Here is a 413,361-nt window from a genome sequence, read left to right on the forward strand (position 1 = left end):
CGAATGGTGAATGCCTTCCATCGTGTCCGCAAGACTAACCATATTGACCAGATGTACGTCGATCGATGGAATGTAGCTCTGAATCGCCAAGTAGGACTGCCCATTAACCTCGAACTGTACCGTCTCGTGATCTGTATTACTCGTCAACTTCACACTTTCCATCAATTGCTCCGCGCTGTGCTGCTTGAACACAGGTGAAGTCTTCAAGCTGAATACCTGTCCGCTCCTTGCTACTACGATCAGCTGGGAGTTCGTGTCCTGCACACTGCTGAACGTTCGAGTGAAGAAATTCGACAGCTTCATCAATATCTCTAGAATCCCGTTATGTGTTATGTTGTCCGCAAATTTGAATTCCTGCAAGTACGTTATGACGGGCTCATTCAGCGATGGTTCGGATGGTGAATCGGTGAGAACTTTTTCGTCCTGTACAATCTCCCACCAGGGCAAACCGCTCTGTTTCATCACCTTATCATGCCAGGGTTTGTCCTGAATACGTGACTCCTGTAGGATGACTGGCCAAATCTCATTCACATAAGGGTTGGCCGTGAACAACCGGACATTCGCAATTCGTGGATTGTTGAACAGAAAATATTGAAAGCTGCTGACCACATCATTCTTAATATGAAGAACACCCGCTGCATCCTGTCGTTGTTGAATTTGCAGATAACCGTTCATTTCCCCGTTGGATAACGAAAGCTGGGCGGTCCATTTCATCAGCTCCACGTTATTCTCAATGTTCTTTTTCTCGGCCGCCAGCACATTATCGTTGTTCACCGTTATTTCTTTTATTGCATTGGCGGACTCTTCATTAAGCATATACCAGAAGAATAGAATAACCGGTATGAAGATAACGAACACAAATGACAGGATCAGTTTGACTTGAAACGAAAGTTTAAACACAATTGCACATATCCCCGATAACCAACGTTTTGCCGGGAATCCCATCTCCTGCTTCACCTACTGCTTCTTCTATAGAACTATTAATTGAGCGACGACTTCAGTTTTTGTACATTTCGTTCATAGGCTGCTTGGTTGGCGAACTTAATGCCCTATTATTGGGGATACCTACCATATAAAAGCAGACTTACATTGCTAGAAGGTTATTGCAAGTAAAAGAAAAGTTTATATTACAGGTAGGGGTTGCAAGGCTACTATATTTCAGGTTTCCTAAGCCGCTAATGTGAATAAGCGAGCAAGACAAGGAAATATTCCTTTGTCTTGCTTGCTTATTCACGTTAGCTATGATGTTCTATTACGTGATAGATCATGGCATTTGCTTCTGCTCTCGTGCTCAAGCCTTAGTTTGACATCCAACTGGGGGCGCTTTATTGAAAATAGTTCTCCCAGCTTCGAATAGAAATCACCCGCGAGCCGGCTTATAGGCTGAAGTTTATTAGGATCAATCCGTCCATCCTGATATAAAGATTCATGAATATGGAAGTGAACGATGCGCCCGATCAATAGATCGCACCCTGGCATTGCTGCACTCGGAACAGGAGTTAAGCCAGCCCATTCGACCTCGCTTTCGCGTGACGGCAAGCTGACCGCTGTAAGATTGATAGCCTCAATATTCGACTCATCCGAAATGTGAACGACGAACGCTCCCTTTTCTATCGCATTTCTTGCGGTGTCCTTCTGTTTGCCCTGCTGCCGTTGTACGGAAATCGACAGCATAGGCGGATTTGAAATCACGATCTTAAAATAGCTGAAAGGAGCGGCATTAAGTATGCCGTCTGTCGATAAAGTCGTCACAAACGCTATCGGCCGAGGAAGAATACTCCCGATTAGCAGCTTATAATTGTCCCGTTCCGTTTGATTGTTGGGATTGATCGATATCAAAGTTACCCTTCTTCCACTTTTAAAGTATGTGAACAAGGTTAGGAATCGAAATGCTTTTTGAACCAATGAGCTGCCGCATTAATTTCTTGATGCGTTAACTGATGACCTGCATGTTCCCAGTGTATTTCAACGGAAGAGCCTGCACCTTCCAATAGCGACTGCAGCTCTCTGGTTTCTTGTTGAGAAGAGATTGGATCATTCGTTCCGGCACCAATAAATATAGGGATATGAGCTAATTCGCGAAGTATTACACCACGACGAGGAACCATGGGATGGAATAGAATTGCACCTCTTAATGCATTCCTACAATGAAACAAGAGGCTTCCCGCAATGTTGGCACCGTTAGAATACCCAATAGCCACGACATTCCGGCGGTCGAATTCATATTGGTTCGCTGCTTGATCAATGAATCCGTTCAACTCTTCCGTTCGAAACAAAAGGTCTTCCTCGTCAAAAATACCCTCAGCCAATCTCCTGAAAAATCGAGCCATTCCATTCTCCTGAACCTCGCCTCGAACACTTAGAGCATTGGAGTCCGGAGCGATCCTCTGAGCAACCGGCAATAAATCGTATTCCGTCCCGCCCGTGCCATGTAATAAAAGAAGTGTCGGCAGTTTCGGATTTGAGCCTTTTTGAAAAATATGCTTCATGGCTTGAACGACTCCAATTCGCGTACTTGAATGGGCGGCAAGTTTTTTTCAATTTCAGCACGATTGCGTTGGAACCATTCTGGCAGCATTAATGCCTCACCTAAGCGATCTTGAGGCTCATCCTTTGCAAAACCCGGCGGATCCGTCGCAATTTCAAACAAGATGCCGCCTTCTTCCCGAAAATAGATGGCATGGAAATACTGCCGATCAATGATCGGTGTAGGGTGGAAGCCGTTGTTCTCAACATGGCTTCTCCATGCTGCGTGGTCTTCATAACCCTTGACTCGCCATGCGATATGATGAACGTTACCTGAACCCATGATCCCGCTCCCTTCCTCCCGCTCTAATTGCAAGCCGTCACGATCCGCAAATTTTACGGTACTCATCTTGTACGACACTCCTTCTTTTATATGAAAAAGATTTACTTGATTCCTATGATAGGGCAAAATGAATTAGCAAACCATTCCTTCATTTCTATACATTATATAGCTAAAATCTATATATCCAGCACGCTGGCATCTATCTCCTTGATCGATTTCTTACCACAGCCCCAATGCCAAAAGCCGAGTATTTCTCCCTGCTTAATTGGAACGCAATGTATTTCTGCATTTGATCCTCTCTCCTACATAAAGAATCGTCCCTTAGACTTTCGAGCAAAGATGTTGGTATAAGCTGCTCCAAGTCCATGACGAACCCCCAAGGGAGGATCTAATATAAGCAAGCTTCGTATTGTGATGGGAATCGAACCTGCATGAACGGGCTATGATCCGAGGTCATCGCCTCGCGGCGATGGCTTCCTTTGTGGGTGTGAAAAAGACCAGCTCAGCAGCTGATCTCAGACTGTGGACAAAGCCCTGTTTTTTTAGGGCTTTGTTTTTTTTATGCATGGTTTTGAATACCATGATTTCAAAAAAGCGAATTCTCGTATAAAATTAAGATGATCTGCCCTCATCCTGCTTTCTTGGCAAGGTGGTTGGCGATCTTTTTCGCGTTCTGACAGATGGCGGTCATGGAGGCCTGTTCCTGCACTTTATTCTTCCCGCGGAACCGGCAATAGCGAAGTCCGTGCAGCTCTTTGGCATCCGCGAAACTTCGCTTAATAGTTTGGTACCGTAATCGGTACAAGCCATCCACTAGGGAACGTATCCCCTTGACATTCTCGATTTAAACCTCATAATTTCCCTATTTGCAATGGCTGTAGTCTGCCAACTTTTTCGATTGTTCTAGAAAAGAATCGATACATTTTTGAACAGAAGGATTATTATAATGATACTTTTTAAAAATAAGCTTGATCTCACGAACAGGCGTTGGATCTATGAGACGAATCATTTTCAATTGCTGACCAAAGTTTCCAATTAAAGAAGCAGGTAAAATAGCTACCCCCATCTTTTGCAGTACCATAAAAAGAAGAATTGCCATGGAAGTTGACTCAAACTTTGATTGCAAGGATTTGGTGATCTTAGCGCTGAATGTATGAAGTTGCTCGATTAAACTTATATCACTAACAAATAAGGAAGATTCTAAATCTTCTAGCTCTTGAAAAGAAATAAAGGTTCGATCTGCCCATGGATGATCCGCATAAACGACCAATACTTGTTCTTCTTTATACAGGTGCATCATATGAATTTCTTTGTTTGGATCATGATTGTCGATAATGCCAATATCGATACTATTATTCAATAATTGCTGTGATATATTTTCTGCACTGGCAAATTTTAAAGTAGTATCAGGATACTGTTCATGGAATTTCAAAAAACGAGGTTTTAAACAAGAAAAGTCCATAGGTGAGATTCCTATCGAAAGTTTATTTGTTCGGGCATTGCGTAACTCGTGAGTTTCTTTCTTAGATTCTTCGATGAGCCTCATCACGGAAAGAGCTTTTTCGTAAAGTATTTTCCCGGCAGCTGTAATCTTTACCCCTCTACCAGCTCTCTCAAACAAAGGGGTTCCAACTTCTACCTCTAGAAAGCGGATCTGTTGACTTAAAGTAGGTTGAGAAATCATTAAAATGTCTGCAGCCTTAGTAAAGCTTCCTTCTTTGCAAATTTGAATGAAACATTCTAATTGCCTGAACATGAAAGATTCACCTCAACCTCACTCCTATTTTCCCAATAGAGTTGTAACTGTGTAATACCATCATCCCGCGTCTCCCATTCTTACATATGAATCTATCTCTTGAACGAATATGCGTGCAGTGGACCTCATACTAACGGAATTAAGATATACAAGAGATATATCCCAACAAGGAGCATGGCCTTCTAATTTTATAATACGCAAAGAATCGTCCCTTATACTTTCGAGCAAAGATGCTGGTATAAGAGCTGCTCCAAGTCTATGGCGAACCCAATGAATCAATACTGAAGTGGAGGACGTTTCTATGGTCGACTTCAAGGTAAACCCACACGAGAAACAATACCTTTCAATTAATGATTTGTTTTGTTCTAGAAACATGATCGAATTCATTTGCTTCAAGGATCGGAAAGGAATCGAAGATTTATCGGCCAAAGGATGTTCTGAGTGAATCAATAGCGCCATTTCTTGTCTATACAAATGAGTCGAAATGACCGAAGCATCAGAAATCGAATTTGCAGTTATTCCAAAGTCTACCACTTGCTCCAGAACTTTTTTCTCGGCATCCTCTGCATCGATAATTTTCAATAAAATATTCGGGTACTTTTGGTGAAATCTCATGAAATAAGGAGCAAGATATTCAAGTTCAGCAGGACAACACCCAATAGAAATTGTTTCTCTAGATATATTGTTTCGGCCATATATTTCATTTCGTGCATCTTCAAGAAGATTCATAATAGCGTTGCCCTTATTCAAGAGAATTTTCCCCGCTTCCGTTACTTCAACCCCCCTACCTACCCGATTGAACAATGGAATATTATACTCGTCTTCCAAAACCCGAATTTGCTGGCTTAGTGTAGGCTGAGTCACACCTAATTCTTCTTTAGCTTTGGTGAAACTTCCCGATTTGCATATTTGAATAAAATATTCAAGCTGGCGCAATTCCATAGTGTATCCCCCTTAGTTAGATGTACAGACCATCAATGGTAAAATCGAGGACGCTATAAGAATGTGAAAGAAAAATTTTAGTTCCGACCCAACTGATCCTTCGTATAATAGCTGATTGGTAGTGATGAGCGTGATCGGGGTGATCTCTGGATGACAATGACTTTGTAATCATTATAAGACGAACCTGTCATATAATATATCCGCTTGATTTCGGGTGAGGTTACTAGATTTTAGGGTTGGTCCGTGTAGTCTGAAAATATGAAGATCAGCCTGTTCAACATGGCCGATTACCTGAACCTGTCTCGCAACTATGTCACTTCCAACTCTCAGCGCAGGGGAGCGTTGTCGATTTTTCGTCTCTACTTTAAATAAAATGGACCTTCAGCATGTACTGAAGATCCATTTATTAAAATAGTAAACCATTTATTAATATTTGTTAACTACAGGTAACCCACTCACACAATTTGCCGAATGAATGCATCTTTCTGGGTGAAATAACTTCGATATCTTTCCCTACATATCGCTGGAATTCATCAGACACTTCCTTTCACACTCCTATATAAACTCAAGCCGATAACTTCGCATACACAATAAAAAATATCATGATTTCTCCAATAATTACAAAATTAGGTGCGATATAAACATTGTCCACCGCAAAAAAACAACCTAGCAGTCCTAATAATGTCGCCAAATGATAGGTTTTCAGCCTTAGATGTTTATGTCTGTATCGGTTAAAAACGAATGATGTAGAGATAAAATAAAGCAGAACTGATCCGAAAATAAAAGCCAACATAAATGGATAATGCAGTTGTTCCTGAAATATTAATTGGATCGAAGCAGCTATTAAGCCCATGGATACATATATGAATAAATGACCATAAATAATCGTTTGGCCAGCTGTTTGTATATCCTTCCTCACTTTCCTTTCAATACTATCAAAATATTGCCACCACATGGCAATCACTAATATAAAAGTAAATAAGGCGAACAACATAGTTGCCCAGTTCCAGTAACTAGACTGCAAGACCGAAAGGATACCAATGACCGACTCGCCAATAAGAATAAGTGTAAATAATGCAAAGCGTTCCAATAAGTGATGGGTATGTGTGGGTGTTATTATCAGATACCGCCGGCCGTATAACGGCTGCATGATATCTACAGCAATTCCAGTATACAGAATTGCATAACGGATCCATGAGTCACAGAAAAGTGAACAGCAAGAAATGAATATCCCAATCCAAAATCGCGTCCCCAAATATCGAGCGGTCATCCGCTGATGTGTGCCATTTGATTTGTGTACGGTAAGATATTGAATTGCTGTCAGCGCTCTCGAACCAATATAACCTACAAGGAAGGGAATATAGTATCGATCGAAATCTACGGATAGACTTGCTGTCATAATTAAAGCAAAGAATAATTGAAAGATCATGAATTTTCGATGAGTTCCTATATCTTGGCCAAAACGATTATTAAAGAGAGTTTGTCCCACCCATCCCCACCAAATTGGTATGAATATTAAAACAAATTTGGTTAAGTATTCAAAGGGAATGATCCCATGGTCTGCATGCAACAAGATGTGGTTCGATTTTGACACTGCCGCTACAAAAAGCAGATCATAAAAAAGTTCCAGCCATGTTACCTTTTTCTCGACCATACTAATACTCCCTTTTTATCTAACAATTTTACTTATTTACCAGATAAGCCGCGACTTCGGCTAATCGTGAAGCATAGCCCCACTCATTATCATACCATGCTGCGATTGAGAGAATTTCTCCTTGTACTTGGGTCAAAGGAAGGTCAATGATGGAGGAATGGGAATCGCCTACAATACGAGAAGACGCCCATTCCTCTTCCAAAACGTCCAAGACTCCCTTCAACTCGCCTTCCACAGCGGCTCTGCGGAACATATCGTTCACCTGTTGGACCGTGCACGGCTTTTCCGTCACCAGGTTTAATTCAGCAATACTGCCCGTACGAGTTGGAACTCGGTATGCCTTACCCGTAATCTGCAGATCGTTCCAAATGAACTTCAATGCTCTTGCAGCTCCGGATGAGGAAGGAATGATATTTTCCGCAGCGGCCCATGAATCCCGTCGATCCTTCATAGGCTGATCGGTTAGTGATTGTGTGTTCGTATAGGAGTGAACTGTTGAGAATAAACCGAATTTGATCCCGAAATTTTCCCTGACGACTTTGATGACCGCTGCCAATGCGTTGGTTGTACAGCTCGCCATACTTATGATCCTGTGCTTGACCGGATCAAACTGATCCAGATTTATTCCTTTCAGCAACACGGCATCGCAATCTTCAAAAGTTTTGCTTGGGCCGCTAACCAGCACTCTATTGGCACCACGTTCCAAATGGACCTCGGCAACGGAACGGGTAACGGCCCGGCCTGTGCAGTCGATAACCAAGTCCACATCCAATGCCTTCCAATCCGGGACTTCCTTCGACGAATTGATAAACTTTATTTCCCTGCCGCCGATAACGATACGGCCTTCATGCCCGGAAACATCTTCAGGCCAGCGTCTATAGTTGGTATCCACTTCGAATAGCGCCGCTAGCGTCGCCTCATCTTTGATGTCCGAAATGGAAACCGGAACAAAAAGCTCTTCCTGCAAAGCGACTCTTAGCAATTGCCTGCCAATGCGCCCGAATCCGAATATCGCTATTCCACCCATATTTTCCTTCATTTGATCATATATTGTATTTATAAATCGATGTTATGCGAAGATTCAGAGAGGTGTTACCATTATTTCACCGTAATCTTCGTTATCATCGTGCTGTGGCCGCTGCCACACATGAAAATGCAATTGATCGTGTACTCGCCGGGTTTGTCAGGCGTCCAGGTGACGTCTTTCGTTGCATTTTCGGCGACTTGCGCGATCTTCGAGTCAGTGCCGACGATGGCGAAACCGTGCATGCCCTGCTTCGAAGTGACGGTGAAATGGATCGGCGTTCCGGAGGTAAATTCGGTTTTATCCAGCTTCCACTCAAAATTGGACGCTTCGGCCTTCACTTCGACAGCAGCGGAAGCAGCCGGTTTGGCCGAGGCAGCGTTTTTGTCGACGGGCGCTGCATCTTTCGCCGCCGGAGCGGCAGTGTCTTTGCCGCAAGCGACAAGCTCTAAGGCGAAGAGGAGAATCAGCAAGGATATAATCGATAATTTCACAGTACGATTCATAATCACACCTCTATCCTAAATTTGTTGTATGTTCCCCAGCACTTTCGTGCCGCGTGGCTTCGTCACGAGCGCATCCGGCTCGGGCGTAATGCCGAAGCCGCCGATCTGGACGTCACATTCCCCCTTAGGGAAAGAACGGATGATGGAGGAAACGAGTTTGGAGTTTGGCCAGTGGCAATAAATCTTGCTCCGTTTCGCCTGTGAAAAAGGACAAGTGTAGGCACGTGTAAGCCGCTCCCTTTTCAAAGATATGTCTCATCTTTTGTCTCCATCTAGCGCCCTCACTTCAATTGGCAGCAAGTTAGCTTCAATTTTACCACGTACGGGTTCAAGCCATTCCGGGAGCATCAATTTTTCACCTAATGCATCAGGAGTTTCATCTCGTGCGAAACCTGGAGGATCGGTTGCAATTTCAAATAAGATGTGTCCATCTTCCTGGAAATAAAACGCATTGTAATATCGCTGGTCTACATTATGAGTAGGTACATAGCCGCCCTCACTAACTTTCTGGAACCATTGCTCATGCTCCTGAAAGTCTTTTGCACGCCAGGCAATGTGATGAACGGTACCTGCCCCACCATGTCTCCATTGCTTATTCTCAAGAGGAACATCGATCAGGTTCCCGATATGTCCGAATGATTGAAAACGAGCGTAACCGACGTCTTCACCTACTTTTTTCAATCCCAATACGTTTTCAAGCATATGCATCGTTTTCTCTGCTTTCATGCTGAAAAGAACAGCACCGCCAAATCCTTTTATCGCTCTGTCCGTAGGAATTCCGTCAAACGACCACTCGCTGTTCGATCCATCTTCGCGCTCAACAATTTCAAGATGAAGCCCTTCGTGATCCCTAAACTGAAGGTATGATTCTTGAAACCGGACTGACTTTTGTGGGGTTATGCCGAAGCTGTTGAGCCGCTTCTCCCAAAAGTCGAATGAGCCGGGCGGCACGACAAACGTAGTTATTCCTACTTGCCCCCCGCCTACTTCTCCAGGCCTAGAGTCGGGCCAGGGATAGAAGGCCATAATGGAACCGGGGCTTCCGGATTGATCGCCGAAATACAAGTGGTAAACTTCCGGCGTGTCGGCAAAGTCGATGGTTTTCTTTACGAGCCTAAGACCAAGTATGCCTGCATAAAAATTGACGTTCTCCTGCGGATTACGAGCCAATGCAGCAATGTGATGGATTCCTGCAGTTTCTAATGTCAAATATGATCACCCCTAACTTTAAGATCGGACTATTTAACCCGATAATGGTAGCTCTTCTTTGGAGCGGAAACATTTCCATCGAATAAGCCAAAACCGACGGTGGGAACATGGATGCCAAAATGCCGCCCTGTACCTACTTAGTATCATTCGGTATCGATTTATCCCCTCCAAGGTTGAGTTAAAAAGATCAATGGTGATTCTAATTCAACAGCTTTTGAATCCACGGGATAAGCCGTTGTCCGAGAAACATGCCGAAGAGCCCTATCAACCCTAACATTGGAGGAGCTGGAGACGGTATACGGAGAGATTGAAAAACAACCCCTATCACGATCCCAGCACCTAACGCTAATAATATAGACCACATAAAATCTGCCTCCTCTCTCGGGAAACTTGGACTAAAATATTCTTCCCCATAATTTTATTAGCATCATAAGGTGTCCATCAATATGGATATATCTATACAACATATAGGAAATGCCTATGTTTCTTAGACACTGTTACCGCCACGAAATGTTTAATGTTCCAGGTATTGGCCGCATCAGTAATATCCGTTTTATTTGATCGGGTAGTGCCTGCCATTGAGAAATTAAAACAGACGCTATTCGATAAATCAGAACAGTTCAAGGGCATAGTCAAAGTGGACGCACCCATTTGCAGGAATGCACCCGGTCCCGAAATGTCGTTAGAAGACATGTTTGGAGGATAGTAAAGAGTGGGTAAAACAGAACAAAGTAGAAGCAAGTCGGGTAAATATCTTTACAGTTTTCGTTACCAAGCGATTGAGCGAAACTTCGTGGATGCAAAAGAGCCCCCCGGGCTTCGCTATTGCTGTTTCCGCGTGGCTCCGTTATTGTTGTTCCAGAATTGATTAGAATTTTCTATGCACCGTGGCGAAATTGACGGTTTGTTGCAGAATTCGTTAGAAAAAATATTTTAGCCTTTCAACTGCACATGCATATATACATTTATTTCAAACGAATTTTAGTTTTACGTATTTTCCATTTTCATTGTTCTCGATCCCCATATAAAAAGCGTATTGAATGATGTTTTCACGGATAGCATCTATCATACCGTAAATTTCATGCATGTAAGCATGGGCTGAGTTTCATTTCTTTACCAGAGCGGATTTGTCGGTGTGGCACCCGCCCAATTTAACAAAACTGAGTACGCCAATTGCGCCGTCTGCGTGAACGTTTTCCCTACTTTACAACTTCTCATACTGAGCGTAAATCCTTCGATCACGGCGTCTTTGTCGACCTCAATTAATTATAGATTTCTCAACAATTTTGAGAATCTATCCTCACTAATTCTGAAAATTTTCTTGAAAAAATTGGTTAGACATAGAAAAAAAAGAGGGCAAACCCGGCTGACTGTTTTATGTAACGAACAAGGGCTATGGGATCATTGTCAACCATCCCAAAATGATTTCGTTTGAAGTCGGCTCGAAAAAGGTTTCCAAAGTCCCATGCAGTGTAGCCGGCGAGGAGCCGGCATATTTTGTTTGCGGGAATCCCAAAGCATATTGACGAGCCACTTGCGCCCATCATCGTCGTGAAACAAAGACGGATCGAATCCACTGCTATTCAGGTAAATAGGCTCCGACCAAGGCCCACTAATATCCGTAGCTGTTACCAAATAGTTGTGGGTATCCTTGAAAGCTCCAACTGCTTTTTACATCCGTGTAGATCAAATAAAAAACACCGTTCTGATATGATGAATTTGAACACCGGGAAACCATTCAAACGTAGACGTGGCAATATAGTAATTCTCATCAACCCTAAGAATAGAAGGATCTGGATTGAATCCTGGCAAAATCAGTTCGTAATATAGCTCATTTCATACTTCCCCTCCTAATTGTTTTGCACAGCCAAAGCTTTTTTCCCCGCTTCCAAGACAGCAAGAATCCGATCCACATCATAAACGCTCCCTGTCCAGGTTCCTCCGCTGACAGATTGTAATGCAGCCCATAAACGAGTATCGTCAGGAAGTCTTTCGTCTGCGGCGAGCTCCGGGTGAGGGACTCGGGCAGCAAGCACACGTGCTCCTTCTTCGGGGGTCAGCACTTCGTCACCATCGCCTAGAAAATGGATGCTGCCTTCCAAGCTGTTACGATCAACTACGATGTCAATCGTATCTCCATCCCGCAGCTTACCAATCGGTCCGCCAGCTAACGCTTCAGGTCCAACATGACCGATACAGGCACCTGTGGATACGCCCGAAAACCGAGCATCGGTAATTAGGGACACGTATTTGCCGAACGGCAAATGCTTTAGAGCTGAGGTTAATTGATAGGTCTCCTCCATCCCCGTACCCGATGGTCCGCGCCCCATCAACACCATAATATCACCGGCTTGAATACCGCCGATCTTGATTGCCGAGATAGCCGCTTTCTCTGAGGTAAACACCTTGGCTTTGCCCCGATGGCGGTAAACCCCATCCGCTCCAACGGTTGTCGGGTCAATCGCCGTCGATTTAATCACTGATCCTTCCGGAGCCAGATTCCCCATAGGAAACGTAACCGTCGAGGTCAATCCCCTTTCTTTGGCACGTTCTGGACTCATGATGACGTTGTCCGGATCTATGCCGTCCATTTCCATAAGCAGACTTCTCATCCGCCCTCGGCGCTCGCTCGTTTCCCACCAATCCAGTACAGTCCCCAGCGTTTCACCGGTTACTGTCAACGCATTTTCTTTTAGTACCCCCAGACGGCGGAGATGCAGCATCACTTCCGGCACCCCTCCGGCCAGAAACACTCGAACAGTCGGATGATATTCCGGACCATTCGGCAAAACGCTGACTAGTCTTGGTACGTCTTTATTGACACGAATCCAGTCTTGAACGGTCGGAACGGGCAGCCCTGCCACATGAGCGAAGGCAGGAATGTGCAGCAGCAAATTGGTCGATCCGCCAAAGGCCGCATGAACAACCATCGCATTATGGATGGACGCTTCGGTCAAAATATCCTTCATCCGGATTCCCTTTTCCTCGAGCGTCATCATAGCGCGGGCCGACTGCCTGGCCATCTCTTCCCATACGGGCTGTCCCGATGGTGCAAGCGCAGCGTGAGGCACCGTCATGCCCATAGCCTCTGCAATAACCTGCGAAGTAGCTGCCGTTCCAAGAAACTGGCAGCCTCCACCCGGTGTGGCACAAGCCCGGCAGCCGAGGTCGGCAGCGTCTTCCAGACTGATTTCACCATTAGCATACCTTGCACCTATGGTTTGGATTTTCCCAGCGTCCTCGCCCTCCGTGGGGGGTAATGACACTCCGCCGGGCACAATTACGCAAGGAAGTTCGTGCATCCCGGCCAGAGCAATCATCATGGCGGGCAATCCTTTGTCGCAGGTTGCTACACCGAGCACACCTTTGCGCGTCGGCAAGGAGCGGATGAGACGCCGGAAAACGATCGCTGCATCGTTGCGGTAAGGAAGAGAGTCAAACATGCCTTCCGTACCCTGGGACCTACCGTCGCAAGGGTCGCTCACATATCCGGCGAAAGGAACCCCACCGTTTTCCGTGATCACCTCTGCTGCAGCCTGCGTCAGCAGGCCAACTTCCCAGTGACCGGTATGATAGCCGAGTGCGACGGGACTGCCATCTTCCTTACGTATGCCTCCTTGAGTGCTTAACAAAAGATACTGTTTACCCTTCAGGCGGGAAGGTTTCCACCCCATTCCAACATTTTGGGTAAGACCGAACAATTCTCCGCTTGGAGCATGCAATAACATTTCTTTTGTTAATGGCAATGAGCCTTTTGGGCCTTGCGCGTGCGTACGGATCGTAAACAAATCGTTATTTTCATGAGCCATAATCGATTTTAATTGCTCTTTCATCAACCCTCACCCTTTCGAATTAGGTTTTATAGCAAAAGTGATACGCTTACGCTTTGAGAAATACCGTTTTTATCGAGGTATAAAATTCGATTGCCGCCTGACCTTGCTCGCGCGAATGAGAACTGGACTGCTTCATCCCGCCGAATGGGGCCTGCAGCTCCACCCCGGCTGTCTCGGAATTAATTCTTACCAAACCGGCGTCCATATCTTGAATAAACGAAAGAATATTGCTTATGCTTTGCGTGTAAATGGAAGCGCTCAGACCATAATCCGAATTGTTAGCCAGTTGAATGGCTTCTTCCATGGTTTCGACTTGAATTAGCGCGAGGACCGGGCCGAAAATCTCTTCCCGGGCAATCGCCATTTCTGGCGTTACTTTATCAAACACAGTGGGCTGAATATAGAAGCCTTCGGCGAGATCTGGATGATCCGGTGAAGCACCGCCGAACAACAGCTCAGCTCCTTCCTCTATTCCTTTTTGAATGTAGGACTGCACCGTTCTTAGCTGATTTTCGTTTGCGCAAGGGCCGAGCCATGTACCGGCATCTAATCCATAACCAACTGTTAAACCTTTTAATTTGCTCAGGAGCTTTTCTTTGAAAGTTTCATACACATCACGCATCACAATGACACGGCTTGTTGCCGTACATTTCTGTCCTGTCGACCGGATTCCGCCACTGATCGTCGCGTCAACCGCCAAATCCAAATCGGCATCCGCAGCGATAATGATCGGATTTTTCCCGCCCATCTCAAGCTGGTATTTCGCCCCTCTGGCTAGTGCCGCCTGACCGACCCGTTTGCCAACTTGATTGGAGCCGGTAAATGTGATTCCGTTTACATCCGGATGCTCTGCAAGTCCTTGCCCGATCACAGATCCGCTTCCGGTCACTAAATTGATAACTCCGGCAGGAAGTCCCGCTTCAGCGATGCATTCTACGACTTTGGCAGCCGTCACCGCCGTCTCCTGAGCAGGCTTCAGCACGACCGTATTACCATAAATTAAGGCTGGCGCCATTTTCCATATCGGAATCGCCACTGGAAAATTCCAAGGTGAAATAACTCCGACAACCCCAAGCGGTATACGGGTCGTAAACATCAGCGCTTCGCTGTCCGTGGAGGGTATCACTTCTCCGATCTTCCGCATCCCTTCACCGGCATAGTAGCGCAGGATGGCGATCCCTCGTGCCGTTTCGCCTTTTGCTTCCGGCAATGTTTTGCCCATTTCACGCGTCATCGTCTCGGCAATTTCATCGATGCGTCTTTCCAGCGCATTGGCTGCTTTAAACAAGTAGTCGCCTCTTGCCGAGCCCGATAACTTTCTCCAACCTTGCTGTGCCGCTTTGGCGGACGCAACCGCTTGGTTCACTTCCTCCAATGACGACGACTGCACATAGCCCACGACTTCACTTCTTTTGGCAGGATTTATACTGGGGACAGTTTGCCCAGTGCCGGCTGGACACCATTCACCGTTAATATAGTTTAAATAGGTTTGCCCTCCAACAAATACAGATGCCATATATATTCCTCCTTGAATGTATGTATTTTATAATCAAATGTATAATTACAGATTAGCTTCCTGCACCTACAACATGATTGACAAGTGTCCCAATACCGGTAATCTCAATTTCGATCCGGTCTCCGTGAGCGAGTGTAAATTCGTTAGGCGGTACAATGCAAGTTCCCGTCAGCAGCACGGTTCCGTCAAACAATTCATTATCCCGAATCAAATATTCGGTCAATTCCTCAAGCTTTCGTTTTAGCTGATTGGTATTAGCCGTTCCCTCGACGGCTTTTTCCCCGTTACGATATATTCGGCTTGTAATCTGCAAGTTGTAAGGGTCGTCTACCGTTTCGGCCAAACGGATCGCTGGTCCCAAGGAGCAGGAACGCTTCCATACTTTGGCCTGTGGCAGGTAGAGCGGATTCTCGCCTTCAATATCCCGGCAGCTCATATCATTGCCAATGGTGTACCCTACGATTTTCCCCTTAGCGTTCAGAACAAGCCCTAACTCCGGTTCAGGCACCTGCCACACGGAATCGCTTCGAAGTTGTACGTCGCCGCCCGGTCCTACCGTTCGGGCAGCCGTCGATTTGAAAAAAATCTCCGGACGCACAGCGTCATAAACTTTATCGTAAAAGGTCAAGGCATCCAGTTTGCCTTCGGTTGCCTCATAATTTCGCGCATCCCGGCTTCGCTCATACGTAACCCCAGCAGCCCAAACTTCGGGCGCTTCAATTGGAACCAGAAGCTGCAGCTGATCGACTTGACCTGATAGCACTTCCCTATTTTCGATCGTTTTGAAAACCAACTCGAGCGGTGAAATCTCCGTTTCGTCAGCTTCTTGGATCAAGGTTAAAAAATCGCATTGCGGCAGTGCGAAAATTTGTTCATTGTCATTAACTGCAGCTAGCTGTGAAAGCCCTTCATTTACAAAACGGATAATTCTCATAGATAGCTCACTCCTTGAATTTGTTTTACATTATAAAACAGAGTTCTCGAATTCTAGTGTAAAAAATGCCTGGACTCGACATGCTTTACAAAACTTGCCGAAACCCCAGGGTCTGTGAAATCGTCTCTGCTTCTTTCTTAAGTAGGGCAATATACTGCTTAAACAATAGGTCATCTACCGTTGAAATTAAAGTTGATATGCTGATCGCTGCTACAACCGAACCATTATGTTCGAAAATAGGAGCTGCAGCGCATCGTACGCCCGGTTCGTTCTCCTGATTGTCAATGGAGTACCCTTGCTCACTTACCTGATTCAATTCGCGAAGGAATGCCTCTCTGTCCGTAATCGTCGCTTCTGTAATCTTGGAGAAATGGTAATTCCGAAGGAGCATATCGATCTCATCCTTCGTTCTAAAGGCTGTCAGTACCTTTCCTACCGCGCTGCTATGAAGTGATATTCTGCGACCGATTCGGGAATAGCGAATCGCAGCTTTTTCCCCCTCAACTTTATCCAAATACACGCCTTCCTTCCCATCAAGAATAACGAGATGGGTTGTCTGACCTGTCTGCTCCGACAAAGCAGTCAAGTGCTTTCGGGCAACTGTACGGATGTCCAGGCCTTGCAGCATAAGCTGTCCCTTTTCCAGGAACTTTAACCCTAACTTGTACTTTCCTGTTTCCATATCCTGATTGATATAACCGTGTAACTGAAGCGTTTTCAATAAGGAGTGTATTGTACTCTTGTGAAGCTCCATTCTCGCGCTGATTTCTGTAATTTTCAGCTCTGTCGTATGCTCGTCGAATAAATCCAATATTTTCAATGCTCTGTCCAGCGCTTGAATAATAGGCATGGTATCACTCCTATCCACAAGTCCATAATAATCTTTTACAACCATGGAATCAAGATAAAGTTATTATTTATCACTAAATATACACTGCGGTGTTATTGAAAAATCTTGACAAGGTATTAGCTGGTTTAGTTATTCAACTATAGTTTCCCGTCCCTCAATACTAAGGATTTATCTCATGTATGCTCACTCATCCTCGGATTTCATCACATTGTACACGAACCTAGAAAACTGAGCCGTTCCTCCAATCTCCTTGGTAGAATATAGGAACAACCCGTAACGTGCCCCTACAAACTGATCCATTTTCCAGACCATATTATGGGTAATACCAAGCTTTTTCCAGTCTTCTCCGTCCATGTAATAAAACTCGCACTCGTCTGTATTGTTCACGAAATTGCCATAAGCCTTCAAAGTAACTTTGTCACTGTCCACTGGAATCCTTGCATATTCCACCCCAGTCTCTTTGTCTACTAGGTTTCCGAAGATCGTTTTATCGTCTGTGGTTCTTGCCAACATGACCAAGTAGTATTGTCCAGCTTCCTTGGTAAGTGCAATGAAGCCATAGGTGCTGATCAAGAAGCACAAGCCTGCATAATCGCCATCCTTTAGCTCGCTTCCATCCAAGGTAACGATAGCTTCGCATGCGGGCCCCATTGTACGCTGTGTCAATGTATTTACCGAAAATGTTAAATTGGGATTGATTTTTCCAGATTGAATACGATATGTACCCGGTTTATCCGTTACGGACCACAAAATATCTGTCGGGATATGATTCCACTGCCAGTAGTCTTTCAGATGAACCTTGCCGTTCTCATCCGGCTTGTAGAAGAAATCATCGCTTCCGACCAAAGGTTTGTATTCATATCCGGGTCTAGTACTCGGAATGTCGATATATGGGGGTGGCTTCCTATCGAATACCGGAACATCATTTTCCCAATGCAAAGGCACCAAGACAGGGATACGGCCAACGGCACCATGATCCTGAAACAAGAGGGCATACCATTTACCATCTGGCGTATCAACGATTCCGCCTTGTGCTATACCTGCATTAAAATACTCCATGTCATCATCAAACACCTCTCCGCCAACAAAGTCCCCCTCCAGGGAATCTGCTACAAAACAGGCTTGTGTTCTGCGACTATGTCTGGACTGTGTAATGTGTATAAAAAATGCGTAATATTTTCCATTAATCTTATAGATATGGGCACCTTCATAACCAAGATGATAAGGTCCTGTCTCCCTCACTATGATCCGGTTTAATCCACCAGGCTTGGGACCGGTCAAATCTTCCTTTAATTCTGTAAGATGAATCTCGGCATTTCCATATATAATATAAACTCTGCCATCATCATCAAACAAAAGTGAGCAATCATGATAGAATCCTTCGATATTCGGGTGCCTCATCCATGGTCCTGTGATTTCAAACGCAGAAAACAAATACGTTTGATGAGTATCGTTTGCTACGAAACATACATAATATTTACCTTGATGGTAACGCAAAGATGCCGCCCACATTCCCTTTCCATAGATCTGTCGGTCACCCTCCAGCCTCTGATCCGGTGTATCATCCAAAGCATCATATACATATGTTGCCACTTCCCAATGGATCAGGTCATACGACCTCAATATTACACACCCCGGCATAAAATGCATGGTCGTACTGACCATATAATAAGTATCCTCCACCCGGATCACATCGGGGTCCGGATAGTCAGCCCATATAATGGGATTCGGGTACATCTGCATTACCCCTTTCCTTCATTTAGTTCCTACAATAAACAGCCATGTTCAATAGTCGTGACGTCTTTCTCAACTCACTTCTTAGCTCGTAGGGCACCCCGATGCTCCAAGGGTGTCAAACCGGTCATTTTCTTGAAAAATCGGGTAAACGAGTGAGCCGCCTCGTACCCCACACGAAAACCGACCTCCGAAATTTTCAGCTCATCCTGCTTGAGCAGCTCTCTTGCTTTTCCAATCCTTGCTTTAAAGAACGTTGCCTGGAATGAGCAGAATCCTATGTTGGTTATTCCAATGTGAACGAAGCTAGACTCGCTCCTCCCGTACCCGTATACGTGAAATACAAGGCTTGTATGCCATCCGGTATAACGAGATCCGTAGAATATTCCTTCCATATATTTGTAAAGTCAACCGATATCTTCCCGAGAGCAGGACCGTCCCATGATGTTTTCACTTCAAAGGCACCACGGCAATATCCACGCACCCTGATTTTGACTTTCTTGATCCCATCGCACTGAAAATATTTAAATCCGGCTGTTGCGGAATCCCTCATATTGGCGATATATCCGATCTCCTCATCTCCATCTTTCCCATCTTGGGTAATCTTCGGAAACCGACAGTCCATCCATTCCCCGGGAGCTCCTGTATACAACGCCTCATCATTGCAAAACAGATTGCAAGCCAGGTACGAAGGATATTCCCCTCGACCGTCAAGCGGCCCTCCATTCGAACCGCAGGATGTCATTTCCACCTGCGGAATCGTACCATCCTCGCGGAATTCGATCTGTTCGATACAACCTTGCCGGCTGAAATTCGTTCCGTTGGTATGTCTATGATAAAAAATGTACCACTTTTCATTCATCTCAACAATGCTACCATGGTTATTGCCGCCATAATACATGGGTTTATTCGCCGGTTTGTATGAGCCGATATGAAGATCATTATTGCTGACAATGACTCCCTGATATACGAAATCCTTTGTTGGACATTTACTGGTCGCGTAGCACAGTTCATGCATGACGATGGATGAATAAATAAAATAATACGTATCGCCTTTCTTCCTTATAGAAGGAGCCTCAAAAAACTCATGCCCTTCGAATCCGCTGCCTTTGCTGTAAGGTTCACTTGGCGCGACAAATACCGGTTCCTCCAAAATCGTGAGCATATCGGGACCCAGGACCGTAGCCATGGCACCGCTTCTTGACTTGTCCCCAGCTGCACAGAAACCGGTATACAGGTACGTTCTTTCTCCTTCTGTCATCACTCCTGGATCAAATTGTGGCTCGTCGCCTTCTCTGTCTCCCAAACGTGTTCCATCGGCATATCGAACATAGCCATAAAATTCATATTTGCCGGCCGGGGTATCACAAACAGCGACCGAAACGATAGAAACCTTGTCAAGGGCATAGTACAAATAATAACGTCCATCCGGACCAACCGTGACATCTGGTGCATACAGACACATGCTTCCATCAGGATTAAGCGGATCATCTGTTTTTTTGTAAATCACGCCTTCATACCGCCAGTCTGCCGGGTCATCCTCAGGTGCCGACCAACAGACATAATCGTTCAAGCAAAACGCATGCCCATTGAAACGGTCATGAGAGCCATATACATAAACTCTGCCGTTAAAAACATACGGTTCTCCATCGGGAATATATTCCCATGATGGAAGATATGGATTTCTTGCTTGTTTTTTCATAATAATCTGTTCACTCCTTGCTAAATTCGATGTTTCTTTCATATACACTGAATATTCTTCTTCCTCGACTCTGAACAACGGTATGAATATCACCTGATTGCCCTGATCGTCATCCACAGCAAATTCCAGCCGGTCCTTTTCACGGTTAACGAGTTTATCATTGATATTCTGATTGGAAACTCCCTTCAGTTGCGAGTTTGACCCGATCTGAGCGAGTAAGATGCTGCCGAACATGACCGCCACCATACCATCTTCACCTTGAAACGGTACTAGATGCAGGAAAGCATCAATGTCAATTTCAATGTAGTCTTGGTCCTGAAACACACGATCTATGACAATATACCTTACCCTTTGAACTGCATGTTCCTTAAGACATCAGTTTAAAGGCCGTAAGTTCAGCAGCTTCAATCACGAGGGTTGACGTAAGTTTATCGGGGAATTCGGTAAACTGTGTGATCCTGACATTCTTTTCACTCCAAGCAATAGTAGATGATATAAAAGCATTTAGCAGTATACTTCCGTCGCTTTTAAACCAAATGTTCTTTTGGAGCTCACTCATCGCCTCGATCCCCGATACCGTGCAGCACCAGAAGGAGTCGTATAGGCCGCTGAATTTCTTAACAACGCCACTTCCCACAGGTTGATGGTATTGAGAAAGTCCTGTTTTATGGCTTGCACTATTAAGTACGGCGTTAAACTTGAGGGATTCCAAATGATTCTGATATTCGATAGACCCGGACCATTCTAGCAGCCGCTCCAAACTCATTCACCTGATTCACCTTCGTACAGCGGAGAATCCCATTCTAAGGAGTATTGGTTAGACGATAAAACCGAAATCTCAATTCGCGGGCTTGGATTCGGCCTTAGCAAGTACATGAACCGTAGTCCCTGCCTCCGCCTCAAACGAATAGGTTGATGCGTCGAGTTGCGTTGGCTCGTAAATCTCCCCTTCAATCCATAATTGGATGGGCAGATTGCAACGAATACGATACACCCCTTTATTATCTGGCTTCAGTACAGCATGCTGTAATTGACCGTCCTTCCATGCCATATCTACCGTTACCGCACCGCGGGCGCGAAGCCCCGTTACTTCACCATTGGACCAAGCATTAGGGAGAGCTGGTAACAAATGAATGGCGTCAGCATGGCTTTGCAGCAGCATTTCCGCGATACCCGCAGTCCCGCCGAAATTGCCGTCTATCTGAAACGGCGGATGATTATCGAGAAGGTTGGGCAATGTGGAGTGCGTCAAAAGGGCAGTTACATTTTCGTATGCTTCTTCCGCATCTCCCAGCCGAGCCCAAAAATTCACAATCCAGGCGCGACTCCAGCCTGTATGTCCGCCTCCGTTTGCAAGTCGTCTCTCAAGTGTCCGGCGAGCAGCAGCACTTAGGCTTGGTGTCTTCTCTGGAGTGATCTGTGTTCCCGGGTGCAAAGCGAACAAGTGTGAGATATGACGATGTCCTGGCTCCACTTCCTCATAATCTTCAATCCACTCCTGTATTTGCCCATGACGCCCAATCTGGGGCTGTGGCAGCTTATCCATTGTAAGTTTAAGCGTTGTCAAGAAGTCCATATCCGTCTCTAACTGTTCACCTGCCGCTAGACATGCGAGAAACAATTCGCGAGCAATCTGGCTATCCATGGATGGCCCATAGCAAAGCACGCCCGTTTCTCCATTCGGCAATCTATATGTGTTTTCAGGTGAGACAGAGGGGCAAGTGACAAGCACTCCACTAGGAAGTTCGACCATATAACCAACAAGAAAAGCAGCCGCTTCTTTCATCATCGGGTAAGCACGTTTCAGAAAGGCCTCATTCCGCTTGAATTGATAATGTTCCCAAAGATGCAAACATAACCATGCAAGACCAAGGGGCCAATATGTCGAGGGTAGATAAAGATCCTGCGGTGCGGTATCCGCCCAAATATCAGTATTATGATGGGCAGCACTGCCACCGCACCCATACATGACTTGAGCGGTTCGGCGACCGTTTGGAATCATCCGTTCGATCAATTCAAAGAGAGGCTCATGGCATTCGGGTAAATTGCAGATCTCAGCCGGCCAATAGTTCATTTGCGCATTAATGTTAATGGTAAATTTGCTGTCCCAGGCCGGCAACATATCCTTATTCCAAATACCTTGCAAATTCGCAGGTAAAGATCCTGGTCTGCTTGAAGCAATAAGCAGATAACGGCCATACTGAAAATATAAAGCTAGAAGTCCGGGGTCTTCATCTCCAGCTTTCATCCGTTCCAATCGTTTCGAGGTATCTTGTTCCACAGCATTGAATGCAGCATCAAGCCTTAACGACGTCCGCTCAAACAGTTTACAATAATCCTCAATGTGGGCCGTTAATAAATCGGTATACGTCCGTGAAGCAGCACGCTTGGCATTCGCAAACGCTGCGGATTCAGGATCGGACTCTCGAAAATCCGTGGCGGCGGAAATGACCAATGTGACGGCATCGGCATTGGTCACGACCAAGTGCTCCCCAATCGTACGCATTTGGCCTCCCTCTGGTTTGCACATCAACACACCGCAATAGTTAACACCTCCGCCACTATTGCCGCTCATCATGATCGAATTACCTTCTTCTGTGCGGATACGGTCTACGTATCGGAACCTTTCCCTTCCCATTCTTGCCGTAAAGGAAATTTGGCCCGGCGTATCAGCCGTCAATCGAATCACAATCGCGCCGTCCGGATAGCTCGCAAAGATCTTGCGACGATAATGAACCTTACCCGCCTTGAAGGAAATACTGACCACTGCTTCTGATAAATCGAGCTCCCGTTCATAATCGATGACTTGGTTATCGTCTAATGTTTGGAAATGAAGAAACAGATCGCCGAGCGGCACATAATGACGCTGGGTTTCAGGGATCGCAGTTAAGGCAAGCGAAGCGAGGGACTCGGCTTCTTTGAGCTTCCCTTCAAAAATGAGGCGGCGAATTTCCGGAAGATGTACCAAAGCATCCGGGTTATGCCGATCCCTCGGCCCTCCATACCATAAGGAATCTTCATTAAGCTGCAATCGTTCGGAGCATGGCCCTCCGAAAATCATAGCTCCCAGCCGTCCGTTGCCAATCGGAAATGCTTCGTCCCAATGCTTGGCTGGGGAGCGAAAAAATAGTCTTTCTTTGTACTCTAAACGTGCTTCACTCGTGATGATTGCCTCCTTCACTTTACAATCGGATTCTATTTCTAATCAGCAGGCTTGTATTCGAACCAATCAAATGCCGCAGGTACATTAGACTGCTTACCGTTTCCCGTTGCATACATACCAAAAAACACGCCTGTGAAACCACCTGCCACTTCGGTATAAAATGATGCCGTCTTCACCGAACAAGTGAAATGGCATTGATGGCGTCCCACGAAAGCTGGGCTGTCCGTATCGTTGAGCGTGACAGCCGAACCGTTTAATAGTCATGAACCTTGCACCTCAGAAAGAGACCAGTCAGATGCATTTTTGTTACTATAATATTCTCTTGCCCGCCTTAAACAGCGATCAGAACTTCATGCTGACTTCGTCCAGGGGATCACCGTTTCGGGATTCAATGGTTCATGCAACCACGTAGGACGTTTGGCGAAGAGTCTCCTGTTTTGTTGTGTAAGTTACGGTTTGGCGGCCTTCTCAACAGATGCGCCTTCCATCTGCTTGTGAAATTTTCTTGGTGTAAAGCCCGTAATCTGCTTGAATTGACGGCAGAAGTGCTCCACGTTGTTATACCCGCAGCGTAAAGCGACCTCCGCGATGGATAGAGAGCCGTGCAACAAATATTCCTTGGCTTGGCGGATGCGGCTTGTAATCACGTCATCCATACAAGAAATCCCGAAAGTCTTCTTGTAAATTGTCTGCAAATACCCAGGACTGATGCGGATAGAGTCGGCCATTCTCGGAACCGCCCAGTCCTGGCTAGGATTACTGTAAATGGCGGTTCGAAGCGTTAACAAGTTGTAGTATTTGGGCGTAATTACTTCTTGAAAGTAAGATTCCAGCAGCTTGTTAAACAGGGTTCTCAGTAAGCAGTCAATGGATGATTCTTTATAATATTTTTGAAATGAGTGTTCGCTGACGAGGAGTTGGAATATTTTGTGGCAGTATTCAGGGTCATTCAATGAAAATGGCACTCCGAATGGAAGCGATGTTTCCGTTACATACGATTCGTTGGATTCGAAACGAATCCAGTCGTTCTTATATTGTTCCGCGCAGGCCCGGTAATAAATTTTTTGATGGGGATGGTATAAAACTCCACTGTGTGCCGGGTACTCCTTCAATTCTTCATTGACCCAGAACAGGGCAGGTGTATGGGTCACGACGAGCAGCCAACAGTTATGGCCCTCAGGGATATCGAACACAAAATTGCTTGCGTGCGCGGCATCATACTCAACATAGAAAATGTTGGTCATCATGATCCTCCAGTATCAAAAAAATGACAATACATCAATTATTTATTAGCATATATTACTGTTTGAAAACAGTCAACGAAGCAAAGGAACGACGGCTCGTTCGGCACTCTTGCCTAGATCGAAAACTAGATGTTCATTGAAATGGTAATGGGGCAGCTGGTTATGGTGATAGCACTCGATCAAAAAGAACAGGCGCGGTTTGCATATTCCCTGCGCTTTAAGTGATATAGTTGCCGAATTCCAGTTTCATGGAACTTCCTCCCCTTGTCAATCTATACTTCCGCATACGAATTCAACGGATTTTCTCTTGAAATATTGTCTCACGAGAAGCTGCATCATATCACTGGGTTGTTCACTGGAAAACTCGGCTTGATCCACGAATCGCATGCCGTACGGTGCATTTGGCGTATAGGGCTCCCACCGCGGCAAGTCCTCTCCCGTAGAATCTTTGCCGTTCGGATCTCCACAACGAATGAAGTTCGCCCAGTAATTGCACATTTGGCGGGCAAGATCGTAATGTTTGCCGACGAACGGCCTCCAGCATTTGGCGAGGGTCTCGAAGAAGAACCAGAGATCCACCGAGTGGAACGTTCCAGGGTTATCCCAACCTGGGATTCCCGCATCGAAATTGTAATAGTACAGCGGGAGATTGGCGCCGGTATCCGCATTGGCCTGCCCGGCAATCCGTATCGCGTATTCGATGCCACTTACCGAAGCTTTTTTCAAGACCTCATCGAAGTTGCTTGATGGAAATCCGCAAATTTCAAGAAATTCATTGGCATCATCGCCGAATAAGTCGACGGCCAAGTTCTTGATTTCGTCCAGCGAACCGGCCTCCGGAGCGCTGAAAAACTCGGATGACGTATGGCCGAACATCACCGGTACCTGCAAGCGCTTGTTTTGAAGGAACAATTCGAACGCGTTGCCATCACTGAACTTATTGTCGACGACGGTGCCCCAGAACGCATTGTACTCCAGCATCTTGTCTCGGAGAGAAACCGCATCAAGCTTCCGCGCTTCCACAAGCGAGGAAATGCCGAGAAATTCGAAGAATTGAACACCTTCCTGTTCGGCTTCCCTTATATCGCGCAGAAACCTGGGCGTGCGGGCTCCCGGGTAGAGCTCCGTGAATACCCCGCTCTGCACGATCGCTCTCTGAAAGAGGCCGTTGTTCTGCGGTGAAGTAAGCTGGTTCATGACGCTTCCGCCGCCGGCAGATTGTCCGCCGATGGTGATGTTGTCCGGATCGCCGCCGAAAGCAGCGATATTGCGTTTGACCCATCTTGTAGCAGCTTGTTGGTCGAGGTGGCCGAAGTTCGCGGGAGCTTCCGGCGATTCCGCCGTGATTTCAGGGTGGCATAGAAATCCGAACACGTTCAGACGATAGTTGATCGTGACTACGACGATGCCTCTTCGGGCGATGCGTTCCCCGTCGAACTCCATCTCGGCCGTATGACCGACCTGCAGACCTCCTCCGAAATACCATACGTACACCGGCAGCTTTTCATCGGCACGGTTAGCCGGGGTCCACACGTTAAGGTAGAGGCAGTCCTCGTCCATGGCGATGTCCGGTTCCACGGCCCATTCCCGGGTATAAATATTGTTTTCGTCGATTTCTTGTCTGACCTGCATCGAGACCGGCGCGAATTCGTACGCTTTGAGCACGCCCCTCCAGTCTTTGGCGGGCTGCGGGGCACGCCAGCGGTTCTCTCCTACGGGCGGAGCGGCAAACGGGATCCCTTTGAAAATCGTGATCCGGGGGTCGGCTGCCGGCAGCCCTTGTACCAATCCGTTTTCAACGTTTACGACTCTAAGCATGTTTGATTTCTCCTTTCATTAAGCGAACTCTTTCCACGAAAGCGTCTTTGCAAGAATCTGCAAAAGATCATTGACGGACAGTGTATTAGTCTAGAATCAGAAAATGAATGAGGGATATATAAGATCAGATCATACATATCCCTCATTCATAAAAATTATAATTTTTACTTTTTAGCTAATGCATCGGCACGCATTTTAATAATCTTTTGCGCCTTTTCCGTATCCGAAGCAAATACATCATTCCAGCCGAGGCCTATCACATCTTTCTTCAACATTTCCCAAAGCTTGTCGAACTCTGCTTGATTCTTTGCGAATACCATTTTCCAGGATGTGTTCTTTACATAGTCAGAAATCTGGCTGCGTTTGTTTTTAATATCTGATGAATCGCTTCCTAAACTTGTATTGATATTGGGAACGATATCGATCATCTTATGTTTCAGGTAGTAATCTGTTGCGTTTTCTGCATTATAGGTGTTCTGCCAATCCGTCGTTAACGCTGTCTTGTTCGCTTCAATTGTTGAGCCCCAGTAATTGCTGTTATAAAACTCCCCTGTCTTTGGATCTTTGGCAAAATCGCTTATGATCATCGTGTTAAGCTTGCTTTGTCCGTCCTGGTATCCGCCGCCTCCGTACTCTTCCGGAACGGGTGTATTTTTCTGGAATGCGGTTTGACCCACTTCGGTCAGCTTAAATTTACCGTCTGCCGTCTTTTCGTAGTTGAAGCCTTCAAATCCATTCACATAGTAGCGCAGGCCTTCAGGAGAAGCAAGCCAATCCATGAATTCCATGATCCGATCGGGATCATTGGCTTTGGAACCGATAGCAAATACTCTACCATTGCCGTAATAAGCATCGCTTGCCTGAATGATGTGCATGTCAGCGATCGGAACAGCAACATTCCCGTCACCCTTTTTACCTCTTTCAATTGTATTGTAGAACCCTGTTTCCCATGAGTACCACAAGAGAAGCACCTGCTTGTTGGTCAGCTTTTCTGATACTTTGTTCCAATCCTGGGTTGGTGAGTCAGGATCAACCAAACCCATCTGATTTGCTTTAAAATAGAATTGCAGAATCTTCTTGTACATACTGTTGTCATCGATGAGCGGAACGATGTCGCCTTTTGCATTCAACTGGATGGTGGTGGTTCCTTCTGGCTGCTCATAACCGTACCAATTGCTCAACCAGCGTGCATTTTCCATAGTGCCTCTGCTGTCCCAATCCTTCCACAAGGTGATCGGAGCGATCGCTTTACCGTCCGGAGTCTTGGGAAATTTCTCATGCATTTGCTTCAGAACATTTAAAAGATCATCCAGATTGTTCAGCTTGGGAGCCCCAACTCCCTTGAAATAATCCCAAGGCATTATTGGGCTTGAGTAAGGGGTTTGTTCCGAGAATGTCGTTGGTGAAGTATCTGCCTCAAAAGTCGGCAAAGCATAAATCTTGCCATTCGGATTTACTTTTTGAAATGCTGCATTGAAAGGTTTGAAATGATTATCCACATATTTGGACAGGTTCTGCGTATTCTTGATCTTATCCGTGAGATCCATAATCAGACCGGCTGGAATTAATTCTTCCAACTGATTGTTATTGACGATCAGGAGATCGCCCAAATTTCCTGCTGCCGATCTTGTCTTGTATAGCTGATCGCCGGCAATCTGCGGAGCAAGAATGTTCAATGTGATATTGAACTTATCCTTAATAAGCTTTCCATACCACCCTTTCTGCTCACCTTGATAATTTGCTGCATTGTCAAAAACGGTAATGGTCAGCGGTTTACTGTGATCTAGTGCTGTACTAGCCTTGGATGTAGCTCCAGTACCGGAGTCTGGTGACTTACTTGGTTCCGTTGATGCAGCCTTATTGTTAGATTCGCCTCCACAGCCGGTCAATGCTATCGAAACCATTAAGAGGCTTGCAAACAATAACAACATCGATTTTTTTACTGCTTTACTAGGTTTACTCATACTCAACCCCCATATTGTTTCAATTTATTAAACCGGTGCAAGTTATCCTTTCACTGCACCGATCATAATCCCCTTTACAAAAAACCTTTGGAAAATCGGATAAACCAACATAATGGGCGCTACAACAATAATGGTCACCGTCATTCGAATTGAAGTAGTGGTTTGCTTTGTTGCCAGACTTGTTATCGCTGTCGAACCGGCATTCTGCAGGTTTACCATGCTGGATATGGAACTTGCCTGATTAATATAGTTATATAGAATAAACTGCAAGCTATATAGTTTGCTCTCCGTGACCAACAACAACGTGTCCTGGAAGGAGTTCCACTGATCCACTGCAGCGAATATGGCAACTGTAGCCAATATGGGCTTACAGATCGGCAACATGATTTTGAAAAAAAGGGTCATGGTCCCGGCCCCGTCGATACTTGCCGCATGTTGCAATTCCTTCGGCGTTGATTCCACGAAAGTCTTTACAAGAATGATGAAAAACGGAGCTACGATTGTCGGCAGAATATAGGCCAAAAAATTGTTTGTCAGATGCAAAGACCTCATTGTCAAATACCATGGAATAACCCCGGCATTAAAAAACATGGTTAAAACCGTATAGCGATACCATAATTTTCTCCTCCACATGTCCTCCTGGGTAAACATGAATCCCAGAAAGGCGGAAGCCCCTACCGTCAAAGTGGTTCCAATCACGGTCCTTCCTACAGATACAATGGCTGCATCCCACAACCCCGGTATTTTAAACGCATCCACGTAGTTATGAAATTGGATATTTATCGGGTAAAAGATAACATCACCTTTGGCACTGATATCGTTTGCACTTATCGTATTAATAATGATTGAGTAAAATGGATATACACAAATAAGCGCATACAGGGAAAACAGGAAATATATTAAAACAGTAATCATTTTGTCTGTTGGGCTGACCTGGACTTTAATTTTTCTAGTGAGATGGCTGCCATGCACTTTATCATTCGGCGCCAGCCCTACTGCTTTATCACTCATACAATACTCTCTCCTCTTAGTCTTTTTGATAGTCCGTTCACAGAAAAGAGAAGTACAACACTAATCAAGCTCTTTAGCATACTGATCGCGACGGACACGGAATAGCTGCCGCCTCCCATTGCTAGGTTGTAAACATATAAGTCTAAAACCTGTATGGAATCCTTGTTAAATGCATTTTGAAATACGAAATATTGCTCCAAGCCATTATTCAGAAAACTCGCAATTTGCAGCATCAACAAAACAAAATAGGTCGGCACCATACTCGGCAATACTACATGCCAGATCACCCGCATTCTTGTCGCGCCGTCTACATAGGCCGCTTCATATAGAGAATCATCAATACTCATAATCGCCGCTATATACAATATGGCTGACCAACCCAATGTTTTCCAAGTCGTCCAAATCCACATCATAATCCAAACATGGTCGGAGTTTTGAAGAAGTAATATCGGGGAATCGATAAATCCAAGTTGTTTCAAAAGGCCGTTGACTATACCTTCACTAGAGAACATTGAAAATGCCAGTGAATAGACCAATACCCAGCTGATGAAGTTCGGCAAGGTTGTTACCGTCTGTATAAACCTCCGGAAACGTACGGATTTGATCTCCGTCAGGAATATGGCAAAAATCATTGGAAGCCAGGAGAATAGCAGATTCAAGCCACTCATCCCAAACGTGTTCTTGAGTATTTGAAGCGTTTGATCGATCTTTACTTGGTTTTCGACCAAGGTATGAAACCACTTCAGACCAACAAACGGCGATTGGGACAGCGGAATCGGCGGCGTATAGTCAAAGAATGCATAAACCCAACCATATAGCGGGTAATATGCAAAGACACCAAGTAAAACCATAAAAGGCATAATAAAGAGGAATTTTATTGTTGAGATGCTTTTCTTGCTGTATTTTTCTATTCGTACCATGTCAGGCCCCCTATTTTATATTCAACGTATTATTGACAAATAACGATATCCAAAAAAAATATGAAGTGTCGAAATGGCAGTTTCACTCTACTCCAGCGCAAAAGGTCATCGATGAATTTGAGGACGTACCTTGTTTTGGTAGCGTTTTCATTCGGTTTCGTTAAAGCTATTATAAGATATCAATTTTTTCAAAACAATGACGTATTCTCATCGATTATTGATCTATTCTCATATAGCTCGGTGAATCACGATGATGGCATCTATGAACAGTGGAGAAAAGGTTGTGGTGCAAAGCTCTAATTCATGATAACGTAATTGATAATGAAGTCATCAGATGGAGTAACTTACTTTGGAAACCAAATTGGATTTTTTTAAATGGAAGCAATATTTCTCATCAATTCTGAAAATCCAGTCTCAATAATTCTGAAAATTTCCTCAAAAATTATGACTCCACACAAAAACAATGAAGAAAAAAATGTGATATTCCAGAAATAATTAGAAAACGGAGCCCGCAAACCCGCGTGGCTCCGTTTTAGTTGTTTCAGAATTCGTTAGAAACTACACTCGCCAGTGGCGAAGATGAAGTATTTGTTGCAGAATTCGTTAGAAAAAAATATTTAAAATAATTATACTTATACATAATTATACAAAGCTTTATTTGATCCTAATCATTCCTTCAATATTGTTACTAATTGGTTGTTATTACGACTGTCTTGTTTAAGGTATCCCATTTGACCTCAGCGCCTAATGCTTCACTGACGAGCCTTATTGGGATGGGACAAATATACTTCCGTTGATTATTTGAACTTCTGTATCTAGTTCCTACTTCGCCATTAATTTCCACTTCATTAGAACCTACCCGAAGTTTTAATGACAAATCTGATTTAGCTGCAGTAATCGAACGAGTATCATTCACCCATGTTACTTTTGCATGTAATGCCTCGAATATTTTCCTCATAGGAACGGATTATTAGCTAAATATATTACCCAAAGTTGACTTTGACTTTCTAAAATTGAAATATCCGATAAATCATTAATAATAAGAGATACCCTTCTCAGATCCGTTTGATTGTATTGGGGGTATTCAATATCAAGCCCGGGTTCATGTTCATACCCGGGCTTGTTTGGTGATAGGGAATGTTTGATGATCAATTTTACAGATTCCTACAGATTCTACTTGTTGTATATTCTGTAGATCAGAACAACTGCTTCCGCTCTTGTAGCGGTATCTAGAGGATTTATTTTTGCTCCATCACCAGTAACAATTCCGTTCTTGATTAGGGTTGATACGCTTTGTGCTGCATAGGGTGCAACACTTGCATGATCCTCGAATTGGGCAAGATCCGCATCCGAACCTGCGGCCAGTTCCTTCTTGGCGATTTTCATCGCGCGGTCAATCAGTATCATCAGGTCCTGCCTGGATATCTTCTCATCGGGATTGAACCTGTTGTCTCCGACGCCAGCTGCGATTCCAAGTTTTTTAGCCACTGCAAGAGCATCTGCATAATAAGCGTCCTGCCGTACACCAGTAAAATTGCTGTCTGTCTTTGCAGAAAGTCCGAGGGCTTTTACCAAGATGAACACGAAGTCTGCTCTCGTAATATCACGGTCCGGCGCAAAACGGTCTGCAGCCACTCCGTTGATTACCCCTTTGGAAGCCATGACCTCGATGGCCTTCTTCGCCCATGGGTAGTTGTTAATATCGCTAAAAGAGTCATTCACATACGTTACGGCATACCTGCTGAAATATGTGGTAATGAAGGTGATTTTGCCGGACTCCGGATCGTATTTGGCTGTCGGCACTGCAACAGCTTTCCCGTTTCCGTCAATATACCATACCGTAATATGTTCAGGATCTGCCAATTCAGCAGCGGTTGGAGTATAGGGTATTGTTACGGTAACAGGTGCATTTGGATTGCTCCATGACCTTGTTGTACCATCAACCTTAAGGTTAAGCTCAATGACAGGCCTTTCGCCGATGGCGGCTTTTGTCTCACTGTCGAGCTTTGAGGTATCCGCTTTTCCTATCGCAATGTCAACCTTATCTGCCCCAACTAATTCGGATGCCTCCAGCATATTGGTAGGAACCGCTAAATCAGCTGTTTCTGTTTTCAATTTTACTATCTTTGCAGCATCCGTGGATGCCAGAGCCGGAGCCGGCAATCTGATAACGAATGAATTTGCGCCTTCAGCCTTTGGTATTTCAACCAACGCAACGTTGGACTCTTGAAGTGCCTTATCCAAGGCAGCTGAATCGACAGTTGCCGTTGCCGTGCCTGTTGCTTGATCAACAACTGGCGGGGCCACCTCAACTTTGCCAGGAGTTCGTGTTGGTTCTGGTTGTGCTGGCGTTGAAGTAGGTGTTGACGTAGATGTTGGCGTAGGTGTTGGTGATGGTTTAGCAGTTATGGTAATATCACATTCTCCTACAACGCCTGAACCATCGTTCGCTGTAGCCTTAACTGTAACGGTTCCGGCGCCATTCGCTGTTAACAATCCGGTTATATCGATTGTTGCCTGACCGGTTCCATTTACAACACTCCATGTAACCGTCTTGTTCGCTGCATTCTCCGGTGTTACGGAAGCATTCATTTGAAGCGTTTTACCTGCTTCTACAGTCGTTCCGCCCGTTACGGTTATACCTGTTACGGGTACGGCTATTACAGGTTGGGTAATACCCTCCAGGGTTGGCGTTACAACTTTCATCAACCCATTTGCATTAAACTCCAGCTTATCGATGCTAGTCTCCCGATGGAAGCCGAATCCGCTGGTGTACTGTCCCAATGGCGTTACAAACCTATGGTAGGCGATATAATACTCGTCCTTGCCGGGCACCTTGACGATTGACTGGTGTCCTGTACCTAGGATATCTTTGCTTGTGTCCTTCGCCAACAACGTATACTTGAAATCAATTTGACCATGCAGGTTGCTTGACGTACCGTAATTGACATGATAGTTTTCACTGCCTGCATCATCGCACGTCCAAGTAAAGTGGTAAACTCCGTTTCTCTTTATGACTACCATGGATTCCCTAAAATCGGTTGCTCCGGTCAGGCTTCTCATCGTTCCCGGTTTTAAGCTTACCATATCATCATTGAGCTGAACGATGGCAGGAGATCCGTTACCAAAAGTCATATAGGAAGTACCATCGTCATCCGTGAAGATGGAGGGGTCGATGGTCTGCCACATGGTTGTAATACCGGCATTCTTCACGATCTCAGGAGTTATCAACGGTGTGCTTTGCGCTATAAATGGACCCGTCGGGCTGTCAGCTACAGCTACGCCGATTAAGGAAGCTCCATCTTGACGCTTCGCACAGAAGTAGAAATAATATTTTCCGTTCTTTTCTTCAATGGTTGGCGCCCATGCGCTTCCGATCGACCAAGGGACGTCTTTGCCTGCTCCCGCATCCAAAATAACTCCTTCATCTTTCCAAGCCGTCATATTATCGGACGAGAATACGTGGAATTGTGTTCCGTTCCAGCCTTCAAATCCGTCGGTTGTCGGGTAGATGTAGAATTTCCCGTTAAAAACGTCAACATCAGGATCTGCAAATTGACCGCCCAAAGCCGGATTGTTGGCAAATACGCCTTGCACGGTCCATACCTGCGTACTTTGATCCGGTAAATGGATGGTAACGGAAACAGGATTCGATAGATCCACAGTCTGACCGTTTGTTCCATCCATCGTGCACCCTTCGGACAGCACGTAGGTTAGCGGCACTTGTTTCAAATCTTTTTTCGTGCTGTTGCTGCGGCTGAAATATACCGTAGCCTTATGGTTCGCCGCATCGGCTTTCGTTGTAACAATACTGTAGCCGTCTGCTGACGCACCCTTAATCAGTGGAATATCCGTAATGTTGAATTCTTTGGCGATTTCTGTTTCCGTAAGCGCGCGGTTGTATACCTTGATATTATCAAAATAGCCTTTAAAGTACGGGTCATTATAGAATGATTTTCCTAAATAGGCCAGTAAGTCCTCGCCTAAATCGGAAATGGCTATATTTACATGATTGTTTTTACTGAGCAATCTTCCATCCTTATAAATGGCCATGCTTGTAGGTGTAACGACAAGCTTGATATTCATCCATTTGCCTGCTATAGGATCCGTAGTGGCTTTGACCTCCTGCTCAGAGCCCCATGAGCCTGTTGTAATGGCATTCCGCAGTTCAGTATTCCGTGTTCGGAAGAACATATACTTGTTGTTATCTTTACCGATCGCAAAGGTAAAGAAGTTTCCATCTACCATTACCGGCTTGATATCCATGGAAACCGTTACCGTATCCCTTCCATCAAAGAAGCCTTGGGGGAAAGCTGCATATGTGCTGTCCGAACCATCCAGGTACAGGACTTGTGAGTTCGTATCCGAATCGGTTACGTATGTTGCATTCCCGTTCAAGGTGCCTGTGCGGTTGTTGCCTGAGGTATCCCGGATTGCGTTTCCTGTTTTTGTTTCGTCGAATTTATATTCCAGCACAGGATTTGTTTGGGATGGTTCTGCAACTATAATCTTGACTTTAGCTTTCACAGATGACAGCACTTTTCCATCAGCAACAGGTGCTCCAAAGTTCGGTGTACCATCACTGTTCCAATACAATTTCTGAACTCTGGTATGCCTGCCTGCATCATATAACGGTTCATAACCATTGCCGATGTACTTTTCTTCCTCACGCGCATGGTAGACAAGAATATCATCCTTACCATCCTCGGACACTGTAAAGCTATTGTGTCCCGGTCCATATTGCCCGTTTGCAGCATCGGATTTAAATACCGGATTAGGTGACTTCTCCCACGAACTAGGGTTCAGCAAATCACTTGTATCGGAAGCCGTTAAAAGTCCAAGGCAGTAAAGGGCATCCGTAGCACTTGCGGAATAGGAAATGAATATTTTTCCGTTTTTCTTTAGGACACTTGGTCCCTCATTAACCTCATATCCATGTTTTTCCCAATCATATAGGGGGGATGATATTTTTACTGCATTCGTATCGATCGTTAATGGATCCTTCATTCTTGCTATATATAAATTTGAAACAGAATCAATCTGAGCCCATACAAGATATCTCGTTCCATTATGTTCAAAGGTTGTTGCGTCTAAAGAAAACCCATTAAAAGCCATGTCTGACGGATTGGTCTTCTGCATCTGCCCCATATACTGCCAATTTTCTTTTACCATAGGGTCCAGATTTCCTGGACACATGAGTACTTGTGGACGGATCTGCCAAATATCGGTATTGGATATTGTGGCCGCATAATAGATATACCAATTTCCATCCATATAATGGATTTCAGGTGCCCAAACATGGGGGCTTTGATTCCCGTTAATGGGGTCCTTTGTATAGATTACCTTCTCCTCAGCAGTGGCAAGTCCCTGTATCGTTGTTGCTCTTCTCAGTATGATTCGGTCATACTGGTACATGCCTACATTGTTGTGACCTTCTGAGCCGTCCGTATATGAAGCAGTAAAGTAGTAATAACCATCTGTATGCTTATAAATATATGGATCTGCTCGGTTCATTATAAGTGGATTCCCGTACTCATTATCATATAAAGATCCTTGTACGGTTACGGCTCCTGGGTTTGCATACTGATGCGGATCGATGGCATCCCATGTTACAGGAACGGTGCCTGTCGTGTTATTACTGTATCTCACATTTACATTTGAAGGCAATTGAGGTGCTTGGCCAACTGTTGTAGTCATTGTTACATCTTCTGCGCTTATTATTTTTACCGAATCATCCTTAATACCAAATTCACTTTCGATTTCCTGATCCGTAAGCGCGCGGTTGTATACCTTGATATTATCAAAATAGCCTTTAAAGTACGGGTCATGATAGAATGATTTTCCCAAATAGGCCAGTAAGTCCTCGCCTAAATCGGACATGGATATGTTTACATTTTTGTTTTTACTGAGCAATCTTCCATCCTTATAAATGGCCATGCTCGTAGGTGTAACGACAAGCTTAATATTCATCCATTTGCCTGCTATGGGATCCGTAGTTGCTTTGACCTCCTGCTCTGAGCCATATGAGCCTGTTGTAATGGCATTCCGCAGTTCAGTATTCCGTGTTCGGAAGAACATATACTTGTTGTTATCTTTACCGATCGCAAAGGTAAAGAAGTTTCCATTTACCGTTACCGGCTTGATATCCATGGAAACCGTTACCGTATCTCTCCCATCAAAGAAGCCTTGGGGGAAAGCTGCGTATGTGCCGTCTGAACCATCCAGATACAGGACTTGTGACTTCGTATCCGAATCCGTTACATATGTTGCATTCCCGTTCAAGGTGCCAGTGCGGTTATTGCCTGAGGTATCCTGGATTGCGTTGCCTGTTTTAGTTTCATCGAATTTATATTCCAGTACGGGGTTTTGCTGTGGAGCTTCCACAGGTTTCCATGCCCCCCATTTGGCCTTAACGGCATCGTATTCCGCCTTTGTAATCGGCATTACTGTGCCGTGACGCGGTCCTGGCGGCAACCTATACTCGGAAGGGGCAAGCTTCCTGAATACCCCTGATGCGATGTCAGTGGATACCATAGGAAAGTAACCTCCACCGCCATAGTTGTCCAACAGCAGGCACCATTTATTCTCACCGTTGAATTTGAAAATTGCCGGACCTTCCACACCCTGCTGCGCTCCAACGCTATCGGACGAAAGTACGTTGTAGGGCTTCCCCAACAATTGATCGGACGTATCAATAAGAATATTGGAATGTGTCTCATCTTTTGAGAATCTGTAATAGGTTCCATTGTACTTTGTTATATCTACGTCTATTACATCAACCGGTCTTTCAATCCATATCTCAGGTTTCGAAAAGGTATAGAAGTCCCTGGTCTTGGAAATGTAAATCCTTTGTTTCGCATAGTTATCCGATCCAACTCGTGATGCCCAGAACATCACATATTCTCCTGTTTTGTCATCATATACAACTTCAGGAGCCCATGTATTTCCCCCATCATCCGTGGCAACCCTGACCAATCGTTCACTGGACCAGTTCACCAAATCAGTGGATTCCCAGATGACCACCGACTTGCTTCCGGATGTTTGTGCCGAACCCCAATCCGTATCAGCGATCCGAAGATCCGTTGCAACCAGATAGAACTTGTCGCCCTCAGGCGAACGCATGATAAACTGATCCCGTACTCCTTTGGTTCCAACATGTGAAGTCAGTACCGGATCGTTACCATTCATTGCGTCCCAATGCAATCCATCCTGACTTAATCCGAAGTAAGTCTGTTCCGCATCAGGCCGATTGGCACCCGTAAAGTATGAAAATAAATATCCTGCATAATCGGATTCATGGATCGGTGCCGGTTTTGCCTTAACGGTAATGATGATATCCTTTGTTCCGGTTGCTGTTCCATGCGTCAAGTGTGCGGTTAATGATACCTGTGTATCTGCTGCCTGTCTTGTAACGACACCGGGAGGTGTATGATCATAATTTCCATTTACCTGTTCGTTAACATTCACAACATCAGATTTGTCAGTTGTCCAGGTGATATTCACGGTTTCCGTTCCAACCGTCATTGTGCTTGGCAATGTGATGTTGCCGCGTATATCGCCTGCATTGGGAATCACCAATTGCTTTTTTGCCAACTCTATCTCTGGATCTTGAAGCTCATCTGCACTAGCTGCTACGAACACAACGCAAGTTGCAGTTTTGCCTCCGTCGGCAGTTGAAACTGTGATGTCTGTATTGCCTGCTCCAACTGCTGTAACCAAACCTGCAGCGTTTACCGTAGCTACGGCAGGGTTATTACTGGTCCAGGTTACTACCTGATTTGTTGCATTTAAAGGTGATACTGCAGCTGTTAATTGTATCGTATCTCCAACTACAGCACTTGCTCCGATTTTATCCACCTTGACACCTGTCACTGCTACATTAGCCAGTGATGATGCAGCAAGTGCACTTATCTCATCTGAAGTAAGGGCTTTGTTGTAAATACGGAAGTCATCCACCCGTCCATCAAGAAGCGGATCATTAAATTGAGACTTTCCGATATAGTTTGAAGTGGTATTGCCCAAATCCGAGGGTTTGAGCGTCATGGAGCTGTTGCGTCCTACTTCAACACCGTCAAGGTAGAGAATTCCCGTCGCTCCATCTAATGTGACCGCAACATGATGCCATGAACTAGCCGGAACGGGCGATGTTCCATTGATGATTTGTTCATTAATAGCGGGTGTTCGTATGGCAAAACGGAGGTTTCCGGCTTCTGGCGTGACAAACATATAATTCGTTTGGGATGAGCCAAAATCAAAAATTCGGTTCCACCATTTCACCGTATCCAAATTAACTAAAGTTGAAATGGTGCAAGTTTGGAGAGTAGATACAATCCCATCAGGAAGATCGACATATTGATTGGATCCGTTAAGGTCTACGGCGTTTGCAATTTCTCCGCGAACCCAAGAAGCTCCACCAGTAAGAGTGGCTTGATGATTGTTTCCGGAGGAGTCCGCTGCCGTCGTTCCGCTTGCCTCATCAAACTTGTACCATGAAACCAAATCTTCAGTTACTGTAACAGATACTTGCCATGTTTGTCCGTTGTATGTTACGGTTATCGTCGCATTTCCCCTACTGATCCCCGTAACCACACCTAAGGCATCTACTGATGCTACCGTTGTGTCCGAGGATCTAAACGTTGCACTGCTGGTGACATTTGCCGTAGATAAATCATCATAGGTGACAGTTAACAGCGTTGCGTGGGTCGTATTTTTTTTCAGCGTGTATGAAGTGGAATCCAAGGAATATACGGTCCCGCTTTTCAATACATTCGCAGTGAAAATCTTTGTATCGATTGCACTGCCCCTGGTTATCGTAGCAGTCAGGTTTACCGTTGTATTTACACCTGACGGTCTAGTTACAGTACCGTCATTCTGGATAACGCTCTGGTTATCGGAAGTCCATGCGATGGAGGCGCCGGCATATGCGGCAGGCAAACTGACATTGCCTTTTACCGCAGAAAGATCCCCTAAGTCAAGAAGTCCTTTTACGGTTGTGACAGCATCCGTATCATTTAAAGACTCAATCCAGACATTTTTTACCTCACTGGAGGATAAAGCATGGTTGTATATGCGGAAATCCGATACTTTACCTTTGAGATACTTGTCTGCCGAGTACTCAGGTTTGCCGATATAGTTGTACAGATCGCCAATATTCTTAGGAGCATTCGTAACATTTGTCGTTTGGGCAATCACTACCCCATCTTCATACAGCGTTCCTGTTGTTCCTGACAAAGTAAAAGCAACGTTTTTCCATACCCCTTTGGTTAAAGGCGCTCTCTTTGCTGTGTTTTGTTCATTTTCCCACCGGTTTAATGAGATCGTGCTTCTAAGATTCCCGCCCCCGTCTTCCAATAGTGCGAAATACGTTGTACTCGGTGCACCAGCGTATTCAGAGGAGCCAAAAGTATATATCCAGGCCGGGTCAGCATTCGCTGCGTCAAGATAGACGCTGGTCGTTACGGTAATATCCGTTACCCCTGTTAGAATACCATTCGGCATTTGTACGAAACCACTGCTTCCGTCCAGTTCGACCGCTCCCGATCCATTCGCCGCGGTCCCCCAAGTGTAACCACCATTCAAGGTGCCATTGCGGTTGTTACCGGAGTAATCCGTAACTGTTGTTCCACTTCCCTCATTAAACTTGTACCACAGCATCAAACTGTTATCTGCCGCAACTGCCTTGACTGGTGGTGTAAATGGGATTAACCCTGTAAGCATTGTAACAATTAACAAGACTGCTAAAACCCTCATTTTCGCCATAATCTTCTCCCTTCCTACTTTTTCTGGTATTGGGCATGATGTATCTTGTGAATCCGCTTACAAAATATTTTATAGGATAAATAGAAAAATAATAATAGAATTACTTTCGGTAAAAGTTTGATTTTTTTTGCTCTTCGCCGCTAGCAATGCTACCTGCATAATCACGCTCGGGTCTAATCAATAAATATAATTCTTCATTGGTATTTCTCACTAGAATAAATAAAAAAAGGAGCGCTTAATCATTCTGCGCCCCCATAGATGATTTGAAACAATTTTCTCAATCAATTCAAATAACACTCACTAATACTGAAAAGTAGAAAACGGTGATATTCCATAATTTATTAGAAAACGGAGCCCGCAAACACGCGTGGCTCCGTTATTAGGAAACACCGGAGAAGGCAAAACTGTTCCTGGACAGTTGGTACTACTGGGCGACGCACAGCCAAATCCCTGATATGGTGAAGGCTGCGAAAACCATTCGTCAGCATGAAAAAGGAATCTTACGATGGTTTACATCGAAAGTGACAAACGGCATTATGGAGGCTATTAACGGCCTCATTCAAAGCGCTAAACGACGTGCGCGCGGCTACAGGCCGGTCAAAAACCTAAAAACGATGATTTATTTAATTGCAGGTGGACTGAAGTTCAAAACAGTCGAAATTTAAAACAAAAAAGAACCGCGATCAGTTTGGAGCCACAACCCGCTCATCTCACCGAACACGATTCCCTTGTCCAAGTTTTATAGATTTATATTACCCATGTGAAACTGCGAATAGCCAGTATTTCAATCGTCGAAGAAGCAATAAGTGCATCTTTGCTAGCATCCGTCATATTTCGTTTCATATCTTGAGGAGAAGGCAATCCTTCTTGTTGCTTTCTAAGCATCTCAAGTTAAACGTTTACTATTTTAATGGTATATGTAATAATTAGGATAAGACGGAAAGAGGGAGGAAGTGTATGAAGTTCTACTGAACTTGTATGGACTGAACTTTATAACAAGCTTTGCACCAGAATTAAAATACTATTTAGAAAAGAGGTTATTATGAAAAAGATCTCATTAATTTTGTTTGCGGTATTCATGCTTCAGCTCTCTATTGTCTCAGCAGCGTCTGCAAAGAGTACGCTCGTAGCTGGTGAAACACTTGAAAAAGGTCAAGTGTTAACTTCGAATAATGGTATATATTCCCTCATCTTTCAGAACGATAGAAATCTAGTACTTTATAAGAATTTCAATAATACCACAACGTCTCTCTGGGCTTCAGACACTGTTAATTTTCATGCTGATTATTATGATTCATCTGCTGGTTATTACAAATCATATTATCCCGAATATTTAGGTTTCGCCGCAAACCAACCTCCTTCTTCCCCACAAGCTCTTGGTTTACAAGAAAGGGTAAAAGGCTATACTATATGGAGATTTGCTCCCGAATTATGGGCTCCAGGCCATTACGGAAGAAATAATGTGCCAGCTGACCTTTCTGGCGACATTCTAGTTGTTCAAGATGACGGTAATGCAGTTGTTTATAACACAAAGCACGCTGATAAAGGCTGGTATCCCGTCTGGGCTACAAATACTGGCGGGCGTTAAGTTTATTATGAGAGCCGCAGTTTAATGTGGCTCTTTTTTTGTCAAGCCACGTGTCTCTCCCCCCAAATAATTTTATTTTGCTTTAAACTTTATCACTTTGGATCCTTGCGTTCAGATATAAATGGTAACGGGTCAAAGCCTGGAGTTTATCCAGAATTTGACCCGTTTTCTTGTATTATCTTAACTTCAACGTGAAAACCAGAGCAGCTCTGGAATTTCACACAGCTGAAAAAAAGCCAGGGGCATCGCCCTGGCTTTCTTTTATGAACATCTGCTGTAGCCGCAGTTGGCGCAGTTCTTGCAGCCTTCGCTGTTGATCAAGGATGCTGAGCCGCAAGATGGGCACAGGTCCTTCGACGCGGACGCGTCCTGAACAGGCGCGCTATGGCTGTGGCCTCCGTCGCTGTAGCTGCTGGCCGCAGCAGGTGCCGGGGCATCCGGCACTTCGCTGGTCGCGGTCACGAAACTCCGCGCATCGTCCGATTCGTTCATCACTTCGTCGTGCTGCTCGAGCGCTTTGGCGACCGCGTCCGCGATCGATTCGACGCGGTTGTTGCCGAAACCGATAGCGCCGGAGCCACCGATGCCTTTGAGATGCTTCACGAGCAGCTTCACTTTATCGCCGTGATCGCCGTACCGCAGGAACAACGAGCACACGCGGCCCAGCGCCTCGGACATGGCGAATACGTCGGAGCCTGCCTTGCCTACGTTCAGGAAGATTTCGCTTGGCGTGCCGTTCATATCGTTAATCGTAATATACGCCATGCCGAAAGGCGTGTTGACTTTATACGTGGCGCCGCGCAATACTTGCGGACGGCGTTTGTATTGTTTATCGAAAACCTGCTCCGTTTTCGCGTCTACATTGACGGCGAGCTGACTCGAAATGTCGGCGAATGTTTCGGCTTCCTGCTCTTTCGGCGATTTTTCCGCCGGCGCCGCAGCTTCTTCCTTCTTCTCAGCGCTGGTGCTGAGCACCTGCACGTCGCGGCTGCCGTCGCGATAGATGGTTACGCCTTTGCATCCGAGATCGAATGCCAATTCGTACAGCCTTTTCGTTTCTTCCACCGTAAAATCGGACGGGCAGTTGGCGGTTTTGGAGATCGAACTATCCACCCATTTTTGAATAGCGGCTTGGGCACGAATATGGTCTTCCGCGGTCAGCGACATCGCGGTGACGAAGTAATCCGGCAAGTCCTGATCTGGATGCTGATCTTTCCACTCCTGTGCGATCGGCACATACTGTTTATCGAAGCCAAGACGGCTTTGACGGTAATACTCGAAAGCGAAGTAAGGTTCGATTCCCGTGGAAGTGCCTACCATCGTTCCCGTACTGCCGGTAGGAGCCTGGGTAATGACCGTTACGTTGCGCATGCCTTTCTTTTGAATAGCGGCTCCGACTTCGGGATATACCTGAGTCATGTTTTTCATAAAGCCGCTTTGCAAAAACTTCTCAGCATGGAACTGTTTGAAGGAGCCTTTTTCGCCTGCAATTTCCGCTGACGCCAGATACGCTTCTTTGGCCATGAAGCCGTAGATCTTGTCCAGGAATTGCAGCGACTCCGGGCTGCCGTAACGGATTTTCAGCTTAATCATCAGCTCTGCCAGCCCCATGGTTCCTAAGCCCACGCGACGCTCGCCCTGCTGATTGAGCCGGTTTTCTTCGAAATGATACGGCGTTTTGTCAATAACGTTGTCAAGGAAGCGCGTCGAATAACGAACGACTGTAGCCAGGTCTTCCCAATCCACATCATGCTTGTCGGCATCGTAAAACTTGGAAAGATTAATGGCCGACAAGTTGCATACGCCCCACGCCGGCAGCCCCTGCTCGCCGCACGGATTCGTGCAGATGATCGGGTTGAAGTACCAACTGTTGGACATTTGGTTGTAATATTCCATGAACACAACGCCGGGCTCCGCCGATTTCCACGCCGATTCGATAATCGTATGCCATACGTCGCGGGCCCGCACGGTGCGGTAATGCTTAACTTCTTTGCCGAGCTTTTTCCAGGCGTCGAGATTGCCGTCCCACTTGTCGTTATATTCAGGATCAGTCGTATCCGGGAACACAAGTTCCCACTCCAGATCTTCTTTCACAGCTTTCATAAAACCGTTGCTGACGCAAACGGACAAGTTCGCGTTCGTAATCTGTCCCATCGTGGATTTCACGGTAATAAAATCCTCCAGGTCCGGGTGCCAGTCGTTGATCATCAGCATAAGCGCGCCGCGGCGGCTTCCGCCCTGTTCGATCAGCCCTGTCGTATAGCTGAACAATCCGCCCCACGAAACCGCGCCGCTGGAAGAACCGTTAACGCCTTTGACAACGGAACGCCGCGGGCGCAAGGAGGACAGATTGATGCCAACGCCGCCGCCGCGGGACATAATCTCGGTCATTTCGCTCAATGTGCTCATAATTCCGCCGCGGCTGTCTTGCGGGGAAGGGATGACGTAGCAGTTAAACAGCGTCAGCTCGTCGCTGGCATCGGCACCGGCCGCAATCCGGCCGCCCGGAACAAGCTTCCAATCGTCGAGAATGTACCGGAACTTCTCTGTCCATTCTTTCTTTTTCTCCGGGGTCGTCTCTACGGAAGCCATCGCTCCCGCCAGCCTGTCCCACATTTCTTCGGGAGTTTTTTCTATATTTAAAGTGAGCTTCTCCACCGCGGATTCGACGACTTCGCCGCTGCGTGTCCTCACCTTGACCGTTTTGCCGTCGCGGCTTATGATTTCGCCGACTTCTTTAGCTGGAAATTTGGGATCATCTTTCGTCAGAACAAGCACGGTATCGCCAACCTTGGCCAGGCTGGTATCCGCATTTTTAAGCGCGTACCGGTCCAAAAAGATTTTCTCGCTTAAACCATCCAACTTCTTCCTTGTTTGCATCATTTCCAACAACAACACCCTCCCAATAGGCCTCAAAATTATGCAACAACATAGGTCAAGCATATCTTGATAAAATATGTAGAAGCACAATATATTGTGTGCGAGTTCCATTATACAACACTATATTTTGTGCATCTAATAGGTTTTGGACTAAATTCGGCGATTAGTGCAAGCTTATATTCGTTTTTCGGATTTTTCCTTGCTATTGCTCTCTATCTCAGATTTATTTTATCGCTCAGGATATTAATCGCCGGTCAGTTTTTTGCCGTAAGCGACCTTCCAGGCAGGACGCGGCCCCCCGGCTGTAACCCGAATTTCGGTTCGTTTTTCATAGATCCAGTATACCACAAACCGACAAAAATTAGAACATAGGTTCGTAAGTTTTTCTTTTTTCGTTCGAGTTCTGCAAAGCTAAAGGATGCCCTCCATCGAAGATGAGCGACCGCGTTCAGAAGACAGATTGATTCGCCAATTTGCATGCTTGCTTTTCACGATTCGGCTATGAAAAAAAAGGATCGCCGCCCGGTCGCCTCAATCATTGGTTCGGAGAAAGACCCGGAATCGGAAAGTCGACTGCCCCACAAGGCCTCATATGGGGTTCGCATTCACAATAGGGCCATGCATGCCGGTACCCGTTGGGAAACCAACGGCACTGACAGACCGGAAAGCCCGCGAAAGTCAGATTGCCGAATGTGACGGGGCGAGGGAACTAGAGGGGGCGCGTCACCTGGCAGCATGAGCTGCAGTGCAGCAAAATGGGGCGGTGAGGCGTCTTGGCCGGAAGAAAGTCTGCAAAAGTGCAGGCTGCCCGAGCAAGTCGCGACACTCTACGAGGGCTAGGAGAACGAGTGCGGCTAATTTGGGGACAGCCGCCTTTTCTGGGCTTGCGCCTCTCCAGGTATAGGTCGTGGGACTGCACGACTGGACAAAATCAGCTTGCTAGGAAAAAAACTGCGAAAGTGCAGGCTTTTTCTCCGAAATTCGCTTGTTTTGGCGAAAAACCTGCAAAAGTGCAGGCTTTTTCGCTGAAAGTGAGCATGAGTCTATGTGTTCGGTGAAAAGCCTGCACTTTTGCAGGAATTGTTCGTGGACAGCGATCAAGGACGCAAATTCATGTATTTTTGCAGGTTTTTTCGTGCGGCCAGGCAGATTATGGCTATCTCCTCTAACGTGGGGGTTTTTCAACAGCTTGCGAAAGTGCAGATTTTTTCGCTGGGAGCGGCCCATTTCGGTGAAAAGCCTCCCACAATTGCAGGAATTGTTCGTTTGTCAGCGTATCTGCAGGCAAAAGACCTTTTTATCAGGCTTTCTGCGCGCAACCAGGCAAATTGTGCTGCCGGCTCCGGCGGTCGGGGTTTCCGGCAGAGCAGGTTCTCGCGCTCCCAACCCGCTCACGAACGGCCTGGCCTGTGCCGTCTTTGCATCTTGGGGCGGTTGCAGCGCAAGCAAACCATCCATCACCCTCGCGCTCTCCCCACCCCCATCCCGGCGCAGCAAAAAAAGCCCATTTGCAAACAAGCAAATGGGCTGAACTTTATTCACGCTTGAGCAATATGCTCCCTGACATCCTGCCAAAGCTTCAGCTTCAGCACCTCGGTTCCGGCCAGCATCATGATGCCGATACCATGGTTATCATTGAGGACGGTAAGCAAATCATCCTTGTAGTACTCCGCCGTAAACGAGTACCGCGAGCCGCTGCATACGCCGTGAACGTTGCCTTGGCTGTCGATCGCAAGCCGGCTCAGGCCTTCCCATGCCTTAAACGCGGCTTTCATATACGGCGCCGGGTCGCTGAGCCAGCCGAAACGGACGCCGCGCGCGAAAGCATAGGCAAACATGGCCGTGCACGAGGCCTCCTGATATGCTTCGGGATCGTTCAGCACTTGATGCCACAATCCGTTGTCTCCCTGCAGTTTCATGTAGCCTTCGCACAATTGATTGAAGAACTCGATCAGTGCGGGACGGTCGGGATGCGCTTGCGGCAGCGCCTCCAGCACTTCCGACAGGGAGAAAATCGTCCAGCCGTTTCCCCGTCCCCACGGAATTCCGGTCGCCCGGCCGTATTTAAAATCAAATACGTGAGACATGATTTTTTGCTCGGGCATGTACAAATAGCTTTTGAACAGCAGGAACTGTCTGGCGGCCTCGTCCAAAAACGCCGGGCTTCCCTTAATTGCGGCATATCTCCGCAAGAAAGGCGTGCTCATGTACAAATCGTCCGCCCACATCGTATTTTCCGCATACTCCCCCGGGCATTCCCGGAAAAAGACGCCGTCCTGCTTTCTTTCCAGGCGGTTGGCAATAAAATCGGCGATGACGTCAGCGATCGCAAGAAAGCGGGAATCCTCGCAGTCCGGATAAGCTTCCAGCATGGCCGAGCCGAAAGAACCGCAGTTGTCCAGCATGCGCATCAGCACCAACTGCTGGTTCAGCGCCGGAAATCCGTACTCCTGCCGATCCCAGAGCGAGTATTCGTACATGTCCGTACAAGCGCGAATATGCGAAACCGCATATTCGATGAGGTCCGGGCGATCCAACACCCGGCCCGTCTGCAGCAGTCCGTACATCGTCACGCCCAGCGGGTAATCCCATCGGCCGAAGTTCGTCGCTCCGCTCGTCGTCCATTTATTGCTGAGCATCGCATTCTCATAGAACGGGCGGGGCCGCGCACCGGGGGCGTCCAGCTGCCAATAGACCCGGCCCGCTCCGCCGTTCTCCGTGCCGGACGCTTCGTCCAGCAGCCGCGACATCGTCATAATGCCGGAAGGCTTTCCGGCATCGTTCGCGTCAACGACTCCGGCGTAGAGCCAGGGCTCCGCGTACCCTTGAATGGGGCACGGCTGCACGAAAGCGCATAAAGCGCCGCCCGCAAACAGGCGGAGCGAGAAGCCCCAGCGGTCCGCTCCGCATACGCTTTTGACCAGCACTTGGCGCTTGCCGGAAGGAAGCTCAAGGTCCGTTTGAAAATCTCCGGCCTGCTTGCATACCGCCACCTGCTCGCCGTCGATCCATACCGTCAGAGGCCCTTCGGCACGCCCCTCCAGCCGGCAGGTTTGCCGGCCGCCCGTTCCCGGCACGGCGGCCAAGGTCCAGCCGTAAGCCGCGCCGCCCGGGCGGATGCCGAACAGCCGCTCGCACGGCAGCTTGTCCTGCTCCTCCGGGCTCCAGCCCGTACGGGGCAGCCAGGTCACGCCGCTGCCAATCTCTGACGACAGCAGGTCGGGGAACGCCCCGCCTGCGAATAGGTCTTCATCGCAAGGCTCGGAGAATACCCAGCCTGCCTGGCCTTGGCGCTCCGCGAACGGAGCGAGCACGTTCAGGATGCGTACCTTTGCCTCCTCGGCGCCGATCCGGCAGCCGAAGCCTGCGGGCGTTTTGCGCAGCTGCAAGGCCAGCATGTTCCAGCCTTTGCGGAAATCAAGACTAAGCTTGACTTTCGCATCCGGCTTGATTTCGTCGATCACATTGGAGCGGTACGCCAATTGCCCGTTGAAGTAAAAACGCAGCGGCCCCAGACAGCTGATGCCGATTTCCAGATTCCGCTCGCTCTCGCTCCATACCAGCGCGCAGGCGTACGCATATTGGCCCACTCGGGCGTCAGGCAGCTTGTCGGCCAGATTGATGTCGTACATCCCGTCGGCCGTCTGCAAAATCCCTGTTTTGTAAAAAGCGCGGTACATAAAAGGGGCAGCCGGATTCGCCCCTTTGTAGCGGTCGGCCAGAAGCGTCAAAATAGCCTCGTCCTTGTCACTGAACCTGTAATGCGAGCTGTCCAATTGTTCAAAATATGCTGTCAATCCGCTCATCCTTTCCAAAGGCCTGTTTCGTTTCTCCTCGTGTTCCGGTACGCATGGTCCGATACGCATGTTCCCGCAAGTTCCGGCGTGCTCCGGCACGTTCCGGTACTTAGCCCCACTTCACATGTTCCATTAAAGCAAATGAATCGTAAAAGTTCTGTCAAACGGCGTCAGCAGGTTCACATGAACGTACTTGCAGCCGCCGGGGTGCTGATCCTCGCGCACACCCGGCAGCCAGTGCTCGTAGGCGCCTCCGGTTATTTGTATGGCGTTCCGGCCTGACTTGTACAGACAAGATCCGCTCTGCAGGAAAAACCGGCCGTCGCCCGAAGCGTGCAAACCGTCGCCTTCAAGCGTTCCTTCCTCGCCGAAAATGAAAGTAAGCTGCGTGTACACGTCCTCACGCTCATCCGACTTCACGCGGATCGACCACTCGGCGCCCCGCTGCGTCAGCTCCGCCTGAAGTTTGTGCGTTTGCACATGAGTCATTGGCCTGTGCTGGTGCGGGAGCAAATACCACGGGCTGACCCCTTCCGGCCTGTTCGCTGCCTGGAGATGCGCTGCAGGAATCGGCCCGTTGTAGCCCTTCTCTAGCGTCGCCGCCAGCCGGAACGCCGCCGCATCGCCGTCGCCGAGACGCTCGAATTCGTCGAATTTGACGATGCCCGGCGAAAATGAGGTGGACAGCTTCACGCCGAGCAGCCGGGCCTGGCCGTGCCGCAAAGAGAAGAAAGACGGCGTTCCGGCCATGACCGTTACGCTGTCCTCGCGCTCGCGGATGCGCACGACCGGGCTTCCGAAGGCGAAGTGCATGCTGCTGTGCTGAATTTTGGAATGGTGGCCGACTGCGTCCACCTGTTCCAGATGCTCTTTGAGCGGATGCCGACCGTTAATAATCTGAAAATAACGGTCAGGCAGCGGCGCTCTTTCCAAACCGTCCAGATGGATGTCGGGAAACAGCAAATACCCCAGCATCGCGTTATGATGAGCTGTGGATTCCCCGATAAAGCTTCCCGCATAGTCGGACATCGCCGCGAACAATGGGTCGCGGTCGAGCACCGCCATCAGGCGGTATATGAGAAAATATCCCGACATGTCGGAGGGCTGTCCGAAATCCTGACGGCCGGAATATTCGGTCACCACTTCCCCTGAAGGGTGGACCAGGTACACCATCATGCGCAAATTCCGCCGCACGGGCTCAAGCAGTTCAGGACGGTTCAGCAGTCTTGCCGCATGGTACAGGGCGATGTCGCTTACCGCGTTGTAAATGCCGTTGCTCCGCTCCGTCCACTCTCCGTCCAATGTAATATCCATGCCTTCGGCCAGCCATTCGTCAGCTCTTGCCACAAGCTCGGGCAGGGCAAATATTTCATGCAAAAAAGCGAGCGCCGCGGTTATGACCCAGCGGTGGTTCGGGGTATGACAGCCGCCCGTCAGCATGGCCGGAACCGTTCTTTCCAAAAACAGCTTCAGCTTGTCGGCGACAGGCTGCGTCCCCTCCTGCCGATGCTTTTGCAAAAGCTGATACACCGGAGCCGCGATGCCGACGACAAAAGCGGTATCCGGCGGGGAATTGAAATTGGTAGAACCAAGAGAGATCGTGCCGTCCGCGTGCTGGCGATTCAGCATAAACGCGGCTGCACGATCTATAGCTGTCAAAAGTCCGCTATCCTGGTAGTAAGCGGAATCCGGGTTCAGAAGCGCGGGAACCCATTGGGCCAATACGGCCGCGGTTCCTACGTGGCTTGGCCTGGCAACCCCGCTAACGGGGTCGGTAATGCCTCCGTAGAATCGGCTGTCCGGATCGGTGACCTGCCTTTCCAAACCGGCTGCAGTCCATTTATCGTTGATTTTTACTAAATCCGCATACATCCTATTCACCTCTCAAAATATTAGCTTCCGCTATGCGATTCGCGAATCTCGGCAAGTCTGGCTGCAATCCGCCCGGGAATTTCCTCCAGCAGCTCCGACCAGGGAACGAAAAGCTCCTTGTCCAACCGGTACTCGTTATACGTCAAGGACGGCTTAAACGCACAGGACCGCAAATAAGCTTCGACCAGCTTGTTCGTAGCCTCGTCCGTAGTAACCCGCCCCTCCAAAAAATAAGGGACCGTCAAGCCGTCCGCTCCCGCATCTTCATCCGCAGCCGTGAACAAATGAGGCACGAGCTCGAAAAACTCGGCGACCGGGCTGAACGCATGCTTGCCGGGCTGCGAGTACAGCCGCACGTGCGTCTCGTCCGCCAGATTGCTGCGATCCTTCAACAGCCCTTTCAAATATTTGCCGTGAAAGCTCGCTTCGCAATCGATCACTTCCCCCTCATGCCCGACATAGACCCATACATGCTCAAGCTCATACAAATGCTGGATATCGTAGTCCCAATATATCGCATACTCGATAACCCGCTTCAGACGCGGGTCGCGAAAAGGGAACGATCTTCGAAACGAAGGGGACGCCCCTTCGCGCTCCAGCACCGTCACCCCGACGCGAACCGGGAAGAAGGGCTCCCGGTCGTCAAAGTATATATACGGCGCATAAGTTTGGATCAGCTCGAGATCCATCAGTCGGCCACCTTCCCCTTGCCCGCGCCCCTGCCGCCGGCTATCCGGCTTGTGATTTGCGCATGGCTCTCGTGAATCTCGTCCGGCCGACAAGCGGCCTTCAGTTCGTACACTTTCAAAGGAGCCTGCTCGATCGCGGCCAGAAAATGATCGAAATACGTTTCCTTGCTGTGTACGTAAGGACACCAGTGATCGGACAGCTCCAGCGTTTCATGAATGTGCACGCCGTAAATATAAGGCAGCACCAGCTCCAGCTCGCGCAAATTGTCGTAGAGACCCATACGGTCCATCATCATGGCGTGGCCAATATCGTACCACAGCCTTACAGGGCTGCCCTGCAAATGGTCGCAAATCGCCTTCGCTTCCATAAGCGAAGGCATTTGATAGCAGCGCGAGCGCGTTTCAATGCCGATCTTGATGTCGTACCCTTTTTTCGCGGCATGCTCGCACACTTCTTCCAGACTGTCCTGAATCCGTCTCGTATACTTCGGACTGCCTGCCTCCCGCTGGTCCAACATTTCCCGCCACAGCTTCTGATAAGCCGGGGAATCTTTGCCCTGCTCGCGGTACAGCTTTTTCAGCTCTTCGTCGATGTTGTAGGCAAAAGGCACCTCGCCCGGATGCACGACGACCGCCTTCGCCCCGTACCTGTCGGCGTATTCGATCGATTGAATGAGCAGTTCGATAGAACGCCGCCGCTTGGCTTCATCATCAAATCCGAGCATGACCGAATCCGTATCGTAGTCTTTATCGGCGATATACGGGAACACGTTGTGCACGCTCGATATCGCGATTTCGCCTTTTTCGATCATCGGCTCGATCGTTTTCAGATGCTCCGCCTTAATGTTGTAGTTCAGCTCCACGAAGCGGAAGCCCAATTCCTTGATCTCTTCGATCAGTTCCCGCCCGCCGGACGGATGCTTCTTGATGTTCCAGCAGGTCGAAAATGAATACTCGCCTTTATCCGGCATATGAATCCTCCTAACCTTTGACAGACCCGAGCATAATGCCCGACACAAAATATTTTTGCAGCCACGGATACACGATCAGAATCGGCACCGTAGCGAACATGATGCTCGCCGCTTTCAAGCTCTCCGGCAGCACCTGCACCATCCGCGTGCCTTCCATTTGCAGCTGATCCGTGATCTGGCTGTTCATGATCATCTGGTACAGCTTGAGCTGGAGCGGATACAGCTCCGGGTCCGTGATGTAAAACAGCGTATCCATAAAACCGTTCCAGCGGTTGACCGCGTAGAACAGGCTGAGCGTCGCGATGATCGGCATCGAAAGCGGCAGCATGATGCGGATCAGCGTGCCGAAATGGCTGCTTCCGTCAAGCTCGGCGGATTCCTCCAGACTTTTCGGGATCGACTGGAAGAAAGTGATCAAAATAATCAAATAAAACGGATTGATCATGAGCGGCAAAATGAGCGACCAGGTGGAGTTGAGCAAATGCAGTTCCTTCACCAAAATATACTCCGGAATGATGCCTCCGCTGAAAAACATCGTAAATACGATCAAATACATGAAAAACTTGCGGCCTTTCAGCTCCATTTTGGTCAGCGGGTAGGCGGCTATAATCGTCATCGCCATGCAGATGACCGTAAACAGAACCGTCAAATAGATCGAATAACCGAGCGATTTGAGCATCATCGAGTCCATCAGCACCCGGGTATAAGCTTCAAAATTGATATCGACGGGAAAAATGCTGACTTTGCCGGTCAAAATCGGCGCATTAGAGCTCAGCGAGATGGAAATGATATGCAGGAAGGGCGCCAAGCTAAAGAACAAAAACAAAATCAAAAATGCGATGTTGATCATATCGAACGTACGGCTGGCCGCTTTGGCGTTCATAATTCCACTCCTTTCCGGGACAAGCGTCTACACAATGCCTTGGTCGGTCGTTTTTTTGGAAATATAGTTGGAAGCGAGAATGAAGACTAGGCCGACAACGGCCTGGAAAAATCCGACCGCCGTAGCGACGGAATATTCGCCCGCCTGCATCCCCATCTTATAGACGAAGGTACTGAGCACTTCGGAAAACTCGCGAACCTGGACATTGCCGATGACAAACGGGCGGTCGAAGCCGATCTGCACCATCTCGCCCAGCTTCAAAATGAGCAGCACGACAATGGTCGGCTTGAGGCCCGGCAGCGTAATGTGCCAAATTCGTTTGAGGCGTCCCGCCCCGTCGACTTCCGCCGCTTCGTACAGATCCTTGCTGATGCCTGTCAGCGCCGCCAAATAAATGATCGTGCCCCAGCCTGCGCTTTGCCAAACACCCGTAACCAAATAAGTAAGCAGCCAGTAATATTTATCCGATAAAAACGGAATCGGTCCGATGCCCAGATTGCCCAGCATCAAATTGAGAATGCCCGTATTCGTGCTGAATACTTGGTAGACGATTCCGCCGATAATGATCCAGGATATGAAATGCGGCAAATACAGTATCGTTTGCGAAATCTTTTTAAACCAGGCCGCTCTGAGCTCGTTCAGCATAATGGCAAGCAGAATCGGCGCCGGGAAGGAAACGACGAGATCGAGAAAATTGAGCATGAACGTATTTTTAAGCGCGATGTAAAAATCTTGCATTTTGAACACGGCCCGAAACGAATCGAGCCCGATCCACGGACTTTTCGAAATCCCTTGAAACAGGTTGAAATCTTTAAATGCGATCAAGACTCCGTACATAGGACCATATTTGAAAAGGATAAAAAAAGCGACCGGGAGCAGAAGCATGGCATACAGCTGCCAATATCTGATCATGTACACATTGAACCGTTTCAATCTTTGCACCCTCTTTCGCTCAAATCGGCAAATGTGCGGCTTCATGCATGAAAACCGGTTCAGTCTTCATGCATGAAGCCCGCATCCATCCGTTACTTCTTCATGTTTTTGTAGGCTTCCGTGCGTTCTTTTTGAATCGCTTCTCCGCCGTTGGTCATGTAATCCTTCAGCATGTCGTCATACGTTTTGTCAAAGTCGGCCGGCTTCGCCAGAATCGATTTGACCAGAAGCTGCTCGTATTTGTCGGCCAGCGCCTTGCCGTATTTCGACTCGGCCTCGATCGGATGGTCGAAGCGGAGCGGTGCGATTCCGTCGGCAAGCCCGTTCTTGGACGCTTGAGCCGCATCTTTGCGACGGTCTTCCGGTAACGCCAGCGCCAGCGCTTCGGTGTTTTTATCGGCACTGCCGAAGTCGGTTCCGTTCGTTACGAGGACGTAGTCGCCGAAGTTGTAGAAGTTCTTTTTCGTTTCCTCGTTGTCCAGCGGCACCGGCAAACCGTTAACAGTCGTGTAGTTTTTGCCTTCTACGCCGTAGCTCATCGCGTACATGACGTCTTTTTGCGCCATCCAATCCAGGTATTGCAACGCTTCGGCGGCGTTTTCGCTGGACTTCGGAATAATAACGTTAATACCCGCAGGGATATAAGAAGGCTTGGCATGCTTGCCGTCCGCGTTCGTATACGGATCGATCGGAGTCAGCTTGGCGCCTGGCACCGTTTTTTGCAGCACCGTGTACGTGTCAGGCGGCTGGATTTTGTAGGATTCGCCCGCATCTTCCCCATACATGCCGACTTTTCCGGTGGCAACGTCCTGATACAGTTTCTTTTTATCTTTATCCAATGCGAAATCGGTGCTCATCAAGCCTTCGTTATACAGCTTGTTCAGGAAGCGGACGCCGTCCTTATGTCCGGGCAGCAGAACCGGATAGTCTCCCGAACCGAGCTTTTGCGTCAAGGTGTAGCGCTCTTCGTCCGTCGTGTTTTTGATGAACGTCCAGAGGATCGGCTCATAGGACGAAACCGCCAACGAGAATCCGAGCGGAATCGTTTGGTCGCCTCCAGGCTTTTTCTCCTTGAACGCTTTCAGCGTCTGGTACACCTCGTCCGTCGTTTTCGGAGCCGGGAGTCCGAGCTTGTCGAGCCAATCCTGGCGAATTTCGGAGGAATATTTGCCCAGATAAACGCGCTTGGCCGGGATCGCATATTGCTTGCCGTCAAACGTTCCGTACGCCAGCGTATCTTTGCCGAGATAGCTTTTCAGGTTCGAACCGTATTGGTCGATCAAACTGCCGAGCTCGGTAAGCCCGCCCTGCTGCACATACTTGTACACGACGTTCGAATCGTAAGTGAACACGATATCAGGCGCGTCGCCGCTTGCCATCAGCACGTTCAGCTTCTCCACTTCCTGCGATCTTGGCACAGGCACGTATTCAACCTTAATGTTCGTTTTCTTGGTAAAATTGTCTTCCACGTACTTCGTAATATAGTTGTTTGTGACAGACATGCCTGCCGGGGAATTGCCGCGGTCGAACACCTCGACTTTAATCGTCACCGGTTTCTTTGCAGCGGTTGATGCGCCTGCCGTCTCTTTTGCTGTCTCTTTGGCAGTCGTTTGACCCTCCTTGCCGCTAGTGCATCCGCTCAGAACACTGACCGTCAGAATGGTGCTCAGGACGGTGAATACGGTCCCTTTAAGCGCTTTCTTTTTTACCATAGCCAATCCTCCTCAGTTCTTTCGCTCTTCATTCGCCTGTACCCGAACGGCCGGAGCCGCCGGGCTTGCGGTGAATGTATCTCAGTTATAACGGCACCATGGGCAAAGGGTCAATCAACATCATTCAGCCGGGTGAACAATATTCAGAAACGCCCGATAAACCGTTTTCCGTCAACATACTTTTTCGCTGTTTATCACGTATTCATGTATTTGCGGTAGTCTCCGGGCGTTACGCCGACGACTTTTTTAAACGTTCTGCCAAAAGAGATCGCATGCAGGTAGCCGACTTTGACGGCGATATCATTGATCGATTCATCGGTTTGCAAAAGCAGCGTCTTGGCATGCTCCATCCGCAGGTTCACGAGGAAATCGACGAATTTCATCCCGAACTCTTCCTTGAACAGCTGGCTGGCATATTTCCCGTTCACGCCGAACATGTCGCTGATGTGATTCAACGAAAGATCCGGGTTCGCATAGTTGTCCTCGATATAGGTGCGAATCGCGCTGATCATGCCGTAATGCGTATTCGATTCGCGGATCGCCGCATACTGCCCGTATAGCTCTTTGAGCAGGGCAACCATCTGCGGCCGAATCTGCTCCAACGTTTCTGAAGACTCCGTCAGCTGAAGCAAAGACGGCGATATTCTCTCCGACCACGCCCGCGAAGCCTCGAGCGGCAGCTCTTCCATTTCGCTGTTAAAAAGGCGGATTAAATAGTGCAGCACGTAACGGATTTCAACGTCCTGAAGCGTCTCTTCCTCCAGCTCGTCGAAAAATTGCTCAAGCTGCGTCTCCCACGACGCATGCATAAGGCGAAAATCGGGGACAAGCCGGTTGCCCATCTGCACGTATTTGTGCGTATCGTTCGATGCCGTGCCGATCAAATCGCTGTAACGGAGCACGCGGTTGGCGCCTTCGGACATTTTGTACTGCAGCGCCGTAATCGACGCTTTGAACAAGCTGTGGATCGAGCCGACATCGCCGGTTACGCCGCCGAGCCCGACCGTAACGGACTGCTTCAGGTTCACCATGATCCAGGTGCGGAATTTGTCCAGCAGCGTATGCCAGCTTTCGTCGATATCGGGCTCCGCCTGGCCGGAAATAAACAAAACCGCAACCCGCTGGCCCGAAATCCATTCCGCCCAAATGCTGTGCCCTTCTGTCGCGGCAAATTCGTTGAGGACGTTCATGATGCCGAACTTGAGCAGGCCCTGATCTCCCGGGCTGTATTTGCGCTGAAATTCCGCGTATTGGTCGATCTCTATGACGGCAAAAGCGAGATGGCGGAACTCGCTCGGCAAATGAAGCCGGTCCATGTGCGTCTGCCAATCCTGCAGCTGAATTCTGCGGTGTCCCTCGATCAGTTCCAGGAAAAACTGCTTCCTGCGGACGAGAAGATCTTCCTGATACTGCTTTTCGTACACTTGAGTCCGGTCGATCAAGGTATCCAGCACTTTGCCGATAAAAGCGAATTCGTCCTTGCCGCTGCCTTTCGATTCATGGCGGTTCTGGAAAGCGTTAAGCTGCTGCATGATCGCCTCGATCGGCTTATAATTGCGGCGGGTCATATAAATGATGTAAACAATGCTGATCAAAATTGTCGCAATCCCGATGCCGAGCCACATTCGGGAAATAAAAGAGACCCAGCCGTAAATTTGGCCGACTTTCAGACCACTTACAAAGTCCCACCCGATATAGTCGGAATGAATTTGCGACATCATCGTTCCTTGCAAAGCGGCGCTCTCTTTCGCATCATTAGCCGCGGCATACGAATAGTTCGGGTACACGCGCTCGTGGTTCCCGCTCCAAATGTCCATAAACGTAATGTCGCTGTTGATCATTTGATCGACAATCCGCAGCAGCACATCGACCCGCACGCTAACGACTACGACACCTTGATCGCCGAAAGGAAGCAGCGCTTTTTTGCTGAGCGTGATCACTTTTTGGCTTGAGTCCGACCCGTATTCCTTGTAATCCCGCACAGCCGACCACTGCATGGAAACCGGCTGGCGGTAAGCTTGCAGCGCGTAATCCTTGTCCGCAAAATTGTCGAGTTTTTCAATCAGGTTTTTGGAAATAATCGTTTGATCTTTGGCCCTGTATAAATAAATCGAATAAATCAAGGAATTGTCGTTGATCATTTTGCCGAGCTCTCTGGATGTGTCGTAATTGACAAGTCTTTGATCCGAATTGTTGTCTGGTTCAAAAAACGCTTTCAATTTATCGTTGTTGCCGATGCCGTCCAGCACCGTCTGTTCGATTCCGCGAAGCGAAGTTTCCATTGAATTAATGACATAATTGGAAAAGATTTGATTGGCTTTCTCGGTTTCCTTCACCGATATTTCGTTAATGACCGAAACGGCAATAAAAATAATCATCGTCGTCGTGATGACGAGAGCAGGAAAATAAGACAGCAATAACCGGTTGTACCATGTTTTCTTCATAGCAGCCCTGCCTTCACTCGAGTTGACAAGATGAGAAACCCGCTAACGCTCTTGTTCAAGAACGGAAACGGGCCATTTAAAAGTATGGATCCATACTATCTGGAACCGATCGCAGCCGTCGACTCCCGAATCGTGAGCTCCGGCCGCAGCACGGTCCGCTGCTTCACTTCCATGTTCCCCTGAAGCTCCTCAACGATCATATTCACGACCAGCTTGCCCATGTGCTCCATAGGCTGAGCGATTGTCGTGAGCGGAGGGTCCGTCACTGCTGCAAGTATCGTATTGTCGAAGCTGACGATGGAGAGCTCGGCGGGAACTTTGATTCCCGCCTCTTTAGCCGCCTGCAGCGCTCCGACAGCGAGCATATCGTTGCAGGCGAATATCGCCGTCGGCGGATCTGCCGAACCGAGCAGTTCCAAAGCTTTGGTCTTGCCGTCTTCCACCTTGTAGTCGCAATGCTTCAAGTTCTCCTGCCGGAAGACGGCGCCGTAGTCCTCCATCGTCTGCCGGAAGCCCCTGACCCGCTCCCGGCTGCTCCGCACTTTTTCCCGCTCGCCGATAATGCCGATGTTGCGGTGTCCCAGCTCAAGCAGATGGCTTGCCGCCAGACAGCCCCCTACGTAATCGTCGACCACGACCGTGTTCACCGCGACCAGCGGCATATCCCGGGCCAGCAGCACGACGGGGATGCTTTTGGACAGCAGTTGTTCCAAAATCTCCTTATTGTCGATGCCTGTTGCAATAATGATGCCGTCCACCCGTTTTTGCTGCAGCAGGGAAATATATCTTTCGACTTTCTCGTCTTTATTGTCCGTGCTGCACATCATCACGCTGTACCCGAGATGCTCCCCCTGATCTTCGATCGCTCTGGCGATTTCCGAGAAGAACGGGTTGGAGATGTCCGGAACGAGCAGGCCGAGCGTATACGTTTTTTTGCCTGTTAATGCGGATGCGATGACGCTCGGCTGGTAATCGAGGCGCTCCATAATGGCAAAGATCGATTCGCGCGTCTCCGCGCTGATCTTCCCTTTGCCGTTCAGCACTTTCGAGACGGTCGCGATCGAAACGCCCGCTTCCTTGGCGACATCGTAAATCGTTGCTTTCATGCCCTGTTCCTCATTTGCAGTTGATTGGATAAGTTCAATACCTTCATTATGAGGATGAACCGGATGAGTTGCAACTGGAAAGAACGGCTAACGCTGCGAAGGCGGCTGCATGATCCAGGCATGAGCCGGATCGTTGGCGAACTTCCAGGTGCGCGTCGGCCCCGCCATCACGTTCAAATAATATACCTCATAACCGGGAGGAGCCGACACCGGATGGTACCCCTTCGGCACGAGAACGGCCTCGCCGTTTTTGACAATGAGCGTTTCGTTCAGCGACTCATCGTCGGTGTAAACCCGCTGCACCGCAAATCCTTGTTCCGGCTCGACCCTGTAGTAGTACGTTTCCTCCAAAAAGGATTCCTCGGGCAGACTGTCCCTGTCGTGCTTGTGCGGCGGATAGCTCGACCAATGGCCGCTCGGCGTGAACACCTCCACGACCAGCAAGCTGTCGGCCGGCTCCTGCTCCGGCAAAATGTTATGAATTTGCCGCTCCAGATTGCCGTAACCGCGGGTCTCGACGCCCACCTGCTCCGGCGCGATCAGCCGCGCCTCGTAGGTTCCTTGCCCGGGCGCTTCGCATACGGCAATTGTCAGCGCAGTCAGCGCCTCGACTTCATAGCTGTCGTCCGATGGCACGTAGACGGAATAAGGCGGTATTTTCTCAAATACGCTCATCCGTTTACCCAAACGCTCGAAGCTCGCCTTATTCGTCTTCACGTGAGTTTGCCCCGTCAACAGGACGATGCAGACTTCCTTGCTCCCCGTCTGCTTGCGAAGCGTTTGGCCCGCTTCAAGCTCATACACGGAAAATCCCACGTACGTCCATCCCGCCGACTCGGGCGTGATGCTCAGCACATTGCCGTCCGCAAGCGGCTGCTTGCGCGCCGGCACGATCAAATCGCTCATATGCCCACCTCTTCCGCCAGCCGCATCGCTTCGTCAATCCGCACCGGCTTGCCGAGCCGGACGGACAGCTTGGCGGCAAGGGCGATCAATTCCGCCTGGAAGCCGTCATTGCCGTCGACAGGGACGTCGCTTCCGCTGCGCAGACTGTCGATAAACATGCGCGTCTCATCGATGTATGCTTCGTTGTAACGCTCCAGGAAAAAGTGCAAGGGCTTGTCGCGGTAAATGCCTTCCGACGTGCTCAGTTCCGCCGTGTTCGGGAAATCGTTGTCCGCGGATACGCTGCCTTTGGAGCCGAAAACTTCAATCCGCTGATCGTAGCCGTAGACGGCCTGGCGGCTGTTGTCGATAACCCCGATCGCGCCGTTCTTGAACGTGAGCGTCGTAATCGCCGTGTCCACATCGCCGTATTTGGCAAACACCGGATCGACGAGTACCGCGCCGCGGGCGTACACTTCCTCCACGTCGCTACCGGATAGGAAACGGGCCATGTCAAAATCGTGAATCGCCATATCCATGAACAGTCCGCCGGACTTTTCGATATAGTTCTCCTGCGGCGGATTCGGGTCTCTGGAAGTAATCTTTACGATGTGCGGATCGCCCAGCTTGCCTTCGGCCACCCACTCGCGCACGCGCTTGAAATTGTGGTCGAACCGGCGGTTAAAGCCGACCTGCAGCTTGACCCCTGCCGCCGTGACCGCGTCCAAGGCCTGCTTCGTCTGCCGAATATCCATGCTGATCGGCTTTTCGCAAAAAATATGTTTTCCGGCTTTCGCCGCCGCTTGAATAAGCGGAACGTGCGAATCCGTGAGCGAGCATATAAATATCGCATCGATGTCCGGATTGCCGATGACATCATCGCTATTTTTCGTCACCTGCGCGATGCCGCGGGCTGCCGCCCATTCCTGCAGCGCCTCGTCGGCGAACAAGTCCGCCACGACGGCGACCGCCACGTCCGGCAAACGAAGCAAATTGTCCGCGTGAATTTTGCCGATCCGGCCTGCGCCGATAATGCCGATTTGTAATTTCTTCATCTAGTCTCTCCACCCTCTCGCTTTGCCTGACGAACCGAACTGACGGATTTTGCTCTGTACCCCTTGCTGGACGGCATCGCGGGCCGGACCCAAATATTTTCTCGGGTCGTATTCCTTGTCGTTTGCTTGCAGCCGCTCCCTGACGACGGCCGTAAACACCGATTGGTTATCCGTATTCACATTGATTTTGGCCGTCCCCAGCGAAATCGCTTTTTGGATAATGTCATCCGGGAGACCGCTGCCTCCGTGCAGCACTAAAGGCAGTCCCGTGAGCCGCTGGATCTGCTCCATCCGCTCAAAGCCGATGCGCGGCTCCCCGCGGTAAGGCCCGTGCACGGAGCCGAGCGCCGGAGCCATCGCGTCGATGCCCGTTTCGCGGGCCATGCGCACGCATTCCTCGGGAATCGCGTACATCGCTTCCGCCTCGTCGACGTTGATGTCGTCCTCCCGGCCGACGATGCGGCCGAGCTCGGCTTCTACGGAAACGCCCCGCGCATGGGCCGCATGGGTGACTCTTCCCGTCACCTCGATGTTGGCCTCCAGCGGATGATGGGAAGCGTCGATCATGACCGACGTGAAGCCGGCCTCGATCGCTTTCATGCACACCTCGTAGCTTGAGCCGTGATCCAGATGCAGCGCCACCGGGACGGTGATGCCGTAGTGCCCGATCAGCCCTTTGACGATAGAGGCTACCGTCTGCAGTCCTCCCATGTAAGGGATGTAGGCTTCGCTCAGCCCGAGAATGACGGGCGCTTGCTCCGCCTCGGCAGCCTGCAAAATCGCCTGCGTAAATTCGAGGTTGTTCAAATTAAACTGGCCTACTGCATATTTATGTTGAACTGCGGTTTGCAGCATGTGTGTCATCGATACTAGCGGCACGGCGTTTCCTCCTTGCGTTGATGTCGAAGCCTGGGCCCGGCTACTCGGGCCCGCTTCATGCAACTGTTTTTACCAGCGTGCTGTGACCATTTTTTTGCGGGTATAAAACTCGACGCCATCCGTGCCGTTGGCATGCAGATCGCCGTAGAACGAGTTTTTCCAGCCGGAGAACGGGAAGAACGCCATCGGAGCAGGCACGCCGAGATTGATGCCGAGCATGCCGGCGTCGATCGTCTCGCGGAACTGGCGGACGTTGCTGCCGTCCTGCGTGAACAGGCAGGCGCCGTTGGCGAAATCGGAGCGGTTGGAAAGCTCGATCGCCTCTTCCAGTGTCGCCACGCGGACAATCGAAAGCACGGGGGCAAAAATTTCGTCCTGCCAAATTTTCATGCCGCCCTGCACATGATCGAAAATCGTAGGCCCGACGAAATAGCCTTTATCCGACACCGCCGAATCCCGGCGGCCGTCTCTGACGAGAATGGCGCCTTCCTGCTCGCCGATTTCAATGTATTTCAGCGTTCTCGCTTTTTGCGGCTCGCGGATGACCGGACCGAGGAACACCCCATCGTCCATGCCGTTGCCGATCTGGATCTGGTCACCGGCTTGAATCAGTTTCGCTACAAGCTCGTCGGCAATATCGCCGACGGCGACGACGACTGAGCAGGCCATGCAGCGCTCACCCGCCGAACCGAAAGCGGCGTTAATAATTTGCGTGACCGTGCCGTCAAGGTCGGCATCGGGCATGACGATGGAATGGTTCTTGGCGCCGGCCAAAGCCTGTACGCGCTTGCCGTGAGCGGTGCCTGTTTTGTATACGTACTCGGCGACCGGCTGAGAGCCGACGAAAGAGATCCCTTTGATCCGGGGATGCTCCAGCAGCCCGTTCACGACATCGTGAGCGCCGTGCACGAGATTCAGGACACCGGCCGGCAAGCCGGCTTCGGCGAACAGCTCGGCGAGCCGGTTCGCGAGCAGCGGCGTGCGCTCCGATGGCTTCAGGACGAACGTATTGCCGCAGGCGATAGCCAATGGGAACATCCAGCAAGGTACCATCATCGGGAAGTTGAAAGGCGTAATGCCGCCGACGACGCCGATCGGATAACGATACATGCCCGATTCCACATTCGTGGCGATGTCGGGAAGCTGCTTGCCCATCATCAGCGTAGGGGCGCCTGCCGCGAATTCGACGCACTCGATGCCGCGCAGCACTTCGCCGTGCGCTTCATGATAGCTTTTGCCGTTCTCCTTCGTGATCAGTTCGGCCAGCTCTTCCCAATGATCGACCAGCAGCTGCTGGTATTTGAACAAAAGCCGCGCTCTCCGCGGAACCGGCGTTTTGCTCCAGGAGGCGAACGCTTCCGAAGCGGCGGCCACCGCCTTGTCTACGTCCTCTTTGCTCGAAATCGGCACATGGGCGATAATTTCTTCCGTTGCCGGATTGTAGACCGGCTCCGAGGTTCCGGCAGAAGCCTCCACCCACTGGCCGCCAATAAAGTTTTTCAAACGCTGTGTCGTTGCCGATGTCGTCATATCGATAAATCCTCCTTATTTCGCTCGAAAATGTTTATGAAATTACGATTTCGCCTTTGTTGCATTTCTCCATATAATCCGCAACCTGCTCCGCCGTAGGCATCGCGTCGGAACAGCTGTGGCTGGACACGACGATCGCCGCGGCCCCGCTCCCGAACTCCATGCTTTTGTCGACCGCCCAGCCGTTCATCAGGCCGTACAAAAATCCTGCCGCATAAGAATCGCCGGCGCCGAACGTTTTGATCACTTTGGCCGGGAAGCTCGCGGCGGTATGGCTTCGGCCATCCTGCGTATAGGCGATCGAGCCCTGTTTGCCGTGTTTGATGACGACGATTTTCGCGCTGTACGAAAACCATTTGGACGCCGTCGTGCGGTCGTCGGGCTGCTGCCGCTTCTCGAACTGCTCCATCATATCGAACTCTTCCCGAGTGCCGATAATAACGTCGCATTTCTCCGCAGCCAGGTTATAATAAACCGCCGTTTCTTCGGGGGAAGTCCACGTATACGGGCGGTAATCCAGGTCGAATACGATCGTGGCTCCGTGCTTTTTGGCGTAATCCAGCGCCAGGAACACCGCTTCTCTGGACGGGCTTTGCGCCAGCGCCGTGCCGGAGATGAGCAGCACTTTCGTCCTGGCGATCATCTCTTCCTGCACTTCGCCCGTTTCCAGCAGCAGGTCGGCAACCCGTTCGCGGTACATCAAAATGCTGCAATCGGTCGGGCTTTTAATTTCCGTAAAAGCGAGCCCGGTCACCGCGCCGGTGCGATCCGTAACGACGTTCCCGGTCTCGATGCCGTTCTTCTCCAAATACCGGACGATGAAGCGGCCCATCTGATCGTCGGCCACTTTGCCAATAAATCCGGTCTTCATCCCCAGGCGCGACATGCCGATCGTAATGTTGGCCGGCGAACCGCCGACATATTTCGTAAATGTCATCGTATCTTCCATCGGACGGTTGATTTCATTGGCGTTCAAATCGATGCACAATCTCCCGATAGCGACGAAATCCAGCTCTTTTCCTTGCGGAAGCTGCAAATAACTCATTCTTACACCTCTTCTTTCCTAGCCGAAGCTATCGAATGGATATAGGTCAACGCTTTTTGAGCGTATTCGTATGCCGGATGAACCGCAGGGTCCTGCTCGCCTTCGAGCAGCGCCCAGCCGCTGTAGCCTCTCTGCGCAAGCTCGCCGATAATCGAGGCAAAATCGATGCAGCCGTCGCCCGGAACGGTAAACACGCCTTTGCGAATGCAGGTGACAAAATCGCAGCCCTCGCTTCTCGCTTCATCGAGCACTTGCTGACGGACATCCTTCAGATGGACGTAAGCGATCCGGTCATAATGTTTGCGGAGCAGGCTCAGAGGATCGTAACCGCCGTAGTAGGCATGGCCCGTATCGTACAGCAAATAGACGAGTCCCGGGTCCGTCAGCTGCATCAGGCGGTCGATCTCTTCCGGCTGCTCCACGGCCGTGCCTCCGTGATGGTGATAGGTCAGCTTCAGCCCGTGCTCCCGGGCGATGGCTCCCGCCTTGTTAAGCCCGTTAGCCAGATGCTCCCATTCGTTGTCGTTCAATCTGGCGACCTTCGTTTCGTGCGCCGAACGGCGCGGGTCCCAGTGCAGTGAGCCGCCGATTTCGCAGGTGCTGATGACTTTTGCGCCCATTTCCTTCAAAAAGAGGACATGCTCGCGGTAAGCGTCCAACTCCTGCTCAAGCCGCGAAGGCTCGGTGAAAAAAACGGATTTCCACTGCGAGACAAGCTGAATGTCTCTGGCAGCCAGCTCGCGCTTCAATGTCGGAATATCTTTGGGATATTTCCTTCCCATTTCCGTACCTTTCAGCCCGAGCGCCCGGATGTCGGCCATAATTTGCTCGAAGCTCGTATCCGCTCCGTGCTCCTGCACATCCTCGCCCACCCAATTGATGGGATGAATGCCGATTTGAAAAGGCAATGCTTTCGTCATCGCAACCGCTCCTTTTATATGTTTTTGAGCGCATTCACTTGCGCATTCATATCCCGGTACGCTTCCAGCACTTTCTCGCTGCCGGACACTTCCGGAACGCCGACGCGCCACCATGACTCGTAGCCGGATGTGCCCGTTCCCGGAAGCACCTTGATGTCGATCAAGGTGGAAATCTTCTCCGCCTTTGCCTTGGCGAGCGCTTCGCGCAGCTCCTCCATCGTCGTCGCGGAGTACGACGCAGCCCCAAAGCTGCGGGCATGCGCCGCAAAATCAACCGGCATGTACGCGCCGGTCAACCGCCCGGTTTCCGCAGAACGGTAGCGGAACTCGTTGCCGAAGCTGTCGCTGCCGTGGCCCCGCTGCAAATTGTGAATGCACTGGAAGCCGTGATTGTCGAGCAGCAGCACCGTAATTTTGCGGCCTTCCTGCAAGCTGGTCAGCAGCTCCGAATGCAGCATCAAATAGCTGCCGTCACCGACGATCGCGTACACTTCGCGGTCCGGTTCGGCCAGCGCCGCCCCGAAAGCTCCGCTGACTTCGTACCCCATGCAGGAGAAGCCGTACTCCATATGGTACGTCTTCGGCTCCTCGCATCTCCACAGCCGGTGCAGATCCCCCGGCAGGCTGCCGGCCGCACAGACGATGACGTCGCGCGGGCCTAGATACCGGTTGATCTCGCCGACGACAGCCGTCTGAACGAGCCCTTCCGGGCTGCTCAATCCGTACAGCCGGTCGGTTTCGTCGTCCCACGTCTGCTTGAGGCGGCTCAGGGCATCCCGGTCATAAGCGGCGCTGTAACCACCTTGTTCCAAAAGCGCCTGGCGCAAAGCCCGGAGCGCTTCCTTCGCGTCGGCGGTGACGCGCAGCCCGTTCATTTTGAAAGCATCGAAGGCGCGGACGTTAATATTTAAGAAAGCGACTTCCTCATGCCCGAAAGCCGATTTCGAAGAGGTCGTAAAATCGGAGTAGCGTGTGCCGACGCCGATGATCAGATCGGCTTCTTTGGCGGTCAGATTCGCCGCCAGCGTGCCTGTCACGCCGATGGCGCCGAGCTGCAGCGGATGCTGCCAGTTCACCGCGCTTTTCCCCGCTTGCGTCTCCGCCAGCGGAATGCCGAAGCTTTCCGCAAACTCCAGCAGTTCCTTATAGGCGCCGGAGTAATGCACCCCGCCCCCAACGACGATCAGCGGCTTCTTCTTGCTCCTGATCAGCTCCACCGCCCGCGCGATCGCTTCCGCTGCGGGGGGACGGCGCTCGATGACATGCACCCGTTTGGCAAAGAAAGACGCCGGGTAATCGTAGGCCTCGGCCTGCACATCCTGCGGCAGCGCCAGCGTAACCGCGCCCGTCTCGGCCGGATCGGTCAGCACCCGCATCGCGTTCATCGCCGCGCTCATCAGCTGCTCGGGCCGCTCGATGCGGTCCCAATACGCGCTGACCGGGCGGAACGGATCGGTCGCTGACACCGTGTAGTCGCTCGTCACTTCAAGCTGCTGAAGCACCGGGTCCGGCTGCCTGCAGGCAAAATTGTCGCCGGGCAGCAGCAGCACCGGAATCCGGTTGACGGTTGCCGTAGCGGCGGCGGTCACCATATTGAGCGCGCCGGGCCCAATGGAGCTCGTGCATGCAAAAATTTGCGTACGATTATGCTGCTTGGCAAAAGCGGCTGCGGCATGGACCATCCCCTGCTCGTTCTTCCCCTGGATGAACAGCAGCTCGCCGCTGTCATTTTCCAGAGCTTCTCCTATGCCGGTTACGTTGCCGTGCCCGAAAATTCCCATGACGCCTTTTACAAACTTGCTTTCCCGGCCGTCAACGGACACATACTGGTTATCCAGAAACCTCAGCAGCGCCTGCGCCATCGTTAAACGTATCAGCGACATCATCTACCTCCGAATGAATGTATTTTTGTAGAATAAGGTAAGCGCTTAACTCGTGAAAAAAAATAGAAAGCCTTTAAAAACCGTTCGAATCTCAGGAAAAAACATGCGCATTCACACGTTCTGTTTACGGATTGACGGCTTATGCTTCCAAGTATACCTGTTCTATCAAACGCTTTCAATACTTTTTTTCGCAAACTTCAGTTAAGCGCTAACCCTTGTTCGCGGGATGAAAAAAAGACCCGACTTCTCAGACCTTTTCCCCTATCCCGATTATTTTTATATTTGGAATTTGCCCGCCGCGCCGTGCAGCTCTTCCGCCACAGACGTTAGCTGGCCGGCCGACTCGGCGATTCCGTCAATCGACTCCAACTGCTGTCCTGTCGTATCTGCAATATGCTGGGCGTATGCGGAAGACGTTTTGGCCAGCGAGCTTGTCTCCGCCATAGATGCCGCGACCTCTTCGGAGCTTGCCGCCATTTGCTCGGCGGCGGCCGCGACTTCCTGAATGCGCAGCGTGACTTTCTCCGACGCCCGGAATATGCGCTGAAACGATTCTCCTGCGGTATGTACAACGGCAAGGCCGGCATCGACTTCCTGCAAACATTGCTGCATCGTGCTTACGGCCATCTGCGTTTGGCCGAAAATTTCCCGAATCAGCTCCGTAATTTGGGCGGAAAATTGCCCGGACTGCTCGGAAAGCTTTCTCACTTCTGAGGCGACGACGGAAAAGCCTTTCCCCGCTTCGCCCGCCCGCGCCGCTTCAATCGAGGCGTTCAAAGCGAGCAAATTCGTCTGCTTCGCGATGCCGCCGAGCATGCCTACCATGCCCTCGATTTTTTGCGAATGGACCTCCAGTTCCCGGATGACCTGATCGGCTTTCCTGACGATGCCGCTCATATCCTCCATGCAGCCGACGAGCGACTGCAAGTCCTGTTCACCCTGCTTCGCCTCGCGGAAAGCTTCCATCGATATTTCCGAAACTTCCGACGACGTTTCCGCAATGCGCTGCACGCCGACAGTCATTTCATTCATCGCCGTGTTCGCTTCCTCGAAGTTTTGCACTTGCTTCTCCGAACCTGCCGCGACTTTGCGCATCACTTCCGCCACTTGATGCGTCGCTTCCGACGTATGTCCGGAGCTGTCGAGCATCTGCTTGGACGAATCGGCAACCAGCGAAGAAGCCTGCTGAATGCGGCGCAAAATATCTCTGAGACTCGCCTTCATCCGGTTCAAAGAAGCGACCAGCTCGCCGATCTCGTCTTTATTCGCCACCTTCACGTCCGCCTCGGTCAATCTGCCCTGCGAAACGGCCTCCAGCGCTGCCGAGACAAGCCGGACCGGCCTGGAAATGTTGCGCGTTATGAAAAAAGCGAGCGCGAACCCGGATAAAGCGGCCGCAAGGAGGACGTACAGCGTGCTTTCTTGGCCGGCCTGAAAAATATCCAGACTTTCCTTGGAGGCCGCAAGCGCTCCGTCATGCTTGATACGAACCAAAGCGTCCAAATAATTGTTCAACCCGCTGAACGATTTCTCCGCTTCGCCGAGCAGAGCCTGCACCTCTTGCGTTTTTTTGCCGGAGCCGTTCGTCAGGTTCGCTTCTTTGCTGAGCTCGACGAATTTCTGATGGTTCGCTTTGTAGGAGTTCCATTTATTTGTAAATGCTTCAAAGGTGCGCTGCTCCTGTTCGACCGTCAGCGTCGGGGCGATTTCCTTCAGCTTGTCATCGACCATATTAATCGCCGCCAACGCTTGAGTCTCCGTCATCTGGCGCTGGTTCGGGTCCGTCATGACAAACATCAGCGCCTCCATCGCATGCACCCGTTCGGTCAAATAACTGATGTTATTGACGGCCTCGACTCCCGGAAGCCATTCATTGCTGATTTCGTCGCTTTTCGCCTGCATCTGTTTCATGTTCGCGATACTGTTCCAGCTGACCGCCCCCGACAGCAGCAATACAATGATAAATCCGGAAAAAAGCTTGCGTCCGACTGTCATTCGCGGCACCCTAATTCGCATCCGATCACCATACCTTAGTTCATAGTGTTTTTTCTAAATTATATAAAAATGTAACCCCAGAATTCGACATTTTTTATGTAATTTGTTTGTAAATACAAAGAGCCCGGGCCCCCGCACAGAACGTGCATTCCCAAGCTAAGAACGGGCGCCGCCCAATGGGCCAAAGATGGCGCTGCCTTCTGGCGAAGCGGCCCCGACGTCCGCAATGTCTGCAGCATGTGGTCGACCGACCGCCGTCATACAGCGCAACACCGCGCACTGGGAGCTGCGCGCGGTGCGAAAGCGGGCTTGCTGGACGCACGCAAAACCTGCGATTGCTGCAGGCTGCAGCCCGTTGGACGTCCGCAAAACCTGCGATTGCTGCAGGCTGCAGCCCGTTGGACGTCCGCAAAACCTGCGATTGCTGCAGGCTGCAGCCTGTTGGACGTCCGCAAAATCTGCGATTGCTGCAGTTTTTCGCTGGAAGCGGATCGGTTTTGGGAAAAGCCTGCGAAAGTGCAGGCTTTTTCGTCGGGAGCGGCCCGTTTTATGGAAAAGCCTGCAATTGTGCAGGAATTTCCTAAGAAAACGTGCCAGTGATCGTGTATCCGCTGGAAAAACTGCACTTTTGCAGCAATTTTCCGTTGCAAGCGATTCGTGGAGCAAAAAACTGTACTTTTGCAGGTTTTCTTCTTCTCGCCAAGCAGATGCGTGATCTCTCAGCAGACAAGTTTTTCAACGAGCTCAAAAGTGCTCTAAGCGAACAGTTCGTTAGAAGGAAGAAGCCTGCGATTGCGCGATGGTGCAGGATTTCCCTGCCATGCTAAGCCCGAATCCTACTTTGTAGCGAAATTACAGCAAATTCTCCACGCAGTAACCGGCCTAAACAGTATTTTCACTCTGAGAGGCAACGCCACATGACTTCACAGAGTTTTTCCACGTTTTCCGCGTATTGACCGCCATCATATGACGGTCTTTTTGGCAGCGTTCCAAGCTGCTGTGCGGCAGTGACCCAAAAAGAGGCTGCCTGTCCCCAGCGCTCCTGCCCATCAGCTGATTGCAAAATTGCACACGAGTGCTAACATATAGAGATGGATGTATGTTCATAAGAACTTTTTGAGGAGGCAGCACTCGTGTACTTTTACAAAGATCATTTTGTGGACAAAAAAGATATGGCCGTATCGCCGGACGATCGGGGTTACTATTTCGGAGACGGAATTTACGAAGTGTTTCGCATTTATAACGGGGAATTGTACGAGCAGGACGCCCATCTTCGGAGATTAGTCCGCAGCGCCGAAGACGTCCGGATCGAGCTGCCTTATTCGACGGAACAAATCAAAGATATTTTGGCCAAGTTGGTCCGGGAAAGCAGTGTCGTGGAAGGCACGCTGTACATGCAGATCACAAGAGGCGAAGCCCCGCGCGCGCATCCTTTTCCCGCTCAGGCCAAACCGGTTATGATGGCTTACTGTACGGAGGTAAAAAGGCCGGAAGCGACGATGAGCAGCGGCATTTCCGCCATTACGACGGACGACATCAGGTGGCTGAGATGCGACCTGAAGACGCTCAATCTGCTGCCTAACGTCATGGCGAAGCAAGCGGCTCTCGACCACGGCGTGCAGGAAGTCATTCTGCATCGTAACGGTACCGTAACCGAGTGCAGCGCCTCCAACGTAATGATGATCCGCAGCGGAGTGCTATATACGCATCCGGCCAACAACCTCATCCTTCACGGCATTACGCGGGCCGTCGTGCTGCGGCTTGCAGAGTCGCTGGATATGGATGTGAGAGAGGAACCGTTTACTCTGACGGATTTGGCGGAAGCCGACGAGGTGTTCATCACCGGAACAACGGTCGAAATTACGCCTCTTGTCCGCATCGACGGCCGGCCGGTCGGAACGGGCGAACCTGGGCCGCTGACGCGCAAGCTGCAGCAGCAATTCGAACGGACTTTTGCGAAGTAAGGAGCCGTCACGCCTTCTTTCCCTCCAACAGCCTGAAGTTTTTACAGGTTTTCCGTACGAGTTTGCAACAGTCTGAAGTTCCACAATCTTCCCGGCCATTTGCCGGTCAGCCGGCGATATCCGAGCCACCATCATGCCCGGATACCGCCAGGCAAGCGGCCGTCAGCACAAAGACGCCCCAGAGCTCTATTCGAGCCGCTGGGGCGTCTTCCTTCGCTTATCTGCGCAAATTCCACTCGTCCGTCCCGTACTTTTCCCGCACGAGCCGGTCCGCCAGCTCCGCTTCATAAGGCGTCAGCTCCGCTTCCTCCAGTTCGACGCCCAAGCCGTCGGCAATTTCCCTGCGGAACGCCGCCTCCACCTGCTGCAGCGTTACCGGCTCCTTGCCTTGGGCGCGCAGCAGCTCGTTGATGGCGACCGCTTTTTTCAGGAAGCTTTGCTTCATCCGTTCCGCCACCTTCTCATTCGAAAAACGCAGCAGACGGAACAACTGGTCCGTGTCCATATCGAGCAAAATCGAGCCGTGCTGCAGGACGACGTCCTTTTGCCGAACCTGGGCGCTGCCCGCCACTTTGCGACCTTCGACGACGAGCTCGTACCACGAAGGAGAGTCGAAGCAGGCGGCCGAGCCCGCAGACGCATATTTCTCCTTCTCTTCGTCGGTCGCCAGTTGAACCATCTCCGCGCCGAGGCCGAGCGCCCGGAAGCCTTGAAGCAGCCCGACGCTTAGCACGCGGTATGCTTCCGTTACATTTGCCGGAATGCCAGGGTACGTTTCCGATACGATGATGCTGTACGTCAGCTCCTTGTCATGCAAAACGGCTCTGCCGCCCGTCGGCCGCCTTACGAAGCCGATCCCTTCCGCAGCGGCCGCCTCACGGTCGACCTCCTGCGCTTTTTGAAAATAACCGATCGACAGCGTCGCCGGACTCCATCCGTAAAAGCGAACGGTCGGCGGCACCTTGCCTTCGCTGTGCGCTGTTAAAATCGCCTCGTCTATAGCCATATTTTCAGCAGGAGAACGGTCTCCTGTGTGTACGAACCGCCATGTTGCCATCGTTATGCACTCCATTCTTTCATTTATTGCTGCATCCTCTGCATTTCATCATACCACAACCGGGTGGAAAAGTTATGAAAGCCCCCTTTTTGGACATACTAACACGTATTCGCACGTATGTGCACGATCAGGAGGAGGCCTACCCATGCGCCATAACGAACAGCAGGAGAACATTCGCCCCATTCATGATCACCTTCATATGCATGTTGACCGGGAATGGTTTGCCGAACTGGACAGCCGTGTGCGCGGAGGCGGCCCCTGGGACGACTGGACGCTGTACCAGCTCGCCTACGAATCGGAAGAATCGGCCCTTATCCCCAGCTTCGATGAGCTGCAATGCCTCGTTCATTTGGGACAGCTCGAACCGATGCCCCATCAGCTTGAGACCGCCAGGCGGGTGCTGAACGAAATGCGCGGCAGGGCCATACTGGCCGACGAAGTCGGGCTCGGCAAAACGATCGAAGCCGGATTGATTCTCAAGGAGTACATGATCCGCGGCTTGGTCCGCAAAGCGCTGATCCTCGTCCCCGCCTCCCTTGTGCTGCAATGGGTACGGGAGCTGAACAGCAAGTTCGGCATCCACGCCGCCGCGCAAAAGAAAGCTTACATGTGGCAGCAGTGCGATGTCATCGTTGCCTCCATGGACACCGCCAAGCGCGACCCGCACCGCGAAATCGTCATGGGCCTGGAATACGACATGCTGATTGTCGATGAAGCGCACAAGCTCAAAAACAAAAAAACGACCAACTACACGTTCGTCAACGAACTGCGTAAAAAATATTGCCTGCTGCTGACCGCCACTCCGGTCCAGAACGATCTGAAGGAGCTTTACAATCTGATTACGCTGCTCAAACCCGGCCAGCTCGGCGGGCAAAGCAGCTTCAAAACGAATTTTGTCGTCGGCAAACGGATACCGAAAAACGAAGACATCCTCCAGCAGGAGCTGGCCAAGGTCATGATCCGCAACCGGCGCGGAGAAGGCGGGCTTCAATACACGAAACGTATCGTCAAAAACATCCCGCTTACGCTTTCGCCCGAAGAGCAGGCGCTTTACGACGGCGTGACCGATTTTGTGCGCACCCGCTACCAGGAAAGCGTCGGCGATCTGACCAGCATGCTGTCGCTGATTACGCTGCAGCGGGAAGTGTGCAGCTCGCGCGACGCAGTATTTATTACGCTCGTCAACCTGTTCAAAAAAACGGCCGAAGATTCGCCGGTGCGGGCCAAAATCTGGGATCTCGTCGAGCTGATCCGCAGTATCAAAGCCAATACGAAAGCCGAAAAAACGATGCAGCTCGTGCAGGAGATCGGCGAGAAAGTCATTATTTTCACGGAGTACCGCGCTTCTCAGGAATATTTGCTGAATTATCTCAAAGAACGCAAAATTAGCGCCGTTCCTTACCGCGGAGGCATGAACCGGGGGAAAAAGGATTGGATGATGGACTTGTTCCGGGGCCGGGCCCAAGTGCTGGTCGCAACCGAAGCCGGCGGCGAAGGGATCAATCTGCAATTTTGCCATAATATGATCAACTTCGATCTGCCGTGGAATCCGATGCGCGTGGAGCAGCGAATCGGGCGCGTGCATCGGCTCGGCCAGACGCATGACGTGAACATTTACAACTTATCCACAACGAATACGATCGAACAACATATCCTGTCCCTGCTGCACGAAAAAATCAACATGTTCGAAATGGTGATCGGCCGGCTGGACACGATTTTGGAGCGGATCGAAAAAAAAGGTTCACTCGAATCCTCCTTGTTCCGCATGGTGATGGAATCGGGCTCGCAGGACGACATCCGCAGAAAGCTCGATGAAATCGGCTCCGCCTTCTCCGACATTCAATCCGAGGTGGAGTCGGAGGAGCAGGCTGCCAGCCGCCTCCGCTCCCTGCTGAACGCTGCCGGCGGCACTGAGGTCGGACCATGAACAAACGAAACATTCATACGTTCGTCATGCGGTTTCTCGAAGCCTACGGCTGCACGATCATGGAAAAGACGCCGGCTTATGTGACGGCGAAGCTTTCGCCCGAAGCCGACAAAGAGTTGACGGGCCGCCCGTATTATTGGAGCTTTGTGGAACGCACAGGCGCACAGGCGGAGACGATGACCTACAAATTCATCTTCGACCCGGAGCAGATGAAAGCGGAAGCAAAGCCGAAGCAGCAGGCGGCGGGCGCACGGGGGCCGGCGGACCCGAACGGAGCTGCGGCGGGTTTCCCTGCTGCTGCTGCGACAAAGGACGGCGGTTCCGATAGCATTCTCGGCCGTTATTTCGGCTTTGTGCCGACCCAGGTGATGACCCGCGTGCCGCAGGACGAAGTGACGTTCGGCAGCCGGCGGCTTGAGCAAATGTTCGGCATCGTCAGACAGCGCGGACGGTTCGTCCATTTGTTCGAGGAGCCGTTCCCGCTGCAGGCCTCCGCCCGCAGCACACTGACGTACGACCGGTGGTTCTGCGTCAACTACAAAGTCGAGCTGGCGTGCGACCGCAAGCGAAGTGAGATCCACTCGCTGGCCATCCGGCTCGCCGGCGGCGAAATCCGCGAGCATTTTCACAAGCATCTGCTTACCAAAAGCTTGTCGCCGAAGCTGCCTGTCGGGAGCTACATGCTGCCTGACACGCTCTCTCTTCCGAAAGCGGTCAACGCTTTGGAGATGGTGTTGGAAAGCAAAATCCGCGCCATCGATCACAGCTGGGCGGACGAGGCCAATGAGCAGCACCGCAGTGAAATCAAGCGCGTCGAATCGTTCTACAACGGCCTCCTGCTCAGTGTCGAGCCGCAGCAGCGGCCCGAGGTGGAGATGCAGTGCCGCAACCGCTTGCAGGAAATCGATTGGCAGTATAAGCCGAGAATCGTCGTTTCTGTCGTCAATTGCGGACTGTTTCATTTAAACTCGGGGAGTGCGACCAGAAACTGACGCAAGTCGCTAAAACTTTTCAAATATGCCGCTACAGGTTCTAACATTCTTTTTAATACATAAGTTTTACAATAAGGACATACAAATATCGGTTGGACATATCCTTATAGACGGGTAGGTGAACGGTTGCCAATGAAATGGATCGCTTGGACTGCCGCTTGTCTGATTAACGCGGGCGCTCTCCTCTTTGCCCCGGTTCATACGTCTGCGACTGACGATTTGAGCCGGACAAGCCTTATCGTTGTTCAAAAGGAAACGAACCGGGCGCCTGTACCCGCCGCCGCTCCGCAGCAAGCAGTGCGAGGGGCCAAGCCGTCAAGCATAGATGAGGCGGTCGGCAGCTGGAAAGCGGCGCTGGCCAAGGAAAAAGGCTTCGAAAGCTGGCAAACGGCGACCTGGACCCGGTATCCGCTTGGGCCGGGAACGCACGGATGGGTCGTCATCGTCAGCAAAGACGGACAAGAAGTCGGCTACATGGTCGTAAGCTCAGCGGACGACGGCTCGTTCCAACTTACCGAATACGGAACCGGCGGCAAGCCGTTATTCAGCCTTGCAACGCTGTATCGAACTTTGATGCAGCAGGAACTTATTCCCGATACTTTATCGTATTCCGAATTTATCGATAGTACGGCGGTCACCAAAGAACGGCTGTATACGGACTCGTTCGCCGCAGTCTGGAAAATTGGCAGGGAAGGCCAAACTTATTACGTGGACGCAAAATCAGGGGAACTGCTGCCTATTAAGGCAGACCCGAAGCCGGCGAACGAGCCGCAGCCGAGAGCCGGCACGCAGCTTACGGGAACCGGCCAGGAGCTTCTGCTGCCCTCCTTCGATCCTTACGAGCGGCTTCAGTGGGTGGTCGGCAGGCCGGCGGCTATCGGCGGCCCGCAGGACCTGCAGGCCGAGCTTCAAGTGAGCAAAAACCTTACATATGTAGCCGAGCTGTTCGATCACCAGGTTACGCTGCCGCTCGCGGTCATCGGCTACCGCCAGTGGGATGTGAATGAGCCCTACCTCATTCTCGATCATGAAGGCCCGCGTTACGTTCTCTTTCGATCGGCTGTCAAGCAGGGCAGCATCTACCCGTAAACAGCCTTTTCAAACGGCAAAAGCCTTAGCACCGCAGTACAAACTGCGGCAGCCAAGGCTTTGTTCGTTTAGTTCCAGCGGAACCCGATGCCGCGCAAAAATGCGTTGGCCAGCAGCGTATGCCCCACATGGTTCGGGTGAACCCTGTCCCAGGCGACGTACGCCGGATAAAACGTTTTCAGAAGCGCTTCAAAAGCGGCTTGCGTATCGACAAAAACGGAATTTGTTTGTTCCGCTATGCGCTTCACTGCCGCGCCATACTGATCCATCATGCTGCGCATGGCATCCTGCGGATTCGGCTCGATGTAGAACGGCGTCATCAGCACGATGCCTTTTACATGCGGCAGGGTGGAAGTTACAAGCGTCCGCAGCGTCGCCTCGTACGTTTCGAGATCGACATGGCATTCCGGCTTTGTCGGGGAGTCGAACTGCCGCCACACATCGTTAATGCCGATCATGACGGACAACCAGTCCGGCTTTTGATCCAGCACATCCGTCTGCCATCTTTGCTGAAGATCGAGCACCGTATTCCCGCTTGTGCCTACATTGACTGTGCGAATTTCAAGCTCGGGGTACAAAGCGTTCAACTGCCCGTCGACCAACGCGACATATCCTTTGCCCAAAGCGCCGAACAGCCCTTCGCCAATCGGCCTCGCCCGCTCACAGTCCGTAACGGAGTCGCCGATCATGACCAGTTTGTCGTACATTTCCAACTTCATCTGATTACTCCCTTTCTGCTTGTTCATACCTAATCCTATTCCTAATTCGCTATGCAGCCCAAAAAACCTCCCGGCAAAAGGCAGGCAAAATGCGCTGCCGCTCGCCGGGAGGCTTTATGAGTTTGTCCCGATGAACTCCAATTGATATGTATGCAAAATAGCGTGCAGACGCTCAGCGAGATTTTCTTTTGCCCGCTCTGATTGTATCGAACAGCATCCGCGCGGCCAGCGGCAGCATGCCAAACCAGCGGGTTTGCCAATGTTCCCGCTGCTCCTTCGTGCTTGTTTTCGCCTGTTTGCGCACGTCTTTCGGCGTTTCTATGTATGTCACAACCTGCTCCGTGATGTATTTGACCAGATCGTCGTTCTTAGCCATTGAGCCACCTGCCCTTCCCTCCCTAGTGTTGCCATTGCCGCGCAAGCTTAACCGGGTCGGACAGGCGGGAAGGCGTTTAAGAGACTCTGCCGCCGCTCTCAAAAATGATCTTATCCGCAAACGATTTGATCGTGCTGCAGCCCACCAGTATCGGCTTGTTTACGCACTGCAGCAGCAGCGTCTGGCTGCCCACATCCCAAGCGTACTGAAATCCGACATTGAGGCCGGATACCGTAATCGCAAACCTTCCGGAGGGAGCGTTCGGGATGGAAAAGCCCTGTTTTCTGCCAATATTTTGCAATCCTTTGAAAACCGAAGACGAAATACCTCTATAAGTCCATGTGCTGCATGCCGCCATAGGTCATCTCCCCTTCACCATTGTGATCAATTAATTGTATGTGCCGGGGATGTGAAAAAGTGCTTGTACATAAACAAATCCAACGCCTAACCTGCTCGCCCGGCGCGCGGATTTGTTTCTTTGCAATCGTTTTTTCCTTTGGTGGCGCAGCGCAGTCCTTCTATAATGGGAATGAGCGAAAAAACACGGTCCGGTTGGTAGTCCGGATGCATAGATGACGCTATGCCGTATCCTTCCCCCTCGGGATGTCCATCGCTGTTTGTTGAATCAGGAGGGGAATATGCATGAAATTGACTGTTTTTTTTGAACAGCCCTTCTGGGTGGGCGTCATCGAAGAAGAGCGCGGGGGCAAGCTGCGCGCCGCCCGCTACGTTTTCGGCTCCGAACCTTGCGATGCGGAGGTTCTGGACTTCGTCCGTACCCCGATGATCGGCTGGCTTGAACGGGTACGGCAGTCCGCCGCCGTTCAGCCGGCCGCCGAACGGCGGATCAATCCCAAACGCGCCCAGCGCCTCGCCGCGCAAGACATGCAGCGGAAGGGCGTCTCTTCGGCCGCCCAGGAAGCCATGAAGCTTGAGCTTGAGCAGCGCAAGCAAGAACGTAAAACGCGCTCGCGTACGCAGCGCGAAGAGAGCAAGCAGTTGAAGCGCGAGATGAAGCGCATGAAGGCAAAAGCGAAGCATCGCGGCCGGTGACGCCGGTTTACAAGAATAGAAGCCGAAATTCGGCTTCTATTCTTTTTTTCCCCGCATATACTAGAACAACTAGAGAGAAAGAGGTGCGTTCCGGAATGTGGAAAAGCATGCTTCACACCGATCAATTGAAAATTTTGATTCATCCGGGAGACAAGCTGATGGAGCTTCATGTCTCCACGCAGGAGGAGACCGCGGTCCCGGGTGCCGTCCGGTTCAATCATGGCGAGCTCATCCAGTTGATTCATACTTTGCTGGAAATCAATCGGATTTTCCGCGGCGACATCCCTTTTTATGCGGCATCCTCGGCCGAGCGTTCATCGTAAGTAAGGCTGCCGTAAGCCGTGGAGCGGAAAACCTGTTGATGCCCGAGACAACACCGGCTATTCTGAGGCCCCTCGCAAAAGCGGGGCTTTCCCCGCCAACGAACCGGCAGCAGTGCGCGAAAACCTGCAAGCTTGCCCGCCGGAACTAACGTTCATCGGCAATTTCAGAAAACCTGCGAAAGTGCAGGCTTTTTCTGCAAAAATGGATCGTTTTGGTGAAAAGCCTGCGATTGTGCAGGAATTTTCGCTTAAAGTGGCACTGAGCCCATATTCGCGGCGAAAAGCCTGCACATTTGCAGGAATTCTTCGCAGCCAGCGGATCAACCGAGCAAAAACTGTACTTTTGCAGGTTTTCTTCGCGTGACCAGTCAGATTGTGCGACCGGCTCTGGCGTATCGGTTGCTGAGCAGCCTGCGACGCGGTCTTTTCGCCAAAATGAACTGTTCTTCCACAATAACCCATTAAAACCCGCACTTTCGAGCAATCTCGCGTGTTTTCTCCCCAGTCCGGCCTGTCAAGCCGCCTTATGACCGTCCGCCGTACCGCAATAGCCCACACCTTGTTAGCAACAACACCGAGCGCAATTGGAAAACCGGATTTAATTATTTCGGTTTTTTACTCCCCACTCACATAACCCTTCCAATATGGGTAATAGAGTTTCCGCTTTATCCGTGAGACTGTACTCGACTTTAGGGGGAACTTGAGGATACTCTTTCCGTTTCACAAGACCATCCGCTTCCAATTCTTTTAGTTGTGAACTCAATGTTTTAAAAGTAATAGTTCCTATTTGTCTTTTCAGATCATTAAAGCGAACCGGTTGGTTTTCTGCTAAAAGGTAAAAAATGACCATTTTCCATTTACCGCCAATAATCGACATTGTATAGCCAAAAGGTGTATCTTGAATATTTTTAACCTTACCTTTATATTCAGCCATACTCATATTTACACTATCCTTTCAGGTAGTACCTGTCAAAAAAGTGCGTACTACTTTTTAATTTGTGCTCAGTTTATACTAACCTTACTTTGAAGTAAAGGAGAGAAAAAAATGACTATTGCTCAAACCTACAATCACGGTGTTGCATGGGAAGAAGCTTTCGGCGTCACCCAAGGCTACAGCGTCAACGGCACCATCTACATCTCGGGACAATTTTCCCACGATATGCAGGGAACATTCGTTGGCGAGGGCGATATCGAGGCCCAGACCCGGCAGACGCTGAAGAACCTCGATAGAGTGCTGGCGGGATTTGGTGTCACGAGGTCGAACATCGCTGAGATGGAGGTCTTTCTGACAAATCCGCGGGAGCATTTCGAACAGTGCGTCGTTCTGTACAAGGAGTATGTAGGCGATCATCGGCCGGCCGTCACCCTCATCGGCGTGTCGGGTCTGGCGTTCCCTCATCAACTGATTGAAATCCGCGCCGTCGCACACATCGACTAACTCGGCCGCCGCGGTCTGGGCAGCGCCGAGCGGTCAGGCTTCGAAAGCGGCAAGGGACTATCGCGGATGCCCTTTCATGCCGCCGGGACGTCGACAAAACAAAAGCACCTCCGGCAGCCGTACGCCACGTACGGTCCGAAGGTGCTTGTTCTGCCGGCTTGATGCCGATCCGCCGATTAATTCCGGTTAATTCCGGCGATAGAGGCCAGAAATCTGAGGATGTACAAGAACAAATTGATGAAATCCAGATAAATGTTCAGCGCCGCTAACGGCACTTCCTCTGCGGCTACGCCGTCGCGGTACTGGGACACGTCGTAAAGCACCCATCCGCTGAAAATCAGAATGCCGATCATCGACCATACGAGATTCATGACCGAACCGAAGGACACAAACATAGAGATGAGACTCATGATAACGAGTCCGATTGTCGCAGCAAACAGGAAACCTCCAAGAAAGCTGAAATCTCTTTTGGAACGGTGCGCGTAGAAAGCCAAGCCGCCAAAAATCGCAGCTGTCGCAAAAAATGCGCCGGATACGACTTGCGCGCCGAGCAAGCCGCCGTATTTCATAATTACCGGATACAGCGTTACGCCGGAAATAGCGGTGAAGGCGTACAGGAATCCGTAGCCGATATTTTTGCCGCGCATCCGGATTACGATGGCCGCCACCAGCATGACAAGTTCCGCCACCACGAACAGCATAACTAATTCCGCAGGAACGACCAGGGCGCCGATCAACGTTCCGATAAAGGAAACCAGCAGCGATAACGCGAATGTCTGCAGCACGTGAGCAAAGCTGCCTGAGTGAGAAGCTGTAATTGTTCTTTCCACGAACGTTCATCCCCTTTGTAAAAAGTTGTACAATCTATACTATGTATTATATCCTTATTTCATGTAAGATGCCACATACAGGATGCTAAAACGCGTACGCGATTGGGAAACAAGCGGAAAACAAGTCAAAGATGAGGAACATAAAACCCGCGAAAAGCCTTGTAGAATCAAGGTTTTTCGCGGGTTTTTCCGTCTCTTTCAGACACCACAAGGCTTGAAGAAGTCCACGTAATGCGCTGTACGATTTTTATATGAAAAGCTTTAATTAAGTCCTCCATTTACATGCAAGGTTTGACCAGTAACCCACTGGGATTTATCGCTGACCAGAAACTCAATTACGTTTGCGATATCCTCCGGCATACCGATACGGCCAAATGGACTCATGCTTTTCATGAATTCGATTTCTTCCTCCGTTTTCCCCACTTTAAAATGTTCGGTGGAAACAGGACCTGGTGCTACTGCGTTAATGGTAATTTTTTTAGGACCGAATTCCATCGCGAGCTGACGAGTGAGTTGTTCAACCGCCCCTTTTGTACCCGTATATACACTCATTTCAGGAAATATTAGTTTTGTCCCAGCTGTGGAGATATTAACGATTCTTCCGTTCTCCCCCATGTGTTTCATTGCTTGTTGACAAGCAAAGAAGATACCTTTGACATTAACTGCGAATTGTTTATCATACTCAGCCTCTGTTACCTCGGCAAGGGGATTGGTTATCATCACTGCCGCATTATTGATTAGAATATCCACTCTGCCGAACTCGGCTAGTGTTTTTACGAACATTTCCTCGATCTCATTAACCTTACTGAGATCAGCACGAACCGCTATCGCATCGCCGCCTTTTTGAATAATGCCTTCTGCCACCGCTGCTGCTTCTTCCGGACTACTGGAATAATTTATGGTCACTTTAGCACCTAAATCAGATAGCTGCTCGGCTATGACACGTCCAATTCCTCTGGAAGATCCAGTAATAATCGCTACTTTTCCTTTTAAATTATTCATGTGTATTTTACCAACTTTCATATTTTCTCCCATCAAAGATAAGGGTATATAATAGCCCCTCTCTTCATTCGAACTTTAACACTTAGATGTCTAACTGTCAATAATCTAATTATATTCACACCTGTTGACAAGCCCATTAAATCCTTATATAGTTCCATTACTGACAATTAGAAGTATAACAGTTCAAGAGCAAGAGGGGAGAACCTTAATGGATACCAAGCAAGATACACCCTACCTGGATTTGCTGCAGCTCATCGGAATGAAGTTAAAGAAACGAGCTGATCAGAGCATAAAAGAACTGGGATTAAATGCTCAGCAAGGAAAGATGATTGACTATATTTTTAATCATCAAGAGAAGGGCTTAATTCAAAAGGACCTTTCCGATCATTTCCATGTACGCGGAGCGAGCATTACGAGCATGCTTCAAGGTCTTGAAAGAAAGGGATACATCGAACGTAAAATTCCAGCCCATAACGAGCGACAAAAAAATATTTATGTTCTGCCGAAAGGCGTTGCACTAATCGAAGCCTTCGAACAGTCCTTTCAACGGGTGGAGGATGTAATACTTCAATCCCTTTCCGATGATGAACAACAGACCCTCAAAGAATTGTTAACTAAAATCAATCAAAATTTGTAAACAACAAAAAGGTTCCTACTCTGCCAGAAAAAGCAGATCAGAAACCTGTTGCTGATGAAATGGTGCGGTCGGGAGGACTCGAACCTCCACGGAACACGCGTAAAGCCGCTGGCCGCCCGAGTTACGCTTTATATTATTTTGGGCGGCATAGACGGGGGCTCATTTTCATTACATGTATGACGATTACTTTATTCGCGGGTACGACTTAAAGATCGGCAGCGCAGTGATGATCTTCAGCGTATTCGGTCTGCTTTACGCCATAGCCGATCAGCTTTCCGGTTCACGGGTTACAAGCCGTAATAACATGTCGACCTGAGGCGTTCGATAGCCTCCCAGTTGCTGCATATCCAATATCATTAGTCCGCTAAGCACCGATAAATAACAGGAGATTTGCTCATCAGGATCGTCTGCCGCAATTTCTCCCGTACGCTGTCCCTCTATGAATAACGGACGAAGCTGTTCGACAAAAGCCTGCATAGAATACTTTTCGATGAGCTGTTTGACCTTCTCGGGAACGCCCTCGGACGTACGAGCCAGATGGATTAGCATGAAATATGGCGCTCCGCTTTCATCGAGTATTTTCTCAGTCAACATTCTTATTTTAACGATCGGCGTTCCCGGCAGACCATAGACGTTCTTCATTTCGGCCTCAGCTTCTATCATGGCCCCATGAACGAGCGTAGTGAAAAGCTCGTCTTTCGAATCGAAATAGTGGTAAAGCAATCCGTGACTGATTCCGGCTTCCGCAGCGATCATACTCATTTTCGTTCCGGCGATGCCCCGTCGTGCAAAGACTTTAACGGCTGCAGCTATAATTTGTTCTTTGCGTTCATCACGAATTTGATGCAGTTGATCTTCATTTAATGGCGCCAACGATCAATTACTCCTTTGCGCTGAAATATCGAACGATTGCGGGTGGGTTCGCTTATGAGTATACCATTTCAGATAGTCGAAAACTACGGCCTCATCGATTCAACAGGTATCCCGGAAAAGCTGGGTAAAATCTCATCCAATATTTGCTGGAGCGGCTGATCGTATTGCTGCGAAAGCTCGGCGAGCAGCTGCTGGCCTTCGGCAGATGCGGAAAGCACTGACGTAACAATGTGCGGATTCAACATTTCACGCGGCGAGACCGACAATGTATTTACTGCCCAATACAGCCCGTACAGCTCAAAATTGCGCTCCATTGTTGCATATTTGAGATGCAGATCCATGTACTTCATACCAAAAGAAATTCCTTTCAGAGGCTCGGAAGCCGCATATTCGACACCTTCCCATTGCAAGTCCGTAGCGCAATTCAACCACCAGGCAGGTTCGATGACATGTTGAAACTTTTGTAGCGTTCTCTGCTCGAAACCGGGCTTGGGATCGTTTTTCTGATCGGCCAGACTGGCTGCCAGCACCTCCGCTTCCATCGCGGCAACGGTCATTCCCTGCCCAAAAATCGGATCAAATATGCAGAACGCATCTCCCAGTACCAACAATCCGGACGGCCAACGATTCATTCTTTCATAGCGGTTGCGATATAATTCAGGCACACGGTAACTTTTGGGGGCAGTAATCGGGTCAAGCTCTTGCAATATTTCCGCAATGATCGGATTAGGGAGTTGGGCAACTGCCTGTTCGTACTCTTCAGCATCCGCAGGAGGAAAGTGTCCCCCTGGATGATAAAGCAGCAGCTCCGCTATATTGTTTTCAATAAAGGAAAAAATTCCTGCGGATGTGCCCTTGGCAGGCTGACCGGCGATATTGATGACATCCCATTTTTCCGTAATATGCGCTGCGCCGGAAGGGACCTTGTAACGGCGGGTACTGTAGCCGAGAGCGGTTTTCAGAATGTCCGGGTTCGGCACATCATACCCCGATTTTTCAAGCCAAGCCGCCAGTTTGGAGGAGCGCCCGCTGGCATCGACTACGAGATCGGCCGTCAGCGTTTTTTCTTGTATGAATTGCCCGCGTTCACGTACTTGGATGCCGGTGACAGTTGTGTGGTCGGACGACGTTAACAACCCTAGCACGTCATGTTTCGAAAGAAAACGAACATTGGGAATTTTCTCCACGCGTTGGCGAATGACCCACTCCAGCACCGCTCTGCTAAACTTGATATCATTCCGCGGGTATTGCATGACTATGCTTCCATACTGATTCATCTGGTAAACAGTCTTGTTCAGAGACGTCGGAGCTCCCAGAGCCAATAATTCATTCTCATATTCCGGAAAAAAGCGCTCTGTAATCGTTTTGCCGCGCCATGTGAAGCGATGGGGATGAAAGGCTTGCGGAGTGCCGAGACGATCCTCCGGTTTTTCGGGAAACTCGTCTTTATCCACGATCTGAACCTCTTCATAATAATCCGAAAGCACTCTTGCAGTCAGCAGCCCGGTAATACTGCCTCCGATCACCAAAGCTTTTCCCCATTTTTGTTCGTTATTCAAGTTCATCATTTATCCTCCTAATTTATGATTGACTAATTCAGTCAACGATTGAGCAAAAAAAATCACGCAATCAATGACGATTGGTTCAATGATTTCGACATCGCTGCAAATTGCGCATCTATGATCCGTCAATCCATTGTCCGGTGGTCATATTTCATGGCTCCTTTCGACGGGTCCGGTTTTTTGATTGATTTGTTCAGTCAATATTAGGCTACTGCAATTTTCAGCAGGTGTCAATAAGAAAAACAGCAAGATCGGCAATATACGCTCGCTGCCTTCAGTTTTTCTATTGGGTAAACCCTCCGGATCTTTCTTAAGGGCTTCGCTTGTTAAGGTCAAGAAAGACTCGAACTTCCACGTCTGCTACACTACTGGGAGTCTGGTGGCTGGAGTTGCAGACTACTAGAACCCTGAAATCTGCGGGTTTTCATTTTTGATGCGCCGGTTAGCCAGTCGTGCTAGAATAAATAAGATGCATGACTGATGCATCATCCAGCTTAAAATTATTGGAGGTAAGCTTAATTGGGACAACCTTACGATATGCCTTTGGAGCAATTGAAAACGTATAAGCCGGATCTGACCAGGCCGCATGATTTTGATGATTTTTGGGCTGGCGCGCAGGCCGAATTAAAGCTGGTGCCGCTTAAATACGATTTGGCGCCCTATGATTATCCAGTGAAGGGAGCGCGGGTCTACCGGATTCAATTTGCCGGCTTTGCCGGAGCTCACATTGACGGCTGGCTCGCCTTGCCGGAGGGAGAGGGGCCTCATCCCGGCCTCGTCATGTATCACGGCTACAACTGGGCGTTTGAAGGCAATCTGCACGATACGGTCAACGCGGCTCTGCACGGGTATGCCGCCCTGCAAATGTTCGTCAGGGGACAGCACGGCAACAGCCAGGACAACATCGTGTCCTCCAACGGCCATACAACGGGATGGATGACGAAAGGGATTTTGAATCCCAATGAATACTACTACCGCGCCGTATACATGGATGCCGTCAGAGCCGTCGAAGTGCTCGCTTCCATGGATCAAGTGGACGCCGCGCGGGTCGGTGTAGCCGGAGGAAGCCAGGGCGGAGCCCTGACGCTGGCGGCCGCAGCTCTTTCTCGCATACCTGTCGTCGCCTGTGCGGACTATCCGTATTTGTCGCACTTCGAAAGAGCGATCGACATCACGCCGGCAGGCCCGTACCACGAGCTGAACGAATATTTCCGCCGCAACGGCGACCCGGCCATCGAGCAAAAAGCGAAGCAAACCCTTGCCTACTTTGACATCATGAATCTCGCTCCGCGGATCACCTGCCATACATGGATAAGCATCGGCCTGATCGACGAGATTACGCCGCCTTCTACGGTTTTTGCCGTCTACAATCACTTGAATTGCTCGAAAGAAATATCGGTGCACCGCTACTTCGGGCATGAGGGAATCCCTGGGGCGGCCGAAAAAAAATTGCGCACTTTGCTGAATTATTTACATAAATAAGACAAAAGGTTGCGGCTGATAAAAACACCCCGCTCTGCCATGCCATGGCGAGCGGGGTGTTTTTGCGTTGAGCGGACCGCGCGCTGGGAGCTGGCGGTGTTACGCTGCTTGACGGCGGTCGGTCAACCACGCTATGCGAGCGCCGAGGGCAGCTTAACCCCTTGCATCACCCATCTTTTGCCGACAGCAGTCCGGAAAAAGACACGTTCCGCAATGGCAATCAGCGAGTTCGTCGTCCAGTACAATCCGACCGCCGATGGCGTCAGCCAGATGACCGTTGTCATGACGACGGTCATCATGAGCGGAAGCCCGACCCGGCTGAGCAGCGATCCCGCTGCGGCCGCTTCGCTCGTCAGCGGAATCAGCATGCTGGCGAAGGTAACCAGCGCATAGACGAGCGGAAGAATATGCAGCGGATCGTACACGCCGAGTGTGGACATCCACGGCAAAATCTGCGAAGTCATGGTCGCGCCATGCGCAGCGAACAGACGGTACAGGCTCAGGAAAACAGGAGCCTGAATGAGCGACATCGCGATCATTGAAACCGGTTTGACGCCGAAGCGGCGGTACACGTCCATCGTTTCCTGCGCCAGTTTGGCACTATCTCCGGCAAATTTGCCGCGCAGCTCGGCCAGCGCCGGCTGCATTTTCGCTTGGCTGATCTGCTGCCTTGCCATCCTTAGGCTAAACGGGAACAGCAGCAATCGGATCAGCAAAGTGAGCAGTACAATTGCGATTCCCCAGTCCAGCGTGAAGCTGTGAAGCGATGTTAGCGCTATATTCAACAATTCGACGATCGGTTGAAGCAGTATATTCATTTTTATTTCCTCCTCGATTCATGTGTACGTACTCGTCGTTCATGAATGAGTCGAAAGATGCGGCGTCCTCGTCCGCCCGTCCCCGCCCTTTCGCAGGCTTAACGGGAATTTTTCTGCGCACCCGCAGCAGCCTTGCGCCGGCAGCAAGTGTCGTGCTCTGCACGATGCGGGCAGCCATGCCGGCATCGCCGGCTTTCGGGTCAGGAAAGGGAGAGGGACGGACATCATAAAAATAACCGGCCACAAGCCCGCTTAAGCCGAGCAGCAATACGATTAGCGACACATCGATCGTCAGTTCCATCATTGTCCGTATCCTCCTTTCCGCGCCGGCGTTGGTGCTGATGTTGGTGTTGGCGTTGGCTGGTATCATCATTGCCTGCCGGATGCGCAGCATCTTACTTTAGATACGAAACCGGGGACAGTCAGGTTTCAAATGCCCATAATGCGCACCGCCGGCAGCACGTGCGCTTCGCGAAAAGCCTGCGAAAGTGCAGGTTTTTTGCGCAAAAATGGTTCGTTTTGGCGAAAAGCCTGCGATTGTGCAGGAATTTTTGATGAAAATGAATCTAAGCCCTTGTTCTCAGCAGAAAGCCTGTACAATTGCAGGAATTTGTCGTGGCCAGCGTATCCATCGGGCAAAAACTGCACTTTTGCAGGTTTTCTTCGTGCAACCAGGCAGATGGCGCGACTGGCTTTGGCGTGTGGGCTTCTGAGCAGATGATGCGACCGGCTCTAGCCTGAGGGCTGGGCGGATGGTATGACTGGCTCTGGTGGGTGGGCTTTTGGGCAGATGGTGCGACCAGCTCTAGCCTGTAGCGCTGCCGGCTTTTTAGCGATTTACGATTCCTATTGCGAAGCCGTCGTACCCTTTGGAGCCGACAGTCTGGATGGCGGTAGCGGTAATCCTCGGTTCTTCAGCCAGCAGATCGTAGAACTTTCTTACTCCGTTGACGCGCGGATCGGTGCTATGCTCATTAATAATCTCGCCTTCGCGAACGACATTATCTCCGATAATGACCGTGCCCGGACGCGAATACCGGAGCGCCCATTTCAGGTAGCCCGGATTGTTCGGCTTATCCGCATCGATAAAAATAAGATCGAAGGGCGCCGTATTCTCTTCCTCCATCTCGGCCAGCAAATCCATGGCATTCCCCTCCCGAATCTCGGCAGTCCCGTCCAATTGGGCCAGCGATATATTGGCGCGCGCTACTTTGGCATGACGCGGATCAAGTTCAAGCGAAATGATTTTTCCGTCCGCAGGTAATGCTCTTGCCAGCCAGATCGTGCTGTAGCCTCCCAAAGTGCCGATTTCCAAAATTCGTTGTGCCCCTTGCATTTGAGCAAATATATGCAGCAATTTCCCTTGGTTTGGCGTTACGTCGATCTCCGGAAGACGCTCCTGCCGATTGGCCGACAATACTTGCTCCAGCACGGAATCGTGTGGAATAAGGCGCTCCACAATGTACCGGTCCACTTGATCCCACAAATTCGTTTGACTCATAACGATCGCTCCTCTATATGAGATTTGACTTTCTGATTTCATTGTAGAGGAACATATGTTATAAATAAAATATATCTTTTCACCCGATTCATAATTAAAATATATGATTTAATGCGAGGATGATCTACCGTATGAATTTGCATGCACTGCGTTTATTTCACGTAATCGCCTCGACCGGAAGCGTAACGCGAGCTTCGGAACTATTGAATATAAGCCAGCCGGCCATTACGGCACAAGTCAAAAAATTCGAAAAAGAGCTCTCCCTGACGCTGTTAAAGCCGCAAGGAAGAGGAATTTCTTTAACGGACGCGGGTGAGAAAATCGCGGTGCTCGCCAAGCGGCTTTTTGCGGTTGAGCAGCAAATCGAACAATTCGCCCACGAATACCGCAGCGGCTCGAACGGGCATATTCGATTGGCCGCCACCTATTTGCCCGCCCATTTCCTGATACCTACCTGGATTGCAAAGTTCAAACAACAATATGAGCAGGTCGAAATGACGATTACGACGACCAATTCTAGCGACGCTCTCAGGCAGCTTTTGAATGTCGATGTCGATTTGGCCATTTATGGAGGTTTGCCGGAAGAATACCCGGACACCGTTCAGACCGAAGAATTGTTTCAGGATGAATTGTGGTTTGTCGTTGCGCCGAATCACCGGTTTGCGAACCGGCACGTTTCCTTGCTCGAAATGATGAAGGAACCTTTCGTCATGCGCGAGGAAGGAAGTTCGACACGGGAAAGATTGCTGGCTCTTTGCCGAACTTATAACACTCCGGCACCTAAAATCAATCTGCAATTTAACGGCTTGCATGAAGCTATTACAGCGGTCATTGCCGGATACGGCGCGAACTTCGTTTCTTCGCTGGTAGTGCGGGAACATGTGGAACGCGGACAATTGTGCCGGGTGTACGTCGAAGACATCCACCTGCAAAATACGATCGCCATCTGCACGCTTAATAACGAACCGCTGCCGCCCGCCGCAGCAAATCTCATCCAAATGATCCGGCAAAATCCGTATAAAAGCTAACAGGCGCCCGTCGACACCTGCTGCATCAAGATGAAATGATGGTTATCCTCGTGCAAAATCTCTTTCGTCAATAGGCGACCAGCAAAACACGCACCGAGCGCATTACCCAGCGCGTAGTGTTGCGCTGCATAGCAACGGTCGGTTACGAGCCAGCGGAACCGGAGGGGATGCGACGGGCTAGAAAAACCGAGGGGGATGCAGCCCCTCTTCTCCAACCCACGCCTCTCCTGTAAGGGTTGCGACGCTGAAGTGGGGATACGGCGGCTTTGACAGAGGAAAAACCTGCAAAAGTGCAGGTTTTTTGCGCAAAAATGGTTCGTTTTGGCGAAAAGCCTGCGATTGTGCAGGAATTTTTGATGAAAATGAATCTAAGCCCTTGTTCGCAGCAAAAAGCCTGCACAATTGCAGGAATTTGTCGTGGCCAGCGTTTCCATCGGGCAAAAACTGCACTTTTGCAGGTTTTCTTCGTGCAACCAGGCAGATGGCGCGACTGGCTCTGGTGTGGGGGGCTGGGCAGATAGTGCGACAGTTTCTGACATGTGGGCTTCTGAGCAGATGGTGTGACAGGTTTTGGTATGTGTGGTGCTGGATAGTTGGTGCGACCAGTTCTGGCGCACGGGCCTCTGGACAGCCCGACTTTCTTTCGCAGGCTTCTTCGCGTCACCAGCCAGTTGGGGCGACCGACCCTGACGAGTGGACTTCTGGGCAGCCTGACTTTCACAGGTCTTCCCCCCATCAGCGCAAACCGGGGTGTATTTTAACCAGCCTGTTGTTATAATGTATAGATACTAAACAATACAAGGGAGACTTCGCATGGAGCATGAACAACTGATTATATACAAATTTCGCGAAATCAAAAACGCGCTCACATCCTATCTCACTCAAGTTCTTCCAAGCTATCATATATCCCCCGTGATGATGTATACGCTGGAATTTTTGCGTAAACATCCGGACTGCATGGCCGTTGAAATTGCCGACGAATTTGGCCTGACCCGGGGCGCCGTTACACAACTGCTGGATAAACTGGAGAAGCAAGGCCTCATCGTCCGCAAGCCTCATCCCACCAGCCGCAGAAGCTTGTCGATTCAAGTGACCGATCAGGGCGGCGAATTAATAAATGAGATTTTAAAAGCATACAATAAAAAAATCGAAAACCTGTTTGCCAACTATTCGGCTGATGAACTAATTGCCTTGAAACGGCTTTTGGAGAAGTTGCCGCTGTAATTCCAACATTTGTTTGTTGGGATTTTTTTATTGCTTGAATTGTTTGTTTAACTGATATATTATTTAGTTTGTAAACAATTAAGAATATGAACAATGGGAGTGTTCGTACATGAATAAAATTATTGCCATCACAGGCGCCTCCTCAGGGATCGGATTAGCGACCGCTTTGCTTTTTGCGAGCAACGGTTGGACTGTCTACGCGGGTACGCGCCATGTCGAGCGCGATCGGGAGCTGCACGGCCACCAAGCCAATCTCCATTTTCTTGAAATGGAAGTGACGCAGCCGGAATCGCTGGAGCGGGCATTTGCCGTTATCGAGCAAAACCACGGGCATTTGGACGTCCTCTTTTGCAATGCGGGTTTCAGCATTTTGCGCACGTTAGGCCAGGCCTCTTTTGAAGAAATCCAAAACATCTTTAATACGAATGTCTACGGAGTTATGCATACGATTCGCGCGGGACTTCCCCTTCTCCGCAAAGCCGGGGCCGGGCACATTATCGCAACGTCCAGTGTCGGCGGGCTAGTCGGTCAGCCTTTGAATGAAATTTATTGCTCAAGCAAGTTTGCCGTGGAAGGTTTGTTGGAAAGCCTCGCTACCTACTATAAGCCGACTTTTAATATCGACGTCACTTTGCTCGAGCCCGGGGCGATTGCAACGAACTTCGTCAGTACCGCTTTAGCCCACGCAGACAAATCCGGCGGCCTCCGGGACGATGAATACAAGCCCGTTATGGACAGGTATATCGACATGTTCAGAAAACGCAACTCCGTACCGCAAACTTCGGAATCCGTCGCTGAAGTCATGCTGGAGCTCGTGAACATGGAAACAAAGCCGCTGCGGATTCGCACATCCGAGCACGCCGAGTCGTTCGTACGGTTTAAAGTCGGCCAAGATCCTACCGGATTGGACGGTATGTTGCATACGCGCAAACTGCAATTGGATTTGTAAGCACGCAAAAAAACGCTAAACCTTCGAGCATGACAGGCTTAGCGTTTTTTCATGTCTTCATGCGTCTGCAGACTTTCTCAGCGCTGCCGATTCGCAAGTAAATTTTACAGACTTTCTCTTGTGTACATACTCTGATCCTGCAATCGAATCAGCACCTTGCCGTAACGCCCGCCCTGCCGGATGACCACTTTGTCCGACGGATAAGTCCGCTCCAAATACTCGGCAACGATTGCCCGGTTCCGCTCATCCGCAGGCAGTTTATAAATTCTCAGCCACTCCATAACCTCCTGGAGCGCCATCTCTCTGGTTGTCTCCGTCGTTTTCATCTCGCGGGTTACCAGCGATTCGTAGGAATAGCCTTTGAGATACAGCAAATGGAGCAAATAAGCCATCTCCAAATGTTCGTTTTTCATGGGCTGATCGGTGACCAACGGCCAAATTTCACTCAGCAAGCTGTGCTCCCTGGAACCTGCGGTCATACTGATATAGCAAAATTGCCGCGCGCAGCTCAGCACCCTCTCCACACTCTCCCAATCGGCAATGACCGGGCACATGGATACAAATACGAAATCGAAGGCGTTCCTCCATCCTTTTGCCTGAATATCTATATCTTCAAATGGTTCAGTGACAACCTCGACCTTCCCGTTCGTCAGTCCCGTTATATTTTCCTCCAGCAGTTCGACCAAGGGAAGACAAGGCTCCACGGAAGTAACATGGGCCCCTCTCTCCGCAAACGGTACCGTAAATCCGCCCGAGGCGGCTCCAATGTCCAGAATGGAGGCATCTTTGAAAATCACGCCTTGTCCTTCCAGCCAATTCATAATCCGTCTTGCCCGCTGTCTTCCCTCAGCATTGAACGTCTGCTCGTTGAACGATTTTGCCTTATGGTCAAAAGCGCGCGCTGCATCAATTCCGGCATTTTTCATCTTGTTGACTCCCGTATGCGGGTCTTCCTTCCAAGCTTTCTCCCAAATCGATTCATTAAAAAAATCGTTTGTCATGATACGCATCCTCTTTTCATTATTTATATGCCTTACGATCAAAAAATAAAGATTTTAAAGACATTTTATATCTATGATTAAGCTAAAAAAATAGCCGCGGTTCACTGAACCACCGTTATTTTTTTGGCAAGATCGGACAATTTTTGCTTTCTCAAAAAATTCTCCATTCCCTCTTCCGCCGATACCATCACCTTTTGAATCAAACATTCCGGACCATGGTTCAAGCCGCAATCGAATAAGGAGGCTGTGCCTTCAATGGCATAAATAATATCAAGGAACGAAATTTCTTCCCAATTCCGCTTTAACCTATACCCGCCATTGGCCCCTGAAGCAGATTCAATCATTCCCGCTTTGACCAGCTTAGTCAATATTTTGGACAGATACGTAGGCGATACCTCCTGCCGCTCCGCCAACTGCTGCACGCCGACAGGTTTATTCGTGGTGGCTGCCGCAAGAAAAAGCATTGTGTGAAGGGCATAGTTCGTCGCTTTTGAATATTTCATGCGAAATCATCCACCTTGATCAAAGACTTTTCTTATCCAGAATAACTTTTATTATTCAACTGCGTCAAGCTTTTTTCGCCCTGCACTTATGACAACAGCTCGTTTTGCGCTTGAACCGAGTCCGATCCGCGTATCGGATGAGTTGCTTGCCGATCTCCACAATCGTTTAAAGTCCACCAGATGGCCCCTTGATGCCGGTAATGATGACTGGTTTTACGGCGTTAACCGGAACTATCTTGAGGGACTCGTCGACTACTGGGTGAACAAGTTCGACTGGCGCAAATCCGAAAATGCGATCAACGCCTACGAACACTATAAAGTAAATGTTAACGGAGTTCCTGTGCACTTTATGCGCAAACCTGGCGTGGGACCGAACCCGATACCATTGATCCTGTCCCATGGCTGGCCTTGGACATTTTGGCATTGGTCCAAGGTCATTGATCCGCTAGCGGACCCCGGCGCATTCGGGGGTGATCCGGCCGAAGCCTTCGACGTTATCGTGCCGTCCCTTCCCGGTTTCGGATTTTCGGCGCCGCTGCCAAACAACCCGGACATGAACTTTTGGAAAATCGCCGATCTTGGCATATACTCATGACTGATATTCTCGGCTATGATAAATACGCGGCAGGGGGATGCGATGTAGGCGCTCTCGTGACCGGCCAACTGGGGCACAAATATAGCGACGAGCTCTATGAAGTTTGACCGCCGTTTTGCGTCTCATCTCGCCGTGCACGTTCTTGATCCCGGCACACTCGCCTAAGGGCTAAACGACTCGCCGGTGGGAATGCTCGCATGGATCTTGGAACGATGGGCCAAATGGAGCGATAATAACGGCAGCGTCGAAAATGTCTTTTCGAAGGACGACATCCTTACACACGCAACTATATTCTGGGTCAACAACGCCATCGAAACCTCAATGCGCGTCTATGCAAACAATAACCGCTATCCATGGACACCCGCTCATGATCGCTGGCCTGTCATAGAGGCGCCAACCGGTATAACCTTCGTGGGCTACGAAAATCCGCCGGGTATCACGACCGAACATCGCGTGCGGAATTTTCTCGACAGTGATCGCGCTCCTTGGTATAACCATGTCAACATCGCAGCCCACGAACATGGCGGGCATTTCATCCCTTGGGAAGTTCCGGACAAGTGGGTTGAGGATTTGCGACGAACTTTCCGCGGTCGCCGATGAGTGCCCGGTAAAGCAAGAACGCCCGGCGCAAATGGCAGTGCATTCTTGTCGTTTTTGTATCAAAGTGCGCCAATGACCGGATGAGGAACATACGGCTCTTCCAGCGACACAATTTCTTCAGGTGTTAACTTAACCGAAAGAGCAGCTGCCGCATCTTCGAGATGAGAGATTTTCGTAGCACCAATAATGGGAGCTGTTACCGGTTCTTTCTGCAGCAGCCAGGCAAGTGCGATGTGAACGCGGGAAACGCCGCGTTGTTCTGCGATTGCAGCAACGCGCTCCACAATCAATCGATCCGTATTGGCTGTCGCGTCGTATTTAGATCTCTGTACTTGATCGGTCTCGGAACGATGTGTTGATTCCGACCAATCACGCGTCAATCTTCCTGACGCAAGCGGGCTGTACGGGACTACACCGATTTTTTCATCCCTGCAAAGCGGCAGCATCTCCCGCTCCTCTTCGCGGTAGATCAGGTTTAAATGATTTTGCATCGATACAAAGCGGGTCCACCCATTTTTCTCTGCCACATGTAACGCTTTCAAAAACTGCCACGCGTACATGGCAGAAGCACCGATGTATCTCGCCTTCCCGACCTTCACCACATCATGCAAAGCTTCCATCGTTTCTTCAATAGGCGTACTGTAATCCCAGCGATGGATTTGATAAAGGTCTACATAATCGGTCCCCAGCCTCTTAAGACTCTTATCAATTTCACTCATGATGGCCTTTCGGGAAAGACCGGCGCCGTTCGGACCTTGATGCATGCGAAAATGAACCTTAGTCGCGAGGACAATTTCATCGCGATTGGCATAGTCCTTGAGAGCCCGTCCAACGATTTCCTCGCTTGTTCCGTCTGCATACACATTCGCCGTATCAAAAAAATTGATACCAAGCTCCAGAGCTTTTTTTATAATAGGACGGCTGCGCTCTTCATCAATTACCCACGGATGAACCCATCTCTCTGCTACCCCAAAGCCCATACAGCCAAGACAAAAACGCGATACATCCAAGCCGGTATTTCCAAGTTTCACATATTCCATTTCGCAGTTCCTCACTTCCCGTTAGAAATTGTCTCATTCATAGGTAGTTTACTCTCTGGAGTTAACTCTAAGTCAAGAGATCGTCCTGCGCTATGCATTTTGACCAAGACAGTGAATAGCAGCAAGGACAACGCGACCGACACAGCGCTGACCATGAACACAACCTGGTAGCCGGTGTACTGGGAAACCCAGCCTAGCACGATCGCACCCAGCCCGATGCCGAGGTCGGTAGCCGTCAACAAAGAAGCATTGGCGACCCCTTTACGCTCCGGATTGGCAAGACGTATCGTTGCCGCTTGAAGAGCCGGCTGCGCGGAACCGAAACCGATACCGTACAGCACCGCCGAAACGAGCACCCCGAGCAATCCGGTCGAGAAGCTCAAGGCAAGCAATGCGGAAATCGTAATCGCAAGGGCCGGTATGATGACAAACGTCTGCCCGTACCGGTCGGAAAGTTTTCCCGAAATGGGACGGCTCAGGACAAGTGTAGCGGCATAGGCCAGAAAGAACGCGCCGGAATTGACTTTGATCGAATTCGCGAACAGCGGGACAAAGGCGGTAATGCCGCCATACGCGATATACATAAAAAAGACTGATGCTGTGACGGGCAAGACCGATTTTTCGAAAAGCTCGATCTTCTTTGCGCCTGCTTGCGGCCGGAAAGTGGTTTTTGCTCCAAACATCAGGAGCAGCGCTACGGTAGAAAGGAAGGTGGCAAATAGAAACAGAGCGTGGAATGACACGTTCTGTGTAATCCAGATGGCAAGCATCGGACCGATCGCCATAGCCATGGTCGAGGCCGTGCTAAACCACCCCATCCCTTCCCCGCGGCGGTCGGACGGGATGATATCCGTAATCGTCGTATAAACGGCGGTTGTGGAAAAAGCCCAGCTCATCCCGTGCAAAATTCTGAGCCCCAGCAAAACGATAATCCCGCCGATCCAGCTATACATATACATCACCAAAGTGAAGAGAAGCAGCCCCCAGATGATAAAAGGGCGCCTGCCGAACCGGTCCAGCAGCCCGCCGACGATCGGGCGAAAAATAACGGCAGACAGCATAAACGCCCCCGTCGATAGTCCGACCTGCGCTTCGCTGCCGCCCATTTGTTTGATAAACAGCGGCAGTGCCGGGAGCAGAAAATAAAATGCAGTGAATAGAGAAAAATTCCCTGCAGTCATAAAAATAAACGGCTTCGTCCATAGACGTTCCACACTGCATCCTCCTAAAGGTTCGTTATTTGCCCGCTCTATTTGCGTATTCCGAACCTGCCGGATAGCGATCTCCCGAAATCTTGATCTTCGAGAGCGCGTCGTTCAAATGAATGAGTTCCTCGGGAGTCAGCTCTACGTCCGCGGCGCCAAGATTTTCTTCCAGACGCTCCAATTTCCGCGTGCCGGGAATCGGCACAATCCAAGGCTTCTGAGCAAGCACCCATGCGAGTGCGATTTGAGCCGGCGTTGCGTTTTTCCCTTCGGCAATCTTCTTGATCAGCTCGACCAGAACTTGATTTGCTTCGAGATTGTCCGGTTGGAAGCGTGGAACGATGCTGCGGAAGTCGGTTTTATCAAATGTTGCATGTTTATCAATGGCTCCGGTAAGGAAGCCTTTGCCCAGCGGGGCGAACGGAACGAAGCCGATCCCGAGCTCCTCGAGCGCAGGCAGCAGTTCTTCTTCAGGACTTCTCCACATCATGGAGTACTCACTTTGAATCGCAGTGAGCGGCTGAACCGCGTGTGCGCGGAGAATCGTTCCCACTCCTGCTTCAGAAAGTCCCCAATACTTGACTTTGCCTTCCTTGATAAGGTCATGTACGACTCCGGCTACTTCCTCGACCGGCACATTGGGGTCAACACGATGCTGATAGTATAGGTCAATGGCGTCAATTTTAAGGCGTTTCAGCGAGCCTTCGACGGATTGCCTGATGTGCTCAGGCTTGCTGTCCATCACCTGCTTGCCATCCACCCTTTTAATACCGAATTTAGTGGCGATCACGACCTTTCCCTTGAATGGGGCAAGCGCTTCGCCTACCAGCTCCTCATTCGCATATGGACCATAAATTTCGGCGGTATCGAAGAACGTAACGCCGCGGTCAATCGCCGCATGGATCAGCGATATCATCTCTTGTTTGTCCGATGCCGGACCAAATCCGCTGCTCATTCCCATGCAACCGAGCCCGATAGCGGAAACCTCTAGGCTACTTTTCCCCAATTTTCGCTTTTGCATGATTGATCTTCCTTTCTTTCATTATTCATCACCCCGGCCTTGCCTTAACCGGTCAAAGGGCGTAACCTTATTATGCAGTAAATGAAAAAAAGACCGGTATCTCATTTATCTTAAATGATTGCCTAATCCTCTCAATGCACTAACACTGTAGACTGCATATGCTTTATAATTAAAACAGAACGCAAAACAAGGAGGATAATCGGAGGATGGATCTCATGTCTGAACGTATATATGAACAGCAGAATGAGCTGGCCAAACTGATTGAGCGTCATTCGGGTCAGGACGGAGTTAACGAGACCGCTATCCCGTCTTTATTTCTTATTCGCCGAGCTAATGTGACCGAGCCCGTCTTCAGAGTTTACAAGCCTTCCTTATGTTTCATAGCTCAAGGTTTGAAAGAAGTATTGCTGGCACAGGAACGTTTTGAGTATGGCCCTGCCGACTACCTGATTTCGTCCATGAACTTGCCGGTGATCGGCCAGGTCATTCAAGCTTCCCCCGACGCTCCGTTTTTAAGCTTTAAACTTGAATTTACGAAAAATCAAATTTTAGAGGTTTTAGAGGACTCTGACATTCAAATCACCTCTCAAGAACATGCAGAGCGAGCAATGATTGTAGGCCAGATGGAATTATCTTTACTGGATGCGATACTCAGATTATCGCGTTTGCTGGACAATCCCAAAGACATTCCGTTCCTTGCTCCTATTTACACAAAGGAAATTTTATACAGGCTTCTGCAAGGCCAGTATGGAGTTGCGCTGGCACAAATCGCCATGGAAGGAAGCAGCACCTATCGAATCAGGGAGGCTGTCGAACATATTATGAATAACTGCGAGAAGCCTTTACGAATTGAGGAGCTTGCTGACATAGCCAGTATGAGCATTTCTACGTTTCACAGACACTTCAAAGAGGTAACCGGCATGAGCCCGATACAGTTTCAGAAACAGCTGCGATTGCAGGAAGCACGGCGCCTTTTAGTGTCCGAGTCGGCGGATGCCGCTGATGTGGCATTCCGGGTAGGCTATGAAAGTGCTTCCCAATTCAGCCGTGAATATTCCCGCATGTTCGGTTCTCCGCCTAAAGAAGATGTCAAGCGCCTGAAGTTGAAATATGACCAAAGGATGCAGGCATAAATCCCCTGCTCCACGGAGGCAAAACACGCATGTAATGAGCGCATAATAAAACAAGGAGCTGCTGCCTTAGGCAAACCGCTCCTTGTTTCGTATCTGTTTGGATATCGCCCCAAAATAGTCTACAACGACCTCACGGAATTCATGAGCAGCCCGCGAAATGTACCGACTCCTGTGCCATAATAAAGCAATCTCCCGTACCAATCCGTGTTCCTCTACTTGGAGATATCGGATATGATCCCGTGAATTCCTTACCGTGCTTGGTATGAAAGCAATCCCGATTCCGGCTTCCACAAGATCGCTTAGCCTTGCAGGTTCATTTCCTTCATACACATATTTAGGTTCAAATCCAACCGTTTGGCATACATTGTCTATTAAATCGCGAGTACCGTGGCCTTTTCTGACACCGACAAACCATTCATCCTGTAGTTCCGTCAAAGATACGCTGCTGCGGTCTGCCAGCCGGTGCCCCATTGGAACAGCTATGAGGATGGGGTCGATGTGCACGATTTGACATTCGATGTCATCCCCTTGTAGGGGAGGTGAGGACAAGCAGAAATCGACTTCTCCTCGATGAAGAAGTGCTGCCATTTCCTGCGTGGTCATCATTTGCACATGAAATTGAATATGGGGCCGCTTTTTCCGAAATTCCCGAAGGATATTGGTCAGCGTGCCTGCGGTGGTCACCGCCAATTTGAGCGTGCCATGTTCCGGGCCGGACAAATCGCTAATCTCCTGCTTCCCCTGTTCCAACTCAAACAAAGCCCTTTCCGCACGGCGAAGGAACCTGCTTCCGAATTCATTCAACCGCAGCTTCCTCCCTGTTCGATCGAATAGAGGGACCCCTAGATCCTCCTCCAGGCGCTGAATCGTTTTGCTTAGCGACGATTGAGTAACGTGCAGACTTTGTGCAGCCTCGGTCACATGTTCCAATCGAGCTACCGCGATAAAATATTGCAGTTGAAGAAGTTCCATTACACACCCCGATTCATTCCCTCAAGTCAATGAAATTATAACATGAAATGCGTTGGAATAAATAATCAATTTCAATTAAGATGTCATCAATACACTTTAGGGGGAACTCAAAAATGAATGCTCGCAGCAGGTGGTTGATGATTTCCGTTGGGCTGGGGATACTGCTCAACCCATTGAATTCTTCGATGATTTCCGTCGCTATTCCAAGACTGCAAAATGTGTACCGCCTTGACTTTACAGTTGTTTCCTGGATTATTTTTTCTTTCTACATTGCAAGTGCTATCGCTCAACCTGTTATGGGAAAAGCCAGCGATTTGTTCGGCCGCAGGAAAATATTTCTTACCGGGCTTGTCGTAGCCTTCGCTGCATCATTATTAGCTCCATTTTCGCCAAACTTCGGGTGGCTCATCGTGTTCCGCATCGTGCAATCCATAGGTACAAGCATGATGGTTGCAGTTGGAATGGCCATTGTGCGAATTCATATTACGGAGAAACAAGGGACTGCGCTGTCCGTTTTGTCCATATTTCTATCCGGAGCGGCAGCAATCGGCCCCTTTATTGGCGGGGTCTTGATTCATTGGTGGGATTGGCATGCTATCTTTTTCGTCAATATTCCGTTCGTGGCAGCGAGTTTTCTATTCTCTTGGAGGATGATTCCTAAGGACGAAACGCCGGCATCCGCTGCTCAAGGCATGTCCTTTCGCAAATGGTTGGATTTGATTGATGCGCCGGGGATCCTGCTCTTCACAGTGGCTTTGATTGCTCTGCTTGTCGGATTGCTGTCGGCAAAATCATCCGGACATATCTCGTTAATAGATGTCATTGTCGGGCTGATTGGCCTCGTTGCGCTCGGGGTTTTCGTACGACATGAGTTAAAAACGGCGTCCCCCTTTATCCCTTTGCGAACGTTCGCCAAATATCCCGCGATGACTTGGGTCAATGTCGAATTCATACTCGTTAACGTACTTTTTTACACTCTCTTTTTCGGGGTACCGTCCTACTTGCAAATGGTGCGCCATGTCAGCGAGTTCCACACAGGGATTCTCATGCTAACCTTAGGCTTGTGCTCGCTCGTCGCTTCTCCGATAGCAGGACGATGGGTCGATAAATCAGGACCTCGGCCGGCACTTCTTATGTCTGGAATGCTGATGACATTCGGGTCAGTGTGGATCGTGACATTGAATCCGACTTCACCGTTTATCAGTGTGTGTTTGGCGTTAGCGGCATTCGGTATTAGCAACGGATTGAACAGTGTCGGTATGCAAGCGGCTTTGTTTAAAAGCTCTCCAAAAGAAATGGCCGGTGTATCATCCGGACTATTTAATACTTCTAGATACATGGGAACCATTTTATCTTCATTGTTGATAGGCATCGTAATGGGAGATAAGTTCAGCTTCGGGGGATTTCGATGGCTTGGGGTTATCCTCACGGTCATTGCATTGTCCTTGGTATTTATGAGTTGGCGGCGCCGGGAGTCAGGACAATTAGAGAAGTCGTAGGCTCTAAAAGCAACAAGACTCCTGTCATACCCAAAATATGTAAGTATTCCCCTGCGCGTTATTGATAACAATATACCTATGCAAAAATCAAACCATCGAAGGAGAAAAATGAAAATGGATAACAACAACAACAACAATGCCAATAATAACAGCAACAGCAATAGCGGTAATAACAATAATAACAATAACAACGATGACGGCGGCTGGTACGGAGGGGGATGTGAACCCCATCACCCTGTTGGCCATTACGGCCATCATCATGACGACAATAACAGTAATAACCCTAGTAACAATAATACTAATAATCCAAGTAACAATAGTAATAACCCGAGTAATAATAGTAATAACCCAAGTAACAATAACAGTAATCACCCCAAGTAACAAAAAGTTAAAGTGGGGGACAAGTCGGTTTGCAAGTCAAAAAACTGCGATTGTGCAGGCTTTTTAGGTGTCAGTGACCTATTTTGAAGAAAAGCCTGCGATTGTGCAGGAATTCCCGCCCCTGACGGGCTTAAGCTCGACTATTCGCGAAAAAGCCTGCACATTTGCAGGAATGTTTCGTTGCTAGCGTATCCGCGAGCAAAAAACTGCACTTTTGCAGGCTTTCTCTGCGTTGACAAGCACCTACCGGCCATCCCCGCAGAAAGACCGCCAATGCGATGTCGTCTAAAGTCGATCTCGCCATGTCCTCCCAAAAACTTCGCCCTAACCCCCTTCATTATCTTCTTTCCTTACCTTTCCAAGAAACCTGTGATTCAGGTATAAAAATGGGTACTGCGGCAAAAAATGTTACAGTCCGAGCCAGAAACGTTAAAAGAAGGGATGTCTATGTGGAATCGATTTAGTAAAACGAAGCCAAAGCCGAACCGGGCAAACATCGAAATCACCGCATTGGACACAGATTGCCTCCCTCTTGACCGGGATTTAAAAACAAACCTTGCTCTGCTTAATCAAAAAGCGGGGAATAGCCCGGATATCGTAATTCGCGAATTTGAGTTCGGTGGCAGCGTGAAGATTTCCGCTGCAGCAGTCTATACGGAAGGCTTGACTGACAAGCAGATGGTCAGCGATTTTGTGACGCGCTCTCTAATGATCGATCATGCCGAAGCGGTGCAACAAAGCGCAGTTCCGGAACAAGACATGTTTCATTTCATCAAGAATAACGCTTTGACCATTGAAAAAGTCAATGTGATCAAGGACTGGAACGGATTTATTTTATCGATTCTTTCCGGAGATACGGCGATACTGATTGACGGCTGGCCTGAAGCCATTATCGGCCATACGAGAGGCGGAGAATCGCGAGGGATTTCCGAGCCGACGACGCAAGTCGTCATTCGCGGTCCGAAGGACAGCTTCAGCGAAACGATAGGAACGAATATTTCCCTTGTCCGGCGGCGAATCAAGAGCCCGAATCTTTGGCTGGAGACGTTCCGGATCGGAGAGGTTACGCAAACGGACGTAGCTATCATGTATGTCAAAGGCATTGCACGCGATCGGCTCATTCAAGAAGTCAAACAGCGGCTGCAAACCATTACAATTGACGGAATCCTCGAATCCGGCTACATCGAGGAATTGATTCAGGATCAATCGTTTACCCCCTTTCCGACGATTTATAATACCGAACGTCCAGATGTCGTGGTGGGAAATTTATTGGAAGGCAGGGTAGCCATCTTGGTGGATGGAACGCCTTACGTACTGATTGCACCTACAAGTTTTTTTCAATTTTTTCAGTCCGCGGAAGATTACTATAACCGGTATGATATTTCGATCGCGATCCGGTTGTTACGATATATGGCTTTGATTATTTCCTTATTGGGACCTTCCGTTTATATCGCAGCCGTTACGTTTCATCAAGAAATGATTCCAACCCCGCTCATCATCAGTCTGGCGGCGCAGCGGGAAGGTATCCCCTTTCCTATGTTTGTCGAAGCTTTAATCATGGAAATCAGCTTTGAGCTGCTGCGGGAGGCCGGGATTCGCATGCCGCGGGCGGTCGGTCAAGCCGTATCGATCGTCGGCGCTCTTATACTGGGACAAGCAGCCGTGCAAGCCGGGATCGTGTCCGCCGCAATGGTCATCGTCGTAGCCACCACGGGTATCGCCAGCTTTGCGACAGCAAGCTATGGTCTGGCAACCGCTATACGCTTGCTCCGTTTTGCGAACATGATTTTCGCCGCCATGTTCGGCTTTTTCGGCATCGCGATCATCGGCATTATCATCATCGCCCATCTTTGCAGCTTGCGTTCATTCGGAACTCCGTATATGGCCCCTTTTGCTCCGTTTATCCCGGCTGATCAAAAGGATGCGGTGCTGCGCCTCCCCATCTGGGCACTTCTGACGCGCCCGAAGGTGCCCGGCTCCAAAGACTGGAAACGGGCGGAACGAAACCAACCTGCAGGTGATCCTGATGAAAGCTAGAATGCTTTTTCTAACTGTGACGATCGCAAGCGGCATGCTCTTATCAGGCTGCTGGAACAGTCGGGAACTCAAAGATCTTGGTCTTGTGATGGCCATGGGGATCGATCAGTCGCCGAAGTCAAAGGAATACCGGATTTCGCTGCAGTTGGTCAATCCCGCAGAAATTTCGGGGGGATCGATGGGAGGGGCCGGGGCAGGAAGGGCGCTGCCGGTGACGATTGTGACCGAAACGGGAAGCACGATCTTCGAAGCGATTCGGAAAGCATCGCAAAAAGAGTCGCGGCAAGCCTTTTTCGGACACATGCGTTTGATTGTGCTTGGGGAAACGCTAGCCAGAGACGGGGTTCGGGATATTTTTGATTTTTTCGAAAGAAATCATGAACCGCGCGACACGACAAACGTGCTCGTAGCCAGAGGAAATACGGCCGAACAGATTATTAGCATCATAACCCCGATCGAAAAAATTCCTGCAAACAGTAAAACGGGCAAGTTGACGCAATCGGAAAAATTATGGGCGGAGAGCATTAAAGTCGAGATCGACGACGCGATTAATATGCTAACCGGCGAAGGAAGCGAACTCCTCCTAAGCGGGGTGGAAATCAGCGGCAATCCCCAAGAGGGAAGAAACAAATCCAACAATGAACATACAAAGCCTCCGGCCGTCGGCCAAATTCATGGAATCGCTCTGTTCAAGGACGGGAAATTGAAAAGTTGGATGGATGATAAAGAAGCTCGCGGAGCGTTGCGGATTCAGAACAAGTTGAAGAGCAGCATCATCAACATCGATTGCGGCAATAAAAAAGATGCGATCGGCATCGAGGTCAAACGTTCAAAGACGGGAATAAAAGTGAACATCAGAGATGATAAACCAATAATCGAGATCAAAATTCGGGAGGAAGGAGATGTGGGGGAAATGAAGTGTCCTGTTGATGTAAGCGAACCGAAGGAAGTCGAGAAGCTAGAAGCTGCATGGTCCGAAGAGACGAGGAAGGAAGTTCTGGCTGCTGTCCAAGCGGCTCAACGCGAAAAATCCGATATTTTTGCTTTTGGGGAAGCTATCAATCGCCAGGAGAAGAAGGCTTGGAAAAAAATTAAAAAAGACTGGAGGAAGGAATTGTTTGCGGAAAGCCAAATTCATGTAAGCGTGAAATCCTTTATTCGACATACCGGCATGAGGACGAAGCCGTATTCGTTTGAGGAAAAAAAAGCGAAAAAATGACCTCAAGGGGGAGCGTTATGTCATGGAAAAAGAGAAAATCACTGCATGGCAATTGTTTTCCTTGGTTGTATTGTTCGAATTGGGCACTGCCATTGTGGTCAGCTTCGGGCTTGACGCCAAAAAAGATGCTTGGATCGCAAGCCTTCTTGGCTTGGGAATGGGGCTCTGCCTGTTTCCTGTCCATGTTTATATGTATAAAAATTTCCTAAATATCCCTTTAACAGGATATATAAGAGCAATCGTTGGGAAATACTTAGGCTGGCCTCTTGGTCTGCTGTATGTCGTTTATTTTATTTATGCCTCTGCAAGAGATTTAAGGGATGCAGGGGATTTGCTGCTCGCTTCCGTTTACGATCAAACACCGCTGTTCGCGATTGTTGCTTTGATGATGTGCGGAGTTTTTTACGTTCTTCATAAAGGTATCGAGGTGCTGGCCAGAACTTCAGAAATTTGTTTGCTCATCCTGATTGCTCTGGGAGTCTTAGGAAATTTCGCTGTTCTGGCTTCCGGCACCATCGATCTCAATCATTTGCTGCCCGTACTGGAGAACGGCTGGAAACCCATCATCACGACCGCTCTAACGCAGACATTTGTTTTTCCTTTCGGCGAAATGATTGCCTTTACCATGATTCTTCCCTATTTGGACCGACCGCAGCAAGCCGCAAAGAGCGGATCGTTAGCCATTGCGATCAGCGGCGTCCTTCTAAGCTATACGACCTTGCTGAACGTCGCTGTCCTTGGCGTCGATGTCGCCGGCCGTTCCACCTTTCCCTTGCTTACGATGATAGGCAAAGTAAACATTATCGAGTTTATCCAACGCTTGGACGCAATTGTTGTATTGACTTTGATTATTGCGGATTTTTTTAAAATATCGATCTTTATGTACGCCGCTGTTATCGGGACTATGGATCTGTTCAAAATCAGGGAGCATGGCCCGCTCGTATTTCCGATCGGAATTATCGTTATGTTTGCGTCCATGATGATGGCAAGCAATTATCTGGAACACATCGCCCAGGGGAGATTTTCCCTGAAAACGCTGCATGTTCTTTTTTCCGTAGCCATTCCTCTGTTTCTGCTCGCCGTACTCTCGATTCGCAAACGATTCGGTTCCCCGGGCAATAGCGTCGTATGACTATATAGCGGTCGACCTCCGGGCCAGCTTTTCTATACACGCCTCCTTTGTCTGTAAGAAATAACAGCGTAGACGGCCCAAGACAAAAACAAGAGCAGCGTAATGACAAATTCCTCCCATCCTTTAACCCAAAAGGGGTTAAAGAGATTGGTCAACGATCTGCGCAAAGGGAGGCCTATGAAAAAATCCATAGTCAGAATTAACGCGATTTCCAACCCGAATAACAGAAAAAAAACAGCCAAAATTTTCAACTGGACTCTCCCCTTTGGCAATGAATTTCCACCGGATCACGACGGATGCTCAATTCTTAATATAACTAATCCTGAACATATCATGCACGCCGGAAACAAACAGCTGGCGATAAACCCCATGCTGCATGATAAGCTCGTTATGATTGCCTCGTTCAATAATTTTGCCCGCTTCAAGCACCATAATCGCCTCGGAATTTCGGATTCCGGGTATCGATGGAACAGGTCGCCTCATCCAGGATCATAACAGGCGGATCGGCTATAGCCGCGCGGGCGTTAGCAATCAACTGACATTGGCCTTGTGAAAGACTGCTGCCGCTTGCTCCAAATAGAAGTGAAATCAATGCAAAAAACACAAGCACAAGACCGTATTTCCAAATCATGCTCATGCTGCCGCCCTCTATCCCTTTATCGATCAGTTCTGCCATGATAAGCGGAATCATAACTTCAAGCGCAACCTCACCGAGCAAATAAAGCGGTGTCAGTATGGTGTCTTTTTTATATTCTCGAACACTTTGCAGAAGTCTTTTATCATATTTTATCCCCTCATAATAATGTCTAGTTGATTGTTTCACCTGTGAATCCACGGTTTGAACGCTTAAGCGATAGTTGCTATTATAGAATGTATAGAAACTATACAGTCAATAGTTTTTTAAAATTATTTTGGAGGGTAAATAATCATGCATCATTCAGACCTGTTGTCGATTAGTTCATTTGCGCATGTTTCGGGTATTGCGCGTAAAACGCTGATTTTTTATGATCGCATAGGGTTGTTTAAACCTGCTGTCATTGCCGACAACGGTTATCGGTATTATCATCGGAATCAATTGGATATCATTGGCGTCATTCAGGCGCTCAAGGACCTTGGTATGCCGTTAGAGGAAATCAAGAAACATCTGGAGACACGTACACCTTCCCGAACGCTGGAGCTGCTGCGCAAACAGGAGCAGGTGATCAAGCAGGAAATTTTAAAGCTTAGGGGGGTGGAAAACATGATCTTCCAACGTGCTGCCAGTATTGAACTTGCGATGTCTATTGATACTGATACAAATCGAATACAAATTATCAAACAAGGTGCAATTCCGTTGATGTTGAGCAATCCAGTGTATTATCCGAAAAACTCGATCTCCGATGATTTGTGGATCCAATTCCAGTCACAATTGCTTGCCGAGAACATCCCCTTAGGGTATCCGAATGGTGTTGTTATTCCTTGCGATGATATGCGTAATCAAAACGGCGATATGATCTCGCATATGTTTGTACGTTTAAAGACCGTCCTCTACAAGCAAGACTATATGCCGGAAAGCTACTATCTGGTGTGTTATGCTCACGCTGACTATGGAGAAACAGAAAAAATATATCCTCAAATTTTTGACTACATTGACAAGCACAAGCTGACGGTTATCGGCAACGCTTACGAGGAATATCTACTGGATGAGGTCACCATTTGTAATCCGGAGGAATATCTCGTTCGAGTGATGGTGCAAATTCAGGAGCCTTAATTTCAGTCGGCATGCTCGTCTGGACTATAGCTCGAAAATTTCTTCAGACCAGGTGATGAGCGCCACATTGCATATTCGAGGTATGCAAAAAGCTCTTGAATTGTCCAAGGACAAATTCAAGAGCTTTTTCATTGCTAAGTTGATGCGGTCGAGAGGACTCGAACCTCCACGGGGGGTTAGCCCACACGGACCTGAACCGTGCGCGTCTGCCAATTCCGCCACGACCGCGTGTTACCGAAATGAATAAATCATTTAACAGCGACAAAAATTAATATACCATGCAACGCCTTCAAAGTCAACTGCATCCCTTAAAAAAACTTGTATGGCAATGGCTCGAAACATACACAATAAACACAAAAGGAGGTTTACATCCGATGAAACAAGAAGAAATCGATGCCCTTGAACCTAAATATACGGGCAACCAAAGGCAGCTCACGGAAGGCGAAGCCGAAGCAATCGTGAACGACCCCAATTATAAACAAGAAAACGCCGAAAGCGACCTCGGCAGCATTTCCGCCGCAGCCGCTTACGGTTTGTTCAGAAGAACTTAGCATAACGCTCATGCCCTGTCCCTGCGGTACTACTCTTCCTCAGGGACAGCAGGCTCCTTGGGAAGCGTATATTCAAGCGGCCTCGCTTCCGTAAAAGGTTGATACACGTAGCTGCGGGCCAGCTTTACGACTCTTCTGTTCTGCTTCCTTATAAGCACGCTCTCATCGTCCCACGCAACGACGATGCCTTTCACATCGTTGCCCGGATTGACGTCGCGAATGACACGCAGCACTGTGCTTTCCACTCTGAATGCATCGAGCTGATCGTCCGAGATCATTGCATTGCGACCCTCCTTTACAAATCCTTTCCTTCATTCTGTATTAGCATACACCAAAACCGCTGCGGATGAAAATGACGCGCCGCCGCGCCATCCGCGGCTTTTTCAAATTGCAAAAAAAAGCCCGAGGGCGCAAACCCCCGGGCCTCTTTCGTATATAAAACTGAATTCAGCTGACATGCTCCTTGGAATCGTTCGTCTCGAACCAGAAATCAAGGACTTTGCTTGACATGACCCGCTTCTGAATATACTCTACCTGGTGCTGGGAGAATTGCTGTTCCCACTCGATAGAAAGTTCTGTGCAAAGTTTAACGACAGTTAGCAGCTCCGACCATGCGACATAGCGTTTGTACCAAAAAAATTGCGGGTGTTCGATCATATAGGGATACAGATCATCGAATTCTGTATGCTTGCAATCGAGCGCACGTTCAAAATGATTTTTCGCTTCAGCCAACTTGGTCATAAAATAGTCAACAGATACATTTTCAATACCCATAGATGCCAGCCTCCTCTCATACCATGTAACCATTATAAAGGAAAAATCGTTTTCAGGAAAGATTGATCCGACAAAAATCAGTCAAACACGATTTGTCCGTTTGCAAGCGAAGCGATGCGGGCCAAAGATTCGACGCGGATGCCGCGCTCGCGAATCGACCGGCCGCCGGCCTGGAACAGCTTTTCCACGGCGATCCCAACCCCGACAAGTTCGGCTTCCGCCTTCTCGATAATGCGGATCAAACCGCGGGCGGCGTCGCCGTTAGCGATAAAATCGTCGATGAGAAGTACGCGCTCCCCTTTGTTCAATAAGTGAGATGATACCATAATGTCCGTCACGATGCCTTTGGTAAATGAAGGGACGCGCTCGCTGTACGTATCCTGATCCATCGTAAGCGTCTTTTTGCGGCGGGCGAATACCATAGGAACCCCGAGCTGAAGAGCGGTTGCAAAAGCGATGGGAATACCCGAAGATTCCACAGTGAGCACTTTATCCGGTCTCGTCTCCCCAAACAGTCTGGCAAACTCCTTCCCCATCTCCACGATCAGCACCGGATCCACCTGATGATTCAGAATGGCGTCCAGCTTTAATACTTGATCCGATACGACGACACCCACTTCCAAGATCCGCTGCTTCAACAATTCCATAAAAAACCCTCCATACCCTTGTATTATGAGTAAGGTACCATATTGATCAACTAGGTTTCAAGTCCCAATTTACCGGGTTAGGTCTTTTGGCGTGAAACTTTTTTGCACTTTCGGGTGTCTATAATGTTGTAAGGCTTTGAAAGGACTACCATTGCCGTGAAAGCACCGTTTTGAAAATGGAATTTGTCCGTTTTCATGGAATAGGAAGGTAATTTGCCTACTTTTGACTCTTGTGAGAGGAAGCCCAAAAGCATTATGATAAGTGATGTTGCCTTTACATATGATGTTAGCATGAAAGAAAGGAAAGATGACGATGAACAAACGTATACTACTAGCGGTAATTAGCTGCGTGCCTGTTGCGTTCTCCGCAATACTGTTATCCGGCTGCCAAAAGTCATCTGTTCCGATTGTTCAACCGCCTGCGGAGACGTCTGCTTACCGGCAGCCGATCACGGCAGTAAGTACGGCCCCCGTACCAAGCACGGCCTCGACGGAACCGACAGCAACGCCATCGGAAGAAACCAAACACGAAGCGCAGGTCGCCAACAGCGTCAAAAGCGCCGATCCTTCCGTCGGAATGCCCGTAAGCGCGACAGCCAAGCCTTCTCCCAAACCGAAGGTTAATGCCGAAGACACCTATCAGCAGGAAAAGCCGACCTTGATGGGTCTGAAGCTGGGCACGTCCAAAACTACGGTTCTGAACAAATTCGGCAAAGCCAAAAAACAGTTCGTCATGGATGACGATACGGATCCTGTCAACGTATACGATTACACCGACTTCTCGGTAGGCTTCAACAAAAAGGATGAGCTGGTATTTGTCGACGTCCATTCTGCGGATATCGATCCCGGCCTGGGCGGAGTGCGGCTCGGCCAAAAATCCGATGATGCCATAGCCACCCTCGGGAAGCCCGATTCCAATACGACGTTCGTGCTTTCGTACAAAGCGCAGGGCACTATTCTTAAGCTGGATATCGATCCGAAGGAAAGCACGATTCAATCGATCAAACTGTTCGCCGACCGCTAGGGCGCGCAAGCGGCATACTAAATAAAGACCATCGATTCTTGCCGAATCGAGGTCTTTTTTGCGTCGAAGCGCCGTCTACTGCACCGTTCTCCGTTTGCGGATGCGCAAGTATATATAAATCCCGATGAGGACGGCAGCCGCAACGATCAGCAAGCTCATCCCCATATACCGGTGAACCAGTCTCATCAGTTCATCCAAATTACTGCCGATAAAATGCCCGAGCGTCAAAAACGTCGTGCACCACAATAATGCGCCGGTTCCCGCAAAAAACAAATATTTGTAAAACTTGACCCCGCTTACCCCTGACAAATAACACGTAAAATGCCGGACACCCGGCACGAAATAGCCGAAGAACACGGCCCAGAGCCCGTACTTATGAAACCAGCCTTCCGCCCGTTCGATGCGGCTTGGAGTCAGCTTGAACCATTTGCCGTAGCGGTACAGGAACGGCTTGCCCACGCGATGCCCCAGCACGTAGCTGACCATCATGCCGGTCATCGTCCCCGCATAAATGACCAACAGCGTCATCGAAAACGCGAAGGGGCCCCCCGGCGCGGTCAAGGAGCCGACGAAAGTCATCAAGGTTTCGTCCGGCACCGGAACGCCGACTATGCCTGCAGAAAGCAGGATGTATAAAGCGATATACCCGTAATGATTAATAAAATCATAAAGTGCTTGCTGCACGTACGACACTCTCCCGAGCGATCAAAATCATAAAACATCCAATTTATACCATAAAACAGGGCTTGCCCCATTTTCCTGTCATGTGTTTGCAAACCATAACATACCTTGTACTATATCAAAGGACAGGGAGTGGAGCAACAGATGCGTACAGGACTTTCGATCCTGCAGGTCGCTTTTACCTATATCGGCACGATTGTCGGCGCAGGTTTCGCTTCCGGTCAGGAGATTTTGCAATTCTTTACCCGCTACGGCTGGATGGCCACCCTGACGATTGCGCTTTCCAGCCTCCTGTTCGTATGGCTCGGAATCAGGCTCATGCTGATGGCTCACGATCTGAAAGCCGCCTCCTACGAAGATTTGAACGCCTTGCTATTCGGCAAAAAAATAGGAAACTGGATCAGTTTGTTTACCATGATCGTCCTGTTCGGCATTACAACGGTTATGCTCGCCGGAGGCGGCACCGTCTTTCAAGAACAACTGCATCTGTCTTACCAGACGGGACTGTTGGTTACTTTATTTTTCGGCTATGTCGTCCTGTCGAAGGGTATCCGGGCGATTATGACCGTCAATTCCGTCGTCGTGCCGATCATGATGCTGTTCAGCCTGGGAATCGTCATCTATACGTGGCATTCACCAGGCTCCGGAAACTGGCTGGTGCTCACAACCGATTATCACCCTGGGAAAATATGGTTCGCGCCATTTCTTTATACGGCGTTCAACCTGGCCATGGCCCAAGCCGTGCTCGTCCCCGTTGGGGCGGCTGCCGACAATCGGTCCGTACTGTTCTGGGGCGGCTTGCTGGGCGGAGCGGGCATCGGGCTGCTGCTGCTTTCAGCGCATTACGCTTTGTCCGCGCAAATGCCCGGCATCGCACAATTCGAAATTCCGATGGGCAACATCATTAACCGGCTTGGCCCCGTCGCGCAGACCGCTTATTTGCTTGTCATTTACGGAGAAATTTTCACCACGTTTATCGCCGACGCCTACGGGTTGTCTCTTCAACTGCAGCAGCGCTCCAACATTCATCCCAAGGTGCTGATCATCTGCATTTTGATCCTCAGCTATTTGGTCAGCCTGATCGGCTTCAAAACGCTGCTGTCCGCGCTGTATCCGTTATTCGGATTGATCAGCGTCGTTTGGCTCGTTTTGATGATCTGGCGAAACCGCGCCCTGTAGCGCTCCCGCCTGCTTGATCTGAAGGACGACGAGCAGCCGGGTCACGAGCAGCAGCATCCCCATCGCGGAGATGACGATGCCTGACAATAAATAGGCAAAATGAAAATTTTCAATAGCGGTCTTATCGCGCATAACGGCAAATAACTCAGCCAGCAATAGCAAAAGCCCGATCGCAAACAGACCGACAGTCGAATAATCCAGAATAGTCCATTTCGACAAGTACACAGCCGCAATCTGCGCTTGACTGGACGGCTTCGGAGCTGCGGCCTGCTGCTTCCAAAGCTGATGAATCATCCACGCCGTATAGACGGCGGCCCCAGTCACAAACAGCCCCAGCACACCGCCGAAAATCGCCAAAACCAAATTCATGGGCAAATCCCCCCTAAAAAACGTTCGCTAAAAGACACTCCTCAGCCCCCAGATGAGGACTAGCGTCAAAACAAAGCAGGCGGCAGGCAGCGCATATAGCAGCGGGAGCGCGACGCCGGCCGGCCAAGCGGGAGCCGCTTTCCACAACCGGCCAAGCCGCTCGTCCCCGCTGCGGACAAGCTCTGCTGGCGGATCGGAAGCGGCGCCGGAAGCAGCGTCGCTCCACTCGATCCTGCCTTTTTTCCATCCGACCTGGTACGTAATTTCGCGGTGCTCTTTTTTCTTTTCCGTACCTGTTGCCATATGTATTACCTCCTGAAGGGGGACATGTATCCCGAAAAAAGTAGACACTTACAGCTCGATCAGCCGATGCCCGGGAATCAATCGTGCCGCCGCGTCGCGGACGTGGCTGTGGCAGGTGAACAACAGCACCTGATGGCGGCTGCTCAGCTCGCCGATCACTTGCAGGCAGCTTTCCATCCGCCGCTGGTCGAAGTTGACGAGAATGTCGTCCATCACTAACGGAAGCACCGCCTTCCCCGCGTACTCTTCCGCCAGCGCAAAACGCATGGACAAGTAAAGCTGCTCGGCCGTTCCCCGGCTGAGCAGGCCCGTGTCCACCGGCTGGTCGTTCGCCCTGACCGCAACGAGCTTTTGCTGGCCGAACGGCGCTTTGATCTGTTGAAATTTGCCGTCCGTCATCTTGGCAAAATAGACGGAAGCCCGCTGCAGAACGCCGGGCTGACGTTCCCGCTCGTATACGTCGCGGGCTTTTTTGATCAGCGTGGCGGCGAAGGACGCGACCGCGTACCGGTCCGCCAGCCTACTGATCTGCGACCGCAAAGCTTCCGCCTGCAGGAGCCGGTCGGCCTGCGCAGTCCCCTGCTCCAACTGCTCGATTTCGCCGGCCAGCTTGCCGAGCCGCTCGCGCAGCTCGCCTGCTTCCTCCGACGCTTGGGCGAGCTGCCGCTCCAGCTGCTGCATGCTGCGAGCCCATTCCTCTTCGCCCTGAGCATCCAGAAGCTGCTCCAGCTCCGCCAGCCAGCCGCTCCCGGCGAGAGCTTCCAAAGATGCCTCCAGCGCCTTTTGCTCGCTGTCCAGCTTGCTGCGCAGCTCCAGCTTCGTTTCGTTCAGCCGGAGCTGCGCTCCGTCCGCCGCCGAAGCTTCATTCAGCAGCTGCGCCAGCCGTTCCTCCGCCCGCTGCCGCTGCTCCTCAAGCCCATGCGCTTCTTCATCGCCTGCAGCCAACAACTGCTGCGTCTGCTGCCGCTCCGCCAAAAGCCGAAGCTGCTGCTGCTCGAGCTCCTTCCAGCGCTTAAGGGCAAGCAAAACATCTTGCCCTTGCACTCGCTCAAGCCGAAGAAGCTGCGCTGCGGCTGCTTCGAACTGCCGGGCTTGCTCGCCGAGCACGCGCCGCTTTTCTTTGAGCTTGCGCAGCTGCCGCAGCAGCTCGTGGCCTTGTTCGGCCGCCTGGATCGTCTCCAGCGCCGCATCCGGAGACAGCGCGCCGCTGAGCGAAAGCGCCCTGAGCCATTGCTGCCAATCGCTGCGCAGCTTGTCCGTTTGCAAAGAAAGCTGCTCCAGAACTGTCAGCAGCTGTTCCTCCTGCCGCGCCAGCGCCTGAGCCGCAGCGCGCGCGTCCTCCAGCTTCTCCAGCTTGCGGCTGTGCTCGCCTGCCTGCTGACGCTTCAGCTCGGCTTCGCGCATCCAAATTTCAATCTGCGGCTCCAGCTCTTGTAAATACTTGGAACCGTCAAACCGGCCCAAACCGGCTTCCCGCGATGCCGCAGCCTCTCCCGCCGCACCGAAGCTTTGCAGGCGTTCGATTTGCTCCTGCAAGCTCCGCTCCAATTGACGCTGCTGCTCGCCAAGCCGCCTCGCTTCCGGCGACTCGTCCCCGGAATCCGCGAGATCGGCAGCGAGCGTGCGTGCGGATCTTTTCGGGGAATCCGCACGGCTGCCCATCAGCAAATAGATCGACAATGCGGCCAAAAGAACGAAGGAACCGATGCCGGCGACCGGGCTCCCGTTCCTTAGAAACCAGAGGGCAAGCGCGACAGCCGCTAAAGCCGACACAGCGGACATGCGGCGCTGCAGCCGTTTGGCCGATTCTTTGCTTTGAGCGGCGGCTTCTGCTACCGCCTGCGCATACCGCTGCCGTTCCGCCTCGCGCTCCTTCAAATGTCCGGCATCCCGGACCAGGAGCTGCCAGCGCGAATAGTCTTTGGCCAGCCGCTGCAAAGCAGCCCGTTCCTCCGCTTCGTTCCATCCCGCGGCAGCGGCAGTACCGGCGGCCGCCGGTCCGCCATATTTCTTAAGCTCCTGCTCCAGAGCCTGGATATGATCCCGCTCTCTGCGCATTTGCAGCCGCAGGCTTTCCAGCTCGGTTTGCAGCCGCAATTCCTCCGTCCGGTCGTCCTGAAAATGTTCTTTAAACGCCCGCACCTGCTCCCTAAGCGATATCGACACCGGAAAAGCAGCCAGCGTAGCGATATCCCAGGCGGCATCGATTTGTCCGAGCAGCCTGCCGAGCCGTTCCCGCTGATGGTCCAGCTCGACATCCAGCTGCGTCAGCATGCGGCCGTTTTCCTCATATATGGAAGCTTGTTCCAGCAAAGCGTTCAATTCGATTTGATGGGCGAGCGCTTCCGGCTGAATGTCCAGCGCGCCCAGTTTGTCCTGCAGCCCGCGCTGCTTCAGCTCCAGCCGGGCGAGCTCCCCGCGGAGGCGCTCCAGCTCCGCCTCCAGCGCTTCCAGCCTCGCCGAGGCGTGTTCGGGGAAGCTTTCCAGCTGCGGCAGCGCCGCCAGCTCCCGGCCGATCTGCTTCAAGCGGATCCATCCGCTTCTCGCCTTCCCGGCCAGGCCAAGCTTGTGCAGCTCCGCGCGCAGCGCCTCCTGCTGCCGCTCGGCGGCGGCAATACGCCGCTCCGCGGAGCGGCGCTCCTCCTGCAGCCGGTCGTAGTCGGCTGCCTGGCCGCGGCTGCGGCGCAGCGCCTGCTCCAGCCCCTCCAGCTCCTTCAGGAGACCATTGATCTCCTGATTGCGCCCGCGGGGCTTGTACAGGCTCTCGGCCTGCGCCGTCAGCTTCCGTTCGGCCTCCATGATGGCCGAACCGCTCACGCCGAGACCGGCGCTGTACAAGTAGCCGCTGAGCTCTTCCGTCTGCAGGGTGCGCAGCTCCTGCAGCTCGGTAAGGCCAAAAGCGAACAAGCTGCGAAAAAGGTCGGCCGAAAGGCCGCCCAGCAGCGTGTTCAGCAGTTCCTCGCCGCCGGCGGAGCCGTCGCCGAGCGTGACCAGGACGCGCCCCGCCGAGGCGCGTTTGCCGCCTGCGGCGGGCGCGTCGTAGCGCTCGACGCGAATGCGCCGGCCCTGCTCGTCCAGCAGGGTCAGCGCTCCGCCGTGGACGCCACCGCCCGGCGGCTCGTAGCGTTCCGCCGCCCGACTCGACCGGGGCGGGAAGCCGAACAGCACCGCGCGGATGAAGCCCATCAGCGTGCTTTTGCCCGCTTCGTTGGGGCCGTAGAACAGCGTCAGCGGGCTGTCCGTGTCAAGTGTCCGCTCGCGGAGGACACCGAAGCCTTCGACATGGATGGAGGTGATTCTCATCCATCCCACCCCCCGTCCGCGGCCAGCAGGTCCGCGGCAAGTTCCTCCGCTGCGCGCAGCCATTCGCGCAGTTGTTCGGGCTCTGCGCCGGCCGCGTGCGGCAGACCGTGCAGCGCGGCGAGCGCCTCGTCCGCGAAGCCGGCAAGCGCGGCTCCGTCCTCGCGCAGCGCGCCGGAGAGGCGCAGCAGATCGCCGAGGAAGCTCTTCTGCCGGCGCAAAGCTTCAAGGTCGATCTCGCTGCCCGTGCGGTCCTCGATCGACTCGATCCAGACGAAGCGGCTCCGCTCCGCTTCGTCCTCGCGCAGCTCGGCGGCCAGCTCGTCCAGCGCCCGCCCTTTGCGCAGCAGGCCGTGCACGGCGCCGCGGCCTTCCAGCACGATGCGGACGACGGCGTCCCGCCCGTCCGCTTCCGCTCTCAGCCGGTCGAGCAGCTCTCCGAGCCGGTCTTTGAGCTCCTGCTCCGTCCGCATGCCGGAGACGGATACATGCTCCTGGAACCAGCGCACGCGGTCCAGAGCGTGAAACGCAAGCTCAGCCTTCGCGTCTTCGCGCACATCAACGATGTAGCAGCCGCGCGGGCCGGTCTCGCGCACGCTTCTCCCCTGCGGATTGCCTGGATATACGATAGCGGGCTGCTCATGAAGCACTTTGCGGGTATGTACGTGGCCGAGGGCCCAGTAATCGATGCCGCTTGCCAGCAGATCCGCTTTGGAGCACGGCGCATAATTGTCATGTCCCGGATCGCCGTCCACATTCGTGTGCAGCAGTCCGATCTGATACACCCCGCTGCCGTCTGCCTTGAACTTGACCGCCAAATTGTCCGTAACGGCGGAAGCGGCGTAAGACATGCCGTGAATGTGGGCAATGACGCCGAGGTCCGGTTTGGACACCTCGAACGTCTCCACCCGGTCGGACGCAAAAAAATGGGCGGCGTCCGGCCAAACCAGTTTAGCCGCGCCTCCATCGTCCGGGTCGTGGTTGCCATGAATGATATAAGCGGGAATGCCCTGCGACGAAAGCTGTTCCAGCGCTTTTTGGAAACGGATTTGCGCGCGCAGCGACCTGTCGGACAAGTCGTACACGTCCCCGCTGATAAGCACAAAATCGACCTGCTCCCGAACCGCGAGCAGGACCAATTCTTTTAGCGCTTCGAAGGTCGATTCCCTGACCCGCTCCCGAACCTGCTGAGGAAGCGCCGTCATTCCTTTGAACGGGCTGTCCAGGTGCAGGTCGGCCGCATGCAAGAACCGCAGTTTTTTCATTGGTTTAACGCCTTTCCTGTCAAAACTGTTTGATTACTAATAGACAGTTTACCATGGGAATGCCCGCTGTGGTGAAATGTTTATGTATTGACGTATAAAATAACGAATGTTGTATTATCCACAGTAATTTTATGTGAATTAAAATATTTATTCCATATATAATTTTTTCTTATCCACATGCAAACTGCCGATCAGTCGACTGAAGGACAGCGCAGCCTGCATATTCGTTGCGGGCTTCCCTTCCTCAGCCACTGGGTCAGCGCGCGTCTTGAGCCGATTACGCTGCTCTCCGCCCTCTCGACGGTTACGGAACGGATCGGTTTGGCGGTTACGGCAACGACGACGTACAACGAACCTTTTCATTATCGCGCGCATGTTTGCGTCGCTCGATCATCTTAGCGGCGGGCGTGCTGCGTGGAACGTCGTGACCTCCTCGACCGAAGCGGAAGCGCTGAATTTCGGCAAGGAAGAGCATCTGGAGCATTCGCTCCGTTACGAGCGCGCGCAAGAATTCGTGGAAGTTGCCCAAAAGCTTTGGGACAGCTGGAAGACGACGCTTTGCTGATCGACAAGGAATCCGGCTTTTTTGCCGACAGGGACAAGCTGCATCGCATCGACCATACCGGCAAGCATTTCTCGGTACGCGACCCGCTCAATTTATCGCGGCCTCCGCAGGGCTATCCCGTCATCATTCAAGCCGGATCGTCCGATTCAGGCAAAGCTTTCGCGGCCCAAACGGCTGAAGTCGTATTCACCGTCCAGCCGACGCTGGAGAGCGCGCAATCTTTTTATGCGGAAATCAAAAACAAAGCGGCCGCCCTCAGGCGATTGCCGGAGCATGTCGTTGTCATGCCGGGCGTATTCCCGATTGTCGGGGCAACAGAGCAGGAGGCCAGACATAAGTACGACGAGCTGCAGGAGCTGATTTTGCCTTCGTTCGGGCTCGCTCTGCTCTCGCGCAAGCTCGGTTTCGACGTCTCCGGTTACCCGCCGGACGGTCCGCTTCCGGACATTCCCGAAATGGCGAGAAAAGCCGGTCCAAGCTGCTCGTTGATATGGCGCGTCGGGAAAATATGACGATCCGGCAGCTTTATTTGCACATTGCCGGGGCGCGCGGTCACCGGATGATTTTCGGCACTCCCGGGCAAATTGCGGATCAGTTGGAAGATTGGTTCGTTCAAGGGGGAGCCGACGGCTTCAACATTATGCCGCCTGATCTGCCCGACGGCCTGGAGCAGTTTGTAAATTCGGTCGTTCCCGAGCTGCAGCGGAGAGGCTTATTCCGGACAGAATATGAAGGCAGTACGCTGCGGGAAAACCTGGGGCTGCCCCGCCCGCTCAACCGCTATGCCGGTCTCAAATCATTTTGCCGATAAGGAGGACGAAAAAATGAGTGAAATCGAAAATGAATATTTGGCGCTGCCTGCCACGGCCATTTCCGACGCTTTGCAAGGGTTGAACAATCTGGACCCCGCCATCAAACCGCTAAAGGACAGCTATAAAATCGCGGGACGCGCCGTTACCGTCAAAATTCCCGTAGGGGACAATCTTGCGGTGCTCCGCGCCATTCGGGAAGCAAGGCCCGGCGACATTGTGGTGATCGACGCCAAAGGGGACACCTATCGCGCAGTCGCCTGCGATTTCGTCATCGGCCTGGCGCAAACGCTCGGCATCCAGGGCTTCGTTGTGGACGGCGCAATCCGCGATGTGCAGGCCATTAAGGATTTGAACTTTCCCGTGTTTTGCAGGGGAACGACGGTGGCCGCCAGCGGCAAGGCAGGGTCAGGCGAGACGAACGTGCCGATTTCCTGCGGCGGAGTCAGCATCCAGCCCGGCGACATCATCGTAGGCGATGTAGACGGCGTTGTAGCGGTCCCGCAAACGATAGAGCGGGAAATTCTCCGCGCCGCGCTGAACAAGCTGGACAAGGATCTCCAGCGCGAGCGGCAAGTGGCGGGCAGCCGCGAAGCGGCGCTCCGGTATTTGGACGATATTTTGGCGAAATAATTCGTCATAACGGAAAACAGGCTGCCGAATGGCAGCCTTGAATGGCTCGACACGCTGTCATGGGCGTTTCAGAGACGACCTGTACCTGCACCTGCACCTGGCCGGCGCCCGGCAGAACCTGCAAAAGCGGCCCGTTCCGGCAAAAAGCCTGCGATTGTGCAGGCTTTTTCTGCGAAAGTGGCCCGTTTTGGAGAAAAGCCTGCAATTGTGCAGGAATTTCCGGCCATTGTGGCTCCGAGTGCGAGTTTCGGCGATAAAACCTGCAGTTTTGCAGGAATATTTCGAGGGAAGCGGTTATGCGGGCAAAAAGCTGCACTTTTGCAGGCTTTCTCCGCTCTTGCCAAACAGTTGAGCTGTCTCCTGGCGGGTGAGTTTCTTGGGCAGCATTAGGCTGCCCTTTGGCATTTAAGCGACCCGCGCTCTGAGCGGGACACCTTTCGCACCGCGCGCAGCTACCGACGCGCTGCGCTGCGCTGCAAGACATCCATCGCCCATAAGCTTCCGTTATTCCTTCGCCTGATATCTTTCGTATACGCCTTTCAACTGCTGAAGCACGCGGTTCAAGGAGTACGTCTTTTTCGCTTTTTCCCAGGCGGCGCGCGCCATATTGTATCTATAGGTCGGATCGATGATTACTTTTTCCAGCGCATGGCTTAGCGCATGAGAGTCGCCTACCGGCACGAGCAGGCCGTTATGGCCGTGCTCGATTTGCTCGGCGATGCCTCCCACATTCGTGCCGACGAGCGCAAGCCAGCACAAGGCCGCCTCGGCAAAAACCGAGCCGAAAGCTTCGGCGCGCGACGGCAGCACGAAAACGTCAAAAAACGGCATAAATTCCTCAGGATGCAGCATATATCCATAAAATATCGTATCTTCGTAGATGTTTTGCTCGATGGCCAGCTTTTCCAGTTCTTCCCGGTCTGGGCCGTCGCCGATAATGTGCAGCACAAACGGATGACCGCGCCGTTTCAGCTCGCCGCATGCGAGCAGGAGCGTCTCGAGCCCTTTGGCCGGCACGAGACGGCATACCGTAATAAATTGCGTCACTTTATTTTCGTGCGAGATGGGCCGGAAACGTTTTTCGTCAAAACCGTTGGGAATAACTCCGATCCGCTCGCTGTCCTGCACAAATTCCGCCAAATACTGCTTGAACGAGTTCGATACGGTAATCATCTGATCGACTTTCGCTTCCAACTCGCCGTAGATCAGGGTCAGAAACTGGTGCTCAATCCCGTGTTCCTGAATACGCCCGTTCAAAACCAGCTCCCGTTCAAAGCTGGAGTGGACGGTCATGATGACCGGCACGTCCGGATACAGCTGCTTCATGACGAGCCCGGCGATCGGATGGTGCGCATGAATCAAATCGTACCGCTTCTTCAGCCGCAGCTTTGTCCACCATACGTAATCTTTGTAAGTTTGAATGTATTTATCTACGATCGGGTTGCCGGCAAATTTCCGCCAATCGAAGGTCGTAAATTCCACCTCTTCCGTCCCTTTGCCGCGAATCCGCTTCGGCAGCGAAAATAAATCCATTTCCCAGCCCTTTCTATTGAAACGGTCCAAAATATAAGGAACCATGGATGACACACCGCCCGGCTGCTCCGGGGGAAAAAACAATGCTTGCAAGATGTTCATTGCATGAGCCCCTCTCTCAAATCCTTGAGCTTACTGTACTTATTGTAACTGGTGCGGACCGTTTAGAAAAGAGAACAGCGTCACGCCCGCCAAAACGATTCTATCCCTCCCCATCATTTTCCTTTATAATAGAGATGTCCAACTACGATCAGGCATTTGGAGGAAAGCTCTGCATGAAACTTTCGGAATTGCTTTACGACAACACGGCATCCATTTTATCCCATACGGCTACACTTGTCATTTTATCGATTATGTTTGTCGTTTCGCTGAGGCTTTTTTTGGACAGGCGAAAAAAAGGCTACTTGTCGATGACGATCTCGCTGCTCATCTTGGGCTCTCACGATATTTTGCAGCTCTATCTGGTCTTTACTTCCCTGGATACGAGTCTTCTGGCCTACTCGTCGCTCATGCTGAAAATCGTCTCTTTCGTGCTGGTCAACATGGGCATTTATCAGCTGTACAACCGGACGCACAGGAAGCAGTACGTATTTTTCTACGGGCTTATTATTATGGGATTTGTCGTGTCTATTTTACATTTTTATGTTCCGCAGTGGTACAACGGTGCGCCGCATCAGGTTCGTCTGCTTCAAGATATCGGTCTGGAGCTGTATATGTTCGTGCTTATTTTCCTCTGTTTCTATATGATTCCCCCGTACATCGGCCAGCAGGTCAAGTATCAGATGGGGTTGATGGTATTTTTTTTCATGCAGGCCGCACACGTCCTGAATTCGTATTTGTACGGGGAAGTAAAGCCGTGGCTGACGATTGCGACCTACGTCCTGCCTATCGTGTACTACTTTTTACTGTTCCTGCTGCTGTTTGAAAGAGTCGTCGAGCTGATGCAGGCCATTTATAATTCATCGATAACGGACGGGCTTACGCGTCTGTACAACCGCAAATTTTTTTACAACCGGGTCAGCCAATATGTGCAGCGCCACATTCCCGTGTACATTTTGTTCAGCGATATCGACAACTTCAAGAAATTGAACGATACGAAAGGCCATCAGATGGGCGACGACGTGCTCAAGCAAGTTGCGCAAATTTTGAAGGAAGAAGCGGAAGAATGCGGCATTGCCGGACGATACGGCGGCGAAGAAATGGTCGTCATGGTCACCGATCCGAAGGTGAAAATGGATGCTTTTGCCGAACGCGTCCGCAAGCGCATTGAGGAGGAAACGATCGTCACGGCCAGTCTCGGCTACAGCAAATATAAAAGCGGGCTGAGCGCCGAAGAGCTGATCAAACAGGCGGACGAAGCGATGTACAAAGCCAAAACGACCGGCAAAAACAAGGTGGTGAAATACGGTTAATGCACAAATACCGCGCAGCAGCGCTATGGTTGACATTCCCTTTTATCGGCCTATTGATTTCCGTCATTGTATACCCTCTTGCCATACATAACAGCAAGCTTCCACATGCCTACACTTACTACAAATTTAAAGCCGCCAATGGCGTAGTGCTGCATGCGCTCAAAACGACGCCCGACAATATCGCCCCCAAGGCGATCGACCGCAATGTGACGGAAACCGGCTTATACGGGATTAACGGCGGTTTCTTTTACAACGGCGATTTGCTCAGCATCGCGGTTACGGACGACGCCCCGGCCAAAGGCGAAGCCAACGACTACGGGACAGGCTGGTACAACACGGACGTGCCGCGCGGCACGCTGGTGTGGGACGGCGCCGCGCACAAGTTCGGCATCCAGAACGTCATGCATGCAGGCGAACTGCAGGTTACGGACCGCAAGCGCTATTGGGCGCAGGGCGGCGTAAGCATGAAGCTGGCCGATCCGGCCGGCTGGGAAGCGCAAATGATCGCGGAAGAAATGCCCGCTTATGAGGAAAACAGGCTGCGCTCCGGCGCCGCGTACGATACGCAAGGGAACGTCTGGCTGATCGTGACGCCGACTCCCTGCACCGTCGAGCAGTTCCGCAGCGCCATTTTGCAAAAAGTCGTACCGGGCAGGCTCATAGACGGCATTTTCCTCGACGGAGACGGTTCTTCCCAGTTAAACAGCCGCCCAACGAAGCTCAAAGGCGACGGGCGCGAAGTTTATCAAATGCTGCAAATTGTCAAATGAGCGACCATTCGTCCTGACTGTAGTACAATATAGGCAATCCCGGTTAAAGGAGATGGATCAAGCATGGACCAAGAGCTTAAAGTAATGCTTCAGACGATACTGGAGAGTCAGCAATCGCTGATCAACAATCAGGAAAAATTTCAGCAGGAACTTGAATCAATTAAAAGGAATCAAGAATCGTTCCAACATGACCTTGAACTTGTTCATCAAAATCAAGTAACGTTCCACGACGCAGTCCATGCAAGGTTCGACAAACTGGACAATGAAATATACGGCATACAAAAACAACTTGAAAGAATAGAATCCGACAGCAACCAAGATATTATAGCTATGCTTGAAGTCATAAACGGGCGGTTGGAGCATACGGCAACTAAGGAGGATATTGACTTTTTGGCCGGAAAACTGGGACAGCACGATCTGGAAATAGACAGGCTGAAGCGGATTAAATAACTGCAGGCCTGCAATTAGCAAGAAAGGTCAAGAATCGGGCTCGAATCCGGTTTACAATGGGGATAGCGCAAAAGGGGGCCGCACATAAGTGTGAAAGTGGACTACTTAAAGCAGATTCAAGCGACGATCGATTACGTGGAGGCACATTTGGCCGATGAGCTGTCATTGGCGCGACTGGCGCAAGTCGCGAAGCTTTCCGACTTTCATTTTCACCGGGTCTTCCAGTCCATGGCGGGAGAAACGGTAATGGAATACGTGCGCAAACGTCGTCTGGCTCGGTCGGCTTATCAGGTAGCTTACTCGGATTCGCGGCTGCTCGACATTGCGTTGGAGAACGGCTTTCAAAACCATGAGACGTTCACCCGCGCCTTTAAGCGCATGTTCGAGATGACGCCGGCCGATTACCGCAAAAAGGGAATCAAACCGCCGACATACTCGAAGCTGAATGTGCTGCAGCGCAAATACAATCCTTATTTGGGAGGCATTCGCATGGAATACCGTATCGTAACCAAACCCGCATTCAAAGTCATCGGCTATGAGCTTCAAACGTCGACGCATAATGGAGAAAACTTGCAGCAGATCCCAAGCTTTTGGCAAGATTATATTCAGAACGGCTGGTGCCGCCGCATTCCGAATCGTGTCCACCGCGATAGTCCGGTAGAACTCGGCATTTGCCACAGCTTTGACATGGACGCCGGAACGTTCACGTATTTGATCGGCATGGAAGCGGAGCATTTCGAAGACGTTCCCGACGATCTGGCATGCCGCGAATTCGCTTCGGCCGAATACGCCGTGTTCACAACGCCCAAAGTGCCGCAAGACCAGTTCTCGCCCTCGATTCAAAGCACCTGGAAATCGGTGTTCCAGGAATGGTTTCCGCATTCCGGTTACGAGCACGCCGGAACGCCGGAGTTCGAGCTTTACGACGAACGCTGCCATTCGGACAAACAGGAAGTGCAGATGGACATCTATGTTCCGATTAAACGTAAAAACGCCTAATATGCAGCAAAGGATGCAGCCTTATTGTAGGGGCTGCATCCTTTGCTTTGTACAGCTAGGAGCCAGGAGCCTGTCCCATGAACTTAGTATGCGAAATGACGGATGCTATGCAGGCGTTAGCGGCACAGAGGCAGTCATAGGTCGACCGACCGCCGTCAGGCAGCGCAAACACGCACACTGGGAGCTGAGCGCAAATGCAAATCCGCCCGCCAGACTCCTAGCTATGTCGGAGTCACACCGTAAGCCGCTCACGTTGTACAGGGCTGATTTTCGATGGCAGCCTCTTGCCATCGTTCTGGCCGGCGCTTCGAATTCTACGCTCCGCCGTATTGTTTTTGCTAGATTTGACTGATTTGCGAAACGGGTCTGTTCGATCGCTCTTTACAACTATTAGCGTTTTGGCCGATGCTCATGATCCTAAAAAAAGACTGGATAAACACCAGAGTATTGAGAAAGCCGCAACGCTCTGTCAGGTCAGGTTTTCGCACCGCGCACAGTTCCCAGCGCGCGGTGTTGCGCTGCATGACGGCGGTCGGTCGACCACATTAACCTGAGGAGGGCTAATTGGGGCTGCAGCCGTTCGTGAAGCGGCTTGGCAGCCCGTAAAGCCTGCGAAAGTGCAGGCTTTTTATGCGGATGAGGCCCGTTTTGAGAAAAAGCCTGCGATTGTGCAGGAATTCCTGATCAAAATGATCCTGAACCCATTTATTCGCGAAAAAAACTGCAGATTTGCAGGAATATTTCGCTGCTGGCATACCAACGAGGAAAAAGCTGCACTTTTGCAGGTTTTCCGCGCGCGTTCAAACAGACGGGCTTCCTCCTGCGTGCGAGTTTTTCAACAATCTGGTAAACACCCAGTATCATTAAAAAAGTTAATGCTTGCGGAAAAGCTGATATTCAGTTTTACTTAAACACCACTCTGTAATATAATAATTGTGTTCTCACAGCAGCTCAATTTGAAACAGCTCCTCCAGATCTTTGCCCAATACATCGCTCAATTTTTTGGCCGTCGCAGGTCCTACCGGTTTCATGGAACGTTCTAGTAAGCTGATATAAGCATGGCTTAAACCCGAATGCTTCGCCAGTTCTCTCTGGGTGTAGCCCTTAATAATTCGCGCTTTAATGAATGCATCGGACTTCGCCATAATTCTCATATCCCTGCAAATCCCCCGTTCTCTCTTTTGTTTACAACTGTTAATTCCATTGAACCGCTTTATTTCAGGTTAAGTGACTTTATATCCATTAGAAACCTTATTGCATCTCGGCAGCGTTGGCACTCAACCTCCGTTCTCATTTTGTTCCCCTGATTGACATTATACCATTATTTTCCGCTATTGCAATCAATTATGTTTACTTTTGTATATTTTTTTCTTGTCTGGCTTTGCTTTACTTTTGACAGCACAAAAAAGCCAAGTCCCGGCAGTACCGACTGCCAGGGCTAGGCTTATTATCGAGAAAGTTCCTGAAAATTTCTTGTGCAGCCGGCAGATCGATATGGAGACGGTACGGTTCTGTCCCCACGCAAGCTCGCCGCCGCCCAAAAGCGATAACATGACTTTTCGCGTACGCCAGAATGAGCGCAGCCGCCCATCTGCTGGAGTCGACCGACATGCCGATCAGCCAAATCGCGCAGCGGGTCGGCTATTCGATTCTTGAACGCTTGGCGACGCCTTCAAGTAATATAACGGCCCCCCGGCAAGTCTGTCCTCGTTTCGCACAAAGTATCGTCCGCTCAGCTTGCTCCCGAGCGTGAGTTCACCCCGAGCTGACAAAAGCGCCGTCGGTCTCGCGCCAGAAAGCCTGCAAAAGTGCAGCTTTTTGTTCGCAGATGCGCGTGCTTCGAAACATTCCTGCAAATATGCAGGCTTTTTAACAAATATGCGAGCTCAAACACATTATGAGCCGGAATTCCTGCACTTTCGCAGGCTTTTCCTCCAAACGAACCACTTGCACGGAAAAAACCTGCACTTTTGCATGCTTTGCGGACTGCCCGGCCGCTGAGCAGACTATTAACGCTGAACCGGGACTGTTGAGCGGCTGCGCGGACTACGACCCGCTTGGCGGAGCCCCGGAGCCCTGGCCCCCCGGCCTACCGGAGCTCGCGGCTTATTTTAGCTTGTCCAGCTTGTTCATCAGCAGCCGGATTTTGGCATCCGTATCGGACCCCTTCGACGGCGTGTACACGCTGCAGCGCAAGTCCGACCGCCCCTGCACCTGCATCGTCGTTAAATCGAACAGCATTTTTCCGACTTTGGCGTGGCGAAACTCGATGAATACTTCCGGTGCAGAGCTGACATCGTTGTGGTTCCAAAACGTCCGGAACTCCGGATTGCGCTCCCCGATTTTTCGAATAAATTCGCTGTACCAGTTGTCTCCCGCGTACTGCCCGTAGTAAGAGCGGAACATCCCCAAAAAGCCCCTCACAAAATCGCTCCAGTTCACCGCCAGCGCCTTCAGCTCTTTGCGCGTAAACAGCAGCCAGATCATGTTGCGTTCTTCCGCGGGAATCCGTTCAAAATCGAGAAATACCCCGGCCGCCGCCTGATTCCAGCCGACAATGTGGCACCTCCGGTCGAAAATAATCGCCGGGCACTCCCGAAGCTCAGTCAAAATCCGCTCCAGCGCCGGGCTGATCGTCGGCGTACTGTCGACAACGGCGGTTGGCGCCGGCTGCTCCAAAGCCAGCAAAAACATATATTGACGCTCATCTTCGCTGAGCTGCAGCGCAAAAGCAATCCGTTCCAGCACCTGGACGGACATTTTGATCTCTCTTCCTTGTTCCAGCCACGTGTACCAGGTTGTGCTGACGCCTGCGATCTGCGCGACTTCCTCTCTCCGCAGCCCGGGCGTGCGTCTGCGGCTGCCTGCCGGCAGGCCGGCGTCGCTCGGCAGCAGCTTGGCCCGGTGCGCCGTCAAAAATTCGGATAACGCTCGCAAACGTTCTTTCGAATCCATCAAAAATCCCCCCATCATGTAACTCATTATACCAGTATAAACCATAACTTGTAATAGGATAATTCTTATGCCAAACTATTAAAAAAGCTTAGGAGGGATCATCTGTATGAAACGAGTAGTCATTACGGGAATGGGTGTCATTAGTCCGATCGGGCAGGATGCGGAAACGTTCTGGAAGAATTTGGTCGAGGGACAGTCGGGTATTTCACATATTGACACGTTCGATACCTCGACCTACAAAACGAATGTTGCCGGGGTCGTCCGCGGCTTTGACCCGGAAGCCGCCATCGGCGGACGCGATGTGCGCAGAATGGACCGCTACTGCCAATTCGCGGTCGCGGCAACCAAGCAGGCGCTGGAGGATGCCGGCCTCAGCATCGATGAGACGAACGCCGAGAAGGTCGGCGTCTATATCGGTTCAGGCATCGGCGGCATCCAGACGATGCTGGACAATTACCGGACGCTGCTGGAGCGCGGTCCGGGACGGGTAAGCCCGACCGTTGTGCCGATGATGATCGCCAACATGGCCGCCGCGCAGGTGAGCATCCGCTATGGCATCAAAGGCCCCGTGCAGGCACCCGTCACCGCCTGCGCCACCGGCAATAACGCCATCGGCGAGGCGTTCAAGCTGATCCAGCGCGGGGGCGCTGAGGCCGTCATCGCCGGCGGAGCCGAGGCGACGGTCACCGACCTCGCTCTCGCCGGCTTCGGCAACGCGACGGCACTTGCGGGGCGTACGGACGCGCCGGAGAAGGCCAGCCGCCCGTTCGACGCGCAGCGCGAAGGCTTCGTCGCCGCCGAAGGCGCGGGCGTGCTCGTGCTGGAGTCGCTCGAATCGGCCGAGCGGCGGGGGGCCCGCATCCATGCCGAGATCGTCGGCTATGGCACGACTTCGGACGCCTACCACATCGTGGCGACCGATCCAGAAGGCGATGGCGCGTACCGGGCCATGCGCATCGCTCTTGACGACGCCGGGCTCGCCGTGGAGGAGATCGGCACGATCAACGCGCACGCGACAAGCACGCCGGCCGGCGACCTGTCGGAGACACTCGCCATCAAGCGGCTTCTCGGCCGCAGAGCTTACGAGGTGCCGATCAGCGCGAACAAATCGATGCTCGGCCATATGATGGGCGCCGCCGGCGGCGTAGAAGCCGTAGCGCTCATCAAAACGCTGCAGGAGCAAGTCATACCGCCGACGATCAATCTGGAGCATGCAGACCCGCAGTGCGATCTGGACTACGTTCCTTTGAAAGCAAGACCCGCTCAGCTTCAAATCGGCTTGTCCAATTCGTTTGGCTTTGGCGGCCACAACGCGGTTGTCATTTTCAAAAGATTTTCATAAACATTTTTCCGGCCTCATCCTCGCAATCCAGTTATTAGTATATGAATCCTCCCAAAGGGATTGTAATAACTAAAGTAAACTGTTAATATATTAATGTTAACTTATGTTTACTTATGGATCGTTCGTGAGGGTGATGAAACGTGTATTTTTACGATAAATTAAAAGATATGCGCAAGTTGAAAGGTTTTACGATCCGCGAGCTGGCCGACCGTTCGGGAGTTTCTGCGGCATACATTTCCCAATTGGAGAACGGTAATCGCGGCGTGCCGTCGCCGGAAGTTTTGATGAAGCTGTCCGAAGGACTGAACACTTCGTACTCGGAACTTATGGAAATTGCCGGATATTTGGAGTCCGCCCAGCCCGTTCAGGAATATCAAAGCGATCCCGTCAATCTGCGCCGGTTTATTCGCGAGAATGAGCTTATGTTCGACGGAATTGTGCTGACTCCTGTGGACAAAGAATGGGTCGAGCGCATGCTCACCGTGCTGTTCTGGAAGGAGCGCAAGGCACGCGACGCCGCAGAACAGCAGGAGAATAGCTGATGAACAGCAATCCCTTTGAAATGACACCCTAAGTCCGCTCCGCTGGAAATCGGGTCTTTCGAGGATTTTCGTTAAACCAAAAAAGGGATTCCACGGTCAGCCGCGGTATCCCTTTTTGATGTTTATTCCAAGCCGCCCTGCTCATTCAACTTGTAGACGATCAACCGGTCCGGAGCGGAATCTTCCTTCGAATCCGTTTGCGATAATAACCGCAATTCTCTGTCCTTCGTGATCGAATCCGTCGTGTAATTCCCGGAAAGCCGGTATCTCGTCGCCTTCCCCGAGCCGGTATCGATTGCGACAAGCTCCTCGTGATCCGTTGGCAGTTCGCTTCTGCCTCCGGGCCGAAGCGTAAAATACAGCTTCCCCCTGTCCGACAGCAGCTTGCCCATGTTGGCTTGAAGCTGCCAGAATAAGGTGCCGACCGTTCCTTTGTCCGGCTCAATGCGCAGCAGCCTGTAGCCTTGGATCAAGTAAAGCGCGCCAAGCTCTTTATCAAACGTATAGGAATTTTCGCCTGTCGGGGTAGCATCGTAAATCCCGTCCGGCTGCGACCGGGGGAACGAAATTTCCTTTTGCCAATTTCCGTGGCTGTCAAATACATGCATCCGGTCATCCAGCAGCAGGAGCACCTGATTGCGATACGGAATTAGCTTGGCGGACCCGCTCATGTTGGTCATTGCGCCAATATAATGCGTTATTATCGTATGTTTGCGGGTATCGTACAAGTACAGCCGGTCCATAAGGAAAACCCATAGCATATGGTTCGCAGCTTCGTATACAGCTTCCGGGGCGGCGCTGACGTCGACAAGAGGCAGTTGCCCTGTCTCTTCCGCACGGGACGGCTGGAGCGAAATCTGCTTCAGTTGCCGGTTCATAAGCAGAACGCCTTGCAGGCTTTGAACTTCAAGCTCTTTTTGAGCTGTTACGGTGAGCCGCGAGGGCACCGGAACGCTCGCTTCATCCACCAGCTTCCACTCTCCGCTCAGCTTTAAAACCCGGTTGCCCACCGTATCGGCCACATACCAGTACCCTTCTTCTTGCGCAAAATCAGCCGCTGTCGCGCACGTGACATAACTGCCTGCTGAGCAGCGGACTTTCACCGGCAATCGTCCGGCCGTTTTGAATCCAGCCGCAGTATCCCACGTTTCCATCGTATCGTTGGACAGCACGTACCAGACGCCTGCAATCTGCCGGATCGTGCGGCCTGCGCTGCTGTCCCCGCTTCCGCTGTTGTCCCGCCGCCGCAGCGCCTCCTGCAGTTCCGCGGGAATGGAAGACGCATCGCTGCCCGCATGAAGTTCCGGAAAAGAGAAAGTCAGCTCTTTTTGCGGATTGTGCTGTTTCTTTTCTTCGATCGTCTGCCCCTGGGGAAGATCCCTCATCCACAGCGCGCTAGTGTCTTCCTGCTGCCGTACGTTCATCAAATCGCTAAGCGACAAATAGTGCCGAATCCCGTCTTTCGTCGCAGCTACCAGCTTATTGTGCCGCACGATTTCGGAGAAACCCGCCAGCGATGCGGCAGCCGAATGCGCCTCCTCCTGAGAACGGGCCGGCGAGGCCGGCGGATAAGACAGCGTTTCTATTCGCTGTGCGCTTGTTTTTACAAAACTTTGCCCGTCAATCAACGTCCAGCCCTGCTCCAAAAGCTGGGGCGAAGGCGTGAACAAAACCGGGCTGTAGGATGGAAGCAGGACGCCCTTGGAAGTTTTGTCCCCAGCGCTTCTGACTAGAAGAAGGAAGGCGTCCTTACCGGAATAAACCGGCTGCAGCTTGAGAACCGGGTCCGTCGGAAACGGCACAATGTGCTGGAACTTATATCCCGACAAGCGAAAAATTTGTGGACCGCCCCCTCCCGCCTGATAGACGAGCAAACCCAGGTCATCTTCCATCATGTAGGCGCCGTCATGCTCTTGAACGTTATCAAATCCATCCTTGCCGGAAACAGGCTGACCTGACGCGGCAGACGCCTTTTGCAAATTCGGAGAGTAATCGTTCACATAAAACTGTTCCCTCGCCTGCCCGCCGATCCAGTATTCCTGGTACAATTCGTCTTTATTTTCGAGAAAAAGCGCGCCCGCCGGTTTTTTGGAAAATGTAACTCTTTTGACAGACTCAGGGGCGAGCTGGATGTCCCCCAGCCTTTTCAACGGATTGCCGGTCAATGCAGCGAGATTGATTTCATACCAATCCCCTTTGCCTTTTTGAACGGAAAGCCCGATATAGGCGGTCGTCCCGCTTCTCCATATGTAGCCTTTTCGCACCGCAGGGAAATTTAAAGGGATATTTTGATAATTGGCGCCGCCGATCCAATCGTAACGAATTTGATTGTTTTGGACGTAAACGACCTGCTTATCGTTGCGCAGCAAAATCAGGGGCTCTTGCGTATCCGTCGAAAAACCTTGCTCGGCCGTCTTCCAAGCGTTTATTTCCTGCAGCTTTCGTTCGATATCGGCGGAAGTGTGATCCGGCTTCGCCGCCAAAGGTTCCGGGGAAACGGACGGATCGGCTCCACGGAGAACATCCTTCAACCGCTCCTCCGGACGTCCGTATGCAAAATAGCTGACGATCAGAATTATTCCGACAAGCAGGCACGCGGCGCCACTCATCCAAATCTTTCTATTCAACCGGTCTCCTCCCTCCCGCCGGAATCTGCGAAGCTTGTCTATCAACTAGGCTAAGAGCGCTTACAGTCAAAACCTATTTTATTTTACCATAGTAAAAGAAAGAAAGAGTATACAAATCCAAAAAGTCATCGCAAAAAAAGATAAAACAAGCGGGACTTGGGGCCTGATCCCTGCGATCCCCGCTTGCGCAGTACAGCCAAAGAGAACCCTAGCGGCATCATCTGTATAGCGTTGCACCGCTAAAAATCGGCAATACCGCGGGGGATTTTTCCGTACCGCGAAATGTGCAGGCACCTCTGCCGAAACGATGTACTGCATCGTTCCTTGTGGGATAGCTAGGTGGCACTGCTCTTTAGCAGCCCAAAGGCCCGGCAGCCCAAAAACCTGCGAAAGTGCAGGCTTTTTTCACAAAAGTGGCTCATTTTGGCGAAAAGCCTGCAATTGTGCAGCAATTTTCGATAAAAATGAGTCGGAACCCATGCTCGCGGCGAAAAGCCTGCACAATTGCAGGAATATTTCGTAGCCAGCGCATCTATGAGCAAAAACCTGCACTTTTGCAGGTTTTCTTCACGTTACAAGGTAGATTGAGCAGGAATGTCCGACCAAGACAGGCCATAAACTATATTCTAGCGAAAAAACTGTATTTTCCCATAAAATGTTCGAAACAAGCGCACCAATGAGCAAAAACCCCCCACTTTATACAAAAATATAACGCAGTAGACCTGGTTAATTTCACACTGTGGGGGTGACGCCCACAACGTTATAGGAGTTTTTTCAAGTTTTCTTCGTGCAGCCAGGCAGATTGTGCGCCGGCTCAGGCGTGTGGGTTTCTAGCAGCCTGGCTTCTGAGGATGTTCGGCACTGCGCGCTGCCTGCGATATGCCCCCGGCCGGCCGCAGGTTTTTCGGGCGATCCCGCTAGCAAGCCGACATAGACGCGCAAAAAAACAGGCCGCCCCCTCCGGCAGAATTCAGCATTCATCTGCTTTGGGAACAGCCTGTTTATGTTATTTTGCGTTGGCGAGCAGGCGTTTCGCTGTGCCGTTCTCGGTTTCGATCAACTCGTAAATGTTAACCGATACCGGAGTGACGAACTGCTGGGAAGTGACGTTGCTCGCATCGATGATCTGGGTGCCGCTGATCAGCTTGTTCGCGCCTGTAAAGGTAGCGTCTTTGGAACCGAGCACGCGACCCGCACCATCGACAATTTCAAATCTCAGCTTGGAGAAGTTGTTGTCGACGACGACATTTTCCTTTTGCGTAATGTCCAGATCCAGATTGATTTTATAGGAATATTGCGACTGGGCATAAGTGAAAGCGACAAATGCGCTGTTCAGCTTCAAATCAAACGGATATAAAGAGTACGTATTGCCGGTTTCTTCGGTTTGAGCCTTCGTTTGCAGCGAAGCGACCGTTGTCGTGTAATGCGCCGCCGCCTGCGCGTCCAGCAGCTTCATGGAGAACGTGTCGCCTGTTTCCGACTCCGGCACATTGTAAGAGTAGCTGACAACGTAGCTGAGGCCCGGATTCATTGTAGTCGTTACCTTCGCTTGCCTGGAGCCGCGGTAAGTGACCCCTTTGCCGTTGGACAATTCCGTTTGGAATGCCGGAACGTCTGCCGGCACATCGCTTTTGTTCGTCAGCTTGAATTTGGCGACGACCGTTTTGAAGCCTTCGCCCGGATTCTCGTGAAGGTGCAGCTCCATCAGCGACACTTCGGTTTTGCTGTCCACCACTTTCGTCATAGGGTCGAAAGCGATCGGAGTGCCGATCGTGTAAGCCGTGCCAGCCGCATTTCCTTGTCCGGCAGCCGGCCAAGCGAAGCCAAGCTTGCCCGTGTTGATCGGCGTTGCCTGCGCGCCCGCTTTGGCGATGAACGAATCCGTGGTGACCAGCAGGAGGTCGGAAACCGTCGCACCGTTGTCAATCGGAATGGCGAAGTGAATGTATTTCTTTTCGCCTCCGTCCAAAGTTACGGCATCCTGCTCCGTTCGTTTGCCTTCGAACGTTTTTTGAGCGGTTTGGGCATCCAGACGGAAGGTCGGAACCGTTTCCCGGCCGCTTCCCGGATTTTCGGCAAGCAGTGTAACTACGACCGCCCGGCCGCCGCTCGTATTTTGTGCAGCCGCTGCAGACGACGTGTTTTGCGCAGCTGCTGCAACCGGCGTATTTTGCACAGTCGCTTCAACCGGCGTGTACACAAGCCCCGAGTTCAGCCCGGGAATCGTGAACGCCTGTCCCCAATTGAGCAAATCGAGCTTTTGCAGCGCCGCGTTGCCGGTTCCGTACCATACGGAGCTTGCCGGCATCGTCAGCAGCGTCGTTTCCTGCTTCGGATACGAATAGATGTCCACGTTGACGAAGGAGATCGAGTCGATTTTAGTCAATTCTTTACTGTCAACGACCGCCATGTAGGTCAGTTCGCCGATTTCTTTCGGCTGCAGAGCCGCCTTGTTGCTCACGCTCGGCTGAAGCGTATAGACGAGGCCTTCCGCCGTCCGCACGCGAAGCTCATGCTCCGGCAGGCGGTTTTGCGTCTCGCCTCCGTTGTATACTCTAACGGTTGCCGATATTTGCAGGCCGTTCGCCGTAGATTCGACGGCGATATTTTTAATCGCCGCGCGAATGTCACTCGTCAGCCCGTAATTGGACGACGGAGCGGCTGCGACAACTGCCGCAGCGTCCGCAGCGAACACCGGAAGCCCTCCTTGAATGATCATCGTACCGATGACTAACGCGGTAAAACCCGTTTTCCATGGTTTTTTCATGCTCGTGCACTCCTTGTTCTGAGATTTGCGTTTCTTATTTGGCTGCCGGAGTCGCCGATGGCGAAGGCTGGGCCGCTTCCGCTTTTTGCCCGTCCTTCAATGTGTTTTGCCCGGTTACGACAAGCTGTTCGCCGTCCTTCACACCTTCAAGCACCTCTTGAAACTCCCCGTTGATGCGTCCAAGCTTCACTTTGCGTTTTTGATACTGGCCGTCCTGCAAAATGTACACATAGGTGTCCGATTCCTCGCGGACGACGCTTAAAGTAGGCACGGAGACGACTTGTTCTTCTTTTTCCGTTGTCAGTTGGACCATGTAACGCGTGCCCGGCTGCAGCTGATGGTCGGGGTTCGGGACCTCAAGCTCCAACGTATACGTTTTGGTCGTTGCGCTCATGATCGGCGCCAAATAGCTGATTTTGGCGGTTCCCTTTTTATCGGGGGCGTCCGGATTGTAGTATACGAGCTCCTGCTTGCCTTTGACAAGCTGATAATTCGATTCGGACAGCTCCGTTTTGATTTTAATCGGGTCAACCTGCTGTACCTGGCCGACTTTTCCCGCCGCTGCGGAAACGCTCTGTCCGACGACGATCGTAAAGTCGGTCAAAATGCCGCTGCCCGGCGCTTTTACGCTGTAGTTCTCCAGCGAGCGCGTTGCGTCATCCAGGGCAAGGGCCGATGATTCGGCTTGCGTTTGTATCGACGATATCGAATCGCTTGAATCGAAAGCCGACAGCTTGTTTTGAACGGATTCGAGATTCATCTGCGCCGTGTCGAGCGCCTGCTTCGTTTGATCGACCTGATGCTGGGTTACGAGGCCCGCGTCGAAGTCATTGCGGATCTTGTTGTAATCCTGCTTGGCATTTTGCAAAGCAGTCTGCGATTTTGTCACGTTATCCGCCAAATCTTTGCGGTTGTTGACTTTGTCTTTTTGGGCTTGAGACAGCGATTCCTGGGCGCTGCGCAGGGCGAGCTCGCTCTTCTGTTTGGCCGACACCGCATCTTTGCTGTCGATCACGAACAAAACATCGCCCTTCTCCACGTACTCGCCGCGCTTTTTCAAAACTTCCGTGACCTCGCCGTTCGCTTTGGGAATGACGTCCAAAGTCGTGCCGGCCGCTAAGTCGGCCACCTGTTCAATAGGACTGCTGATCGAATGCTTCGCGATCGCATCGGTTTTTACCGGTCTCGGCGTTATTTGCGTGGTTGCCGCACCGCTCCCGCCCGGAGCCGAGCAGCCGGCGGCCAGAAGCGCAGCCGCAGTCAAGAGAGCGAACACTCCTATAGTTTTACGTTTGTATTTTTTATTTTCCGTGCTAACCTTTTTCATCTATGTGCCTCCCTTAATTAAACCTCGACTGTGCCCGGCGATGCGTTCTCGCTGTTTTTGCCGCCTCTTTTGAACAGACGGGAAACTCTGCTTTTAAAGCTTTCGATCAATTCGTAGACGATCGGCACAACAACCAGAGTCAAGATGGTCGATGTGGTCAAACCGCCGATAACGACGACCCCAAGCCCTTTGCCGATCAGGCCGCCTTCTCCGGAAATGCCCAGAGCAAGAGGGATAAGCGCCATAATCGTCGCGCCGGCTGTCATAATGATCGGACGCAGACGAACTTTTCCCGCTTCAATCAGCGCATGCCGTACTGTATAGCCTTCTTCGCGCAGCTGTTGAGCACGGTCCACCAACACGATCGCATTCGTAACGACGATCCCGATCAGCATCAAAAACCCGATCATGGAAGTTACGGTAAGCGGCTCTCTCGCTATGACGAGTCCGAGCAGGCCGCCGATGACGGCGAGCGGAAGTGAGAACAGGATGGCGAACGGCGCGCCGGCGTTGCCGAAAGCGAGCACCATGATCAAATAAACGACGAATACGGCAGCCGCCATGGCGACGAACAATTGCGAGAAGCTGCTGTTAATATCGTCCGATACCCCGCCGGCTTTCGTCGATACGCCATCAGGCAGCGTCACTTCGGCCAGCGCCTGCGACAGTTTCTGGCTGACGCCGTTTTTATTACTGGAATTGATTTTGGCCGTCACTTTCACAAGCTGTTGGCGGCCTTCCCGGCCAAGCGAAGCGGCGCCTTTGATTACATTGATTTTGGCGACTTCCTTCAGCAGAACCGTGGAGCCCGTGGAAGTAGTGAACGGAATATTGCCCAGCTTTTCCAAGGTGTCTTTATCTGTTTTATCCAGCGACACCGTTGTGGTGTATACGATATTGTCGAACTTCATATCGCCAAGAGCCTGTTTCTGGATCCAGGCGCGCGCGGTATCCCGGACTGTCGCAGCGTTCAGACCGTAAGCTCTCGCTTTTTTCTGGTCGACGGCGATTTCGACTTCCGTCTTCGCGTCGCTCAGGTTATCTTTGACTTCGCTGAGCTCAGGGAACGTGTTCAGCTTCGCTTTTACCAGACCGGCGGCTTTTTCCAGCTGAATCTGGTCTTCCCCTTTCAACGTGTATTCGAAGTCGGTTGAGGAGACTCCCATGTCGCCTTCCATCGATTTGGGCTCGACTTCAGAACCGGCCGGAAGCTCGGAAAGAATGTAATTTTTGACCTGATCCTTGACTCTATCCGGCGCTACGCTGTCGTTGACGCTCACAAATATTTGCGAAGCGTAAGGCGTACGCTCATCGTTATTGCCCGCATACCCGACGAGCCCCTCCACATACGTAAATACCGGCTGGCCTTTAGAATCTTTCGAGTTCATCAGCTCAGTTTCAATTTCTTTCGTTTTGGCGTCCGTTGCATCGTAGGAAGTCTCATAAGGCATCTTCAATTGGAAGTACATCGTTTTGGACGGCTTAGAGCTTGGCAAGAACGAAACGGATAAGAACGGCATCGTAGCGACAATTGTAATGACAAAAATCAAACCTGCAATAAGCAACGACTTGATGCGGTTTTTCAAGCTCCACTGCAGCACTTTTTCATAGAACAAAGTGATTTTGCCGTGCTGCGACTCGTCGTGATGCGCTTTACCCGGCTTGCCTCGCAGCACGAGCAATTTGGCCAGCATCGGAATAACCGTGAGTGCGACGATCAGGGAAGATATGAGCGCGCACGCGATCGTTAAGGCAAACGGTCTGAAAAATCCGCCGATGATGCCGGTTACCAACGCCAACGGCGCAAATACCCCTACCGTCGCTAGTGTGGATGACGTAATCGCCATCGCCACCTGGCTCGTTGCCAGAGCGATAACCGATTCTTTGCGTTCCTGCGCTTTTTCCAGCGAGGCGTAAATATTTTCGATAACGACGATGGAATCGTCGACGACACGGCCGACCGCGATAAAAATACCGCCGAGCGTCATCGTGTTCAGCGTCAATCCCAGCTGCCCCATCAGCAATAAAGTAATGAGGATGGACAACGGAATCGATACGAGCACGATCAGCGTCATCCGGACGTTGCGCAAGAAAATCAGAATCATCAACGAGGCCAAAACGGCGCCTACGACCCCTTCGCGAATCAGACCCGTGATGGATTCCTTGATCTGGTCTGCGCTGTCGTACGTATTTTTGAACGTTACGTTCGGCATCGACGATTTCCAGCCGTGAATCATCTTCTCGATGCCTCCCGAGAATTCGACGGCGTTGGCGCTGCCCGATTTGTACATCACCATCGCGATAGCCGGTTTGCCGTCCAACCGCCCGATAAATTTGGACTCCGTGACGGATTTGACTTTGGCCACCTGGGAGAGCTTGACGATATCTCCCTTGGGCGTCGTAATTTCAAGCTGTTCAAGCTCGTACAAGCTTGTAATGTTGCCCGTTACGCGGGCCATCTTGTCGTTGCCGCTGATCTCGACGCTGCCAATCGGACTTTTCGCGACGGCGGCATTGATGGCGGCACTCAGCGACGATGGCGACAAGCCGTATACTTCCATGGCGCTTGCGTCCAGTTCGATATCAAGCGACGTATCGCGCGCGCCGACGATATCCATATGGTCGATGCCATTGATGCCCTCAAGCCCCGGCTTGATTTTGTCTTTGAACAAAGCGTCCAGCTCGGTTTGGCTCATGCCGTTTTCGGCGTAGGCAACTAAATAGTTCGTCGGGATGGATGCCGCGCCGAATGTGGATGCTTTTGGCGTTCCTGCGGCAGCCGGCAATTTCACCTCGGCAAGCAAATCCTGAACGTCCTGCTTCTTTTGTTTCGCCTCCACATTTTCTTTGAACTTCAAAATGATCGTCGAGAAATTATCGCTCGAGGTTGAGCTCATGGTATCCAGATCTTCCATGTTAGCCAATTTCTCCTCGATCGGATCCGTAACTTCATCCATAACATCCTTGGGCGCTCCCGCATAGGTTGTTGTTACAACAACATACGGAAAGGATACGTTCGGCATGTTCTCGACCTTCAACTGCGTAGACGTATAGAGCCCGCCCACAAAAAGCATGATCATGATGATGAACAGCGCCGACACGTTTTTCATGGAAAACTGTGTAATTCGATTCATTCCTGCACTCCCCTCGTAACAATCGTGTTGCACATTTGGATCAAAATCAAATGTTCGTATGCTCAAGATACCCGGTGAATATGAACCCAATATGAACTAAAAGAAAAACCTTGGAAAATATTTCTCCAAGGCTTCGCTTCACAGATTAATTTTTCGGATGGTGCATTACAATCGGCAGCGTGACCACGAATAACGTGCCTTCCCCCGGTTCGCTTCGCAAATCGATCGTTCCCTGATGCATCTCGACGATTTTTCTGACGATAGCCAGCCCGAGCCCGTTTCCTCCCTTATCGCGCTGTCTGGCCTGATCAGCTTTGTAAAACCGGTCGAAAATCCGCTCCTGATCTTCTTTGCGGATGCCGATGCCGCTGTCCTTGACCAGAACCCGTATCCGGTCCATCCGGGTCACAAGCTTCAAACGTATTTTCCCGTGCGGCGGGGTAAATTTGATAGCATTGCCGAGTAAATTGATCCAAACCTGATTCAACTGATCGGCATCCGCCGTAATTTTAACTCTGGGCAGCTCCAGTTCCATTTCCAGATGCTTCTCAGACCATTGAGGCTCGTAAAAAACGACGACTCTGCGCAGCTGTTCATCGAGGTCAAAGGTTGCAGGATGGAAAGGATGATGCTCGGATTCGAGGGAAGCCAGCTTTAACAAATTTTCGCTTAGCCTCGACAGCCTCTCGCTTTCCCGTTCGATAATTTCCAAATAACGGTGGCGGTCCTCCTCCGTAATTTCCGGTTGTCTGAGCGCCTTGGAAAAACCGCGGATCGATGTGAGCGGCGACTGAATCTCGTGGGATACGTTCGAGACAAAATCCTGTCTCATTTGCTCCAGCTGCTTTAATTCCCCGGCCATATGGTTAAAGCCTTCCGCAAGCAGTCCGATCTCGTCCTTCCGCTTGATCTTTACATTGACGTTGAAATTGCCCCGGGCAAGACGATTCGTCGCCAGGGTCAGCTTTTTGATCGGATTGACAATATACCGGGAAGCGAACAAAATAAGGATGCTTCCGATAATCAGGACGACCGCAAGTCCGGTCAAAACCGCAGCCCTCGTCTGCCCTTTGCCTTCCTCGGATATTTTGGGAGCGACAAATAAAGCGTACGTCCTTCCGTCCTTGACAAGAGGAATACCGACCTTGATCGTGGCAAGATCGCTCAGATTGTCGGTGTACCGCACGCTGTTTTTGTAAACTTCGCCTTGCAGCACCTGCTGCACCTCTTCGGGCTGAATAACGGGGAAGTACTTCTTGTCTTGAATGCCGTAAGTTTGAAAATTTCCGCTGTCTTTGAACAATGTTAAAGAAAATCCGTCGTTTAGTTTGGTGCTTGATTTCAATATATCTTCCAAAGGGACGGATGGAAACGTTTCGCTCATTTCGATAACCCGATTGCCTGCAGTAAGCAGCCCGGCCTGAATCTGCACGGAGATCTGGCTGGTAAAAAATATCATGGTCACCGGAAAGGCAAGCAGCACGCTGACAATGACGACGGCGGAATAGGTCAGCACAACGCGCAAATAAAGCGTTTTGATCATGACTTGACCTCAAGCCGATAGCCCAAACCGCGGATCGTCACGATCTGGAATTGGTCCGTTTCGTTCTCGAAGCGTTCCCGGATCCGTTTGATGTGCACGTCAACCGTCCGCTCGTCGCCCTCATAGTCGATTCCCCATATTTGCTCGATTAACTGCGCGCGTGTAAAAATTTGCGCCGGATAGCTGGCCAGCTTGTAAAGAATTTCGAATTCTTTAAGCGGCAGCACGACCCGTTGATCCTTTACGCGCACCTCATACTGCATGCGGTCAATGACAATGTCCCCGATTTGCACCGTCTGGGAGGAGGCGATCCGGTACCGCTTCAACAGCGCCCTCACGCGCATCACCAGTTCCACGGGATCGAACGGCTTGACGACATAATCGTCCGTCCCGAGCTTGAAGCCCTTCACTTTGTCGGCGGACTCGCCCTTCGCCGTAACCATGAGCAGCGGAAGATCGCTGTACTGGGCCCGCAGCTCGCGGCACAGCTCCCAGCCGTCCATAAGCGGCATCATCACATCGAGAACGACCAGATCGATCTGCATCGTTTCAACGATGGCGAGCGCATCCTGTCCATTGCCCGCCTCGATCACATCAAGGCCCTCTCCGGCCAAATAAACCCGGATCAGCTCGCGGATATCCAGATCGTCGTCCACAACCAGCACTTTGGCCATGTTATCCCCCCATATAGGCAATCGGGTCTGTCGAGCCCGCTTCCTCGAACCCTTTCAAGCGCAGCCGGCAGCTGTCGCATTCGCCGCAAGCTTCGGCCTTCCCGTTGTAGCAGGAAGTCGTCAGCTCGTACGGTACGCCGAGCCTCAGCCCTTCCTCAATAATTTGCGCTTTCGTCCACTCGATCAGCGGCGTTTCAATCGTTATTCCTTTGCCTTCGACGCCGACTTTGGTCGCCAAGGCGATGACTTCCTCGACTTTGCCGATAAACGCCGGACGGCAGTCCGGGTAGCCGCTGTAATCGAGCGCGTTGACGCCGATGTAAATCGCCTCGGAGCCGGTAACTTCGGCATACGAAGTCGCAATCGATAAAAAGAGCAGGTTGCGCCCCGGCACATAAGTGACGGGAATTTCCGGCTGCTCCTGAGCGGAATGCGCCGATTCGCCGGCCGCCGCATGCGGAACGTCAATGGAATCGTCCGTCAAAGCGCTGCCCCCGAAATCTTTCAAAAAATCCAGCTTGATGATTTTGTGCCTCTCGCTGACGCCGTAATGTTCGGCAACCTGCCTCGCATTTTCAAGCTCGATACGGTGTCTTTGCCCGTAATCGAACGTGAGCGGGTAAATCTCGTACCCTTTCGCTTCGGCAATGCCCATGCACGTCGTACTGTCCAGGCCTCCGCTTAAAATGACCACAGCTTTCTTTACCGGCTCGTTCATGCTATCCACTCCGTTTATTTATTTAAATTAAACCCCGCGCATCGCAGGGTCCCAAATGATTTTGTGCAGCTGCATGTTCAGCTTGACGTGCGCGAGCCCGCTTGCGAGCATCAGCTCGACCAGCTTGCGCGGCGGCATCGTCTCCCACACCGGGCTGAACATGGGCAGCGCCGCCGTCGGATGCTTGTCCAGCACCTCTACCGCGGTGCGGAAGTCAAGCTCGCTGCCGATGACGAACTTCAGCTCGTCCTGCTTGCGCAGCAGCCCGAGATTGCCGGCCAGCATCCGGTCCATTTCCCCGGAATCCGGCAGCTTGAAGTCCATGATGTACCGCACCTTCGGCGACTCGATCCGCTCGATGAACATCCCAAGATCGACCGCACCGTTCGTCTCGATGTGCAGGTCGTCGACCTGCTCAAGCGCGGCGAGCGCTTCAACCAGGGCGAGCGACTTCTCGCCGTACAGCAGCGGCTCTCCGCCGGTCAGGCAAATATGCCGCGAGCGGTACGTCCGTACCCGGTCGACGATTTCACCGATCGTCATGACGAACTCGGCCTCCGCGGGCGGATAGCTGTACTTCGTATCGCACCACGTACAGCGCAGATTGCAACCAAAAAGACGGACGAAGACCGTCGGAAACCCGGCGCGGGTTCCTTCGCCTTCAACCGTCTCGAAAATTTCCACCATCGGAATACGCGTCTCGCGCATCAGTCTTCCTCCTCCATCATCCCGCGCGTCACCGCCGCGTAGCTGGTCGGAGTTTCCCACAGCCGGATCTCCTCCAGCCGGATGGCCGGATACAGCAGCTCCTCAAGCAGCGCTCCATGGATTTGCTCGTACATCCAGACGACCATGTTTTCGGCGGTTGTATTCATCGGCGGCAGCACGTCGTTCAAATACCGGTGATCCAGGCGATCGACAATGCGTTCCTTGGCAATGCGCTTGATATCTCCAAAATCTATGGCGATTCCCCGGCTGTCCACTTTGCCGCTCATGATAACTTGCAGCTTGTACGTGTGGCCGTGCAGATTTTTACATTTTCCCTCATAACAATGCAAATGATGCGCGCTGTCAAACGTAAATTCCTTGGACACCAGTACGGTTTTGCGATGATATTTCAATTGATGCTCTTCGATGTCGCGCCCCAATACCTGTACGTCCTTCGGTATTTCATAGCTCATAGCTTTCACCTCGTGTATGAAAAAACAAGTACTCCCCATTATATCACGGCAAACGTTCTTCTCACAATCGGATCAAAAAGGTATAATAGGGCAATGCTCATCTTATCCGCTTCAACCGACAATCGTAAAAAAGGAGCTTGAACCCGTGGTGCAACTGCCTGCCGCTTATATAGAACAGATGAAACGCATGCTTGGCAAAGAAGCCGGACTGTTTTTACAAACGTATGAACAACCGCGAACCCAGGGATTGCGCTTGAACCCGTTGAAGCTTTCGCCGGACAGCGCGGCGGCCGAACGGGTTGCCCGCTTGTTTGAATTGGAGCCGGTGCCCTGGTGCGGCACGGGTTATTACTACGACGAACGGTTCCGTCCCGGAAGGCATCCGTGGCATGCGGCCGGACTTTACTATATCCAGGAGCCGTCGGCCATGTCGGCCGTTGAGCTGCTGGCGCCGGAGCCGGGCGATACCGTTCTCGATCTTGCCGCCGCGCCAGGGGGCAAATCGACGCAAATCGCCGGCAAAATGCGCGGCAAAGGGCTGCTCATTGCCAATGAAATCCATCCGGCCAGGGCGAAAATTTTGTCCGAAAACATCGAGCGCATGGGCATCGCAAACGCGGTTGCAACGAATGCCCCGCCGGATCGGCTGGCGCAGCGGTTCCCGGCTTTTTTCGATAAAATTATGCTGGACGCTCCTTGCTCGGGCGAGGGCATGTTCCGCAAAGATCATGACGCGATCGCCGAATGGTCCCCCGATCATGTCGCGATGTGCGCGGCAAGGCAGATGGACATTTTGCCCGATGCCGTCGCGATGCTCAAACCGGGAGGCCTCTTGGCCTATTCGACCTGTACCTTCAATAAGGTAGAAAACGAGCAGACCGTCGAAGCGCTACTGCGCGAATTCCCGATGCTGGAGCTGATCCGGACGGAACGGATATGGCCGCACAAGCACAAGGGCGAGGGCCACTTTGTCGCGCTGCTGCGCAAAGACGGCGGCAGCCGCAAAGAAGCACAGGACACGGGACGGCGGCCAAAAAGCAGCGGCAGACCGGACAAAAACGCCGCCGAAGCCATCCGGCAGTTCGCCGGCTTTTGCAAGGATGCGCTGCCGGACTTCCGGCTGGAAGAGGGCGAGCCGCTGCTGTTCGGAGACCAGCTCTACATGCTGCCTTCTGCAGCCGGCTCGGATTTCGGCAGCCGCAATCTGGACGGCCTCAAAGTGCTCAGGCCGGGATTGCATTTGGGCGAGCTGAAAAAGAACCGCTTCGAACCGTCCCACGCGCTCGCCCTAGCGCTCGATGCCGCGGCTATCGCCACAGCCAAGACGTATACCGCGTCTGCGGATTCCGAAGAAGCCGCAGCTTACTTGCGCGGCGAAGCGCTAACGACCGGCCGGGACGTCAACGGCTGGGTGCTCATGACCGCAGACGGGTTTCCGCTCGGTTGGGGCAAAGAAAGCGGCGGCCAGCTTAAAAACCATTACCCCAAAGGGTTGCGCCGGGGTTGAGGCCAGTCCAGATGGCCGCGTATTTCCTGGATGCGCTCGTTCTCATCGCGCAGGTCGGATTCGATCAGGGCAGTCAGCCGCCCGATCTGATCCACTACCGAATCGGGAAGATCAACCTCTTCCACCGATTTTACTATATAAAGCAAACATTGCAGAGTCTCGTGCATGAGGCTCTTTTTCTTGCCCGTCAGCACAACTTCCGTTAAAAAAACAAGATGGCTCAGTTCCTCCTGGGTCATTTTCATCAGGGACATCCCCTTCCTTGCTCCCATTATCCAACATTTTTTGACAGTCCGAAAGAGCCATTGACATCGGCGGAGATAAAATTTAGAATTACAGTAAAATGTTACTTTCATACTTGCAGTTAAAAGCATGGAAATATGCCAATTTTTCCATGCGAACGCGACTGTATGCTTTACCGAAGCAGACAGCAAACTAAAAAAAAATTTGTGGAGGGATTCTCAAATGAGTCAACAATCCGTACAATCCGAAGTTTTAAAAGTTTTGGCAGAGCGCCACTCGGTTAAGGAATATCAAGCCGGGCACAAAATGCCTAAAGAACATCTGGAGCAGCTGCTGCTGTCCACTTCCCAGGCTCCTTCCTCATGGAACTTGCAGCACTGGAAACTGATCGTAATTGAAGACCAAGCCTACAAAGAAAAGCTGCTTCCGATCGCATACGGCCAAAAGCAAATCGTTGAAAGCTCCGTTGTCATCGCAGTTCTCGGCGATCTGGAAGCGAACAAAAACGTAGAGCCCGTATTCGGTCCGCTCGTAGCTGCCGGCCATATGCCCAAAGAGCTGAAAGATACGCTTGCCGGACAAATCGAAGGCGCGTACCAATCCGCCCAGGTTGCCCGCGACGAAGCGATCCGCAACGCTTCCCTCGCCGCCATGCAGCTGATGATCGCCGCCAAAGCGCTCGGCTACGAAACTTGCCCGATGGGCGGCTACGATCCTGTTCGTTTCGTCAAAGAATTCAACGTGCCTGAGCGTTATGTGCCGGTCATGCTGATCAGCGTAGGCTTGCCTGCGAATCCGGCCAGACCGTCCACAAGACTTCCTTTGGAGCAAATTACCGTATCCAACACGTTTTAATATACCGGACTCGTCCACACAAAAAGGCATGCAACTCCCGGCTGCGGGGGTTCCATGCCTTTGTTCGTTTTAATGCACCTGATCGGACTCAAACAAAATCTCGTCGATCAGCTTGTTTTTGTGCAGCATCGATAAATTGACGGTTTCGTAGTCTTTTTCCTTATCCAGTTCTTCCAGCAGCAAAGTCGCAATCAGCTCCCGGTCGTCGGAATTGCCGGGCTCGCGCAAATCGACGAAGCCTGTCAGTTGACGCTGGCTAATATCTACAGTCGCCGTACCGATGGGGTGATTTCCATAGGACGGCTGATAAATCTCGTAAGTAAGCGTATCTCCGTCGTCTCTGACGAGTACGACCTGATAGTCGTCACGCCCGGGCTGCAGAAAGTCACTGTCTGCGTCCTCTTCCTCATCCAGCAAATCGACATGCGCCAGCTCGATCGTATCGATGGGTTCTCCCTTGTAGTTCATATGAATTACGAACGTATCGGTCAAATCTTCATCAAAATCTTTCACGATCAACTCGGCAGCGCAATCCATTTCCACTTCAAAAGGCTCGAATTGCCACTCGACGGCCCCTACGACATCGGAACCGTAGATATGCACGGAAGCCTCTGCGACAATTTCCGCTTCCTGATCATAAATATGGTAATCCACCCGGTTCCTTCTTTCGCCGACAATCACAAGCTCATACTCCGGGAGCTCGTTCCGGTCCGCCGTCATGCCGACCTCATCGGCGCCTTCCGGATCGATATCGTCAAAACGCGATTCGTCCCTGATCCACTCATAGTCCGCTTCGTCGTCACCGTACGATGACGCATCCGGTTCCCGGTCCGGGTAGGCCGACTGCGCCGCGCGGTCGGTAGCGATCACGAAATCGAAATCGCTGTATGTGACGAGCACCTCGCATTGCTTGATCCCCAAAGCGTCAATCAAATACTGCATATGAGATTGCATAAACGCGTAAATCTCCTGCTTGTCCGCTTCCGGCAAGGAATGCCGCTCAAGCTGTATGGAGCCGGACAACCGGTCCGCTTCCCTGTACACCAGCGTTAACGTGCCGACAAACTCCCTGTTACACATAATATCGCAAACTTCGCCGCCTGCCGTTTTGAGATCGGGTCTTAACAAGATATCGGCCATGGGTTCGCCCAGCCTCCTCTACGAATCGTTGTTCATTCATTCGTAGAATGTCCCGCATTTGCCTAAAATATGAATGGTCGGGCGGCGCCCGATGCAATAGGATAAGGCCCCTTTTGAACCCCCAAATACGACAAAAACCCTCAAAAATTGAGGGTTCAACCGTCTGTTCGACCGTCTATAAGGCATATTTTAAAATAGCTTCATGCACGCCGTCCTCGTTATTGGACGCTGTAATCGCGTCGGCGGCGGCTTTGACGTCTTCCGGCGAATTGTCAACCGCAATGCCAAGTCCGGCGTACGCCATCATTTCCAAATCGTTATAATAATTGCCGATCGCCATAATTTCGCCGGAATCGATGGCAAGCGACTCGGCCAGCGCGCGCAGGGCGTTGCCTTTGTTCGCCTCGGCGCTCATCACATCGATAAACAGGTCGCCGCTGCGTATCATCCGCAGATCGCCGTACAGCTTCTGCTCATCCCACTCCCGCTGCACCCGGTCGAGCACTTCCGGCTGACCGAACAGCGTAAATTTCACGATCGGCAGACCGAGCTCCGCCACATCGGTTACGAGTTTGGGGTTGATCAGAAATTTTTTGTACATCTGCTTCTCGTATTCGCCGATCCGTTCGATGTACATGTTAAAAGGCGTACACACGTCAAAGTGAATGCCTTCCCTTCGGGCGTAATCGAGCATCGGATGTATGGCATCAAGCGAAAACGAGAATTCATGAACCAGCGTCTGGCCCCGCTCGTCCGCATGAACGGTCGCAGCACCGTTGTGCGTAATCATCGTTCCTTCCAGCCCGAGCTCCTGCAAAATCGGCAGCGTGCTGGCAGGCGCCCTTCCTGTGCAGAGTACAATCTCGCTGCCCGCTTCGTGAATTTCCCTTATCGTTTGCTTCGTTTGTTCGGTCAAAACATACTGATCATTGAGTAAAGTGCCGTCGACGTCCAACGCGATTAATTTGTATTTCACTGTACAACCGCTCTCCTGTTCTCCTCATTTTCGTCATATTGTACCATACGAAATCATGGCCCGGGACCGCTTTACAAGAAAAACAATTCGAAAACTCCCGCCTGCGGCGATTCGGCCGGCTTGACGCGCGGCATGTCTAGGTGTCTCGCGTACCGCTTTCCTGCTCGTGCGCGGAGCGTAAAGCAAGCAGTTCTTCTTCGGTCAGCTCCCTGGACTGGCCCGGCTTCAAAGTCTCGTCGAGCCGAAGCGGCCCCATAGACAAACGTTTCAAATACACGACCATTTTGCCCACAGACTGGAACATTCGTTTCACTTGATGAAACTTACCTTCCATAATCGTCAGCTCAATCTGCGATGGCCGTCCGTCCTGGCGGCTTCCGGCGTCCACAATGTTCAGCACTCCCGGAAGCGTTTCGTAGCCGTCGTCAAGGGTAACGCCTTGCGCGAATGCGTCGATGTCCGCCTGCCCCACGTCCCACTCCACTTTGGCAAAGTACGTTTTGGGCACATGCTTGCGCGGAGACAGCAGGTTATGGGCCAGCTTGCCGTCGTTGGTCAGCAGCAAGAGCCCTTCCGTATCTTTGTCCAGCCGGCCGACGGGGAACACCTCGAAGGAAGCGTACGCATCGTCCAGCAGATCGACCACCGTGCGGTCGCGATTGTCCTCCGTGGCGGAGACGACGCCCGGCGGCTTGTTCATCATAACGTATACGAATTGTTTATACATGACCGGCTCGCCGTTTACCGTGACGACATCTTTGTCCGGATGGATCTGCATGCCGCTGTCTTTCACCTTGGCGCCGTTAACGAACACCGCCCCGCTCTTGACAAGGCGTTTCAGTTCGGAACGCGTGCCGATGCCCATATGGGCGAGTATTTTATCGAGCCTTTGCGTTTGTTTCATACGCGATTAAGTCCACCTCCAACCGGGCGGGTATTCGTTTTTGAGCATTCCGTCGTGCCATTTGCCCCAGCCGACGGGAAAGCCGTCTATGCAAACCAGGCAGTAGCCCTTGGCTGCAGGAGTGTCCCCGGGGTCGCGGACGATCTCGTCTTCCGCGACCTCCAGCGTCTCGCCCTTCAAGTACCGAAGGGCGCGCGCATCGTCCGAAGCGAGGCTGACCGCCCGCTTCGCTTCGCTCATGCGCAGTCCCATGGCAAGCGCATGGGACGGTTCGAACCGGCCGCGGTGCAGTGCGCCGATGTACCAGCCCGGCCGCACGACTTTCAGTCCGTGCAGCTCGGGCAGGCCCGCCGGCGGCGCGTACGCGTGCTCGCCGTAGCAGACGAGCCGCCCGGCGGCGAAGGGCTCGCTGCGCAGCAGCTCGCGCGCGAACGCCTGCAGCGGCTCCAGGCTCACGGCCGCGCGCGGCGGTTCTGCGCGGCCCTTGCCCTGGCGCAGCGCCTCACGGCCGCTGCGCTTTGCAGCCGGTGCCGGCTCTGCGCCGGCACCGATCGCGGCATCCGCCGCCGCAGGCCCGGCGGATGCGCCTTCGCGCCGCAGCACCGCGGCGAAGTGGCCCTCGCCCTGCAGGCGATGGGGCCACAGCCGCGCCGTTGCGGCGACGGCTTCGCGGGCGCGCGGCGAGAACGCGCCCGGGTCGGCCCACGGCGCCCGCAGCCAGTCCGGGCGCCCCCGGTCGAACGCTGCGGCGTCGACCACAGCGAAATCCTCTCGCCGGTCGAGAAACGCGGCGATTTGCGCCTCGTTCTCCTCCGGCGAGAACGTGCACGTCGAATAGACCATCGTACCCCCGGGAGCGAGCATCTGCGCGGCCTGGTCGAGCAGCTCCCGCTGCATGAGGGAGCATTCCGTTACGGAATGTCGCTCCCACTGCGCCGTCATGTCCTCTTCCTTGCGGAACATCCCCTCGCCGGAACACGGGGCATCGATCAAAATTTTATCGAAATAGCCGCGAAAAACGGAAATCATCCGCTCCGGCTTCTCGTTCAGCACAACCGCGCCTCTGACGCCGGACAGCTCCAAATTTTTCACTAGCGCTTTAACCCGATCCGAATGGATGTCATTGACGACCAGCACCCCTTCGCCCTGCAGCTTGGCCGCGATTTGAGTCGACTTGCCGCCCGGTGCCGCGCACAGATCCAGCACCCGCTCCCCGGGCTTGACATCCAGCAGTTCAACCGGCGCCATCGCGCTCGGCTCCTGAATATAGTACAGCCCCGCATGATAATAAGGATGCTTGCCGGGCCGGGCGCCTTCTTCGTAATAAAATCCTTCGGCCGCCCAGGGCACAGGGCTAATCGCAAAAGGGGACTTGCCCTCGAAATCTTGGGCCGCGATCTTGACCGCATTCACGCGGAGGCCGTACGTTCTCGGCCGTTCATAGGAATCCAGAAATGACTCAAATTCATCCCTGCCCAGCAAATCGCTCATCTTGTGTAAAAAACCGGCAGGAAGCTTGCTGCTCATGCTCGTATCGATCCCTTTCCGCAATCATTGTCCTGTAATATATCGGTATTATAGCCGACTTGTCACGAAACAGCCAATTATTTTCTTGAATTGAAGAGGAATTACTATTCTTTTTATAGAAGATGTTAGGAAGTAAATTATTAAAAGAGGTGCATAATGAAAAAGCTGTTCATCTATCTCGGTATCGTCGTTATTTTATTTGGAGGTCTTTACTGGGTCAACCAACAATCCAACAAATCGGCGGATAAAGACTATCCGTACAATCCATACGGAGTTTCAGTCAGCAAACTGCATCCGGAAACCGTCAAACAGCTGAACGATCCGAACTATCAAAACATCATTTTGCCGAAAGACCTGGATCAAAGACTTAAAAACAAGGAAACGTTTTTCCAGTACTATTTCGCCTCGACCTGCCCGCACTGTAAAGTGACGACGCCTGTCCTTGTGCCGATGGAAAAAGAGCTCGGCATCGATGTCAAGCAATTTAATCTGGAAGAGTTTAAAGACGGCTGGCAAAAATACAACATCCAGTCCACTCCTACACTCGTGTATTACAAAAACGGCGTAGAAGTGGCGCGTATGGAAGGCGGCATTCCCGAAGGCGATCCGAATGTCGGGAACAAGCCGGAACAATTCAAAGCATTTTTCGAAAAATACAAAAGCTGATTGACGCAGCAACCCCCTGGCTCCGGTTTCCCGGAATAAAAGCCAGGGGGTTTGTTTCATCCGCCGTTTCGCGCACACTTCCATTGTGTTCGCCCACCGGACTCCTATGATAGTTCCTTTATTTTCTAGATCACTCCAAAGAAAGTCGCGACGCTTTGTTAAGGTCAGAGGAACCGGAATAATTTAGGGGACAGCCGCTTTTTCCCAACTTGTGCCTCTCCCGGCTTAGGTCGTAGAACTGTGCAACTGGGCAGAAAGCAGCTCGATAGAAAAAATGCCTGCGAAAGTGCATGTTTTTTCTGCAAAATCGGCTTATTTTGGCAAAAAACCTGCAAAAGTGCAGGAATTTTCGGCGAAAGTGAATCTGAGTCCATGTGTTCGGTGAAAAGCCTGCACTTTTGCAGGAATTCATCGCAGCCAGCGGTAAAGGACGCAAATTCATGTATTTTTGCAGGTTTTCTTCGTATAGTCAGGCACATTGAGGCTATTTTGTTCATGCCTTCTACTCAGTTCACCCACCGAACCCTAGAGTCTGGCGGGTGGAGTTGCTTTTATGCATACCTAACTGCTTGCGCTAGTGTAGCGCCTGAGTGCAAACATCCAGAACCATCTGGCCAGCCCGAAGAACACAGCCGCTATCCCCAAGCTCAAGCCGGCTTGCAGCCATGTCAGCTTGCCGATTATGGCCGCTGCAGGGTACGTAGTGATGAAGGCGATCGGAAAAATATAGGTGAGCGCGAGCCGCAGCAAACCTTTGTACACCGTAACCGGAAACCGCGCCGTTTCGAACACCGAGCTGAACAGGAACGACAAATTGTCTACTTTCACCGCCCAGAACGAAAATATCATCATGCCCATCCAAAGGGAATAGACGACGACGAGCGACGCAGCGAACACGACCACAAAAATGGCCGTCTGCCCGGCTGTAGGCACGGCGCCCATCCGCCACAGCGCAAACGCGACCAAGCCAAGGCCGAGCACCACATCGGCCAGACGCCAAAACACCAAATGCCTGAAGCTGATATAAAATTGGCTGTCCACAGGCTTGGTCAGGACGAAGTCCAGCGTCCCTTTGCGGATATGGCTCACAAGGCGGGACATATTCGGCTGCAGAAAAAATTCGATAAACCCGTGTATGGCGTTGAAAATGCCCAGCAGCACGAGCACCTCGTAAAATCCCCAGCCGCCGACCTGCTGCGTCCGGTAAAAATAAAGCTGAACCGTCAGCACGGCCATCCCGAGCCAAAAGACGGTACCGAGCAAATTCGCGGCAAAATTGGCCCTGTACTCAAACTCTTCGACGAGGCAGGCCCGTAAAAATTCGCGAAACAGCCGCACATATTTCATCGCTGTCCTCTGACCTCCTTCGATGCGCCTATTTGTAACCGTCCGACTATCCGCCTACGGCTCCGTACTTCCGCAATCCGCGCTTCCATTCCCAGCGGTAGACGGCAGCGAGCACAACGAGCCACGCAAGTTGAATCGCAAATTGCTGGAATACGGCGGCGGAGCCTGCTTCCAGCTTGCCTGTCAACAGTTCGACGGGAAAACCGACCGTTCCGTAAAAAGGCAGCCATGAAGCGGCTTCTTCGATCCAGGACGGGAACATGGTAAGCGGGGCAAGCCGTCCCGCCAGAAACAAGTGGATGCCCTCAAACAGCGCGTAAATCGCCGTCGCCCGATTCGTCCAGAACGCGAGCAGCCCGAATTCAAACCCGATCAGGAAGCGCAGCGCCGAGGAAAGCAGGATCGCCAGCGCCGTGAGCAGGTAAGTTGCCGGAGTGCCGTCCGGCCTGAGCACAGGAAACAGCCAAGCCAAAACAATCCAGGCGGGGATGAGGAAAACGGCAAAAAACAGCTTATACACGAGATTTTGCGCAATGCTCCAATGAATCGGATGAAACGGCCGAACGAGTTTGGAAGACAAGGAGCCGTCCTGTATACTCGCATCCAGCTCCCATACGTCCCATGTGCTGGTCAACCGGTCAACGAGCAGCACGCCGAGAAAATACACGATATAATCGTGGGCGTCGTAGCCGGCGACAGACCCGCTGCCGCTGATGGAGAGCCAAACCGCTAGACTGACCAGCGGCTGAACGAACGCTCCGACCATCCAGATGACGCTTTCGCTCCGGTAGGCGAACATGACCGCCCATTCCATCTTCAGCAGCACTTTGTATTTGCTCCAAAACAGCCGTACAGCGTTCATCGCGCCCCACCGTCTTCTTCCGCTTCCGGCTCCGCTCCCGCTTCGAAAGCTTGCGAAATGACCGATTCCATCGACGGGTCCTCAATCGTCAGGTCAAGCACCTCAAAGTGCGTCAACAGATGTGCGGACAGCTCCGACACCTGCTCGCGGGGCACCTCCAATTCGGCTTTCGGAAAATCGTATGTAACGAGCCTGCCGCCCGAACGCTGCGCGGCATCGTCGATGTCCGGCCGCTGAACATGCCGGGCGAACTGCAATTGTATGCGCTTGTTCGGCGCATATTTGTCGATCAATCGGGCGATAGCTCCGTCGTAAAGCAGCCTGCCCCGGCCAATGACGAGCACGCGTTCGCAAAGCGCAGTCACGTCGGCCATGTAGTGGCTGGTCAGCAAAATCGTCGCTTTGTACTTGCTGTTGTAATCCTGGATGAAGCGGCGCATCACTTCCTGCATATTGACGTCGAGCCCGATCGTCGGCTCATCCAAAAAAACGATGCGCGGGCGATGCAGCAGAGCCGCAGCCAGCTCACATTTCATCCGCTCGCCGAGCGACAGCTGTCTCACCGGCTTGCGGATCACATCCTGGAGCTCAAGCAGCTGCACCAGGTCATCCAGCGTTTCCCGATATTCCTGCTCGGGAATTTCGTAGATCACTTTGTTGACCAAAAACGTTTCCGCTGCCGGAACGTCCCAAATCAGCTGGCTCTTTTGCCCCATGACCAGGCTGATCTGCTTTTTGAATTCCTTTTTGTGTTCAAAAGGAACGAAGCCGCCCACCTTCACGTCGCCGCCGGAAGGGTGGAGCAAGCCTGCCAGCACCTTCATCGTCGTCGTTTTCCCCGCCCCGTTCGGCCCCAGGAATGCTACGATCTCTCCTTCCGGAATGTGGAACGATACGTCGTCAACCGCCTTGACCGTCCGGAATTTGCGGTTAAATAAGCTTTTGAGGGACGCCGCAAAACCCGGCTCCCGCTCATGCACCTGATAATGCTTGCTCAGCCGGTGCACCTCAATCATCAAATCATCCCTCCTCGCCCGGAATAGGCGGATTTCGTTTCAGTTCCTCCAGCAGCTCCTGAAGACGCTCATCGACGATGCGAATGTCCAGATCATAAGGCTCGAAAGGCTCCTCCCGAATATGCAGCAGCTTGACCAGATACGTATGGCTGTCGCTTCTCAACCGCTGCAGATCGATGCCCAGGCTGTGAGCCGGGTAAGTTTCCAACTTATCCAGCCCGGCGGTGAACAGCTTGATGGAACCGCTTACGTTTCCGTTCGCATGATGATAGAGGCCTACCGCAATTTGCAGCAGACCTTGATAAAGAGGATTTCGGCCTTCTTCTAGCCAAAGCTCCTCCATAACCTCATGGCATTCGAAATAGTCCCGGGCTTCGTTAAAGTAGTACAAATATTGTACATATAAACGGTCGTAATGATTCATCGGATCAGGAATACTCCCCTTTTTTGGCTCTTGCGATGGCTGCCTCAAGTTCCGCCGACAGATCGCTTAAACGCCATACGTCCTCGTTTTCCCAAATTTCGTTGAAACGCAGCTGGAATTGCGCGGCTTCGCGGACCCGGTGATAAAAGTAAAGCTCCTGGATATGATTCAACACTTTGTTGACCAAGTTGGAATTATCCTCGAACATCAGCTGGGCTTCCACGATTTCATCGCGAATCAGGGACATTTCCCGATCCAGCAGGTATGCCGCCTCGGCGGCTTTGCTCAGACGGTTTCTGACATCCTCCGGCAGCGTTTCTTTATATTTATAATTGAGCGAATGCTCGATAGTCGCCCAAAAGTTCATCGCCAATGTGCGAATTTGCACCTCGGCGAGCACTCTCTTCATCCCCAACGCCGTTTGCACCGGATATTCGATAATAATATGAAAGCTTCTGTAGCCGCTTGGCTTTTTGTTCGTTATATAGTCTTTCTCGTACACGACAGACATATCCTGCCGGGCCCGAATCAAATCCGCCAACCGTTCGATGTCCTCCACGAATTGGCACATAATCCGAATGCCTGCGATATCTTCAATCCCGGATTCCAGCTGATCCATGGACACATTCAGCCGTTTGGCTTTCTCCAAAATGCTCGATATTTTTTTGACGCGCCCGGTCACGAATTCGATGGGAGAATATTCTTCTCTGCTTTTGAGCTCGCCACGGAGCGTCTTGAATTTAACTTTCAACTCTTCCACCGATTGTTCGTAGGGGATTAGAAATTTTTTCCAGTCTCGTCCATCCATCATACACTGCCCTCCATTCGTGATGAAGTCACTTATGATCCGCGCCTATTGCCTGGGAAATATGTGTGAATCCGTCCTTCTTAAGAAGTGCCTGCAGCCCTGTATTCAGACGGCTCAACAAGCCCGGACCTTCATATATCATCGCGGTGTACACTTCCACGAGGCTCGCTCCGGCCCGTATTTTGTCATATGCATCCTGTGCGGAAAAAATTCCCCCGGAGCCGATGATCGGCAGCTGGCCCTCCGTCAGCCGGTATACGCGGCGCACCACCTCGGTCGAGCGTTCGGTTAACGGCTTGCCGCTCAAGCCGCCGGACTCCAAACGTTTCGGATGGTTCGTCCCCGCTCTGCTCAGCGTCGTATTCGTCGCGATAATTCCGGATACTCCGCTGTCCCGGATCGTTTTTACTGTAAGCTCCAGTTCGTCGTCCGAAAGATCCGGAGCAATTTTGACCAATACAGGTTTGCCCGGATGGCGGTGCTTTTCCTGCTGCATCTGCATCTCATCGGTAACCGCATCCAGCAGCCTGCATAAATCGTTCCCATGCTGTAAATTACGCAAATCCGGCGTGTTTGGTGAGCTGATGTTCACCACAAAAAAATCGCCGTAAGGATACAGCGCCCGGATGCACGCCCGATAATCGTCCTCGGCATGCTCGTTGGGCGTTGTTTTGTTTTTGCCGATATTAATCGCTACCGGAATATCCCTTTTTCCCGCTTTCTGCAAGTTGCGGGCCATTTCTTCCACGCCGACATTGTTGAAGCCCATCCGGTTGATCAGCGCGTAATCCGCCGGCAGACGGAACAAACGCGGCTGCTCGTTGCCCGGCTGCGGCTTCGGCGTAATTGTGCCTACTTCCATAAAGCCGAAGCCAAGCTGGGAAAATCCTTTTACAGCCTTGGCATTTTTATCCAGACCTGCAGCCAGCCCGACGGGATTCGGAAAGTCGATCCCCCACAAATTTTGCGCCATCTGCGGCGCATAGCCGACGCCCCATACGGCCTTCAGCATCTGCTTGCCGCCGGGAAAAGCGCCTACCCCGCTTAAACCGTTAATGATCAGGTGATGCGCACTTTCCGGGTCCATCCGGAACAAAATCGGTTTGCCTAACGCTCGATACAACATGTCCATACACTCCGTTCTCCAATGACTCTAACAGTCAGTTTATCCGACAATGTCCATTTATGCAATCAACAGAACGGTTACAAAACCGTTTCTCGGGCCAATTTATGTTCACAAACAAAAATTCCCCGCAGCCGCACAATCTGCAAGGAACCTCATTTTACTCAAACTATAGCGCTAAGCTAAAACTTTCATATTCAAAGAATCGGGATTTTTGTGATAAAATAGGCATACGCTCAAAATCCAGAAGAAACGGGTGATCGCATGTCAAAAAGAAAAACCGCTTATGCCGGACGGAAAGCCAAAGACGAAGTGAACAAAAAGGCCATCATTTGGACAGGCTCTATCCTGCTCGCTGTTATTATAGCAATGACGGTGCTGCTTATTGTAAACAAATAGGCCGTTCGTTCGCTTATATCGATCCATTGATGCCTCACTTTTTGCAATCGCTTACTCAAACTCTGCGACAGAAGGTCCCTCTTTCGGAACTTCTGTCTGTTTGATTTGCCGGCAAGCCGATTAATCCAGCCATTTGTACTTTTTATTCGGATTGGAGTCATTCGTCTGCAGCGGGACACCGAACGCTTTGCCGGGGTTCCCTCTTCCCGCTCCGCCACCTGAGCCATCGTTCACGGAGCCGGGGGTATCGTCCGGGAGCAGCCCTTTTCCGATCGTTACTTTGGTTTGCTGCGGCGCCATATCGTACAATTCCTCCACATCCGCCTGCAGCATTCTCACGCAGCCGTGCGATTCGTCCTTCCCGACGCTGGACGGCTTGTTCGTGCCGTGAATCGCATACAGCGTATCGGAGAGGGTCATTCCTCTGCTGCCGAATTCTCCGTTCGATCTCCCGTTGGGATTGCGCACTTTTTCACTAATGACGAACTCGCCTTCCGGCGTTTTGTCGCCACCGAGCCCTACCGGGTAGCTGCGGAGTATATAATTCCCGCTAACCAGCGCCAGGCGGTGTTTGTCCGTGTCGATCACGATGCTCACCGGCTCTTGAAGCGGCGAAGTGGACGCTTGCTCAAGCGGCGTGCCGGCCGGACTTTGAGACGGAGCGGCGGTTGGAGTCGCGGCAGGCTCCACGGGCACCTGCTTCTCAGGCTTGCTCCCGGAGGGCTTCGCGCCGGCGCCGGCCCCGGCCAGTTCGCTTACGGTTTTCGGAAACATGGACTGCATCTCAGGCGTAATTCCCGGCAGCAAATTATCCGGATACGGTTGGGCAAGCTGTTCCGCCTTTACCGGCAAAGAGCCGGTCTTTTTTTGATACGCCAGGATCGCGCTTTTCAGGACGATGGCCTGCTCGCTCGATTGCACCCAGCCGTCGATCACCGGAGCCAGACGGGTGCCGTCGGATAATTGGCAGGAGCAAACTTGCGAGCTGTAATATCTCATGACGGCGCCGTAATCGCCGCTTCCCGAATTTTCGACGCCAACTACAGGCTGCAGCGGTTTATTCCACTGGATCCATTTGCCGTCCGGACTTTTGCCCGCTTGTACGATGAAGGACTCCGCCGCTCCTGCTCTTGAAGCGGACAGCATCTGTTTCATTTTCCCGCCCCAGTCTCCGTCGGAAAAATAAATTTTCATGTTCAGCGACGGCGTCTCGCCGGCAGCGGGATCCGTCTTCTCCCCTCCGGCTTGAGCCGGGATCGGGACCGGAGCTGGGGCTGGGGACGCTTGAACGGCGGCCGGAGACTGAACGACGATCTTGTTCTTGGCCGCATCGAAAGACTCCGTCACTACGATGAACGCCAGCAGCACCAACAGAGCGGCCCATCGCTTCTTGAACTTCATCGTACCGGCTTCGCCGGCTTTTTTATCGGCCTGCGCGGCTGCAGAATCGCCCACAGTCGGAAGGGGCCCTTCCAGGACGATTTTCTGGCGCTCGAAAGCTTCGTAAATTTCCCCGGACTGGGCGAAACAGTATGCGGCTTTACCCGCTTGCCCCTTCGCGGCATACTCTCTACCCAATAAATACCAAGCCATTTTATGATCGGGATGCTCTTTTACGTATTTTTTCAAGTACAGAGGATCTTCGAATGGATTATGCTGGAAAAATCGTTCGACTTGATCATTCCGATGATTCCCTTTCAAAGAGTTTTCCTCCTTTTTCTTCAAATAACTTTTTTCGAAACCGTTGAGAAAAATCGTCCGCTGGAGCAGTCTATCGCGATTTACGCGCTGAAAACCTGCGATTGTACGGAAATTCCGATAAAAATAGGGCCGAACTTTTGGAGCAGCCAAAAAATACATTTTTCAGGCTGCCCTAAACTACATAAGCGGGAGCCGGTCGCGCCTTCTGCCTGATTTAGCGAAGAAAACCTGCAAAAGTCTGGAGCTCGCACGTTAGAGGCAGCAACTGTTTGGCAAAGCAGTGTATGCCTGCAAAAGTGCAGCTTTTTTAGCGTTGATGCGCCGGCCACGACATATTCCTGCAATTGTGCAGGCTTTTCGCCGCGAATATGGGCTCAGGTTCATTTTCATCAAACATTCCTGCACAATTGCAGGTTTTTCACGAAAATGAACCATTTTCAAGGAAAAAACCTGCACTTTCGCAGGTTTTCTCCCTGTCAAGCCGCCTAGCCCCCCTCTACTTCAACTCAACAACCCGCGCAGGAGGGGGTGGCCTTCTTCTGCTCCGCAACCCGTGCAGGAGGGGCGTGGCCTTCTTCTACTCCGCAACCCGCGCAGGAGGGGCATTAGTCGGGAAAGAGCGGCTGTGTCCCTTAACGCGAGAGTTCCCGTATGCCCTGGACAGTGGCCAGGGCTTTCTCAACAACTTCTTCTTCCTGATTTATCGGCATCGGCCCCCGTAAAGTGAAGAAAAAAATGGGTATTGGCAATTTGTCTATTCAACAGGGTTGTTATTTGCTACTATTAAGCAATATTATTGCAGCTAAACTCGGACCAGAGGTGAAATCAAAATGTTTAAGGCTCCATTGTTTGAAAACGATGTACCAGCAGCACCTTTTCGCCCTTAGTGGAGTTAAGGTGACTGCATCTCTCCGTTAGGGGCTTCTTGACCTTAATTAAAAACGGAGGGTACAAAACATGAAAAATACCTTATTCGGTTCTATTTATTTAGCTTTAGCCGCCAGTATTTGGGGTGGCATGTACGTTGTTGTGAAAATTGTAGTATCAGTCATACCGCCACTGGAACTGGTTTGGATGCGCTATTTAGTGGCTATTGTCGCACTGCTCGCGGTCGGCTTGATTACACACCAGAAATGGCGGATCTACAAACGTGATTTCTTAATCATCATGGCTATCGGGGTTGTTGGTAACACGATTTCGATTGTTGCTCAGGAAATAGGTACAATGTTATCCTCAGCACAAATGGGAGCCATTATCACTTCGTCAACACCGGCATTTATGGTTATTTTTGCCCGCTTACTCCTTAAAGAACGGTTGAGTTTAAAAAAGGTGCTTTCTGTTTGTCTAGCTACAATGGGGGTTTTCCTCATTGTTGGATTCGGTCATTTGGAGTCGCCCAGTAAACTTGGCGGTATTTCTCTTCTTATAGCCGCTTTAACATGGGCACTCATGTCCGTACTTATAAAGCGTGTGCCGAGTAATTATTCGCAAATTGCGGTAACTTTCTATTCCATCTTGGTATCCCTAATTGTGCTTACTCCTTTTGTTTTGCCACGGTTACACGCATTGAATATCTCTCAACTGACTCACCCTGCTATTTGGGGAGGAGTCTTGTATTTGGGCGTTGTCTCAACCGCAGGTGGATTTTTACTGTGGAATCGTGGATTACAAATGCTTAACGCCTCAAGCGGGGGGCTATTTTTCTTCTTCCAACCCGTGGTTGGAATATTACTTGGATGGTTTATTCTAGGGGAGAACATAGATGTAACGTTTTGGATCGGCTCGATCTTAATTCTCATTGGAGTTTTATTCGTTATCAAAGAGAAAAAATAATATTTAAAAACCCCTTCAATTACGGTTGAAGGGGTTTTGCTTATGACGGGAATTGCCCTTTGACAGCACCGCTATTCGCTGTAAGACTTCGTACGCAAAATGACCGTTTGATTGGCCTGATCCCACTGCACGTCGAGACCGATTTGTTCGGCAAAGAACCGAACGGGAACATAAGTGCGCCCCTGCTTCATATATGGCGCCGCATCCGTCGCCTGGCTGACAGCCGGTTCATTTTTGACGATGCGCCTGACTCCCGTTTGTCCGAGCGCAAGCTCTACGGTTACATCGCCCTTGACCAACTGGACCGTCGATTGGCCGTTTTGCTCCGCATATTTGACCTCATAACCGAAAGCTTCGCCGATCGCTCTGACCGGAACCATCGTCCGGCCGTCCGCAAATTCAGGCTGAGCGTCAAAATCGATCCGTTTGTCCCCGTTTACGACTTTGATAGCCTCAGTGCCGTGAAGCCCTTGCGGAAGGCGGTACGCCGCCAGTTTACGGATTTTGTTGTTGTAAGCGTCCGCGATAACGACATTGCCCTGGGCAGTGACGAACACACCTGTCGGATTGTAAAAGGCAGCCGCGCTCTCCGTGCCGTCCGTTTCGCCCGTCTTCGCCGTTCCCGCGAGCGTCGTCACTTCGCCGCTGCGCAAATACCGGATCGCCTGATTCAAACTGTCCGCGATCAGCAAACCGCCGTCAGGCGTTACGGCCAAGCCTTTAGGAAAATTAAACTTCGCTTTCAGCGCCTGTCCGTCCGCGTAGTCCCCCGCTGCATACAGCGCATCCTTCTCATACAAGGCACTTTCGCTCGCAGGTGTGGAAGTTCCCGCAACCGTCGTGACGGTGCCGGCGCTCAGATCGATATATCGGATGCGCTGATTGCCCATATCGCTCACGTACAGGTTGCCTTTAGCGTCCAGGGCAAGACCCGACGGCTCGTTAAACTTGGCGGCGGACAGGCTTCCGTCCTGATAATCACCCGCAAAGGAAGCTTCGCCCGGCCTGATCTGAAGCGTGCGCGCCGAGGCCGCATTCAGCGTTGTCACCGTGCCGTCCGGCGCGATTTTGCGGATCGCATGATTCAACGTGTCCGCCACGTAGACAGTGCCGTCCGCAGCAGCAGCGATTCCGCCCGGCCGATTGAACTGCGCCTCTGCGCCTTTGCCGTCCTTGCTGCCGAGCGCCCCGCTGCCGGCCAAAGTCGTTACCTGGCCGTTCGTATCGATTTTACGAACGGCATTATTGCCGGCATCCGCTATGTACACATTCCCTTTCGCATCCACGGCTAAAGCCGCAGGTTCGCGAAAAAACGACTCGGATGCCTTGCCGTTCACGAACCCGCCTGTCGGAAAGCCTTGTCCGTCTTTCGTGACGACAAGCTCCGGCCCGGCGAACGTCGTGACTTGCCCGTCTTTAATTTGACGGATCAAATGGTTGCGCGTATCCGCCACAAGAATGCTTCCGTCCGGGAGCTGCGCCACTCCGCCGGGCGAACGGAATGCGGCCACAGCCGCTTTGCCGTTATGATCCGCAAAATCGCCGATGCCCGCAAGGGTCGTCACGTCGGCCATGATGCGCCCGTTGTCGGCAGCGATAGCATCGGCGGGCCAGCCGTCCGCCCAAGCCGTGGTGCCCGTCAGAAGAGCGGCGACGGTTATGGATGTAATCATAATCTGTTTTAGGGGTTTCATAGGCTTCTCCTTATCCGTTCGAATAGTGAATCGTTATCTCGGAAACTCGTAGTCTCTGCCGGTACCGATATGAATGTACAAAGGCTGAATGCTGATGTCCGTTACGGCATCCGTAGCATCTTTTTTAACCACTTTAATGTATCCTACCGCAATTTTCGCCAGTTCATCATTAGCTCCGAGCGGTTCGCTTCCGTAATTGATCCCGCGGAAAGGTATGCTGACTAATGTTTTCGTGCCGTCGACCGAAATGTTGCCGGAACCGGTGCCGAAGTTGGTCACGGCATACACCAATTCTTTCGTATACGTATTCGTCGCCGAATCGAACTGAACATATTCTTTGGCCGATTCCGCGCTTGTCGCCGAATTGAAGATGCTGGTGCCAGCGGGATGTTCGACTGGCGAATTGCCGGATGGAATATAATGGATTCCGCTGTAGTCCTCCGATCCGGACGTGCTGACGGATTTGCTCTTATAGAGCAAATGCAGCTCTACCGCATAAATCGAATTCGTCCCGGTAAAATTGCTCATATCGACATTAACATTGAACAAACTAGGCACATTCGGATTGCTGACTTTCGTCAAAGTTACGGCAGGAGGGCTCGCGACAGGCGGCTTGACTTCTTTGGTTACCGGAGCGCTCGTATTGCCGGCTGCATCCGCTGCTGTCACAGAAACGATGTCCCCGGCGCTGAGCGTAAAGCCGGATAGCAGATACGCGTAGAAGTAACCGTTACTAGCCGCCGTGCCCTCGGCGATTTTAGTGCCGTCCCGTTTTACCGTAATCGTAGCGTTCGCCTCGGTTTTGCCGGAAATATAGGTCAGATTTGCATATACGTCATCGATCGATTCGATAACCGGCGGGGTCGTATCCGGGGTTTGCCCGCCTCCGCTGCTTCCGCCACTGCTTCCACCGCTGCCACTGCTTCCGGAGCTGTTCGATGGGCCGGACGAACCGTTCTTCGCATCGTCATACCGCTTGATTTCTTCGGTAGTTTTGTCTTTTTTCCATGCTGCCTCCGCGGCCGCCTTTTGCTCCGCCAAAGCTTTCTCATTCGCTTCTTTAATTGATTTGTTGGTCGCCTCGACCGTTTTCAAAATATCTTGCAGCTTCTGTAAAAGCTCTTTCATCCTTTCCGCTTCCTGCTGTTCTTTCAATTTCTGATTTTCCTCGGCCTGCTGCAAAGCAATCAGCTTTTTCTTCTCCAGCTCAGGATCGGTCCCGGCCGATTTATCGAGGTCTTTCACTTTCTCCAGATCGAGCTTGCGGATTTCCGTCGGAATTTTTTTGTTCGCCTCTTCGATGATTCCGTTCATCTCGCTCTTGGAAACTTTGTTATCCTGCACCGCTTTTTTCGCGAAGTTTCCTATTAGATTATCGAGGTTTTGAATCACCCTGGACAGTTCGTCGGCATTTTTGATGACGAAGCTTCCATCGTTTTCCACCGGCTTGCCCTGCTCAATCTCCTGCTTTTTCTTCGCTATGAATTCATCGTTCTCTTTGTCGATGCTTGCCTTGTCTTTAATGATAGCGGCAATGACGTTGTTCGAAGCCTGGGCGACGATGCTGTCGAGATTGACAAAATCGACTTTCACCGACAAATCGTCCACCTCGTCGCGCGAATCGAGCGAGATTTGCTGGGTCGGGTATAAGTAGGTCAGCTTTTTCGTTTGCGTGTTATCCTCATTCGTCGTTACGGTCGTAGCGGCGATTTTGCCCGCGGCTACCGCCATTGTCGTCTTGCCTGTTAGGGAATCCACATTGACAAAAAAATGAGTTCCGCGGACGCCCATGACGGCGGTCGGCGTTTCGACTTCGAATTCGTCATCGACGCCGGCGAGCGATTTGACTTTGACCCACATCGAGCCTGCCCATACCCGTAGTTTCGATTTCTTTTCGCCACTGGAGCCGCTCAAATCGGAAATATTCACTTCGGCGTTGCCGCCGATCGTGACTTCGCCGTCACCGCCACTCAGGTTTAAAGTTGCCGATGAATCGCTCCCCGTATACAGGGTGTCCCCTTCATTCAAGCTCATGTCCTGGTAGGCGTCGTACGTACTGGAGCCTCCGCCTTTCTTAACGGTTACATCGCCGCTAATGGACGTCACCACCGCAATGCGAACCGTTTTGGCCGCAGCGGGAATGGCCAGCGCCGATGAAACGAGCGCAAACACCATGCAAAAACTTACAAATAAAGCCATGAATGATTTCTTGTTCAACCGATTGCCCCGCATGTTCAACTCCACACTGATTTCCTCCTCAGTTCTCTAAATGACCCAGCACTTCATGCACCATTACAGGCTTTTCTTTGCCTTTCACTTTAATCTCGCCGACAGGCTCGATATGAAACAGGCTCTTGACTCTTTCATAAGTGTTCTCGCTGATCAAAATTTGACCGGGCTTGGCGTTCGACTCCAGCCGGGCGGACAAGTTCACGGTATCGCCGATAGCCGTGTAATCCAGCCGCAAATCTTCGGAACCGATGTTGCCGACGACGGCCGGGCCGCTGTTAATACCCAGTCCGAACTTGACGCCGATGCCGTACTTCTCGATCAGCTTCCGCTCGAGAATGTCCGCCTGCCCTTTCATCTCGATGGCTGCGCGGACGGCCATTTCCGGATGATTCCCGTATTCGATCGGTGCGCCGAACATAGCCATAACGCCGTCGCCTATGAACTTGTCAAGCGTCCCGTTGAATTTGAAAATCGCTTTGGTACATACGTCCAAATACTCGTTGAGCACCTGAATGACCTGCTCCGGCTCGAGCCGTTCCGACATCGGGGTAAACCCGCGTATGTCCACAAATATGAGCGTTATGTCTTTGCGGCTGCCGCCGAGCTTCACATCTTCGCCGGACTGCAGCAGCTCGTCCACGACGGATTTGGAGACGAAGCGCCCGAAAATCCCGGTGACCCTGTTCCGCTCTTTGCGCTCAGCCAAATAGTGGCTCACTATCGAACCTATGTAAATAGTAACCAGAGCAAAAATCGGATAAATCATCGGCGCAAAAATCGAACCGATCGTATAGAGAGCAAACCACACTAAAATATACAAAATAAAGAGGCCGATAAAAATAAACAGCGCCGACTTCCCTCTGAATCTTTCAAATAAAACAATTGCCAGAATCGCCATGACGATAATGATAGCAATACCCGCAGACTTGCCGGTTTCCTTGTAAAACTTGCTCTCCAGCAAAGTCTGGATCATGTTGGCATGAATTTCGATTCCGAACATTTTGACGGAACTGACCGGGGTCGGGTACTCGTCCTGCATCGCGGTGACGTAAGGTCCGATCAGCACGATGGAGCCTTTCGGCAGCGGAATGCCGTTTTTGCTGTTCAGCAAGTCGATGAACGAAATCGTTTCGTATCCGGTATCCGTATCGATCGCCTGCCGCGGCTTCGAGTAATATTCCGTTGTCACCTGATTCCTTTCATTCGTCGGAATCACCTTATCGCCGCGCTTCCATTGCCCGGAAACGGCGTCTCTCTTGATTTTCTCGTTATCCGCAAGCACCAGATTGGCGAGCGCTGCGCTAAAAGCAGGTATGTATTGATTGTTCTCGTCAGGCAAGCCGACAGGCAGCATGCGCGCTTTTCCGTCTTTGTCCACGAAAACGTTAATATGTGCCATTTGAGTTTTGTTGGTGGATAAGGTGGCCGAGGGGTAATCGATCTTTTCCGGCACCAAATCTCCGGCGGATTGCTGTTTAGCGGGGTAATTAATTTGAATGGGCAGGATGACGTTATCGTATTTGGCGAGAACGTCGGCCAACGCTTTATCGTCAGCGGGGTTTTTGGAAGGTTCGGCCATGACGACGTCGACTCCGATTGCTGCTGCGCCGGACTGTTCCAGCTTCTCGATGGCCTGGGCGTAAACGGAACGGTCCCACGGGAATTTCCCGATCGTTTTCAGCGATTTTTCATCGATTTTGACGATTTTGATCCGGTCGTCCGGTTCGCGTTCGTCCGTCGACTTCGTTTTTCGCAAGAAATCTTGCAAAGGCTCCTCAATGAATGCCAGCTTCCCGCCAGAACCGGCAGTATACAAATATGTCGATAATAGTATCAACACAAGACCCGCGGCCAGAGGCTGTATCCAATTCTTCTTGCGCATAAGTTCCTCCTGTAAGCGTACTAGCTTTATTGTAAGTTGCAGCCTCCGAATTGGCAATCAATTGTTAACGGCTTCTACAAAACGTATCATTAAAAAAACCCGATCCCATAACTGGAATCGAGTTTTTTTCGACATTTTATAAATTAGTTGAATGGAGAGTCGGCAACTTTAATGGAGTCCGTTGGGCATCCATCCTGTGCATCCTGCAGATCGTCGAACAGATCTTCCGGAATTTCCGTTACGCCTTTGTTGCCGTCGCCTTCAAAGATAACTTCAGCCAGACCTTCATCGTCGTAATCGTAGATGTCCGGTGCAGTTGCCCCGCAAGCGCCGCAAGCGATGCAGGTCTCTTTATCAACCCAAGTATACTTTCCCATATTTGAACTCCTCCTCAAAATATCCTCACAGTAAAATATAATATAAAACCTTCTAAAGTTCAAACCTTAATATTGCTCGTCTGAAAGTGGGCTACGATAAAATCCGTCACTTCTGCTGCGTCGTTCAGGTTCAATAGCGGTAAACCCGTTTGGATATCCGGCAAGTCCGTTGCTGCGGCAATAGGCTCAGGGTCCAGCTTCCCGACGATCCGGCTCTGCTCGGCCGTGCGGAAAACAGCGATCTTCCGATGCTTCTCCGTTTTGAATCCTTCTATTAAAATGTAGTCCACATCGGGCAAAGCCCCTATGATATCGCGCAATCGGGGCTCCCGCTTCTTTTCGTACGTGTGCACCGCATCCGGCGATACGGTCACGACGGCATCGGCGCCCGCCCGGATAAAACGGCCCGAATCGGAACCTTCCGCTTCTTTATAATGTCCATGCGCGTCGTGTTTCAATACGGCCGCCGTATATCCGCGGCGCTGCAGCTCGCTCACCACTTTGGCGATCAAGGTCGTTTTCCCGCTGTTCGAATATCCGGCGAACCCGATAATATTGGCCATATGCCTAATCGCCCTCCTCCCGGTGAAGCGGATTGTTTTTCAAATGATCCATTTGCAGGGAAGTCCCGCGCCTCTTATGATTTCTGATTAGAGCGGAAGGATTGTCCCCGAGCATTCCCGCCGTCAAAATGGCGTCTTCGCCGTACTTGTCGCGCAGCTCGTCCATAATCCGGTTCAACTGGTCGCGGCGCGGCTGCTTCTCGTAATCGAACAAATCGAGCTGTATGGCCGTTTCTTCCTTGGCGGACAGACTTTGCAAAGTAATGCCGAGCAGACGGATCGGCCTGCCTTCCTCCCAATGGTGATCGAAAAGCTTGCACGCCGTCCGGTAAATATCGTCCATATGCTCGGTAGGCGTCTCCAACGTAACGGAACGCGTAATCGTCCTCATATCCGGATCGCGGATCGTAATCTGTATTGTGGATGAGACCAGCTTCTGCCTCCGCATCCGCCGCGCCACCTGGTCGGCAATGTTGAGAAATACGCGGTGCACCTCTTTGGGATCGGTAAAATCGCGCGGCAGCGTCGTCGTATGGCCGATCGACTTGCTCTGCTCCTGCTCCGGATTGACCGGGGAACGGTCTATCCCGCACGCCGCCTGCTTCAAATGCGGCCCCAAAATGCCGAAATGCTTGCTAAGCAGCTTCTCGTCCGCGCGCGCGAGCTGCCCGAGAGTGAGAATCCCCAGCTTCGTCAGCTTGTCCGCTGTCTTCCTCCCGATGCCGAACAAATAGTTGCACGGCTTGTCCCAGAGCACTTCGGGAACGTCACGCAGCCTGATAACCGAAATCGCGTTCGGCTTTTTCAAGTCCGAGCCCATTTTGGCCAAAAGTTTGTTCGGAGCGACGCCGATCGAACACGGAAGCTGGAGCTCTTCCATAATGCGCCCCTGGATGCTCCGCGCTATCTCCATAGGAGTGCCGAACTGCTTGGAACCTGTTATATCTACAAAACACTCGTCGATCGACATCGACTCGACTAAGGGCGAATAGCTGTAGGCAATTTGCATAAACCGCCGCGAGAAGGCCCGGTACAAATCGAAGTCCGGCCGAATGAGCAGCAAATCCGGGCACAGCTTCAGCGCCTGTCCCACCAGCATGCCCGTTCTAACCCCTTGGGCCCGCGCCGCGTAAGAAGACGTCACAACGATGCCTTTGCGCAGCTCGACGCTGCCTGCCACGGCGATCGGCTTGCCTTTGTACAGCTCCGGCTCGACCGCTTCGTGAACCGAGCAGTAAAAAGCGTTCATATCGATATGCAGAATGACTCTGCCATTCTTGGGATAATGCTGATGAGGAGGAATACCGCTCATAATCGCCCAATCGCTCCCTCTTCCGCAAAATGGGGCATTTCCATTTTCTGCATTACAAAAAAAACAAATTTCGAAGCAAACGTAATTTTGTCAGGTTGTGTCCTAACTATAGGAATTATGCTATAATTGTACTATATATATTTAGCGCTTTAAAGCACATTCATTTGCTTGTAAAGCATCGTCAGCCAGCTTTCAGCTGTTTAAGGAGGAACCCATGTCAACTTCAGTTAAAATCTTCGATACCACGCTGCGGGACGGAACCCAAGGCGAGGGAGTCAGCCTGTCCGTCGAGGATAAAATCAAAATCGCCCGCAAACTTGACGAGCTGGGTGTTCACTATATTGAAGGCGGATGGCCGGGCAGCAACAGCAAAGACATCGAATTTTTCGACCGCGTGCGCAGCATGACGTTCACCAACGCCAAAATCACCGCTTTCGGCAGCACAAGACGCAAAGACTCCAGAGCCGAGGACGACGTCAACCTGAACAGGCTCGTGGAATCCGGCGTCTCCGTCGCGACGATTTTCGGCAAATCGTGGGATTTCCATGTGCATACGGCGATTCAAACGTCTCTTGAAGAAAACCTGGCGATGATTTTCGACTCCGTTCGTTTTTTGAAAAGCAAAGGCCTTGAAGTCATATATGACGCCGAGCACTTTTTTGACGGATACAAAAACAATCCGGATTACGCGCTGCAAACGATCCGCAAGGCGCAGGATGCCGGAGCCGACTGGATCGTGCTGTGCGATACGAACGGCGGCTCGCTGCCGGGCGAGATCACTGCGATCGTGACGGCGGTGCAGCAGGACATTACGGCGCCTGTCGGCATCCACGCCCACAACGACTGCGAGCTTGCCGTAGCCAACAGTCTCGCCGCCGTACAAGCCGGGGCCAGACAGGTGCAGGGCACGATCAACGGTTACGGCGAACGCTGCGGCAACGCCAACCTGAGCTCGGTCATCCCCAATCTTCAGCTGAAGCTGGGATACGAAGTCATTTCCGGCGATCAATTGAAATCGCTGACGCAAGTATCGCGTTACGTAAGCGAAATCGCCAACATGCATATGCCGGTCAACCAGCCGTTCGTCGGCAATGCGGCATTTGCTCACAAAGGCGGCATTCACGTTTCGGCGATTTTGAAGGCTGCCAGCACCTACGAGCACATTACGCCGGAGCTGGTAGGCAACAAACAGCGCGTGCTGGTATCCGAGCTTGCCGGACAAAGCAACGTGCTTGTGAAAGCCCAGGAGCTTAACCTCGATTTCAATAAAGAGAATCAAAAAACGAAAGAAGTCATCGAAAAGATTAAAGATCTTGAGCATCAAGGCTATCAATTCGAAGGCGCGGACGCTTCGCTTGAGCTGCTGCTGCGGGAAGCTTTCGAAGGGCTTGAGGAAATATTCACCCTCGAATCGTTCAAGATGCTCGTGGAAAAAACGGCCAACCAGGCCGTCGTCGCCGAGGCGATCGTCAAAGTGAAAGTGCACGGCGAAACGATCTACACCGCGGCGGAAGGCAACGGTCCCGTCAACGCCCTGGACAACGCGCTGCGCAAAGCGCTCGTGCAGTATTACCCGGACATCGAGCAAATTCATCTGTCCGACTACAAAGTGCGCGTCCTCGACGAAAAAGACGCGACAGCGGCCAAAGTTCGCGTGTTGATGGAATCCACCGACTTCAATTCGACCTGGAATACGCTCGGCGTTTCCAGCAATATTATTGAAGCAAGCTGGTACGCTTTGGTCGACAGCTTGCGCTACGCGCTGCTGGGCCGAACAAGGGTCGAGCCGGTGAACAAAGAGCACCAGGAAAGACTCGGACTGGTCAATCACTAAAACAAGAAAGCTGCAAACAGCCTGATGATTCAGCGCTTTTTGCAGCTTTTTCTTTAGTTTTTGATCAGGCCCGCGATCTTTTTGTCCAGCTCTTTGGGCGATACGACATGGATCACCTCGCGAATAACGCCCTGCTTGTCGATCAAAAAGCTGGTCGGGATCGCAATAACCCCGTATGTATCCGCATTCGTCCCCTGCTTGTCGAGCAGCACCGGGAACGGAAATTTGTACTCCTCCACAAACTTCTTAATATTGTCCATCTTATCTCCGGGCGTTACGTTAACCGCATAAAGGTCGAACTGCCCCTTATATTTGTTGTACACGTTCACCAAATCCGGCGCTTCTTCCTTGCAAGGCCCGCACCAGGATGCCCAAAAATTGACCAGCATCGGCTTGTCCCGTTGACCGCCGACCGTATATTCTTTGCCGTCAAGCCCGTTCAATGCGAACGGCGGTGCCAGAAAATTCGGTTTGGCCGCCTGTTCCGTAGGCAAAACCGTTTCCTGATTCGCATGATCTACGTTTTGATATACGGCAAATCCCGTCAGAAACACAACAATCGCCAGTATGAGCGCATTCCTTTTCAATGTTTGCACCTCCACTGTCTATATTATCTCCAATTGCGCCGAAATTCCAACATCTGAAAACGAAAAAAAAGAATGACATTGCCTGGACAAGGAGACAGTAAGATTACATTGTTGTACGGGAAGGAGTCGCACCATGGAAAAAACAAAAACAAGAAGGCTCAATATCGCATTCGAAAGCGAAGTTCCTGACCAACCGGTTCAGCGCACCAAGCAGGACAGCGGAGGCGGCAAGCAAGGGCAGCAAATGAAAGGCATGATCTGGCAGTTCATCGCCATCGCGACGATCCCTTTAGTGCTCGTGCTCGGCAATTCCATGCTCGTCCCGATACTGCCGGAGCTGCAAAATCAGCTCGGTATCTCGCGCTTTCAAAGCAGTCTCGTCATTTCCCTGTTTTCCGTAACCGCCGGACTCATTATTCCGATTTCCGGTTATTTCTCGGATCGGTTCTCGCGCAAAGCCGTGATTATACCTTCGTTGATCATATACGGGGCTGCAGGCGTCCTGGCCGGCTTCGGAGCAATTTGGAAGTCATATACCGTACTTATTATCGCCAGGGCCATTCAAGGCCTGGGAGCCGCAGGAACAGCTCCTATCGCGATGGCTTTGGTCGGGGATCTATACAAAGGAGCAACCGAAAGCAAAGCCCTCGGCCTAACGGAAGCGTCGAACGGCGCCGGAAAAGTGTTAAGCCCGATTGCGGGATCGCTGCTCGCCTTGATCGTCTGGTACGCGCCTTTTTTCGCGTTTCCGGCGTTTTGCGCGTTATCTTTGCTTGCTGTCATTTTCATCATCAAAGAACCGAAAAAAACGAAAGAACCGCAAAAGCTAAAACCCTACATCGGGCAAATCGGCAGCATCCTCAAGCAAAAGGGCAGATGGCTCATCACTTCCTTTTTCGCCGGTTCATTAGCGTTGTTTATTTTGTTCGGCGTCCTGTTCTATTTATCCGACATCTTGGAAGGCGCGCCATACAACATTGACGGTGTGAAAAAAGGCCTTGTCCTCGCCATCCCGCTGCTGGGCATGGTCGTCACCTCGTACACAACCGGGGCGCTGATCAAAAAAAACGGCACCTTAATGCGCTGGCTGATGAACATCGGGCTTTTGTTGATGACCGTATCGCTCGGCCTAACCATATTCTTTTTCTCCAACCTGTATGTATTTATCGGTTTATTGACCTTAAGCGCCGTAGGCACAGGCTTGCTGCTGCCCTGCCTGAACACGATGATTACCGGCTCGGTCGAAAAGGAGCAGCGCGGCATGATCACATCCATCTACAACAGCCTGCGGTTTATTGGTGTCGCTTTCGGGCCGCCGATTTTCGAATGGCTGATGAAAATATCGAATCAGACCGTTTTCATCACCGTTTCTTCGCTCTCGCTGATCACGCTGGGCCTCGTCTTCTTCCTGATCAAACCGCAGGGCAAAATCAGCTAGGAGTATGCACAAAAGTAACTCCGTCGGACAGACTCCCAGTCAGGCTCCCCGCTCCCCCGGGAGTCTGTTTTTTTTGATGCCAACCTTGTATAATGCGTTGTATCATGAAGGAGGGAGAGCCGATGCACGTCCGCATCCAAAAAAGCTTATACGAACATCTGATCGCCACCTGCAAAAAAGCGCTTCCAAACGAAGCGTGCGGTTTCCTGACAGGCATTCGCTTGGCGCACGGCTTCGAAATTTCCTCCATCATTCCCGTCAGCAATCAAGCCCTGCAGCCTGAGCGCCGTTTTGAGATGAGTCCCGCGGAAATTATCCCCCTGCTGCTAAAACCGGATGCAAATGTTGTCGGCATCTATCACTCCCACCCCGCAGCTCCGGCCGCGCCTTCGCAAGAAGATCTGTCCACGCTATGGCATACCCTGCCTACGTATTGGATTATATCGCTGCAGGACGAACGCAAGCCCGAAATCGGCGTGTTTCAAATAAAAAAAGCCGCCCCGATCTCCTTTCACAAACTTGCGTTTGCGATCGATCAGTGATGGCTTAACAAAGCGTACAAATCTCCGAGCGTGTCGACATCTCTGGAGCGGATTTCTTCCATAAACCTGGACCACAGCTTCGCCGTCATCAAAGAATCCTCAAGCGCATGATGGCGCTGGGTAACCGGAATTTCGTACGCATCGAGCAGAGCGTCGAGGCTCAAATCTTTCCGCTTCGGCATCAGCCATTTGGCGATCATCATCGTATCCAGCACCCGGTGGGAAAGGCTGACTTTGGATGTTCTCCATAATGCCGCATTCAAAAAGTTTTTATCATGGCCGGTCGCATGGGCGACAAGCACTTTTTGCCCGACAAACTCTAGAAAATCCCGCAAAACCTGGATCAAATCCGGCGCATCCGCGGCCATTTCATTCGTAATTCCGGTAAGCCGTATGATGTCATCCGGTATTTTTCTTTTGGGATTGACCACACTGTAAAAAGTTTGATCCTCCATAATTTGACCGCCGACTACGGATACCGCGCCAAAAGAAATAATTTCGTCCCCGTTATAGGGTGCAAAACCGGTCGTCTCCAAATCAAACACAACGAGCTCCATCGAATGAAGCGGCATATCAAAAAGAGAATTTTTCCGCTGCTCCTTGAGCATCGAGCGAATAAACGCCATCTGCTGCGCGCTTTGCACATCAAACATGGAAGTAATGGCAGGCGTCAGGCCTCCCATTTTATACAAATGCCACATACGACCCGCAGGGCGCATGTCCTTCATCGCAATTCACTCCTTTCTGCCTTATCCGATCCGTATATCTAACCCTTTTCTCTCTCTATTTGCGTTTCAACCGACTTTTTCACATATTTTTGCAATTCCATTCCGACCCGCAAGCACTGCTTCAGCTCCTGCTTACGCTCTTTGGTAAGCTGCTCCGCGCCCAGCTTGCTCCTTGTCGTATACAATCCGTTGTCGATTTGGAACGGCGTCAAATCCCGAAGCTTCAAAGCAATCGCAAAAGCTTCGCGCCATCCCTTGGCCGCTTCCTCCGTTACGACGCCCGCTTCCGTCAGCCGATCTATCCTCTCCAGCGTAGATGAGGGATGAACAGCGAATTGTATCGCTAACAAACGAATCCCGTTCACAATCGGAATATAGGCCCCGTATTTAATATCGAACCCGCCTGCATCTTCGCCGTAGCGCTCCGTAATTAAATGACCGAACACGCCTAACGAAATTTTGTGATGCAGCGTATTGGACAGCAAAAACCGAAGTATGGGCGGATGCGCCCCCACATAATCCAAAAACTCCGCCTTAAGCTTGTTCACCAGCGCCTCCGAGCCGTAAATGCAGCGCATATCCGCAACAATGAGCAAATACCGGACATGCTCCCAGGTCGGCTCTCCGAACCACCCGTTCAGCATGTTCACGTACTGGGACAGTGGCTTCCGCCACTGCTTGTTGCTTGACACGACATTTCCTTGACAAGGCGGATAGCCTAGCACATGCAAGCCTTGAAGGATGCAATCCACCAGTTGAGAAAAATACAGCTCCAGCTCTTCCTCGGAATGTTCGGGACTATCCTCGTAAATAAACCCGTTGTCCTGGTCGCTCCACAGCGTTTGCTCGCTTCTGCCGCCGCTGCCGAACAGCATAAACGCATAAGGTACCGGAGGACGGCCCAACCCTTGATCTTCCAAAATTTGTTCAGCCAATTGAACGGTTCTGCAGATCAGGGCATCATGAACCCTGTTGATATCCATCCCCAACTGAGAGGAATAGGAGAAAAAGAGATGCTCCCGAAACATCTCATGTACCTGATCCCTGGTAATCCGCATCTCATCGAACTGTTCGGATTGATGAATGCGTTCCATGATCTGTTCCATTGAGAGATGTTTCATGTTGCATCCCCTTTGCCTAGTAAGTAATCGTTCTTTTTATACGGAAACACCGCTTTGGTTCGCTTTTTTCATTTGCTCCGGATAGCCGTAGGAACCGTGTTCCGACAAGTCCAGACCGATGATTTCTTCTTCTTCCGTTACGCGGAGGCCTACAGTGGCTTTCACGATACCCAGAATAATGAAGGAAAGTACGAGAACGAATATGAATGCGCCGAACACGCCGAGCGCTTGAACTCCCAATTGGTGGAATCCGCCGCCATAGAACAATCCGGGTCCGCCGACCGCAGCTTTAGCAGCCAGTTCCGGCGTAGCGAACAAGCCTGTGGACAGCGTTCCCCAAATACCTGCGATACCGTGTACGGAGAATGCGAAGATCGGATCGTCGATGCCTAATTTTTCAAACCATTGAGACGTGAAGAAAGTAATAATACCGGACAAGGCGCCAATTACGATAGCTGCCCAAGTATCAACGTAGGCACAAGCAGCCGTAATCGCTACAAGCGCTGCAAGAACACCGTTCAACATGCTTGGAATGTCGGCTTTTCCGAAGTACATCCAGGAGATAACCAAGGCTGCGACACCGCCTGCCGCGGCAGCCATATTCGTAGTCAGCGCTACATAGCCGAAAAAGCCGTCGCCCATTGCGCTTACAGTACTTCCTGCATTGAATCCAAACCAGCCGATCCAGAGAATAATAACGCCGAGTACGGACAAAACTTGGTTATGGCCTGGAATCAAATTGACCGTTTTATCTTTATTATATTTACCAATACGAGGTTTCAGCAAGATCGTGGCGACAAGAGCGGCAGTCGCGCCTTGAAGATGGACGACCGTCGAACCTGCAAAATCCTGCATGCCAAGTTGGGCCAACCAGCCGCCGCCCCATACCCAGTGAGCGACAATCGGATAAATGACGATCGTAAACAGGATACTAAAGATGAAGTAAACGGAAAGCTTCGCTCTTTCGGCAAAACCGCCCCAAGCGATCGCCAAAGATACGCCTGCAAAAGCTAATTGAAACAGGAACTTAATCGATACCGGAACATCGACAGCTGCCAGCGAGCCGAACGCCGCTTTCGCTTGATCTTCCAACCCGGAAACGAAAAATCCCGTTTCTCCGAAGAAGGCGTTGCCGTCGCCAAAGGCAAGACCGAACCCTACGGCCCAGAAGGCGATCGCGCAAATGCCGAAGGTCAAAATCGTTTTGCCGGCGACATGCCCCGCATTCTTCATTCGAGTCGAACCTGCTTCAAGAAGCGCAAAGCCCGCTTGCATGAAGATAACCAGAATAGCTGCCAGCATAACCCAAACTGCGTTCACCGCACTTTGCAGTTGAGGAGTAGTCGGATCTTCCGCAAATGCCAGAGTAGGGAACAACAATGCCATGATGCCAAAAGCTAACAAAAACTTCTTAACCACACGACCACTTCCTTTAATGTTAGATTAAATAACATATAATGAAATTCTTAATGTCATTATATACAGGAAGATACGGTTTGACAATAGGATTTTCTTTAAAAAAACAAAAAAAACGAAAAATAACCTCACATCTGACATTCATAATTCGTGTTTTACCATAATATATAAAAATCAATGTTAGGGAATGTATCGAACAAGCTGTGCAGTTTTGTATATTTGATGAACTGAAGCATTACGTTTGACTGTATGGTTTGCAATCAGGTATCATATTTCTATATGGTAATTTCGAAGAAAACGTGGAGCAGAGGTGATTGATAGTGGGAAATAAGCTCTATAAAATCGGAGAATTAGCAAGACTGGCCAATGTCAGTCCCCGGACCATCGATTACTACACCAAGCTGGGATTGATCGAACCTGAAACAAGATCGGATACGAATTATCGACTATACAGCGATGAAACTTTGAACTTGCTCAAACGTATTGAAAAGATGAAGAGCGAGAAGTACAGCCTTGAGGAAATCAAAGCGAGCTTGCAGCAATTGAATAAAGTGTCTCAGGACGATACGGTGAGAGATAAGCTTACATCGATGCAACTTCATTTGGAGCAAGTCGCCAAGGAAGCCAAAGAACTCGGACCGATCATTCAGCAGCTCAAACCGAATCAGCTGAAAAAACTTTATAAAATCTTAACGCAGCCAACTGCTGCCTGCATTGAAGCGCTTGTGATCCTGCTGGGCAAAAATCCATTCTCATAATTGAATATGGAGGAATGCGTATGTTTTTTCACCCGATGGATTTTCTCATTATAATTGCATTCGGACTTTCCTTGTGGGCTTCGTTTCGCGTAAGGGGGACGTTCAACAAGTGGTCGGAAGTTCCCGTATATTCCGGAATGACCGGCGCTCAAGCCGCCAGAAGGATGCTCGATGCCAACGGACTCTACGACGTGCCCGTAGAAGCGGTTCAGGGAACGCTCACCGACCATTACGACCCGATCGCCAGAGTAGTTCGGCTGTCGGAGCCCGTTTACTACGAAAGCTCGATCTCGGCCGTTTCCGTCGCCTGCCATGAAGTCGGCCATGCGATTCAGCACAAAGTCCACTACCCGATGCTCGTCATGAGACATCAGATGTTCCCTGTCGTCAACTTCGCTTCCGGAGTTGCGCCAATCCTGATCCTCGCCGGATTCTTCTTCCAGCAGATTCCTTGGCTTCTGGGAATCGGCATTTTGTTCTTCGCGGCAGCCGTAGCCTTCCAGTTGGTTACTTTGCCCGTCGAGTTCAATGCAAGCTCGCGAGCCCGCGAACTGATGGTTGCCGAAGGATTCATCTCCAACGAGGAAGAACGCGGCGTAGCCAAAGTACTGAACGCCGCGGCGCTCACCTACGTAGCCGCAGCCCTGATCTCCGTGCTGGAGCTGCTCAAGTACATATGATATTCAACAGCCGCAGCAATGACGATTAACAAAAAAGGACGAAGCAAAAGTTACAGCTGCTTCGTCCTTTTTTTGTGACTCCGCCGCTGGAGCTGAGCCCACCAGTTTGGCAGCACACGAAGAAATCCTGTAAGACTCCCCATGACGTCTAAGCACCACCCCGACAGTAGGCAAATAAACAGGTCTACTACGTTCCATTTTCGTATAAAGAGCGCCCGTAGCGAAACATTTTTGCACATGTGAGACTGCCCAGCCCCCCCACGTCAGAGCCGGTCGTACATTCCACCTGTTTGCACGAAAAAACCTGCAAAAGTACAGTTTTTGCTCGATGGATACGCTACCCACGACATATTCCTGCAAATGTGCAGGCTTTTCGCGGCGAACATGGGCTCAGATCCATTTTCATTGAAAATTCCTGCACAATCGCAGGCTTTTCGCCCGAATGAACCATTTTCACGAAAAAACCTGCACTTTCGCAGTTTTTTCCTTACCAAGCCGCCCTATCCCCCCACTTCAGCTCCCGCAACCCATGCAGCAGGAAAGGTGGGTCGGAGAACAGCGGCTGCGCCTCTTCCGATTCCTCTACCCCGTCACTTTAGTAATCTCATTCTTGCGGGTGTTCTACGCGTTAATAGAGATGTGCCTCTCCAGCGTTGCGTTTTCTCAACAGCCTGGACTACGCAGGTTTTTCCGCTAATACATAGACTCAGCCCCATTCCAATTGGGGAATGCTACACCTTTATACGAAAATAAACACAGCAGGCCTGATTATTTTCATTTATGCGGGGTGACGTCCACGGCGTCTTGAGAGTTTTCGCAGGTTTTCTGTCGCAGCACAGTCATATTTTGTCGCCAAAAAAAGACGCCTCCCCACAAATACGGTGGTTACGGAGACGCCTTTGGGGGCATGCTAGCGCTCTCAATAGGGTAGCGCTTTATTATTTCTTGATCTGAAAATACTCGTTCAGAAACCGGCTGAACACATCGGCGACAAGCGGCAGCTTTTCCCCGCTGCGCTTTATTAAACCGACCGTCCGGGTGACCTGCGGGTCCGTAACGCGGATTTTCGCCGGCTGGAGCGCTCCGCCTTCGACCAGCGCCATGGCCGGCAGCAAGCTGACGCCCATGCCTGCAGCGACAAGACCGCGAATCGTGTCCGTCTCTTCCCCTTCAAAATCGATTTTCGGCGTAAAACCGGCTTTCAGGCACGCTTCCATTACAATCGACCTTAGCGTGTACTCTTCCTTGAACATGACGAACGATTCGTCCTTCAACTGCTCCAGCCGAATCGAGTTATATTCCGACAAAATATGGTTGGCCGGCAAAATGGCGTAAAGCTCCTCCGTCAGCAAAATTTCACCTGTTACCAGCTCGTGCGTTTCCGGGAAAGGTGAAATAAAAGCAAGATCCAGCTCGCCCTTCGTCACATCGCGAATCAGGCTGTTATAAGTGCCCTGGCGCAGCCTGAACTTCACGTTCGGATGATCCTTTTTAAAAGCCGCGATGACCGACGGCAGCAAATTGATAACCAGGCTGTGCGGAAAGCCGATGCGGATTTCCCCCGCTTCAGGATCGAGAAATTCGTGAATTTCCCCGACAGCGCGCTCCAAATCGGTCAAAATGCCTTCAACTCTGCTCAGAAACAACTGACCTACGGAAGTCAGATGCAGATTGCGGCCTTTTTGTACGAACAAACTTACACCCAGTTCCTGCTCAAGCAAATGAATTTGCCGGCTGACGGCAGACTGCGCCACGTGCAACTCCTCAGCGGCCTGGGTAACGTGCTGTTTTCTGGCAACTTTCACAAAATATTGCAGTTGTCTTAGCTCCACGATTTTGCTTCCCCCAAATGTAATGGCAGCATTCACTGCACGTTCCGTTCGCATACTCGGCTTTAATTATAGCCTTATAAAACCGATTGGACAACCTAACTTCAAAAAGCTTATAATGAAATAGTTGATACTTGGCATGGAAAATAAAGGAGGAAACAGTAATCATGGCACAAGAACGTACAGGTGTGGCTACCTTTAAAAGCAATCCGATTACATTGATCGGACCGGAAGTCAAAGCAGGCGACAAAGCGCCTGACTTCATAGTCAACAAAGATCTGATGACACAAGTTTCCCTCGCGGATTATGCCGGCAAAGTGAAACTGATCAGCGTTGTTCCATCATTGGATACAGGCGTTTGCGACGCGCAAACCCGCCGTTTCAACGAAGAAGCAGCGAACCTTGGCGACAATGTTATCATTCTTACAGTCAGCGTTGACCTGCCATTTGCCCAATCCCGCTGGTGCGGAGCGGCAGGTGTAGATAAAGTAGTAACCCTGTCCGACTACAAATCCAAATCGTTCGGCGAAGCTTACGGCGTACTGATCAAGGAATTGCAGCTTGATATGCGTTCCATTTTCGTCATCGACGCTAACGACACGGTTCAATATGTAGAATACTTGAGCGAAATGACAGCTCACCCTAACTATGAAGCAGCTATCGACGCTGTGAAAAAACTTCTCTAATTTCAACATACGAAATAAATAAAAACAGCAAGGAGGCCAAGCTTCCCTGCTGTTTTTATTAACCGTCAATTTTATATGAAGCGAGCTTCCGGTCCAATTGTTTGTAAATATCAAGTATCGTACGATAGTTCGAACCGAGATCTCCCATAGAGCCGCGGGAGGCGGAATAAATATCAACAGCGGTTTTAACCGGGTTAATGGCAAACAGGGTCAGCGTAACATCCTGCGTCCTGCCGAGCATCGTTCTTCGTTCAGCGACGATCTCACCGACATTTTTCACTTCATGCAGCAGCTTGTATCCTGGCGTTTTCTTGAGCATTGCGGTAATTTCATCCCAAACCTGATCTTTGGGCAGCTTGTAATACCTTGTTTTGAGCAATGGATCTCTGGCTCTCTCTCCGGTCGTTTCGTGGCTGCGAACCAACCCAATTAAAGTTCTCTTTAGCAAAAGCCTGCTCCCCCTTCAATGAAGTGTATAGACCGCTTGCCATTTCTACACTAACCACTATCTTACCACTGATTAAGCCCAAGCAAAAGAGGAAAAATGAAAAGCAAATGAAAAAAGCAAGGATGCAAACACCCTTGCCCGATTTCTATAATATGCGATTATCCGAAAAAAGTTCTGTAAAGCAGATAAGCATTTAGCCCTGCTATCACAATGGCTACGAACCAACTGAGCACGCGCATCCACACCGGAATGACGAGTTCGCCCATTTTCTTGAGGTCGGAAGTAAATTTGACAAGCGGGATGACGGCAAACGACAGCTGCAAAGAAAGAATAACCTGGCTAAGAACGAGCAAATCGGTAGCGCCTTTTTCGCCGGAAATGGCGATCACAATAACGGCGGGTACGATCGCGATCATGCGCGTAATCAAGCGGCGCAGCCATGGGGTTAGCCGAATATTCAGGAAGCCTTCCATCACAATTTGTCCGGCTAGCGTACCGGTCAAGGTAGAGTTTTGCCCTGAAGCGAGCAGCGCGACTCCGAACAAAATGCTGGCGGCGCCTGTTCCAAGCATCGGGCCCAACAGCTTATAAGCGTCTTGAATTTCCGCTACTTCTTGGCCGGCCGAATGAAACGCCGCGGCGGACAAAATGAGTATAGCGGCATTCACGAACAAAGCGAGCATGAGAGCAACCGTCGAATCAATCGTTGCAAAACGAATGGCCGAGCGCTTTCCTTCCACAGTCCGTTCGTAGTCACGGGTTTGGACAATGGAGGAGTGCAGGTACAAATTATGCGGCATCACGGTTGCGCCAAGAATGCCGAGCGCGATGTACAGCATCGCAGGATTCGTCACGATCTCGGTTGTCGGGATAAAACCTGCGGCGACGGCTTGAAACTCGGGTTTTGAGAAAATCATTTCAAATACAAAGCAGATCGTGATGACAGCCATCAGACTGATGACCATCGCTTCAATATAACGGAAGCCCTTTTTCTGGAGCATAAGTACGATCAAAACATCAACGGCAGTAATAATTACGCCGTATACGAGCGGGATGCCGAACAATAAGTTCAGGGCGATCGCCGCGCCGATCACTTCGGCCAAATCGCAGGCTGCAATAGCCAATTCGCATAAAATCCAAAGAACGAATGAAACAGGTTTGCTATAATGATCCCGGCATGCTTGCGCCAAATCCCTGCCCGTTACAATGCCCAGACGGCTGGATAAAGCCTGCAGCAAAATCGCCATCAAGTTCGATATTAAAATGACCGAAAGCAGCGTGTAGCCGAACTGCGATCCGCCGGCCAAATCGGTTGCCCAGTTGCCGGGGTCCATGTATCCGACGGCCACAAGATAGCCCGGTCCTATGAAAGCAAGCAGCTTACGAAAGAAGCCGGCCTTTTTCGGCACTGCCAAGCTTTGGTGCACTTCAGGCAAACTCGGCATAGGTGAATGTCGTTTCCATCCGCTTGACTCCTGTTTTTCAGTTTTGTAAGCCACTTCCATGTTGAATCCCTTCTTTCTCTCGACCAATAATGTTGTCCCCGGGAAACTTTCTATGGTCATTATACTACACATTTTCAATTTATGCTACAGGCAAAAACTTATGTGAATGCGAAAAAAAGTTTCCCTATGGAAACATTATTGATCTCGACAAAGGCGATCTCAGCAATGAAGCTCAATACGATCATATGAAAGGAACTGTGTTGATGTGCGAGCGGCAATTTCCTTCTTTCAAAAAGAAGGATTTCTGATGAAAAGTGCGAATATACTATACCAGTTATCTTTGTATATTCACTAAACAAACAAAGGTCGTGCAATTGAACATGACTGCACGCTTTTCCAGGAGGTATTGGCTATGCCGTATTTTTTAGGGTTGGATTTGGGAACTTCCGCGGTTAAATGCATTCTTGTCGATGACTCCGGCCGGGTTATCGCGAGCCACAGCGTCGAATATCCGCTGCAGCAGCCTCATCCGGGATGGGCCGAGCAGCATCCGGAAGATTGGTGGAACGGCACGGTGCAGGGCATCCGTGCCTTGCTGGACAAGACCGGCATCCCCGGCAGCGAGGTGGCCGGAATCGGCTTCTCCGGCCAGATGCACGGGTCGGTGTTCCTTGACGAAGCGCAGCAGGTCATCCGGCCTGCGCTGCTGTGGTGCGACCAGCGCACGGCGGAGCAGTGCGCTTATATCGAAGAGGCGGTCGGCAAAGACGAGCTTGGCCGCCTCACCGGGAACCGGGCGCTGACCGGCTTTACAGCGCCCAAAGTCATTTGGCTCCGGCAGCATGAGCCGGAGCATTACGCGCGCGTGCGGCACCTGCTGCTGCCGAAGGACTACGTCCGGCTGCGCCTGACGGGCGAGTACGGCATGGACGTCGCCGACGCCAGCGGCACGCTGCTGCTGGACGTGGCCGGCCGCCGCTGGTCGCAGACCGTGGCCGAGCCGCTCGCCATTCCGCTGGAATGGCTGCCGCCGCTCTTTGAGTCCGGCGACGTAGCCGGCCGGCTGCTGCCGGAGGCAGCCAGCCTGACCGGGCTGGCCGCTGGCACGCCGATCGTCGCCGGCGGCGGCGATCAGGCCTGCGGCGCCGTCGGCGTCGGCGTCGTGCGCCAAGGCATCGCGTCCGTGGCGCTCGGCACTTCCGGTGTCGTCTTCGTACACGACGACACCTATCAAGCCGATGAAGCGTACCGGCTTCATTCGTTCTGCCACGGCGTGCCGGGCAAATGGCACCGCATGGGCGTTATGCTCGCCGCCGGGGGCTCGTTCCAGTGGTGGCGCAATCATTTTGCGCACGAGGAACTCGAACGGGCGCAGCAGGAAGGCAAGGACGTCTATGAAATTTTGACGTCCGAGGCAGCGACCGCTCCCCTTGGGAGCGAAGGGCTGATTTTCCTGCCCTACTTGTCCGGGGAGCGCACACCGCATCCCGATCCGAAAGCGCGCGGCGGCTTTATCGGTCTCAACATGCGGCACGGCAAAGCCCACCTGACCCGCGCCCTTCTCGAAGGCATTACCTTCGGGCTGTTGGATTCCATGCAGCTTATTAAGGAGTCCGGTATTGAAGTGACCGAGCTTCGCGTGAACGGCGGAGGCGCAAGAAGCCCTTTCTGGCGCCAAATGATCGCCGACATCTTCGGCATCCCCGTCGTCACCGTTAATTCGACCGACGGACCGGCTTACGGCGCCGCCATCATGGCCGCATCCGGCGTGCTCAACGAAGACATCACATCCCTTTGCGACAAATGGATCCAAATCGTCGACCGCGTCGAACCAAACGCCGAAAACCACCGGCAATACGAAACTTACTACCAAATATACCGCAGCTTATACGGAACTTTGAAAAGCACTTTCCATCAATTAAGTGACTTGGTTCAGCAATAAGAATATCACAGCCCTTGCCTAATTTGAGCAAGGGCTTTTTTTACTAAATCTTCTTTTACAATTGTCTTGTTTCATGTACTATTAATAGATACACTCGTAAAATTAAGGAGAACTAGATGGTACAGGACGGAAAAAGAAATTACCTTATTATTTTAATTGTTTACATATGCGCAACCGTACCTACCTACTTCACTTTAAACAAGTTTATGGTCGTATATGTTCCGTTGTTGACGCTTACATTAACTATGTACCTTTTGCGTAATGAATATGTAAATCTGAGCATTAAAGAAGTTTTTTCGAAAAATTCCTTAGGCAAGTGGATACAAATAGGCATTTTAATCCCACTGACATTAGAAATTGCATTTAATTTGTTTATAACAAGCACACAAATATCTGTCCCCCATCAACTTATGCTTCAATACCCGATAATGTCTGTACATATGCTGCTAAATGCGCCAATTGTCGAGGAAGTTGTTTTTCGAAAAATTATATTTGGCCAACTCTCCAAAAGAACGAATTTCTACATTGGTTCTTCTGTCAGTTCATTACTTTTTGGCATGCTTCATAATGATTGGCAAGGTTTTATGCTTTATTTCATGATCGGCGTCATTTTCTGCCATATATACAAAAAAACAAATTCTATCATACCTTCACTGTTAGGCCATTTCGTACTGAATTTAATTTTCATATTGAACATATCTTCGCGTATGTAAACAATATGGTATTAAAATTAGTCGATTTTTGTCGTAATTTGTAGTATATTAGTACTATATTACTAATTCGTATATTAAGGCACACGTTTAGCAAAGAAAAATAGTTATTTGAAGCATCGAAACTTAATAAAACAAAATCAAATATTGAAATGACGGTGGGTGCCATTATGAATTTTGCGATAAATATCTTGTTTTCCTTTATCGAATTTTTGGCGGGTCTATCGTTCGCAGATGTTTTATTTAGATTGCCGATTGAAAAGAATAAAAGATTGAAGCATGTCATTATTTCACTTTTTCTTGCTGTAGAATCTGCTTATTTCTCTACATATTGGCACAATGCACTAATCACATTCATGTTCACGCTATTTTTATGGGTCATATCATTGGTTGTATTTTTTCAAATATCAATATGGTTCAGCATGCTGATCGGTATTATTTCAGGTCTTTTGGGCGTTGGCCTAGAGCTAGTCGGATTTATGATCGGTAATTTGATTACAACCGTAAATTTACATGAAATAACCGAGCTCACCAGAAATGTAGTTCTTTTCTCTGCCGCAGCTGCGCTTTACTCAGCTTCATTTTTTCTTAGCCGTAAAAAGTTCGGATTTCTGATTCCGAACATATACAGCAATCCGCCTCTGAACAAATTATTTTTTATTGTTTCTTCTTGTATGCTAGCGTCACTAATGGTAGCTGTGTTTACTACATATTTGTATACTATAGATATAGGAATCTTCCATTTTATCATTGCAATTTGCCTGTTGATATGTATATTTTTTATTGTCTTCTATTCTTACAAATTCAATAAAAAATTGTTAAAAGACAAATACAACAGAAACGGAAATACTACATGGATATAGTGAACAAATGGATTTATCAAATTGCCGATTATTCTGTAAAAAACAATCCTCAGTCGCCTTCCAGAGAAGTAATTGTTTTTGTTTTTCAGGTGCTGGCTAACATTATTGTCAGCTTTATGGTGACTTTAATTGTTTGTAGTTTTACGGGTCATTTCAAGCAAGCACTTATTGTTATTGCTTCTACAATAATCATCAAGATGTTTATTGGAAGCTTGCACTTTAAATCTGTTGTTTTATGCATGATTTATTCGTCTGTTGTCATGATATCCTTATCACATATAGAAATTTCCAGTTTCACTTTGAAATGTGCACTATCTTTGATCGCTCTAATTTCAGTATATCTATATGCTCCCAAAAATGTTGTCGTATTTTTCAAATTTTCTCAAGAAAAAATTAAACATTTAAAGTGGATTGCAATAGTTCTCATTTTATTAAGCATATTTTTTCCAACTCCTCTTGTTAATGCTACTTTTATTTATCATGCTATTTCTATCACTCCTTTATTTGATAAGTTATTTAAACTCGTGGAAAGGAGGACAAATATATGAAAAAACTCGCGTTAGGCGCAATCTCTCTCGTAGTCGCAGCTGTAGCTATGATCGTACCTTTGGCTGGCCCTTTGAGTTGGACAGCAAACTCCCCAGAAATTCCACAAGAACTAAAAGACAAATGGACCAAATGAAAAGAAAAAGGACTATCTCCGGAAACAAGCTGGAGATGGTCCTTTTTACGTTCTCGTTTAAAATTCTTTCTGGTTCGCTTTTGCCCAGTCTGCCGTGAACTTCTCGATTCCTGCATCTGTCAGCGGATGCTTCATCATGCTCTCGATGATTTTGTAAGGCACTGTCGCGATGTCCGCTGCGAGCAGTGCTGCTTCAATGACGTGTGCGGAGTGGCGGACGCTTGCAGAAATGATTTGGGATTCGATTTTATGTACCTGGAAAATTTGGCTGATTTCTTGAATCAGATTCATTCCGATCTGGTTGATATCATCAAGCCGGCCGATAAACGGCGAAACGTAGGTGGCGCCTGCACGTGCAGCCAGCAATGCTTGCGTAGAGGAGAAAATGAGTGTCACGTTTGTCTTGATTCCCAGGCTTGTGAAGATCTTGGTTGCTTTCAGGCCTTCCGCTGTCATCGGAACTTTAATGACGATGCCTTCGCCTAATGCAGCAAGCTTTTTCCCCTGCTCGACCATCTCAGGCGCTTCAAGCGATACGACTTCCGCGCTGATCGGGATATTGCCTACAATTCCGATGATTTCTTTGAGCGTTTCAAAGAAATCTCTTCCTTCTTTTGCTACGAGCGATGGGTTTGTCGTAATCCCTGAAATGACGCCAAGTTCAAAGGCTTGTCTGATTTCACTTACGTTTGCTGTGTCGATAAACAATTTCACTGTTCTCCACCACCATTTTTCATAATATATAGGCACAAAAAAAACCCGCATATGCCGTCCGGTTTTGGCGTTTCAAACCCGCTCTCGCAGGTGGGTGACCGCAGAATCGTTTTTGAAGTCCCTTTTCGAGGGCATGACAGCCGCGCTTCTATATAGGTCTCCCTAGAAACAGTCATTGGTTCAAAACAACTTAAAACCGAGACGTACATCGCAGGATTCTTTTGTAGTTCTTATTATAGTCCCGTACCCGCGGTTTTTCAACTGGTAGGTTTACTATTTAGTCTTCTCATTTTTGTCAGGATTATGCATTTCTTCCGCTGCCGTATTTGAAAGGGCTTCCGGTCCCTCTTCATTCTCAATCTGCTCCTGATTTTGCTGCTCTTTTTCCTCCAGCTCCTGCTGCTTCATTTGCAGCTTCGTAAAGCTGCGGTTAAACTGCCAAAAAGAGAAGGTCGCCATAACGCTGCCCATAAAAAATACGACAAGGAAAAAGTTCATCTTCGTTAAGCAAATATACAAGATAGCTCCGTTGCACAGGATCAGCACAATGGAATTGATCGGGCTGCCGATCGAAATCAGAATGGAGTTCTTCACGATTTGCAGCACTTTCATGTGAAGATGCACCATAATTGAAAAGAAATTGAAAATCGCGATGGCGATCACTACCGAGAAGGCAATGAACAGAACGGACAGCAGCCGAAGCGAACTGCCTTGTGTGATGTAAAAGCGGTAGTTCACGATAATGATCGCGATAACGATAATAAAAATAATTCCGCCAACCATGCTTTGCACATAGTTTTCTTTATAGCCGCGGAAAAATGTTTTTAGTAGAGGTACATCCTCTTCCCCGGTAACCCATTTCCGGGCCACAGTGAACATTGCAGCCGTAGCAGGAAATAAAGTAAACGGTGCCAAAATAGCTATTATGGGAAGAGTGGAAAACAATGCATCCGGAGATTGACTGATCAACCCCATAAATCCAAAAAAGAAAACCGGCACAGAGCACAAAATCCAGAGTATGTTGATCACCGATAGCCGCATGATCCATTCTGTTATTCTGTACAAACCACCCATAACTCCTCTAAACTCCAAAACTGCGCCCTCCTTAGCGGTTGTAATGATACCATTATAGCCTATTTTCGTGTGCATAGGTAGCCGTTTAGTCCCACTAGGCTTTATGACATATTATAGTATTGTCAAAGATATTTGCTCTAATCACCAGGCAAACTCAATTTTCCTTCAATTATGTAAAAGGCGAGGATCTATGAATGATCTTCGCCTTCCTTTGTTATCGTATTAAAAATTAGTTGTTAACGAGAGTTTCCTCGTTTTTGCGCGGAGTTTTGGAACGATCGCGGTTTCCGCTGTTGTTGTAGTCGCGTCCGCGGCCCGAAGAACTGCGTCCTTCACCGTTGTCGCGATAATCGCGTCCGCCGTCTCTGGAGCCGTAATCCCGGCCGCCGTCTTTACGCGGATAACGCGAGTTGGAACCGTAGCCGCCGCCTTGACGGTCGTTTCTGCGGTCGCCGGAACCATATCCGCCGCCGCCAACGCGTCTGCCCGAGCTGCGCACGTCGAATTTTTTCTTTCTTGCGCGAATCGGTTCTTCCGGCGTAAGCTCGATATCCACTTCTTTCTTCTCGCCTGTCAGAAGCTTCATGGCTGCGGCAAGCAGATTGACGGAGTCGTATTGCTCCAGCATTTGAATTGCCAAACCTTTGAATTCGGAATGACCTTCATTTTGCATAATGTCAAGAATGCGCTCGGCCGTCATTTTTTGCTTGCCTTCGATTGCGTCAGCCAAGCTTGGAAGCGGCTTTTTGCTAATTTTATGACGAGTTACTTTCTCGATAAAATGAAGATGGTCGATTTCTCTAGGTGTTACGAAAGTCCATGCAGTACCTTCTTTACCTGCCCGTCCGGTACGGCCGATACGGTGAACGTAGCTTTCCGGATCTTGCGGAAGGTCAAAGTTAACGACATGCGTAACTCCGGATACGTCCAGGCCCCGTGCTGCCACGTCCGTAGCAACGAGGACATCGATGCTGCCGTCGCGGAATTTTCTCATGACGTTGTCGCGTTGGTTTTGGGACAAGTCGCCGTGCAAACCTTCTGCCGCGTAGCCTCTTTTTTGCAGCGCTTCGGCGAGTTCGTCGACTCTGCGTTTGGTTCTTCCGAAAATAATCGCCAGCTCCGGCGCTTCCATATCGAGCAAACGGCTAAGCGCTTCGAATTTTTGCTTTTCGTGCAATTCGATGTAGGCTTGATCGATAAGCGGCGCGCTGACTTGTTTTGGAATCACGGATACATGCTCAGGGTTGTTCAGGAACTGCTGCGCAAGCTTCTGAATGTTAGCAGGCATCGTTGCGGAGAACAGCATGGTATGACGCTCATCCGGCACCAGGCTCAAAATGGATTGGATATCTTCCATAAAGCCCATGTCGAGCATTTCATCCGCTTCGTCCAGAATGACCGTTCTCACGTCGTCAAGCTTGATCGTTTTGCGGTTGATATGATCGAGCAGGCGTCCAGGCGTTCCGATAATAATTTGCGGTTTTTTCTTCAGCGCCCGGATTTGCTTGACGATATCCTGTCCGCCGTAAATCGGCAAAGATCGGATTCCTTTGAATCTTCCCAGCTTTTCGATCTCTTCGGCAACCTGGATCGCAAGCTCCCTTGTAGGGCACATGATCAATGCGGAAATGCGCTCTTCCGTGATGTTGATTTTGTTGACAAGCGGAATGCCGAAAGCGGCCGTTTTGCCCGTTCCGGTCTGTGCTTGACCGATTAAATCGCGGCCTTCCATTGCGAGTGGAATCGTTTTTTCCTGAATCGGGGTGGACTCTTCAAAGCCCATTTCGGTAATTGCGCGCAAAATTTTTGGCTCTAATCCAAATTCTTGAAATGTTTTCAATACATTCAATCTCCTTTTGTACAGGGCAGGCGAATGCCTTGTTTCTTTTTTACCCTTAAGTACGACTTCCTATCCGTGTCTATAGTTTTAAGTGGAATACACTTTCGATTCACATCATCCATGATCCAACCGGCCGCCCTTAAGAATATCTCGAATATTATATCACAGATTGCAAGAATATTTCCAGAGGATCTTTGCTGATGTTAACGAAACCTAACGCATACCCTAAACGTATAACATATAAGAACCTATACGATTAAGAGGAGCGTTTTCTTATGTCCATATTTAAACGAGTGAGCAACATTTTACGAAGCCAAAAACAAGAACCGGCGCCTGCCGCGTCAGCGAATCCCCTCGAAGACGCGCGCGTCGGCGATATTGTTAATGTAGATCTCGAAGAGTACGTAATTTCTGGAAAAGTTGTTTACTTTGACCGTGGATTTGCGCCTCACCGCTACGCATACTATTTGCAAAGCGGCAAAAACATTCAATGCCTGATCGTGGAAAAAGGCCGCACTTACGATTGCTTTATTTGCAGCTTTATCGAGGGCGCGCTCGACGATCCGAACGATGTGCCTTCCCGTCTGGAACTTGACGGAGATGCCGTCTTTGAGCTTGAACATTACCGCGGCGATGTGTCCCGGACGGAAGGAAGCACCGATTTCCGGAGCGGCGACGACGTCATGTTCTGGCGCTATTTCGGACCTGACAACCGCTTTTTCTTCCTGCAGTGGCAGGACGGCAAATTCGTCGCCATGGAAGGCGAACGCACTCCGGGCAATCAGATCAAGTTCTTAAAATCGACGCCTTGATATTGCCGAGGCGCGGTTTAACTATTCGGAAGGGAGGGATACCGGTATGAAAAAGTGGACGGCATGGGTCGCATTTGTGCTTATCATATCTCTTCTGACTGCCTGTGGAGACGCAGGAAAATACGTGAAAGACCAATATCCTCTTGTAAGTGCGGACGGTAAGGGAAGCAATCTGCAGAAGGTTTACTCGGTGGAAGGCAAGAACGTTCCCGCAGTCGCAGCCGAACTGGCCGCTCAAGAGACCCCGAAAGAAAAGAGCAAGGAATCCGAAGATCAGATGTTCCTGCTCTATAACGATAAAGTGATTAACGTGCAAAAAGACCCGAAGGACAGCAACAACACGCTGGTTGAAGTCGACTCGGTTCAATACGCCAAGGAGCATTATGACTCCTCGTTTCTTCAGGGCTTTTTGACGGCGGCGCTGCTGCAGTCGGTAATGGGCGGCGGCTGGTTTAACAGCCACCGCGATTACGATTACCGCGGGTATACCCGGACCCCGACGTACAGCTCGGGAGGCGGCACGACGGCGAATCCGCCGACAACGGATAATTCGAAAGCGAAGCAGCCGACGACGTCAGACCGGACCGGGAGCTTCAAAACGGGTACGGGTTCTTCGGGAAGCACGTCCGGAGTGAACCCGGGCGGGGAGAACAGCGGCAGCAGCTCTACGTCGCGCAAGAACGACGGCTCGACTCAAAACAAGGTAACGAAGCCTTCCGGCAGCAAGCCGAGCACAAGCACGCGTTCAGGCTCTTTCAAAAGGCGTTGATTCATGTACCAAAGCTGCGTCTCTATTCTGAGACGCGGCTTTTTTTGCGCAATGAATGATACTTGCTTGATGCCGCATACTATCGTAGAGGTGGTTGTTTTGAAAAAAGCGTTCGACGCTATCGTCATCCTGCTCAGCGCGCTGCTGATCGCCGCGGGCTTTAACCTGTTTCTCATCCCTCACCAACTGCTGAGCGGCGGCGTATCCGGGGTAGCGATGCTGGTCGGATATGTGACGCACTGGAATATCGGGATGTTATACCTGCTGTTTAATATGCCACTTATCATTTGGGGGCTGCTCGCGATCGGCAAAAGATTCATTGCAATCAGCGTCATCTCCGTCATTATGACGACCTTAATGATGCAGGCCGTGCCGACGAGCTCAATGGTGCAAGCGCCGATTCTCGGCGCTGTGTTCGGAGGCGTGCTGATCGGAATCGGCAGCGGCATCACGATGAGAACCGGCGGATCCACCGGCGGCTTCGATATTATCGGCTCTATTTTGACCCGCAGATTTGATTTTCCGCTCGGTGCGGTCATCTCCTGCCTGAACGGTCTTGTCATCGTTGTGCTCGGTTATTTGAAGCAGGACTGGGATCTTGCGCTGTATTCGATGCTCGCCATTTATATCAGCGGCAAAGTCGTCGATACCATACATATCCGGTACGTTAAAGTAACTGCCTTTATCGTCACGATGCGAAAGGAAGAGCTTCTCAAACGGCTGCTGCTGCTGGCGCGGGGCGTTACACTGATTAAAACCGAAGGCGCTTATACCCATAAGCAGCACGACATGCTGATGACGGTCACGACGCGCTACGAGCTGGTTGAACTGAAACGGATCGTCAAGGAAACCGATCCGAAAGCTTTTGTCAACATCGTTGAAACGGTCGGCGTTCTTGGAGAATTCCGCAAACCCGGGTAGTTTTTTGAAACCATTGTGAAAGCAGCCTCTATCTACAAACGCAATTTTCGTGCTATAATATGAATTGTAATTTCATATAGTTCTGGTTTGATCACAACGATTCAGGCGTAAGTCATTTTCTAATCTTCTGATTGGAAGGGTGATGCTTGTGGAGACTGTCAAGTTGTCCAGGATTGTGATGAAATTAACGCCCGAGTTGTACCCCTTTCTCACCAGCAATGAGCTGGAATCCGAGATCGTACTGCGGTACGGATTAGAGGCGCTCGACGCGGAAGATGTGATGGAAATTATTCAATTCAGCATTACGGAACACCACAAAGACGCCTTTTACCACTAAGGGGCGTCTTTTTTTGCGCAATGTGCTGCGGATGTTCGAAGAAAATTTGATTTTTGCAATAAATAAAGTGTATAGTTTCCGGCAAGATCGTGGTATGATAGGATCAGACGAAATTTGGAGGTGTTATCATGGGTGCTTTTTCTCCATGGCACGTCATATTGATTGCAATTGTAGCACTGCTTCTGTTCGGGCCTAACAAGCTGCCTGAGCTCGGTCGCGGTTTCGGTAAAATGTTTCGGGAGTTCAAAGACGCAACGAGCGGAAATAACGGCAACTCTTCAGAAGAGCAGCCGCCTCGCAAAGAGATCAACCCCGCTGAAGTATCGCATTCGCAATCGCAACCCGAATCGGGACAAGTTCAAAAGTAAAGACAAACACCCGGCTTTTCTGCTATCCGGGTGTTTTTGTTTTTTTAGCGCATGTTTCTCCAAAGCTCTACAAATTTCCTCTGTGCGGAAAATCTTGCTTGCATTATAATAGTAACTAGATTGATAGATGGGAGAGGACTTATTCTTCATGGAAATTTTACTCGCTTCGCTAGTGATGCTCTGGGGCAATGTAGCAACCGCAAACCCGAATGCCGACTTTGAACAACTGGTTCAGGCTTCTCTTGATGCCAAGAACGCTGTCGTTCAAACCGCGCCGCAGCAAGGAACCGATCCCTTAATTCCCGTCAACAAGCAAGATCCGCAAAAAAACGCGCCGAAAGTAAAAGGCATTTACGCTACCGCTCACAGCGCCGGAGGCAGCCGCCTGAATACGCTCGTCAAATTGTTGGATGACACCGAACTAAATTCTCTCGTCATTGATCTGAAAGATGATTGGGGCTACATAACCTGGGAAACCGGCAATCCCGATCTGGATGCCATGGGCACAACGCAAAAGATTATTCCCGATATGCCGAAGCTGATGGGCACCCTGAACGAACATAACATTTATCCGATCGGACGCATCGTCGTCTTCAAAGACACCTTGCTGGCCAAGAAAAAACCGGAGCTTTCTTTCGTCAATCCTGACGGAACGCTATGGGGCAACGGCAAAAATCCGCCGGACAGCTTTGTCAATCCTTACATGAAAGAAGTATGGGATTACAATATTGCCGTTGCAAAGGAAGCCGTGAAAGCCGGATTTAAAGAAATTCAATTCGATTACGTGCGCTTCCCGGAAGGTTTTGAGAAAAGAGCTGATACTCTCAAGTACACGAAAGATGACCGGCAGCGCATCGAAGCTGTCGCATCCTTTGTCAAGTATGCCAAAGAACAGCTGCAGCCGTTAGGCGTCAGAGTTTCCGTAGACATATTCGGCTATGCGGCTTCCGTTCCCGCAGCGGAAGGCATCGGCCAGGATTTCGAGAAAATTTCGCAAAATGTCGATGTCATCAGCCCGATGATTTATCCAAGCCATTACAGCACCGGCTGGTTCGGAAGCAAGGTTCCGGACGCGGCGCCTTACGCCACCATCAACGGCGCTTCCATCGATACGAACAAGAAGCTGGAAGCTATCGACAAGCTCGGCCTGAAGCCGATCATCCGGCCATGGATTCAGGATTTTACCGCTTCATGGGTTCCGGGCCATATCAAATACGGCAAAAAAGAGGTGGAAGAACAGATTCGCGCCCTTAAAGATAACGGCGTCGATGAATTCCTCCTGTGGAACGCCAATAACAACTACACGCCTGACGTTAATTACTAAACGTCCAATATCAAACACCCTGAACGGCTCGCTAAAGCTTTCAGGGTGTTTTTTGCGCATTATTTCATATTGCCGGGATTCGCGATGCGACGGACGCCTCTCATATAAGGCCTAAGCGCCTCGGGCACATGCAGCGAGCCATCGGCCTGCTGATGATTCTCGATAAGCGGGATCAGAATGCGGGGCGAAGCCACCGCCGTATTGTTGAGCGTATAGGCGTACTGCAACGCGCCGTCGCGATCCCTGTAACGGATGCCACTCCGTCTTGCCTGATAGTCAAACAAGCTGGAGGCCGAATGTGTTTCTCCGTAATGTTGGCGGCTCGGCATCCACGTCTCGATATCGAATTGCTTATAATTTTTTGCCGCCAAATCCCCTGCGCATACGGCCACGATGCGGTAAGGGAGCTCCAGCAGCCGCAGAATTTCTTCCGCGTGCCCGACCAATTGCGCCAACATTTCTTCGGCGGCGTCCAAATCATGTTCGCAGAACACCACCTGCTCCACTTTGGCGAATTGATGAACCCGGTATAAACCGCGGACATCTTTGCCCGCCGAGCCGGCTTCCTTTCGAAAGCAATTGGAAACTGCTGCCAGGCGAATCGGTCCACCGGACAAGTCGATCACTTCCCCCGCAAAATAGGAAATGAGCGGAGCTTCCGAAGTTCCTGCGAGCCATTTATTTTCATCCTTCAGCTCGTACGTCTGATCTTTGCCCGCCGGGAAAAAGCCGGTGCCCACCAGCATCTCCTCGCGAACCATCAACGGAACGTCCATAACCGTGTACCCGCGGTCCACCAAATAATCCAGCGCCAGCTGCTGAACGGCTCTGTGCAAATACAGTCCCATCCCCTTCAAATAATAATTGCGCGTACCGGCCGTCTTTACACCGCGGGGAATATCGAACAGATCCAGTTCCTCACCAAGCCGGACATGATCTTTCGGTTCAAAATCAAAAGCCGGGAGACTGCCGACAACTTTGACGACCGTATTATCCGCATCGGATGCCCCATCCGGCGTATCTGCGGATATGACGTTCGGCGCCGTAAGCAGCCGATCCCGCAGCTCTTGCTCCAGGCTGCCCATTCTCGCCTCATAACCGGCTAAAATTATGTTCAGCTCCTTGACCTGCGCCTTGGCGAGCTCAGCTGGCCCGGTTTGCTTCCCGGCGAGCAAGCCCGCTATGTCGGCCGACAGCTTGTTGCGCCTGGCGCGAAGCTCCTCCACATGGACGAGCAGCTCTCTCCGCTCGTCATCCAGGGCAAGCAAAGGCTTGATCGGGAAGTCCATTCCCCTGCGCTTCGCAGAAGCCGACAATTCCTCCCGATGTTTGCGAATCCATTTCATGTCCGTCATGTACACCGCTCCTTTTCTAAAAAAGACAAAGAACGCTCCTCTCCGATTGGGACGAGGAGCGTTCTGCTCGCGGTGCCACCCAACTTGATGAACAGAATCGCGTTCTGTCATCCGCTTGGTTTCCGCGATAACGGGCGGTACCGGCTTATTTAGAGAACGGCATGAATGCGGCTGCCGTTCCGGTCATGAGCGTCTCCGAGTTGGAAGCTCTTCATTGACATAATGTCGATTTAAAAATGATTAGATTATTATAGCGGAACGCTGCCTTATTTTCAAGCTTGCTGTTGCTTATTAGTCAGTCGTTTATTGGGACAAACGTTGAGCCAACTCGTACAATTCCGTATTAAACTGCCGTTTCGTATTGACTACAAGATCGATGTCCGTCGCTACCAGTTCGCCCTTGATGACGCCGCATGCTTTGGACGAGTCGCCTTCCATCAGCTTACGGACGGCAAAGTCGCCGAGCTGGCTGGCCAAAATGCGGTCGTTATGCGTAGGCGTGCCGCCGCGTTGAATATGACCGAGCACTGTCACGCGCGGTTCGATACCGTTGCGGTCCGTAATTTGCCGGGCGATGCCTTCTCCAGTTCCGGCACCTTCCGCAACGAGGATGATGCTGTGGCGCTTGCCGTGGGAGAAGTTCTCCTTCATCCGGCTCGCCACTTCATCGATGTCGAATGGCACTTCCGGAACGAGAATCGTCTCCGCTCCGCTGGCAAGACCCGCATACAGCGCGATCTCTCCGCAATGACGGCCCATTACCTCGACGACCGAAGAACGCTCGTGGGAAGTCATCGTGTCGCGCAGCTTGTTGATCGCGTCAACAACGATGCTGACAGCCGTATCGAATCCGATCGTGAAATCGGTGAACGGAATGTCGTTGTCAATCGTTCCGGGCAGCCCCATCGTTTTGATGCCGAGCTTGCTGAGCTTGTTCGCTCCTTGATAAGAACCGTCTCCGCCGATGACCACCAGACCGTCGATGCCCCGCTTGCGCAAGTTTTCGGCGCCGACCTGTTGGCCTTCCAGCGTCAAAAACTCCTTGCAGCGGGCCGTTTGCAATATCGTTCCTCCGCGCTGGATAATGTCGCCGACACTGCGCAAATCCATTTTGCGGATGTCATCGTTGATGAGTCCGCTGTACCCGCGCTGGACGGCATATACATCGAGCCCGTGGAACAGTGCGCTCCTGACGACGGCGCGAACGGCCGCATTCATCCCCTGTGAGTCGCCTCCGCTTGTTAATACTGCTATCGATTTTACTGCTGACATTTCTTTTCCTCCTCCGAATTATCCATCTTTCATGATGTCGTTCTTATATACATGCTATTTAGCCAGAAAAATAACCGGGTGAGCGGACTATTTTTCATAAGACGCCTGGATATTTGTTGCACTTGCCGCTGGCTCCTAACCTTCGGATCAGACAAATAGAGGGCAAGCAAGCCCTCAATTATCATACGATGAAATCGCGGATGTTCCAAGCACAAAATTTTATCCCTCGCTTCCTGGGCAATGAACGCAATGCGCTCCACAGTTGCGTCCATCGAAGCGTAATAGCTGCAGAAGTTCAGGTCCCCGCCTGCCAGATCCTCTTCCTGATCGATCAAATAATCGAGCAAAATGTGCAGCCCGCACACATAAGGAAAGTACGCCTCGCGAATATGTACGACCTCTTCCCGCTTCAAGTGAGGCTCGCAGGCAGCCAGAAAAAACATAAATACGCCGAGCGTAGATCCGGTTGCGGCGGCAAATTCGTTCCAGTCCAATTGTCCGTAATCGGCCCGGTGCTTGTCCCACCAGCCCAGCAGCTCGGATTCCCGAAGATCTTTGCGAATATGCTTGTACACCTGCAAATCGCAATACAGCCCGACGAGCAGCCGAATCTGATCGGCGGCGAGCGAATAGGAAGGCAGCAGGCAAATGCACGATTGGCACGTCTTGACCAGTTCGGACAAGTATCCCCCGTCTTCTTTCTCCTTGCGGAAAGCATAGTAGTCGTGAAGCGGCGCCGACGGGTCAATCGCATCCAGCATCGACTGGTGCAGCTGCCGGAAGTCTTGGGGATCGAGCGATGTGCTGCGGTCGCACAAATTGTCCAAATAATCGCTGATCGTCTGGAAAGCGACAATTAAAGGAATTAAAATATGCCGCATCGGCAGGTTGGCTGCAGCGTACACGGCTCCGCCCTGACAGTGAAACCGCTTGGCGGCAATGCTGGCCATAGCTTGAGTACGCAGTTCCTGATCGGGAATTTGCCCGGCGGCTTGCCGCCAAATCGCGAGCTGGCCTTCCACCTCGGGCAAGATGTACCTGTACACCCTGGTCATCAGTTTGAACGGCCCTTGCGGAACTTTCCTCTTATTTCTGTCCAATTGCTTCAAGCAAACTTCCTCCACAAATTTGTTCATAGCCATACTGCAGAAGCAGCTGCATTTCGTAACGCTGGATGTGCCTTAGCCAATCTTCGACAGTCGGGTTCTGCACATGCGCCACCTGAAGCTCGACCGCGTCGGTGAACACATACGGATTCCATACCGGCGACGTAATGAGCACTTCCAGCTTGCTTCGCAGCGCCTCATTTTCCATTTCCGCCAAATCTTTCAAAGCCAGATGATTCCTTACACAATTCGTAAGCTGGGTAAAAATAGGATGATGGCCGGCATCGTTGAACCAGTACTTCGCATTGCTGTAATCGCCTTCCATACGGTGCATCAAGCCGTGCCAGTAGCTTCCGGTAGCGTTCGTAATTTCCTGGGCAATATCGTGCGATTTGTCGAGACTTTCATTCAGCAGATGAAGGCCGGCTTTGATCGCCGGTGCGTATGAATCCTTATCTATGTGTCCTTTGGTAATTTTGTCCAATAATAACGCTTCAATACGCGTATCCAGCTCCGCATCCCACATTTCTGTCGGATAAAGAGATGGGAGATGCTCCAGCAACGGCTTCGCAATCGAGTCCAGCCAATCTTCTTCCGCTTTTTTGCTATGCATGTAAGCTACTCCTTCCTAGAACCAGCCTTGTATGAGAGGAAGTTTGCCAAATCCTGCTTCGCGGAAATGATTGGTAAATATTTCCAATTCCACAAACAAAATAGGCAAACATGAGCTTGGTAAACATAAATCCGCAGATGGGCACGCCCGGGCGATCGTCCGCCGCCATTTTGGCCGTTACAAGTGCACTTTCGTTTCCAGATCCTGATTGACCCTGAACCAGAGGTGCAGATCGTTGATCGTGCTGGCTAGCTCCGCGATCTCCGAATTCAGCCGGCAGGATGCGGGAAAATCGTCTTCCTGATCCAGCTTGTTTTGCTTCACAATAATGACCGCCTCCAGCTTATGGATCCGGTCAGGAATATAACCTCGAATCTGCTCCCATCGAAGCAATATGTGCGAGCGCTCCTCCGGCGTATAGGTCTCCCACTCGCTCTCAAGCGCAGGGATTTCAATACCCAGCCGCTCATCGTATCGAAAAAAGCAATCCATCGTCGGTCAAACCCTCCTTGCAGAAAAACTGGCAGTATATCGCTGTTCACGTTCTTATCTTTAACTGTAACACTTCAAGCTCCCGGCTTCCAGTCAAATTTGTGTGTCAACCGGATTTCATTTTCTGCTATACTAGAATAACGTTTACAAAGGGAACATATGGTTAGGAGAGATCAAAGATGTCAGCTACGTCGCAAAGCAATTCGGTCACATGGAAACAGCTCAGCTTCTTTTTTTTGCCGCTCGGCCTTTCTGCAACGCTCGTTACCCTTTCGCACGTCATCATTAACAGCACGCTGGCAAGAGCCGCCAACCCGGAATTTATCATTGCCAGTTATGCCCTGCCTTTGAGCCTGCTGGGCTTGACGGAAAAGCCCGTCGTACTGCTCAGACAGACCTGCTCGGCCCTGGTGCGCGACAGAGTCTCGTTCCGCGCCATGAGTGCGGTGAGCGCGTACGTATTTGCCGGCATCCTTATAATCGGATTGTTCATTTGCTACACACCTATTGGGGAATGGGTGTTTCTTTATTTATTCGGGGTCGAAAACGAATTGCTCGGGCCTATCATCAGCGTGTACCGGATTTTGATGTATGTGAGCATTTTCTCCGGCTTGCGCTGCTTGTTTCACGGCATCATCATTTTCAATATGCGGACCAAATGGCTGACGATCGGAATGGGGGTCAGACTGCTTGCCATGTACTTGCTGTCGCTGTATTTTATCGCCACCGATCAAGTGACCAGCGGCCGGGTCGGCGCCATCATTTTCCTCGTCGGCATGATGATCGAAGCGGCGGTCAGCATCTGGGAAGGCGGCTCCCTCCTGAAAAAAGTAATACCCGAGAAGGCGCCGCAGCATCAAATCGAAACGAAGAAGCAAATTTTCGGCTTCTATAGACCGCTCTTGTATTCATCATGCATCGCCGTCATTATCGGCCCCGCCATCAATGCGATGCTGGGGAAAACGACTCATATTCATTTGGCTATCGCCTCGTTCGCCATTGCAAGCAGTCTGTGCCAGCTTGTAATGAGCTTTTTTTCTTATATCCATCAAATTGTGTTGAACTTTTACCGAAAAGATCCGGCAACCGTTTTTCAGTTTTCGCTCGTGCTCAGCTTTATACCCGCTTCGTTAATTGCCGTGCTTGGCTACACGCCTCTCGGGCCTTGGTTTATGACCCATATCATGGGGGTTAACGCCGAGCTGATGGAGGCAAGCCTTAGCGCGCTGCGCGTTTTTATGATCATGACGCTCGTATTTCCCTGGCTGGATTACGGGAACGGGATTATTATGCTGAGGGGGCAGACGAAAGTTATGGTCGCCTCCCAATCCGCCAACGCAATCATTACCGTGCTGACCTTGATCGCGGCGGTATTGTTCACTCCGGAGTGGAACGGCGTGATCGGCGCTTTGGCGCAGTCCGTCGGCATGCTGGCGGAGCTTGCGGTCGTTTTGTACATGCTCAAGAAAACGGCTCCCGGCGATACGCCCTTGGGCAAAAAAAATATTTTAACGAAATCGAGTGATTTGCGTCTATGATTACGTCTATGTCTATGAAGTCCAATAATTTACTGTTAAAATTGTTCACGTTTTCCTTCTTTATGACGATGGGGATTGTCGTCACGTTTTTTCCGCTGTACTTCGATTATAAAGGCTACAGCAAAATCCAGATCGGCGTGCTCTATTCGATCGGCCCGATGATCGGCATCGCAGCCAACCTGCTGTGGGGATTCGTGAGCGACAAGTATCAAACCGTCAAGAAAATCATGATCATTCTGATCGTCGGACAACTTCTCGCCTCCGTATTCGTCTTCACTTCGGAATGGTTCGCGCTGTTGTACGTATGCCTGGCCTTGTTTTTCTTTTTCCAGCAGCCTGTGAACTCTCTCAACGACAGCCAGTTGATGCTTCACGTTCAAACGAGCGGGGCAAGCTATGCTTCGTTTCGGATATGGGGGTCGATCGGGTTTGCTTTTGCCGCGTGCTTTTTCGGTTTGCTGCTGAAAACTTACGGTTCGGGCCTGATGCCTGCGCTCTGCGTAATGACGATCATCGCTTCTCTCGTACTTGCCATCCTGCTCAAAGATGTCCGGAGAAACGGCAAAAAGATGGAGTTCGGCGGGATGGTCCGCATCATCCGTTCGCGAAGATTCGTCTGGTTCCTGACGCTCATTGTCGTGATGTCGGTCGCGCATCGCTTTAACGACGGATTTTTGGCGCTGTATATGCGGCAGCTCGGAGCTTCCGATTCGATTATCGGCTATGCATGGACGGCGTCGGCGCTGAGCGAAATTCCCGTTTTCTTCTTTCTCAGCAAGCACGGGCACAGGTTCAAGGAACTGCCACTGCTCGCTTTCGCGGGCATCGTGTATACGATTCGCTTCCTGATGATGGGCTTTGTGCACAATCCGACATGGATTATCGGCATACAGGTGCTTCACAGCCTGACATTCGGCATTTTTCTGTTTACGGCCATCCGCTACTTGCAGCAAATAATCCCAGACGAATACCGCGCTTCCGGCCAGGCGATCTTTGCAACTTCATGGTCGAGTGTCGCAGGGATCATCAGCGGAACGTTCGGCGGCTGGATATTCGGGCAATGGGGCGGAAGCACCCTTTATATCGCGGGAGCGTGCATGTCGTTTTTGGCGGGAATCGGATTTCTGGGCACGCATTTGCTGCAAAACGACAACATCCCCTCTGACGGTAACATGGCTTCGCAGTAAGTGCCGGGGCCGGATTCGTCCGGCATCCAATCACGTAGGAGGTTGATCAAGTGTTAGCCGTTGAACGGTTGTCTCACAGCTTTCGGACCGGTATGGAGGAAACGGCGGTTCTTCACGAGCTTAACTTTCGGGTGCAAAAAGGGGAAATGGTTGCGCTTCTCGGCAGTTCGGGCTCGGGCAAATCGACGCTGCTGAATCTCATGGCAGGGCTGATGAAACCGACCAAAGGAAGCATTCTCATAGCCGGACAAGCGATTGAGCGAATGAACGAAAACCGCTTGGCGGAATTCCGCAGAACTCATATCGGTTTTATTTTCCAATCTTATGAATTAATTCCGCATTTAACCGTGAGAGAAAATGTCGAGCTTCCGCTTGTCTTTCAAAGCTTCGCGCCCAAGGCCAGAAAAGAAAGAGCGATGGAACTGCTGCATCACGTCGGCATCGGCGACAAATCCGAGCTGTTCCCTTCGCAGTTGTCCGGCGGCCAGCAGCAGCGCGTCAGTATCGCCCGGTCGCTTATTACGAGTCCGGCGATCGTATTTGCGGACGAGCCTACCGGCAATCTGGATACGAAGACGGAGACGGAAATCATCGATCTGCTGATCCGCTTAAACCGGGATTCGGGCATCACTTTCGTCATCGTCACGCACGAGCACGAGGTCGCCAGCCGGACGCAGCGCATTTTGCAGCTCCGCGACGGGTATATGATTGAGGACGGTCAGGACGGTGCGGACGGATGAAAATGAAAGATTATGTTCGTCTCGGCTGGGATCAGTTGCAGCGGCGCAAGGTAGTTACCGCCCTGTGCGCGGTCGGCATCGCGATCGGGTCCTCGTCCATTATGGTCGCCCTCGCTTTCGGCGAGTCAATCCAGCATTACAGCCAGAAACAGATGAGCTATTATTTGAAAACGGACGAAATTACGGTTACCGACCAGTCCGACGATCCGAACAGCCCGGCCAAAATTACGAAAGCGAAGCTCGATCTGATCCGCACGTTTCCGCATGTAAAATCGGTGGCAAGCTTTCAGGACTTGCAGCAGTTTCAATTTACGGTCGATGACGGCAAGCAGGGCTGGAATCTGACAATCGTCGCTACGGAGCTCGATACGCTGCAAGATTTTGACGCCAAGTTTCAACAGGGCGGCGTGTCCGACCGCGATAACGGCATCATCCTGGGCTACAGCGCCACGCTTGGCGTTTTGGATGAAAAAGCGCAAAAAGCCCGCGCTAAGCTTTTGCAGCAAAATCCTTCGCAGGAAACGTTCGATACAATAAGAAAAATGGAGACTATTCCGTACCCGCTTTATCAAAAGCAAATCGTCATCAAAAATACGAATTTCCAAAACGACAGCCAGGGCAATACGGGAGCGGCCGCCAAACCTGCCGTCGAAATACCATTGCGCGTAGCCGGGGTGCTGAAAAAACCGGAAGGGCTGCCCGATTACATGCTGTTAGGCGAAAAGTTGGCCTATGTTTCGCCTGAAATGGGCCGCAAAATTTTGCAGATGACCGGAAAAACTTCCGTGAGCAACGCTTACTCCTATTCCAAGGTTAAGGTAAAAGTCGACAGCAGCTCCAATGTCAAAGAAGTGGAAGATCTGATCAAGAAGCTGCGCCTGCAAACCCAATCCAATTTGTACCAGGAAGACCGCATGAAGGGCCAATTCGCGATCATCCGGCTGCTTTTGACCGGTGTCGGCTTATTTGTGCTGCTGGTAGCCTCCATTTCCATCGTTGTCGCCATGACAATGTCTACGCACCAGCGACGCCGTCAGATCGGCATCATGAAAGTGCTCGGAGCAAACTTAAAGCAGATCCGCAACATGTTCATCGTGGAGTCGTCTCTGCTCGGCATGCTTGGGGGCACGGTCGGCATCGTGCTGTCGTACTGGGTCATCTGGGGGATCAATCTGATCATAATCAGATTCCAGAGCGGCGGATCGCCCGAACAGGCGGAAATTTTGTTTATCAATTTTTGGATTTTGCCTGTGGGGATGTTTTTCGCCATTTTGACCGGGGTTCTTTCCGGGTTGTACCCTGCCGTTAAGGCGTCGCGGACCGATGCTTTGACTGCGATTAAACGAGAATAGGAAAATAGGAGAATGACCGCAATGAAAAAAAAGAAAATCGGCGCGCTGATCGTCGCCGCCGTCGTGATCTGCGGGATCAGCGGCTTTTTATACATATCCAGCCATCCCGGATCGGCGCCAAACGGCGGAGCCGGCCAGGCCGCTGCCGGCACTCAGCTGCAATTCAAGGTGACTAAAGAAGATTTGAGCAACAGCATCGAAGTAAAAGGGAAATCTTCTTACCAGAAAGAAACCCGAATCTACGCGCCTTTTACCGGCGAAATTAAAACCTGGAACGTATCGGAGGGATCGCAGATAAAAAAGGGCGAGCAAATGTTCGAGCTTGACGCGACGCCGCTCCTGAGCGAAATTTCCTCTCTGCAATCGAGCATCAAAAAACAGCAGCTGGAGTCGGAGCTCGCCAACTTCAAAGCTTCCGGCGACCCGGCTTCCGCAGCTTCTACGGTCAGCGAGGCTGAAGCCAGACAGCGCTACGCCGACGCCGAAAGCCTCAAAATACAAAACCGGCTTAACGCGGTAAGCACGGAATCGGCGCAGCTTCAACTGAACAAAAAGCTGGAGAAAGTGAAGCAGGCGGCATTCATGGCCCCGGAAGACGGCATTTTCCTGTTCGACGATTCGGCCAAAATCCCGCAGTCGGTCGAGGAAAGCGTCCGCATCGGCAAAATCGTCGACATCACCAAGCTGCAGCTTGTGAGCACGATCGGCGAGTTTGATGTGTTTCGCATTAAACCCGGCATGCCGGTTCAAGTGAAAGTCGACGCGTTGAAGCAGACGAAGCTGCAAGGAAAAGTGGAAAAAGTGTCCAAGTTCGCCAAATCCGGAACCGATCAAGGCACAGGTTCGGCGCAGTTCGAAGTCACGATTTCGCTGGAGCCTCACGATCAGTTGATCGCCGGGCTCAGTTTGTCAGGCACGATTGAAACCGAGAAAAAGCTCGGCGCTATCGTAGTACCGACGCTGGCCATCCAGCAGGAAAAAGATACATACTACGTCATGCTGCAAACTGCGCAAGGAATCGAACGGCGCGACATCGCGATCGGCATGGAGACGCCGGAGAAGACGGAAGTTCTGCAAGGGCTTGGCGAAGGCGACACGGTTGTGCTCCAGTAGCTGCTGCCTTATAATAAGATATAGTCTTAGTACCAAGTAATAAAATTCAAAGGCGGTTGCACTTTTTATGAGCTATGATGATTTCAAGAAAATTGTTGTGGAAAGACGGAGCATTCGGAACTTTACCGACCAGGAGGTCGCTGTCTCCGATATCCGGGAAATAATTGACTGCGCGCGCTTTGCGCCGAGCGATACGAATTCGCAGACATGGAAATTCATTGCGATTCGCAATAAAGAAAAGATCAAACATATCGAGCAGCTCACTTGGGACCAGCTGCATCTCAAAGCGGCGGAAGCCGAGCAAAAAGGACTGAGCCGCGAAGCCCGGATGCTGGTCAGATCTTTCGGCCCTTACGCTACGGCGTTTGCCGACGCGCCTGTTCTTATTATTTGCCTTGCCACGCCGTATGCGTCCAAGTTTCGCGACAAAATTTTCGATCCGATCGCATTGGTCGGCGAAGAAGTGTGGGCTGAGGAAGGCATCAAAAGCTCCTGCCTCGCTGCCCAGAATATCATGCTGGCCGCTCATGCCAAAGGGCTCGCTACATGCCCGATGACCGGGCCGGTACTGCTCGCACAGGAGCAGCTTCATACTTATTTGGATATTCCGCAGGAATTCCAAATCAACATGGTCATTTCGCTCGGCTACCCCAAAGAGCAGCCAGGCAAAATGCCGCGAAAAGAAGTCGACGAGATTTTGCAAATCATCGACTAAGCCGATCCGGCTTCAGCGTCGACAGCATGAAAAACGCGAACGGGGAGCTTCACCGCATTGTGCGAGTGAAGCTCCCTGTTTGCGGTGCGGCGCTGTTTGACGGCGGTCGGTCGACCACACGGCATGCGGACCCTTGTTTCGCACCGAGTGTGTGCGTGAAGCTCCCCGTACGCGACGCGCTGCTGCATGACGGCGGTCGGTCGACCACACGGTATGCGGACCCTTGTTTCGCACCGTGTGTGCGTGAAGCTCCCCGTACGCGGCTCGCTGCTGCATGACGGCGGTCGGTCTCGAGCACATAACACGTACTTGAGGCAGCACATCCGCTTGACCATGCGTAGAAAACCTGCACACCCACTCTTCCCCAGCCAACGCCTTTCCTGCACGGTGCGTAGCTGATGTGGGGGGACACAAGGCGACTTGGTAGCGAGAAAGCCTGCAAAAGTGCAGGCTTTTTCCTTAAAAAGGGTTCATTTTCATCGAAAATTCCTGCAATTGTGCAGGAATTTTCGATGAAAATGAACCTAAGCCCCAGTCCACGGCGAAAAGCCTGCACAATTGCAGGAATTTTTCGTGGCCAGCGTAACAGCCGAGAAAAAAACTGTACTTTTGCAGGTTTTCCTCGCGCAACCTGTGCAACCAGCTCTGGATTGTGGCCGTTGGGGATTCTGGGCAGCCTGCACAATCGCAGGCTTTTCCGCCAAACGGATCGCTCATACGAAAACCTGCGCTTTCGCTCACTTTGCAGGTTTTTCGTCTATCTGAACCGCTTATTTTATGGCCCCTACTTCAAAGTAAAGTCCTCCTACCGGCTAACCGAACAGAGTGTCCTGCGATTTTCTCAACACTCTGATTGCAAAACGCCGTTCTGCCACGCTACGGTTTCTTCCCCAAGCCGGATGACAATGGATTCACTTCCGTTCAGCAGGTGAACCGTCACTTCTTTGCCCGCTTGATCCACTTGACAAGCCTGAAGCTTGACGGCTCGTTCCTCCTCGCCCTCCGCCGCCGGGATGAATACGGCCGCTATCGCCAAATCTCTCTTCATCGTCCCATTGAAGGAAAGTACTGTCGAGCTTGTTTTGGAACCGTAACATTCGGAAATCCACCCCTCCTCGGCGCAAGCAGCAAAACCGGCTCCCTGCGAGCCGCCGGCGGCCGCTGCAGTCCAGCCGATTTGCAGGCGCGCTTTGGACAGCGTGTCCGTAATTTCGGCGCTGTTGGCGTCGTCCCCGATGTGCAGGCGCGCTTCGGGATGAAGCTGGAACCTCTGCTCGATACGGTGCTCGCCCTCGCCTTCCAGCCAATCGACGACGATCAGCACGTCCGATCGTTTGCCTAGCAGCAGCCATCTGCGGTGGCGAACCGGCGCCGCCAAACGCTCGTACCCGTTATGCGAAGCATCGATCAAATGATAATGCTCCGTCTCCGCCCAACGATGCAGCATCGGCTCTGCCGCAGGGCTTCCCCATTGCTGCGTGGCCAGATAAGGCGTTTGGTCCTCACCGTCCACCGTCACCGTATTATGAGCCCTCGTGCTTTTGAAATAATGCCGCCAATAACCTTCTTCATACGTATAGCGCCCCGGATCGACGAACCAGAGACACTGCTTCCACATCCATTCAAAAGCAAGCACATCGGCATGACCGTGTGCGCCACCCATGGAAGCCGCGTCGAAAAACAAGTAGTTCCGCTCGTTTTTCATCACATAGTAACCTGTCTCGGGAAACGCCTTCGATTCCGTACCGGGTGCCGAATGGGCGAACTTTTGCTCAAGCTCCGTAAACTTGTCGGCCCCGATCAACCAAAGCAGTTCCTCGCCGCACCGTCCCATCCGGATGAACCGTTCCTCCTCAAGCAGTACGCCCAGAAACCCAAGTTCCTCCGCCGCATAACCGATCCAGTCCGAATCCCCTGCAGCTGTAGAAGCCAAATCAGGGCGTATGAGTGCTTCGGTAAAATCCCCCATTTTGCCCAGCTTTTCTGCATACCATTCACTTACCGGGTAACCCGTGCGCTGCGCCAGCAAAAAAGGCGTGCCCAGCATGCTGATGCTGCCGTTATGATAATGCGTGGTCAGCTCCTTCTGAATCCCGTCGTTGCCGAATTGATGAAGGATGCACAGCTCAAGCCGCTCCATCGCAATTTGCCGCCAGGACGGGGCATCCGGATGCTCATGGCAAAACGTTCCGATCATGAACAAGCCCTGCATATGCATCGTCGCATGATTGATCTCCGTGCTGCCCCAATAACGGGTCAAATAAGCGGCATGCTCGCTTAACCCCTGTTGCAGCTCGTCCCGAAAATCTTGGGTCATCGCTTCGCTGCCCTCCATCAGCTTGGCGGCCCAAATCCAGGACTGCACGCGAAGCCCCACCTCCAAAAGCCTCCACGGCCCAGGCTGCTGAAAATAAGTCGCCACCTCATAGCTTAATCCTGCGGGAACCGGATTTTGCTTGCGCCAAGAGCGGATATGTCTCATAAATGTACGGACATACCGCTCATCGCCGGTCAGCAAGTAGGCGATCCCCAACTTTTTCATATACCAATGGCGATTGAGCTCCCATGTGAACTCAAGATCCGCCGTAGGATTGTGCAGCCAATCTACGGGATCGCCCATATCGACAAAACGATCCGCCACCATGGTGAACGGCACCTTAAAGCGGTTGCGGCAAGCTTCTTCCGCATACTCCAGCGTTTCGGCCGCAAGCAGCGGAAATCGGGTTCCATACAACTCCGCTGCAGCCTGCAGCTCTTCTAAAGTCAAATAAAAATTTCTCATGCCGCTCTCCATCCTCTTCCGGAAAATTGGTCAGGCCAAAGTACAAGTTCATCCAAAATATTACAATCCATGGGCCATCCGCTTGTCCGGATAGCTTGATTTTCATTATAAAGGAATGAATGGAACAGGCAGGAGCGGCAATCCGATTTTTCAGGATGGGTTATTCGGCTTAATTATGCCATACGGGCGCAAACGAAAAGAACCGCCAGAGAACACTCTGACGGCTCAAAAAAGACAGCCCCGGGAAAACCCGAGAACTGTCTTTATTGTTTGTGCTATGACACTATTTATAAGTGGGATACCCCATTAATCTTATAATTTGGTGACGTTAGCTGCTTGAGGACCACGGTTTCCTTGAGTAATATCGAACTCAACTTCTTGGCCTTCTTCTAAAGTTTTGAATCCTTCGCCTTGGATAGCGGAGAAATGTACGAATACATCGTCTCCACCGTCAACTTGAATGAATCCGTAGCCTTTTTCTGCGTTGAACCATTTTACTGTACCTTTCAAGTGAACAACCTCCTAAAAATATCGCCATCTGTGACGAATACCATAATTATATCACCATCGGTTTTATAAATCAACTTGCAAACCGAGTCTGATCCAACAAAAATGTTTGTTTTATCTACAGTTTGTACTTATACGGCCGCAGGTTTGACGATCGACAAAAGGTGCGTTGAATTCGGTAAAAAGGGAAGGTAAGACGGCTTTCGCCGGACATCGCACCCTGCTTGCGCAAGCTCCGCCATGAGTTCTTCCATCCTGCCGTATTCTTTGGTCTGAAAATTCAACAGCGGATAAATGCGCACTTCGCCTCCGGGCTTGCACACGCGAACCAGCTCTTTGACCGCGGCTAGGTGAAACGCGAAATCGAACTGCGCTTCATACAAAAATAAAAAATGGCTGCACAGCACAAGATCGAATGCCCCGTCCTCAAAAGGAAGCTGCGGCAGCATTGCCGCGCGATACTTGGCTCTGGCTGCCGGATCCGCGTAGTCGGCGAGAAAAAGCTCAAGCGCTTTCTCCCGGATTGCCTTATGCTTTTCAACAGACCCGTAATAGTCCCAGTTGTAAACGTCAATGAGCTTTGCCATTTTGGCCGCAACCGTGTGAACTTCATCTCTTCCGACAGCTGCGATCGCTTCAAGGGGCTCGGCGTACATGGGATCTGCCGCTTCCGACAAAATTCCCAGCCCCCCGGACTCCGCAGTAAATGACGAAGCCCCTCCGGACACATCCAGGACGCGTTTGCCCCGCAACTGCTCCGTTTCCAAGCCGAACATCTTCTCGTACTCCGCGTACGAGCGCGAGGTCACAGCAACCCCTGTCTGCTCATAATAATTGCGCTCTTGCATATTCATCTCTCCTCTGCTCTGCTCAACTCAACTCATCTCGACTGACTGCTCCACTCCTCCCTCTATGGAAGGGCTTGGAAGGATTTTATCATCCTTTCCGCGCTCTTGCAAGCCGCAATTCTTGATTTCGCAACCGCCTTAAGGTATGATGGCATCAACTTATACGATTAGGGAGCAGGGTCATGATAAAAAAACATACGATATACAAGAAAGATAAATGGAACATGATGAATGTCGAAGTTCAAGGGACCAAAATCGTCCTCACGGAAATTTCCGATCAATGGGGGGAAGAATGCCATACCTTTATCGGCAGACCCGCCATGATGCATTGGGCCAAAGAACGGTTTGCGAAAGAGCGGTTTGACGGTACGGAGGAAGAATGGGACGCTATCATGAAGGCGTTTGAGGAAGTGTAACTGTCCGGGCCGATTCCTTTTACGGAAAAAAATGCCTTGACTTCAGGCTTGTCTTCCTTTTATAATGAGCGTATAAATTCATAGTTTCCACTCCAAAGGGGAGTAGCTGCTACAGTAAAGTCGTCAATTCGGGTTCTCATCAAACCCCGGCTTTATTGGCAACGTTCACGTTGTTAGCAAGACCTTTGCCATTTATCTGGTAAAGGTCTTTTTTTGATGGAAGAAGAGCCTTCACCAGATCCGTGGTGCTGGGCTCTATTTATTTTCATCAGAGAAAGCGTCGGCAGACGAGTTATTCTCAAAACTTTCAAAGGAGTGTTTCGTATGGATTGGTTGTCAGTCGGATTTTTGACCTCATTAATCAGCATCGTCCTCATTGACTTGGTGCTCGCGGGGGACAACGCCATCGTCATCGGTATGGTCGCCCGCAATCTGAAGAAAGAAACGCAGAAAAAAGTGATTATTTGGGGAACCGTCGGCGCAGTCGCCATTCGCGCTCTGGCAACCCTCGCCGTCGTAAGCCTGTTGAAAATTCCCGGCCTGCTGCTGGCCGGAGGAATCGTGTTGCTGTGGATCGCCTACAAGCTGCTTGCCGACAAAAAAAATCATGAAGACATCAAAGCCAAAGATAGCATATGGGCGGCCATTCGCACGATCATTATAGCGGACGCCGTCATGGGGCTGGACAATGTCATCGCCGTCGCCGGAGCCGCTCACGGCAGCTTCGCCCTTGTCGTTATCGGACTCTTGGTCAGCGTCCCGATCGTCGTCTGGGGCAGCACATTGTTCATCACCTGGGTTGAAAAATATCCGTCCATCATATACATCGGTTCCGGCGTGCTCGCCTTGACAGCCGGCAAAATGATTACCGGCGAATCGTTCCTCGCCCCGTATTTTGCAGCGAATCCGCTCAGCAAATGGCTGCTCATCGCACTTCTGATCGCTGCGGTGCTTGCCGCCGGGAAATGGTCCAAGGTGGCTGGCTATCTCGTTGAAGTGGGAGACCGCGGACAGCTCAAGCTGCCGAAAGAATTGAGCGAACAAGCCCAGATCGAGGCGGAAGACCGGTTCACGGTAAAAATGGACGCCCGCGGCAAGCTGGTGCTCGTCAAAACCGGCTCCGTCCAAGAACCCGAAGACGGCATGCCGCATGCGGGCTAGAACATAACAGCCCCCTCGGTCCTGCTGTCAACCTTTTGCTTCTCTCAAAACGGCTGAGGCTGTCCGGCGAGAAGCGGCCTTTAATGGAATCCGCTGCGTCTTGAGCAAGCCTCCGCCGCCCCCATGGGCTTGACGTGTTGCTCCGTGCTGCTCATATCACCGGGCTGAAAAAGGAATTTGCCTGCGGACAGCGAACATACTTTAAGGAAAAGATATCCTTATTACATTCCAATTACAGACAAGGATGATTCCTTATGACCGAATCAGGCTCGATCCTCACTTTTGTGATCGTTTCCTTCTGCCTGGCGATTATATTGATTATGACAAAAGATACGCTGCCGGCCCGGATGAAAAGAGCCCTGGCGCTGCTTGCGATCGTCATGGTGTCCGCATCGTTCGTGCTCATCATGCTAAGTTTTTTTGGCGTCGGCATGTAAATTTACATCTTTCCAGCTTTTTCTTATAATCATATTTACATAGGCTAACGGTCATACTAGGTGAAAACCATCTTATGGGAATTTGCGTAAGGCAATCCCGAAGGTGGAACTATCCCGGGAGCGTGACCGCTATGCGCTGGATTTGTGTGACTGCGGCCGTGGGGCTCCTTTTGGGCGCCGTGCCTGCAGCCGATTCACCCGCTTATGCTCTGGATTTACCCCATTTTTTACATAAGGACAGGAGGGCTCCGATGAATCAAGTACTGGAACGTAAAAATGTGCCGGCCGAGCACCGATGGAATTTGGAGGATTTATTCCCTAATCAGCAGGCCTGGGATCAGGAATTTCAAAAAGTGAAGGATTCTCTTGGCAAAATCAGCGCCTTCCAAGGCAAATTAAACGATTCGTCGGCTGTGAAGCAATGCTTTGAGCTGGAAGACGAAGTTTCTTTAATGACGGAAAGGCTGTACGTATACGCCAACATGAAGCATCATGAAGATACGGCAGAGTCTACCTATCAGGCTTTATCCGATAAAGCGAAAAAAATCAGCGTCGAAGTGGGAGAAGCGCTTTCGTTCATTTCGCCGGAGATTTTAAGCTTAAGCGAAGATCAGTTGAAAAAGCTGGTCAATGATCCGGCCCTCGCTTTTTACAAAGACACGCTCGATGAAATGATCCGTCAAAAGCCGCACACGCTTTCCAAAGAGCAGGAAGCTCTGCTTGCCCAAGCGGGCAATATGGCCGGCGCGCCGAGCACGATTTTTGGCATGCTGAACAATGCGGATATGAAATTCCCGAAAATCAAAAACGAAAACGGCCAGGAAGTCGAACTGACCCACGGCAGTTACATCCAATTCCTGGAAAATCGCAACCGCGACGTGCGAAAAAACGCTTTTGAGGCCGTATACTCGACCTACCGCAGCCAAAAGAACACGATTGCCGCGACGCTCAGCGCGAACATCAATAAAAACATTTTTTACGCAAAAGCCCGCAAATACCCTTCCGTACTGGAATCGTCCTTGTTTGGCGACAACATCAAGAAGGAAGTTTACACGAACCTGATCAGCACGATCCACGACTCCCTGCCGCAGCTGCACCGTTACCTGAAACTGCGCAAAAAGCTGCTGAAAGTCGATGAGCTGCACATGTACGACTTGTTCGCCCCTCTGGTCGAAGAGTTCAAGATGGACATCACGTACCAGCAGGCGAAGGAAGAAATCATGAAAAGCCTGGCTCCGCTCGGCGACAATTATTTGCGCATCCTGCAGGACGGCTTCGACAACCATTGGATCGACGTGTACGAGAACAAAAATAAACGCAACGGCGCTTACAGTTGGGGCGCATTCGGCACGCATCCTTACGTTTTGCTGAATCATAAGGATAACCTGAACAGCATGTTCACATTGACGCATGAGATGGGGCACGCGATTCATTCGTATCTGTCGGATGAGAACCAGGCTTACCGTTATGCGCAGTACACGATTTTCCTCGCGGAAGTCGCATCTACGCTGAACGAAGCGCTGCTGATGGACTATTTGCTGAAAAAAGTAACCGATCCGAAGGAAAAGCTGTACCTGCTCACCTATTATGCCGATCAGTTCCGGACGACCGTGTTCCGTCAGACGATGTTTGCCGAATTCGAAATGATTACACACGATAAGGCGGAGCAAGGCGAATCGCTCACTCCGCAGGAATTCAGCGAAATTTATTACGGCCTCAACAAGCTGTATCACGGCAGCGACATGGTCGTCGATCAGGACATCGAGATGGAATGGGCCCGCATCCCGCATTTCTATAACAGCTTCTACGTATACAAATACGCGACGGGCTTTTCTGCGGCGACGAGCTTTGCCAAGCAAATTTTGGATGAAGGGCAGCCTGCCGTAGATCGCTACCTCGGTTTCCTGAAAAGCGGAGGCAGCGACTACTCCTTGAATATTTTGAAGCGCGCGGGCGTCGATATGTCGACTCCGGAGCCGATCAAGCAGGCTATGAGCGTATTCAGCTCCCTCCTCGATCAAATGGAAGAACTGACCAAATAATAATTAAAAAGGTTGAAGGCAGCAGCTTTCAGCCTTTTTCTCTACGGAGAGGAAGAGAAGCCGATGAAAACGCAGTGGGTACTGATTTGCATGCTCATTTTTGCCCTTATTACGGCTATTTTTGCCGTAATCAATGTAGGTTCGGTCGAAGTGAACTTTTTGTTCGCCCAGACGAGCGTACCTTTGATCATTGTTATTTTAACGTCCACTCTGCTTGGCGGCTTTATCGTCGGCCTGTTCGGCATCATCCGCCAATACAAGCTGCAGCGGAAAGTCAAGCAGTTGGAGAAGCAGTTGCTGGAAAGCACGGCGATTGCAGCCGCACCCGCAGCGGGAGAAGCACTGCCGGAACAAGCGCTGCCGGAAAGCGCCAGTCCGACGATTCATTAGGAGTCTGCCCGACGGACGCGGAGTTCATCGGACAGACCTCCGAACACAAACAACCCTGCCTCCGGATGCGGAAAATAGGGTTGTTTTGTTTGTATGCGTGAATTACAATGTACAAAGGAACGATGCCCACTTTTGGAAAGCGAGGAAACTCATGACTGCCGTCATTGTCGTATCTATTCTAATCGTATTAGGGATGCTGGGCCTGCTCATCTGGGTCCTGAATAAAGCCTACTCCCGCAAGGACGAATAAATATCGCACCTTCACCATAGCGCAAATAACACCAGAGAAACGGCTCCTCCAGCTAACGAACTGATGGCATTCACAGCATCGTTCGTCATCCAGCGTATGCCGCGGGCATGATCGGCTTTTCGCTCGCAGTGGATATGTTTTTCCATGACTTGTCCGCAGACGGTGCAGCGATACATCACCTGCAGTACTGCACCAAGCCAAGAGTCAGCTAGCGAACCGAGCAGCCCGGAGACAGCGCCAATCCCCGACAAAGCCAGCAGCGGACTTGCGCGGCCGCCCAACAAGTGATGCTGCCCGCCGAACGGTTCGCCGAATCCCGCCAACAGCGCGGCAACCGCCCCAATGAACAAGCCTCCCAATACGGAAGCGCCCAGCCCAAGTCCTGTAATGCCGCCCGAAGTGCCTGCCGCAACCCGTTTGCCGGTAATGATCGAGCGCGGCCGTGCACGGCTTAACCCTCCGATTTCCGTCGCCCAAGTATCGGCGTTAACGGTCGCCATCACACCGACGAACAAAGCCCACCACATCGGATCAGGCCAAATCGCGTTTGCCATGCAAAGCAGCAAGCCCAGCCCTCCGTTGGCCGCAACCTGCCCGGCGTCTCTGCGGCCGCTTTTGGCATAGCCGCTCTCTGCCGCTGCTTTGCGGGCCCGCTTCAGCTTGGACAGCAGCGTGGAAGAGAGGAAAAATGCGATCAGCGTCCCAAACCACGCCGCGTTCCCGAGCGCATACATTACGGTTCCGAGCGCAACCGCAGCCAGGAAGCCGGAGGCGGACAAGGAACGCTTCCAGTAAGCCGCCCCCGCTATAACAAAGCTGCCGGCAAGCCCCAACGCCCACTCCACAATCATGTGCGAATCTCCTTTATTTTCAATATCCATTAATTCATTTACACACATTGTAGCATACGCGCTCATCATTCTGCATGCCAAGAGAGCGCAACCTTTTATTCGACAAAATCTTTCCAAACTTATTGAAACGACGGCAGGAAGTTCGCTGCCCTATGAGGAATATATGTTAGACGACGAAGGGGATGGCAAGGAGGTCACCATGGAACACGAACGATTCGATTCGGGAAGCCGTTTGAAAAGAGATTTGGAGCCGCAGGAGATGCTCCGCGTTATTTTTGATTATGCGGCCAAAATAGCGAACGAAAGAAGCCTGGACAATATGCTGATGCTGATGGCGGATATGGGCCGTGAGATGATCGTCTCCGACCGCTGTACGGTATGGCTTCTCGATAAAAATAAAGATGAGCTGTGGTCCAAAGTCGCCCACGGCGTCGACGAAATTCGCGTTCCCGGAACGGCGGGACTCGTCGGCTACGCGGTTACATACGGCAAAGCGGTATTCATCGACGATGCTTATACGAACGAAGAATACAAACAATTTCTTGTGAACGGCGCCCTGCGTACGGACAAACAAACGGGGTACCGGACCAAAGCGCTTATGGTTATCCCTTTCCGGAATAACGATGGCGAGATTATGGGCGCTTACCAGGCGATCAACAAGCTGACGCCCAGCGAGCAATTTTCCGATAAAGACATGGAATATTTGACGCTCGCCGCCTCGTACGCCGGCAAATCCCTGGAATCTGCGCTGCTTGCGCACGAAATCGAGGAGACGCAAAAGGAAATCATTTTCACGATGGGCGAAATCGGCGAAAGCCGTTCCAAAGAAACGGGCAACCATGTCAAGCGGGTCGCGGAATATTCCTATATTCTCGCGCAGGGGCTCGGAATGAGCACGCTTGAAGCCGAGCTGCTGAAAATGGCATCCCCGATGCACGACATCGGCAAAGTGGCCATCCCGGACGAGGTGCTCAAAAAACCGGGCAAGCTGACGGACGAAGAGTTCAAGATCATGCAATCGCACACTAACATCGGCTATAACCTGCTGAGAAACTCCAAGCGGCCTATTTTGCAAACGGCTGCGATCGTCGCTTACGAGCATCACGAAAAATGGAACGGAGCCGGTTATCCGCAAGGGTTGAAGGGCGAGGACATTCACATCTACGGCAGAATTACCGCGGTTGCGGACGTCTTCGACGCTTTGGGGAGCGAAAGGGTCTACAAAAAAGCGTGGGATTTGGAGCAGATTTTAAACCTGTTTAAAGAGGAGCGCGGCAAACATTTCGATCCGCGGCTCGTAGACGTTTTATTCGAGCAGCTGCCTTCCATTTTGCATATCCGCGCTCTTTATTCGGACACCAATCCGGTTAACGGATCGGATTAATCGCGGTGGCGGCGCGCCAAGTCAGGTCCCGTGCGCACACGTATGCGGCTTGGCAGCACCTGGCAGCCCGGAAACGCGCGAAAAACAACTCGGTCGCCGAGAGCTGACGAATCTGCTTCTACTTGGCATCGTGGAACAGCTGAATTCACGCAGTGCAGTACTACGCGCTGGGCGCTACGCGCGGTGCGTCGCAGAAAAGACTGCAAAAGTCAGCGTGTTGAAAAAGCCGCCCGCCGCCTGGCGGAGCCGGTGTATGCGCGTCAACGCGCGAAAAAACCTGCAAAAATACATCTTTTTGCCGCTTGATGCCCCGCATTCGGGAAATTCCTGCAAATCTGCAGGTTTTCAGCCAACACTTAAGGTTTAGCCGCCCTATGGTGGAAAATTCCTGCACTTTTGCAGGCTTTACCCTAAAACGAAGCGATATCGCCGAAAAAGCCTGCACTTTTGCAGGCTTTTTGAACATTATTAGTGATGTGGGAGCCCCAACAGGCTTTCTAAACGTTATCAGAAATGTGGGGGGCACAGCAGACTTCCTAAACCTTATCAGCGATGTGGGAACCCCAGCAAGCTTTCTAAACCTTATCAATGATGTGGAACCCCAGCAGGCTTTCTAAACGTTATCAACGATGTGGAGCCCCAGCCGGTGGTGGTCCGGATCGATGGACAGACTGCAGCGGTGGTATTGAGACCGTCGATTGTCGAATCACGAAAATTTTGCCGTTTTGCCGCTCTGAGTGATTCGAAAGTCTCCAAAATGCCGCTGCATCCGCGTCCCCGAGCCCAAGCCCTTCCGCCAAATTGCAATCGGACTCTATTCCTCTGTCGTTACTGTAATGGCGCCGAACGATTCTTCTCCCCACAGCAGCTCCAGGCGGTCGCCGTTATGTACGGGGCCGACGCCCTCCGGCGTGCCTGTGTAAATAATGTCGCCCTCTCCGAGCCCGAAGTTCCGGGCGATGAAATCGACGATCGTTTGCAGATCGAAAATCATTCTGTTTATATTGCCGTTTTGCACGGTGCTGCCGTTGATCCGAAGCTGGAAATTCGTTTCCCGCAACGCGCCGACTCCCGGAAACGGTCTGAATTCGCTGATCGGCGCAGATCCGAGGAACCCTTTTGCAGGCAGCCATGGGGCTCCTTTTTTCTTGATCACGCTCTGTACGTCTCGAAGTGTAAAATCGATGCCCAAAGCGTAACCGTCCACAAGCTCGTCCACGGTGATCCCCTGCACGTACGGCTTGCCGATATGTATGACCAATTCCGCCTCGTAATGAATTTCCCCTTGATTGCCAGGAAGCTGAACTTCGCCTGCGGACAGTTCGACCAAAGCATGCGTCGGCTTCGTAAAAATCATCGGCTGATCGGGAATGTCGTTGCCCAGCTCAGCTGCGTGCGCTACATAATTGCGCCCGACACAGTATACATTGCGGACCGTATTTTTCATCTTGCATGCTCCTCTTTCTATTTTTGGATCACATTGCCCTGCTCGTCAACTTTGGTTCGCAGCGTCTTCGATATTTGCGTAAGCCGCTCGAACAGCTTGGCCCCGTCCATGGCATTCATCGGAGTGGGCAGCGCGCCTTTCGTAAGCACCGGCACCAAATGGACGTCGCACTGCTTGTCTTTGGAGCAAGACGCTTCAAGAATCGCGGTTTCCCACGTTTTTGAAATATCGTTGGTCGTAAAAACAAAATTGCCCAAGCTGTAAGCGATCCACTTGCCATTGTAATTCTCAAAGCCCTGCATAACGTGCGGGTGGCTGCCGACGACCAGATCGGCCCCGGCATCGATGTAGCGATGGGCCAGATCCTTTTGATTTTTGTCCGGGTTGTCCGCCCGTTCTACGCCCCAATGCGCGACGACGACGACCAGATCCGCCTGTTCCTTGGCCTTCTGAATGGCTTCCACAGGTAGCGTGTAGCTGTAGGTTTCAGCGACGCCCGCATGATCGGGCCCGGCTTTCCATGAAGCCTCCGGAACGACACGGCTAAAACCGAGAAATGCGATTTTCATTCCCTGCTTTTCGACAATGACCGGCGCGTATGCTTCCTCTGCGTTTTTGCCCGCTCCGACGCGCTTCAAGCCTGTCTGGTCCAACGCTTCCAGTGTGTCGAGCAAGCCTTCTTGCCCGTAATCCATGACGTGGTTGTTCGCCAAGTTGACGAGGTCGACGCCCGAATCCTTAAGCGCAGGGAGCGCGTCCGGAGACGACCGGTATACGAAATCTTTGGACTGAGCGGTGCCTCGGGTCGTAACGGGCGTTTCCAGATTGGCAATCGTATAATCGGCTTTGCTCAAATAGTCCTTTACGTTCGTATATGGATAATTATAGCCATTTTGCTTTAAAATCTCTTCCACATTGCCGGCCATCATCACATCGCCGACGAAGGCGAGCTTTACAACCGAGCCTGCCGAAGAATCGTCCGGCTTGGCGGAGGCGGCGGCAGAAGGAGCAGCGGAAGCCGCAGGAGGCGGAGATGCGACATCGGCCTTCTGCGCAGGCTGCGCTTTCGGCGCTGCGCTTGCCGCCGTATCGGCAGCAGTTCGTGGCGCAGCCGTACTCACAGGCGTAGAAGCCGCTTCCAATTGCTGCTCGTGAGACGTTCGCGAGGTGATGTAGGCCGCACCTACGCCGACAGCCAAACAAGCCACAGCTGCGAGCGTTAATCCGGCGATCATTTTCATCGGTATCGGTTTGCGTTCCGACGGCCGCTGCTTTTGTTTACGGTGACGTTCAGATCTGGGTATCAAATGAGCATTCTCCTTTCCCATTACAAATTATATCAGAACAAACCCGCTCTGGGTACCGACAACAGCTTGCACTACCACATCGGCGCTCCGATATGTTATAACAGAAAGAGTGGAATCGATCAGAACGGATAAGCGGAAAGGAAACAGGACACTTGGAAAAAATTGCGATCGTATCGGATATTCACGGAAATATGCCTGCACTGGAAGCCGTACTGAGCGATATCGAAAAGCGCGGCATCAACAGAATCATTTGTCTCGGGGATCTTGTAGGCAAGGGACCGGACTCGGCGGACGTGGTTGACCGCATCCGGGAAACATGTGAGACAGTCATTCAGGGGAATTGGGACCTCGGCATCACGTATACGCAGGATTCGGAAATCGGGCTGTGGCAGCAGCGCCAACTGGGCGCTCAGCGGCTCGCATATTTGGAGCAGCTGCCTTTTTCCGTTGACCTGCCGTTAAGCGGCAAGCTGCTGCGTCTGTTCCACGCTTCCTCGAAGAACATCTTTCACAGAGTAAAGCGGAAATCGTCCAAGGAAGAGCGTCTGGCCATGTTTCAAAATACGGAAGCGACCGGAGCTCCGTCCGGTTCCAGAACGCCGGACATCGTCGGTTACGGAGATATCCACGTACCGTATTTGCTGACGATGAAAAACCCTTCCGAGGAACAATCCGCCGGACGGACGGATGATGGGCTGCTGCTGTTCAATATCGGCAGCGTGGGATGCCCCTATGACGGCATACCGCAGGCCAGCTATGCGGTCGTAGAAGGCCAGGGAAGCGGATCGGACGAGCAAACGGGCAGCGCCGCCGGATTTTCCATACAGTTTATAAGAGTACCCTACGATATCGAACGTGCTGTGCGGCTAGCCTATGCGGCGGAGATGCCGGGCGTGCGGAGATACGAGCTTGAGCTCTCCACAGCCTTGGTTCATAAGGACGTCGACAAATGAAATAACCCATCGGACTTCCGCTGCCGGCAGGAGTCTGATGGGTTTTATGCTTTATGCAAAAGCAGTCTACATGTAGCCCGCCTGCTGCTGGACAGGCTGAAACGTATGCAGCAGCGTTTTGGCCGTATGGTCGTTCATCGTCGGCACCTGGTACTGACCCTGCTGATTCATCAGCAGGAACGTGTCGTATGCGTGCTGATTCGCTGCAATCGCCCCATTCAGCAGCATTTGCCGCACGTTCGGGTCGGCGCATTCGAGCGATGCCTGCATGCCGTTTTTGGCGCAGTTTTTATGGCAGACGAGCACCGCGCTCAAAATCTGCTGATCGTTCAACCGCCCCTGCATGCCGGGGGCCGTCTGCGCCGGTTGATGCAGCCCGTACTGGATCTGCTGGGGCGTGGCGCCGCCGAAAGCCTGCATGCCCTGCGCTGCGCCGCCCTGACGGTTAGCCGCACTGTAGTCGTGCGTATAGGCGACCAATTGATCGTAGTGCTGGATCTCCGATTGCAAATGGTTCTGGATCAGATTGCGGACCTGCGGATGCTGAGCCTGCTCTGCATACAGCGAGAAATGATTGATCGTATTGATTTTTTCACACAAAATTTCATGAACTTCAACAGCTTCATGCGCACCGAACGGCATAATTTGATTTCTCCTTTGAGTTGGGGTAGTTTCTAAGGGACGAATAATCGCCAACCGTAACTTCCCCACAATTTGGAAATTATATACATGCTCAGTCACAATTACAGCTTGAAAAGAGGGATTTTTATGGTTCGCTGGCAAGTCAATTTAACCGTGCTTTGGCTAGGTCAATTTTTGGTTATGGGCGGAATGACGATGATTATGCCGTTCCTCCCTCTGTATTTGCAGGAAATGGGGATGCAGGACCCGCACCAGGTGGCGACTTGGGCCGGCATTATTTTTGCGGGCAATTTTGTCACCTCGTTCCTGTTCCAACCGATTTGGGGCGGTTTGGCGGACCGTTACGGCCGCAAGGTCATGCTGCTCCGTTCGGGCTTCGGCATGGCCGTCGTCATGACTTTGATGGGCTTTGCCACCAGCGCCTGGCAGCTGTTGATTTTGCGGATGCTGAACGGAACGATCTCCGGGTATGCGCCGGCCGCCGTCGCGCTGATGTCCACCAATACGCCCAAAGATAAAATGGGCTTCGCCATGGGAACTTTGCAATCCGGGGCCGTCGCAGGAACGATTCTGGGACCGTTCATTGGCGGGCTGCTGGCGGAGTGGATCGGCTACAGATACATTTTTTATATAACCGGGATTTTGCTTTTTGCCGCTTCGCTGTTGACATCCTGGCTGGTGAAAGAAAAATTCGACGCCAAGAGCGCTTCCGCCAAGCCGAAAGTTTCCGTTATCCAAGGCTTCGGACAGCTCAAACATATCAAACAGCTGCCCGCCCTTTACGCCGTCACCTTCGTCATTCAATTCGCCATGCTCAGCACGATGCCGCTTATGCCTTTATTCGTTGCAGAGCTGCACGGACAAACGGAAGGGCTGGCCTTCTTCGCCGGATTGGTCAGCTCCATCACCGGCTTTTCCAACATGGTCGCCTCGCCGGTGCTCGGCAAGCTGTCGGACCGGATCGGTCCGGAACGCATTTTGGCCATATGCCTTGTCGGAGCAGCCGTTCTCTTCGTACCGCAAGCGATCGTGCACAATGTATGGCAGCTGTTTGCCGCACGGTTCGGGCTCGGCATTTTCATGGGCGGCCTGCTCCCGACCGTCAATGCGCTTATCCGCAAGTATACGCCCGACGGCATGGAAAGCCGCTCCTACAGCTTCAATACAAGCGCCTTAAGCCTCGGCAATATGACGGGTCCGGTGATAGGCGGCGCGCTCTCCGGGCTGCTGAATATCCGCGAAATTTTCATCGCTTCGGCAATCGTGCTGTTCCTGAATGCTTTGTGGGTGTATAAAACGCTCTACAGTACGCAAAAAAGCTTAAAAAACGATAGCCTTTGATTCCACATTATGGTAAAATGAATTGACTGTATATTTTAGAAAGGAAGCCGTCAATGAAGCTGAACTGGCGAAAAATCGTATTTATTGTACTTTTCGCGGAACTGCTGATGGTTTACTGGAACAGCCTCGGCGGGGTTCAGACGAAAAAGCTGCCGTCTGTCAAACCCGTCGCAACCCGGCAACCCGCTCCCAATTTTACAAAAATCGAACCATGGAGTCCGAACGACCAAACCGATACAGAAATGAAACAAGCGTCTTAAAATGAAAAAAGCGCCTCTTGCAGTGGAAGTTCCATTGCTGCCAAAAGGTGCTTTTTTTGTTCGATAAATTTCGATGAAGGCTTATCTCATTTAACCATTGCCAGAGCCAGGCCGTCATAAGCAGGCAAAATCGTACTCTCCAAACGCGGGTCCGAAGCGATCAGCCGGTTGAACTCGCGCATCGCCTGAACGGAAGTTTTGTTCTCGTTCGGATTGACCACTTTGCCGCGCATCAGCGTATTGTCGCCGGCAATAATCGCCCCCGGGTTCGCAAGCGCAATCGCCTGCTCCAAATAGTTCGGATAATTGACCTTATCCGCATCGATAAAGAAAAAATCAAACCGAGAGCCTTCCTCGCGCAGCTGCGCCAAATGGTGCAGCGCCTCGCCGATCCGATATTCCACCTGCCCGCCAAAACCCGCCTCTTCGACATGCCGCTTCGCCACATCCGCAAACTCCTGCTTCAGCTCCAAAGAAACGAGCTTTCCGTCAGCTCCCAAGCCTCTGGCCAAGCAAATGCCGCTGTATCCTCCCAGCGCCCCGATTTCCAGCACGCGCTTTGCACCGGTAATTTTGACCAGCATGGTAAGCAGTCTTCCGTAACCCGGAGCGATCGAGATTTCAGGCATATTGTGCGAACGGATTCCCTCTTTTACCCGCTCCAGCTGCGCATCTTCTTCGTACAAAGCCTCCATGTAATGTTCGGCTGCATTCGTTTCCATTGGGTGGTCCTCCTTTTTGCAAGCAGCGAGTCTCACTTCCCGCCGTACATGCATTTTTTGCGTTTGTAAGTATGTACCGTTTGCCCTATACTTGATAATTGTATGAGTTTTTCAGCCGATATACAACTTGCCCCCCGAATCTGTCCGTTTGCAGCTCCGCACGGCAGACCTGAGGCCGGCATTCAAGAATAGAAAGGAATAACCGCATGTCACAACTACAACTTATTGCCACTTGCCCGATGGGGCTTGAAGCCATTGTCGCACGGGAAGTCCGTGATCTCGGCTATAACGAGGTGACGGTCGAAAACGGCCGCGTGCTGTTCAAGGGAGACGCGCTCGCGATTTGCCGGGCCAATCTGTGGCTGCGCACCGCCGACCGCATTCTCGTGCTGATGGGCCAATTTCCCGCGCTCACCTTTGACGAGCTGTTCGAAGGCACCAAAGCGCTGCCTTGGCCGGATTTCATCCCCGGCGACGCGGAGTTTCCGGTCGAAGGCCGCTCGCATAAATCCCAGCTTTCCAGCGTGCCCGCCTGCCAAGGAATCGTGAAAAAAGCGGTCGTGGAAAAAATGAAGCAGCGCTACGGCACCGAATGGTTTCCCGAAACCGGCGCGCGCTACGTGATCGAGGTCGCGCTGCTGAACGACGTGGCGACGCTGACTATCGACACGACCGGCCCCAGCCTCCACAAGCGCGGCTACCGCAAGCTTGTGACCGAGGCGCCGCTCAAGGAGACGATGGCTGCAGCGATGGTGCTGCTGAGCCGCTGGCGGCCTGAGCGGCCGCTCTACGACCCGTTCTGCGGGTCGGGTACGATCCCGATCGAGGCTGCGATGATCGGGTGGAACATTGCGCCGGGCCTCAGGCGCAGCTTTCCCAGCGAGGCGTGGGACATCGTCCCGCCCGAGCTGTGGGAGCAGGCCCGCGACGAGGCCTACGACGCTGTCCGCGACGATGTCCCGCTGGACATCGTCGGCAGCGACATCGACGGCGCAGCCATCGATGTCGCCCTGGCCGCCGCCAAGGCGGCCGGGCTGGCCAAGGAGCTCCGCTTGCGCGTGGAGCCTGTGGCCAAAGCCCGCCCGCGCGGCGACTATGGCTGCGTGATCACCAACCCTCCCTACGGGGAGAGGCTTGGTGATCCGAAAGAAGTCGAGCTGGCGCTGCGCCAGCTCGGCTCGATCACGGGGCAGCTGCCCACGTGGAGCGTGTTCGTGCTGAGCCCGAGCCAGCAGCTCGAGCACTACATGAGCCGCCGCGCCGACAAAAAGCGCAAGCTGTTCAACGGCCGGATCGAGTGCAACCTGTTCCAGTATCTGGGGCCGCTACCGCCGCGAAAACCCGCCGGATCGTTGTAACCGCCGCCGGACACGATGCAAGCCGGCGCTTGCAAAAAGACGCCTCCAAAGCGCAACCGCGCACGCAGTTCCTAGCGCTCAGATTTGCGCTGCATGACGGCGGTCGGCCGACCACCAAGTCTGCGGCGATGGGGCGTCTTTCCAGCGGATATGCCCAGCTTCGCTTTCCCGGCAATCCGCACCCGTGCTGCTGCACCGCAAGCACAATCGGGCCGCTGGCTTGCCGGCAGCGTGCGCAGGCTTTTCTCAGCCGAAATGCAGCTCCTGCTGTTCGTTGAAAATAAAGTTCTAGACTGGAGTTGTTGATCTAATGTGGTTTTTCAATTATTAATTTGGCAGCCTTCGCAAAATAAGTTTTAGACTGTTCCAATAAAGTAAGCAGCGGCGGACTAAGACGTGAAAATAAAGTCTTAGACTGCCGCTGCTGTTTCAGCCTGATATTGAACTAACATTCCCCAGTTTGCGTAACGATTAGTTAATCGAACTCTCAGTTAACATTTGATTTCGACGGAAAGTGATTGTTCCTAATGTTAAGTCAACAGAAACTCTACTACTTCAGCCTTCAGCGTTTCGTGAAATTGCACGCGATCAAAGCCGGGAGGGTCTTGCGAGGGGGGAAAGGCTGGTGAAATCATCTCAGCTGGGAAAGGAGTCAGGAAGGAATAATGTCCGGCATTCTCCACCGTCCGATAGCGAATCATTTGCGGTTCAGCAACACCATTCATGATGATCTGCGCGTGAAAAGGAAGTGCGTAAGGGTCTCGCTCGGCATCCAACATGAGAATGGGGAGCCGAACGTTGTTTAATGCTCCCTCATTACGGAACCAAACGGACGCCGGGGCTAGCAAAATCAGGGACCGGATGCGTGAATCATGAGGGATATCGATCTGCTGCGGCTTCCCATCCGGGCTCTCAGTAGGGAAGGAGGTCGGGATACCGCCAGCTGCTGCAAGCGCGGTGTAGCCCCCCATGGAATGCCCGATGACCGAATAGCCTCCCGGCTGTAGAAGACCCTTAAACCTCTCATCTTCAAAAAACCAGTCGGCTGCCATGCGAAGGTGCCGGGGGCGATAGGTGAGGTTTTGGACAGTACCTTCCAAACTATTATCATTGCGGTTATTAAATGGATGTTCGAGAAGGCCGACGATAAAGCCGCTGCGCGCCAAATGCCGAGCGAGCGACCGGTACACAAGCGGTGAACCGCCTGTACCGTGTGAAATGAGGACTAGTCTAAACTTTCCCTCCAGCGGCGCTGCGTCTCTGGCCACCTCCAACGAGTACGGCCCTAACCTATCAGTCTGTTCCGGTGCATCTGTCGGATACATCACGATCATGGGAACGGTCACCTTCAATGCGTTGTCGGTAATTTGTACCTCACAGCAACCTGCATATCCTTCAACAATGTCTTCTATTTTGTTCATCTTGATTTCTTCCTCTCCTTGAGCTACATACTCCTAATATGGCGAGCCTACGGGAATATAGATGTCTAATACCGAATCCTCGTTCATCGGTCCTAGATATCGATGGTCGTAACGCACAAACTCCGGGTAATTCGTACGAACGCTGCCTGAATGGGGTAACCAGGTTTCATAAATGTACTGGAACGTATCGTTGAGTCTCGATAATGTCCCCTTATGAGTAAAAACCGCATAAGTTACAGCTGGGAGCAGCTTAGCGACCATTCCCAAGGGAACTACACTCTCCTCGCTAGCCACCTCGACACAAGCGATATACGTGACTTCCCATTGCCTACCTGTAAGTTCAATGACCGCATAAAATATGTCTTCCGTATCCGGCTTTCGCTCAATTTCAAACAAACGCTGCCTAAAGCTCCGCCATAGCTTTCCGACTTCGTCCGAATTGACACCCGGTATCGACATGCCGACCAGATGCAGCTTATTCAGGCAGACAATAGCTGGCACGAGGGAGACGCTCTCATTCAAATGCTGTAGCCCCACTTCATCCAAAGGAAGCTTCTCCATTGCCCGGAACAGCGTGTCCTTCATGTCCCTTTGCTTTCGAAATTGTCCAGGCGAGATGGAGAACATTTTCCCAAAGGCTCGGGCGAAGGATTCCTGAGACTCGAACCGGTACAGGATGGCAATATCTATGATCCTTTGGTTGGTATAAAATAAATCGTATGCTGCTTGTGTCAATCTCCGCTTGCGTATGTACTCCGAGACGGAGTTTCTCGTAACCGATAGGAAGATCCGGTGAAAATGGTACGGCGAATAGCCCGCAGCCTCCATAACCTTGGTGCTTAATCTCTCATCGGTCAGATGATCCTCAATATAGGTAATGGCCTTGATTACCAAATCCTTGTAATTCACTTTAATGCCTCCATATCGATATACTCACTTTACGACAGATGGAACGCTCTGTTTTGATATTTTTTGCGGAATTTCACTTTACTCAACAGCTAACATTACTTTCCAAGCGCAGATAGTTTCCTGATCAGCCACACTCTTCGGTTCGCCAAAAGAGCGATCTCTGGAAATTGCTCAGTCTCGCTGGTTTTAAACAAATCTGCCCGTCCCTCGGTTAATGATGCATCGTTAGTCTAAGACTTTATTTTCCTGGTCTACATCTTTATTTTCTTAGTCTACAACTTTATTTCTTTCTACACCTGCGCGATTTTTCGCCGTCCGAATGAGCGCAGAGCAGAACTCGCCGGACCGGTGCACGATGGTTCACATTCCAGCCGTTCGTTAACTGGGGTTGCTGCTGTAAAAACTGCAAATGTGCAGGTTTTTTCGGCGAAAACCGCCAGTTTTGGAGAAAAACCTGCAAATGTGCAGGAATTATCCGCTCTGAGAGGGCTCAACCCGCAACGGTGGCGGAAAAAACTGCAGATTTGCAGGAATTACACGTGGGCAGCGTATTTAGCAGCAAAAAGATGCACTTTTGCAGGTTTTCTCCACACATTGCCAATGATGCTCGAACTCTGACAGCCGAGTCTTCCTTTTTAGCTCCGATGCATCGATTTTCATCCTCTTGTCCACGGGGATGCCTCACGTTCCGGCCCGCTCCCGCGAGTCCGCAAAAAAATCCCGCGACGACCTGTCCAGGAAGCTGCATGCGGCAGCTTTTGGCGCAAATCGACGGGGATTTTTTTTTTATTTTAGCCACCACCAAATCAGCAAACCCCACACCAGCGCCGACAGCAGCACGCTCCACAAGCAGCCTTTGGCAAAGCTCAGCTTGGATTTGTGCTCCGTTTCCCGATTCGGATTATTCGGCATATTCGACGAGCTCCAACGGCAGGCCATCCGGATCTGCAAAGAACGTGAATTTGTTTCCCGTAATCGGATCGATTCGGACCGGTTCTACTGAAATGCCTTTGCTTTCAAGCTCTTCGACGCTCTGGGCCATGTCGGCTACGGCGAATGCAAGATGTCTGAGTCCGCGCGCTTCCGGGCGGTTGACGCGTTCCGGCGGATCGGGAAAAGAAAACAGTTCGATCTGCCCGTCATCACCGATCTGCAAATCGAGCTTGTAAGACTTTCTCTCCTCACGATAAGATTCGTGAATGATCTTGAGCCCAAGCAGCTCGACATAAAAACGTTTCGATGTTTCATAATTCGAGCAAATGACCGCTACATGATGAATTCGCTGCAAATTCACGTCCTATCCCTCCGTTTTCTCTATTTATCTACACCTATCTCCTATTATCATAACGTCAGCGCATTCACCTGCGCAATAACATCACTGAAAAAAGCCGCTCTCCGGGATCTCCCCTTCCTGCGGCTGCAAGTTAATTCTTAACCGTCATTTCTCATCGTGGCGATAATTTGCTCCAGCACCTCGTTCGCGTTTTCGTAAGGAACTTGGCACGTCCCCGCCACATGATGCCCGCCACCGCCGTTTTTGAGCATGAGCGTGCCTATATTCGTTTGCGAAGTGCGGTTGACGATGCTGTGCCCGCAGGCGATTACGCAGTTTTGTTTGTTGCGCCCGTCGACGACCCAGATTGAAATATTTTGCTCCGGATAGAGCGCATAGACCATGAAGCGGTTGCCTGGATAAATCGTTTCCACGCCTCTGAGATCCGTTACGATAACATTGCCCTCCGTACGCGTGTACTTGCCGAGCATTTCGCGGTATAAAGCATCCAGCTCAAAATAACGGTTAACCCGCTCTTTCACATCAGGCAGTTCCATGATTTCATGGACAGACATCGTTGCGCAGTGCTCCACGAGGTCCTCCATCAACTGGTAGTTGCTGATCCGGTAATCGCGGTAGCGTCCGAGCCCGGTGCGAGCATCCATAATGAACGAAAGAAGATCCCAGCCCTGCGGCTTCAAAATATCCTCTTGGCTGAACTGGGCGGAATCCGCTTTGTCCACGCCTTTCATAATATCGTCGATATTGCCGAAAACGGCTTTGCCCCCGTAGTAGTCGTATACGACTCTGGCCGCGCTCGGCGCGATCCGTGTCTCTCCCTCAAACTCGACCCTCTTCCCCATCCGCTCCAACTCGCTGGAATGATGATCGAACCAAAGGCCGCAACCCGGCACATAAGGAACGTTCGCCAAAATATCGTTAGACGTCACTTCGATCAGGCCGTCCTGCACATCTTTGGGATGTACGAATTTCATTTCGTCTACCATGTTCAATTTTTTGAACAGCATCGCGCAAACAAGCCCGTCAAAATCCGAACGAGTGATCAACCTCATGTTATGTATCCTCCAATTAGTCCTGCAGAACTACTTTATTTTCCATCTATTATAGCGTCACTGTCAACAAGTGACAACGATTTTTGACAAATCCAACAAATCTTTAGAATGCCCCGCAGGCAAAAGAAAAGAACGGTAAGCCTAAACAGGCTGAACCGTCCTCATTTTGAATGTTAGACATTGGAATAGTCTGGAAAGGAACGCTTCCACTTGAGATAACGGCGGAAATTTTACGGAAAGCTTTACTTCACCCTTCCAGTAAAAGATCAAAATGCTGCTGCTCCGGCCGTGAAACATTTCTATATCCCAGCAAGTTTCTTTCAGCGCGTATTCTTCACGGTTAATCATCAACTTCGGTCCATCCGAGGATGGTACCAGACGGGCAACATGGTTACCACACAGCGAAGTAATTACTTCTTCTTCATTTTGCATCCATTCAGGCTGCATGCTGCTGGATCCTCCCTTTGTTTTATTGTTTCATAAGCAAAACCCCACCTACGTCTGAAAAGGAGGGGGAACTGTTATCGTCGCCCTGACTTTCGGCTGCTGGCTGGCATCGTGTCCCCTGACGAACAAGGAAGCCCCTGTAGCTTTGCGTCGCTGGCTTTCGCCAGGTTTGCCATTATCGAGCCATATCGAAAGCTGTCAAATCATCGCTTTTTACTACTATCAAGGATAAGGTATGTTTTGGCGAATTCGAATACTCTGTTATACCTATTTTACAATATTATATTAGGTAATTAGAACCATTTTTCAAAGTTGTTCTTTTTTAGACACATTCCCGACCCGGTGAAAGCGCTGAGATCCGCGCGTATAAAACAAATTTCCGCCTATTGTCACGACAGCCATAACGAGGAACAATACGTGCCCTCCGTAATAAACCAGCAGCAATCCGCCCACCCACGGCCCTATAAAATGGCCCAAGTTCGTAAACGTCTGCGCGCCGAAATACGTTCCTTTCATATGCTCGGGAGCCAGCTTATCGATTAGCAGGCTGGCGGCGGGATAGTTCAAAATTTCCCCCATCGTAAAAACGACCATGGAGACGACCAGAAGAAAAGTCGTATGCGACAAGGCAAAGCCGACATCTCCGAGCGCGAACATGACGTTGCCAACCGTTACCGCCATAAGCGGGCTGTATTTTTCCGCCCAGCGAGTCAGCGGAATTTGCATCGCGATCACCGCTATCGCGTTCACGCTCATGAGCAGCGCGAACATTTGCACGCCGTCGGCGAAGCTTTTTTGCATATACTGGGACAGCGTCACCATCACCTGCGAATAGCCGATTGCTCCGATAATCCCGCCGATCGTGTAGTATCTGAAAGAAATGTCGCTGCGGATAACGGTCCAGGCCGAGGCGAAAGTCACCGGGGCTTTCTTCTCCCCTTCAATTTGCTTGATGCCGAAAACCGACAGCAGCACGCACAAAGTCACCAGGTAAATAAAATATACGATGCCCGTAAGAAGAAAAGGCAGCGAACCGTCCAGCGTCGCGAAATACGCTCCCAGCAAAGGGCCCACGGCTACGCCGACGTTAATCGCCATGTAGCGCATGGAAAAAACTTTGAACCTTTTGTCCGGTTCCGTGAGGTCGGCCATTAAAGCCTGCGATACGGGCTCATAAAAGGAGCGGCATAAGCCGTTGACCATGTTCAGCAGCATGAACAGCAGCGGCAGCTTGACGAAGGCAAAGCCCGTAAAGACGACGGCCCAGCCCAAAAGCGCCGCAAGCATAATCACTCTGCGCCCGAATCTGTCGGAAAGCGCGCCTCCGATGAACCCCCCCGCCGTCCCCGCCAGTGAACCCATGCCGATGACGACGCCGATCGCCACCTCGCTCATGGAAGTATGCTTGGCCAAATATATCGCCAAAAACGGCAGGCTCATCGAAGAAGCCGCCCGGGCCATGACGGTTCCAAGAATCAAAGTATGTACAATAGGATGATAAGATGCAAAGAAACTTCGCAGCCGATTCATGGAAGATGACTCCTGTTCTCACAATTATTAACCACAGGTCAACAAACCCTAAAATCCTATTATACACAAAATTAGCAATCGTGCATCTCTTTTATATGAAAAAACCTTCCCCATTTTCATAGGAAAAGTGTACTTACGCCGCCGAAAACCGGACGGTCCCGCATATGCAGTTGCACCAAAGTAACTCCCGACTAACTAGCGTTGCACTATTTTCATCTTCATAGGTTCCGCCGCCCAGCGTCATGGAGGGGCTTTTGCAGGGATGTTTCGCTGCAAGCGTATCTGCGGCTGCCCAGAAACCCGCACACCGGAGTCCGTCGCATAATCTCGCCCGGGTGCGCGAAGAAAACCTGCAAAAGTACATCTTTTGCCCGGTTGATACGCTGACCGCGAAATATTCCTGCAAATGTGCAGGCTTTTCGCCGTGAACATGGGCTCAGATTCATTTCCGTCGAAAATACCTGCACAATCGCAGGCTTTTCGCCAAAATGAACCCGTTGTATAGAAAAAACCTGCACTTTCGCAGGTTTTCTCCCTGGCAAGCCGCCTCCCCCGATTCAGTAGCGCTCCCCCTTGCAGAAGAGGCGTGGGTTGGGGAAGAGCGGCTGTCGCACCTCGCGCAGCTCCCAGCGCGAGGTGTTGCGCTGCATGTCGGCGGTCGGTCGACCACATGCTCCCCTCGGTTCCCCCTAACCCATCACTTTATCGACAATCCGACTATTGCAGGTTTCCACGCGTTCACGTTTTCTACGCGCTAATAGGGATGCGCCTCTCCAATGTACGTTTTTCTCATCAGCCTGACTTTTGCACATTTTCTCCGCGTCGGCTGTCGGATGCACTGCCTAATCAGGCTAGTTTTACGGCAGTCTCTCCAGCTTCGCGAGAGGCTTTGTCGTCACCGGACAGTCCCGGCCAATACCGGCTTCAACTCGAACCGCAGCCTGAACCGCAGCTGGAGCCCGACGAACAGCCGGATGAACTGCAGCTGCTGGAGCTGCAGCCGCTTGAGCCGCTGCCGCTATCACTGGAGCAGCTTGTCGAACCGCCGCAGCCGGAGGCCGAGCAGTTGCTTTGCCGGCGGGCGGACTCCTCTTCCGCGGGCAGCACGGCGTTCATGCCGCTGCTGTAATTCGCCGCATCGGCTATGGAGAAAAAAACCATCGCCGCCGCGACATGCAGCATGCTGCCTGAAACCGCCGAAGATCGGGACCAGCCCGTATCTTCGAAGGAACGGCTGTCGGCGGAGCGTTCCGCCTCGGCGACAGCCTGCTTGACCAGGAAGCGGATCGCGTCCGCGATTTCCGGGTCCTGTTCCGCTTTGCCGGTATCGAACCAAAGCGCAGCGATCTCTTCCTCGCTGCGGGAACGCAGCAGGTCCGTCCGTTCCCGGTCCAGCGGATACCGGAAAAAGCCGTTCCAGCATGCCGCACTGCTCGGAGCAAATTCGAACAAATGCGCGTACACCCAGTCGAACCAGGCTCGTTCTCCCGGCATTTCCCTCGGCTCCCGCTCGGGGGAATGATGGATGACCCCGCCGGCGAACTGCTCGCCGAACCGTTGGTACTCTCTTGTAAACATCAGCATTTCGTGCCATATGTCATCAATTTCACTGCTGAACATCGGCGTTCGCTGCAAAATTAAATTCATCAAAAAAAATCGTTTCAACTCAAACCATTTGCAGGCAAATTCATCATCGCTCATTTGCGGATATTCGGATTGTACCCGATATTTGATCCGTTCCGTAAAATCGAACGTAAGCGAGCTCTCCAGCCTTCTTACCGCGTTCTGCAAGGGAACGCCGCTTAATAGTCCTAATTGCTGAGGCAGCTCCGAAGCGTCGAAGCGCTTTTTGGCGGGCCGGCTGCGTTTGTACGACGGCGCTTTTTTTCCGGATTTTCCAAATAAAAATCGAAACACTGGCATCCCTCCCTGTTACCAATATAACACATAATTGTTAGCTGGATAACAACGCCGACAATATCAATTGGAAAACGATTCATAGGTTGCCTATAATATAAGAAACAGCCTGCTGCATAGGCTCTTCCGCAGCAAACTTGAGGGAGGAATCGTATGAAAATAGCCGTTACCGGCGGAACCGGTTTTATCGGAGGCCGCTTGATTCGTTATTGGCAGCAGCAAGGCCACGAAGTGCTCAACATATCCCGTTCTGCGGGTTCTCATGCGGATTCCCCTGCTTCCGGGCAGCAGGTTCAAACAGTTACCTGGGAGCAGCTGCGGAGCCGGCCGGGCGATTTGGGCGGCTTCGACGCCATCGTCAACCTCGCCGGCGCTTCGATCAACCAGCGCTGGACCGCCGCGGCCAAGCACACGATTGTCGAGTCGCGGCTGAAGGCGGCGGCGCAAGTCGCCGACTGGGTCGCAAGCATGAGCGTGAAGCCCAAGGTCGTCGTCAACGCTTCCAGCGTAGCCATCTACGGCACATCCGAAAGCGATACTTACGACGAGCGGAGCCCGCATCGTCTTGTCGATTATCTCTCGAACGTCGTGGAGCAATGGGAAGGGGCGGCGGATCAAATTCAAGGAATGCGGCTCGTGAAAATCCGGGTAGGGCTCGTCCTGGACCGCAAAGAAGGCGCTTTGCCGCCAATGGCGCTCCCCTACAAGTTCGGCGTGGGCGGCAAAATCGGAAGCGGCAGGCAGTGGATATCCTGGATTCATATCGAAGATATGATCAGGCTGATCGACTTCTGCATCCGGCACGAGGAGATCAGCGGCCCTGTCAATGCTACGGCTCCGAATCCGGTGACGAACGAACAATTCGGACGCGTACTGGCGCGGTCGATGCACCGGCCGAACTTTGTTCCTCTGCCCGCTTTCGCTTTAAAGCTGCTATTCGGCGAACTGTCGGAGCTTTTGCTGAAAGGGCAGAAGGTGCTGCCGCGGGCGCTGCTTGAACACGGATTCGTCTTCACTTATCCGACGATCGACGAGGCGCTGGCAGACGTTGCCGGGCGGGGTTGATTCCATCGGCAGCCGGCTTCATGCAAAAAACAGGCAGCCCGGCGATGCCCGGCTGCCTGCTTTACGTTATTATTTTGCCAGCAAGTTGTCCGATACTTTAATAAGCTGCAGCTGTGTCGGCACACCTGTCATCGTCAGGCTGCCCTTATCATCGTAGCTGATGCCAAAGTCGTTATCGTTGACGATGGCGATCGTATTGGCATCAACGACCGTTAAACCTTCGATTTTTTCGTACGGATAGCCGAGCTTGGCGATGTCGACGACAAGCTCTTTGCCGACCGGCTGAATGCCCTTATCCTTCAATTGCTGTACGCTCAAGCTCTCCAGATTTTTGCTCTCATCCGTACCGAGCAAATTCGTCGCTTTGGAGAAATCCGATTTATAGATGCGCTTCAACTGCACTTCCGCTCCGGAGTTTTTGTCGCGCTCGTCGACAAGCAGAACATTTTCGGACAAAGCGGAAAGATCGCTGATCACCACATCTTTTTGCTTCACGTTCGTGAACATCCCGGCCTGCTCGGCCACATAGACGTACTCTCCGGTTACCTGCTTGGAAGCCAGATCCAGCTTCAAAATGCGCAGGTTGCGGGAAGCCTCGCCGGTCTTTTTGTCCGGGTTCGCCATCGGACTTTGAATCGACGTATAGAGCGATCTGCCGTCAGGCGAAATCGTAACGCCTTCGAAACCGCGATTCGAGATTCTCTTGCCGTATACTTCGGGCAAAATATCATAGATCGCTGTCTGCGCACCGGCAGCAACCAGCTTCTCCTTCATCCCTTTCGGCACGTAGCGGCCCAAAATTGTGCCGTCCCGCTTGACCTGCAAGATGGACGGACGGTACTCTTCCGACAACCAGAACGTGTCGTCTGCCGGATTGTAAGCAATTCCTTCCAGATCCAGACCGTCCGGATCATAGGAAAGCTTGGTTGCTCCTTTCTCGTCATAAGGAACCTCGTCCGGTCCTTCCAGATTCGGAAGCCCTGTAATATAAGAACTGTTCGTCACTTTGTCCTTTTTGCCGTCGGGAAGCTGCAGCTTGATCGTTTCCAAAATTTCGATGCTGCCGCCCGCCACTTTAAACTTGTAAATGCGCGGGTTGTAAGTATCGATCGGGAACGTGCGCAGCTTGTCCTTGCCAACTTCTCCGTTAGGCCCGCGGTCCGCTATCGTGTAGAAAGTGTCTGCGGGGTCTTTCGGCAAATGAATAAGCCCGGAGAATCCGCCTTCTTGAATGCCTTTGCCGAGAGAAGGCGCATTCTTCCATTCAAACTTGTCACCCAACTTCGGAATTTCTTTCAACGTCACGCTCTGGTTCCAATCGTTCCAGTCGATTTGCTTGCCGAGCGCTTCACCGATGGTGCGAAGCGGCACATAGGTGCTTCCGTCGATGACAACCGGATCTTTGTCAAGCTTCAGTTCTTTTCCCCCGGACACAATCGGGAATTTCACTGCAATCGCTTCCAATGCAGCTTGTCCTGCAGAAACGACTTGTGCGCCGGATACGACTAATGCCGCTCCCAGCACGACCAGCAATTGTTTTTTTCCATTGATCTTTTTCATTTGATCCCCTCCAAAGTGTAATTCCACTATCTTACAGAAGCATACTTTGCATTTATTTACGCTGTGTTAACGAAATGCAAAGAAATTGTAAATGAAAATTGCCACTTCCCATTCGATTAATAATTGTGTACAATTAAATTGTCAAAAATTTAAAAGAAGGTGATTTTCATGAGCGTTTACGATTATAGCGCCCGGACGATCCGCGGCGAGGAAAAGCCGCTTGCCGACTATCGCGGCCAAGTGCTGCTGATCGTCAACACGGCGACCAAATGCGGGTTTGCCCCGCAGTTTGCCGGACTTCAGGAGCTTTATGACACATATAAAGATCAGGGCTTTGCCGTGCTCGGCTTTCCTTGCAACCAATTTAAAGAGCAAGAGCCCGGCGACGACGCGCAGGTTGAGCAGGCGTGCCAACTAAATTTTGGCGTCAACTTCCCTCTGTTCTCCAAAATCGATGTGAACGGCCCGGACACACACCCGCTCTACCGCCATTTGAAGCAATCGGCGTCCGGATTGTTCGGTTCCGGCATCAAGTGGAACTTCACGAAATTTCTCGTCGACCGGCAGGGACAGGTAATCAGACGGTTCTCTCCCACGACGGCTCCGCGGAAAATCGACGATCAAATCCGCAAGCTTTTGGAACAGTCCGCCGTACACGCCTGAAGCAAGCCCGCAAACGAAAGCAAAAAAGCATCCTCTCACACTGTGAAGGGATGCTTTTTCTATTAAACCGGGCGTTATTTTACATACTTCTTCGCCTTTTCGATAGCTTCGTCTTCCGTCGCCCCGGTTATGTAACGCCCGTTAATAAAAATAAAAGCAAAACGAGAGCAGGGACCGCAATAAGATTTACAGCCCACCTTGACGTCGTCGTCCGGCGCGATGCGGTTCAGCTTCGACACGGCGGTCTTTACTTTCATATGTTTGCATTTGTCACAAATGCGTATGTCATTAGGCATTAGTGATCTCCGTGGTTCCCTTTGCTCGGGTTCGTAATCATGAACCCTTCTTCAGGCGTATAAAAATAATCGATGCGGATGCCGTCAAGAAGCGGCTCGTTTTTGTCAAGCAGGACATCAATCCCTTTATCGGTTGTAACTACGACATCGTTCTCCGATTTATCGTCCAGTCCGAGTCCATAGTGCGCATGATCGCCATGCTTGTGAGTCACTTGAACGCGTACGGTCAATCCTTTGTTTTCTTCTTTGTCCAGTTCCATCTGAAGTACTTTGGCAGCGTTGCGTGAAATTTTGACTTTCATCTTGTACACATCTCCTGAAACAAATTTTAATCTTATTGTAAATAATCAGAGGGACGAAATCAACTTTGGTTTCGTATTGCCAATTTCGCCCCAGCTCTATAAAATGGTTAGTAGTAAATCGATTCTCCACTAAATTCAACTTGGAAACTTACTTACCTTAACGTTAGTATTGAACCGGAAAGGATGCGTTCCCATGTCTACGCTAGAGAATGAGAAAGTCGCTCCGCTCAGCAACTACATCCCCAAAGAACCGAAGGTGATTGACTGCTCAATAGAAAGAACGCTGGAAGTGATCGGAGGAAAATGGGCCTTCCTCGTACTTCGCGAGTTGTTCTGCGGGACACGCCGCTTCGGAGAACTGCAGCGCCAAATCGCCGGCATCAGCCCCAAATCGCTCACCGATACGCTGCGGCATCTGGAGGATCACGGCGTATTGGAGCGGACCGCTTATCCGACAGTTCCCGTAACCGTCGAATACACGTTGACACCTAAAGGCCAGGATTTGCATCAAATATTGAAAGAAATGAAGTTATGGTCGGCAAAATGGACATAATGGTCCATTAAGGACAAAGCTTCGTTTAAGAGAGCCAATTTCTGCATGGCTGCTTACTACAACTGAGGAGTGTTTACTGGATGATCATAATCAAGTCAAAAGAACAGATTGAAAAAATGGGCAAGGCCGGGCGCATTCTCGCGGACTGCCATAAAGAAATTGCCAAGATGATCCGCCCGGGCATCACCTCATGGGAGATCGACCAATTCGTCGAAGGCTTCCTTGCCGGACACGGCGCGACTCCCGAGCAAAAAGGATACCGCGGCTACCCCTACGCCACCTGCGCTTCCGTAAACGATGTCATTTGCCACGGCTTTCCGGGCAAAGAGCCGTTGAAGAACGGCGACATCGTCACGATCGATATGGTCGTCAATTTGGACGGCTGGCTGGCGGACTCGGCCTGGTCGTACGCGGTCGGCAGCATCTCCCCCGAAGCGGAAAAGCTGCTGGAAGTGACCAAGGAATCGCTGTACAAAGGCATTGAAAAAGCGGTCCCGGGCAACCGGATCGGCGATGTATCGCATGCGATTCAGGTGTACGCCGAATCCCAAGGTTTTTCTGTCGTCAGGGACTTCATCGGACACGGCATCGGTTCCGAGATGCATGAAGAGCCGCAAGTGCCGCACTACGGCCCGGCCGGCAAAGGCCCGCGCATTAAAGAAGGCATGGTGTTCACGATCGAGCCGATGCTCAATGTAGGCAAATACTTTACCAAAATAGATCTGGACGGATGGACAGCCCGTACCGTCGACGGCAGCCTCTCGGCCCAATACGAGCATACGATAGCGATCACAAGCAGCGGACCGATCATTTTGACCGACCAATCATAGCAGCTTTGGTTACGGAGGAACCCAGGTGATTTCTTTTTACAGGAAATATTGGAGGACGGCTTTTGATATAGCGCTCATCGTGCTTACCGTCTATTTGTTCATGCTTCTTTTCAGCTATTTGTACCGCATCGCGACGCCTATTTTTCTGGCTCTGATTATCTATGCGATAATCGAGCCTCTGGCTCGCTTTCTGCACCGCAAAGGGATGCCGAAGTCCATCGCTTCCGCGATTTCCACCCTGGTGTTCGTGCTTATTATTTTAGGCGCACTTGCAGGTGCGGCCCTGATTTTCACGAACCAGATCATGAGTCTGGCGGAAAAAATCGATACATACAAAGCCGTGTTCCAAACGCAGATCGTGGAAAAAGTCAGCCAGCTGCAAGGCTCGATACGGAACCTGCCCGACGACGTCGTAGCGAAAGCGCAAAGCTACGCCGCTCAATTCGCGGAAAAAGCGTCCAAGCTGCTGGTCAGCTTTTTATCGGGGCTCGTCAACTCGCTGACGTCGTTTTCCACGTTCATGTTTAATTTTATCGTCGGCATCATTCTGGCGTACTTCTTGAGCATCGAGATCGAATCGTGGAACAAGTTTGCGAGCGACAAAACCCCTCGGACGTTTAAAACGGCCTACTACTTTCTTAAAGAAAACGTGATCAAAGGCATCGTTTCCTACATCAAGGCGCAGTTGAAGCTGATTTCGCTGACGTTTGTCGTCATTTTTGCCGCGCTGCTCGTTTTGAACGTCAACAACGCGTTCTCCGTTGCGCTGCTGTCGGCGATTTTCGATGTGCTGCCGCTGCTCGGCGTTTCGACCTTGTTCATTCCTTGGATCATTTACCTGTTTATCGTCGGCAATACGACTTTGGCCATTTGGCTGACCATCGTACTTGTGGTTGTAATCCTCGTCAGGCAGTTTATGGAGCCCAAAATTACGGGCGAATCGCTCGGCGTATCGGCTTTTACGACACTCGCTTTCATGATCGTCTCGCTGTCCCTGTTCGGCGTCGCCGGCGTCATCATGTCCCCGGTGCTGATCATTTTGATCAAGGCGCTGTACGACCAGGGATATTTGCAACAATGGATCAGCAAGCCGCAGGACGAATATTCGGACAACCGCAGCCCCTATGGCGGATCTTAAACGCGAAAATGATAGCCGCCCTTTTCCCCATGCAAGGGGTTAAAAGGGCGGCTATTGCCATGCCGCGGCGGAGACCGCCTGCACAAACTGCTTTGTCGGAAACGTATGCGTTAGAGCTGGATGAACAATCTGCCGAGGCTTCTGCACTGCGCTGAGAAAGCCTGCAAACATGCAGCTTCGGGGCTCGCTGACTGTTTAGCCCCCTGCCACGAACCCTTCCTGCAATTGGAGATTGTGCAGGCTGCCCGAGAAAGTAGCGATACTCTGTGAGGGTTGGGGGAACCAGTGGCTAATGCGCGCCCCTCCCGGTATAGGTCGTGGAACTGCACAACTGGGCAGAGAGGCAGCTTGGTAGAGAGAAAACCTGCAAAAGTGCAGGTTTTCCCTGTGAAATCGGCTGATTTTGGCGAAAAACCTGCAAAAGTGCAGGAATATTCGCTGAAAGCGAGTCGGAGTCCATCTGTTCGGTGAAAAGCCTGTACTTTTGCAGGAATTGTTCGTGCCCAGCGATCAAGGGCGCAAATTCATGTATTTTTGCAGGTTTTCTTCGTGCGGCCAGGCTATCCCCCCTAACGTGGAGGCTTTTCAACAGCCTGAATTGTGCAGGCTTTTCACCGCTACAAAATTGCTCAAGTTCATTATGGCTGCACTTTCACAGACTTTCTCCACAGACCGCCCTGCCAAGCCCCCTAATACCCCGCCGGGCGGCGAAGTAAAAGAAGTGGAGCGTCGGGCGGCGCAGCTAAAGAAGTGGCCCGCCGTACGGTGCAGCTAAAGAAGTGGTACGCTGCAGGCGTGGCCCGTCGTGCGCACAGCAAAAGGAGCAGCCCACCTCACCGCGCAGCAAAAGGAACGGCCCACCGGGCGCAACTCCCCAGCGTGCGGTGGGGCGCCGCTTGACGGCGGCAACTACGCTTTTCGGCTCACACTCTGTGCATATGACGGTAATCCGATGGGGCGAGTCCGGTTTTCTTTTTGAACACGCGGCTGAAATAAAAGCCGTTCTCGTAGCCGCAAGCTCCGGCGATTTCTTCCAGCGTCAGCGTCGTCTCCGCCAGGAGCCGGCGCGCTTTCGCCAAGCGGACGTCCTGCACATACTCCGACGGATTCAGGCCGAACGCCTTGTGGAACCGCCGCGTCAGCTGCACGGGCGAAAGCCCCAGCCGCTCAGCCATCTCCGACATGCTGAACGCTTCGTCGGCCCGCTCGGTCAACATGTTCCGGGCAAGCTCCATTTTCCGGTCCGCGACCGGCTCCGGGACTTCGATCCTCCCCTTTTCCATCCGTACCAGCCTGAGCAAATCATTCAACATATGCTCCTTATGCGCTGCACTCTCCTCGTCCCAATCGGGAAGCTTCCTTAAGTACTCGTAATCCGACAGCAGCCGCTCCGCATCCCGGACGGCCAGCTTGCCGCACCACTCGGATTCTTCCTCCGGCAGAAACGGCGGAATCCAGGCGAATTGCAAAAAATGAAACGACAGCGGCTCCGCTGTCCTGCGGTGAAACCACTCGTGAGGCGGACAGACGACGAGCTCTTTGAACCCTGCTTCTCCGCTCTCCTCACCAATTTGATATTGGAACCGCCCTGCCTCGACCGCAAACATCGTCCAGCAGGAGTACCGGTCTTTGTCCAACATAAACTGCCGTTTCCGATGCCAGTATACATGAGATATCAACCGCGCGGACGGGACCCGAACCATCCTTCTCCCCCTCAATGATATCGATGAAATAAAGTATATGCGATATGCAACGGATTGCATGTTCAATGAACATATCGTATTTTACAATGAAATACAAGATATATATTTCCTTTTGAGCAGGGAGCGATCAGGATGAAAAACGAAACTTTCGCAAGCGACATTACCGTCGTAGGCGGCGGATTGGCGGGCGTCTGCGCGGCCGTCGCCGCAGCCAGGTTAGGCCAAACCGTGGCGCTCGTGCAAAACCGTCCGGTGCTTGGCGGCAACTCCAGCAGCGAAGTGCGCGTATGGGTGTGCGGCGCAACGGCGCACGGCGTTCACAGGTATGCCCGTGAGACCGGTATTATGGGTGAGCTGTTCGTCGAGAACCAGTACCGCAATATGGACGGGAATCCGTATATTTGGGATTTGGTCGTGCTGGAGAAGGTGAAGGCTGAGCCCAACATCACCCTTTTCCTGAACACCGACGTGCATGAAGTCGAAGCGGACGGCTCGGAAAATGACCGGACGATCCGCTCGGTAACGGGCTGGATGATGGGTTCGGAGCGGCGGATCCGCTTTGAGAGCCCGATCTATCTCGACTGTACGGGAGACGGCCTCGTCGGCTTTCTGGCCGGGGCCCGGCACCGCATCGGACGAGAGGCGAGAGAAGAATACGGCGAAGACTGGGCGCCTTTGATCCCGGACGATATTACGCTGGGCAGTACGCTGCTTTTTTATACCAAAAATGCGGGAAAACCCGTCAAATACACGCCTCCTGCCTTTGCCAAAGACATTACGCAAACGTCGATCCCGATCCGACGCATGATCCGCAGCGGTGATAACGGCTGCGCTTACTGGTGGATCGAGTGGGGCGGCGAGCTCGACACGGTGCACGATAACGAACGGATTCGCGATGAGCTGAGCGCCGTCATTTACGGCATCTGGGATTACATTAAAAACTCCGGCAAATTCGACAGCAGCCATCTGACGCTTGAATGGATCGGCTCGCTACCCGGGAAGCGGGAGTATCGTCGTTTCGTCGGGGACTACGTATTGAACCAGAACGATCTGCTTGAGCAAAAGGAGTTCGCCGACCGCGTCGCCTTCGGCGGATGGTCCATCGATCTGCATCCGCCGCAAGGCATGTATGCCGCGGAGAACGGCTCAAAGCACTGGCATATGGACGGCAACTACCATATCCCGTTCGGCTCGCTGTACTCCGTCAACGTGCGCAATATGCTTATGGCCGGCCGCAACATCAGCGCCTCGCACGTCGCCTTCGGCACGACGCGGGTCATGGCGACGTGCGCGGTTATCGGCGAAGCCGCGGGCACGGGAGCCGCGCTCTGCGTGCAGAAAGGCGTCACGCCGCGCGAGCTGCGGGAGCGCCATCTGGAGGCGCTGCAGCAGACGCTGCTGCGTCAGGACGCCGCCGTGCTCGGCCTGAAGAACGGCGACGAGGCGGATTTGGCGCGCCTCGTCATGACATCGGCTTCCAGCGTGTTAACCAAGCTGGAAGTTGCCGACTCCGCGGCAACGGTTCATTTGACCGCCGATCTCGGCCTGCTGCTGCCCGTCGATCCGCACCTGTCCGGGCTGGAGCTGCTGCTCGATGCCGGCCGGGACAGCGAGCTGACTGTGGAGCTTTGGAGCACCGGCAAAGCGCAAAACTATGTCCCGCACACGCTTATCGCCACGTCGCGCACCGGCGTAACGAAAGGCTCGCGGCAGTGGGTGCGGACCGATCTCTCCTGGCATCCGGAAACCGCCCGGAACGCCTTCATCGTCATACGCAGCAATCCGGATTTGTCCGTACACGTATCGGATCGCCCGCATACCGGCGTGCTTTCTTTCCTCCATGGCAGCGATCCGAGCCTAACAAAAGAAACCGTGCACGCTCAACCGGTAGCGGAGTGGAGCATGCAGGCATTTGTGCGCAAGCCGATTTGTTTCCGTCTGGCTTCGGCGACTTCCGCTTTTTCACCGGACAAAGCCGTGGACGGCTGCACCCGGCCTTACGCCGGCCCGCATATGTGGTCCTCGGACACCGTGCAGCCCGAATCGCCCGAATGGCTGGAGCTCAGCTGGCCGGATGAAGTCGAAATCAGCACCGTCCATCTGACCTTCAACGACGATGTGAATGAAGATTTGATCAATCTTCATCATCACCTGACGCCGTTTGAAGCCATTCCGGAGCTGGTCAAAGATTATACGCTGCAGGCGTTTGCGCATGGCGATTGGCTCACTTTGGCCGAAGTGCGCGGCAACTACACCCGCAAACACGTCCACAAGCTGGCCCAAGCCGTCCGTACGGACCGCATCCGTGTTACCGTCGAGGCAGCGAACGGAGCTTCACGAGCGGAAATTGTAGAAGTGCGCTGTTACAATTAAGCGGGCGGACGCCGCCAATTGCCCGGCTGGGCGCAAAAGCTCCGCTTTTATGGCGGTTCCTGGTCCAACGGCCGACATTCGCCGGGCAGCTTTTCTCAAGAGTTGGGTCTTTTTCCCTCTTGATATACCTGACATGGTGTGTTATATTAAAAGTGCGTTAAATCAAGGTTTTCACTTCAAAAAGTTGATATAGGAGTGATTATGATGAACAATAACTCACTGCACATCCCTCAGGGCGAAGAAGTTATTCGTGTGGAAATGACCGTCAAGGAAGCGCTCGCATTGTCCGGTGCCAAATTCCCGCAAAATCACAAGCTTGAAACAGATGCCATTAAAAAGCTGAAACAATCTCTCGAAGATAAACTGCTCCATTCGAACCACTAATTGCATACAGCCTTGCGTTTCGATGATACGCTCATCGGGGCGCAGGGCCTTTTTCATTTTCACGGCCTGGCGGTTAATGGCGTACCGATTCGCTCATACTAAAAGCGCATCGACCATTCTATTCGACCAGGGAGTGATGAACATGTCTGACAACAAACAGCAAGGCCACGGCAGCCAGAACACGACGAACCGGACTTCGGACAAGAGCAGCAGCAAAGGCAGAAAATGAAAATCAACCGAACATTTCCCGGGAGGCGGCAAGCATGATGGAACAATTGGAAAGCAACTACGACTGCGCCAATGCCGGCGCCGACCTGCACAGTCTGAAAGAAGAGCTGGATCAACTTAAAGCGCAAGGAACTCCTGACCGGGAGTCTCAGGAACTGCTGAACCGGATCGAAAATCAGATCCGATTCATTGAGAATAAATGCTCCATCCGTCATTAAGCGCAAAAAATGCAGCCCATTCAGCCTCATGTTCAGGCCGGATGGGCTTTTTCGCGTTTGCAAGGCTCACGATACCCGCTTCACCCTGTTTATAAAAAACGAAAGCACCAGAGCAACGGCCGTTATGATTGTGGCGATCACAAACGCGTCGTTAATGCCGCTGATCGTCGATTCTTTCATCGCGGTTCCATAAATCAGCGTAGTTACGAGCTTGCTGCCTGCCGCAACGGGGATATGCGCCATCTCGGCAACTCCGTGCCCCAGGCGGGCCAATTCCGCCGTAATAACCGGATTCGTCGCGGTAAACGTGTTGCCGGTGTTCCCCATATGGAAATCCGTCCTGCTGCTCATGACGGTCACCAGCAGCGCCGTTCCCAATGAGCCCGCCACCTGCCGCAGCGTATTGGACATCGCCGTTCCGTGGCTATGCAAATGTCTGGGCAGTTGGTTCATCCCTTCGGTCATGATCGTCATCATCATGAAAGACATGCCGAACATCCGCAGGCAGTACAGCAGCAAAATGTGGCTGTAGGACGTATCCGCCGTCAGCTTGCTGAACTCCCAGGTCGTAACGGTCGTAATGACGAGGCCGGTGACGGCCAGCAGTCTGACCCCGATCCGGTCGAACACCATGCCTGCGATCGGCTGCATAATGCCCATCAGTATCGCGCCCGGAAGCAGCAGCAAACCCGAAGCGAGCGGGGTGAATCCGCGAATGTTCTGCAAGTAGATCGGCAGCAAAATCATCGCTGCGAACATCGCCATATTGATGATGGAACTGACGATAGTCGTCAATGTGAAAATGTTGTAGGTGAACACCCGCAGATCGAGCATCGGTTCCTCGGCGGTCAGCTCCCGCCACACAAAACCGATCAGGCTCAGTATCCCTGTCGTCAACGTTCCGAGCACTTCCGTGCTCTGCCAACCGGCTGTGCCCGCTTCGCTGAAAGCGAACAGCAGGCCGCCGAAGCCGACCGTTGAAAAGAAAAATCCCCAAAAGTCGAATTTTACTTTGGATATTTTGGTCACGTTGCCCATCAGCGCAATGGCCAGCAAAATGTCGACCAGACCGATCGGCAGTACGATATAAAACAGCAGCCGCCACGTATACGTCTGAACGAGCCATCCCGAAAGCGTCGGGCCGATCGCCGGGGCGAAAATCATCGCGATGCCCATCGTTCCCATGGCGCTCCCTCTTTTTTCAGGGGGAAAAACCGTTAAAAATACAGTCATCATCAGCGGCATAATGATGCCCGCTCCCGAGGCCTGCACGACCCTCCCCGTCATCAGCAGCGCGAAGTTGGGCGCGACCGCGCAAATCAGAGCCCCTGCGGTAAACAAAATCATCGCGGTTAAAAACATCACCCGGGAGCCGAACCGTTCTATTAAAAAGGCGGTTATCGGAATCATGACACCGTTTACCAGCATGTAACCCGTCGTTAGCCACTGCACGACGTTGGCCGCTACGTTGAAATCGGTCATAATATGAGGAATCGCGACATTGATGAGCGTCTGATTCAAAATGGCGACGAAAGCCCCCAGCATGAGCACCGCAAGCAGTTGGCCCACTTTGACTTCCGCCGTTCGCGGGGAAGCGGATTTTCTTGCAGCGGACCTCCGGCTGCCGTTCAGCTCCTCCGACATTTCGACCAGCAGATCGGACGGCTCGGGTACCGGCGTGTAATGCCCGCTCGCTCCCTTGGCTTTGCGCCTCCATCTTTTGACGGCAAACCGGTTCACCGCCGCAATGACAACAAGACTGAATATGGCATAGCCTATCGCATACGCATTCATATGTCCGCTCCCTTACTTATGAATGCGTGCGGTGACACTCATTCCCGGTATGAGGCCGAGCCCGCGGTTGCCCTCCAGCGAGATCGTAACAGGGATGACCTGGGCCACCTTCGTATAGTTGCCGGTTGTGTTCGAGGCCGGCATCAGCGAAAAAGTTCCGGCTGTCGCCAGCCCTATCCTGTCCACCCTGCCGCTTAACGTCGTACCCGGAAACGCATCCACGTAAACGTCGACGGCTTGTCCCAGCTTCACGTCATTGATTTCCGTTTCCTTTACGTTCGCCGTCACCCAGAGCCGATCCAAATCGTAGAGATACGCCAGCGGCACCCCTGCCGATACGAGCGATCCGGTGATTGCGCTCTGCTGAACGATCGTTCCTTGTTTGGGCGTTAAAATATCTACGGCGCCCGACGCTGCCGCGACTGCTCCGATCCGGTCTCCCTGGGACATTTTTTTGCCCGTTTCTCCGTACCAATCCGTCAATTTTCCGGAAGCGGATGCGCTGATCACTATTTGATCGCCCGTGATTTGTGCATTGTTCGTCGATAAGTAGTTGATGGACTGGTTGTAAAAGTAGTAGCCTATCGCCGCTCCCCCAACAAGAATGATGAGCAGAATTATGTTAAGTACGATCATGCGTGCCGTGCCCTTCATTAGGATTCGCCTCTTTCCGGATGGTTTGTCATTTCAACAAACCTAATATCTCCCACAAAAAAGAGGAATATGTAGAAAACAGGCAAAAACGGCAAAGAGAAGGAAGCCTGCGCGTGGGGGGTTGCCCTGGCAATCCTTCGCCTCCGCATCGATGACAGCGTCTCCTTCTCGGCCCTTTCGTCAGTTAATCCGTTTTCTGGTCAGGATACACGGAACTCCTTTGCCTACTGCGCCAGGCTCCGACATCGCGGCCAAATACCGCAATCCCCGGGCACACTGCTGCTTGCAAACCGCGCATGTCGACGATTCGACAATTTTCATCGTATATTGAGGCCTGGATGAAACTTCCTTTTTCTTGCTTGCTTTACCTGCTTTTCCTTTAGGGGCCATGCCGATCCCTCCCAAGCTTCCTCTTCAGCAACCGCTCTTGTCATCAGTATATGAGGAGCCGGGGGAACGGTTCTTGCCGGGCATGGCCTTCTTTCGCGGCGTATTTTTACTTGCCTTGGTCTTGTCCCAACAGCTCCAGTCCCTCCAGCAAAATGGGCACGGCTTCTTCGTACAAGGCCGGGAACGTCTCCGCCGGCAGCGGATTTACCCCATACCCGACTTCGATCGTAAAGCCCGGACGGCGAAACTTTTCGATGAACCAATCCTTGTAACCCGCGTCGCTGCCGGTCAGCTTAACCGCTTTGTATCCGCTTGCCCGGGCCAGCCGTTGGGCATACGCTTCTGCCTGAGGGGGCTCGTAATCCCTGTAGTTCCAATAAATTTCCCGCCCTTGAGTATGCAGAGCCATCACCATTTCAAAATTGCGCTCCACCGTAAAAGCCGCAATAGCCGCGGCCTCCGGCTCGGTCAGCGGCGCCTCGCCTGTGTAATCCCGCTCGCCCGGGCACAGCTGTCCTCTGCGGGCCCGCTCCTCCTCCCAATGCGCCGGAAATTGATCGTTCAGATCGACCCCTCGCGCGTTGGCCTTCCAGCCCCTGAAGTCGCCCGAGCCGCAATTCATGGCGATCAGCGCGTCCGCACACGGGAACGGCGCGGATGAAACGCCGTGCAAAACCAGCTCGACCCCGTCGGGATTTACCATCGGGACAAGCCAGAGCGTTATATCCGCAAAAATCCGCCTTGCACTGCGCCCCCGCCATGGCGTTCCCGAGGCATACGCTGCCGCGGCCTCCTCCAAGAACCGCATAAGAATCGGCGTCGTAATCCATTCATTCGCGTGGATGGAAGCGTTGTAATGAATGGATCCGGCGCCTGTGCCAATCGCTACGGCCGGTATGCTGCGGCCTAGCACCGAACACCCGATCGAAGAACAACGCAGAAACGGATACGTCTCCCCAAGTCTCGCAATCTCTTCGCACAGCTTTAAGTAGCCGTATTGTTGCATGAAGCCACCTCCGGAACAAGCTTGCCGCCGCCATGCGACATAGCTTTGTCGATGCCGTATATGCTTATGCCGCCGCGATTTCATTCATGCAAAAAAGCGCCGTCGCGGCTTTGTCGTTCCCGCTCCGGCGCTCTTTTACATAATGTTGGGCACCTGCCAAACGACAGGCGTTAAGGAAATCTGCTCTTTCAGCCAGGACTGGGCGATCGTTTTGAACAGCTCCGTGTCGCCGCTGCAAAAAAACTGGTGTACAGGCACGTCCGCCGCTGCCGACGATAGCCCGCGGTGATAAAGAATCGTGCTGATTTCCCGGGCCGTTTCGTCCGCCGACGAGATGAGCGTCACTTTCGGCCCCATCACGCGCGAAATCGCATCCATCAGAAAAGGATAGTGCGTGCAGCCCAGAATCAGGCAATCCATCGGCTTCCCGGTCAAAGGCCGCAGCGACTGTTCAACGACCGCATAGGCTTCGTCCGCATCGAACAGCCCTTTTTCGACGAACGGCGCCAGCAGCGGGCAAGCCGCGCTGTATACTCGAATGCCCGGTGAAATCGAGGTCAGCTCCTGCACGTAGGCGTTGCTGCGGATCGTTCCGTCCGTACCGATCACGCCGACGACACCGCGGCGGGTCGATTTAATCGCAGCTCTCGCTCCGGGTGAAATAACGCCAAGCACCGGAATCGATACCCTTTCGCGTATATCTTCAATCGCTACGGCAGTTGCCGTATTGCATGCTATCACAATCATTTTGGGATCGAATTGTCTCAAATAATCGACGATTTGCTTGGTAAACGTCCGGACTTCATCCGCAGACCTGGGTCCGTACGGGCTTCTGGCCGTATCTCCGAAATATATGATTTTTTCTTGCGGAAGCTGGCGCATGACTTCTTTTACTACCGTCAATCCTCCGACTCCGGAGTCCAGAATGGCAATCGATTGCTGCACAGTATACGCTTCCTTTGCCGGTTTTTGTATGCCCTTAGCTGCGCCGAAAGCGGGCCTGCTTATAAAGCCCGCTTTCAGTCTACATGGATAGAATATGATTCCGCAGCTTCAAAGGTACCTGTGCGTTTGTGATCGTAATCCAGCGCAAATCCTTAATTCGCGGACGGCTTCAGCTCGTTCACCAGCCCGAATTCATAGCCCTTTTTCTTAATCTCCTTACAAATCCGGTCCAGCGCCTCCATATTTTCCTTGGACCCTTGATGCATCAAAATCACGTTGCCGTCATGCAAATTATTCATAATATCGTTGTACGGATCTTCGGCCCCGTTTTTGCGCGGCTCCCAATCTCTCATGGCCGTCGACCAAAACACCGACGTATAGCCCATCCCCGAGACGAGGCTCAGGTTATGCATATTATAGCGCCCGTACGGAAAACGGAAATATTTTTCCACTTCCTTGCCGGTAATTTCTTTGTACATCGTTTCAAAATCGGTTATTTCCTTTTTGATTTGATCGTCGGTCAATTCGTTGAAATCTTTGTGCGTCATCGTATGATTCGCTATGAAATGGCCGTCGGCTACCAGCTTTTTCAAATAGTCCGGATTTTTCTTAATATTGTTTCCCGAGATGAAAAAGTTCGCTTTCACATCGTTGTCCTTCAGCGACTTGAGCATCAAGTCCACATCGATCAGCGGCCCGCCGGCATCGATGGTCAGGTACACCTTTTTCCCCGTGCCTACCCATACCGCTTTCTGATCGGCTGTAAAAGATTTCGTCTCCTTCGGGAAGTCGGGGACTTGTCCCGTTTTCTTTTTCATGTAGTACCATGAAAAAGGCGTGCGGTCACCGGCTGCCGCTTTGGCAGAGCCCTGGTCGGGAGCCGCTGAGCTTTTGGCGGTGGGCGCAGCCGTCTGCTTCGGAGCCTCGGTCGGAGCCGGAGTCGGGCTCGGGCTTTTTGCCGGCATGGCGGGAGTGGCTGCAGGCGACGGCGTCCGCGAAACGGCGGGAGCCGTCGGTGTCGCAGACGGCGGTGCCGCGCTTGCATTTGCAGCGGACAGCGGCGGAGCGGCCCCTTTGTCATTGGTGCAGCCCACAAGCGCTGCGCCGAGTGTCAGCAGCAAAGCTGCGCTTTTCGTATGTCTGATCATCCTGGCACCTCATTCATGAATACATTTTCGCGTATTCATTTCGACGGCCCCAGCCGAATTACCTGCCATTTCTCGGCATTTTTCTACAAAAATGAACCGGCAGCACGCAAGCCTGGCAAAAGTCTGAGGCGGCAGCCCTTTTGCACGGCAGCGCGAGGAAAGCCTGCAAAAGTCTGACTACTGAAAAAAACGCCACGCTAGAGGCAGCAGCCCTTATGCAAGGCTGCGCGAAGAATGCCTGCAACAGGTAGGGGTTAGGGCTCTTCCCAACCCACTCACCGTAACGATTGATGCGCCGGTGCCTCTTCCGCACAGGTTGCGGCGCTGAAGTAAGGAGGCACATAGCCGCTTGGCAGAGAGAAAGCCTGCAAAAGTGCAGGCTTTTTCCGTAAAAGTAGTTCATTTTGGCGAAAAGCATGCGATTGTGCAGGAATTTTCGATAAATTTGAACCAGAGCCCATATTCGTAGTGAAAAGCCTGTACAATTGCAGGAATTTTTCGTGGCCAGCGCATCAACCGAGAAAAAACTGTACTTTTGCAGGTTTTCTTCACGCGACCATTGTGCGATCGACTCTAGCGTATATGTTTCCGGGCTGCACGCCTGCGCTCCATTCTCTTCGGCAGCCGAAAATAGAAGGGCTGCCCCTCAAGCAGCCAAAAAGCTACTTTGCGGGACAGCCCCATTTTGCCAGACCGCATTTATTTGGCAGCCCGATATGTAAGAAATTGAACGATTGTAATCAGGATAAAAGCAGTCCCCGCCAGCATCGGAATCGTAATAAATCCGAACCAATACAAGTAGTCCACATCGCACGGAACAGGTCCGCACCCTGTGGCGGACTCGTGGAATACGCCCGATTGCAGCAGCACGTGATAGATCGAAATGCAGGCCCCCACAATCGTCATCGGCAGCACGTAGATCGTGAGCTTATGATCTTTGCGGACCGAAGCGATGCCAAGCAGAATGACCAGCGGATACATCAGTATGCGTTGATACCAGCACAATTTGCACGGCAGGAAATGCATAATTTCGGAAAAATACAAGCTCCCCAGCGTCGCCACCAGCGCGATAAACCATGAGACGTGCATACCGTTGTCTTTCAACCATTTATTCAGAACCATGTGGTCTCGTCCTCCCTTTCTCCCTCATTATAGGTAAATTTGTAAAAGAAGTCTATTACATCATGTAGTGTTTGGCCGCGAGAACGTAAACTTTAATCATTCCTGCTTCTAGAAGCATGCTCTGATGAAGTCCGTAGAAGGTACTCCGCCGGACGACTCCCTGGCAATTAATTTTTCGCTTGGAATGTAACTGAAATAGTAGTATACTAAGAGAGACGAAGAACGTCCTTTAGCCTCGCGGCCAAAGGGCGTTTTTTATTTATTCGCCCCTGGCGGCACTCCTAACGAAAAATTTGATTCGTCGGGATGATTGCAGGATCGGACGGGGGACTTTTAGACTATTGAAATCAATCCAAATTCATGTTTAATTTACTATTAAGCCTTAAAAATGGTATAATTTGTCGAGTTTCATAGATTATTCCGGGCATCAGTTTACTGCAAAATCATATTTTCTCAAAAGAGGGGGTATACGCCAGTTTCCGCTTCAAAGCGATTTATAAAACCGAAATCGCTTTAATTTTAACCTGTGAGGAGATGTATTGATGAAAAAGTGGCTTGGCAGAATTGGAGTAGTTCTTCTAACAACAACGGTTGTAGGCACATCTTGGATCGGCTTGCCTCCTAAAGCCGAGGCGGCCGGAAGCCAGACTTACAATTGGCGGAATGTCGTTACGGGCGCCGGAGGCGGGTACGTGCCGGGCATTATTTTCAATGAGAAGCAGCCCGATTTGATCTATGCCCGTACTGATATCGGAGGCGTGTACCGCTGGAACCCGGCCGACAACAGCTGGATTCCGCTGCTGGATACGGTCGGATGGGAAGACTGGGGGAAAAACGGCGCAGACGCCCTCGCTACCGACCCGGTCGAACCGAACCGTTTATACGTCGCAGCGGGCATGTATACGAACGACTGGGATCCGAACAACGGGTACATCCTGCGCAGCATCGATAAAGGCGATACATGGCAAGCTACCCAGCTTCCGTTCAAAGTCGGCGGAAATATGCCGGGACGGTCCATGGGTGAGCGCCTGACGATCGACCCGAACAAAAACAGCGTCCTCTACTTCGGAGCGCGAAGCGGCAACGGTCTCTGGAAAAGCACGGACTATGGGGTCACCTGGAACAAGGTAACAAGCTTTACGAATGTCGGCACCTATGTGCAAAATCCTGATAATTCCTATCAAAACGATATTATGGGACTGGCCTGGATCACGTTCGACAAGTCGGCCGGAGCTCCCGGCAGCGAAACCCAAACCATCTATGTCGGCGTAGCGGACAAAGGCAACAGCATCTACCGCAGTACCGACGGCGGTGCAACCTGGTCCGCCGTTCCCGGCCAGCCTAACGGCTACCTGCCGCATCACGGCGTATTGTCCAACGGCAATTTGTATATCACCTACAACAACGGCATCGGACCATACGACGGCGAAAAGGGCGATGTCTGGAAGCTTAATACGACGACCGGCGAATGGACCAGCATCAGTCCGGTTCCAAGCAGCAGCAACGACAACTTCTTCGGTTACGGCGGACTGACCTCCGATGCGCAGCACCCGGATACGATTATGGTATCGGCTTTGAACGCCTGGTGGCCGGATACGATTATTTTCCGCAGCAACGACGCCGGCAAAACGTGGACGCGAATCTGGGACTGGGACGGTTACCCGGGACGCAAGCTGCGCTATACGCAGGATATTTCGGCGGCTCCGTGGCTCGATTTCGGAGCGAATCCGCAGCCTCCCGAAGTTACGCCGAAGCTCGGCTGGATGGTCGGCGATCTGAAAATCGACCCGTTCAACTCCAACCGTATGATGTATGGTACAGGGGCCACCATCTATGGCACCGACAATCTGACCGATTGGGACAACGGCGGTAAAATTCATATATCCGTCGCCGCCAAAGGATTGGAAGAAATGGCTGTCAACGATCTGGTCAGCCCGTCGTCGGGCGCGCCTTTGATCAGCGCCGTAGGCGATGTCTCCGGCTTCCGCCATAACGACCTGACGAAAGCTCCGGCCAAGATGCTGATCAATCCGAGCAGCACGTCCAGCCTCGATTTTGCCGAGCTGAGCCCGAACTTTATGGCCCGTGTCGGATTCGGGGACTATAAGAACAATGCGAATGCCAAGTCTATCGCGCTCTCCGACGATGGCGGCAGCAACTGGTTCAACAGCGCGGAACCTTCCGGCACTAAAGGCGGGGGCATGATAGCCGTAAGCGCCGGCGGCAATTCCCTGGTATGGAGCACTCCGGATGTGGGCGTGCAATATTCCGGCTCCAGCGGCAACTCCTGGGCAGCCAGCACCGGTGTTCCGGCGAATGCGAAAGTCGCAGCCGACCGCGTTAATAAAAACAAATTTTATGCCGTTTCAGGCGGCAAATTTTATATTAGCACCAACGGAGGCGCTTCGTTTACGCAAACGGAGGCGACCGGCCTGCCGAGCGACGGCGTGTTGAATTTTAAAGCCGTACCGGGCATCGAAGGCGATATCTGGCTGGCCGGCGGAAGCGTAAACGGCGCTTACGGCTTGTGGCATTCCACCGACTCCGGCGCTTCGTTCGTCAAATTGCCCGGTGTCCAGCAAGCCGATGTGGTCGGCTTCGGAAAAGCGGCGCCAGGACAAAGCTACACGGCTCTTTACGTATCGGCCAAAATCGATAACGTAAGAGGCATTTTCCGTTCCGACAATGCCGGCGCAACCTGGGTCCGGGTTAACGACGACCAGCATCAGTACGGCGTGACCAACAGCGCCATTACAGGCGATCCCAAAGTATACGGACGCGTCTATGTAGGAACGAACGGGCGCGGCATCGCATACGGGGACATTGCCGGCGCTGCCGAGAACAACTCGGCGATTTCGCCGTCGTCGGCAGCCTTTGACAAAAAAGCGGACAAGCAAAGCGATATCGCTATCACTTTAACGCTTAACGGCAACACCTTAAACGGCATCAAAAACGGCGCGGCAGCGCTCGTTGAGGGCACAGACTACACCGTCTCCGGCAGCACCGTCACGATCATGAAAAGCTATCTGGCCGCTCTGCCGGTCGGCACGGCAAACCTGGCGTTCGACTTCAGCGCCGGCGTCGATCGTGTACTTTCCGTCAACATTACGGACACGACGGGCCAAACCGGCGGGAACCTGAAAGTACAAATGTTCAACGCGAACACCAACGGCACGTCCAACACCCTGTACACAAGATTCAAGCTTGTGAATACGGGAACGGCAGCCATCTCGTTGGCCGATGTCAAATTGCGTTATTACTACACTATTGACGGCGAGAAAGGGCAAAGCTTCTGGTGCGACTGGTCCCACGCGGGAAGCTCCAATGTCACGGGCACGTTCGTGAAATTGAACGCGCCTGTATCCGGCGCCGACTATTACACTGAAATCGGATTCTCCAGCCAAGCAGGCAGCCTGGCGGCAGGCCAAAGCATTGAAGTCCAAGGACGCATCGCCAAAAACGACTGGAGCAACTACACGCAAACGGGAGATTACTCGTTCAACCCGTCGGTAAACAGCTACGTAGACTGGGACAAAGTGACCGCATACGTGTCCGGCAGCCTCCAATGGGGCATTGAACCATAAGTTATTCATTGTTCAACGTGTAAAAGGAACCTATCGGTTCCTTTTACACGGAAAAACTGTACGCTACATCTCCGGTTTGCTTGACGAGATCTTTCCATTGAGCCGCGGGGATGATATCGACGACCGCTTTAAGCGGAATCGTCTTAAAGTCCAGCTTCGGCAAATCGTCCAGCGTGAGCCTGTTTGTGATCAGGCGCTGGAGCCAGCCCTTGTACCGCTCTTCCATTAGCTGCAGGCGGTAGATGGCTGTCTCAAAATCTTTGCGCGACGCGTTCACCGAACCGATGACGCATTTATTTTCGAGCACCATGCTTTCGTTCAGCGCATCGGAGTGAATTTCCAGCTTCCGGTCCGCCGGCGTGACACCGAGCAGGGCCAGCACGCCGTTCGGCGCCAGCACGGACATCGCCTCGAATGCAAGCGGGCTGTAGCCGGTGCATTCCAGAATCATGTCGATCGGCTTGCCGACCGTTTTGGCATAGGCCGTCAGTGTCAACGCCTGGCCTGTTTCGTCGGCGGCTCCGGCCTGCTGATACACAGCCCCGCAATCCCGGACAAGCTGTGCCTGCAAGGAGTCCGTCTGCGACAAGGACCATACATACACGTTCAACCCAAGCAGCCGGCATGTCATTGCCGCGAGCAGACCCAGTGGTCCCGAGCCGAGAACGAGCGCGGTTTGCGGCTCCCAGATCAAGCGCTGCTGGATGCGCTGCACCTGATCCCATACTTTTTCCACGATGCTTTGCGGCTCCGCGAGCATGCCATGATCAAGCAAAGAATCGGGCACCTGCACCAAATAGCGCGATTCTTCTTTATAAAATTCGGATAAAAAGCCGTGCGCGCCCTTAATGCCGCGCTCTACATACTTGCCTGTCTGGCAAAAATCGGAATGCCCGTTGCGGCAGTTCACACAGTTTTGATCCCTGCACGGCCGCCTGACGATCGCAGTGACCAGGTTGCCGGGCTGGAACCCGGATTCCTTGCCGGCTTCCACAACAACGCCTAACGACTCGTGGCCTGTCGTCAATTCGTCTTCGCCTTCGGGCGGCGTGCCGTATTTTTCCTGTAAAATTTCCCGGTCCGTTCCATCCAGACCGACGGCAAGGACGCGGACAAGCACCTCTTGCGGGTACGCAATCGCCGGTTTATCGACTGTCGCAAGCTCGATATAAGGATTTCCTTGGGTAAGCTGTTTGACTCGAATCGCCTTCATCCGGCGCATCCCTCCTTCTACCTGCTCGCAGTCTCAAGCACTTCGTCTTCGCTTGCATCGGTCTCCCGGGTCGTTCCGAGCTGGCCCAACTGCTTCAGCTTCGTCAAATATTCCTGCGTTACTTTGATGAACGATGCATGAGACCAAGTGAGCGGTGAGACGGACATCGGCTCTCCCGAGAACGGATGGACCTGCTCAGCCATGACACCGGAAGGCAGCGCATGCCCGCATGCCCAGCGCATCATATTTTCCGCTTCGGTCAAATCGGTCATTGTCTTCGCGGATGCGATCAGCCACTCGGCGTACCAAAGCGTGCAAATGAACCAAGGGTTGCCCGGAACTTTTAACACATCCTGGGTAACTTGATGATAGTAGTCATTCTCATACCTGGCAAAGCCACCTATGTCGGTGTGCACCCAGAGCTTGTCTTTCATCGCCTGCATCGTCGCCGCGATTCGCGGATCCGTTTTTTCAAATAAGCCGAAATCGAACAATGCGTACATGCTCGAATCCATGATGTAATCAGGTTCGTACGTGCTTTTATCGTAATTCCAGTACAAAGCGCGCAAAAACCGTTTTCTTTCATGCGAATACAGCTGTTCCTCGGCCGCTTTGCGGACATGTTCGGCGGAATCGGCGTAATAAACGGCCCGCGTTTTGTCCCGATGAAAGTCGGCGAAGCGCGAAGCGGCGATCAATCCGGCATATACGCTGGAAACGGTAAAGGCCATCACGCCATAGCGTTCCTCCCACAAATCGTAAGACGGGAGCGGAAGACCGGAAGCGTCCCGGTAATGCACCAGAAAATCGGCGGCCGGAATGACAAGCTTCTCGTATTCCTCGAAGGATTGGTCCAAAGTGCCGGCCAGCTTATGGTGATGCCACAGCGCGTAGACGACAAGCGCCGTTTCATCTTCCTGGATCGCGAGCTGCTTGCTGCCCTGGCTGTTCACCCACGGATGCCAGCTTGATCCGACCGAACCGTCCGGATTGTATTTGTGCATCAAATACCCTTCCGGAGTGAGCACTTTAAGGCAGAAGTCGAAAAACTTTCTCGACAGCTCGTGAAAACCCGCCCGGTCCAGCGCATGGGTTACGAGCGCGCCGTCGCGGGGCCACATATAAGAGTACGAATCTTTGGCGAATTTTAAAATATCGGAGTCGTTGGCCGCGACAATCGCTCCCCGATTATCGAGATTCGTCCTGACGATCAGCAGACTTTTTTTGTAAAAAGACGCAAGCTCGGGCTTCAGAAGCGACAAGTCGTGCTTATCGCGGTTCACCCATTCGACCCAATGATCATGGGTCCGCTGAAGCATAGCCTGCGGAGTCTCCGTGCGCAGCAAACGTTCCATCTGCTCAATCTCCTGCTTGCTTTTGCCGAAGCAAATCCAGAACCAGGCTTCCTTCGAACCGGCCGGAGGCAGCGTCAATTCCACTTCGATAACGCCGTCCACGGAGCCTTGCGCTATCGGATTGCCCTCCAGATGCCCGTCCTCGGCATCGCGCCATGTGCCTTCGAGGCCGTTAATGCCTTTTTGACCGGTCGCGTAACCGCTCGGCTTCGCCTGTACCTCGTCGGCCGAAAAACAGGACAACGACAAATAGCGGTGGCCTTTGTAAAAAACAAGCGAATTCAGCTCCGGGTCGAAGTAGATCGTATCGCCGATGCCGTTGCCGTAAATTTGCAGGTCAAGATGAAAATACAGCCTTACTTTACGCTCTGCGTTAAAAGTGTTTTCTACTTTTATTTTGCGCAAAAATACATTTTGCTGCACGTCGACGCCGTCCCGGATCAGCATCCGGAGCCCGAAACGCTCATGGCCGAATTCCGCATTCGTAACCAGCGAGTCCTCGACATACGCGGTTTTTCTGGAAACTTCGGGATTGTCGATCCAGAAGAAGCCTTCCTGACACCAGACGCCAAAATGCGAAAGATGATCGCTGGATTGATTCTCCTGACCTACTAAAGGGAAGTATACGTCGCGAATATTATAAGCAGCATCGAAATTGATGAGCACGTTCCCATTTCCAATGGGCAGATCTCTTGCCATACCATCAGCCTCTTTCCAAGGATGTTGCTGTTAATTTTCCATAGCGGCAGGTAGAATATGCATCTGTGCAAAAGCGATTCGGCCAACCGCCGGACCGTGTGATTTAAGAAATTTTTCAGCTTGTTTTCAGGCCATTTTAAGCCCGTTTTAAGCCTATTTTCAGGTTTCAGGTAAATATCGCCAAAGTGTGCGGGATGCATTTTCATTTGCATAAAATTCGTTTACAATATGAAACAAATGGAGGGATGAACAATGAAGCAATTAGAAGGATTCGGCAAATTTTTGGAAACCTTGCGCGGCAAAATGTCACTCCGTGAAGCGGCCCACAAAAGCGGTCTCTCGCATGCGTACATTCGTGATCTTGAACTGGAACGCAATCGCTCGACAAATGAAAAAATCAAACCGTCGCCAGTCACTTTGAAAAAGCTTTCCGACGCTTACAATTTTTCGTATACCGAACTCATGGAAAAAGCAGGGTATTTGGAGAAAGAGGATCGGCCTGTCGCAGGTGTCGACATATCTGTCAAGGAAGTTCTTTTTATCGAAGTCAGCGCCAAAGAAATTACGTTCCACACCCAGCAAAACAGAATCAACCGGAGCGTGAATTCACTGCTCGACTTTAGCGATTTTCTCGACAAACTGGAAGAACAAGGTTTCAAAAAAATGGATACGGACTTGTTCGTAAACCTGCACCACGTGCAAAAGTACGTAGAAAAAGAAGGAAAGCTTTTCTTCGATCCGCTCGGCATCGGCAAGCACGTCGTCATTGCAGCCATCCGCCAAAAAAATTATCATGAACTGCTTTTGCGCTGTGTCGCCCGCAATTCGGGAACGAGCCTTGAATACAATTTTGAACGCAATTCATCGGCAGATTTGTTCAAACCGTCTTTTAAATAGCCCATGTGATTATATTCGATATAATTCGACATTGTTCGCTTGTCGTGTAAACATTTGTATAATAAAATAAAAGGATAGGTGTATCTTTTTTACTCATGGAGCTGATCGAATGTCCCAGAAAATACCTGTAACCCGTGATGGCAAAAAAGGATCCGATATTTTGCTTATCGATTCTCATAAAGTAGTCAAGATCGATAAGATCAGCAATCGCGATTATGTCATTCATACTAAAAATCATCAGTATTATCTGGATTTTTCTCTCGACAGCATTGAAGAGTGGCTCTATGAAGACGGCTTCCGGCTTCTCGACAGCACGAATATTGTGAACATGAAGCAGGTCAAAGAGTACGATTCCCGCAAAGGCATCGTTTACTTCGACGACTCCACCGCCAAGAAAACGAAGATCGCCTCCGCGGCACGCATTCATAAAGAACATATCGAAACCGTTATGTCCATTCTGCAAACATCCGCTGAGCCTGAAGAACAGGCATCCGCCATTTACGGTCAACGGGAGGACATGCAGCCTCCGGATTTTGTCATAAACGAGGACAACCAGTTTTCCCGTTCTTACGCAACGATCCGGGCAATGAATGCGAAACGCCAAGCTGAAGAAAAAATCATTCACATGGCTTACCACGACTCGCTCACCAATTTGCCGAACCGGCTTAAGTTTCAGGAGCATCTGAAACAATCCTTGACGCAGGCGGAAAGCTCCGGCTCCATGCTTGGCGTGCTGTTTTTCGACCTCGACCGGTTCAAAATTATTAACGATACTTTGGGGCACCACGCCGGCGACGAACTGCTGCGTCATGTCGCAGGGAAGCTTCTTGATTATGTCGGGCAATCGCATATGGTAGCCCGATTCGGCGGGGACGAATTCATCATTCTCATGACCGGCATTACCCATCTGGACGAAATTACCGTTCTTGCGGAAGGGATTCCCGAGTGCATGAAGGAAGCTTTTTATTTCGATAAGCAGGAGCTTTATATTACCGCCAGCATCGGAATCAGCGTGTATCCGCAAGACGGCGTCAGCGTTGAATCCCTGATCAAAAACGCCGATGTAGCGATGTATAAAGCCAAGGAAAAAGGCGGAAATTGTTACGAAATTTATCATCCCGATATGAACATGCGCTCCCTGCACCGCTTAAACCTGGAAATTGAGCTGCGCAAAGCCATCGAACGGGAAGAGTTCATGATCTATTATCAGCCGCTTGTCGAATTAACGACAGGCAAAATCATCGGCATGGAATCTTTGATCCGCTGGAAGCACCCGGAATGGGGCATGGTCTCGCCGGGCGAATTCATTCCGCTCGCAGAAGAAACCGGACTCATCATTCCGCTGGGCAATTGGGTGTTAAAGCAAGCCTGCGCCCAGAACAAGCATTGGAATTCGCTGGGGCTGCCTCCGCTTTGCGTCTCCGTCAACATTTCCGTCAATCAATTCATGCAGGCCGGATTTGTGCAGTTTATCGAAGATACGCTGTCGTCTACAGGGCTCACTGCGAATTTGTTATGTTTGGAAATTACCGAGAGCGTTGCAATGAAAAACGTATCTTTCATTATGGAAACTATGGACAAGCTGAGAAAGCTTGGCGTTCAAATATCGATCGACGACTTTGGCACCGGGTATTCCTCTCTCAGCTACCTCAAACGTTTCCGGGTCCATACCTTGAAAATCGATCAATCGTTTATCCGCGATGTTACGACCGATGAAGACAACGCTGCGATAGTCACGGCTCTGATCGCTATGTCCCAGCAGCTCAAAATAAAATCTTTGGCCGAAGGCGTCGAAACCGCCGAACAGCTGCAATTTCTGCGCGAGCGCGGCTGCAATGAGATTCAGGGCTACATTTTCAGCACGCCGCTGCCGGCCGAGAAGTTCGAAAGTCTGATTAAAGAAAACAAAACTTTATATGCTCTTAAGTGAAAAAGGAAAGAAGCTCAGAAAAAATCTGAAACTTTTGTTTCCTTTTTTTCGTCTATGTAGAGATGACATAAAAGCAATAGAAAGGAATGGAAAGGAATGGCGGCACAGCAGTCTGCTTTGCAGCTTCCTCCCCGGCGAGTCGGCAAAGGAAAGCGCAAGAAAAAGTCTTTCGGACTTCGAATGTTTCTGTTCCTGCTAGCATGCTTTACCTCCTTATCCCTTGTAGGACTATGCTGGTTTTTTCTGACTCCATCAGGAACAAGTGTTCGTTATTTGATGGCCGATACGCTAATTACGACGCAGCATCGGGATTGGGCCAAATATTTAATCGGCTCCGATGAATTGCAAAAACGGGTGGAAGCTTACTGGAAAAAATTCGACGAAATGGGCGATGAAAAGGATAAGGGCCTAGTCAAGCTTGAGACCAAAACCAGTGCTCAAAAGGAGACGAAAAAAGATCTCGTCACTATCGAGCCGATTTCCGGCACGAATTTCAAAGGCTATCTGGTCACCGTTTCAGATCCGAAAAAATTGAGAATCGCCGTCCCCGAAAAAGCCGGAAAAGGCGAAAAAGTTTCCTCGATGGTCAAACGGACCGGTGCGGTCCTGGGCGTCAACGGCGGCGGTTTTATCGACCCGAACTGGGAAGGCAACGGCTTTCAGCCTGAGGGCATCGTCATTTCCGGAGGAAAAATATTTTACAATGACAAAGGGACGAACGGCACGGTACAAGTCGTTGGAATCGACAAAGACGGCCGGATGGTTGCAGGCAAATATAAAGTTTCGGAACTGCTCCAGATGGGCGTGCAGGAAGCTGTTTCGTTCAGCCCCCGCTTCATCGTTAACGGCGTCGGGCAGATCAAGAGTCAAGCCGATGGCTGGGGCGTCGCTCCGAGAACGTGCATGGCGCAGACGAAGGACGGCTCGATTTTGTTCGCCATTATCGACGGAAGACAGAAGAGCAGCATAGGGGCCACGCTCTACGACGTGCAGCAAATATTTCTAGAACACGGCGCCGTGACGGCGGCCAATCTGGACGGAGGCGCTTCAACCGTGCTCGTGCACAATAACACGATCGTCAACAAACCTTCCAGCGAGTATGGCGAGCGCTACTTGCCGACCGCCTGGCTCGTATTCGACAATCCCGCAAACGCCAAAATCAAAAACGTCTGGGAAGGGCTCGATATCCGAAAAATCGATCCTTCCAAATGGTAACAAACACAGGGCGCTCTTCGAGAGAGCGCCCTGTGTTTGTTATGAGGCTTGCAGTTATCGGTTGTCTCCCAAAATTACGAAATCTTCGGCGGCTTCCGAAGTTTCGAAATCGTCCTCCATCATTTCTTCCTTCCCCGAGCCCTTCCAGGAACGGACATTATCCACTACCGTCAGTGCGGTATCTTTCGCTTTATTGTAAATTTCCGAAGTTTGGGAGCTTACTGTTCTGGCTATTTTCACGGTTTTTTCGGATACCGTTTGCGCTTGCTCCGCGATATCGCTTCGCAGTTCACGGCCTGACTTCGGAGCAAACAGCAGAGCCGTCGCCGCTCCAAGAACACCGCCTACTACCGCACCAATGAGGAAGTTTTTTCCTTTTTTTGCATCAGACATGTTCATGCACTCCTTTGTTTGTCTTTTCGGCGGACTCGTTTAAGTCCGCTTTTGCTTGCCTGCTGGCCTGCCATCGCTGCCAAAGCTCAACCCCCGTCGCGGCCCATTCGAAGGCGTCCTGCAGCCGCTCCTTATGGGCTTGAACGGCCCTTTCCGCGTTCAGGATCGTTTGGCTCATTGTCCTGGATGCGGAGCGAAGCGACGAAACCACCTCTCCTACAGCCGCCCCTGCCTGTTGAACATGCTCGAGGCTTTGCTGCAGCGTCTGCGCCCCGCTGCGCACGTCTGCCGTGAGCTCCCTCGCCTCCTGCAGCAGCCGGTCCGATTGCTCAGCCGTGTACAACACGGCCTGACGCGTCTCGGACACCGCATCGCTGATCTGCTGCAAGGCTAGCCTCGCGGCAATAAGCGTAACAACCGCATAACCGACAAGCACGATGAAAGCAGCAGCCGCACTGACGCAGCTGATCTCCATCCATGTCATGAGTTCACCTCCCGGGAATGATGCCTTGACATAACAGGCTTCGTAAGCATCGGCTTAGAGTTGTTACCTTGGCATTTGCGATGGCTGTTTCTAGACGAATGCCTATGAATTAATACAGTATAAGTAAGAGCTGCTCGTCTTGACACAACCGCGGTGGAAAAAGTTCGGGAACCTGTCATAATAAGAATCAAGCCCCTGGCTTCGCCAATGCGGCGATCGGCTCCGGCGGAGCAGTACATGAGCTTGCTTGCGGAGCAAGCACGCTTTTGAACAGGGAAGCATTACAAGGAGGATTTGCATGAAAAAGGAACAAGGACTTGCGGAAATCGAACGTACGCGAATCGTAGCGATTGTCAGAGGAGTCGGCGAAGCGCATATTTTACCGGTGGCGGAAGCGCTCTTCCGGGGCGGGGTTACTGTCATGGAAGTGACTTTGAACACGCCGGGCGCGCTGCAGATGATTGCGGATCTGCAAAGCAAACTGGGTGAGCAGATGTACATCGGAGCCGGAACGATACTGGATCTGGAGGATGCGCAAAAAGCGGTTCAAGCCGGCGCCGCCTTCCTCGTAACGCCTAATGTGGATAAGAAGGTCATCCGCTTTGCCAAAGCGAACGACATTCCGATCTTCCCCGGAGCGATGACTCCGACGGAAATCGTCAAGGCGTGGAAAGCCGGAGCTACGGCTGTCAAAGTTTTTCCAAGCGCAAGCCTTGGCATAGGTTTCATCAAAGAACTGATGGGTCCGCTGGACCGCATTCCGCTGATGGCCGTTGGCGGCGTAACGGAAGACAATATCAAGCAGTTTTTGAACATCGGCTGTTACGGGCTCGGTATCGGCGGTTCATTGATTAATTTGAAAGAAATCGAAGCCGGCAATTATGCCTGGATCACCGATAAAGCGGAGCGCCTTCTGGCTGCTTCACGCTGAGACGGCGTCCGGCACGCCCGGACCGGCTGAAAAAAAACAAATAGCCATCACACTCCGTAAAAGGAGGATGATGGCTATTTGCGCCCGCTGATCCTATATACGCACTTGGTTCCGCCTTTTGCAAGGCACTCGGTCCTCTCCACATCGGCATCCAGCAAATTTTGAAACAGCTTCAGCTCACATTGGCAGGCCTGCTGGAACCGGTTGGCCACCTGGGTAATCGGGCAGTTGTGTTCGCTGAAAATGAACTCGTCCTGATCCGATTGCGACCATTCCACCATATAACCATTCTCATCCTGAATGAGGGCCAGTTCGGCAACGCGCTCTTCCAGACTGTCCGCTTTCATTCTTGCATGATACCGCTGCTCCATCTTTTCCTGTCTGCGCTCAAACAACCGGTCAACCAACTGCTGCCCTTCGTCCTCAACCAGCTCTCCGAGCAGATCAAGGGTAAGCTGCAAATATTTCTTCGGAAATAATTCGTCCGCCTGCGGGGCCAGCGAATACAAGCTTGTCGGTCTGCCCATTGCCTGCCGGACGAGCTTCGTCTCCAGGAGGCCGTCACGGTCCAACGTGTTCACGTGCCGTCTTACAGCCATTTCGGTAATTCCGAGCTGCTTGGACATGTCATGAACACTTAAAGGCCCTTGCGTTTTCAGCATGGAAAGGATCACTTTGCGCGTGGATGTCTCAAGGTCATGATTCATAAGCTCACCTACTCCCGGAACTGTGATTTTAGTCTCATTTTACAGCATCCGATAGAATAAGTAAATTAAGAAACATGTATGTATGTTATGCCAATTCCTTTTGGATGAACGCTTTTACGCTGGTGGCAAACTCTTCTAACGCTGCCGGCAGCTTGCCGATAAGAGGATGCAGACCTTCACCTTCCCGCTTCCAGGCCGTATAGTCCTGAACGAGCGGCTTTCTTAATCGGACCAGCTCCAGCAGCGTTTCGGCCAGCGAATCGGAATAAGCCCCTTCGCCGCGCACAATATCGACGATATCCTCGTAGCTGCTCGCGTCTCTCAATATGAAAGCGTCGATGAGCAAGCTGCCCACATCCGTTACCGTTTCAATCGCCAAATGAAGGATTCGTTCCTGCGACAAATGCCGTAGGAGGCTGTCCTCTCCCTCGATCCGCCGATCGGACAATTGCCCGCAAGCGTCAGCCAAAACTTTCAGAAATTGAATTCTTTCATCGATCTGCTCTTGATTAATAAAATACATGCCGCTTATCTCCGTCCTCTTTTTCTCCATTTCGTCCAAAACACCATCGCAACAAACGTAGCGATTACCAGCAGGATCAGCAAAACCGCCTGCATCACATACTCATAGCTCACGAAAGAATCACCTTCTTGATCAGCACTGGGTTATATTCTACCTTTCAGTGTATCGTTATGGTTTGGGAGCGTCAAGCTTGCGCGTCCGCCGCAGTTCCTGTTTTCAAACGGCCCGGTTCATGATAAAGTGAGAAAGTCTTTACTTTCGATTCTATCATCGCTTTGCCGCATTAAAAAGGAGACTCCCAGAAACGTGCAACCAAGACCTAAAATTCCCGAAATGGATATCGTTCGCGCCATCGCCATACTCGCCGTAGTCGTTATTCACGCAACGTCAAGCGCCACCCAATTGCCCGTAGGCACAGTTTCGCAGTCCGTATTTTACATCATCAATCGCGCATCCTTGTTCACGGTGCCTGTATTTATTTGGATCAGCGGAGCCGTGCTCTTCTACAACTACTATGACCGTGCGGGCAGCGGAACAGCCTTCCAATTTTGGACAAAAAGACTGCGCAGAATCGTGATTCCCTACGTGCTGTGGTCGCTATTCTATTATTTGTTCAATCAGCTTATGTATCACGGGCGCATCGGATTCGACCTCATTCACTTCATAAAGCTGCTCATTTCCGGCAACGCCAGCTATCATCTGTATTATATGGTCATCATCGTGCAGTTTTATGTGCTGTTTCCTTGGATCTTGGCGATTGTGAGGAAATACCGTTGGGCCGAAAAAAATCTTATACCGCTCGGCATTTGCTTTCATGCCGCCATATATAGTATTCACCACTGGGTAAACCCACTTCCCCAGTATGCTTCTCTATTTGCCGGATACTCCGCGCTGTTCGCCTTCGGCGCATTTACAGGCATCCATTATGCAGCCGTAATGAAATGGGCCGACGCCCATAAAGGCATCGTCGCCGCAGCATTCATCGCAGGCGGGGCGGCGTTTGTCGGCATGCTGCTGCTGAATCAATACGGCATACGTTCCTTTGAAAACACTTGGTACGAGCTGGCGCTCCTCCTTTACTGCATGGCCGCGGCGTTATATTTCACGCGCCTGGGGCGAAGCATGCTGTCCCGCTGCGCCCCTTCCCGCTCCCGCCTGCTCGCCGGCCTGGGGGCGGCCTCGTTCGGCATCTATCTCGCCCATCCGATGCTGCTGACGCTGTGGGACCGGGCTGCGCCGCCGAAAGCGCAGCTGCTGCTCTTCGACCTGCACAGCGCGGCGGCCGTTCCGCTGGCGCTGTTCGGGGCATGGGCGCTGACCCACCTCTGCCGAAGCGCCGTAAAAAAAGCAAAGCATCCGTGAACGCGGATCTTTGCTTTTTTCTCATTTAAAACGCGCCAGCAGAGCCCAGCGCCGCTGTTGTCTGCGGCTGTACCGCGGCAGGCCGCGGTATATGTCCAGCGCCTCGCGGAAAGACCGCTTGGCATCCGCGGTGCGGCCCAGCTTGTCGTACAGCTGCCCGAGGCGGTAGTACGCCTCCACCGAGGAGGACTGCACCTCGCGGAACCGCTCCATGTAAGCGGCCGCTTTCTCCGGCGCAACGCCGGCCAGCGCTTCGCCGAGCCGCAAATACGGTTCCCCGTATTTGACCCGCGGGTTCAGCTCCAGCGCCCTGAGCACGAGCTGCTCGCCCCCCGCCAAGTCGCCCAGCTTCAGGCGGCAAAGGCCGAGCTCGGCGTGCACATCCGCCGAATCTTCCATGACGGCAATCGTCTGCTCCAAATAAGGCACGGCTTCGCCGTACTTTTTCCGTTCGATCAGAATGCGGGCAAGCTCCAGCTTGGCGGACGTGTTGTGCGGATTGGCATGCAGATCCTGTCTTAATCGGGAAGCTTTGCGGCCGAGTTGGAAAGGTCTGAAAATATTCGGGGTCAACCCGACGAATCTCCGGTCCAGAACGTACAAAATAGCGAGCAAAATAAGAAGAGCGATAAAAGGATTTCCGGTCAAATACCACAAAAATCCGAAAGCAAAAATTTTACTCAAAACGATAACCCTCCCGTGCGAATAATACCGACCGCTAGTCGTATACAACTTACTATATTACCATATTTTCCTTGCTCCGGTCATTCCCAAATAAAAACAGCCTCCGGCTATGAAACCGAGACTGTGCCCAGAGGCTCTCAGCGACCCATTACGTGCCGTACGGCATCTATCACCTGATACGGGCTGAAAGGCTTGGCAATAAAATCTTTGGCGCCGAGCTCAATGGCCTTTAAAATAAAAGACTGCTGCCCGAAGGTCGAGCACATAATGATTTTGGCCTCGGGATCGGCGCCCAAAATCAGCTTTAACGCATCCACACCATTCATCTCCGGCATGGAAACATCCATGATCACCACATCCGGTCTGACTTTCGGATACGCTTCCACAGCTTCCTTGCCGTTGACCGCCAGATGAATGACTTCAAAACCATGCTCAGTCAAAATAGATGCAAGCAGTGTTCTCATAAGCGGCGCATCGTCTACGATCATAATACGAGTCATTCGTCATATCTCCCCGCGATTTACAGTACTTCCTTTTTTATCATAACGGTTTGAAAAGCGCAATGGATGAGTTATTCGAGATTTTTATCGGGTGATGCTATAATGAAAAGAAAAGGAGATTACATATGAGCGATTCGCAAACAAACCTATGGATCAAAAGAAAAGAACTCGGAAGATCCAAGTATTTGCTTTATTACGGCGTGCTCCCGTGGGGCCTGGGATTGACGTTCATCATCGAAATCATCGAATTATTGTACACACATGAAATCATCTGGAACTGGATTCCCGTCCGCCTGATCGTTTTTGCTCTGGCCGGATTTTTCGTCGCAAGCACCCGCTGGCAGTCCATGGAACGAAAATATGAGCCCGCCCCGGAAGAACGGCCATAGGAGTCTGTCCGCAGCACGCTCTTTATTGCCCGTGAGCATTTCCATCCCCGGACTCATTGATCGGCATATTCGGCGCGAACCACAGTTTGCGAAAATCAATCCATCCCAAGTCGTTGAGCGCCACTCCTTTGAGCGAAGCGTGATATGTCGTTTGAAAAGAGCGGTGCAGCACGAACAAAAACGACTTTTCCCGTTGAAGCGCCTCGACCATCTCATCGAGCTTGCGAATGCGCTCCCGCTGGTCGTCCTCGCCAAGCAGAGCGGCAATTTCAATGTCCACGGACCGGGCCAGTCCGCCGTTGAGATGGGCCCGGATGTAGCTGTTGCTCTGCTGGAGCGTTTCAATGACGTGCAAATCGTAGTCGCTCTCCATCACGTTCTGGTACAATATCATATCCGCCTTGCGGATATGTTCCAGCTCCGTCATTCCCGTCTCGTCAAGAATCATGATTTCGATTTTGATACCTGCCGCTGCGCATTGGTCGCTGATCCACTGTGCATCTTCCTGATGCGGTTGATACACGTAAATGTGAACCGCGCTGCCGTCATAACCCATTTCTTCCAGCAGCCGCCTCGCCTCTTCCAGGTCATACAGTTGAACTCCGGCTAACGGTTTGGCATCCGGTATAAAGCTGACCGCAGGTTTTTCCCGGTTTCCTTCCAGCTCACGCGCCATCCGCTCCCGATCGAGCAGCAAATCGACAGCCTTGCGAAAATTCAGATGCTGCTGCGGTCCCGGCTTGTTCACATTAAAAGTCAGCAGGCTGCAGCCAAGAATCATCTGATCGATGCTGTGCCATTCCGGGCCTTTTTTCCCCAGATGTATAGGCTGTCTGCCGTTCGTGTAGCCGCACAGCACCTGAATCAGATTAGCGTTCGGGCCCGCGTCCGACAAATCCTTCGGCAAAAGCCAAATTTCAATCTGATCCAGATGCGGCCTTACATCAAAATATCGATCGAATGCGCGAAGCCTCCACGTGTATTCGTCGCTGCGCTCCAGCCGGAAAGGCCCTGTTCCGATCGGCACCCGCGCGAACAAATCCTCGTGGCCAAAACAGACTTCCTCCGGAACGACGGACATGGACACAAAAGCAAGCTGCTTCAAGAACAGCGCATTGGGCCGTTTGAGACGGATCACAACCGTGCTTCGGTTCATCACTTCAATCGCATGGATGTTTTCCGTCAGCCAGCTTTGGCTTGACGCCTCCCCGAGCTGCTGAATTCTTAACAGGGAAAACCGCACATCACTCGCCGTCATCTCTCTGCCATGATGAAACATCACGCCCTTGCGCAAATAAAACGTCCACGTCAATCGATCCTCGCTTACCTCCCAATAGTGCGCCAAATGGGGTTCGATATCCGGCTTCTTCTGATCATACCGGACGAGCGTATCAAAAATCTGATAAAGCAAATTACAGTCAAAAGCAAAAAAAGCATGCGCAGGATCGAGCGAGACGATCGGCTTAAATATCGGGAACCGCAGCGTATCCGCCGAGTGCTCTTCCGGCCCGTTTTCCCGGTAGCCGAAATAGCTGAAAATCCAATCGATGAACGAGTCCTGCAGCGCATCCCCTTTTTCCATCCGATGGATAAGCTCGATCGCTCCCTTGTAATCTCCTTTGCCGGCTAATTCCATAATGTGCTTGGTGACCATCTCTTCGATCGATCTCAAAAAAACAAGCTCCGAAGCGTTGCCTCTCCCCCGCCCCGGAGACCAGGCGATCCAGCTTTGCTCCGACATTTTTTTCAGCAGCAGCTTGACATTGCGCGTTGAGCAGTACAGCACCTCAGCCAGTTCCTCCAGCGTGACGCGTACCGGCTGCCCTTCCTCCACATGCCCGAAACATCCGCGAAGCTCCAAATAATGCGTCATTAGCTGCATCTTATCCGTCCTATCCTTATGCCCTTACAAAAGGGGAAATTCATAAAGTAAATTATACTCTTTTTCTTCCCCTTATACCAGTTGTATGCTGTTGCTACAAGGAATTGAAAGGAGGTGATGGACATGTTACCCAACATGATGTATTCGTCGGAGAAAATGATGCAGTGGCAGCAGCGGCAATTGGAAAAAGAAGCGAAGGAGCTATGGATGTGGAGATCGATCAAAGAGCCTGCAAAAAAATTGCATATAATGATGATAATTAGCCTGTTTTTCTTCGTTTAATCAGGACGCCGAGCCCGACTGCCAGCACAGCCAGCAAGACGCCTATGGCATCAACCGCCACATCGATGGGATGACCGGTTCTTTGAGGCACAAAAGTTTGATGCCATTCGTCCGATGCGGCATAAATGATTGAAATCATAAAGGAGGCGAGCAGCGCCATGGATGCTTTCATCGGTTTAGAGAGCAAAGTGAGCGACCAGAGCAGGGCAAGGATCGCGTATTCGGTGATATGCCCTGCTTTTCTGATAAAAAATTCAAGCAAGCCGATCGGGTCCTGCCAGCCCACTACCTCATGATCGTAAGTAAACTCCCAATGAGGCAAATTGCTGAACGCATCCGATCCCGCCAACCATTCCGTCAGAAGCGGCCGCAGGCTCTGCTGCTGATACGTCTCAGCCGATTTGATAAAAATAACCGCCATCCAAATAACGGAAGCGGCCAACCATATGTAAAAACGAACAGAGTTTCTTCTATGCATTTCCAGTCTTCATTCCCCTTCTGCTTGTCCCCCAGCGATTGATTTCTTGCGGATGCTGAGCAATGCGAAAAATTCGATTGCCATCAAATTCACGGCCGAAACCCCGAAAAATGTGATCCCGAACATCATCCGAAACGGGTCGTGACTGACGGATTTCCACCACAGCATGGCTGCCGCCGTCATGCCTATATTCAATGCCGTTGAGATCCAAAATGAAAACTGCAGCCTGTCCGTCCTTCGCATCATCCAGACACCGAGAATAAACGGAACCGCAAACGCCGCCCCCAGAAAAATCCAGTACAATAAACCGTTCGACACTCCAGCCCCACTCCTTTAGCCAAAACTTGTCTATTATTCTAGGTTAGCACGAACCGGGAACCGAAAACAACGTTTCCAAAACCATTGCAACAAAATCGTCATACACAATCATTTTAGGACCTCGAATGATCAGGTCTGAGGTCATCGGGAATTTCGAGGCCCGCCTTTTCGGCCTGGGCTATATGGTATTTCGCCAAGGCTTCGTCGGCAAAATCACTTTCGCTCAAATATATTTTCGCCAATTCGATATGGGCGAGAGGATACGACTTATCCGCTGCGGCGTTAAAATAGGCTATGGCCTCGGCGATATTTTTGGCAGTGCCCAAGCCCTCGCTGTAAAATATCCCCATATAATACGCCCCAAAATCGCCGCCGTCTTCATAATCGCGCTGGAAATAGTGCATCGCCTTGTCATAGTTCCCTTTATAGTAATGCAGGTAGCCGAGCCAGTCATTGTGAGGTGTGCCGAATGCTTCACCTTGTTCGTAATGATATATCGCTTTATCGATATTTTGAGATACAAGCTGCCCTTGAAAATACAATTCGCCAAGATTGTTGTTTGCGATCGCGTTGCCATTGTGTGCGGCCCGGCCCAGCCAGTACAGCGCTTTTTCCGCATCAGGGGCCGTACCCGTACCGTTGCTGTAGCACATGCCCAAGCCGTTCATGGCGTATATGCTGCCTGCGGCTGCGCCTTTTTCGTACCAGTAAAAAGCCTTATTCTCATCGAGGCAGCCCTCTATGCTGTAATAAATATAGGCAAGAGTGTTCATGGCTGGAGCGTAGCCCTTTTCGGCAGCAAGAGTATTATAGCGGATGGAAGTTTCAAAATCGTCCGTTTGAAGAGCATCCAAGCCCAAGTCGTGTAAAGTCTCCACCGGTGAATATTCATCCATGCCGCCATCATCGGTAACATCTGTTTTTGCATAGGCCAGCAGGCGATTGCGTACGTTGACATCAAAATAATAGTCGTCATATCCGCTCTCGATTTCTTCCAGCACCAATGCTTTATCAGCCCTCGAAAGCCCGTACGCATCCGCTGTAAAAACTTCGGAACCTTTAAAAGCATAAGCGAAACCGTTCAGAGGCATTTTCCGGGTTACAAGATCGAATTCATAGCCGCTCAAAAGGTTATCGGGCAAACACATAATGCACCATGCCCCGTTCTGCTGCAAAGCAAAATAGTGTTCATACAGCCAAACGATTTTATTGTAATGATCCAAAGGAATTAACCACGACGGATGAGCGATGTCTCCTCTAAAAACGCCTTTTTCCCCATCCTTTTGCGCCAGTACCAGGTTGCTTGTACTTGCATCGACATTAACCTGCATATCAATCAGCGCATCGTATTCATAGGGCAAAAGAAAGCTTTCCTGCTGCATGCCCAGTGCTCCGTATTTTTTCCCTTTGCGCAGTATAAGCATATTGGAGAGGCCGGTTTGCCGGTTTATTTTATCGAAGCCCGATGCGAGCACGGTTCCGTCTTTTTTGTACAGCGTGTTATGGTTCACATTTTTGTGCGCTTTTACCAGAATAAGTCCATCGCCGATGCATTCCAGTGCAGATACCGGAAATTCGCCTATATATGTAAAATTCCCGTTAAATATTTTCCGGTTTTTTTGCCCTTCGATTGCCGTGTGGTAAAAGCGGTCACCGCTCTCGAAAGGGGCGTCGTGTTCAAAATTTATAATTACCGAACCGGAATTATCAAGCACTCCCCATTTGCCATCCAGCTTGGCCGTAAAATAACCGTCGTAGCCGAGCACCTCCAAGCTTTCATACTGCATTTGCGAAACCGGCTGGCCTTTGATGTCGATCAGACCGAATTTGTCATTCAGTTTGACAATCGCCGAAGCGGAGCCATATTCAAAATCGAAGGCATCGTCCCATACCAAAGGGATGGCAATATGGCCGGATACATGTACATAGCCGTACTTTCCGTCCTTGACGACAACGGCAAGATCTTCGGATCCGAAGCTGTAAAACGCCTCAAATTGCGGGCTGAGCACCACATTGCCGGACTTGTCTTTAAGCCCCCACAAGCCATTTTCTTCAAAGATCAGTTCATCGCGATCTTCTTCAGATTGCCAAATATGTTCCCACCCATATTGGTAATCCTCATAGTTGAGCAGCTCGGCGAACGACTTGAAGCCGGGGCTTACGTCCCTGAAATCGGAATAGCGCAGCATCGAAATATCGTCGTTTTCCATCGCTCTTGTAATGATCTCATTGTTATGGTTAATGTTGGACAGCCAAGTTTCCGCCTGCTCGGCGTGAGGGATATCGTCCATATTGAACACATCCCAGGCATCCAGGTGGAAATAGGGGAGTTCCAGCTTTTCGAGGTAGTGCAAAAGATTGTTTTTCGCTTCAATAAAAGCTTCTTTATTTTCGATCAACGATTCCTGCTTCTCCAGGAAATCATAAAACCGCTTCATATTTTCGATACCCGTCCGGGTATTAAAATACAGTCCGGTATTGTCCAACTCTGTATGGTTGTTGTAATTATTGCCGGCGGCGAACCCTCCGTCGACTAAGAGCGGCTGCAATAAAAGAGGCATTTCATAGCCCCACTCCATCATCATCTTGTCGGTACTCTGCGCTTGAGAAGGTTCGCTGACATTGTATAAATATACTCTGTGTGACATCGTGTTAACGGCTCCCTCTGCACTTTAATTTTACGTCTTGTTTCATCGTAACATGAGCCGAATAAGCGTTTCAAATTATTGACAGATTGCCCCCCCGAAAAACGGCAAAACAAAAAACGGCATTTCTGCCGTTTACGTTTATGGTGCCGGTACCCTGCTGCATCCCCGGTAACTTCCGCTCCAAAATATTTGGCAAGCTACACAGCAGCAGTCCCCACCGCGGCGGTCATAACCCATGCATCTGATCCAGCTCGCTCTTTTGACGCAAGTGATGACGGAAATGCATATCGACAAGGGCAAACCACTCCCTCGCGTTCAACCAGCCAAAGCCATCATGATTGACTTTGCAATTTGGACTTACAGCATCTATTTTCACTTCCCATTCTTTCATCTTTTGCTGCACTTGATCGAGTCCGCGCATAAGGTCTTCTTTACTATCCGAATTGCTCGGCGTGTTTTCCGGCCCGTCCGGCAGCTTGATTTTAATCGGCGGGAAACCGCCGATTTTGAACAAATGCTCGCCGGCCTCCGTCTTCCCGAGCTCTTGTTCTTCGCGTTCAGTCGCGCAAATTCCCACTTTGTCAAGGTAATCAAGAGCAGTGAGAATCATGTGGTTGTACAATTGGCCGAGAGACCAAACCCCTTGCGCGGGTATATACCTAAGCTGCTCCATGGAATAACTATGTAAATAGCTTTTGTATGTTTCAATCAATTCTTGATCACTCAATCGGGAAGCACTCCTTTAACGTTTAATTTTTGCTGGCGCTACTCGTTAAACCTAGGATTAATAACTTTCCCTTATCATATCACGCAGTACAGCATAGGAGTTCTTCTCAATTGCTATTTATCCCGATTGTAGCGACCTGGCAAGACGAAAGCCAAGATCGTCGATGCGAAATGTAGGGTGACTGCGGCGGCGGCACGTCGCTCCACAGCCCCGGGCCTCTTCCGCCCAGCTTCCGCCGCGAAAAACTCTGTAGGAGCCGTAAGCTTTTACATCGTATAAATCCCAACACCACTCCCAAACATTTCCTAACATATCATAGAGCCCCCATGCATTCGGCAGCTTTTTACCGACCTCATGCACCATGCCCTCAGAGTTTTCGCGATACCAAGCTATTTCATCAAGCTCACCGTACCGGTAACCGCCCGTTCCCGCTTTACACGCATACTGCCATTCCGCTTCCGTAGGAAGACGATATCCATCCGCCTCCCAGTTGCAGACGACATTCTCACCATCATCGCTTACCGAGTAACATTCCAGTAGACCCGAATGCCGAGAAAGCAAATTACAAAAGAGAATAGCATCATTCCATGAAACACCCACAACCGGAGCCTGTGGTTCGTCATGAGGTCCAGCTGGCTTTTGCACGATCGAGCCATATAACGCATTAGTAACAGGAACCGGTGCAAGCAAAAAAGAATTCACCTTGGCCGTCCATGTCTTCTTTATTCGATCGTCTCTTAATTCAATTTCACCTGCAGAAATTTTCACCATTGGATACTCAGCATCACTACGCTGCACGTTTGACACCTATTTTCCTCCCGTTCCAAACTTTCAAGCGAGAACCCCCGCGTTCAACCTATAATTCCCGTTATCAACTGCAGACCTATGCCGGTGCCGCTAATCAAAAACCTATGAGATGATCTGAGCTGCTCAGTTCGTGCAACGCACAGTAAAGATCGTAAATAACCCAATCTTACCACCAGACCTCAATTCGTTCCAGACATTCTCTAAAAGCTCTTTCGGTCGATGCTTCAACCCTTTTCGCCTGCTTTCCTTGTCCCCGATACCTTATCCGCTGGCATGAGCATAACGGCGATCATGGCAAGCGCCGCCGGGACGAGCGCCCATAGGAAAGTATGGGCAATCGACGAAGAGAGAGAGTTGATGATTATGTCCAGTGTCCGCGGAGAGAGTTGAGCGCGATGACCCGGTGTCAATGCTGAGCGCGGGTCGATCAAGGAGTTTTCCGAAATCCCCCCTAATCCTTCGAAAGACTCACCCAGCTTGCGATTAAAGATGTTCCGCTGTATGATGCCAAAAATAGTGATTCCTATCGTCATGCCCAGCGAGCGAATGAACACGACAGATGAAGTCGCGGTTCCGCGCTGCCGCATATCAAAGGGATGGACCGCCGATTGCATCAAGACGGACATGGACACGCCGATCCCCATCCCGGTTACAATCATGAACACCGTTGTCATGAAACGCGAAGAAGCCGGCGACAAAAGACTAAGCAAATACATGCCGGTACCGAACAACAAGGCGGAACCGATCATCAAATTCCGGTAACTTATTTTCATTGTCAGTCTGCCCCCGATTTGACTAAACAGGACTCCGGCTACCAGCATCGGCATCAGGATCATGCCAGAACCGGTCGCCGATTCACCAAATACACCTTGAATAAAGATGGGCACATATACCGTTGCAATAACAAAACCCGATCCGTAAAAAAAAGCTGCTGCGATGCTGGCCGTATACAAGCGGTTTGCGAACATGCGAAACGAAATGATCGGCGCCTCCGCCTTCGTTTCCGCGATTACAAATCCGGTTAGCAGGATAACAAACAACAGAATAAGACCGATTATTACGCCGGAGTCCCAAGCATAACGGCCGCCACCAAGTTCTAGTGCGAACATAAGGCAGACAACCGATCCGATCAACGTTGCCGCTCCGCGCCAATCGATCTTTTGCCTGGAATGCGCAAGCGATTCTTCATAGAACAGTACAATAAGCAGGCAAGAGATTATGCCGAACGGCACATTGACGTAGAAAATCCAATTCCATCCAAGGTGGTCCGAAATAACGGCTCCAAGCATCGGACCGAAAATACTGGATGCGCCGAACACAGCTCCGGATATACCCGAAATTTTCCCTCGTTTTTCCGGAGGAAATATATCAAACAGGATCGTTAATGCAATAGGCATAATGGCTCCGCCGCCAATACCCTGAATCGCCCGAAACGCGCTGAGCTGAACAATGCTTGATGCAAGCCCGCATAGAATGGACCCAATTAGAAATACAACTAGACCAAATACGAAGAAACGTTTGCGGCCATACATATCGGATAACTTTCCGAAAATCGGGGTGCCTGCCATCGAAGTCACCATATAGGATGATGTAACCCATACGAAGTTCTCCATCCCTCCCAGATCTGACACGATTGTCCCCATCGACGTTGCGACGATCGTATTGTCCATCGATGACATCAAGATTCCCAGCATTAATCCGGCGACAATATAGTTGGTTTTCTTTGCTTGCTCGGACATAAGCGATCACTCCTCAAAAAGAATCCATTCGGTTTGTTGCGCTTCCCTTCAAACGGATCATGCGGTACAATAGAATTACAAAGGTTAGATATATTAAGCAACCTTATTAATATGGTTGCTGATAGTAAGTTTACTTATTAATTATTTATCCGTCAAGGAGTTTTTTCATGTCCAATATGCCGTTTTCATCGGAAGAATCCGTCTCTTCGGAAGTCGATGCGCTTGATGCGCTTATTCGTACTGCCCACTATATCAAGCACGAATTTGAGCTGCGCCTTTCCTCCATGGATCTGCCTGCATTTTTAACCGGGCCGAGACTGCGCCTGTTAATAACCGTTTCCGAATCGGAGCCGGTCAGAATGAGCGATTTGGCCGCGGCGATGGACATCAAGGCCATTTCGGTTACCCAATTCGTCGATGCCTTGGAGAAAGAACATCTGCTTGTCCGAATACCCGACCCCAAGGATCGCCGAGCGATGCTGGTCAAGCTGACGGACATTGCTCCGCCTCTCATTGAACAAGGACGTGTAGCCGCGAAAAAAGTGAAAGAGGATCTGCTTAAACCATTGCCCATGGATTTGCGCACCCAGCTTATCGATATCCTCTCGCGGATCATCTCGCATGAAAAGATCGACCCTGAATAAGATATCTCGTTATAACTGCTGACGAAGCCTTTTCGCCGAAGTAAATCGCAGCGGAAGTTTTTCTTCCCCTCAAAGTGAAGCCATGCATTGAAGCTCGTTCCGATTAGTTTCATGCTCATTCAGCGCTTTCGCGGCCTTTTATTAATGTCTAAATCAGTTGTGGTATTCGGGATAATGGGGTATACTCTAACCAAATCGAATCGGCGTGAAGCACATGCCGCTTTAATACGAGCGTCCGTTTACGGCTACCGTATTGGAGCGGCTTTTTACTTGCTGACAAAAGGGGGAATCTGCATCAATGGGCTTCTTTACGAAAACTTATGAGGAATGGCTGCAACGACATATTGCAAACGAGAAAAAACCAAGAAGACGCGAAATTCTTGAGAAAGGATTGACCCACAGCTCCGTGGAGTTTCTACGATCCTGTTGGTATCCGGCAGTCGGAAATTTGGATCATCTTTACCCCGAATGGGAGGTCAGGGATATTCATAATTCCATGCGTTACCTGGATCTGGCGTATATGCCGGGAGACGCCAAGGGCTGCATTGAAATTCAAGACTACCGATCCCACGCCAGAGACATCGGTGTTACACGCTTCAAGGATTTATGCAAGAAGCACTCCATGCTAATTCTTGACGATTGGACACTCCTCACCGTTGCCTATCTCTCCATCGTCGAAGAACCTGAATTTTGCAGACAACTTGTGCTTGCCTTTATCGGAAAATTCATTTCCACTCCTGTGTCATCCGACTTGGATTGGGCTGAAACTGAAACAATTCGATTCGCACGCCGATTGCTGCATCCTTTTACTGCTGCCGAACTGGCTGGTCATCTCCGTCTTTCCGATCGTCACTCTCGACGTATATTGCATGGATTAGTCGAACGAAATTTGTTAACGGTAGCCAGCGGGAAGCAGCGATATCGAACTTATCAATTACGATGGGAGCGTAGGTGAATTTTGTAAGACCAAATCTTCTAACGGACACAGTTGCGCCTATTGAGGGAAATCTCGACCATTTAGATTTCTAACGGACACAGTTGCAGCTATTTGGTGAAAATGCCGCTTTGGGGGGCGGTTCGGATTAAATAAGCGCTGTGGTGACCGTTATAATTTGAAAACGGCTGCTTTTAGCAAATTAACGTCCCTAGTGTCCGTTAGGGTATGGCGTCCTGGGAATCGATCCGCCAAACGCAAAAAACACGCCTTAATGGGCGTGTTGGGGGTGTCATGTTTGAGATGGAGGCGACCGAGAGCCACTCCAATCCCCAAGGAACACTAAATGGGGGCGTAACAAGTACGCTTGCAGACATTGCGATGGGTGTGGCTTTCGGGACGACCCTTCAGCCGGATGAGAGCTTTACGACCATTGAATTAAAAATCATTTTTTTGAAACCGGTATGGAGTGGTACGATCAGGGCGGAATCGAAGGTAATGAAGAAAGGACAAACCGTAGGATTTATTGATTGCAGTGTATTTGACAAAAACCAAAGTCTTGTGGCCTATGCAACAAGTACTTGCATGATCCTTCGTGGAGATAAAGCAAAGGGAAGGTAACATTTTATGGATTTGCCGTATCTGAATAGGTATGGTGGAGCCTAGGAGTATTGAACCCCCTGACCTCATCGCTGCCAGTGATGCGCTCTCCCGCCGTGGTCAGTTTCACTGCCCCAATTTGCCTAAGGACGAGAATCTGCATTCATTATCAGGAATCTTAACACTGTTTTAAGCTTTTCCGGTTTCGTCTTTCGAGGATCTGACAAATAAATCTCCCGATGAATTTTGCTGGTACGGATATAACCATTCTCTTCACAGAATGCTTCCATTCGAGCAAAGCTTTTCGGTTCATCGTCAAAGCTGCCGATATGCATCATTTGACAACACAAACCTTCATCCACATGCTCAAACCGGACTTTCTCAAGGTACGGATTCGGTTTTTTCTTTTTCGTCTGTTCTAGAAACCGCATAAACCATTTTTCTGTCAAAAAATCGGGTTGGCGTATCATAATCGTATACTTCAAATTGTTTTTGTCCGTCGCCGGCTTGGTCCGATCAAGCAAGTCCCACACGCCCTCAAGCGGAAAAACCGTATATTCGTAGTATCCAGCCGGCACATCGTCACTTTTGTAAGACATTCTCACCGCATAACTCAAACTGTACAAAGCTTCTACCGCCCTGGAAAATTCCTCACCGTTAGGGTTTCCAGAACCACTGACCATAAAAAAAGGCATCCTCGGGACTTTCACAATTTCCGGTAACATATCAGGCATATAGAGTTGGTTAAAATCTTTCTTGTAATCTATCTTTTTATTCAAAGCCTGTCTCTCCTTTTGTATGGTTTTTGTATATATTAACATTTAGAAACTGACAACTGTATGTCATATTCAAACGTTCATGTTACGATTGTAGTTACTTAAACCCGTGAAACGCCTCTCTATTTCAGGGCCCATCAAAAAAAGAAAAACCACTTCCATCGCAAACCGGTTTGCTAATCTATATTGGTAAAGCCAAGGCATAAAAAATCCACCTTGTCGGTGGATTGAATTTTTATATTGGTGGAGCCAAGGGGGATCGAACCCCTACTCTTGCATGCCATGCAAGCGTTCTCCCACACTTGTCGGTTTCATTGCCCCAAACTTTTGCTCCATTCGGCCACCCTACGGAAACTTTCTTCCTCCGAAATATCCTCAATTCGAGTCATAATTGACCATCTGATTCCGAACGGGTCCAGAATACTGCAATACCGATCCCCTGAAATAAAGTTCGTTGTTTGCTCTCTGACGCTCGCTCCGTTGGCTAGGGCCAAGGAAAAGGTACTGTCAACGTCGGAGACATATATTCCTAAAGAATAGCACGCATCGCCTTCCCCTGGCGGTAAAACCAATCGAAAAGCAGGGTTAGCGGCTCCCAGTTGCAGAAACCCGTTGCCAAAATCGATTTCGGCATGAATAATGATTTTATTGCCTTCATCGCCAATATCTGTCACACTTTTCGCTTTTGCCCCAAATACGGTTTCGTAAAAGGCAATCGCTTCAGCCGGATTATTCACGACGATAAACGGTGTAATGGCCGTGTACCCGTTTGGTTTCCCATTTGTGGTATATTTTCCGGTTATACCTTCATTGTTTCTGTCATTCGTCATTTCCATTCCTCCATTTCTTCTGATCGTCTCTATTATAGGAGCTCCGCGATTCCGATGTATTGTAAAAAGGCGACACCGCAGACATTAATGGCCGCTTCGGCTCACCCGAATCTATAGCAGTAAAAGACGTTGACGTCATGTATGAAGATGGGTATCCATTCGCTCCGTGCAAAACGAGCGATGCTTGAAAGTATACCTTGTCTTTGTAACACTAAGGTGATATTATGAGTAATAAAGGTTACATTGTTGAGGGGGAAATCCATTTGGCATCTGAAGTAACACAGTTGGAAAAAAACAGGACAACATTCATTAAAAGAAGCCTGATTGGTTTTGCAATATGGCAGCTGACATATTTGATTCGGTATCTACATTTAGACACCGTCAAATTAATCACAGGCTTCACTGCCATTATTTCTGTTATTGGTGGGATTGTCTGGGCGTATTACCTCATAAAAATTGTCCTGTTATCGTTTCTCATGCAAAAGAAGCGCCCATTGGCCATATCATTAAATAATGAGTATTTTCAAATGATTCGACTTAAGAGCTTTACGATAGGCTTTTGGGTTATTTTGGGGTTGGTAGGGATTTTATTTACGCTCAGCTTGTATGTTGCATTAAATATCCAGCTTGTTTTACACATATTGCTCGTCGTTGGTGTCATTTCTCCCCTAGTAAGTTACTTAATCCTTGACAAAGATGAGGTTCTCGGCGATGAGTGAAGATGTTCTAGAAAATACTATAAAGGTGCAACGAGCCAAAATGAATTTGACACAAGAACAGCTAGCAGAATTGATTGGGGTCACCAGAAAGACGGTCAACACGATTGAAAATGGCAAGTTCATACCGAGTACAGTGTTAGCCATTAAGATGGCAAGAGTTTTTGGTCTTCCCGTCGAAGAATTGTTTATTCTGAAATAACGTGGGACTGAACGCCTTTGAGGGGGCACCGAAGAACGCTCCGTCCGCGCGGGACGAACCCGCCAGGGGTTCTCTCCTGCCTAAGGCTCACCATATACAAAAAAAGCAGCCGTATCGGCTGCTTGGTTGTTTATATGTGGTGGAGAATAGGGGGCTCGAACCCCTGACCTCATCGCTGCCAGCGATGCGCTCTGGCGCAACAAGGAATTCGTCGGCTGGGTGGATGATGCCCTAAGGCAATCATGATCAAGACATGCTGTTCAGATTGTACGGCGCGGTTATTTCTCCAACTCGTAGCGGGCCGCGATTACGCCTGACTTGAACGTTCGGCTGGACAGCAGCTTGAGCTTGATTTTCTCGCCGCCGCCGTCGAATACCGATTTTCCGCTGCCAAGGACGACCGGACAAATCGTCAGCAGGAATTCGTCGATCAGGCCGAGCTCAAGCAGCGTCTTCGCCGCACCCGGGCTGCCGAAGATGACGAGATTTTTGCCAGGTTGTTCCTTGAGCGCCTTAATTGCCTCTGCTATATTGTCCTTGATCAGCATCGTATTGTTCCATTCCGCCTTGTCCATCGTACTGGAAATGACGATCTTCTTCACATCCTGCAGCCATTTGGCATGCTCCAAACCGTGCTTCGAAGCATTCGGATTGTCCAGCACCGTGGGCCAGTAGCCCTCCATCAATTGATACGTTGTGCGTCCGTAAACAGGAGAGCCGACTTCGGCTACGACCTCCTCGGCGTATTTCTCGAATTCCTCGTTGTATGGAATCCAATCCAGTCCTCCGTTCGAATCCGACGCATACCCATCCAGCGACACATGCATGAACAATACTAGTTTCCTCATATTCGTTTCTCCTCCGATTTCGAAATTATTTTGCCGATTTTTTGGCCGGTGGCCCGTGTTTCGTCCTGCCGTTATGTTCACTATAAATCATTACGTTAAGTAAGGTTCAAGTGGAAATCTAAATCTTTTTGAAGCTTTGTCACACAAAATAGCATAGAAGAAGTATTTAAAAGAACAAAAAAAACGACATCTCTGCCGTCTGTGTGTGGTATTGGTGGAGAATAGGGGGCTCGAACCCCTGACCTCGTCGCTGCCAGCGACGCGCTCTCCCAGCTGAGCTAATTCCCCATATATTTCCAATCAAGGAAACGTATTACATCGTTGCTGGTATTCAATTTTTGGAGCAATGTAGCTGACTGCGCCGCTCTCCCAGATGAGCTAAGACCCCTTATTGATGTCGACTTTTCGAATTATACATGAAAAATTTAGAGTATGCAAGCCCCTGCGCAAAAAAGTTTTGAGAGGACGTGCATCGAGCAGAATCGAAGGTTTCATTCAATTAATTTTTAGTACCGAGAGAGCCCTTCCGGCCAGCAACCGGATAGGGCTTTCTCATTTAAATGGGAGCAATCCCTTATCCCCCGGGCTATTCGGACAGCCGGGAATCGCTCCCCGGCCCCGGAGGCTTCACTCTTTTCGGTCAATCATTTTCTGCGCGAAATCGGGATCGTCCAGCAGCGGCCGCCTGTTTCGGAGCGGATTGCGGCAAGCGTGTCCTGCAAAAATTTCGTCCTGCCACGGGGCGTTCCGCCGTATTCGTCACTGCGGAGATTCGTAATCGGCGACAGGAACTGGTGAATCAAAAATCCATGAGCCGCATGTACCTCAATCCCGTCAAAACCCGCCGCGATGCTGCGTCTGGCGGCTATTCGGTAATCTTCAATGAGGGCCTCGATTTCGGAGACCGACAATTGCGCAGGCTTTCCGTACGAATCGTCATATGGAATTGCGCTTGGGGCAATGAGCCGTTTCGTCACTTCAGGCGCCGACTTTCTTCCTCCGTGGGACAATTGAACGAATACGGGTGTATGGTGGGCATGGACGGCATCGGTTACCCTTTTCAGCGCATCGGCGTGCCGATCCGAATAAATGCCTATATCGTTAGGCACCAGCCTGCCGTTATCGGACACGGCCGTCGATTCCACGATCATTAATCCGATCGCTTTTGCCCTTCTCGAGTAATGCTGAATATGATGCTCGGTCGCATAGCCTTCCGGCGAGCCGCTGTACTGCTGCATAGGCGCCATAATTAGCCGGTTGCGCAGCTCGACGCCGCCAATGGCGAGAGGGGTATCAAGGTTAAGTGATTTTGTCGCGATCATTCATTATCCACTCCTTTAAAATCTCTTTCAATGACATTTTATAAGGTTAGGAATATAATTTACATATATAAATCATGTTATGTTGGAGCAATTATCTTTATATTAAAGTTAAAAATACGATTTCAGCACACAAAATAAAGGGGAACAATCGCTATTGACAAAATCGACAGTAAAATTTTATCGCTGCTGCATGAGAATGCGCGAATGCCAGTTGCCGAAATCGGCCGCACGATCGCGATGACACAGCCTGCCGTTACCGAACGGATACGCAAGCTTGAAGAACAGGGGATCATCGCCGGCTACAAAGCGGTTCTATCGCCTAAGAAGCTCGGCAAAGACGTCACGGCGTTCGTGCTGTTCAAAACGAATAATTGTCAGGACTTCCAGGAATTTTGCTCGCAATCCCCGGATGTCGTCGAATTGTACCGCATCAGCGGGGAGTATAATTTTATGCTGAAAATAATTACCGCATCGATGGAAACGTTGAGCGCTTTTCTCGATTCGTGCGGTCCGCACGGTTTCTCTTCGACGCTGATCGTGCTTTCCGCGGCGATTGAGAACAAGCGCCTGATCGCTGAAAATGGCGAATAAATGTATAGCTCTGGGTAATTTCACTCTGCGAAGTCGATGCCTATTGAATTGAAATCGAGGCAATACTGCCGTTGGTTTTGAAATCCGACGTGTAGGCGATGGTTGCAGTTGCGGAGGTGATCGCTCCATTCGGTCCTGTAATCTTGATAGTCGGTGCTGAAGAATAGCCGGAACCTGCATGGATTATCGTGACCCCGCTTAAGATACCGTCCTTGACCGTTGTGGCCAGCAAAGCGGGCGTTCTTTTCCAAACTTCGCCTTTGACGCCGCTGTAGCGGTAGTAGTTGGATACTTCATCCAGGCGTTCGTTGGTGATGCCGTACGGTTTTAGCACCTTCATCAAGGCTGCTTTGTTGGATCGCGCCTGTTCCGATGTCGGGCCGGAGCTTCCGGCGCCTGCCGGTTTTACGCCGCTGAAAGCTTGTCTGAATACATCGTCAGGGACGCCGAGCGCGGCAGCAATGAGCACGATCGGCCTGCCATGATCCTGCGGGTCCGTATTATACCCTCCGGAAATAGCGATGGTATATCCGTTCTGATCGGTTGTGATGCTGCTGTCGTTTTCGGTTGCGGGGCCTGCGGATCGCTGTGGAGCGGCATGAACCGGATCAGATTTCTTAGCGGCTGCCGCCTCCGCTCTGGTTAAGGATTGAGAACCACTGGCGAATGCCAACCATACACCTGCGCTGCAAGCGAACAGTAAAGTCGGGACGATGATAAATTTTTTGATTTTCAATTTGTGTTCTCCTCTCACATTGGGAATGACTGTGTTAGGAGTCTGTCCGGTGAACTCGTTTACCCCGCATGCACAAAAGTAACTCCCTCGGATTGACTCCTAGGGATAGATTAATGCACCAATGTGTCAGGAAAACGTCAAGAAGCCGCTAGTTCCCAAAAATGCTTCAATGCCTAACACTGCTTGGGCAGCAACAGCTGGAACGCGGTGCCCCCGGGAGAGCTGTTTTTTAGATGAAGCTGGCCTTTCATCGCAACAGCAAGCATCCGGCTATAGGTCAGGCCGAGTCCTAGGCCGCCAACGGATAGCTTTTTACGCTCGCCCCGGTAGTATTTTTCGAAAATATGAGCTTGCTCGGCTTCCGGTATGCCGGGACCGTCGTCCCAAACGATGACCTCATAGGTTTGGTCCGAATATTCCGATAGCGTTATGCCAATATGCCCTTGACCTTGGAACGCCTGTTTGCTATTGTTCAGCAAATTCACCACGATCTGCTGAATGCGGCTGGCGTCCCCCATGCACATAAAAATCCGGTCTGGAATATCGACCGTGGTCTCTATCCCTTCTTCTTGATCGAGCTGCCCCCACTGATAAGCGATTTCGCTCAAAAGCTTGCCCAAATCAATCGAATCCTCCCGAACTTTGATTATGCCTGAAGCAAAAGAATTAAAGTCCAGCAGATCGGCGACCATATGCTGAAGCCTGCGCGTCTGCTCAAGGGAGATGTCCAGGAACTCCTCCGCCTCGCCGTCCGTAACTACCTGGTCGCGAACCGCGCGGATCAAGCCATGAATCGAGGCGACAGGTGTCTTCAGCTCATGGCTGACGCCAGCCAGTAATTCCGTACGCAGCTCTTCCAGCTGTCCCAGACGCGAAGCCATTGCCTGGAAGGACAAGAGAAGATCGTGAATTTCTTTCTCCTTCACATTGGCAGGGACGGTTACATTGTAATCGCCGGCTTCCATCTTGTTGAGCGCTTCGGACAGTTGGATGATCGGTTTTCTTAAATTCAACGACAGGAAATAGATGATCGTCCAGCCAAGCAAGCCCGCACAGAAGAGCAGTGAGATAATCAAAATGTAGTTTTGATTGACATCGGAGAGTTCAAGATAGCTGTAGGCAATAACGATCGCGCCGATAGGGGAATTTTTGTCCATCACCGGTGTCGTTACGACAAAATCCTCCCCGAATCTCGCTGCACGCAGTCGGTCGGTCAGCTCCGGCTTCGCTTCGATATTCAGCGAGGAACGGCCGGGGGCGCTTGGGGGCGCTTTTTTGACAAAAACAGGGGTATCGCCGCGCTCGAACACAACGAAACCGAATTGTCCGGGAATGGAGTATCGCCGCTGCGTACGGTCAATCCATTCATACAAATCGCCCGGAATGACGATGCTGCCATGACCGTCTGTCACATATTGGGCTGCCGCTTGGGAAAATTCCTGGAGAGCATGCTTCCGCTCGTCGATAGTTTCCTGCCGGATATAGAGAATGGATACAAGTCCGATGGCAAGCAGTCCCAAGAAAAGAGTAAGTACATAACGAAACGTCCAACGACTGAGCAGCGTCCGGCGCCTAATTGGATGTGTTGGCATAAAGCTGATATCCCGTCCCGCGCAATGTTCTGATTTCCCCTTCTTCCGGCGGCCAGTGAAGAAGCAGCTTCCGCAGACGCTTGATAGCCAGGTCCACGGCCCGGTCACTGCCTTCATAATCGATGCCCCATACCTTCTCAATCAGCTGCTCGCGGTTGAAAATCTGGTTCGGATGCTCCGCCAGAAACATAAGAAGCGACAAATCTCGGGGCGTAACCGATAAAGTCGCTCCGTTCAGGAAGACGCTGCGGGACTTGAAGTCGATGCGAAAGCTCCCGAAACTGACTTGATCCGAACCGACCAGAGAGTGGGACGGGCGTCTAAGCACAGCATGAATTCTGGCAATGACTTCGTCAGGCTCGAACGGCTTCGACATGTAGTCGTCCGCCCCTTCGTTCAGTCCCGTAATCCGGTCGCCGACACCGCCCCTGGCTGTCAGCATAATGACAGGGCATACGCTTTTGCTGCGAATATGCTGCAGAACCTCCCAGCCGCTCATTCCAGGGAGCAGCACGTCAAGAATGACAAGAGCCGGCTGTACCGAACCAAAAGACTCCACGGCCTGACAGCCGTCCCGGAAGATAAGGCAATCAAATCCGGCCTTGCGGATATACGCCGCGAGAACCCGGGAAATCGCGTCCTCGTCTTCGACGATCATAATCGTTTTCATTCGATATCCTCCAATACGGCGGTCTTTGGATGAATTATACAACCCCGGATTTGGAATAGCCAGATGCAATCCTGATGATTCTTCTTGGAAATTTCCAGGAGCTCACCAGAAAGCGGCAAAAGTGCATCTTTTTGCTCCTTGATCCTCTAGTCGCGAAATATTCCTGCAAATCTGCAGGCTTTTGCCCAAGCTGCCAGGCCGTATCGTCCCAATACCCATTGACACGTTACCATTTGGTAACTTATTATATGGGTGACCCATTAATTGCCGTCCGGCGACGAAACGGAGCACCTAATTTCCGGGAAAGGCGATGTGCAGCGTGAAAACTTTCTTCAATATAATGACGAACGAAGAAGTCAAAGCTTATTTGAAAAGAATCAGTGTTGCAGAAATGGAGCCGCCCACCAAAGCCTATCTGTTTGAACTGCATAGAGCTCATGTAAGTAACGTTCCGTGGGAAACCGTCGATATTTTTGCCGGAAGATCGGTTTCCATCGACGTCAAGGAATCGGTGCAGCTTATCATTAACCGCAGAAGCGGTTATTGTTTTCATCTCAATGGCGCGTTCAGCACGCTTCTCCGCTCCTTGGGCTATAAAGTTTCCTGGCACAGGGCCGGGGTCCAGCCGCTCGGGGAAGAGCCTCGCGTCAATTCGTTCCACCTCGGACTAACGGTCGACTTGGCAAATGAATCGCAGAAAGAAGAAAAATGGATCGTCGACGTCGGTCTCGGAGACATGCCATTCGAACCTTTGCCGCTTCAAACAGGAGTTTATAAGCAGGGCCCACTCGTTTACAAGGTCATGGAGTCGGCTGTAGTTGACAATGGCTGGCGGTTGGAGCATGATTCTGGCGCTTCGTTTGCCGGAGTCGATTTTGCTCCAGAGGTCATATACGATATGAATGAATTGAAGCCGAAACACGACCATTACTGCCAGTCGACGGAGTCACCCTGGATCAATCTGTTTCTTATCCGGCAAAGACATGCAGAGGGAAGCAATGAACTTAGAGGCTGCATATGGAGCAAAAGAGATAGCGCCGGTATTGAAAAAACGGAGATTCGGACGAAATCGCAATGGCTCGAAGTTTTGGGAAATATTTTTGGCGAGCATCTGGTTCGTTATAGCAGCCGGGAGCGGGACGATTTATGGAAAAAGGTGCAGAAAAAACACGAAGAGTGGAAACAAGCAAAAGCTCTGTAAACGTCGTGCAAGCGGGAGCCATTAGCGGCTTCCGCTTGTGTCGGCCAAAAGACAACGGCTTGTGCACCGCGTGCAGCACTGCCTGAAGGAAATCGTACAGGCGCTGGAACACCGTAGCATTGAACAAGCGAGAAAAGTAAACGCTCGCGAATCCCGGGCGCGCGTTGTGTCGCCGACGCATGGCGGCGGTCAGAATCCCTTTACGGAGTATGCGATCCCCAGCATCGATGAACGCAGCCGCCAGCAGTTTCGCGGCGTACACCGTCTGGCGGAGTAACTCCATTAATTTTGAAAGTAAAATCTATACTTTTTTGGTATCTTATGCGTTTATCTATCCTTATAATATAGAAATGTAAGCGTTTTATTTATGTTCTTATCCATGTGAGGAGGTGGGATGACAACTGCGGCAAAGCGGTATCAAGGAAAGATGAAGCTTGGATAAAACACTATTTTGAGGAGGTATTTTATGTTAAAGTCAAAATTGGCAAAGTTAAGTACAGCGCTTGTATTGGCAGGCGCACTGATCTCAACGGCGATCGCTCCGAGCGCCAGTGCGGGTATCGCTACCGGCAACAAATTTTTAGGAAACATTATTGCCGGCAGCGTTCCTTCTAACTTCGGCACGTATTGGAACCAGGTGACACCGGAAAATTCCACGAAATGGGGTTCCGTCGAATCTACCAGAAACAGCATGAACTGGTCAGGGGCCGATACGTCTTATAATTATGCGAAAAGCAAAGGTTTTCCATTCAAATTCCATACGCTTGTATGGGGTAACCAGGAGCCGGGCTGGATCAGCGGTCTTTCGGCAGCCGATCAAAAGGCCGAGGTCACGCAGTGGATCCAGGCAGCCGGCCAGAGATATAAGAACGCGGAGTTCGTGGACGTTGTCAATGAACCTTTGCACGCCAAGCCATCTTATAGGAATGCGATAGGCGGAGACGGTTCCACGGGCTGGGATTGGGTGATCTGGTCATTCCAGCAAGCAAGGCAGGCTTTTCCCAATTCGAAATTACTGATTAACGAGTATGGAATTATAAGCGATCCCAACGCCGCGGCAAACTATGTCAAAATTATTAATCTGCTTAAAAGCAGAGGGCTAATCGACGGCATTGGCATTCAATGCCATTATTTCAATATGGACACTGTATCTGTAAGCACAATGACCAATGTTCTGAATACGCTTGCGGCAACGGGATTGCCCATTTATGTATCCGAGCTGGACATGACCGGCGACGACAATACGCAATTGGCCAGATACCAGCAAAAATTCCCGGTTTTATGGCAGCATCCGTCCGTTAAAGGGATTACTCTGTGGGGCTACATCCAAGGACAAACGTGGGCATCGAATACGCACCTAATCTCCAGTTCGGGAACCGAGCGTCCCGCTCTGAAATGGTTAAAGCAATATTTAAGCGGTTCTTAAAATAAGGCGAATCGCCGGACCCGGCATTCGCACGGCAGTAATGCCCGTCAGGTTGAATTTCCTGGCGGGCTTTTCCCGTTTTTACGAAACGGCCGGTGGCCGGGCAAAAACTGCGTGGACGTCCCCACAGAGTGAAAATAGTCGGGGCTGCTAAGGCGAGACCGGTGAACAACTCCTCAACCGTCCAAAAAACTGCAAAAGTGCAGGCTTTTTCGACGACAGCGGCCCGTTTGGCGGAAAAGCCTGCGATTGTGCAGATATTTTCACGCAGGAAAGGGCTGGGCGCCAATTTTCCGCTGAAAGCCTGCACTTTTGCAGGAATTCTTCCCAGCCGGTGCATCATCGCGCAGAAAGCCTGCACTTTTGCAGGAATTCTGCGCATTGCAAGCAGGAAGCATCAGCTCTGGCGGGCTTTTCTGCGCGCGATGCCGGCCAGCGCTGCCTTCGCAAGGCCGCATCATCGCGGCGGCGGAACCGCCGTATTTTGACATGAACTCCATTTACAAACCGATGGTCGGTATGTATAATTTGGTTATAACGATACATGGAGGTATCACTTTGAAACAAGAGGAACGCAGACAGCGGACGATTCAGAAATTGCTCGATGCTGCCAAAGAGCTGATCCGGACAAAAGGCTGCCACGCCATCACCATGAAAGACATTATGGAAAAATCGGACATTTCCAAAGGGGCCATCTTCCACTATGTGAAAACCAAGGACGAAATATTCGCCTGGGTGCTGCAAGAGCGGCTTGAAGAGAACAACCGGCGTTTCATGGACGAAGTGGAGCAAGGCGGTCGAACGTTTGAGGGGCCGATGCAGCAAGTCGCAAGCCAGCTCCCTCATTTGGAAGACGCGCATGATGTGACCAATAAAGTTTTGGTATATTTGCTGGGCAAAGAAGATGATCCTGCCGTCGCCGAAGCGCTCAAAAACTATTACGAGCGGTCCGTGCATTTTTCCTATCAATGGATAGAGACGGGCCAGCGGCACGGGGTTATTCCGGAATCGGTCGATGCGGGCAAAACAGCCGAAATGTTTGTCCTGATGTCGCTCGGGCTGCGCATTCGCTCCTCTTTTCCAGTCGCGCCCGCTTCTTTCACCGCTCACGATTTTTCGTCTTTTGTGGCTCAGGCTTTAAAATCCGACAACAAATAGTAAAGAAAGAAGGAACAAAGATGGCCCCCTTTATCGTGCTTATCGGATCGTTTGTGCTTTTCCGCGCCGCCGGTTGGCTCGGCTGGACTTATTTCGACGGCTGGCATCCGTCTTTGCAAGGGGCCGTGGCCGCTATGCTGCTGCTTACAGCTTCCGCCCACTGGGGAAAAAGGCGGCCGGACCTCGTCGCGATGGTTCCGCCCTCTTTGCCGAACCCCGGTTTTATCGTGACGATAACCGGGTGGCTTGAAATCGCCGGGGCCATCGGCATGCTGATCCCCGCCACTTCGCTTGCCGCATCCGTCTGCTTGACGGTGCTGCTGATCGCCATGTTCCCGGCCAACATAAGAGCGGCCCGGGAACGCTTAACGATCGACGGCAAGCCTGTGCCAAAGCTGCTTGTCCGAACTTTGCTGCAGATCGTTTTCATCTCCGCGATCATTCTGGCTTCCCCGATCTTTGCTCCGCTTTCCTGATGCGGTGCGCACGCCGGTCTCAGGGAGGAGCATTTCGCCGACTGTTTGAATGTCCGGTAACAAAATGGCCCCCTTTATGAGCCAAAGGGGGCCATTTTGCATAAATCGACATGAAGGGCGCGGGTATCCCCATCATTTCAAGGAGCGATAAGTTTCCAACAATCCGGCCGCCATGTCCGCTTGAGGGTGCCATTGCAGCTCGCGGCCGGCTTTTCTGCTATCCAGGCAGCTGTGAAGAATATCGCCCTCCCGGGCCGGCGAATAACGGGTCTCAATATCGGAACCGTGTATTTGCTTCAGCAAATGAACCAGCTTATTGACAGAAATGCTGCGGCCCGTGCTGACATGAATCGTTTCCCGGTCTCCCGCGTCAATCGCAGCGATATTCGCCTGAACGACATCTTTTACAAATACGAAGTCGCGCGTTTGTTCGCCGTCTCCATGAATGTGCAGGGGCAGCCCGTTTTTCATATTTTGGATGAAAACGGCAATGACTCCCCCTTCGCCTTTGGGCATTTGCCTTGGGCCGTATACGTTGCCGTAGCGAAGAATCGTGAAAGGAACGCCGTGCTGCGCGGCATAGATGCGGATGTACGATTCCCCCGCCCATTTGGACAAACCGTAATAAGAGATCGGCGACGCAGCGTCATCCTCGGAAATCAGTTCTTTTTGCAAATTCCCGTAAACGCCGGAGGTCGAGGAGAAGACCAGTTTTTTAACGGAAGCCGCCCGGCAAGCCTCAAGCAGGTTGATGGTTCCCTTAATATTGACGTCCGCATCGTACTGCGGGTCGTTCATAGATCGCTGCACATCCGCCTGAGCGGCCAGGTGAAATACGACGTCAGGCCGTTCCCTTACAATAATCTCCTTGCTTTCTTGACTGCGAATATCTTCCTTATGAAATACCGCCTGCGGATGGACATAGGAAACGTATCCGGATTGCAAATTGTCAATGACATGCACTTCGAATCCGGCTGCCGCCAGCGTATCTACGAGGTGGGAACCGATAAATCCGGCCCCCCCGGTCACAACGGCCTTCATACTCCCACTCCCCGTTCTATTTGGTTCAGAACATTGATCGTTATAGAGTCCGGCAAAGTATACCCTTTGGGCAAGTTGTTCACAACCCGCTTCCATACCTCGCTATCGACTATAATTCCAGGCGCAGACGCCTTCGAATTGAACATAGAATCATAGCTTTCCGCCTTCATCTCTTTAAAAATGCTAAGCGAAACGGGATCGGGAATCGTATATCCCACAGGCAAGGCAGCCTTGATTGGCTTCCAAACGGAACTGTCCACGTACAAGCCAAACATCGGCACAGGGTTGGAAAACAGGGCGTGGTAATAATCGCCTGTCGAAGGCAGCAGGGCATCAAGCGAAGTCTGATCCGGAATTCGGTAGTTTTCGGGCAAGTGATCCGCGATACGCTGCCAGATTTTGCTGTCTACTAAAACATCAGGGCTTGGCGGTGAAATAAATAAGTAGTTGAATTCTTTCCCGTCAACGGTTTCTTTCCGGTTTTTGTCGAAGTACGAATAATAAGTTTTCTGCAGACGATCCCATACCGTCATCATGCGAATTTTCCAATACAGGCGACGCAGCCAACTTTTAGTCAAAGCCGGGATTTGCTTCATACGCGTTACCCCCCTCTTCGTTGTTGGATAGCGCTTTGATACAGCGTAAGCAGCTGCTTCGTCATGGCATCCATCGACCAATGCTGCATGCCCCATCGTTGGGCGTTCGTTCCAAGTTTTTTGCGGTAACTTTCCTCTTGCAGCAAACGATTCATATTGGAAGCAAGCATATTGATATCCCCTACCGGGAAGGTTAAGCCCGTAACTTCGTGCTCCACCATTTCAGGCAGCCCTCCCGTATTGCTGACAATGGCCGCTTTGCCTGCGACTTGCGCTTCGATCAAGGAAACGGACTGGTTTTCGATAATGCTGGGCAGCACAAAAATATCAGAAAGCTGCAGCAGCGCAGGAATGTCGTTCCGTTTTCCCCAGAATACGACGTCTTTTTGCAGCCCCAGGTCGCTGCGCTGTTTTTTAAGCGCGGTCATATCCTGGCCCTCTCCTACGATCCAGCAAACCCAATCTTTTCGTTTTTCTTTCAATTTTTTAAGAGCGGCTAACAGGAAATTAACGCCTTTTAGTTCGACCAACCGTCCTGTAAAAATGATGACCTTCTTGCCGTGCGGCCGCTCTACGTCGGTTTTGACCTTCATCTGTTTAATAAAACCGTCCGTATCGAAGCCATACGGAAATACATGAAGCTGTTTGTCGGGCACGTTAAACTCGTTTTCCAAAATCTTTTTTAACCATCGGTTAGCAACGTGGGTCGCCTCGGCGGAACTTGCTCCCGTGTATTCGATCGCATCGTAATAAGCGTGGGCGATATAATCCGTCGGATGATTGATATGCCTGATTTCATGAGCGACGCACCCGTGCAAAGTAGCGACCAGCGCCGTATTGCTGGAGCGTATCCGGGACATCGCCGTTGTGGAAACGACATCTTGCGTATGGATCACATCATACCCGCTTATATTGAAATAAGCTGCCGCCAGTTCGAACATGTACCTTTGGAATTCTGCATATTGAACGAGCGGATTCGCATGCATAACCGGAAATGACGTTAAACCCAGCTTGGCTTTGAGGAGCGGAAGGAGTTTTTCTTTAGGCAGCCGCCGGTTCTGGTTCACCATATAAATGAATGAATTTGTGTCGTCGTCCCCGTTTCCGAGCATATCCACTTCATGCCCCATAAGTTCCAGCTTGTTTCTAAGCTGCACCATAAAAGGCCATACTCCTCCTACATGCGGAACGGGCCAGTATGTTGCAAGAAGTATCTTCACCGTTCATCACCTTTCCCTTCCTACTCTTATTTACCTGTACATTCTATAGCTTATTGGGAAAAGGTGGATAAGTTCGGGCGAAACTACTGGTAACTTATCCCAAATTGTATAAAAGCATATTTTTATAGCTACTTCGTCCAAGCAATTTTTCGAAAACTGAATCAAATAGAACTATAAGGATAGAAAAGGAGGCAGGAAAACACATGCGTATCACCATTCTGCATCATCCGGTCGGTTTGCTGCGGCATGCAAAATCGATATGTATGATGAAAACTTACCATTTAGGAGCTGGAACGTTATGAGATTATCAGAATTGAAAGGAAATTATGACGCCATTTTCAGTTTGGGAGATCTTTGCCTGGCCTCCATTCAGCTTGAAAAGAACGGCATGCGGCCTTATGCCGGCGTGTTGGATTGGATGGGATCGCCGCAATTGCCGGAAGTAAACCGGCTGCTGATGAACCGCTTTAACGGATTTATGGAATTGGCAAATTTGAGGGTGGTCGGGGACGCTACTGAAGAAATGCTGCTCGTATCGGACGATTTCTATCACATTCTTTCCAACCATGATTTCACCAAAGCCGCTAATCCACACGGAAACCTGGCGACTTATCCGGAAGTAAAAGCTAAATTTGATAGACGCATCCAACGTTTATTGGAAAAGGCGGATACCTGCCAGCGCATTCTTTTTATTCGAACAGAAGGGGATTTTCAGGGTACTTACGACCTTCAGACGGTTTTATCGGGGCTCGTCCGGCACGATTTTCGGGTTCTGCTCGTTAACCATGCCCCTGTCAGCGGAATTGTGGAACTCGATTGGCCTCTGGAAAAGGTGTGCGCTATTCAACTGCCCAACGCGGAAAAATGGGAAGGCAACAACCACCTCTGGACAGCGATTCTGGGAGGTATTCATCTTATATGAGATAAACCTCTATCGAAGTCTTTCGAAGATGAGCGACCGCGTTTAGAGGTAGGTTTATTCGCCAATAAGAATGCTGTTCTTCACGCTTTAGCGCTGTAAAGAACTTAAACATTCTTATGTGGTAAAAATAAATGTAGGATGGTGAAAGTTACATCATGCTGACGCAATCTAATATTTTGGTGACCGGCGGAACCGGTTCTATCGGCTATGCATTGATTCGGGGACTACTTGCATACAATCCGAAAAAAATCGTCATATATACGAGGAACGAATCAGGGCAAATTGCTATGAAACGGACCTTTGACGATGCTAGATTACAGTTTTCCATCGGCGATATCCGAGACAAAGAAGCGACTGTCAAAGCGTGTGCAGGCATTGATTACGTATTCCATCTGGCTGCGCTGAAGCATGTTCCGGTTTGCGAGGAACAGCCTATCGAAGCGCTGAAAACGAATGTGCTCGGCACGCAAAACATTATCGACGCCGCCCTGCAGAACGGGGTGAAAAAAGTTATCAATATGTCCACGGACAAAGCGGCCGATCCTAGCAATTTTTACGGCATGACCAAAGCGATCGGGGAAAAGCTGATGATTTTGTCCAATCATTTGAGCGCGGATACGAAATTCGTATGCGTCAGAGGCGGCAACGTCCTGGGGACAAGCGGAAGTGTGCTCCACCTGTTCATGAAGCAAATTCAGGAGAAAAATCAGGTCGGCATTACGGATAAGCGAATGGTCCGCTTCTTCATGACGCCGCAAGAAGTGAGCGAACTGCTGATTAACGCCGCTATAGAAGGAAAAGGCGGGGAAACGTTCGTAAAGGCGATGACCGCCTGCAAAATCCTCGATCTGGCCGAAGTTTTGATCGATGTATCCGGCAAAAAAAATGTCGAGATCGTCGAGCTTGGCATAAGGCCGGGCGAAAAAATCAACGAACTGCTCATTTCCGAATACGAAAGCCATAATGCGGTTGAGTACAATCAGCGGGTTATCGTCGTTTTTCCTACGTACGAAAGCGCCGAGCTAAAGGAATTTTATTCGGACAGTCCACCTTTTAAAACACGGAATTATTCGGCCAATGATGTTTTGATGACCAAAGACGAAATTAAGCAAATGCTGCAAAAAGGCGGATTTATCGGCTAAACCGGATCAACTTGTAAAAACTGGCGAGGAGCGCATCGCCGGCATCGGCATGTCCAGGGGCTTGCCCCTTCGGCTCTCAAATAAAATCCTCGGAGTGCGAATCCGGGGGTTTTATTACTGGCCAGGCGATCGGGCTTCCATTGCACATTGAGCAGCAGCCGGGATCTTGACTTTTTAAGATAAACAAAATATGATTAGCCTAAATGCAAGTAAGTACTTGCAATCGTTTCGAAAGGAGAGACATGTCCATCGATAAGCATGCGAGCAGCAGCGACAAGCTGTTGACGGCCGTCATCGATTTAATAGCGGAAAAAGGCTATTACGGCGTCACCACCAAAGAAATCGCCGCCGCGGCCGGCCTGAACGAAGTAACGCTGTTCCGCCATTTTGGCAGCAAGCAAAATCTGCTCGAATCCGCCGTTCATCGCTTCCACTATACCGAAGAGATGACAAAGCTTTTTAACGAAAAGCTTGTATGGGATTTGTACGCCGACTTGCTCCTCATCAGCCGGACGTACCATGAAATCATGAACCGCAACCGGAAAATGATTCAGATCGCGCTCAAGGAAAGCAGCGTATTCTCCGGGTTCCGGGAAAAAGTAAACAAACACCCTGAGCAATTAAAACAATTGTTGATCGATTATTTCAATGCCATGTACGAGAAAGGCAAGCTGATCCGGGTCAATCCGGACATACAGGCGTTAGCTTTCATGTGTATGAACTATGGTGCGTTTGTAAGCAATATGAATTCCGAGGGAACATTGTTCCCCGCCGTGTCCATGGAAGATTTTATCCGTGAGAGTGTACAGACCTTCGCTAGGGCGCTATCCCCCTAGTTTTTTTATCAAAAATCTGCAAGTAAGTACATGCATACACACGTTGGTTTTCGTTATGCACGGTACCCGGAAGGAGAGATGCAGGAATGGAAATGGAACCGGAAGCGCAGCGGCAAATGGGCGAGAAATTGATCCGCGTTCTGATGTTTACGCTGACTTTGTCATCGATGAGCGCATTGATGTTCAACATCGTACTCCCGCAAATCAGCAAAGAGTTCGATCTGACTATCGCTCAAGTAAGCTGGATTTCTTCGGCTTATACTTTGATTTATGCAATAGGAACGGTGACTTACGGCAAGCTGGCCGACCGGTACAAGCTCAAAAATTTGCTGACGTTCGGCTTGCTTGTGTTCGCCGTCGGTTCGGTAATCGGCCTCGCCTCCCAATCGTTCTGGATGGCGCTTGTCGGAAGGTGCGTGCAATCGGCGGGCGCCGCGGCGATTCCGGCAACGGCTGCGATCATCCCTGTGCGCTACTTTGCTCCGGAACGCAGAGGAACCGCTTTAGGCATGTCGGCCGTAGGCTTGGCGCTCGGCAGCGCGCTGGGTCCGGTTATTTCCGCGTTGATCGTCAGTGTCGCTCATTGGCGGTGGTTATTTTGCGTGACTCTTCTCATCTTGTTCACGCTCCCCTTTTACCGCAAATATTTGCGGGACGAACAAGCCGTACCCGGAAAATTCGACTGGATTGGCGGGAGCTTGCTGGCTGCTGCGGTTGCGCTGCTTTTGCTTGGCGTCACGAACGGGGGCTTGTGGTACTTGATTGGCGGTGTGGTTGCTGTGGCGATGTTTATTGTGCGGATTCGGTCCGCCGCGGAACCGTTTGTTCAGCCTGAGCTTTTTACAAACAAAAATTATACGCTCGGTCTGACGATTGCCGTGCTAATCAACGGAATTGGCGTCTCCCTGTATTTTCTGAGTCCGATGCTTTTGTCCCGCGTGCAGCAGCTGCCGCCGTCCTGGATCGGCTTTGCCATGGTTCCGGCGGCGATTGCCTCCGCCATCCTGGGGCGAAAAGGCGGTAAGCTGGCGGATTTGAAAGGAAACCCGTTTTTATTTTTCGTCGCATCCGGGTCGCTATTGACATGCTTTGTTTTGCTCTCGGCCTTCGCGGCAGCTTCCCCCGTCATTATTGCTATGATTCTCATATTCGGCAATGTCGGGCAATCTTTTATGCTGATCGCGATGTCGAACTCGATTTCAAGGATGCTGCCGAAGGAACGGATCGGAGTCGGCATGGGACTTTTTTCCATGTTGAATTTCATTACCCAGGGAATGGCCGCAGGCGTTTATAGCAAACTGGTGGATCTTCCTTCCGCGGTTTCCTGGAACCCTGTTCGTATATATCCGGGCAACCCGGACAGTTCGATTTTCAGCAACATTTATCTCGTTCTCGCCGCTTTGCACGCAGGCATTTTGCTGTTCTATTATTTTCAGTTCAGGCCGCGGAAAACAAGCATTCAAGAGAAAGCCGATGCCTTATAATCGTCAAAAGCCGCTAAACATTCGGGCTTCCGAGCGTTAGCGGCTTTTTTGTATGAGAGAAATTAGTGTGCCGGCGGTAACGACCTGCTTATCCAGCTTAGAGTGACAGCCGCTTTTTCTGGGCGCGCGCCTCTCCTTATGAAGTCGCGGAACTGAACATAATGGGCAGAAGGCAGCGTGGTAGGGAAAAACCTGCGAAAGTGCAGGTTTTTTCTCTGAAATTAGCTTATTTTGACGAAAAGCCTGCAAAAGTGCTGGAATTTTCGCTAAAAGTGAACCTGAGCCCACGTCCCCGCTGAAAAGCCTGCACAATTGCAGGAATTGTTCGTGGCCAGCGATCAAGGACGCAAATTCATGTATTTTTGCAGGTTTTTCTTCCCTGCAGCCAGGCAGATTGTGGTTATCGCCTCTGACGCGGGGGTTTTGGGGCAGCCTGACTATCGCGGGCTAGCCCAAGCAGCGTATTGACTTCAAAAATAAGGAATGGTATAAAAAAGAAGGAATGGCACTCGTTGACCGAGAGTGCTAACGCGAAATTGATTCAGTGATCTGCAGAGGGTCACAGCTTCATTTCATATTTTGAAAGGAGAAACTCCAGTGGAAAAAAAACAGTTTCAAGCGGAATCCAAGCGGCTTTTGGAAATGATGATCAACTCCATTTATACGCAAAAAGAAATATTTCTGAGAGAGCTGATTTCCAATGCCAGCGATGCTATCGACAAAATCTATTATACGGCTCTGACCGATGAAAAGCTGGTCTTTGATAAAGACAGCTACTACATCAAAGTGCTGGTCGACAAAAGCAGCAGAACGCTAATCATCCGCGATACCGGCATCGGCATGACCAAAGAAGAGCTGGAAAACCATCTTGGCGTCATTGCCAAAAGCGGCTCCCTGGCCTTCAAAAAAGATAACGAAGCGAAAGACGGGCACAATATTATCGGCCAGTTCGGCGTAGGATTTTATTCCGCTTTTATGGTAGCGGACGTTGTAACGGTCATCAGCAAAGCGTTACACAGCGACAGCGCATACAAATGGGAGTCCACCGGCGCAGACGGATACACCATTGAGCCGTACGACAAAGATTCGGTCGGCACGGAAGTGATCCTGAAAATCAAAGACAACACCGAGGATGAAAGCTTCGATGAGTTTTTGGAGGAGTACCGCTTAAAAGCGATCATCAAAAAATATTCCGACTTCATCCGCTACCCGATCAAGATGGACATTACCGGAAAAAGGCTGAAAGAAGGCAGCGACAACGAATTCGAAGATTACGAAGAAGAGCAGCTCATCAACAGCATGGTTCCGATTTGGCGCAAAAACAAAAGCGAACTGACTGCCGAAGACTACGAGCAATTTTACACGGAAAAACGGTATGGCTTCGACAAGCCGCTCAAGCATATCCACATCAGCGCCGACGGAGCCGTAGTTTACCAGGCGATCCTCTTTATCCCGGAAAATATTCCATTTGACTACTATTCCAAGGAATATGAAAAAGGGCTGGAGCTGTACGCGAACGGCGTGCTGATCATGAACAAATGCGCCGACCTGCTGCCTGACTATTTCAGCTTTGTCAAAGGGATGGTCGATTCGGAAAGTTTGTCTCTGAACATTTCGCGCGAGATGCTGCAGCATGACCGGCAGTTGAAACTCATTGCCAAAAACATTTCAAGCAAAATAAAAGGCCAACTGCAAAGCCTGTTAAAGGACGAGCGGGAAAAGTACGAGCAATTTTACAAATCGTTCGGCAGACAGCTGAAATTCGGTGTTTACAGCGATTACGGCACCCACAAGGATGTGCTGCAAGATCTGTTGATGTTCTACTCCTCCAAGGAGAAAAAGCTGGTCACGCTGGACGAGTACGTATCGAGAATGCCGGAAGATCAGAAATACATTTACTACGCCTCCGGAGAATCGAACGAAAGAATCGAGAAGCTGCCGCAAACGGAGCTGGTAGCCGAAAAAGGCTATGAGATTCTTTATTTTACCGATGATATCGACGAGTTCGCGATCAAAATGATCATGAATTACAAAGAGAAGGAATTCAAATCGGTATCCAGCGGCGATCTCGGTATCGAAGCGGAAGAGAACCAGGATAACGGCGATGCGGAGAAAGCCGACAACAAAGAACTGTTCGAACATATGGCCGGCTTGCTCGCGGGCAAAGTAACGAGCGTGCGGGCGTCGAAAAGGCTCAGATCGCATCCCGTTTGCCTTTCTACCGACGGCGAAGTGACGATCGAGATGGAAAAGATTTTGAATGCGATGCCGAACAACCCTAACGTGAAAGCCGATAAAGTGTTGGAAATCAATATAAATCACGACGTGTTCGGTTCGTTGAAAGACGCCTTCGAGCAAGATAAGGAAAAGCTGAATTTGTACACGGCGCTCTTGTACAATCAGGCGCTCCTCATTGAAGGACTGCCGATCCAGGACCCGGTCGAATTTACAAACGATATTTGCAAAATTATGGTGTAAACCGCTTGCCGAAAAAACCGCTGAATGCCCGGATTCCCGGGCGTTCGGCGGTTTTTTTATTGATGCCGGATTTTGTGGTGAAAAGGGCCTATATTTCGCCCTTCATCCTTGTTCATACTCCATTCACACTTTTGTGATATCATACAAATATTCAAAAAAAAGGAGTTGGTAACGGATGATCAGATTGAAGCAGCCGGTTTATATCGGATTTTCGAGCATCTTGTACACCCTTTTAGTCGTTGCCTATTGGCTCAGCCATTAAAATACGAATTGCGTGCACAGTCGCGAAAATAAAGGCTGCGGCCTTGTGCGAAAAACAACCTGAATCGGCCGTTCGGCCGGTCTCAGGTTGTTTTGTTTGTTCATGTATGGATGCAACTAATCCCGGCATTTCGCGTCTAATGTATGATATTGTTTACAAACTTATGAGGAGGAGGGAAGCCTCCATGCATGGTGGAAAGCATCTGTTCGGCGCGGTCTGCACTGCGCTGCTCGTACTCGGAACCGCGCCTGCCTATGCGGCGGAAGACCGGCATGACGACGGCGTTGGCGTCTCAAAACCGCAGCCGGCGGGCATCGTTTTGCTCGGAGCGGAGCAGCTTTACGATAGCCCTGACAAGGGCGCCCTGACCGGCGCCGAAATTGCCTCTCAGCAGGTGACGCCAATCGGGGAGCCGCGCAACGGCTTTTATCCGATTGCCACCTGGCTCGGGACAAAGTGGATTTTGCCGCAGCACGGCGTGCTCGAAGATGTAGAACAAGAGGATCTGCCGCTGCTGCTTCAAACGCCGGCTTATTTGTTCGACGCTCCGGTCCTGTCGCGCAATACCGGGAAAACTTTGCCCGCCGGAACGGTGCATACGTTCGAAAAATGGCGGACCTGGTATCACGTGCGGACGGAGGAAGGCGATAAGTGGCTGAATATGGGCTACAAGCTGCCCAAGCATCTAGCCCCTTCCGGCAAACAGGTTCAAGTCCCCGAAGGGACCATTTTGTACCGGTATCCGTTCGGACAGTCCGAGACGATTGCAGCTTCGCTTCCTGCTCTGACGGTGATGCCCGTGGAGGAAGGGAGCGGCTGGTATCATCTGCAAGGCGCATTCGGCGACGGCTGGGCTTACTTGGGCGGCATGGCGGAACCGGATAACAACAATGACGATGCGCCGGTCGCAATCAGCAAGGAGCAGGCGGCTGCAGCTGCCGTCAAGGAACTGCGGCTTTCTTCCGAGTATGCCGTCGACGCGGCCCATTTATTGCTCACGCCGGGCAGCGATGTAAAAATATGGACCCTTGGCTTGGCGAAAAAAAGCGGGGATCACATTGCAGGTTCGGTCAACCTGTGGTCGGATGCCGAAACGGGCAAGATCTATTTTTACACGAAGAGTGAAACGCTGCCGGTTTCGAAAACGACTGCGCCTGCCGGTACGGGGCGGGATTTGAAACAGACTGCCGCCGACTTCGTCAAGCGCTACAGCCCTGACCCGGATGCCGTGTGGGCACTGGATCAAACGCCGGTCAATCCGCTGCGTAATCGCCGGGATCAGGATGCTTCAGAGAACGTAAAATTTGTCCGAACCGTGGGCGGCCTTCTGTATGATCAGGACACGTTTGAAGTCCGGATGCTTCCTGACGGCACGGTGGGCAGCTACCTTGTTAACTGGAGTCCGGCCCAACAATTCGATCCGCACGCGTCGAAGCTTTCCGCCGACGAGGCTGCGCAAGTTTTGGCGGATGACGGGTACGACCATATGACGTACACCACTCCTTATCGAAGCAAGGCAAGCGGCAGCGAAGCTCTTGTTCCCTTTCTCTCCAAGCGCTACTCGTATGTCGATGCCGAGACAGGGCTTGTCGCTCCCCAGGTGTCTTCGTCCGGAACGGTGACGGAAGAGCCTTTGTCTGCGCAGCCTTCGGGAGGCCTGGGCCTGACTTCTGCGCAGGCCGCGGACATCGTCAAGAAGGCGCTCGCTTTTCCTGAACAGACGGAAGCGGTGCAAGCGGACGGCATAAACGGAAACTGGAACATCCGGCTGCAAATCCCGACCGTGGACCAGGACCGTTTCCGCTACGCATATGCCTCTGTGAATGCCGACACCGGAGTTCTTTTGTCCTACTCCTCCACAGACGGGCAAAGCTATGATTGGATTACCGTGCCGGAGATATCCAAGGCGGAAGCCAGAGCTATCGCCGAGCAATGGTTGAAGACGCTGCTGCCCCATATGACGAACCAGCTATCGCTAAGCGCCATGAATTTGTACTTAACGGATGGCAACGTCACATCTTCGCAAGGCTACAAATTTACGTACCAGCGCCGCGTGGACGGGGTTTCCGTAGACGACGAGCAGGTTGAACTGCAAATCAGCGCCTACGACGGCAAACTGATTGTTTTTGACAATAAGCTTTCCGCCATTCCCTATCCGGCGCAAAGGCCGCCCCTCATCTCGAAGGAGGAAGCGAAGCAGCGAGTACTGGAGCTTTATCGGGTCGAGCGTTTTTACAGACCGGACAGCGTGTTTTTCGGAGATATTGGAACAAGCGTTTGTTACAGGCTCGTCCCGCGAACATCCGAATCATATATGAACGACCTCGACCTTCAGACGGGTATATGGCGCGACATTTTCTCTTTCAAGCCAGCTGGCGGCATCACCGTCCCGACTCCGCCGCCTCGGAACTAAGACGTCCGAATCCATCGGTTGAGAGCGCGACACCAGGTCTCGGTTGAAACAACCGGAAGGGTGCCGCTGGACATGGCCGTCGCCATAGACTGCGCGCAACCGCCCGTCAAGCGACCTGGCAGCTTGAAATGCCTGCGAAAGTGCAGGCTTTTTCGATGAATGCGGCTCGTTTTGACGAAAAACCTGCGATTGTGCAGGAATTTTCGGTGAAAATGGGTCTGCGCCCCTAGATTCGATGAAAAGCCTGCACATTTACAGGAATTTTTCGCTGCTAGCGTATCGACGAGCAAAAAACTGTACTTTTGCAGGTTTTCTTCGCGTTTTCGAATAAATGTGTTACCTTCTAGCGTATGAGTTTCCATCAGTCTGACTAGTTTTCTTCCCGCTGCCGGGCAGGTGTTTCTGCTGGCTATGAACTTTATACGAAAACGCAGTATACCATTCTGTGCGGTGACGTCTGCGGCATCATGAGAGTTTTTGCAGATTCTCTTCGCATTGCCTGGCTTATCCGGGCAGATGCACTGCTGCTGGCTCTAGCGTGGCGAGTTTCTCGCCAGCCTCATCTGCGGCTGCTTCACAGGGCCATGCCCACGGATGGATGTGCCCGCGAGTCCCCGCTCAACTGGCGCAAGCGCTGCGCTCCGGCGAGCAAAAAACGGGCTTGCGGAAAATTCCGCAGAGCCCGTTATTGTTTCTTTTTCCGAACGCTGTATTTTTTAAAATAGCCTTTGATTTCCTTGGCTTCGCGGTATACGCGGTACGGCTTGCTGACGATTCTTCCGGGCAATGAAAGCAGAAATTCCCGCAAATGATCGCGGTATTCCTCGGTCATGCGGACAGGCTTGCTCATAATTCTTTTTAAAACCTCGTCGTATACTTCATGGGATATATCGATGTTAATATCAATGTGCCTTCCGCAGCGGTCGCACCCGATACGAGAGATATGTTGATTCAGATAGACGATGGTGTGCTCCGTCTCTTCTTTGCAGCGGACGCAAAAAAGAAACGTGTTCACTTCGGTCTCTTTCATAACATTACTCCCTCCCGAAACAGTCTTTTCTCTCTCTATGCATAGTATAACCTAAATCCGTAACGGCAACATCAGGATGAAGCCGCAATCCGCGATCGTTCATTAAAAAGGAAAGAGGCAAATCTACTGTCAAAGCTAGAGTTGCCTGCAAGTTCGTTATTCTTCCCCGAATTTATTGTTAAAAAAGGCGACGATCGTCTGCAGCGCCTGCTCTTCGTCTTCACCGCTGGCGCTAATCAGAAGCTCGGTTCCTTTCGGAGCGCCCAAGGACAGCACGCTGATAAAGCTTGCCGCGTTCGCCACCTTGTTTTCTTTTTGCAGCGTAATTTGCGCCCGGAACGAGCCGGCCATTTTGATGATTTCTTTGGCGGGACGCGTATGCAGACCCGTATGATTTTGTACAGTCACTGTTTGCGTTATCATCTTTTGTGCTCCTTCCCGGTTTCAGTTCAAAAGCTCGCGCACTTGGCGGATGCAATCGCTTTCCGTTAGGCCCGCGATCGCTTGCTTGACCAGCGGAATTTGCGACGGGCTCATGCTCCACTCGTCTACGCCAAGCCCTACGAGCAGCGGAGCCATCTGCGGGTCTCCGGCCATTTCGCCGCACATGCCGACGTGCTTGCCGTATTTTTTGGCGTTCGTGCAGACGATGTCGATCAGCCGCAATACGGCCAAATGCTGCGCGTCGTACAAGTAGCTTACATTTTCGTTCATTCTGTCCGCGGCCACCGTATATTGGATCAGATCGTTCGTCCCGATGCTGAAAAAGTCCACATGCCGGGCAAGCCGGTCGGAAATGAGCGCCGCGGAGGGAACTTCGATCATGATGCCGACGGGAACTTCCCGTTTGAAGTCGGCGCCGCGCGCAGCAAGCTCCTGCATCGCTTCATCCAGCAGTTTCCTGGCGTCCTCCACTTCCTTCAAGCCGGAAATCATCGGCAGCATGATGCGCAGATCGCCATGAACGGCCGCGCGCAGCAGAGCTCTCAACTGGATTTTAAACAAGACGGGATCAGCCAGACAGTAACGGATCGCGCGCCAGCCGAGAAACGGGTTGAATTCCTTGTCAATCGGAAGGTAAGGAATTTCCTTGTCTCCGCCGACATCGAGCGTCCGAATGATCACCGGTCTGCCTTCCATCGTGTCAAGCGCCTTTCGGTACGCTTCATACTGCTCGTCTTCCGAAGGCATTTCGCTTCTGTCCATGAACAGAAATTCCGTTCTGAACAGCCCGACGCCTTCGCCGCCGTGCTTCAACACCGCTTCGGCTTCTTCCGGTTTCCCTATGTTACCATATAAGTCGAATGTTTTGCCATCCTTCGTCTTTGCCGGCATATGCCGGATGTCGTCCAACTTTTTTCTGAAATCGGCGTATTCGCTTCTTTTTTGCGCATACGCTTGGAGCTGTGCGCCGTCGGGATTTTTCACGATGCGGCCGGCTTCTCCATCCAATACGACAGTGTCGCCTTGCTCGAATGCGGACAGCAAATCTTTTACGCCGACCACAGCCGGTATCCCGAAAGTTCTGGCCATAATAGCGGTATGGCTCGTCTGGCTGCCCACTTCGGTGGCGAACCCCAGCACCATCGTTTTGTTCATTTGCGCCGTCATGGAAGGCGTCAAGTCATGGGCCAAAATAACGGCAGGCTCGGCAAGAGCGCCAAGGTCCGTGTTGGTCGCGCCCGTAATTTCATCCAGCAGCCGGCTTTCGGCATCTTTCATATCGGCAATTCGTTCCTTGATGTAAGCATCTTCAATCGACTCGAACGCCAAGGCATATTGCTGAAAAACTTCGTGGACCGCCCAAGCCGCCGCAACCCGCTCGCCGCCGATCTTGCCGGTTACGTCCTGCTTAAGCTCGGGATCGTCCAGCAAAAACCATTGTCCTTCCAAAATTCCGGCTTCCTGGACGTTTCCTGTACGCTCCAACTCGTCTATAAGAGATTTCAGCTGCTCTTTCGCTCGTTCAAGAGCTTGCAGAAACCGGTTGATTTCGTCCGTCACATGTGCTTCGTCGATAACTTGTTTGCTCAAGTTTCTTTCTTCTCTGGCAACGATCAGCACGCGGCCGATCGCGATGCCGGCAGAAGCCGAAATTCCTTGCAGCATATTACAACCCTCCAGTAAGAAGAGCCTGATCCTGCAGCTTTCTCAGTTCCCAAATGACAGAATGGGACGTCTGCTCGATGGCGTCGTAGGTAATAACCTCCCCCGCCTTGACGGCCCGGTTCACCGTCTGCGCCTGCACGAGTCCGATCGGCAGACCGCCGCACTGCTTCGCATCCGCGGCCGTCATGATCGTCCCGTACACCGTAAACCCGCCGATGCCGTCCAGACGGTCTCCCGGCTGCAAATCTTTTTTCGCGACCGCTACCGTCTCCGCTACAAGCCCTTTCCATGGCGCAATCGTCTGCTCCTTGTAAAAGTAAGCGCTTGCCACCGACAGCGGCGTCTCCAGGCTCGTCAAATGATAAGGGCGGAACAGCACGTAGTTGGGACCTGCTCCCATTTTCAAATAATCCATCTCATGCCGGACTTCTTCCTTATCCGATGTGACGATGACGAACACCCCCGGCGCGACGCCGTTGACGTACTCCACGATACCCGTCTGGTTCAAAATCCCGCCGTGCTCCTTGAGCCGCAATATGTCCGTCAGCTCGCTTACCTGCGCGCTCGGGCCATGCATACCCGGCCGATCGGGAATAAATCCGGTCGCATTGGCGACCGCGGTCATCTCGATCATCGTCTTCGTCCCGTCCTGGAACGAAGCGATCATTTTCGGGTTGGCTCCGACGCGCAATGCCGCCTCCCGCGCCGAATCCGGCGTCGCCTGCACGTTGAGCGGGTTGTTTTTGCCTTTGCCGATCGCCACAACCTCGAAGCCGATGGCGTCCGCAAAGTTGTACAGCTCCATCACCGCGCCAGGCTCGTCCCCGGCGGAGCCCGTGTAGACGACGCCGGCGGAGGCCGCCATTTTGTTCAGCAGCGGGCCGACGGTGACGTCCGTTTCGACGTTGAGCATGACGATGTGCTTTTTGTTCAAAATCGCTTTCCAGGCGATTTCCGCGCCGACGCTCGGCACCCCGGTCGCATCGACGATCACGTCGATGTTCGGCAGCGCCAGCAGCAGGTGCATATCGTCGGTGACGACGACATGCTGCTGCCCGATCGCGCGCTCCGCTTTTTCCAGCTCCCGCGTCTCCACGATCCGCTCCGGCTTCACACCGGCGTGCAGGTATGCGTTGCGGGCGTTCTCGACGCGCACATCGGCCGTTGCCGCCACGCACATCCCTTTCATGCTCTCGATTTGCGAGATCATCCCTCTTCCCATCTGGCCCGCTCCCACAAGGCCCACGCGGATAACCCCGCCTCGGCGGTCCAGTTCCAGCAGCTTTTGATTCAAATTCATGATGGTTTCCCTCCCAGGATTCGTTTATTTGTCTCTAACAAAGCGGAGCGAGGAGCCCGCGCTCACTTCGGGAACCGGTCCGGCCTCCACGTAGATGCTTCCGGGCAAAGCTTCCGACGTATCGCCGGTGAAGTTGACGGTAAAGTGGCCCAGCGAACGAATCGTAGAATTGGCCGTATCTCCCACAAAAATAATCGGATATTCGGCATCGCCAAGCACCAGCGTATCGCCGTCCCGGATATCGTCCGCAAGGCTTCCGTCCTTATGCAGAACGGCTACGTCGTGCAGTTCTTTCGGTACTTTTTGATCGAAAAAAATCAACATGTTTTCTTCAACAATCATGGGGACATCGTCGCCAATTTCAGTAATGGCTGCATCGTATAAAATTTGCAACTCCAACACCTCCGCGTTTTTTCGTTTCTATATTAGGAATACAAGCCAAAGCTGCACAAGTAAGCGACAAGGACGGCAATAGGTCCGGTGATTTGACGGGATAGCAGCACCGCCGGCACGCCTACCTCAATCGTCTCCGGCTTCGCTTCGCCCAGCGTTAGCCCGACCGGGACAAAGTCGCACCCTACCTGCGGGTTAATCGCGAACAATGCGGGCAAAGCGAGCTGCGGCGGAATCGATCCTTTGCCGATTTCCGTGCCCACCAGCACCCCGACGACTTGAGCGATAACCGCTCCCGGCCCGAGCATCGGCGACAGGATCGGAATCGCGCAAACGATGGAGAGAATGATCAGACCGATCAGGTTGCCGGCCAGCGGGGTGACGAATTTGGCGATCAGATCGCCGATTCCCGTGTAGACAATGATACCCATGATCGCGCTTACAAAAGCCATGAAAGGCAAAATATTTTTCAGCACCATATCGATCGTTTCCCGGCCCGCCTGATAAAACACGCTGACGACGTTGCCCATAGCGCGGCCGATGTTGACGATAAAACTGGATTTCTGGCCCTTCGGATACATTTCCTTAGCCCGGGCCTTGGCGTCCGCTTTAATTTCCGCGACCGACTTGGGCGCTGCGGCCGGAGCTTGCACCGTTTCCGCGCTTCCGTCCAGAGGGGATATGCAGCTTACGGTTACGCCCGAGACGAAGTTGTCTTCGTTAATGTATTTCATTAGCGGACCGGAAGGCGAAGTCGCATGCACGTTCAGCGTCAAGATGCCCATTTTCGGATATACGCCGCAGCGGGCCGTACCTCCGCAATCGATGATGACGCACGCCATCTCGTCGCTTTCGATCGCCGTGCTGAAGCCGTCCTTCGCTTCTGCGCCGGTCATATCGGCGATCGCCTGCGCGACCGGGTGGATGCCGCCTCCGGTAACGGACACGATATATTTCCTGTTCTCATCCGGCTGAACGACGAAGCCCGTTCCCCATCCGCCGGTTCCTTTGCTGACCCTTACAGCATGATAAGTTGTGCCAGTTGTCATGTTGCCGTCTCCTTTCGATTAGAGGGCTTGAGATTCTTTTTTGCGCAGCATGGACGCCGTAATCCATTCCGTAACGAGACCGCGGATCAAGATGACGATAATGCCGACGAGGAAGTACCGGATCGCCAAGGGCCCGAGCGAAAGGTTCAGCGCGGTAATGCCGCTTGCGATACCCAGATATACGAACAGCTCGGAAGCGTTGGCGTGGGCGAACAGCCCTGTAATCGGATGGACGAAAGATACGGCCGAATCGTAAAAAGCGGGCTTTTGACGTTCGGGCAAAAATTTGCCAAAGCTGTAGCACATCGGGTTAGTCATAAAAAATACGGCAAGAATCGGAAACACCGTGTAGCGCAGCAAAGCGTATTTGGTCGTTTTTTGGGCAAAGCGGTTGATCCGCTCTTCGCCGACGAATTTGATGATCGCATTGATCACCGTGATTAAACAAATGAGGGTCGGGATAATGCCTGTAAGCAATCCGACGAACGTTTTGCCCCCGGCTTGAAACATCCCGATAAACCCTTCCGCTACATGTACGAGAAAATCCATTCGAGTTCCCTCCTTATTGTTGGGCGAGCTGTTGTTTGATTCTGGCCGCGGCCTGTCTTACCGCATGATAACGCGAGTGCGCCGAGCGCTCATTCTCTAGTTCGTTAACCGATCGTCCGATGAAGTCCTTCGCCGGCTTGAACCGTCCGAAGACCGTAACTCCGGTCAACTCTTTGGCTTGGGTAACGATGCATTCCGGATTCGTTACCAAGATGACAACGGATCCGATGCCCAGCCGCCTCTTCACCACTCCCACTCCTAAAAATCCCGACCCCTGATTCGACATCGTTCTTACCGTTTGCTGATAATGTTTCGTTTGGACAAAGCTAAGGGCGACTTGGAGAAACCACGCAATGATCAGCAGCAATATTGCCGAATTCCACCATTGCACTTTACCTCACCTCAATCTCGATTTACATTTGTTTTACTTAATTACATTTGTATTATAAACCGCTTTCATTTTTGGTGTCAATAACAATATTTCTCTTGAAAACAAAAGGATCGCATGTATTCATGCAACCCTTTGCGTCTTTATTATGAGATTGTCGACTTCTTTTTATTCATTTTTCGCACGAGGTCCTGCGCTGTCTGCTCGTCGGTAATAAGCACGTCGATGTATCCTCCGCCAAGCGTAGCCAGAATGCTCTCCACTTTGTGGGTGCCCTGCGCAACCGCGACTACTTTGCTTACTTTGCGCAAATCCTCGACATTGACGCCGATGACCCGCTCGTTGATCGTATTTGTGGCAATGGAACCGTCTGCGCGTATAAAACAGGAGTTGATGTCGCCGACGACCCCGGCCTTCCGGATATCTTCCATTTCCGCCCGGGCCAGGTACCCGATTTCCTCCATCGTCGACTGCACGAACGGATTGCCGATGCCTACAACGGCCATATCGATGCTTCTCGCTTCTTCCAGCACATCGGCGACGGTCGGCGTTTGCAGCAGCAGATCGCGCAGGCTGCCGCTTTCCACGATGGCGGGCGCGTACAGCGACTCGCAGCTGCAGCTTAATTTTTTGGACAGCTCGAAGGCGATTTGATTGGAATGGAGCTCAATCCGGTTGGAGCCCATCCCCCCTACCAAAGGGATAATTTTGAGCTGCTCGTAAGCGTCGCTCGGGAACTCCTTGACGATGCCGTGCAGCGTTCTGCCCCAGGATACGCCGAGCCTGGACACGTCCTTCAGGTGCTTGGCGATGTACGCCGCAGCAGCCTTGGAAACGGCGGTTTTGCTCATCTCAGGGGGCATTTCGGCCGTAGGCACGACGATGACGTCTTCCAGAGAATAAACGCTTTCAATTTCCTGCTCCATATCGATCGTCGGAAAGCCGTCGTCGTGAATAATGATTTCGACCAGCCCTTCATTGCGGGCTCTCTGCAAAGCTTTGGAAATAATCGGCCTGGAAACGCCGATTTTTTTGGCGATCTCGGCTTGCGTCCATTCGTCGAAATAGTACATCCGGCTAATTTTGAGCAAAAATTTCTTTTCCTCATCAGTCATCATAGATCAATCCCATCACCCGTAATCAATATCCAGATTATATCATAATATAGGACAGATTCCATTCCTTCAATGAGGAAAAATCCACCCTCGCCGGTTTGCGCCGAAGGTGGATTCGCCGATTTCAGCAAGCCGAAGCAAGCCCTGTTTAAGCAAAAACCGCCTGATTCCGCAGGCTGCCGAGAAACCCGTAAGCAGGAGCTGGGCGCACATACCCGCCTAGCTGTGTCGGGTGCGGAAAAGTTCTGCCCGGCTGTGCGAAAAAAAACCTGTGAAAGATTGTCCGGCTTTTTGCTCCTAATGCGCCCTTGAACCCCCCCGCGTCCGAGTCGATAGTCACAATCCGTCTGGCTGCACGAAAAAAACTGCAAAAATACATGAATTTGCGCTCTTGGTCGCCGGCCATGAAATCTCTTGAAAAACCCCCACGTCAGAGGGCGATACCACAATCTGGCTGACTGCACGAAAAAAACCTGCAAAAATACATGAATTTGCGCTCTTGGTCGCCGGCCATGAAAAATTCCTGCAAATGTGCAGGCTTTTCAGCGGGGAGATGGGTTCAGGTTCACTTTTAGCGAAAATTCCTGCACTTTTGCAGGTTTTTCGCTAAAATGGACCATTATTGCAGGAAATTCCTGCACTTTTGCAGGTTTTCCAGCAGCCCCGGTAAGTGGTCGACCGATCGCCGTCATGCAGCGTAACACCGCGCGCTGGGAACTGCAAGCGGTGCGAACGCTGGGTGCTGTGCGCGATGCGAACGCTGGGAACTTCAAGCGGTGCAAACGCTGGGAACTGCAAGCGGTGCGAACGCTGGGTGCTGTGCGCGGTGCAAACGCTGGGAACTGCAAGCGGTACGAACGCTGGGAACTGCGCGCGATGCGAACGCTTGGGTGCTGTGCGCGGTGCGAACGCTGGGCAGTGCTGCGCCCCTCTGGTTCCCCCAACCCGCGGCTTTCATAACAATTTGATTATTGCAAGTTTTCTTCGCACTAACAAATAGGAATGCGCTGCTTTAACCTACCTGCAGTCTCGTTTGCAGCAAATTTCCGCACAGCCAAAAGGCCAAGAGCGGACGCGCCAACTCCGGCCGGGCGCATTTCTCAATAGCCTTCTCGGTCCTGCAGCTTTCTCAGTTCCCAAATGACAGAATGGGACGTCTGCTCGATGGCGTCGTAGGTAATAACCTCCCCCGCCTTGACGGCCCGGTTCACCGTCTGCGCCTGCACGAGTCCGATCGGCAGACCGCCGCACTGCTTCGCATCCGCGGCCGTCATGATCGTCCCGTATACCGTAAACCCGCCGATGCCGTCCAGACGGTCTCCCGGCTGCAAATCTTTTTTCGCGACCGCTACCGTCTCCGCTACAAGCCCTTTCCATGGCGCAATCGTCTGCTCCTTGTAAAAGTAAGCGCTCGCCACCGACAGCGGCGTCTCCAGGCTCGTCAAATGATACGGGCGGAATAGCACGTAGTTCGGGCCTGCTCCCATTTTCAAGTATTCCATCTCATGCCGGACTTCTTCCTTATCCGATGTGACGATGACGAACACCCCCGGCGCGACGCCGTTGACGTACTCCACCACACCCGTCCGCTCTAAAATCCCGCCGTCTTCCTTCAGCCGCAATATGTCCGTCAGCTCGCTCACCTGCGCGCTCGGGCCGTGCATCCCCGGCCGGTCGGGTATAAATCCGGTCGCATTGGCGACCGCGGTCATCTCGATCATCGTCTTCGTCCCGTCCTGGAACGAAGCGATCATTTTCGGGTTCGCTCCGACACGCAGCGCCGCCTCCCGCGCCGAATCCGGCGTCGCTTGCACGTTGAGCGGGTTGTTTTTGCCTTTGCCGATCGCCACAACCTCGAAGCCGATGGCGTCGGCAAAATTGTACAGCTCCATCACCGCGCCAGGCTCGTCCCCGGCGGAGCCCGTGTAGACGACGTCGGCGGAGGCCGCCATTTTGTTCAGCAGCGGGCCGACGGTTACGTCCGTTTCGACGTTAAGCATGACGATGTGCTTTTTATTCAAAATCGCTTTCCAAGCGATTTCCGCGCCGACGCTCGGCACCCCGGTCGCATCGACGATCACGTCGATGTTCGGCAGCGCCAGCAGCAGGTGCATATCGTCGGTGACGACGACATGCTGCTGCCCGATCGCGCGCTCCGCTTTTTCCAGCTCCCGCGTCTCTACGATCCGCTCCGGCTTCACACCGGCGTACAGGTACGCGTTGCGGGCGTTCTCGACGCGCACGTCGGCCGTCGCCGCCACGCGCATCCCTTTCATGCTCTCGATTTGCGAGATCATCCCTCTTCCCATTTGGCCCGCTCCCACAAGGCCCACGCGGATAACCCCGCCTCGGCGGTCAAGCTCCAGCAGCTTTTTGTTCAAGTTCATCATCATATCTTCCTCCCGTTCTAGTGAACTCCCAATCCCAGCCATCCGTTGGCCGCTTCAAAGAAAGCTTCCGACACCGTCGGATGCGGATGAATCAGCTTGGCCCATTCCGCCGCCGTTCCCTCCAAATGCATAAATGCGGAGGAAGTAGCGATCATATCGGTGACATGGGGCCCGACCATCGTAACGCCCAAAATTTCGCCGTACCGCTCATCGGCGATGAGTTTGACGAATCCGTCCGATTCGCCCATCGATATCGCCTTCCCGTTGCCCCTCAGCGAGTAGGTGTGTACCTTGACGGGCAGCCCGCTGTTTCTCGCCTCCTGCTCGGTCATGCCGACGCTGGCGATTTCCGGATGGGTGTATATGCATCTGGGAATAATTTTGTAATTGACGGATTCCCGCTTCCCGGCCGCGTTCGATGCGGCGACCAAGCCTTCCGCGCTCGCAACGTGAGCGAGCTGCCATCCCCCTATGAGATCGCCGATGGCGTATACGTTATCCACACTCGTTTCCATCCGCTCGTTCGCCTTGACATAGCGGCCGTTCATTTCCAAAGCGAAGTGCTCCAGCCCTTTGAGATTGGGCACCCGCCCCACTGCGACCAAGAGCGCTTCCGCCGACAGCTCGCTCGACTTCCCGGACGCCGCAATATGGACGTGCGCACCCGCCTGCCGGACATGCTCGACTTTCGTGCCCGTCAAAATCGTCACGCCGCGCTGCCTGAGCGCCTTCGCCAGCGCTTGCGAAGCCGCTTCGTCCTCACCCGGCACGATGCGCTCGGCAGCTTCGATGATCGTTACCTCGGAGCCGAACGCGGAAAACATCGCTGCGAACTCCACGCCGATGACTCCGCCCCCGATTATCGCCAGCGAAGCCGGAATGCGCTCCATTTGAAAAATCGTATCGCTCGTATAGAACGAGGCTTCGGCCAGTCCCGGAATCGGAGGAACAAAAGGCTTCGAGCCGGTCGCCAAAATGATTTTCCGCGCGCTGACAGCGATATCCCCTTCTGCGGTTTGTACGGCGATCTCGCCAACGCCGGTCACTTGGCCCCAACCGCGGATGTGGGCGATTTTGTTCGCTTTCAGCAGCCCGGCGATGCCGCTGCGCAGCTGCCCGATCACTTGCGACTGCCGGTCCAGCATCGTTTTCCAGGAAAAAGAGACCGGACCCGTTTGAATGCCCCAATCGTGCGCTTTATGGATCGCTTCGGCGATTTCCGCCATATGGAGCAGCGTCTTCGAAGGAATGCAGCCCCGGTTCAGACAAGTCCCGCCGAGCTCGGACCCTTCGATCAGCGCAACGGATAGCCCGAGCCTGGCGGCGCGAATAGCGGCGACATATCCCCCCGGGCCTCCGCCAAGTACAGCCAAATCGTAAGCGTTCATTAGATTTTCACCTCAGACCTCAGACTAGTAATTGAAAAGGATGCTCCAGCACGTTTTTCAAATCGGTTAAAAATGCCGCCGCAGGAGCGCCGTCAATAACCCGATGGTCAAACGACAGACTGATCGTCATCATCGGGCGAATGGCAATTTGGCCGTCAACAGCCGCAGGCTGATCCTGAATTTGGCCCACGCCAAGAATGGCCACCTCGGGCTGATTAATAATCGGCGTGAACGAATCGACCGCATACATCCCCAGGTTGCTTACGGTGAACGTGCCCCCGCTCAAATCTTCCGGCTTCAGCTTATTGTCTCTCGCGCCGGCCGCCAGCTCCTTCGACTTCCTGACCAGTTCGGCCAGTCCCATTTGCTCTGCGCCGTTAATAACCGGAACCATCAGGCCATCCTTCACGGACACGGCCAGTCCGATGTTGACGCGATCGCTCAGCACGACTTCGTCGTCTTTCCAGCGCGCATTGAGGAGCGGATGGCGAACCAGACAGGCTGAAACCGCTTTAAGCAAAATTTCCGTATACGAAATGCGTAGTCCCGTCTGCCGCTCGATAACCGGCAGCAGTTCGGCCCGCAGCGCCTTGGCCGCCGTCATGTCGACAGTCGATGTGAGGGTGACATGCGGCGCCGTAAAGGCGCTTTGCGCCATGCGCTGCGCGATAATTTTGCGCATGCCCTGCAGCTTGACCGTGCGCTGCGCACCCGCCTGCGCGGATGACGGCTCGGCGGCGGCGCTGTTCGCCGCGCCTGCATGAAGCGCGCGCTCGACGTCCGCGCGGACGATTTTGCCGCGGTCGCCGCTGCCCGCGATCGCGTCGAGCTGCAGGCCGCCGGCTGCAGCGATCTGCTTCGCAAGCGGCGTCGCCAGCGCTTGCTGCGCGGCCGCAGCATCGGCGGCGTGGCGCTCGACGTCCGTGCGGTGAATGCGCCCGTGCTCGCCGCTGCCGGCAACCGCGGCCAGCTCGATGCCGCGCTCCCGAGCGGCTTTGCGGGCTGCGGGCGTAGCGCGCGGCTTGCCCGCCGGGCGGGCCGCTTCTTGGCCGTCCGGCGAAGCCGCGGCAGCCGCATCCTGCTCTGCCGCCGCATCCCGCTCCTGCGTGGCGCCGCCGCTATCCTGCGCCAAGCCTGCGGCGTCCGGCGGGCCGTCGGGGGCCAGATCGCCGGCTTCGCCGATATAGCCGATAATATGATTAACCGCAACAACGGAATCTTCCTCATAGTAACGCTTCAATAATAGTCCGGAGTGGTAGGCTTCGACTTCGATATTGATTTTGTCGGTCAAAACTTCCAGCAGCACCTCGCCCTGCCGGACCGCCTCCCCTTCCTCCTTGAACCATTTGATGATCGTTCCTGTTTCCATCGTCATGCCCAGCTTGGGCATAAACACTTCATTCAACATGTTGCTCAGGCCTCCTGCCGCTTTACTTCAGCGTCAATTTAACCGCATGGACGATATCGTCGACTTGGGGAACCGCTTTCTTTTCCAAAAACGGATTGTACGGAATCGGCACCGCCATCCCCCCCAGCCGCTGTATCGGCGCATCCAAATAATCGAACGCTTCGCTTTCCGTCACTTGGCTGACGATTTCCGCGCCGAATCCCCCGCGCTTCACCGCTTCATGGACGACGACCAGGCGTCCGGTGCGTTTGACAGACTCGACAATCGTTTCGATATCAAGCGGAACGAGCGTTCTCGGGTCAACGACTTCGATGCTGATGCCTTCCCGGTCGAGCAATTCCGCGGCTTCCAGCGCCTTGTGAACCATAATCGACGTGGCGACTACCGTAACATCGCTGCCTTTGCGCTTCACATCCGCCTTGCCGAGCGGCAATGTGTAAGGCTCTTCGGGAACCGGGCCTTTCGTTCTGTACAGCAATTTGTGCTCGTAAAAAATGACGGGATTATCGTCCTCGACCGCCGCCCGCAGCAAACCTTTGGCATCGTACGCCGTCGACGGCTGAACGACCTTCAGCCCGGGAATGTGCGCCATCCAGGCCTCCAGGCTTTGCGAATGCTGCGCGGCTGCGCCCGTTCCGGAACCTGCAGGCGTGCGCAGCACCATAGGCACTTTTCCTTTGCCGCCGTACATGTAGCGGATTTTGGCCGCCTGATTGACGATTTGATCCGTAGCGATCGTAATAAAATCGGAAAATTGCAGCTCCAAAATCGGTCTCATCCCGGTCAGCGCCGCCCCGACGGCCGCGCCTGCGATCGCCGATTCCGAAATCGGCGTATTGCGGATTCTTTCGGGACCGAATTCTTCGATCATCCCTCTCGTCACGCCAAAAGCGCCGCCATATACGCCGATGTCTTCGCCGAGCACAAAAACGTCCTCATTTTCCCTCATCATTTGCGACATCGCTTCTTTAACCGCTTCCAAATAGGTGAGTTCCCTCATGTTTGTTCTCCTCCCGGCCGTGATTCCCCGGCTTTATGCATATACGTCCTCTTCAAGAGCATCCATAGACGGCATCGGACTTTGCTCCGCGAACTTCACGGCCGCTTCGATTTCTTCCAGCGCTCGCTGCTGCAGCCGCGCCAGTTCATCCTGCGAAGCTACCTGTTCGTCCAGCAATCTTTGAGCCATATGGACGATCGGATCTTTTTCTTCTTTCCAGAACTGCTCTTCTTCCTTCGTTCTGTACTTTTTGGCATCGCTTTTCGAGTGCCCTTTCCAGCGGTACGTTTTCGCTTCGATCAATGTCGGGCCGGCTCCGGACCGCGCGCGGTCGACCGCCTCTTTCGTCACCCGCATCACTTCGAAAATATCGTTTCCCTCGACGACAACGCCGGGAATGCCGTAAGCTTTGGAACGGTCCGCGATATGCTCGGCGCCGATCATCTCTTTGGCCGGGCCGGACATGCCGTATTGGTTGTTCTCGCAGAAAAAAACGACAGGCAGCTGCCAAACCGCCGCCAGGTTGACCGCTTCATGGAAGCTTCCTTCATTGCTCGCTCCGTCGCCGAAAAAGCACAGCACAACGTACCCGAGATTTTTCATCTTGGAGGTAAGCGCCGCTCCGGCGGCAATCGGGATGCCTCCGCCGACGATGCCGTTGGCTCCGAGATTTCCCTTATCGACGTCGGCGATGTGCATGGAGCCGCCTTTTCCTTTGCAGTAGCCGGTTTCGCGGCCGAACAGCTCGGCCATCATTTTGCTCGCTTCGGCGCCTTTGGCAATGCAATGTCCGTGCCCGCGATGCGTGCTTGTAATTTTGTCCCTCTCTTCCAGTACGGCGCAAGCTCCTACAGCCGTTCCCTCCTGCCCGACGCACAGATGGGTCGTTCCATGAATAAGACCTTTGGCAAAAAATTCGTCCACTTTTTCGTCAAAATAGCGCACAAGCCACATTTGATAGTACAGATCCAACAATTTTTCCGTAGACATTTCCGTCTTCTGAATGAACTTTACAGCCACTTGCGGACCCTCCTTTTACATATGTTTTAATTAATTACATTTGTAAAACCATAGTACTCCCCACCCTATTCTTTGTCAAGAAATTCTTGCAGGGAGCGGGCTTTGTCAAACAAAAAAGGCCTCTGCACGCACGAATGGCGCAAGAGACCGGTACCGTAATTTTGTTTATTCTTGTTTATTTTGCATAGCTTCAATAAGCGTCGAGCACAATATGTTCATCTATGAAAAGCTTCGGCTGCGTGGCGCGCTGAATGTCTTCAACCGTATATCCGGCAGCCGCTTCGACGAGGCGCAGACCGTTCGGCGTTACGTCGATGACCGCGCGGTCCGTAATGATCCGGTTCACTACCTGCTTGCCCGTAAGAGGCAGCGTGCATTGGTCAAGTATTTTCGGATCCCCGTTTTTGTTCACATGGTCCATGATGACGATGATGCGCTTGGCGCCGTGCACAAGGTCCATCGCGCCGCCCATCCCTTTGATCATTTTGCCGGGAATGACCCAGTTGGCCAAGTCCCCGCTGCGGGACACTTCCATGCCTCCAAGAATCGCCAGGTCAATATGCCCGCCACGAATCATGGCGAACGAATCGGCGCTGCTGAAAAAAGACGATCCCCGGATCGTCGTCACCGTCTCTTTGCCGGCGTTGATGAGATCGGGATCGACTTCGTGCGGAGCCGGGTACGGCCCGATGCCGAGCAGCCCGTTTTCCGACTGCAGTACGACCTGCTTATGAGCGGAAATAAAATTGGCGACCAGCGTCGGAATTCCGATGCCCAGATTTACGTAGAAACCGCTCTCAATTTCTTTTTCCGCCCGCTTTGCAATTCTCTCCCGCAATGAAAGCTGTTTTTCTTCCATCGTCGTTGCTCCTCCCCATTATTATGCGGGTCATCCTGTCGTCGTCCGTTTTTCGATCCGTTTTTGCTGCCGGCCTGTGATCAGCTTTTGCACGTAAATGCCCGGCGTATGAATGTGTTCGGGATCGATTTGCCCGGCTTCGACCAGCCGCTCCGCCTCGGCGATCGTCACTTTCCCCGCCGCAGCCATCATCGGGTTGAAATTCCGCGCCGTTTTGTTATAGACCAGATTGCCCATCGTATCCGCCACATGAGCGCGAACGAAGCTGAAATCGGCGGTGAGCGCATGGACGAGCATATAATCCGTCCCGTTGAACCGGCGTATTTCCTTGCCTTCCGCGATGGGGGTTCCGACCCCTGCCGGCGTGTAAAAGGCCGGGATTCCCGCGCCTCCCGCCCTGATTCTTTCGGCCAGCGTGCCCTGCGGTGTCAGCTCCACTTCGATTTCGCCCGCCAGCACCTGGCGCTCGAATTCCTTGTTTTCGCCTACATAGGAGGCGATAATTTTTTTGATTTGCCTGTTTCGCAGCAGCAAGCCGAGCCCCCAGTCGTCGACGCCGCAGTTGTTGGAAATGACCGTCAAGTCCTTTGTTCCTTTGTCCGCCAGAGCGAGAATCAAATTTTCCGGAATCCCGACCAGACCGAATCCGCCTACCATCAGCGTAGCGCCATCCCGTATTTCACTAACCGCTTCCGCAAAAGAAGTTAAGATGGTTTTCATGCTTTCATAGCCTCCCGCAAGGTTTATTCGTTCCACCTTTCCACAATGGTGGCAATGCCCTGGCCCCCGCCGATGCACAGGGCGGCAAGGCCGTACCTGACTTCGCTTCTGCGCTTCATTTCATGAAGCAGGGTAACGAGAATGCGCGCCCCGCTGGCCCCGATCGGATGCCCCAAAGCAATCGCCCCTCCGTTCACATTCAAAATGGCCGGGTCGAATTCGAAATGGCCGGCGAAGGCCAGCGACTGCGCGGCGAACGCTTCGTTCGCTTCGATCAGGCCGATATCCGCCATCGCGAGCCCGCTTTTCTCCAGCGCCCTGCGCGTTGCAGGCACCGGACCGATGCCCATCAGGGCCGGGTCTACGCCTGCCGCCGCATTGGCGCGAATCGCAGCGAGGGGCCTCCGCCCGAGCTCCTTGGCTTTGGCCGCGCTCATGAGCACGAGCGCGGCGGCGCCGTCGTTGATGCCGGACGAGTTGCCGGCGGTTACGCGTCCGTCTTTTTGAAAAGCCGGACGCAGGCGGGCCAGCGCCTCCAGGGTCGTATCCGGGCGCGGATACTCGTCCGTGTCGACCACGACCGGTCCGGCACCGGCACCTTGGCGCTGCGGGATCTCAACGGGCACGATTTCGTCCTTGAACCGGCCTGCCCGGACAGCCGCCGCCGCTTTGCGCTGGCTCTCGCACGCGAACCGATCCAGATGCTCCCGGGTGAGCGCATACCGGTCGCACAAATGTTCCGCCGTGACGCCCATGTGATAATCGCCCGACGCGCACCACAAGCCGTCGCGGATCATGCTGTCGACAGCGCTCCGGTCGCCCAACCGGTAGCCGCCGCGCGCTCCGGGCAGCAAATAGGGCGCCTGGCTCATATTTTCCATGCCGCCGGCGACGGCAATGTCGCTCTCGCCGCATGCGATCGACTGCCAGGCGAGATGTACGGCTTTGAGCCCAGAGCCGCACACTTTGTTAATCGTCGCGGCCGGAATTTCCTGCGGCAGGCCCGCCGCCAAAAGCGCTTGCCTCGCCGGGTTTTGCCCGAGGCCGGCCTGGAGCACGTTGCCCATCAGCACCTCGTCCACTTGGGCCGGCTCGATGGCCGCCTGCTTTAGAGCGGCTTGAATGACGACCGAACCGAGCCGCACGGCGGACACGTCTTTCAATGCGCCGTTAAAATTGGCGATCGGCGTGCGCACCGCGCTTACGATGACAACGTCGCGTGGGTTCATTATTTGTGACCTCCTGCATGATAAATGCGGTTGTGTAAAACGCTTTCTTTTTCCAGTTTACTCCTCTGTCTTTTATAGGTAAAATACATATATCGAATAGTATTTATGCGATAATGCTATAAATGAAGAGGTGCGTTCATTATGGATCTAAGACAGCTGGGCTACTTCCGGGAAATAGCCGATCAAGTCAGCTTCTCAAAAGCAAGCCAAAACCTCCACGTATCGCAGCCGACGTTAAGCAAAATGCTGAAAGCGCTGGAAGACGATCTTGGCGTCGTCCTGCTGGACCGCTCCACGCGGCGGGTTCGGTTAACCGATGCGGGCGAAGTGGCGCACCTTCATGCGCAGCTGATTTTTAAAGCGATCGACGATTTTTCCGCCGCACTGGCGGACGTCGCCCAAATGAAAAAGGGCAAATTCAAACTGGGGCTGCCTCCCGTCGTAGGCTCCAGCTTTTTCCCCAAAATCATCAGCCGGTTTCGAAACGAACATCCGCAAGTCGATATTCAAGTTATCGAAGAAGGCAGCAGGCAGATCGAACAGTCTTTGCTCGCCGGAAGCATTGATCTGGGCATCGTCGTGCTGCCTGTCGACGCGGAAGTTTTCGAGATCGTGCCGCTGGTCGAGCGGGAGTTGATGCTGATCGTTAATAACGCACATCCGCTTGCTCACAGAAGCGAAGTAGCTCTCGGCGAGCTGTCCGGGGAACCGTTCATTGTGTTCCGTCAAGGCTTCGCCTTGTACGACCGCGTCCGCGAAGCGTGCATTCGCGAGGGCTTCGAGCCGAGCATCGCGTACGAAAGCACGCAGTGGGATTTTATCAGCGAGATGGTCGCCGCCAATCACGGCATTGCCTTTTTGCCGGAGACGGTTTGCCACAAGCTCGATCCTTCGCATATCGCGGTCATCCCGTCTGTCAAGCCCACTATCGAGTGGAACATCGCCATCATTTGGCGGAAAAACAGCTACCTCTCTTACGCCGCCAGAGGCTGGGTGCAGTATGTGCGGGATTTTTTCGCGCAGGAGGAGCGCGGGAAATGCCCCCCAGGCAACAAATGAGACAAAAAGAAGATCCCGGAAGGATCTCCTTTTTTTTGAATCGTTAGTTGATCTTGAACGGAGTTGTCACGGACTTACCGTTGGGCGCGGTAGCTGTTACGTCGAAGGTTACGTTGCCGCCGGTTGTGGAGATGTTGCCATATTGATCGATGGAAATAGAACCTTGTGCAAGAGCGCTATTGATTGGCTTCACGTTTGAGAAGGAGAACGTTACACCCAGCAAGTAGTTATACTGAAGGGCTGCCTGCTTATTGTACTCTACGTTATAGTTGTCAAAAGTGGACAAGTTCATAGCATCCCATGCGTTGGCAATTACACCGGCTGTAGAAAATGTGAAGGCTTGTACTCCGGTATTCCCATTTTTCAGATAATCAGCTGTCAGTGCATCGCCCTTAACCGTTACTGTAGTGGACAACTGCTTTTGCGTTCCGTCATTGGCCTGGAATGTTACGCTGACTATGGCTGTACCGGCTTTTTTACCGATGACGTATGCTTTTTGATCATTAGTAGCCGGGTTGGTCCAATAAACTGCTTGAGCGACGCTTGGATTGGAAGTAACAACTGCCGTAATTTTCTTCGGAATTGCAACCGCATCGCCGGATGCATGTTTAGCGGATATCGTGATTTCACGAGCAAATTTGCTGTATGGAGCCGCCTTTTGCACCGCATCATCATCAACCGTTATTGTTGTTCCGGCTGAATTTACATAGCTGGTATCCTTGATAACTCCGCTATCCAGCGCATTCCAAAGTGTCGCTATACTGTTAAGCGAGTATGTCAGATCCGCGGTACTTGGAACAACGTCTACACTTCTTGTTTGAGTATCTATTACTGTTTCTTTCGTTGCAGTAATGTTGCCTGACGCATCGACAGCAGTAATCAAAGCTTTAACCAATTCTACCTTGAACGTTACAGTGCCGTTAGCACCTGGAAAAGCATAAATACGATAAGTGTCGTTCAGTCTGTCGAAGTCGGTAATCCTATAAGCATAGGTGCCGTTACCCAGATCGAAATACGCCAAACGTTTGTTCAGCAGGCTGCCGAAGTTAGCGGGTGATACGGTAGAAGCCGCACCGCTTCCGGTAACCGGTGTCGTTGGAACGCCCGGATCCGCATTTACTTTGTTATCGGCGGACGGTGTAATCATAAAGTTAGTCGAGTTCGTTCCAGACTGAGTAACACGCGCATAGTAGTATACATTACCGACAACGCCGGCAGTCAGGACATCAGTGGCGGACGCCGGAACACCGGTAATTGGAGTTGCAGTTGTTACCATTGCGCCAGCGTTGTTAAGGATGTAGAAATTATCGCGGCTGGAACCGTTTTGATCGATAGCTTGAACAACGAACGGCGTGTAAGAGTTAGTTCCGGCAACGATTTTCTTAGCCGGCTCAGTAGCGATCTTCAGACGATCAGGAGTGCGGACATCAGCGATGGTATAATTCTTCGTAGATGTGCTGCTGGCACCGGTTGTTGCAATGTATGCCGTGACAGAGATAACGCTCTTCGCAGGAGCGGTCACCATAGGAATGTGAATAGTGCCCTTCTTGTCACCCGTGTTCATGATCTTCGCTTCGTAACCTGCACCGGAAACCGACAAATGAATGCGATCGCGGTTCTTATCGGCGATCAGGTCATCAGTGCTCAGTTGATTGCCGGCTTCATCGTACGCGAGAATCGGAATATAAACATCGCTATCTCCGGAAGCAATTACGCCGTCCAAGTCGCCGATAGCAACTTTGGAAGCGACCGCTGCGCATTTAACGCTGATCTTTGTAGTCGCTGATGAACCTTGATAATAAACTTGCAGGTTGTAATCGCCGGACTTCTCCTGATCGTTCAGCAGATACACGCGAACAAAAGGGTCGTTCGGATGATCCGTGTTTACATACGTCTTATCCACTTGCAGGTTGCTTTCATAAGGAGTGAAAAGAGTGTTCAGGTTGGCGCTGGAATAAGCGTCGCTGTCAGTTCCGATAAGGCCGCCATATTGATCATAGAGCTTCAAGGCAATCGCAGCCACTTCTCCCAGCTTGTTGATCGCCGTACCGGTCGTATATTTTACATCGCCGAGTTCCAATTTAGTTACAAACGGCGCAACGCCCAGAGTGAAGTTTTTGCTGACCGAAAGGTGCGTATCGATGAACCATACGTTCACCGGGATGACAGATACGTTTTGCTGTGCATTCGTCAGGCTCTTGGTGTTCATCTTGATTTTCAGTGTCCCATCATCATTCTTGCTGATAATCGGCTGAACATCGTTGTTGTTTCCAGCAATTACAGAGTAGGCACCGGATGTAAAGGAAGCATTTTCGCCATATTGGTTCGTAGCCTTAAGCGTTACGGCAGCATGACTGGTGTAAGCGATCGAATCGCTTGTCGTGACGAATTCCAGCTTTTGAACGGTTTCGTCCTGAGCGGTGAAGGTACCGGTTGCTGTCTTGATATCAGCTGCATCCAAACCGGCAAGAGTTACCGTGTACTCGCCTGCCATCAGCTTCGTATCGGTCAGAGTCAGCGCAGCCGATTTCTTGTCGTCAGACCATTTGGTTGTTGTTGTTACAGCTGCCGAACCATTCTTCAGGGACAGCGCAGCTTTTGCAGTATCAACGTCGCGATCAAAAATAACTTGGACCGTCTTCACGCCGGTAATTTTAACTTCTTTAACGGAAACTGCAGCAGGCTTGTTTTGAGCAGCAAAAGCTTCTTGTCCGCCGAACGCGCCTGTTACGAGGTCAGCGCGAGTGGCAGCTTGAGCGCCGTCAACGCCTTCCGGAAGAAGCTTGTCAGCTGCTGCTTGAGCGACTGCATCTTTGTACCAAGGAGTTCCGGATACGTCAACTTTCTTGCCAAGACCTTTAATGAGCATAGCAGCGAGTTGGCCAAGCGTAACCTTGTCGCCGGGAGCGAAGGCAGTGTCCGTTACACCGTCGATCAGACCTGCTTTTTTAGCGGCTTCGATGTAAGGAATTGCCCAGCCGTTTGCTTTGTCGTCAGCATTAACGTCGGAGAAGCCGGAAGTTTTAACGGAATCGTCAACTTTAACGTTGTAGATCAGCGTCAGCACTTTTGCAGCTTGAGCGCGAGTCATGTTTTGGTCGATGCCGAAGGAATCGGCAGATACGCCCTCAATCACGCCGGCTTTCAACAGAGCGTCAATTTTTGCTTTCAGACTTGCATCAACGTTAGCCAGATCTTTAAAATCGGCGGATGTTTTGGCTGCTGCAGTCGCAGTAGCGGAAGTGCCGGTTGTTGCCGCTGTGTCAGCCATTGCTGCCGATGTGAACATCAAGAATGCTGAAGCTGCGGAAGCGATCACTTTTAAGCTTTTTTTCATATCTTTTTATCCCCCTCTAAAGTATTTCTGTGTAGATACGCTCATTCTAGCGAAATCGATAACAATTTGTTATGTACGAACTGAACCTAATTATGGTGAAAATGAACGAACAACCCCTAAAGAAATAAAAAAATACCGCAAGCTAAATTCGCTCACGGTATTTCGTATTATGAACCGAATGTTCTGCGTTTTACTTGATTCCGAAACTCACCCGGAGAAACCTGGTACATCCTTTGGAACAGCCTGTAAAAAGATCTCCATTCCATCCCCACTTCATAGACTACCCGCTCCACGGTCATTTCTTGGTTTCGAAGCATATTCGCTGCCTGTTCCAACTGTATCCTCAAAATATACTGATAGACGGAACAGCCCGATTCCTTTTTAAAAATCCGGTTTAAATGCTGAGGCGTATAACCGGAAAAATTGGAAAGTTCGTCAAGAGTCAGCTTTCGCGCATAATGCATATGAATGTAGTCCATCACTTTCTGTGTCGTCAATACAGGATTGGAGTCCTTTTCTTGAAATCCCGCGGATTGCAATTTGATCTCCAGCAGCAGCGAATAAATCAACTCGGAGGTTTTGGATGCCACTCCTTCCTCCTCGCCTCCCTGCCACCATAATAACTCAATAAGTTCCATCGCTCGTTTCGAGGAGAGCAATTCCATAGGCTTATGCGTCTGCATGCGAAATTGCGATAAAACGAAAGGATTGCAATCAAACCAAAGGGTCGCTGTCTCCCACACGTCATCCAACGCGCGATATTCATGCCTGATTACGGGCTTGATGATGACCGCCTGCTCGCTATTCAGCACGAATTCTTTTTCGCCGGACACTCGAAACAATCCTCTGCCTCTTTTTCCGATGATCAACTGACAGAAATGTATGCCGTTTGGGTGATGAACCGGAGGCTGGCTGTGGTACCCGACCGAATGGAGCCGGAGCGGAAGAGAATGATGCATGTTACCACTTGTAGTCGGAAATATTTTAAAAGGTAACATGAAACAACCTCCTCTCAATGTCGGATCAAATTGCCTGCCGTTCCGATTCCGCTAAAGCTACGGCTGTATGGCTCCCCAATCTTTAAACGTCCCCGGCGATCCGCCGGCCACGCAAACCCACCCTATATACCCTCCTGCGGCAGGATTGTAATTGATGACGATATCCCCTGCATTCCACGTTCGACTCCCGTAGTTCGCCGGCGTCGTCTGCGGATTGGTCCCACCGTAAGTGATATAGCGTTCTCCGTAAGAGGGATGGTTCCGGTAAAATCCTTTCGTCGCGGACAAGCCGAACTCTTGATTGGCTTGGACGTGCGAGAGCTTGGCTAAGTTTGCGACGATAGCGTTCTCCATGTATGTGGACCCTGTAGAAATGACGTTGCCGTGGTAAAAGATGCATGAGTTTGTATTGAAGCCGGAATCGACCGCACCGACCAGGCAATAGGTACTGAAATTGCTAATCACGTGAACGCCGTTAGGCAGCGATAGTTTGACGGGATAATACGTTGGCGTTTGGCTTTTTTGCGTTGAAGTAGGGGAAAAGCTGTTCGCTTCAATGATCAAACCTAATTGAGGACCGTCATGAACTTCGATATCTCCGCCGGAATTGGCCTCGAAATAGTTCCCGCTTATTTTCGAAGCAATCAAAGTAGAAGTTTGGATAGCAGGGTTGATCGATATGCCTTCGATGACGTTATTCTCGATTCGGATGGTGTTACCGGCAAAACTTTGCCCTGTACTCGGCGCGCCGATCTTAATGCCTCCCCAGCAATTCTCGATGATGTTGTCGGCAATCGTGAAATCGTAGCATTGGAGAATGTCGATGGCAAAGCTGCTGCAGCTCTCGAAGCGATTGTTCTGCAGGCGGCATACCCAGATGGAGGACGCATTCGTGGATCGAATGCCGTTATTGAGATAGATGAAAAAACAGTCTTCTGCGGACCAACGCAAAAATTTCGAGCAGTCGATGGCGGAAGCGCTTCGATTCGGGCTGTAAAACGATAAACTCTCGAACCGGACTCCCTCGATATTGCTCGTACCGCTGGCGGTGACCATGTAAGAAATGCCGCTGGCGACGATCCGGGAGTTCTCCCCTTCCCCCTTCAACGTAAGGAATTTGGCGCCTGTCAAATTGGTGACGAGCTGAAGACCGGATAGTTGTATGGCTGCCGTGATTTTGTAGTCTCCCGGCGGAAAATAGACGACTCCCCCGCCGGCTGTCACGCACGCATTAACCGCCGTTTGAATGGCTGAAGTGTCGTCCGTGCTGCCATTTCCAACCGCACCGTAATCCTTAACATTAATCCAACCGACCGTCGAAGCATACGCGGGCTGCACTCCCAGCAGCGCGCTGCCCGCCAGCGCGCCCAGTCCTGCCGCCCCTATAGCGGCAAGCATCTTCCTTCTGCTCATCCCTTTGTTATCCGTTTCTTCAACACTCATCCCAATCCCTCCCTCAATGCATCGAGTAGTGATTAGCGGGGATCGATCATCGGCCGGCCGAATCTCAATCCTTTTTGAATCGATTACGCCAATTAACGTACCATGACATGCCGCCGCAGTATATATAACATTTTTGAAAACATGAGCAAAAATCAAAATAACCGCGCAAAACGTGCGATTATTTTTAACTCATATAGACTTTTTCTAAAATAAGCTTTGTCCACCGCGGAAAAAAAACGTTCTGACTCCGATATCGGCGACCGTTGTCAACCGTTATCTTCGTCAGAACGTTATTTGCCTTCGCGGGCCGCACGGATTTTGATGTCATACTGACTGAATATCTCGTTGCCGTTGTAGTTTTGCATGATTTCCTTGCGGTAGGCCGGCCAATTTTTCCCCGATTTATCCGTAAAAAGCATTCTCACCTGCAGTTCGTTCTGCTTGTCGCGCATCGTTTCGGCGCTTACTCCGAGCGGCGGCGTCAACGTTGTTCCTATGCCTTCGTGTACGGGAATGCCGGCGAGCGTCCGGGAAATCGCTGCGTCCCTTGCCGTCATCCGCGGATCGTTCACCGTAAGGCCCAAAGCCTGAGGAGCATTCGGCGTGAAAAAGTCCCAAATGTTGAGAAAATTGCCTTTCTTGACGATATCGTTCTCGATCGCGGATGGAATCAGTGTAATCGTATTCCCCTGGCGCGTATAATGTTTCCCCTCAAGTCCATAATGAGTGAGCAAAAATCCTTCTTCCCCGCACAGCCAATCCAGAATCTCGGCAAGCCGCTTCAGTTTGTCCGGATTCAGGCCGGCGGCATTATTCGAGAACACGAACGGTGAACCCGGCATGACGGCAGCCTGCAGCGGTTCATGGCCGAACGGATTGAACGGGACCCAGTCCGCATGCGGATCGATGGCTTTGCTGCGGGTTTGGAGACTATTCGGGTTGGAGTCGTAGGCAAAGTCCGTTGTACTCCCCAACACGACGCCGACCTTGCCGCGAACCGCTTTATCGACAGTATCGTTTCGTTTGTTCAAAAACCAGTCCGGCTCCACAACTCCGGCATTTATCACTTTCAAGATGTCGTCCACGACATGGCCGACACGTTCGTCCATCTGCATATCGACGAGTCTTTTCCCGTCGTAGTATGCTGGATACAGCAGCCCGTTCTTGACGTATTCCGGCCAATCCGTAGACAAGCTCACACCGCCGCCGGAGGCGGTGAAGCCGTACGTATCGTTTTTCCCGTTGCCGTCCGGATCGTCGAAAGTGAACGCTTGAAGCGTCCGTACGTAGGCATCGTAAGTATCGGGAACCGGCAGTCCGAGACGGTCCAGCCAGTCTTTGCGGATATAGTAAGCCCTGTACGCCTGTTTGTCGTAAGGGACCGGAGCGCGCATGAACTTGTTGTGAAACTGGTACTGGCGCAGCTCTTCTTCCTTCATCCAATATTTGAAATAGTTCGGCATCGTTGTCGGCGATACGAACAGCGTCATGTCCGCAAGGGCGTTGTCCAACGCATAGGACGCGCCTCCGTCCGAACCGAGCCCAAGCCACATATCGGGCGGGTCGTTTGCGGCAAGCAAAGCGGCCAGCCGAGTCTTGTAGTCGTCTTCTGTCATCGCCGTCACTTTTAATTGGACGCGAAACTTCGTTTCGATCGCCTGCCGGACGAAATCGAGCGACGGCACAGGCAGAGAAGCGGAATCCGGTCTGGTTACAAGGATATGCAAAGATAACCGTCCATCCGGATTGGACTGCCGTGAATCGTCGCTACGTCCGGCAAAAGAATCATGTTTCATCAAAAATGCAGCCGTTACTCCGGCCAAAATTACTGTCGACGCAATCGCTCCGATCATTGCCCGCTTCACAATTTCCCCTCCGTCCAATGCCGAATAATCACAGTATCATGTCTATGTTGATACTTATGTTGATATTATGTTAATACGATTTGCCGCGAATTGAAATAGCTTTCCCTGGAAAATTCGCTCTTGCCATTTAGGATCGGATTTCATTATGATGCAGATGAGGAAACCGGAAGGAGGCGCTTATGCGGAAAAATTTGTTTTATCGGATGCTGCTCTCGTATTTGCCTGTTTTTTTCGTCATCAGCTTGTCCCTCTTGTTGATCGCCTATTTGACTATCAGCGAAATGTCAAAAAACTCCGCATTAAAAGCAAACGAAGTGCTGTCCCATCATGTCATGCAATCGATCGACAGCGCGCTTGGCGGTCTTGACGAGTACCTCGTTCAGCAAATTCTTGACAATGAACCCCTGAAAGATTTTTTCAAATCGGCTGCTTCGCAAACCCGCACATATACGGATTATCAGACAGCCGCCGTATTGCGCCAAATGATGGAGAACAATCGGCTGATCGACTCCATCTACTTTTACCGCTCCGAAGATAACATGATTCTTACACCGAACACGTTCGTTAAATTGGACGATTTCGGAGACAAGCAATTTGTCGGCAGTAATGTATCGAGCTTGCTGCCTTTCCGCTGGACCGACGGAAGAGCATTCAGCGAGCTGCTCAATGACCCCGCACCGCGCCAGGTTGTCAGTCTCGTCAAGTTCGCCGACCTTTCCAGCCGCAGCCTGATCGTCGTCAATGTCAGCACGAATCATTTAAGCGGTTTGATCCGCAGCATGACCGATTCCAGGCTCAATTATCTGGAACTGATCGATTCCAAGGGAACCGTCTTCGCCGCCAAGGATTCGGACGGTTTGCAGGAACCGTCAGCCGCTTCAGGCGCCAAAAACCGCAAGGAATGGTCGCATGTACAATCCGACTATACGGGATGGACGATTCGCAGCGGCATCTATGGCGCCAGCATTGCGGAATGGGTCAGCTCGCTGTTCTACCTGTGGGTTGCATTCGGTTTTGCGGTTATTGCCTCAGGCATCGTTTGGCTCGTCTATGTGACGAGACGGAATTATATGCCGATTCGGACGATAACGAACCGGATCTTTCAATATTCCGTGCAGAAGCAGCAGGCTCTGCTGCTTGAGCCCAAGGGCGACGAATTCAAATATATCGAGACGGCCATCGAAGAACTGCTCGCTCAATCGGGGCTGCTTGAGGAGCAAAACAAGAAAAACATGCGTTACCGGAAAAGGCATCTGTTCCTGCAGCTTTTGGAAGGTACATTTGCCGGCTTGAAGACGGAATCGGAGCAAGTCGGGATCGATCTCGATTGCCGCCTTTTCTTCATCGCTCTGGTCGAGATCGACGAGTTCAGCGAATTCGGCAAGCAATTCAGCCGCCCCGACCAATATTTGCTCAAGCAGGTCATCCAGATGGCCTATCAAGAAATTGTCGAAGCGGACGGATTATCCGTTTGGTCGGAGTGGATCGGCGAGCGGCGGATGGGGGTGCTTTACCTGCTCCGGTCGCCGGAACAAACCGAGCAAGCCGCGATCGCGACGGTCGAGAAGCTGCGCTCTTGGGTGGAGACGAACATAGCTTTTACCGTTACGATCGGCATCGGAACCGCACAGACGGACATCGCGTATGCCGCCAAATCGTACCAAAGTGCGGCTAAAGCGCTGGCCTACAAATCGTCGCTGGGGACCAACCGTCTGATCATGTCTTCCGATCTCTCCACGAAGCCGCAGGGCGAAACATTCCGGCAGCTGCAGGTCATTCGCTCGCTTTGCCAGGCTTTCCGGTCGGGAGACCCGGCGTGGAAGACGCATTATCACGAATTGGACGAGACGCTGCGCCTGAAGCTGTTTTCCAAAAGCGAGCTGAACAGCTTGCTGCACTATCTTCTCGATCATCTGCATAAAGAAATCGCGGAGCTTCCCGACGAACTGCAGGCTGTATGGAACGATGGCCCGCATCAGCGGCTTAACGACACCCTGCGGCAGCGCGAGACGGCCGAAGCGATGGTTCGCGAGTTTTACGGCATTCTCGAGCAAACGGCGGAACAGATGCGGCTGGTGCGCGCCAACAAGCATAATCATCAGCTCATTTTCGATGTCAAACAGTACATTCTGGATCATTACAGCGATCCCGACTTGTCCCATGCGCATCTGGAAAGCGAGTTCGGCTTATCCCCCAGCTATTTGAGCCGGCTGTTCAAAGAAGAATTCGGCGTCAAATTTATCGACTATGTCACGCAGACCCGGATGGAAAAGGCGATCGTCCTGCTCAAGGAATTCCCGGACAAGACCGTGCAGGAAATTGCGGAACAGGTAGGCTATCTGCACGGGATTACGTTTATCCGGGCGTTCAAGAAATATACGGGCAGCACGCCGGGAAATTTCCGTAAGGGCCCGGTCTGACTAAGAGATTTTAAAAAAAGTCGCAGCTGAAAAAATCATCAGACAAGGCCTGCGGCCGGTATGCACCGACAATACCGGCCCGGGCATTTTTTTATTTGCACCGGCCATTTTAATTTTCGTCTATCCGGTAAAAAAACTTATATATACGGCTTGCATCGGCGGTGCTATCGTTAATGCCGAAAGACCCAAAATCAATTCGGGGGGATGTGTTGGACGCAAGCACAGGATACGGAACGCAGCACGGGGGTTTGGTCATTTGGAGACCGGTTTGTACGTATGAAGTTATGAAGAGGAGGGAAGATGGGGGATGCGGGTAACAAAACGAATTTCGTTATTCATTGTCATCGTGCTGTTGTTTACCTTTATGCCGATTTCCGCTTTTGGGCAGGACCAACAGGATCAGCTAGATCAGCTAGGGCTGCAGGGTCAGCATCCGCTGGAAGTTGTCAGGGGCGGACAAGCGCGTGCCGTCATCCTGATCGCCGCCGATGCGGACGAGGGGACAAAAGCGGCGGCCGATACGCTTGCCGAATATGTCGGCAAATCGACTGGAGCCCCGCTTGCGGTAATGACCGAAGCGGAGCTGCATGCCGGCGGCGGGCCGATGAACGGATATTTGCGCATATACGTCGGGACTACAGCCTCCGGGGGCGATTCGCATGTGACGGCGTCATTGGCGGGTCTCGGCAGCGACGGCTTTGTCATCCATCCGCACGGCAACAGCCTGACCATTATCGGGCCGAGCAGCGGGGGGACGAAAAACGGCGTCTATGATTTTCTCGAGCGTTATGTCGGCGTGAGATGGCTCATGCCCGGACCGGACGGCGAAGATGTGCCGCAGCGGACCGATCTTGCGGTGCCGAGAACCGATATACGGGAAGAACCGGCCTTCCTTTCGCGGACATTCAGCCCGCTGTCCTTGTCCTACGCGAAACCGGAGGAGCGGACATGGTCGGAACGCAACCGGCTGCAAACCCGCATCAATTTTCACCACAATCTTTACAACCTGTTCCCGTCCGAGACATACGGAAGCTCGCATCCCGAGTTTTATCCGCTGCGGAACGGCCAAAGGTATATTCCGGCCAAGGGCGTTTCGACCGGTTGGCAGCCCTGCTTTACGGAGCCGGGCACGGTGCAGGCGGCGGTGTACACCATTGTCGAGTACTTCCGGAACAATCCGAACGAGACGTCGTACTCGCTCGGGGTAAACGACGGAGGCGGTTTCTGCGAAGCGGAACCGAACCACCCCGCTAACCCGCACCGGAACAATTCGCTCGGCATTCCGGATATGTCCGATATTTATTACGGGTGGGTCAATCAGGTTGTCGAGCAAGTTCTGGCGGTATATCCCGACAAGTGGTTCGGCGTACTCGCCTATCAGGAAGTGAACGATCCTCCGTCCTTCCCGCTCAATCCGCGGGTTGTCCCGTTCCTTACCAAAGACCGGATGGCCTGGGCCGACAGCGCGGTCAGCCAGAAGGGCAAGCAAACGCATGAACAGTGGAATACCAAGGCGGCCAGCATCGGCTGGTACGATTATATATACGGAACGCCTTATTTGGTGCCGCGAAATTATCCCCACCTGATGGCTGACAATTACCGCTATGCCAAGGAACACGGGACGGTTGCCCAGTACGCGGAGCTGTATACCAATTGGGGCGAAGGACCGAAGCCCTGGGTTAGCGCCCGTCTGCAGTGGAACCCGTATCAGGATGTGGATGCGCTTCTGAGCGAATGGTATGTGAGAGCCGTCGGACCTGCGGCCGCCTCCGATTTGGCTGCCTATTATGCGATCTGGGAAAAGTTTTGGACAGTGGACGTACTCGGCACTCCCTGGTTTCAAAGCCGTAAAGGAACGACATTTCTTTGGTTCAATTCTCCGCTGTATTTGAATGCGGTGACGGATAATATGATTGCCCAAAGCCGTCAACTGCTGGAATCCGTGCTGGCCAAAGCGGTGACGGACCCGCAGAAAGCGAGAGCCCGCATGCTGCTGCGCGCATTCGAATACTATGAGGCTTCCGCGCTCAGCTATCCGAAACAAACCGAGCCGCCGAAGAGCGAAACGGAAGCGCTGCAAATGCTGGATCGGGTCGAAGCAACGATGGAGGAAAACATCCGGCTGGCGAACAAACGTCTTGAATTGGTTAAAGAATTCAAGACCGACCTGCTGCTTTACCACCCGATCGATCCGACCGTATACAAGCTCGTCTGGAGCGGTTGGAACGAGAATCCGTTCTGGCAGTTAGCCGATTACATGAAAACGCAGGAACCTGCGGGAGGACCGGTTCGGCAACGGGTGGCAGCGCTGGCCATTCTTCCGGAGCCCTCCGCCCTGCGCGATTACGCCCGGCTGCTAAGCTCCTTGGAAACCGCGCCTTCACTGGTTTCAAATTCATCGTTCGAGCAAGGGACCGACACAGCCTCGAACTGGACGCCGTCGATCGTCAAATACGGCAAGTTCGAGCGTAAGGAAGGGTTCGCGTATTCGGGCAACGCCAGCATATACGTGCACAACTTCTATTACGGAGGGCTGAGCCAGACCGTTCCCGCCCAACCGGGGCCGATGGCCGCGCGCTTGCGCTACTATGTAACCCCGGAGACGCAATCGGTCGGTACGATTTTTCTGTCCTTCCATCTGCTGGGCGCAGACGGCAGCGTGCTTTCGTCGCTGCAAAGCCCGCAGGCGCCGTTTTCCGGATCGCTCGGCAAGTGGTCGGAAATCAGACTGCTTAATAATATACCGGCAGCGGTTAACGGCAACGCCGTCCGGAATGTGAAAATCGAAGTCACCGTCAACGGATTTCAGGAAGGCGGCGAATTGTATCTCGACGACTTCGAGGCGAAGCAAGTCGTTTCGGGAGTGCCGCAGTTGAACGACAACGCATCGTTCGAGTCCGGAACGACAGATGCTCCCCCTTGGAAGTCTTGGGTAGCGTCGACGGGGACGATCAAGCGCGTCCAAGGCGTTTCCCGAACGGGAACGGCAAGCCTGCTCTTGAGCAATATGGCACGGGGCGGCCCCGTGCAAAATGTGGCTGTCGATCAGGCCGGCACCGTCACTTCCCGGGTTTACTATTACACGCCGCCGGGAACCGCGACGACCGGGACGATCCAGTTGTCCTTCAATATGCTGGATGCGAACAACAAAAACATTGCGACCCTGAAATCCGTTGCGAAGCCGATCGCCGCCACCTCGGGAACATGGGCAGACATCGAATTCACCGGACAAATACCGAATAATGCCGTTACGGTACAAATGGTAGCCATCGTCGACGGCTTTACGACAGGCGGCATTTATCTTGACGATTATACGCTAGCTTACAAAACTCCATAAACATAAACAGGGGGATTTGCCGTGAACAAAAACAGACTTTACAAAACGCTTTCCGTCGGTCTTACGATTGCGATGCTCTCCATCTCCGCGCTGGCGTGCAGCAGTAAGGAAGCCGGTAATACCGGCGACGGCAAATCGTCGGCTTCGCCGGCCGCAGGCACGCAGAGCGGTGACGTTTACCCGGAAAACGGACTGCCGAAGGATCAGAAGGTTACGCTCAAATTCGGCTTTTTCGAAGGCGGCATGGGCAGGGAATATATCGATTACGCTATGGACACGTTCAAGAAAAAATTTCCGAACGTCAGCTTCGAAGTCGTCTATTCGCCGAAAATCGGTGAAGTCGTCAACACGAAAATATCCGCGGGCAATGACGCAGACATGTTCGACCTGTTCAACGGCAACCTTCCCGGCGGCGGCGACGCGCTCATCCCTCTCGTAGCCGCAGGCAAGCTCGAACCGCAGGACGATTTGTGGAATCATAAGCTGTATGACATGAGCGGGAAAACGGTAAAGGAAATGGCGCTCGACGGAGTACCCGAATCGGCGGCCTACCGGTTTTCGGGGAAATTGTATGCACTTCCCTCAGCCGGTAGCGGCTCCGGATTGTTTTTCAACAAAACGCTGTTCGAGAAGAACGGTTGGAATCAAAATCCGAAGACGTGGAGCGAATTCGTCAAGCTGCTTGGGGATATCAAGGCCAAGGGCATGATTCCGATCACGTATCCGGGCAAATACCCGGGCTACATCGAAAATGCGTTCGGTCCCGTTAAAATGTTCGAACTGGCCGAACTGAACGGCAGCAAGTACCAGGACGACTACACCAACTTCAAGCTGCCGCAGCATACGGCCCCCGAAAGCTTGGAGCTTTGGAACCGCATTTTCGAGCTCGGCAAGAAAGGGTATTTTCCGGAGGGCGTGGCGGCTTTGACCCATACGCAATCGCAAATGCAAATGATCCAGGGGCAAGCCGCGATGGTTTCGACCGGCGTTTATGTGGAGAATGAAATGAAGGATTCCATCCCGAAAGATTTCGTATGGGGCTTCATGTCCGTGCCGATGAGCGATAAGCCCGACAGTACGATGTGGATTCGCTCCGCAGCCGCAAACGGCCATTTTATTTGGGCGGCCAAGCCGGATTTGAACAAAAAATGGGCCAAAGAGTTCAACGTCTGGATGTGGAATTTGGACGTTCAGGCATTCATCGCCGAGAAAGGCGGCCAGCTCCCGGTGCGCAAAGATTTCTCGGATGACGCTGCGCGCGCGGCCAAGCTGCAGAAAGCCCCGAAGGCGATGCTCGAATTCATGAAGATCAACAAAACGAAGATGTCGGGCAGCACCCGTAACAGCACCCTGTCCGACCCGAGTTACCAGCAATCCATGAAGCTGATTCTGGATAACACGACCGAGATTACGTCCGGTAAAAAAGATCCGAAGCCGGTGCTCGAGGAAGCGGAAAAACTGATGCAAAAAGCGATCGAAGCGCAAAAGAAATAAAACCGCAAGGGGGGGCGCGAAGCCAGTGCGAAGCCCTCTCCCTTGTTCCTTTTTTTGAAAATTCAGACCGTTTTGAAAGGAGCTGCCGCATTGAACGATACAACATCGACCGTTAGCGCGTCCGCGTATACCGGTAAAGCGAAAAAGCGGCTGCAAAAAGCCGGCTCTCAGAAGCTTATTTTTCTTCTGCTCGCTATTGCGCCGGCCTACGGCGGGTACTTGCTGTTCACGCTGTATCCCAACCTGTTGTCGATCTACTACTCCCTGCTGAACTGGAACGGCATTTCCGAGCCGAAATTTGTCGGACTCGACAATTACGTCGCCTTGTTCCAGGACAAAAACGTATGGAACGCTCTGCTTCATAATTTGTTTTATATGGCCGTCATTCCGGTTTCCGTCATCCTGATTTCGCTCTTGCTGGCCTATCTGCTGGTGAACAAAGGATTCAAAGGAACCTCGTTCTTCAAAGTGCTTTTCTTCTTCCCGAACGTGCTGCCGACGGTCGTCATCGCCCTTCTCTGGGCTTTCATTTACGACGGATCGTTCGGGCTGCTGAACGGTTTGCTGCGGCTGATCGGCGTTCCGATCGGAAATTACTACTGGCTCGGGGAGACGCGAACAGCGCTCGCGGCGATCGTTCCGCCATATGTATGGGGCGGCGTCGGCCTGTACGTCATCATCTTCATAAACGCCATGACGACGATCCCGAAGTCGCTCTACGAATCGGCCCTGCTGGACGGAGCCGGCCATATGACAAGGCTGTTCCGGATTACGATGCCGCTGATCATGCCGATCGTTCGCGTCAGCGCATTATTTCTCGTTCTGGGGTCACTGAAGGGATTCGAAAAGCAGCTGATTTTGACAAACGGCGGTCCGGCCGGATCGACGAACGTGATCGGGCTTTACATTTTCAATCTTGCGTTCGGGGATGAGTCCCACAATTACGGGTATGCCTCGGCCGTCGGCATGTTTCTGTTTGTCATTCTCGTGATAGCGAAGCTGCTGATGGACAAATATTTACCCGAACGGACTGTTGAATATTGAGTCGTGACGGACGCTGCCGGGGGCATGTTTGGAAAGGATGAGGGATTGTGAACGAAAAACGCACGGCCGTCGATTTGCTATGGTGGATTTTGCTGATCGTCTGGTCAATGACCATATTGTTTCCACTGCTTTGGATTTTTTATGAATCGCTTAAAACGAACCAGGAATTTTTCATGGACGTCTGGAAGCTGCCAGAGGTTATGAAATGGGTCAATTACAAACAAGCATGGGTGAAATTCGGAATCGGCGAAGCGATGCTCAACACATTGTATTATGTCGGCGTGAGTCTTATCGTCGGCACGCTGCTGACAACTGTCAACGCCTATGCGCTGACGAGAATCGAATTCAAAGGCAGAACGTTTATTTGGGGAACGATCATGATTTCGTTGTTCCTGCCTGGAATTAACGCGCTGATCCCGCAGTATGTGCTGATGCGCGACTTGCATCTGACGAACAGCCTGACAGGGCTTATTATCCTCGAAAGCTTGGGCGAAAACGTCTTTTTCCTGATGCTGCTGGCCGGCTTCATGAAGTCGCTGCCGAAGGAGCTTGAGGAAAGCGCGTTTATGGACGGCGCATCGCTCTTTCAAGTATTCGGACGCATTATGGTGCCTCTGGCCGTACCGGGTATCGTGACGGTGGCGATTTTCAAATTTTTAGGCTTGTATAACAGCTTTCTCACGCCGTTCATCTATTTGAGCGATCAAAAAAAATATACGATCGGCGTCAATATGTACCACGCCAATCAGATGATGCAGTACTCGTCGGATTGGGTGACCATGTTTGCCGGGGTCACGATCGCCCTGGTTCCTTCCGTCATCATGTTCGTGTTCTTTCAGCGGTGGATCATGGAGGGCGCGACGCTCGGCGCAGTAAAAGGATAGGGGGACCCGAAAGTGGATGTAATCACGCATTACTATGATGACAACATCGTTCTGAGAAGAGCCGTCGATATTGCGCGCCCGGCGGCAGTTAACCGCCGCACGGCCCTCTTCTATATCCACGGCGGCGGTTGGCGCGCCGGCGCAAGGGATGCTTTCCATTTGCATCTGCAGCATTTCACCCGCAAAGGATACGTTTGCGCATCGGCAGGCTATCGGCTTTCGCCGGAGTTCAAGCTTCCCGAGCAAATGCGCGACATCATCGCCGGCTATGAGGAATTTGTCGCCTATGTCCGCGAACAATGGCCGGCCGTCGACATGTTCGCCGTACTCGGAAGCTCGGCAGGCGCGCATCTCGCCTCTCTGCTGGCGCTTACTTCCCCGAGCGAGTGGACAGGAGCTGCCGAGCCCAAGGACTGGCGGAAGCCGGCCGCCTGCGTATCGATCAATGGACCAGGCAAGCTGGAGCCGTGGGAGCCGATGCACGAGGGGATCCAAAAAGATATTGAAGACGTGATCGGCGCGTCCTATGGGGAGGAAGCCGACCTGTTCCGGCAGGCGTCCCCCATCGCCCGGGTCGATGACAACGCGTCGGATTTCCTGTTCCTGATCGCGGGCAAGGAACAGTTCTTCCCTCATCCGTTCATTTACGAGATGAGCGAAAAGCTGAAGATGTACGGCAAACGGTCCGAAGTGACGCTCTTTCCCGCAGCGGAACACGGCTTTTTCTACGGCGTGGAAGGTCCGCTCCAGCGAGAAGCGCTCGCCGTGCTGGAACCGTTTCTCGCATCTTATGAATAAACATTAGTCCGTAATTTGGAGGAAACTCACCATGAGAATAGGTGTCATCGGATACGGCTCGCGAATGCGCGCTGTGGTCAAAGAAATCGAAAAAGCCGAATCCGGCTGCCAGGTGGCCGGCATCGTCGAGATTCGCAAGGATATCCCGCGAACGGATCGGAACGGAAACGACATCCCGCTCTTCGACACGCCCGAGGAAATGATCCGGTCCGTCCGCCCGGACGGCATCCTGATCGGCACTCGCTGCTCGCTGCATACGGAAATGGCGCTGAAAGTGTTCCCCAGCGGCATTCCCCTTTTTTTGGAGAAGCCGGTGGCGACGACGATGAACGATTTGCTCCGGCTGAAGCATGGCTATGAGACGAATGATCGGCCTCCGGTCCTCGTTTCGTTCCCGCTTCGCGTCACTTCCATCGTGCAGTTGGTGAAGGAAATCATCGATTCCGGGAAAATCGGTACGATCGAGCATGTTCAAGCCGTCAATAACGTACCGTACGGCGGCGTTTATTTTCACAGCTGGTACCGTGACGAGCGCGAAACAGGCGGACTTTTTCTGCAAAAAGCGACCCACGATTTCGATTATTTGACCTACGTCATCGGCCAGAGGCCGGTCAGCGTCTGCGCGATGACATCGAAGCAAGTCTTCAAAGGCTCGAAACCGGCCGGCCTGAAATGCGCAGATTGCGAAGAGAACCGGACGTGTCCGGAGAGCACCGTCTCATTGCCCTATGCGGAGGCCTGGCCGTATTGCTGCTTCGCCGAAGATACGGGCAATGAAGATTCCGGAAGCGCGCTAATCCGTTATGAGAGCGGAATGCACGCGTCGTATTCGCAAAATTTCTTTGTGCGGCGCAAAGCCGGCACCCGCGGCGCGCGGTTCCTTGGCTACAAAGGAACGCTGGAATTCGACTTTATGACCGGACGGGTGCAAGTCTTCATGCATCATACCGACCGTGTGGAAACGTATCAGCTCGAAGCCGGAGAAGGCCATTTCGGCGGCGATACCGCGCTTGCACAAAGCTTTATCGGCCTGATGCGCGGCTCATCCGCGTCGCTGACGCCATTGGAAGGCGGGCTATCAAGCGCGCTTCTGTGCTTGAAGGCGCAGGAGTCGGCACAAACCGGTACATTCCGGACGGTGGAATGGGGATAAGGAACCTTGGCAGCCGCAGGTTTCAATTAAATGATGAGGTGACGAGAAACCTTGGAAATCAAAACTGGCCCAATTCAAACATTTGAAGCGGATAAGCTGAAAGTACATGTTTACGAAAATCGCGAAAGACTGGGAATGTCGGCCTCATTAGACGTCGCCGAAAAAATGAAGCATTTGCTGCTTGAGAAGATGCGGATTCGGATGGTATTCGCCGCCGCTCCGTCGCAGAACGAATTTTTGCAATTTTTGACTGCCGATAAGGATATCGATTGGTCCAGGGTAACCGCATTTCATATGGATGAGTATATCGGTCTTTCCAGCGATTCGCCGCAACGATTCAGCAATTTTTTACAAGAACGTTTGTTCGATATCGTCAAGCCCGGAGAGCTTCATCTGATCGACAGCAGCAATTCGATCGCACAAGAGTGCGTCCGATATGAACAATTGCTGATTCAAGCTCCCATTGACATTGTATGTTTGGGCATTGGGGAAAACGGGCATATCGCCTTTAACGACCCGCCGGTAGCCGATTTTTCCGATAAAGCCTGGGTCAAACCGGTCGAGTTGGATGAAGCTTGCCGGCAGCAGCAGGTCAATGACGGTTGTTTTCCTGATTTTGCCTCAGTTCCGACACATGCTTTAACGTTGACCATTCCGGCTTTGATGTCCGGAAGCCATCTATTCTGTATGGTCCCGGGGCCGACAAAGCGGGAAGCCGTGGAAAAAACTTTATCCGGCCCGATCACTATTGCGTGTCCTGCCTCCGTGCTGCGAACGCACGCTGATTGTACCTTGTATGTGGACTCGGACTCGTACGGGGAGCTTGACGAATGAAAGATCGTTCCGTTGTGGAAGGCTTGCACTTTCAAACCGGCGAAGCGATTCGGATATGGATGAGCGACGGGCTGATTGAAAACATAGAGTCGATAACGCAAAAACCTGGAGAAAGCCCTTCTATGCTTCCATGGGTCGGTCCCGGATTCGTCGATCTGCAAATCAACGGATTTGCCGGAATCGATTTTAATAGTCCTCCGATCAAGGATGAAGATGTTCGTCACATCACCGAAAAATTATGGGGACAAGGCGTCACAACTTATTTTCCGACTGTGATTACCCATTGCGACGAGTACATAGCGGATAGTGTTCGCGCCATTTCAAAGGCATGTATGACCGATCCTCTGACAGCCGGAAGCATTGCAGGCATTCATCTGGAAGGTCCTTTCATATCTCCGCTTGACGGTCCCAGGGGCGCACATAAGAAAGAATTTGTTAAACCTCCCGACTGGGAGGCTTTCCAAAAGTGGCAGGAGGCGGCAAACGGCTCCATCCAAATCGTGACCTTGTCGCCCGAGTATGATGAGGCGCCGGATTTTATCCAAAAGTGCGTCCGGTCCGGTGTCGTCGCGTCGATCGGACATACAGCCGCAAATTCCGAACAAATCGAGCGGGCGGTTCAAGCAGGAGCAACCATGTCGACTCACCTCGGAAACGGATCGCATCCCCTTCTGCCCAGGCATCCGAACTATATATGGGATCAATTGGCGGAAGACCGGCTGTCGCCGTGCGTTATTGCCGACGGATTCCATCTCCCGCCCTCTGTTTTGAAGGTTTTTATGAAGGCTAAGAGCGAGCAGCTCATACTGGTAAGCGATACCGTCTATTTAAGCGGAATGGAACCGGGTGAGTACACAACGCACATCGGAGGACGCGTGGTGTTGACGGAGACCGGAAGGCTGCATCTTGCAGATAACCCCGATTTGTTGGCAGGTTCCGTCAAGATGCTCCGGTCAGGCATCGAACAATTGGTGAAATCGGGAATTTGCTCCTTGCCAATAGGCTGGGAAATGGCTTCCGTTCGACCGGCGGCATGTATGAAGCTTCCTTCGCACCAAGGATTGTCGATCGGCGCTCCCGGGGATTTGATCACATGTACCTGGGCTCAGAACAAGTTGGACATATGCCGTGTATATAAAAGCGGCCGTTTAGTTGGAAAGGAGAACCATGCATGAAGAAGACAGTGTTTGGCATTATGGGCTGCGAACACGCTCATATCGAGATTTTCATCAAGGAAATGCTTGCATTGGGCCATGAATGCGCCGGTATTTACGAGCCTAACAATATCGGACTTGCGTCTGAGATTTCGCACAAATATCAAGTTCCTCTATTGCGCGACCGCGAAAGACTGCTGGCGGAGGATGTCGACCTTATCGGCAGTTCTGCCATAAATAACGAAAAAATCGATATCATTGAGCGATGCGAGCAGCAAAGAAAGCACATTATGATTGATAAACCCGCAGTGACGGACAGAAGGGGCTTTGAACGCTTGAAGGCGGTCATGGAAAGAGGAAACATTCAAGTAGGCATGCTGCTGACGGAACGATTCCACCCTGCGATCTATACCTTGAAGAAGCTGATCGATCAAGGGGAACTCGGACAGCTGGTATCCATAGGCATGCGTAAACCGCACTTATTGCGTCAGGAACGGCGGCCGCAGTGGTTTTTCTCCAAGGAGCAGTGCGGAGGAATTGTCATCGATCTTCTCATCCATGATTTTGATTTGCTCCGCTGGCTGACCGGCAGAGAGATCGGACATTCGGAAGGCTTCGTCGCTAAGCATATTTTGCCGGAGTATCCGGAATTCTATGATTCCGCCTCTTTGCAAGTGATCATGGAAGGTGGCATTACCGCCCAATTATATGCCGATTGGCATACGCCGGGCCGAAGCTGGACTTGGGGCGACGGACGAATTTTCGTGGCCGGTACGAATGGTTGCGCCGAATTGCGGCTGTCAGGGGATCCGTTCGCAAACGGCAACCAAGATCGTCCGCTGCTGTTTCACGCCACACATACCGAAGCGCCGGTTCAAGCGGAGCTCGAAGAGCCTTCGACAACCATTACGGAAGATTTTTTGCAGCGTATTGAAGGCAGCCCCTCGATTCTGACAAGCGAAGACATTTTAACTGCCGTAAAAGCAACCCTTGATGCGGACGAACAGGTGCGGTTCATCTTGTCCTTGGAAAGGCGATGAATATGAGCGAAATCATTCGATTCGGCATTATCGGAACCGGGACGATCTCCGCTTTTCATGCAAAAGCGATACAGGAAAACCCAAGAGCAGAGTTATTCGCTGTGTGCGGCAGCAAGAAGGAAACAGCTTCCGGTTTAGCAGCGGAGTACGGCGTGAAGCATATATTTTCCAATTTGAGCGACATGCTCAAACTGCCTGGTCTTGATGCGGTTTGTATTTGCTTGCCAAGCGGACTCCATGAATGGGCTGCAGTAGAGGCGGCAAAAGCGGGAAAACATGTTTTTTGCGAAAAACCGTTGGATATTACTTTGGATAAAATTGACCGGATTATCGATGCGGTTGATAAACATAGAGTGAAGCTTGGCTGTGCATATCAGCGCAGGACGATGCCCGAGGCCATTGCCGCCCGCAAAGCGGTGCAGGAAAACAAACTGGGTCGCATGGTACTGGGCGATGCCTATCTGAAATATTACCGCAGTCCCGAATATTATCGAAGTGCGGGATGGCGGGGCACATGGGCGTTAGACGGCGGCGGAGCTTTGATGAACCAAGGCGTGCACGGGATCGATTTGATCCAATGGATCATGGGCGATATTACTTCCCTCTTTGCTTATTCGGCGGCGCTGGTGCGGGAAATTGAGGTGGAGGATACCGCAGTAGCCGTAGTCAAGTATAAAAGCGGGGCATACGGTGTCATTCAAGGAGCGACTTCCGTTTATCCCGCGCAAGCAACAAGATTTGAAATTCACGGTGAAAATGGCTCGATCATTTGGGGAGATAAAGGCATTCAAACCTGGGAGTTTATGCATGGAGATGCGGAAAAACCCACAGGCTCCAAAGAAATGGCGCCGGGAGCCGATCCTAAACAAATTTCGCACGAAGGCCATTTCATCCTGATCGAGGATTTGATTGATTCCATCCTACTTGACAGAGAACCTATGATAAACGGACATGAAGCCCGCAAATCGGTAAAAGTGGTTACCGCCATATACGAATCTTCCAAAACCGGAAAAGAAGTTCTGCTATGAATGAAAAGCCGTCACGGAAAACTAATTTCCATGACGGCTTTTGTGCGCTTACTTATTTGGATGGAAATTTCAGTCCCCGATAATATGCTGCGAACGCCGCACCATCATATCCGGTGTAATCCGGCGAAACATCCTGCAGCTCAACTGCCCGTCCGCCTTGCTCTTTGGACAGTTTGCCGGCCAAAGCTGCTAACTCGGTTTCAACCAGCGTCTCGATTTCTACAGGAGCCGGCGCTTCTCCGCTAAAGTACGGTAAAACCGTCTCGAGCAGCGTCCGGTAAAGCTGACTGTTATCCACCTTCATAAACTCCACATCGGTTTGTGTAATTACTGTTGCATAAAAAGGATGGTATTTGGCCGTTGCACCCACGTTAACGATCCCCCGACGCCCATCCGACCAATACAATTCGTATTGATCTTGACCGGAATTCCCCAAGTGCCGCACGCTTTTGATCCCCGGACCCAAGAGCCCGTGAAGCATGGAAAAAGCATGAATGCCATAATTGTATTCGTCATTGGCACAGCCGGCGAGCGCATAGATGAATTGCTCCCGAGGTATGGATTTGTTTACCCATTCCCGTACTTCGTGCGCGTACCGCAAGGCAGAACCGCCCGTGATGACCGCCCCCTCCCTTATCCACTGCTGAAGTTGACGAAGATCGCGAACATTTCCGGCGAGCGGTTTATCGATAAAGACGGCTTTCCCCTCCTTTACGAACGGAAGCGCTCTTTCAACATGAACGTCCCAATCGCAGCTGTGAATAAATGCCAGATCGATCTGTCCGGCCATCTCTTCCAAAGACTCGTATACCCGATCAATCCCGTGATCAAGGGCAAACTTTTCCGCATAGCCAGGAGGATTAATCGAGCCTTTGTCACATACACCTACTACTTGATGGCCTAACGAGCGAATGATAGGTACAAAACTGCCGGGATGAGAGGTATCCAGATCAACCAATCCGATGCGCAACGATTTCATATTCAGTCTCCGTTTCATTCATGTGATAAGTTTAGAGCTGCTTATCGAATCTTGATTCATAATACGGGCTGCGGGTAAGCGCTCCTCCATTTTTCTCGTAAAATTCATCATCCAACGTAAACATTCCGCGGTTCGGCTCAATCCAGGATGCTCCGCTGCAGGAGTGCCGCTTTAACAGCTCGGCCCATCCCGTATAATACTGATTTCCGTTCGTTTCGAAGGCGCCGATTTTCAGACCGGGTAAAGACGGCAGATGTGCGGCCAAATTTTTGTTCCAATCAACGAGCAGCGGGTTTGCGGTCAGATCGGCGCAAAAACAAGGTACTCCCCGCTCACTGGCCAGCTTTGCAATTTGCAGACTCATACTCATCGTTTTCGCAACCGGCTTCAATGCAAATGCACCATATCCCAAATCGATGCTTTCCAAGGCATCCTGGGCATTATGTATGCTTTCATCGGCAGCAAAGCGAACGGGAATATCGGATACATCAATTTTATAACCCTCCGTGAAGGGCTCCTCAAAAAACACAATTTGATCAAGAGCGCCGATCCGATCCGCATGCTCAAGCAAGCGAAGCAGGCAATCTTTTTCTTTATACCTCCCGTTTGCATCCAAATAATATAAAATCTTTCCATTGTCCGAATATTCGGAACCGTAGTCGCCCGCAATCCTGTGAATCGTCTCCAAACGCTGCTGATCCCATGCGAGCATTTTATCCGGATCATCGTCTTTATCGGGATCGGCTCCGATTTTTATTTTCAGAAGAAAGTGTCCGTCCTGAAGCAGCTTCGTGATGTCACTCTCCGAAAGAGCGTATCCGATTAGCGGTATGCTGGCGAGACGGGTATGTTTCGCATTCAGCGTGTGATGATACGTCTCCGGGACTAAATCTATAAAACGGGGACTGCCTTTTTCCTGCGCATACAATGCCCAAGCGGCTTGATCCAAAGCAACAAGCGCATTAAGCGCAAACGTCTTCCGCAGCAGTGGAAGTCCGCTGATCTGCTTCCCGTATTCATAGACATCCGGCAGGAGCTGCTCCATGAGTTCGATTGGAGTCTCAAAGGAGATCGTCTTCGCCTTCGTTAGCGCAAAATTTGTCATCGCGCTCATGATCTCATTTCCTTTTCGCTCCCCAAAACCCGAAAGCACATCGGCATCCGACCATAAGATGCTTTGGACTCCTACACCGATACCGGACGCTCCCGATGCATCACGCAAATAAACCATGGATTGCCACAGCTCTGTCAAGTATTCCCCTTTAAAACCGAATGGCAGCAGCAGCGGCTCCCGATCGACAGCATGTTGGGCTGCTTCAATTCGCTTTATCATTTTAAAGCGCCTTGCCGGTTTTGATGAACCAGGGAAGCGATCGGCTCCGGTCTGCCGCTTTGCAATGAGGCAATCGCTTGAATAATCATGAGAGTAGCGTACAAGCCGTCCACATGATCGATCGTTGGCGCCGTATCCTCTTGCAAACTTTTTAGGAATGCGCGATTTTCTTCGAGAAAGCCTGATTCGGTTCCTTTAAAAATTTGCGGTTCCTTACCTGCTTCTTGATAAGTCAATGTAGTCAAGCGGTCGGAAATGGTAATGGATTTATTTTCGGCAAACAACTGCATGAAAAACTTGCTTGCTAAGGGCGGCGTACCGCAATCCCCTTGAACGAGGCTGCCGGCCGCTCCATTATCAAAACGAAATACGGCGGTCAAGTTATCAATAACACCCGAAGGTTGGTAATAATTCCCCCCGGCAGCGTATACTTCGACGGGATCGCCCCCGGCTGCAAAACGAAGGATATCAGCGGAGTGACATCCCTGACTGATAACATTGCCTCCGCCTTTAATCGGATCATTCGCCCAGATCAGATCCCCCCATCGGTCGTCCATCATTTGCATCGTTACCATAACGGGTTGAGGAATAAGTTCCTTCGCTTTCAATAGCATTTCGTAATAACGCATTTTAAATGCTGTAAACAGCTTCTTGCCTGATTTTTTGACCGCATCGCCGATTCGGATGCAGTCTTCGACGCTCATGGCCAAAGGCTTCTCGACCAGAATGTGCTTTCCCGCTTCCAAGGCCCGGATACTGTACTCGGCATGCGTATCATGCTGCGTAGTGATGTAAATAACATCGATTGCAGGGTCGTTAAAAAAAATCTCGGTATCGCTCGTCGCCAAATGACCGCCAAACTCTTCCAGCATCGCTTGAGCGTTTTGTTCAAACACGTCGCAATAAGCTACGGTTTCCATCCCTTCCAGTTCCTTCACGCATTTCGCGTGGATTTTCCCCAAATTGCCGCAGCCAATAATTCCAACCTTAAAGTTCTTCATATAGACACACCTTCCATGTAGAATAATCGTGCAGATTCATCTTCCCTTATTGCTTCACTTTCATCCACGCGCCGTTCTTGTCGGCAGATTCGATTTCGGCTTCCACAATCTCGATGCTGCCCATCGTGCTTTGCGGCGTTGCCTTCGTCATAGGCCGTTCATTCAACAGGGCTTCGACAACATATCGGAGTTGAAAATAGTAGCCCAGATCCGAAGAAAGTTCGGCGCGGAAACCGGGTGCATCATTCGGATTGACCTTCAATCCTTCCCCGTTAAAAAGAACGTTGCCGTGTTCGAAATTGACTCGAAAGCCCATTTCAAAGCCGAAATCCCCCTGCAAAGTCCAGTCCGCCTGAGCGTTAATCACTTTACCGTCTTCATACTTATAGTGGGTGGAAACAATATCGTATCCGCTGCCCGGGATCCTGTTTCGCGCATGAGCGGAAACCTCCAGCGGCTTGCCGAACAGCCAGTTGATCATATCGGTGTCGTGAACGTGCATATCGAGCATGGCTCCGCCGCTCTTCTCCCTCTGCGTGAGCCATGCGCCCCATGTAGGCGTGCTGCTGCAGCGATAAAAATAGCCGCTGACCGCAAGGCCGAATGTTCGTTTGTCCACGAGTTCTTTCAAATATTCGTACGCCGGCCAGAACCGCAAGCATTGTCCGATCATCAGCTGCTTCCCGTTCGCCTCGGCTGCCCGGATCATCACTTCGCATTCATCGGCCCTGAGCGCCATCGGCTTCTCGCATAATACGTGTACGCCGCTGTTCAGGCATTGAACGGAAACGTCCTTATGCAAAAAAGTCGGCAGCGTGATATCGACCATATCCAGCTGTTCCTTTTCCAGCATTTCACCAACCGCTCTGTATGTGGCAAAACGGTTGAAATCAATTTCCGATGAGCCTGAATCGATATTGCCTCCGCTAAATTGCCCTTCCAACTTTGCAGCATCGATATCGCAAAGCGCTGTGACGCGAATCGGCAAGCCTTCCTTTTCCAGACGAATATAATTTTCCAGATGCGTTCTTCCCATAAATCCTAAACCGACGATTCCGATTTTGAGCATTACCGCACCGTCCTTCCAAGAATGGCATCCATTGAAGCCGAAGTATTGTATACAATTTGCTTTGTGTGATGCGTATACGGCGGGATCATCTCGGCAATCACGTAATCATCGTAGCCGACGTCCTGCAGCGCTTTGACAACTTCGGGATAATTCACGTCGCCGGCCAGCAGGTCCACGAATCCGTGCAGACCTCCTGCTGTGCGGCGGTAATCCTTAAAGTGAACTTTCTTGATCCTTTTGTTCAAAATGCGGATCCAATGCTCCGGATACCCGGAATAAATGACATTGCCGACATCCAAATAAGCGCCGACGTAACCCGAATCGATGCTGTCAATAAAGCCCTTCATCTCAAGCGGGGAAAGCAAAAACTTATTCCATACATTCTCGATGCCGATCGCGACTTGCCGCGCTTGCGCTTCTTTAGCCAGCTTCGAGAAAGCCTCCAACGCATATTCGTAAGCGGCTTCATACGGAACGACCTCCGAATCCGGAATAAAGTCGACTCCTACCGCTCCCGGAACGACGAGAATCGTATCGACGCCTAGAACGGAGGCAAATTCCAGCTGCTTTTTCACGATGTCTTGCGCCTTTTCGCGAACATTCGCCTGATTGCTTGTGAGCGAATAGCTCCAGTACAAACCGCTCGCCAGACTTGTCAGCTCGATGCCGATATCATCGGCAAGCTTGCGGTATGCGCACACTTCGTCCAACGTGCTGTCCAGGCTTAGCGGCCCGGTTTCATTCAGCGCCAGCTCAATGCCTTCGAAGCCCGCATCCTTCGCTGTCTTTATACATTCCGAAATATCCATGCCCCCGGGAAACGACCAAATGTTGATCCCTTTTTTCATTCTATCTCCTCCTCATAGGTTCATTATAAATTCGCAGCAACGATCCGCATTTATCAAATAAGCCGATATCTTTGCACTTCTGTTATAATAGAAGAAGAGTATTCTTCAGAAAGGCTGATCCTTTTGGAATTCAAGCGGCTGTCGCTATCCGAATCGCTGTCCATCCGCCAACTGATTTCCTTTCACTATTTTGAATATGCGAAAGGGTATTCGTTTGCAGGCGAACAGCATGATTTTTGGGAGTTTCTCTATGTGGACAAAGGCGAAGTAGAGGTGCGCGCCGACGAGCGCACGCTCGAATTGAAGCAGGGCATGATCATTTTCCATAAGCCGGGAGAGTTTCACACCGTACGAGTCGGCCAGCAGCATAAGCCGCCGAATCTCATCGTCATTTCGTTCGAATGCTCATCCCCTCATATGGCTTGCTTGGAGAACAAGGTGATGACGCTCGGCAACGAGGAGCGCGACCTGCTTTCGTTGATTTTGCAAAAAGGGTTTCTGGCATTTCATCCGCCATTCGACGACCCGGCCGTTCACCTTCTCTCGCGAAATTCCGATGCGCCGTTCGCCAGCGAACAGGAGATGAAATCGTATTTGGAGATTCTTATGATCCGTCTGATCCGTCATCAGATGAATACCGCCCTGAGCAAGGAACCTCCGAGACTTTCTTCGATGCAGCAGGAAAAGACCGAACAGCGTATCGTTCGGCAAATCATCGCTTATATGAAAAACCGCCTTTCAGCCGCATTGTCGCTGGAAGACATTGGAAAGGAAGTGCATCTCGGCAAAAGTCGTCTGAAAGAAATTTTTCAGGCCCATACCGGCACAGGAGCACTCGAATATTTTAAGCAGCTCAAAATCGAGGAAGCCAAGACGCTCATCCGGGAAGAACAGTTCAACTTTACCGAAATCGCTGCCATGCTCGGCTACGCCAGCATCCATTATTTTTCCAGGGATTTCAAGAAATCGACAGGGATGTCTCCTTCCGAATATGCCCGCTCGGCTAAAGCGCGAACGAACAGAACTCAATCCCCGCTCTCGTGAACGTTGAAGCCGGAATCGCGAGCTTCTCATTCCCGAACGACAAATAAGCTTAATCCGTGCCCCGCGCTTGGAACACGAAATAAGCTTATCTGCGATAAAAATCGATCCGAACTTCTTTAGGTGCCCGGCACAAATCCAAGCTTCCGGGAAGCGGCTGCAGTCGCTTCCCGCAAATGCGCAGTGATATCCGGCACCTTCTCCGCTCCGAAGCGATGCATGGCGCCGGAAAGGCTGATCGCCCCGAGCGGCCTGCCATGCAGATCGAACACAGGAGCCGCTAGACATCTGGCGCCCTCGACGATTTCCTGATCGTCAAGCGCATAGCCCTGCTTGCGGATTTGTTCCAGCTCCGCGGACAGCCGATCCTCCGATACGATCGTATTCGGCGTGATGGCAGGCAGCCCGTACCGGACCGCAAGTTCGTGAACGGCGTCCTGCGGCAAATGCGCCGCAATCGCCTTCCCGATCGCTGTGGCGTGAAACGGCGACCGGGATCCGATGGAATCCGTCATGCGCAGCGCATGCGTGCTTTCGATAATTTCCACATAAAGAACGCTGCCTTCCACTAAAACCCCCAAATTGACCGTATCTCCGTACCGTTCGGACAACCGCTTCATTTCCTGCAGAGCCGCCGAGCGGAGCGTATTCCGCTCCAGCAGGTTGCGCGTCAGCATCAACTGCTTGTACCCGAGGCAATACTTGCCGTCCTCGTCGCTGCGGCTGATGAATCCCCGGTTTTCAAGCGTAAGCACAATCCGGTATGTCGACGATTTCGGCTGATCCAGCAGTTCGGTCAATTCGATCAGGCTGAGCGATCCGCGATCGGCCAGCAGCTCGATCAGATCCAGCGCTTTGTCGATCGATTGGATCGTATAGCGTCCCTGTTTCTCTTCCTCTTCCTTGTTCATTGCTCGTTCCTCCGTTTGCCGCTTAAGTCAGACCGTTCATTATTAAGATAGCTTAATGTATTGCCCTCCATCAACTACCAGGCAATGGCCGGTCATATAGCGCGAATCGCCGGAGGCGAGGAACAGCGCCGCATCCGCGATCTCATCCGGCTGGCCGACGCGCCCCATCGGGATGGAGCGCAGGTACGGTCCGATCGCGGCCGGGTTATCGATCAGCGGTTTGGTCAGCCGCGTCTCGATCAATCCCGGGCACAAGGCATTGACGCGTATTCCGAGCGGCGCCAGCTCCAGCGCCATCGACATGGTGAGCATGTTGATGCCGCCCTTGGTCGCATTGTAGTGCGCCTGATCCGCTTCCGCCGCAAGACCGTTAACGCTCGACATATTGATAATCGAGCCGCCGCCAGCGCGCTTCGCCATCTCCCGCGCGACCGCCTGGCCGACGAGAAACGTACCTTTCAAATTGATCGCAATGTGCCGGTCCCAATCCTCTTCGCTGATTTCCAGGAAAGGGGATGTGCTGCAAATTCCCGCATTATTGACCAGCACGTCAATCGTCCCCCACTCGTCCAAAACCGTCCGGACCATGGCAGCCACATCGGCCGCCTTTTGCACGTCGCCGCAAACCGCGATCGCGTCCCCGCCTTGTTCCTTGATTTCGGCAACCGCCAGCTCCAACGTCTCCTTGTCCCGTCCCGTTATGGCGATGCGGGCCCCCTCCGCTCCGAACCGGACGGCGACCGCTTTGCCGATTCCTGCGGAGCCTCCCGTTATCAAAGCGATTTTACCGCTTAGTCTCATCTCGTTAACCCTCTCTTCAATTGCTGGAATGACGCCTAAAATCCGATCTGCCGGACACCAGGCGATTACAATCCTGCCAACGCCCGATCGACCGACTCCAGCGTAGACGCGACTTCCGGTTCGCCATGCGCCGCCGAAACATACCACAATCCGCTTGACCGGACGAGCACGCCTTCCTCAAGCAGCCGCTCGGCGAACCTGCCGTATCGGGCCGCATCCCGCTTGTTGAACGAGGCGAAATCCTCCACCTCGGTTTCATCCGTGAACATCAGGTGGAACACGGGGCCCGCATGGTTGATCAACCCGGGAATGCCTCGCCGGGCCAGCAGCGACCGGATGCCCTGCACCAGCTTGTCGGCCGTTTGCTCCATGTGCCGGTACACCTCTCCGCCGTTTTTGCCCAGTTCCCCAATCGTTGCCAAGGCCGCCGCCGTCGCCGCGCAGTTGCCGTTCAGCGTGCCGAGATGGCTGACGGCTCCGTTTTCGATCAGCGCCATGATGTCTGCCTTCCCGGCAACGCCGCTGATCGCGATGCCCCCGCCCATCGCTTTGCCGATCGTGACCAGATCCGGCATCAGCCCGAACTTGCCGTGCGCCCCTCCTAGACCGAGCCTGAAACCGGTTATCACCTCATCCATAATCATGACGATGCCGAGCTCGTCAGTCAGATCGCGCATCCGCTGCATATAGCCGGGCTTCGGATGAATGCATCCGGAGTTGCACATGACGGGCTCGGTGATGACGGCGGCGATATCGTCTTTGTCCCGACGCAGCACCGCTTCCAGCGCCTCCGCATCGTTCCAGGGCAGCAGGATGATGTCCTGCAGACTGAGCCCGCTTTGCCCGCCGGTTCCGGGAGCCGCGTGGCTGTCCGCTGCGCCTGCTGCCGCCGATTGCCGCATATCGGAGCTCGGAAACGAGGTGAAAATCGCATCCGACCAGCCGTGGTAATGGCCGTGAAACCGGACGACTTTCCGTTTGCCCGTGTAGGCCCGCGCAAGACGGAGCGCCAGCATGACGGCCTCCGTTCCGGAGCCGCTGAGCGCGACCCGGTCGGCGCAGGGAAGCAGCTCCGTCAACAGCTTCGCGAGCTCGATCTCGCCTTTATGCTGCAAGCCATACGTGACACCGCTGCGCAGCGCTTCGCCCACGCCCTCCGTCAAAGACGGATGGGCATGACCGAGAATGAGCGGACCGTAGGCGAGCAGGTAATCGATATATTCATTGCCGTCCGCATCCCGGACGCGCGGTCCGCTGCCGGACTCCGCAAAAAGCGGCGTCGGCTTCATCGCGCTGCGCAGCGAGGATGCCACTCCTCCGGCCAAATAACGTTGCGATTCGGCCAACAGCCGTTTGGACGTCTCATATTGTTTGGACATCTGTTGTCCCTCCTTTAATCAGCCGAACGTAGGGTTCGGCTCTGTATCGAGCGGATAAGCCGGTCTCCGTACCCGGCGATACTCAAAATGCCGCAAATTCGCGCTGCAGCATCCGGGCGAATCGACGTGAATGACGCATTTGGCGAACGGTCCGAACGCGGCTTGCCAGGCAATGGCCGATTTGACGACAATGATGTGGAAGTCATCCGGCCATAAGCCGACGCTCCGGACATGGCCCAAATCCCAGGGCGCCGCCCGCTTCTCCGTCAGCACCAGCGTCAAATGTCCGCACTCGACGACTGCCGTATTCCCCATGTCCGCCCTCTGACCGGTCATATACGATCCGACATGCCGGTATTTCCCGTCGAACAAGAGCCGCACCTTGCCTTTCACCATGACCGGCTCGCCATGCAGCCGATCGCTCTTGCCTCCGACCGGGCCTTCGAAGACGGCGCCGACGCCGATCTCGAACGCCCGGCGCACTGCCGCCTCGTCCCTGAGGACGACTAGCGCCTTCTGCGGGACGTTCGTCAAGCAAGACAGCACATGCGTCGCATCGGCAGGCGCACCGCCGCCGACATTATCGGAGCCCTCGGCGAGAATGACGGGGCCCGACGGCTCGGCCAGCGCCGCGGAAACCGCGACGGCGGGCGGCAATTGATCGATCGCGAACCGGTCTTTCATATCGATCGCCATTTGCGCGAGCTCGGCGGCGTACCGGTCGGCGAGCGCCTGATCGCCGTTCGTCGTGACGACGAACGACATTCCCGCATCCGACACATCGCAATAAGGGAATCCGCCGGCAACCGTCACGTTCAGCACCCGGGGATCGGTTTCCATGTCAAACGCCCGGTCCATGAGCATTTGCATGCTCCCCTCATCGGTCATCATCGCCTGAGGAACTACCAGCATGCCCGTATGCGAATAAGCACGCACAGGCGAAATCTCCCTGCGAATGATGCGCATCAGAAGATCGAACGCCTCTTCCGCCCGCTCGTGCATATCGACGTGCGGATACGTATCGTAGCCGACGATCGCATCCGCAAGACGCACCATCGCCGGACTGACATTGCCGTGCAGGTCGATCGTCATGGCGATCGGAAATTCGGCGCCGCGCTTTTGGCGGATTCTCCGGAGACATTCTCCTTCAAGATCGTCATACTGCTCGGACGCCATCGCACCGTGCATGATGAGCACGAGGCCGGAAGCTTCCGGATCGATCGATGCGGCAACAGCCTCTATCAGTTCATCCGCCGCTGCGCCGCTCACCATCCCGCTGGGCGTAGCCGCCGCATACAAACCCGGCTTCAGCTCGGCTCCATGCCTGAGAGCCGCGTCGATGACGCCGCCCATGGAAGTACGGGTACCCTTATAACGATCGTAAAATGCATCACGCCCTGCGACCCATTCTCCCTTGAATTGCGTAAGTTCCGTCCGCCCGGGCGCAAACGTATTCGTTTCATGCAAAATGCCCGCGACGGCGATCCGAACCGACTCCTGTTTTCCCATTACCGAACCCCTCCTTCATCCGTTGAGCACACGCCGCACCAATCCGCCGTCAGCTCCGCATACCACCAAATGAGGCTCAGGTAGCTGTCAATTTCCAAATACTCGTCGGGCGCATGCGCATTGCCGCCTGCCGGACCAAGGACGAGGGCGGGCGTGCTGCTGTGCAAATTGAACATGAAGGCGTCGCAGGTAAAAGGCGCTCCCATGAGTTCGCCGCAAGCTTTTCCGTGCGACCGTTCCCCCGCCGATGCGGCGATTTCAAGAAAAGTCCGGCAGCGCTCGTCATCCGGCATAGCGCTCGCCTCGAGATAACGGATCATCGGCGAAATGACGGGCCGGCACGAACGAAGAATCGGATAAGCGTCCAGCCGGGATTCGTAATACGCCCAAAGCTCCCCGATGATCCCGCTTCCGGTCATCCCCGGATATCCTTCGATCCAGAATCGCACCTCTCCGGTGTCGGACATTTCCGGCACTTCGCGATTCGAATCCCCGGTCACGATCTGAAACGCGACGACCTCCGCCTCCTTGCTGCGGCGCCATAAATCGGGCGCAGGGTACCGGTTTCGCAGATGATCCCCGAACTCCCGCAATAACCGGACAAAGTCAACCGCGGCATCCAATGCGTTTACAAGCTGTTCGCCGTTGAAGACGATGCCGTTCTTGCCCGTGAACGTTGCTTTCCAAGCACCGCCTCCCAGGTGCGCAGGATACAGCTTCAAATTGCTCGGCTCCGGGATGATAGCCATGTCCGCATCCGGTCCGCGCAAACGGGCAGCCAGCGCACCGTTGGAGCCGCCGTACTCTTCATCAACGACGCTTTCGGCGATGACGTCGCCCTTCAGCTTTACACCCAAATCGCGCAAGCAGCGAATCGCCATCAGCGACGCAGCCAAGCCGCCTTTCATGTCGTATGCGCCGCGTCCATACAGCTTGCCGTCCTCGATCACGCCGCCAAACGGAGGGAGACGCCATGGTCGTCTTCCTTCACTAACGGTATCCGCATGGCTCGAAAACAACAGCGACCTTCCCCCGCCTTCCCCCCGGAATCGTCCGACGACGTTAGGCCTGTCGGCGTAATCCCTTCCCGGCATATAGGCGGGATGCGCTTCGAGCCCCGGCACCGAGCGGATGTCGTACACATCCGCTTCCGCGCCTTCCGTGCGCAGCCAATCGGCCACAGCCTGCTGAAAGGCCTGTTCGTTTCCGCCGGGCGGATGATTCACGCTTTCGATGCGGATCAACCGGCTCGCCAGCTCGACCGCTTCTTCGCGATGCGTTTGAACCCACCGGCCGATACGGCGGGATAACGTTTCAGGCTCCACGCGTTTCACCCTTTCGTTTGCGTTCCACCGCGCACGGCATGAACGTACGCGATAGCGTCGATTTCCACCAAATAGTCGCCGATGCCGCATTGCACCGAGGTGCGCGCCGGAAACGGGCGCTTCATCACGCTTTCATACGCCCGGTTGTAGCCGGGGAAGTCCTCCAGCCGTGAAAGATACGCGTTCACTTTCACAACATGGTCGAGGGTCAAGCCCGCCGCAGCCAGGATCGCCCCGATATTGCGCAGGCACTGCTCGGTCTGCGCTTCGATCGAAGTGCCGACCAATTGGCGTGTTTCCGGGTCGACGCCTACCTGGCCGGAGACATAGACGAAATCTCCGGCCCGCAGCGCTTGCGAGAATGGGAGCGGGAAATCAGGGGCTTGATCGGAATGAATCCATTGAGACATAGACGTTTACTCCTTCGCTTATTTGATTTTGCCGCGCGCGTCGACGGATATCGGGCGTTCGAAGTTCCCGTTCCGCACACCCAGCAATTGATCGTGCAAATTGGTGACCGTACAGCAATGATTCGGGATGATCGAGACGACATCGCCGATCCGAAGCGGGCAATCGGCCGATGTGCGGACGATGCCGTGTTCCTCGCTGAGCCGTTCGATGACGGCGGACGGATGCTCCGGGATGTAGCCATACCCGGGACGATGCAGGCTGATATCCGTCGTCAGCGTCTTCGAGCCTGCGTCGATGATGACCGTTCCGGGACGCGGCGTGCTGACGACGGTGGCATAGATGCGCATCGCGCATTCCGCTTCCGTAATCGTGCCGGGATACAGCTGCGACCCGTCGCCGAACACATAAGCGCCCGGACGAATTTCCGTTATGCCTTGAAGCTCCGCGGCAAACTTGCTGGTCGGAGTAGAGCCGACGCTGATCTCCTTCACTTCCACCCCTTGGAGCCGAAGCTGCTCCTGCGTCATAAGCAGCGCCTGCGCTTCCGCATGCGCGATCTCCCGGCAGTCTTCCGCCGTCGGTTTGCCGTAAACGTGTCCTGCATGCGTCATCAGCCCGATAAGGTCGATGCCGGGCAGTTCCCCGATGCGCAGCGCAAGCTCTGCCGACTCGGCGCCGGGCTCCCGTCCGCAGCGGTTCAGACCGGAGTTGACATCGAGATACAGCGGAATCCGCACACCCATCGATTGCCCGAGCCCGGACAATCCGGCGGCCGCTTCGATACTGTCCGCGCTGACGATCACCTTCGCCTTCTCCATAAGCGAGGCCAGCCTCGCGAGCTTGCTCCTGCCGATGATCGGATACGCGACCAAAATATCGTGAATGCCGGCGTCCGCCATCACTTCCGCCTCGCCAAGCTTGGCGACGGTAATGCCGCATGCTCCAAGCTCCAACTGCCGTTTGGCAATCCAGACGCTTTTATGGGTCTTGATATGGGGTCTCAGCTTCACGCCTGCTTTCGCCGCAATTTCGGCCGTCCGGCGAAGGTTATGCTCCAGCCGGTTCAAATCGATCACGACGGCCGGCGTCTCAAGATCCTGTAGAAACGATGACAATGTAATCCCCCTCCCGCAGCGGAATGTCCTGCATGTCCTCTTGCTTATGTGATTACCCTCCGAAACGGTTGGCCGGCAATCCTTTTACATGTGTCCTAAGCCTGAACAATCCTCCGGCAAGCGGTTGCCCGCGCAAGGTCTGATCATCCAGCCCTTCTGTTGCCGTCGTGATAAACAATTCATCCAGCTTCTCGCCGCCGAACGCGCATGATGTGACGAGCGATGCCGGTACAGGGACAGTCTCCAGAAGCTCGCCGTTGTAAGGATTCCATCGGGAAACTTTGCTCCCTCCCCAATGCGCGATCCATATCATTCCGTCCGCATCGACGGTCATGCCGTCCGGTAGTCCGTCGCCCTCCGGAATCGTCACAACCGTCCGCCGGTTGCTTACCGTTCCTGCAGGCAAATCAAAATCAAATGCCGAAACCAGCTTCGTCCCCGAATCGATAAAATACATGATTGTGTTGTCCGGGTTCCAGCCGATCCCGTTGGAAATGCCGACTTGGCCGACGACCGCTCTAACGCTCAAATCTGTCTCCAGACAATATAAAGTTCCGGACTCCTTCTCGCCCTTCATGCTCATCGTTCCAGCCCAAAACCGTCCGAGGGCATCGCATTTCCCGTCATTGAAGCGATTGTCCGGCAAGTGGGCTTCGGGATCGCACAGCTTTGTCAGGACACCGCTTTTCGGATCGAACGCATGAAATCCATCTTGCATAGCCAAAATCAGCCCGCCGCTAGTCCTCGGAACGGCCGCCCCGATAAAGCGGTCAAATTCGGTTTCATGACGGATACCGGTAAGCGGATCATAGGTAAAAAGCTTTTTGCCCGTAATATCGACCCAATACAGAATCCCGTTTTCGGCATCCCAACAAGGCCCTTCCCCGAGCATCGCTCTGCCGGCTGCAACCAGTTCCAGACAAGTATCCAAAATCCTTCTCCTCCCTGTTCTTCATCAAGCTTCCGCAACCATCCTGTTCGTCAGCGAGCCCAGCTTCTCGATTTCGACGGTCACCGTATCCCCGTCTTTCAGCCACACCTGCTTCTCTTCCGGATAACCGAGAACGACGCCTTCCGGCGTTCCGGTGAGGATAATATCGCCAGGTAGAAGCGTCATGTGCTGCGAGATGTAACTGACGATCTCGTCACAATAGAAGATCATATCGGAGGTGTTGGAGCTTTGCCGCAGTTCACCGTTGACGATGCTCCGGATCGCCAGGTCGTTCGGATTGCCGACTTCATCGGCAGTAACGAGATACGGCCCGAGCGGGCTGAATCCGTCGCACGACTTCCCGAGGAGCCACTGGTTTGTGCGCATTTGCAGATCGCGTGCGGACAAATCGTTGACGCAGCAGTAACCGAAAACGTGATCGAGCGCGGATTCCTTCGGCACATATTTCGCTGTTTTGCCGATGACGATCGCGAGCTCCGCTTCGTAATCCACTTTGGCAGACACTTTGGGCAGCGCGACATCAGCCCCGTGACCGGTAAGCGAATTGTTGAACTTGTTGAACAGGATCGGGTACTGAGGGATCGCCATTTTCGATTCTTCCGCATGCTTCCGGTAATTGAGACCTACGCAGATGATTTTGCCCGGATGCGTCACACAAGGTCCCATCGTTAAATCGGCTTCATCGAGCAGCAGCGAGGATCGCTCCTCATCAATGAGAATCCGCTCGACGAACTGCCGGAGATTGTCCAGCGCTTCCGCCCCGCCCTCGATCGCCTCCATGATCGTCCGAGGGACGAGGTTATCCCGGGAAGCCATCTCGATCGCTCCCGAAACATCGAGCACGCCTTTTCCGGTATGAACACCAAAATGCTGTTCCCGGTCCTTAAAAAAAGTCAGTAACTTCATAACGACCCCCATCATGTTTTATTGAATAAAACCAATGTTTCATTTCAAACATAACATACAGGAAATATCTTGTAAATCACTTTTCGATAATCGTCTGACCAATCATCCCCTCTACGACCAAACCCTTTCGATTTATTCCAAAATCAAATAATAGATATACCATATTTGCATTTTACCTAGTAGTATGAGACCGTTTACAATAATCTTCAAGAATCATGACTGCTTACAATTGTGTTTTACATCCATATTAACGAAAAAGAAGGGAAAGCGATGAAAAAACGTTGGCAAATTACCGTTCTTGGCGCGGGAACAATGGGATGCGGCATTGCACAGGTATTCGGAGACTGCGGGCATCGGATTGTCCTGCATGACCCTTACCCCTCTGCCCTTCTGGCCGCCCAAGAGAAAATTCGGCTTGCATCGGAAGAGCACGATATCCAATTTAACTCCAACCTGAATGAAGCGGTTCGCGGGGCGGATCTCATCGTGGAATGCATCCCGGAGCATTTTGAGCTCAAAATCGCAATGTATCAACAGATTGCTTCCGTCATCAACCCGGTCGCGATCGTCGCCTCCAATACATCGTCCTTCAGTTTGGAAAGTTTGGCGGGCAAGGTGCCTTTCGCCGATCGCCTGGTGATCATGCATTTCTTCAATCCCGCTGCCGTCATCCCGTTGGTGGAATTGGTCGGGCTTCCCCAAACCCGCGAAAGTCTCCTGAGCGAAGTGTATGACCTTCTAAGAGACTGCAATAAAGTTCCGATAATCCTGAAATCGGATATTCCCGGATTTATTGCCAACAGGCTGCAAGCCGCACTTCTCCGGGAAGCGCTCCACCTGCTGCAGACAGGTGCTGCAACCGTCGATCAAATCGATACCGCTGTGAAAGAGGGGATTGGACTTCGCTGGGCAATAAACGGTCCCTTCGAGATCACGGATTACGGCGGACTCGATGTTTGGCTGAAAGTAACGGAGCAGTTATTCCCCGTGCTGTCTCAAGCATCGGAGCCGCCTGCTCTCTTGCAATCTCTCGTTCAAGCCGGAAATCTGGGGGCCAAGAGCGGCCGAGGGTTTTACGAACACCACGATAGCGCGACAGTTTCCCCCTCCAGGGAGCAATTGCTCGGCAAAATCCTTGAGGTACGCAAGCCATAAAAAAAACATGAGGGCCGGAGCTTCAATCAAAACCGATAGTGATCGCGCTTCGTTTGACAGTGGCTGAAGCCGGTTTATAATTAGACATAAAACGCCATTCATCACAAATGGCGCCGGATTCGATGGAGGCTGCACATGCGCAAAATCGTATTTTTTTTGGGCCCTGCCGGAGCGGGGAAAACGACGCTCGCCAAAGCGCTTGCGGCCAAGCGCCGCGCGGCTTTTTTCGATATGGACACCTTGCTCAGACCTGCCGCGGAAACGGTCATGACCTTGTCGGGGCGGGACCCGAACGACCGGGATTCGCCCGTCTACAAAACCTACTGCCGCGATTTGGGCTACCGCATCACGATGGACGCCGCACTGGAAAATGTGCAGCTCGGCGTGGACGCTTTCGTCGTCGGGCCCTTCACCAAGGAAACGGAAGATCCCTTGTGGCTGGCGAACGAACTCGCCCAAGCGGGAATGTCGCCTGACGATACGGACGCTAAAGCGGTATTCGTCTTTCTCCCCGACGAAGAGTCGTACCGCAGGCGCATTCAGGAAAGAGGGCTTGTCATCGACGTGTGGAAGCTGGACAACTGGAGCGATTTCAGCCGCTCTCTCGTCCGCCGGGATATCCGGTGGAAGCTGCCGGCCTCTTCCATTCTTTATTTCGATAATTCGGGACCGCTGTCCCCGGACAAGCTTTCGGCAGTCGAACGGTTTGTTTACGGCGCTGAAGACGGGACAAATTGATAACCGGCGATCCGGTCTTTATAATGAAAGAGAGTGCAGGTCTTGACGTTCACGAATCTTTCAAATTAAGCCGGAGGTGTTGAGGTTGTCGGGAAATACGGGAATTAAAGCGGTAAAATTGGAGATGGACGCCGGCGGGAATCCGTTTGTCGTGCATGCGGCTTTGCTGTGAGACGAGAACGAAACGATCCTTGTGGACACGGGCATTCCCGGTCAACTGGACCTTATTCGCCGTACGTTGGCGCAGGAATCCGTCCCTTTCGAAAAACTGACGAAAATCATCATCACCCACCACGATTTGGACCATATCGGCAGCTTGCCCGATTTGATCGCGGCTGCGGAAGGACGGGTGGAAGTGCTTGCGCACGAGCTGGCGAAGCCTTACTTGTCGGGGGAAAAGCCTTTGATCAAGAGAGGAATCATCGTGCCGCCTTCAACAGTTGATGTCGCTTTACAGGACGGCGACGTGCTCCCTTATTGCGGCGGCATTCAAGTCATTTTCACACCGGGCCATACGCCGGATCATATCTCTTTGTACCATATACCCAGCAAAACGCTTATTACCGGGGATGCGCTGACATCGCTTGACGGTGTGCTCATGCCGCCCAACCAGGCCTTTACGCCGGACATGGAGACCGCACTGCAATCCGTAGCGAAACTGCTCGATTTCGACATCGAAACCACGATCTCCTACCACGGCGGCGTATGCACGGAGCGGATCAAGGAACGCCTCGCCGAAATTGCGAGCGGAGCAGCCGGCCAATAATCCCGGCCGACAAAAGACGCCTTCAGTACCACTGCGCAAGCGGGACTGCGGCGTCTTTTTTTGCGGGAGCGTCCGCGTCCGCGGTGCGCCCGAGCTTGCGCTGCGGGCCGCAGGGGCCGTCGGCCTCTTGCTCGACCGGCTCGGCCCGCGGGGGCAGGCGGCCTCTTGCTCGACCGGCTCGGCCCGCGGGGGCCGGCGGCCTCTTGCTCGACCGGCTCGGCCCGCGGGGGCCGTCGGCCTCTTACTCGACCGGCTCGACCCGCGGGGGCCGGCGGCCTCTTGCTCGACCGGCTCGACCCGCGGGGGCCGTCGGCCTCTTGCTCGACCGGCTCGACCCATGGGGGGCCAGCGGCCTCTTGCTCGACCGGCTCGACCCGTTGGGTCGGTCGGCCCCTCGCTCAACCAACACGGACCATGGCGACTCTCCACTCTCCCTCTCGCTAAAAATCACCGGCTACGCGCAAAAAGCCTGCAAAAGTGCAGGTTTCTGCGCTTGAAAGGCCCTGCTTCGAACAATTCCTGCAAATGTGCAGTTTTTTTCGCCAAATTTCTGCCTAAACCCCCTTGTGCTCGGAAATTCCTGCACTTTCGCAGGCTTTTCCTCCAAAAGTGCCGCCACCTTAGAAAATTCCTGCACTTTTGCAGGTTTTGTGGGCGGCCAAGCCGCTCCACAAACGGCCGCACCGTCTATGCGCGGCAAAAATAATCATCCCGCGGGTGTTCCGTAGGGATGATAGGTGCTTTAGCTCGGCACTCGATACCCCTTGCTCACCCCCTACTCGCCCCCCACACGACGCTCTTTGCATGTTACCTCCTACTCGATGCTCTACCTACACGCCCCCCCCTGATCGACACTCCCAGCATGTCACCCCCTACTCGATGCTTCCTGTATGACACTCCCCAGCCCACCTGCTCGACGCTCATTACACCCTCTGCATGTCCCCACCACTCATGCCACCTACACGACACTCCACGCTCGACGCTTCCTACATGACACTCACTAGCACGCCCCCCTTACATGATTACGCAGCCGGACGCTGAGTGCTTTTCCCCCGCCCCAATGCTCGCTCTACTTTGCCTTCCATCGCTTTTTTTGCAATAAAGCCGGCTTGTCTGGCGTCAGGGGCTGCTGGTGGGACAGCCCTATTAAATTTTTCGCAAGATTTGCGGAGGGAAGTAGTCTCATAGAACTAATTTTCTGTTAATATAGTATTGATCTTGGATTTGCAACGTGAAGGGAGCCCCTTATGAGGTTTTTAATAAGCAAAAATCAGTGGATTCGATACGCGCTGTCCGGGATGATTTCGCTATGCATTTTCATCGGGGTGTATCAATTGATTACAGCCGAGGGAGCGGAATATAACCCGCGTTTTGTTTTAATGCGGCTGGAAGATATCGGTCCAGGGGGCTACTACGCAACGCCGGACGGTTTGGGCAAGCTGAGGACTGTTTTGGAGTTTTTGCAACAGCAGCACGTTCATTACAGCTTGGCGGTTATCCCCAGGTGGCTTAATTTTTCGCAGGACGGCTCACGTTATGACCGATCTTTGGATCAGATGGATCTGCCATATATACAATCCTTCAACAAGCTCCTGTCACAAGCGGTTCGAAACGGCGCAGCCCTGGGCATGCACGGATATACGCATCAGGCGGGCGAAACGCGCCGGGACGACGGTCAGCACGCTTCGGGGCTCGGCAACGAGTTCAACGTAACCGGGCTGCCGGAAACGGCGACAACGGCATTCGCCGAAGAGCGCGTGAACGAAGGTCTCCGCATTTTTCAGCGTGCCGGCTTTGCTCCCGAATTTTGGGAGGCTCCCCATTATCATACGGTTCCGGAGCAGGACCGGGTTTTCCGGGCTTATTTCGGCCTGCTTTATCAGCCGGACATGAAGCTCAACCCCGACCCTCCTGCCGCCCAATACGAAAACGATGCCAACACAGGATACGGCGCTCCATCCCTGGGGTCTGTCCACGTCCCGACACCGATGACCTATATTGCCGACAATAAAAACGAGAATGTCATTTTAAAGCAATTAGGTAAAACGAACCGGATCAATTCATTTTTTTATCATCCCTTTCTTGAATTCAAATATTTGGTTCCGGTTGTCGACGGCAAAGGATCGCCCGTTATCCGGGACGGCTTGCCCGAGTACAAATACCCGGCGGAAAATAAAAGCACGCTCCAAAAGCTGCTCGTCCGACTATCGTCCTTAAATTATCAATTTTATTCCATTCACGATTATGTTCCCTTCACTCCGGCACAGCGCGTCGAGGTCGGGCACGACCAACCGGCGAATTTGCAAATTGGAGATGTCGCCGGAAGGGGCCAGGCGGATATCGTTGCATGGAATCGGCAATCAGGCCAAGTTATGGTGACGAGCGGTCAGTTTAATACAGCGCGGAACGCAGTCCAACCTGCGCCGCAAGCATGGGCGACGATCGCTTACGCGAACGGCGCCGCATTGACGCTTAACGGCACGAACGGCGTCAGGAAAAAAGGGCTGTGGGTCGTTCATCCGAACGGCAAGCTGGAAAGCTATGCTTCGGACGGGGGGAAATTCGTTCTCAACCGCACATGGACGATTCCGGCCGAACGCTGGACGGCTTTGAACGAGCTGCGGATGCCGGGCGGCGACTGCGTGCTGGCCGGACTGTCTCAGGATCAAAAACGGCTGTTGGGGGTTTACGTGCACAACGGAACGGTGAAACCGATCAAACCGTACCTGTTCAAATCCGATTCAACCAAGGAATTATTGGTCAGAAACGGGAACAAGACAGGAGGGCAGTCCATTTTTATAGGGAAAAAAGATTCGTCACAAGGATTACAGATCGATTTTGACCCGGCGGCCATGGAGTGGAAAACGAAAAAAACGCAATTGAATATCCCGACCGATTACGGTCAATTGCGATTCGGCGATTTCAACGGGGACGGCAAAGAGGATATTTTGCGGTGGGACCCGGCTCACCTCAAAACGGCCGTGTACCTCCAGACGGACGATAATGAGTATAAGTTTTTATCCTCGTTCGGGCCTTGGGGAAAGGCGGACGGGCGCATGGTTGTTGCCGATTTTGATGAAAACGGGAAAACCGATGTGGCGATCATCGGAAATAAAGACGGCTTCATGGACGTAGCCTTGTCCTTTCAAAGCAAAGACCAATGACGGCCCGACCCGCATGTGGTCGACCGCCGTCATGCGACGCCGCACCATGTGCCGGGAGCTGCGCCTGGGAGTTGCGTGCTCCCTCCCTCTTGCGACGCCGCTCCGCGCGCCGGGAGCTACTTCGCTTTCGCGCGTTTATCGGCTCTGTAGGCGTCGAACTGCCGTTGAATCTCGGTGATGACGTGTTCGATGCCTGCGTCTTTGAGCTTCGCTCTAAATTTTTCCATCGTGGGATCCCAGTCGACATTCGCGTCATAAAGCCGGGGCAAGTACTCCGCTATGATGACGTTCAGCTGGGCGATCTCGGATTTGATCGGCGCCAGATCCGGCACGAAGCCCAGCGTCGGGGAAGCCGCCGCTTCCTTATCCCAGTTGCGCAGCTGTCCGGCATATTCCGGCGAAATGTATTTGCTGAAACGCTCGAATCGGATATCGTTCCACGCCCAGCTGATCGGATTGTACCGGTGCTCCGGGGCTATCCCGTCATAGTCGATGGCTCCGTCTTTCAACCGGTAATTGACGCCCTCGATTCCGTAGCTGAACAGGTCGTAGTTTTCCTGGCTGCTCCTAATCCAGTTGACAAAAGCTACCGCTTCGTTCACGTGCCTGCTGGTGGAAAAAACGGAAAGAATGTTATCCGCTCCAGTGAACATGTATTTCGGCTTTTCCGGGTGCAAATACACGTTTTCCAGCTCGCCGTCCGGGTTCGCCGCTTTGAAAGCATCGATTCGCTCGGTCTGCTTCAATACGACGCTCCACGTAGTTGCGATATGCCCTCCGTTAAAAGCCGCCTCGGGGTCCGGGTACTGCGAAGTGTCGGATGGGCCGTAAGGAATGTACCCCTTATGCTGCCATTCGTGCATTTTGCCCATGATGCTGCGGAAAAAGTCCGATTCATACGTGTTTCTTACCTTCAACTGCGGATCCGCCGGGTCGATATATACGGGAGCATTGAGGTAACTGCCTGCAAAAAAAGCCACATCGCCGTATTCCCTCAGAAGAAACCGCCCCGTGTCGTAAAAGTAGGGCGTAATTCCCGGCTCGCTCTTGGCAATCGTCTCCAAATACGCATCCATATCCGCCGCCGTCCTGATTTCGGGCAGGCCGTATTTTTTTCGCAAATCGCCCCTGATTTGAACAAAGCTTTGAAATTCGGAAATCGGCATCACTCTTGGAATTCCGTAAATGCGGCCGTTGATCGTAACGCCTTGAAAAGCGTAATCGGGCGTGTTTTGGACAATTTCGTGCCCATAATGAGCCAGGGCGCCGTCCAAAGGAGCCAGCACTTTTTTGGAAACAAAATCGGAAATGTTGGAATAGGCGGTTAAAGCCACATCGTACGGTTCGCCGCTCGCCGCAATGAGCCATTCTTTATTCCAGTATTGATCGTACGGGATAAAGGTGAATTCCAGCTTGATAGGCAGGCCGTCCTTGGCCAATTTCCGTTCGACCGCCTCCATCACTTCGTCCTGGGCGGCGGGCTTTTCAAGCGGCAGCAGCAGTTTGAGCGTAGTCGGCTGCATAGCCGGGTGCACCTGCTCCATAGGAGGTTGGCCGCTGCCTCTTTGCGCATAGCGGACTATGGCGGCGGCTGCAATCGCAACCAGCGTGAACAAAAGGGCAGTATACATGATTTTCTTCATCCGAGTCTCTCCTTCCGCCTATTTGAAACCGTTCCCACGAAGAATGGCTTCAAGGCTGCCCGCCTAATCGTCTCCAAGGAGTCTGTCCGACGGAGTTACTGTCATTGTGCATACATATACCTTCTACCTGGTTCATCGGACAGACTCCAAGCTCCATTCTAACTCATGGCCGCGCTTAATGAAACCGTTCTCTCGCCCCGCCGGAACAAGGGAAACCGCAGCGGCCCCGTAACGGGACTGCTGCGGCTGCTCATCAATGCGGGCCGGCGTTCGCTTGAACGAGGTTCGGTACGCTGCCGGCCGAATCCGGCGTGTAGCTGTATGGGAACGGAAGCGAGCCCGGGAACGAAGCGCCCGCTGCCGAAGTGCCGGTGGTCGCATTATAAGTATTATTCCGCTCGTAGAACTTATAGGGATCGGAGGAGCTGTCAAGACCGATCTGATTGCTCTGATTCGTTTTGTAGAAGTAATTGCTTTCCGAATAAATGACGCTGCCGCTGCCGATCTGGTTGGCGTTGTACTGCGCTTGCGAAGAGCCCTGCGAATTCGTTCCGCTCGGCGTCGTACTGTTGTCGAAGTAATTGTTGTACAGATGGACAAATCCGCGCATGAGCGGGCGCCCTTTCATATACGGCCCGAACCAGTTATGGTGCATCGTGACGTGCAGCTTGTTGCCTCCGTTCGTATAGGAGTCGCTGGCATTCGAGCCTATCACCATCGCAATGCGCTCCGACGCCAGATCCTGATAGCTGCCGGAAATCCAGCTCCACTTCGGATTCGGATTCATGTTCATCCAGCTCGCCGTGAAATAGAAATGGCAGTAAGACACGGTGACATTGTCGGATTTTTGCGAAATGACCATCAGGTCGTCGCTCGTATTGTAGATCGTGCAGTGATCGACCCACACATTGGTGGTACGGCGGAACGAAAGTCCCAAATAGTTGGTGCCGATGCCGCCGGGCACAATTTCCGATCCGCTCAAGTTTTGAAGATCGGCGATGTTGCCGTAAAACGTAATGTTTTTGATCACGATATTTTCAATGTTCGTGCCTGTGGGCAGCAGCTCGCCGCTGAATTTCAGCTGGATGTTTTGCAGCACGGCTCCACCGCCGCTGGCGCCCTCGATCGTCGTATTGTTCCAGTCCGTGCTCGCAAAGGTCAGCGTCGTCAGCTTCGGTCCGCCATAAATATTGCCGGAGATGATGATATGATGCTTTTTGTTGTTAAAAGCATTTTGCAGCTCCGCCAGCGTCTTGACCGTAACGGCGGCTTCCGTGGAACCCGTCGCGGTCGAATACCCTCCCGTGTTCGAAGCCGCCTCCGCCTTCGGTATTTCCAGATTCGGGAGCGACACCGACGACAGCAAAGCAAAACAAACCGTCACCATCGTTAAAACAACTGCCGACAATCTTTTCAAATGCATGAAATTCCCTCCTTGATATTTTTTTATAACGAAAACACCACGAATCCTCCCCGCAGTGCCAGGGCCATTGAAAGAGAATCGTGGTGTCTTGTTATCCGGGACCTTACTTTTTCCCGACCGCAGCAGCAGCCGTATAGCGATCATATTGAGCCTGACGGCCCTTGATGACATCCTCGACGCCCATGCTCTTCAGCGTCTTGATGTATTTGTCGAATTGATCGAGATTTTCCTTGCCGGTAATGAACTTGATGTTCATTTCGTTCACATACGTCGTGACATCGGGCATTACCGTATTCTCGGTGTTGGCCTCTTCTTGCAGCGCGTAAACGAACGGGAACGGAGCTTTGATATATGTCTCCATCTCTTTGTCGATTTTGGCGTGCCAGGGAGCAACCAAAACATCTGTCGCCTCAACCGATTGCTCAATGGGCAAATTGACCGGATTAATGCCGAACTTCTGGATAAAATCGTTGTCTTTGCCTTTTTCGGTAAACTGTTTTTTCCCGTCGACGATATCGTAGGTTTGGCCCTTGAGGCCCCAGGCATAAATTTCTTTGGCTTCGTCGCTGCTCGCATAGTCCAGAAATTTAAAGGCAAGCTCCGGGTCCTTGGCATTTTTGGAAATGCCGAAAATGCCCGTGATCGGATTTCTGCCCAGATAGAATTGATCGCCGTGAGGCCCTTTCAGCGGCGCGATGCCTTTAATAAGCGGGGTGTTCGGGTCATAGTCCTTGAACAGCTTACTGTATACCATCGACGTATACCAACTGAAATTGAAGGTCACCCCCGTCAAATTTTGCGAAATTTTCGAAGTAATTTGGTCGGAGGTCGTGCTGGCAAAATCGGATTCGAGCAGCCCTTCTTTATAGAGGCCGTTCAGGTAAGCCAAATATTCCTTATAAGCCGGTTCATAATAGGAATAATGCACCTTGCCGCTGTTGTCGGCGTAAAAATTATTCGCCAAATCAAGGCCGAATGCCGGACCGAACGCATTCCCCAGCATGTTCGGCTGAACGGAGAACGGAATTTCGTCCTGTTTGCCGTTGCCGTTCGGATCGCCGGTCTTGAATTTGCGCAGCATGTCGGTGAATTCGTCGAGCGTTGCCGGCTCTTTCAAGCCGACTTTATCCAGCCATCTCGTGTTGACCATGAACGTCGGCATGTAGTTTTTGGTCACGGCGAGCTGCGGGATGTAGTAGATTTTCCCGTCAGGCGTCGTCAGACTCGCCTTTAGCACCGGATACTTCGCGAACAGCTTCTTGATGTTCACGCCGTATTTATCGATGTATTCGTTCAGCGGCTTGAACAGACCGCCCTGGATGTTCTTCATCGTCTGATCCTGATCGAGCTGGTACACGATGTCGGGCAAATCCGCACCGGCGGCAAGCCGCGGCTTGATCGCGTCGTTGTACGTGGACGGCGGAAGCAGTTCCCAATCGACGGTTACGCCGGCCCGCTTGCCGATTTCCTGCACGATGGGAGCCTGCTTCAGATCGACGTTGTTCGTCCAGGCGTTCGTCGCCAAAATTTTCAGCGTGCCCGGCTTGTCGGCAATAGGCCCGCTCCCGGTATAAGTGAACGCTGCGGATGACGCGCCTGTCCCCGCATCCGTCTGCTTCGCGCCGCCTCCCGGGCTTGCCGCCTGATCGGCGGCGCCTCCTGCCGTGCAGCCTGCGGCGAGAGCGGCGGCAAGCGCCGGGATCAGCGTCAAACTCGCTGCGCTCTTTAGTCTTTTTCTCATCTTTCGTGACCCTCCTTAAGATGGCTAACCTAACGCTTGCGCTTTATACGGCAAGGATGCACTGCTACCCTTTTACTGCCCCTAACGTGATGCCGCGCACAAAATATTTTTGAATGAAAGGATAAATCGCAATGATCGGCACGATGCTGACGACAATCGAGACGTACCGGACTTGCAGCGTCGAAACCGCCAGCGCCTTGGCCGCCGTTTCTCCGCCCATCTTCTGCATAATTTCCGGCGAAGCCATAATGAGCACCCTGCGGAGAAAAATTTGCAGCGGCTGCAGCTCCTGCTTGCCCAAATACAACAGCGCGCTGAAAAAGTCGTTCCAATGCGCCACCGCATAATACAGCGTAAGCACGGCAAGCGTCGGCTTGGCAAGCGGTATCGCGATGCGGAACAGCAGAGTGAAATCTTTGGCCCCGTCCATATTAGCGCTTTCAAAAATTTCATTCGGGATGCCCTCGAAAGCCGAGCGCAAAATCATGACATTGAACGTGCTGACGAGGACGGGAAGCACCATCGCCCAGCGCGTATTGTAAAGCCCGAGCTCCGTAATGACCATATAGAGCGGGATGAGTCCCCCGGAAAAATACATCGTAAAAGCGATGTAAAAATTGAGCTTTCTCCGCAAAAAAAACTTCCTGCGCGACAGCGGGTAAGCCGCCAGACAAGTCGCGACGATGTTGAACAGCGTCCCTATGACCGTATACCAGATCGTGTTGTAATAAGACCGCCACAGCTCCGAATAGCCGAGCACCATGCGGTAGCCGTCAAAGCTGGGATCGACGGGCAGCAGCGTGACCAGCTTGTTGTCGATCGCCTCCACGGAGCTCATCGATATGCTGACGACATAAATAAAAGGGTACAAAGTGACGATAACGGCGATAATGGCTATACCGTAGACAAGCGCATAAAAGCTCCGGTCCGTCCAGGATTTAACCATAACGGCCTCCTTTCCGCGAACACCCTACCAAAGCGACATATCGTTCACACGACGGCTCATCTGGTTGGCGAAATAAACGAGTATAAAACTGACGACCGAATTGAACAAGCCTACGGCCGTGGCGAACCCGAAGTTTTGCGACTCGATCCCCTGCCTGTACACGTAGGTGGAGATCACATCCCCCGTTTCATAGGTAGCCCCGTTGTACAGCAGGTACACTTTCTCGAAATTGACGCTCATAATGCCGCCGATGGACAGCAGCAGCAGGATGACGATCGTCGGCTTCAGGCTCGGAAGCGTGAGGTGCCACACTTCCTGAAATTTGTTCACGCCGTCGATTTTGCCGGAATCGTACATGTCCTGATCGATCCCCATGATCGCGGCAATGTAAATGATCGAGCTGAAACCGAAGCTTTGCCATATGCCGGACACCGTAAAGATCGGGCGGAACCATTCGGGAGCCATCATGAAATTGATTTTTTCCATGCCCAGCTTCACAAGCATCGTATTGACGATGCCGTCCGTCGGCGACAGGAAGTTGATGATCATGCCCGCGACGACGACCGTAGAAATAAAATGCGGCAAATAAGTGACCGTTTGGGCAAAACGTTTGAATAGGCCCTGTTTGATTTCCACAATGCAAATCGCAAACAAAATCGGAATGGAGAACCCGAAGATCAGCGGGTAAAAAGCGAGCAAAAAGGTGTTGCGCATAAGCCGCCAAAAATACCGCGAATTGACGAACTGGATCAGCCATTTGAAACCGACCCATTCCCCTCCGAATATTCCGTGCCCGGGCGTAAAATTTTTAAAAGCGATGAGAATGCCCGGCAACGGCAAATAACAAAAAATGAAGTAATAAAGAAACACCGGCAAAAACATCAAAATAAGCAGCTTATCCCTGCGGATCAGCTTGATGAGGGGCGTTGTCCCGTTATCCATTGCGTTCAGCTCCTTTCTGCACCCTACAGATTGAATTGTAGCAAATGGCCGGTCCGGCAAAAATCCAACATTTTTTCGATATGTATCACTTTTTTACGGATGTTCGCAGTGCAGCGGCAGCAAAAAGACCCCTATGCTGTCCGGGTTTTGTCCCGGCTGGCAGGGGGTCTTCGCATTCAAAGGCGGCCTCCGGGCGGAGGCGTCTCTGCAGCCATATATTTCGGAAAAGCAACATAAACTTTAGTTCCTTTGCCCGCCTCGCTTTCGATTCGCAGCCCGTACGGCTGGCCGAAGCGGATCTGGATCCGGTCGTGCACGTTTTTTAACCCGTAGCCGGTCGTATTCATCGTCAGCACTTCGCCCGCCAGCTCCGGGCTCATGCCCGGCCCGTTATCCTCGATAGCGAACTCCAGATCATCGCCGGCAACGTATCCGCGAAGCAGAATGCGGCCTCTCGCGCTGCCTTTTCTCAGCTTGTCGATCCCGTGCTCGAGCGCATTTTCGAGAATCGGCTGAAACACGAGATTGATCATGTCGTACCGCAGCAGCGCCTCGTCGACATCGCACACGAAATCGAAATTGTTGTTATGCATAATCAGCTGAATGTGCATATAATCCTTGGCATTGTCGATTTCATTTTTCACGGGAATGAAGCTGCGCCCTTTGTTCAGCACCGTACGGTAAAAGCGGGAAACGGTATTCGTAATCCGGCTGATTTCCATCGCGTCGATTTGCAGCGCCTTCCAATTAATAATCGATAGCGTGTTGTACAAAAAATGAGGATTGATCTGCGTTTGCAGCGCTTTCAATTCAGCTTCTTTTTGCGTGATTTTGCTTTGATACACTTCTTCGATCAGCGTATTGATGTTGTTCAGCATTTTGCCGAACCGGTTCGTCAGCTGCCCGATTTCATCGTGCGAACGGCTGGACACGTCGATTTTCAAATTCCCGTTCTCAACGATAAGCATCTTCTTGTTCAAATGAATAATCCGTTTCACAAACGTATTGGAAAACATCCAAATAATGAAAAACAGCACGGCCAAACAAATGACGGCGGTAAGCGCCGCAGCGCTCGCGATGCTTTTGGCATCGACGGATATGCCGTTCTTCGGCGTAAAATAAACGAGCTTCCAGCCCGGCTCCGGGATGTCCTCGGCAATATACATATATTCGGTCCGGTCCAGCGAAAAATAGCCGATTTTATCGTGCAAATTTTGCGACAAAACGGAAGATTCGTCCACCCCCGGGCTCATGCGATTGCTTTTGGACAAAACCGCTTTCCCCTGCTTGTCGGCAATGAGCACGCCGTAGGCATCCGCTTTGATCTCGTCCAGATCTTTGAACATGCTGTCCGCGTCAATGCTGAGAAACAGAACGGCCGGAGCTTTCCCTCCGGACGGCGCATTGTCGCCGGCAAACGTGCGGGTGGCAAACAGCTTGCCGTTCACGATATTCCACTGCGTTTGTTTGCTGCCGGCCTGACGGGCCGCCCACTGCAAATCATTCGTCAGCTGAAGCGGCAAAATGTATTCCCCGCGCAAAATATTCGGATTGTCCGTAAACACGGAAATCTGCAAAATATCTTTGTTGAAATCAAGAATATTGCTGAAAAAGGGGTCGACGTAATCACGGTACAGAACGGGAAAGTCACCGTAATTATCGATAAAAATTTGCTTGAACACGATGTTTTGCGTGATTGAATTAATGATCGACTCGTGCTGCTTTGTCCGGTAATTGATCGTCTCCGCAATCTGGCTGACCGAACCGTCGAGACTTTGCTTCGCCTGCTGAAGCAGGAGACGGCTGGCCTGATAATAGGAAAACGCGCCGAGCACGATAACCGGAATGATGGACACGACCATATAGGAAATGAACAGCTTCTGCTTGAACCTGAGATTTTGAAAGTAGGTCAAAAATGTGCTCATATCAGCTCTTCGTCTCTCTGAATTTGGCCGGACTGATGCCGTAATGGTTTTTGAAAATTTTGCAAAAGTACGAATCGTTCATAAAGCCTACCTGCGCACTAATATCGGCAATCGTCATATTCGTGCTTTTGAGCAGCTCCCCGGCCTTTTGCATGCGGACGAGCGTCATATATTTGATCAGCGTCTGCCCGACTTCCTTGCTGAACAAATAGCTTACATACGTCTGCGTCAAATACACCTTGTCGGCGATCCACCTCAGACTGATGTCGAACATATAATTTTCTTCAATCAGCTTCAATATGTCTTTGATGACTTTTTTGGTAAATTCCGGGCCGCGCTCGTCAGACACGCGGTTCAGCATGCTCATCACGGTCAGCAGCCGCTGCCTCGCCTCGGCCAAGGATCTGGAGCCGAATATGTCCTCCACGCAGGCACGAAACTCGCTGCTGTCCGCTCCCCCTGCCCTCTCCATTATTTTTTTGGCCAACTCGACGCACATGTATTTAATGTAAATGGCCGAATGCTGCCCGCTGCCGTCAACCGTTTTGAAAAAAAGCTCGACCCCTTTGCGAAAGCCGAAATCGTCTTTTGCGTCCAAATGCCAATAAATCGTATCCATCAGCTTCGGAATCGCATCCGTCAGTTCTTCTTTCCCATGAGTTTCATCCATGTACAGAACCGTGCTCGCCTGAAAGAAAAACTTGTATTCCAGCAAGTGCTCCATGCGTTCAAATTGTTCCGCAAGCTGCGGGGCCTCTTGTACCGGACTGCCCATGACGAGCGTGACCCGCTCCCCGTACGATTCCGTTATCCGCTGCTTCAGCCTGCCGCCCAGAAGATGCTGCTCTTCCCCGTTCAGCTCGCCCTCTTCATGCAAAATGAAGAGCAAGCTTTGGCTCTCGTTCAAGTTCGCATATTCGAACGGGGCGGCGATGAGATCCCGGACCCGCTCTGGGAAGTCGTCATGCTTGACGTCAAACACGTTATTGTCAAAATCGACAAGAATCATTTGCGTCCGCTTATCGCTGAAATCCATTCCGGCGTACGCCAACCGCTCGGCGAGCTGGGCGGATGCACGCTTACTGTCGATCATTTCGAGCAGCACGGTTTCCTTGGTCTGCTCCTGCTCTTTTTTGCACAAATCGATGACATGGGTAAACTCCCTGACGAAATCGTGAACGTCAACCGGCTTGAGCAAATAAGAAAAAATGTTGTAATGAATGGCCCGCTGGGCGTATTCGAACTCGCCGTAAGCGCTGAAAATCATTATTTTCAGCTCCGGAAAACGTTCTCTGGCTCTGCGGCATAATTCCAGGCCGTCCATGAACGGCATTTTGATATCCGTGAACAAAATATCGATGGGGCGGGCTGCTAAAATGTCCAGCGCCTCTTCGCCGTTCTCGGCTTCCGTCACCGCAAGCGGCAGCTTGTATTTGTTGATCAACAGCTTGATGCCTTCTCTTTCGATGTATTCGTCGTCTGCAATGAGAATGTGAAACAACGTCACTCCCTCCGATGCTCCATTTCCAGGCAAGCCATGACGAAAGGCGCGAAACCTTTGGGATCGTCCCGGCGTACGGGCTCGCTAATATAATAGGCGTACGAGCCGTCCCGGTAAGGTGTTCCGCCGAGCCCGGCGACGCTGCATATTTGATTCACATGCAGACTGCCGTCCGAATCTTCTTCGACGCAGCGGTCCAGCAAGCCCTGGAACCCTTTGCCCGCAGCCGCAAACGCGGATTCGCTTAAATATCCTTTTCTTGCGCCTTTCGCCAAGGCGTAGACGAACATCGCAGATCCCGAAGCCTCCAAATAGTTGCCTTCCCGGCCCCCGTGATCCGCCACTTGATACCACAATCCCGACGCCTCATCCTGCACCCGGACAATCGCCTCCATCAAGCGGTAAAATATCCCGATCACGATGCCCCGCTTCGGATGATCGGCCGGTAAAAAGTCGAGAACGTCGACAATCGCCATGACGTACCAGCCAATGGCCCGGCTCCAAAAGTGCGGCGAGCAGCCGGATTCCTTGTCGGCCCAGCGCTGCTCCCCGCTTTCGTCCCAGCCGTGATACAGCAGCCCGCTCTTCGAATCGCGCGCCACCCGTTCCATCAGCAAAATCTCGTGCGCCACATCGTCAAACCATTCGGCCGCGCCGAACGTCTTGGCATACTGCGCAAGGAACGGAGAGGTCATGTACACGCCGTCCAGCCACATTTGGTACGGGTATATTTTTTTGTGCCACAGCCCGCCTCCGCTCGTCCGCGGATGGCTTTTCATCTGCGTCATCAGCAGCTCCAGCGCATGGCGGTACCGCGCATCGCCGGTCTGCTCGTCAAGCACGAACAGCGCTTTTCCTTGATTGATTTGATCTACGTTGTATTCTTCCAGGCGATACGTGTCGATGCGGCCGTCCGGCCCGATAAATAAATCCATATTTGTCCGGATATAGTCGAAATAACGGTCATCCTTCGTCTGCCGCCAGACGCGTTCGATCGCCGTCAGCATGCAACCGTTTTCATAATTCCAGCATCTTCTCCTCTGAAAAGGCATATCGGATACCAACGGATACTGCCGTATGAATGAATCGGTCATGCGTATGGACCAAGCTTGAGACATCGGGTACATCTTCCTTTCTCGTCAATTGTTCTCTGCACAGCCTGTACAAACCATTGTAGCAGACATCCGCATATTCGCACATTCCATATTTCTTCGATACGTATCACTTTTTTGCGTTTGCCCCTGCAGCCGTTTCTATCTTTTCTTTCACGGAAATTTGCAAAAAAAGCATAGTTATTAATCCAAGCATTCAGAATGCTGCGTTCATATAATGACTGCGAAGGTACATTTAATAAGGGGTGATTCGTAAATAACGTTCTGGACACAAACGGTTAACGACATCGCACCCCTTATTCTTTTTTGCGTAAATGTACCGATCAAACCATTTTGAAAAGGGGTGACTGGATATGGCATTTTTAGGCGGCGGTTACGGTGGTTACGGCGGCTACGGCGGCGGTTACGGATGTGGAGTCGGAGTCGGTACTAGCACAGCAGCGATTCTGGTTCTGTTCATTCTGCTGGTTATCGTATTGACAACTTTCTCCTGGTAAAAAAGCGTTAATAGCCGGCAGCGGCCCAGCGTCGCAGCCGGCAGCCAAAAAGCAATCCGGCGGCATTCCGCCAAGGATTGCTTTTTGCGCTTGATGCGGCATTGGTACGAGCGATCCATTGTCATGGCCTTTTTTTCCAAATTGACGAATAAATCCTGAACAAGCAACAAATTCTAATCGCAAATGTGTTTGGCGGAGGATTCTAGCGATGACGATTAGGCTGCGCAAATGGCTGGCCGGCAAGTCCCCGATGATCACTGAACCCGATCTTGAAATCGAAGAGAAAGAATTAGATGCAGACATTATCCGAAATGAATATTTCATAAAAAAAGAGTTTCAAAAATGTTCGGATCTGGTTTGTCAATACATTCAACATCCGGGTGAGACTCAAAAGCAATTCATTGTTTATCTCGAATCGTTAGTTGACGACACAAAATTGAAAGAACAAATCTTCAAGCCCCTGGTTGGTGAACATCATCCAATTGCGGCACTAACGGAACTCTGCGACGGAAATGCTTTTCAGACAGATATTAAGATCGCGGCTTCGAAGTGGCCGGATATTATCCGGCTTGTCCTGCGCGGATATGCGGCCGTGTTTACCGACGGTCAGACTAAAGCTGTCTGCTTTGCAACAAACAAAATCATCCACAGATCCATTGAAGAGCCCACATCCGAACCTGTTATTCGGGGGCCAAAAGAAGGCTTTATCGAGAGACAATCTGTCAACGTGAGCCTGCTTCGCAACATCATCCGAACCCCGCGTCTTAAAATGGAGGCTTTCACCGTAGGCGCACTAACGGAAACAAAGGTGCTGATTGCTTATATTGAAGGACTCGCCGATGATTCTGTCGTAAGTCAAGTGCGGAATAAAATCAGATCCATTCGCATCGACGGAGTATTGGAATCCGGTACGATCGAGGAACTTATTATAGGCGATAAATTCCCCATTTTTCCTCATGTGCACATCACGGAACGGCCGGATGTCGTGGCTGGCAGCTTGCTGGAAAAAAAGGTTGCCATACTGGTCGACAATACGCCTTTCGTTATGATCGTACCGATCACGTTCTGGACCGGTTTACAGGCAAGCGATGATTACTACCTCCGTTACCCGATAGCTACGTTCTCGAGATGGATTCGTTTTATTTTTCTGTTTATCGCCATTTTTGCTCCTTCCCTCTTTGTTGCGGTAACGTCCTATCACCAAGAAATGATCCCGACAAGCTTGCTGCTAAGCATCGCTTCGGCACGGGAGCCGGTACCTTTTCCCATTATGATTGAGGCTCTATTGATGGAAATTATGTTCGAAGCGCTGCGTGAGGCAGGCATCCATTTGCCAAAATCTATAGGCCAGACAGTAAGCATCGTAGGTGGTCTTGTCATTGGGCAATCAGCCGTGCAAGCGGGCTTTATTTCGGCGCCCATCGTTATTGTCGTATCGACAACGGGTATCGCCGCTCTTCTTATCCCCCGATTTTCTTTTTCAAACGGGGTCCGATTGTTGAGATTTCCAATTATTCTTTTGGCGGGATCGTTGGGCCTATACGGCGTAGCACTCGGTTTTCTGGGCATTTTGCTCTATGTAGTTCAATTGAAATCGTTTGGCGTTCCTTACTTTATGCCGATCGCGCCATTTTCGTTAAGAGCCTTTAAAGATGTTTGGCTGCGGACTCCCGACAACAAAGGTACCGGCATCTCCGCACCTTCTCACGAAAAGGCCGTCGAAGCTGCGCGGCAGGAAGGAAGTGAGAATAAGTGAAGCCATGGATAGCGATCGGGGCGCTGCTGCTTTTACTGCTGAATACAGGATGCTGGGATCGAAAAGAAATCAATGATCTCGGGCTCGTCATGGGAACTGGTATGGACTTGACGGAAAACGGCAAAATCAAGACAACGATTCAGATCGCTGTTCCCGCACCCTCTTCCCAGACATCGGGAGCCGGAGTTTCGAAAGAAGCGGACCGATTTTTTCTGATTTCGGCGGTTGGCAAAAATGGAACCGATCTGGAACAGAAACTTCAGCAAAAAATGTCCCGCACCTTGTTCTTTGCGCACCGAAGCGTCATTTTGATTGGGGAATCCTTGGCCAGACAGGGACTTAGAGACATTCTCGATGCGTTTTCCCGCCAACCGAGAAACCGTTTGAATGTATATATCTTTGTCGTTAAAGGAAAAAATGCGGAGGATTTGCTCAAAGTCAAATATCCGTATGAATTGGTGCCTGCCGAAGCCTTGAAGGAAATGGAACTGCTGCGGGGGGAAGGGACGGCTGTCACTATGCGCGATTACATGATTGCTTCGGAAAGCGAAGGCATGAGTCCGACCGTAGGGGTTCTGGAGCCCGATCATTTTTACAGATCAGGGCAGGCGGGAGAGGACAAGCTGTTCCGCATCAATGAAACTGCCGTATTTAAATCGTCTAAACTGGTCGGATATTTGAACAATGCCGAGACGCACGAATTTCTTTGGTTTAAGAAAAACAAAAAGACGGATAAAATTTCCGCTGATTTGCCTGACGGCGCAGGAAATGTCGGATTTATCATGACAGACAGCCAAATCAAAATCGATGCTGCCTCAAGCGGGGAAACCTTAAAATTTCATATCGATCTAAAAGGATCGGGGGATGTGATTGAAAACAATACCTCGCTTGATATTAGCGAGCCGAAAAATATCGATATGGTCAAGCAGGCTCTGGAGAAGCGGATTCAAACAAATATGAATGCGTTTTTACGCAAAATACAAACCCAGTTCAAGACAGATATCGTAGGGTTCGGGCTGCAATTAAACAGGAAAAACCCCAAAAAGTGGCGCACCGTTGAAAAACAATGGGATCGATATTTTGAAACGGCAGATATATCCGTATCCGTAAACCTCACCATAAAAAACACTGGAGCAATTGGCCCTTCGCTGCAGCATAAAGAACAGGAGATTGTGAAATAATGTTAATTTTGGCCGGATATGTGGCTTGTACGGCCGGATTCACGATTTATCAGATTCGCCGTTTATGGAGCCGGGGCGACAAACGGGAAGCCGTCGTATATGCGTTATTGATGTCCATTTCCGCAATTGTAGGCTCCCTTCTCATTGCTGGAATCGATGTTCCAAGCTTTGTAATTCCTTACAAAATCGTCTTTGAATCTATCGGCAAATCGATATTATCGCCCTAGCTTCGAGACTTTTGCTTTTATCGTATCTATGGCAAGCAGTACGATCGGCAGAAAACTTTGTGTAAAGAGAGCCAGTATCGGATATGTAAACGTAATCCAGGACTGAAATTCAGCCGCATTTTTGAAAATCCAAAGCGAGCCGACAGCCGATAACAAAGTGACCGGAACGACAGTTTGCCGGTAATTGCGAATACCGAACAATTGGCTCGTACTTAAACAAAACATGAAGAGCAGCATACAAACCTTGACATAAATGCCAAGAATCCAAATGGATACAGCAATGGCTTCAAGCCTTTCCAAGGGGCCAATGATCGTTGTGTATTTGATCACATTCAAAAAGGCAAACTTCAATCGGGAGGTGATCGGCCCCAATATCATGACCGTCATGACGTTGATGACCATAATTAATACAATGACTCCGCCTAGCGATGCCATCAATGTTTTGCGAACGGGTTGCGGCTTCTCATTCAAGTAAGGCAGAAAGAAACCGAGGAAGAAAAATTGGCTCATCCAAGCGGATGGGACGATTGCCCCTTTAATAACCGGAATCACCCCGTCCCCAAGAACCGGGGTCAAACGGGCAGGATCCGCATCCCGGAAGGAGAAGATAAAGACAGGGATAAGCAGGGTCAGGATGATCAGAAAAATGACCTCATTGCACCTCGCAATGGACTCTATCCCAGAGATCACGGCAAGGCCGCACAGCGCGAGCAAAGAGACCATCAATACTAGGGGAGGTGTATACGTCAAGAGAACGGTATTAAGAAACCCGGCATGTTCGTTTACAGTACTGGAAATGAAGAAAAACAAATAGTACATAAAATAAAACCCGAGAAGTTTCCCTATCCACTTGCCGCAAATCGCGGATGCGTACTGAATGATCGACAGACCGGGATAACGAACCGCCAGGGCGGTCAGCGCGTAGATGTTAACGATCCCGGTAATGGAAGCAGGGATAATGGATATCCAGGCATTTTGCTTGGCGAAGGATACCATAATCCCCGGAACGGATAAAATGAGCGTAGAGACGATAAAGGTAAAAAAAAGCAGGCTGAGCTGATAACCGGATATTTTTTCATTTATTTGCACGTATGTGTAGCACATCATTTCTTAATGGACTTTTCCTATTATTCCCTTGGAAAAGCTGATTTATGCCAATACGGCAGGGTTGCAACAGCTGCGGGCGCGGGCGGCGGCTCATGACGGCGGTTGTTCGCAGATATACCTAAATTAGAACTGGAATATCACTCAGGTCGAGGTATATTTTTTTGCCCTTGGCCTCAGCGGTTCTCACCATTTCATCGGCTCCCCTGGACGGCCCTCCTATTCTAAGAACCGCGTCGCAATGGGATAACAGCCGGACGGCTGACGGGTGAAACATACGGTCGAATATTTCATCTCCGATCCGGCGCGATCCGGCCGTTGCCATTAGCGGCAGGGCGTACCATTCGCCGAGGACCGGCATATGCCCCATCTCATAAACGCGCAGGGCCGTTTCATTCATCAGCCGCATATTGGCCTCGATGAGCGCCGGGTCATCTCCCGTGTTGGAACGGTAAGGCCCCGCTATCAGGATTTGCTCAGGCTTGGTCGCGGATTGAAGCAGCCCGTGCAGTTGGGCGTATTGCAGCAGCATAATCGTTTTTGCATCACGGATTTCACCGTTCTCCACCATATTCAGCGCCTGCCCGAAGGGCAGCTCCAGCACTTCAATCTCTTCCTGTTCTTCCTCTATGCCACCGCCCTGACCCGAATGCATATGCGAAGCATATTCCGCCACGAAGAAATATAGGATTTCGGTGACCGAGCCCGGGGACATATACGCCTCTCCCACCTTGTGAACGTTGGTCACCCGGTAGCCGGTTTCCTCTTCCGCTTCACGGCGAATGCAATCCTCCGGCGAATCATTATCCAACAGCCCGGCGCAAGCCTCAATAAGCATCCCGGTTTCATTTCCGTTCATATAAGTCGGCATTCGAAATTGCCTGGTCAGAATGACGGTTTGCTTGTCCCGGTTATACAGCAGAATCACGGCGCCGTTGCCGCGGTCGTACGCTTCTCTGGCTTGTGTTTCCCAACTGCCGTCGCGCTTTTGATAATTGAAGGTTAGCTTCTTTAACACGTACCAATTGTTCGATAAAACTTCTTCTTTCACCATTTCGATGTTCGGTTTCATAACTTAGTCTCCTTATCCTCTCAGCTTGCTAAGAAAGTCGCGCCACAAGGGAGGCTCCTAATTTGAGGCGCTGTCGTTTGTTCCCGCAGGTGCCTCTCCCGGCGCAGGGCAGTGGGAAGGGGACCGGAGCCGCGGGGGTTCCGACGAACTGGCGGGATGCTGCACAGCGGGCGGTCATGAATCGGCTTGGCAGGTTATGCGGGACCGGGCCGGACCAGGCCGGTCCGGGCGGACCAGGCCGGTCCGGGCGAAAGCCTGCGAAAGTGCAGGCTTTTTCTCCGATAATGGTCCAGTTCAGCGAAATACCTGCGATTGTGCAGGAATTTCCGATCAAAATGAATCTGTGCCCTTGTACGCGGGGAAAAGCCTGCACAATTGCAGGAATTGTCCGAGGACGCGCATGAAGAAGCAAAAAAACTGCACTTTTGCAGGCTTTCTTCGCGCAACAGGCCGAGCTGCCCTGAAAATAACCGGCAACGCGCCATTTTCGTGCAGTATAGGGGCCGCCAAATGGCATAAGGGCCCTTGCTTCACGCGTCCAGGCAGAGAGGCCGCTGGCTTCAGGTGCGCGAGGCTCCCGGCGGCCCGCTTTTTCTGGCACAAAAAAATCCCGAATCCTTCGTGATGTAGAGGCTCCCTTTTTCCGCTATCGTGGCCCGCAAATAGGCCGTGAATTGGTCGAGCCTCTCGCCGACAAGAACCTTCCTCGCATTCATCGGGGTTGAAGTGATGTAATGAAGGAGCGGGTTCACCTCGTCAACCAGCATATAATCCTCAAACCGGATCTGCTCGATCTCCGTAAAAGAAGTCTGCAGCACCTCTTTCCCGTTATCCAACTGGAAGCGTTCCATTACAGGGTCCAGCACCTGAATATGCGGATCAAAAGCTTGGACCAACTGCTCGATTTCCTGCAAATGACTTCGGCTCATCGTTGAGGCGTACAAGCAGCCGCCCGGCCTCAGCACACGGTGCATCTCCGAAACGGCCCGGCTGATGTCCAGCACATGATAAAGCATGTGATTAGCGATTACGATATCGAACTCGTTGTCGTGAAAAGGAATCGCTTGGGCGTCGGCAAGCAGGAATTTGAACCGCCCGCTGTGTTCGCCCAGGCTCATCCGGGCCTCGTCAAGCATCCCTGCCGACAAATCCGTGAGCGTGATGCTCCACGTTTCGGGAATGCGGTCCGCATTTCTTCGCCATAACGCCGCGTCACCGCAGCCGAGCTCCAATATCTTGAGGCCGGGGAACGCGGCCAGATGTTCAAAAAACCACCGGTGCCATCCAAGCTTGTTCCGACTAAACCGGTCGTACAGACGTATTCTTGCCTGCAGCCGAACCGCATTATGGTACTGCTCGCTCCAGTCCTTTTCCTTATGGATCGTTTGGATAATGTCCGCCAAACCTTCCCAATCGACTTCCTGTCCCTGCTCATCTACCATACCTATCGCCTCTTCAATAGTTCTGTACACATACTGCATATGAGCGATCTTGTGTCGGATGATATCTTTTTGCATCTTCAAAGAGTCTCTCAGGTCCAATTCCGGGGCTGTATCGTTCAGGATGATTTGACTGATCTCGGCCAGGGATAACCCGATGTATTTCAGCATCTGGATCTTTTGCAGCCGTGCCACATCTTCTGTGCTATACAGGCGGGCGGAAGCATGGTTGTACTGTGCCGGCTTTAGCAAGCCGATCTTGTCGTAATAGCGGAGTGTGCGCAGAGTCATTCCCGTTCGCAGCGCGAGCTGACCTGTTGTCAAGTATTGGCGTTCCTCCGGCTTCAAGCATTCGTCCTCCTCTCGTGATTTCTATTATATCCGGTGACGTTACGTCACCTTCAAGCTTTATCTAAGACTGCAGCTGGTCACGCAGGATTCCAACAAAATCAGAGCCGGGGGTCCATCGATAAGGCCCACGGCTCTGATTAGGTTACAGTTACTAGATTTACTCAAGCAGCAAACCGAAGCTGCGGTCTCCGATCTGCACGGACTCCATGCCCGCCGCTTGAGCAAAACGAATGCCGGCAAGGAGCACATTGTCCCGCAAAACAGCTTCATAGCGCTGCAGCGCTTCCTGCAGCTGCGCATCGGCGTCCAAAACGAGATTCACCCGCCGCTCAATCGGCAAATCGAGCTTTTTGCGGTAGTCTTGAATCGCGCGGACGACTTCGCGCACGAGGCCTTCCTGCTCCAGCTCCTCCGTGATCGCGGTGTTCAGCGCCACGGTCATCTGGTAGCCGGAGGCGGAAGCGAAGCCTTCCCGGGCCTGCTTCTCGATGAGCAGCTCATCCAGAGCGATCCGCACCGCTTCGCCTTCGATCACTGCGTCCACAAAGGCGTTGCCGACAGCCTGCCTGGTCTCGGCAGCGGATAACTGCTTCAAATGGCTTTGGATCGGCCCGACCATTTTCCCGTATTTTTTGCCGGCCGCCTTCAGGTTCAGCTTCAATTGGAAGTTGACGAAGCCGTTGTCGTCCTGTTCCACGCGGATTTGCTTGACGTTGATTTCGTCTTTGACGATATCCTCGAACCGGCTCAGGTCGAAATCGCCGCCGAATGACACGATCAGCTCGGATAGCGGCTGCCGGGTCTTGATTCCGGTCTCGTTTCTGATGCTGCGCGCCAGCTCGACGACTTGCCGCGCTTTCTCCATGCCGCTCTCCAGCGCCGCATCGATGACGGCCTCGTCCGCCTGCGGATAATCGGCCAGATGGACGCTGCCTTCGCCGCCGAGATTGCCATAGATATCTTCGGCAATGAGCGGAGCGTACGGCGCGATCAGCCGGGCGAGCGTCAGCAGCGCGCTGCGCAGCGTCTGGTAGGCGGACACCTTGTCCGCCGTCATTTCGCTGCCCCAGAAGCGGTCGCGCGAACGGCGGATGTACCAGTTGCTCAGTTCGTCGACGAACGCTTCGAGATGCTTCGCCGGATTCAGGAAATCGACGGCATCCAGCCCTTTCACCACTTGACGCACAGTGCTGTTCAGCCTCGAGAGAAGCCAGCGGTCCAATTCGTTTGCGGAAGCCTGCTCAGGATGATTGTCCGGATTGTAACCGTCGATCGTTGCATACAGCGCATAAAAAGCGTGCGTATTGTTGATCGTATCGATGACTTTGGACTTCGCCTCCGCGACGATCTGCTTCGAGAACCGCTTGCTGTTCCATGGCGCGCTGTCGGACAGCAGCGCCCAGCGGAACGCATCCGTGCCGAATTCCTCAATGATCTCCCACGGATCGATGACATTGCCCTTGCTTTTGGACATTTTTTGCCCGTTCTCGTCAAGGACGTGGCCTGTCGAGATGACGGCTTTATACGGCAGTTGGCCGTTATAAAGCGTTGATACGGCCAGCAGGCTAAAAAACCAGCCGCGCGTCTGGTCGATCCCCTCGCAAATCATATCGGCCGGATATTGCTCGCGGAACTGCTCCTCGTTGCCGAACGGGTGGCCGTATTGCGCAAACGGCATCGATCCGCTGTCGAACCATACGTCGATCACTTCAGGCGTTCGCGTCATCGTGCCGCCGCAGGAGCAGCGCAGCTTCACTTCATCTACGTAAGGCTTGTGCAGCTCCAGATTGTCGTCCAGCGGATGCAGCGACTTGCCCTGCAAATCGCGCAGGCTCCCCGGCGCATATTCGCCGCCGCAATCTTGGCACGTCCAGACGTTAAGCGGAGTGCCCCAATAGCGGTTGCGGCTGATGTTCCAATCGACAAGCTCCTCCAAAAATTTACCGAAGCGCCCTTCGCGCAGATGCGCCGGATGCCATTCGATCCCGCTGTTGTTGCGGATCAGCTCGTCTTTGACCGCTGTCGTGCGGATAAACCAGCTTTCCATCGCATAATAGAGCAGCGGCGTTTTGCAGCGCCAGCAGAACGGATAGCTGTGCTCGTACCGCTCCTTGGAAAAAAGCAAACCGCGCTCGGACAAGCGCTTCACGACGTCGACGTCGCAATCTTTGACAAAACGGCCGGCAAATTCGGTAATCGTATCCGAATAAGTTCCGTCCGGTTTGACGACGTTCACAAAATCGAGCCCATGCTGGCGCGCCGTCCGGTAATCGTCTTCCCCGTGCGCCGGAGCGATATGCACGATGCCGGTGCCGCTCGCATCGCTGACATAGTCGGCGTCGACGACGATGTGCCCTTTGCTTACGCCGATATAGCCGAACGGCGGCTCATAGGCGGTGCCTACGAACTCCGCTCCTTTATGAACGGACACGATTTCATAGCTGCCGGTCATCACCTTGTCGGCGAGATTTTGGGCCACGATGTAAATCTCTCCGTTTTGCCTTACTTTCACGTAATCGACGTCTTTATGGACCGCCAACGCCACGTTCGCAGGAAGTGTCCACGGCGTAGTCGTCCAGGCGAGGAAGCTTTCGCCGCCCTGCTTGCTTTTGAACATGACCGTCGCGCTCAAGTCCTTGACATCCTCATAGCCCTGCGCCACTTCGTGCGAACTGAGCGTCGTCTGGCAATCCGGGCAGTACGGGCTGACGCGGTGGCCCTTGTAGAGCAAGCCTTTGCCGTGGATCGTCGATAAAATGTGCCACACGCTCTCGATGTAATCGTTCGTCAGCGTCACGTAAGGGTGCTCCATATCCGTCCAATAAGCGATCCCTTCCGTCAGCTCGCGCCACTGCCGCTCGTATTCGAAAACGCTCGCCTTGCACTTGCTTACGAATTCGGCGACGCCGTATTTTTCGATCTCCTGCTTGCCCGAAATGCCCAACTGCTTTTCCACCCCCAGCTCGACCGGGAGCCCGTGCGTATCCCATCCGGCCTTGCGGACGACGCGGTAGCCGGACATCGTTTTGTAGCGGCCGATAAAATCTTTGATGACGCGGCCGAGCACGTGCCCGATATGCGGCTTGCCGTTAGCCGTCGGCGGACCTTCGTAAAATACGAAGTTCGGCCTTCCCTGACGGTGTTCCACCGATTGGCGGAACGTATCGTTTTGCTTCCACTGCTCAAGAACGCGCAGCTCGCGGGTTCTGGCTTTTTCTTTCACATCGACTTTTCTCATGCGAGTATCCCTCTCTTTTTTGGGTTCATCCCATCCAAATTAACAGCTCCGAAAAAGGTGCGAAAAAAACAAAAAAATCCCGCCCCGTAAGGGACGAGATTCAACTCGCGATACCACCCTTGTTCCGCACCGACCGGCATGAATCCGATCTGCGGCACCTCCATCAGCGTACCATCATACGCGTTCCTTGTAACGGCGGAATCCCGGGGCAGCTTACTTCCTTGCTTCAGCTTTCCTTCTCGGAGAGGATTTTCGGTTACATCTTGTACATTGGCTTTCAGCGCAAGGCCAACTCTCTGGGGAACAAGGAAATAACGTACTCGTTCTCGTCAACGAATTTGTTCGGAACATTCAATTATTTCATTTGTACACCTATTTCCCCAAAATGTCAAGCAGGCAAAAGCCCCCGCGCAAGCCCCTCCCCACGGAAAAAAGCCCCCTGCGAAAGTGTCATGCTTTGAGGCAAGCGACGCCATGCCCGTCCGCCACCGTTCGCAAAGCGGGCTCGGTCTCCAGGCATTCCCGGCTCGCCAGCGGGCAGCGGTTCGAGAAGCTGCAGCCCTGCGGCTTGTTCAGCAGGCTCGGCACCTCGCCGGAAATGAGCACCCGCTCGCGCCGTTCCTCCACGAACGGGTCGGGAATCGGCACAGCTGCCAGCAGCGCCTGCGTGTAAGGATGGAGCGGGCTCTCGTACAGCGTGCGCCAATCGGCGATTTCGACGATTTTGCCCAAATACATAACCGCTACGCGATCGCTGATATGCCGCACGACGGACAGATCGTGGGCGATGAACAGATACGTAAGATTAAGCCGGGTTTGCAGCTCTTCCAGCAAATTGATGATTTGCGCCTGAATCGATACGTCCAGCGCGGAAATCGCCTCATCGCAGACGATAAAGCTCGGATTGCCGGCGAGCGCGCGGGCGATGCCCAGACGCTGCCTTTGCCCGCCGCTGAACTCGTGCGGGACGCGATTTTTCAGAGCCGGATCGAGGCCGACCAGACGGAACAACTCCTCCACCCGCTCCTCGTATTCCGCGGCGCTTGCCGTCAGCTTATGGATTTTCAGCGGTTCTCCGACGATATGCCGCGCCGGCTGGCGGGGATCGAGAGAGCCGTAAGGGTCTTGAAAAATAAGCGGAAAATGGCGGCGGATGGGACGCAGCTCGCTTTTCGGCATTCGGGCGATGTCTTTCCCGTTGAACAGGATTTGCCCGTCCGTCGGATCGTACATGCGCAGAAGCGTGCGGGCGACGGTCGTTTTCCCGCAGCCGCTCTCGCCGACAAGGCCGAGCGTCTCGCCCTTGCGGATCTCGAAGGATACGTCGTCGACCGCCTTAATGTCGGCGACTTTGCGCCTGAGCAGCCCCTGCGTCACCGGAAAATACATTTTCAAATGTCTCACTTCAAGCAGCGTTTCAGCCTGCTCCTTCCGCCCCTGATTCGGCCGTTCCTGAACAGCGGCGGCCGAAGAGGCAAGCCGCGCGTCCGCACCCGGGCGCTCCGCAATATCGACATGGCAGGCGGCGTAATGTTCTCCGCGAACCTGGCGCAGCTCGGGCGCGGGACTGCTTGCGCAAGCCGCGGTCCGGTAAGCGCAGCGGGGCATGAACGGGCACGTATGCGGTTTGTCCGCCAAATTCGGCGGCAGCCCGTCGATCGGAACCAGCTTGCGGTCCTTCGGATCGTCCAGCCGCGGCACGGCTTTCATAAGCCCGACCGTATACGGATGCCGCGGAGCGCCGAACAGCTCTTTCGCCGTTCCCGATTCCACGATGCCGCCGGCATACATGACATAGATGCGGTCCGCATAGCGGGCTACGATGCCCAGGTTGTGCGTAACGAGCACGAGCGCGGTTTTCGTCCGCTTGACGATATCCCGCAGCAGCTCCAGAAGCTGGGCCTGGGTCGTCACGTCCAGCGCCGTCGTCGCCTCGTCGGCGATCAAAATTTTCGGGTCGCAGGACAGCGCCATCGCGATCATAATTCTTTGCCGCATCCCGCCGCTGAATTGGTGCGGATAGTAATCAGCCCGCTGCTCCGCGTCCGGGATGCCGACCGTGCGGAGCAATTCGGCCGCCCGCTTCCGGGCATCGGCCTTATTCAACTTCAAGTGCAGCGCGACCGATTCGGCGATCTGCTCTCCGACCGTCAGCACCGGATTGAGCGAGGTCATCGGTTCCTGAAAAATAACGCCGATCTTCCCGCCGCGGACGTCCCGCAACCGCTCGCCTTTCGGCGGAAGCTTGAGCAGATCGGCGCCTTCGAACAGCACCTCGCCGCCGACGATTCGGCCCGGCGGGGCGGGAATCAGCCGGAGTCCGGAATATTGGGTAACGGACTTCCCCGAGCCGCTTTCCCCGACAATGGCGACGATCTCGCCTTCGTCAACGTAGTACGAAACGCCGTCCACCGCCTTGACGGTATTGCCGTCCATCGTAAAATAAGTTTGCAAATTGCGGACTTCAAGCAAATGTCCCATACGGCTATGCCTCCCTGCGCGTTATGTTCATTCGGATTGCGGCTTACCCGCTCCCTCTCAGCTTCGGATCCAGCGCGTCGCGCAGGGCGTCGCCGACGATATTGAACGACAGGACGACGGCCATAATGGCCGCGCCGGGAGCGAAGGACAGCACCGGATGCGCCTCCAAATATTTGTAGCCGTCATTGACCATCGAGCCCCAGGCGGCTCCCGGAGGCGCGATGCCCAGCCCCAAATAGCTCAGTCCCGCCTCGGACAAAATCGCGCTGCCCAGGTTCATCGTGACGAGCACGATGAGCGGCGACATGCAGTTCGGCACGATGTGCACGAGCATGTTCCGCAAATTGCCGGCGCCGCTCAGCTCTGCGGCGATGACATAATCGGCGTGGCGCACGGTCAGCACCTGTCCCCGCATAAGCCGCGCGTAGGCGGGCACGAGCGCGATCCCGAGGGCGATCATGACGTTGGCGAGCCCCCCTCCGAGCGCTGCGCCCAGCGACAGCGCCAGGATGATGGGCGGAATCGCCATCAGCGCATCCATGATCCGCATGACGACCGAATCAATCAGTCCGCCGAAATATCCGGCGACGAGCCCCAGACTCATGCCGATCCCGCCGGCGATCGCAACCGCGACAAGCCCGACCGCCAGCGAAGCGCGGGACCCGTAAATGATCCGGCTGAGCACATCGCGGCCGAGATAGTCGGTGCCAAGCAGATGGCGGACGGAAGGGTCCTGCAGGGTGGCGCTTAAATTTTGTTCGTTAGGATGATACGGCGCAAGCAGCGGCGCGAATATCGCCGCAAACACCAGAATGACCAGAATCGTCAAGCTGACGAGCACCGATTTGCGCGCAAGGAAGACCCGCAAAAATCGGCCAAAATCGCTCGTGCGCGGCGGCGGCCCGGATACGGCGGCTTCGGCGCGCACAATTTCCGTCGTCATGTCGTTCCCTCCTCGTTATTTATAGCGTATCCGCGGATCGATGTAGCTGTAAGCAAGATCGACGCCCAGGTTCGCCAGGGCGACGACGGTGGCGATAAGCAGAACGCAGCCCTGCACGACCACGTAATCTTTGCCGAAAATCGACTGCACCATGAGCCGGCCCATGCCGGGAATGTTGAATACCTGCTCGATAAAAACCGAGCCGCCGACCAAATAGCCAAGCGACAGGCCCAGCAGCGTTATGATCGGAATGAGCGCATTGCGGAACGCATGTTTGGCGATGATGACCCGCTCCTTCATCCCTTTGGAACGGGCGGTCCGAATGTAGTCCTGCCGGATGACTTCCAGCATCGCCGACCGCGTTTGACGGGCAATCGAGGAGAGCGAAGTGAGCGAAAGCAGCGTGACCGGCAAAATCAGCTTCTTGACGCTCAGCCAGAAATCGTCCAGCGGCGACGTGTACCCCTGGACGGGCAGCCAGCCAAGCTTGAGGCTGAACAAGTACACGCCCAGAACGGCAAGCCAGAAGCTCGGAACCGCGATGCCGAAATTGGCAAAATAAGTAATGGCCGAGTCGACGGCGCTTCCCCGCTTGACGGCGGCGATCACGCCGGCCGGAATGCCGATCAACACGGTCAGGCAGAAGGCCAAAGCCCCGATAAACAGCGTTTTGGGCAGCCGGGCCGCAATCAGGTGCGACACTTTTTCTTTATACGTGATCGAATTTCCCAAATCGCCCTGCAGCACGTGCCCGAGCCAATTCGCGTACTGCACGGGCAGCGGCTTGTCGAGCCCCATTTCTTTCGTAAGCAAATCAAGCTGCTCCTGTGTAGCGTTCGTTCCGAGCATAATTTTAGCGGGGTCTCCGGGCAGCAGGTGCATGATCATGAAAACAATGACGCTCACGATGAACAGCACCAGAACGGTCTGTCCCAATCTGCGCATAACATACGTAATCATTCACGGTTCTCCTTTGTTGGAATCGGGTGGCGCGCTTCCTTCATTTCTTCAACCAGGCATCCTCCGGCGTCCATACGTAGGCATGGGTTTTGACGAACCCGTCGTCCTGTACGTTCGGCTGCTTCGCAATCGTGACGACCGGTACGGAGATCGGCACCGCAATCGTGAATTCATCGTAGATCGCTTTTTCCATCTCGATTGTCAGTTTTTTCTTGGTGTCTTCGTCGGGAGCGGCGCGCAGTTCGCCGAGCATGGCTTGCACTTTATCCGGATGGGCGATATTTTTCGTATACGTAACCCCGTTCTTATCATAGACGCGCGACATTTGCAGCGGCGGGTCGGCATCGACCTGGAAAGCCCAGATCCAGATGCCGTCCCACTTGGACGTCAGCGTCTGCGACCATTTGGCGCCGTCTACAAGATCGATTTTGGCGTCGATTCCGACCTGCGACAAATAGCTTTGAACCGCGGTCAACACCGGCTCGTGGCCCTGCAGCCCGCCGAGCTTCGTCTTGAAGCCGTTCGGATAGCCGGCCTCCGCGAGCAGCTGTCTGGCTTTATTCGGATCGTAGGCGAACCCTTTCACATCCTGGGTGTAATACCAGGAGCCAGGGAGCCCCCATTGATTCGTATATTGTGCGTAGCCTTGCCCGGTGCTTTCGGCGATTTTTTTCGCGTCGATCGCATAGGCAAGCGCCTGCCGCACTTTGACATTGGCAAACGGCGACTCCGGATTGCCGCTGTCAGGCATCAGCCCCGTCCCGATCGAACCGAGGCCGGATTGCGATTTGACGATCGTATATTTGCCCGATTCCTCCAGTTCTTTGGCCGTTTGCGGCAGCATGTTATTCAGCACATCGAGCTCTTTGGATTTAAAAGCCGACGCCGCCGTCGTCGCGTCGGCCATAATGCGGTACTCGACGGCATCCAGGTACGGCTTGCCCTTTTGCCAGTAATTCTCGTTCTTTTTCCACTTGATCTCGACGTCGTTGTCCCAGCTGACGAACTGAAACGGGCCGGTGCCGACCGGATTTTTGATCGCCCAGTCTTTGCCTCCGTTTTTTTGGAAAGCTGACGGGGAAATCATTTGCACATAAAAGCAGATGGAATCGACCAGGCTGCTGTTCCATTCGGACAAACTGATTTTCAGAGTGGAAGCGTCTACCGCCTCCATCGCCTGAATGCCTTTCACTTCCGGGCGCTTGGCATCGATAAACTGCTGAATGTTCCATTTGACGGCTTCCGCGTTGAAGTCGGTTCCGTCGTGGAATTTGATGCCCTGCTTCAGCTTGTACGTGATCGACTTGGCGTTATAGTCGGCTTGCCAGCTCTCCGCCAGCCACGGCGTCATTTTGCCCTGCGCGTCATAGCGCCCAAGCGTCTCGAGCCCGGGCGTGGACACGGACAGATTGGCGATAACGCGCTGCTCGGCCGGATAGCCCAGGTCGACCGGATTCCCGATCTGCACCACTTTCAACGTGCCTCCGTTTTTGCCCGACGCGCCGCCGGCTCCCGCGCCCTGATTAGCCGCCGCTTGTTTCGATCCGTCATTCGAGCAGCCGGCCAGTACGAAAGCGGTTGCAATAGCAAGCGCGGAGGCTGTTTTTAGCAGGTGAAATGCCGAAACCTTTTTTCTCATTTGTGTACCCCTTTCTTTTTACCGGTTCGGTGTGATGCCGTTCGTGCCAAAAGTCAACGGGCAAGCGGGATGTCCAGGTAGGAGGAAGCCGTTCCGCCGAAATGTACGCTTTGCCCTGCGACTTTCACCTCCTCCTGCAGCGCCCACGGACCGGCCACATTCGGGTGCGCGTGATAGGCCGGAAAATTTGAAGACGAAATGTCCAGGCGAAGGCGCGAGCCTTGCTTGACCGTCCATGTAATCGGCCAGCATTCGATTTCAATTTGGGCCGTATCGTGAGCGCGGTAATCGAGCGGGCGCGCCGCTCCGTTGCGGTATGTCAGGCTCGTAATGCCGTCGCGGATATTGTAAGCGCTGCCGTCCGGCAGTACTTCCATGACGTTCGCGGTAAAAGCGGTGTCGTCGGCGTCCGTGCTTACGCACAAGCGTATTTTCATCGCGCCGGCAATCCGCAAATCTTCATGCACCGGCTCGGAGATGAAGGAAAGCACATCTTCCCGGGTGCCGGGAGGGTCCTGAACGACGCTGGCCGCTTGGGCGGCATCGGCTTCCCCCGAAAGGTAGCGCAGCAAACCGGCGCCTCCTTTGGTCGGAACGGGACGATCCGGGTCGTAAGTAAACCCGGCTTTGCCCTGGCGGGTGGGCGGAGTATCGGCCAACACTCCGCTCGCCTCCTCTTGCCGGAGGAAGAGCCGCCTTTGGCCGACGGGAGCGATCCCGCCTTGCCAGGACCTCCACGTTCCGTCGCCAATGACGTAAGTGCGGAGGTCGCCTGTCGGCTCGGGATAAGGCTCGCCTTTCAAATGATGGCCGAACCAGAGCAGCGCTTCCTTCATCATGGAAAACTTCTCATGATCCGGATACGCCAAATCCCCGGAAGGAACCATCGCATGCGTCCACGGCCCTATGAAAAAACGGCTTCTCCGGCGCGTCTCCTCGCTCAGCTTCAAATAATCCCTCATCATGCCGTCCAGATGCTGGTCGAACCATCCGTCGGCCAGCAAAATCGGCGTCCGAATGCGGGCGGGAACTTGCTGCAGCTCGGCCCAAAAGCCCGTGCTCCAATATTCGTCTTCCGGGCTTACATTCGTAATCCACTGCCGGTACCACGGAAGCTCCGTTCCGATGACCCGCCGATCCATCTCAATGTGAGGCTTCGTATGAACCGCACGCTCAAAAAGCCCCTCCGTCCGCAAATCCTTCACTCCCGAATTGCCGATCGCCCAGCCTGTATACACATCGTGCCGGAACATGCCGTTCATGTAATTTTGGTGGTATCGCTCGGTCGTAAAACCTGATATGCACATCGCCTTCACTTCCGGCGGAACCCTGTCCGCCATCGCCCACTGGACGGCGCTCAAATAAGAATGGCCGTACGTGCCGATGCTGCCGTTCAACCAGCTCTGCCCTTTCATCCATTCGATCGTATCCAGCCCGTCGCCGCCTTCATGGATAAAAGGGACCCAATCGCCTGCGGATTCGCCGGTTCCCCGGCAGTCCTGCACGACTGCGGCGTAACCGCGCTTCGCCCACACGATTGAAATCGCTTCCAAATATGGCGCCATATTCGGGTACGGATTCCGGATCAGCACGGCCGGCCAAGGTCCGCCGCCGTTCGGAAACAACAGCCTCGTCCTTAAGCCGACGCCGTCCCGCATGGACACCCGGACGCTTTCCGCGCGGCCGGGCTCGAAGAGCGCAGGAGGCAGGTCGGCCTCCAACTGTTCGATCATTTTCGCTAACATGTCGTTTGACCTCCTGAAGCGGGTTCTACGTGCCGCAAGCCTGCAAATTGCGGCTCGGCAAAGTTCTCCCCGATTTCTCTTGTATATACCGCGCTGCCGCAAGCAGCTTGTCAAAATCCGTTCCCGTCCGTATGCCCATGCTCTCCAGGCAAAAAACGAGATCGTCGGTCGCCACGTTGCCCGATGCCCCAGGCGCGTACGGACATCCTCCCAATCCGCCGACGGACGAGTCGAAGCGCGTAATTCCCATATCCATGGAGACGAGTATGTTCGCCAAAGCCGCGCCCCGTGTATCGTGGTAATGAAGAGCCAGCCGCTCCGCCGGATAACGCTTCAAAAGCGTCGCGAGCACCGCCTCCACATGCCGCGGATTGGCAATGCCGATCGTATCGCCGAGCGACAATTCGCCGACGCCCATTTCAAACAGCGAATCGGCGACACGCACGACTTCATCGACGGCGACCTTCCCTTCGTAGGGACAGCCGAAAACGGTCGACACATACCCCCGCACCGTCCTCCCCGAGGACTGCGCGCTGCGGGCCACTTCTTCCAATACGGGAAACGTTTCCGCGATCGATTTATTTATATTTTTGCGGTTGTGCGTTTCGCTGGCGGACATGAATACGGCGATTTCGCCGATCTCGTCTTCCAAAGCGCGCTCCAGCCCTTTGCGGTTCGGAACCAAAGCGGCATACGTCACGCCGGGCGCTCGGGCAATGCCTCTGGCTACCTCGGAGGCGTCGGCGAGCTGGGGAATCCACTTCGGGCTGACATAAGACGTAACTTCGATATATTCGCACCCTGCGGCCGACAATTGGTTGATCCAGTTGATTTTATCGCTCGTAGATATGAAAAGACTTTCGTTTTGCAGCCCGTCCCGCGGACCGACTTCTCTGAGTTTGACACGCTCCGGCCATTTCATGCCGTATCGCTCCCGGAATATTCGCCGACCGGCCCGCAGGCCTCCCGCGAATGGGCATGCACGACTCCGCGCCCGATCAAACCGGCAATCGTCTCATCGGTCCGGCCCAATTGCCGCAAAATGGGTATCGTATGCTCCCCGAGCAGCGGCGGAGGGCCTTGAATTTCCACCTGTCCGGCCGAATAGCGGATCGGCGTTTTGATAACGGGCAGCTCTCCGAACACGGGGTGCTCTACGCGCTCGATCAAACCGTGATCGCGGATCAAATCGCTGTTCACCAGCTCCGCTACGTTCCAGATCGGCCCGTGCAGTACGTTATGCTCAGACAAAATCGCGCACCAGTCATCCGTCGTCTTTTGCGCGAAGACGGCATTCAGCAGCTCGGACAGTGACTGCCGGTTTTTGACGCGCAGCGGATTCGTCCGGTAATCGGGATGGTCCGTCAGATCCGGCCTGCCGACCGCCCGGCAGAACACCGACCACGCCGCATCGGATTGGGCGCCGGCCATCAGCCAGCCGTTAAGCGTCGGAAACGCCTGATACGGCACGACCTCCGCATGCTGGCTGCCCATCGCCGACGGCGAGCGGCCCGAGGCGACATATTGCCCGAACCGGGTGGACAAGTTGAACACCATCGTATCGATCAGGTTCAGCTGCACGCGCTGGCCCTGGCCCGTGCGCTCCCGCTCGAACAAAGCGCCGCAAATCGCGCCGAAAGCGATGTAAGCCGTGGAGTTGTCGGCAACCGGAACGCCGACGAGCAGCGGCTTGCCTCCCGGCTCGCCCGTTACGCTCATGACGGCCCCCATGCCCTGCACGATCGGGTCCATGCCCGGACGGTGCGCGTACCCTTCGGTATCCCCGAAAGCGGAGATCGAGCAGTAAATAAGGCGTGGGTTGAGCCGCCGCAAACTGTCGTAACCGATGCCCAGCCTGTCGCAAGTGCCCGGGCGGTAATTTTCCACCACGACGTCCGCTTGTCGGCACAAATCCCTGGCGACGCTCAAGCCTTCGGGATCTTTTAAATTTAAGGAAATGGACTGCTTTCCGTGATTGTAAGCGGCGAACAAATAGCTTTCTCCGTTTTTAAAATAACTCCCCGAGCTCCGCACCTGATCGCCGGTCAGCGGCTCGATTTTGATCACTTCGGCACCCAGGTCGGACAGCATATTGGTGCAGTAAGGAGCGACCAACCAATGGGCGATTTCTACGACTTTTACTCCTGTAAGCGGTCCCATAACTTGAATACCACCTGCCTTTTGCTTCGATTGACGGAACCATTATCATCAGTTTAAATATAGTTATATACAAAGTAAAATACCGGATTGTAATATTAATATAGATGAAAACTATACAAAGGAGGCGTTTTATGCGGATCGAACAGCTTCATTATTTTGTGGAGGTAGCCAAATACCAGTCGTTTTCGCTGGCCGCACAGCATTTGCACATCGCCCAGCCGAGCGTCAGCCAGGCGATTACGAATTTGGAGGCGGAATTGAACGTCAAATTGTTCGAACGCTCGCGCTCAGGCATCGTCCCGACCAAAACCGGGCAATCTTTGCTGAAAAAAGCACAAAGCGTCCTCAATATGATTCAGGATATTCAGGACGAGGCGCGCGCCGAATCCCGCTCTTTGACCGGAAGCCTGCAAATCGCCACCATCCCAAGCATGTGCAACGCCTTCCTGAGCGATGTGCTGTCGGCCTACAAGAAAAAGCACCCGTTCGTGCGCATCGAAGTGAACGAGGACGGCACGAACCAGGTCATCCAGGAAGTGACCGCCAACCGCGCGGACATCGGCCTGATCTCTTGTCTGCCCGAAGAAGCGCTCGATAACCGGACGGAGTTTCACCGGCTGCTGTCGGGCACGTACATGGTGTGCATCGGCAAGCATTCCCCCGTCCCGCTGTACAATCCGATGCCCGCCGAAGCGATCGTTCACGAGCCGATCATCACCTTCAAGCCGAATTACCGCCAGGAAGCCTATTTGAAAAAGGTGCTGAAAACCGACAAGCTGAACGTGCTGCTTACGATCGGCTATACGGAGGCGGCGAAAAAAATGATCGCCGAAGGAGTAGCCATCGGCTTCTACCCGGACTTTTCGATCAAAAAAGACGCCTACGTGCAATCCGGCGACATCATCCCGCTGGAGATCGAAAACAACGATCTGATCCTCTGGTTCGGCTGGATCCGCCCGAAAAACAAACATTTATCCCGAGCCGCCCAAGAATTCGTCAAAGTACTGAAAGGCGTAATCGAAGAACAAGGATTTTAGCTGGCAAGCGTGAGGGGCGTGAGAGGCGGCTCGACAAAGATGGCTAAGTGCTACATGGGTGGGGGCGACCGACTTGGTTGGCTAGATGCTGTTGCGTGGGGGCGACCGACTTCGATGGCTTGATGCTGTTGAGTTGGGGGCGACCGACTTCGATGGCTTGATGCTGTTGCGTGGGGGGCGACCGACTTCGATGGCTTGATGCTGTTGCGTGTGATTGGGGACGGGTGGGTAACTATTCTTTTGCCTCCCAGAGACCGGGGCTGCCGTTTGTAAAGCGGCTCGCTAGCCCGCAAAGCCTGCAAAAGTGCAGGCTTTTTCGGCAGAAACGGCTCGTTTGGAGCAAAAGCCTGCGATAGTGCAGGAATTCCTGCTCCAGATAGAGCTGAGCCCCGAATTCGGCGAAAAAAACTGCAGATTTGCAGGAATTTATCGCTGCAGGCGCGTCTTGGTGCAAAAGGATGCACTTTTGCAGTTTTTTTTCGCATGGCCGGCGTTGCCCTGGCCACAACAGCTTTTCAGCGGCCGGCCGCTCGGCGGCACGGGCGCGAACAAAAAAAGGCTGACCCGCAAGCAGTCTGCTAACTGCTTGGGGTCAGCCCCCGCCAAAACGCCGGCCGGTTTAGACCAGCGTTTTCAAGGCGTCGGCCGTGAACGGCACCAGCTCGTCGACTCGCCCTCCGCGGATTTTGTCCGCCCATGCGGGGTCGACCAGCAGCGCGCGGCCTACGGCTACAAGATCGAACTCTTCGCGCTCCAGGCGCTCAAGCACTCCGTCGATACTCGCGTTGCCTGCGCCCTTGCCCTCTGCAAAAACTTTCAAAAACTCTCCGTCAAGCCCGACCGAACCTACGGTAATGGTCGGCTTGCCGGTCAATTGCTTGGTCCAGCCCGCCAGATTCAGACCGGACCCCTCGAACTCGGGCTCCCAGAAGCGGCGGGTCGAGCAGTGGAACACATCGACGCCCGCATTCGTCAGCGGCTCCAGAAACTTGGCGAGCAGCTCCGGAGTTTCCGCAAGCTTTGCCGTGTAGTCGCCGGATTTCCATTGCGAGAAACGGAACACGATCGGGAAATCGGCTCCTGCGGCGCGGCGGCACGCTTCAATGATTTCAACGGCAAAGCGCGTGCGCGCGACCATGTCGCCGCCGTAGCGGTCCGTGCGCCGGTTCGTTTTCTCCCAAAAGAACTGGTCGATCAAATAGCCGTGCGCGCCATGGAGCTCGATGCCGTCAAAGCCGATTCTGCGGGCATCGGCGGCGGCCTGCGCGAAAGCGGCGATCACGTCGGCGATCTCCGTTTCGGTCATCGGCTCGGCGACTTTCGCGCCCTCGGCGTCGAGGCCCGAAGGGCCGGCCGGTGGCGCGTCCGGGTTCGGCAGGTCGCCGTTCTTGCGCTGCGTCCCGACATGCCAGAGCTGCGGAATAATGCGTCCGCCCGCTTCGTGCACAGCCGCCGCAACACGGGCCCAGCCGTCCAGGGCAGCTTCGCCGTGAAAACAAGGAATGCCCGGATGACTCGCCGCGGCCGGATGATCGATCACGGTGCCTTCGGTCACGATCAGGCCGACGCCGTTCTCCGCCCTGCGGCGGTAATAGTCGGCAACATCCTGCCCCGGCACCCCTCCGGGAGAAAAGGTTCTGGTCATCGGCGCCATGACGATCCGGTTTTGGAGCGTCAGGTTCCCGACCGTGAAAGGTTTGAACAATGCGGCAGCAGAATTGGAACTGGTCATCGTTACCTCCGATTCGTTAAAGCTTTTGGATTTTTTCCTTGAACAACTGTATGTTCGCTTCATTGCGTCTGTAATAGGTGTGCTGGCCGAAGCGCTTTGACTCGAGAAGCCCGGCTTGCTGCATTTTGACCAAATAGCCGGAAACGACCGATTGCGCCAGCCCGCTTTTTACGGAAATCGAGCCGACGCATACACCGCCCGCAAAGCCTGAATCTTCCGGCAAATGGATCTGGTTGTCAAAATTTCCGCGCGGATCTTTCAACCACTCCAAAATGAGGTACCGAGTTTCGTTAGACAAAGTTTTCAAAGCTAGTAAAGTGTCCATACGTTTATTATATCTATTTTAATAGAAATGTAAATATAAGCGGTTATTCGCACAGCGGCAGCGGCAGCAGCATCAATTGCCTTTTGCCTGCACCGGAAGCGGTATTTATCTCGCACTGAAGCGGCACAACCGGCGTCCGCACCGGTTTATCCGTAAAAAAGCCTGCGTTCCCTTGAAAAAGAGGCGCAAGCTCGTGTTATTTCAATTCATTTTTCAATTCGATTAATAGATCGTGAAGCGCTCTCAAACGTTCCCGCTGAAGATGGCCGTAGTTCTCCTCCAAGAACCTGGAAGCCGTCGAGTCCATCGGAAACAGCACTTCTTTTCCTTTCTCGGTAATCCTGACAATGACTTCCCGGCGATCCTCGACTCCCCTGGTTGCCGTAACCCAGCCCGGACGTTCCAATCGCTGGATCATGGAGGACATCGCACTCGGCGAACAATCGATCGTATGAATAAGGTCCGTTATCGTGACCTGTCTATCCTCTTGTTCCCTGGTAAACAATATTTTTAGCACATGAAGCTGGGGCACCGTAATATCGAAATCTTCGAATATCTTCCGCGATTGCTTGTTAAGCAGCTGATAAATATCCCGAATCTCTAAGTATACGCTTCTCAGCAATTCTGATGTCATCATCACCCTCTTCTCCTCACGTAAACGTTGTTGTATCCATCTTATAAACTCATCGCGCAAACGTCAATCACTTGGAAACGGGTTGAAGGCAAAAAAATAAGCACATCAGGCAGCGCGGCGGCTGCTCCGATTATGCTTAATTCTGCTGCACAGGCGCTTCTGTTCCCGGCCTATGTTCAGAGGCTTATTTTCTCGCCCGGACGAAGCACCTGGCCCTTCATGCCCTTCGCCTCCAGGCTCGCGCAGAACGCCTCGGCATCCTGCCGGATATCCGGGAACGAATCGTAGTGAATCGGCACGACCAATTTGGCGCCCAACCACTCCGCCGCCTGCAAAGCGTCGTCCGGCCCCATCGTGTACATTCCGCCGATCGGAACGAAGGCGACATCGATGGAGTGCCTTTCGCCGATCATTTTCATATCGGAGAACAAAGCGGTATCGCCCGTATGTAAAATCGTCTTGCCCCCGGCGCTGATGACGAATCCCGCAGGCATGCCGCCATAAATAATGCGCTGCTCGTCGTGAAGCACAATGCCGGAGCTGTGGAACGCCTGAATCATTTTGGCCTGCGCAAAGCCGAGGTCGACCGTGCCGCCGATATTCATTTGAATCGTGTCGAGCCCTTTCCAGGCCATGTAGGCGCCGAGCTCGAATGTCGCCACGATAGGCGCATTATTGCTGCGGGCGATAGGCTCCGCATCCAGAATATGATCCGCGTGAGCGTGCGTCAGCAGTATGGCATCGGTTTTGATGTCCTCGGGCTTTGTCACGGCAAGCTCATTGCCGCGCAAAAACGGATCGATGACGAGCGATTTGCCTTCCGTCGCGATTTGAACGCATGAATGTCCATGGTAAATAATTTCCATTATAATTCCCCTCGCTTGGCTTTTATTTTAACTATGTAATTTTTCCTGCATCTGCGTCGAAATATCAAAAATCTTTTTGAATAGTTCCGCTACAGTCGTATCGTCCAGCGGCCCGGTATTTTTTTGCAGCAAATAAGCGATAATTTCCTGCTCGCGAACGGGATCGAAAATAGGCAGGCCGTTGCTGACTTTGTACTCTCCGATTTGTTTGACGATCGAAGCTCTCCGGTTCAACAAACTGAGCAGTTCGTTATTGATTTCATCCACTTTTGATCTAAGTTCGTTCAGCTCTTGCGCATTCATAGACATATCACCTGAATTCCTTCATTTTGGTTTGCTAAGTTAATTTTATTACTTTACCAACCGTTTGTCAGCATCTGCGCGCAAAACAAAAAAGAGCCGCCGGAAAGGCTAAGCTCCTCTTCGTTCAGGCAAGCGGTCAAAACGTGGAAAGGACCGTTTCCCGCACTTGCTTCAGCATCTCTTTACGCGCGGCGTCGTCCACATAAGGAACGGCTCCGAACAATAAATGTCCGGCAGGCTCGATGCCGACAAATTCGAAAATGCCGGTATCCGAAGTTATTTTCAATCCCGCCGTCATGCCGATCTGATCGTAAATTTCCTTCGGTGTGCCGTGCGTGTTGATGATCAGGCCTTTTTTGCCTGTCAGCAGCTTGACGATCCCTTCGTCGCCGGAAGCATAAGCAAAACCGTATGCAAACACCCGGTCTACGTACCCTTTGAGAATAGCGGGGAGCCCCGTCCACCAGATCGGATAAATAAAGGTTATGGCATCCGCCTCGGCGATATGCCGCTGCTCCGTCAAAATGTCCGCAGGAGTTTGCCCTTCTCTCATAGCGGCCGTATCCTCCGGTTTCAGCACAGGCTGAAAATCAAGCGCGTACAAATCGCGGACTACGACTTCATGGCCTTTTTCCTTCAAAGCGCCGGCTGCGGTTTCCAAAATGGCATGGTTAAAGCTTTCAGGGTTAGAATGGGCATACACGATAAGATGTTTCATAAGTTTAGCCTCCTGTTATTTTAAAATAATATGATTACCAACTACATAGACATCTATGCATTTGGGTAAAAAAAATTAAAACCTGCGGTAGAGGCGCTCCAGCAAAAACTCGAGCTGCTCTTGTTCTGTCTGCGTGAAGTCGCCGTAAATAACGTCGTTCAGTTTATCGGATACGGCCCGAAATACGGGCTCCAGCCGGAAGCCTTTATCCGTAAGCCGAATCAGCGTTATTCTGCCGTCCTCTTCGCTCTTGACTCTTTCGACATAACCGAGCTTCTCCAGCTTGTCCACAAGCACCGTTACGGTAGGCTGCGTGCGATGGATTCGTTCGGCCAGCATTTTAATGGACAACTGCGCATTCTCACGGTACAGAAACACCAAAATATCCCCGTGGGAAGGAACGATATCCTGCACCCCGTGAGCTTCCAGCTCCGACACAATCATTTTGTGGACTGCATCTTTAATCTTTCCAATCGTTGCGGCGGCGTTGTATGTTAGCATGCTTTGATTATACATAGATATCTATATAATTTCAAGCGAAATTTGATCCGCTGAAAAAAACGGCTTAGGAGTCCGGCAGGCGGAACTACTTTTGTGCATATCTTCTACGCACGCAGTTCGCCCGCCAGACTCCCTAGGCGCTCCCAAGCCGGCACTCCTGCAGCTGATGAATGCTCCGGACAAACCGGACAGACTCCGTATGCGCCCTCATGACGAGCGAATGCGTTTCGGCGCGGCTGCCGTAAAAAAATTTTACGCCCTGCAGCAGCTCGCCCGGCGTTACGCCCGTAGCTGCGAAGTAAATGTCCGAATCCCCGACGAGCTCCCTCATGCTCAAAGCTTGATCGGGATTGCGGATTCCCATCGAAACGCAGCGGTCCCGCTCCTTCTCGTCCGCCGGAAGCAGCCTGCCCTGCAGCTCGCCGCCCAGGCAGCGTAGCGCCGCCGCGGCAAGCACCCCCTCCGGGGCCCCGCCTGAGCCGACGTGCAGATCGATGCCCGCTTCAGGAAAAGCGACTGCCATCGCCCCCATCACATCGCCGTCGTGCAGCAAATGAATTTTGACTCCGAGCGAGCGCAGCGCCTCGATATGGCCGTTGTGCCTTTTCCGGTCCAAAATCGAAACGGTCAACTCGTCCGGCTGCTTGTGCAGCAGCTTTGCCGCCTGAAGGACCGTTGCTTTCAGCGGTTCATCCAGGCTCAGCTTCCCGGCTAATCCGGGGCCCACCGCCAGCTTTTCCATATACATGTCCGGCGCATGCAGCAAATTGCCTTTTTCGGCGATCGCTACGACCGATATGGCGTTGTTTCTCCCGCTCGCGACGATTTCCGTTCCTTCCAGCGGGTCGACGGCCACGTCGAATCGGGGCCCTGTTCCGCGCCCTACCTGCTCGCCTATGTAAAGCATCGGGGCCTCGTCCATCTCCCCCTCGCCGATGACCACCTCGCCGTGAAAAGGGACGGAGCGGAACTCCGAGCGCATTGCGGAAGCAGCCGCATCGTCGGCGCTCATTTTGTTGCCCTTTCCTGTCCAGCGGGCTGAGGCCAGCGCCGCCAGCTCCGTTACCCGCATGATGTCCAGTGAAAAATCTCGTTCCATATGGCCCAGTCACCTCTCCGATTGTAAGGCAGGCAGGCTGCACGAGTCGGCACAGCCTGCCGGCTGATTGTTTTATACGGCCTCGACGGCTTGCCGCTCAGGCAGGACAGCTTGCTCCAGCACAGCTTGCGCAGCGGCAATCCGCGCCAGCGGAATGCGGTACGGCGAGCAGCTGACATAATCCAGGCCGATCCGGCTGCAGTAAAAGATCGATTGTTTGTCCCCGCCATGCTCGCCGCATACGCCGGTTTTCAGCGCCGACCGCACGGATCGGCCGGCGGTTACGGCCAGATCGATGAGCTGGCCGACCCCATCCGTATCCAGCACCTGGAACGGATTGTCGGGCAGCAGCTTGCGGTCCACGTAGTGGGACAAAAATTTGCCCTCCGCATCGTCCCGGCTGTAGCCGAACGTCATCTGCGTCAAATCGTTCGTGCCGAAGGAGAAGAAATCCGCATGGGCGGCGATTTGCCGGGCGGTCAGCGCCGCGCGCGGCACTTCGATCATCGTGCCCACTTTATAGCGGCATTCGCGCAGCTTGCCCTCACCAAGCACCTGCTCGGCGACCTGATCGATCAGCTCGCGGATCATTTTCAGCTCGTTGACGTGGCCCACAAGCGGAACCATAATTTCCGGAAGCACCTCGACATTCCTGTCCATGCAGCGGGAAACCGCGCGGAAAACGGCTTCGATCTGCATGTCGTAAATTTCCGGGTGGACGATGCCGAGCCGGCACCCCCGCTGCCCGAGCATCGGATTCGCCTCATGCAGCGATTGAACTTTGCGGATCAGCTGCAGCACTTCCGCTTTTTCCTGCTCGGAACCGTTCTCCTCGTAAGTCAGCCTGTTCAGCCTTTTTTGCAGCTCCGTCATATTCGGCAAAAACTCGTGAAGCGGCGGGTCCAGCAGACGAATCGTCACCGGCAGGCCGTCCATCTCGTCGAACATGCCTTCAAAATCGGCCTGCTGCATCGGCAGCAGCTTGCGCAGAGCCTCTTGGCGCTCTTCGGCGCGGTCGGCGAGAATCATCTGCTGCACGACGGGAAGACGGTCCGGCGAGAAAAACATATGCTCGGTCCGGCACAGCCCGATCCCTTCCGCGCCCAGCTCTCTCGCTATTTTGGCGTCGTGGGGGTTGTCGGCGTTCGCCATCACTTTCAGCGTGCGAATTTCGTCGGCCCACTTCAGCACTTCCAGAAGCTCTTCGGTCATCGATGCTTCCTGCAGCGGCACCGCTCCGAGAATGACCCGGCCGCTCGCGCCGTCGAGGGTGATCCAGTCGCCCTCCCGGACGGAGAGGCCGCCGGCCTGCATCCGCTTCTCTTCCAGGTCGATGCGGATCTCCTCGCAGCCGCAGACGCACGGCTTGCCCATTCCTCTCGCCACGACCGCCGCGTGGCTCGTCATGCCGCCGCGGCTCGTCAGCACGCCTTCGGCGGCGATCACGCCGTGAATATCTTCGGGCGTCGTTTCCGTCCGCGCCAAAATGACGGTCTTGCCCTCGCGGCCCCATTCCGCGGCCGTATCGGCATCGAACACCAGTTGGCCGACCGCAGCGCCCGGCGAAGCCGGCAAGCCTGTGGCCAATATGTGCTTGATCGCCTGTTCGTCGATGCCCCGATGCAGCAGCTTATCCAAATGCGCGACCTCGATCCGCTGCACGGCTTCCGCCTTCGTCAGCAGGCCCTCGCGGACGAGATCGGCCGCGACTTTTAAAGCGGCTTGCGCGTTCCGTTTGCCGCTGCGCGTCTGCAGCAGGTAGAGCTTGCTTTTTTCCACCGTAAATTCGATGTCCTGCATGTCTTTGTAATGCTTCTCAAGCTGCTTCGCAATGTGGAATAACTGCTCATACAGCTCGGGTGCTTCTTCCTTCAATGCGGCAATGGAAAGCGGCGTTCTTACACCGGCGACGACATCCTCGCCCTGCGCGTTCATCAAGTATTCGCCGTAAAACTCATTGTCGCCCGTCGACGGATTGCGCGTGAACACGACACCGGTGCCGCAATTCGCGCCCATATTGCCGAAAACCATGCTCTGCACGTTGACCGCAGTTCCCTGCTCGTCGGGAATCCGGTTGATTTTGCGGTATACTTGGGCCCGCGGATTGTGCCACGATTTGAACACCGCCTCGACGGCGAGCCCGAGCTGGTTATGCACATTTTGCGGAAACGCCTGCCCGGTTCTGGTCTGGATGCACTGCTTGTAGTCGGCAATCAGGCTTTGCCAGGCCGCCGCCGATACCTCATGATCCTGCTCAAAACCGTGCTTCTCCTTCATCTGATGCAAAAGCTGCTCGAAATGAACGCCCTCGATGCCAAGCACGACGCTGCCGAACATCTGGATCAGACGGCGGTAGCAATCGTAGGCAAAACGCTCGTTGTCCGTTAGCCGCGCCAAACCTTTGACCGTGTCGTCGTTCAAGCCCAAATTCAAAATCGTATCCATCATGCCCGGCATCGACGTCACAGAGCCCGAGCGCACGGACACGAGCAGCGGATTTTCGGGATCGCCGAATTTTTGTCCTTTTACACTTTCCAACTGCTTCATGGCGGCGGCAATTTCCCGGAAAAGCTCATCCGGAATGCGGTTGCCGATTTTGAAAAAAGTGAGGCATGCCTCCGTCGTGATCGTAAAACCCGGGGGCACCGGGAGCCCGGCGCGGGTCATTTCCGCCAGATTGGCGCCTTTGCCTCCGAGCAAAGCTTTCATTTGTGCGTTTCCCTCATGAAAAGGTAAAACATGTTTGGCTGCCATCGTTTTGTTCCCCCTTCGATTTATCCATGCATGCGTCGCTGCGGCAAATTCCGTAAAATGTTTTGACCCCGTTCGTAGGAAGGGTATACATCATATTGCCGCAAACTTTGCAAATCACAACTCCGAGATCCTGCTGCCGGGTTTCCGCTACCTTTTGACCGTTGACACCAGACATTCCGCATCGCTCCCTTTCGATTGATTTTCGGCACGGGCCATATAAGATACAAAATCGATGACACGGCAGGCGTAAGCCCATTCGTTGTCGTACCAGGCGAGCAGCTTGACCTGATCGTCCCGTACCATGAGGCTGAGTCCGTCAATGACGGCCGACTTGTCGTTGCCGATATAATCCGCCGACACCAACGGAAGCTCGTTGTAAGCTACGTAAGTTCCGATTTCGCCTTCAACCGCTTGTTGAAACGCTCTTTTGACTTCCGCGGATTGCACCGTTCGATGCAGTTGAACCTGCAAATCCAGCAGCGACACATCCTGCGTCGGCACGCGTACGGAGATGCCCTGAATGTGCGGCGCGAGATGCGGCAGCACATCCGTGAGCGCTTTGCCTACGCCCGTCGAGGTAGGGATAATCGAATTCGTGCACGCTCTGGCGCGGCGCAAATCGTTGTGCGGGTTATCCAGCAGCTGCTGGTCGTTCGTATACGCGTGCACCGTCGTCATCCAACCCTGCTTGACGCCGAAGGCATCGTCGAGAATGCGCAAAACCGGCGCAATGCAGTTCGTCGTGCAGGATGCCGTAGAAAGAATGCGGTGCTTCTTCGGATCGTACCGATCTTCATTCACCCCCATGACTACCGTCAAATCCATGCTCCCGCCCGGCGCCGTAACCAATACTTTGCGGGCTCCGGCATACAAATGGCGCTCCGCCTGCTGGCGCTGATTGAACTTTCCGGTGGAGTCGATCACGAGGTGGACCCCATACTCCTCCCAGGGCAGCAGATCCGGCGTTCTCTCCGAGACAACCGCCACCCGCCGGCCGTTAATAAGCAGATCCCCTCCGTCGGCTTCGATATGCGCATCCCAGTAACCATGTATGGAATCGTACTTCAAAAGATGAGCCAGCACATGCAGAGGGCTGGTTGAATTAATCACGGCTATTTTGCAGTCGGGATTCGTCTGCGAGAAAGCTTTGCGTATGCACAATCTTCCAATTCGGCCTGTACCGCTAATGCCAACGCGCATTTTCATGCCTCCTAATTAATTATTTAGTATGTATTTAATATATATTTATTTTATTTATGATGCAATATATTTTCGAAAAAATCGTCATTAATACAAGGTATGTTTGAAATTTTTGTGAAATTTCGTTTATATAGTGTGTATTATATAAAATATAGCCTGAAAAAGACGCACAAAATAACTGTGCCTCTTGAGATGGGGGCTGCGCTCCCGCCCGCAGAATCGCAGGCGAATCGCGTGGCAGGCGGACATGCGCAAATAAACCTGCTGAAACTCTTGCGACGCCATGTACGTCGCTCTACAAAATGAAAATAACGAGGGCTAACTGCAAATCCGGGGTGTTAGGCTCAACGCGGCAGGGTTGTGGGGCGGGAAAGTACCGTACGATAGCAGCCAGTTTGCTGGAAAAACGGGAAGTCGCCGAAGGGCGTGGGGCGGGATATGCCGCGCAATAGCAGCCAATTGCTGCGAATCCAGGGGGGGGGTTTGGCTCACAATGTTGTCAGGTTAGTAGATTTTGGTATAGTAGAGGTAAACGATAGAAACGGATGATAGCGCGTGAAAAAAACGGAAAAACGGCCTTATCCCGTGTGCTTAACAAGATGAAAAGCGACGAATTCAAAGAAAGCGCGAAGAAGAATACGCAGGATTTTAAACGCAATCGCAAGATTGGTTTCTTTCCGCTGCTGCTTCTCATCCTCCGCATGGTCCGAAAATCGACGCAGTTGGAGTTGGATGAATTTCGCGAGATGTTCATGCCAGAAGAGGCGACAACGACAACGTATACGAAACAGTCCTTTTCCGAGGCCAGACAAAAGCTCTCCCCGGCCGCGTTCACCTTGCTAAATGACGAACTGGTTCAGGC

The 413,361-nt window shown here is 51.9% G+C and carries 367 protein-coding genes, 3 tRNA genes, 1 other RNA gene, 10 pseudogenes, 1 riboswitch and 1 other annotated feature; of the genes and pseudogenes, 135 read left to right on the forward strand and 246 right to left on the reverse strand.

Annotated features, from left to right (window positions below; genetic code table 11):
- The 12 genes and pseudogenes from AC3G2T_RS04845 to AC3G2T_RS04900 form a co-directional block, all read right to left on the reverse strand.
- Window positions 1–900 (reverse strand): annotated as a pseudogene (locus AC3G2T_RS04845) (sensor histidine kinase); the annotation flags it as partial.
- 339 nt (window positions 901–1,239) lie between these two features.
- Window positions 1,240–1,839: a flavin reductase family protein gene (locus tag AC3G2T_RS04850; protein WP_488434737.1), complete on the reverse strand. Its 600-nt coding sequence runs from the start codon at window positions 1,837–1,839 to the stop codon at window positions 1,240–1,242.
- A gap of 38 nt (window positions 1,840–1,877) precedes the next feature.
- Window positions 1,878–2,489: an alpha/beta hydrolase gene (locus AC3G2T_RS04855; RefSeq protein WP_474679292.1), complete on the reverse strand. Its 612-nt coding sequence runs from the start codon at window positions 2,487–2,489 to the stop codon at window positions 1,878–1,880.
- Window positions 2,486–2,821 (reverse strand): annotated as a pseudogene (locus tag AC3G2T_RS04860) (VOC family protein); the annotation flags it as partial. The pseudogene AC3G2T_RS04860 and the gene AC3G2T_RS04855, both read right to left, overlap by 4 nt.
- Window positions 2,822–3,437: 616 nt before the next feature.
- Window positions 3,438–3,614, reverse strand: a pseudogene (locus tag AC3G2T_RS04865) (transposase); the annotation flags it as partial.
- A 57-nt stretch (window positions 3,615–3,671) separates the two neighbouring features.
- Window positions 3,672–4,565 (reverse strand): LysR family transcriptional regulator, encoded by an 894-nt coding sequence (locus AC3G2T_RS04870; RefSeq protein WP_488434738.1) that lies wholly within the window; start codon window positions 4,563–4,565, stop codon window positions 3,672–3,674.
- A 60-nt stretch (window positions 4,566–4,625) separates the two neighbouring features.
- Window positions 4,626–5,507 (reverse strand): LysR family transcriptional regulator, encoded by an 882-nt coding sequence (locus AC3G2T_RS04875; protein WP_474679294.1) that lies wholly within the window; start codon window positions 5,505–5,507, stop codon window positions 4,626–4,628.
- A gap of 565 nt (window positions 5,508–6,072) precedes the next feature.
- Window positions 6,073–7,161 carry a low temperature requirement protein A gene (locus tag AC3G2T_RS04880; RefSeq protein WP_474679295.1) on the reverse strand — a complete coding sequence of 363 codons (1,089 nt, stop codon included), beginning with the start codon at window positions 7,159–7,161 and terminating at the stop codon, window positions 6,073–6,075.
- 28 nt (window positions 7,162–7,189) lie between these two features.
- Entirely contained in the window at window positions 7,190–8,188 is a 999-nt protein-coding gene (locus AC3G2T_RS04885) for a type I glyceraldehyde-3-phosphate dehydrogenase (protein ID WP_474679296.1), read from the reverse strand.
- 71 nt (window positions 8,189–8,259) lie between these two features.
- Window positions 8,260–8,691 carry a cupredoxin domain-containing protein gene (locus tag AC3G2T_RS04890; protein WP_474679297.1) on the reverse strand — a complete coding sequence of 144 codons (432 nt, stop codon included), beginning with the start codon at window positions 8,689–8,691 and terminating at the stop codon, window positions 8,260–8,262.
- Window positions 8,692–8,946: 255 nt separating this feature from the next.
- Window positions 8,947–9,900 carry a VOC family protein gene (locus AC3G2T_RS04895; protein WP_488434739.1) on the reverse strand — a complete coding sequence of 318 codons (954 nt, stop codon included), beginning with the start codon at window positions 9,898–9,900 and terminating at the stop codon, window positions 8,947–8,949.
- Window positions 9,901–10,099: 199 nt separating this feature from the next.
- Window positions 10,100–10,264 (reverse strand): DUF1427 family protein, encoded by a 165-nt coding sequence (locus AC3G2T_RS04900; RefSeq protein WP_474679299.1) that lies wholly within the window; start codon window positions 10,262–10,264, stop codon window positions 10,100–10,102.
- Between the two features lie 287 nt (window positions 10,265–10,551).
- Between AC3G2T_RS04900 and AC3G2T_RS04905 the strand changes: the two are divergent.
- Window positions 10,552–10,738: pseudogene (locus tag AC3G2T_RS04905) on the forward strand (IS5/IS1182 family transposase); the annotation flags it as partial.
- 569 nt (window positions 10,739–11,307) lie between these two features.
- On the opposite strand, the pseudogene AC3G2T_RS04910 reads toward AC3G2T_RS04905, so the two are convergent.
- The 18 genes and pseudogenes from AC3G2T_RS04910 to AC3G2T_RS04995 all read right to left on the reverse strand — a co-directional run bounded on the left by AC3G2T_RS04910 (window position 11,308) and on the right by AC3G2T_RS04995 (window position 40,348).
- Window positions 11,308–11,712 (reverse strand): annotated as a pseudogene (locus AC3G2T_RS04910) (family 43 glycosylhydrolase).
- A gap of 38 nt (window positions 11,713–11,750) precedes the next feature.
- Complete coding sequence (locus AC3G2T_RS04915) at window positions 11,751–13,733, reverse strand: YjhG/YagF family D-xylonate dehydratase (protein WP_488434740.1); 1,983 nt, start codon at window positions 13,731–13,733, stop codon at window positions 11,751–11,753.
- 46 nt (window positions 13,734–13,779) lie between these two features.
- The gene (gene gucD, locus AC3G2T_RS04920) at window positions 13,780–15,249 is read right to left on the reverse strand and encodes an alpha-ketoglutaric semialdehyde dehydrogenase GucD (protein ID WP_488434741.1); all 1,470 of its coding nucleotides are present in this window, start codon (window positions 15,247–15,249) and stop codon (window positions 13,780–13,782) included.
- Between the two features lie 52 nt (window positions 15,250–15,301).
- Window positions 15,302–16,183: a fumarylacetoacetate hydrolase family protein gene (locus tag AC3G2T_RS04925; RefSeq protein ID WP_488434742.1), complete on the reverse strand. Its 882-nt coding sequence runs from the start codon at window positions 16,181–16,183 to the stop codon at window positions 15,302–15,304.
- An 85-nt stretch (window positions 16,184–16,268) separates the two neighbouring features.
- Window positions 16,269–17,033, reverse strand: coding sequence for an IclR family transcriptional regulator (locus tag AC3G2T_RS04930; RefSeq protein WP_474679303.1), 765 nt, complete (start codon window positions 17,031–17,033; stop codon window positions 16,269–16,271).
- 183 nt (window positions 17,034–17,216) lie between these two features.
- A complete protein-coding gene (locus AC3G2T_RS04935) occupies window positions 17,217–18,776 on the reverse strand; it encodes a glycoside hydrolase family 43 protein (RefSeq protein ID WP_488434743.1) in 1,560 nt (519 codons plus the stop codon).
- A 68-nt stretch (window positions 18,777–18,844) separates the two neighbouring features.
- Complete coding sequence (locus AC3G2T_RS04940) at window positions 18,845–19,162, reverse strand: helix-turn-helix domain-containing protein (protein WP_474679305.1); 318 nt, start codon at window positions 19,160–19,162, stop codon at window positions 18,845–18,847.
- The gene (locus AC3G2T_RS04945) at window positions 19,054–20,469 is read right to left on the reverse strand and encodes a family 43 glycosylhydrolase (RefSeq protein ID WP_488434959.1); all 1,416 of its coding nucleotides are present in this window, start codon (window positions 20,467–20,469) and stop codon (window positions 19,054–19,056) included. Before AC3G2T_RS04945 ends, AC3G2T_RS04940 begins: the two co-directional genes overlap by 109 nt.
- 367 nt (window positions 20,470–20,836) lie before the next feature.
- Window positions 20,837–21,235, reverse strand: coding sequence for a beta-L-arabinofuranosidase domain-containing protein (locus AC3G2T_RS04950; protein WP_488434744.1), 399 nt, complete (start codon window positions 21,233–21,235; stop codon window positions 20,837–20,839).
- A 72-nt stretch (window positions 21,236–21,307) separates the two neighbouring features.
- A complete protein-coding gene (locus tag AC3G2T_RS04955; RefSeq protein ID WP_474679306.1) occupies window positions 21,308–23,650 on the reverse strand; it encodes a glycoside hydrolase family 95 protein in 2,343 nt (780 codons plus the stop codon).
- A gap of 20 nt (window positions 23,651–23,670) precedes the next feature.
- Window positions 23,671–23,841 (reverse strand): beta-xylosidase family glycoside hydrolase, encoded by a 171-nt coding sequence (locus AC3G2T_RS04960; protein ID WP_474679307.1) that lies wholly within the window; start codon window positions 23,839–23,841, stop codon window positions 23,671–23,673.
- A gap of 240 nt (window positions 23,842–24,081) precedes the next feature.
- A complete protein-coding gene (locus AC3G2T_RS04965; RefSeq protein ID WP_474679308.1) occupies window positions 24,082–24,879 on the reverse strand; it encodes a helix-turn-helix transcriptional regulator in 798 nt (265 codons plus the stop codon).
- A gap of 264 nt (window positions 24,880–25,143) precedes the next feature.
- A complete protein-coding gene (locus AC3G2T_RS04970) occupies window positions 25,144–26,694 on the reverse strand; it encodes a carboxylesterase/lipase family protein (RefSeq protein ID WP_488434745.1) in 1,551 nt (516 codons plus the stop codon).
- 164 nt (window positions 26,695–26,858) lie between these two features.
- Entirely contained in the window at window positions 26,859–28,658 is a 1,800-nt protein-coding gene (locus AC3G2T_RS04975; protein ID WP_474679310.1) for a type 2 periplasmic-binding domain-containing protein, read from the reverse strand.
- 42 nt (window positions 28,659–28,700) lie between these two features.
- Window positions 28,701–29,669, reverse strand: coding sequence for a carbohydrate ABC transporter permease (locus tag AC3G2T_RS04980; protein WP_474679311.1), 969 nt, complete (start codon window positions 29,667–29,669; stop codon window positions 28,701–28,703).
- Window positions 29,666–30,589 carry an ABC transporter permease subunit gene (locus AC3G2T_RS04985; RefSeq protein ID WP_474679312.1) on the reverse strand — a complete coding sequence of 308 codons (924 nt, stop codon included), beginning with the start codon at window positions 30,587–30,589 and terminating at the stop codon, window positions 29,666–29,668. The genes AC3G2T_RS04980 and AC3G2T_RS04985 overlap by 4 nt, the downstream gene beginning before the upstream one ends.
- Before the next feature lie 688 nt (window positions 30,590–31,277).
- Window positions 31,278–31,547 carry a copper amine oxidase N-terminal domain-containing protein gene (locus AC3G2T_RS04990; protein WP_488434746.1) on the reverse strand — a complete coding sequence of 90 codons (270 nt, stop codon included), beginning with the start codon at window positions 31,545–31,547 and terminating at the stop codon, window positions 31,278–31,280.
- 215 nt (window positions 31,548–31,762) lie between these two features.
- On the reverse strand, window positions 31,763–40,348 hold the full coding sequence (locus tag AC3G2T_RS04995; protein ID WP_488434747.1) for a family 43 glycosylhydrolase: 8,586 nt from the start codon (window positions 40,346–40,348) through the stop codon (window positions 31,763–31,765).
- 398 nt (window positions 40,349–40,746) lie between these two features.
- Here AC3G2T_RS04995 and AC3G2T_RS05000 point away from each other — a divergent pair.
- Window positions 40,747–41,013: pseudogene (locus AC3G2T_RS05000) on the forward strand (ISL3 family transposase); the annotation flags it as partial.
- Between the two features lie 377 nt (window positions 41,014–41,390).
- Window positions 41,391–41,936 (forward strand): hypothetical protein, encoded by a 546-nt coding sequence (locus AC3G2T_RS05005; RefSeq protein WP_474679315.1) that lies wholly within the window; start codon window positions 41,391–41,393, stop codon window positions 41,934–41,936.
- A 261-nt stretch (window positions 41,937–42,197) separates the two neighbouring features.
- Here AC3G2T_RS05005 and AC3G2T_RS05010 read toward each other — a convergent pair whose 3' ends face one another.
- On the reverse strand, window positions 42,198–44,819 hold the full coding sequence (locus tag AC3G2T_RS05010; RefSeq protein ID WP_474679828.1) for an adenosylcobalamin-dependent ribonucleoside-diphosphate reductase: 2,622 nt from the start codon (window positions 44,817–44,819) through the stop codon (window positions 42,198–42,200).
- Between the two features lie 1,044 nt (window positions 44,820–45,863).
- Between AC3G2T_RS05010 and AC3G2T_RS05015 the strand changes: the two genes are divergently transcribed.
- The gene (locus tag AC3G2T_RS05015; protein ID WP_474679316.1) at window positions 45,864–46,364 is read left to right on the forward strand and encodes a hypothetical protein; all 501 of its coding nucleotides are present in this window, start codon (window positions 45,864–45,866) and stop codon (window positions 46,362–46,364) included.
- Here the strand turns inward: AC3G2T_RS05015 and AC3G2T_RS05020 are convergent.
- From AC3G2T_RS05020 to AC3G2T_RS05100, 17 genes are all read right to left on the reverse strand, one after another.
- On the reverse strand, window positions 46,355–48,613 hold the full coding sequence (locus AC3G2T_RS05020; protein WP_488434748.1) for a glycoside hydrolase family 88/105 protein: 2,259 nt from the start codon (window positions 48,611–48,613) through the stop codon (window positions 46,355–46,357). The two genes, AC3G2T_RS05015 and AC3G2T_RS05020, sit on opposite strands and share 10 nt — an antisense overlap.
- A gap of 132 nt (window positions 48,614–48,745) precedes the next feature.
- The gene (locus AC3G2T_RS05025; protein WP_488434749.1) at window positions 48,746–50,485 is read right to left on the reverse strand and encodes a hypothetical protein; all 1,740 of its coding nucleotides are present in this window, start codon (window positions 50,483–50,485) and stop codon (window positions 48,746–48,748) included.
- Between the two features lie 20 nt (window positions 50,486–50,505).
- Complete coding sequence (locus tag AC3G2T_RS05030; protein ID WP_474679319.1) at window positions 50,506–51,174, reverse strand: hypothetical protein; 669 nt, start codon at window positions 51,172–51,174, stop codon at window positions 50,506–50,508.
- Window positions 51,174–52,145, reverse strand: coding sequence for a sugar phosphate isomerase/epimerase family protein (locus AC3G2T_RS05035; protein ID WP_488434750.1), 972 nt, complete (start codon window positions 52,143–52,145; stop codon window positions 51,174–51,176). Before AC3G2T_RS05035 ends, AC3G2T_RS05030 begins: the two co-directional genes overlap by 1 nt.
- 10 nt (window positions 52,146–52,155) lie before the next feature.
- Window positions 52,156–53,028: a carbohydrate ABC transporter permease gene (locus tag AC3G2T_RS05040; RefSeq protein ID WP_474679321.1), complete on the reverse strand. Its 873-nt coding sequence runs from the start codon at window positions 53,026–53,028 to the stop codon at window positions 52,156–52,158.
- 27 nt (window positions 53,029–53,055) lie between these two features.
- On the reverse strand, window positions 53,056–53,940 hold the full coding sequence (locus AC3G2T_RS05045) for an ABC transporter permease (RefSeq protein WP_488434960.1): 885 nt from the start codon (window positions 53,938–53,940) through the stop codon (window positions 53,056–53,058).
- A 113-nt stretch (window positions 53,941–54,053) separates the two neighbouring features.
- The gene (locus AC3G2T_RS05050) at window positions 54,054–55,673 is read right to left on the reverse strand and encodes an extracellular solute-binding protein (protein WP_488434751.1); all 1,620 of its coding nucleotides are present in this window, start codon (window positions 55,671–55,673) and stop codon (window positions 54,054–54,056) included.
- 194 nt (window positions 55,674–55,867) lie between these two features.
- Complete coding sequence (locus tag AC3G2T_RS05055; protein ID WP_488434752.1) at window positions 55,868–58,117, reverse strand: helix-turn-helix transcriptional regulator; 2,250 nt, start codon at window positions 58,115–58,117, stop codon at window positions 55,868–55,870.
- A gap of 95 nt (window positions 58,118–58,212) precedes the next feature.
- The gene (locus tag AC3G2T_RS05060; protein WP_488434753.1) at window positions 58,213–59,223 is read right to left on the reverse strand and encodes a LacI family DNA-binding transcriptional regulator; all 1,011 of its coding nucleotides are present in this window, start codon (window positions 59,221–59,223) and stop codon (window positions 58,213–58,215) included.
- 87 nt (window positions 59,224–59,310) lie between these two features.
- Entirely contained in the window at window positions 59,311–60,129 is an 819-nt protein-coding gene (iolB, locus tag AC3G2T_RS05065; protein ID WP_488434754.1) for a 5-deoxy-glucuronate isomerase, read from the reverse strand.
- Window positions 60,126–61,163 (reverse strand): inositol 2-dehydrogenase, encoded by a 1,038-nt coding sequence (gene iolG, locus AC3G2T_RS05070; RefSeq protein ID WP_474679326.1) that lies wholly within the window; start codon window positions 61,161–61,163, stop codon window positions 60,126–60,128. Before iolG ends, iolB begins: the two co-directional genes overlap by 4 nt.
- Window positions 61,164–62,042 (reverse strand): class II fructose-1,6-bisphosphate aldolase, encoded by an 879-nt coding sequence (gene fba, locus AC3G2T_RS05075; RefSeq protein ID WP_488434755.1) that lies wholly within the window; start codon window positions 62,040–62,042, stop codon window positions 61,164–61,166.
- Between the two features lie 69 nt (window positions 62,043–62,111).
- Window positions 62,112–63,572 (reverse strand): CoA-acylating methylmalonate-semialdehyde dehydrogenase, encoded by a 1,461-nt coding sequence (locus AC3G2T_RS05080; RefSeq protein WP_474679328.1) that lies wholly within the window; start codon window positions 63,570–63,572, stop codon window positions 62,112–62,114.
- Between the two features lie 34 nt (window positions 63,573–63,606).
- Window positions 63,607–64,617: a 5-dehydro-2-deoxygluconokinase gene (gene iolC / locus AC3G2T_RS05085; RefSeq protein WP_474679329.1), complete on the reverse strand. Its 1,011-nt coding sequence runs from the start codon at window positions 64,615–64,617 to the stop codon at window positions 63,607–63,609.
- Window positions 64,618–64,619: 2 nt separating this feature from the next.
- Entirely contained in the window at window positions 64,620–65,537 is a 918-nt protein-coding gene (gene iolE, locus AC3G2T_RS05090) for a myo-inosose-2 dehydratase (RefSeq protein ID WP_488434756.1), read from the reverse strand.
- 14 nt (window positions 65,538–65,551) lie between these two features.
- The gene (iolD, locus tag AC3G2T_RS05095; RefSeq protein ID WP_488434961.1) at window positions 65,552–67,420 is read right to left on the reverse strand and encodes a 3D-(3,5/4)-trihydroxycyclohexane-1,2-dione acylhydrolase (decyclizing); all 1,869 of its coding nucleotides are present in this window, start codon (window positions 67,418–67,420) and stop codon (window positions 65,552–65,554) included.
- Window positions 67,421–67,696: 276 nt separating this feature from the next.
- Window positions 67,697–69,415, reverse strand: a complete 1,719-nt coding sequence (locus AC3G2T_RS05100; RefSeq protein WP_488434757.1) for a methyl-accepting chemotaxis protein — start codon at window positions 69,413–69,415, stop codon at window positions 67,697–67,699.
- Between the two features lie 1,133 nt (window positions 69,416–70,548).
- Here AC3G2T_RS05100 and dat point away from each other — a divergent pair.
- Complete coding sequence (gene dat, locus AC3G2T_RS05105; RefSeq protein WP_488434758.1) at window positions 70,549–71,379, forward strand: D-amino-acid transaminase; 831 nt, start codon at window positions 70,549–70,551, stop codon at window positions 71,377–71,379.
- 217 nt (window positions 71,380–71,596) lie between these two features.
- Here the strand turns inward: dat and AC3G2T_RS05110 are convergent, their stop codons facing one another.
- Entirely contained in the window at window positions 71,597–72,436 is an 840-nt protein-coding gene (locus AC3G2T_RS05110; RefSeq protein ID WP_488434759.1) for a lipoate--protein ligase family protein, read from the reverse strand.
- 145 nt (window positions 72,437–72,581) lie between these two features.
- Between AC3G2T_RS05110 and AC3G2T_RS05115 the strand changes: the two genes are divergently transcribed.
- The 3 genes from AC3G2T_RS05115 (at window position 72,582) to AC3G2T_RS05125 (ending at window position 76,444) form a co-directional block, all read left to right on the forward strand.
- Window positions 72,582–74,363, forward strand: a complete 1,782-nt coding sequence (locus tag AC3G2T_RS05115) for a DEAD/DEAH box helicase (protein ID WP_488434760.1) — start codon at window positions 72,582–72,584, stop codon at window positions 74,361–74,363.
- Window positions 74,360–75,355, forward strand: a complete 996-nt coding sequence (locus AC3G2T_RS05120; protein WP_488434761.1) for a YqhG family protein — start codon at window positions 74,360–74,362, stop codon at window positions 75,353–75,355. Before AC3G2T_RS05115 ends, AC3G2T_RS05120 begins: the two co-directional genes overlap by 4 nt.
- Window positions 75,356–75,487: 132 nt before the next feature.
- Window positions 75,488–76,444 (forward strand): hypothetical protein, encoded by a 957-nt coding sequence (locus AC3G2T_RS05125; RefSeq protein WP_488434762.1) that lies wholly within the window; start codon window positions 75,488–75,490, stop codon window positions 76,442–76,444.
- Window positions 76,445–76,512: 68 nt separating this feature from the next.
- Here the strand turns inward: AC3G2T_RS05125 and AC3G2T_RS05130 are convergent, their stop codons facing one another.
- The 3 genes from AC3G2T_RS05130 to AC3G2T_RS05140 form a co-directional block, all read right to left on the reverse strand.
- Complete coding sequence (locus AC3G2T_RS05130) at window positions 76,513–77,163, reverse strand: SGNH/GDSL hydrolase family protein (RefSeq protein ID WP_488434763.1); 651 nt, start codon at window positions 77,161–77,163, stop codon at window positions 76,513–76,515.
- A gap of 172 nt (window positions 77,164–77,335) precedes the next feature.
- Window positions 77,336–77,539, reverse strand: a complete 204-nt coding sequence (locus tag AC3G2T_RS05135; protein ID WP_488434764.1) for a YqzE family protein — start codon at window positions 77,537–77,539, stop codon at window positions 77,336–77,338.
- Window positions 77,540–77,615: 76 nt separating this feature from the next.
- Window positions 77,616–77,897, reverse strand: coding sequence for a hypothetical protein (locus AC3G2T_RS05140; RefSeq protein ID WP_474679339.1), 282 nt, complete (start codon window positions 77,895–77,897; stop codon window positions 77,616–77,618).
- A 284-nt stretch (window positions 77,898–78,181) separates the two neighbouring features.
- On the opposite strand from AC3G2T_RS05140, the gene AC3G2T_RS05145 reads away from it, so the two are divergent.
- The 3 genes from AC3G2T_RS05145 (at window position 78,182) to AC3G2T_RS05155 (ending at window position 79,279) form a co-directional block, all read left to right on the forward strand.
- Entirely contained in the window at window positions 78,182–78,592 is a 411-nt protein-coding gene (locus AC3G2T_RS05145; RefSeq protein WP_488434765.1) for a YjdF family protein, read from the forward strand.
- Between the two features lie 95 nt (window positions 78,593–78,687).
- Entirely contained in the window at window positions 78,688–78,915 is a 228-nt protein-coding gene (locus tag AC3G2T_RS05150; protein ID WP_488434766.1) for a hypothetical protein, read from the forward strand.
- Between the two features lie 112 nt (window positions 78,916–79,027).
- The gene (locus tag AC3G2T_RS05155; RefSeq protein WP_488434767.1) at window positions 79,028–79,279 is read left to right on the forward strand and encodes a hypothetical protein; all 252 of its coding nucleotides are present in this window, start codon (window positions 79,028–79,030) and stop codon (window positions 79,277–79,279) included.
- 234 nt (window positions 79,280–79,513) lie between these two features.
- On the opposite strand, the gene AC3G2T_RS05160 is transcribed toward AC3G2T_RS05155, so the two are convergent.
- Window positions 79,514–79,855, reverse strand: coding sequence for a winged helix-turn-helix transcriptional regulator (locus tag AC3G2T_RS05160; RefSeq protein ID WP_474679342.1), 342 nt, complete (start codon window positions 79,853–79,855; stop codon window positions 79,514–79,516).
- A 105-nt stretch (window positions 79,856–79,960) separates the two neighbouring features.
- On the opposite strand from AC3G2T_RS05160, the gene AC3G2T_RS05165 reads away from it, so the two are divergent.
- Window positions 79,961–80,353 carry a RidA family protein gene (locus AC3G2T_RS05165; RefSeq protein WP_488434768.1) on the forward strand — a complete coding sequence of 131 codons (393 nt, stop codon included), beginning with the start codon at window positions 79,961–79,963 and terminating at the stop codon, window positions 80,351–80,353.
- A 176-nt stretch (window positions 80,354–80,529) separates the two neighbouring features.
- On the opposite strand, the gene AC3G2T_RS05170 is transcribed toward AC3G2T_RS05165, so the two are convergent.
- The gene (locus tag AC3G2T_RS05170) at window positions 80,530–81,183 is read right to left on the reverse strand and encodes a Bax inhibitor-1/YccA family protein (RefSeq protein ID WP_474679344.1); all 654 of its coding nucleotides are present in this window, start codon (window positions 81,181–81,183) and stop codon (window positions 80,530–80,532) included.
- 261 nt (window positions 81,184–81,444) lie between these two features.
- Complete coding sequence (locus AC3G2T_RS05175) at window positions 81,445–82,185, reverse strand: SDR family oxidoreductase (RefSeq protein WP_488434962.1); 741 nt, start codon at window positions 82,183–82,185, stop codon at window positions 81,445–81,447.
- 208 nt (window positions 82,186–82,393) lie between these two features.
- Here AC3G2T_RS05175 and AC3G2T_RS05180 point away from each other — a divergent pair, with 208 nt between their 5' ends.
- Entirely contained in the window at window positions 82,394–82,822 is a 429-nt protein-coding gene (locus tag AC3G2T_RS05180; protein WP_474679345.1) for a MarR family winged helix-turn-helix transcriptional regulator, read from the forward strand.
- A 267-nt stretch (window positions 82,823–83,089) separates the two neighbouring features.
- Here AC3G2T_RS05180 and AC3G2T_RS05185 read toward each other — a convergent pair whose 3' ends face one another.
- The gene (locus AC3G2T_RS05185) at window positions 83,090–83,695 is read right to left on the reverse strand and encodes a TetR/AcrR family transcriptional regulator (RefSeq protein WP_488434769.1); all 606 of its coding nucleotides are present in this window, start codon (window positions 83,693–83,695) and stop codon (window positions 83,090–83,092) included.
- Between the two features lie 83 nt (window positions 83,696–83,778).
- A complete protein-coding gene (locus tag AC3G2T_RS05190; protein WP_488434963.1) occupies window positions 83,779–85,260 on the reverse strand; it encodes an FAD-dependent oxidoreductase in 1,482 nt (493 codons plus the stop codon).
- A 534-nt stretch (window positions 85,261–85,794) separates the two neighbouring features.
- Between AC3G2T_RS05190 and AC3G2T_RS05195 the strand changes: the two genes are divergently transcribed.
- A complete protein-coding gene (locus AC3G2T_RS05195) occupies window positions 85,795–86,739 on the forward strand; it encodes an acetylxylan esterase (protein WP_488434964.1) in 945 nt (314 codons plus the stop codon).
- Between the two features lie 131 nt (window positions 86,740–86,870).
- Here AC3G2T_RS05195 and AC3G2T_RS05200 read toward each other — a convergent pair whose 3' ends face one another.
- The 4 genes from AC3G2T_RS05200 to AC3G2T_RS05215 form a co-directional block, all read right to left on the reverse strand.
- Complete coding sequence (locus AC3G2T_RS05200; protein ID WP_488434965.1) at window positions 86,871–87,527, reverse strand: YidC/Oxa1 family membrane protein insertase; 657 nt, start codon at window positions 87,525–87,527, stop codon at window positions 86,871–86,873.
- Window positions 87,424–87,861 carry a hypothetical protein gene (locus tag AC3G2T_RS05205; protein WP_488434770.1) on the reverse strand — a complete coding sequence of 146 codons (438 nt, stop codon included), beginning with the start codon at window positions 87,859–87,861 and terminating at the stop codon, window positions 87,424–87,426. Before AC3G2T_RS05205 ends, AC3G2T_RS05200 begins: the two co-directional genes overlap by 104 nt.
- A 125-nt stretch (window positions 87,862–87,986) precedes the next feature.
- The gene (locus AC3G2T_RS05210; RefSeq protein ID WP_488434771.1) at window positions 87,987–88,205 is read right to left on the reverse strand and encodes a hypothetical protein; all 219 of its coding nucleotides are present in this window, start codon (window positions 88,203–88,205) and stop codon (window positions 87,987–87,989) included.
- 181 nt (window positions 88,206–88,386) lie between these two features.
- Window positions 88,387–89,058 (reverse strand): O-methyltransferase, encoded by a 672-nt coding sequence (locus AC3G2T_RS05215; RefSeq protein WP_488434772.1) that lies wholly within the window; start codon window positions 89,056–89,058, stop codon window positions 88,387–88,389.
- Window positions 89,059–89,189: 131 nt separating this feature from the next.
- On the opposite strand from AC3G2T_RS05215, the gene AC3G2T_RS05220 reads away from it, so the two are divergent.
- The 4 genes from AC3G2T_RS05220 (at window position 89,190) to AC3G2T_RS05235 (ending at window position 92,259) form a co-directional block, all read left to right on the forward strand.
- The gene (locus AC3G2T_RS05220) at window positions 89,190–90,086 is read left to right on the forward strand and encodes a LysR family transcriptional regulator (RefSeq protein WP_488434773.1); all 897 of its coding nucleotides are present in this window, start codon (window positions 89,190–89,192) and stop codon (window positions 90,084–90,086) included.
- Between the two features lie 266 nt (window positions 90,087–90,352).
- Complete coding sequence (locus AC3G2T_RS05225) at window positions 90,353–90,607, forward strand: hypothetical protein (protein ID WP_488434774.1); 255 nt, start codon at window positions 90,353–90,355, stop codon at window positions 90,605–90,607.
- Between the two features lie 292 nt (window positions 90,608–90,899).
- Complete coding sequence (locus tag AC3G2T_RS05230; RefSeq protein WP_488434775.1) at window positions 90,900–91,310, forward strand: MarR family winged helix-turn-helix transcriptional regulator; 411 nt, start codon at window positions 90,900–90,902, stop codon at window positions 91,308–91,310.
- A gap of 109 nt (window positions 91,311–91,419) precedes the next feature.
- Window positions 91,420–92,259, forward strand: coding sequence for an SDR family oxidoreductase (locus AC3G2T_RS05235; protein ID WP_474679353.1), 840 nt, complete (start codon window positions 91,420–91,422; stop codon window positions 92,257–92,259).
- Between the two features lie 104 nt (window positions 92,260–92,363).
- On the opposite strand, the gene AC3G2T_RS05240 is transcribed toward AC3G2T_RS05235, so the two are convergent.
- A complete protein-coding gene (locus AC3G2T_RS05240; protein WP_488434776.1) occupies window positions 92,364–93,260 on the reverse strand; it encodes a methyltransferase domain-containing protein in 897 nt (298 codons plus the stop codon).
- Window positions 93,261–93,361: 101 nt separating this feature from the next.
- Entirely contained in the window at window positions 93,362–93,763 is a 402-nt protein-coding gene (locus AC3G2T_RS05245; protein ID WP_488434777.1) for an Rrf2 family transcriptional regulator, read from the reverse strand.
- A gap of 88 nt (window positions 93,764–93,851) precedes the next feature.
- Here AC3G2T_RS05245 and AC3G2T_RS05250 point away from each other — a divergent pair, with 88 nt between their 5' ends.
- Both AC3G2T_RS05250 and AC3G2T_RS05255 read left to right on the forward strand, forming a co-directional pair.
- Window positions 93,852–94,358 (forward strand): epoxide hydrolase family protein, encoded by a 507-nt coding sequence (locus AC3G2T_RS05250; RefSeq protein WP_488434778.1) that lies wholly within the window; start codon window positions 93,852–93,854, stop codon window positions 94,356–94,358.
- 189 nt (window positions 94,359–94,547) lie between these two features.
- A complete protein-coding gene (locus AC3G2T_RS05255; protein ID WP_488434779.1) occupies window positions 94,548–94,958 on the forward strand; it encodes a hypothetical protein in 411 nt (136 codons plus the stop codon).
- A 59-nt stretch (window positions 94,959–95,017) separates the two neighbouring features.
- On the opposite strand, the gene AC3G2T_RS05260 is transcribed toward AC3G2T_RS05255, so the two are convergent.
- Genes AC3G2T_RS05260 through AC3G2T_RS05270 form a run of 3 tightly spaced genes read right to left on the reverse strand, consistent with a single transcriptional unit; the run spans window position 95,018 to window position 98,224 of the window.
- The gene (locus AC3G2T_RS05260; protein ID WP_488434780.1) at window positions 95,018–95,998 is read right to left on the reverse strand and encodes an aldo/keto reductase; all 981 of its coding nucleotides are present in this window, start codon (window positions 95,996–95,998) and stop codon (window positions 95,018–95,020) included.
- A gap of 11 nt (window positions 95,999–96,009) precedes the next feature.
- Window positions 96,010–97,212: an MFS transporter gene (locus AC3G2T_RS05265; RefSeq protein ID WP_488434781.1), complete on the reverse strand. Its 1,203-nt coding sequence runs from the start codon at window positions 97,210–97,212 to the stop codon at window positions 96,010–96,012.
- A 22-nt stretch (window positions 97,213–97,234) separates the two neighbouring features.
- Complete coding sequence (locus tag AC3G2T_RS05270) at window positions 97,235–98,224, reverse strand: aldo/keto reductase (RefSeq protein ID WP_474679360.1); 990 nt, start codon at window positions 98,222–98,224, stop codon at window positions 97,235–97,237.
- A 215-nt stretch (window positions 98,225–98,439) separates the two neighbouring features.
- On the opposite strand from AC3G2T_RS05270, the gene AC3G2T_RS05275 reads away from it, so the two are divergent.
- Window positions 98,440–99,357, forward strand: coding sequence for an AraC family transcriptional regulator (locus AC3G2T_RS05275; protein ID WP_474679835.1), 918 nt, complete (start codon window positions 98,440–98,442; stop codon window positions 99,355–99,357).
- A gap of 66 nt (window positions 99,358–99,423) precedes the next feature.
- On the opposite strand, the gene AC3G2T_RS05280 is transcribed toward AC3G2T_RS05275, so the two are convergent.
- The gene (locus tag AC3G2T_RS05280) at window positions 99,424–100,329 is read right to left on the reverse strand and encodes a LysR family transcriptional regulator (RefSeq protein WP_488434782.1); all 906 of its coding nucleotides are present in this window, start codon (window positions 100,327–100,329) and stop codon (window positions 99,424–99,426) included.
- A 113-nt stretch (window positions 100,330–100,442) separates the two neighbouring features.
- Here AC3G2T_RS05280 and AC3G2T_RS05285 point away from each other — a divergent pair, with 113 nt between their 5' ends.
- The 5 genes from AC3G2T_RS05285 (at window position 100,443) to AC3G2T_RS05305 (ending at window position 106,597) form a co-directional block, all read left to right on the forward strand.
- On the forward strand, window positions 100,443–101,828 hold the full coding sequence (locus AC3G2T_RS05285; RefSeq protein ID WP_488434783.1) for an MFS transporter: 1,386 nt from the start codon (window positions 100,443–100,445) through the stop codon (window positions 101,826–101,828).
- A 114-nt stretch (window positions 101,829–101,942) separates the two neighbouring features.
- Window positions 101,943–102,209 carry a hypothetical protein gene (locus AC3G2T_RS05290; RefSeq protein ID WP_488434784.1) on the forward strand — a complete coding sequence of 89 codons (267 nt, stop codon included), beginning with the start codon at window positions 101,943–101,945 and terminating at the stop codon, window positions 102,207–102,209.
- Window positions 102,210–102,656: 447 nt separating this feature from the next.
- A complete protein-coding gene (locus tag AC3G2T_RS05295; protein ID WP_488434785.1) occupies window positions 102,657–104,246 on the forward strand; it encodes a spore germination protein in 1,590 nt (529 codons plus the stop codon).
- Window positions 104,236–105,465, forward strand: a complete 1,230-nt coding sequence (locus tag AC3G2T_RS05300) for a Ger(x)C family spore germination protein (protein WP_474679365.1) — start codon at window positions 104,236–104,238, stop codon at window positions 105,463–105,465. The genes AC3G2T_RS05295 and AC3G2T_RS05300 overlap by 11 nt, the downstream gene beginning before the upstream one ends.
- A gap of 22 nt (window positions 105,466–105,487) precedes the next feature.
- The gene (locus tag AC3G2T_RS05305; protein WP_488434786.1) at window positions 105,488–106,597 is read left to right on the forward strand and encodes a GerAB/ArcD/ProY family transporter; all 1,110 of its coding nucleotides are present in this window, start codon (window positions 105,488–105,490) and stop codon (window positions 106,595–106,597) included.
- 32 nt (window positions 106,598–106,629) lie between these two features.
- On the opposite strand, the gene AC3G2T_RS05310 is transcribed toward AC3G2T_RS05305, so the two are convergent.
- Entirely contained in the window at window positions 106,630–106,869 is a 240-nt protein-coding gene (locus tag AC3G2T_RS05310; RefSeq protein ID WP_474679367.1) for a YczF family membrane protein, read from the reverse strand.
- Window positions 106,870–107,018: 149 nt separating this feature from the next.
- Entirely contained in the window at window positions 107,019–107,420 is a 402-nt protein-coding gene (locus tag AC3G2T_RS05315; protein ID WP_488434787.1) for a hypothetical protein, read from the reverse strand.
- Between the two features lie 105 nt (window positions 107,421–107,525).
- Between AC3G2T_RS05315 and AC3G2T_RS05320 the strand changes: the two genes are divergently transcribed.
- The gene (locus tag AC3G2T_RS05320; RefSeq protein ID WP_488434788.1) at window positions 107,526–108,347 is read left to right on the forward strand and encodes a MerR family transcriptional regulator; all 822 of its coding nucleotides are present in this window, start codon (window positions 107,526–107,528) and stop codon (window positions 108,345–108,347) included.
- 143 nt (window positions 108,348–108,490) lie between these two features.
- On the opposite strand, the gene AC3G2T_RS05325 is transcribed toward AC3G2T_RS05320, so the two are convergent.
- Window positions 108,491–108,575 (reverse strand) — tRNA-Leu (locus AC3G2T_RS05325).
- 146 nt (window positions 108,576–108,721) lie between these two features.
- Between AC3G2T_RS05325 and AC3G2T_RS05330 the strand changes: the two genes are divergently transcribed.
- A complete protein-coding gene (locus AC3G2T_RS05330; protein WP_488434789.1) occupies window positions 108,722–108,898 on the forward strand; it encodes a hypothetical protein in 177 nt (58 codons plus the stop codon).
- Window positions 108,899–108,927: 29 nt separating this feature from the next.
- Here AC3G2T_RS05330 and AC3G2T_RS05335 read toward each other — a convergent pair whose 3' ends face one another.
- From AC3G2T_RS05335 to AC3G2T_RS05345, 3 genes are all read right to left on the reverse strand, one after another.
- Window positions 108,928–109,176 (reverse strand): hypothetical protein, encoded by a 249-nt coding sequence (locus AC3G2T_RS05335; RefSeq protein ID WP_488434790.1) that lies wholly within the window; start codon window positions 109,174–109,176, stop codon window positions 108,928–108,930.
- 169 nt (window positions 109,177–109,345) lie between these two features.
- Window positions 109,346–109,672, reverse strand: coding sequence for a hypothetical protein (locus AC3G2T_RS05340; RefSeq protein WP_474679372.1), 327 nt, complete (start codon window positions 109,670–109,672; stop codon window positions 109,346–109,348).
- 77 nt (window positions 109,673–109,749) lie between these two features.
- Window positions 109,750–110,319 carry a xanthine phosphoribosyltransferase gene (locus tag AC3G2T_RS05345; RefSeq protein WP_488434791.1) on the reverse strand — a complete coding sequence of 190 codons (570 nt, stop codon included), beginning with the start codon at window positions 110,317–110,319 and terminating at the stop codon, window positions 109,750–109,752.
- Window positions 110,320–110,632: 313 nt separating this feature from the next.
- Between AC3G2T_RS05345 and AC3G2T_RS05350 the strand changes: the two genes are divergently transcribed.
- Window positions 110,633–111,343, forward strand: coding sequence for a DUF4309 domain-containing protein (locus AC3G2T_RS05350; RefSeq protein ID WP_474679374.1), 711 nt, complete (start codon window positions 110,633–110,635; stop codon window positions 111,341–111,343).
- 75 nt (window positions 111,344–111,418) lie between these two features.
- Here AC3G2T_RS05350 and AC3G2T_RS05355 read toward each other — a convergent pair whose 3' ends face one another.
- Window positions 111,419–112,027 (reverse strand): DedA family protein, encoded by a 609-nt coding sequence (locus tag AC3G2T_RS05355; RefSeq protein WP_474679375.1) that lies wholly within the window; start codon window positions 112,025–112,027, stop codon window positions 111,419–111,421.
- A 141-nt stretch (window positions 112,028–112,168) separates the two neighbouring features.
- Between AC3G2T_RS05355 and AC3G2T_RS05360 the strand changes: the two genes are divergently transcribed.
- Complete coding sequence (locus AC3G2T_RS05360; RefSeq protein ID WP_488434792.1) at window positions 112,169–113,203, forward strand: YkvI family membrane protein; 1,035 nt, start codon at window positions 112,169–112,171, stop codon at window positions 113,201–113,203.
- Here AC3G2T_RS05360 and AC3G2T_RS05365 read toward each other — a convergent pair.
- The 4 genes from AC3G2T_RS05365 to AC3G2T_RS05380 are packed head-to-tail and all read right to left on the reverse strand — an operon-like array spanning window position 113,141 to window position 118,440.
- Window positions 113,141–113,572: a hypothetical protein gene (locus tag AC3G2T_RS05365; protein ID WP_488434793.1), complete on the reverse strand. Its 432-nt coding sequence runs from the start codon at window positions 113,570–113,572 to the stop codon at window positions 113,141–113,143. The two genes, AC3G2T_RS05360 and AC3G2T_RS05365, sit on opposite strands and share 63 nt — an antisense overlap.
- A 27-nt stretch (window positions 113,573–113,599) precedes the next feature.
- Window positions 113,600–113,875, reverse strand: coding sequence for a hypothetical protein (locus tag AC3G2T_RS05370; RefSeq protein WP_488434794.1), 276 nt, complete (start codon window positions 113,873–113,875; stop codon window positions 113,600–113,602).
- Window positions 113,876–113,923: 48 nt separating this feature from the next.
- The gene (locus tag AC3G2T_RS05375; protein ID WP_488434795.1) at window positions 113,924–117,178 is read right to left on the reverse strand and encodes an AAA family ATPase; all 3,255 of its coding nucleotides are present in this window, start codon (window positions 117,176–117,178) and stop codon (window positions 113,924–113,926) included.
- Complete coding sequence (locus AC3G2T_RS05380; protein WP_488434796.1) at window positions 117,175–118,440, reverse strand: metallophosphoesterase family protein; 1,266 nt, start codon at window positions 118,438–118,440, stop codon at window positions 117,175–117,177. The genes AC3G2T_RS05375 and AC3G2T_RS05380 overlap by 4 nt, the downstream gene beginning before the upstream one ends.
- 255 nt (window positions 118,441–118,695) lie before the next feature.
- Here AC3G2T_RS05380 and AC3G2T_RS05385 point away from each other — a divergent pair.
- A pseudogene (locus AC3G2T_RS05385) lies at window positions 118,696–119,816 on the forward strand (LLM class flavin-dependent oxidoreductase); the annotation flags it as partial.
- A gap of 13 nt (window positions 119,817–119,829) precedes the next feature.
- Window positions 119,830–120,447, forward strand: coding sequence for an RraA family protein (locus AC3G2T_RS05390; protein WP_488434797.1), 618 nt, complete (start codon window positions 119,830–119,832; stop codon window positions 120,445–120,447).
- A 68-nt stretch (window positions 120,448–120,515) separates the two neighbouring features.
- Here AC3G2T_RS05390 and AC3G2T_RS05395 read toward each other — a convergent pair whose 3' ends face one another.
- Entirely contained in the window at window positions 120,516–120,791 is a 276-nt protein-coding gene (locus tag AC3G2T_RS05395) for a hypothetical protein (RefSeq protein WP_488434798.1), read from the reverse strand.
- A gap of 160 nt (window positions 120,792–120,951) precedes the next feature.
- A complete protein-coding gene (locus AC3G2T_RS05400) occupies window positions 120,952–122,082 on the reverse strand; it encodes a glycosyltransferase family 4 protein (protein ID WP_488434799.1) in 1,131 nt (376 codons plus the stop codon).
- A gap of 173 nt (window positions 122,083–122,255) precedes the next feature.
- On the opposite strand from AC3G2T_RS05400, the gene AC3G2T_RS05405 reads away from it, so the two are divergent.
- The 5 genes from AC3G2T_RS05405 (at window position 122,256) to AC3G2T_RS05425 (ending at window position 126,522) form a co-directional block, all read left to right on the forward strand.
- Window positions 122,256–123,392, forward strand: a complete 1,137-nt coding sequence (locus AC3G2T_RS05405; protein WP_488434800.1) for a GGDEF domain-containing protein — start codon at window positions 122,256–122,258, stop codon at window positions 123,390–123,392.
- Window positions 123,392–124,162 carry a hypothetical protein gene (locus AC3G2T_RS05410; protein ID WP_488434801.1) on the forward strand — a complete coding sequence of 257 codons (771 nt, stop codon included), beginning with the start codon at window positions 123,392–123,394 and terminating at the stop codon, window positions 124,160–124,162. The genes AC3G2T_RS05405 and AC3G2T_RS05410 overlap by 1 nt, the downstream gene beginning before the upstream one ends.
- Before the next feature lie 63 nt (window positions 124,163–124,225).
- Window positions 124,226–124,612: a hypothetical protein gene (locus AC3G2T_RS05415; RefSeq protein ID WP_488434802.1), complete on the forward strand. Its 387-nt coding sequence runs from the start codon at window positions 124,226–124,228 to the stop codon at window positions 124,610–124,612.
- Between the two features lie 90 nt (window positions 124,613–124,702).
- On the forward strand, window positions 124,703–125,611 hold the full coding sequence (locus AC3G2T_RS05420; protein ID WP_488434803.1) for a GyrI-like domain-containing protein: 909 nt from the start codon (window positions 124,703–124,705) through the stop codon (window positions 125,609–125,611).
- 617 nt (window positions 125,612–126,228) lie between these two features.
- The gene (locus AC3G2T_RS05425) at window positions 126,229–126,522 is read left to right on the forward strand and encodes a hypothetical protein (RefSeq protein ID WP_488434804.1); all 294 of its coding nucleotides are present in this window, start codon (window positions 126,229–126,231) and stop codon (window positions 126,520–126,522) included.
- 30 nt (window positions 126,523–126,552) lie between these two features.
- Here the strand turns inward: AC3G2T_RS05425 and AC3G2T_RS05430 are convergent, their stop codons facing one another.
- Together AC3G2T_RS05430 and AC3G2T_RS05435 are read right to left on the reverse strand one after the other, a co-directional pair.
- Complete coding sequence (locus AC3G2T_RS05430) at window positions 126,553–126,765, reverse strand: helix-turn-helix domain-containing protein (protein WP_474679389.1); 213 nt, start codon at window positions 126,763–126,765, stop codon at window positions 126,553–126,555.
- 952 nt (window positions 126,766–127,717) lie between these two features.
- Window positions 127,718–128,566, reverse strand: coding sequence for a helix-turn-helix transcriptional regulator (locus AC3G2T_RS05435; RefSeq protein ID WP_488434805.1), 849 nt, complete (start codon window positions 128,564–128,566; stop codon window positions 127,718–127,720).
- Between the two features lie 106 nt (window positions 128,567–128,672).
- Here AC3G2T_RS05435 and fabF point away from each other — a divergent pair, with 106 nt between their 5' ends.
- Both fabF and AC3G2T_RS05445 read left to right on the forward strand, forming a co-directional pair.
- The gene (fabF, locus tag AC3G2T_RS05440) at window positions 128,673–129,908 is read left to right on the forward strand and encodes a beta-ketoacyl-ACP synthase II (RefSeq protein WP_488434806.1); all 1,236 of its coding nucleotides are present in this window, start codon (window positions 128,673–128,675) and stop codon (window positions 129,906–129,908) included.
- Between the two features lie 140 nt (window positions 129,909–130,048).
- The gene (locus AC3G2T_RS05445; protein ID WP_474679392.1) at window positions 130,049–130,450 is read left to right on the forward strand and encodes a helix-turn-helix domain-containing protein; all 402 of its coding nucleotides are present in this window, start codon (window positions 130,049–130,051) and stop codon (window positions 130,448–130,450) included.
- A gap of 122 nt (window positions 130,451–130,572) precedes the next feature.
- Here the strand turns inward: AC3G2T_RS05445 and AC3G2T_RS05450 are convergent, their stop codons facing one another.
- The 9 genes from AC3G2T_RS05450 to queD all read right to left on the reverse strand — a co-directional run bounded on the left by AC3G2T_RS05450 (window position 130,573) and on the right by queD (window position 144,421).
- Window positions 130,573–133,077, reverse strand: coding sequence for a hypothetical protein (locus AC3G2T_RS05450; protein ID WP_488434807.1), 2,505 nt, complete (start codon window positions 133,075–133,077; stop codon window positions 130,573–130,575).
- Between the two features lie 1,006 nt (window positions 133,078–134,083).
- Window positions 134,084–135,844 (reverse strand): hypothetical protein, encoded by a 1,761-nt coding sequence (locus AC3G2T_RS05455; RefSeq protein ID WP_488434808.1) that lies wholly within the window; start codon window positions 135,842–135,844, stop codon window positions 134,084–134,086.
- A gap of 34 nt (window positions 135,845–135,878) precedes the next feature.
- Window positions 135,879–137,171 (reverse strand): efflux RND transporter periplasmic adaptor subunit, encoded by a 1,293-nt coding sequence (locus AC3G2T_RS05460; protein ID WP_488434809.1) that lies wholly within the window; start codon window positions 137,169–137,171, stop codon window positions 135,879–135,881.
- 17 nt (window positions 137,172–137,188) lie between these two features.
- Entirely contained in the window at window positions 137,189–140,305 is a 3,117-nt protein-coding gene (locus AC3G2T_RS05465) for an efflux RND transporter permease subunit (protein WP_488434810.1), read from the reverse strand.
- Window positions 140,306–140,450: 145 nt separating this feature from the next.
- The gene (locus AC3G2T_RS05470; RefSeq protein WP_474679397.1) at window positions 140,451–141,848 is read right to left on the reverse strand and encodes a sensor histidine kinase; all 1,398 of its coding nucleotides are present in this window, start codon (window positions 141,846–141,848) and stop codon (window positions 140,451–140,453) included.
- A complete protein-coding gene (locus AC3G2T_RS05475) occupies window positions 141,845–142,522 on the reverse strand; it encodes a response regulator transcription factor (protein ID WP_474679398.1) in 678 nt (225 codons plus the stop codon). The genes AC3G2T_RS05470 and AC3G2T_RS05475 overlap by 4 nt, the downstream gene beginning before the upstream one ends.
- A gap of 1 nt (window position 142,523) precedes the next feature.
- Complete coding sequence (gene queC / locus AC3G2T_RS05480) at window positions 142,524–143,240, reverse strand: 7-cyano-7-deazaguanine synthase QueC (protein WP_488434811.1); 717 nt, start codon at window positions 143,238–143,240, stop codon at window positions 142,524–142,526.
- 27 nt (window positions 143,241–143,267) lie between these two features.
- Entirely contained in the window at window positions 143,268–143,948 is a 681-nt protein-coding gene (locus AC3G2T_RS05485) for a 7-carboxy-7-deazaguanine synthase QueE (protein ID WP_488434812.1), read from the reverse strand.
- Entirely contained in the window at window positions 143,948–144,421 is a 474-nt protein-coding gene (gene queD / locus AC3G2T_RS05490; protein WP_474679401.1) for a 6-carboxytetrahydropterin synthase QueD, read from the reverse strand. Before queD ends, AC3G2T_RS05485 begins: the two co-directional genes overlap by 1 nt.
- A 145-nt stretch (window positions 144,422–144,566) precedes the next feature.
- Here queD and AC3G2T_RS05495 point away from each other — a divergent pair, with 145 nt between their 5' ends.
- Window positions 144,567–145,928 carry an RsmB/NOP family class I SAM-dependent RNA methyltransferase gene (locus AC3G2T_RS05495; protein WP_488434813.1) on the forward strand — a complete coding sequence of 454 codons (1,362 nt, stop codon included), beginning with the start codon at window positions 144,567–144,569 and terminating at the stop codon, window positions 145,926–145,928.
- Here AC3G2T_RS05495 and AC3G2T_RS05500 read toward each other — a convergent pair.
- Window positions 145,901–146,173: a hypothetical protein gene (locus tag AC3G2T_RS05500; protein WP_474679403.1), complete on the reverse strand. Its 273-nt coding sequence runs from the start codon at window positions 146,171–146,173 to the stop codon at window positions 145,901–145,903. The two genes, AC3G2T_RS05495 and AC3G2T_RS05500, sit on opposite strands and share 28 nt — an antisense overlap.
- A gap of 220 nt (window positions 146,174–146,393) precedes the next feature.
- Here AC3G2T_RS05500 and AC3G2T_RS05505 point away from each other — a divergent pair, with 220 nt between their 5' ends.
- Entirely contained in the window at window positions 146,394–147,026 is a 633-nt protein-coding gene (locus AC3G2T_RS05505) for a nitroreductase family protein (protein WP_488434814.1), read from the forward strand.
- A gap of 69 nt (window positions 147,027–147,095) precedes the next feature.
- On the opposite strand, the gene AC3G2T_RS05510 is transcribed toward AC3G2T_RS05505, so the two are convergent.
- The 4 genes from AC3G2T_RS05510 to AC3G2T_RS05525 all read right to left on the reverse strand — a co-directional run bounded on the left by AC3G2T_RS05510 (window position 147,096) and on the right by AC3G2T_RS05525 (window position 151,573).
- Entirely contained in the window at window positions 147,096–148,166 is a 1,071-nt protein-coding gene (locus AC3G2T_RS05510) for a hypothetical protein (protein ID WP_488434815.1), read from the reverse strand.
- A gap of 175 nt (window positions 148,167–148,341) precedes the next feature.
- Window positions 148,342–149,142 (reverse strand): Cof-type HAD-IIB family hydrolase, encoded by an 801-nt coding sequence (locus tag AC3G2T_RS05515; RefSeq protein ID WP_474679406.1) that lies wholly within the window; start codon window positions 149,140–149,142, stop codon window positions 148,342–148,344.
- Window positions 149,143–149,278: 136 nt separating this feature from the next.
- Window positions 149,279–150,046 carry a pseudouridine synthase gene (locus AC3G2T_RS05520; protein WP_488434816.1) on the reverse strand — a complete coding sequence of 256 codons (768 nt, stop codon included), beginning with the start codon at window positions 150,044–150,046 and terminating at the stop codon, window positions 149,279–149,281.
- Window positions 150,047–150,052: 6 nt separating this feature from the next.
- Complete coding sequence (locus AC3G2T_RS05525) at window positions 150,053–151,573, reverse strand: RsmF rRNA methyltransferase first C-terminal domain-containing protein (protein ID WP_488434817.1); 1,521 nt, start codon at window positions 151,571–151,573, stop codon at window positions 150,053–150,055.
- 156 nt (window positions 151,574–151,729) lie between these two features.
- Here AC3G2T_RS05525 and AC3G2T_RS05530 point away from each other — a divergent pair, with 156 nt between their 5' ends.
- Complete coding sequence (locus AC3G2T_RS05530; protein ID WP_474679409.1) at window positions 151,730–152,239, forward strand: thioredoxin family protein; 510 nt, start codon at window positions 151,730–151,732, stop codon at window positions 152,237–152,239.
- 561 nt (window positions 152,240–152,800) lie between these two features.
- On the opposite strand, the gene AC3G2T_RS05535 is transcribed toward AC3G2T_RS05530, so the two are convergent.
- The 6 genes from AC3G2T_RS05535 to AC3G2T_RS05560 are packed head-to-tail and all read right to left on the reverse strand — an operon-like array spanning window position 152,801 to window position 157,822.
- Window positions 152,801–153,586, reverse strand: coding sequence for an ABC transporter permease (locus AC3G2T_RS05535; protein WP_474679411.1), 786 nt, complete (start codon window positions 153,584–153,586; stop codon window positions 152,801–152,803).
- A gap of 46 nt (window positions 153,587–153,632) precedes the next feature.
- Window positions 153,633–154,448 carry an ABC transporter permease gene (locus AC3G2T_RS05540; RefSeq protein WP_474679412.1) on the reverse strand — a complete coding sequence of 272 codons (816 nt, stop codon included), beginning with the start codon at window positions 154,446–154,448 and terminating at the stop codon, window positions 153,633–153,635.
- Complete coding sequence (locus tag AC3G2T_RS05545; protein ID WP_474679413.1) at window positions 154,445–155,464, reverse strand: ABC transporter ATP-binding protein; 1,020 nt, start codon at window positions 155,462–155,464, stop codon at window positions 154,445–154,447. Before AC3G2T_RS05545 ends, AC3G2T_RS05540 begins: the two co-directional genes overlap by 4 nt.
- Before the next feature lie 4 nt (window positions 155,465–155,468).
- Window positions 155,469–155,888 (reverse strand): DUF309 domain-containing protein, encoded by a 420-nt coding sequence (locus AC3G2T_RS05550; RefSeq protein ID WP_488434818.1) that lies wholly within the window; start codon window positions 155,886–155,888, stop codon window positions 155,469–155,471.
- 4 nt (window positions 155,889–155,892) lie between these two features.
- Window positions 155,893–156,696 carry a GTP diphosphokinase gene (gene yjbM, locus AC3G2T_RS05555; protein WP_488434966.1) on the reverse strand — a complete coding sequence of 268 codons (804 nt, stop codon included), beginning with the start codon at window positions 156,694–156,696 and terminating at the stop codon, window positions 155,893–155,895.
- Between the two features lie 28 nt (window positions 156,697–156,724).
- Window positions 156,725–157,822 (reverse strand): quinone-dependent dihydroorotate dehydrogenase, encoded by a 1,098-nt coding sequence (locus tag AC3G2T_RS05560; RefSeq protein ID WP_488434967.1) that lies wholly within the window; start codon window positions 157,820–157,822, stop codon window positions 156,725–156,727.
- A gap of 261 nt (window positions 157,823–158,083) precedes the next feature.
- Between AC3G2T_RS05560 and AC3G2T_RS05565 the strand changes: the two genes are divergently transcribed.
- Complete coding sequence (locus tag AC3G2T_RS05565; protein WP_474679415.1) at window positions 158,084–158,218, forward strand: hypothetical protein; 135 nt, start codon at window positions 158,084–158,086, stop codon at window positions 158,216–158,218.
- Window positions 158,219–158,338: 120 nt separating this feature from the next.
- On the opposite strand, the gene AC3G2T_RS05570 is transcribed toward AC3G2T_RS05565, so the two are convergent.
- A complete protein-coding gene (locus AC3G2T_RS05570) occupies window positions 158,339–159,919 on the reverse strand; it encodes a L,D-transpeptidase (RefSeq protein ID WP_488434819.1) in 1,581 nt (526 codons plus the stop codon).
- 252 nt (window positions 159,920–160,171) lie between these two features.
- Window positions 160,172–160,399, reverse strand: a complete 228-nt coding sequence (locus AC3G2T_RS05575) for a hypothetical protein (RefSeq protein ID WP_488434820.1) — start codon at window positions 160,397–160,399, stop codon at window positions 160,172–160,174.
- Between the two features lie 477 nt (window positions 160,400–160,876).
- Here AC3G2T_RS05575 and AC3G2T_RS05580 point away from each other — a divergent pair, with 477 nt between their 5' ends.
- Window positions 160,877–161,752, forward strand: coding sequence for a DMT family transporter (locus AC3G2T_RS05580; protein WP_488434821.1), 876 nt, complete (start codon window positions 160,877–160,879; stop codon window positions 161,750–161,752).
- Window positions 161,753–161,823: 71 nt separating this feature from the next.
- Here AC3G2T_RS05580 and AC3G2T_RS05585 read toward each other — a convergent pair whose 3' ends face one another.
- The 6 genes from AC3G2T_RS05585 to AC3G2T_RS05610 form a co-directional block, all read right to left on the reverse strand.
- On the reverse strand, window positions 161,824–163,446 hold the full coding sequence (locus AC3G2T_RS05585) for a stalk domain-containing protein (protein ID WP_488434822.1): 1,623 nt from the start codon (window positions 163,444–163,446) through the stop codon (window positions 161,824–161,826).
- Between the two features lie 33 nt (window positions 163,447–163,479).
- A complete protein-coding gene (locus tag AC3G2T_RS05590; protein ID WP_488434823.1) occupies window positions 163,480–165,690 on the reverse strand; it encodes a FecR domain-containing protein in 2,211 nt (736 codons plus the stop codon).
- Window positions 165,691–165,703: 13 nt separating this feature from the next.
- Window positions 165,704–167,560 carry a CHASE2 domain-containing protein gene (locus AC3G2T_RS05595; protein WP_488434824.1) on the reverse strand — a complete coding sequence of 619 codons (1,857 nt, stop codon included), beginning with the start codon at window positions 167,558–167,560 and terminating at the stop codon, window positions 165,704–165,706.
- A gap of 143 nt (window positions 167,561–167,703) precedes the next feature.
- Window positions 167,704–167,937: a ferredoxin gene (locus AC3G2T_RS05600; protein ID WP_474679422.1), complete on the reverse strand. Its 234-nt coding sequence runs from the start codon at window positions 167,935–167,937 to the stop codon at window positions 167,704–167,706.
- Between the two features lie 59 nt (window positions 167,938–167,996).
- Window positions 167,997–168,500 (reverse strand): molybdopterin-guanine dinucleotide biosynthesis protein B, encoded by a 504-nt coding sequence (mobB, locus tag AC3G2T_RS05605; RefSeq protein WP_474679423.1) that lies wholly within the window; start codon window positions 168,498–168,500, stop codon window positions 167,997–167,999.
- A 4-nt stretch (window positions 168,501–168,504) separates the two neighbouring features.
- Window positions 168,505–169,812, reverse strand: a complete 1,308-nt coding sequence (locus tag AC3G2T_RS05610) for a DNA polymerase IV (RefSeq protein WP_488434825.1) — start codon at window positions 169,810–169,812, stop codon at window positions 168,505–168,507.
- Window positions 169,813–170,026: 214 nt separating this feature from the next.
- Between AC3G2T_RS05610 and cimA the strand changes: the two genes are divergently transcribed.
- Window positions 170,027–171,646: a citramalate synthase gene (gene cimA / locus AC3G2T_RS05615; RefSeq protein WP_488434826.1), complete on the forward strand. Its 1,620-nt coding sequence runs from the start codon at window positions 170,027–170,029 to the stop codon at window positions 171,644–171,646.
- Between the two features lie 53 nt (window positions 171,647–171,699).
- Here the strand turns inward: cimA and AC3G2T_RS05620 are convergent, their stop codons facing one another.
- Window positions 171,700–172,242 (reverse strand): TlpA disulfide reductase family protein, encoded by a 543-nt coding sequence (locus AC3G2T_RS05620; protein WP_474679838.1) that lies wholly within the window; start codon window positions 172,240–172,242, stop codon window positions 171,700–171,702.
- A 124-nt stretch (window positions 172,243–172,366) separates the two neighbouring features.
- Here AC3G2T_RS05620 and AC3G2T_RS05625 point away from each other — a divergent pair, with 124 nt between their 5' ends.
- Together AC3G2T_RS05625 and AC3G2T_RS05630 are read left to right on the forward strand one after the other, a co-directional pair.
- Window positions 172,367–173,671, forward strand: coding sequence for an MFS transporter (locus AC3G2T_RS05625; RefSeq protein WP_474679426.1), 1,305 nt, complete (start codon window positions 172,367–172,369; stop codon window positions 173,669–173,671).
- 122 nt (window positions 173,672–173,793) lie between these two features.
- On the forward strand, window positions 173,794–174,213 hold the full coding sequence (locus AC3G2T_RS05630) for a M67 family metallopeptidase (protein WP_474679427.1): 420 nt from the start codon (window positions 173,794–173,796) through the stop codon (window positions 174,211–174,213).
- On the opposite strand, the gene AC3G2T_RS05635 is transcribed toward AC3G2T_RS05630, so the two are convergent.
- Genes AC3G2T_RS05635 through AC3G2T_RS05645 form a run of 3 tightly spaced genes read right to left on the reverse strand, consistent with a single transcriptional unit; the run spans window position 174,207 to window position 177,448 of the window.
- Window positions 174,207–174,941, reverse strand: a complete 735-nt coding sequence (locus AC3G2T_RS05635) for an exonuclease domain-containing protein (RefSeq protein ID WP_474679428.1) — start codon at window positions 174,939–174,941, stop codon at window positions 174,207–174,209. The two genes, AC3G2T_RS05630 and AC3G2T_RS05635, sit on opposite strands and share 7 nt — an antisense overlap.
- A gap of 38 nt (window positions 174,942–174,979) precedes the next feature.
- Window positions 174,980–176,062 (reverse strand): DUF294 nucleotidyltransferase-like domain-containing protein, encoded by a 1,083-nt coding sequence (locus AC3G2T_RS05640; protein ID WP_474679429.1) that lies wholly within the window; start codon window positions 176,060–176,062, stop codon window positions 174,980–174,982.
- A gap of 36 nt (window positions 176,063–176,098) precedes the next feature.
- Window positions 176,099–177,448, reverse strand: coding sequence for an ammonium transporter (locus AC3G2T_RS05645; RefSeq protein WP_474679839.1), 1,350 nt, complete (start codon window positions 177,446–177,448; stop codon window positions 176,099–176,101).
- A 347-nt stretch (window positions 177,449–177,795) separates the two neighbouring features.
- On the opposite strand from AC3G2T_RS05645, the gene AC3G2T_RS05650 reads away from it, so the two are divergent.
- Together AC3G2T_RS05650 and AC3G2T_RS05655 are read left to right on the forward strand one after the other, a co-directional pair.
- Window positions 177,796–178,236 carry a MerR family transcriptional regulator gene (locus AC3G2T_RS05650; RefSeq protein ID WP_474679840.1) on the forward strand — a complete coding sequence of 147 codons (441 nt, stop codon included), beginning with the start codon at window positions 177,796–177,798 and terminating at the stop codon, window positions 178,234–178,236.
- A gap of 20 nt (window positions 178,237–178,256) precedes the next feature.
- Window positions 178,257–178,945: pseudogene (locus AC3G2T_RS05655) on the forward strand (zinc metallopeptidase).
- Between the two features lie 909 nt (window positions 178,946–179,854).
- Here the strand turns inward: AC3G2T_RS05655 and gltC are convergent.
- Window positions 179,855–180,748: a glutamate biosynthesis transcriptional regulator GltC gene (gltC, locus tag AC3G2T_RS05660; protein WP_474679431.1), complete on the reverse strand. Its 894-nt coding sequence runs from the start codon at window positions 180,746–180,748 to the stop codon at window positions 179,855–179,857.
- A 164-nt stretch (window positions 180,749–180,912) separates the two neighbouring features.
- Between gltC and tpx the strand changes: the two genes are divergently transcribed.
- Window positions 180,913–181,431 carry a thiol peroxidase gene (tpx, locus tag AC3G2T_RS05665; RefSeq protein ID WP_488434827.1) on the forward strand — a complete coding sequence of 173 codons (519 nt, stop codon included), beginning with the start codon at window positions 180,913–180,915 and terminating at the stop codon, window positions 181,429–181,431.
- 58 nt (window positions 181,432–181,489) lie between these two features.
- Here the strand turns inward: tpx and AC3G2T_RS05670 are convergent, their stop codons facing one another.
- Together AC3G2T_RS05670 and AC3G2T_RS05675 are read right to left on the reverse strand one after the other, a co-directional pair.
- Window positions 181,490–181,879 (reverse strand): DUF1499 domain-containing protein, encoded by a 390-nt coding sequence (locus AC3G2T_RS05670; RefSeq protein ID WP_474679433.1) that lies wholly within the window; start codon window positions 181,877–181,879, stop codon window positions 181,490–181,492.
- A gap of 158 nt (window positions 181,880–182,037) precedes the next feature.
- A complete protein-coding gene (locus AC3G2T_RS05675; protein ID WP_488434828.1) occupies window positions 182,038–183,384 on the reverse strand; it encodes an Nramp family divalent metal transporter in 1,347 nt (448 codons plus the stop codon).
- Window positions 183,385–183,736: 352 nt separating this feature from the next.
- On the opposite strand from AC3G2T_RS05675, the gene xylB reads away from it, so the two are divergent.
- The 5 genes from xylB (at window position 183,737) to AC3G2T_RS05700 (ending at window position 187,521) form a co-directional block, all read left to right on the forward strand.
- The gene (gene xylB / locus AC3G2T_RS05680) at window positions 183,737–185,266 is read left to right on the forward strand and encodes a xylulokinase (protein WP_488434829.1); all 1,530 of its coding nucleotides are present in this window, start codon (window positions 183,737–183,739) and stop codon (window positions 185,264–185,266) included.
- Between the two features lie 428 nt (window positions 185,267–185,694).
- Window positions 185,695–185,979, forward strand: a complete 285-nt coding sequence (locus AC3G2T_RS05685; protein ID WP_474679841.1) for a CPBP family intramembrane glutamic endopeptidase — start codon at window positions 185,695–185,697, stop codon at window positions 185,977–185,979.
- A gap of 167 nt (window positions 185,980–186,146) precedes the next feature.
- Complete coding sequence (locus tag AC3G2T_RS05690; protein ID WP_474679436.1) at window positions 186,147–186,839, forward strand: hypothetical protein; 693 nt, start codon at window positions 186,147–186,149, stop codon at window positions 186,837–186,839.
- Window positions 186,830–187,387 (forward strand): accessory gene regulator B family protein, encoded by a 558-nt coding sequence (locus AC3G2T_RS05695; protein WP_488434830.1) that lies wholly within the window; start codon window positions 186,830–186,832, stop codon window positions 187,385–187,387. The genes AC3G2T_RS05690 and AC3G2T_RS05695 overlap by 10 nt, the downstream gene beginning before the upstream one ends.
- Window positions 187,384–187,521, forward strand: coding sequence for a hypothetical protein (locus AC3G2T_RS05700; protein ID WP_474679438.1), 138 nt, complete (start codon window positions 187,384–187,386; stop codon window positions 187,519–187,521). Before AC3G2T_RS05695 ends, AC3G2T_RS05700 begins: the two co-directional genes overlap by 4 nt.
- 57 nt (window positions 187,522–187,578) lie before the next feature.
- Here AC3G2T_RS05700 and fsa read toward each other — a convergent pair whose 3' ends face one another.
- The 4 genes from fsa to cshA all read right to left on the reverse strand — a co-directional run bounded on the left by fsa (window position 187,579) and on the right by cshA (window position 191,149).
- A complete protein-coding gene (fsa, locus tag AC3G2T_RS05705) occupies window positions 187,579–188,235 on the reverse strand; it encodes a fructose-6-phosphate aldolase (RefSeq protein ID WP_488434831.1) in 657 nt (218 codons plus the stop codon).
- A gap of 38 nt (window positions 188,236–188,273) precedes the next feature.
- A non-coding RNA gene (gene ssrS, locus AC3G2T_RS05710) (6S RNA) lies at window positions 188,274–188,455 on the reverse strand.
- A gap of 53 nt (window positions 188,456–188,508) precedes the next feature.
- Entirely contained in the window at window positions 188,509–189,309 is an 801-nt protein-coding gene (locus tag AC3G2T_RS05715; protein WP_488434968.1) for a YesL family protein, read from the reverse strand.
- A 229-nt stretch (window positions 189,310–189,538) separates the two neighbouring features.
- Window positions 189,539–191,149: a degradosome RNA helicase CshA gene (cshA, locus tag AC3G2T_RS05720; RefSeq protein WP_474679440.1), complete on the reverse strand. Its 1,611-nt coding sequence runs from the start codon at window positions 191,147–191,149 to the stop codon at window positions 189,539–189,541.
- A 275-nt stretch (window positions 191,150–191,424) separates the two neighbouring features.
- Here cshA and AC3G2T_RS05725 point away from each other — a divergent pair, with 275 nt between their 5' ends.
- The 6 genes from AC3G2T_RS05725 (at window position 191,425) to AC3G2T_RS05750 (ending at window position 195,680) form a co-directional block, all read left to right on the forward strand.
- Complete coding sequence (locus AC3G2T_RS05725; RefSeq protein ID WP_474679441.1) at window positions 191,425–191,961, forward strand: DUF4178 domain-containing protein; 537 nt, start codon at window positions 191,425–191,427, stop codon at window positions 191,959–191,961.
- A 46-nt stretch (window positions 191,962–192,007) separates the two neighbouring features.
- Entirely contained in the window at window positions 192,008–192,730 is a 723-nt protein-coding gene (locus AC3G2T_RS05730) for a DUF4247 domain-containing protein (protein ID WP_488434832.1), read from the forward strand.
- A 69-nt stretch (window positions 192,731–192,799) separates the two neighbouring features.
- Window positions 192,800–193,651, forward strand: coding sequence for a YitT family protein (locus tag AC3G2T_RS05735; protein WP_488434833.1), 852 nt, complete (start codon window positions 192,800–192,802; stop codon window positions 193,649–193,651).
- A gap of 142 nt (window positions 193,652–193,793) precedes the next feature.
- Window positions 193,794–193,988 carry a hypothetical protein gene (locus AC3G2T_RS05740; protein ID WP_474679444.1) on the forward strand — a complete coding sequence of 65 codons (195 nt, stop codon included), beginning with the start codon at window positions 193,794–193,796 and terminating at the stop codon, window positions 193,986–193,988.
- Window positions 193,989–194,116: 128 nt separating this feature from the next.
- Window positions 194,117–194,356, forward strand: a complete 240-nt coding sequence (locus AC3G2T_RS05745) for a Sec-independent protein translocase subunit TatA/TatB (RefSeq protein ID WP_474679445.1) — start codon at window positions 194,117–194,119, stop codon at window positions 194,354–194,356.
- Between the two features lie 148 nt (window positions 194,357–194,504).
- Window positions 194,505–195,680 (forward strand): putative glycoside hydrolase, encoded by a 1,176-nt coding sequence (locus AC3G2T_RS05750; protein WP_488434834.1) that lies wholly within the window; start codon window positions 194,505–194,507, stop codon window positions 195,678–195,680.
- A gap of 59 nt (window positions 195,681–195,739) precedes the next feature.
- Here AC3G2T_RS05750 and serS read toward each other — a convergent pair whose 3' ends face one another.
- From serS to AC3G2T_RS05775, 5 genes are all read right to left on the reverse strand, one after another.
- A complete protein-coding gene (gene serS, locus AC3G2T_RS05755) occupies window positions 195,740–197,035 on the reverse strand; it encodes a serine--tRNA ligase (RefSeq protein ID WP_488434835.1) in 1,296 nt (431 codons plus the stop codon).
- A gap of 303 nt (window positions 197,036–197,338) precedes the next feature.
- Window positions 197,339–198,307, reverse strand: coding sequence for a 6-phosphofructokinase (gene pfkA / locus AC3G2T_RS05760; protein WP_474679448.1), 969 nt, complete (start codon window positions 198,305–198,307; stop codon window positions 197,339–197,341).
- A 29-nt stretch (window positions 198,308–198,336) separates the two neighbouring features.
- Window positions 198,337–199,362, reverse strand: coding sequence for a tetraprenyl-beta-curcumene synthase family protein (locus tag AC3G2T_RS05765; protein ID WP_474679843.1), 1,026 nt, complete (start codon window positions 199,360–199,362; stop codon window positions 198,337–198,339).
- Window positions 199,363–199,393: 31 nt separating this feature from the next.
- A complete protein-coding gene (locus AC3G2T_RS05770; protein WP_474679449.1) occupies window positions 199,394–200,026 on the reverse strand; it encodes a hypothetical protein in 633 nt (210 codons plus the stop codon).
- 177 nt (window positions 200,027–200,203) lie between these two features.
- Window positions 200,204–200,518 carry a hypothetical protein gene (locus AC3G2T_RS05775; RefSeq protein ID WP_474679450.1) on the reverse strand — a complete coding sequence of 105 codons (315 nt, stop codon included), beginning with the start codon at window positions 200,516–200,518 and terminating at the stop codon, window positions 200,204–200,206.
- A 179-nt stretch (window positions 200,519–200,697) separates the two neighbouring features.
- On the opposite strand from AC3G2T_RS05775, the gene AC3G2T_RS05780 reads away from it, so the two are divergent.
- From AC3G2T_RS05780 to AC3G2T_RS05805, 6 genes are all read left to right on the forward strand, one after another.
- A complete protein-coding gene (locus AC3G2T_RS05780; RefSeq protein WP_474679451.1) occupies window positions 200,698–202,056 on the forward strand; it encodes a multi antimicrobial extrusion protein MatE in 1,359 nt (452 codons plus the stop codon).
- Window positions 202,053–203,243 carry an MFS transporter gene (locus AC3G2T_RS05785; protein WP_488434836.1) on the forward strand — a complete coding sequence of 397 codons (1,191 nt, stop codon included), beginning with the start codon at window positions 202,053–202,055 and terminating at the stop codon, window positions 203,241–203,243. The genes AC3G2T_RS05780 and AC3G2T_RS05785 overlap by 4 nt, the downstream gene beginning before the upstream one ends.
- Before the next feature lie 50 nt (window positions 203,244–203,293).
- On the forward strand, window positions 203,294–203,983 hold the full coding sequence (locus tag AC3G2T_RS05790; RefSeq protein ID WP_474679453.1) for an ABC transporter ATP-binding protein: 690 nt from the start codon (window positions 203,294–203,296) through the stop codon (window positions 203,981–203,983).
- Entirely contained in the window at window positions 203,980–205,335 is a 1,356-nt protein-coding gene (locus AC3G2T_RS05795; RefSeq protein WP_488434837.1) for an ABC transporter permease, read from the forward strand. The genes AC3G2T_RS05790 and AC3G2T_RS05795 overlap by 4 nt, the downstream gene beginning before the upstream one ends.
- 21 nt (window positions 205,336–205,356) lie before the next feature.
- Window positions 205,357–206,448: an efflux RND transporter periplasmic adaptor subunit gene (locus tag AC3G2T_RS05800; protein WP_474679455.1), complete on the forward strand. Its 1,092-nt coding sequence runs from the start codon at window positions 205,357–205,359 to the stop codon at window positions 206,446–206,448.
- A gap of 67 nt (window positions 206,449–206,515) precedes the next feature.
- Entirely contained in the window at window positions 206,516–207,163 is a 648-nt protein-coding gene (locus AC3G2T_RS05805; RefSeq protein ID WP_488434838.1) for a nitroreductase family protein, read from the forward strand.
- A gap of 459 nt (window positions 207,164–207,622) precedes the next feature.
- Here AC3G2T_RS05805 and AC3G2T_RS05810 read toward each other — a convergent pair whose 3' ends face one another.
- From AC3G2T_RS05810 to AC3G2T_RS05825, 4 genes are all read right to left on the reverse strand, one after another.
- Window positions 207,623–207,880 carry a hypothetical protein gene (locus tag AC3G2T_RS05810; RefSeq protein WP_488434839.1) on the reverse strand — a complete coding sequence of 86 codons (258 nt, stop codon included), beginning with the start codon at window positions 207,878–207,880 and terminating at the stop codon, window positions 207,623–207,625.
- Window positions 207,881–208,004: 124 nt separating this feature from the next.
- Window positions 208,005–209,945: an alginate lyase family protein gene (locus AC3G2T_RS05815; RefSeq protein ID WP_488434840.1), complete on the reverse strand. Its 1,941-nt coding sequence runs from the start codon at window positions 209,943–209,945 to the stop codon at window positions 208,005–208,007.
- A 312-nt stretch (window positions 209,946–210,257) separates the two neighbouring features.
- The gene (locus tag AC3G2T_RS05820) at window positions 210,258–210,455 is read right to left on the reverse strand and encodes a cold shock domain-containing protein (RefSeq protein ID WP_188174947.1); all 198 of its coding nucleotides are present in this window, start codon (window positions 210,453–210,455) and stop codon (window positions 210,258–210,260) included.
- Window positions 210,456–210,583: 128 nt separating this feature from the next.
- Window positions 210,584–211,300: a class I SAM-dependent methyltransferase gene (locus AC3G2T_RS05825; RefSeq protein WP_488434841.1), complete on the reverse strand. Its 717-nt coding sequence runs from the start codon at window positions 211,298–211,300 to the stop codon at window positions 210,584–210,586.
- A 182-nt stretch (window positions 211,301–211,482) separates the two neighbouring features.
- Here AC3G2T_RS05825 and AC3G2T_RS05830 point away from each other — a divergent pair, with 182 nt between their 5' ends.
- From AC3G2T_RS05830 to AC3G2T_RS05850, 5 genes and pseudogenes are all read left to right on the forward strand, one after another.
- Window positions 211,483–211,716: a hypothetical protein gene (locus AC3G2T_RS05830; RefSeq protein WP_474679459.1), complete on the forward strand. Its 234-nt coding sequence runs from the start codon at window positions 211,483–211,485 to the stop codon at window positions 211,714–211,716.
- Window positions 211,717–212,040: 324 nt separating this feature from the next.
- A pseudogene (locus AC3G2T_RS05835) lies at window positions 212,041–212,679 on the forward strand (TerC family protein); the annotation flags it as partial.
- Between the two features lie 452 nt (window positions 212,680–213,131).
- Window positions 213,132–213,314, forward strand: a complete 183-nt coding sequence (locus AC3G2T_RS05840) for a hypothetical protein (protein ID WP_474679460.1) — start codon at window positions 213,132–213,134, stop codon at window positions 213,312–213,314.
- A gap of 251 nt (window positions 213,315–213,565) precedes the next feature.
- Window positions 213,566–215,356: an oligoendopeptidase F gene (pepF, locus tag AC3G2T_RS05845; RefSeq protein WP_488434842.1), complete on the forward strand. Its 1,791-nt coding sequence runs from the start codon at window positions 213,566–213,568 to the stop codon at window positions 215,354–215,356.
- A 63-nt stretch (window positions 215,357–215,419) separates the two neighbouring features.
- The gene (locus tag AC3G2T_RS05850) at window positions 215,420–215,746 is read left to right on the forward strand and encodes a LapA family protein (RefSeq protein WP_474679462.1); all 327 of its coding nucleotides are present in this window, start codon (window positions 215,420–215,422) and stop codon (window positions 215,744–215,746) included.
- 261 nt (window positions 215,747–216,007) lie between these two features.
- On the opposite strand, the gene AC3G2T_RS05855 is transcribed toward AC3G2T_RS05850, so the two are convergent.
- Window positions 216,008–216,847 (reverse strand): DUF92 domain-containing protein, encoded by an 840-nt coding sequence (locus tag AC3G2T_RS05855; RefSeq protein WP_474679463.1) that lies wholly within the window; start codon window positions 216,845–216,847, stop codon window positions 216,008–216,010.
- A 199-nt stretch (window positions 216,848–217,046) separates the two neighbouring features.
- On the opposite strand from AC3G2T_RS05855, the gene AC3G2T_RS05860 reads away from it, so the two are divergent.
- Together AC3G2T_RS05860 and AC3G2T_RS05865 are read left to right on the forward strand one after the other, a co-directional pair.
- A complete protein-coding gene (locus AC3G2T_RS05860) occupies window positions 217,047–218,231 on the forward strand; it encodes an HD domain-containing phosphohydrolase (RefSeq protein WP_474679464.1) in 1,185 nt (394 codons plus the stop codon).
- A gap of 374 nt (window positions 218,232–218,605) precedes the next feature.
- Complete coding sequence (locus AC3G2T_RS05865; protein WP_488434843.1) at window positions 218,606–218,848, forward strand: hypothetical protein; 243 nt, start codon at window positions 218,606–218,608, stop codon at window positions 218,846–218,848.
- Between the two features lie 197 nt (window positions 218,849–219,045).
- Here AC3G2T_RS05865 and AC3G2T_RS05870 read toward each other — a convergent pair whose 3' ends face one another.
- Window positions 219,046–219,678 carry a fumarylacetoacetate hydrolase family protein gene (locus tag AC3G2T_RS05870; RefSeq protein WP_488434844.1) on the reverse strand — a complete coding sequence of 211 codons (633 nt, stop codon included), beginning with the start codon at window positions 219,676–219,678 and terminating at the stop codon, window positions 219,046–219,048.
- Window positions 219,679–219,695: 17 nt separating this feature from the next.
- Window positions 219,696–220,985, reverse strand: a complete 1,290-nt coding sequence (locus tag AC3G2T_RS05875; RefSeq protein WP_488434845.1) for a CapA family protein — start codon at window positions 220,983–220,985, stop codon at window positions 219,696–219,698.
- 152 nt (window positions 220,986–221,137) lie between these two features.
- Between AC3G2T_RS05875 and AC3G2T_RS05880 the strand changes: the two genes are divergently transcribed.
- Window positions 221,138–221,938: a metallophosphoesterase family protein gene (locus AC3G2T_RS05880; protein ID WP_474679467.1), complete on the forward strand. Its 801-nt coding sequence runs from the start codon at window positions 221,138–221,140 to the stop codon at window positions 221,936–221,938.
- A gap of 66 nt (window positions 221,939–222,004) precedes the next feature.
- Here the strand turns inward: AC3G2T_RS05880 and AC3G2T_RS05885 are convergent, their stop codons facing one another.
- A complete protein-coding gene (locus AC3G2T_RS05885; RefSeq protein WP_474679468.1) occupies window positions 222,005–222,580 on the reverse strand; it encodes a spore coat protein in 576 nt (191 codons plus the stop codon).
- Window positions 222,581–222,706: 126 nt separating this feature from the next.
- Here AC3G2T_RS05885 and AC3G2T_RS05890 point away from each other — a divergent pair, with 126 nt between their 5' ends.
- A complete protein-coding gene (locus AC3G2T_RS05890) occupies window positions 222,707–223,921 on the forward strand; it encodes an MFS transporter (RefSeq protein WP_488434846.1) in 1,215 nt (404 codons plus the stop codon).
- Window positions 223,922–223,974: 53 nt separating this feature from the next.
- Window positions 223,975–224,181 carry a hypothetical protein gene (locus tag AC3G2T_RS05895; RefSeq protein WP_488434847.1) on the forward strand — a complete coding sequence of 69 codons (207 nt, stop codon included), beginning with the start codon at window positions 223,975–223,977 and terminating at the stop codon, window positions 224,179–224,181.
- A gap of 86 nt (window positions 224,182–224,267) precedes the next feature.
- Here the strand turns inward: AC3G2T_RS05895 and AC3G2T_RS05900 are convergent, their stop codons facing one another.
- A complete protein-coding gene (locus tag AC3G2T_RS05900; RefSeq protein WP_488434848.1) occupies window positions 224,268–224,903 on the reverse strand; it encodes an O-methyltransferase in 636 nt (211 codons plus the stop codon).
- 206 nt (window positions 224,904–225,109) lie between these two features.
- Here AC3G2T_RS05900 and AC3G2T_RS05905 point away from each other — a divergent pair, with 206 nt between their 5' ends.
- Complete coding sequence (locus tag AC3G2T_RS05905; protein WP_488434849.1) at window positions 225,110–226,261, forward strand: THUMP domain-containing class I SAM-dependent RNA methyltransferase; 1,152 nt, start codon at window positions 225,110–225,112, stop codon at window positions 226,259–226,261.
- Window positions 226,262–226,791: 530 nt separating this feature from the next.
- On the opposite strand, the gene AC3G2T_RS05910 is transcribed toward AC3G2T_RS05905, so the two are convergent.
- The 8 genes from AC3G2T_RS05910 to AC3G2T_RS05945 all read right to left on the reverse strand — a co-directional run bounded on the left by AC3G2T_RS05910 (window position 226,792) and on the right by AC3G2T_RS05945 (window position 234,831).
- Window positions 226,792–227,682: an alpha/beta hydrolase family protein gene (locus AC3G2T_RS05910; RefSeq protein ID WP_474679473.1), complete on the reverse strand. Its 891-nt coding sequence runs from the start codon at window positions 227,680–227,682 to the stop codon at window positions 226,792–226,794.
- A gap of 33 nt (window positions 227,683–227,715) precedes the next feature.
- Window positions 227,716–228,591: a GyrI-like domain-containing protein gene (locus AC3G2T_RS05915; RefSeq protein WP_474679474.1), complete on the reverse strand. Its 876-nt coding sequence runs from the start codon at window positions 228,589–228,591 to the stop codon at window positions 227,716–227,718.
- A gap of 786 nt (window positions 228,592–229,377) precedes the next feature.
- Window positions 229,378–229,503, reverse strand: a complete 126-nt coding sequence (locus AC3G2T_RS05920; protein ID WP_474679475.1) for a hypothetical protein — start codon at window positions 229,501–229,503, stop codon at window positions 229,378–229,380.
- The gene (gloA2, locus tag AC3G2T_RS05925) at window positions 229,493–229,885 is read right to left on the reverse strand and encodes an SMU1112c/YaeR family gloxylase I-like metalloprotein (protein WP_474679476.1); all 393 of its coding nucleotides are present in this window, start codon (window positions 229,883–229,885) and stop codon (window positions 229,493–229,495) included. Before gloA2 ends, AC3G2T_RS05920 begins: the two co-directional genes overlap by 11 nt.
- A gap of 137 nt (window positions 229,886–230,022) precedes the next feature.
- Complete coding sequence (locus AC3G2T_RS05930; RefSeq protein WP_488434850.1) at window positions 230,023–230,937, reverse strand: exopolyphosphatase; 915 nt, start codon at window positions 230,935–230,937, stop codon at window positions 230,023–230,025.
- A gap of 141 nt (window positions 230,938–231,078) precedes the next feature.
- The gene (locus AC3G2T_RS05935) at window positions 231,079–231,384 is read right to left on the reverse strand and encodes a hypothetical protein (RefSeq protein WP_474679478.1); all 306 of its coding nucleotides are present in this window, start codon (window positions 231,382–231,384) and stop codon (window positions 231,079–231,081) included.
- 91 nt (window positions 231,385–231,475) lie between these two features.
- Window positions 231,476–231,568: riboswitch (cyclic di-GMP riboswitch) on the reverse strand.
- A gap of 122 nt (window positions 231,569–231,690) precedes the next feature.
- Window positions 231,691–232,914 carry an MDR family MFS transporter gene (locus AC3G2T_RS05940; protein WP_474679479.1) on the reverse strand — a complete coding sequence of 408 codons (1,224 nt, stop codon included), beginning with the start codon at window positions 232,912–232,914 and terminating at the stop codon, window positions 231,691–231,693.
- Window positions 232,915–233,838: 924 nt separating this feature from the next.
- Window positions 233,839–234,831, reverse strand: a complete 993-nt coding sequence (locus tag AC3G2T_RS05945; RefSeq protein ID WP_488434851.1) for a glycine-rich domain-containing protein — start codon at window positions 234,829–234,831, stop codon at window positions 233,839–233,841.
- A 153-nt stretch (window positions 234,832–234,984) separates the two neighbouring features.
- Here AC3G2T_RS05945 and AC3G2T_RS05950 point away from each other — a divergent pair, with 153 nt between their 5' ends.
- Window positions 234,985–235,896 (forward strand): TIGR01777 family oxidoreductase, encoded by a 912-nt coding sequence (locus tag AC3G2T_RS05950; RefSeq protein WP_488434852.1) that lies wholly within the window; start codon window positions 234,985–234,987, stop codon window positions 235,894–235,896.
- Window positions 235,897–235,965: 69 nt separating this feature from the next.
- Here the strand turns inward: AC3G2T_RS05950 and AC3G2T_RS05955 are convergent, their stop codons facing one another.
- On the reverse strand, window positions 235,966–237,456 hold the full coding sequence (locus AC3G2T_RS05955; RefSeq protein WP_488434853.1) for an esterase-like activity of phytase family protein: 1,491 nt from the start codon (window positions 237,454–237,456) through the stop codon (window positions 235,966–235,968).
- Between the two features lie 168 nt (window positions 237,457–237,624).
- Between AC3G2T_RS05955 and AC3G2T_RS05960 the strand changes: the two genes are divergently transcribed.
- Complete coding sequence (locus AC3G2T_RS05960) at window positions 237,625–238,119, forward strand: glutathione peroxidase (protein ID WP_488434854.1); 495 nt, start codon at window positions 237,625–237,627, stop codon at window positions 238,117–238,119.
- 74 nt (window positions 238,120–238,193) lie between these two features.
- Here AC3G2T_RS05960 and AC3G2T_RS05965 read toward each other — a convergent pair whose 3' ends face one another.
- A complete protein-coding gene (locus tag AC3G2T_RS05965) occupies window positions 238,194–238,415 on the reverse strand; it encodes a YuzB family protein (RefSeq protein ID WP_474679484.1) in 222 nt (73 codons plus the stop codon).
- Window positions 238,415–238,717, reverse strand: a complete 303-nt coding sequence (locus AC3G2T_RS05970) for an iron-sulfur cluster assembly accessory protein (protein WP_474679485.1) — start codon at window positions 238,715–238,717, stop codon at window positions 238,415–238,417. Before AC3G2T_RS05970 ends, AC3G2T_RS05965 begins: the two co-directional genes overlap by 1 nt.
- A 193-nt stretch (window positions 238,718–238,910) precedes the next feature.
- Here AC3G2T_RS05970 and AC3G2T_RS05975 point away from each other — a divergent pair, with 193 nt between their 5' ends.
- The 3 genes from AC3G2T_RS05975 (at window position 238,911) to ytvI (ending at window position 241,238) form a co-directional block, all read left to right on the forward strand.
- Window positions 238,911–239,270, forward strand: a complete 360-nt coding sequence (locus AC3G2T_RS05975; RefSeq protein ID WP_474679486.1) for a winged helix-turn-helix transcriptional regulator — start codon at window positions 238,911–238,913, stop codon at window positions 239,268–239,270.
- 80 nt (window positions 239,271–239,350) lie between these two features.
- Window positions 239,351–240,100, forward strand: a complete 750-nt coding sequence (gene map, locus AC3G2T_RS05980; RefSeq protein ID WP_488434855.1) for a type I methionyl aminopeptidase — start codon at window positions 239,351–239,353, stop codon at window positions 240,098–240,100.
- Window positions 240,101–240,125: 25 nt separating this feature from the next.
- On the forward strand, window positions 240,126–241,238 hold the full coding sequence (ytvI, locus tag AC3G2T_RS05985; protein WP_488434856.1) for a sporulation integral membrane protein YtvI: 1,113 nt from the start codon (window positions 240,126–240,128) through the stop codon (window positions 241,236–241,238).
- Window positions 241,239–242,161: 923 nt separating this feature from the next.
- Here the strand turns inward: ytvI and AC3G2T_RS05990 are convergent.
- Window positions 242,162–242,941, reverse strand: a complete 780-nt coding sequence (locus AC3G2T_RS05990; RefSeq protein ID WP_488434857.1) for a helix-turn-helix domain-containing protein — start codon at window positions 242,939–242,941, stop codon at window positions 242,162–242,164.
- 132 nt (window positions 242,942–243,073) lie between these two features.
- On the opposite strand from AC3G2T_RS05990, the gene AC3G2T_RS05995 reads away from it, so the two are divergent.
- The 3 genes from AC3G2T_RS05995 to AC3G2T_RS06005 all read left to right on the forward strand — a co-directional run bounded on the left by AC3G2T_RS05995 (window position 243,074) and on the right by AC3G2T_RS06005 (window position 246,144).
- Window positions 243,074–245,314 carry an FAD-dependent oxidoreductase gene (locus tag AC3G2T_RS05995; protein ID WP_488434858.1) on the forward strand — a complete coding sequence of 747 codons (2,241 nt, stop codon included), beginning with the start codon at window positions 243,074–243,076 and terminating at the stop codon, window positions 245,312–245,314.
- A 201-nt stretch (window positions 245,315–245,515) separates the two neighbouring features.
- Window positions 245,516–245,698: a hypothetical protein gene (locus tag AC3G2T_RS06000; RefSeq protein ID WP_474679491.1), complete on the forward strand. Its 183-nt coding sequence runs from the start codon at window positions 245,516–245,518 to the stop codon at window positions 245,696–245,698.
- A gap of 263 nt (window positions 245,699–245,961) precedes the next feature.
- Entirely contained in the window at window positions 245,962–246,144 is a 183-nt protein-coding gene (locus AC3G2T_RS06005) for a DUF2524 domain-containing protein (RefSeq protein WP_474679492.1), read from the forward strand.
- Between the two features lie 66 nt (window positions 246,145–246,210).
- Here AC3G2T_RS06005 and AC3G2T_RS06010 read toward each other — a convergent pair whose 3' ends face one another.
- The 7 genes from AC3G2T_RS06010 to AC3G2T_RS06040 form a co-directional block, all read right to left on the reverse strand.
- Window positions 246,211–247,938: a DHA2 family efflux MFS transporter permease subunit gene (locus AC3G2T_RS06010; protein WP_488434859.1), complete on the reverse strand. Its 1,728-nt coding sequence runs from the start codon at window positions 247,936–247,938 to the stop codon at window positions 246,211–246,213.
- A gap of 12 nt (window positions 247,939–247,950) precedes the next feature.
- Window positions 247,951–248,592 carry an HlyD family secretion protein gene (locus AC3G2T_RS06015; RefSeq protein WP_474679494.1) on the reverse strand — a complete coding sequence of 214 codons (642 nt, stop codon included), beginning with the start codon at window positions 248,590–248,592 and terminating at the stop codon, window positions 247,951–247,953.
- 180 nt (window positions 248,593–248,772) lie between these two features.
- Window positions 248,773–248,982, reverse strand: a complete 210-nt coding sequence (locus tag AC3G2T_RS06020) for a hypothetical protein (RefSeq protein ID WP_474679495.1) — start codon at window positions 248,980–248,982, stop codon at window positions 248,773–248,775.
- 106 nt (window positions 248,983–249,088) lie between these two features.
- The gene (locus AC3G2T_RS06025; RefSeq protein ID WP_488434860.1) at window positions 249,089–249,988 is read right to left on the reverse strand and encodes a M14 family metallopeptidase; all 900 of its coding nucleotides are present in this window, start codon (window positions 249,986–249,988) and stop codon (window positions 249,089–249,091) included.
- Between the two features lie 135 nt (window positions 249,989–250,123).
- Window positions 250,124–250,933: a glutamate racemase gene (racE, locus tag AC3G2T_RS06030; protein ID WP_488434861.1), complete on the reverse strand. Its 810-nt coding sequence runs from the start codon at window positions 250,931–250,933 to the stop codon at window positions 250,124–250,126.
- Window positions 250,934–251,085: 152 nt separating this feature from the next.
- Entirely contained in the window at window positions 251,086–252,081 is a 996-nt protein-coding gene (locus AC3G2T_RS06035) for a polysaccharide deacetylase family protein (RefSeq protein ID WP_488434862.1), read from the reverse strand.
- Window positions 252,082–252,780: 699 nt separating this feature from the next.
- The gene (locus tag AC3G2T_RS06040; protein ID WP_474679500.1) at window positions 252,781–253,203 is read right to left on the reverse strand and encodes a disulfide oxidoreductase; all 423 of its coding nucleotides are present in this window, start codon (window positions 253,201–253,203) and stop codon (window positions 252,781–252,783) included.
- Window positions 253,204–253,745: 542 nt separating this feature from the next.
- Between AC3G2T_RS06040 and AC3G2T_RS06045 the strand changes: the two genes are divergently transcribed.
- Window positions 253,746–256,787 carry a cellulose binding domain-containing protein gene (locus AC3G2T_RS06045; protein WP_488434863.1) on the forward strand — a complete coding sequence of 1,014 codons (3,042 nt, stop codon included), beginning with the start codon at window positions 253,746–253,748 and terminating at the stop codon, window positions 256,785–256,787.
- 43 nt (window positions 256,788–256,830) lie between these two features.
- Here the strand turns inward: AC3G2T_RS06045 and AC3G2T_RS06050 are convergent, their stop codons facing one another.
- Together AC3G2T_RS06050 and AC3G2T_RS06055 are read right to left on the reverse strand one after the other, a co-directional pair.
- The gene (locus tag AC3G2T_RS06050; protein WP_488434864.1) at window positions 256,831–258,000 is read right to left on the reverse strand and encodes a glucose 1-dehydrogenase; all 1,170 of its coding nucleotides are present in this window, start codon (window positions 257,998–258,000) and stop codon (window positions 256,831–256,833) included.
- Window positions 258,001–258,017: 17 nt separating this feature from the next.
- Window positions 258,018–260,054 (reverse strand): glycoside hydrolase family 15 protein, encoded by a 2,037-nt coding sequence (locus AC3G2T_RS06055; protein ID WP_488434865.1) that lies wholly within the window; start codon window positions 260,052–260,054, stop codon window positions 258,018–258,020.
- Between the two features lie 252 nt (window positions 260,055–260,306).
- On the opposite strand from AC3G2T_RS06055, the gene AC3G2T_RS06060 reads away from it, so the two are divergent.
- From AC3G2T_RS06060 to AC3G2T_RS06070, 3 genes are all read left to right on the forward strand, one after another.
- Entirely contained in the window at window positions 260,307–260,951 is a 645-nt protein-coding gene (locus tag AC3G2T_RS06060; protein WP_474679504.1) for a helix-turn-helix domain-containing protein, read from the forward strand.
- Window positions 260,952–261,060: 109 nt separating this feature from the next.
- Window positions 261,061–262,881, forward strand: coding sequence for a putative bifunctional diguanylate cyclase/phosphodiesterase (locus AC3G2T_RS06065; RefSeq protein ID WP_488434866.1), 1,821 nt, complete (start codon window positions 261,061–261,063; stop codon window positions 262,879–262,881).
- Between the two features lie 96 nt (window positions 262,882–262,977).
- Window positions 262,978–264,096 (forward strand): phosphodiester glycosidase family protein, encoded by a 1,119-nt coding sequence (locus AC3G2T_RS06070; protein ID WP_474679506.1) that lies wholly within the window; start codon window positions 262,978–262,980, stop codon window positions 264,094–264,096.
- A 54-nt stretch (window positions 264,097–264,150) separates the two neighbouring features.
- Here AC3G2T_RS06070 and AC3G2T_RS06075 read toward each other — a convergent pair whose 3' ends face one another.
- Both AC3G2T_RS06075 and AC3G2T_RS06080 read right to left on the reverse strand, forming a co-directional pair.
- Window positions 264,151–264,489 (reverse strand): YtxH domain-containing protein, encoded by a 339-nt coding sequence (locus AC3G2T_RS06075; RefSeq protein ID WP_488434867.1) that lies wholly within the window; start codon window positions 264,487–264,489, stop codon window positions 264,151–264,153.
- Window positions 264,482–264,973 (reverse strand): DUF948 domain-containing protein, encoded by a 492-nt coding sequence (locus tag AC3G2T_RS06080; RefSeq protein ID WP_488434868.1) that lies wholly within the window; start codon window positions 264,971–264,973, stop codon window positions 264,482–264,484. The genes AC3G2T_RS06075 and AC3G2T_RS06080 overlap by 8 nt, the downstream gene beginning before the upstream one ends.
- A gap of 298 nt (window positions 264,974–265,271) precedes the next feature.
- Here AC3G2T_RS06080 and AC3G2T_RS06085 point away from each other — a divergent pair, with 298 nt between their 5' ends.
- Window positions 265,272–265,904: a bifunctional 4-hydroxy-2-oxoglutarate aldolase/2-dehydro-3-deoxy-phosphogluconate aldolase gene (locus AC3G2T_RS06085; protein WP_488434869.1), complete on the forward strand. Its 633-nt coding sequence runs from the start codon at window positions 265,272–265,274 to the stop codon at window positions 265,902–265,904.
- Between the two features lie 74 nt (window positions 265,905–265,978).
- Here AC3G2T_RS06085 and AC3G2T_RS06090 read toward each other — a convergent pair whose 3' ends face one another.
- Together AC3G2T_RS06090 and AC3G2T_RS06095 are read right to left on the reverse strand one after the other, a co-directional pair.
- Window positions 265,979–266,611: a helix-turn-helix transcriptional regulator gene (locus AC3G2T_RS06090; RefSeq protein WP_474679510.1), complete on the reverse strand. Its 633-nt coding sequence runs from the start codon at window positions 266,609–266,611 to the stop codon at window positions 265,979–265,981.
- A gap of 85 nt (window positions 266,612–266,696) precedes the next feature.
- A complete protein-coding gene (locus tag AC3G2T_RS06095) occupies window positions 266,697–267,134 on the reverse strand; it encodes a DUF86 domain-containing protein (protein WP_474679511.1) in 438 nt (145 codons plus the stop codon).
- A gap of 306 nt (window positions 267,135–267,440) precedes the next feature.
- On the opposite strand from AC3G2T_RS06095, the gene AC3G2T_RS06100 reads away from it, so the two are divergent.
- Window positions 267,441–268,496 carry an acyltransferase gene (locus AC3G2T_RS06100; protein WP_488434870.1) on the forward strand — a complete coding sequence of 352 codons (1,056 nt, stop codon included), beginning with the start codon at window positions 267,441–267,443 and terminating at the stop codon, window positions 268,494–268,496.
- A 21-nt stretch (window positions 268,497–268,517) separates the two neighbouring features.
- Here the strand turns inward: AC3G2T_RS06100 and AC3G2T_RS06105 are convergent, their stop codons facing one another.
- Window positions 268,518–269,180: a tetratricopeptide repeat protein gene (locus tag AC3G2T_RS06105; protein ID WP_474679513.1), complete on the reverse strand. Its 663-nt coding sequence runs from the start codon at window positions 269,178–269,180 to the stop codon at window positions 268,518–268,520.
- A 137-nt stretch (window positions 269,181–269,317) separates the two neighbouring features.
- Window positions 269,318–269,680, reverse strand: coding sequence for a response regulator (locus AC3G2T_RS06110; RefSeq protein ID WP_474679514.1), 363 nt, complete (start codon window positions 269,678–269,680; stop codon window positions 269,318–269,320).
- 125 nt (window positions 269,681–269,805) lie between these two features.
- Between AC3G2T_RS06110 and AC3G2T_RS06115 the strand changes: the two genes are divergently transcribed.
- Window positions 269,806–270,069 (forward strand): hypothetical protein, encoded by a 264-nt coding sequence (locus AC3G2T_RS06115; protein WP_474679515.1) that lies wholly within the window; start codon window positions 269,806–269,808, stop codon window positions 270,067–270,069.
- A 22-nt stretch (window positions 270,070–270,091) separates the two neighbouring features.
- On the opposite strand, the gene AC3G2T_RS06120 is transcribed toward AC3G2T_RS06115, so the two are convergent.
- Complete coding sequence (locus tag AC3G2T_RS06120) at window positions 270,092–271,951, reverse strand: ABC transporter substrate-binding protein (RefSeq protein WP_488434871.1); 1,860 nt, start codon at window positions 271,949–271,951, stop codon at window positions 270,092–270,094.
- A gap of 123 nt (window positions 271,952–272,074) precedes the next feature.
- Here AC3G2T_RS06120 and AC3G2T_RS06125 point away from each other — a divergent pair, with 123 nt between their 5' ends.
- Window positions 272,075–272,233 (forward strand): hypothetical protein, encoded by a 159-nt coding sequence (locus tag AC3G2T_RS06125; protein ID WP_474679517.1) that lies wholly within the window; start codon window positions 272,075–272,077, stop codon window positions 272,231–272,233.
- Here AC3G2T_RS06125 and AC3G2T_RS06130 read toward each other — a convergent pair.
- The 6 genes from AC3G2T_RS06130 to AC3G2T_RS06155 all read right to left on the reverse strand — a co-directional run bounded on the left by AC3G2T_RS06130 (window position 272,211) and on the right by AC3G2T_RS06155 (window position 278,950).
- Entirely contained in the window at window positions 272,211–272,711 is a 501-nt protein-coding gene (locus AC3G2T_RS06130; protein ID WP_488434872.1) for a VanZ family protein, read from the reverse strand. The genes AC3G2T_RS06125 and AC3G2T_RS06130 overlap by 23 nt on opposite strands.
- A gap of 9 nt (window positions 272,712–272,720) precedes the next feature.
- Entirely contained in the window at window positions 272,721–273,029 is a 309-nt protein-coding gene (locus AC3G2T_RS06135) for a hypothetical protein (protein ID WP_474679519.1), read from the reverse strand.
- A gap of 113 nt (window positions 273,030–273,142) precedes the next feature.
- Window positions 273,143–275,677, reverse strand: a complete 2,535-nt coding sequence (locus AC3G2T_RS06140) for an SEL1-like repeat protein (RefSeq protein WP_488434873.1) — start codon at window positions 275,675–275,677, stop codon at window positions 273,143–273,145.
- 226 nt (window positions 275,678–275,903) lie between these two features.
- Entirely contained in the window at window positions 275,904–276,404 is a 501-nt protein-coding gene (locus AC3G2T_RS06145) for a DinB family protein (protein ID WP_488434874.1), read from the reverse strand.
- Window positions 276,405–276,521: 117 nt separating this feature from the next.
- Window positions 276,522–277,211, reverse strand: a complete 690-nt coding sequence (locus tag AC3G2T_RS06150; RefSeq protein ID WP_488434875.1) for a formylglycine-generating enzyme family protein — start codon at window positions 277,209–277,211, stop codon at window positions 276,522–276,524.
- Between the two features lie 224 nt (window positions 277,212–277,435).
- Window positions 277,436–278,950, reverse strand: a complete 1,515-nt coding sequence (locus AC3G2T_RS06155; RefSeq protein ID WP_488434876.1) for an MDR family MFS transporter — start codon at window positions 278,948–278,950, stop codon at window positions 277,436–277,438.
- Window positions 278,951–279,117: 167 nt separating this feature from the next.
- Between AC3G2T_RS06155 and AC3G2T_RS06160 the strand changes: the two genes are divergently transcribed.
- From AC3G2T_RS06160 to AC3G2T_RS06170, 3 genes are all read left to right on the forward strand, one after another.
- Window positions 279,118–279,594, forward strand: coding sequence for a MarR family winged helix-turn-helix transcriptional regulator (locus AC3G2T_RS06160; protein WP_488434877.1), 477 nt, complete (start codon window positions 279,118–279,120; stop codon window positions 279,592–279,594).
- 298 nt (window positions 279,595–279,892) lie between these two features.
- A complete protein-coding gene (locus AC3G2T_RS06165) occupies window positions 279,893–280,549 on the forward strand; it encodes a transcriptional regulator (RefSeq protein WP_488434878.1) in 657 nt (218 codons plus the stop codon).
- 273 nt (window positions 280,550–280,822) lie between these two features.
- Complete coding sequence (locus AC3G2T_RS06170; protein WP_474679525.1) at window positions 280,823–281,149, forward strand: PaaI family thioesterase; 327 nt, start codon at window positions 280,823–280,825, stop codon at window positions 281,147–281,149.
- Window positions 281,150–281,271: 122 nt separating this feature from the next.
- Here the strand turns inward: AC3G2T_RS06170 and AC3G2T_RS06175 are convergent, their stop codons facing one another.
- From AC3G2T_RS06175 to AC3G2T_RS06185, 3 genes are all read right to left on the reverse strand, one after another.
- A complete protein-coding gene (locus AC3G2T_RS06175) occupies window positions 281,272–281,907 on the reverse strand; it encodes a GyrI-like domain-containing protein (RefSeq protein ID WP_488434879.1) in 636 nt (211 codons plus the stop codon).
- A gap of 238 nt (window positions 281,908–282,145) precedes the next feature.
- Window positions 282,146–282,238 (reverse strand) — tRNA-Ala (locus tag AC3G2T_RS06180).
- Window positions 282,216–282,734: a VOC family protein gene (locus tag AC3G2T_RS06185; protein ID WP_488434969.1), complete on the reverse strand. Its 519-nt coding sequence runs from the start codon at window positions 282,732–282,734 to the stop codon at window positions 282,216–282,218. Before AC3G2T_RS06185 ends, AC3G2T_RS06180 begins: the two co-directional genes overlap by 23 nt.
- A 263-nt stretch (window positions 282,735–282,997) precedes the next feature.
- On the opposite strand from AC3G2T_RS06185, the gene AC3G2T_RS06190 reads away from it, so the two are divergent.
- Window positions 282,998–283,453 (forward strand): hypothetical protein, encoded by a 456-nt coding sequence (locus tag AC3G2T_RS06190; protein ID WP_488434880.1) that lies wholly within the window; start codon window positions 282,998–283,000, stop codon window positions 283,451–283,453.
- Window positions 283,446–283,652, forward strand: coding sequence for a helix-turn-helix transcriptional regulator (locus tag AC3G2T_RS06195; RefSeq protein WP_160043326.1), 207 nt, complete (start codon window positions 283,446–283,448; stop codon window positions 283,650–283,652). Before AC3G2T_RS06190 ends, AC3G2T_RS06195 begins: the two co-directional genes overlap by 8 nt.
- Before the next feature lie 278 nt (window positions 283,653–283,930).
- Here AC3G2T_RS06195 and AC3G2T_RS06200 read toward each other — a convergent pair whose 3' ends face one another.
- From AC3G2T_RS06200 to AC3G2T_RS06210, 3 genes are all read right to left on the reverse strand, one after another.
- Window positions 283,931–284,500: a dihydrofolate reductase family protein gene (locus AC3G2T_RS06200; RefSeq protein ID WP_488434881.1), complete on the reverse strand. Its 570-nt coding sequence runs from the start codon at window positions 284,498–284,500 to the stop codon at window positions 283,931–283,933.
- 212 nt (window positions 284,501–284,712) lie between these two features.
- Window positions 284,713–284,788, reverse strand: a tRNA-Ala gene (locus AC3G2T_RS06205).
- A gap of 356 nt (window positions 284,789–285,144) precedes the next feature.
- Entirely contained in the window at window positions 285,145–285,822 is a 678-nt protein-coding gene (locus AC3G2T_RS06210) for an oxidoreductase (protein WP_488434882.1), read from the reverse strand.
- Between the two features lie 153 nt (window positions 285,823–285,975).
- On the opposite strand from AC3G2T_RS06210, the gene AC3G2T_RS06215 reads away from it, so the two are divergent.
- Window positions 285,976–286,413, forward strand: coding sequence for an Lrp/AsnC family transcriptional regulator (locus AC3G2T_RS06215; RefSeq protein ID WP_474679532.1), 438 nt, complete (start codon window positions 285,976–285,978; stop codon window positions 286,411–286,413).
- Window positions 286,414–286,453: 40 nt separating this feature from the next.
- On the opposite strand, the gene AC3G2T_RS06220 is transcribed toward AC3G2T_RS06215, so the two are convergent.
- The 3 genes from AC3G2T_RS06220 to AC3G2T_RS06230 all read right to left on the reverse strand — a co-directional run bounded on the left by AC3G2T_RS06220 (window position 286,454) and on the right by AC3G2T_RS06230 (window position 289,411).
- Entirely contained in the window at window positions 286,454–287,149 is a 696-nt protein-coding gene (locus tag AC3G2T_RS06220) for a hypothetical protein (protein WP_474679533.1), read from the reverse strand.
- A 173-nt stretch (window positions 287,150–287,322) separates the two neighbouring features.
- Window positions 287,323–288,741 carry a HAMP domain-containing sensor histidine kinase gene (locus AC3G2T_RS06225; protein WP_488434883.1) on the reverse strand — a complete coding sequence of 473 codons (1,419 nt, stop codon included), beginning with the start codon at window positions 288,739–288,741 and terminating at the stop codon, window positions 287,323–287,325.
- Window positions 288,722–289,411 carry a response regulator transcription factor gene (locus AC3G2T_RS06230; protein ID WP_488434884.1) on the reverse strand — a complete coding sequence of 230 codons (690 nt, stop codon included), beginning with the start codon at window positions 289,409–289,411 and terminating at the stop codon, window positions 288,722–288,724. Before AC3G2T_RS06230 ends, AC3G2T_RS06225 begins: the two co-directional genes overlap by 20 nt.
- A gap of 340 nt (window positions 289,412–289,751) precedes the next feature.
- Here AC3G2T_RS06230 and AC3G2T_RS06235 point away from each other — a divergent pair, with 340 nt between their 5' ends.
- From AC3G2T_RS06235 to AC3G2T_RS06260, 6 genes are all read left to right on the forward strand, one after another.
- Window positions 289,752–290,612: an arylamine N-acetyltransferase family protein gene (locus AC3G2T_RS06235; protein WP_488434970.1), complete on the forward strand. Its 861-nt coding sequence runs from the start codon at window positions 289,752–289,754 to the stop codon at window positions 290,610–290,612.
- A gap of 37 nt (window positions 290,613–290,649) precedes the next feature.
- Window positions 290,650–290,889 (forward strand): hypothetical protein, encoded by a 240-nt coding sequence (locus AC3G2T_RS06240; protein ID WP_474679536.1) that lies wholly within the window; start codon window positions 290,650–290,652, stop codon window positions 290,887–290,889.
- A 189-nt stretch (window positions 290,890–291,078) separates the two neighbouring features.
- Complete coding sequence (locus AC3G2T_RS06245; RefSeq protein ID WP_488434885.1) at window positions 291,079–292,038, forward strand: endo-1,4-beta-xylanase; 960 nt, start codon at window positions 291,079–291,081, stop codon at window positions 292,036–292,038.
- A 95-nt stretch (window positions 292,039–292,133) separates the two neighbouring features.
- The gene (locus AC3G2T_RS06250; RefSeq protein WP_488434886.1) at window positions 292,134–292,526 is read left to right on the forward strand and encodes a hypothetical protein; all 393 of its coding nucleotides are present in this window, start codon (window positions 292,134–292,136) and stop codon (window positions 292,524–292,526) included.
- A gap of 70 nt (window positions 292,527–292,596) precedes the next feature.
- Entirely contained in the window at window positions 292,597–293,196 is a 600-nt protein-coding gene (locus AC3G2T_RS06255) for a TetR/AcrR family transcriptional regulator (RefSeq protein WP_474679538.1), read from the forward strand.
- 20 nt (window positions 293,197–293,216) lie between these two features.
- A complete protein-coding gene (locus AC3G2T_RS06260; RefSeq protein ID WP_474679539.1) occupies window positions 293,217–293,672 on the forward strand; it encodes a DoxX family protein in 456 nt (151 codons plus the stop codon).
- Between the two features lie 132 nt (window positions 293,673–293,804).
- On the opposite strand, the gene AC3G2T_RS06265 is transcribed toward AC3G2T_RS06260, so the two are convergent.
- The 3 genes from AC3G2T_RS06265 to AC3G2T_RS06275 are packed head-to-tail and all read right to left on the reverse strand — an operon-like array spanning window position 293,805 to window position 296,529.
- Window positions 293,805–294,713: an NAD-dependent epimerase/dehydratase family protein gene (locus tag AC3G2T_RS06265; RefSeq protein ID WP_488434887.1), complete on the reverse strand. Its 909-nt coding sequence runs from the start codon at window positions 294,711–294,713 to the stop codon at window positions 293,805–293,807.
- Complete coding sequence (locus tag AC3G2T_RS06270) at window positions 294,710–295,309, reverse strand: hypothetical protein (RefSeq protein WP_474679541.1); 600 nt, start codon at window positions 295,307–295,309, stop codon at window positions 294,710–294,712. Before AC3G2T_RS06270 ends, AC3G2T_RS06265 begins: the two co-directional genes overlap by 4 nt.
- A 5-nt stretch (window positions 295,310–295,314) precedes the next feature.
- Window positions 295,315–296,529 carry a glycosyltransferase family 4 protein gene (locus AC3G2T_RS06275; protein WP_488434888.1) on the reverse strand — a complete coding sequence of 405 codons (1,215 nt, stop codon included), beginning with the start codon at window positions 296,527–296,529 and terminating at the stop codon, window positions 295,315–295,317.
- Window positions 296,530–296,827: 298 nt separating this feature from the next.
- Between AC3G2T_RS06275 and AC3G2T_RS06280 the strand changes: the two genes are divergently transcribed.
- The 6 genes from AC3G2T_RS06280 to AC3G2T_RS06305 all read left to right on the forward strand — a co-directional run bounded on the left by AC3G2T_RS06280 (window position 296,828) and on the right by AC3G2T_RS06305 (window position 306,066).
- Complete coding sequence (locus AC3G2T_RS06280) at window positions 296,828–297,451, forward strand: DUF1796 family putative cysteine peptidase (protein ID WP_474679543.1); 624 nt, start codon at window positions 296,828–296,830, stop codon at window positions 297,449–297,451.
- Between the two features lie 155 nt (window positions 297,452–297,606).
- Entirely contained in the window at window positions 297,607–298,593 is a 987-nt protein-coding gene (locus tag AC3G2T_RS06285; RefSeq protein WP_474679544.1) for a polysaccharide biosynthesis protein, read from the forward strand.
- Window positions 298,594–298,835: 242 nt separating this feature from the next.
- Window positions 298,836–299,429: a TetR/AcrR family transcriptional regulator gene (locus AC3G2T_RS06290; protein WP_488434889.1), complete on the forward strand. Its 594-nt coding sequence runs from the start codon at window positions 298,836–298,838 to the stop codon at window positions 299,427–299,429.
- Between the two features lie 92 nt (window positions 299,430–299,521).
- Window positions 299,522–300,913, forward strand: a complete 1,392-nt coding sequence (locus tag AC3G2T_RS06295) for an MFS transporter (RefSeq protein WP_488434971.1) — start codon at window positions 299,522–299,524, stop codon at window positions 300,911–300,913.
- 597 nt (window positions 300,914–301,510) lie between these two features.
- Entirely contained in the window at window positions 301,511–303,391 is a 1,881-nt protein-coding gene (gene htpG, locus AC3G2T_RS06300) for a molecular chaperone HtpG (RefSeq protein ID WP_488434890.1), read from the forward strand.
- Window positions 303,392–303,837: 446 nt separating this feature from the next.
- Window positions 303,838–306,066: a YcdB/YcdC domain-containing protein gene (locus AC3G2T_RS06305; RefSeq protein WP_488434891.1), complete on the forward strand. Its 2,229-nt coding sequence runs from the start codon at window positions 303,838–303,840 to the stop codon at window positions 306,064–306,066.
- Window positions 306,067–306,751: 685 nt separating this feature from the next.
- On the opposite strand, the gene AC3G2T_RS06310 is transcribed toward AC3G2T_RS06305, so the two are convergent.
- The 18 genes from AC3G2T_RS06310 to AC3G2T_RS06395 form a co-directional block, all read right to left on the reverse strand.
- A complete protein-coding gene (locus AC3G2T_RS06310) occupies window positions 306,752–307,096 on the reverse strand; it encodes a bh protein (protein WP_488434892.1) in 345 nt (114 codons plus the stop codon).
- A gap of 156 nt (window positions 307,097–307,252) precedes the next feature.
- Window positions 307,253–307,519, reverse strand: coding sequence for an HPr family phosphocarrier protein (locus tag AC3G2T_RS06315; RefSeq protein ID WP_474679550.1), 267 nt, complete (start codon window positions 307,517–307,519; stop codon window positions 307,253–307,255).
- Window positions 307,520–307,540: 21 nt separating this feature from the next.
- Window positions 307,541–309,205 carry a phosphoenolpyruvate--protein phosphotransferase gene (gene ptsP, locus AC3G2T_RS06320; protein ID WP_488434893.1) on the reverse strand — a complete coding sequence of 555 codons (1,665 nt, stop codon included), beginning with the start codon at window positions 309,203–309,205 and terminating at the stop codon, window positions 307,541–307,543.
- Window position 309,206: 1 nt separating this feature from the next.
- Window positions 309,207–310,508 (reverse strand): NAD(P)H-dependent oxidoreductase, encoded by a 1,302-nt coding sequence (locus AC3G2T_RS06325; RefSeq protein ID WP_488434972.1) that lies wholly within the window; start codon window positions 310,506–310,508, stop codon window positions 309,207–309,209.
- Window positions 310,509–310,529: 21 nt separating this feature from the next.
- The gene (locus AC3G2T_RS06330) at window positions 310,530–310,898 is read right to left on the reverse strand and encodes a PTS glucitol/sorbitol transporter subunit IIA (protein ID WP_474679552.1); all 369 of its coding nucleotides are present in this window, start codon (window positions 310,896–310,898) and stop codon (window positions 310,530–310,532) included.
- Between the two features lie 32 nt (window positions 310,899–310,930).
- Window positions 310,931–311,947, reverse strand: a complete 1,017-nt coding sequence (gene srlE, locus AC3G2T_RS06335) for a PTS glucitol/sorbitol transporter subunit IIB (protein WP_488434894.1) — start codon at window positions 311,945–311,947, stop codon at window positions 310,931–310,933.
- Between the two features lie 18 nt (window positions 311,948–311,965).
- Complete coding sequence (gene srlA, locus AC3G2T_RS06340; RefSeq protein WP_474679554.1) at window positions 311,966–312,496, reverse strand: PTS glucitol/sorbitol transporter subunit IIC; 531 nt, start codon at window positions 312,494–312,496, stop codon at window positions 311,966–311,968.
- 13 nt (window positions 312,497–312,509) lie between these two features.
- Window positions 312,510–312,887, reverse strand: coding sequence for a transcriptional regulator GutM (locus AC3G2T_RS06345; protein WP_474679555.1), 378 nt, complete (start codon window positions 312,885–312,887; stop codon window positions 312,510–312,512).
- Between the two features lie 143 nt (window positions 312,888–313,030).
- Window positions 313,031–314,002, reverse strand: a complete 972-nt coding sequence (locus tag AC3G2T_RS06350; RefSeq protein ID WP_488434895.1) for a sugar-binding transcriptional regulator — start codon at window positions 314,000–314,002, stop codon at window positions 313,031–313,033.
- A gap of 539 nt (window positions 314,003–314,541) precedes the next feature.
- The gene (locus AC3G2T_RS06355) at window positions 314,542–314,691 is read right to left on the reverse strand and encodes a hypothetical protein (RefSeq protein WP_488434896.1); all 150 of its coding nucleotides are present in this window, start codon (window positions 314,689–314,691) and stop codon (window positions 314,542–314,544) included.
- Window positions 314,692–315,099: 408 nt separating this feature from the next.
- A complete protein-coding gene (locus AC3G2T_RS06360; RefSeq protein ID WP_488434973.1) occupies window positions 315,100–316,389 on the reverse strand; it encodes an NAD(P)H-dependent oxidoreductase in 1,290 nt (429 codons plus the stop codon).
- 17 nt (window positions 316,390–316,406) lie between these two features.
- Window positions 316,407–317,777, reverse strand: coding sequence for a dihydrolipoyl dehydrogenase (gene lpdA, locus AC3G2T_RS06365; RefSeq protein WP_488434897.1), 1,371 nt, complete (start codon window positions 317,775–317,777; stop codon window positions 316,407–316,409).
- Between the two features lie 19 nt (window positions 317,778–317,796).
- A complete protein-coding gene (locus AC3G2T_RS06370) occupies window positions 317,797–319,185 on the reverse strand; it encodes a dihydrolipoamide acetyltransferase family protein (protein WP_488434898.1) in 1,389 nt (462 codons plus the stop codon).
- A gap of 22 nt (window positions 319,186–319,207) precedes the next feature.
- Complete coding sequence (locus AC3G2T_RS06375) at window positions 319,208–320,185, reverse strand: alpha-ketoacid dehydrogenase subunit beta (protein ID WP_488434899.1); 978 nt, start codon at window positions 320,183–320,185, stop codon at window positions 319,208–319,210.
- 33 nt (window positions 320,186–320,218) lie between these two features.
- Window positions 320,219–321,175 (reverse strand): thiamine pyrophosphate-dependent dehydrogenase E1 component subunit alpha, encoded by a 957-nt coding sequence (locus tag AC3G2T_RS06380; RefSeq protein ID WP_474679849.1) that lies wholly within the window; start codon window positions 321,173–321,175, stop codon window positions 320,219–320,221.
- A gap of 220 nt (window positions 321,176–321,395) precedes the next feature.
- Entirely contained in the window at window positions 321,396–322,064 is a 669-nt protein-coding gene (locus AC3G2T_RS06385; RefSeq protein WP_474679560.1) for a 3-oxoacid CoA-transferase subunit B, read from the reverse strand.
- 30 nt (window positions 322,065–322,094) lie between these two features.
- Complete coding sequence (locus AC3G2T_RS06390; protein WP_488434900.1) at window positions 322,095–322,784, reverse strand: CoA transferase subunit A; 690 nt, start codon at window positions 322,782–322,784, stop codon at window positions 322,095–322,097.
- Between the two features lie 23 nt (window positions 322,785–322,807).
- Complete coding sequence (locus AC3G2T_RS06395) at window positions 322,808–324,013, reverse strand: acetyl-CoA C-acetyltransferase (RefSeq protein WP_488434901.1); 1,206 nt, start codon at window positions 324,011–324,013, stop codon at window positions 322,808–322,810.
- Between the two features lie 141 nt (window positions 324,014–324,154).
- On the opposite strand from AC3G2T_RS06395, the gene AC3G2T_RS06400 reads away from it, so the two are divergent.
- On the forward strand, window positions 324,155–325,072 hold the full coding sequence (locus AC3G2T_RS06400; RefSeq protein ID WP_488434902.1) for a LysR family transcriptional regulator: 918 nt from the start codon (window positions 324,155–324,157) through the stop codon (window positions 325,070–325,072).
- Between the two features lie 43 nt (window positions 325,073–325,115).
- On the opposite strand, the gene AC3G2T_RS06405 is transcribed toward AC3G2T_RS06400, so the two are convergent.
- The 4 genes from AC3G2T_RS06405 to AC3G2T_RS06420 all read right to left on the reverse strand — a co-directional run bounded on the left by AC3G2T_RS06405 (window position 325,116) and on the right by AC3G2T_RS06420 (window position 332,715).
- Window positions 325,116–328,409 carry an S-layer homology domain-containing protein gene (locus tag AC3G2T_RS06405; RefSeq protein WP_488434903.1) on the reverse strand — a complete coding sequence of 1,098 codons (3,294 nt, stop codon included), beginning with the start codon at window positions 328,407–328,409 and terminating at the stop codon, window positions 325,116–325,118.
- A gap of 167 nt (window positions 328,410–328,576) precedes the next feature.
- A complete protein-coding gene (locus AC3G2T_RS06410; protein ID WP_488434904.1) occupies window positions 328,577–329,407 on the reverse strand; it encodes an AraC family transcriptional regulator in 831 nt (276 codons plus the stop codon).
- Between the two features lie 57 nt (window positions 329,408–329,464).
- Window positions 329,465–330,850: a right-handed parallel beta-helix repeat-containing protein gene (locus AC3G2T_RS06415; RefSeq protein ID WP_488434905.1), complete on the reverse strand. Its 1,386-nt coding sequence runs from the start codon at window positions 330,848–330,850 to the stop codon at window positions 329,465–329,467.
- A 290-nt stretch (window positions 330,851–331,140) separates the two neighbouring features.
- Window positions 331,141–332,715, reverse strand: coding sequence for an extracellular solute-binding protein (locus tag AC3G2T_RS06420; protein WP_488434906.1), 1,575 nt, complete (start codon window positions 332,713–332,715; stop codon window positions 331,141–331,143).
- Between the two features lie 179 nt (window positions 332,716–332,894).
- On the opposite strand from AC3G2T_RS06420, the gene AC3G2T_RS06425 reads away from it, so the two are divergent.
- The 11 genes from AC3G2T_RS06425 (at window position 332,895) to AC3G2T_RS06475 (ending at window position 347,901) form a co-directional block, all read left to right on the forward strand.
- The gene (locus tag AC3G2T_RS06425) at window positions 332,895–335,135 is read left to right on the forward strand and encodes a helix-turn-helix domain-containing protein (RefSeq protein WP_488434907.1); all 2,241 of its coding nucleotides are present in this window, start codon (window positions 332,895–332,897) and stop codon (window positions 335,133–335,135) included.
- Window positions 335,136–335,442: 307 nt separating this feature from the next.
- On the forward strand, window positions 335,443–338,472 hold the full coding sequence (locus tag AC3G2T_RS06430; RefSeq protein ID WP_488434908.1) for a DUF4838 domain-containing protein: 3,030 nt from the start codon (window positions 335,443–335,445) through the stop codon (window positions 338,470–338,472).
- 21 nt (window positions 338,473–338,493) lie between these two features.
- Entirely contained in the window at window positions 338,494–339,966 is a 1,473-nt protein-coding gene (locus AC3G2T_RS06435; RefSeq protein WP_488434909.1) for a type 2 periplasmic-binding domain-containing protein, read from the forward strand.
- A gap of 90 nt (window positions 339,967–340,056) precedes the next feature.
- The gene (locus tag AC3G2T_RS06440) at window positions 340,057–341,010 is read left to right on the forward strand and encodes a carbohydrate ABC transporter permease (protein ID WP_474679571.1); all 954 of its coding nucleotides are present in this window, start codon (window positions 340,057–340,059) and stop codon (window positions 341,008–341,010) included.
- Between the two features lie 47 nt (window positions 341,011–341,057).
- Window positions 341,058–341,894, forward strand: a complete 837-nt coding sequence (locus tag AC3G2T_RS06445) for a carbohydrate ABC transporter permease (RefSeq protein ID WP_474679572.1) — start codon at window positions 341,058–341,060, stop codon at window positions 341,892–341,894.
- Window positions 341,895–341,906: 12 nt separating this feature from the next.
- Window positions 341,907–342,692, forward strand: coding sequence for an alpha/beta hydrolase (locus tag AC3G2T_RS06450; protein WP_488434910.1), 786 nt, complete (start codon window positions 341,907–341,909; stop codon window positions 342,690–342,692).
- Window positions 342,693–342,723: 31 nt separating this feature from the next.
- Window positions 342,724–343,845: a Gfo/Idh/MocA family protein gene (locus AC3G2T_RS06455; RefSeq protein ID WP_488434911.1), complete on the forward strand. Its 1,122-nt coding sequence runs from the start codon at window positions 342,724–342,726 to the stop codon at window positions 343,843–343,845.
- A gap of 57 nt (window positions 343,846–343,902) precedes the next feature.
- Window positions 343,903–344,679, forward strand: coding sequence for a glucosamine-6-phosphate deaminase (locus tag AC3G2T_RS06460; protein WP_488434974.1), 777 nt, complete (start codon window positions 343,903–343,905; stop codon window positions 344,677–344,679).
- Complete coding sequence (locus AC3G2T_RS06465) at window positions 344,676–345,854, forward strand: N-acetylglucosamine-6-phosphate deacetylase (protein ID WP_488434912.1); 1,179 nt, start codon at window positions 344,676–344,678, stop codon at window positions 345,852–345,854. Before AC3G2T_RS06460 ends, AC3G2T_RS06465 begins: the two co-directional genes overlap by 4 nt.
- The gene (locus tag AC3G2T_RS06470) at window positions 345,851–346,873 is read left to right on the forward strand and encodes a Gfo/Idh/MocA family protein (protein ID WP_488434913.1); all 1,023 of its coding nucleotides are present in this window, start codon (window positions 345,851–345,853) and stop codon (window positions 346,871–346,873) included. Before AC3G2T_RS06465 ends, AC3G2T_RS06470 begins: the two co-directional genes overlap by 4 nt.
- A gap of 2 nt (window positions 346,874–346,875) precedes the next feature.
- Complete coding sequence (locus tag AC3G2T_RS06475; RefSeq protein WP_488434914.1) at window positions 346,876–347,901, forward strand: Gfo/Idh/MocA family protein; 1,026 nt, start codon at window positions 346,876–346,878, stop codon at window positions 347,899–347,901.
- A gap of 52 nt (window positions 347,902–347,953) precedes the next feature.
- On the opposite strand, the gene AC3G2T_RS06480 is transcribed toward AC3G2T_RS06475, so the two are convergent.
- Genes AC3G2T_RS06480 through AC3G2T_RS06500 form a run of 5 tightly spaced genes read right to left on the reverse strand, consistent with a single transcriptional unit; the run spans window position 347,954 to window position 353,131 of the window.
- Complete coding sequence (locus AC3G2T_RS06480) at window positions 347,954–348,880, reverse strand: Gfo/Idh/MocA family protein (RefSeq protein WP_474679578.1); 927 nt, start codon at window positions 348,878–348,880, stop codon at window positions 347,954–347,956.
- Between the two features lie 31 nt (window positions 348,881–348,911).
- Window positions 348,912–350,213 carry an enolase C-terminal domain-like protein gene (locus AC3G2T_RS06485; protein WP_488434915.1) on the reverse strand — a complete coding sequence of 434 codons (1,302 nt, stop codon included), beginning with the start codon at window positions 350,211–350,213 and terminating at the stop codon, window positions 348,912–348,914.
- Window positions 350,210–351,214 (reverse strand): Gfo/Idh/MocA family protein, encoded by a 1,005-nt coding sequence (locus AC3G2T_RS06490; RefSeq protein ID WP_474679580.1) that lies wholly within the window; start codon window positions 351,212–351,214, stop codon window positions 350,210–350,212. Before AC3G2T_RS06490 ends, AC3G2T_RS06485 begins: the two co-directional genes overlap by 4 nt.
- Window positions 351,215–351,260: 46 nt before the next feature.
- Window positions 351,261–352,283, reverse strand: coding sequence for a Gfo/Idh/MocA family protein (locus AC3G2T_RS06495; RefSeq protein WP_474679581.1), 1,023 nt, complete (start codon window positions 352,281–352,283; stop codon window positions 351,261–351,263).
- Entirely contained in the window at window positions 352,283–353,131 is an 849-nt protein-coding gene (locus AC3G2T_RS06500) for a sugar phosphate isomerase/epimerase family protein (RefSeq protein ID WP_488434916.1), read from the reverse strand. Before AC3G2T_RS06500 ends, AC3G2T_RS06495 begins: the two co-directional genes overlap by 1 nt.
- Before the next feature lie 123 nt (window positions 353,132–353,254).
- Here AC3G2T_RS06500 and AC3G2T_RS06505 point away from each other — a divergent pair, with 123 nt between their 5' ends.
- On the forward strand, window positions 353,255–354,175 hold the full coding sequence (locus tag AC3G2T_RS06505) for an AraC family transcriptional regulator (protein ID WP_488434917.1): 921 nt from the start codon (window positions 353,255–353,257) through the stop codon (window positions 354,173–354,175).
- A gap of 116 nt (window positions 354,176–354,291) precedes the next feature.
- On the opposite strand, the gene AC3G2T_RS06510 is transcribed toward AC3G2T_RS06505, so the two are convergent.
- From AC3G2T_RS06510 to AC3G2T_RS06550, 9 genes are all read right to left on the reverse strand, one after another.
- Entirely contained in the window at window positions 354,292–355,083 is a 792-nt protein-coding gene (locus AC3G2T_RS06510; protein ID WP_488434918.1) for an IclR family transcriptional regulator, read from the reverse strand.
- Window positions 355,084–355,125: 42 nt separating this feature from the next.
- A complete protein-coding gene (locus tag AC3G2T_RS06515) occupies window positions 355,126–355,884 on the reverse strand; it encodes an SDR family NAD(P)-dependent oxidoreductase (RefSeq protein WP_474679585.1) in 759 nt (252 codons plus the stop codon).
- A gap of 65 nt (window positions 355,885–355,949) precedes the next feature.
- Window positions 355,950–357,263 (reverse strand): aspartate aminotransferase family protein, encoded by a 1,314-nt coding sequence (locus AC3G2T_RS06520; protein ID WP_488434919.1) that lies wholly within the window; start codon window positions 357,261–357,263, stop codon window positions 355,950–355,952.
- A gap of 18 nt (window positions 357,264–357,281) precedes the next feature.
- Window positions 357,282–358,772 (reverse strand): M81 family metallopeptidase, encoded by a 1,491-nt coding sequence (locus tag AC3G2T_RS06525; RefSeq protein ID WP_488434920.1) that lies wholly within the window; start codon window positions 358,770–358,772, stop codon window positions 357,282–357,284.
- The gene (locus AC3G2T_RS06530) at window positions 358,772–360,097 is read right to left on the reverse strand and encodes a M20 family metallopeptidase (protein WP_488434921.1); all 1,326 of its coding nucleotides are present in this window, start codon (window positions 360,095–360,097) and stop codon (window positions 358,772–358,774) included. The genes AC3G2T_RS06525 and AC3G2T_RS06530 overlap by 1 nt, the downstream gene beginning before the upstream one ends.
- A gap of 5 nt (window positions 360,098–360,102) precedes the next feature.
- Window positions 360,103–360,507: a RidA family protein gene (locus tag AC3G2T_RS06535; RefSeq protein WP_488434922.1), complete on the reverse strand. Its 405-nt coding sequence runs from the start codon at window positions 360,505–360,507 to the stop codon at window positions 360,103–360,105.
- Between the two features lie 18 nt (window positions 360,508–360,525).
- A complete protein-coding gene (locus tag AC3G2T_RS06540; protein ID WP_488434923.1) occupies window positions 360,526–361,623 on the reverse strand; it encodes an alanine racemase in 1,098 nt (365 codons plus the stop codon).
- A gap of 52 nt (window positions 361,624–361,675) precedes the next feature.
- Window positions 361,676–362,554: an SMP-30/gluconolactonase/LRE family protein gene (locus tag AC3G2T_RS06545; RefSeq protein ID WP_488434924.1), complete on the reverse strand. Its 879-nt coding sequence runs from the start codon at window positions 362,552–362,554 to the stop codon at window positions 361,676–361,678.
- Window positions 362,555–362,578: 24 nt separating this feature from the next.
- A complete protein-coding gene (locus tag AC3G2T_RS06550) occupies window positions 362,579–363,481 on the reverse strand; it encodes a fumarylacetoacetate hydrolase family protein (RefSeq protein WP_488434925.1) in 903 nt (300 codons plus the stop codon).
- A 270-nt stretch (window positions 363,482–363,751) separates the two neighbouring features.
- Here AC3G2T_RS06550 and AC3G2T_RS06555 point away from each other — a divergent pair, with 270 nt between their 5' ends.
- From AC3G2T_RS06555 to AC3G2T_RS06570, 4 genes are all read left to right on the forward strand, one after another.
- Window positions 363,752–364,636 (forward strand): 3-hydroxyacyl-CoA dehydrogenase family protein, encoded by an 885-nt coding sequence (locus tag AC3G2T_RS06555; RefSeq protein WP_488434926.1) that lies wholly within the window; start codon window positions 363,752–363,754, stop codon window positions 364,634–364,636.
- Window positions 364,637–364,771: 135 nt separating this feature from the next.
- Window positions 364,772–365,374 (forward strand): AAA family ATPase, encoded by a 603-nt coding sequence (locus AC3G2T_RS06560; protein WP_488434927.1) that lies wholly within the window; start codon window positions 364,772–364,774, stop codon window positions 365,372–365,374.
- A gap of 187 nt (window positions 365,375–365,561) precedes the next feature.
- Window positions 365,562–366,140: an MBL fold metallo-hydrolase gene (locus tag AC3G2T_RS06565; RefSeq protein ID WP_488434975.1), complete on the forward strand. Its 579-nt coding sequence runs from the start codon at window positions 365,562–365,564 to the stop codon at window positions 366,138–366,140.
- A gap of 1,247 nt (window positions 366,141–367,387) precedes the next feature.
- Window positions 367,388–369,304, forward strand: a complete 1,917-nt coding sequence (locus AC3G2T_RS06570; RefSeq protein ID WP_474679596.1) for a DUF2334 domain-containing protein — start codon at window positions 367,388–367,390, stop codon at window positions 369,302–369,304.
- Between the two features lie 116 nt (window positions 369,305–369,420).
- Here the strand turns inward: AC3G2T_RS06570 and AC3G2T_RS06575 are convergent, their stop codons facing one another.
- The 8 genes from AC3G2T_RS06575 to AC3G2T_RS06610 form a co-directional block, all read right to left on the reverse strand.
- Window positions 369,421–370,947, reverse strand: coding sequence for an ABC transporter substrate-binding protein (locus tag AC3G2T_RS06575; RefSeq protein WP_488434928.1), 1,527 nt, complete (start codon window positions 370,945–370,947; stop codon window positions 369,421–369,423).
- A 253-nt stretch (window positions 370,948–371,200) separates the two neighbouring features.
- Window positions 371,201–372,370 carry a pectate lyase family protein gene (locus AC3G2T_RS06580; protein WP_488434929.1) on the reverse strand — a complete coding sequence of 390 codons (1,170 nt, stop codon included), beginning with the start codon at window positions 372,368–372,370 and terminating at the stop codon, window positions 371,201–371,203.
- A gap of 103 nt (window positions 372,371–372,473) precedes the next feature.
- On the reverse strand, window positions 372,474–374,111 hold the full coding sequence (locus AC3G2T_RS06585) for an extracellular solute-binding protein (protein ID WP_488434930.1): 1,638 nt from the start codon (window positions 374,109–374,111) through the stop codon (window positions 372,474–372,476).
- 64 nt (window positions 374,112–374,175) lie between these two features.
- A complete protein-coding gene (locus AC3G2T_RS06590) occupies window positions 374,176–375,057 on the reverse strand; it encodes a carbohydrate ABC transporter permease (protein ID WP_488434931.1) in 882 nt (293 codons plus the stop codon).
- A 24-nt stretch (window positions 375,058–375,081) separates the two neighbouring features.
- Window positions 375,082–375,999, reverse strand: a complete 918-nt coding sequence (locus AC3G2T_RS06595; RefSeq protein WP_488434932.1) for an ABC transporter permease — start codon at window positions 375,997–375,999, stop codon at window positions 375,082–375,084.
- A 176-nt stretch (window positions 376,000–376,175) separates the two neighbouring features.
- Window positions 376,176–377,924 carry a cache domain-containing sensor histidine kinase gene (locus tag AC3G2T_RS06600; RefSeq protein WP_488434933.1) on the reverse strand — a complete coding sequence of 583 codons (1,749 nt, stop codon included), beginning with the start codon at window positions 377,922–377,924 and terminating at the stop codon, window positions 376,176–376,178.
- A 1-nt stretch (window position 377,925) separates the two neighbouring features.
- Window positions 377,926–379,431 carry a response regulator gene (locus tag AC3G2T_RS06605; protein ID WP_488434934.1) on the reverse strand — a complete coding sequence of 502 codons (1,506 nt, stop codon included), beginning with the start codon at window positions 379,429–379,431 and terminating at the stop codon, window positions 377,926–377,928.
- Window positions 379,428–380,543 carry a glycoside hydrolase family 88/105 protein gene (locus tag AC3G2T_RS06610; protein WP_488434935.1) on the reverse strand — a complete coding sequence of 372 codons (1,116 nt, stop codon included), beginning with the start codon at window positions 380,541–380,543 and terminating at the stop codon, window positions 379,428–379,430. The genes AC3G2T_RS06605 and AC3G2T_RS06610 overlap by 4 nt, the downstream gene beginning before the upstream one ends.
- Window positions 380,544–380,890: 347 nt before the next feature.
- On the opposite strand from AC3G2T_RS06610, the gene AC3G2T_RS06615 reads away from it, so the two are divergent.
- The 4 genes from AC3G2T_RS06615 to AC3G2T_RS06630 all read left to right on the forward strand — a co-directional run bounded on the left by AC3G2T_RS06615 (window position 380,891) and on the right by AC3G2T_RS06630 (window position 384,198).
- Window positions 380,891–381,034 (forward strand): sporulation protein YjcZ, encoded by a 144-nt coding sequence (locus AC3G2T_RS06615; protein ID WP_488434936.1) that lies wholly within the window; start codon window positions 380,891–380,893, stop codon window positions 381,032–381,034.
- Between the two features lie 208 nt (window positions 381,035–381,242).
- Window positions 381,243–382,790: a spore germination protein gene (locus AC3G2T_RS06620; protein ID WP_488434937.1), complete on the forward strand. Its 1,548-nt coding sequence runs from the start codon at window positions 381,243–381,245 to the stop codon at window positions 382,788–382,790.
- Entirely contained in the window at window positions 382,787–383,971 is a 1,185-nt protein-coding gene (locus AC3G2T_RS06625) for a Ger(x)C family spore germination protein (protein ID WP_488434938.1), read from the forward strand. The genes AC3G2T_RS06620 and AC3G2T_RS06625 overlap by 4 nt, the downstream gene beginning before the upstream one ends.
- Window positions 383,971–384,198 (forward strand): hypothetical protein, encoded by a 228-nt coding sequence (locus AC3G2T_RS06630; protein WP_488434939.1) that lies wholly within the window; start codon window positions 383,971–383,973, stop codon window positions 384,196–384,198. The genes AC3G2T_RS06625 and AC3G2T_RS06630 overlap by 1 nt, the downstream gene beginning before the upstream one ends.
- Here AC3G2T_RS06630 and AC3G2T_RS06635 read toward each other — a convergent pair.
- From AC3G2T_RS06635 to AC3G2T_RS06685, 11 genes are all read right to left on the reverse strand, one after another.
- Window positions 384,187–385,305, reverse strand: a complete 1,119-nt coding sequence (locus AC3G2T_RS06635) for a GerAB/ArcD/ProY family transporter (RefSeq protein ID WP_488434940.1) — start codon at window positions 385,303–385,305, stop codon at window positions 384,187–384,189. The genes AC3G2T_RS06630 and AC3G2T_RS06635 overlap by 12 nt on opposite strands.
- Before the next feature lie 118 nt (window positions 385,306–385,423).
- Entirely contained in the window at window positions 385,424–386,374 is a 951-nt protein-coding gene (gene nudK / locus AC3G2T_RS06640; protein ID WP_488434941.1) for a GDP-mannose pyrophosphatase NudK, read from the reverse strand.
- A gap of 560 nt (window positions 386,375–386,934) precedes the next feature.
- Window positions 386,935–388,161, reverse strand: a complete 1,227-nt coding sequence (locus tag AC3G2T_RS06645; protein WP_488434942.1) for a MerR family transcriptional regulator — start codon at window positions 388,159–388,161, stop codon at window positions 386,935–386,937.
- Window positions 388,162–388,321: 160 nt separating this feature from the next.
- Window positions 388,322–391,402 carry an isoleucine--tRNA ligase gene (gene ileS / locus AC3G2T_RS06650; protein ID WP_488434943.1) on the reverse strand — a complete coding sequence of 1,027 codons (3,081 nt, stop codon included), beginning with the start codon at window positions 391,400–391,402 and terminating at the stop codon, window positions 388,322–388,324.
- 86 nt (window positions 391,403–391,488) lie between these two features.
- Window positions 391,489–391,744: a binding site (T-box leader), on the reverse strand.
- A 108-nt stretch (window positions 391,745–391,852) separates the two neighbouring features.
- A complete protein-coding gene (locus AC3G2T_RS06655; RefSeq protein ID WP_488434944.1) occupies window positions 391,853–393,883 on the reverse strand; it encodes an ABC transporter ATP-binding protein in 2,031 nt (676 codons plus the stop codon).
- Between the two features lie 43 nt (window positions 393,884–393,926).
- A complete protein-coding gene (locus tag AC3G2T_RS06660) occupies window positions 393,927–394,826 on the reverse strand; it encodes an ABC transporter permease (protein WP_488434945.1) in 900 nt (299 codons plus the stop codon).
- A 15-nt stretch (window positions 394,827–394,841) separates the two neighbouring features.
- On the reverse strand, window positions 394,842–395,786 hold the full coding sequence (locus AC3G2T_RS06665) for an ABC transporter permease (protein ID WP_488434946.1): 945 nt from the start codon (window positions 395,784–395,786) through the stop codon (window positions 394,842–394,844).
- Window positions 395,787–395,826: 40 nt separating this feature from the next.
- Window positions 395,827–397,425: an ABC transporter substrate-binding protein gene (locus AC3G2T_RS06670; protein WP_488434947.1), complete on the reverse strand. Its 1,599-nt coding sequence runs from the start codon at window positions 397,423–397,425 to the stop codon at window positions 395,827–395,829.
- 53 nt (window positions 397,426–397,478) lie between these two features.
- Entirely contained in the window at window positions 397,479–399,170 is a 1,692-nt protein-coding gene (locus AC3G2T_RS06675; RefSeq protein WP_488434948.1) for a CocE/NonD family hydrolase, read from the reverse strand.
- Between the two features lie 25 nt (window positions 399,171–399,195).
- Complete coding sequence (locus AC3G2T_RS06680; protein WP_488434949.1) at window positions 399,196–400,092, reverse strand: hydroxymethylglutaryl-CoA lyase; 897 nt, start codon at window positions 400,090–400,092, stop codon at window positions 399,196–399,198.
- Window positions 400,089–401,330 carry a CaiB/BaiF CoA transferase family protein gene (locus AC3G2T_RS06685; RefSeq protein WP_488434950.1) on the reverse strand — a complete coding sequence of 414 codons (1,242 nt, stop codon included), beginning with the start codon at window positions 401,328–401,330 and terminating at the stop codon, window positions 400,089–400,091. Before AC3G2T_RS06685 ends, AC3G2T_RS06680 begins: the two co-directional genes overlap by 4 nt.
- 131 nt (window positions 401,331–401,461) lie before the next feature.
- On the opposite strand from AC3G2T_RS06685, the gene AC3G2T_RS06690 reads away from it, so the two are divergent.
- On the forward strand, window positions 401,462–402,367 hold the full coding sequence (locus AC3G2T_RS06690; protein WP_488434951.1) for a LysR family transcriptional regulator: 906 nt from the start codon (window positions 401,462–401,464) through the stop codon (window positions 402,365–402,367).
- A gap of 619 nt (window positions 402,368–402,986) precedes the next feature.
- On the opposite strand, the gene AC3G2T_RS06695 is transcribed toward AC3G2T_RS06690, so the two are convergent.
- From AC3G2T_RS06695 to gap, 10 genes are all read right to left on the reverse strand, one after another.
- On the reverse strand, window positions 402,987–404,099 hold the full coding sequence (locus tag AC3G2T_RS06695) for an NADH:flavin oxidoreductase (protein WP_488434952.1): 1,113 nt from the start codon (window positions 404,097–404,099) through the stop codon (window positions 402,987–402,989).
- A gap of 16 nt (window positions 404,100–404,115) precedes the next feature.
- On the reverse strand, window positions 404,116–404,424 hold the full coding sequence (locus AC3G2T_RS06700) for an ArsR/SmtB family transcription factor (RefSeq protein ID WP_474679615.1): 309 nt from the start codon (window positions 404,422–404,424) through the stop codon (window positions 404,116–404,118).
- Window positions 404,425–404,620: 196 nt separating this feature from the next.
- Window positions 404,621–405,061: a MarR family winged helix-turn-helix transcriptional regulator gene (locus tag AC3G2T_RS06705; RefSeq protein ID WP_474679616.1), complete on the reverse strand. Its 441-nt coding sequence runs from the start codon at window positions 405,059–405,061 to the stop codon at window positions 404,621–404,623.
- Window positions 405,062–405,234: 173 nt separating this feature from the next.
- Window positions 405,235–405,924, reverse strand: coding sequence for a metal-dependent hydrolase (locus tag AC3G2T_RS06710; RefSeq protein ID WP_488434953.1), 690 nt, complete (start codon window positions 405,922–405,924; stop codon window positions 405,235–405,237).
- 27 nt (window positions 405,925–405,951) lie between these two features.
- The gene (locus tag AC3G2T_RS06715; protein ID WP_488434954.1) at window positions 405,952–406,233 is read right to left on the reverse strand and encodes a chorismate mutase; all 282 of its coding nucleotides are present in this window, start codon (window positions 406,231–406,233) and stop codon (window positions 405,952–405,954) included.
- 130 nt (window positions 406,234–406,363) lie between these two features.
- A complete protein-coding gene (locus AC3G2T_RS06720; protein WP_488434955.1) occupies window positions 406,364–406,945 on the reverse strand; it encodes an NAD(P)H-dependent oxidoreductase in 582 nt (193 codons plus the stop codon).
- 75 nt (window positions 406,946–407,020) lie between these two features.
- The gene (locus tag AC3G2T_RS06725; RefSeq protein ID WP_488434956.1) at window positions 407,021–407,446 is read right to left on the reverse strand and encodes a MarR family winged helix-turn-helix transcriptional regulator; all 426 of its coding nucleotides are present in this window, start codon (window positions 407,444–407,446) and stop codon (window positions 407,021–407,023) included.
- 133 nt (window positions 407,447–407,579) lie between these two features.
- Window positions 407,580–408,545 carry a class II fructose-bisphosphatase gene (gene glpX, locus AC3G2T_RS06730; RefSeq protein WP_474679621.1) on the reverse strand — a complete coding sequence of 322 codons (966 nt, stop codon included), beginning with the start codon at window positions 408,543–408,545 and terminating at the stop codon, window positions 407,580–407,582.
- A 72-nt stretch (window positions 408,546–408,617) separates the two neighbouring features.
- Complete coding sequence (gene ppdK / locus AC3G2T_RS06735) at window positions 408,618–411,299, reverse strand: pyruvate, phosphate dikinase (protein WP_488434957.1); 2,682 nt, start codon at window positions 411,297–411,299, stop codon at window positions 408,618–408,620.
- 147 nt (window positions 411,300–411,446) lie between these two features.
- On the reverse strand, window positions 411,447–412,505 hold the full coding sequence (gap, locus tag AC3G2T_RS06740) for a type I glyceraldehyde-3-phosphate dehydrogenase (RefSeq protein ID WP_488434958.1): 1,059 nt from the start codon (window positions 412,503–412,505) through the stop codon (window positions 411,447–411,449).
- 593 nt (window positions 412,506–413,098) lie between these two features.
- Between gap and AC3G2T_RS06745 the strand changes: the two are divergent.
- A pseudogene (locus AC3G2T_RS06745) lies at window positions 413,099–413,361 on the forward strand (hypothetical protein); the annotation flags it as partial.

Source organism: Paenibacillus sp. sgz302191 (assembly GCF_057749925.1).

What these genes read in the sequence shown, in the direction of transcription:
- AC3G2T_RS04855 (WP_474679292.1), bottom strand. Translation starts at nt 2,489, where the DNA reads ATGAAGCATATTTTTCAAAAAGGCTCAAATCCGAAACTGCCGACACTT.
- AC3G2T_RS04870 (WP_488434738.1), bottom strand. Translation starts at nt 4,565, where the DNA reads ATGTTCAGGCAATTAGAATGTTTCATTCAAATTTGCAAAGAAGGAAGC.
- AC3G2T_RS04875 (WP_474679294.1), bottom strand. Translation starts at nt 5,507, where the DNA reads ATGGAATTGCGCCAGCTTGAATATTTTATTCAAATATGCAAATCGGGA.
- AC3G2T_RS04880 (WP_474679295.1), bottom strand. Translation starts at nt 7,161, where the DNA reads ATGGTCGAGAAAAAGGTAACATGGCTGGAACTTTTTTATGATCTGCTT.
- AC3G2T_RS04885 (WP_474679296.1), bottom strand. Translation starts at nt 8,188, where the DNA reads ATGGGTGGAATAGCGATATTCGGATTCGGGCGCATTGGCAGGCAATTG.
- AC3G2T_RS04890 (WP_474679297.1), bottom strand. Translation starts at nt 8,691, where the DNA reads ATGAATCGTACTGTGAAATTATCGATTATATCCTTGCTGATTCTCCTC.
- AC3G2T_RS04900 (WP_474679299.1), bottom strand. Translation starts at nt 10,264, where the DNA reads ATGTGGTCTATATTATTAGCGTTAGGTGCTGGGATCGTGATAGGGGTT.
- AC3G2T_RS04915 (WP_488434740.1), bottom strand. Translation starts at nt 13,733, where the DNA reads ATGAAAGAGCAATTAAAATCGATTATGGCTCATGAAAATAACGATTTG.
- gucD (WP_488434741.1), bottom strand. Translation starts at nt 15,249, where the DNA reads ATGGCATCTGTATTTGTTGGAGGGCAAACCTATTTAAACTATATTAAC.
- AC3G2T_RS04925 (WP_488434742.1), bottom strand. Translation starts at nt 16,183, where the DNA reads ATGAGAATTATCCGTTTTGTAAATGAAGGGCTTTCACAGCTAGCTGCA.
- AC3G2T_RS04930 (WP_474679303.1), bottom strand. Translation starts at nt 17,033, where the DNA reads ATGCCTATTATTCAAGCGCTGGACAGAGCATTGAAAATATTGGATTTA.
- AC3G2T_RS04935 (WP_488434743.1), bottom strand. Translation starts at nt 18,776, where the DNA reads ATGCAGATGTACCCGAATCCCATTATATGGGCTGACTATCCGGACCCC.
- AC3G2T_RS04940 (WP_474679305.1), bottom strand. Translation starts at nt 19,162, where the DNA reads ATGGAAGGAATATTCTACGGATCTCGTTATACCGGATGGCATACAAGC.
- AC3G2T_RS04945 (WP_488434959.1), bottom strand. Translation starts at nt 20,469, where the DNA reads ATGAAAAAACAAGCAAGAAATCCATATCTTCCATCATGGGAATATATT.
- AC3G2T_RS04950 (WP_488434744.1), bottom strand. Translation starts at nt 21,235, where the DNA reads ATGAGTTTGGAGCGGCTGCTAGAATGGTCCGGGTCTATCGAATATCAG.
- AC3G2T_RS04965 (WP_474679308.1), bottom strand. Translation starts at nt 24,879, where the DNA reads ATGATGACCAACATTTTCTATGTTGAGTATGATGCCGCGCACGCAAGC.
- AC3G2T_RS04970 (WP_488434745.1), bottom strand. Translation starts at nt 26,694, where the DNA reads ATGCTTAGAGTCGTAAACGTTGAAAACGGATTGGTACAAGGGCTGCCG.
- AC3G2T_RS04975 (WP_474679310.1), bottom strand. Translation starts at nt 28,658, where the DNA reads ATGAGTAAACCTAGTAAAGCAGTAAAAAAATCGATGTTGTTATTGTTT.
- AC3G2T_RS04980 (WP_474679311.1), bottom strand. Translation starts at nt 29,669, where the DNA reads ATGAGTGATAAAGCAGTAGGGCTGGCGCCGAATGATAAAGTGCATGGC.
- AC3G2T_RS04985 (WP_474679312.1), bottom strand. Translation starts at nt 30,589, where the DNA reads ATGGTACGAATAGAAAAATACAGCAAGAAAAGCATCTCAACAATAAAA.
- AC3G2T_RS04990 (WP_488434746.1), bottom strand. Translation starts at nt 31,547, where the DNA reads ATGAGGAAAATATTCGAGGCATTACATGCAAAAGTAACATGGGTGAAT.
- AC3G2T_RS04995 (WP_488434747.1), bottom strand. Translation starts at nt 40,348, where the DNA reads ATGGCGAAAATGAGGGTTTTAGCAGTCTTGTTAATTGTTACAATGCTT.
- AC3G2T_RS05005 (WP_474679315.1), top strand. Translation starts at nt 41,391, where the DNA reads ATGAAAAAGATCTCATTAATTTTGTTTGCGGTATTCATGCTTCAGCTC.
- AC3G2T_RS05010 (WP_474679828.1), bottom strand. Translation starts at nt 44,819, where the DNA reads ATGATGCAAACAAGGAAGAAGTTGGATGGTTTAAGCGAGAAAATCTTT.
- AC3G2T_RS05025 (WP_488434749.1), bottom strand. Translation starts at nt 50,485, where the DNA reads ATGTATGCGGATTTAGTAAAAATCAACGATAAATGGACTGCAGCCGGT.
- AC3G2T_RS05030 (WP_474679319.1), bottom strand. Translation starts at nt 51,174, where the DNA reads ATGGATCTCGAGCTGATCCAAACTTATGCGCCGTATATATACTTTGAC.
- AC3G2T_RS05035 (WP_488434750.1), bottom strand. Translation starts at nt 52,145, where the DNA reads ATGCCGGATAAAGGCGAGTATTCATTTTCGACCTGCTGGAACATCAAG.
- AC3G2T_RS05040 (WP_474679321.1), bottom strand. Translation starts at nt 53,028, where the DNA reads ATGAACGCCAAAGCGGCCAGCCGTACGTTCGATATGATCAACATCGCA.
- AC3G2T_RS05045 (WP_488434960.1), bottom strand. Translation starts at nt 53,940, where the DNA reads ATGATCAGATATTGGCAGCTGTATGCCATGCTTCTGCTCCCGGTCGCT.
- AC3G2T_RS05050 (WP_488434751.1), bottom strand. Translation starts at nt 55,673, where the DNA reads ATGGTAAAAAAGAAAGCGCTTAAAGGGACCGTATTCACCGTCCTGAGC.
- AC3G2T_RS05055 (WP_488434752.1), bottom strand. Translation starts at nt 58,117, where the DNA reads ATGAAGAAAACATGGTACAACCGGTTATTGCTGTCTTATTTTCCTGCT.
- AC3G2T_RS05060 (WP_488434753.1), bottom strand. Translation starts at nt 59,223, where the DNA reads ATGAAAGCAACGATTTACGATGTCGCCAAGGAAGCGGGCGTTTCGATC.
- iolB (WP_488434754.1), bottom strand. Translation starts at nt 60,129, where the DNA reads ATGAGCGATTTGATCGTGCCGGCGCGCAAGCAGCCGCTTGCGGACGGC.
- iolG (WP_474679326.1), bottom strand. Translation starts at nt 61,163, where the DNA reads ATGAAGAAATTACAAATCGGCATTATCGGCGCAGGCCGGATCGGCAAA.
- AC3G2T_RS05080 (WP_474679328.1), bottom strand. Translation starts at nt 63,572, where the DNA reads ATGACGACATCGGCAACGACACAGCGTTTGAAAAACTTTATTGGCGGC.
- iolC (WP_474679329.1), bottom strand. Translation starts at nt 64,617, where the DNA reads ATGAGTTATTTGCAGCTTCCGCAAGGAAAAGAGCTGGATTTCGTCGCT.
- iolE (WP_488434756.1), bottom strand. Translation starts at nt 65,537, where the DNA reads ATGACGAAAGCATTGCCTTTTCAAATCGGCATTCATCCCATCAATTGG.
- iolD (WP_488434961.1), bottom strand. Translation starts at nt 67,420, where the DNA reads ATGTCGCTGATACGTTTAACGATGGCGCAGGCGCTGCTGAGGTTTCTG.
- AC3G2T_RS05100 (WP_488434757.1), bottom strand. Translation starts at nt 69,415, where the DNA reads ATGACAGTCGGACGCAAGCTTTTTTCCGGATTTATCATTGTATTGCTG.
- AC3G2T_RS05110 (WP_488434759.1), bottom strand. Translation starts at nt 72,436, where the DNA reads ATGGCAACATGGCGGTTCGTACACACAGGAGACCGTTCTCCTGCTGAA.
- AC3G2T_RS05115 (WP_488434760.1), top strand. Translation starts at nt 72,582, where the DNA reads ATGCGCCATAACGAACAGCAGGAGAACATTCGCCCCATTCATGATCAC.
- AC3G2T_RS05120 (WP_488434761.1), top strand. Translation starts at nt 74,360, where the DNA reads ATGAACAAACGAAACATTCATACGTTCGTCATGCGGTTTCTCGAAGCC.
- AC3G2T_RS05125 (WP_488434762.1), top strand. Translation starts at nt 75,488, where the DNA reads ATGAAATGGATCGCTTGGACTGCCGCTTGTCTGATTAACGCGGGCGCT.
- AC3G2T_RS05130 (WP_488434763.1), bottom strand. Translation starts at nt 77,163, where the DNA reads ATGAAGTTGGAAATGTACGACAAACTGGTCATGATCGGCGACTCCGTT.
- AC3G2T_RS05135 (WP_488434764.1), bottom strand. Translation starts at nt 77,539, where the DNA reads ATGGCTAAGAACGACGATCTGGTCAAATACATCACGGAGCAGGTTGTG.
- AC3G2T_RS05140 (WP_474679339.1), bottom strand. Translation starts at nt 77,897, where the DNA reads ATGGCGGCATGCAGCACATGGACTTATAGAGGTATTTCGTCTTCGGTT.
- AC3G2T_RS05145 (WP_488434765.1), top strand. Translation starts at nt 78,182, where the DNA reads ATGAAATTGACTGTTTTTTTTGAACAGCCCTTCTGGGTGGGCGTCATC.
- AC3G2T_RS05150 (WP_488434766.1), top strand. Translation starts at nt 78,688, where the DNA reads ATGTGGAAAAGCATGCTTCACACCGATCAATTGAAAATTTTGATTCAT.
- AC3G2T_RS05160 (WP_474679342.1), bottom strand. Translation starts at nt 79,855, where the DNA reads ATGAGTATGGCTGAATATAAAGGTAAGGTTAAAAATATTCAAGATACA.
- AC3G2T_RS05165 (WP_488434768.1), top strand. Translation starts at nt 79,961, where the DNA reads ATGACTATTGCTCAAACCTACAATCACGGTGTTGCATGGGAAGAAGCT.
- AC3G2T_RS05175 (WP_488434962.1), bottom strand. Translation starts at nt 82,185, where the DNA reads ATGAATAATTTAAAAGGAAAAGTAGCGATTATTACTGGATCTTCCAGA.
- AC3G2T_RS05180 (WP_474679345.1), top strand. Translation starts at nt 82,394, where the DNA reads ATGGATACCAAGCAAGATACACCCTACCTGGATTTGCTGCAGCTCATC.
- AC3G2T_RS05190 (WP_488434963.1), bottom strand. Translation starts at nt 85,260, where the DNA reads ATGAACTTGAATAACGAACAAAAATGGGGAAAAGCTTTGGTGATCGGA.
- AC3G2T_RS05195 (WP_488434964.1), top strand. Translation starts at nt 85,795, where the DNA reads ATGCCTTTGGAGCAATTGAAAACGTATAAGCCGGATCTGACCAGGCCG.
- AC3G2T_RS05205 (WP_488434770.1), bottom strand. Translation starts at nt 87,861, where the DNA reads ATGATGGAACTGACGATCGATGTGTCGCTAATCGTATTGCTGCTCGGC.
- AC3G2T_RS05215 (WP_488434772.1), bottom strand. Translation starts at nt 89,058, where the DNA reads ATGAGTCAAACGAATTTGTGGGATCAAGTGGACCGGTACATTGTGGAG.
- AC3G2T_RS05220 (WP_488434773.1), top strand. Translation starts at nt 89,190, where the DNA reads ATGAATTTGCATGCACTGCGTTTATTTCACGTAATCGCCTCGACCGGA.
- AC3G2T_RS05230 (WP_488434775.1), top strand. Translation starts at nt 90,900, where the DNA reads ATGGAGCATGAACAACTGATTATATACAAATTTCGCGAAATCAAAAAC.
- AC3G2T_RS05235 (WP_474679353.1), top strand. Translation starts at nt 91,420, where the DNA reads ATGAATAAAATTATTGCCATCACAGGCGCCTCCTCAGGGATCGGATTA.
- AC3G2T_RS05240 (WP_488434776.1), bottom strand. Translation starts at nt 93,260, where the DNA reads ATGACAAACGATTTTTTTAATGAATCGATTTGGGAGAAAGCTTGGAAG.
- AC3G2T_RS05245 (WP_488434777.1), bottom strand. Translation starts at nt 93,763, where the DNA reads ATGAAATATTCAAAAGCGACGAACTATGCCCTTCACACAATGCTTTTT.
- AC3G2T_RS05250 (WP_488434778.1), top strand. Translation starts at nt 93,852, where the DNA reads ATGACAACAGCTCGTTTTGCGCTTGAACCGAGTCCGATCCGCGTATCG.
- AC3G2T_RS05255 (WP_488434779.1), top strand. Translation starts at nt 94,548, where the DNA reads ATGCTCGCATGGATCTTGGAACGATGGGCCAAATGGAGCGATAATAAC.
- AC3G2T_RS05260 (WP_488434780.1), bottom strand. Translation starts at nt 95,998, where the DNA reads ATGGAATATGTGAAACTTGGAAATACCGGCTTGGATGTATCGCGTTTT.
- AC3G2T_RS05270 (WP_474679360.1), bottom strand. Translation starts at nt 98,224, where the DNA reads ATGCAAAAGCGAAAATTGGGGAAAAGTAGCCTAGAGGTTTCCGCTATC.
- AC3G2T_RS05275 (WP_474679835.1), top strand. Translation starts at nt 98,440, where the DNA reads ATGTCTGAACGTATATATGAACAGCAGAATGAGCTGGCCAAACTGATT.
- AC3G2T_RS05280 (WP_488434782.1), bottom strand. Translation starts at nt 100,329, where the DNA reads ATGGAACTTCTTCAACTGCAATATTTTATCGCGGTAGCTCGATTGGAA.
- AC3G2T_RS05285 (WP_488434783.1), top strand. Translation starts at nt 100,443, where the DNA reads ATGAATGCTCGCAGCAGGTGGTTGATGATTTCCGTTGGGCTGGGGATA.
- AC3G2T_RS05290 (WP_488434784.1), top strand. Translation starts at nt 101,943, where the DNA reads ATGGATAACAACAACAACAACAATGCCAATAATAACAGCAACAGCAAT.
- AC3G2T_RS05295 (WP_488434785.1), top strand. Translation starts at nt 102,657, where the DNA reads ATGTGGAATCGATTTAGTAAAACGAAGCCAAAGCCGAACCGGGCAAAC.
- AC3G2T_RS05300 (WP_474679365.1), top strand. Translation starts at nt 104,236, where the DNA reads ATGAAAGCTAGAATGCTTTTTCTAACTGTGACGATCGCAAGCGGCATG.
- AC3G2T_RS05305 (WP_488434786.1), top strand. Translation starts at nt 105,488, where the DNA reads ATGGAAAAAGAGAAAATCACTGCATGGCAATTGTTTTCCTTGGTTGTA.
- AC3G2T_RS05320 (WP_488434788.1), top strand. Translation starts at nt 107,526, where the DNA reads ATGCATCATTCAGACCTGTTGTCGATTAGTTCATTTGCGCATGTTTCG.
- AC3G2T_RS05330 (WP_488434789.1), top strand. Translation starts at nt 108,722, where the DNA reads ATGAAACAAGAAGAAATCGATGCCCTTGAACCTAAATATACGGGCAAC.
- AC3G2T_RS05335 (WP_488434790.1), bottom strand. Translation starts at nt 109,176, where the DNA reads ATGATCTCGGACGATCAGCTCGATGCATTCAGAGTGGAAAGCACAGTG.
- AC3G2T_RS05340 (WP_474679372.1), bottom strand. Translation starts at nt 109,672, where the DNA reads ATGGGTATTGAAAATGTATCTGTTGACTATTTTATGACCAAGTTGGCT.
- AC3G2T_RS05345 (WP_488434791.1), bottom strand. Translation starts at nt 110,319, where the DNA reads ATGGAATTGTTGAAGCAGCGGATCTTGGAAGTGGGTGTCGTCGTATCG.
- AC3G2T_RS05350 (WP_474679374.1), top strand. Translation starts at nt 110,633, where the DNA reads ATGAACAAACGTATACTACTAGCGGTAATTAGCTGCGTGCCTGTTGCG.
- AC3G2T_RS05360 (WP_488434792.1), top strand. Translation starts at nt 112,169, where the DNA reads ATGCGTACAGGACTTTCGATCCTGCAGGTCGCTTTTACCTATATCGGC.
- AC3G2T_RS05365 (WP_488434793.1), bottom strand. Translation starts at nt 113,572, where the DNA reads ATGAATTTGGTTTTGGCGATTTTCGGCGGTGTGCTGGGGCTGTTTGTG.
- AC3G2T_RS05370 (WP_488434794.1), bottom strand. Translation starts at nt 113,875, where the DNA reads ATGGCAACAGGTACGGAAAAGAAAAAAGAGCACCGCGAAATTACGTAC.
- AC3G2T_RS05375 (WP_488434795.1), bottom strand. Translation starts at nt 117,178, where the DNA reads ATGAGAATCACCTCCATCCATGTCGAAGGCTTCGGTGTCCTCCGCGAG.
- AC3G2T_RS05380 (WP_488434796.1), bottom strand. Translation starts at nt 118,440, where the DNA reads ATGAAAAAACTGCGGTTCTTGCATGCGGCCGACCTGCACCTGGACAGC.
- AC3G2T_RS05390 (WP_488434797.1), top strand. Translation starts at nt 119,830, where the DNA reads ATGAGTGAAATCGAAAATGAATATTTGGCGCTGCCTGCCACGGCCATT.
- AC3G2T_RS05400 (WP_488434799.1), bottom strand. Translation starts at nt 122,082, where the DNA reads ATGAACATCTTGCAAGCATTGTTTTTTCCCCCGGAGCAGCCGGGCGGT.
- AC3G2T_RS05405 (WP_488434800.1), top strand. Translation starts at nt 122,256, where the DNA reads ATGAAACTTTCGGAATTGCTTTACGACAACACGGCATCCATTTTATCC.
- AC3G2T_RS05410 (WP_488434801.1), top strand. Translation starts at nt 123,392, where the DNA reads ATGCACAAATACCGCGCAGCAGCGCTATGGTTGACATTCCCTTTTATC.
- AC3G2T_RS05415 (WP_488434802.1), top strand. Translation starts at nt 124,226, where the DNA reads ATGGACCAAGAGCTTAAAGTAATGCTTCAGACGATACTGGAGAGTCAG.
- AC3G2T_RS05430 (WP_474679389.1), bottom strand. Translation starts at nt 126,765, where the DNA reads ATGAGAATTATGGCGAAGTCCGATGCATTCATTAAAGCGCGAATTATT.
- AC3G2T_RS05435 (WP_488434805.1), bottom strand. Translation starts at nt 128,566, where the DNA reads ATGGATTCGAAAGAACGTTTGCGAGCGTTATCCGAATTTTTGACGGCG.
- fabF (WP_488434806.1), top strand. Translation starts at nt 128,673, where the DNA reads ATGAAACGAGTAGTCATTACGGGAATGGGTGTCATTAGTCCGATCGGG.
- AC3G2T_RS05455 (WP_488434808.1), bottom strand. Translation starts at nt 135,844, where the DNA reads ATGAAAAAACCATGGAAAACGGGTTTTACCGCGTTAGTCATCGGTACG.
- AC3G2T_RS05460 (WP_488434809.1), bottom strand. Translation starts at nt 137,171, where the DNA reads ATGAAAAAGGTTAGCACGGAAAATAAAAAATACAAACGTAAAACTATA.
- AC3G2T_RS05465 (WP_488434810.1), bottom strand. Translation starts at nt 140,305, where the DNA reads ATGAATCGAATTACACAGTTTTCCATGAAAAACGTGTCGGCGCTGTTC.
- AC3G2T_RS05470 (WP_474679397.1), bottom strand. Translation starts at nt 141,848, where the DNA reads ATGATCAAAACGCTTTATTTGCGCGTTGTGCTGACCTATTCCGCCGTC.
- AC3G2T_RS05475 (WP_474679398.1), bottom strand. Translation starts at nt 142,522, where the DNA reads ATGGCCAAAGTGCTGGTTGTGGACGACGATCTGGATATCCGCGAGCTG.
- queC (WP_488434811.1), bottom strand. Translation starts at nt 143,240, where the DNA reads ATGAACGAGCCGGTAAAGAAAGCTGTGGTCATTTTAAGCGGAGGCCTG.
- AC3G2T_RS05485 (WP_488434812.1), bottom strand. Translation starts at nt 143,948, where the DNA reads ATGCGCGAGACGCGTATTCCGATGGTGGAAATTTTCGAGACGGTTGAA.
- queD (WP_474679401.1), bottom strand. Translation starts at nt 144,421, where the DNA reads ATGAGCTATGAAATACCGAAGGACGTACAGGTATTGGGGCGCGACATC.
- AC3G2T_RS05500 (WP_474679403.1), bottom strand. Translation starts at nt 146,173, where the DNA reads ATGAAAATGACCCAGGAGGAACTGAGCCATCTTGTTTTTTTAACGGAA.
- AC3G2T_RS05505 (WP_488434814.1), top strand. Translation starts at nt 146,394, where the DNA reads ATGAGTCAACAATCCGTACAATCCGAAGTTTTAAAAGTTTTGGCAGAG.
- AC3G2T_RS05510 (WP_488434815.1), bottom strand. Translation starts at nt 148,166, where the DNA reads ATGGCCGATATCTTGTTAAGACCCGATCTCAAAACGGCAGGCGGCGAA.
- AC3G2T_RS05520 (WP_488434816.1), bottom strand. Translation starts at nt 150,046, where the DNA reads ATGAAACAAACGCAAAGGCTCGATAAAATACTCGCCCATATGGGCATC.
- AC3G2T_RS05525 (WP_488434817.1), bottom strand. Translation starts at nt 151,573, where the DNA reads ATGAGCAGCAAGCTTCCTGCCGGTTTTTTACACAAGATGAGCGATTTG.
- AC3G2T_RS05530 (WP_474679409.1), top strand. Translation starts at nt 151,730, where the DNA reads ATGAAAAAGCTGTTCATCTATCTCGGTATCGTCGTTATTTTATTTGGA.
- AC3G2T_RS05535 (WP_474679411.1), bottom strand. Translation starts at nt 153,586, where the DNA reads ATGAAATATGTGCGGCTGTTTCGCGAATTTTTACGGGCCTGCCTCGTC.
- AC3G2T_RS05540 (WP_474679412.1), bottom strand. Translation starts at nt 154,448, where the DNA reads ATGAACGCTGTACGGCTGTTTTGGAGCAAATACAAAGTGCTGCTGAAG.
- AC3G2T_RS05545 (WP_474679413.1), bottom strand. Translation starts at nt 155,464, where the DNA reads ATGATTGAGGTGCACCGGCTGAGCAAGCATTATCAGGTGCATGAGCGG.
- AC3G2T_RS05550 (WP_488434818.1), bottom strand. Translation starts at nt 155,888, where the DNA reads ATGAATCATTACGACCGTTTATATGTACAATATTTGTACTACTTTAAC.
- yjbM (WP_488434966.1), bottom strand. Translation starts at nt 156,696, where the DNA reads ATGGATGGACGAGACTGGAAAAAATTTCTAATCCCCTACGAACAATCG.
- AC3G2T_RS05560 (WP_488434967.1), bottom strand. Translation starts at nt 157,822, where the DNA reads ATGTTGTATCGAGCGTTAGGCAAACCGATTTTGTTCCGGATGGACCCG.
- AC3G2T_RS05565 (WP_474679415.1), top strand. Translation starts at nt 158,084, where the DNA reads ATGTCAAAAAGAAAAACCGCTTATGCCGGACGGAAAGCCAAAGACGAA.
- AC3G2T_RS05580 (WP_488434821.1), top strand. Translation starts at nt 160,877, where the DNA reads ATGAAAAATACCTTATTCGGTTCTATTTATTTAGCTTTAGCCGCCAGT.
- AC3G2T_RS05585 (WP_488434822.1), bottom strand. Translation starts at nt 163,446, where the DNA reads ATGAAACCCCTAAAACAGATTATGATTACATCCATAACCGTCGCCGCT.
- AC3G2T_RS05595 (WP_488434824.1), bottom strand. Translation starts at nt 167,560, where the DNA reads ATGCGCAAGAAGAATTGGATACAGCCTCTGGCCGCGGGTCTTGTGTTG.
- AC3G2T_RS05600 (WP_474679422.1), bottom strand. Translation starts at nt 167,937, where the DNA reads ATGGGAAAGTATACTTGGGTTGATAAAGAGACCTGCATCGCTTGCGGC.
- mobB (WP_474679423.1), bottom strand. Translation starts at nt 168,500, where the DNA reads ATGGCCAATATTATCGGGTTCGCCGGATATTCGAACAGCGGGAAAACG.
- AC3G2T_RS05610 (WP_488434825.1), bottom strand. Translation starts at nt 169,812, where the DNA reads ATGAGCGGTATTCCTCCTCATCAGCATTATCCCAAGAATGGCAGAGTC.
- cimA (WP_488434826.1), top strand. Translation starts at nt 170,027, where the DNA reads ATGTCAACTTCAGTTAAAATCTTCGATACCACGCTGCGGGACGGAACC.
- AC3G2T_RS05625 (WP_474679426.1), top strand. Translation starts at nt 172,367, where the DNA reads ATGGAAAAAACAAAAACAAGAAGGCTCAATATCGCATTCGAAAGCGAA.
- AC3G2T_RS05630 (WP_474679427.1), top strand. Translation starts at nt 173,794, where the DNA reads ATGCACGTCCGCATCCAAAAAAGCTTATACGAACATCTGATCGCCACC.
- AC3G2T_RS05635 (WP_474679428.1), bottom strand. Translation starts at nt 174,941, where the DNA reads ATGAAGGACATGCGCCCTGCGGGTCGTATGTGGCATTTGTATAAAATG.
- AC3G2T_RS05640 (WP_474679429.1), bottom strand. Translation starts at nt 176,062, where the DNA reads ATGAAACATCTCTCAATGGAACAGATCATGGAACGCATTCATCAATCC.
- AC3G2T_RS05645 (WP_474679839.1), bottom strand. Translation starts at nt 177,448, where the DNA reads ATGGCATTGTTGTTCCCTACTCTGGCATTTGCGGAAGATCCGACTACT.
- tpx (WP_488434827.1), top strand. Translation starts at nt 180,913, where the DNA reads ATGGCACAAGAACGTACAGGTGTGGCTACCTTTAAAAGCAATCCGATT.
- AC3G2T_RS05675 (WP_488434828.1), bottom strand. Translation starts at nt 183,384, where the DNA reads ATGGAAGTGGCTTACAAAACTGAAAAACAGGAGTCAAGCGGATGGAAA.
- xylB (WP_488434829.1), top strand. Translation starts at nt 183,737, where the DNA reads ATGCCGTATTTTTTAGGGTTGGATTTGGGAACTTCCGCGGTTAAATGC.
- AC3G2T_RS05685 (WP_474679841.1), top strand. Translation starts at nt 185,695, where the DNA reads ATGTCTGTACATATGCTGCTAAATGCGCCAATTGTCGAGGAAGTTGTT.
- AC3G2T_RS05690 (WP_474679436.1), top strand. Translation starts at nt 186,147, where the DNA reads ATGAATTTTGCGATAAATATCTTGTTTTCCTTTATCGAATTTTTGGCG.
- AC3G2T_RS05695 (WP_488434830.1), top strand. Translation starts at nt 186,830, where the DNA reads ATGGATATAGTGAACAAATGGATTTATCAAATTGCCGATTATTCTGTA.
- AC3G2T_RS05700 (WP_474679438.1), top strand. Translation starts at nt 187,384, where the DNA reads ATGAAAAAACTCGCGTTAGGCGCAATCTCTCTCGTAGTCGCAGCTGTA.
- AC3G2T_RS05715 (WP_488434968.1), bottom strand. Translation starts at nt 189,309, where the DNA reads ATGGGTGGTTTGTACAGAATAACAGAATGGATCATGCGGCTATCGGTG.
- AC3G2T_RS05725 (WP_474679441.1), top strand. Translation starts at nt 191,425, where the DNA reads ATGTCCATATTTAAACGAGTGAGCAACATTTTACGAAGCCAAAAACAA.
- AC3G2T_RS05730 (WP_488434832.1), top strand. Translation starts at nt 192,008, where the DNA reads ATGAAAAAGTGGACGGCATGGGTCGCATTTGTGCTTATCATATCTCTT.
- AC3G2T_RS05735 (WP_488434833.1), top strand. Translation starts at nt 192,800, where the DNA reads ATGCCGCATACTATCGTAGAGGTGGTTGTTTTGAAAAAAGCGTTCGAC.
- AC3G2T_RS05740 (WP_474679444.1), top strand. Translation starts at nt 193,794, where the DNA reads ATGCTTGTGGAGACTGTCAAGTTGTCCAGGATTGTGATGAAATTAACG.
- AC3G2T_RS05745 (WP_474679445.1), top strand. Translation starts at nt 194,117, where the DNA reads ATGGGTGCTTTTTCTCCATGGCACGTCATATTGATTGCAATTGTAGCA.
- AC3G2T_RS05750 (WP_488434834.1), top strand. Translation starts at nt 194,505, where the DNA reads ATGGAAATTTTACTCGCTTCGCTAGTGATGCTCTGGGGCAATGTAGCA.
- serS (WP_488434835.1), bottom strand. Translation starts at nt 197,035, where the DNA reads ATGACGGACATGAAATGGATTCGCAAACATCGGGAGGAATTGTCGGCT.
- pfkA (WP_474679448.1), bottom strand. Translation starts at nt 198,307, where the DNA reads ATGTCAGCAGTAAAATCGATAGCAGTATTAACAAGCGGAGGCGACTCA.
- AC3G2T_RS05765 (WP_474679843.1), bottom strand. Translation starts at nt 199,362, where the DNA reads ATGACCAGGGTGTACAGGTACATCTTGCCCGAGGTGGAAGGCCAGCTC.
- AC3G2T_RS05770 (WP_474679449.1), bottom strand. Translation starts at nt 200,026, where the DNA reads ATGCATAGCAAAAAAGCGGAAGAAGATTGGCTGGACTCGATTGCGAAG.
- AC3G2T_RS05775 (WP_474679450.1), bottom strand. Translation starts at nt 200,518, where the DNA reads ATGGATTGCTTTTTTCGATACGATGAGCGGCTGGGTATTGAAATCCCT.
- AC3G2T_RS05780 (WP_474679451.1), top strand. Translation starts at nt 200,698, where the DNA reads ATGTCAGCTACGTCGCAAAGCAATTCGGTCACATGGAAACAGCTCAGC.
- AC3G2T_RS05785 (WP_488434836.1), top strand. Translation starts at nt 202,053, where the DNA reads ATGATTACGTCTATGTCTATGAAGTCCAATAATTTACTGTTAAAATTG.
- AC3G2T_RS05795 (WP_488434837.1), top strand. Translation starts at nt 203,980, where the DNA reads ATGAAAATGAAAGATTATGTTCGTCTCGGCTGGGATCAGTTGCAGCGG.
- AC3G2T_RS05800 (WP_474679455.1), top strand. Translation starts at nt 205,357, where the DNA reads ATGAAAAAAAAGAAAATCGGCGCGCTGATCGTCGCCGCCGTCGTGATC.
- AC3G2T_RS05805 (WP_488434838.1), top strand. Translation starts at nt 206,516, where the DNA reads ATGAGCTATGATGATTTCAAGAAAATTGTTGTGGAAAGACGGAGCATT.
- AC3G2T_RS05810 (WP_488434839.1), bottom strand. Translation starts at nt 207,880, where the DNA reads ATGAGCGATCCGTTTGGCGGAAAAGCCTGCGATTGTGCAGGCTGCCCA.
- AC3G2T_RS05815 (WP_488434840.1), bottom strand. Translation starts at nt 209,945, where the DNA reads ATGAGAAATTTTTATTTGACTTTAGAAGAGCTGCAGGCTGCAGCGGAG.
- AC3G2T_RS05825 (WP_488434841.1), bottom strand. Translation starts at nt 211,300, where the DNA reads ATGCAAGAGCGCAATTATTATGAGCAGACAGGGGTTGCTGTGACCTCG.
- AC3G2T_RS05830 (WP_474679459.1), top strand. Translation starts at nt 211,483, where the DNA reads ATGATAAAAAAACATACGATATACAAGAAAGATAAATGGAACATGATG.
- AC3G2T_RS05840 (WP_474679460.1), top strand. Translation starts at nt 213,132, where the DNA reads ATGACCGAATCAGGCTCGATCCTCACTTTTGTGATCGTTTCCTTCTGC.
- pepF (WP_488434842.1), top strand. Translation starts at nt 213,566, where the DNA reads ATGAATCAAGTACTGGAACGTAAAAATGTGCCGGCCGAGCACCGATGG.
- AC3G2T_RS05850 (WP_474679462.1), top strand. Translation starts at nt 215,420, where the DNA reads ATGAAAACGCAGTGGGTACTGATTTGCATGCTCATTTTTGCCCTTATT.
- AC3G2T_RS05855 (WP_474679463.1), bottom strand. Translation starts at nt 216,847, where the DNA reads ATGATTGTGGAGTGGGCGTTGGGGCTTGCCGGCAGCTTTGTTATAGCG.
- AC3G2T_RS05860 (WP_474679464.1), top strand. Translation starts at nt 217,047, where the DNA reads ATGGAACACGAACGATTCGATTCGGGAAGCCGTTTGAAAAGAGATTTG.
- AC3G2T_RS05865 (WP_488434843.1), top strand. Translation starts at nt 218,606, where the DNA reads ATGGTGGAAAATTCCTGCACTTTTGCAGGCTTTACCCTAAAACGAAGC.
- AC3G2T_RS05870 (WP_488434844.1), bottom strand. Translation starts at nt 219,678, where the DNA reads ATGAAAAATACGGTCCGCAATGTATACTGTGTCGGGCGCAATTATGTA.
- AC3G2T_RS05885 (WP_474679468.1), bottom strand. Translation starts at nt 222,580, where the DNA reads ATGCCGTTCGGTGCGCATGAAGCTGTTGAAGTTCATGAAATTTTGTGT.
- AC3G2T_RS05890 (WP_488434846.1), top strand. Translation starts at nt 222,707, where the DNA reads ATGGTTCGCTGGCAAGTCAATTTAACCGTGCTTTGGCTAGGTCAATTT.
- AC3G2T_RS05895 (WP_488434847.1), top strand. Translation starts at nt 223,975, where the DNA reads ATGAAGCTGAACTGGCGAAAAATCGTATTTATTGTACTTTTCGCGGAA.
- AC3G2T_RS05900 (WP_488434848.1), bottom strand. Translation starts at nt 224,903, where the DNA reads ATGGAAACGAATGCAGCCGAACATTACATGGAGGCTTTGTACGAAGAA.
- AC3G2T_RS05905 (WP_488434849.1), top strand. Translation starts at nt 225,110, where the DNA reads ATGTCACAACTACAACTTATTGCCACTTGCCCGATGGGGCTTGAAGCC.
- AC3G2T_RS05910 (WP_474679473.1), bottom strand. Translation starts at nt 227,682, where the DNA reads ATGAACAAAATAGAAGACATTGTTGAAGGATATGCAGGTTGCTGTGAG.
- AC3G2T_RS05920 (WP_474679475.1), bottom strand. Translation starts at nt 229,503, where the DNA reads ATGCCGAATAATCCGAATCGGGAAACGGAGCACAAATCCAAGCTGAGC.
- AC3G2T_RS05930 (WP_488434850.1), bottom strand. Translation starts at nt 230,937, where the DNA reads ATGAGGTTGATCACTCGTTCGGATTTTGACGGGCTTGTTTGCGCGATG.
- AC3G2T_RS05935 (WP_474679478.1), bottom strand. Translation starts at nt 231,384, where the DNA reads ATGCAGCCTGAATGGATGCAAAATGAAGAAGAAGTAATTACTTCGCTG.
- AC3G2T_RS05940 (WP_474679479.1), bottom strand. Translation starts at nt 232,914, where the DNA reads ATGAATCGGCTGCGAAGTTTCTTTGCATCTTATCATCCTATTGTACAT.
- AC3G2T_RS05950 (WP_488434852.1), top strand. Translation starts at nt 234,985, where the DNA reads ATGAAAATAGCCGTTACCGGCGGAACCGGTTTTATCGGAGGCCGCTTG.
- AC3G2T_RS05955 (WP_488434853.1), bottom strand. Translation starts at nt 237,456, where the DNA reads ATGAAAAAGATCAATGGAAAAAAACAATTGCTGGTCGTGCTGGGAGCG.
- AC3G2T_RS05960 (WP_488434854.1), top strand. Translation starts at nt 237,625, where the DNA reads ATGAGCGTTTACGATTATAGCGCCCGGACGATCCGCGGCGAGGAAAAG.
- AC3G2T_RS05965 (WP_474679484.1), bottom strand. Translation starts at nt 238,415, where the DNA reads ATGCCTAATGACATACGCATTTGTGACAAATGCAAACATATGAAAGTA.
- AC3G2T_RS05970 (WP_474679485.1), bottom strand. Translation starts at nt 238,717, where the DNA reads ATGAAAGTCAAAATTTCACGCAACGCTGCCAAAGTACTTCAGATGGAA.
- AC3G2T_RS05975 (WP_474679486.1), top strand. Translation starts at nt 238,911, where the DNA reads ATGTCTACGCTAGAGAATGAGAAAGTCGCTCCGCTCAGCAACTACATC.
- map (WP_488434855.1), top strand. Translation starts at nt 239,351, where the DNA reads ATGATCATAATCAAGTCAAAAGAACAGATTGAAAAAATGGGCAAGGCC.
- AC3G2T_RS05990 (WP_488434857.1), bottom strand. Translation starts at nt 242,941, where the DNA reads ATGGTTCGGGTCCCGTCCGCGCGGTTGATATCTCATGTATACTGGCAT.
- AC3G2T_RS05995 (WP_488434858.1), top strand. Translation starts at nt 243,074, where the DNA reads ATGAAAAACGAAACTTTCGCAAGCGACATTACCGTCGTAGGCGGCGGA.
- AC3G2T_RS06000 (WP_474679491.1), top strand. Translation starts at nt 245,516, where the DNA reads ATGATGAACAATAACTCACTGCACATCCCTCAGGGCGAAGAAGTTATT.
- AC3G2T_RS06005 (WP_474679492.1), top strand. Translation starts at nt 245,962, where the DNA reads ATGATGGAACAATTGGAAAGCAACTACGACTGCGCCAATGCCGGCGCC.
- AC3G2T_RS06010 (WP_488434859.1), bottom strand. Translation starts at nt 247,938, where the DNA reads ATGAATGCGTATGCGATAGGCTATGCCATATTCAGTCTTGTTGTCATT.
- AC3G2T_RS06015 (WP_474679494.1), bottom strand. Translation starts at nt 248,592, where the DNA reads ATGAAGGGCACGGCACGCATGATCGTACTTAACATAATTCTGCTCATC.
- AC3G2T_RS06020 (WP_474679495.1), bottom strand. Translation starts at nt 248,982, where the DNA reads ATGGCCCCTAAAGGAAAAGCAGGTAAAGCAAGCAAGAAAAAGGAAGTT.
- AC3G2T_RS06025 (WP_488434860.1), bottom strand. Translation starts at nt 249,988, where the DNA reads ATGCAACAATACGGCTACTTAAAGCTGTGCGAAGAGATTGCGAGACTT.
- AC3G2T_RS06035 (WP_488434862.1), bottom strand. Translation starts at nt 252,081, where the DNA reads ATGATCAGACATACGAAAAGCGCAGCTTTGCTGCTGACACTCGGCGCA.
- AC3G2T_RS06040 (WP_474679500.1), bottom strand. Translation starts at nt 253,203, where the DNA reads ATGGTTCTGAATAAATGGTTGAAAGACAACGGTATGCACGTCTCATGG.
- AC3G2T_RS06045 (WP_488434863.1), top strand. Translation starts at nt 253,746, where the DNA reads ATGAAAAAGTGGCTTGGCAGAATTGGAGTAGTTCTTCTAACAACAACG.
- AC3G2T_RS06050 (WP_488434864.1), bottom strand. Translation starts at nt 258,000, where the DNA reads ATGAAGGCGATTCGAGTCAAACAGCTTACCCAAGGAAATCCTTATATC.
- AC3G2T_RS06055 (WP_488434865.1), bottom strand. Translation starts at nt 260,054, where the DNA reads ATGGCAAGAGATCTGCCCATTGGAAATGGGAACGTGCTCATCAATTTC.
- AC3G2T_RS06060 (WP_474679504.1), top strand. Translation starts at nt 260,307, where the DNA reads ATGAAGCAATTAGAAGGATTCGGCAAATTTTTGGAAACCTTGCGCGGC.
- AC3G2T_RS06065 (WP_488434866.1), top strand. Translation starts at nt 261,061, where the DNA reads ATGTCCCAGAAAATACCTGTAACCCGTGATGGCAAAAAAGGATCCGAT.
- AC3G2T_RS06070 (WP_474679506.1), top strand. Translation starts at nt 262,978, where the DNA reads ATGGCGGCACAGCAGTCTGCTTTGCAGCTTCCTCCCCGGCGAGTCGGC.
- AC3G2T_RS06075 (WP_488434867.1), bottom strand. Translation starts at nt 264,489, where the DNA reads ATGTCTGATGCAAAAAAAGGAAAAAACTTCCTCATTGGTGCGGTAGTA.
- AC3G2T_RS06080 (WP_488434868.1), bottom strand. Translation starts at nt 264,973, where the DNA reads ATGACATGGATGGAGATCAGCTGCGTCAGTGCGGCTGCTGCTTTCATC.
- AC3G2T_RS06085 (WP_488434869.1), top strand. Translation starts at nt 265,272, where the DNA reads ATGAAAAAGGAACAAGGACTTGCGGAAATCGAACGTACGCGAATCGTA.
- AC3G2T_RS06090 (WP_474679510.1), bottom strand. Translation starts at nt 266,611, where the DNA reads ATGAATCATGACCTTGAGACATCCACGCGCAAAGTGATCCTTTCCATG.
- AC3G2T_RS06095 (WP_474679511.1), bottom strand. Translation starts at nt 267,134, where the DNA reads ATGTATTTTATTAATCAAGAGCAGATCGATGAAAGAATTCAATTTCTG.
- AC3G2T_RS06110 (WP_474679514.1), bottom strand. Translation starts at nt 269,680, where the DNA reads ATGACTCGTATTATGATCGTAGACGATGCGCCGCTTATGAGAACACTG.
- AC3G2T_RS06115 (WP_474679515.1), top strand. Translation starts at nt 269,806, where the DNA reads ATGAGCGATTCGCAAACAAACCTATGGATCAAAAGAAAAGAACTCGGA.
- AC3G2T_RS06120 (WP_488434871.1), bottom strand. Translation starts at nt 271,951, where the DNA reads ATGCAGCTAATGACGCATTATTTGGAGCTTCGCGGATGTTTCGGGCAT.
- AC3G2T_RS06125 (WP_474679517.1), top strand. Translation starts at nt 272,075, where the DNA reads ATGTTACCCAACATGATGTATTCGTCGGAGAAAATGATGCAGTGGCAG.
- AC3G2T_RS06130 (WP_488434872.1), bottom strand. Translation starts at nt 272,711, where the DNA reads ATGCATAGAAGAAACTCTGTTCGTTTTTACATATGGTTGGCCGCTTCC.
- AC3G2T_RS06140 (WP_488434873.1), bottom strand. Translation starts at nt 275,677, where the DNA reads ATGTCACACAGAGTATATTTATACAATGTCAGCGAACCTTCTCAAGCG.
- AC3G2T_RS06155 (WP_488434876.1), bottom strand. Translation starts at nt 278,950, where the DNA reads ATGTCCGAGCAAGCAAAGAAAACCAACTATATTGTCGCCGGATTAATG.
- AC3G2T_RS06160 (WP_488434877.1), top strand. Translation starts at nt 279,118, where the DNA reads ATGTCCAATATGCCGTTTTCATCGGAAGAATCCGTCTCTTCGGAAGTC.
- AC3G2T_RS06165 (WP_488434878.1), top strand. Translation starts at nt 279,893, where the DNA reads ATGGGCTTCTTTACGAAAACTTATGAGGAATGGCTGCAACGACATATT.
- AC3G2T_RS06170 (WP_474679525.1), top strand. Translation starts at nt 280,823, where the DNA reads ATGTTTGAGATGGAGGCGACCGAGAGCCACTCCAATCCCCAAGGAACA.
- AC3G2T_RS06185 (WP_488434969.1), bottom strand. Translation starts at nt 282,734, where the DNA reads ATGACGAATGACAGAAACAATGAAGGTATAACCGGAAAATATACCACA.
- AC3G2T_RS06195 (WP_160043326.1), top strand. Translation starts at nt 283,446, where the DNA reads ATGAGTGAAGATGTTCTAGAAAATACTATAAAGGTGCAACGAGCCAAA.
- AC3G2T_RS06200 (WP_488434881.1), bottom strand. Translation starts at nt 284,500, where the DNA reads ATGAGGAAACTAGTATTGTTCATGCATGTGTCGCTGGATGGGTATGCG.
- AC3G2T_RS06210 (WP_488434882.1), bottom strand. Translation starts at nt 285,822, where the DNA reads ATGATCGCGACAAAATCACTTAACCTTGATACCCCTCTCGCCATTGGC.
- AC3G2T_RS06225 (WP_488434883.1), bottom strand. Translation starts at nt 288,741, where the DNA reads ATGCCAACACATCCAATTAGGCGCCGGACGCTGCTCAGTCGTTGGACG.
- AC3G2T_RS06230 (WP_488434884.1), bottom strand. Translation starts at nt 289,411, where the DNA reads ATGAAAACGATTATGATCGTCGAAGACGAGGACGCGATTTCCCGGGTT.
- AC3G2T_RS06235 (WP_488434970.1), top strand. Translation starts at nt 289,752, where the DNA reads ATGACGAACGAAGAAGTCAAAGCTTATTTGAAAAGAATCAGTGTTGCA.
- AC3G2T_RS06245 (WP_488434885.1), top strand. Translation starts at nt 291,079, where the DNA reads ATGTTAAAGTCAAAATTGGCAAAGTTAAGTACAGCGCTTGTATTGGCA.
- AC3G2T_RS06260 (WP_474679539.1), top strand. Translation starts at nt 293,217, where the DNA reads ATGGCCCCCTTTATCGTGCTTATCGGATCGTTTGTGCTTTTCCGCGCC.
- AC3G2T_RS06265 (WP_488434887.1), bottom strand. Translation starts at nt 294,713, where the DNA reads ATGAAGGCCGTTGTGACCGGGGGGGCCGGATTTATCGGTTCCCACCTC.
- AC3G2T_RS06270 (WP_474679541.1), bottom strand. Translation starts at nt 295,309, where the DNA reads ATGAAGCAAATCCCGGCTTTGACTAAAAGTTGGCTGCGTCGCCTGTAT.
- AC3G2T_RS06280 (WP_474679543.1), top strand. Translation starts at nt 296,828, where the DNA reads ATGAGATTATCAGAATTGAAAGGAAATTATGACGCCATTTTCAGTTTG.
- AC3G2T_RS06285 (WP_474679544.1), top strand. Translation starts at nt 297,607, where the DNA reads ATGCTGACGCAATCTAATATTTTGGTGACCGGCGGAACCGGTTCTATC.
- AC3G2T_RS06290 (WP_488434889.1), top strand. Translation starts at nt 298,836, where the DNA reads ATGTCCATCGATAAGCATGCGAGCAGCAGCGACAAGCTGTTGACGGCC.
- AC3G2T_RS06295 (WP_488434971.1), top strand. Translation starts at nt 299,522, where the DNA reads ATGGAACCGGAAGCGCAGCGGCAAATGGGCGAGAAATTGATCCGCGTT.
- AC3G2T_RS06305 (WP_488434891.1), top strand. Translation starts at nt 303,838, where the DNA reads ATGCATGGTGGAAAGCATCTGTTCGGCGCGGTCTGCACTGCGCTGCTC.
- AC3G2T_RS06310 (WP_488434892.1), bottom strand. Translation starts at nt 307,096, where the DNA reads ATGAAAGAGACCGAAGTGAACACGTTTCTTTTTTGCGTCCGCTGCAAA.
- AC3G2T_RS06315 (WP_474679550.1), bottom strand. Translation starts at nt 307,519, where the DNA reads ATGATAACGCAAACAGTGACTGTACAAAATCATACGGGTCTGCATACG.
- ptsP (WP_488434893.1), bottom strand. Translation starts at nt 309,205, where the DNA reads ATGCTGCAAGGAATTTCGGCTTCTGCCGGCATCGCGATCGGCCGCGTG.
- srlE (WP_488434894.1), bottom strand. Translation starts at nt 311,947, where the DNA reads ATGACAACTGGCACAACTTATCATGCTGTAAGGGTCAGCAAAGGAACC.
- srlA (WP_474679554.1), bottom strand. Translation starts at nt 312,496, where the DNA reads ATGGATTTTCTCGTACATGTAGCGGAAGGGTTTATCGGGATGTTTCAA.
- AC3G2T_RS06350 (WP_488434895.1), bottom strand. Translation starts at nt 314,002, where the DNA reads ATGATGACTGATGAGGAAAAGAAATTTTTGCTCAAAATTAGCCGGATG.
- AC3G2T_RS06355 (WP_488434896.1), bottom strand. Translation starts at nt 314,691, where the DNA reads ATGACGGCGATCGGTCGACCACTTACCGGGGCTGCTGGAAAACCTGCA.
- AC3G2T_RS06360 (WP_488434973.1), bottom strand. Translation starts at nt 316,389, where the DNA reads ATGATGAACTTGAACAAAAAGCTGCTGGAGCTTGACCGCCGAGGCGGG.
- lpdA (WP_488434897.1), bottom strand. Translation starts at nt 317,777, where the DNA reads ATGAACGCTTACGATTTGGCTGTACTTGGCGGAGGCCCGGGGGGATAT.
- AC3G2T_RS06370 (WP_488434898.1), bottom strand. Translation starts at nt 319,185, where the DNA reads ATGTTGAATGAAGTGTTTATGCCCAAGCTGGGCATGACGATGGAAACA.
- AC3G2T_RS06375 (WP_488434899.1), bottom strand. Translation starts at nt 320,185, where the DNA reads ATGAGGGAACTCACCTATTTGGAAGCGGTTAAAGAAGCGATGTCGCAA.
- AC3G2T_RS06380 (WP_474679849.1), bottom strand. Translation starts at nt 321,175, where the DNA reads ATGTCTACGGAAAAATTGTTGGATCTGTACTATCAAATGTGGCTTGTG.
- AC3G2T_RS06385 (WP_474679560.1), bottom strand. Translation starts at nt 322,064, where the DNA reads ATGGAAGAAAAACAGCTTTCATTGCGGGAGAGAATTGCAAAGCGGGCG.
- AC3G2T_RS06390 (WP_488434900.1), bottom strand. Translation starts at nt 322,784, where the DNA reads ATGAAAACCATCTTAACTTCTTTTGCGGAAGCGGTTAGTGAAATACGG.
- AC3G2T_RS06395 (WP_488434901.1), bottom strand. Translation starts at nt 324,013, where the DNA reads ATGAACCCACGCGACGTTGTCATCGTAAGCGCGGTGCGCACGCCGATC.
- AC3G2T_RS06400 (WP_488434902.1), top strand. Translation starts at nt 324,155, where the DNA reads ATGGATCTAAGACAGCTGGGCTACTTCCGGGAAATAGCCGATCAAGTC.
- AC3G2T_RS06405 (WP_488434903.1), bottom strand. Translation starts at nt 328,409, where the DNA reads ATGAAAAAAAGCTTAAAAGTGATCGCTTCCGCAGCTTCAGCATTCTTG.
- AC3G2T_RS06410 (WP_488434904.1), bottom strand. Translation starts at nt 329,407, where the DNA reads ATGTTACCTTTTAAAATATTTCCGACTACAAGTGGTAACATGCATCAT.
- AC3G2T_RS06415 (WP_488434905.1), bottom strand. Translation starts at nt 330,850, where the DNA reads ATGAGTGTTGAAGAAACGGATAACAAAGGGATGAGCAGAAGGAAGATG.
- AC3G2T_RS06425 (WP_488434907.1), top strand. Translation starts at nt 332,895, where the DNA reads ATGCGGAAAAATTTGTTTTATCGGATGCTGCTCTCGTATTTGCCTGTT.
- AC3G2T_RS06430 (WP_488434908.1), top strand. Translation starts at nt 335,443, where the DNA reads ATGCGGGTAACAAAACGAATTTCGTTATTCATTGTCATCGTGCTGTTG.
- AC3G2T_RS06455 (WP_488434911.1), top strand. Translation starts at nt 342,724, where the DNA reads ATGAGAATAGGTGTCATCGGATACGGCTCGCGAATGCGCGCTGTGGTC.
- AC3G2T_RS06465 (WP_488434912.1), top strand. Translation starts at nt 344,676, where the DNA reads ATGAAAGATCGTTCCGTTGTGGAAGGCTTGCACTTTCAAACCGGCGAA.
- AC3G2T_RS06470 (WP_488434913.1), top strand. Translation starts at nt 345,851, where the DNA reads ATGAAGAAGACAGTGTTTGGCATTATGGGCTGCGAACACGCTCATATC.
- AC3G2T_RS06475 (WP_488434914.1), top strand. Translation starts at nt 346,876, where the DNA reads ATGAGCGAAATCATTCGATTCGGCATTATCGGAACCGGGACGATCTCC.
- AC3G2T_RS06480 (WP_474679578.1), bottom strand. Translation starts at nt 348,880, where the DNA reads ATGAAATCGTTGCGCATCGGATTGGTTGATCTGGATACCTCTCATCCC.
- AC3G2T_RS06485 (WP_488434915.1), bottom strand. Translation starts at nt 350,213, where the DNA reads ATGATAAAGCGAATTGAAGCAGCCCAACATGCTGTCGATCGGGAGCCG.
- AC3G2T_RS06490 (WP_474679580.1), bottom strand. Translation starts at nt 351,214, where the DNA reads ATGAAGAACTTTAAGGTTGGAATTATTGGCTGCGGCAATTTGGGGAAA.
- AC3G2T_RS06495 (WP_474679581.1), bottom strand. Translation starts at nt 352,283, where the DNA reads ATGCTCAAAATCGGAATCGTCGGTTTAGGATTTATGGGAAGAACGCAT.
- AC3G2T_RS06500 (WP_488434916.1), bottom strand. Translation starts at nt 353,131, where the DNA reads ATGAAAAAAGGGATCAACATTTGGTCGTTTCCCGGGGGCATGGATATT.
- AC3G2T_RS06510 (WP_488434918.1), bottom strand. Translation starts at nt 355,083, where the DNA reads ATGAACAAGGAAGAGGAAGAGAAACAGGGACGCTATACGATCCAATCG.
- AC3G2T_RS06515 (WP_474679585.1), bottom strand. Translation starts at nt 355,884, where the DNA reads ATGAGACTAAGCGGTAAAATCGCTTTGATAACGGGAGGCTCCGCAGGA.
- AC3G2T_RS06520 (WP_488434919.1), bottom strand. Translation starts at nt 357,263, where the DNA reads ATGTCCAAACAATATGAGACGTCCAAACGGCTGTTGGCCGAATCGCAA.
- AC3G2T_RS06525 (WP_488434920.1), bottom strand. Translation starts at nt 358,772, where the DNA reads ATGGGAAAACAGGAGTCGGTTCGGATCGCCGTCGCGGGCATTTTGCAT.
- AC3G2T_RS06535 (WP_488434922.1), bottom strand. Translation starts at nt 360,507, where the DNA reads ATGTCTCAATGGATTCATTCCGATCAAGCCCCTGATTTCCCGCTCCCA.
- AC3G2T_RS06550 (WP_488434925.1), bottom strand. Translation starts at nt 363,481, where the DNA reads ATGAAGTTACTGACTTTTTTTAAGGACCGGGAACAGCATTTTGGTGTT.
- AC3G2T_RS06555 (WP_488434926.1), top strand. Translation starts at nt 363,752, where the DNA reads ATGAAAAAACGTTGGCAAATTACCGTTCTTGGCGCGGGAACAATGGGA.
- AC3G2T_RS06560 (WP_488434927.1), top strand. Translation starts at nt 364,772, where the DNA reads ATGCGCAAAATCGTATTTTTTTTGGGCCCTGCCGGAGCGGGGAAAACG.
- AC3G2T_RS06570 (WP_474679596.1), top strand. Translation starts at nt 367,388, where the DNA reads ATGAGGTTTTTAATAAGCAAAAATCAGTGGATTCGATACGCGCTGTCC.
- AC3G2T_RS06575 (WP_488434928.1), bottom strand. Translation starts at nt 370,947, where the DNA reads ATGAAGAAAATCATGTATACTGCCCTTTTGTTCACGCTGGTTGCGATT.
- AC3G2T_RS06580 (WP_488434929.1), bottom strand. Translation starts at nt 372,370, where the DNA reads ATGCATTTGAAAAGATTGTCGGCAGTTGTTTTAACGATGGTGACGGTT.
- AC3G2T_RS06585 (WP_488434930.1), bottom strand. Translation starts at nt 374,111, where the DNA reads ATGAGAAAAAGACTAAAGAGCGCAGCGAGTTTGACGCTGATCCCGGCG.
- AC3G2T_RS06590 (WP_488434931.1), bottom strand. Translation starts at nt 375,057, where the DNA reads ATGGTTAAATCCTGGACGGACCGGAGCTTTTATGCGCTTGTCTACGGT.
- AC3G2T_RS06595 (WP_488434932.1), bottom strand. Translation starts at nt 375,999, where the DNA reads ATGGATAACGGGACAACGCCCCTCATCAAGCTGATCCGCAGGGATAAG.
- AC3G2T_RS06600 (WP_488434933.1), bottom strand. Translation starts at nt 377,924, where the DNA reads ATGAGCACATTTTTGACCTACTTTCAAAATCTCAGGTTCAAGCAGAAG.
- AC3G2T_RS06610 (WP_488434935.1), bottom strand. Translation starts at nt 380,543, where the DNA reads ATGTCTCAAGCTTGGTCCATACGCATGACCGATTCATTCATACGGCAG.
- AC3G2T_RS06615 (WP_488434936.1), top strand. Translation starts at nt 380,891, where the DNA reads ATGGCATTTTTAGGCGGCGGTTACGGTGGTTACGGCGGCTACGGCGGC.
- AC3G2T_RS06620 (WP_488434937.1), top strand. Translation starts at nt 381,243, where the DNA reads ATGACGATTAGGCTGCGCAAATGGCTGGCCGGCAAGTCCCCGATGATC.
- AC3G2T_RS06630 (WP_488434939.1), top strand. Translation starts at nt 383,971, where the DNA reads ATGTTAATTTTGGCCGGATATGTGGCTTGTACGGCCGGATTCACGATT.
- AC3G2T_RS06635 (WP_488434940.1), bottom strand. Translation starts at nt 385,305, where the DNA reads ATGATGTGCTACACATACGTGCAAATAAATGAAAAAATATCCGGTTAT.
- nudK (WP_488434941.1), bottom strand. Translation starts at nt 386,374, where the DNA reads ATGAAACCGAACATCGAAATGGTGAAAGAAGAAGTTTTATCGAACAAT.
- ileS (WP_488434943.1), bottom strand. Translation starts at nt 391,402, where the DNA reads ATGAGAAAAGTCGATGTGAAAGAAAAAGCCAGAACCCGCGAGCTGCGC.
- AC3G2T_RS06655 (WP_488434944.1), bottom strand. Translation starts at nt 393,883, where the DNA reads ATGGGACATTTGCTTGAAGTCCGCAATTTGCAAACTTATTTTACGATG.
- AC3G2T_RS06660 (WP_488434945.1), bottom strand. Translation starts at nt 394,826, where the DNA reads ATGACGACGGAAATTGTGCGCGCCGAAGCCGCCGTATCCGGGCCGCCG.
- AC3G2T_RS06665 (WP_488434946.1), bottom strand. Translation starts at nt 395,786, where the DNA reads ATGATTACGTATGTTATGCGCAGATTGGGACAGACCGTTCTGGTGCTG.
- AC3G2T_RS06670 (WP_488434947.1), bottom strand. Translation starts at nt 397,425, where the DNA reads ATGAGAAAAAAGGTTTCGGCATTTCACCTGCTAAAAACAGCCTCCGCG.
- AC3G2T_RS06675 (WP_488434948.1), bottom strand. Translation starts at nt 399,170, where the DNA reads ATGTTAGCGAAAATGATCGAACAGTTGGAGGCCGACCTGCCTCCTGCG.
- AC3G2T_RS06680 (WP_488434949.1), bottom strand. Translation starts at nt 400,092, where the DNA reads ATGAAATGGCCGGAGCGTGTCAAACTCAGAGAAGTCGGTCCGCGGGAC.
- AC3G2T_RS06685 (WP_488434950.1), bottom strand. Translation starts at nt 401,330, where the DNA reads ATGGGACCGCTTACAGGAGTAAAAGTCGTAGAAATCGCCCATTGGTTG.
- AC3G2T_RS06690 (WP_488434951.1), top strand. Translation starts at nt 401,462, where the DNA reads ATGCGGATCGAACAGCTTCATTATTTTGTGGAGGTAGCCAAATACCAG.
- AC3G2T_RS06695 (WP_488434952.1), bottom strand. Translation starts at nt 404,099, where the DNA reads ATGACCAGTTCCAATTCTGCTGCCGCATTGTTCAAACCTTTCACGGTC.
- AC3G2T_RS06700 (WP_474679615.1), bottom strand. Translation starts at nt 404,424, where the DNA reads ATGGACACTTTACTAGCTTTGAAAACTTTGTCTAACGAAACTCGGTAC.
- AC3G2T_RS06705 (WP_474679616.1), bottom strand. Translation starts at nt 405,061, where the DNA reads ATGATGACATCAGAATTGCTGAGAAGCGTATACTTAGAGATTCGGGAT.
- AC3G2T_RS06710 (WP_488434953.1), bottom strand. Translation starts at nt 405,924, where the DNA reads ATGGAAATTATTTACCATGGACATTCATGCGTTCAAATCGCGACGGAA.
- AC3G2T_RS06715 (WP_488434954.1), bottom strand. Translation starts at nt 406,233, where the DNA reads ATGTCTATGAATGCGCAAGAGCTGAACGAACTTAGATCAAAAGTGGAT.
- AC3G2T_RS06720 (WP_488434955.1), bottom strand. Translation starts at nt 406,945, where the DNA reads ATGAAACATCTTATCGTGTATGCCCATTCTAACCCTGAAAGCTTTAAC.
- AC3G2T_RS06725 (WP_488434956.1), bottom strand. Translation starts at nt 407,446, where the DNA reads ATGCTAACATACAACGCCGCCGCAACGATTGGAAAGATTAAAGATGCA.
- glpX (WP_474679621.1), bottom strand. Translation starts at nt 408,545, where the DNA reads ATGGAACGAGATTTTTCACTGGACATCATGCGGGTAACGGAGCTGGCG.
- ppdK (WP_488434957.1), bottom strand. Translation starts at nt 411,299, where the DNA reads ATGGCAGCCAAACATGTTTTACCTTTTCATGAGGGAAACGCACAAATG.
- gap (WP_488434958.1), bottom strand. Translation starts at nt 412,505, where the DNA reads ATGAAAATGCGCGTTGGCATTAGCGGTACAGGCCGAATTGGAAGATTG.